The sequence below is a fragment of the Shewanella canadensis genome, from assembly GCF_003966225.1.
GTDB lineage: Bacteria > Pseudomonadota > Gammaproteobacteria > Enterobacterales > Shewanellaceae > Shewanella > Shewanella canadensis.
Genome location: NZ_RXNU01000001.1, coordinates 1 through 461,373 on the forward strand (window position 1 = coordinate 1; position 461,373 = coordinate 461,373).

General features: G+C 45.9%; 397 protein-coding genes, 5 tRNA genes, 1 rRNA gene, 3 pseudogenes and 1 riboswitch. Of the genes and pseudogenes, 263 read left to right on the forward strand and 143 right to left on the reverse strand.

Features of this window, described 5'->3' with window-relative positions:
- Nucleotides 1-186 precede the first annotated feature (186 nt).
- Both rrf and EKG38_RS24835 read left to right on the forward strand, forming a co-directional pair.
- Nucleotides 187-302: ribosomal RNA gene (rrf, locus tag EKG38_RS00010) — 5S ribosomal RNA — on the forward strand.
- A gap of 415 nt (nucleotides 303-717) precedes the next feature.
- Entirely contained in the window at nucleotides 718-888 is a 171-nt protein-coding gene (locus EKG38_RS24835; protein WP_185826737.1) for a hypothetical protein, read from the forward strand.
- A gap of 128 nt (nucleotides 889-1,016) precedes the next feature.
- On the opposite strand, the gene mutT is transcribed toward EKG38_RS24835, so the two are convergent.
- From mutT to nadC, 9 genes are all read right to left on the reverse strand, one after another.
- Nucleotides 1,017-1,406 carry an 8-oxo-dGTP diphosphatase MutT gene (gene mutT / locus EKG38_RS00015; protein WP_126517527.1) on the reverse strand — a complete coding sequence of 130 codons (390 nt, stop codon included), beginning with the start codon at nucleotides 1,404-1,406 and terminating at the stop codon, nucleotides 1,017-1,019.
- Nucleotides 1,407-1,409: 3 nt separating this feature from the next.
- A complete protein-coding gene (gene yacG / locus EKG38_RS00020) occupies nucleotides 1,410-1,622 on the reverse strand; it encodes a DNA gyrase inhibitor YacG (RefSeq protein WP_126517528.1) in 213 nt (70 codons plus the stop codon).
- 77 nt (nucleotides 1,623-1,699) lie between these two features.
- Complete coding sequence (gene zapD / locus EKG38_RS00025; RefSeq protein ID WP_126517529.1) at nucleotides 1,700-2,434, reverse strand: cell division protein ZapD; 735 nt, start codon at nucleotides 2,432-2,434, stop codon at nucleotides 1,700-1,702.
- 8 nt (nucleotides 2,435-2,442) lie between these two features.
- Nucleotides 2,443-3,048 carry a dephospho-CoA kinase gene (gene coaE / locus EKG38_RS00030; protein WP_126517530.1) on the reverse strand — a complete coding sequence of 202 codons (606 nt, stop codon included), beginning with the start codon at nucleotides 3,046-3,048 and terminating at the stop codon, nucleotides 2,443-2,445.
- Between the two features lie 45 nt (nucleotides 3,049-3,093).
- A complete protein-coding gene (locus EKG38_RS00035) occupies nucleotides 3,094-4,005 on the reverse strand; it encodes a prepilin peptidase (protein ID WP_126517531.1) in 912 nt (303 codons plus the stop codon).
- 50 nt (nucleotides 4,006-4,055) lie between these two features.
- Nucleotides 4,056-5,321 (reverse strand): type II secretion system F family protein, encoded by a 1,266-nt coding sequence (locus EKG38_RS00040; RefSeq protein ID WP_126517532.1) that lies wholly within the window; start codon nucleotides 5,319-5,321, stop codon nucleotides 4,056-4,058.
- A gap of 66 nt (nucleotides 5,322-5,387) precedes the next feature.
- Nucleotides 5,388-7,097, reverse strand: coding sequence for a type IV-A pilus assembly ATPase PilB (gene pilB, locus EKG38_RS00045; RefSeq protein WP_126517533.1), 1,710 nt, complete (start codon nucleotides 7,095-7,097; stop codon nucleotides 5,388-5,390).
- Between the two features lie 93 nt (nucleotides 7,098-7,190).
- Entirely contained in the window at nucleotides 7,191-7,628 is a 438-nt protein-coding gene (locus tag EKG38_RS25325) for a pilin (protein WP_221767741.1), read from the reverse strand.
- Between the two features lie 732 nt (nucleotides 7,629-8,360).
- Complete coding sequence (gene nadC / locus EKG38_RS00055) at nucleotides 8,361-9,266, reverse strand: carboxylating nicotinate-nucleotide diphosphorylase (protein ID WP_126517534.1); 906 nt, start codon at nucleotides 9,264-9,266, stop codon at nucleotides 8,361-8,363.
- 324 nt (nucleotides 9,267-9,590) lie between these two features.
- Between nadC and ampD the strand changes: the two genes are divergently transcribed.
- The 9 genes from ampD (at nucleotide 9,591) to EKG38_RS00105 (ending at nucleotide 27,840) form a co-directional block, all read left to right on the forward strand.
- Nucleotides 9,591-10,208, forward strand: coding sequence for a 1,6-anhydro-N-acetylmuramyl-L-alanine amidase AmpD (gene ampD, locus EKG38_RS00060; protein WP_246033039.1), 618 nt, complete (start codon nucleotides 9,591-9,593; stop codon nucleotides 10,206-10,208).
- Nucleotides 10,209-10,346: 138 nt separating this feature from the next.
- Nucleotides 10,347-11,198, forward strand: a complete 852-nt coding sequence (gene ampE, locus EKG38_RS00065) for a beta-lactamase regulator AmpE (RefSeq protein WP_126517535.1) — start codon at nucleotides 10,347-10,349, stop codon at nucleotides 11,196-11,198.
- Between the two features lie 424 nt (nucleotides 11,199-11,622).
- On the forward strand, nucleotides 11,623-12,375 hold the full coding sequence (pdhR, locus tag EKG38_RS00070) for a pyruvate dehydrogenase complex transcriptional repressor PdhR (protein ID WP_126517536.1): 753 nt from the start codon (nucleotides 11,623-11,625) through the stop codon (nucleotides 12,373-12,375).
- Between the two features lie 86 nt (nucleotides 12,376-12,461).
- Complete coding sequence (aceE, locus tag EKG38_RS00075; RefSeq protein ID WP_126517538.1) at nucleotides 12,462-15,128, forward strand: pyruvate dehydrogenase (acetyl-transferring), homodimeric type; 2,667 nt, start codon at nucleotides 12,462-12,464, stop codon at nucleotides 15,126-15,128.
- 12 nt (nucleotides 15,129-15,140) lie between these two features.
- Entirely contained in the window at nucleotides 15,141-16,769 is a 1,629-nt protein-coding gene (gene aceF / locus EKG38_RS00080) for a dihydrolipoyllysine-residue acetyltransferase (protein ID WP_126517540.1), read from the forward strand.
- 154 nt (nucleotides 16,770-16,923) lie between these two features.
- Nucleotides 16,924-18,351, forward strand: coding sequence for a dihydrolipoyl dehydrogenase (lpdA, locus tag EKG38_RS00085; RefSeq protein ID WP_126517543.1), 1,428 nt, complete (start codon nucleotides 16,924-16,926; stop codon nucleotides 18,349-18,351).
- Nucleotides 18,352-18,482: 131 nt separating this feature from the next.
- Entirely contained in the window at nucleotides 18,483-22,940 is a 4,458-nt protein-coding gene (locus EKG38_RS00090) for an EAL domain-containing protein (protein WP_126517545.1), read from the forward strand.
- A 119-nt stretch (nucleotides 22,941-23,059) separates the two neighbouring features.
- Entirely contained in the window at nucleotides 23,060-25,273 is a 2,214-nt protein-coding gene (locus EKG38_RS00095) for a patatin-like phospholipase family protein (RefSeq protein ID WP_126517547.1), read from the forward strand.
- Nucleotides 25,274-25,785: 512 nt separating this feature from the next.
- On the forward strand, nucleotides 25,786-27,840 hold the full coding sequence (locus EKG38_RS00105; protein ID WP_126517548.1) for a M13 family metallopeptidase: 2,055 nt from the start codon (nucleotides 25,786-25,788) through the stop codon (nucleotides 27,838-27,840).
- 169 nt (nucleotides 27,841-28,009) lie between these two features.
- Here EKG38_RS00105 and hxpB read toward each other — a convergent pair whose 3' ends face one another.
- Nucleotides 28,010-28,675 (reverse strand): hexitol phosphatase HxpB, encoded by a 666-nt coding sequence (hxpB, locus tag EKG38_RS00110; RefSeq protein ID WP_126517550.1) that lies wholly within the window; start codon nucleotides 28,673-28,675, stop codon nucleotides 28,010-28,012.
- Nucleotides 28,676-29,090: 415 nt separating this feature from the next.
- On the opposite strand from hxpB, the gene acnB reads away from it, so the two are divergent.
- Nucleotides 29,091-31,688 (forward strand): bifunctional aconitate hydratase 2/2-methylisocitrate dehydratase, encoded by a 2,598-nt coding sequence (gene acnB, locus EKG38_RS00115; RefSeq protein WP_126517552.1) that lies wholly within the window; start codon nucleotides 29,091-29,093, stop codon nucleotides 31,686-31,688.
- A gap of 180 nt (nucleotides 31,689-31,868) precedes the next feature.
- Here the strand turns inward: acnB and EKG38_RS00120 are convergent, their stop codons facing one another.
- Nucleotides 31,869-32,336 carry an Rsd/AlgQ family anti-sigma factor gene (locus tag EKG38_RS00120; RefSeq protein WP_012140789.1) on the reverse strand — a complete coding sequence of 156 codons (468 nt, stop codon included), beginning with the start codon at nucleotides 32,334-32,336 and terminating at the stop codon, nucleotides 31,869-31,871.
- Nucleotides 32,337-32,861: 525 nt separating this feature from the next.
- Between EKG38_RS00120 and hemE the strand changes: the two genes are divergently transcribed.
- Both hemE and EKG38_RS00135 read left to right on the forward strand, forming a co-directional pair.
- A complete protein-coding gene (hemE, locus tag EKG38_RS00130) occupies nucleotides 32,862-33,926 on the forward strand; it encodes a uroporphyrinogen decarboxylase (protein WP_126517554.1) in 1,065 nt (354 codons plus the stop codon).
- Nucleotides 33,927-34,469: 543 nt separating this feature from the next.
- A complete protein-coding gene (locus EKG38_RS00135; RefSeq protein ID WP_126517556.1) occupies nucleotides 34,470-37,082 on the forward strand; it encodes a bifunctional diguanylate cyclase/phosphodiesterase in 2,613 nt (870 codons plus the stop codon).
- Between the two features lie 197 nt (nucleotides 37,083-37,279).
- Here the strand turns inward: EKG38_RS00135 and EKG38_RS00140 are convergent, their stop codons facing one another.
- From EKG38_RS00140 to purH, 3 genes are all read right to left on the reverse strand, one after another.
- The gene (locus EKG38_RS00140; RefSeq protein ID WP_126517558.1) at nucleotides 37,280-40,285 is read right to left on the reverse strand and encodes a hypothetical protein; all 3,006 of its coding nucleotides are present in this window, start codon (nucleotides 40,283-40,285) and stop codon (nucleotides 37,280-37,282) included.
- Nucleotides 40,286-40,590: 305 nt separating this feature from the next.
- Nucleotides 40,591-41,883 carry a phosphoribosylamine--glycine ligase gene (purD, locus tag EKG38_RS00145; protein ID WP_126517560.1) on the reverse strand — a complete coding sequence of 431 codons (1,293 nt, stop codon included), beginning with the start codon at nucleotides 41,881-41,883 and terminating at the stop codon, nucleotides 40,591-40,593.
- 81 nt (nucleotides 41,884-41,964) lie between these two features.
- On the reverse strand, nucleotides 41,965-43,569 hold the full coding sequence (gene purH / locus EKG38_RS00150; protein ID WP_126517562.1) for a bifunctional phosphoribosylaminoimidazolecarboxamide formyltransferase/IMP cyclohydrolase: 1,605 nt from the start codon (nucleotides 43,567-43,569) through the stop codon (nucleotides 41,965-41,967).
- Between the two features lie 404 nt (nucleotides 43,570-43,973).
- On the opposite strand from purH, the gene zntR reads away from it, so the two are divergent.
- From zntR to EKG38_RS00165, 3 genes are all read left to right on the forward strand, one after another.
- Nucleotides 43,974-44,453: a Zn(2+)-responsive transcriptional regulator gene (gene zntR / locus EKG38_RS00155; protein WP_126517564.1), complete on the forward strand. Its 480-nt coding sequence runs from the start codon at nucleotides 43,974-43,976 to the stop codon at nucleotides 44,451-44,453.
- 2 nt (nucleotides 44,454-44,455) lie between these two features.
- Entirely contained in the window at nucleotides 44,456-45,745 is a 1,290-nt protein-coding gene (locus EKG38_RS00160; protein WP_126517565.1) for an SO_0444 family Cu/Zn efflux transporter, read from the forward strand.
- 533 nt (nucleotides 45,746-46,278) lie between these two features.
- Nucleotides 46,279-48,126, forward strand: coding sequence for a multiheme c-type cytochrome (locus tag EKG38_RS00165; protein ID WP_126517567.1), 1,848 nt, complete (start codon nucleotides 46,279-46,281; stop codon nucleotides 48,124-48,126).
- A 344-nt stretch (nucleotides 48,127-48,470) separates the two neighbouring features.
- Here the strand turns inward: EKG38_RS00165 and EKG38_RS00170 are convergent, their stop codons facing one another.
- The 3 genes from EKG38_RS00170 to EKG38_RS00180 all read right to left on the reverse strand — a co-directional run bounded on the left by EKG38_RS00170 (nucleotide 48,471) and on the right by EKG38_RS00180 (nucleotide 51,624).
- Nucleotides 48,471-49,493 (reverse strand): DUF4382 domain-containing protein, encoded by a 1,023-nt coding sequence (locus EKG38_RS00170; RefSeq protein WP_126517569.1) that lies wholly within the window; start codon nucleotides 49,491-49,493, stop codon nucleotides 48,471-48,473.
- Nucleotides 49,494-49,851: 358 nt separating this feature from the next.
- Nucleotides 49,852-50,580, reverse strand: coding sequence for a YebC/PmpR family DNA-binding transcriptional regulator (locus EKG38_RS00175; protein WP_126517571.1), 729 nt, complete (start codon nucleotides 50,578-50,580; stop codon nucleotides 49,852-49,854).
- A 114-nt stretch (nucleotides 50,581-50,694) separates the two neighbouring features.
- The gene (locus EKG38_RS00180) at nucleotides 50,695-51,624 is read right to left on the reverse strand and encodes a LysR family transcriptional regulator (RefSeq protein ID WP_126517573.1); all 930 of its coding nucleotides are present in this window, start codon (nucleotides 51,622-51,624) and stop codon (nucleotides 50,695-50,697) included.
- Between the two features lie 97 nt (nucleotides 51,625-51,721).
- Between EKG38_RS00180 and EKG38_RS00185 the strand changes: the two genes are divergently transcribed.
- The 3 genes from EKG38_RS00185 (at nucleotide 51,722) to EKG38_RS00195 (ending at nucleotide 54,970) form a co-directional block, all read left to right on the forward strand.
- Nucleotides 51,722-52,780: an HlyD family secretion protein gene (locus tag EKG38_RS00185; protein WP_126517575.1), complete on the forward strand. Its 1,059-nt coding sequence runs from the start codon at nucleotides 51,722-51,724 to the stop codon at nucleotides 52,778-52,780.
- Between the two features lie 3 nt (nucleotides 52,781-52,783).
- On the forward strand, nucleotides 52,784-54,376 hold the full coding sequence (locus EKG38_RS00190) for a DHA2 family efflux MFS transporter permease subunit (RefSeq protein ID WP_246033040.1): 1,593 nt from the start codon (nucleotides 52,784-52,786) through the stop codon (nucleotides 54,374-54,376).
- A 126-nt stretch (nucleotides 54,377-54,502) separates the two neighbouring features.
- Nucleotides 54,503-54,970, forward strand: coding sequence for a GNAT family N-acetyltransferase (locus EKG38_RS00195; RefSeq protein WP_126517577.1), 468 nt, complete (start codon nucleotides 54,503-54,505; stop codon nucleotides 54,968-54,970).
- A gap of 85 nt (nucleotides 54,971-55,055) precedes the next feature.
- On the opposite strand, the gene EKG38_RS00200 is transcribed toward EKG38_RS00195, so the two are convergent.
- Nucleotides 55,056-55,301 (reverse strand): hypothetical protein, encoded by a 246-nt coding sequence (locus EKG38_RS00200; RefSeq protein WP_126517579.1) that lies wholly within the window; start codon nucleotides 55,299-55,301, stop codon nucleotides 55,056-55,058.
- Nucleotides 55,302-55,743: 442 nt separating this feature from the next.
- Between EKG38_RS00200 and EKG38_RS00205 the strand changes: the two genes are divergently transcribed.
- The gene (locus EKG38_RS00205) at nucleotides 55,744-56,625 is read left to right on the forward strand and encodes a radical SAM protein (RefSeq protein ID WP_126517581.1); all 882 of its coding nucleotides are present in this window, start codon (nucleotides 55,744-55,746) and stop codon (nucleotides 56,623-56,625) included.
- Between the two features lie 61 nt (nucleotides 56,626-56,686).
- On the opposite strand, the gene EKG38_RS00210 is transcribed toward EKG38_RS00205, so the two are convergent.
- Complete coding sequence (locus tag EKG38_RS00210) at nucleotides 56,687-57,520, reverse strand: mechanosensitive ion channel family protein (protein ID WP_126517583.1); 834 nt, start codon at nucleotides 57,518-57,520, stop codon at nucleotides 56,687-56,689.
- A gap of 233 nt (nucleotides 57,521-57,753) precedes the next feature.
- On the opposite strand from EKG38_RS00210, the gene EKG38_RS00215 reads away from it, so the two are divergent.
- The gene (locus EKG38_RS00215) at nucleotides 57,754-58,218 is read left to right on the forward strand and encodes a hypothetical protein (protein WP_126517585.1); all 465 of its coding nucleotides are present in this window, start codon (nucleotides 57,754-57,756) and stop codon (nucleotides 58,216-58,218) included.
- Between the two features lie 76 nt (nucleotides 58,219-58,294).
- Here the strand turns inward: EKG38_RS00215 and EKG38_RS00220 are convergent, their stop codons facing one another.
- Nucleotides 58,295-58,516: an HP1242/YdcH family protein gene (locus EKG38_RS00220; protein WP_126517587.1), complete on the reverse strand. Its 222-nt coding sequence runs from the start codon at nucleotides 58,514-58,516 to the stop codon at nucleotides 58,295-58,297.
- Nucleotides 58,517-58,925: 409 nt separating this feature from the next.
- On the opposite strand from EKG38_RS00220, the gene udp reads away from it, so the two are divergent.
- Nucleotides 58,926-59,684 (forward strand): uridine phosphorylase, encoded by a 759-nt coding sequence (gene udp, locus EKG38_RS00225; protein WP_126517589.1) that lies wholly within the window; start codon nucleotides 58,926-58,928, stop codon nucleotides 59,682-59,684.
- A 116-nt stretch (nucleotides 59,685-59,800) separates the two neighbouring features.
- Here udp and EKG38_RS00230 read toward each other — a convergent pair whose 3' ends face one another.
- The gene (locus EKG38_RS00230; RefSeq protein WP_126517591.1) at nucleotides 59,801-60,553 is read right to left on the reverse strand and encodes an outer membrane protein OmpK; all 753 of its coding nucleotides are present in this window, start codon (nucleotides 60,551-60,553) and stop codon (nucleotides 59,801-59,803) included.
- A 341-nt stretch (nucleotides 60,554-60,894) separates the two neighbouring features.
- On the opposite strand from EKG38_RS00230, the gene EKG38_RS00235 reads away from it, so the two are divergent.
- From EKG38_RS00235 to EKG38_RS00280, 10 genes and pseudogenes are all read left to right on the forward strand, one after another.
- Complete coding sequence (locus EKG38_RS00235) at nucleotides 60,895-61,350, forward strand: NfeD family protein (RefSeq protein WP_126517593.1); 456 nt, start codon at nucleotides 60,895-60,897, stop codon at nucleotides 61,348-61,350.
- A 151-nt stretch (nucleotides 61,351-61,501) separates the two neighbouring features.
- Nucleotides 61,502-62,464, forward strand: a complete 963-nt coding sequence (locus EKG38_RS00240) for an SPFH domain-containing protein (protein ID WP_126517594.1) — start codon at nucleotides 61,502-61,504, stop codon at nucleotides 62,462-62,464.
- The gene (locus tag EKG38_RS00245) at nucleotides 62,461-63,396 is read left to right on the forward strand and encodes an SPFH domain-containing protein (RefSeq protein ID WP_126517596.1); all 936 of its coding nucleotides are present in this window, start codon (nucleotides 62,461-62,463) and stop codon (nucleotides 63,394-63,396) included. Before EKG38_RS00240 ends, EKG38_RS00245 begins: the two co-directional genes overlap by 4 nt.
- Before the next feature lie 111 nt (nucleotides 63,397-63,507).
- Nucleotides 63,508-63,954 (forward strand): hypothetical protein, encoded by a 447-nt coding sequence (locus EKG38_RS00250; protein ID WP_126517598.1) that lies wholly within the window; start codon nucleotides 63,508-63,510, stop codon nucleotides 63,952-63,954.
- A gap of 177 nt (nucleotides 63,955-64,131) precedes the next feature.
- A complete protein-coding gene (locus EKG38_RS00255; protein ID WP_126517600.1) occupies nucleotides 64,132-64,485 on the forward strand; it encodes a RidA family protein in 354 nt (117 codons plus the stop codon).
- A gap of 295 nt (nucleotides 64,486-64,780) precedes the next feature.
- The gene (gene uvrD / locus EKG38_RS00260) at nucleotides 64,781-66,946 is read left to right on the forward strand and encodes a DNA helicase II (protein ID WP_126517602.1); all 2,166 of its coding nucleotides are present in this window, start codon (nucleotides 64,781-64,783) and stop codon (nucleotides 66,944-66,946) included.
- 83 nt (nucleotides 66,947-67,029) lie between these two features.
- Nucleotides 67,030-67,890: a 4-hydroxybenzoate octaprenyltransferase gene (gene ubiA, locus EKG38_RS00265; protein ID WP_126517603.1), complete on the forward strand. Its 861-nt coding sequence runs from the start codon at nucleotides 67,030-67,032 to the stop codon at nucleotides 67,888-67,890.
- 299 nt (nucleotides 67,891-68,189) lie between these two features.
- On the forward strand, nucleotides 68,190-69,302 hold the full coding sequence (locus EKG38_RS00270) for a hypothetical protein (protein WP_126517605.1): 1,113 nt from the start codon (nucleotides 68,190-68,192) through the stop codon (nucleotides 69,300-69,302).
- A 253-nt stretch (nucleotides 69,303-69,555) separates the two neighbouring features.
- Nucleotides 69,556-69,930: pseudogene (locus EKG38_RS25145) on the forward strand (DUF302 domain-containing protein); the annotation flags it as partial.
- Nucleotides 69,931-70,121: 191 nt separating this feature from the next.
- Nucleotides 70,122-70,415 (forward strand): hypothetical protein, encoded by a 294-nt coding sequence (locus EKG38_RS00280; RefSeq protein WP_185826738.1) that lies wholly within the window; start codon nucleotides 70,122-70,124, stop codon nucleotides 70,413-70,415.
- Here the strand turns inward: EKG38_RS00280 and EKG38_RS00285 are convergent.
- The gene (locus tag EKG38_RS00285; RefSeq protein ID WP_126517609.1) at nucleotides 70,401-70,979 is read right to left on the reverse strand and encodes a nucleoside triphosphate pyrophosphohydrolase family protein; all 579 of its coding nucleotides are present in this window, start codon (nucleotides 70,977-70,979) and stop codon (nucleotides 70,401-70,403) included. The genes EKG38_RS00280 and EKG38_RS00285 overlap by 15 nt on opposite strands.
- A gap of 449 nt (nucleotides 70,980-71,428) precedes the next feature.
- Here EKG38_RS00285 and nhaC point away from each other — a divergent pair, with 449 nt between their 5' ends.
- Nucleotides 71,429-72,946, forward strand: a complete 1,518-nt coding sequence (nhaC, locus tag EKG38_RS00290; protein ID WP_126517611.1) for a Na+/H+ antiporter NhaC — start codon at nucleotides 71,429-71,431, stop codon at nucleotides 72,944-72,946.
- 48 nt (nucleotides 72,947-72,994) lie between these two features.
- Here the strand turns inward: nhaC and EKG38_RS00295 are convergent, their stop codons facing one another.
- Nucleotides 72,995-75,061, reverse strand: coding sequence for a S9 family peptidase (locus EKG38_RS00295; protein ID WP_126517613.1), 2,067 nt, complete (start codon nucleotides 75,059-75,061; stop codon nucleotides 72,995-72,997).
- Between the two features lie 186 nt (nucleotides 75,062-75,247).
- Here EKG38_RS00295 and EKG38_RS00300 point away from each other — a divergent pair, with 186 nt between their 5' ends.
- Nucleotides 75,248-75,763 (forward strand): DUF2975 domain-containing protein, encoded by a 516-nt coding sequence (locus EKG38_RS00300; RefSeq protein ID WP_126517615.1) that lies wholly within the window; start codon nucleotides 75,248-75,250, stop codon nucleotides 75,761-75,763.
- 18 nt (nucleotides 75,764-75,781) lie between these two features.
- Complete coding sequence (locus EKG38_RS00305) at nucleotides 75,782-75,994, forward strand: helix-turn-helix domain-containing protein (protein WP_126517617.1); 213 nt, start codon at nucleotides 75,782-75,784, stop codon at nucleotides 75,992-75,994.
- Nucleotides 75,995-76,131: 137 nt separating this feature from the next.
- Here EKG38_RS00305 and EKG38_RS00310 read toward each other — a convergent pair whose 3' ends face one another.
- From EKG38_RS00310 to EKG38_RS00320, 3 genes are read right to left on the reverse strand one after another with little or no spacing between them, the layout of a single operon-like run.
- Nucleotides 76,132-76,710 (reverse strand): TlpA family protein disulfide reductase, encoded by a 579-nt coding sequence (locus tag EKG38_RS00310; protein ID WP_126517619.1) that lies wholly within the window; start codon nucleotides 76,708-76,710, stop codon nucleotides 76,132-76,134.
- On the reverse strand, nucleotides 76,703-77,131 hold the full coding sequence (locus EKG38_RS00315; RefSeq protein WP_126517621.1) for a cytochrome c-type biogenesis protein: 429 nt from the start codon (nucleotides 77,129-77,131) through the stop codon (nucleotides 76,703-76,705). The genes EKG38_RS00310 and EKG38_RS00315 overlap by 8 nt, the downstream gene beginning before the upstream one ends.
- Entirely contained in the window at nucleotides 77,128-79,098 is a 1,971-nt protein-coding gene (locus EKG38_RS00320) for a heme lyase CcmF/NrfE family subunit (protein WP_126517623.1), read from the reverse strand. The genes EKG38_RS00315 and EKG38_RS00320 overlap by 4 nt, the downstream gene beginning before the upstream one ends.
- A 544-nt stretch (nucleotides 79,099-79,642) precedes the next feature.
- On the opposite strand from EKG38_RS00320, the gene EKG38_RS00325 reads away from it, so the two are divergent.
- From EKG38_RS00325 to EKG38_RS00430, 22 genes are all read left to right on the forward strand, one after another.
- Entirely contained in the window at nucleotides 79,643-81,679 is a 2,037-nt protein-coding gene (locus EKG38_RS00325) for a cytochrome c3 family protein (RefSeq protein ID WP_126518704.1), read from the forward strand.
- A 72-nt stretch (nucleotides 81,680-81,751) separates the two neighbouring features.
- Nucleotides 81,752-82,180, forward strand: coding sequence for a rhodanese-like domain-containing protein (locus tag EKG38_RS00330; RefSeq protein WP_126517625.1), 429 nt, complete (start codon nucleotides 81,752-81,754; stop codon nucleotides 82,178-82,180).
- Between the two features lie 54 nt (nucleotides 82,181-82,234).
- Complete coding sequence (locus EKG38_RS00335; protein WP_126517627.1) at nucleotides 82,235-83,023, forward strand: FKBP-type peptidyl-prolyl cis-trans isomerase; 789 nt, start codon at nucleotides 82,235-82,237, stop codon at nucleotides 83,021-83,023.
- A 33-nt stretch (nucleotides 83,024-83,056) separates the two neighbouring features.
- Nucleotides 83,057-83,764, forward strand: a complete 708-nt coding sequence (locus tag EKG38_RS00340; RefSeq protein WP_126517629.1) for a tetratricopeptide repeat protein — start codon at nucleotides 83,057-83,059, stop codon at nucleotides 83,762-83,764.
- 51 nt (nucleotides 83,765-83,815) lie between these two features.
- Nucleotides 83,816-84,520, forward strand: a complete 705-nt coding sequence (locus EKG38_RS00345) for a 4Fe-4S dicluster domain-containing protein (protein WP_126517631.1) — start codon at nucleotides 83,816-83,818, stop codon at nucleotides 84,518-84,520.
- A 2-nt stretch (nucleotides 84,521-84,522) separates the two neighbouring features.
- Nucleotides 84,523-85,470: an NrfD/PsrC family molybdoenzyme membrane anchor subunit gene (gene nrfD, locus EKG38_RS00350; protein WP_126517633.1), complete on the forward strand. Its 948-nt coding sequence runs from the start codon at nucleotides 84,523-84,525 to the stop codon at nucleotides 85,468-85,470.
- Nucleotides 85,471-85,787: 317 nt separating this feature from the next.
- Complete coding sequence (locus tag EKG38_RS00355) at nucleotides 85,788-86,285, forward strand: nitrous oxide reductase accessory protein NosL (RefSeq protein WP_126517634.1); 498 nt, start codon at nucleotides 85,788-85,790, stop codon at nucleotides 86,283-86,285.
- A 17-nt stretch (nucleotides 86,286-86,302) separates the two neighbouring features.
- Nucleotides 86,303-87,649: a nitrous oxide reductase family maturation protein NosD gene (gene nosD / locus EKG38_RS00360; RefSeq protein WP_246033066.1), complete on the forward strand. Its 1,347-nt coding sequence runs from the start codon at nucleotides 86,303-86,305 to the stop codon at nucleotides 87,647-87,649.
- Nucleotides 87,650-87,657: 8 nt separating this feature from the next.
- Nucleotides 87,658-88,566, forward strand: a complete 909-nt coding sequence (locus EKG38_RS00365) for an ABC transporter ATP-binding protein (protein WP_126517636.1) — start codon at nucleotides 87,658-87,660, stop codon at nucleotides 88,564-88,566.
- 12 nt (nucleotides 88,567-88,578) lie between these two features.
- Nucleotides 88,579-89,418 carry an ABC transporter permease gene (locus tag EKG38_RS00370; protein ID WP_126517638.1) on the forward strand — a complete coding sequence of 280 codons (840 nt, stop codon included), beginning with the start codon at nucleotides 88,579-88,581 and terminating at the stop codon, nucleotides 89,416-89,418.
- Nucleotides 89,419-89,709: 291 nt separating this feature from the next.
- Entirely contained in the window at nucleotides 89,710-90,993 is a 1,284-nt protein-coding gene (locus tag EKG38_RS00375; RefSeq protein WP_126518708.1) for a winged helix-turn-helix domain-containing protein, read from the forward strand.
- Between the two features lie 617 nt (nucleotides 90,994-91,610).
- Nucleotides 91,611-93,641 (forward strand): multiheme c-type cytochrome, encoded by a 2,031-nt coding sequence (locus EKG38_RS00380; RefSeq protein ID WP_126518710.1) that lies wholly within the window; start codon nucleotides 91,611-91,613, stop codon nucleotides 93,639-93,641.
- A 77-nt stretch (nucleotides 93,642-93,718) separates the two neighbouring features.
- Nucleotides 93,719-94,147, forward strand: a complete 429-nt coding sequence (locus tag EKG38_RS00385) for a rhodanese-like domain-containing protein (RefSeq protein ID WP_012140844.1) — start codon at nucleotides 93,719-93,721, stop codon at nucleotides 94,145-94,147.
- Between the two features lie 62 nt (nucleotides 94,148-94,209).
- On the forward strand, nucleotides 94,210-94,995 hold the full coding sequence (locus tag EKG38_RS00390) for an FKBP-type peptidyl-prolyl cis-trans isomerase (protein WP_126517640.1): 786 nt from the start codon (nucleotides 94,210-94,212) through the stop codon (nucleotides 94,993-94,995).
- 60 nt (nucleotides 94,996-95,055) lie between these two features.
- On the forward strand, nucleotides 95,056-95,778 hold the full coding sequence (locus EKG38_RS00395) for a tetratricopeptide repeat protein (RefSeq protein ID WP_126517642.1): 723 nt from the start codon (nucleotides 95,056-95,058) through the stop codon (nucleotides 95,776-95,778).
- Between the two features lie 63 nt (nucleotides 95,779-95,841).
- Entirely contained in the window at nucleotides 95,842-96,552 is a 711-nt protein-coding gene (locus tag EKG38_RS00400; protein ID WP_126517644.1) for a 4Fe-4S dicluster domain-containing protein, read from the forward strand.
- 2 nt (nucleotides 96,553-96,554) lie between these two features.
- Nucleotides 96,555-97,502, forward strand: a complete 948-nt coding sequence (nrfD, locus tag EKG38_RS00405; RefSeq protein WP_126517646.1) for an NrfD/PsrC family molybdoenzyme membrane anchor subunit — start codon at nucleotides 96,555-96,557, stop codon at nucleotides 97,500-97,502.
- A gap of 171 nt (nucleotides 97,503-97,673) precedes the next feature.
- Nucleotides 97,674-98,162: a nitrous oxide reductase accessory protein NosL gene (locus tag EKG38_RS00410; protein ID WP_126517648.1), complete on the forward strand. Its 489-nt coding sequence runs from the start codon at nucleotides 97,674-97,676 to the stop codon at nucleotides 98,160-98,162.
- Between the two features lie 6 nt (nucleotides 98,163-98,168).
- Nucleotides 98,169-99,458, forward strand: a complete 1,290-nt coding sequence (gene nosD / locus EKG38_RS00415) for a nitrous oxide reductase family maturation protein NosD (RefSeq protein WP_126517650.1) — start codon at nucleotides 98,169-98,171, stop codon at nucleotides 99,456-99,458.
- Nucleotides 99,459-99,484: 26 nt separating this feature from the next.
- Nucleotides 99,485-100,393, forward strand: coding sequence for an ABC transporter ATP-binding protein (locus EKG38_RS00420; protein WP_126517652.1), 909 nt, complete (start codon nucleotides 99,485-99,487; stop codon nucleotides 100,391-100,393).
- Nucleotide 100,394: 1 nt separating this feature from the next.
- A complete protein-coding gene (locus EKG38_RS00425) occupies nucleotides 100,395-101,225 on the forward strand; it encodes an ABC transporter permease (RefSeq protein WP_126517654.1) in 831 nt (276 codons plus the stop codon).
- Between the two features lie 279 nt (nucleotides 101,226-101,504).
- Entirely contained in the window at nucleotides 101,505-102,788 is a 1,284-nt protein-coding gene (locus tag EKG38_RS00430; RefSeq protein ID WP_126517656.1) for a winged helix-turn-helix domain-containing protein, read from the forward strand.
- A gap of 166 nt (nucleotides 102,789-102,954) precedes the next feature.
- Here EKG38_RS00430 and fre read toward each other — a convergent pair whose 3' ends face one another.
- Nucleotides 102,955-103,665: an NAD(P)H-flavin reductase gene (gene fre, locus EKG38_RS00435; RefSeq protein ID WP_012140854.1), complete on the reverse strand. Its 711-nt coding sequence runs from the start codon at nucleotides 103,663-103,665 to the stop codon at nucleotides 102,955-102,957.
- A gap of 80 nt (nucleotides 103,666-103,745) precedes the next feature.
- Nucleotides 103,746-105,227 (reverse strand): 4-hydroxy-3-polyprenylbenzoate decarboxylase, encoded by a 1,482-nt coding sequence (gene ubiD, locus EKG38_RS00440; protein ID WP_126517658.1) that lies wholly within the window; start codon nucleotides 105,225-105,227, stop codon nucleotides 103,746-103,748.
- Between the two features lie 203 nt (nucleotides 105,228-105,430).
- On the opposite strand from ubiD, the gene EKG38_RS00445 reads away from it, so the two are divergent.
- Nucleotides 105,431-105,934, forward strand: coding sequence for a hypothetical protein (locus tag EKG38_RS00445; RefSeq protein WP_126517660.1), 504 nt, complete (start codon nucleotides 105,431-105,433; stop codon nucleotides 105,932-105,934).
- 286 nt (nucleotides 105,935-106,220) lie between these two features.
- Nucleotides 106,221-107,201 carry a chemotaxis protein gene (locus EKG38_RS00450; protein ID WP_126517662.1) on the forward strand — a complete coding sequence of 327 codons (981 nt, stop codon included), beginning with the start codon at nucleotides 106,221-106,223 and terminating at the stop codon, nucleotides 107,199-107,201.
- A 40-nt stretch (nucleotides 107,202-107,241) separates the two neighbouring features.
- On the opposite strand, the gene EKG38_RS00455 is transcribed toward EKG38_RS00450, so the two are convergent.
- Nucleotides 107,242-107,772 (reverse strand): GNAT family N-acetyltransferase, encoded by a 531-nt coding sequence (locus EKG38_RS00455; protein WP_126517664.1) that lies wholly within the window; start codon nucleotides 107,770-107,772, stop codon nucleotides 107,242-107,244.
- Nucleotides 107,773-108,063: 291 nt separating this feature from the next.
- On the opposite strand from EKG38_RS00455, the gene EKG38_RS00460 reads away from it, so the two are divergent.
- Nucleotides 108,064-108,288 carry a hypothetical protein gene (locus tag EKG38_RS00460; protein WP_126517666.1) on the forward strand — a complete coding sequence of 75 codons (225 nt, stop codon included), beginning with the start codon at nucleotides 108,064-108,066 and terminating at the stop codon, nucleotides 108,286-108,288.
- Nucleotides 108,289-108,377: 89 nt separating this feature from the next.
- Here the strand turns inward: EKG38_RS00460 and EKG38_RS00465 are convergent, their stop codons facing one another.
- Nucleotides 108,378-108,878, reverse strand: a complete 501-nt coding sequence (locus EKG38_RS00465) for a TlpA family protein disulfide reductase (RefSeq protein ID WP_126517667.1) — start codon at nucleotides 108,876-108,878, stop codon at nucleotides 108,378-108,380.
- A gap of 365 nt (nucleotides 108,879-109,243) precedes the next feature.
- Between EKG38_RS00465 and EKG38_RS00470 the strand changes: the two genes are divergently transcribed.
- From EKG38_RS00470 to EKG38_RS00490, 5 genes are all read left to right on the forward strand, one after another.
- Nucleotides 109,244-110,446, forward strand: coding sequence for an aromatic amino acid transport family protein (locus EKG38_RS00470; RefSeq protein ID WP_126517669.1), 1,203 nt, complete (start codon nucleotides 109,244-109,246; stop codon nucleotides 110,444-110,446).
- Between the two features lie 156 nt (nucleotides 110,447-110,602).
- A tRNA-Ser gene (locus EKG38_RS00475) sits at nucleotides 110,603-110,693 on the forward strand.
- A 1,019-nt stretch (nucleotides 110,694-111,712) separates the two neighbouring features.
- Nucleotides 111,713-112,657, forward strand: coding sequence for a LysR family transcriptional regulator (locus EKG38_RS00480; protein WP_126517671.1), 945 nt, complete (start codon nucleotides 111,713-111,715; stop codon nucleotides 112,655-112,657).
- An 896-nt stretch (nucleotides 112,658-113,553) separates the two neighbouring features.
- A complete protein-coding gene (locus EKG38_RS00485) occupies nucleotides 113,554-114,477 on the forward strand; it encodes a C-GCAxxG-C-C family protein (RefSeq protein WP_126517673.1) in 924 nt (307 codons plus the stop codon).
- Between the two features lie 10 nt (nucleotides 114,478-114,487).
- Nucleotides 114,488-115,033 carry a hypothetical protein gene (locus EKG38_RS00490; RefSeq protein ID WP_126517675.1) on the forward strand — a complete coding sequence of 182 codons (546 nt, stop codon included), beginning with the start codon at nucleotides 114,488-114,490 and terminating at the stop codon, nucleotides 115,031-115,033.
- A 742-nt stretch (nucleotides 115,034-115,775) separates the two neighbouring features.
- On the opposite strand, the gene EKG38_RS00495 is transcribed toward EKG38_RS00490, so the two are convergent.
- From EKG38_RS00495 to EKG38_RS00515, 5 genes are all read right to left on the reverse strand, one after another.
- Nucleotides 115,776-116,066, reverse strand: a complete 291-nt coding sequence (locus tag EKG38_RS00495; protein ID WP_126517677.1) for a cytochrome c3 family protein — start codon at nucleotides 116,064-116,066, stop codon at nucleotides 115,776-115,778.
- Between the two features lie 22 nt (nucleotides 116,067-116,088).
- Entirely contained in the window at nucleotides 116,089-117,030 is a 942-nt protein-coding gene (gene nrfD, locus EKG38_RS00500; protein WP_126517680.1) for a cytochrome c nitrite reductase subunit NrfD, read from the reverse strand.
- Nucleotides 117,027-117,716, reverse strand: a complete 690-nt coding sequence (locus EKG38_RS00505) for a 4Fe-4S dicluster domain-containing protein (protein WP_126517682.1) — start codon at nucleotides 117,714-117,716, stop codon at nucleotides 117,027-117,029. The genes nrfD (EKG38_RS00500) and EKG38_RS00505 overlap by 4 nt, the downstream gene beginning before the upstream one ends.
- Before the next feature lie 12 nt (nucleotides 117,717-117,728).
- Nucleotides 117,729-118,199, reverse strand: coding sequence for a cytochrome c3 family protein (locus EKG38_RS00510; RefSeq protein ID WP_126517684.1), 471 nt, complete (start codon nucleotides 118,197-118,199; stop codon nucleotides 117,729-117,731).
- Between the two features lie 82 nt (nucleotides 118,200-118,281).
- Entirely contained in the window at nucleotides 118,282-118,776 is a 495-nt protein-coding gene (locus EKG38_RS00515) for a DUF2726 domain-containing protein (RefSeq protein WP_126517686.1), read from the reverse strand.
- A gap of 449 nt (nucleotides 118,777-119,225) precedes the next feature.
- On the opposite strand from EKG38_RS00515, the gene EKG38_RS00520 reads away from it, so the two are divergent.
- Nucleotides 119,226-120,224, forward strand: coding sequence for a LysR family transcriptional regulator (locus tag EKG38_RS00520; protein WP_246033042.1), 999 nt, complete (start codon nucleotides 119,226-119,228; stop codon nucleotides 120,222-120,224).
- 164 nt (nucleotides 120,225-120,388) lie between these two features.
- Here EKG38_RS00520 and EKG38_RS00525 read toward each other — a convergent pair whose 3' ends face one another.
- Nucleotides 120,389-120,865, reverse strand: coding sequence for a DUF3859 domain-containing protein (locus EKG38_RS00525; RefSeq protein WP_126517688.1), 477 nt, complete (start codon nucleotides 120,863-120,865; stop codon nucleotides 120,389-120,391).
- 106 nt (nucleotides 120,866-120,971) lie between these two features.
- Here EKG38_RS00525 and EKG38_RS24840 point away from each other — a divergent pair, with 106 nt between their 5' ends.
- Nucleotides 120,972-121,142, forward strand: a complete 171-nt coding sequence (locus tag EKG38_RS24840; RefSeq protein WP_185826739.1) for a hypothetical protein — start codon at nucleotides 120,972-120,974, stop codon at nucleotides 121,140-121,142.
- Between the two features lie 10 nt (nucleotides 121,143-121,152).
- Here EKG38_RS24840 and EKG38_RS00530 read toward each other — a convergent pair whose 3' ends face one another.
- Complete coding sequence (locus EKG38_RS00530; RefSeq protein ID WP_126517690.1) at nucleotides 121,153-122,256, reverse strand: methyl-accepting chemotaxis protein; 1,104 nt, start codon at nucleotides 122,254-122,256, stop codon at nucleotides 121,153-121,155.
- 320 nt (nucleotides 122,257-122,576) lie between these two features.
- On the opposite strand from EKG38_RS00530, the gene EKG38_RS00535 reads away from it, so the two are divergent.
- Nucleotides 122,577-123,512: a carbon-nitrogen hydrolase family protein gene (locus tag EKG38_RS00535; RefSeq protein WP_126517692.1), complete on the forward strand. Its 936-nt coding sequence runs from the start codon at nucleotides 122,577-122,579 to the stop codon at nucleotides 123,510-123,512.
- Between the two features lie 104 nt (nucleotides 123,513-123,616).
- Here EKG38_RS00535 and EKG38_RS00540 read toward each other — a convergent pair whose 3' ends face one another.
- From EKG38_RS00540 to priA, 9 genes are all read right to left on the reverse strand, one after another.
- Nucleotides 123,617-124,420, reverse strand: coding sequence for a response regulator transcription factor (locus EKG38_RS00540; RefSeq protein WP_126517694.1), 804 nt, complete (start codon nucleotides 124,418-124,420; stop codon nucleotides 123,617-123,619).
- Between the two features lie 56 nt (nucleotides 124,421-124,476).
- Nucleotides 124,477-126,333 (reverse strand): cytochrome c3 family protein, encoded by a 1,857-nt coding sequence (locus EKG38_RS00545; RefSeq protein ID WP_185826740.1) that lies wholly within the window; start codon nucleotides 126,331-126,333, stop codon nucleotides 124,477-124,479.
- Nucleotides 126,334-126,732: 399 nt separating this feature from the next.
- Nucleotides 126,733-127,125 (reverse strand): gamma-butyrobetaine hydroxylase family protein, encoded by a 393-nt coding sequence (locus tag EKG38_RS00550; RefSeq protein WP_126517698.1) that lies wholly within the window; start codon nucleotides 127,123-127,125, stop codon nucleotides 126,733-126,735.
- 771 nt (nucleotides 127,126-127,896) lie between these two features.
- Nucleotides 127,897-129,930, reverse strand: coding sequence for a methyl-accepting chemotaxis protein (locus EKG38_RS00555; RefSeq protein WP_126517700.1), 2,034 nt, complete (start codon nucleotides 129,928-129,930; stop codon nucleotides 127,897-127,899).
- Nucleotides 129,931-130,176: 246 nt separating this feature from the next.
- Nucleotides 130,177-131,502: an ATP-dependent protease ATPase subunit HslU gene (gene hslU / locus EKG38_RS00560; RefSeq protein ID WP_126517702.1), complete on the reverse strand. Its 1,326-nt coding sequence runs from the start codon at nucleotides 131,500-131,502 to the stop codon at nucleotides 130,177-130,179.
- 73 nt (nucleotides 131,503-131,575) lie between these two features.
- Nucleotides 131,576-132,100, reverse strand: a complete 525-nt coding sequence (gene hslV, locus EKG38_RS00565; protein ID WP_012140880.1) for an ATP-dependent protease subunit HslV — start codon at nucleotides 132,098-132,100, stop codon at nucleotides 131,576-131,578.
- A gap of 236 nt (nucleotides 132,101-132,336) precedes the next feature.
- On the reverse strand, nucleotides 132,337-132,903 hold the full coding sequence (locus tag EKG38_RS00570) for an SPOR domain-containing protein (protein ID WP_126517704.1): 567 nt from the start codon (nucleotides 132,901-132,903) through the stop codon (nucleotides 132,337-132,339).
- A 104-nt stretch (nucleotides 132,904-133,007) separates the two neighbouring features.
- Nucleotides 133,008-134,753 carry an arginine--tRNA ligase gene (gene argS, locus EKG38_RS00575; protein WP_126517706.1) on the reverse strand — a complete coding sequence of 582 codons (1,746 nt, stop codon included), beginning with the start codon at nucleotides 134,751-134,753 and terminating at the stop codon, nucleotides 133,008-133,010.
- Between the two features lie 167 nt (nucleotides 134,754-134,920).
- Complete coding sequence (gene priA, locus EKG38_RS00580) at nucleotides 134,921-137,116, reverse strand: primosomal protein N' (RefSeq protein WP_126518714.1); 2,196 nt, start codon at nucleotides 137,114-137,116, stop codon at nucleotides 134,921-134,923.
- A gap of 87 nt (nucleotides 137,117-137,203) precedes the next feature.
- Between priA and EKG38_RS00585 the strand changes: the two genes are divergently transcribed.
- The 36 genes from EKG38_RS00585 (at nucleotide 137,204) to EKG38_RS00765 (ending at nucleotide 181,677) form a co-directional block, all read left to right on the forward strand.
- The gene (locus tag EKG38_RS00585; protein ID WP_126517708.1) at nucleotides 137,204-138,004 is read left to right on the forward strand and encodes a LysM peptidoglycan-binding domain-containing protein; all 801 of its coding nucleotides are present in this window, start codon (nucleotides 137,204-137,206) and stop codon (nucleotides 138,002-138,004) included.
- A gap of 221 nt (nucleotides 138,005-138,225) precedes the next feature.
- On the forward strand, nucleotides 138,226-138,438 hold the full coding sequence (gene rpmE / locus EKG38_RS00590; protein ID WP_126517709.1) for a 50S ribosomal protein L31: 213 nt from the start codon (nucleotides 138,226-138,228) through the stop codon (nucleotides 138,436-138,438).
- A gap of 152 nt (nucleotides 138,439-138,590) precedes the next feature.
- Entirely contained in the window at nucleotides 138,591-139,451 is an 861-nt protein-coding gene (locus EKG38_RS00595; RefSeq protein ID WP_126517711.1) for a thermonuclease family protein, read from the forward strand.
- Nucleotides 139,452-139,619: 168 nt separating this feature from the next.
- Nucleotides 139,620-140,867, forward strand: coding sequence for a malic enzyme-like NAD(P)-binding protein (locus EKG38_RS00600; RefSeq protein ID WP_126517713.1), 1,248 nt, complete (start codon nucleotides 139,620-139,622; stop codon nucleotides 140,865-140,867).
- A 568-nt stretch (nucleotides 140,868-141,435) separates the two neighbouring features.
- The gene (gene csrD, locus EKG38_RS00610; RefSeq protein ID WP_126518716.1) at nucleotides 141,436-143,346 is read left to right on the forward strand and encodes an RNase E specificity factor CsrD; all 1,911 of its coding nucleotides are present in this window, start codon (nucleotides 141,436-141,438) and stop codon (nucleotides 143,344-143,346) included.
- Nucleotides 143,347-143,696: 350 nt separating this feature from the next.
- Nucleotides 143,697-144,611, forward strand: coding sequence for an MSHA biogenesis protein MshI (locus EKG38_RS00615; protein ID WP_126517715.1), 915 nt, complete (start codon nucleotides 143,697-143,699; stop codon nucleotides 144,609-144,611).
- The gene (locus EKG38_RS00620) at nucleotides 144,608-145,219 is read left to right on the forward strand and encodes a PilN domain-containing protein (protein ID WP_185826741.1); all 612 of its coding nucleotides are present in this window, start codon (nucleotides 144,608-144,610) and stop codon (nucleotides 145,217-145,219) included. The genes EKG38_RS00615 and EKG38_RS00620 overlap by 4 nt, the downstream gene beginning before the upstream one ends.
- Nucleotides 145,216-145,866, forward strand: a complete 651-nt coding sequence (locus EKG38_RS00625) for a type IV pilus inner membrane component PilO (protein ID WP_126517717.1) — start codon at nucleotides 145,216-145,218, stop codon at nucleotides 145,864-145,866. The genes EKG38_RS00620 and EKG38_RS00625 overlap by 4 nt, the downstream gene beginning before the upstream one ends.
- Nucleotides 145,853-146,209, forward strand: coding sequence for an MSHA biogenesis protein MshK (locus tag EKG38_RS00630; RefSeq protein WP_126517718.1), 357 nt, complete (start codon nucleotides 145,853-145,855; stop codon nucleotides 146,207-146,209). Before EKG38_RS00625 ends, EKG38_RS00630 begins: the two co-directional genes overlap by 14 nt.
- The gene (mshL, locus tag EKG38_RS00635) at nucleotides 146,206-147,915 is read left to right on the forward strand and encodes a pilus (MSHA type) biogenesis protein MshL (protein WP_126517720.1); all 1,710 of its coding nucleotides are present in this window, start codon (nucleotides 146,206-146,208) and stop codon (nucleotides 147,913-147,915) included. Before EKG38_RS00630 ends, mshL begins: the two co-directional genes overlap by 4 nt.
- 3 nt (nucleotides 147,916-147,918) lie before the next feature.
- Nucleotides 147,919-148,827 carry an ExeA family protein gene (locus EKG38_RS00640; RefSeq protein WP_126517722.1) on the forward strand — a complete coding sequence of 303 codons (909 nt, stop codon included), beginning with the start codon at nucleotides 147,919-147,921 and terminating at the stop codon, nucleotides 148,825-148,827.
- Nucleotides 148,824-150,116: a tetratricopeptide repeat protein gene (locus tag EKG38_RS00645; RefSeq protein WP_126517724.1), complete on the forward strand. Its 1,293-nt coding sequence runs from the start codon at nucleotides 148,824-148,826 to the stop codon at nucleotides 150,114-150,116. Before EKG38_RS00640 ends, EKG38_RS00645 begins: the two co-directional genes overlap by 4 nt.
- On the forward strand, nucleotides 150,113-151,867 hold the full coding sequence (locus tag EKG38_RS00650) for a GspE/PulE family protein (RefSeq protein ID WP_126517726.1): 1,755 nt from the start codon (nucleotides 150,113-150,115) through the stop codon (nucleotides 151,865-151,867). Before EKG38_RS00645 ends, EKG38_RS00650 begins: the two co-directional genes overlap by 4 nt.
- Before the next feature lie 90 nt (nucleotides 151,868-151,957).
- A complete protein-coding gene (locus EKG38_RS00655) occupies nucleotides 151,958-153,178 on the forward strand; it encodes a type II secretion system F family protein (protein ID WP_126517728.1) in 1,221 nt (406 codons plus the stop codon).
- 34 nt (nucleotides 153,179-153,212) lie between these two features.
- Complete coding sequence (locus tag EKG38_RS00660) at nucleotides 153,213-153,719, forward strand: hypothetical protein (RefSeq protein WP_126517730.1); 507 nt, start codon at nucleotides 153,213-153,215, stop codon at nucleotides 153,717-153,719.
- Between the two features lie 89 nt (nucleotides 153,720-153,808).
- Nucleotides 153,809-154,423 (forward strand): type IV pilin protein, encoded by a 615-nt coding sequence (locus EKG38_RS00665; RefSeq protein WP_126517732.1) that lies wholly within the window; start codon nucleotides 153,809-153,811, stop codon nucleotides 154,421-154,423.
- Between the two features lie 159 nt (nucleotides 154,424-154,582).
- Nucleotides 154,583-155,101, forward strand: coding sequence for a type II secretion system protein (locus EKG38_RS00670; RefSeq protein WP_126517734.1), 519 nt, complete (start codon nucleotides 154,583-154,585; stop codon nucleotides 155,099-155,101).
- A 12-nt stretch (nucleotides 155,102-155,113) separates the two neighbouring features.
- A complete protein-coding gene (locus EKG38_RS00675; protein WP_126517736.1) occupies nucleotides 155,114-155,641 on the forward strand; it encodes a type II secretion system protein in 528 nt (175 codons plus the stop codon).
- Between the two features lie 197 nt (nucleotides 155,642-155,838).
- Nucleotides 155,839-156,306 (forward strand): pilus assembly FimT family protein, encoded by a 468-nt coding sequence (locus EKG38_RS00680; protein ID WP_126517738.1) that lies wholly within the window; start codon nucleotides 155,839-155,841, stop codon nucleotides 156,304-156,306.
- Nucleotides 156,296-156,895 (forward strand): type IV pilus modification PilV family protein, encoded by a 600-nt coding sequence (locus EKG38_RS00685; RefSeq protein WP_126517740.1) that lies wholly within the window; start codon nucleotides 156,296-156,298, stop codon nucleotides 156,893-156,895. The genes EKG38_RS00680 and EKG38_RS00685 overlap by 11 nt, the downstream gene beginning before the upstream one ends.
- Nucleotides 156,895-157,728, forward strand: coding sequence for a PilW family protein (locus EKG38_RS00690; protein ID WP_126517742.1), 834 nt, complete (start codon nucleotides 156,895-156,897; stop codon nucleotides 157,726-157,728). Before EKG38_RS00685 ends, EKG38_RS00690 begins: the two co-directional genes overlap by 1 nt.
- A complete protein-coding gene (locus tag EKG38_RS00695) occupies nucleotides 157,718-158,233 on the forward strand; it encodes an MSHA biogenesis protein MshP (RefSeq protein ID WP_126517744.1) in 516 nt (171 codons plus the stop codon). Before EKG38_RS00690 ends, EKG38_RS00695 begins: the two co-directional genes overlap by 11 nt.
- Nucleotides 158,226-160,850 carry a DUF8470 domain-containing protein gene (locus tag EKG38_RS00700; protein WP_126517746.1) on the forward strand — a complete coding sequence of 875 codons (2,625 nt, stop codon included), beginning with the start codon at nucleotides 158,226-158,228 and terminating at the stop codon, nucleotides 160,848-160,850. The genes EKG38_RS00695 and EKG38_RS00700 overlap by 8 nt, the downstream gene beginning before the upstream one ends.
- A gap of 582 nt (nucleotides 160,851-161,432) precedes the next feature.
- Nucleotides 161,433-165,299: a DUF6701 domain-containing protein gene (locus EKG38_RS00705; RefSeq protein WP_126517748.1), complete on the forward strand. Its 3,867-nt coding sequence runs from the start codon at nucleotides 161,433-161,435 to the stop codon at nucleotides 165,297-165,299.
- Between the two features lie 240 nt (nucleotides 165,300-165,539).
- Nucleotides 165,540-166,589 (forward strand): rod shape-determining protein, encoded by a 1,050-nt coding sequence (locus EKG38_RS00710; protein ID WP_126506432.1) that lies wholly within the window; start codon nucleotides 165,540-165,542, stop codon nucleotides 166,587-166,589.
- 138 nt (nucleotides 166,590-166,727) lie between these two features.
- Nucleotides 166,728-167,624, forward strand: a complete 897-nt coding sequence (gene mreC, locus EKG38_RS00715; RefSeq protein ID WP_126517750.1) for a rod shape-determining protein MreC — start codon at nucleotides 166,728-166,730, stop codon at nucleotides 167,622-167,624.
- Nucleotides 167,621-168,109: a rod shape-determining protein MreD gene (gene mreD, locus EKG38_RS00720; RefSeq protein WP_126517752.1), complete on the forward strand. Its 489-nt coding sequence runs from the start codon at nucleotides 167,621-167,623 to the stop codon at nucleotides 168,107-168,109. Before mreC ends, mreD begins: the two co-directional genes overlap by 4 nt.
- A 2-nt stretch (nucleotides 168,110-168,111) precedes the next feature.
- A complete protein-coding gene (locus EKG38_RS00725) occupies nucleotides 168,112-168,708 on the forward strand; it encodes a Maf family protein (RefSeq protein WP_126517754.1) in 597 nt (198 codons plus the stop codon).
- A 50-nt stretch (nucleotides 168,709-168,758) separates the two neighbouring features.
- Nucleotides 168,759-170,267 (forward strand): ribonuclease G, encoded by a 1,509-nt coding sequence (gene rng / locus EKG38_RS00730; RefSeq protein ID WP_126517756.1) that lies wholly within the window; start codon nucleotides 168,759-168,761, stop codon nucleotides 170,265-170,267.
- Nucleotides 170,267-174,532, forward strand: a complete 4,266-nt coding sequence (locus EKG38_RS00735; protein WP_126517758.1) for a YhdP family protein — start codon at nucleotides 170,267-170,269, stop codon at nucleotides 174,530-174,532. The genes rng and EKG38_RS00735 overlap by 1 nt, the downstream gene beginning before the upstream one ends.
- Nucleotides 174,456-175,301, forward strand: a complete 846-nt coding sequence (locus EKG38_RS00740) for a carbon-nitrogen hydrolase family protein (RefSeq protein WP_126517760.1) — start codon at nucleotides 174,456-174,458, stop codon at nucleotides 175,299-175,301. Before EKG38_RS00735 ends, EKG38_RS00740 begins: the two co-directional genes overlap by 77 nt.
- A gap of 82 nt (nucleotides 175,302-175,383) precedes the next feature.
- The gene (gene tldD / locus EKG38_RS00745; RefSeq protein WP_126517762.1) at nucleotides 175,384-176,832 is read left to right on the forward strand and encodes a metalloprotease TldD; all 1,449 of its coding nucleotides are present in this window, start codon (nucleotides 175,384-175,386) and stop codon (nucleotides 176,830-176,832) included.
- A 135-nt stretch (nucleotides 176,833-176,967) separates the two neighbouring features.
- Nucleotides 176,968-178,389, forward strand: a complete 1,422-nt coding sequence (locus tag EKG38_RS00750; RefSeq protein WP_126517764.1) for a TolC family protein — start codon at nucleotides 176,968-176,970, stop codon at nucleotides 178,387-178,389.
- The gene (locus tag EKG38_RS00755) at nucleotides 178,379-179,350 is read left to right on the forward strand and encodes an HlyD family secretion protein (protein ID WP_126517766.1); all 972 of its coding nucleotides are present in this window, start codon (nucleotides 178,379-178,381) and stop codon (nucleotides 179,348-179,350) included. Before EKG38_RS00750 ends, EKG38_RS00755 begins: the two co-directional genes overlap by 11 nt.
- Nucleotides 179,351-179,368: 18 nt before the next feature.
- Nucleotides 179,369-180,532 carry an ABC transporter permease gene (locus EKG38_RS00760; protein ID WP_126517768.1) on the forward strand — a complete coding sequence of 388 codons (1,164 nt, stop codon included), beginning with the start codon at nucleotides 179,369-179,371 and terminating at the stop codon, nucleotides 180,530-180,532.
- Nucleotides 180,529-181,677: an ABC transporter permease gene (locus EKG38_RS00765; RefSeq protein ID WP_126517770.1), complete on the forward strand. Its 1,149-nt coding sequence runs from the start codon at nucleotides 180,529-180,531 to the stop codon at nucleotides 181,675-181,677. The genes EKG38_RS00760 and EKG38_RS00765 overlap by 4 nt, the downstream gene beginning before the upstream one ends.
- A gap of 239 nt (nucleotides 181,678-181,916) precedes the next feature.
- Here the strand turns inward: EKG38_RS00765 and EKG38_RS00770 are convergent, their stop codons facing one another.
- Both EKG38_RS00770 and yjgA read right to left on the reverse strand, forming a co-directional pair.
- On the reverse strand, nucleotides 181,917-184,472 hold the full coding sequence (locus EKG38_RS00770) for an Ig-like domain-containing protein (protein WP_126517772.1): 2,556 nt from the start codon (nucleotides 184,470-184,472) through the stop codon (nucleotides 181,917-181,919).
- Nucleotides 184,473-184,553: 81 nt separating this feature from the next.
- A complete protein-coding gene (gene yjgA, locus EKG38_RS00775; RefSeq protein ID WP_126517774.1) occupies nucleotides 184,554-185,093 on the reverse strand; it encodes a ribosome biogenesis factor YjgA in 540 nt (179 codons plus the stop codon).
- 232 nt (nucleotides 185,094-185,325) lie between these two features.
- On the opposite strand from yjgA, the gene pmbA reads away from it, so the two are divergent.
- The 6 genes from pmbA (at nucleotide 185,326) to arsJ (ending at nucleotide 191,420) form a co-directional block, all read left to right on the forward strand.
- The gene (gene pmbA / locus EKG38_RS00780; protein WP_126517776.1) at nucleotides 185,326-186,666 is read left to right on the forward strand and encodes a metalloprotease PmbA; all 1,341 of its coding nucleotides are present in this window, start codon (nucleotides 185,326-185,328) and stop codon (nucleotides 186,664-186,666) included.
- A 154-nt stretch (nucleotides 186,667-186,820) separates the two neighbouring features.
- The gene (locus EKG38_RS00785) at nucleotides 186,821-187,321 is read left to right on the forward strand and encodes a type II secretion system protein (protein WP_126517778.1); all 501 of its coding nucleotides are present in this window, start codon (nucleotides 186,821-186,823) and stop codon (nucleotides 187,319-187,321) included.
- Nucleotides 187,322-187,532: 211 nt separating this feature from the next.
- Entirely contained in the window at nucleotides 187,533-187,877 is a 345-nt protein-coding gene (locus EKG38_RS00790) for a metalloregulator ArsR/SmtB family transcription factor (RefSeq protein WP_126517780.1), read from the forward strand.
- Between the two features lie 103 nt (nucleotides 187,878-187,980).
- Nucleotides 187,981-189,027, forward strand: a complete 1,047-nt coding sequence (gene arsB / locus EKG38_RS00795; RefSeq protein WP_126517782.1) for an ACR3 family arsenite efflux transporter — start codon at nucleotides 187,981-187,983, stop codon at nucleotides 189,025-189,027.
- A gap of 80 nt (nucleotides 189,028-189,107) precedes the next feature.
- The gene (locus tag EKG38_RS00800; protein ID WP_126517784.1) at nucleotides 189,108-190,118 is read left to right on the forward strand and encodes an ArsJ-associated glyceraldehyde-3-phosphate dehydrogenase; all 1,011 of its coding nucleotides are present in this window, start codon (nucleotides 189,108-189,110) and stop codon (nucleotides 190,116-190,118) included.
- Nucleotides 190,119-190,193: 75 nt separating this feature from the next.
- Complete coding sequence (gene arsJ, locus EKG38_RS00805) at nucleotides 190,194-191,420, forward strand: organoarsenical effux MFS transporter ArsJ (RefSeq protein WP_126517786.1); 1,227 nt, start codon at nucleotides 190,194-190,196, stop codon at nucleotides 191,418-191,420.
- A gap of 508 nt (nucleotides 191,421-191,928) precedes the next feature.
- Here the strand turns inward: arsJ and EKG38_RS00810 are convergent.
- Nucleotides 191,929-193,806: a tetratricopeptide repeat-containing diguanylate cyclase gene (locus EKG38_RS00810; protein ID WP_126517788.1), complete on the reverse strand. Its 1,878-nt coding sequence runs from the start codon at nucleotides 193,804-193,806 to the stop codon at nucleotides 191,929-191,931.
- A gap of 708 nt (nucleotides 193,807-194,514) precedes the next feature.
- Between EKG38_RS00810 and EKG38_RS25330 the strand changes: the two genes are divergently transcribed.
- Entirely contained in the window at nucleotides 194,515-194,637 is a 123-nt protein-coding gene (locus tag EKG38_RS25330) for a hypothetical protein (protein ID WP_012140932.1), read from the forward strand.
- 710 nt (nucleotides 194,638-195,347) lie between these two features.
- On the forward strand, nucleotides 195,348-196,727 hold the full coding sequence (locus EKG38_RS00815; protein ID WP_126517789.1) for an alanine/glycine:cation symporter family protein: 1,380 nt from the start codon (nucleotides 195,348-195,350) through the stop codon (nucleotides 196,725-196,727).
- A 70-nt stretch (nucleotides 196,728-196,797) separates the two neighbouring features.
- On the opposite strand, the gene EKG38_RS00820 is transcribed toward EKG38_RS00815, so the two are convergent.
- The 3 genes from EKG38_RS00820 to EKG38_RS00830 are packed head-to-tail and all read right to left on the reverse strand — an operon-like array spanning nucleotide 196,798 to nucleotide 199,845.
- Nucleotides 196,798-197,913 carry an ABC transporter permease gene (locus EKG38_RS00820; protein WP_126517791.1) on the reverse strand — a complete coding sequence of 372 codons (1,116 nt, stop codon included), beginning with the start codon at nucleotides 197,911-197,913 and terminating at the stop codon, nucleotides 196,798-196,800.
- Nucleotide 197,914: 1 nt separating this feature from the next.
- Nucleotides 197,915-198,904 carry an ABC transporter ATP-binding protein gene (locus EKG38_RS00825; RefSeq protein ID WP_126517793.1) on the reverse strand — a complete coding sequence of 330 codons (990 nt, stop codon included), beginning with the start codon at nucleotides 198,902-198,904 and terminating at the stop codon, nucleotides 197,915-197,917.
- On the reverse strand, nucleotides 198,901-199,845 hold the full coding sequence (locus tag EKG38_RS00830; RefSeq protein WP_126517795.1) for an HlyD family secretion protein: 945 nt from the start codon (nucleotides 199,843-199,845) through the stop codon (nucleotides 198,901-198,903). Before EKG38_RS00830 ends, EKG38_RS00825 begins: the two co-directional genes overlap by 4 nt.
- Nucleotides 199,846-200,351: 506 nt before the next feature.
- Here EKG38_RS00830 and EKG38_RS00835 point away from each other — a divergent pair.
- The 5 genes from EKG38_RS00835 (at nucleotide 200,352) to EKG38_RS00855 (ending at nucleotide 205,794) form a co-directional block, all read left to right on the forward strand.
- Nucleotides 200,352-201,260 (forward strand): hypothetical protein, encoded by a 909-nt coding sequence (locus tag EKG38_RS00835; RefSeq protein ID WP_126517797.1) that lies wholly within the window; start codon nucleotides 200,352-200,354, stop codon nucleotides 201,258-201,260.
- 69 nt (nucleotides 201,261-201,329) lie between these two features.
- Entirely contained in the window at nucleotides 201,330-202,508 is a 1,179-nt protein-coding gene (locus EKG38_RS00840) for a DUF5692 family protein (RefSeq protein WP_246033043.1), read from the forward strand.
- A gap of 137 nt (nucleotides 202,509-202,645) precedes the next feature.
- A complete protein-coding gene (locus EKG38_RS00845; protein WP_126517799.1) occupies nucleotides 202,646-203,503 on the forward strand; it encodes a hypothetical protein in 858 nt (285 codons plus the stop codon).
- Between the two features lie 101 nt (nucleotides 203,504-203,604).
- Nucleotides 203,605-204,168 (forward strand): chalcone isomerase family protein, encoded by a 564-nt coding sequence (locus EKG38_RS00850; protein WP_126517801.1) that lies wholly within the window; start codon nucleotides 203,605-203,607, stop codon nucleotides 204,166-204,168.
- Nucleotides 204,169-204,333: 165 nt separating this feature from the next.
- A complete protein-coding gene (locus EKG38_RS00855; RefSeq protein ID WP_126517803.1) occupies nucleotides 204,334-205,794 on the forward strand; it encodes a methyl-accepting chemotaxis protein in 1,461 nt (486 codons plus the stop codon).
- Between the two features lie 156 nt (nucleotides 205,795-205,950).
- Here the strand turns inward: EKG38_RS00855 and EKG38_RS00860 are convergent, their stop codons facing one another.
- The gene (locus EKG38_RS00860; protein WP_126517805.1) at nucleotides 205,951-207,000 is read right to left on the reverse strand and encodes an AraC family transcriptional regulator; all 1,050 of its coding nucleotides are present in this window, start codon (nucleotides 206,998-207,000) and stop codon (nucleotides 205,951-205,953) included.
- A 95-nt stretch (nucleotides 207,001-207,095) separates the two neighbouring features.
- Here EKG38_RS00860 and EKG38_RS00865 point away from each other — a divergent pair, with 95 nt between their 5' ends.
- The 3 genes from EKG38_RS00865 to EKG38_RS00875 are packed head-to-tail and all read left to right on the forward strand — an operon-like array spanning nucleotide 207,096 to nucleotide 211,971.
- Nucleotides 207,096-208,757: an FAD-binding oxidoreductase gene (locus EKG38_RS00865; RefSeq protein WP_185826743.1), complete on the forward strand. Its 1,662-nt coding sequence runs from the start codon at nucleotides 207,096-207,098 to the stop codon at nucleotides 208,755-208,757.
- On the forward strand, nucleotides 208,754-210,409 hold the full coding sequence (locus EKG38_RS00870; protein ID WP_126517809.1) for a glycerol-3-phosphate dehydrogenase/oxidase: 1,656 nt from the start codon (nucleotides 208,754-208,756) through the stop codon (nucleotides 210,407-210,409). The genes EKG38_RS00865 and EKG38_RS00870 overlap by 4 nt, the downstream gene beginning before the upstream one ends.
- A complete protein-coding gene (locus tag EKG38_RS00875) occupies nucleotides 210,406-211,971 on the forward strand; it encodes an FGGY-family carbohydrate kinase (protein WP_126517811.1) in 1,566 nt (521 codons plus the stop codon). The genes EKG38_RS00870 and EKG38_RS00875 overlap by 4 nt, the downstream gene beginning before the upstream one ends.
- Before the next feature lie 509 nt (nucleotides 211,972-212,480).
- On the opposite strand, the gene EKG38_RS24845 is transcribed toward EKG38_RS00875, so the two are convergent.
- From EKG38_RS24845 to EKG38_RS00900, 5 genes are all read right to left on the reverse strand, one after another.
- On the reverse strand, nucleotides 212,481-212,654 hold the full coding sequence (locus EKG38_RS24845) for a hypothetical protein (protein ID WP_185826744.1): 174 nt from the start codon (nucleotides 212,652-212,654) through the stop codon (nucleotides 212,481-212,483).
- Nucleotides 212,655-213,105: 451 nt separating this feature from the next.
- Nucleotides 213,106-213,798: a TorF family putative porin gene (locus EKG38_RS00885; RefSeq protein ID WP_126517815.1), complete on the reverse strand. Its 693-nt coding sequence runs from the start codon at nucleotides 213,796-213,798 to the stop codon at nucleotides 213,106-213,108.
- A 272-nt stretch (nucleotides 213,799-214,070) separates the two neighbouring features.
- A complete protein-coding gene (gene hbs, locus EKG38_RS00890; RefSeq protein ID WP_012140949.1) occupies nucleotides 214,071-214,343 on the reverse strand; it encodes a non-specific DNA-binding protein Hbs in 273 nt (90 codons plus the stop codon).
- Nucleotides 214,344-214,601: 258 nt separating this feature from the next.
- Nucleotides 214,602-215,399, reverse strand: a complete 798-nt coding sequence (locus EKG38_RS00895; RefSeq protein WP_126517817.1) for a response regulator — start codon at nucleotides 215,397-215,399, stop codon at nucleotides 214,602-214,604.
- A 98-nt stretch (nucleotides 215,400-215,497) separates the two neighbouring features.
- Nucleotides 215,498-215,890: a hypothetical protein gene (locus EKG38_RS00900; protein WP_126517819.1), complete on the reverse strand. Its 393-nt coding sequence runs from the start codon at nucleotides 215,888-215,890 to the stop codon at nucleotides 215,498-215,500.
- Nucleotides 215,891-216,004: 114 nt separating this feature from the next.
- On the opposite strand from EKG38_RS00900, the gene EKG38_RS00905 reads away from it, so the two are divergent.
- Nucleotides 216,005-216,514, forward strand: a complete 510-nt coding sequence (locus tag EKG38_RS00905; protein WP_126517821.1) for a DUF4240 domain-containing protein — start codon at nucleotides 216,005-216,007, stop codon at nucleotides 216,512-216,514.
- 79 nt (nucleotides 216,515-216,593) lie between these two features.
- On the opposite strand, the gene EKG38_RS00910 is transcribed toward EKG38_RS00905, so the two are convergent.
- The 3 genes from EKG38_RS00910 to EKG38_RS00920 all read right to left on the reverse strand — a co-directional run bounded on the left by EKG38_RS00910 (nucleotide 216,594) and on the right by EKG38_RS00920 (nucleotide 218,179).
- Nucleotides 216,594-216,905, reverse strand: a complete 312-nt coding sequence (locus tag EKG38_RS00910) for a hypothetical protein (RefSeq protein ID WP_126517823.1) — start codon at nucleotides 216,903-216,905, stop codon at nucleotides 216,594-216,596.
- 510 nt (nucleotides 216,906-217,415) lie between these two features.
- On the reverse strand, nucleotides 217,416-217,697 hold the full coding sequence (locus tag EKG38_RS00915; protein WP_126517825.1) for a hypothetical protein: 282 nt from the start codon (nucleotides 217,695-217,697) through the stop codon (nucleotides 217,416-217,418).
- A gap of 176 nt (nucleotides 217,698-217,873) precedes the next feature.
- Nucleotides 217,874-218,179: a hypothetical protein gene (locus EKG38_RS00920; protein ID WP_126517827.1), complete on the reverse strand. Its 306-nt coding sequence runs from the start codon at nucleotides 218,177-218,179 to the stop codon at nucleotides 217,874-217,876.
- Between the two features lie 399 nt (nucleotides 218,180-218,578).
- Here EKG38_RS00920 and EKG38_RS00925 point away from each other — a divergent pair, with 399 nt between their 5' ends.
- Nucleotides 218,579-219,103 (forward strand): DUF3016 domain-containing protein, encoded by a 525-nt coding sequence (locus tag EKG38_RS00925; protein WP_126517829.1) that lies wholly within the window; start codon nucleotides 218,579-218,581, stop codon nucleotides 219,101-219,103.
- A gap of 190 nt (nucleotides 219,104-219,293) precedes the next feature.
- Here the strand turns inward: EKG38_RS00925 and EKG38_RS00930 are convergent, their stop codons facing one another.
- A complete protein-coding gene (locus tag EKG38_RS00930; RefSeq protein ID WP_126517831.1) occupies nucleotides 219,294-219,605 on the reverse strand; it encodes a prephenate dehydrogenase in 312 nt (103 codons plus the stop codon).
- Nucleotides 219,606-219,660: 55 nt separating this feature from the next.
- Here EKG38_RS00930 and EKG38_RS00935 point away from each other — a divergent pair, with 55 nt between their 5' ends.
- From EKG38_RS00935 to EKG38_RS00950, 4 genes are all read left to right on the forward strand, one after another.
- Entirely contained in the window at nucleotides 219,661-220,542 is an 882-nt protein-coding gene (locus EKG38_RS00935) for a TraB/GumN family protein (protein WP_126517833.1), read from the forward strand.
- A gap of 114 nt (nucleotides 220,543-220,656) precedes the next feature.
- Nucleotides 220,657-221,286, forward strand: a complete 630-nt coding sequence (locus EKG38_RS00940; protein ID WP_126517835.1) for a chemoreceptor glutamine deamidase CheD — start codon at nucleotides 220,657-220,659, stop codon at nucleotides 221,284-221,286.
- Between the two features lie 135 nt (nucleotides 221,287-221,421).
- Nucleotides 221,422-222,255: a MaoC family dehydratase gene (locus tag EKG38_RS00945; RefSeq protein WP_126518721.1), complete on the forward strand. Its 834-nt coding sequence runs from the start codon at nucleotides 221,422-221,424 to the stop codon at nucleotides 222,253-222,255.
- A gap of 281 nt (nucleotides 222,256-222,536) precedes the next feature.
- Nucleotides 222,537-224,249, forward strand: coding sequence for a formate--tetrahydrofolate ligase (locus EKG38_RS00950; RefSeq protein WP_126517837.1), 1,713 nt, complete (start codon nucleotides 222,537-222,539; stop codon nucleotides 224,247-224,249).
- 234 nt (nucleotides 224,250-224,483) lie between these two features.
- Here EKG38_RS00950 and EKG38_RS00955 read toward each other — a convergent pair whose 3' ends face one another.
- Complete coding sequence (locus tag EKG38_RS00955; protein WP_126517839.1) at nucleotides 224,484-226,127, reverse strand: mechanosensitive ion channel family protein; 1,644 nt, start codon at nucleotides 226,125-226,127, stop codon at nucleotides 224,484-224,486.
- Nucleotides 226,128-226,336: 209 nt separating this feature from the next.
- On the opposite strand from EKG38_RS00955, the gene EKG38_RS00960 reads away from it, so the two are divergent.
- Nucleotides 226,337-226,672 (forward strand): hypothetical protein, encoded by a 336-nt coding sequence (locus EKG38_RS00960; RefSeq protein ID WP_126517840.1) that lies wholly within the window; start codon nucleotides 226,337-226,339, stop codon nucleotides 226,670-226,672.
- A 160-nt stretch (nucleotides 226,673-226,832) separates the two neighbouring features.
- Here EKG38_RS00960 and EKG38_RS25335 read toward each other — a convergent pair whose 3' ends face one another.
- Nucleotides 226,833-226,958, reverse strand: a complete 126-nt coding sequence (locus tag EKG38_RS25335; protein ID WP_263053380.1) for a hypothetical protein — start codon at nucleotides 226,956-226,958, stop codon at nucleotides 226,833-226,835.
- Between the two features lie 269 nt (nucleotides 226,959-227,227).
- On the opposite strand from EKG38_RS25335, the gene EKG38_RS25150 reads away from it, so the two are divergent.
- From EKG38_RS25150 to rraB, 6 genes are all read left to right on the forward strand, one after another.
- Nucleotides 227,228-227,515, forward strand: coding sequence for an ABC-type zinc uptake system zinc chaperone (locus EKG38_RS25150; RefSeq protein WP_126517841.1), 288 nt, complete (start codon nucleotides 227,228-227,230; stop codon nucleotides 227,513-227,515).
- A 121-nt stretch (nucleotides 227,516-227,636) separates the two neighbouring features.
- Nucleotides 227,637-228,824, forward strand: coding sequence for a hypothetical protein (locus EKG38_RS00970; protein ID WP_126517842.1), 1,188 nt, complete (start codon nucleotides 227,637-227,639; stop codon nucleotides 228,822-228,824).
- Nucleotides 228,808-229,722: a metal ABC transporter solute-binding protein, Zn/Mn family gene (locus tag EKG38_RS00975; RefSeq protein WP_126517844.1), complete on the forward strand. Its 915-nt coding sequence runs from the start codon at nucleotides 228,808-228,810 to the stop codon at nucleotides 229,720-229,722. The genes EKG38_RS00970 and EKG38_RS00975 overlap by 17 nt, the downstream gene beginning before the upstream one ends.
- Nucleotides 229,723-229,818: 96 nt before the next feature.
- A complete protein-coding gene (locus EKG38_RS00980; RefSeq protein WP_126517846.1) occupies nucleotides 229,819-230,616 on the forward strand; it encodes a metal ABC transporter permease in 798 nt (265 codons plus the stop codon).
- Between the two features lie 223 nt (nucleotides 230,617-230,839).
- Nucleotides 230,840-231,562: a 1-acylglycerol-3-phosphate O-acyltransferase gene (locus EKG38_RS00985; RefSeq protein ID WP_126517848.1), complete on the forward strand. Its 723-nt coding sequence runs from the start codon at nucleotides 230,840-230,842 to the stop codon at nucleotides 231,560-231,562.
- A 95-nt stretch (nucleotides 231,563-231,657) separates the two neighbouring features.
- Nucleotides 231,658-232,086: a ribonuclease E inhibitor RraB gene (gene rraB / locus EKG38_RS00990; RefSeq protein WP_126517850.1), complete on the forward strand. Its 429-nt coding sequence runs from the start codon at nucleotides 231,658-231,660 to the stop codon at nucleotides 232,084-232,086.
- 92 nt (nucleotides 232,087-232,178) lie between these two features.
- Here rraB and EKG38_RS00995 read toward each other — a convergent pair whose 3' ends face one another.
- On the reverse strand, nucleotides 232,179-233,150 hold the full coding sequence (locus tag EKG38_RS00995; RefSeq protein ID WP_126517853.1) for a GGDEF domain-containing protein: 972 nt from the start codon (nucleotides 233,148-233,150) through the stop codon (nucleotides 232,179-232,181).
- A gap of 14 nt (nucleotides 233,151-233,164) precedes the next feature.
- Nucleotides 233,165-234,160, reverse strand: coding sequence for a response regulator (locus EKG38_RS01000; RefSeq protein ID WP_126517855.1), 996 nt, complete (start codon nucleotides 234,158-234,160; stop codon nucleotides 233,165-233,167).
- Between the two features lie 410 nt (nucleotides 234,161-234,570).
- On the opposite strand from EKG38_RS01000, the gene EKG38_RS01005 reads away from it, so the two are divergent.
- Nucleotides 234,571-235,425 (forward strand): crotonase/enoyl-CoA hydratase family protein, encoded by an 855-nt coding sequence (locus EKG38_RS01005; RefSeq protein WP_126517857.1) that lies wholly within the window; start codon nucleotides 234,571-234,573, stop codon nucleotides 235,423-235,425.
- A 149-nt stretch (nucleotides 235,426-235,574) separates the two neighbouring features.
- On the opposite strand, the gene EKG38_RS01010 is transcribed toward EKG38_RS01005, so the two are convergent.
- Nucleotides 235,575-236,456, reverse strand: a complete 882-nt coding sequence (locus EKG38_RS01010; RefSeq protein WP_126517859.1) for a DUF3530 family protein — start codon at nucleotides 236,454-236,456, stop codon at nucleotides 235,575-235,577.
- 123 nt (nucleotides 236,457-236,579) lie between these two features.
- Complete coding sequence (gene rapA, locus EKG38_RS01015; protein WP_126517861.1) at nucleotides 236,580-239,486, reverse strand: RNA polymerase-associated protein RapA; 2,907 nt, start codon at nucleotides 239,484-239,486, stop codon at nucleotides 236,580-236,582.
- Between the two features lie 543 nt (nucleotides 239,487-240,029).
- Here rapA and EKG38_RS01020 point away from each other — a divergent pair.
- From EKG38_RS01020 to EKG38_RS01030, 3 genes are all read left to right on the forward strand, one after another.
- Nucleotides 240,030-241,424 carry a PhoH family protein gene (locus tag EKG38_RS01020; protein ID WP_126517863.1) on the forward strand — a complete coding sequence of 465 codons (1,395 nt, stop codon included), beginning with the start codon at nucleotides 240,030-240,032 and terminating at the stop codon, nucleotides 241,422-241,424.
- A 368-nt stretch (nucleotides 241,425-241,792) separates the two neighbouring features.
- Nucleotides 241,793-245,488 carry a response regulator gene (locus tag EKG38_RS01025; RefSeq protein ID WP_126517865.1) on the forward strand — a complete coding sequence of 1,232 codons (3,696 nt, stop codon included), beginning with the start codon at nucleotides 241,793-241,795 and terminating at the stop codon, nucleotides 245,486-245,488.
- Between the two features lie 256 nt (nucleotides 245,489-245,744).
- On the forward strand, nucleotides 245,745-248,150 hold the full coding sequence (locus tag EKG38_RS01030; protein WP_126517867.1) for a zinc-dependent metalloprotease: 2,406 nt from the start codon (nucleotides 245,745-245,747) through the stop codon (nucleotides 248,148-248,150).
- 700 nt (nucleotides 248,151-248,850) lie between these two features.
- Here EKG38_RS01030 and EKG38_RS01035 read toward each other — a convergent pair.
- Nucleotides 248,851-251,943: an efflux RND transporter permease subunit gene (locus tag EKG38_RS01035; RefSeq protein WP_126517869.1), complete on the reverse strand. Its 3,093-nt coding sequence runs from the start codon at nucleotides 251,941-251,943 to the stop codon at nucleotides 248,851-248,853.
- Nucleotides 251,944-252,277: 334 nt separating this feature from the next.
- On the reverse strand, nucleotides 252,278-253,357 hold the full coding sequence (locus EKG38_RS01045) for an efflux RND transporter periplasmic adaptor subunit (protein ID WP_126517871.1): 1,080 nt from the start codon (nucleotides 253,355-253,357) through the stop codon (nucleotides 252,278-252,280).
- 243 nt (nucleotides 253,358-253,600) lie between these two features.
- On the opposite strand from EKG38_RS01045, the gene EKG38_RS01050 reads away from it, so the two are divergent.
- Nucleotides 253,601-254,548, forward strand: a complete 948-nt coding sequence (locus EKG38_RS01050; RefSeq protein ID WP_126517873.1) for a LysR family transcriptional regulator — start codon at nucleotides 253,601-253,603, stop codon at nucleotides 254,546-254,548.
- Between the two features lie 35 nt (nucleotides 254,549-254,583).
- Here the strand turns inward: EKG38_RS01050 and EKG38_RS01055 are convergent, their stop codons facing one another.
- Nucleotides 254,584-255,129: a helix-turn-helix domain-containing protein gene (locus EKG38_RS01055; protein ID WP_126517875.1), complete on the reverse strand. Its 546-nt coding sequence runs from the start codon at nucleotides 255,127-255,129 to the stop codon at nucleotides 254,584-254,586.
- A gap of 236 nt (nucleotides 255,130-255,365) precedes the next feature.
- Between EKG38_RS01055 and EKG38_RS24850 the strand changes: the two genes are divergently transcribed.
- The 3 genes from EKG38_RS24850 (at nucleotide 255,366) to EKG38_RS01065 (ending at nucleotide 256,984) form a co-directional block, all read left to right on the forward strand.
- Nucleotides 255,366-255,533, forward strand: a complete 168-nt coding sequence (locus EKG38_RS24850) for a hypothetical protein (protein WP_012140982.1) — start codon at nucleotides 255,366-255,368, stop codon at nucleotides 255,531-255,533.
- 502 nt (nucleotides 255,534-256,035) lie between these two features.
- On the forward strand, nucleotides 256,036-256,491 hold the full coding sequence (locus tag EKG38_RS24825) for a hypothetical protein (protein WP_185826745.1): 456 nt from the start codon (nucleotides 256,036-256,038) through the stop codon (nucleotides 256,489-256,491).
- A 202-nt stretch (nucleotides 256,492-256,693) separates the two neighbouring features.
- Nucleotides 256,694-256,984, forward strand: a complete 291-nt coding sequence (locus EKG38_RS01065; RefSeq protein ID WP_185826746.1) for a hypothetical protein — start codon at nucleotides 256,694-256,696, stop codon at nucleotides 256,982-256,984.
- Nucleotides 256,985-257,171: 187 nt separating this feature from the next.
- Here EKG38_RS01065 and EKG38_RS01070 read toward each other — a convergent pair whose 3' ends face one another.
- The 5 genes from EKG38_RS01070 to EKG38_RS01090 form a co-directional block, all read right to left on the reverse strand.
- Nucleotides 257,172-257,528 (reverse strand): hypothetical protein, encoded by a 357-nt coding sequence (locus EKG38_RS01070; protein ID WP_126517877.1) that lies wholly within the window; start codon nucleotides 257,526-257,528, stop codon nucleotides 257,172-257,174.
- A 62-nt stretch (nucleotides 257,529-257,590) separates the two neighbouring features.
- Nucleotides 257,591-258,052: a hypothetical protein gene (locus tag EKG38_RS01075; protein WP_126517879.1), complete on the reverse strand. Its 462-nt coding sequence runs from the start codon at nucleotides 258,050-258,052 to the stop codon at nucleotides 257,591-257,593.
- Between the two features lie 184 nt (nucleotides 258,053-258,236).
- Nucleotides 258,237-258,635, reverse strand: coding sequence for a c-type cytochrome domain-containing protein (locus EKG38_RS01080; protein WP_126517881.1), 399 nt, complete (start codon nucleotides 258,633-258,635; stop codon nucleotides 258,237-258,239).
- Between the two features lie 282 nt (nucleotides 258,636-258,917).
- On the reverse strand, nucleotides 258,918-259,574 hold the full coding sequence (locus EKG38_RS01085; RefSeq protein WP_126517882.1) for a Qnr family pentapeptide repeat protein: 657 nt from the start codon (nucleotides 259,572-259,574) through the stop codon (nucleotides 258,918-258,920).
- 118 nt (nucleotides 259,575-259,692) lie between these two features.
- Nucleotides 259,693-261,048, reverse strand: a complete 1,356-nt coding sequence (locus tag EKG38_RS01090; protein WP_126517884.1) for an MATE family efflux transporter — start codon at nucleotides 261,046-261,048, stop codon at nucleotides 259,693-259,695.
- 231 nt (nucleotides 261,049-261,279) lie between these two features.
- On the opposite strand from EKG38_RS01090, the gene EKG38_RS01095 reads away from it, so the two are divergent.
- The 8 genes from EKG38_RS01095 to EKG38_RS01130 all read left to right on the forward strand — a co-directional run bounded on the left by EKG38_RS01095 (nucleotide 261,280) and on the right by EKG38_RS01130 (nucleotide 268,539).
- Nucleotides 261,280-261,570, forward strand: a complete 291-nt coding sequence (locus tag EKG38_RS01095; RefSeq protein ID WP_012140990.1) for a co-chaperone GroES — start codon at nucleotides 261,280-261,282, stop codon at nucleotides 261,568-261,570.
- A gap of 84 nt (nucleotides 261,571-261,654) precedes the next feature.
- The gene (groL, locus tag EKG38_RS01100; protein WP_126517885.1) at nucleotides 261,655-263,295 is read left to right on the forward strand and encodes a chaperonin GroEL; all 1,641 of its coding nucleotides are present in this window, start codon (nucleotides 261,655-261,657) and stop codon (nucleotides 263,293-263,295) included.
- Between the two features lie 216 nt (nucleotides 263,296-263,511).
- A complete protein-coding gene (locus EKG38_RS01105) occupies nucleotides 263,512-264,714 on the forward strand; it encodes a tyrosine-type recombinase/integrase (RefSeq protein ID WP_126517887.1) in 1,203 nt (400 codons plus the stop codon).
- Between the two features lie 85 nt (nucleotides 264,715-264,799).
- Entirely contained in the window at nucleotides 264,800-265,813 is a 1,014-nt protein-coding gene (locus tag EKG38_RS01110) for a hypothetical protein (RefSeq protein ID WP_126517889.1), read from the forward strand.
- A gap of 223 nt (nucleotides 265,814-266,036) precedes the next feature.
- Nucleotides 266,037-266,237, forward strand: coding sequence for a helix-turn-helix transcriptional regulator (locus EKG38_RS01115; protein ID WP_126517890.1), 201 nt, complete (start codon nucleotides 266,037-266,039; stop codon nucleotides 266,235-266,237).
- Nucleotides 266,230-266,718: a helix-turn-helix domain-containing protein gene (locus tag EKG38_RS01120; RefSeq protein WP_126517892.1), complete on the forward strand. Its 489-nt coding sequence runs from the start codon at nucleotides 266,230-266,232 to the stop codon at nucleotides 266,716-266,718. The genes EKG38_RS01115 and EKG38_RS01120 overlap by 8 nt, the downstream gene beginning before the upstream one ends.
- On the forward strand, nucleotides 266,705-267,823 hold the full coding sequence (locus EKG38_RS01125) for a tyrosine-type recombinase/integrase (protein ID WP_221767742.1): 1,119 nt from the start codon (nucleotides 266,705-266,707) through the stop codon (nucleotides 267,821-267,823). The genes EKG38_RS01120 and EKG38_RS01125 overlap by 14 nt, the downstream gene beginning before the upstream one ends.
- 149 nt (nucleotides 267,824-267,972) lie before the next feature.
- Nucleotides 267,973-268,539 (forward strand): recombinase family protein, encoded by a 567-nt coding sequence (locus EKG38_RS01130; protein ID WP_126517894.1) that lies wholly within the window; start codon nucleotides 267,973-267,975, stop codon nucleotides 268,537-268,539.
- A gap of 1,408 nt (nucleotides 268,540-269,947) precedes the next feature.
- Here the strand turns inward: EKG38_RS01130 and EKG38_RS01135 are convergent.
- Together EKG38_RS01135 and EKG38_RS01140 are read right to left on the reverse strand one after the other, a co-directional pair.
- Nucleotides 269,948-271,660, reverse strand: coding sequence for an ABC transporter substrate binding protein (locus EKG38_RS01135; RefSeq protein WP_185826747.1), 1,713 nt, complete (start codon nucleotides 271,658-271,660; stop codon nucleotides 269,948-269,950).
- 181 nt (nucleotides 271,661-271,841) lie between these two features.
- Nucleotides 271,842-272,711, reverse strand: a pseudogene (locus EKG38_RS01140) (IS5 family transposase).
- A 1,753-nt stretch (nucleotides 272,712-274,464) separates the two neighbouring features.
- Here EKG38_RS01140 and EKG38_RS01145 point away from each other — a divergent pair.
- A complete protein-coding gene (locus tag EKG38_RS01145; protein WP_126517898.1) occupies nucleotides 274,465-275,301 on the forward strand; it encodes a DUF6236 family protein in 837 nt (278 codons plus the stop codon).
- A 175-nt stretch (nucleotides 275,302-275,476) separates the two neighbouring features.
- On the opposite strand, the gene EKG38_RS01150 is transcribed toward EKG38_RS01145, so the two are convergent.
- Both EKG38_RS01150 and EKG38_RS01155 read right to left on the reverse strand, forming a co-directional pair.
- A complete protein-coding gene (locus EKG38_RS01150; protein WP_126517900.1) occupies nucleotides 275,477-276,094 on the reverse strand; it encodes a hypothetical protein in 618 nt (205 codons plus the stop codon).
- A gap of 74 nt (nucleotides 276,095-276,168) precedes the next feature.
- On the reverse strand, nucleotides 276,169-277,164 hold the full coding sequence (locus EKG38_RS01155; RefSeq protein WP_126517902.1) for a nuclease-related domain-containing protein: 996 nt from the start codon (nucleotides 277,162-277,164) through the stop codon (nucleotides 276,169-276,171).
- A gap of 320 nt (nucleotides 277,165-277,484) precedes the next feature.
- Here EKG38_RS01155 and EKG38_RS01160 point away from each other — a divergent pair, with 320 nt between their 5' ends.
- From EKG38_RS01160 to EKG38_RS01170, 3 genes are all read left to right on the forward strand, one after another.
- Nucleotides 277,485-278,663 (forward strand): AAA family ATPase, encoded by a 1,179-nt coding sequence (locus tag EKG38_RS01160; RefSeq protein WP_126517904.1) that lies wholly within the window; start codon nucleotides 277,485-277,487, stop codon nucleotides 278,661-278,663.
- Nucleotides 278,664-279,125: 462 nt separating this feature from the next.
- A complete protein-coding gene (locus EKG38_RS01165; RefSeq protein ID WP_126517906.1) occupies nucleotides 279,126-279,782 on the forward strand; it encodes a Qnr family pentapeptide repeat protein in 657 nt (218 codons plus the stop codon).
- Between the two features lie 312 nt (nucleotides 279,783-280,094).
- Nucleotides 280,095-280,733 (forward strand): hypothetical protein, encoded by a 639-nt coding sequence (locus tag EKG38_RS01170; RefSeq protein ID WP_126517908.1) that lies wholly within the window; start codon nucleotides 280,095-280,097, stop codon nucleotides 280,731-280,733.
- A 55-nt stretch (nucleotides 280,734-280,788) separates the two neighbouring features.
- Here the strand turns inward: EKG38_RS01170 and EKG38_RS01175 are convergent.
- The 7 genes and pseudogenes from EKG38_RS01175 to EKG38_RS01205 all read right to left on the reverse strand — a co-directional run.
- Nucleotides 280,789-280,929 (reverse strand): annotated as a pseudogene (locus EKG38_RS01175) (excalibur calcium-binding domain-containing protein); the annotation flags it as partial.
- Nucleotides 280,930-280,946: 17 nt separating this feature from the next.
- On the reverse strand, nucleotides 280,947-281,336 hold the full coding sequence (locus EKG38_RS01180; protein WP_126517910.1) for a hypothetical protein: 390 nt from the start codon (nucleotides 281,334-281,336) through the stop codon (nucleotides 280,947-280,949).
- A 3-nt stretch (nucleotides 281,337-281,339) separates the two neighbouring features.
- Nucleotides 281,340-282,179 carry an SIR2 family NAD-dependent protein deacylase gene (locus tag EKG38_RS01185; protein ID WP_126517912.1) on the reverse strand — a complete coding sequence of 280 codons (840 nt, stop codon included), beginning with the start codon at nucleotides 282,177-282,179 and terminating at the stop codon, nucleotides 281,340-281,342.
- A gap of 10 nt (nucleotides 282,180-282,189) precedes the next feature.
- Complete coding sequence (locus EKG38_RS01190) at nucleotides 282,190-282,996, reverse strand: protein-ADP-ribose hydrolase (RefSeq protein WP_126517914.1); 807 nt, start codon at nucleotides 282,994-282,996, stop codon at nucleotides 282,190-282,192.
- Between the two features lie 160 nt (nucleotides 282,997-283,156).
- Nucleotides 283,157-283,993, reverse strand: a complete 837-nt coding sequence (locus EKG38_RS01195) for an MBL fold metallo-hydrolase (RefSeq protein WP_126517916.1) — start codon at nucleotides 283,991-283,993, stop codon at nucleotides 283,157-283,159.
- 103 nt (nucleotides 283,994-284,096) lie between these two features.
- Nucleotides 284,097-285,002: an MBL fold metallo-hydrolase gene (locus tag EKG38_RS01200; RefSeq protein ID WP_126517917.1), complete on the reverse strand. Its 906-nt coding sequence runs from the start codon at nucleotides 285,000-285,002 to the stop codon at nucleotides 284,097-284,099.
- A 49-nt stretch (nucleotides 285,003-285,051) separates the two neighbouring features.
- The gene (locus EKG38_RS01205; protein ID WP_126517919.1) at nucleotides 285,052-285,660 is read right to left on the reverse strand and encodes a short chain dehydrogenase; all 609 of its coding nucleotides are present in this window, start codon (nucleotides 285,658-285,660) and stop codon (nucleotides 285,052-285,054) included.
- Between the two features lie 98 nt (nucleotides 285,661-285,758).
- Between EKG38_RS01205 and EKG38_RS01210 the strand changes: the two genes are divergently transcribed.
- Complete coding sequence (locus EKG38_RS01210) at nucleotides 285,759-286,664, forward strand: LysR family transcriptional regulator (RefSeq protein ID WP_126517921.1); 906 nt, start codon at nucleotides 285,759-285,761, stop codon at nucleotides 286,662-286,664.
- 157 nt (nucleotides 286,665-286,821) lie between these two features.
- Complete coding sequence (locus tag EKG38_RS01215) at nucleotides 286,822-287,226, forward strand: hypothetical protein (RefSeq protein ID WP_126517923.1); 405 nt, start codon at nucleotides 286,822-286,824, stop codon at nucleotides 287,224-287,226.
- Between the two features lie 125 nt (nucleotides 287,227-287,351).
- On the opposite strand, the gene EKG38_RS01220 is transcribed toward EKG38_RS01215, so the two are convergent.
- Nucleotides 287,352-289,970, reverse strand: coding sequence for a DUF6242 domain-containing protein (locus EKG38_RS01220; protein ID WP_126517925.1), 2,619 nt, complete (start codon nucleotides 289,968-289,970; stop codon nucleotides 287,352-287,354).
- A 344-nt stretch (nucleotides 289,971-290,314) separates the two neighbouring features.
- Between EKG38_RS01220 and EKG38_RS01225 the strand changes: the two genes are divergently transcribed.
- The 3 genes from EKG38_RS01225 (at nucleotide 290,315) to EKG38_RS01235 (ending at nucleotide 292,906) form a co-directional block, all read left to right on the forward strand.
- The gene (locus tag EKG38_RS01225) at nucleotides 290,315-290,716 is read left to right on the forward strand and encodes a hypothetical protein (RefSeq protein WP_126517927.1); all 402 of its coding nucleotides are present in this window, start codon (nucleotides 290,315-290,317) and stop codon (nucleotides 290,714-290,716) included.
- A 217-nt stretch (nucleotides 290,717-290,933) separates the two neighbouring features.
- A complete protein-coding gene (locus tag EKG38_RS01230) occupies nucleotides 290,934-292,100 on the forward strand; it encodes a BamA/TamA family outer membrane protein (RefSeq protein ID WP_126517929.1) in 1,167 nt (388 codons plus the stop codon).
- Nucleotides 292,101-292,102: 2 nt separating this feature from the next.
- Nucleotides 292,103-292,906: a hypothetical protein gene (locus tag EKG38_RS01235; protein WP_185826748.1), complete on the forward strand. Its 804-nt coding sequence runs from the start codon at nucleotides 292,103-292,105 to the stop codon at nucleotides 292,904-292,906.
- A 159-nt stretch (nucleotides 292,907-293,065) separates the two neighbouring features.
- Here EKG38_RS01235 and EKG38_RS01240 read toward each other — a convergent pair whose 3' ends face one another.
- The 5 genes from EKG38_RS01240 to EKG38_RS01260 all read right to left on the reverse strand — a co-directional run bounded on the left by EKG38_RS01240 (nucleotide 293,066) and on the right by EKG38_RS01260 (nucleotide 298,461).
- Nucleotides 293,066-293,338 (reverse strand): DNA polymerase III subunit epsilon, encoded by a 273-nt coding sequence (locus EKG38_RS01240; RefSeq protein WP_126517931.1) that lies wholly within the window; start codon nucleotides 293,336-293,338, stop codon nucleotides 293,066-293,068.
- Nucleotides 293,339-293,658: 320 nt separating this feature from the next.
- The gene (locus EKG38_RS01245; RefSeq protein ID WP_126517933.1) at nucleotides 293,659-295,662 is read right to left on the reverse strand and encodes an alkyl/aryl-sulfatase; all 2,004 of its coding nucleotides are present in this window, start codon (nucleotides 295,660-295,662) and stop codon (nucleotides 293,659-293,661) included.
- Nucleotides 295,663-295,808: 146 nt separating this feature from the next.
- Entirely contained in the window at nucleotides 295,809-295,970 is a 162-nt protein-coding gene (locus EKG38_RS25425) for an excalibur calcium-binding domain-containing protein (protein ID WP_126517935.1), read from the reverse strand.
- A 16-nt stretch (nucleotides 295,971-295,986) separates the two neighbouring features.
- Complete coding sequence (locus EKG38_RS01255) at nucleotides 295,987-297,615, reverse strand: ATP-binding protein (protein WP_185826749.1); 1,629 nt, start codon at nucleotides 297,613-297,615, stop codon at nucleotides 295,987-295,989.
- Nucleotides 297,616-297,882: 267 nt separating this feature from the next.
- Nucleotides 297,883-298,461, reverse strand: coding sequence for a TetR/AcrR family transcriptional regulator (locus EKG38_RS01260; RefSeq protein ID WP_126517939.1), 579 nt, complete (start codon nucleotides 298,459-298,461; stop codon nucleotides 297,883-297,885).
- Between the two features lie 301 nt (nucleotides 298,462-298,762).
- On the opposite strand from EKG38_RS01260, the gene EKG38_RS01265 reads away from it, so the two are divergent.
- A complete protein-coding gene (locus tag EKG38_RS01265; protein WP_126517941.1) occupies nucleotides 298,763-299,479 on the forward strand; it encodes a DJ-1/PfpI family protein in 717 nt (238 codons plus the stop codon).
- A 129-nt stretch (nucleotides 299,480-299,608) separates the two neighbouring features.
- Here EKG38_RS01265 and EKG38_RS01270 read toward each other — a convergent pair whose 3' ends face one another.
- From EKG38_RS01270 to EKG38_RS01290, 5 genes are all read right to left on the reverse strand, one after another.
- Nucleotides 299,609-300,892 carry a hypothetical protein gene (locus tag EKG38_RS01270; RefSeq protein ID WP_126517942.1) on the reverse strand — a complete coding sequence of 428 codons (1,284 nt, stop codon included), beginning with the start codon at nucleotides 300,890-300,892 and terminating at the stop codon, nucleotides 299,609-299,611.
- 448 nt (nucleotides 300,893-301,340) lie between these two features.
- Nucleotides 301,341-304,502 (reverse strand): HD domain-containing phosphohydrolase, encoded by a 3,162-nt coding sequence (locus tag EKG38_RS01275; protein ID WP_126517944.1) that lies wholly within the window; start codon nucleotides 304,500-304,502, stop codon nucleotides 301,341-301,343.
- A 242-nt stretch (nucleotides 304,503-304,744) separates the two neighbouring features.
- Entirely contained in the window at nucleotides 304,745-305,938 is a 1,194-nt protein-coding gene (locus EKG38_RS01280; protein ID WP_126517946.1) for an NAD/NADP-dependent octopine/nopaline dehydrogenase family protein, read from the reverse strand.
- 414 nt (nucleotides 305,939-306,352) lie between these two features.
- Nucleotides 306,353-307,057: an NAD(P)H-binding protein gene (locus EKG38_RS01285; protein WP_126517948.1), complete on the reverse strand. Its 705-nt coding sequence runs from the start codon at nucleotides 307,055-307,057 to the stop codon at nucleotides 306,353-306,355.
- A 274-nt stretch (nucleotides 307,058-307,331) separates the two neighbouring features.
- Nucleotides 307,332-307,583 carry a DUF2999 family protein gene (locus EKG38_RS01290; RefSeq protein WP_012141021.1) on the reverse strand — a complete coding sequence of 84 codons (252 nt, stop codon included), beginning with the start codon at nucleotides 307,581-307,583 and terminating at the stop codon, nucleotides 307,332-307,334.
- Between the two features lie 84 nt (nucleotides 307,584-307,667).
- Here EKG38_RS01290 and EKG38_RS01295 point away from each other — a divergent pair, with 84 nt between their 5' ends.
- Nucleotides 307,668-308,141 carry a hypothetical protein gene (locus EKG38_RS01295; RefSeq protein ID WP_246033044.1) on the forward strand — a complete coding sequence of 158 codons (474 nt, stop codon included), beginning with the start codon at nucleotides 307,668-307,670 and terminating at the stop codon, nucleotides 308,139-308,141.
- Nucleotides 308,142-308,288: 147 nt separating this feature from the next.
- On the opposite strand, the gene EKG38_RS01300 is transcribed toward EKG38_RS01295, so the two are convergent.
- Together EKG38_RS01300 and EKG38_RS01305 are read right to left on the reverse strand one after the other, a co-directional pair.
- Nucleotides 308,289-308,846 (reverse strand): DUF2799 domain-containing protein, encoded by a 558-nt coding sequence (locus tag EKG38_RS01300; protein ID WP_246033045.1) that lies wholly within the window; start codon nucleotides 308,844-308,846, stop codon nucleotides 308,289-308,291.
- A 311-nt stretch (nucleotides 308,847-309,157) separates the two neighbouring features.
- Nucleotides 309,158-309,340 (reverse strand): hypothetical protein, encoded by a 183-nt coding sequence (locus EKG38_RS01305; RefSeq protein ID WP_126517950.1) that lies wholly within the window; start codon nucleotides 309,338-309,340, stop codon nucleotides 309,158-309,160.
- Between the two features lie 171 nt (nucleotides 309,341-309,511).
- On the opposite strand from EKG38_RS01305, the gene EKG38_RS01310 reads away from it, so the two are divergent.
- Complete coding sequence (locus EKG38_RS01310) at nucleotides 309,512-310,612, forward strand: cysteine synthase A (protein ID WP_126517952.1); 1,101 nt, start codon at nucleotides 309,512-309,514, stop codon at nucleotides 310,610-310,612.
- 36 nt (nucleotides 310,613-310,648) lie between these two features.
- Here the strand turns inward: EKG38_RS01310 and EKG38_RS01315 are convergent, their stop codons facing one another.
- Together EKG38_RS01315 and nhaD are read right to left on the reverse strand one after the other, a co-directional pair.
- Nucleotides 310,649-311,542 carry a LysR family transcriptional regulator gene (locus tag EKG38_RS01315; RefSeq protein WP_126517954.1) on the reverse strand — a complete coding sequence of 298 codons (894 nt, stop codon included), beginning with the start codon at nucleotides 311,540-311,542 and terminating at the stop codon, nucleotides 310,649-310,651.
- A 354-nt stretch (nucleotides 311,543-311,896) separates the two neighbouring features.
- On the reverse strand, nucleotides 311,897-313,375 hold the full coding sequence (gene nhaD / locus EKG38_RS01320; protein ID WP_246033046.1) for a sodium:proton antiporter NhaD: 1,479 nt from the start codon (nucleotides 313,373-313,375) through the stop codon (nucleotides 311,897-311,899).
- 308 nt (nucleotides 313,376-313,683) lie between these two features.
- Between nhaD and EKG38_RS01325 the strand changes: the two genes are divergently transcribed.
- Nucleotides 313,684-314,175, forward strand: a complete 492-nt coding sequence (locus EKG38_RS01325) for a peptidylprolyl isomerase (RefSeq protein WP_126517956.1) — start codon at nucleotides 313,684-313,686, stop codon at nucleotides 314,173-314,175.
- A 114-nt stretch (nucleotides 314,176-314,289) separates the two neighbouring features.
- Here the strand turns inward: EKG38_RS01325 and EKG38_RS01330 are convergent, their stop codons facing one another.
- Together EKG38_RS01330 and EKG38_RS01335 are read right to left on the reverse strand one after the other, a co-directional pair.
- Nucleotides 314,290-315,183 carry a phospholipase A gene (locus tag EKG38_RS01330; RefSeq protein WP_126517959.1) on the reverse strand — a complete coding sequence of 298 codons (894 nt, stop codon included), beginning with the start codon at nucleotides 315,181-315,183 and terminating at the stop codon, nucleotides 314,290-314,292.
- A gap of 297 nt (nucleotides 315,184-315,480) precedes the next feature.
- Nucleotides 315,481-316,380 (reverse strand): DMT family transporter, encoded by a 900-nt coding sequence (locus tag EKG38_RS01335; RefSeq protein ID WP_126517961.1) that lies wholly within the window; start codon nucleotides 316,378-316,380, stop codon nucleotides 315,481-315,483.
- 342 nt (nucleotides 316,381-316,722) lie between these two features.
- On the opposite strand from EKG38_RS01335, the gene EKG38_RS01340 reads away from it, so the two are divergent.
- The 6 genes from EKG38_RS01340 to EKG38_RS01365 all read left to right on the forward strand — a co-directional run bounded on the left by EKG38_RS01340 (nucleotide 316,723) and on the right by EKG38_RS01365 (nucleotide 323,159).
- Complete coding sequence (locus tag EKG38_RS01340) at nucleotides 316,723-317,226, forward strand: MarR family winged helix-turn-helix transcriptional regulator (RefSeq protein WP_246033047.1); 504 nt, start codon at nucleotides 316,723-316,725, stop codon at nucleotides 317,224-317,226.
- Nucleotides 317,227-317,391: 165 nt separating this feature from the next.
- Complete coding sequence (locus EKG38_RS01345; RefSeq protein ID WP_126517963.1) at nucleotides 317,392-317,787, forward strand: response regulator; 396 nt, start codon at nucleotides 317,392-317,394, stop codon at nucleotides 317,785-317,787.
- 158 nt (nucleotides 317,788-317,945) lie between these two features.
- On the forward strand, nucleotides 317,946-319,010 hold the full coding sequence (locus tag EKG38_RS01350) for an FUSC family protein (protein ID WP_126517965.1): 1,065 nt from the start codon (nucleotides 317,946-317,948) through the stop codon (nucleotides 319,008-319,010).
- Nucleotides 319,011-319,267: 257 nt separating this feature from the next.
- Entirely contained in the window at nucleotides 319,268-319,729 is a 462-nt protein-coding gene (locus EKG38_RS01355) for an Hsp20/alpha crystallin family protein (protein WP_126517967.1), read from the forward strand.
- A gap of 752 nt (nucleotides 319,730-320,481) precedes the next feature.
- Nucleotides 320,482-321,693, forward strand: coding sequence for an NnrS family protein (locus EKG38_RS01360; protein WP_126517969.1), 1,212 nt, complete (start codon nucleotides 320,482-320,484; stop codon nucleotides 321,691-321,693).
- A 146-nt stretch (nucleotides 321,694-321,839) separates the two neighbouring features.
- Nucleotides 321,840-323,159: an ammonia-forming cytochrome c nitrite reductase subunit c552 gene (locus EKG38_RS01365; protein WP_246033068.1), complete on the forward strand. Its 1,320-nt coding sequence runs from the start codon at nucleotides 321,840-321,842 to the stop codon at nucleotides 323,157-323,159.
- Between the two features lie 192 nt (nucleotides 323,160-323,351).
- Here the strand turns inward: EKG38_RS01365 and EKG38_RS01370 are convergent, their stop codons facing one another.
- Nucleotides 323,352-324,521 carry an MFS transporter gene (locus EKG38_RS01370; protein ID WP_126517973.1) on the reverse strand — a complete coding sequence of 390 codons (1,170 nt, stop codon included), beginning with the start codon at nucleotides 324,519-324,521 and terminating at the stop codon, nucleotides 323,352-323,354.
- Nucleotides 324,522-325,354: 833 nt separating this feature from the next.
- On the opposite strand from EKG38_RS01370, the gene EKG38_RS01375 reads away from it, so the two are divergent.
- The 6 genes from EKG38_RS01375 to EKG38_RS01400 all read left to right on the forward strand — a co-directional run bounded on the left by EKG38_RS01375 (nucleotide 325,355) and on the right by EKG38_RS01400 (nucleotide 332,085).
- Nucleotides 325,355-326,113: a response regulator transcription factor gene (locus tag EKG38_RS01375; protein ID WP_126517975.1), complete on the forward strand. Its 759-nt coding sequence runs from the start codon at nucleotides 325,355-325,357 to the stop codon at nucleotides 326,111-326,113.
- A gap of 3 nt (nucleotides 326,114-326,116) precedes the next feature.
- Nucleotides 326,117-326,791, forward strand: a complete 675-nt coding sequence (locus EKG38_RS01380) for a response regulator transcription factor (protein WP_126517977.1) — start codon at nucleotides 326,117-326,119, stop codon at nucleotides 326,789-326,791.
- Nucleotides 326,781-327,995, forward strand: coding sequence for a sensor histidine kinase (locus EKG38_RS01385; protein ID WP_126517979.1), 1,215 nt, complete (start codon nucleotides 326,781-326,783; stop codon nucleotides 327,993-327,995). Before EKG38_RS01380 ends, EKG38_RS01385 begins: the two co-directional genes overlap by 11 nt.
- A 474-nt stretch (nucleotides 327,996-328,469) precedes the next feature.
- On the forward strand, nucleotides 328,470-329,216 hold the full coding sequence (locus EKG38_RS01390; protein WP_126517981.1) for an outer membrane protein OmpK: 747 nt from the start codon (nucleotides 328,470-328,472) through the stop codon (nucleotides 329,214-329,216).
- 29 nt (nucleotides 329,217-329,245) lie between these two features.
- Nucleotides 329,246-331,000, forward strand: a complete 1,755-nt coding sequence (locus tag EKG38_RS01395; protein WP_126517982.1) for a flavocytochrome c — start codon at nucleotides 329,246-329,248, stop codon at nucleotides 330,998-331,000.
- A 77-nt stretch (nucleotides 331,001-331,077) separates the two neighbouring features.
- Entirely contained in the window at nucleotides 331,078-332,085 is a 1,008-nt protein-coding gene (locus EKG38_RS01400; protein WP_126517984.1) for an FAD:protein FMN transferase, read from the forward strand.
- Nucleotides 332,086-332,339: 254 nt separating this feature from the next.
- On the opposite strand, the gene EKG38_RS01405 is transcribed toward EKG38_RS01400, so the two are convergent.
- On the reverse strand, nucleotides 332,340-332,603 hold the full coding sequence (locus tag EKG38_RS01405) for a hypothetical protein (protein WP_246033048.1): 264 nt from the start codon (nucleotides 332,601-332,603) through the stop codon (nucleotides 332,340-332,342).
- 609 nt (nucleotides 332,604-333,212) lie between these two features.
- Here EKG38_RS01405 and EKG38_RS01410 point away from each other — a divergent pair.
- The 7 genes from EKG38_RS01410 (at nucleotide 333,213) to EKG38_RS01445 (ending at nucleotide 341,713) form a co-directional block, all read left to right on the forward strand.
- Nucleotides 333,213-334,049, forward strand: coding sequence for a phosphate ABC transporter substrate-binding protein (locus EKG38_RS01410; RefSeq protein WP_126517988.1), 837 nt, complete (start codon nucleotides 333,213-333,215; stop codon nucleotides 334,047-334,049).
- A 46-nt stretch (nucleotides 334,050-334,095) separates the two neighbouring features.
- Nucleotides 334,096-334,974, forward strand: a complete 879-nt coding sequence (locus EKG38_RS01415) for a PstC family ABC transporter permease (RefSeq protein WP_126517990.1) — start codon at nucleotides 334,096-334,098, stop codon at nucleotides 334,972-334,974.
- Nucleotides 334,971-335,867 (forward strand): PstA family ABC transporter permease, encoded by an 897-nt coding sequence (locus EKG38_RS01420; protein ID WP_126517992.1) that lies wholly within the window; start codon nucleotides 334,971-334,973, stop codon nucleotides 335,865-335,867. Before EKG38_RS01415 ends, EKG38_RS01420 begins: the two co-directional genes overlap by 4 nt.
- A complete protein-coding gene (locus EKG38_RS01425; RefSeq protein WP_126517994.1) occupies nucleotides 335,861-336,586 on the forward strand; it encodes a phosphate ABC transporter ATP-binding protein in 726 nt (241 codons plus the stop codon). Before EKG38_RS01420 ends, EKG38_RS01425 begins: the two co-directional genes overlap by 7 nt.
- Before the next feature lie 294 nt (nucleotides 336,587-336,880).
- Nucleotides 336,881-337,909, forward strand: coding sequence for an AraC family transcriptional regulator (locus EKG38_RS01435; protein WP_246033049.1), 1,029 nt, complete (start codon nucleotides 336,881-336,883; stop codon nucleotides 337,907-337,909).
- A 197-nt stretch (nucleotides 337,910-338,106) separates the two neighbouring features.
- Nucleotides 338,107-340,128, forward strand: a complete 2,022-nt coding sequence (locus EKG38_RS01440; RefSeq protein WP_126517998.1) for an alkyl/aryl-sulfatase — start codon at nucleotides 338,107-338,109, stop codon at nucleotides 340,126-340,128.
- Between the two features lie 205 nt (nucleotides 340,129-340,333).
- A complete protein-coding gene (locus EKG38_RS01445) occupies nucleotides 340,334-341,713 on the forward strand; it encodes a class II fumarate hydratase (protein ID WP_221767744.1) in 1,380 nt (459 codons plus the stop codon).
- Nucleotides 341,714-341,849: 136 nt separating this feature from the next.
- On the opposite strand, the gene EKG38_RS01450 is transcribed toward EKG38_RS01445, so the two are convergent.
- Nucleotides 341,850-342,857 carry a class I SAM-dependent rRNA methyltransferase gene (locus EKG38_RS01450; RefSeq protein WP_126518002.1) on the reverse strand — a complete coding sequence of 336 codons (1,008 nt, stop codon included), beginning with the start codon at nucleotides 342,855-342,857 and terminating at the stop codon, nucleotides 341,850-341,852.
- A 182-nt stretch (nucleotides 342,858-343,039) separates the two neighbouring features.
- Between EKG38_RS01450 and EKG38_RS01455 the strand changes: the two genes are divergently transcribed.
- Nucleotides 343,040-343,612: an esterase/lipase family protein gene (locus tag EKG38_RS01455; RefSeq protein ID WP_126518005.1), complete on the forward strand. Its 573-nt coding sequence runs from the start codon at nucleotides 343,040-343,042 to the stop codon at nucleotides 343,610-343,612.
- A 345-nt stretch (nucleotides 343,613-343,957) separates the two neighbouring features.
- On the opposite strand, the gene rarD is transcribed toward EKG38_RS01455, so the two are convergent.
- The gene (gene rarD, locus EKG38_RS01460) at nucleotides 343,958-344,887 is read right to left on the reverse strand and encodes an EamA family transporter RarD (protein WP_126518007.1); all 930 of its coding nucleotides are present in this window, start codon (nucleotides 344,885-344,887) and stop codon (nucleotides 343,958-343,960) included.
- A gap of 355 nt (nucleotides 344,888-345,242) precedes the next feature.
- Here rarD and EKG38_RS01465 point away from each other — a divergent pair, with 355 nt between their 5' ends.
- On the forward strand, nucleotides 345,243-346,784 hold the full coding sequence (locus EKG38_RS01465) for an FG-GAP repeat domain-containing protein (RefSeq protein ID WP_126518009.1): 1,542 nt from the start codon (nucleotides 345,243-345,245) through the stop codon (nucleotides 346,782-346,784).
- A 265-nt stretch (nucleotides 346,785-347,049) separates the two neighbouring features.
- On the forward strand, nucleotides 347,050-348,417 hold the full coding sequence (locus tag EKG38_RS01470) for a hypothetical protein (protein WP_126518011.1): 1,368 nt from the start codon (nucleotides 347,050-347,052) through the stop codon (nucleotides 348,415-348,417).
- A gap of 84 nt (nucleotides 348,418-348,501) precedes the next feature.
- On the opposite strand, the gene EKG38_RS01475 is transcribed toward EKG38_RS01470, so the two are convergent.
- Nucleotides 348,502-349,467 (reverse strand): helix-turn-helix domain-containing protein, encoded by a 966-nt coding sequence (locus EKG38_RS01475; RefSeq protein ID WP_126518013.1) that lies wholly within the window; start codon nucleotides 349,465-349,467, stop codon nucleotides 348,502-348,504.
- Nucleotides 349,468-349,618: 151 nt separating this feature from the next.
- Between EKG38_RS01475 and EKG38_RS01480 the strand changes: the two genes are divergently transcribed.
- Nucleotides 349,619-350,431 carry a YMGG-like glycine zipper-containing protein gene (locus EKG38_RS01480; protein WP_126518016.1) on the forward strand — a complete coding sequence of 271 codons (813 nt, stop codon included), beginning with the start codon at nucleotides 349,619-349,621 and terminating at the stop codon, nucleotides 350,429-350,431.
- 151 nt (nucleotides 350,432-350,582) lie between these two features.
- On the opposite strand, the gene EKG38_RS01485 is transcribed toward EKG38_RS01480, so the two are convergent.
- Nucleotides 350,583-351,812: a sensor histidine kinase gene (locus tag EKG38_RS01485; protein ID WP_246033050.1), complete on the reverse strand. Its 1,230-nt coding sequence runs from the start codon at nucleotides 351,810-351,812 to the stop codon at nucleotides 350,583-350,585.
- Nucleotides 351,813-351,850: 38 nt separating this feature from the next.
- Entirely contained in the window at nucleotides 351,851-352,537 is a 687-nt protein-coding gene (locus EKG38_RS01490) for a response regulator transcription factor (protein WP_012141060.1), read from the reverse strand.
- A 127-nt stretch (nucleotides 352,538-352,664) separates the two neighbouring features.
- Here EKG38_RS01490 and EKG38_RS01495 point away from each other — a divergent pair, with 127 nt between their 5' ends.
- From EKG38_RS01495 to EKG38_RS01515, 5 genes are all read left to right on the forward strand, one after another.
- Entirely contained in the window at nucleotides 352,665-353,696 is a 1,032-nt protein-coding gene (locus EKG38_RS01495) for a glycosyltransferase family 2 protein (RefSeq protein ID WP_126518020.1), read from the forward strand.
- Nucleotides 353,693-355,087 (forward strand): ArnT family glycosyltransferase, encoded by a 1,395-nt coding sequence (locus EKG38_RS01500; RefSeq protein WP_126518022.1) that lies wholly within the window; start codon nucleotides 353,693-353,695, stop codon nucleotides 355,085-355,087. Before EKG38_RS01495 ends, EKG38_RS01500 begins: the two co-directional genes overlap by 4 nt.
- Nucleotides 355,075-355,503, forward strand: coding sequence for a GtrA family protein (locus tag EKG38_RS01505; RefSeq protein ID WP_126518024.1), 429 nt, complete (start codon nucleotides 355,075-355,077; stop codon nucleotides 355,501-355,503). The genes EKG38_RS01500 and EKG38_RS01505 overlap by 13 nt, the downstream gene beginning before the upstream one ends.
- A 153-nt stretch (nucleotides 355,504-355,656) precedes the next feature.
- Nucleotides 355,657-356,337 carry a YiaD family glycine zipper/OmpA-like lipoprotein gene (locus EKG38_RS01510; RefSeq protein ID WP_126518025.1) on the forward strand — a complete coding sequence of 227 codons (681 nt, stop codon included), beginning with the start codon at nucleotides 355,657-355,659 and terminating at the stop codon, nucleotides 356,335-356,337.
- 211 nt (nucleotides 356,338-356,548) lie between these two features.
- Nucleotides 356,549-357,340 (forward strand): molybdate ABC transporter substrate-binding protein, encoded by a 792-nt coding sequence (locus tag EKG38_RS01515; RefSeq protein ID WP_246033051.1) that lies wholly within the window; start codon nucleotides 356,549-356,551, stop codon nucleotides 357,338-357,340.
- 81 nt (nucleotides 357,341-357,421) lie between these two features.
- On the opposite strand, the gene mgtE is transcribed toward EKG38_RS01515, so the two are convergent.
- The 12 genes from mgtE to EKG38_RS01575 all read right to left on the reverse strand — a co-directional run bounded on the left by mgtE (nucleotide 357,422) and on the right by EKG38_RS01575 (nucleotide 366,921).
- Nucleotides 357,422-358,786 (reverse strand): magnesium transporter, encoded by a 1,365-nt coding sequence (mgtE, locus tag EKG38_RS01520; protein ID WP_126518029.1) that lies wholly within the window; start codon nucleotides 358,784-358,786, stop codon nucleotides 357,422-357,424.
- 111 nt (nucleotides 358,787-358,897) lie between these two features.
- Nucleotides 358,898-359,173 carry an HPr family phosphocarrier protein gene (locus EKG38_RS01525; RefSeq protein ID WP_012141070.1) on the reverse strand — a complete coding sequence of 92 codons (276 nt, stop codon included), beginning with the start codon at nucleotides 359,171-359,173 and terminating at the stop codon, nucleotides 358,898-358,900.
- Nucleotides 359,166-360,014 carry an RNase adapter RapZ gene (gene rapZ, locus EKG38_RS01530; RefSeq protein ID WP_126518031.1) on the reverse strand — a complete coding sequence of 283 codons (849 nt, stop codon included), beginning with the start codon at nucleotides 360,012-360,014 and terminating at the stop codon, nucleotides 359,166-359,168. The genes EKG38_RS01525 and rapZ overlap by 8 nt, the downstream gene beginning before the upstream one ends.
- Nucleotides 360,011-360,454, reverse strand: a complete 444-nt coding sequence (gene ptsN, locus EKG38_RS01535) for a PTS IIA-like nitrogen regulatory protein PtsN (RefSeq protein ID WP_012141072.1) — start codon at nucleotides 360,452-360,454, stop codon at nucleotides 360,011-360,013. The genes rapZ and ptsN overlap by 4 nt, the downstream gene beginning before the upstream one ends.
- 2 nt (nucleotides 360,455-360,456) lie before the next feature.
- Complete coding sequence (hpf, locus tag EKG38_RS01540; protein ID WP_012141073.1) at nucleotides 360,457-360,744, reverse strand: ribosome hibernation promoting factor; 288 nt, start codon at nucleotides 360,742-360,744, stop codon at nucleotides 360,457-360,459.
- 66 nt (nucleotides 360,745-360,810) lie between these two features.
- Entirely contained in the window at nucleotides 360,811-362,304 is a 1,494-nt protein-coding gene (locus tag EKG38_RS01545; protein ID WP_126518033.1) for an RNA polymerase factor sigma-54, read from the reverse strand.
- A 139-nt stretch (nucleotides 362,305-362,443) separates the two neighbouring features.
- Nucleotides 362,444-363,175, reverse strand: coding sequence for an LPS export ABC transporter ATP-binding protein (lptB, locus tag EKG38_RS01550; RefSeq protein ID WP_126518035.1), 732 nt, complete (start codon nucleotides 363,173-363,175; stop codon nucleotides 362,444-362,446).
- Nucleotides 363,172-363,765 (reverse strand): lipopolysaccharide transport periplasmic protein LptA, encoded by a 594-nt coding sequence (gene lptA / locus EKG38_RS01555; RefSeq protein ID WP_126518037.1) that lies wholly within the window; start codon nucleotides 363,763-363,765, stop codon nucleotides 363,172-363,174. Before lptA ends, lptB begins: the two co-directional genes overlap by 4 nt.
- Nucleotides 363,752-364,309, reverse strand: a complete 558-nt coding sequence (gene lptC, locus EKG38_RS01560) for an LPS export ABC transporter periplasmic protein LptC (protein WP_126518039.1) — start codon at nucleotides 364,307-364,309, stop codon at nucleotides 363,752-363,754. The genes lptA and lptC overlap by 14 nt, the downstream gene beginning before the upstream one ends.
- On the reverse strand, nucleotides 364,306-364,857 hold the full coding sequence (kdsC, locus tag EKG38_RS01565) for a 3-deoxy-manno-octulosonate-8-phosphatase KdsC (RefSeq protein ID WP_126518041.1): 552 nt from the start codon (nucleotides 364,855-364,857) through the stop codon (nucleotides 364,306-364,308). The genes lptC and kdsC overlap by 4 nt, the downstream gene beginning before the upstream one ends.
- Before the next feature lie 87 nt (nucleotides 364,858-364,944).
- Complete coding sequence (locus tag EKG38_RS01570; protein ID WP_126518043.1) at nucleotides 364,945-365,922, reverse strand: KpsF/GutQ family sugar-phosphate isomerase; 978 nt, start codon at nucleotides 365,920-365,922, stop codon at nucleotides 364,945-364,947.
- 39 nt (nucleotides 365,923-365,961) lie between these two features.
- Nucleotides 365,962-366,921: a calcium/sodium antiporter gene (locus EKG38_RS01575; RefSeq protein WP_126518045.1), complete on the reverse strand. Its 960-nt coding sequence runs from the start codon at nucleotides 366,919-366,921 to the stop codon at nucleotides 365,962-365,964.
- A 265-nt stretch (nucleotides 366,922-367,186) separates the two neighbouring features.
- Between EKG38_RS01575 and EKG38_RS01580 the strand changes: the two genes are divergently transcribed.
- From EKG38_RS01580 to EKG38_RS24855, 11 genes are all read left to right on the forward strand, one after another.
- Nucleotides 367,187-368,002 (forward strand): ATP-binding cassette domain-containing protein, encoded by an 816-nt coding sequence (locus EKG38_RS01580; protein ID WP_439332632.1) that lies wholly within the window; start codon nucleotides 367,187-367,189, stop codon nucleotides 368,000-368,002.
- A 64-nt stretch (nucleotides 368,003-368,066) separates the two neighbouring features.
- Nucleotides 368,067-368,849, forward strand: coding sequence for a lipid asymmetry maintenance ABC transporter permease subunit MlaE (gene mlaE / locus EKG38_RS01585; RefSeq protein ID WP_126518047.1), 783 nt, complete (start codon nucleotides 368,067-368,069; stop codon nucleotides 368,847-368,849).
- 35 nt (nucleotides 368,850-368,884) lie between these two features.
- Complete coding sequence (mlaD, locus tag EKG38_RS01590; protein WP_012141083.1) at nucleotides 368,885-369,355, forward strand: outer membrane lipid asymmetry maintenance protein MlaD; 471 nt, start codon at nucleotides 368,885-368,887, stop codon at nucleotides 369,353-369,355.
- Between the two features lie 3 nt (nucleotides 369,356-369,358).
- Nucleotides 369,359-370,021, forward strand: coding sequence for an MlaC/ttg2D family ABC transporter substrate-binding protein (locus tag EKG38_RS01595; RefSeq protein WP_126518048.1), 663 nt, complete (start codon nucleotides 369,359-369,361; stop codon nucleotides 370,019-370,021).
- The gene (locus EKG38_RS01600; RefSeq protein WP_126518050.1) at nucleotides 370,022-370,324 is read left to right on the forward strand and encodes an STAS domain-containing protein; all 303 of its coding nucleotides are present in this window, start codon (nucleotides 370,022-370,024) and stop codon (nucleotides 370,322-370,324) included.
- Nucleotides 370,325-370,328: 4 nt separating this feature from the next.
- The gene (locus EKG38_RS01605; protein ID WP_126518052.1) at nucleotides 370,329-370,619 is read left to right on the forward strand and encodes a BolA family protein; all 291 of its coding nucleotides are present in this window, start codon (nucleotides 370,329-370,331) and stop codon (nucleotides 370,617-370,619) included.
- Nucleotides 370,620-370,632: 13 nt separating this feature from the next.
- Complete coding sequence (gene murA, locus EKG38_RS01610) at nucleotides 370,633-371,892, forward strand: UDP-N-acetylglucosamine 1-carboxyvinyltransferase (protein WP_126518054.1); 1,260 nt, start codon at nucleotides 370,633-370,635, stop codon at nucleotides 371,890-371,892.
- Nucleotides 371,893-372,041: 149 nt separating this feature from the next.
- Complete coding sequence (locus EKG38_RS01615) at nucleotides 372,042-373,442, forward strand: sensor histidine kinase (protein WP_126518056.1); 1,401 nt, start codon at nucleotides 372,042-372,044, stop codon at nucleotides 373,440-373,442.
- Nucleotides 373,443-373,627: 185 nt separating this feature from the next.
- The gene (locus tag EKG38_RS01620) at nucleotides 373,628-374,260 is read left to right on the forward strand and encodes a response regulator (RefSeq protein WP_126518058.1); all 633 of its coding nucleotides are present in this window, start codon (nucleotides 373,628-373,630) and stop codon (nucleotides 374,258-374,260) included.
- A gap of 195 nt (nucleotides 374,261-374,455) precedes the next feature.
- On the forward strand, nucleotides 374,456-376,147 hold the full coding sequence (locus tag EKG38_RS01625) for an Ig-like domain-containing protein (protein WP_126518060.1): 1,692 nt from the start codon (nucleotides 374,456-374,458) through the stop codon (nucleotides 376,145-376,147).
- A 306-nt stretch (nucleotides 376,148-376,453) separates the two neighbouring features.
- Nucleotides 376,454-376,621, forward strand: a complete 168-nt coding sequence (locus EKG38_RS24855; protein ID WP_185826750.1) for a hypothetical protein — start codon at nucleotides 376,454-376,456, stop codon at nucleotides 376,619-376,621.
- 152 nt (nucleotides 376,622-376,773) lie between these two features.
- On the opposite strand, the gene degS is transcribed toward EKG38_RS24855, so the two are convergent.
- The 3 genes from degS to EKG38_RS01640 form a co-directional block, all read right to left on the reverse strand.
- Complete coding sequence (gene degS / locus EKG38_RS01630) at nucleotides 376,774-377,859, reverse strand: outer membrane-stress sensor serine endopeptidase DegS (RefSeq protein WP_126518062.1); 1,086 nt, start codon at nucleotides 377,857-377,859, stop codon at nucleotides 376,774-376,776.
- A 137-nt stretch (nucleotides 377,860-377,996) separates the two neighbouring features.
- On the reverse strand, nucleotides 377,997-379,349 hold the full coding sequence (gene degQ, locus EKG38_RS01635; protein ID WP_126518064.1) for a Do family serine endopeptidase DegQ: 1,353 nt from the start codon (nucleotides 379,347-379,349) through the stop codon (nucleotides 377,997-377,999).
- 147 nt (nucleotides 379,350-379,496) lie between these two features.
- Nucleotides 379,497-379,871, reverse strand: coding sequence for a ZapG family protein (locus tag EKG38_RS01640; protein WP_126518066.1), 375 nt, complete (start codon nucleotides 379,869-379,871; stop codon nucleotides 379,497-379,499).
- Nucleotides 379,872-380,291: 420 nt separating this feature from the next.
- Between EKG38_RS01640 and zapE the strand changes: the two genes are divergently transcribed.
- The 8 genes from zapE (at nucleotide 380,292) to rlmB (ending at nucleotide 388,618) form a co-directional block, all read left to right on the forward strand.
- Nucleotides 380,292-381,398 (forward strand): cell division protein ZapE, encoded by a 1,107-nt coding sequence (gene zapE / locus EKG38_RS01645; RefSeq protein WP_126518068.1) that lies wholly within the window; start codon nucleotides 380,292-380,294, stop codon nucleotides 381,396-381,398.
- 263 nt (nucleotides 381,399-381,661) lie between these two features.
- Nucleotides 381,662-382,093, forward strand: a complete 432-nt coding sequence (gene rplM, locus EKG38_RS01650) for a 50S ribosomal protein L13 (RefSeq protein WP_012141095.1) — start codon at nucleotides 381,662-381,664, stop codon at nucleotides 382,091-382,093.
- A 14-nt stretch (nucleotides 382,094-382,107) separates the two neighbouring features.
- Nucleotides 382,108-382,500, forward strand: a complete 393-nt coding sequence (gene rpsI, locus EKG38_RS01655) for a 30S ribosomal protein S9 (RefSeq protein ID WP_126518070.1) — start codon at nucleotides 382,108-382,110, stop codon at nucleotides 382,498-382,500.
- Between the two features lie 426 nt (nucleotides 382,501-382,926).
- Complete coding sequence (locus EKG38_RS01660) at nucleotides 382,927-383,115, forward strand: DUF2065 domain-containing protein (protein ID WP_126508167.1); 189 nt, start codon at nucleotides 382,927-382,929, stop codon at nucleotides 383,113-383,115.
- Between the two features lie 66 nt (nucleotides 383,116-383,181).
- Nucleotides 383,182-384,477 carry an adenylosuccinate synthase gene (locus tag EKG38_RS01665; RefSeq protein WP_126518071.1) on the forward strand — a complete coding sequence of 432 codons (1,296 nt, stop codon included), beginning with the start codon at nucleotides 383,182-383,184 and terminating at the stop codon, nucleotides 384,475-384,477.
- Between the two features lie 186 nt (nucleotides 384,478-384,663).
- On the forward strand, nucleotides 384,664-385,323 hold the full coding sequence (locus EKG38_RS01670; protein ID WP_281276934.1) for a tetratricopeptide repeat protein: 660 nt from the start codon (nucleotides 384,664-384,666) through the stop codon (nucleotides 385,321-385,323).
- Nucleotides 385,324-385,375: 52 nt separating this feature from the next.
- The gene (gene rnr, locus EKG38_RS01675) at nucleotides 385,376-387,862 is read left to right on the forward strand and encodes a ribonuclease R (protein WP_126518073.1); all 2,487 of its coding nucleotides are present in this window, start codon (nucleotides 385,376-385,378) and stop codon (nucleotides 387,860-387,862) included.
- 15 nt (nucleotides 387,863-387,877) lie between these two features.
- Complete coding sequence (gene rlmB / locus EKG38_RS01680) at nucleotides 387,878-388,618, forward strand: 23S rRNA (guanosine(2251)-2'-O)-methyltransferase RlmB (RefSeq protein ID WP_126518075.1); 741 nt, start codon at nucleotides 387,878-387,880, stop codon at nucleotides 388,616-388,618.
- Between the two features lie 387 nt (nucleotides 388,619-389,005).
- Here rlmB and EKG38_RS01685 read toward each other — a convergent pair whose 3' ends face one another.
- Together EKG38_RS01685 and EKG38_RS01690 are read right to left on the reverse strand one after the other, a co-directional pair.
- Nucleotides 389,006-389,650: a hypothetical protein gene (locus tag EKG38_RS01685; RefSeq protein ID WP_126518076.1), complete on the reverse strand. Its 645-nt coding sequence runs from the start codon at nucleotides 389,648-389,650 to the stop codon at nucleotides 389,006-389,008.
- 401 nt (nucleotides 389,651-390,051) lie between these two features.
- Nucleotides 390,052-390,801, reverse strand: a complete 750-nt coding sequence (locus tag EKG38_RS01690; protein ID WP_126518078.1) for a DUF481 domain-containing protein — start codon at nucleotides 390,799-390,801, stop codon at nucleotides 390,052-390,054.
- 232 nt (nucleotides 390,802-391,033) lie between these two features.
- Here EKG38_RS01690 and rpsF point away from each other — a divergent pair, with 232 nt between their 5' ends.
- Genes rpsF through rplI form a run of 4 tightly spaced genes read left to right on the forward strand, consistent with a single transcriptional unit; the run spans nucleotide 391,034 to nucleotide 392,489 of the window.
- Nucleotides 391,034-391,456, forward strand: coding sequence for a 30S ribosomal protein S6 (gene rpsF / locus EKG38_RS01695; RefSeq protein ID WP_126518742.1), 423 nt, complete (start codon nucleotides 391,034-391,036; stop codon nucleotides 391,454-391,456).
- A gap of 8 nt (nucleotides 391,457-391,464) precedes the next feature.
- The gene (gene priB / locus EKG38_RS01700; RefSeq protein WP_126518080.1) at nucleotides 391,465-391,770 is read left to right on the forward strand and encodes a primosomal replication protein N; all 306 of its coding nucleotides are present in this window, start codon (nucleotides 391,465-391,467) and stop codon (nucleotides 391,768-391,770) included.
- A gap of 11 nt (nucleotides 391,771-391,781) precedes the next feature.
- On the forward strand, nucleotides 391,782-392,009 hold the full coding sequence (gene rpsR, locus EKG38_RS01705) for a 30S ribosomal protein S18 (RefSeq protein WP_076415822.1): 228 nt from the start codon (nucleotides 391,782-391,784) through the stop codon (nucleotides 392,007-392,009).
- A 27-nt stretch (nucleotides 392,010-392,036) separates the two neighbouring features.
- Nucleotides 392,037-392,489 carry a 50S ribosomal protein L9 gene (gene rplI / locus EKG38_RS01710; protein WP_126518082.1) on the forward strand — a complete coding sequence of 151 codons (453 nt, stop codon included), beginning with the start codon at nucleotides 392,037-392,039 and terminating at the stop codon, nucleotides 392,487-392,489.
- A 224-nt stretch (nucleotides 392,490-392,713) separates the two neighbouring features.
- Here the strand turns inward: rplI and EKG38_RS01715 are convergent, their stop codons facing one another.
- Both EKG38_RS01715 and EKG38_RS01720 read right to left on the reverse strand, forming a co-directional pair.
- Complete coding sequence (locus tag EKG38_RS01715) at nucleotides 392,714-392,911, reverse strand: hypothetical protein (protein ID WP_126518084.1); 198 nt, start codon at nucleotides 392,909-392,911, stop codon at nucleotides 392,714-392,716.
- Nucleotides 392,912-392,970: 59 nt separating this feature from the next.
- A complete protein-coding gene (locus EKG38_RS01720; protein WP_126518087.1) occupies nucleotides 392,971-395,193 on the reverse strand; it encodes a S46 family peptidase in 2,223 nt (740 codons plus the stop codon).
- 108 nt (nucleotides 395,194-395,301) lie between these two features.
- Between EKG38_RS01720 and dnaB the strand changes: the two genes are divergently transcribed.
- The 3 genes from dnaB (at nucleotide 395,302) to EKG38_RS01735 (ending at nucleotide 399,418) form a co-directional block, all read left to right on the forward strand.
- Nucleotides 395,302-396,708 carry a replicative DNA helicase gene (gene dnaB, locus EKG38_RS01725; protein WP_012141109.1) on the forward strand — a complete coding sequence of 469 codons (1,407 nt, stop codon included), beginning with the start codon at nucleotides 395,302-395,304 and terminating at the stop codon, nucleotides 396,706-396,708.
- A gap of 204 nt (nucleotides 396,709-396,912) precedes the next feature.
- On the forward strand, nucleotides 396,913-397,989 hold the full coding sequence (gene alr / locus EKG38_RS01730; protein ID WP_126518089.1) for an alanine racemase: 1,077 nt from the start codon (nucleotides 396,913-396,915) through the stop codon (nucleotides 397,987-397,989).
- 85 nt (nucleotides 397,990-398,074) lie between these two features.
- Nucleotides 398,075-399,418 (forward strand): BamA/TamA family outer membrane protein, encoded by a 1,344-nt coding sequence (locus EKG38_RS01735; RefSeq protein WP_126518091.1) that lies wholly within the window; start codon nucleotides 398,075-398,077, stop codon nucleotides 399,416-399,418.
- A 103-nt stretch (nucleotides 399,419-399,521) separates the two neighbouring features.
- Here the strand turns inward: EKG38_RS01735 and EKG38_RS01740 are convergent, their stop codons facing one another.
- The gene (locus EKG38_RS01740) at nucleotides 399,522-399,986 is read right to left on the reverse strand and encodes a chemotaxis protein CheX (protein ID WP_126504662.1); all 465 of its coding nucleotides are present in this window, start codon (nucleotides 399,984-399,986) and stop codon (nucleotides 399,522-399,524) included.
- Between the two features lie 514 nt (nucleotides 399,987-400,500).
- On the opposite strand from EKG38_RS01740, the gene dusA reads away from it, so the two are divergent.
- The 4 genes from dusA to EKG38_RS01760 all read left to right on the forward strand — a co-directional run bounded on the left by dusA (nucleotide 400,501) and on the right by EKG38_RS01760 (nucleotide 402,807).
- The gene (gene dusA, locus EKG38_RS01745; protein WP_126518093.1) at nucleotides 400,501-401,484 is read left to right on the forward strand and encodes a tRNA dihydrouridine(20/20a) synthase DusA; all 984 of its coding nucleotides are present in this window, start codon (nucleotides 400,501-400,503) and stop codon (nucleotides 401,482-401,484) included.
- 283 nt (nucleotides 401,485-401,767) lie between these two features.
- Nucleotides 401,768-402,064, forward strand: a complete 297-nt coding sequence (locus EKG38_RS01750) for a hypothetical protein (protein WP_126518095.1) — start codon at nucleotides 401,768-401,770, stop codon at nucleotides 402,062-402,064.
- A gap of 150 nt (nucleotides 402,065-402,214) precedes the next feature.
- Nucleotides 402,215-402,433 carry a PspC domain-containing protein gene (locus tag EKG38_RS01755; protein WP_246033052.1) on the forward strand — a complete coding sequence of 73 codons (219 nt, stop codon included), beginning with the start codon at nucleotides 402,215-402,217 and terminating at the stop codon, nucleotides 402,431-402,433.
- Nucleotides 402,434-402,453: 20 nt separating this feature from the next.
- Nucleotides 402,454-402,807: a hypothetical protein gene (locus EKG38_RS01760; RefSeq protein WP_126518097.1), complete on the forward strand. Its 354-nt coding sequence runs from the start codon at nucleotides 402,454-402,456 to the stop codon at nucleotides 402,805-402,807.
- Nucleotides 402,808-402,872: 65 nt separating this feature from the next.
- Here EKG38_RS01760 and EKG38_RS01765 read toward each other — a convergent pair whose 3' ends face one another.
- Entirely contained in the window at nucleotides 402,873-403,613 is a 741-nt protein-coding gene (locus EKG38_RS01765) for an enoyl-CoA hydratase-related protein (RefSeq protein WP_126518099.1), read from the reverse strand.
- Nucleotides 403,614-403,645: 32 nt separating this feature from the next.
- On the opposite strand from EKG38_RS01765, the gene EKG38_RS01770 reads away from it, so the two are divergent.
- The 3 genes from EKG38_RS01770 to EKG38_RS01780 are packed head-to-tail and all read left to right on the forward strand — an operon-like array spanning nucleotide 403,646 to nucleotide 405,904.
- Nucleotides 403,646-404,122, forward strand: coding sequence for a copper chaperone PCu(A)C (locus tag EKG38_RS01770; protein WP_126518101.1), 477 nt, complete (start codon nucleotides 403,646-403,648; stop codon nucleotides 404,120-404,122).
- Between the two features lie 38 nt (nucleotides 404,123-404,160).
- A complete protein-coding gene (locus EKG38_RS01775; protein WP_126518103.1) occupies nucleotides 404,161-405,132 on the forward strand; it encodes a DUF2333 family protein in 972 nt (323 codons plus the stop codon).
- A 7-nt stretch (nucleotides 405,133-405,139) separates the two neighbouring features.
- The gene (locus EKG38_RS01780; RefSeq protein ID WP_012141120.1) at nucleotides 405,140-405,904 is read left to right on the forward strand and encodes a TIGR04219 family outer membrane beta-barrel protein; all 765 of its coding nucleotides are present in this window, start codon (nucleotides 405,140-405,142) and stop codon (nucleotides 405,902-405,904) included.
- A gap of 133 nt (nucleotides 405,905-406,037) precedes the next feature.
- Here the strand turns inward: EKG38_RS01780 and tolC are convergent, their stop codons facing one another.
- Nucleotides 406,038-407,363, reverse strand: a complete 1,326-nt coding sequence (gene tolC, locus EKG38_RS01785) for an outer membrane channel protein TolC (protein WP_126518105.1) — start codon at nucleotides 407,361-407,363, stop codon at nucleotides 406,038-406,040.
- A gap of 315 nt (nucleotides 407,364-407,678) precedes the next feature.
- On the opposite strand from tolC, the gene nudF reads away from it, so the two are divergent.
- From nudF to parC, 7 genes are all read left to right on the forward strand, one after another.
- Nucleotides 407,679-408,287, forward strand: a complete 609-nt coding sequence (nudF, locus tag EKG38_RS01790; RefSeq protein ID WP_126518107.1) for an ADP-ribose diphosphatase — start codon at nucleotides 407,679-407,681, stop codon at nucleotides 408,285-408,287.
- Nucleotides 408,288-408,358: 71 nt separating this feature from the next.
- Nucleotides 408,359-408,814: a DUF1249 domain-containing protein gene (locus tag EKG38_RS01795; RefSeq protein ID WP_126518109.1), complete on the forward strand. Its 456-nt coding sequence runs from the start codon at nucleotides 408,359-408,361 to the stop codon at nucleotides 408,812-408,814.
- Between the two features lie 9 nt (nucleotides 408,815-408,823).
- A complete protein-coding gene (gene cpdA, locus EKG38_RS01800) occupies nucleotides 408,824-409,663 on the forward strand; it encodes a 3',5'-cyclic-AMP phosphodiesterase (protein WP_126518111.1) in 840 nt (279 codons plus the stop codon).
- A 231-nt stretch (nucleotides 409,664-409,894) separates the two neighbouring features.
- Entirely contained in the window at nucleotides 409,895-410,473 is a 579-nt protein-coding gene (locus tag EKG38_RS01805; RefSeq protein ID WP_126518114.1) for a YqiA/YcfP family alpha/beta fold hydrolase, read from the forward strand.
- A gap of 48 nt (nucleotides 410,474-410,521) precedes the next feature.
- Nucleotides 410,522-412,408, forward strand: coding sequence for a DNA topoisomerase IV subunit B (gene parE / locus EKG38_RS01810; RefSeq protein WP_126518116.1), 1,887 nt, complete (start codon nucleotides 410,522-410,524; stop codon nucleotides 412,406-412,408).
- Nucleotides 412,409-412,435: 27 nt separating this feature from the next.
- A complete protein-coding gene (locus tag EKG38_RS01815) occupies nucleotides 412,436-413,608 on the forward strand; it encodes a PQQ-dependent sugar dehydrogenase (protein ID WP_439332634.1) in 1,173 nt (390 codons plus the stop codon).
- Nucleotides 413,605-415,878 carry a DNA topoisomerase IV subunit A gene (parC, locus tag EKG38_RS01820; RefSeq protein ID WP_126518120.1) on the forward strand — a complete coding sequence of 758 codons (2,274 nt, stop codon included), beginning with the start codon at nucleotides 413,605-413,607 and terminating at the stop codon, nucleotides 415,876-415,878. The genes EKG38_RS01815 and parC overlap by 4 nt, the downstream gene beginning before the upstream one ends.
- Nucleotides 415,879-415,981: 103 nt before the next feature.
- On the opposite strand, the gene EKG38_RS01825 is transcribed toward parC, so the two are convergent.
- Nucleotides 415,982-416,173: a bacterioferritin-associated ferredoxin gene (locus EKG38_RS01825; RefSeq protein WP_126518122.1), complete on the reverse strand. Its 192-nt coding sequence runs from the start codon at nucleotides 416,171-416,173 to the stop codon at nucleotides 415,982-415,984.
- 286 nt (nucleotides 416,174-416,459) lie between these two features.
- Nucleotides 416,460-417,386 carry a D-2-hydroxyacid dehydrogenase gene (locus EKG38_RS01830; RefSeq protein WP_126518124.1) on the reverse strand — a complete coding sequence of 309 codons (927 nt, stop codon included), beginning with the start codon at nucleotides 417,384-417,386 and terminating at the stop codon, nucleotides 416,460-416,462.
- 46 nt (nucleotides 417,387-417,432) lie between these two features.
- Here EKG38_RS01830 and EKG38_RS01835 point away from each other — a divergent pair, with 46 nt between their 5' ends.
- Nucleotides 417,433-417,765 (forward strand): DUF3392 domain-containing protein, encoded by a 333-nt coding sequence (locus EKG38_RS01835; protein ID WP_185826751.1) that lies wholly within the window; start codon nucleotides 417,433-417,435, stop codon nucleotides 417,763-417,765.
- 159 nt (nucleotides 417,766-417,924) lie between these two features.
- Here EKG38_RS01835 and EKG38_RS01840 read toward each other — a convergent pair whose 3' ends face one another.
- The 5 genes from EKG38_RS01840 to rsgA form a co-directional block, all read right to left on the reverse strand.
- Entirely contained in the window at nucleotides 417,925-418,620 is a 696-nt protein-coding gene (locus EKG38_RS01840; RefSeq protein WP_126518127.1) for a glycerophosphodiester phosphodiesterase, read from the reverse strand.
- Nucleotides 418,620-421,820 (reverse strand): mechanosensitive ion channel domain-containing protein, encoded by a 3,201-nt coding sequence (locus EKG38_RS01845; RefSeq protein WP_126518129.1) that lies wholly within the window; start codon nucleotides 421,818-421,820, stop codon nucleotides 418,620-418,622. Before EKG38_RS01845 ends, EKG38_RS01840 begins: the two co-directional genes overlap by 1 nt.
- 162 nt (nucleotides 421,821-421,982) lie before the next feature.
- Complete coding sequence (locus EKG38_RS01850) at nucleotides 421,983-422,867, reverse strand: DMT family transporter (protein WP_126518131.1); 885 nt, start codon at nucleotides 422,865-422,867, stop codon at nucleotides 421,983-421,985.
- A complete protein-coding gene (gene asd / locus EKG38_RS01855; protein ID WP_126518133.1) occupies nucleotides 422,867-423,730 on the reverse strand; it encodes an archaetidylserine decarboxylase in 864 nt (287 codons plus the stop codon). The genes EKG38_RS01850 and asd overlap by 1 nt, the downstream gene beginning before the upstream one ends.
- A 34-nt stretch (nucleotides 423,731-423,764) precedes the next feature.
- Entirely contained in the window at nucleotides 423,765-424,823 is a 1,059-nt protein-coding gene (gene rsgA, locus EKG38_RS01860; RefSeq protein ID WP_126518135.1) for a small ribosomal subunit biogenesis GTPase RsgA, read from the reverse strand.
- Nucleotides 424,824-424,935: 112 nt separating this feature from the next.
- Between rsgA and orn the strand changes: the two genes are divergently transcribed.
- The 6 genes from orn (at nucleotide 424,936) to EKG38_RS01890 (ending at nucleotide 427,680) form a co-directional block, all read left to right on the forward strand.
- Complete coding sequence (gene orn, locus EKG38_RS01865) at nucleotides 424,936-425,481, forward strand: oligoribonuclease (RefSeq protein ID WP_126518137.1); 546 nt, start codon at nucleotides 424,936-424,938, stop codon at nucleotides 425,479-425,481.
- Nucleotides 425,482-425,676: 195 nt separating this feature from the next.
- A tRNA-Gly gene (locus EKG38_RS01870) sits at nucleotides 425,677-425,752 on the forward strand.
- 45 nt (nucleotides 425,753-425,797) lie between these two features.
- A tRNA-Gly gene (locus EKG38_RS01875) sits at nucleotides 425,798-425,873 on the forward strand.
- Between the two features lie 174 nt (nucleotides 425,874-426,047).
- Nucleotides 426,048-426,123: transfer RNA gene (locus tag EKG38_RS01880), tRNA-Gly, on the forward strand.
- A gap of 137 nt (nucleotides 426,124-426,260) precedes the next feature.
- Nucleotides 426,261-426,336: transfer RNA gene (locus EKG38_RS01885), tRNA-Gly, on the forward strand.
- Nucleotides 426,337-427,224: 888 nt separating this feature from the next.
- Nucleotides 427,225-427,680, forward strand: a complete 456-nt coding sequence (locus tag EKG38_RS01890; protein ID WP_126518139.1) for a hypothetical protein — start codon at nucleotides 427,225-427,227, stop codon at nucleotides 427,678-427,680.
- Nucleotides 427,681-427,840: 160 nt separating this feature from the next.
- Here EKG38_RS01890 and EKG38_RS24860 read toward each other — a convergent pair whose 3' ends face one another.
- Nucleotides 427,841-428,014 carry a hypothetical protein gene (locus tag EKG38_RS24860; RefSeq protein WP_185826752.1) on the reverse strand — a complete coding sequence of 58 codons (174 nt, stop codon included), beginning with the start codon at nucleotides 428,012-428,014 and terminating at the stop codon, nucleotides 427,841-427,843.
- 167 nt (nucleotides 428,015-428,181) lie between these two features.
- On the opposite strand from EKG38_RS24860, the gene EKG38_RS01895 reads away from it, so the two are divergent.
- From EKG38_RS01895 to EKG38_RS01995, 21 genes are all read left to right on the forward strand, one after another.
- Nucleotides 428,182-429,660: an NAD(P)H-hydrate dehydratase gene (locus EKG38_RS01895; protein WP_126518746.1), complete on the forward strand. Its 1,479-nt coding sequence runs from the start codon at nucleotides 428,182-428,184 to the stop codon at nucleotides 429,658-429,660.
- A gap of 133 nt (nucleotides 429,661-429,793) precedes the next feature.
- Nucleotides 429,794-430,252 carry a tRNA (adenosine(37)-N6)-threonylcarbamoyltransferase complex ATPase subunit type 1 TsaE gene (gene tsaE, locus EKG38_RS01900; RefSeq protein WP_126518141.1) on the forward strand — a complete coding sequence of 153 codons (459 nt, stop codon included), beginning with the start codon at nucleotides 429,794-429,796 and terminating at the stop codon, nucleotides 430,250-430,252.
- Between the two features lie 2 nt (nucleotides 430,253-430,254).
- The gene (locus EKG38_RS01905) at nucleotides 430,255-431,577 is read left to right on the forward strand and encodes an N-acetylmuramoyl-L-alanine amidase (RefSeq protein WP_126518143.1); all 1,323 of its coding nucleotides are present in this window, start codon (nucleotides 430,255-430,257) and stop codon (nucleotides 431,575-431,577) included.
- Between the two features lie 52 nt (nucleotides 431,578-431,629).
- The gene (gene mutL, locus EKG38_RS01910) at nucleotides 431,630-433,495 is read left to right on the forward strand and encodes a DNA mismatch repair endonuclease MutL (RefSeq protein WP_126518145.1); all 1,866 of its coding nucleotides are present in this window, start codon (nucleotides 431,630-431,632) and stop codon (nucleotides 433,493-433,495) included.
- A 7-nt stretch (nucleotides 433,496-433,502) separates the two neighbouring features.
- Nucleotides 433,503-434,414 (forward strand): tRNA (adenosine(37)-N6)-dimethylallyltransferase MiaA, encoded by a 912-nt coding sequence (miaA, locus tag EKG38_RS01915; RefSeq protein WP_185826765.1) that lies wholly within the window; start codon nucleotides 433,503-433,505, stop codon nucleotides 434,412-434,414.
- Nucleotides 434,415-434,507: 93 nt separating this feature from the next.
- Nucleotides 434,508-434,789: an RNA chaperone Hfq gene (gene hfq / locus EKG38_RS01920; protein ID WP_126518149.1), complete on the forward strand. Its 282-nt coding sequence runs from the start codon at nucleotides 434,508-434,510 to the stop codon at nucleotides 434,787-434,789.
- Between the two features lie 19 nt (nucleotides 434,790-434,808).
- Complete coding sequence (gene hflX / locus EKG38_RS01925; RefSeq protein ID WP_126518151.1) at nucleotides 434,809-436,107, forward strand: ribosome rescue GTPase HflX; 1,299 nt, start codon at nucleotides 434,809-434,811, stop codon at nucleotides 436,105-436,107.
- Nucleotides 436,108-436,151: 44 nt separating this feature from the next.
- Nucleotides 436,152-437,297 carry an FtsH protease activity modulator HflK gene (gene hflK, locus EKG38_RS01930; protein WP_126518153.1) on the forward strand — a complete coding sequence of 382 codons (1,146 nt, stop codon included), beginning with the start codon at nucleotides 436,152-436,154 and terminating at the stop codon, nucleotides 437,295-437,297.
- Between the two features lie 2 nt (nucleotides 437,298-437,299).
- Nucleotides 437,300-438,178, forward strand: a complete 879-nt coding sequence (gene hflC, locus EKG38_RS01935) for a protease modulator HflC (RefSeq protein ID WP_126518155.1) — start codon at nucleotides 437,300-437,302, stop codon at nucleotides 438,176-438,178.
- Nucleotides 438,179-438,505: 327 nt separating this feature from the next.
- The gene (petA, locus tag EKG38_RS01940) at nucleotides 438,506-439,096 is read left to right on the forward strand and encodes a ubiquinol-cytochrome c reductase iron-sulfur subunit (protein ID WP_012141148.1); all 591 of its coding nucleotides are present in this window, start codon (nucleotides 438,506-438,508) and stop codon (nucleotides 439,094-439,096) included.
- Entirely contained in the window at nucleotides 439,096-440,310 is a 1,215-nt protein-coding gene (locus EKG38_RS01945; RefSeq protein WP_126518157.1) for a cytochrome b, read from the forward strand. Before petA ends, EKG38_RS01945 begins: the two co-directional genes overlap by 1 nt.
- On the forward strand, nucleotides 440,310-441,035 hold the full coding sequence (locus EKG38_RS01950; RefSeq protein WP_126518159.1) for a cytochrome c1: 726 nt from the start codon (nucleotides 440,310-440,312) through the stop codon (nucleotides 441,033-441,035). The genes EKG38_RS01945 and EKG38_RS01950 overlap by 1 nt, the downstream gene beginning before the upstream one ends.
- Before the next feature lie 107 nt (nucleotides 441,036-441,142).
- Complete coding sequence (gene sspA, locus EKG38_RS01955) at nucleotides 441,143-441,772, forward strand: stringent starvation protein SspA (protein ID WP_012141151.1); 630 nt, start codon at nucleotides 441,143-441,145, stop codon at nucleotides 441,770-441,772.
- Nucleotides 441,772-442,227 (forward strand): ClpXP protease specificity-enhancing factor, encoded by a 456-nt coding sequence (locus EKG38_RS01960; RefSeq protein WP_126518162.1) that lies wholly within the window; start codon nucleotides 441,772-441,774, stop codon nucleotides 442,225-442,227. Before sspA ends, EKG38_RS01960 begins: the two co-directional genes overlap by 1 nt.
- A gap of 186 nt (nucleotides 442,228-442,413) precedes the next feature.
- Nucleotides 442,414-443,022, forward strand: a complete 609-nt coding sequence (locus EKG38_RS01965; RefSeq protein WP_126518164.1) for an anthranilate synthase component II — start codon at nucleotides 442,414-442,416, stop codon at nucleotides 443,020-443,022.
- A gap of 217 nt (nucleotides 443,023-443,239) precedes the next feature.
- Complete coding sequence (locus EKG38_RS01970) at nucleotides 443,240-445,723, forward strand: S9 family peptidase (protein WP_126518166.1); 2,484 nt, start codon at nucleotides 443,240-443,242, stop codon at nucleotides 445,721-445,723.
- 224 nt (nucleotides 445,724-445,947) lie between these two features.
- On the forward strand, nucleotides 445,948-447,090 hold the full coding sequence (locus EKG38_RS01975; RefSeq protein ID WP_126518747.1) for an HDOD domain-containing protein: 1,143 nt from the start codon (nucleotides 445,948-445,950) through the stop codon (nucleotides 447,088-447,090).
- A 663-nt stretch (nucleotides 447,091-447,753) separates the two neighbouring features.
- Complete coding sequence (locus EKG38_RS01980; RefSeq protein WP_126518167.1) at nucleotides 447,754-448,971, forward strand: aspartate aminotransferase family protein; 1,218 nt, start codon at nucleotides 447,754-447,756, stop codon at nucleotides 448,969-448,971.
- 135 nt (nucleotides 448,972-449,106) lie between these two features.
- Nucleotides 449,107-450,126 carry an arginine N-succinyltransferase gene (gene astA, locus EKG38_RS01985; RefSeq protein WP_126518168.1) on the forward strand — a complete coding sequence of 340 codons (1,020 nt, stop codon included), beginning with the start codon at nucleotides 449,107-449,109 and terminating at the stop codon, nucleotides 450,124-450,126.
- 8 nt (nucleotides 450,127-450,134) lie between these two features.
- Nucleotides 450,135-451,595, forward strand: coding sequence for a succinylglutamate-semialdehyde dehydrogenase (gene astD, locus EKG38_RS01990; protein WP_126518170.1), 1,461 nt, complete (start codon nucleotides 450,135-450,137; stop codon nucleotides 451,593-451,595).
- A gap of 225 nt (nucleotides 451,596-451,820) precedes the next feature.
- Complete coding sequence (locus EKG38_RS01995) at nucleotides 451,821-452,618, forward strand: DUF1338 domain-containing protein (RefSeq protein ID WP_126518172.1); 798 nt, start codon at nucleotides 451,821-451,823, stop codon at nucleotides 452,616-452,618.
- A gap of 89 nt (nucleotides 452,619-452,707) precedes the next feature.
- Here the strand turns inward: EKG38_RS01995 and EKG38_RS02000 are convergent, their stop codons facing one another.
- Nucleotides 452,708-453,697 (reverse strand): class 1 fructose-bisphosphatase, encoded by a 990-nt coding sequence (locus EKG38_RS02000; RefSeq protein WP_012141160.1) that lies wholly within the window; start codon nucleotides 453,695-453,697, stop codon nucleotides 452,708-452,710.
- 257 nt (nucleotides 453,698-453,954) lie between these two features.
- Here EKG38_RS02000 and EKG38_RS02005 point away from each other — a divergent pair, with 257 nt between their 5' ends.
- Nucleotides 453,955-456,252, forward strand: a complete 2,298-nt coding sequence (locus EKG38_RS02005; protein WP_126518174.1) for a S9 family peptidase — start codon at nucleotides 453,955-453,957, stop codon at nucleotides 456,250-456,252.
- Between the two features lie 337 nt (nucleotides 456,253-456,589).
- Here EKG38_RS02005 and arcA read toward each other — a convergent pair whose 3' ends face one another.
- Entirely contained in the window at nucleotides 456,590-457,309 is a 720-nt protein-coding gene (gene arcA, locus EKG38_RS02010; RefSeq protein WP_012141162.1) for a two-component system response regulator ArcA, read from the reverse strand.
- A gap of 578 nt (nucleotides 457,310-457,887) precedes the next feature.
- Here arcA and EKG38_RS02015 point away from each other — a divergent pair.
- From EKG38_RS02015 to EKG38_RS02025, 3 genes are all read left to right on the forward strand, one after another.
- Nucleotides 457,888-458,325 (forward strand): DUF3293 domain-containing protein, encoded by a 438-nt coding sequence (locus EKG38_RS02015; protein ID WP_126518176.1) that lies wholly within the window; start codon nucleotides 457,888-457,890, stop codon nucleotides 458,323-458,325.
- 164 nt (nucleotides 458,326-458,489) lie between these two features.
- A riboswitch (Lysine riboswitch) is annotated at nucleotides 458,490-458,665 on the forward strand.
- Nucleotides 458,666-458,799: 134 nt separating this feature from the next.
- On the forward strand, nucleotides 458,800-460,152 hold the full coding sequence (gene lysC, locus EKG38_RS02020) for a lysine-sensitive aspartokinase 3 (protein ID WP_126518178.1): 1,353 nt from the start codon (nucleotides 458,800-458,802) through the stop codon (nucleotides 460,150-460,152).
- A 103-nt stretch (nucleotides 460,153-460,255) separates the two neighbouring features.
- Complete coding sequence (locus EKG38_RS02025; protein WP_126518180.1) at nucleotides 460,256-461,362, forward strand: succinylglutamate desuccinylase/aspartoacylase family protein; 1,107 nt, start codon at nucleotides 460,256-460,258, stop codon at nucleotides 461,360-461,362.
- The last annotated feature ends 11 nt before the right edge of the window (nucleotides 461,363-461,373 follow it).

Here is a 461,373-nt window from a genome sequence, read left to right on the forward strand (position 1 = left end):
CGTTGATAGGCAGGGTGTGTAAGCGTTGTGAGGCGTTGAGCTAACCTGTACTAATGACTCGTGAGGCTTAACCATACAACCCAGATGGGTTTTGCAGATGGTTTTGCTTAACTGAAAGAATACGAAGTACTTGATTTTAGTGTGACTCAATATTTATTTTAAGCTTTCTAAGTTTTACCAAATTAGTCTGGAAACCATAGCATTGTGGCCCCACCTGATCCCATCTCGAACTCAGAAGTGAAACGCAATCGCGCCGATGGTAGTGTGGGGTCTCCCCATGTGAGAGTAGGTCATTTCCAGGCGCCTAATAACGATAAAGCCCGTTGCTAACGCAACGGGCTTTTTTCGTTTTTAGTCTGGACTCTTTGCTACAAGAAGTGACCACTCGAACATGGGGGAATAGATAGCGCATGCGAAGCATGCATCTTATCCATGTGATAGGCAGTAAATAGCTCCTCGGCTCTAGCATCCTGCTTCACCCTACCTCCTATATCCATATAGTCGTGCATTTACTGCATTCCCTACATCCATGTAGGTCATAGGGTGAGGAGTCTGTGCTCATCAAGCAACGCTTGATGCAGGCTCTGAACGCGGAGGATTTATTCGAAGCTGACCATGACAGGTGCATTTTGCCCTTATTTACAAACCCGCTTATGCATTTCCATGTCTCTATGGAGCAGATGCCAAGAAGGGCTATGAAGGTCACAGGGGAAGCCCTTGTTTTTGTATGAGGTAAACGTGGAGAGACTCCCCGTTGTTGAGCGCATCTGGCAGCTACAATTGCTGCCAACGGCATTATGGTTACCCCATCGCAACATTGTGGTTGTCATTCGTTCCTGTAGTGAAGATGTTTTGAGTATTTTATCTCGATTTGATCCAAAGAGTTAAGTCATGCTCTGGAACGCCTTTCTTGAGGATGATTTGGGTTTTACTGAGCTAGAGCATCTTTAGATAACTGATATTAGGCAGGAGTGAGAAAGAGCCTAAGTCATTTTGGAATTAGGCTCTGAAGTGACTTAAAGAGACTGTAGTTTGTCGATTATTGGAGTGTTAGCTTCAGGGAAATCATACTCTCTTAGCTTATCTACATTTGCCCATAACACCTGCTGTCCTTCCAGCCCTTCAGCAAGACCTGAAAAGCCATTTACCGTATGGATGTCTAAGAATACTTCTTTGTCAGGATAGTCATGTGAGATCGTCATTAAGGGGCTTGTAGCAATGACGATTAGGTTTACCTCTTCTCTAAGCTCTCTGATCAATGCTTGTGAGCTAGTCTCACCGCTTTCAACCTTGCCTCCAGGAAACTCCCACTTGCCACCTTGGTGTAAGTGAGACGGTCGTTTGGCTAATAATACTTGATTTTGATTGTTAAGGACTACGCCTACGGCGACATGTATCCGCTTCATTGATTATTGATCCTTAAAGAAGTCAGCTTCATCGTAGCCTAAGCCATCTAGAGTTTCAGGATCAAATTCGGACTTAACTGGAATTGCATGCTTCTCTGAGGCCCAATCACCCAAGTCTATAAGTTTGCATCTATCGCTACAGAAAGGCTTAAATTTAGACTCGCTGTTCCATATGACATCTTTTTGGCAGGTTGGACATTTTACACTTGTTGTCATGTTTAGTTCTCTTGAACCGGTGGTGACTTGTTAGGAACAGATCACCTTATAGAGTAGATATGACAATAATACTGATTTTAAGAACAGGTGGCTAATTTGAATTCTATGTTTCTATCAGAATGTTTCTGTTGGTCAAATTGTACAAAATGGATGGCGTAACGATTCTTATGGCCACTGATTGTTGGATAGCACCCTTGCTGAGAGTCTAGTTTTACTCGGATTAATGATAAGGCTTGATTGCTGTTTCCTTGAAAAAAACCAGCTGTGGCTACAGCATCGCTATATTCAGTGGTTTGTCTGGTTAGGTCCAGCAGTAACTTAATGGGGACGAGCAAGGCGGTAAAATGATCAATCCACTCTGAGTATTCATGCTGGCGAATGTCCCATGGTTTTGCAAGCCAGTAGTGGAGTTGAGGAAGGTCAAAGTTACAGCAAGCGCCCGGCATATTAAATCTTTGTCGTAATGCAGCAAGAAAGCGATTGAGTTTAAGCTGGCTTCCCGGCCTCTCACAAACACTTAGGGCTTCTCTTGCATCCGAAAGTTTGGACAAGTAAATACTAACTTGCCTGGTGTCAATATGAGGTAGGTTTTGCCAGTTAGAGAGTTGAAGGATCTGTTTATCAATATCTTTTAATACTTCGCCACGATAATCACAGCGTTCGGTTAATTCGCACAGAGAAAAAAGTGGATAGAAACATCTATGCTGATGATCATGAGCTAAATTTGTTTGTAGTTGCTGTTCTAGATATTCTAGTCGCAAATAGCTTCTTGTTTTTTCATTTAAAGGCTGTTCATAAATTAGTTCAGTCATGGCGTTTTTTAAGTATTATTGGCTAATTTCAAATAATTATTATGTAGTGTAATTACCTTCCCTTTTAGTGCCGATATCTTTCCATGATTGTCTATGACATCATCAGCCTTTGATAGTCTTTCGGCTCTGGGAGCCTGACTATCTATTATGTTTTTAATTTGTTCTGAAGAAACAGAATCTCTATCAATTGTTCTATCCAATTGTTGTTCAGGTGAAATATCAACCAAAAGAGATAAGTTTACTAACCTATCTAAACCATTCTCAAATAGCAAGGGAGCAACCAAAATAGCGTAGGGTGAAGTGGTGGATTCAAGACATTTTAGGATCTTACTCCTGATCATGGGGTGCATCAGATCGTTCAGCCATTGCCGTTCATCGGGCTGACTAAAAATGAGCTCTCTGAGTTTGGCCCTATTTAGGCTTTTATCCTTGTTTAGTATAGTGTTCCCAAAGTGAGCACTAATCTCATTTAGCCCTTTGGAGCCAACCTCTACCACTTCCCTTGCAATAATATCTGCATCGACAAGTTCAATTCCTAACTCGGCGAACAGATTGGCAACGGTTGTCTTCCCGCTCCCAATACCGCCCGTCAGGCCAACTATAAACTTTGACATTAATCTGTTCCTACTTACCGTTTATCTATCAGAGTCTGTTTTTCGTTACAGTGTAGAAAGGTACCAGTTTGTAATATCGGCGCCCCAGATCATTGCGATCCAACCTGCTGCCGCTATATATGGGCCGAAAGGAATTGGGTTAGTTTGATTTATCTTCTTAGTGACTATTAAGCCTATTCCTACTATTGCGCCAACCAGCGATGATAGTAAAATAATGAGTGGTAACATTTGCCAACCAAACCAGGCTCCCAAAACAGCCAATAGCTTAAAGTCTCCGTAGCCCATGCCTTCCTTACCCGTTAAAAGCTTAAATGCCCAGAAGACGCTCCAGAGGCTTAAATAGCCCGCCGCGGCACCTATCATTGCATCGGTTGGTGACGTAAAGGTACTATTCAGATTTATCAGTAAACCAAGCCAGATTAGAGGCAGGGTGAGTTGATCTGGCAGTAACATTTCGTCCAGATCAATACCTGTTAAGGCTATTAAAACAAATGTTAGTACCGTCGCAAAAATAAACTCCCAGCCAGGACCAAAATGATAGGCAAGCAACGCAACCGCTAGCCCGGTGAGGAGCTCAATAATTGGATATCTGGGCGAAATACTGGTACCGCACGCCGCACATTTTCCCTTTAGCATCAGCCAACCGATAATCGGTAGGTTGTGCCATGGTTTGATGTTCGTCTTACACTTAGGGCACGCAGATCCTGGAACGACTAAATTGTATTTCTCGGGGTAGTCATCGATTGGGTTGTTGAGTTGAACCGAGATGGGTGCTATCAGCTTTTCGTGGTATTCGTTTAGATACTGATTACACTCTTGCTGCCATTCACGCTTTAGCATGACGGGAAAGCGGTGTATAACCACATTAAGAAAGCTACCAATAACAGCCGCAAAAATGAAACTGATGATACTGAAGAGCCAAAGGTTCTGGCTCAATATTGAGATAAATTCTGACATTAATATTTATTCTTTTAATGCTAAATGGTTATTTGGGTTGATTTAATGAGCTAGCCTACCACGTTACCCATTTCGAAAATAGGCAGGTACATACCAACAATCAGGCCGCCAACGACTGTTCCTATTACTACCATCATTACAGGTTCAATCAGGCTGGAAAGGCCATCGACGGCGTCATCTACCTGCATCTCATAGATGTTAGCGACTTTATTGAGCATCTCATCGAGTCCGCCAGACTCTTCACCGATCATTACCATCTGAATTAGCATATCCGGGAAAAGCCCCGTTGTACGCATGGCCACATTCATCTGCATTCCTGCCATCACTTCTTGGCGAACTTTTAGTAAAGCATTGCGGTATACATAATTCCCGGAGGCGCCCGCAGAGGATTCTAAGCCATCGATAAGCGGGACACCTGCTGCGAAAGTGGTTGAGAGCGTTCTAGCAAATCGAGCCATAGCGCCTTTATGGAGTATATCGCCAATTGCGGGGATTTTAAGTACTAATTCATCGACCCTGTTCCTAAAGCTCTGCGAGTGTAAATGAGCGCGTTTGAAGCTGAATATTGCAATGATAATCGCTATGACAAAAATATACCAAGAGGATTGTAACCAGCGAGAAATATTTACAATCATCTGCGTAAAGGCCGGCAACTCTGCGCCAAAGCCTTGAAAGATACTTTCAAACTGAGGAACAACAAAAAGTAAAAGTAATGCGGTGACCGCTATCGCAACTACTACAACTGCAGCGGGGTAAAACATGGCTTTCTTGATTTTTGACTTTAACGCCTCGGCTTTCTCTCGGTAGGTTGCAACGCGATCAAATACGGCATCGAGTGAACCTGAGTGTTCACCCGCTGCAACCAAGTCTACATAAAGATCATCGAAATATTGTCTGTGGGGACGAAGTGAGTCGGAAAGGGGGATACCTGATTGGACATCCCCTACGATCGTCGCCAGCAACTCTCGCATTTTAGGCTTTTCATGGCCGCGCCCCAGCAATTCTAGCGTTGATACAATCGGAACGCCCGCAGAGAGCATGGTAGCAACCTGCCTGGTCATCATGGCAATGTCCATGGCTGTAATTTTTTTATCGCTTTTAAAGAGTGGCTTAGCTTTTTTGCGTACAACTTTAGGCTTAACGCCTTGTTTTTTTAGCTGACTCTTTATCTCTAATGCAGAGGTTCCTCTCAGCTCTCCAGAAGTCTTGTTACCGGTGCGGTTAGTTCCCTTCCATTCGAAGGTGAAGACCTTAGGCTGGGCTTTAGCTTTCTTTTTCTTTGATTTCTGTGCTTTATCTGCTGTCGCCGTTGCCATAACTTGTCTTCCTTCGATTTATTTCTATTGCACTAACGAAAAAAATTTAATTGATTTCAAGGTACATTAAAAACTGGTTACACGATTTATCTCTGCAATGCTGGTAACACCTTTAATGACCTTTAATAATCCAGACCCTCTTAGGTCACGCATACCTTGTTCTTTAGCTTGAGTGGCTATTTGCAGGGAGTTGCCTCCCTCCATAATAGTACGAGCTATCTCATCTGACATTCTCATCACTTCATAGATACCCACACGGCCTTTGTAGCCACCGGAGCAGAGATCGCAACCAGTAGGTTTATAGACTGTGATGCCGGCTTCGATGTCAGTCGGATTAAATCCCAGCTTTTCCAATTCGTGTTTGGGCACCTCTTCAGGTTGTTTACACTCGGGACATAAACGACGAGCCAGACGTTGGGCGATAATCAGGTTGACTGAGCTGGCGATATTGTACCCGGGCACGCCCATATTAATGAGACGAGTGAGAGTTTCTGCGGCCGAATTAGTATGCAGCGTCGAGAGTACCAAGTGACCCGTTTGTGCCGCTTTAATGGCTATCTCGGCCGTCTCCAAGTCTCGGATCTCACCCACCATGACAACATCGGGATCTTGACGAAGGAACGAGCGTAGGGCCGATGCGAAGGTGAGGCCGGCTTTTAGATTGATATGTACCTGGTTAACCCCTTCTAAGTTTATCTCTACCGGATCCTCTGCCGTTGAGATATTACGCTCTTCTGTGTTGAGGATGTTGAGGCCTGTATAGAGGGATACGGTCTTACCCGAACCTGTGGGGCCAGTCACTAAGATCATACCTTGAGGCTTTGCCAGCATCTCCTCGTAAAGCTCGCGCTGGTCGTCTTCGTAACCCAGCTTCTCGATACCCAACTGAGCCGAAGAGGAGTCCAAGATACGCATCACGATCTTCTCCCCCCAGATAGTCGGCAGGGTGCTGACACGAAAATCGATAGATTTGGTGCGTGATAGCTTCATCTTGATGCGGCCATCTTGTGGGACTCGGCGTTCTGCGATATCGAGCTTGGACATGACCTTGAGACGAGCCGAAATGCGGTTGGAGAGGTTTACCGGAGGCTCAGAGACTTCGTGTAATATACCGTCTATGCGAAAGCGTATTCGGTAACGTTTCTCGTAGGGTTCAAAGTGGAGGTCCGAGGCGCCTTTTCGTATTGCATCGGTCAAAATTTTATTGATGTAGATGACAATTGGGGCGTCATCGGAGCTGTCACCACTCTGATCTTCATCGCGTTTGCTGGTATCTTCGATCTCGATGCCAGCTAAAGAGTCTTCATCCATATCACCAATGTCGAGGGCTGAGATGTCCTCTTCGAGTACCTTCTCCATTGCTTTAGCTAATTTGTCATCTTCAACCAGGATCGCCTCGGCGTGGAGACCTGCGCTAAATTGAAAATCCTCTAATGCGGCAATATTGGTGGGATCTGAGGTACCGATATAGAGACGGTTACCGCGTTTAAACAACGGCAGGCACTTATGCTTCTCAATGAGCTTTTTATTGAGGAAGTTTTCCGGGATGCTGGCAACATCAAACTCATCGAGATCCAGTAGCGGGGTACCGTACTCTTCATAACAGAGTTCTGCAATCTCTCTGGCCGATATCATCTGTTCACTAACTATGGTGGATACGAGGGATTGTTTCGATTGGCGAGATTTTGTTATAGCAGATGCTATCAGCTCTTCGGTGAGCAATTTTTTGCGAATAAATAGAGTTGAAAGTCCTAAATGTAGTCCGGTTGTTGGCATAATTTGAAAGCCATTATTATGGATTTATAAAATTTAGATAGCCAAGATATTAGTCTTGGCTATCTATTAAAGATTTGCTTATGAGATTAGCTACTAACCTCCAGCCGCCGCTCCAACAGTACAGTTTTTTATTGCTACAGCTTTGTCACCAGTAAGAACACATGTCCATCCCAAATCGCCATTAGCTAAAGCCGCACCAGTTAAGGTTGCTGTTATGCCACTTACTGTTGTTTCAATTTCGCCGTCTGCTGAACAATATGCAATAGCATCTAAAGCAGGATTATTACCTGCAACCGCAGCAACGGCTCCACAATCAAGTGTATTGTATACTGAATAGCGTTCGCCTATCTTAATTTTTGAACCACTCATTGATGCTACAGCATTGGTTGCATTAGCTTTTGCAACATAATCCTGATACGCAGGTAGTGCAATTGCGGCGAGAATACCGATGATTGCAACAACGATCATCAATTCAATAAGGGTGAAACCCTTAGCGTTTTTCATACTCTTGTTCAAGTTAAGACCTTTCATTTTCAATCTCCAAGTGGCACCGCTTACTTTAGTTTAGTCTATGTTACTTAGCCGTGTTGCTCCTGCGCTAGCTAATCTGTCCTTAAATAAATCTTGTTACTAAGTATCTTCGTTACACTCTAGTTATGGCAACGAAGAAGGGGTAACTAAATTTGTAATCAAAGCTAATCTAAAGTCTGCTTGTTTTTGCCAATATGCTAAGTGTTAAAAGTTTGTTGTGCTATCCAATGTCGTTTCGGCAAACCGCACCTTGTGATCTCCTCCTAACTCAACTAAAGCGCCCTTAGCGACTCACGATTCAAGATTCGCTTTTGCTAAAAATCTACTAGCTTCGAAAGGTTGAGCGTCTACCTAATGGTGAGGTTGACCGAAATGGCCATCTCGCCTATGTCCAAAGTTAGTACAAAGTTAATGAAAATGGAACAACGAATTACAACAAAGTACTAATTTGACGATGAATTCGTCTAATGAATGTTGTTTTATGTTAAAAAGTTCTAACATTTTTTTGGCTGTGTATCGAAAACTGACACTTTGGTTGGGTGTGTCAATTTTTGGGCGTTTCAGAATCGAAAACCCTGTATGTTTTATCGGCGACAGTTTTTTGTTTGGTACGAATGTTGTGCAGCGGTTTTTTGAAGAGGTGTAGTGTGAAACATCAGTGTGATTTGGGTTAGGCGTTTCGCACTACTTGCGCTACGAAACACCATATACTCATTATTTGTTACTCATCTGTTAACTGTTTTTTAGTCGAAGTGAGAGGTCGAGTGCTCTAAGATGCTTGGTCAAGGCTCCGACGGAGATGTAATCGACACCTGTTCTAGCGTAGTTTGCAATGGTCTCCAGAGTGACATCTCCAGACACTTCCAGCTTAGTTTTATTTACCGTTTTATCCGCATTTAATTGAGCAAAAAACTGATTATTCAGCTCGACAGCTTCCAGCATCATAGTGACATCGAAGTTATCTAACATGACGATGTCAGATCTGGCTTCCAGTGCTTGTTGAAGCTCTTGAATGCTCTCAACTTCAACTTCTACCGGTTTATCGGGATGAAGGGCTCTGGCTGCAGAGATGGCTTTTGAAATATTGCCACAGGCCATGATGTGGTTTTCTTTGATGAGAAAAGCGTCAAACAGGCCTATACGATGATTCTTACCGCCTCCGCACGTGACGGCATATTTTTGAGCGGTGCGAAGTCCCGGAATGGTTTTGCGTGTATCGAGCAGTTTAGTGTGAGTGCCGGCAATTTTATCTATGTAATGCTTAGTGTGCGTCGCAACGCCAGAAAGCGTTTGGATGAAGTTCATCGCAGTACGCTCGCCTGTAAGTATGGCTCTGGCTGGTCCTGCGAGTTCACACAATAATTGATTCGGTACAAGGAGGTCGCCATCGTCAACATGCCAGTGCAGTGCCACTTCTCCTCCCAGTTGATTGAATACCTGCTCTGCCCAGGCTTTACCGCAAAATACGCCCTCTTCGCGGGTAATTAATGTCGCCTGAGCGTATCTGTCGGCCGGTATCAGTTGGGCTGTGATGTCTGAGTTGGCCTTATCTCGTCCTGAGACAGCCACATTATCTTGATAACCTAAGTCTTCTTCGAGTGCGGTTTTGACTGATAACCGAATGTCATTTTCCAACATACTTGGTGTCCTTAATCGACGATAACTGATGAACAGATGTTGTTAAGTATAAGTTTAGCTGTTTGATATATTTATAATAACAAATTTGTTTTCCAAAGTAGAGAATAAGGAAAGTTGAAATCTCCGGCTTGCAGAGCTAGCTCCCTGAGTGATATGGCGTTCACTTCGCGACCTCTTCAAGTTATTTTTCTGGCTTGGTTCACTTGCTCAGTTTGTTCGGTGAACCTTTGAATGACTAAATCAGCCGCTTCTCAGCTGTATAGCTTACTGATAGAGTGTATATATTGTTGTAAACATCCCATTAAGAGCTGAGATCTCATTGTTATGCCTTCACACATAAAAGCGTCTCCCCCGGTAACAGCGCAAGAGCGTTATCCAACGGAGAATGATAATTGTCTGGAAAAGCGCTGTGCCAATGGATGGGTAAGTGATGCCAGGCGATGTGAGTCCCCACATTTTAACGCCCGTCCGTTGAATGAGGTTAGTATGTTGGTTATCCATAACATTAGTCTCCCCGCGGGCTGTTTCGGAAAATCTTATATAGACCAATTATTTAATGGTTGCCTGGATGTCAGTGCTGACCCCAGTTTTATCGACCTTAAGGGGCTTGAAGTGTCGGCTCACTTTCTGATCCGACGAGATGGCGAGTTAGTACAATATGTGTCATGTGATGAACGTGCCTGGCATGCCGGGGTTTCCAGCTATGGAACTCGGGAAGGGTGTAATGATTTTGCAATTGGCATTGAACTCGAGGGTACCGATACCCTGGCTTATACCGAGCAGCAGTATCTGGAGTTGAAAACGCTAACCCTTGCCTTGTTCGACGCATACCCTATGCTGAATACTGATAGAGTCGTTGGTCATTGTGATATTGCGCCAGGCCGTAAAACAGATCCCGGTGAAAGCTTTGATTGGCAAAGATTTAAAAAAGATTTAAGTTAAACTGTTGAACATAAAAGATTAGATGTTGGCAAAGGGATAGTGGTTAAACAGCGCTTGGTATATAGTCAAACATTGGCGAACTTATGAGCGTCGAGCCGGACCTTATCGCTAGGCCCATTTTTGAAAAGGATACTCTGTATGGCATTATTTTCTTTATTAGTGGCGATTATTGTCGAGCGATTGAAGCTTTTGCCGAAAAGCTGGCAGCTCGAGTCGTTCTTAAGCGTTTATTCTAATAGTCTCTTTGGTGAGAAGCAGCTTAATTCTGAAGTGATGATGGCATTGGCTCTGATGTTACCCGCAGTCGCCGTTCAAGTGACTACGTGGGCGATTGCTGGCCTATTTTGGGGGGTGATAAGTCTATTGCTTTGGGTCGCAGTCTCCATACTATGTTTCAGTCATCTAAAGCAGAGGCAGACGTTTAAACGCTATATGCAAGCCGCCTGCCGGGGAGACTCGCAAGCTTGTTATCACTTTGCCGAAGAGCTGGATTGCAACAGGTCAATTGAAGCCGTTTCCGAAGGCGACCTAGGCGCTAAGGTAGGACAAAGTGTCGCTTGGTTAAATTACCGTTTCTATGGTGCTGTCGCCCTTTATCTCATCTTTTTCGGACCCGCTGGAGCCGTATTTTATTGTACCGTTCGATATTTTTCCGACGAAAATCAGCAACATTCTCACGAGCAACCTCTGGTTGGGCAGGTGCTCACATTATTGGACTGGCTTCCTAGCCGAGTGTTTGCGTTTGGATATGTGCTTAGTGGTCAGTTTTCCCAGGCCTTTGCCAGCTGGAGAGAGTTTGGTTTTAGCTTGAAATACAGTGCCAGAGAGATTGTGACTCAAGTCGCCCTGGCTGCTGAGCCCAGCCCCGAACCCTCTGCTAAGCCTATTTGTGTTCAGGCCACATTAGCGCTGCTACAATTGAGCAAGCGTAATTTTATTCTTCTTCTTACCAGTTTATCATTATTGACAATATTTGGAGTCGTGGCTTAAAGCGCTTACAACTTAAAAAGTTGGAGCTTTTATTTGAGTTAAACAGGCTATTCCATCGAATCTATTGGTTACTATGAATTATGGGGGCTTACTTTTATCTGGCAAAAGTACTTTGGTATAAGTACTTCGGGTGGCAACGGTTTGCTGATGAGTTTAACTTCTAGGTAAGATTATTAATAAATATTTTGCATCATGCTCCTCACTAAGAGGAGAGCTCTCTGTTGTTGAGGCCCGTTCTTAAGCATATGAAAGTTGTAGTTCAGTGACGATGGTCGGACCCCTTCGACTGGTTTTTGCGCTATGCTCACAGTTCGCGAGCATATATGATGTACGTCACAAGCTGGACATTCAAAATGTGATTTGATAAAGTGCGCTCAGTCGACTAAATTGGTAAGACCAATTTACAATAGGAGCTGAGGGCCATATGGCTTATAGCAAAATAAACCAGCCAAAAATTTCTGACGTCATCATGGGACAGTTGGAACAGATGATCTTGGAAGGAAGTCTCCAGCCAGGTCAGAAACTACCTCCTGAACGCGAACTTGCACTGCAGTTCGAAGTTTCCCGTCCCTCATTGCGAGAAGCCATTCAAAAGCTTGAAGCTAAAGGTCTACTCTTGCGCCGTCAGGGTGGTGGCACCTATGTCAAAGAACAGCTTTGGCAGAGCTTAGCCGATCCTATCGTCGAGCTGATGCATAGCGACTCTGAGAGTCAGTATGATCTGCTTGAGTTTCGTCATGCTACTGAAGGCATGATGGCATATTTTGCGGCGCTACGTGGTACCGACGCCGATATGCAGAATATCAAGCGTACGATTATGGAAGTCGATGCAGCATCTGACATTGAGCTACAAGCGGAAGCGATTGTAAGATTCTACCGTGCGGTCGCGGAAGCCTCTCATAACGTAGCTATGTTACACCTTGTCTTAAGTTTAGCCCCTGTGCTGCATAAAAACGTGGCACAGAACCTGGAGCTTCTGAATCGAAGAGAGGAAGCCTCTAAAATGGCAAACGATCATAGGCTTGCTCTGCTTGCCGCCATCGTTCGTCGTGATCCCGAAGCAGCAAGAGAAGCCTCTAATGAACACTTAAGTTACATTGAGGAAGTTATGCTGTCTGTAAGGGAAGAAGATAGCCGGTTGCAGCGTAGCCTGCGCCGTTTAAAAAGCGGTGTGTAAAGCCTAGGGCTTCACACCAGAAAATATTCTGGAAATGACAATTTTCATGATGACTATTATTACTACGTATGGGGAAGGACTGCGAAATGTCTGAACATATGCTACAAGACTTAGATCCATTAGAGACCCAAGAGTGGGTTGATTCTCTGCAGGCTGTACTTGAACAAGAGGGTCCTGAACGCGCACATTACCTTTTGGAAAAGTTAATCGACAATGCACGTCGTAATGGTACACATCTGCCTTATAAAGCGACTACGGCTTACCTCAATACTATCCCGGCGGGGCAAGAGCCTCATATGCCAGGCAACCAGGAGATGGAGCGTCGAATTCGCGCCATCGTTCGTTGGAATGCCTTAGCTATGGTACTTCGTGGTTCTAAGAAAGATCTTGAACTAGGTGGCCATATCTCTAGTTTCGCGTCCAGCGCCACGATATATGATGTCTGCTTTAACCACTTCTTCCGCGGTCCAAATGAAAAAGATGGCGGCGATCTGGTTTACTTCCAAGGCCATATTGCTCCTGGGATCTACTCACGTTCTTTCCTTGAAGGTCGCTTGACTGAAGATCAGATGAATAGCTTCCGTCAAGAAGTCGATGGTAAAGGTCTTCCTTCATACCCACACCCTAAGTTAATGCCTGACTACTGGCAGTTCCCTACGGTATCTATGGGTCTTGGTCCTATCCAGGCAATCTATCAGGCGCGTTTCCTTAAGTATCTTACCGATCGTGGTCTTAAAGATTGTTCAGATCAAACGGTTTACTGTTTCCTCGGTGATGGTGAGTGTGATGAGCCTGAAACATTAGGTGCTATCGGTCTTGCGGCACGTGAAGAGCTAGATAATTTATGCTTTATCGTTAACTGTAATCTACAGCGTCTTGACGGTCCTGTACGTGGTAATGGCAAAATCATTCAAGAGCTTGAAGGCGAATTCCGTGGCGCAGGCTGGGAAGCGGTTAAAGTGATTTGGGGGCGTTACTGGGATCCATTATTGGCTCGTGATACCAGTGGTAAGTTACTGCAGTTGATGGAAGAGACGGTTGATGGTGAATATCAGAACTGTAAGGCCAAAGGCGGCGCATATACTCGTGAGCACTTCTTCGGTAAATACCCAGAAACTGCTGAGATGGTTGCTAACATGTCAGACGATGACATCTGGCGCCTGAACCGTGGTGGTCACGATCCTGTTAAGATTTTTGCTGCGCTTCAGCATGCTAAAGACACTAAAGGTCGTCCAACGGTTATTCTTGCTAAAACCGTAAAAGGTTACGGTATGGGTGACGCGGGTGAAGGTAAAAACATCGCTCACAACGTTAAGAAGATGGGTGTTGAATCACTTAAGTACTTCCGCGATCGTTTCAATATCCCGATCTCAGATGATCAGTTAGAAGATATTCCTTTCTACCATCCCGGTGCTGACTCGGAAGAGGTTAAATACCTCAAGGCGCGTCGTGCTGAATTACATGGTGCGATGCCTGCACGTCGTGAGAAGTTCTCTGAAGATCTTGAAGTACCATCATTAAAGATTTTCGATTCGGTACTGAAAGGCTCAAACGGCCGTGAGATCTCAAGCACAATGGCGTTCGTGCGTATTTTGACTGCACTGCTAAAAGACAAGAAAATTGGTAAGCAAATTGTGCCGATTATTCCTGACGAAGCCCGTACCTTTGGTATGGAAGGCCTATTCCGCCAAGTGGGTATTTACGCTCACGAAGGGCAAAAGTATGTCCCACAAGATTCAGATCAAGTGGCTTACTACCGCGAAGACAAGAGCGGTCAAGTATTGCAGGAAGGCATTAACGAGCTAGGTGCAATGTCATCTTGGGTCGCAGCGGCAACCAGTTACTCTGTTAACGATACGCCAATGATCCCGTTCTATATCTACTATTCAATGTTTGGTTTCCAACGTATCGGCGACATGGCTTGGGCTGCAGGTGATATGCGTGCGCGTGGCTTCATGGTCGGTGGCACATCGGGTCGTACAACCTTGAATGGTGAAGGTCTACAGCATCAGGATGGTCACAGTCATGTATTGGCTAATACTATTCCAAGCTGTGTCTCTTATGATCCGACTTACGGTTATGAGATCGCAGTAGTTGTTCAGGATGGTATTCGTCGCATGTATGGTGAGCAGCAAGAAGATATCTTCTACTACTTAACCACTATGAACGAAAACTACGAGCAGCCAGCTATGCCAGAGGGTGCCGAAGAGGGTATCGTCAAAGGTATCTATAAGCTGGAGACCGTTGAAGGTTCGGGTAAAGGTAGAGTTCAGTTAATGGGTTGTGGCACCATTCTTGAGCAAGTGCGTAAAGCGGCTCAGGCTTTGGCTAAAGACTTCGGTATCTCTGCAGATGTATTCAGTGTGACCAGTTTCAACGAGCTAACTCGTGATGGTCAGGCTGCAGAGCGTTATAACATGTTACATCCAACGGAAACGCCACAAGAGGCTTACATCAGTCAAGTCATCTCCAGTGAGTCTCCTGCCATCGTCGCTACCGATTATATGAAGATATACGGCGAGCAACTTCGTGCGTACATACCTACAGACTATAAAGTGTTAGGTACCGATGGTTTCGGTCGTAGCGATAGCCGTGAAAACTTACGTCACCACTTTGAGGTTGATGCGAAATTTATCGTGATTGCATCACTTAAGTCACTTGTTGACCGTAATGAACTGCCTGTTGATGTGCTAACAAAAGCCATTAGCGAGTACGGTATCGATGTTGACAAGATCAACCCACAGTACGCGTAAGAGGGAAGTAAAATGTCTGAATTAAAAGAAGTTTTAGTCCCCGATATCGGTGGTGATGAAGTTCAGGTAATTGAGATCTGTGTTGCAGTTGGCGATCAACTTGCAGCCGAAGAGTCAATTATTACCGTAGAAAGTGACAAGGCGACCATGGACATTCCAGCGCCTTTCGCTGGCACGTTAACCGAGCTTAACATAGCCGTCGGTGACACCGTCTCTGAAGGTACCTTGATTGCTATGATGTCAGCACAAGGTGCAAACACTGAAGTTGCAGAACCAACAGCTGCTCCGGAGCCGACTCCGGTTGCGACTGCAGCACCTGTTGAAGCAGCTCCAGTTCCGACTTCTACGGCTACACAAGTTATTGAAGTCAAGGTGCCCGATATTGGTGATGCGGCCGATGTCGAAATCATCGAAGTGCTGGTGGCCGTGGGTGACAGCATAGATGTCGATACCGGGTTGATTACGCTGGAAACCGATAAAGCCACCATGGAGGTGCCTGCACCTTCTGCCGGTGTGGTGAAAGAGTTGAAAGTTACCGTAGGTGATAAAGTTTCTGAAGGTTCGCTTGTGCTTATGTTGGAAATTGGTGCTTTAGCACAAGCACCAACAGCGGCCCCAGTTGTAGCTCCAGTTGTAGCTCAACCAGCTCAGGCCGCGGCAAGCAAGCCTCCGGTTCCGCATCATCCAAGTGCAGGCAGTAAGCCTAGCACTGGAGCGGTACACGCTTCACCAGCCGTTCGTCGTCTGGCTCGTGAGTTCGGCGCAGATATGACCTTAGTTAAAGGTACGGGCCGCAAAGGTCGTATCCTTAAGGAAGACGTTCAAGCCTTCATTAAGTATGAGCTTAGCCGTCCTAAGGCATCTGCAGCGACAGCCGTTGCTGGTGGTGCGGGTGGACTCAATGTGATTGCTGCACCTAAAGTCGATTTTGCTAAGTTTGGTGAAATCGAGGAGGTGCCACTAACTCGTATTCAGAAGATCTCTGGTCCGAACCTGCATCGTAACTGGGTCACCATTCCGCATGTGACGCAATTCGATGAAGCCGATATCACCGAGATGGAAGCATTCCGTAAGCAGCAAAATGAACTTGCAGCTAAGCGTAAGACAGGTATTAAGATCACACCGCTTGTCTTTATGATGAAAGCCGTTGCCAAGACTCTACAGGCTTTCCCTGTGTTTAACGCCAGCCTAAGTGCCGATGGTGAGTCTTTAATTAAGAAGAAGTATTACCATATTGGTGTTGCGGTTGATACGCCAAACGGTCTAGTGGTTCCGGTTGTTCGTGATGTTGATAAGAAAGGTATTCACGAACTGACTCAAGAGTTGACTGAGATCTCGATTAAAGCACGTGATGGTAAGCTTAAGTCTGCAGATATGCAGGGCAGTTGTTTCACTATCTCGAGTCTGGGTGGTATCGGTGGTACGGCATTTACGCCTATCGTCAATTACCCGGATGTGGCTATTTTAGGTGTATCTAAGTCAGAGATTAAACCAAAGTGGAATGGTAAAGATTTTGAGCCTAAGCTAATGTTGCCGCTATCTCTCTCTTATGATCACAGGGTGATCGACGGGGCGATGGCAGCGCGCTTTAGCGTGACACTGTCAAGTATGCTGTCCGACATACGGACGCTTATTTTGTAATGATGAAGGCTACTCATGTTGAGTAGCCTTTTGTTTATTGCAATTGAGGGTTAAAATGCGGCCACCTTACAGAATAAAAATTCGATAGCTGGCGTCATTTACCGTGAAGCGACACACTCGCCAACGGAATGAAATAAAAAGAATAGAGGAAAACATGAGTAACGAAATCAAAACTCAGGTATTGGTAGTAGGCGCAGGTCCTGCAGGTTATTCAGCGGCATTTCGTGCGGCTGATTTAGGTCTGGAAGTCATCATCGTTGAGCGTTTCAACACGCTTGGTGGTGTATGTTTGAATGTAGGCTGTATCCCATCAAAAGCGCTGCTTCACGTATCTAAAGTGATCGAAGAGGCGAAAGCGGTTGCGAGCCACGGTGTTGTTTTTGGTGAGCCGCAAATTGATCTTGATAAGCTTCGTAGCTTTAAAGAAACGGTGATTAGTCAGCTAACCACAGGTTTGGGCGGAATGTCCAAGATGCGTAAGGTTGATGTTGTTAATGGTTTTGGTAAGTTTACCAGCCCTAATACCATTGAAGTTGCGGGTGAAGATGGCGTTAAAGTTATTCGCTTCGAACAAGCAATTATTGCCGCGGGTTCACGTCCTATTCAATTGCCATTTATCCCACATGAAGACCCACGTATCTGGGATTCGACCGATGCGCTAGAGCTTAAAGAAGTACCTGGAAAGCTACTTGTTATGGGTGGCGGTATTATCGGCCTAGAGATGGGGACTGTATACTCGTCACTGGGTAGTGAGATTGACGTGGTTGAGATGTTTGACCAGGTCATTCCTGCCGCTGATAAAGATATCGTTCGTGTTTACACTAAGAAGATTAAGAAGAAATTTAATCTTATCCTACAGACTAAAGTTACCGCCGTTGAAGCTAAAGAAGATGGTATCTATGTGTCTATGGAAGGTAAGAAAGCGCCTGCGGAACCTGTGCGTTACGATGCCGTGCTTGTGGCAATTGGCCGTACGCCAAATGGCAAGCTGATTGATGCAGAAAAAGCGGGCGTTAATATCGATGAGCGTGGTTTCATCAATGTCGATAAGCAGATGCGCACTAACGTGCCAAACATCTATGCAATCGGCGATATCGTCGGTCAGCCAATGCTTGCACACAAAGGTGTACATGAAGGCCACGTTGCAGCAGAAGTTATCTCTGGTCTTAAGCATTTCTTCGATCCTAAGGTTATCCCATCAATTGCCTACACCGACCCTGAAGTCGCGTGGGTAGGTTTAACGGAGAAAGAAGCGAAAGAGCAAGGCGTTGCTTATGAAACGGCGACTTTCCCATGGGCCGCAAGTGGGCGTGCTATCGCATCAGACTGTAGCGATGGTATGACTAAGCTTATCTTCGATAAAGAGACACACCGTGTGATCGGTGGTGCTATCGTAGGCGTTAATGGTGGCGAGCTATTGGGTGAAATCGGTCTTGCAATCGAGATGGGTTGTGATGCTGAGGACTTAGCGTTGACTATTCACGCTCACCCAACCCTGCATGAATCAGTAGGTTTGGCCGCTGAAATCTATGAAGGTTCTATAACTGATTTGCCGAATCCAAAAGCAAAAAAGAAAAAGTAACCCTTCACTAAAGTTATAAAGCGCTCTTTTAGAGCGCTTTTTTTTTATTGCGTTACAAATATGTAAATAAGCAGGTGAATTAGGCTCGATGAACTGCTACATTCGAAGTAAGCCTATGAGATGTTTATTGAATGCAAATCGCTTACGTAAAAAAATTACTTTTTCCATTGTTATTGCTGCTTACTTGCCAGGCCCCTGCCATGGCAGGCGATTTAGTGTCTCGTGTTTTTAATGAGCGAGAAGGCCTGACCAACTCCCAGATTAATGACATCAGCTTCGATGAATATGGCTTCGTGTGGTTGGCCACCGATGAAGGTCTTTATAGATTAAGTAATTCAAAAGTCAGACGAATCGACAAGGTCGAATTCGACCTGCGCCTCTCCGATGAATATATCAATATTGTTGAACCCCTGAGCCAAAAACACCTGCTTGTCAGCAACTATTCTGATAACTATCTCTATGACATCTTAGCCAATCGGTTTATCAAATTCGGAAGTGATGAGCTTTTTCCCGATTTTAAGGGAGAAAGCATCATCGCTCAGGTTAAGCGAGCCGATGGGAGCTTCATTTTTCTCACCAGAGAGGGGGAGTTACTTAAATTCTCTTATCAGCAATCTTCGTTAGAAAGAATCATCTTCTTACCTAACAATGCCGATGTTCTCTGGCATAACCTTGTTTCGCTCGACGATGGTCGCATCATGGTTGGTACCGAATATGAGCTGCAACTACGAGACAGCAAAGGACGACGGATAGCGGTTTTACCTTGGGAAGAGAAAGATGGCTTAATGAAGTGGCTGTTTAAAGATTCTAAGGGAAGAGTTTGGTTAAGCTCGACTAATGGAGTCTATCGGGTCGATGTTGATAATTTGCAGATCAATCGGGTTAAAGAGCTCCCCTATTACACGACCAAAATTGCTGAGGATAATCATGGTGATCTTTGGATTTCCAGCCATATAGGGTTAATCAAGTGGCGCCCCGGCTCTACAGAACATAAGCTCTTTCAAAAGCAATTGAAAGAGAGCGCAGACATCGATTATATCAATGATATCGCCATTGATAGTACGGGCATTATATGGGTCGGGGGCTCGGGAGATGGCCTGGCCGTACTTGCCGATGATCCTGATTTTCTTATCGATAAGTTCACTATGTCTGAGCCCTATACTATCAGCAATGAGATGATATGGGCCATATTTGCGGAAGATGAGAATATTTGGCTTGGCACCGATAATGGTCTTATCGTTATCGACAAAAACACAAAGCAATCTAAGACGTTAGTTCCTGATGGCATCGAGTTAAACGATAGTATCTATAAGATTGACGTCTTGGGCCAGAACCATCTGTTACTTTCCACGACCAATGGTCTGTTTGTCGTAGACAAGCGTAATTTTACTGCACAACGTTTTGCCCAATGGACTCAGGGAGAGTATTCCTTAGAGCACAAAGTGGTATATACAAGCTATAACGATCCCTCGATAGAGGGACGTTGGTGGTTTCTTACCATGACCGGCCTGTATTTTTGGGAACCGGGTATGCTTAACCCTCAAGAGATGCCAATAGCCGGAGCCGATACGAAGGCCGCTAAACGAGATCTGCGGGCGCTATTTCGTGACGAGTCTGGTCGATTATGGATTGGTGGCGGTGGCTTCTTTGGTTTTCTCGATAGTGAGGGACTGTTTCATTCACGAATAGATATTTTTAGTGACGAAGATACCGATATCGAAGTTAACTATATTAAGCAGGTTGAGTCGGGGGTGTTTTGGCTGGGCACTTCACCCAGTGGTCTGTTCGAATATATTCCAGCATCGGGACGAGTTAAAGCATTAGATAAAGAGTGGTTGATAGATTGTTCCTCTGTCTTTTTTATTCATCAAACTGATGAGCACCGCGTTATTGGTTGTCCTTATTCGATAATCCGACAGGAGATCGAGAGTGAAAATATCCTTGTTATCGACGAAGACGACGGACTTATTGGTGACGAGTTGAACGACGGGGCCTATTTTTATGATCCCGGTTATGGACTCTACCTGGGTACACCCGACGGGGCTATGGCAGTGAATATCGATGACTTGAGCAATCGTATTCAAAGGGACAAGGTTTTTCTGGAAGCCGTTTCGGTATTTTATGACGATGACACTCAAATCGATCTTATTCCACAGGTGGACAAGGTGATTTTACCTGGTGCGAGAATGATTAGCTTCCAGGTCACTAGCCTGGATTATCTCGATGATACGCCCATGACGTTGCAATATAGGTTGCGCCGTAAGGGGGACCGCAGCGAGAGTCACTATCTATTGTTGGAAGGGCAGTCTCAACTTAATATCACCGGTTTATCATCCGGGAAATATCACTTGGATATTTTAAGTCAAGAGAATGGCATCTGGTCAAAGGTACCCCACACCTTTGAATTTAGGGTTAAACAGTTCTGGTGGCAGACTCAATGGTTCAAAGGCCTGATACTATTCACCGTTCTCTGTATTGGCATAGGAGTGATAGTTTACCGTCAGCGGCAGGTGAAAGCCTTTAAGCTTGTTAACAGTGCCTTGGTTGAAAGTGAGGACCGACTACGCCAATCACTCAAGGGAAGCGATTCCGAGCTTTGGGAGTGGCGACACGACACACAGATGTTTAGTCTGGAGAATCGAGGGGCGAAACGGAAAGAAGATCGAAAAAATAAGCTACTAACGCTGAATGACTTTCCGGTTCATCGTGATGAAAAAGATAAGGTGCTGGCTTCATGGAATAATATGATCGAGGGTTATAGCGATCGATTCGACGTCGAATATCGCTACCGTCGAGAAGATAAGACCTGGGGATGGACTAGGGTAAGAGGCAGGCCGGTAGAGTTGGATCCCGTTTCGGGAAAAATCTTACGCGTAGCGGGGATATATGCAGACATCACGGCTCAACGTCAACTCGAAGACGATGTTAAATTGTTAGCCCAAGCGTTCGGTAACACCTCTGAAGGTGTGTTGATTTTGGATGCCAGCGAGCGGATAAAGGTCTCCAATAAGGCGGCTCAGACCATCATAGGTTCAGATGCGAGAGTGTTGACTCATAAGTATTTCTCCGATCTTATGGTGGCTAAAGAGGGGCGTTCAGATGAAATTGCACATCTTCTGGATCAAGGCGTGTCATGGACGGGAGAGCGTGAGTTTGTATGTGCAAACGGTAGTAGCTGTCCGGTATGGCTTAATGTATCGACTATGCTCGGTGGTAAGGGGGATATCACCCATTATGTCGCAGTATTCTCCGATATCACAGAACGAAAGCGTACAGAAGCGGACCTGCGTCGCCTGGCTAATTATGATGTACTAACGGGACTCCCCAATCGCTCTCTATTTTCTACCCGTTTAGCTCAATCAATTCATCGTGCCGAACATAGCGGTGAAAAGTTGGCCCTGATCTTCCTCGATCTGGATCGGTTTAAGCATGTTAATGACTCATACGGCCATAGTATGGGAGATGCACTGCTGGTTGAAGCCGCAAGTAGGCTGCTATCGTGTATCTCAGAGGAGCACACCTTATGCCGCTTTGGTGGTGATGAATTTGTGCTTCTAATCAGAGACGCCGACAATATTGATAAGATAAATCATGTTTGCACCGAGTTACTGGTACAAATAGAGGCTCCATTTGAGCTATTCGGCCGAGAATTTTTTATCTCGACGAGTATTGGTGTCAGTTTATGGCCCGATGATACGAGGCAACCTGAGGTCTTAATTAAAAATGCCGATCAGGCTATGTATCATGCGAAGGAGGAGGGTAGAGGGAATTTCCAATATTTCTCTTCGGAGCGTAATGCAGAAGCCTTATACCACCTTCGCCTAGAGGGGGAGCTGCGCAAAGCGATTGAACGCGATGAATTTGAGCTTCATTATCAACCTCAGGTCGATATCCTCAGGGGGGATAAATTAATTGGTATGGAGGCTCTGCTGCGCTGGAGACATCATAAAGATGGGTTAGTTCGGACGGATGTCTTTATTAAGGTGGCCGAGTCATGTGGATTAATTATAGATATCGATCGCTGGGTGCTACGTCAGGCTTGTGTTCAGGGGGCGCTCTGGGCCAACTCGTACAATGAAAAGTTTAAGTTATCGGTTAATATCTCTGCCGTTCATTTTCGTCAGCCCGATTTTATCGATGGCGTAAGGTCTATTCTGGAAGAGACCAAGATCCCCCCATCGGCATTGGGTTTTGAGATCACCGAGGGTGTCTTGATGAAAGAGCTACATATTGCAAAAGATCATCTGAGAGATCTAAGAGAGCTTGGAATTGATGTGGCTATTGATGACTTTGGTACCGGTTACTCATCGCTTGCTTACCTGCGTCACTTCGATGTCGATACATTAAAGATCGATCGCTCTTTCCTCATCGATATCGCGACCAATGAGACCGATCAGGCCATCGCGAGTAGTATCATTGAGCTGGCCAGAAACTTAAAATTGAATGTGGTGGCCGAAGGTGTGGAAACCAAAGAGCAGCTCGAACAAGTATTTAGCAGGGGTTGTTATGTTATTCAAGGTTATTACTTCTCTAAACCGTTAACGGTAAGCGATATGGAGTCCTATATGGGGCTACAAAAAACGGAGTGACATCATATTCGCTATTTAACACCACTCATTAGTTCTCTGTTTGTGTTTTAACTATGTTACGTTTTTTTTGTTAGAATATGCCCGCCTTGTATCAATTAATAATTAAGAACCAATATCCTATGATACGTAATCTAATATTTTTGCTGGTGGTCAGCTTTATCACTACTCCCGTCATGGCCGAAGCCAGACCAAAGATAGGTTTGGTGCTCAGTGGTGGTGGGGCGAAGGGGGCGGCTCATATTGGTGTATTGAAGGTGCTTGAGGAGAATAAAATTCCTGTCGACTATATCGCAGGAACCAGCATAGGCGCTTACGTCGCTGGCATGTATGCCCTTGGATACAGTGCCACTGAGATTGAAAAGATCATGATGACCGAGTCATGGTCAGAGGGATACTCAGATACGATTCCAAGAGAATCATTGAGCTATCGAAATAAGCAGCAGAGAGACAGATTTAATATTCCGGTGAATATGGGATATAGCGACGATGAAATGAAAATGCCTAACGGTCTCTTGCGTGGGCAAACCATGTCTAAACTTCTCCAGCGATCCACGGGCTTAGTCCATCAATTTGGTCATTTCAATGAGTTAGCTATTCCTTACCGCGCCGTGGCAACGGATCTTGTAACCAGTAAGGCCGTTATTATCAATAATGGCAGTGTCGTCAAGGCCATGCAGGCTTCGGCTACGGTGCCCGGCGCGCTCCAGCCGGTTGAATATGAAGGTAAGCTTCTCGTCGATGGCGGCATCGCCAATAATATGCCTATCGATGTGGTTATGGGGATGGGGGCCGACATCATTATTGCCGTCGATATCGGCTCATCTCTGGTGAAGAAAGAGGAGTTGAATAGTACTGTTGCGGTACTGAACCAGCTATCGACGATGTTGACGAATGCCAGCTCTGAGAGACAGAAATTGCTTCTTGGTAAAGGTGACATTCTCATTCGTCCAAAAGTCGGTGGTATGAGTACGACAGATTTTTCAATCATGCCTCAGGCCTACGCCTTGGGTGAATCGGCTGCGCTTGAGCATATTGATTTACTTAAACAGTTGAGTGTCACTGAAGCTCAATACGCCAGCTATCAGCAAGGTAAAAAGCTGAAAAGTAAAACCTGGATCAATGAAGTTGACCACCCCTTAATCGATATTGTGTTTAACAATGAATCAAAAGTGAGTGAATCTCTGTTAAGAGAGGCCTTCGGGATCAGTCCCGGTGAGGTCGTCACCACAGAGCGGCTCGAGCAAGGCATCGCTAATGTATATGCCCTGGACAAGTTTGAACTTGTCGATGCAGAGTTTGCCGATACAGAACAGGGACGTGTGCTGACCTTAAATACTAAGGCTAAGTCATGGGGCCCCAACTATTTTCAACTGGGTTTCAGCTGGGAAGATGATTTCTCTCTGGATTCTGTCGTGTCCTTGGATCTGGCCTATACACTCACCGATATCACTGATACTGGTGGTGAGTGGCGCAATGAATTAAGACTGGGTTTTGAGAAGTTGATCTCCACCGAGTTTTATCAGCCTCTGGATTATGACCAAGGCTTTTTTAGTCGAGCCAAATTAGCTTATGAGTCAAAAGATTGGGATTTTTACGAGCAAAACGCTAAAGCATTACAGTTATCTCAGACTCAATATCGGGCGGATATTGGTATTGGGTATAACTATGTTAAAGAGGGCATGCTTGAGTTCGGTATTACCGGAGAAAAAGGGTGGTTAGAAAACAAGGCTTTCTTTGAAGAACTCAAATATGAAACCTATGGCGCTTACTTCAAGTTTGGTTTCGATGATCTCAACAGTATTAATTTCCCGACTTCCGGTAATCGATTTACGTTAAATCTCTATTACAGAAACGAGTCGGCGCCCAATCTGTTAGGTCTGGACAATAATGAGAACTCTTTCCAGATAGAAGCGGATTGGCGCGGGGCATTAAGTTTTGGTAATCATGCGGTTGTTGGAATAGCTTCATTGGCTACCGTCGATAAAGATGACAGCTTCAGCGTGCATGTGTCAGAGCTTGGTGGCTTCCTGAATCTATCGGGTTATCACAAAAATGCGCTCGTTGGTGCTCATAAAGTGTTTGGCGCCTTCGTCTATCAGTACGATCTGGGACGAGATGTGTTAGGTATGACAGATTATCCCCTCTACCTGGGTACGAGTATCGAGGCGGGTAACGTTTGGGAGTACAGAGATGGGGTGGATCTCGATGATCTTATCTATTCCGGCAGTTTATATTTCGGGACCGATACTTCTATGGGCCCCGCCGCATTAGGTTTTGGCTGGGCTGATGACGGTGAGAAGACAATATTTATATTTATAGGAAAGAACTGGTAAGCCTGAAGGTTGGCTTATACCAATCGGTATAAGAAAGTGGTCAACTCCGAGTTATTTTTGGGTGCATAATTCAAGGCGAAAGAGTGAGGGAATGGTCGTCCCTTTTGATCTCATTCAACACAGAAGTAGGCAGCCAAAAACACTCCTGAAAGGCGAGTTTTAGCACTTGTGATACGGCGTTAACGAGCTTAAACGTAGAGTAACTATGCTCCTCACTCGTTGCGAACAACATGGTCTTGTATGTTCCTGACATACTTAAGACATTTCCTCCATCCATGGAGGTCAGATGTCGTGAATGCCCTTTATGCAGGAGCAATAAAGGGCCTTGCCCCACAAGTGCTAAACTCTCGCTGAGTGACCACACCTTTATACCGATTGGTATTAATTCATACAAAGTTACAAAAACTTACTGTAGGCATAAATGGCTCAGTGGTAGTGTGTCATCGGATAATTTTATAGAAAGCTCCATCATAGGAGACTCTATACATCAAAAGGACAGAACGGGGATGAAAATGAAAAGAGTAAGTAAACTGGCCGTTGGTATTGCACTTAGCTTAGGTCTTGCTGCCTGTAGCAGTAACGAGCCAACAGTAATAATCGTTCAGGAAGTGGCTAAGGTGTCGGGAGTCGAACAAGAGAACTTCGATAATGCGGTTCGCCATCAAGATGATTTTTACTACAGCGTAAATGGCCATTGGCTTGCTAATACTCCAATTCCTGCGGATAAGTCTAACTATGGCGCATTTTCAGTGCTTTATGAGCAGAGCCAAAACGCACTGAAAAAGATTATCGATGAAGCAGCGGCTAAGCAAGATAAAGTTGAGGGCTCCAGTGAGCAAAAAGTGGGTGATTTCTATGCCAGCTATATGAATACTGATGTCATCGAGAAGCTAGGCATCAGCCCGTTAAGCGATCAGCTTTCCGATATCTCTTCGGCAAAGACTCACAAAGATATCGCCGGCTTGATGGGGAGTCTGCTAAATAGTGGTGTACAGATGCCATTTGGCTTCTACGTTAACAACGACGCTAAAAACTCAAGCCAATATGCGGTCTACCTATATCAGTCTGGTTTAACCCTACCCGATCGTGATTATTACCTGAAAGATGACGAAAAGTTTGTCGCTAACAGAGCCGCACTGAATGCCTATGTTGCGGATATTATGGCGCAAGCCGGCAGTCAAGATGCTGAGCGAGTGGCAGCCAGCGTAGCTAAGATTGAGCACTTTATCGCACAGAGCCAGTGGAGCCGTGTCGAGTCGCGTGACGCGAATAAGAGCTACAACATGATGGACAGCGCCGAGCTACAGGCTACAGTGAGTGATTTTGACTTTGCTCAATTTGCCGCTAATGCCAATATGAGTTCGGTAAAAGAAGCCGTTGTGCGTCAACCTTCCTATTTTGAAAAATTGGGTGCTCAGTTCAATGAGTTTACTGTGAGCGAGTGGCAGGATTACCTATCTTTCCATCTTGTTGATAGTTACGGGGAATTGTTGAGCAAGAACTTTGTCGATCTTCATTTTGCTTTCCATAGCAAAACCTTGATGGGAATTGAAGCGCAGAAGCCACGCTGGAAGAAGGCTGTCGATGCCGCGGATCAGGTCATTGGTGAGCTTGTGGGTAAGGAGTATGTGAAACAACACTTCAAGCCAGAGGCAAAAGAGAAGATGGAAGAGCTCATTCAAAATCTGATTAAAGGATTTGAGGTGAGTATCAATGAACTCGAATGGATGACGCCCGAAACTAAGATTGCGGCTCAAGAAAAGTTGTCTAAGTTTACCTATAAGATTGGTTATCCTGATAAGTGGAAGGATTACACCGACCTAAGTATTAAAGCAGATCAGCTTGTGGGGAATATTCAGCGCTATTCTAAATTCGAATATAAAACCATGCTGAATAAACTAGGTAAGCCTATCGATCGCACTGAGTGGCATATGACGCCACAAACAGTAAATGCTTACTACAGCCCTGTGATGAACGAGATCGTATTCCCCGCTGCAATTCTTCAGCCTCCCTTCTTTAATATGGATGCCGATGATGCGATAAACTACGGTGGTATTGGTGCCGTTATCGGTCATGAGATTAGTCATGGCTTCGATGATCAAGGGGCTAAGTATGACGGCGATGGTAACCTGCGCGATTGGTGGACGGATAAAGACCGTGAGGAATTCCAGAAGCGCGGGGCTCAACTGTCTGCACAGTACTCATCTTATGAAGCACTACCTGGCAAACACGTCAATGGCGATCTGACCCTCGGTGAGAATATCGGTGACCTAGGTGGTCTGACTGTTGCGGCTCGTTCATATCATTTGAGCCTGAACGGTAAAGAATCACCTGTAATTGAAGGTTTAACCGGTGAACAGCGTCTGTTTATTGGTTGGTCGCAAGTATGGCGTCGTAATTATCGTGATGAAGAGCTGGGCCGTCGTCTGATGACCGACTCTCATTCACCGAGTCACTTCCGCGCCATGGGCACGCCTAGAAACATCCCTGCCTTCTATCAAGCATTCGACTTGAAAGAGGGTGATAAGATGTTCCTGAGCCCTGAAGATCGCGTTAAGATCTGGTAATAGATCTGCTGCGCATCTCTATTGATACCACTTCGTGACGTTATCTCGATAGAGATCATTAAAGTAAGCCCATCTCTTGAGATGGGCTTTTTATTTCAAACAGACAGAGCTTAGGACAAAAGTCGCGTCCTTTCTCCTGCGCTTTGATCTAGGGCCTAAAACCTAAAACCTATATCTTCCCATCTAAATACTCAGGAAGCTTGGTGAGATCGGTTAGCTGCTGATGAGCAATAATCCACTTAGATTCGAGTTGTTGCTCTGGTGCGGGGATAGCTAAAGTCTGCATGTTTGCCGCTCGGGCGGCGACGAGTCCGTTGAATGAATCTTCGACAGCGATACATTTCGTAGGGGATATGCCCAACTCCAGTGCACAGTTTAGGTACACTTCCGGGTGTGGTTTTCCATAGGCTAAGTGCTCGGCCGATTGAGTCGAGTTAAAGTAATGGTTGATATCTAGCTTGTTTAAAACAGCATCGACGATAGCGTGTGATGAAGAGGTGGCTAAACCGATTTTAAGATTTTTTTCCCGACAGTAATCTAATGCAGAGATCACTCCCGCCATGGCAATACCGTCTTTGTGAATATAGCTAACAACCTGATCGACGATCTTCTTGGCCACTTCCCTATTGTCATAATTATCCCAGGGGAAACGTTGATACCAATAACTCACAACTTGATCGATTCTCAGACCTGTCGTTTGAAGGGTATCGTCAAAACTTATCTCTAATCCCAGCTCTTTCATGGTCTGAAATTCAGCTTTCTGCCAGGTCGGCTCTGAGTCGATAAGTATGCCATCCATATCGAAAATGATGGCCGATAGTCGTGAAGAGGTCATAGGGCTCCGGTATGTTCAATATAACTACGGTGAATAGTACTATCAATTATCATCATTTTCGCATGATATTGGGAGTATTTCTGCTAATAAATTTTATTTTTCACTGCCTTTTTTACCGATTTTGTTGGTTGAAGGTCTGTTATTAACTATTTGCTTTTAATCGGTTTAATTGTTTTTTAAAACTATTGTCTAATTACATTTTTCATGAGTAACGATTAAATTACAGTTCCCCCCAAGCAAGCTGGCGGGTTTATCACCTGTTTATGACCCATAAGAGTGTGATCTGATTCAAACTTTTGTAAACCTGTTGTATAATACCGAGCAGAAATAAGGGTCGAGCCTGCAGGACTGTGAGCTTCATTTATGAAGACGTGCAGTTTCGTTGTTAGAACGCCAAACAAAGAGGAATGTTGCCGTGCTAGAAGCATATCGTAAACACGTCGAAGAGCGTGCTTCAGAGGGCGTAGTCCCTAAGCCACTAGATGCCCACCAAGTCGCCGAACTCGTTGAGCTGGTTAAGAGCCCACCTGCAGGAGAAGAGGAGTTTATCCTGGACCTGCTGGAAAATAGAATTCCACCAGGTGTCGATGAAGCCGCTTATGTTAAAGCTGGTTTCCTGGATGCTGTCGCCAAAGGCGAAGCCAAGTCATCTATTCTGTCATCGGCTCGCGCCGTTGAACTGCTTGGCACCATGCTGGGCGGTTATAATATTCAACCGCTCATCGCTCAGCTAGATGTTGCAGAGCAGGCGCCTTTGGCCGTAGCTGCCCTATCTAAAACTCTGTTGATGTTTGATGCTTTCCACGATGTAGCAGAGAAGATGGAAGCCGGTAATGAGTTTGCTAAGCAGGTTGTTCATTCCTGGGCTGAGGCGCAGTGGTTTCTTAACCGCCCTAAGCTTGAAGAGAAGGTCTCTCTGACGGTATTTAAAGTATCAGGTGAGACAAACACAGATGACTTGTCTCCTGCTCCCGATGCATGGTCACGCCCGGATATCCCATTGCACGCTTTAGCTATGCTAAAAAATGCCCGTGAAGGTATTGTACCCGATGAGGCCGGTGTGATCGGTCCAATTAAAGAAATTGATCAGCTTAAGACTAAGGGTTTCCCATTAGTTTATGTTGGTGATGTTGTCGGTACCGGTTCTTCACGTAAATCTGCGACTAACTCGGTGCTTTGGTTCATGGGTGATGATATCCCTAATGTACCAAACAAGCGCGCTGGCGGTTTCTGTCTGGGCGGTAAGATCGCACCAATCTTCTTCAATACGATGGAAGATGCAGGTGCACTGCCTATCGAACTCGACGTTAGCAAGATGAATATGGGCGATGTTATCGATATCTACCCGTATCAGGGCGTCGTTAAGCGTCATGACTGCGATGAAGTTATCTCTGAGTTCTCACTTAAAACTGCCGTGTTAATGGATGAAGTTCGCGCTGGTGGCCGTATTCCATTGATCATCGGTCGTGGCCTGACTGCTCGTGCCCGTGAAGTGCTAAAGCTTGAAGCATCAACCGTTTTCGTATTACCACAAGATGTAGCCGATACCGGCAAAGGTTATACCCTTGCTCAGAAGATGGTTGGTAAGGCCTGTGGCGTTACCGGTATCCGTCCTGGTCAATACTGTGAGCCTAAGATGACCTCGGTTGGTTCGCAAGATACTACCGGTCCTATGACCCGTGATGAGCTTAAAGATCTTGCATGTCTTGGCTTCAGTGCCGACTTGACTATGCAGTCTTTCTGTCACACAGCGGCTTATCCTAAGCCTGTTGATGTGAATACGCACCACACTCTACCTGATTTCATCATGAATCGTGGTGGTGTCTCTTTGCGTCCTGGTGATGGTGTTATCCACTCTTGGTTAAACCGTATGCTACTGCCTGATACCGTAGGTACCGGTGGTGATTCACATACTCGTTTCCCGTTAGGTATTTCGTTCCCGGCAGGTTCGGGCCTCGTGGCCTTCGCCGCTGCGACTGGCGTAATGCCGCTCGATATGCCTGAATCAGTCTTGGTTCGTTTTAAAGGTGAAATGCAGCCAGGTATCACGTTACGTGATCTTGTCCATTCGATTCCGCATAAAGCGATCGAGCTGGGTCTACTTACCGTTGAAAAACAGGGTAAAGTAAACTTCTTCTCTGGTCGTGTACTTGAGATCGAAGGCTTGGAAAGCTTGAAAGTTGAGCAGGCATTTGAGTTATCTGATGCATCGGCCGAGCGTAGTGCTGCAGGCTGTAGTATCAAGCTGGATAAAGAGCCTGTTATCGAATATCTGAACTCTAACATTGTGATGTTGAAGTGGATGATAGCCGAAGGTTATGGCGATCGTCGTACTATCGAGCGTCGTATTATCGCGATGCAAGAGTGGTTAGAAAACCCAGAGTTGATGGAAGCCGACAGTGATGCAGAGTATGCCGCGGTTATCGAAATTGACTTGAATGACATTAAAGAGCCAATCCTTTGTGCACCTAATGATCCTGATGATGCGGTACTGCTATCAGACGTTAAAGATACTAAGATCGACGAAGTTTTCGTGGGTTCTTGTATGACTAATATCGGTCATTTCCGTGCTACGGGTAAGATGCTGGATAAGTTTGCTACGACGCTACCGACGCGTCTATGGATCACGCCTCCAACTAAGATGGATCGTGATCAGCTCACTGAAGAGGGTTATTACGCTATCTTCGGTCGCGTTGGTGCACGTGTTGAGATCCCCGGATGTTCGCTTTGTATGGGTAACCAGGCTCGTGTTGCCGATGGTGCGACAGTAGTTTCGACTTCGACTCGTAACTTCCCTAACCGCTTGGGTACAGGTGCTAATGTTTATTTGGCATCGGCTGAATTGGCCGCGGTTGCAGCACTCCTCGGTCGTCTGCCAAGTTCTGATGAGTATCAGGAGTATGCTAAGCAGTTAGATGCAACAGCTGCCGATACATACCGTTATCTAAGCTTCGATAAGATGAGTTCTTATACTGAAAAAGCGGGCGAAGTTATCTTCCAGTCTGCGGTATAAAATCAGGACGGGTCGGGGTCCACTTAAAGCATTAGCTTAGAAGGTGGACTTTGTCCCTTTGGGCGTTGTATTGATAGTTATACCGATTGGTATTTCAGTGCAGCAAACCAACAAAAAAGGCTAGATTCATATCGATGAATCTAGCCTTTTTTATTAAACTTTTTAGAACCTAGAACCGCATTATGAGTGCTTTGTGTGCAGCACTTCCAGCAATTGATCTTCTAATTCGAATCGTGTTTCCATCGCATGTCCTAAAGATGATAGATCTTTATCTAGCTGGAATAACACTTTATCATCTACGAACTCGGTATATTTATCATTGAAATCTAAGGCTGAGTCTGTAGTTTCACTGATGCGGGGAACCAGATTCTGGGCAAGGGTTTGACTCGAAATCCCATGTTTTTCACAGGCGGTTACGACACGATCATAAACCTCGAAGTGCCCTTCAGAAACATAATCCATTAAGAGATCACAAAACTCTTTGATTGCGGTAATTGCTGGCAGTGATTTTTCGGTTGGTTCATAGGGAGGAATGCCTGCGATCTGGCAATAATTCACGAGTAGTTTGCGACGGTTATTGAGCCAATGATCGATAAGTGTGTTAGAACCACCCCATTTTTGTTCGGCTTTCTCTAGTTGTCTTAGCATGATAGTTCCCGTTAAAGAGTTCTTCCCTGACTCCTAATGTAGGTGACAACTAGGGTAATGATCAACCATTATTCGCTTATTTAGGCAGATATTATTAATTCGAAGATATGATTATTTTGTATACCGAAAAATGTGGGAATCGGAGAATTAAACAGCCAAAAATAAAATGCCCAGCGATAGAATGCTATCGCTGGGCGAGTAAAGGTTTTGCTGGCTCGATGCGACGAGCTTCTTGATTGTTCTTGCTAGCGCAGACTTTTTATACCAAAGGCTGAAGACGTGTGCAACTTTTTTCTGTCATATTGAGAACATTAACGCCTATTTTTGGCCAAGGTATTTACATCCCGATGCTTCTCACTCTAAGTACGGCGGGGAATACAGAGATGGGTCAGTGGGTAGCAGATTAATCTGCCTTGAGTATGAAGAGGTTAATGTCACATAAATGAGCTGATAGAGGTTACTTTATTCGCGTAAATGCTAAACTACTGACCCAGCGGAAATCAATAAATCTAGGAATAGAGCCAAATGGCAGAATTAAAAAATGATCGTTATTTACGCGCCTTACTAAAACAGCCTGTCGACAGAACACCTGTCTGGATGATGCGTCAAGCTGGCCGTTACCTTCCAGAATATAAAGCCACACGTGCAGAAGCCGGTGACTTTATGTCTTTGTGTAAGAATCAGGATTTGGCTTGTGAAGTGACACTTCAGCCACTTCGACGTTATGATCTCGATGCAGCAATCCTATTCTCGGATATTTTGACCATACCAGATGCTATGGGCTTAGGTCTGTACTTCGAAACGGGTGAAGGCCCACGTTTCCAGCGTCCGACCGATACGATCGATGCGATCAAGAAGCTATCAATCCCGGATCCTGAAGATGAGCTCGGTTACGTCATGCGTGCCGTTAGCACTATTCGTCGTGAGCTAAAAGGCGAAGTGCCGTTAATTGGATTTTCAGGTTCTCCATGGACACTGGCGACTTATATGGTTGAAGGTGGTTCAAGCAAGACATTCGAGAAGATCAAGAAGATGGCCTACGAAGAGCCAAAGACATTGCACCTGCTACTCGATAAACTTGCTGACTCAGTGATTTTGTACCTAAACGCTCAAGTGGCTAACGGTGCTCAATCATTAATGATTTTCGATTCATGGGGTGGTGCACTTTCACATCACGCTTACCGTGAGTTCTCATTACGTTATATGCAAAAAATTGTCGATGGTTTGACTCGTCACGCCGATGGCCGCCAGGTTCCGGTTACCTTGTTCACTAAAGGTGGCGGTTTATGGTTAGAATCAATGGCTGAAACAGGCTGTGATGCACTGGGTCTGGATTGGACTGTTGATATCGGTGATGCACGTCGTCGTGTTGGTCATAAAGTGGCCCTTCAGGGTAACATGGACCCATCGGTACTCTATGCTTCTCCTGAGCGCATCCATCAAGAGGTGGATCAGATCCTATCAAGCTACGGCGAAGGTACAGGTCACGTGTTCAACTTGGGCCATGGTATTCACCAGCATGTCGATCCGGAGCACGCAGGTTCTTTCATTAAGTCTGTGCACGAGTTATCGGCTCAATACCACAAGTAATCTATAACCTTTAGTACTCTTGTTGTGTTAATAAGGCTCGCATATTGCGGGCCTTTTTATTGATTGTGGCTAAGAGGGGGTCACCTGAGTATCGCGAAATTATCACAAAAGTGTCCACATCGAACTTCTGGATGTGATTTTCATCTGTTTTTCATCCGATATATGTGGATTACAGATCTTTTAATGCGCTATATCAAGGCTTACAAAATCAGATAAATGCAGGCTATTGACTACTTTAGCAACGAGTAAAGCAAAACGGGTTTTATCCTGTCTGTAAATGCGCTATTTTGCATGCCGAAGTTATGATGACTCTCTTTAGTTATTTTTTTATGCAGTTGTCAGGGCTTTAGTTGTGAGTTTTTTGGTCGTTGTTATTAGGTAGCAAGTTTTCAATGTAAGTCTGAGTTTTTTGCACCGGGAGTGTGCAAGGTAACAGCATAATCGATTAGGGCGCTCAAGGATTAGATGACACCCATCAAACCCCTTAAAATTGAAATGCCATATCGGCTCTGAGTGAAAAATGTTCATTGAAATTGGTATAAGATGCGTATAGGCAAAAAGTTAATCGTCTTTATTGTAGGTTTCTGCCTGCCCGCGGTGATTTCTGTCTCTTATTGTTTAAGCATGTGGTTCGATCACAGGGTAGAGACATTTAAACAAAGTGCGGTCAATATTGAGCTAAGCACGATTCAATCCCAGATAGAAAAAGATATAAAGCAGCTCGAATTATTAGCAAAAGTCTACGCTTTACCCCTTTCAAAACTTGCCATCAAAGAGAGAGTTTCATTAGATGAAGCCTGGCGTGATAGTCTGCTTGCCGATCATCTGAGTTTGTTTTATCTGAATAATGGTGAACTGCAGCCATTTTCCCCCATATATGATGACGTCACGTCATTTGGATTCGACTCTATTCCTGCCCTACTACAAGATACGACTCAAGCCCTGTCAGGTATTTATATGCTGCAGGATAAGAGCTTTATCGTCAGCTTAGTGCCTATTTCACAGAGCAGGTCGGTCGTATTAGCCAGAAGGCTTACACCCGCTTATCTCTCTACCTATGGCCTTAAAGGTTTAGTCTCAAACATCGATATGGTACAGGGGGAGGCAATTGAGACTCTTGATGCCTATAGTGATAATCCTATATTCAGTTTGAAAGTGCCAAGCCTGATTTCTGAAAGACCAGCATATCTGGAAGTTCAGTTTTCAGAAGCTGCGTTTAACCAGGTAAAATTGAAATATGATCTGGTGACCTTCTCTATCGTTGGCGTCGGGTTATTGATACTCATCATCGGCTATATCTGGCTAAAAATGGGGCTTATTCGCCCCTTCCGTCGACTGATGACTCAAGTTGCAGATATCGATCCCATCGCCAAAACCTACACTCCGCTTGTCGGTAGTGGTTGCTCTGAACTTGTCATCATGGCTGATAGGGTTAACACCTTGCTGGCTAGAATTTTTCAACAAAAAGAACGATTTAAGACGACGCTGGAGTCAATTGCCGAGGCGGTTATTCTAACCGACATAGAGGCTAAGGTCGTTTACCTAAACCCTCAGGCCGAGCAATTATTAGGAGTGAAAAGTAATAATGCCATCGGTGTGACCGTGGACTCATTGCTTTCAACTGACAAAAGTATCAAAGATGAGCTGCGTGAGTTTATGCGTAGTCAGGCTCAAGCGCCCATATTGAGTAAATTAAAACTGAAAACTGACAAGACTCGAATCCTGGAGCGCAGTATCAGTAATTTGCTTAATCATCAGCGGGTAGTGATAGGTACTGTGATTGTGCTTCGTGATGTTACCCAGGAAGAGTTACTTAAAATGCAGCTCAGACAAAAGGCTAATATCGACTCCATCACTTCACTGCTGAATCGTCGCGCCTTCGAAGAGAGGTTGGAAAAATTTAGCCATGATGCTCAATCTATCGCGATCTGCTATTTCGACCTTGAGCAGTTTAAGTTAATCAATGACTCCTGCGGGCACAGCGCCGGAGATACCATGTTGGCAATGGTGGCCAAAGCGATGCAATCTTGTTTGAGCAAGGATGAGATGCTAGCCAGGCTTGGGGGAGACGAGTTTGGATTAGCGATTAGGGATCATAACGCGTTAGAGGTGGCTCAACTTGTAAAAAGAGTCACTGCGAGTGTTTCAATGCAGGTACTGCGCGATAATGGGTGCCACTATAAGGTCGGAATTAGTGCCGGTGTGGCTATTGCTCGGGCACCCTACATCAGTCCGAAAGAGATGCTTAAGGATGCCGATGTGGCGTGTATTGCCGCTAAGCGAAAAGGCTGCAATCAAGTTCACTTTTACGATGATAACGATAAAGAATCCATCTATCAGCGCAACGCGCCTATGTGGGCGGTGAGAATTGGTCAGGCGATAGAGCATAATGAACTACTGCTCTATTACCAGCCAATCAAAGGCATGGGTCCGGGCGAGCATCGTCAGCGTATGGAGATCTTACTTCGCATTCAGGAGCCTTGTGGGCGTATCTTATCCCCAGCCCAGTTTATCGAAGCAGCAGAGCGTTTTAAGCTAATGAATGATGTCGATAAAGAGGTCATTCGAAAGGCATTCCTGTGGCTGTCTCTCCATGAGGAGATTTGGGATGATCACTGCATCTCGATTAACCTTTCCGGCAATAGCTTAGGTGCCGAAGGCATGGTGGAGTACATTGCCGAACAGTTCAAGCGCTTCGAGATCCCGAGCAAATGTATCTGTTTTGAGATCACTGAAACCAGTGCAATTCAAAATAGAAATCGAGCCATGGATATGCTCAATTACCTGCGCAAACTGGGCTTTTCATTTGCCTTAGATGATTTCGGAACAGGCTTCGCCTCATATGGCTACTTGAAAGAGCTTCCTGTTGATTACGTCAAAATTGATGGTTGCTTTGTAAAAAGTTTAGCGACTAATGCAAAAGACTTTGCCATCGTTAAGTCCATTCATGATGTCTGTGGTGTGATGGGGATAGAGACGGTTGCGGAGTTTGTTGAGAATCAGGATATTATCGACAGACTTGAAGATATCGGCATTAACTATGCTCAGGGCTATGCTATAGGTCGTCCTAAACCTTTAGACACTTATATGGAACTTTGGCGGTCAAGAGGGCAGCAGTTGCAAGCTAAGCCTACCCTTGAGCTTGTCAGTGCCTGAAGCTTGAAGCTAAGAGTCTGGCTTAGTCTTGCTAATGATTGTACAACCAATGAACTTGTTGATGCTACTACCATATTTCAGTCGATGACAATTCACTAGATAGTCATTCAGTAGATAAGAATAAGGCCTGATACTCAAGAATATCAGGCCTTAAAAGTCTATGTTGCAGTGGAATGTTTCACAGCGCCATAACAGCTTTAGTTTACTGTCAGATTCACCTTAATCAGCCACCATGCTCTGGCTTGAATATCACCCATCTCGATGACTCCGCCCGCGCGGTAGGGCTTAGCAAAGTGCACCAAGGTGATTGGCTCTATAGCCTGATAGGTACCGGCAGAGAGTGATGCATTGAAGGCATCTTTTTTATCGAAGCTCACTGTTACTTCAGAGTTTGTGGGTTGTCTGAGACCCGGGCACTCATATCGGATTTTCGCACCTACGGGATACGCAATTTTACTGCCATCGGGACAATGGCTGGTATTTTGCAACCTGACTGTCATTAGGGCACAACCAACTAAACTTGCCGGCTCCTGACAAACTGAAACCGTCTTAGTGGTATAACCGCCAGATTTCTGAAGGTTATCACCCATAGTCTCGGCTTCAGAGCGGGTATCGAAGGCTGAAAAGTATGTCATGTCTCCGGCTGCCACATCGATAAGAGAGATTATCGAAAGCTCGGTGCCGTCGAATGTGAGTACAGATTGCTCACCGCTTCTCTCTTCGATGGGAGATACTTGAGTAAAGTAGTCTATTGAATCAGGCAGGTAATTATCTCCTCCATCATCGGTGACGGTTATATAGACGTAGTTATTACCACGGGAGCCAGGATACTGTAGGATTCTTAGCGTACCATTCTGGCTTAAATCATAAACCTCTGGTTTTTCTGTGTGTTTGAATTTGTAGCTAAGAGTACCGAATTGATTGCCAAGCTCTGCAGGCGCCATCTCCAATCCGGGGTAATAACTCGCGCCGGGTACCTGTTTGGCGATGGTCAACCCAGGATGCCTGGCCTTACCGACGTTAACGGTGAAGCTGCGGATTGTGTCCTCAAAGTTGCGGCTCACCTCAGTTACTTGTACCTCAGCCGAACCAGCACCCTGAATCGTCAGTGCGCCGCTACTTGAGTCTGCAGTCACTACTTGTCGGTCGCTATAATCGACAAAGTACTTGATTGAACTCTCAGTAGCCGTTCCCGATACAGCAGGTGAAGTAAGCTGCTTATCCTCTTCATATATCGTATCGACAAGCGTCGAATTTAGGCCCAAGTTCACATTCGTTGCGGCTTTTTCTACCGTTATTGGTAGATAAATTTTGCGGGAGGCGATTGCTCCATTACCTGAATCTGTGATGATGTAATTGGTATGGCCTGCATTTTTAATGGTAACAGTGCGATCAACAAGATTTATATCGACAACATCACCAGGCTGGCCGTTGTCCAGAGTATAACTGAGCTGTCCGACGACACCTGAAATTGGGAGGCTGACTACCTTATCGGCGACAAAATTGGTTCTGATTGGGTCTGCTAGCAATGTTCCAGCAGCATAGTTTACATCTATGTAGAAGTCCGTTGTCTGGCTAAGGTAGTAATCGTTACCATGATCGGTTGCGGTTATCCAGCCTCGACCGGCACCGGTTAAGGTGATGACCTTAGTTGTCGGGTCTTGGGTTAACACATTGGCCTTCGATTGGGCTGAAATCATGTAGGTGACTGGCCCCTGATTATTTCTAGGGTTTGGAGTAAACACTGTGTTATTAGCGACATTGTTAACACGACTATCATCGACACTGAATTGATCGTTAGTGAGTTTGTTGATAGTCACAAAGAAACTGGTGGTTTGCGGTATGTAGAACGGGTCGCCATCATCGGTGACACTTATTTCAGCCTTACCGGGTTTCAGTACCGTCATATCCCCCGATTGTGCATCTATGCTCACCACATCCGTTGCGCTGCCAGTTGCAAGAGAGAAGCTTAGCTTGCCTTGTCTGCTTGCAACTTGTGCCGATATCATCTTGTTCTCTTGATAAGAGCTCTCAAGATCTACCGAAGATAACGATGCCGATTGAACACGTTCTACTTTTACTGTAGTAACGATTGTCTTACTCAGATAGTTTCTGTTACCCGCATCAGTGATCTTTACTTTAGTCTCACCGATACCGCTGAAACTGTATTGTCCGGTTTCACTGTTGATAAAGTTGATCACATCGGTCGACTCGCCATCGACAATTTCGAAAGTGAGTGTTCCCTGAGCGCCGGTTGCTTGCAGTCTTGGTTCATCATCGAATCCATATGGGATCGTCAGAGCGCTGGTTTTCAAACCTGTGTTATCGGCTTTGTTAATGCTGACTTTAAAGGTTTGCTTGGCGATATCTTGATGATTATCTTCAGCTGTCTGGCTGACGACAATTTCTGTCTCACCGGCTCCCCTGATGTTCATCACACCCGTTATCGGATGGATCTGCACAACATCCTGATTGGCATTCTCTGCGATAGCGAAGCTTATCTCACTACTCGGTGAGCCTGAATAAATCGGAAGCAGGGTGCCACCAAAAACCAGTGGTTTATTGGTTATGTCTCGGTAGGATGCAAACTGAGAGTCAGCAGCTTCAACGGTAATGGAAAACTGACTCTCGCTGCTTTGGTAGTTACGACCCCCGTCATCTTTGACGGTAACTTGAGTCAGCCCCTCACCCCAAACAATTAGCGAACCAGTGATGTCTATTTTGACAACATCGTCAGGATAATCAGCGCTGAGCTCGTAGAGCAATTGACCTTTTGCACCACTAACGCTGACCTGGTGAATCGCTCCGGCAGTATAAGAGTAAGAGTAGTTATTAGTCAGCAGAGGATCACGACTGGCCTTATCGACAGTAACATTTAGCGATCTGCTTGTGGCTTTATACTGGCTGTTACCACTATCGGTAACGATTAATTTGGTTTGACCGACATTTAATAGGGTTAGGCTATTTTGATTTACCCGCACAACGTCATTAGCTGCGCCGTCGGCTAAGGTAAAACTGATACTACCCAGAGAACCATTGACTACAGGTGTCAGGCTGCCAGAGGGTGAATAGTCAGCCCTGATATCTGGAGCAATGAGCCCTGGGTGAGTTAATTTCTCTTGTGTCGGTGTCGCGGTGTCGTCACCATCACTTCCACCGCACGCGGTGATCAGAAAGGTGATCATTAATAACAGGTATCTCATCGGGCCCCCAGCCAGCTTTAAAGGCGTTGGAGTATACGCAGATGAAAAGTCTGTAACAATGGTGCTTTATAGTGTTTTGATGATGTTGCTTTGGTTTGTATTTGGTTATTGTAATGGTTATGCAACTTTAAGAGGTATTTTTATTACTGCTTTGCTCTAGCCCTTAAAAAATAAAGCACCTAATAACAGCAAGGTTATTAGGTGCTTTTTTATGCAGTAAGAGTGCATGCTATGATTAGCGTGATCTCTGCCTCGTTTTAAGTCAATTACCTCTTAATAGGTATTACCCCTCCCGTGGGTAGGTATTAACTCTCCCGTGAGATAGCGCGGTAGGCTATATCGGTACGGAAGTAGACATCATCCCAGTGGATCTTATCGACGAGTCCATATGCGGCTTGTTGTGCCTCAGTGACGTTGTTACCCAGAGCGGTGGCACACAGTACGCGACCACCATTGGTTACTACGCGAGCCTCTTTCATGCAGGTACCGGCATGGAAGACCTTAGCGTCATTGTTACCGAGATCTAAGCCATCGATAACATCGTGCTTTCGGTATGCTTCAGGGTATCCACCGGCAGCGAGTACAACACCTACGGCCGCGCGCTTATCGAATTCGGCAGTGACCTTATCTAACTCGCCACGGGTGGCAGCCAGGCAAAGCTCAACTAAGTCAGATTTCAGGCGCATCATGATCGGTTGAGTCTCAGGGTCGCCGAAACGGCAGTTGTACTCTAATACCTTAGCACTGCCATCGGGTGAGATCATCAAGCCCGCATAAAGGAAGCCGGTATAGACATTACCTTCTGCTGCCATGCCATCGACTGTTGGGCGGATAACGTTATTAATAGTCCAGTCATGTACGGCTTGTGTAACTACCGGAGCGGGTGAATAGGCACCCATGCCGCCGGTGTTTGGGCCATGATCGCCATTATCACGGGCTTTATGATCTTGGCTGGTGGCCATAGCGAGAATATGTTTACCATCGACCATGACAATAAAGCTGGCTTCTTCACCCTTAAGAAACTCTTCGATAACGACGCGAGAACCGGCTTCGCCAAATTTATTGCCAGCCAACATATCTTCGATAGCCGCGTCTGCTGCTGCCTGATCTTCGGCAATGATCACCCCTTTACCTGCGGCAAGGCCATCGGCCTTAATTACGATAGGGAAACCTGTCATGGCTGTCACTTCTGTCACGTAGGCTTTAGCTGGCGCGATTTCGGTGAAATTAGAATAGGCTGCAGTTGGAATGTTATGACGGGCTAAGAAATCTTTTGTGAAGGCTTTAGAAGATTCCAGCTGTGCCGCACCTTGGGTTGGGCCAAAAATAGGCAAATCCGCTTCATTGAAAGCATCGACAACGCCTAGTGCCAACGGGACTTCAGGGCCGACAATGGTGATCTCAATGGCTTTCTCTTGCGCAAAGGCGACTAACGCTGAGATCTCTTCTACATTAATGGCCACATTTTCTAATTTTGGCTCCAGAGATGTGCCAGCATTACCCGGGGCTACAAAGACTTTTTCGACCTGTGCAGACTGCGCCGCTTTCCATGCCAATGCATGTTCACGACCGCCGCCACCTATGACTAATACATTCATTTTTTTATCCTTAAAGAAGTTCTTAGGATCGAGGAGCTAGGAACTAGGAACTAAACCCTAGAACCTAGTTCCTTCTTATCATTAATGACGGAAGTGACGCATTCCGGTGAATACCATCGCCATGCCGTGCTCATCTGCAGCGGCAATGATCTCTTCATCACGAATCGAACCGCCAGGCTGGATGATACAGCTGATACCCGCAGCAGCCGCTGCATCGATACCATCACGGAATGGGAAGAAGGCATCGGACGCCATGACTGAATCCTGAACTTCCAGCCCTTCATCGGCAGCCTTAATGCCAGCCACCTTAGCGCTGTATACGCGACTCATCTGGCCTGCACCCACCCCGATAGTCATGCTGTTTTTAGCGTAAACGATGGCGTTTGATTTAACGAACTTAGCCACTTTCCAGCAGAACATCAGATCTTTCATCTCGGCTGCGGTGGGTTGACGCTTTGAAACCACTTTCACGTCATCCATGCTGACCATACCTTGGTCTCTGTCTTGCAGCAGCAGTCCACCGTTGACGCGCTTATAATCTAAGCTAGTGGTCTTAGTGTTCCACTCGCCACACTCGAGAAGACGAAGGTTGGCTTTTGCAGCCACGATATCGCGAGCGGCTTGGCTCACTTTCGGTGCGATGATGACCTCGACAAATTGGCGTTCAACGATTGCGCTGGCTGTCGCCGCATCTAATTCACCATTGAAAGCGATGATGCCACCGAAGGCCGAGGTCGGATCGGTTTTAAAAGCACGGTTATAGGCATCGAGAAGATCACTGCCTATAGCCACGCCACATGGGTTAGCATGCTTAACGATGACACAAGCGGGTTCGCTGAACTCTTTCACGCACTCTAGTGCGGAATCGGTATCGGCGATGTTGTTGTAAGACAATGCCTTACCCTGTAGCTGAATGGCGCTAGCGACAGAAGCTTCATCGCCCTGGCCGTTAAGAGAGGGGGAGTCGACATAGAAAGCCGCTGTCTGGTGGCTGTTTTCGCCGTAACGCAGATCTTGTTTCTTCACCAGCTGAGTATTGTAGGTGCGAGGGAACTTAGAGTCGGCATGGCACTCATCTTTACTGTGTGCCGGTACCTGAGTGCCGAAGTAATTCGCAATCATGCCGTCATAAGCTGCGGTGTGCTCGAACGCGGCGATAGCTAAATCGAAGCGAGTCTCCAGCGTCGTGCTGCCTTCATTAGCATTCATCTCAGCAATAACGCGGTCGTAATCACTCGCGTTAACTATGATGGTGGTGTCTTTATGGTTTTTCGCCGTAGAGCGAACCATAGTTGGACCGCCGATATCGATATTTTCGACTGCATCGGCCAAAGTACAACCCTCTTTCGCCACAGTCTCTGCGAATGGATACAGGTTGACGGCAACCAGGTCGATAGGCTTGATGTTGTTTTGTTCCATGACGAGTTCGTCGATACCGCGGCGCGCTAAGATACCGCCATGCACTTTAGGGTGCAGGGTCTTAACACGACCATCCATAATTTCAGGATGTCCGGTATGATCCGATACTTCAATGACAGGCACACCGTTATCAGCCAAAAGGCGGGCGGTGCCACCAGTAGATAGCAGTTCTACGCCTTGAGCGTGTAGAGATTTTGCAAACTCAAGGATTCCGGTTTTATCTGAAACGCTTAACAGCGCGCGACGAATGGGTCTGGCATTATTCATTTTGGGTACAGGGTCCAGTAGTTATTTTTAAGGATCTTTCGGAAAACAGAACAGCATAATAAATTGTAATGCTTAACCGTTTTCCAAAAGTCCCTCAACTCTAGCTTCTTTAGTCGCTCCCGTTTCGTAGCGCGCGTATTTTAACGTAAAAAGTATCCCTAGGCTTTTTTTTTCTGCACGATTTCACAATACGCTTTTGCGAACAACGCCCTCAGATAACGGAAGCGTTTCGAAGTTGTGTTGTTTATGAAAGTGGCTAATTTGTGCTGCGCTTCACACTCTGTTTATTAAAAAGGGTTATTGAGTCTTTTTTATCGCACCATAACCCTTGACCTTGGATTTAACTCCAAGGTTTATACTCTGTAATATTCAAGGCTCATAGTGGTCATAGATAAGGGCGATATATGTATCGAATTGGCGAGCTGGCTAAGCTATGTGAAGTGAAGGCCGACACATTACGATTTTATGAAAAACATGGCTTGTTGGCACCTTCCTCACGCAGTGACTCGGGTTACCGTTTATACAGTGAGAGTGATGCGGAGCGATTGCGTTTTATATTAAGAGCCAAGGCGGTCGGCTTTACCTTAGCCGAGATCACCGAACTTCTTTCTATAGAGTTAGACAAATCCAACTGGGCATGCGCCGATGTTAAAGGCTTGGTGGATAGCAAGTTGGCTCAAGTGAATGAAAAAATTTCCGAGCTAAACCACTTTCAAGTGTCACTACAGCGTCTGTCGGATGCCTGTTGTGGAGGGCCTGAGAGTGCCGAGCATTGCTCTATCTTAGAAGCGTTAGAGTCAAATACCGATAACATTAAGTGTGAAAATCACGCTCATCATCATGATAAATCACAGTATACAAAAAATTGTCAGAATAAGGGTTAGGTATGTTGTTAGCGAATTTTATGGACCTGTTTTTAGATTCAGCCCCCTGGTTATTGCTGGGTCTCGTATTAGCAGGCATGCTGAAAATGTTTGTGCCAATGGCATGGATGCAAAAACAGCTCGGCGGCCATGGGTTTAAAGCTACGGTAAAAGCTGCGGTACTGGGTGCACCTCTGCCTTTATGCTCCTGCGGAGTTATTCCGGCTGCGGTTGGCTTGAGACGATCCGGTGCTTCTAAAGCCGCGACAACCTCATTCTTAGTCTCCACTCCCGAGACCGGTGTCGATTCGGTGACCGTATCTTATGTATTGCTTGGCCCTTTCATGGCAATAGCCAGGCCTATTGCGGCTGTCATCAGCGCGATAGTGGCAGGCCTGCTGGTTGGGCGAGATGATGATACTCCTGCGGAAATTCAACCAAAAGTAAAAGAAAGCGGTGAGGGGAGTGAATCTTGCTGTGGCAGCAAGACAAAAGCTAAGGAGCCTGAAGTTTCATCTTGCTGTAGCAGTAAGTCAAAAGTTGAGGAGCCTGAAGTTTCATCTTGTTGTAGCAGTAAGGTAAAAGCTGAGGAGCCTGAACTTTCAACTTGTTGTAGCAGTAAGACAAAAGCTGAGGAGCCCAAAGCTTCATGCTGTAGTTCACAAAAGAGTGAAGCTAGTGGTGAAAGTGAAAGCTGCTGTGAATCGACCAAAGATGTTGCTACTGAGCTAAAAGGAACCTCTGTTATCAGTCGTATCGGTAAGGGGTTACACTTTGCTGCAACGGATCTGGTACGTGATATCACGGTATGGTTATTAATCGGGTTATTTTTTGCCGCGTTAGTACAGACCTATGTGCCGGGTGATTTTATGGTTAAGTGGGGGGATGGTATCTTAGCTATGTTGGTGATGGTACTTATCTCTATTCCTATGTATATCTGCGCCACGGCTTCGACGCCTATTGCTGCAGGCTTACTGTTGGCGGGCGTATCCCCCGGTGCTGTATTGGTGTTTATGCTCGCGGGCCCGGCTACCAATATCGCCACCTTAGGCGTCGTGACTAAAGAGCTTGGGAAACGAGCGCTATTTGGTTATCTCGGTGGGGTATTGGGTGTCGCACTTGTCTCTGGTATTTTGGTGAATTATCTAGTCGATACCTTTGGCTTTGAAGTTATGCCGCAAATTGGTGAGCAACATAATCTCTTGCCATCTGTCGTGGTTTACACCTCTGGTGTCGTGCTGGCGATATTGATGTTGAAAGTACTGCTTGAGAAGCTTCCTAAGAACTGGTGGCGCAGAGATTGCTGTTCTTAGGTTTAAAGTAAAATGTTTTAAAAGAGAGGGCCTTTGATAGGCCCTTTTTTATTGGTTGCTGGCCTGTCAAAGTTTTTAAAATATGTCCGATGCTTGTGAAAAGTCTGATAGCCGAACTGTCAGATCTCGTTAACTTCAACTTATCGAATTTGATTCTTGCAATTTACCATTGTGAACCGCAAATACTTAAATCATGAGGTGCTAATGCTGTTTGGTCGTTAAAGTTTTGTAATTCAGCTGGTTAAACAATCTTCTTGAGCTGGATTAAGCTTGTTTTCAGTGTACGTTAATTGAAACAAGTGTGTTGAATGTTACCCAAGCTTCTCCTCGTTGTTTGGTGGTTTTGTATACACTGTTTATCTTCATGGGTTAGCTCTTTAGTGTTTAGTTATCACTCTGATTTTTCGGCTCTACTCCTTTGACTCGGCTCAAATTTTCGGCCAGTTTTCAATAAATAAATCCCTACAAACGTTAATGTAATTATAGATGGCGACCCGATCGCAATGATAAAAAAAGTAAAATGGGGAGTGGCAATGAAAGTGTTTAATAAGCGTTACCTGGCTTTGGTAGTAGCTGGAACCATAGGTCTAAGTGCCTGTGGCAGTGATGGTGAAGATGGCGAAGACGGAACCACACCGCCACCTCCAACGGTGGAGAGTTCACAAGTCACTAATGTTGACGTGATCTCTTACGCCCTTGAAGAGGGGCTGGTTCGATTCGAGTTTGAGATCACCAATGAGGAAGGCGTGTTGATCACGGGTCTTGGGGAAGCCAGCGCAGAAGTGGCGGCGTTAACCGAGAAAGGGATCCAACGTAGCCGTGACGGCTCAGTGGGTGGCAGTGCCAATACCTCTACAGAAGGTGCTAGCCTGACTATGACCGATAATGGACGTTACGAATTTATCGCGCCTATGGCGGCGGTAAATGCGGGCACCGAAGGACTTATTCGTTTAGCGGTTGGTGGTGGCGATAATATTGCCAAGTCCCGTTACATGGTTGTCGATAAAACTGAAAATATTCATACGACATCGACGGCAACTTGCCAGAGCTGTCACGTGGACTTCTTAGCCTCCTCAATTAAACATTCGAGCTATACGGCAATAAATCCTGATGGCGAAACAGACTTGGTTGCCGGCTGTATGGCATGTCATAACCATGTCGCTCGCGATGTGGATGATAGCGGTAGCTCATTGAATACCGGCGGCTATGCGAAGAACACCCTGCAAAAGATTGGTCATATTAATCATCAGCAGTTTGAAACCGGGTTTGCTCCCTCTAATTGTTATACTTGTCATGCAGAGCCCATTACACAAGTATATACAACAGATACTTGCTTAGATTGTCATATCGAAGCTGGTGTTACTGCACCTGTAAACTTGAACGCTTTTGCCGCCGATCAGGACTTCCGATCTTTGCATACAAAAATGCCACAGCAGCAAACTATCGATGAGGTTCACTATACTGTCACCAGCACACCTGAGCTGAAGGGGGAGTTAAGTTGTACGACACTATCGCTTCTCAATACTGCTGGTGAAGAGGAGGTTGCACTTAATATTGGTGAGATGGTCGACGCCGGTGAGATAGCGATTAGCATGAGCTTTATGAAGTTCCATGGCAACATAACAGATTCCGCGTCAGGAACTACAAGTTCGACTGACAATGAAGATGGCAGTCGTGAGTATTGTACGACTTATGTGGCTCCTGATGGAGATGATACAGGTCTGATGGCCCTATCTCGTGTGACTTTTTCACCAAATGAAGGTGATCAAGTGATCATTAGCAGCAAATCTGCAGCACTATTTGCCGATGGCAGTGAAGAGGCGCGTCGCTTCAATGTGACAGCTGAGAGTTGTACCACTTGCCATAATTCTCATGGTGAGTTTCATAAATCCGGCGGGTTTGCAGATGGCGGGATGAGCTGTTTGTCGTGCCACTATACGGGTAAAGACAGAAGAGCTGGTTATTCAGGGCCCGGCTTTGGTCCTATGATCCACGGTAAGCACTGGGGTGAGGGCAGTTACAAAATTGTTGATGGTGAAAAAGAATATAACTCAGCCGCGGCGCTAGATGCCGTTAATTGTGTGGCCTGTCACGATAGTGTGGTAGATCTTTACGAAATGCCAAATCAATATATGCCCTCTAAATCATTTAATGGTGGATCAGATGGTGTGGTGACGAGTCAAATTACTGCAAACTGCTTTGCGTGCCATAACGATGAGCAGGCAAAGAATCATATGATGAGTAACGGTGGTGAGATTAACACACTAACAACAGATCTAGGTGATGAGTGGTATCTGACCCCGACTAATGAATCTTGTGCAACTTGTCATGCCGAGGGTAAGTCTTACGGTATCGAGAAGTTCCACCAGTTTGAACGTTAGACACAATGGATGTTCATTTGGGTCAGCCCTTCGTCAGATATTGAATTGATACACGGTTACCCTGCAGGCCGCCGTTTTAAGACACTAGATATCGATGTGACAGACCAGATGAATGTTCGGTTAGCCAAGGGCCCTTAGGGGCCCTTTTTGTTGCCTGCAGTTTACATATCTGGCTGGACAGGACTTGATACTACCAACTTTTTAGATACCCATCTGAAAAATCCGGGAGAGCGGGTGGCGACCAGATAGGTAGTGATGATGGCCACTCAAAACTAATGCTCTCAAAAATAGGGCACTCATTCGAGTGCCCTATTTGTTCCTCTAAACTTGAGCCCTAGTTAGTATTAGATCACTGGCGGTGTAAAATCATAGATTGACGTTGCACCTAAGATAACGACGACATTTTCAGATGTGGCTTGATGAATGAAAAATACCGGATCTGTGCTGGCACCTTGCTCAGTTTCCGGATCATCATTATCGGCGACACAGGTAAAGCCTAATTGATAACTATCAGCTGCGATAAAGCCAAACTCATAGTTGTAACCTGTGATTGTGACTCCATCTTCTTCAAACTCCGGCTTAGCTCTTGCTGCAGCCAGTGGCGCAGTTAGAGTGGCTTCGGGTCTGAAGTCTTCCATCGCACCGATTAAGGTATCTTGAGGGTAGAGATAGACAGCCAAGCCAAGATCGCTATAACCGGGAGAGGTACTTTCACAAGCTGTCAGAACATCGTTATGAACGCTACCTGAAATAGCGCTGACCTCAGTAATATTAACGAGTTGTACTGAAGTGGGTTTAAGCGTCCAGTAAGCTTTATTACCATGGGGGGCCTGCAGACCTTTGGCGAGATTGAATTCGGCAACGTACCTGTTACTATCTGCGGTAATTGTGACGGCCTTATTTAAGAATAGCCGGCCCGTGTTGGGTTCATCCGCACCCACACCACCACAGGAACCGTTACTGTTAGTGACTAATCCCTCAATAGCATCGCCAACCTTTACATAGGAGCTAGTCTCGTCGGCGACTTCTCTATTTTCCATGTAGATACACATCTGGTACTCACCTAGAGGGACGCTTTCATCAGTCACCAAGTTGGCCACACTTTGGCCTTGGAATTCGAGTAAATCTACTTGGTTGGCGTTTCCTTCGCTGTCAGAAACATCGAATGATATTGAGCCATCTGCGCCCTTTAAGACGACTTGTTTAAAGGCTATATTGACCTTGTCGGCTAGGGCTGGATTATCCGATACACCTAGGCTAAATACTCCTGATTCGGGGAGAGGTGGAGTCGAGTTATCATCGCTACCGCCACATGCTGCAAGCAAACTCGTCAGGGTGATAGCGAGTATTGTCTTAGTGTGTTTCATAAGTTACCTTCGATTATGTAAACGGCAGCGGCCAGATTTTTATGGTTTCATATCTGACATTGATTATCTCCACTGCCTGAGAGATAGTATCTATTGCTATTAATCATAGGACTAATTGAAATATTGTCTACCTTGAAGCCATGATTTTTACTGGGTTTGAGTAAGTTTTTTAGTTTTTTTATGCAGATGAATTTGCTCATTGCTTTTTAGTAGAGAAAGTGACAATTTGTTGGCTGGTGTCAATAAATTCAGCCCAATTTTGAGTGGGATTTAGTGGGGATAAATGACTGTGCCAGCAGCCGGGTAGGTGATGACACAGGTTCATTTCTAGGTGCTCTTGCCGAGCTATAGATGAGGCTTAGTTTTCCGGAAGCTCCGCATTGTGATAGACGTTCTGTACGTCATCACAATCTTCGAGGGCTGCCAGGAACTTCTCTAACTGCTCGACCACTTCAGGATCGGTAATGTCTGTCATGGTTTGCGGGATGAAGGTGATCTCTTCAACCACGAATTCGACTTCAGGCATCGCTTCGTTCAATGCGGTCTTAGTCTTGTAAAACTCGGTATTCGGTGCATAGACACTGATCATGCCATCTTCGACTTCAACATCTGTGACGTCGACATCGGCCATCATCAACATCTCTAAAATCTCTTCTTCATCTTCACCGGGGAAAACAAAAATGGCTTGGTGTTCGAACATGTGACCGACGGTACCCGGGCCACCCAGTTTGGCGTCATTTTTAACGAATGCCTGACGCACTTCGGTGAAGGTGCGCTTGCCGTTGTCGGTTAAGCAATCGACGATGACCATGCAGCCACCGGGACCAAAGCCTTCGTAACGTGCAGTTTCATAATCTTCACCGCCGCCACCCTTGGCCTTTTCGATCGCACGTTCGATAACATGAGCCGGTACCTGATCTTTCTTGGCCTTGGCGATCAACTGGCGTAGTGGAAGGTTACCATCAGGATCGAAACCACCATTTTTTGCGCAAACGTAGAGCTCTTTACCATAGCGAGAATATATTCTGGTTTTCTGCCCAGCCGTTTTTGCCATGGATTCTTTCTTGTTTTGGTATGCTCTTCCCATCTTGCTCTATCTCACTAAGCTTAAAAAATTGCCTGCAATGTTAGCAGCTTTATCATTCTTTTTGCAGAGATGAGCTTTTTAATTTAAGAATCTTTGATTTTAAGCCCGAAAAACTCACTTTAACGAGACGAAGTCTGGAATATCCAGCAGGTGATTATCGGGGTTTTCGCTCATAGCTCGGTAGATAAACTCGATAAAGACGCGGTACTTCCTGGGTAGATATGCACGCTGTGGTATGCTCATGGTGATCTTTGTCTGTGCCATGGGGAAATCTTCCAGAAGCGGAATTAGCAGATGCTTATCTATGGCTTGCTGGGCTATCAAGGTTGGTACCGAGGTGATCCCCAACCCCTCTATGGCTGCCTCTCTGGCAAGGGTAACATTATTCACGGTGAGCTGAGCTTCGGGCTCTACGGTGATCCACTCTTTCCCGTCGAAGAGAGTCCAACTGCCGTCAATATGTGCCGACTCTAACTTGACCGCCTTATGATTATTGAGGTCTTGTGGGGTTTGTGGTGTGCCGTATTGTGCCAGATACTCAGGGCTCGCCATTAAGGTCTTACTTGTATTGAGTAGGGAGTAGGTCTGCAGGCGGGTGTCGGAGCTGCTGGTGATTTGAAACAGGACATCTACGCCCTCTTCAATGACATCTACCTTTCGGTTACTCAGCTCGGCTTCGATGGAGATATCCGGGTATTTTTTTAAAAATCGAGCAAAGATCCTGCCAAAAAAAAGCTGGCCCATCTCGATAGGGCAGACAATTTTCAGTTTCCCCTTGATCAGCTGTTGACTGGCACTGAGTTGATCCTCGGCATTTTTCAGATCGATCAGAATATGATGAACCCGATTGTAATAGGCTGAGCCTGCTTCGGTGAGTTTTAGCGATCGGGTGGTACGAAACAGGAGTTGAACACCGGCATCGGCCTCTAACTCGGCAATTTTTCGGCTAACCGTAGCCTTAGTTAACCCTAAAGCTTTTGCTGCCCCGGTAAAACTGCCTTGTTCGACGACCTGAGCAAACATCTGTACGCGATTAAGATCCATGATTGTTACACCTGTGAAACAGTAGGTTGATTTTTAACTATCTAATAAACTAAAGGAGACAGTAGTAGACTATAGGGCTCTAATCAAGGAGTCATGTATGTCCAAGAGTAAATTATTCATTGCGGTGCCACTGATATTTGCAGCCTTAGCTGGTGGTGCTTATTACTGGTGGACGCAAGTTCGTTTCTTCGAGTCGACCGATAATGCCTATGTTGAAGCGGATATCTCTCATATCAGCGTCAAGGTTCCCGGCTACGTGGTGATGACAGACATCACCGATAACCAGCATGTCAAAGCAGGCCAGTTGCTGGCACAGTTAGAAGATAATCAGTATGAAGCTAAGTTAGCCCAGAGTCAGGCCGAGCTCGATAGCTCACAAGCAGAGTTGCAAACCCTTTCCGCTAAAGTAGAGCTGCAACACGCACTGATCGCTCAGGCTCAGGCGGGAGTCGCAGCAGCAGGTTCGGATCGGTTGCGATCGGAGCAACAGTTGCGCCGATCTAAGAAGCTAAAAGAGAAGAATTACAGCTCTCAGGATGACGTGGATCAGATGCAAGCGAGTTTCGGGTCTTCTGTCGCCCATCTTGATGAAGCTAATGCGGCCTTGGTTGCAAAGCAACGAGAGCTTGCAGTATTTAATGCGCAACTGTTACAGGCCGATGCGAATGTCGTGAAGGCTAAGGCGGGTTTAGAGCTTGCCAAAATCCAGTTAGCAGATACACAGGTCAGGGCGCCATTTTCTGGCGTGATAGGTAAGCGTGGGGCCCTGAAGGGGCAATACGTTCAGCCAGGACAGGCGCTCTACAGTTTGGTACCGGACGGGGCTGTTTGGATCACGGCCAACTTCAAAGAGACTCAGATCCAACATATGCAGCCCGGCCAGTCGGTTCAGGTCAATCTCGATGCGTTTCCCGACAAAACCTTTGCAGGTGTTATCGATAGCCTTTCGCCGGCTTCCGGTGCCAAATTTAGTCTGTTACCCGCGGAAAATGCGACGGGGAATTTTACCAAGATTGTTCAGCGTATTCCGGTGAGGATCCGCCTGGAACTCGGTGAGGAACGGGAGAGACTCGTTCCAGGCTTGAGTGCGATCGTTAAGGTCGATACCACAACATTGTCATTAGATAGCGCACTTGCTGCTAACATCGGTCATTAAGAGATGAGTGCTATCGTCAATGGGGAAGTGAATGGCGCTGTTAGTCTCTCTATTGAGACAAAGCCACAGGGTTATGAGCGTGGTAGTCGCCGAGCATGGATCGCAGTATTTGGCGGGCTGATTGGTGCATTTATGGCGATTCTGGATATTCAGATCACCAATGCTTCGATGAAAGAGATCCAGGGGAGTCTGGGCGCTACCCTCGAGGAGGGGTCATGGATAGCGACGGCTTATCTGGTCGCAGAGATGATAGCAATTCCTCTGTCCGGTTGGCTGAGTCAGGGCTTGTCGGTGAGACGCTATCTGTTATGGACGACTTCGGCCTTTATCTTTGCTTCCTTATTATGTTCAATCTCGTGGAATTTAGAGTCGATGATCGCGTTTCGCGCGATGCAGGGCTTCTTCGGTGGCGCGCTTATTCCCTTGGCATTTCGTTTAATACTCGAATTTCTTCCCGATGAAAAACGCGCTGTGGGGATGGCCCTGTTTGGGATCACAGCCACTTTTGCTCCATCGATCGGGCCCACGTTAGGAGGTTGGTTAACCGAGCAGTTTAGTTGGCATTACCTGTTTTACATCAATGTTCCACCTGGGCTTATCGTTATGGCGATGCTGGCCTATGGCTTAGAGAAAAAGCCCGTTATTTGGGAAAAATTAAGGAATGTGGACCTGTCAGGTATCATCACCATGGCCATAGGAATGGGCTGCTTAGAGGTGGTGCTTGAGGAGGGCAACCGTAAAGATTGGTTTGGATCTGATCTCATTCAATATCTGTCGATTATTGCGGTGATAAACATAGGTTTGTTTATCTATATTCAGCTCAAGAAGAGTGAGCCTCTGGTCAATCTAAGGTTGCTGGGGCAGAGGGATTTTGCTCTCTCTACAATGGCCTATTTTTTATTGGGGATGGCTCTGTTTGGTGCTATCTATATGATCCCTCTCTACCTGTCACAGATCCATGATTATAGCCCTCTCGAAATTGGTGAGGTGATTATGTGGATGGGGTTCCCACAGCTACTGGTTCTGCCGTTTGTGCCTAAATTGATGGAACGTTTCGATGGCCGTTATCTGGCGGCGTTTGGTTTCTTGATGTTTTCGCTAAGTTATTACATGAATAGTCATATGACCGCCGATTATGCCGGCGATCAGATGATTTCATCACAAATCGTGCGTGCACTGGGGCAGCCCTTTATTCTGGTACCTATCGGCATCATCGCGACTATGCATATTAAGCCCCATGAGAATGCATCGGCATCGACGGTGCTCAATGTGATGCGTAATTTAGGTGGTGCATGTGGTATCGCCTTAGTGTCCACCCTGACCGATAACCTCTCCAGGGAGCATCTGGCTCATATTAAAGAGACCCTGCCGGCCGTGAGCCCGATAGCTAATGATTATCTGATGCAGACGGCGAATGTTTTCATTCAGGCGGGGTCTGACCCTGTTACCGCTGCGGCGCAAGCCAATGCACTCTTGGGACAGACTATGACGCAGCAGGCCTATATCAGTGCCTATAACGATGTCTTTTTTATTATCTCATGCTTATTGCTCATCGCCGTTGCCGCAGTGCTCTCGATAAGGAAACGCAGCGATTAATAGCCGGGTCATTTAAGTCTATATCGCCAGTTATCTGACGAACTCCGGCGTTCTGAATCCCCCTTTTGGTATGGCGGTGTTACACTGATTTTTTATACTGTTTAATAGACTAATCGGGGAGATGGTATGCAGTGGAGCGTTCTGACATTTAATGAGCTTTCGGTAGATGAGTTGTATGAGTCATTAAAGCTTAGGGTCGATATTTTTGTGGTTGAGCAAAACTGCCCCTATCCGGAATTAGATGAAAAAGACCGCCATAGTGAAACTCGTCACCTGCTTGGGCGAAATGAAGCGGGAGAGATTGTGGCTTATGCTCGATTACTCGCACCCGGAGTCAGCTATGCCGATGCCAGTATCGGACGTGTTGTGGTAGCCGAGCAGGCCAGAGGCGGCGGAGTCGCCCATTCATTGATGACAGAGGCTATCAGGCTGACAAAGAGATATTGGCCCGATCAAAATATTCAATTAGGCGGACAGGAATACCTCAAGGCATTCTATCAAAAGCTGGGCTTTGAACCTGTTTCTGAAGTTTATCTGGAAGATGGGATCCCGCATCTGGATATGTTATACCAATCTGGTGAAGCTGATATTTAATATACGTTTTCGAGAGAGCAGAATAAATAAAAGGAGCACTTTTCAGCGCTCCTCTCTGAGTAATAATCTAACAACTTCGTTGAGATTAATCCCTTAGTTGGATATCTGTCTTGTAATCCACTTCACCATGAGAACTGATCGTTGCCAGATGATTTTGTTGAGAGATCACAGCCAAAGGTCCAGAATGCATATGGCGAACAAACAACAGCCGATAGCCAAATCGGTGCAGGTTATAGAGAGCAATTTTTTGCTCTGCAGTCATAGAGTCCCAATGAAGGTCATGATGCAGATCAGTCTCTCTTCTGTCTTTCAGTTGTTGTGCTATTTGCATAATTATTATCTTTACGTATGCAGGCCGATGCGCCTGTTTTCTTCACTGCCCAGATGGGGAATGTGAGTTTGCCAAATTTGTACAAACTCAGAATGGATGCACTTTAGCAAAAAATACTGAATAAAAATTGAACTAGATCAAATTCTACTCATTTGTGAGTAGTAGATGTGAAAACATGAGAACTTGTTCACAATTCATCGTTTTTTTCTTTATTAGTGAGTGTTAACCTTTGAATCAGGTTGAAACTTATCTGTTTATGGCTGTGGATATTGCGTGTTCTTTTTTAGGGAGTGTTAGCCTTTGAACCAGGTTGAAACTTATCTGTTTATGGCTGTGGATATAGCGTGTTCTTTTTTAGGGAGTGTTAGCCTTTGAACCAGGTTGAAACTTATCTGTTTATGTCTGTGGATATTGCGTGTTCTTTTTTAGGGAGTGTTAGCCTTTGAACTATATTGAGCCTCTGTTTCGTCCCCCATCGGAATGGAAGTCACTTATTCTGCAGGTGACTAACGGTTGTAGCTGGAATCGTTGCACCTTTTGTGACATGTATACCGCGCCGCAGAAACGCTTTAGGGCGCAGAAGCTGGATAAGATTGCTGCGGATATTATTGCGGTTGCAGAAACTGGTCGCTCGGTTCATCGGGTGTTTCTCGCCGATGGCGATGCGATGATCCTGCCCTTCGACAGACTAGAGGCCATCTGTTTGTTGATCCGTGAGCACCTGCCCGACGTCACCCGGATCAGTAGTTACTGCCTGCCAAGAAATCTTAAGAATAAGACCACTGAAGAGTTGTCCCGGTTGAAGGCGCTGGGTTTATCCTTGCTCTATATCGGTTGCGAGAGTGGTGATGATGAGGTGCTGCGCCGTATTGAAAAAGGTGAAAGTTTTGACTCGTCACTCGCGGCACTGAAAAAGATAAAAGCGGCAGGGATTAAATCTTCGGTGATGATTTTAAATGGACTCGGCGGCACCGAATTATCAACGCAACATGCCATCAACTCGGCTAAGTTAATGAATGCGGCTCAGCCAGAGTACCTCTCAACCTTGGTGGTCACACTGCCTCTGGGGACAGAGCGTATGGATGCGAGCTACGATGGGCATTTTCAGCTGCCGGATCAACATGGTTTATTCGTCGAGATGCTCACCCTGTTGAGGCACCTTGAGCTGGATAAAACGATTTTTCGCTCGGACCACGCTTCAAATTACCTCGTGTTGAAAGGGACCTTAGGTAAAGACAAGGACAGATTGGTTGCAGAAGTGGAGCAGGCCATGACTAAGCCGCAGCTGAGCGGCTTAAGGCAGGAGTGGCAGCGGGGGCTTTAGTCCTCACTGTAAATCTTGCCCTGAACTCTTAGGGCAAGATCCAGCGAAAAAACAGAATTAGTTATCTCTCTATATGAACTTCTCTTACCGGGCATGGGATCTCGATTCCGGCCGCGTGAAGCGCCTTATATATGGCTAAGTTAGTTTGGTATTTATTTTGGTAATAGCGTTCGGTGGGGACCCAATACCGAATACCGATTTCAATGCCGATGCTGTTAAAACCGTTAATACCTATATGAGCAGGCTTGTCTTGATTAACTTGAGGGCTATCAGCCAGTATTTTTCTGGCGAGTTCGATAACGGCTTCGGGCTCTGATTGATAGTTAATGTTGAATTTGGTCTCTACCAGCTTATTTGCAAAGGAGTTATGCAGTATCTCTCCGACAATATGTTTATTGGGAATACTGATCTGCTCTCCCTCCTCGTTAGTCAGCACCGTCAAACCCAGGTGGATATCTTGTACTACACCGGTGACCTCTTTAACTGTGATGGTATTACCGATAATAAAGGGACGGGTCACTATGATGGTAATGCCGGCGGCATAGTTAGAGAGCATCCCTTGAATAGCGAGCCCGGCACCCAATGAGGCCGCACCAATGGCTGCAATCATAGGGGTGACGCTTATCCCCAGTTTTCCCAGTGCAATGATGGCGACCATGACAACGATAATAATGCGTACTAAGTTGCTGACAAAATTGCTTAGGGTTATGTCGATATTGTGTTTTTCGAACTGTCTTGTGACTAGTTTAGCGACCTTGGAGGCGAGCCATAGGCCGATAATAAAAATCAGTAGTGCACCCACAAGGCGAAAACTGTATTGAACCAAAAACTCAGTGATCAGCGTATAGACGTTTTGCAGTTGCTCAAGCTCTTGCGCTAATTGATCTTCCTTCATGGTATTGACCTTTAAATAACATCACTTTAATAGTGAACAACCTGAAATTAGGTTAAATAGATTACTGAATTTTAGATACATTATGTAGTCATTTTGATGCTGCTTTCTCGTGTTCATTGGTTAGCCTTGATACTGGGTGAAGTGGATCATGAATTACCCATAATTTTAATGTGGTTTTAAGCAGACTAAGTTACTGTTTAGAATGAACTCAAGACCTAGCTAGGAATAAAAGCATGCGAACCCTGTTATTCGTTATCTGTACTCTGTTGACCAGCTTTGCTCAGGCATCATCTTACGCTGAAGGCGATCTGGTTTCTCAGATACAACTTCAGGACCAGTTTGAAAATGAGATTAGTGTTTCTGAAGACACCCGGACCTTGCTTTTTAGTCGTAACATGAAAGGCGGAGATATCATCAAAGAGGCACTTGAGGTGCTGACGGCAGAGCAAAAACAAGCATCAGATAAGCTGGTTTATGTCGCTGACGTAAGTGGCATGCCTTCCTTGATTGCTAAATTTGTCGCTATTCCTCAAATGAAAGATCTCACCTTTTCCATCGCATTGGACAGAGAGGGAGAAACGACGCGTTTGTTGCCTTCAGAAAAAGATCAGGCAACCTTAATCAAGTTAGAACGCTTAAAAGTGATGAGTGTAAGTACCTTCGATTCCAGTGCTGAACTCATTAAGGCATTGAGATAGAGAGCGCTCTATCCCGTTAAACAGATATAAAAAATGGGCTTAATTGCCCATTTTTTTATAACTCAAACCGTGTGTGCTAAATAAGTTGTGGTGTATTCTTTAAAATTGTATGTATCTCTTCCTTAAGATGAAGCTTCTTTCTCTTGAGATCATGAACCTCATTGGTAAAGCTACTGGAACTATGTTGCTCTAACTCCTTAATTTCATCATCCAACGCATTATGCTTGTTAAACTTCTTTAGGAAGTGTGTGTCTTCGGACTTTAGTTTAGTGATGAGCTCTCTGTATTCTGGAAACATAGTGGTGATCTCCTCCCTGTTTTTTATCTTGTTTATATCTAAATTAGCGCGATTTGTGACCGCCAAATGTGATAGCGGTCAACAATTGATAACTCGTCATAAATATCTGCTTGATGGGAAGAGGCCTGAAGTGCGAGCTCTGGCTATCCGATGATGGTAAAGATAATGGCAGGTATAACTCCTTATTTTTTAAAGCCACCTATACTGGTACTGAACCAATATATCTCGATCTGTGTCTGTGAGTGACGCAGTTTGTTAATGCAGATGAATCGTTTTAGTAACTGCATTACATCAAAATATTTACTTGCCACCCAATAAAGTGTGATCGAGCTTGCCTTTTTGGCTTCGATACTAGGTTAAAGTCGCAAACAGAAGAATTTTTTTATCAAAATTGAAAGGGGTTTTCATAATGTCAGATGTATTTCACTTGGGATTGACCAAAAAAATGTTGGATGGGGCGAACTTGGCGATTGTGCCTGGTGATCCTGAGCGTGTTAAGAAAATTGCCGAGTTGATGGAAGGCGCTACGTTCCTGGCCAGCCATCGTGAATATACAAGCTACCTTGCCTATATCGACGGCAAAGCTGTAGTTGTATGTTCTACCGGTATTGGTGGACCATCGACCTCTATCGCAGTTGAAGAGTTAGCTCAGCTAGGTGTTACCACCTTCCTGCGTGTCGGTACGACCGGCGCTATCCAGCCTCAAGTGAATGTTGGTGATGTTATCGTAACTCAAGCTTCGGTTCGTCTCGATGGCGCAAGTCTGCACTTTGCTCCTATGGAGTATCCAGCCGTTGCTAACTTCGAATGTACTACAGCTATGGTAGAAGCAACTCGTGATGCAGGCCTGGAGCCACACATTGGTATTACAGCCTCTTCTGATACCTTCTATCCTGGTCAAGATCGTTACGATACTGTCTCTGGTCGAGTAACGCGTCAGTACAGAGGAATGATGCAAGAGTGGCAAGACCTTGGCGTGCTTAACTATGAGATGGAATCTTCGACGCTATTTACCATGTGTGCTTCGCAAGGTTGGCGTGCGGCATGTGTTGCGGGTGTGATTGTAAACCGTACACAGCAAGAGATCCCTGATGAAGCTACGATGAAGAAAACTGAAGTGAGTGCAGTTTCTATCGTCGTTGCAGCAGCGAAGAAATTACTGGCTTAAATCCTTTAAGTTGAGCTTCCCTGCAGTTAGCTCATTGATGGTTTAAGTTAATAAAAAGGCGCCTCAGGCGCCTTTTTTGATCTTGTGCTTAATCATCACAGTCATTTCACCAAAGATTAGAAATGATATTTAGCGATGACCGAATAGGTGTTCTGGTCGACACCTTTCACCCCGTACTTGTTCTTCCAGTAATCATACTCGACACCGACAAGGAATTTGTTTTTCTTGTGGCTACCGAAGATGACCGCGCCCAGATCATATTTCAGCTGAGGGTTGAAGTGAAAGTTCTCTTCATAGCCTTGGTTATCGGCAGAGAATACCCAGTCAAAGAAACCATCGAATACTATGTTCGAATTGCCAACGGGAAAGTCCATTCTAAAGGCGGGAGTTATCTGCCAACCGTCACTGATATTGCCGCTGCTGATGGCTTCACGTCGATAAGTATTGAGCTGAAAGTAGCTAAAGTAAGGGATAGCTATATCCATGCCCAGACCGTACAGGAAGCTCTTAACCGGCCCTTCACCCTCTTCGAAGGTCATGGCCAGAGACAGGTCGGTTACAGGGCCAAAGCCAATCTCTTTCCCGGAAATTTTACCGGCACTGAGTCGAGTCGAAATTTCACCGTAGGTCGTGCTGTCACTACTGACGTTCGAACCGTTGAAATAGATCAGATCCTGAAACGCAAACCAGTCACCATATTGCCATGCACCGGCAGTTTCGAAGGTGAAAGTGGTTTGCTTATCGGAAGGAGCAAGATCGTAGTTGTCACCGTATAACGCGGTCACGCTGGCATCCCACCAGTGGATTAGATCATCGGCCATCGCCTGTGGTGTGGCGAGAAGCGCGAGTAAAAGCCATTTTTTGTTCATCTCATTACCTTTTTATTATTAATGCGGCCATTTGGCCGCTATCTATAACAATCTCTGCACTCTGAGTTGCATTTATTGATTGTTGAAAAACATCGATCGCCAAGGGTACGGCGAAGCTAAATTGAGAGGAGATGCTGAGCATCCACCTCTTAGGGCGGAGAATATATTCATAAAGGCACTATTGTTCAAAGGGTTTGTTACTGTTTTGGGATAAATTGGCATAAATATCCGCTAAATTTGGGGTTATAATCATAATGAAATTATTTGTGACATATTATGTCGCGAAGGGCATAAACAACTGATATAGTGTTTTGACGGATACTCACATTTCAGGGGGAAATATGGAGCTATCAAATCCCATCATTATCTGGGGCTGTATCGGACTGGCATTGATGCTGGCGGAGATCATTATTCCCGGGGGAATCGTCATCTTGCTCGGTGGCGCCTGTCTGGTTGTCGCATCGGCACTGGCTATCGGGTTAGTCGAAGGAATAGTGCAAAGCCTCACACTCTGGTTTATCGTTTCTATTGTTTTGTTGTTAGGTTTCAGGCAGCTTACCCAAAAACTGGTTGGCGGAGATTCTCACGTTGATAATACCGATGAGGAACTCGATATCTATAATCAGACTGCCGTCGTTAAAGAGACTATCGGTCCGGCGCAACATCAGGGGCGTATCGAATTTCAGGGTATCGAATGGTCGGCACTTGGCGATGGTAGTGAAATCGCTGCAGGGACTCGCGTCAGGATCATCTGCCGGGATAATATCGCCTTGGTTGTTGAACCCTGCCATGAGTAACTAAACAATAAGCAATTCAGCATGAGTAATTAAGTATGACTCAACAAGTTTAATGATGAGCCCAGCTTTTTGGGCTCAGAGTTTTAGTGCAGCGTTAGTTAATAAGTGCACTTAGTTTAAGTACAGTTAGTTTAAGTTAAGGAAGGAATCTATGTTTGTATTTACAATTTTTGTCCTGTTTGTCTTTTTTATTCTCTATAAGCTGTTGTTAATTGTCCCTATGCGTGAGGTCAATGTGATCGAACGTCTGGGTAAATTTCGGGCCGTGCTTAAACCCGGTTTTCATTTTCTTATTCCCTTCTTCGACCGCGTGGCCTATAAGCATGAGATCCGTGAGCAGGTGCTGGATGTGCCGCCACAGAGTTGTATCTCGAAAGATAACACTCAGCTTGAGGTCGATGGTTTAGTCTATCTCAAGGTGATGGATGGCAAACTGGCTAGCTATGGTATCGAAAATTATCGTCTCGCGGCGGTGAACCTGGCTCAAACAACCATGCGTTCAGAAATAGGTAAACTGTCCTTAAGTCAGACCTTCTCTGAGAGAGACAGTCTCAATGAGTCGATCGTACGTGAGATCGATAAAGCCTCAGACCCATGGGGAATTAAAGTGCTTCGCTATGAGATAAAGAACATTACTCCGTCTCGTAAGGTGATACACACACTCGAAAAACAGATGGAAGCCGAGCGGAGTAAGCGCGCGGAGATCACCTTAGCGAATGCAGAGAAAGCTGCGATGATTAACCTCTCAGTGGGCGAGCGACAAGAGGCGATCAATGTCTCCGAGGGCCAGAAGCAAAAACGCATCAACGAGGCTAAAGGTACGGCGCAAGAGATCAGTATTATTGCCAAGGCAAAGGCTGAGGGGATGGAGCTTGTCTCAACCGCGCTGGCGTTAGATGGCGGACACGAAGCGATGAACATGCAGCTTAAAGAGCAGTTTATCGGTCAGGTAGGCAAAATACTCAACGAGGCCGAAATTTCCGTTGTTCCGGCCGAGATGGCAAAGTTGGAAGGCTTCTTCGAAGGTATGGAGCAGGTGACTCATGCTGTGAGTTCTGGCTCTGCAGCTTCAAGCCCAGTCAGTAAAAATTCAGTGAAAGGAGGTCGCTCATGATTGCAGGAATAAATACAGATCTAATCGTATTGGGCATTTGGGGGCTTATCTTTGCCGTCTTTATTATTAAGCTGTTTCAATCGATTCGTTTAGTGCCGACTAAATCGGCTTATATCGTAGAGCGTCTTGGTAAATATCATTCGACTCTGGATGCAGGTTTTCATGCCCTGGTCCCTTTTGTAGACAAGGTATCCTACATTCACGATCTTAAAGAGGAGACTATCGATGTTCCTCCCCAGGAGTGTTTCTCCAGCGATGAAGTGAATGTTGAAGTCGATGGCGTGATCTATATCTCGGTGGTGGATCCGGTTAAGGCCAGCTATGGTGTGACAGATTACCGCTATGCCGCGATACAGCTGGCTCAGACCACCACTCGTTCAGTGATAGGCACCTTAGATCTCGACCGCACCTTCGAAGAACGTGACGTGATCAGCGCCAAAGTGGTTGAAGTACTCGATCAGGCTGGCGCCATGTGGGGCATCCGTGTACATCGCTACGAGATAAAGAATATTACTCCGCCGGAAACGGTGAAAAATGCCATGGAGATGCAGGTGAATGCAGAACGTGAGCGCCGTGCACTGCTGGCGAAGAGTGAGGGTGATAAGCAGAGTAAGATCAACCGCTCCGAAGGTATCAAAGCCGAGATGATTAACCTCTCGGAAGGTGAGATGCAAAAACGTATCAACGAAGCGGAAGGTAAAGGTGAGGAGATCTTAACGATTGCCAAGGCAACCGCCGAGTCTATCGAACTAATGGCTACCGTTATTGCCGCCCCCGGTGGTATGAATGTGGTTCGGATGCAGCTTGGTGCTCAATACCTTAAGCAGTTCGACGGTCTGAGCAGTGGGGCCAGCAGGGTTGTGCTTCCAGGGAATATGATGGACTTCGATCACTGGATGAACAGTATAGGTCTGGAAGAGAGTAAGTCCTGATTAGGGAGATAGGTTGAGACCAGGCCAATCTATTTAAGGATAGTATTTAAGGCTAGTATTTATGAATAGTATTTAAGGATAGCTAGTCTGGTGTCGAAATGGAGTTCTTTGATGAAAATAAGCCAAACACCTTTTCAGTATGGGTGGTACTGGATAAGCCAGAACCTTTATATGGCATTGTGTGCAATATTAGGAGGCTGGCTTGCCAGCGGTAAAGCAACACCTGTTTATGTAACAAGAGTCGCTGTAGGTAGCTTTATTGGGATTTTGTGTGCAGAGTTCATCTCATTGGTTTATCTGAATTTGCGGCATCGCCCTTGGCGAAACGAACTTGAGGTAGATCATCTTGGCGTGAAGTTCCAGAGCTGGGGAAAGCAACGAGAACTGAGCTGGCAGCAAATTACCAAAGTTAAAATGCCCAAGTCTATTCGTTTTCCTATGAGTGATTTACGCTTTTATTGTGGCGAAAACAACAAAACATCATGTAATTTGAGGTATTTTTCACCGGACGATCGAGAAAGAATTGTCGATAGGATTAAGCTCTATCAACCTCATTGAATATACCCACTAACGCATAGCATTTGCAGAGCAACATCTTTATTCGAAGGCCTTTCTTCACAGGCCTTGTTTAAATCGCTTCGACCCTACATCGAAGTCACTCGCTTAAAACTTGTTTGGACGTTAATATTCCTCCCCATTGAACTTCCCCCCCAAAAAAAATAATTTGAGATAAGTATGACTATTGAAAGATTAGAAACCGGCGCGCGTATGAGCCGTATCGTTAAGCATAACGGCACCATCTATTTGTGTGGTCAGGTCTGTAAAGATGCCGAGCAAGGTATCACCGAGCAGACTCAAACTATGCTGGATAAAGTGGACGCCCTACTGGAGCAAGCCGGTAGCGACAGAGAGCACATATTGTCGGCGACCATCTATGTCAAAGATATGTCTTACTTTGCCGAGATGAACGCGGTATGGGATGCCTGGGTACCCGAAGGCCATGCGCCTGCGCGTGCCTGCGTTGCGGCAAAGATGGCAAGAGAAGCCTTGCTGGTTGAGATCTCTGTGGTGGCGGCCGAGAAGGTTTAAAAAAAGTTCCTGAGTGTTAGGCTTGAGGAGCTAGGAAGGAAAGCTAAGTCCTATCGCTTCGCGGATGACCCCGACTGTTCGGCGGGTTATATTCGTCGGAAGAGTAAAAGCTTGTTTTATCTGGCATCGTGCCAAATATCCAGCTCGTAGGCATCCCTATAGTGAGCCTACGAGCGCTAATAGCGTAGCGCCCCTCTTTGCTACAACTGCCTAGAATCTAAATCCTAAGGCCTCGTTTCTAGGATCTCATCCCTCGCACCTGTTATACTGCCTCCTCGATTTTTTGGAGGCAAGAATGGACGTATCTTCTTTACTAGACGGCCTGAATGACGAGCAGCGTGAAGCTGTAGGGGCACCACAATCCAGCATGTTGGTATTGGCGGGCGCCGGCAGTGGCAAGACTCGGGTGCTAACCCACAGAATTGCCTGGCTTATGCAGGTTGAACAGCAGAGTCCATATTCTATTTTAGCGGTGACTTTTACCAATAAAGCGGCCGCCGAAATGCGTGAACGTGTGGAAAAAGTCAGCGGCAGCAACATGGGGCGCATGTGGATCGGTACCTTCCACGGCTTGGCTCATCGCCTGCTACGTACCCACTATAAAGATGCTAACTTGCCTCAAACCTTTCAGATCATCGACTCTGATGATCAGCTAAGGTTAATCAAACGCATCCTTAAAAGCCTGCACTTAGACGAGAAGCAGTATCCGCCTCGTCAAGCTCAGGGCTATATCAATGGTAAGAAAGATCAAGGGTTACGTCCTAAGCATATTGATGCAGGCGGTTTTCCTATCGAGCAAAATTTGCTGCAGATCTATCAGGTCTATCAAGAGTCGTGTGACCGAGCCGGTTTAGTCGATTTTGCCGAGATCTTACTGCGTGCCCATGAGCTCTGGCTCAATAAGCCCCATGTGTTACAGCACTATCAAGACAGATTTAAGAACATTCTCGTCGACGAGTTCCAGGATACCAACGCCATTCAGTATGCCTGGATCCGTGTGCTTGCGGGTGATAGTGCCAATGTGATGATCGTCGGTGATGACGATCAGTCCATCTATGGCTGGCGTGGGGCTCAGGTTGAGAACTTGCATAAGTTCCTCGTAGACTTCCCTAAGGCTGAGACAATACGTCTGGAGCAAAACTATCGCTCTACTGGCCATATTCTCAAGGCCTCGAATGCACTGATTGAAAATAACCCTGAACGACTGGGTAAGAAGCTCTGGACCGAAGATAAAGATGGTGAGCAGATCTCTCTGTATTGTGCATTCAATGAGATGGATGAGGCGCGCTTTATTGTTGGCAGAATTAACGATTGGCATGATATGGGAGGCGATCTCAGTAGTTGTGCGATCCTCTATCGCTCCAACGCTCAGTCTCGTGTGCTCGAGGAGGCCCTGCTTCATAAAGGCTTAGCGTATCGCATCTATGGTGGTCTGCGTTTCTTCGAGCGTCAGGAGATTAAGGATGCGATGAGCTATCTGAGGCTTATCAATAACAAAGATGATGATGCCGCCTTCGAGCGTGTGGTCAATACTCCGGCACGCGGCATAGGTGGCAGGACGCTCGACATCCTGCGCTCAACGGCGCGTCAGCAGGAGTTAACCCTGTGGCAGACCTGTTTGCGTGCACTCGAAGAGAAGCTATTGAGTGGCCGCGCTGCCAACGCGGTACGTGGCTTTATGGATCTCATCGTTGAGATGCAGCAAGACACAGATGAGATGACACTGCACCGCACCACAGATCATGTGATCAGTGGGTCGGGCCTCAAGGCGATGTATGAAGCGGAGAAGGGTGAGAAGGCGCGCTCGCGTGTCGAAAACCTGGACGAACTAGTGACCGCCGCCCGTACCTTTATCATGCCAGAAGACAGTGAAGATATGGGCGAGCTCAATGCCTTCCTGTCCCATGCTGCGCTTGAGGCGGGCGAAGGGCAGGCCGATGCCTTTACCGATGCGGTTCAGCTGATGACACTGCATTCGGCCAAAGGGCTGGAGTTCCCCGTAGTATTTATGTCCGGGGTCGAGGAGGGATTATTCCCGAGTCAGATGGCGATGGATGAAGGCGACAGACTCGATGAAGAACGACGCCTGTGCTACGTGGGTATGACCCGTGCGATGGAGAAACTCTACATCACCTACGCCGAAACTCGCCGCATTTACGGCCGAGAAAACTTTGCCAGACCCTCACGTTTTATTAATGAGATCCCAACCGAGCATGTTGAGGAGATCCGTCTAAAGACGCAAGTGAAGGCACCACAGAGGGCAAAACCCTCTCCCACTCGAAGTATAGTCGTTAATGATACCGGCTTTAAGGTAGGCCAAGCTGTGATGCACCATAAGTTTGGTGAAGGCAAGGTTACCGGTACCGAAGGCAGTGGCGCCCAGGCACGGGTACAAGTTAACTTTTTCGATGTTGGCAGCAAATGGCTTGTTGTCGCCTATGCGCGGCTCGAGAGTTGTTAGAAACCATTTGAATGCTGGCGCGCGTCAGTCATAATTGCGTGATAATTGACTAAAGGCCAAAGTGGTATTAGGAGAGCCTCGAAATGAGTTTAAGGGATAAATTAGACGTTTACTTGCGTTTGGCCCGAATGGATCGCCCCATCGGCACCTTATTGCTGCTATGGCCGTGTCTGATGGCTTTGCTGCTCGCCGCTGGTGGCATGCCCGATCTGAAAGTGCTGACGATCTTTATTTTCGGTGTCGTAGTGATGCGGGCATGTGGCTGTATAATTAATGATTATGCCGACCGCGATCTCGACGCTCATGTCGATCGTACTAAGTTCAGGCCGCTTGCCAGTGGCGAGGTGACGGGAAGAGAGGCGCTTATTCTCTTCGCTGTGATGGGGCTATTTGCCTTCGGACTGGTCTTGATGCTCAACCCGCTGGTGGTCAAGCTCTCCGTCGTTGGCATCATTTTGACCATTATCTACCCCTTCACCAAACGCTTTACCAATATGCCGCAGATGTTTCTCGGTGTGGTATGGAGCTGGTCTATTCCTATGGCCTATGCCGCACAAACCGGTGAGGTTCCTGCCGAGGCCTGGTGGTTGTTTGCTGCGAACTGGTGTTGGACGGTGGCCTACGACACCATGTATGCCATGGTCGACAGAGAGGACGACCTTAAGGTGGGGATTAAGTCGACGGCTATCTTGTTTGGCAAATATGACAGGCAGATCATCGGCTTATTTCAACTGGCGGCGCTGGCTTGTTTTATCACTGCTGGCTGGGCGGCGGATCGCGGCTTAGTCTATGGACTCGGTATCATCACCTTCGTCGGATTTAGCATGTACCAACAAAAGCTTATTCATGAACGTGAACGCGCCCCATGCTTTAAAGCTTTCCTTAATAATAACTGGGCCGGCTTAACCCTGTTTATCGCCCTCGGCGTCGATTACCTGATTTGATTATCAATGACGTATCAGGAGTAACAGGGCTGGCTTATCGCTGTTTATTCCTGTCTATTGTCTCAGGCGTCGATTACCTTATCTGATTTGTGATTTATCTAACTTGAGAGAGGCCTGATAGACTGGCCTCTCTTTTTCGTCGCTCGCTCACCTCTCCCGCAATACTTTTAGCTGAAGCTACAGCTTTCAATAAGTTAGTCTTATTTTTGTTCGGCTTTTAATCGAAATATACTTGGGTAAACCGAAGAAATCGGATATTGTATTGCAACATAAATACAACATTTCACAGGGAGCCTTTTATGAGGCAGGTCGTGAAGTTCAGATTGATATTCTTGAGTGTGGCTATTCTTTGCTACGCTTTAGGTTTTCAATTTTTACCCGAGACTCTTGAGGTCTCTAATGGAAAACTGCTAACCACTACGTTTGCACTCCTCTATTTTGTTTGTCTTCCTCTGCTCTACTGGTTATGCATCATTAAATTGGGTAAGCAGAAGTTGTGGAAATTACTGCTGATCTTCAGTCTTAGCTGCTTGATGGCAAGACTGAGCTTTCCGGTTGAAATCGCCAGCCATTTCGAATTTATCACCTGGTTAAGGGTCCCGATTATCGCCGTTTTGTTAGGAGTAGAGCTTTTCTTGATGGTGAGTATCATCAAAGCCCTGTGGCATGCGCGTAGCCTGTCGGGTGATCCGAGAATCAATATTCTAAAGCAATTCGGAGAAGAGGATGAGCGTAAGCGCTCACTGGCTTTAGCCTTAGCCATGGAGCCTGCGAGTTGGTTCTATGCCATTCCCAGATTCTCGCGCAACCATCTCCCCTCAACTGCACATATCAACTTGTTATCCGCCTCCCGCTGGCATTGGCTATTGCTCGCTTGCGCAACAGTGCTGCTGGCCGGCGCGAGTTATGTTGTTATTCAACCCTGGAGTGAGATAACGGCGATTATAGTCGCGAGCTTTGTCATGTATGGGTTAGTACTCATTACCGCAAATTATAGAGTTTCAAGACACTTTTCAGTTTATCGATATAACGACCAGCTGATAATCAACAATGGTGTGTGGGGATTTAGTGTCGTTAAATTCGATCAAATCAAAAGGGTTATGGTGAGTCCGCCGCCATGCGAAAATCGCACCGGCGTCATTAATTTTGGACAGGGGGAGAGCAGTAATATCATACTCAAGTTCAAGCATTCTCAGACCTACTTTGGTGGTTTAGGCTGGTTGCCCGAAGAGGTGAAAGCCATTGCCATGGTCGTCGATAAGCCCGAAGCGTTAGCGGATCTTATTTTTGATATCTCCGATGAGAGGGAGCTTGAAGTTCGCAGGGCAGAGTTAACCCCATCGAGGAAAGAGAGCATTTTGCAGGAGGTACTCGAGGGAGATACTGATATGGCGGCAGAGTTAACCTCTTAGTCAAAGGCTGAAGCATAGTTTCTTACTAGGTGTCTCGGCTGCCTCAAATATCTCAAATTCGTGATTAACTTGTGAATTCGCGCCGTGTGCATCGAGTGTCATATTAACAAGCCAAGGAGTGATGATGAAACGCAATTTATTAGGTCTGGCATTATTGATATTTTCAGTCGGTACGGCGGCAAATGATCTGAGTACAACATCGGTTGAAGACAGTCAATCGGTGTTGGGGATGCTATAAGTCGAGAGTTCTTACACTGTCAGTGAAACCGCCGAACGTTTCGAGGCGCTGATCACCAGTGATGCAGCGAAATCCAAAGGAATGATGTTTATCGCGAGAATAAATCACACTGAAAATGCAGCCAATGCGAGCCTATCGCTACGCGATACCGAGATCATCATGTTCGGTAACCCCAAAATAGGTACCCCTCTGATGCAATGCAGTCAGTCGATAGCCATCGACCTGCCGCAAAAAGTTCTCTTCTGGCAAGATGAAACCGGTAAGGTCTGGCTCTCTTATAATTCACCGCAATACCTCAAACAACGCCACAAGGTGACGGGATGTGATGGAGTATTTGACAAGATAAGCAAGGTGTTAGCCAACTTATCGACCCAAGCGACCATGCCTTAGATATGTGAAGTCCCTTTCAATTAAGTTAGTCCACGGTTGATGGGTGCCGGCTTTGGGATGGCTACAAAAAACTCATTGAGTTATCAGGTCACATCGAGTGAATAAATACGAATAAACTACGGGGATTCTAGAATTCCTACTGATTAGATAATCCACGTTGGAAGTTGTCGAGGAGCGGAGATTAAAATTTCGTGGATTCATCATGGATGATGAATCAGGCTCGGGGCCACATGAATGTGGCATCTGAGTCGTTAGATTATTTTGATTGGAGCCTGAGACACGTACTCAATGCATGTAACTTCGCCGGGGCGTCATGGTACTTTGGTTTACAGAGAGTCAAGGAGGATGAGGACGAGCAGTCCTCCTTGCCCTGGTGTGGAATGGAATTCCACGACCTTCTCGGCCGTAAGGCCGCAAAGAATCAGCAAATGAAATTTGATTTACTAAATACTAATCCTAAATTGAACAACCTAAGCTTTCACTAGCTTTGCCAGATCTGCCGGTCGGTAGTAAACCGATTTCAATACCTTACCCTGGCGAACGACTTTACCTGCCATGTCGACATCTTTGGCGCACTTGGCGATGATGAAGTCACCTTTCTGGCTGCCGACGATCTCGACGCCTTGCTTGGCGTAAAACTCGATGGTTTCTGTTAATTCCTGCTCGTTGCGGCACACCTTACTCATGTTGCTCGAGTGAACTTCATCCCAGCAGGTCACGAAATCAATTTCGCGGTTCTTGGCGACATGTAACAGCAGGTCGATGACGTAGCTGATCTCGATGCGATCGTTTACCCCAGTAGCACCAAGATGAACCAGGCGGCCCATAAGGACATAAACAGAGTCGACGATGGCGTCGGCTTGTTCCATGCGGCTATCGGCTTCGGCAAGTTCGGTTAGCTCTTCGATAGCCAATGAAGTGTGCAGGGTGTCAGCCTTGTCATCCAATGTGGTTTCATCTTCGCTTGGCAGGTCGAAGGTTGAACGGAACTGGAGGATATCACGGTAGAGGTGATCGTAAAGTGGCTGAGAGAGTGCAGTGAGTTTCATTGAATATGCCTTGAAGCCTGAGCTTTCGATATCAGTTAATTTGAGTGGCGCAATTTTAATTTACTCGACGGATAAAGGAAAGGGGGGAATTGAATGACAAGCTTTGTTGCCATAGCCATCTCTTATGCTGGTTATTTTCAGTAAGTGAGACTCTATTAATGAGTTGCTCGGCAAAATACTAAACTCTTTTTTTCTACTCTATTCGGTTGTCTTACCCTGATTATCTGCATAACTAACCACTATTTTCTTGTTTGGGTGAATTTTTAGTCTTCTTAGGCATTGCTATGGGGTTGCGCGGCCGACGCGTCGATGTAACGAATATGGACGTGAATGTTAACTTTGTGTAAATATGGCTGGCCCTCGTGGGAGATAAACCACCGGAAGAGTGGGTCTTACGGCAAGACAATTACGCTCCAAAGCGAGATAAAAACAATAATAAGGAAAACGTGATGCCCTCAAAGAATGAGCCTCAGCAATCGCCTTCTGATGAATCGGCTGAATCATCTCAACATAAGCCCGCGAGTCTGCTCGATGCGTTAACTCCCATTATCGCTTTGGTTGCCATGCTAACGACGGCCGTGTATCTGTTTTCATCGGATAGCTCATCGGGGGCTAACCAGATAGCTCTTATCATGGCGGCCTGTATCGCCTTGGTGGTTGGCGCTAAAAATGGCTATAGCTGGAAGGAGATGGAGGCGGGAATAGTACACAGCGTCTCTATGGCGACGGGCGCATTACTGATTTTATTCTCGGTGGGCTCCTTAATCGGTACCTGGATCTTAGCCGGTACGGTACCGACGATGATCTTCTATGGTATGAAGGTGCTTAATCCCGAATACTTTTATGCCGCATCTTGCTTATTGTGCGCCGTGGTGGCGCTCAGTATCGGTAGTTCATGGACCGTGGCGGGCACCTTAGGTATCGCCTTGATAGGCATTGCCGGAGCCATGGGGCTGAGTGTCGAAATTACCGCCGGAGCCATCATCAGTGGCGCCTATTTTGGCGATAAGATGTCGCCCATGTCAGACACCACTAACCTGGCTCCAGCCGTGGTGGGCACGGATCTCTTCAGCCATATCAGGCATATGGTGTGGACGACGACGCCGAGTATTATTATCGCCTTGATAGGCTTCGTTATCTTAGGCTTTAGCACACAGAGCGCTGGAGGCAGTAGCGATCTTGAATCCACCCTGAATATCTTACAATCACAATATCAGCCCGGCGTGCATCTGCTCTTGCCTCTGCTGGTGGTATTAGTGCTGGCCTATAAGAAGGTGCCCGCATTTCCCACGGTGATTTTAGGAACCTTTGCCGGTGCTATCTGTGCAGCCCTTTTCCAGTTTGACAATATTATTGAATTTGTCGGCGATGACAATTTACTGCCTGCAGTTGCGTTAGTGAAGGGGATCTGGATTGCCATGTTCGACGGTTATACGGCGAATACCGGTGATACCGTGCTCGATAGTCTGCTTAGCCGTGGTGGCATGAGCAGCATGGTTAATACCGTGTGGTTAATCCTCTGTGCCATGGCCTTTGGCGGAGTCATGGAGCGCACCGGACTGCTGAAGCGCATTTTACAGAGCATTTTGGGGGTGGTGACATCGAGCAGTAGCTTAATTATCACGACTCTGGCCAGCTGTATCGGGGCCAACTTGATCACCGGTGATCAGTTTATCGCCATCTTACTGCCGGGTCGCATGCTCAAGGTGGAGTATACCAAGCGAGGTTTAGCGCCTGTTAACTTGAGTCGTGCCTTAGAAGACTCGGCGACGATCACCAGTCCTCTGGTTCCCTGGAATACCTGTGGCGCCTATATGGCCAGTACCTTAGGGGTCGCGACGATTGCCTACCTGCCTTACGCCTTCTTTAACCTTGTCTGCCCGTTGATCAGTGCAAGTTATGCTTACTTCAACTTTAAGATAGAGAAGCTTGAAGATGTGTCCGAGGCGGAAGAGGTGATTGCGTAAGAGAAGGTGCCTAGAACCTAGGGATCTAGGTTCTAGGAACTTGTTAAATTATAACCGGCTCACATCAACCTTTAGCGTATCGAGGTGGGCGGTGAGAGCGGGGGTTACGGCTTTATCCACTCGTCCACCTAAGTGCTCACCGAAGAACTGCTCCATGGCAACAATGTAAGCCAATTTATTATCCCGCTTACGGAAGCCATGGCCTTCATCTTTTGCCAGAATGTATTCAACCGGTAGTTTGCGGTTATACATCACCCGCGCGATATTATCCGATTCAATTTGAGTCACTCTGGGATCATTCGCCCCTTGGACTAACATCAGCGGCGCCTTAATGTTATCGACGAAATTAATGGGAGAGCGAGCCTTCATATCTACTCTGTCTGTATCGATCTCAGGATCGCCTACCGCACTGTAAAATTGACCCAGGTAAGGACGGAAGTGAGGAGGGAATGATTCCAGTAGTGTTATAAGACTCGATGGGCCGACATAGGAGATCACCGCCTGATACAGATCGGGGGTGAAGGTCGCGCCGGCAAGGGCTGCATAGCCACCATAAGATGCGCCCATGATCCCTAAACGCTGTTTATCGGCGATACCCTCGTTGATGAGGTAATGCGCTCCATCAGTCAGATCGTCCTGCATGCTGCCAGTGCCCCAGTTTTTGTTGCCTGAATTGAGAAAGCGTTTACCAAAGCCTGTCGAAGCACGAAAGTTGGGTTGCAATACCGCATAGCCGCGGTTTGCCAGTAGCTGAGCAATCGGGTTGAAATAGCCGGTACTTAAGGTCCAGTAGTCTCGAGACCAGGGGCCACCATGGGGCAGTATGATAGTGGGTAAATTTTTGCTCTGACCCTTAGGTAGAGTCAGGTAGGCTTGTATATTCACACCATCGCGAGCCTGGTAGGTGATGGATTGACGTTTTGATAGCAGCTCAGGGCTAATCGATGCTTCTTGCTCAAGCAAAAGGCTCACGAGTCCAGTATTGGCATCAAAGCGATAGTCGCTTCCCATATCGACATCACTGGCGATATGTAGCTGCCACAGACCGGTTTTCTCGTTTCTATCTGTGATGGTTATCTCCACATCTTGAGTGAAGTGGTCGTTAATTTTTTGCCAGTTGCCAGCAAAGGTATCATCCAGCGGGTAAGTGCGTAAACGACCGCCATAATAGGAGACGGCAAGTGGTGCGCCTTCATCGTTAAAGAGCACATCATAAACATCAGATTCATCCTGCGGATCTTGATGTAGAGTGACGATTTTACCTGTGGTCATATTGAGGCGTAACAGTTGTAGCTTGTCTCGTCCTTGGATGTTGGCACGAAGATAGGCCAAGTTGTTATCTTGATCGAAGCTAAGAATATCTATGTCTTCACCAAATTGGGTCTTGATCAGACTCGTCCATTTCCCAGCAATTTTGGCGTAGAGATCGGAAGTATTGTCGGGGTTACTGCTGGTGCCGAGTACCGGAACGCCTAGTGGGTTTGTCTCTATGGAAGAGAAGCCGTAGGTGTTAGAAAAAATATTGGTTATTTTTGCGGAATCGATATTCAGACGAAAGAGATCCATCTGCTGAGGATTATCTTGATTCGACATGACAACCAAAGTGTTGGGCTTATCTTTTGGCTGTTTGAGCAGGTCATATCTGATGTCTGTATTACTGGTGAGCGCAGTGATGTTCGGGACTGGTTTAATCTGGCTCGTATCCAGAGAGAGTTTATAGATCTGGGTATTTTCATTACCACCGGTATCTTTAAGGAAGAAGATCTCATTGTCTTGGTGTGACCAACGGAAGCTGTTAATCGGATCCTTTGAAGTAGTAATAGGCAAAGCTTCATCGAGATCAGTACCAGTGGCCATCAGATAGATGTTTTTCGCGCCTTGATACTCTTTGAAAAACGCTAACCATTTTCCGTCACTGGAGCTCTTGAGTCCGCTGATCCCTTGCTCGTTGAAAAAGGCTTCAACAGGTAGCAGTTGAACTTGCTGACTTTGATCTTGGATAGTGGCTCGATCTGACAAGTTTGTTGGTGAAGGGGTCTGCGAGCAGCCTGTTATAAATAAGCTAGCGGCGAGCGCTGTCGAGAGTACGCTAGGTAAAATCTTATGTGTCTTCATCGTTCATTCCTTTAAATAACAGCTCAGATGCCTATTTGTCTTATCAACAAATTAGTTATCCATGAATTGCTAATTAAACTAATACATAAAATAATTATTGTAAAACGATAATTAAATATTAATTTACAACCAAATGTTTCTGTCTGGTATAATCGGTGCAATTCACGGGTGAGGAAAACAGAAACAATGAATGCCAATATGCAGAAGCTGATGAAGATCAGTGGTTTTTTTAGATTAGTGGTCTTGATTGCGACAGCAATCATGATGCTTTATCTGGGATACAGTTTCTTCGTTAATGGCGATATCCGCTTTGGGGCCAGTCACCTGTTTCATGAACTCTGGCAGGATGAGCGTGCGAGTAGAGGTATACTCTTAGGCCTCCAGTCACCCCTGTTTATCATACTATTGGTTGGGGTTTATTGGTTACAGAAGCTGCTTAGCCATTATCAACAGGGGCAATTTTTCGGCCATGAGGCGATGCGCTGTTATCTGTGGTTGGTATGGTTAAAGGTATTCGACTTCGGAACAGATATCATCCAGCATCTGGGGACGGGCTACTACCATAAACAATTCTTTGAACACACCAGCATACAATTGACAATAGATTTTGGTGATATTACCACAATTTTATTAATGCTTTTAATTGTTTACTTGCTAAAAGCGGCGAGAGAGCTCGAAGCCGAAAACAGAGAGTTTATCTAGGTCGTGGAAATTTAAATCATGGAAATTATCGTAAATTTAGATGTCATGATGGCGGTTCGTAAGGTCAGTTCGAAAGAGTTGGCCAAGGCGATAGGGATCACAGAGGCTAATCTGTCCTTGCTTAAACGCGGCAAGGTAAAAGGGGTGCGCTTCGAAACCTTAGCGAGTATCTGCGACTATTTAGCGTGTCAGCCCGGAGATATTCTGGAGTATCGAAAAGCCGAAGAGTGAACTGTAGATTCAGGAGCTATATCTGTAAAAAAATCCGTCCGGTAAAAAATAGGGGAAACAAGCCGGACGGAAGCAATGAAAACCTTGTAAGACGTTTTATATTAGTTAGTTATCTCTATCTCGACATCTCTCTTGAGTTAGCGCTTGGCGTATTTGGCGATCAGTTTTTCCAGGTAGGGTTGCACCTCTTCATCCCCCCAATCTAAATATCCCCGCAGAAAACCGATAAGATTCCCTGAACCATCGAACACATAGGTCGCGGGGACAACATCTGCCGGCATGACCTGATCGATATCCTTATTGGGATCTAACCAGGTCTTATAGTGGGCCAGTCCATGACGGGCCAGGAAAGGTTTAACTTTTTCACTCTCTTCATCGATGGAGATCGGCAGTACGACCAGATCTTTGTCGATATTGGTCTGACGAATATTTTCCATCTGCGGGATCTCTTTGATGCAGGGGGCGCACCAGGTTGCCCACAGGTTAACCATGACCAGCTTGCCTTTATATTGTTTGAGGTTTATCTCACCACCTTCGGTATCGGTAAAGGTGACATCGGGTACCTCTCTGGCCGATTGCATCTCAATAAAACGAGACATGATCATCGGCTTATTGATGGCCTCTCCTGTGTTGTAGACTTTATTGGACTTAGCATCAGCAGGGATGAATACAGAGGAGAAGGCCAATAGGCAGGTTAATATAAGTGTCTTATTCATAGGAGTTACCATTAGTTCTTTGATGTTTATGTTGCTCACGGATAAGCATCGCGGCGACGGCGATAATTATCAGCAACAGAAAGAGTGGACCAAACCAGAGCATGGCGGTTGCCGCAGAAAAACTGGGTTGATACTTAATCTTCTCGCCATAGCGTTGAACCAGGAATTCGATAATGGCCTCTTTAGACTCGCCTTGCTCTAACATAAGGAAAATTTGAGCCTTCAATTCATTCGCTATGGGGGCTTGTGAATCAAACAGATTTTGATTTATCGACATGGGGCAGCGCAGCTCATAGGAAATTTCAAAGCCGATATCCCGGATCTGATCTTGGCTATAGGTGATTCCACCCGTCATAGGGTTCGCGGCCATAGCGCTCGGGTTTAGGCTTAGTAAGATCATTAAAATGAGAGTGCGCATCATGCTAGCCCCTCTATTCTTGTGGCAATGGGATTGCTGTTCGAAGCGGCCGCTTTTTGTACCCGCAGGCGATATAAGCCGGTAAGTGCCGCTATGGTTCCTCCCAGCATCATCAAGAGTCCGCCTAACCAGATCCAGCAGGCAAGCGGCTTGTAGCTAATGCGGATGAGATATTCAGTATCACTGAGCTGTAGACCACTGGAAACATAAAGATCCCTGAAGATATTACGCATAATGCCAGCCTTGGAGACCTCCATGGCATTGGTCTTGAAAGTTTGGCGTTGAGGGGTGATGTAGCCGATAAAATTGTCATTAGTATCGGTCACGCGAATATTTGCCTGAATAGCGGTATAGCTCTTCTCATCCACGTTGACCGTATCTTCATACACGAAGGTATAGCCGGCAACGACCTTACCTTGCGCCGGTCCCATTCTCAGCAACTCCTGCTGTTCGAAATTTGAAACCGATGTTGCGCCTATTATGCTAATGGCAACCCCAAGGTGAGCGATGATCATCGCAGATTTTCTAGCTAAGCCTTCTATCCCCTGGTGACGTAAACGAAACAGTAGATAGGCTAAGCACAGGAGCAACCATGTGGCCGATGTTGCACCAAGAAAGAGCCAGACATTAAAACCTGAGCCTGTCAGCATACTCAGGGTTTCGGCGATGGCGAGGGCAATGATGAAGAGTACGATCAAGGGTCTCAGCGCCGAGAACTTCTCTCTTTTCCATGAGATTAAAGGTGCGGCTCCCATCAATAACACTGCCATGAAAGTGAGGGGGATGAAGATGCTGTTAAAGTAGGGCGCTCCAACGGACAGAGTGCCAATATCGAGCAGTTCAAACAGCAGTGGATAGAAGGTGCCCAATAACACGGATATAGCCGCGACCACTAAGACAATATTACCCAGTAATATCACGCTATCTCTCGATACCAGTGTGAAATTCAGCTCAGATTTAATCTGATTAGCCTTTAGGGCGAAGAGGGTTAAGGCGCCACAGACAAATACGCCGAGCAGGAACAGAATCGACATCCCTCTGGTGGGATCGGATGCGAAGGCGTGCACCGACTGCACGATACCCGAACGGACGAGGAAAGTGCCTAACAGGCTTAACGAGAAGGCCAACAGACACAAGAGTAGGGTGGTCACCTTAAAGCTGTCACGCCTGTGACTCAAAACCACCGAGTGTAGTAACGCGGTTGCGACCAGCCATGGAATGAAAGAGGCATTTTCAACCGGATCCCAAAACCACCATCCTCCCCACCCCAGCTCGTTATACGCCCACCATGAACCGAAGGCATTGCCGCCCGTCAGAAATACCCATGCCAGCAGTACCCAGGGGCGCAGATAACTTGCGTGAGTCCGGGTCAGCTTACCGCCGAGCAGAGCCGCAATTGCGGCGGCAAAGGTAACCGTGAGGCCGACATAGCCAAGAAACAGTAGCGGTGGATGAAAGATTAACCCTATGTCTTGCAGTATGGGGTTAAGGTCTCGTCCCTCTATGGGGAAATTTGGCAGTAACCTGGCAAAGGGGTTCGAAGTAAACAGCATAAACAGGTTAAAGCCGGCTATCACCGAGGCTAATATTGCGATCAACCTACCTATAAATAAGCGGTCTCGATATTTGGATGAGAAGACGATGATGCAACCCCAAATGGCAATGGCGACAACCCAAAACAGCATAGAGCCTTCGTGGCTGCCCCAGACCGCAGCGACCTTATAGAGTAGGGCCAGTTGTGTGCTGGAATGGTTGGCGACATAGGCAACGGAGAAGTCATCGGTAATAAATGAGATAAGCAGGCAGAGAATAGAAGCCGTAATGGTAAGTGTCATTAATCCGGTTAATGTTTTTACATAGCTAAAAAGGTAATGGTTTTTAGTGTATAGGGCAACGAGTGGAATAATGGCAAGTAACAGAGATGATACTGTGCTGATAATTAGAAGTATAAGTCCGAGTTCTGGGATCATCTTAATTAACTCTCTATTCCCGATAGACTTTGTGTATAGAATCTATCCTGTTGGTCAAATGTTGGATATTTATTTTCTGAAGTTACGTTTTCTTTTAATTAATCTTGATTCTAAATGCTATCAGTTAATATACAGCTGAACCATTAAAGGCCAACTTAGATATAAAACTATCAAGTTAAATCTGCGGTAAGGGTAGGTGATATTAGTCATAGATTTTGTGACCCCGTTAGCCTTTATTGAACTCAATAGCGAGTCTCATATGTTTTCACATGTCAGTGGGCTTTTTTTAGATCCTTTTAGATCTAAATGCTAGTCGTGATAGCTGAAAAACAGCACTGCGACTAGTGCTTAACTTATTGTATTTAGTTGCTTTTCACGAATTTTTTACTGTCTGTGTTTTGCCGTGTCTCATTTCTTGCTGTCACTCGTATTTTTTGTCAAACAAATATGGAAAATAGCCTCAACTCAATTGTTTTAGTTGTTCGGCTAAACAAGTGAGCTGCTTAGTTGAATGATTATAAAACGATGATAACTAGGAGAGATGATGAAAAACTGGAAACTAAAAACAGCCGCGGGTTTGCTGTTTTGTTTCACCGCAGTAGCGAATGTAAATGCTGCTGGCGGTAAATATAATAGCGTTCCTGAAATGGGCGAGTCAGCAAAGGCTGCAATTGCTAATTATCAAGGGACAGAAGAAACTAAAGGTGTTAAATCACTTCACGATTATGTTGTTCAAGAAAGTGAGTTATTTGATTTCTTATTCCAAAATCACCCGATGTTTAAATATCACGAAGAGGGTAACCTCATCGGTGAATATCACATTAGTGATCGTGGTGAAGAATATTTTGATACAGGTAACTCACCTAAATATAGTGAGCGAGTAGGGCGTCCAAGTGCGGTTCAGTATCGATTAGGTGCGAAATCGACACTCGATTTTCCAAACAATTTCGTTGGTCCTGAGAAGTGTGGTGAGTGTCATGCGGTTCAGTTCGAGAAGTGGAAACGCTCTCGCCACGCTAACGTGGTTCGTTTCCCAAGTGAAATTACCGACAAAGAAGTACCAAATGGTGATCTAACTGCTCGTCTTTACGGTAGTGAAGCGGCAATGCTACCTGATGGCATCCAGCCTGATGATGTCTATGCAATCATCGGTACTCCACGTACTAAGTACGGTCTACTCGATAGCTATCTTGTTCGTGGTACTTACCATATCCGTGACGGTCTGCTTTCTGAAGGTACAGGAAAGATGGTTGCCGGTGCTAACCAGTTCTCTCGTGGTTGGGCCGAGTGGTTAACTCCTGAGATGGCAAAGAAGATCAACAAGGTTATCCCTGAGTTTCCAACAACGATTGAAGGTTTTGGTGCTTCTGGTTCTCACCAGTGGGGCATGAGCTCTTATGGTGCTAAGTACGAAAAAGAGATGCTATTTCAGCCTGCGAGTTCGTACTGTGAAATGTGTCATACCTTCAAGTTTGACTTCCAAAACAAGGAGGAGTACTTCGCTGCCCTTGGTGATAGCAAGAAGTTACAAGAGCATACGATCTCTAAAGGTATCGCTTGTGAAGAGTGCCATGGCGCAGGTGGTCACCTGGACGGTGGTACTGGCGGTATGCAGTCTAACTGTGAGCGTTGTCACCAGCGTTTCAACTTTGTTGATGAGTTAGCTGACACAGAGAAAGGCCAAGAGAAGATGGAATACGCCTTTGGCGTGAAGATGAAGTCTGCTTGTCCATCTTGTGGTACTGAAGGTTCACAGATGTTTGCTTCTGCTCATTATGAGAAAGGCATGCGTTGTACGACTTGTCACGATCCACATGAAGTCACTGATGGTGATTTCCTATCAGGTTTCACTAAGCCTAAGCTGAAGAAAGATTGTGTTGATTGTCACGAAGCGCAAGCGACCATTGCAGACAACACAGATACTCATAGCAACCAAACTTGTCAGAGCTGTCACATGCCTGCCATGGGTAGCTGTGAAAACTTCACTGCGGTTCAGTTCCCGGATATGGCTGGTTTCGACGCTGTTCGTAAATCGCATATGTGGAAAATCGATATTCATCCGGAGCGCAAGACACTAAATCCACCAGAAGGTAAGCCACGAGATTCAGCTGTTAAAGGTTGGACTGTAGCTAAGAACGAAGAAGATCGTAACTACCTGGATCTTATGTGGTCATGTGCTCGTACCTCTGTATCTGATCATGACAACGTTGAGAACAAGGGTTGTCACAGCCCATTCCAGTCAGAGCTGGAAACCGGCATGCACTACAACGATCAGATGGAGATCTACGGTGAAGTGATGAAGTGGCAGACACCAGTTAAAGAGGTGTATGCACAGGTTGAACAGGCACTCGTTCGTATCGACCAGCTTCTTGAGGTGACTAAGTTACCAACTGAAGAGAAGACTCAGGTTCTGATGTTAGCTGAGAAGGCACAAGAGGCAGTAGATCTAATTAAGAAAGATGGTTCTTGGGGAGTACACGGTTTCCGTTACAGCCAGAAGCGTCTTGATGCTGCACTTACCTATGTTACACAGGCTCAGAAGATATTAGATGGCAATGGCTATTCAGCTAAAGCTAACTAATAACTGAGTTGTTACCTAGCTTCGACCATTGTAACCAGCAAGTCGATGGTCGAAGCAAATAAGAGAATCATTATGAATAAAGTACTTGGAATAATTATTTTAACTTTCTTTTTAGCTGCACTATCTCCAAATAGTTTTGCAGGGGGAGGTTCTGATATGGCTCCGGCTAAATATCATGAATTTCAACTTAACCATATCACCATGGTGGAAGCAGAAACGTTAGTAGGAAAGGAAGGTGTTTACTTTTTTGATGTCAATACATTGGAACTGTGGGCAGAGGGATATATTCCAGGTGCTATCTACTTCAATGTTAGAGATTGGAAAAAGCTATTACCAAAAAATAAAGATGCTGTGATGGTTTTTTATTGTGCGAATCGTCTCTGTAATGCAAGTGAAATAGCGGCAAGAGCAGTCATGAAACTTGGCTATACCGGTGTGAGACAGATGCCAGATGGTATTTACGGGTGGAGGTTGTCAAATCGACAAACAGAAAGGCCATAAAGTAAATGTTATTTCATCAAGCCAGATTAGACCTTAATTATCAAAGAGGAAATTATGAAAACGTTTAAGAAAAGTATCATTGCAATATCTTGTTTACCACTATTTTTATCTGTGCAGTGCATGGCCGAGCCGGAGTTGTTAGCCGATAGCAATAAAGAGTCATATAGCATTGGAGCATCTTTTGGTAACTATATTTCCAGCCAGTTATATAGCCAGTCGCAATTGGGAGCCGAGGTCGATGTTGATATCGTCGTTGAGGGGCTTCTCGATGCATTGAAAGGTCAGTCAAAACTATCTAATGAAGACATTGTCTCCTACCTCAATATCCGAGCTGAGCAGTTAAATACGGCTAAGGAAGAGAAGGATAAAGATCTTGCACTTAAAAACTTAGTTGCAGGTGAGAAATTTTTGGCCAAAAACAAAAAAAGTGCCGATGTTAGAACGACCGAGTCGGGCCTGCAGTATGAAGTCATAAGTCAGGGCAGTGGTGCAATACCACAAGCGAATGATGTCGTGACAGTTCATTACAAAGGCTACCTTATTGATGGCACTGAGTTCGACAACTCATACACACGTGATGAAGCGAACCGGTTTTCACTGGTAACTGTGATTGAAGGTTGGCAAGAGGGGCTACAGCTGATGAAGGAGGGGGCTAAGTATAAGTTCAACATCCCTTCCGAGCTTGCCTATGGGGAGCGCCAGGTTGGCATGATATCTCCTAACTCAGCGTTAGTTTTTGAAGTCGAGCTCGTCAAGGTTGAAGCGCCTGGTGAAAACGCTCATGGCATGGGCCTCAGCGGTATGGGGATGGGTGGCATGATGGGTGCTAATCCACATAAATAAGCACGACTATCGCAGTGAAAGAGAATAGCCATTATGAATATATTACTAATTAGTATTGTTGCTCTTTGTGTATTGTTGCTAATGACTTTTTTTGGTCATCATACTTTATATAGAATTAAACATACGTCATTTTTTAGTGATTGTAATGAGTTTGACTCAAATCGTACTAAATATAGTCGTTCAAGCTTTTCATTTGTACTGTTATTAAACGTAACCGTTATTACCAGTGTTGTTACTGTCTACTCATATTTAGGCCGTTACAATGAAATTGATTTAGCAAGAGCAGATGTAAATGTCGATTATTTACTCGCTGCGGAAATAAACAGAGCAAGAAAACAGGCCAATGAGCAGCCGAACGATAAATCTGTGCTCATGGGCTTGGCCAGGGTATCAATGGATGGAGGATTATATCTCGAAGCTATTGAGGCTTTAGATGAACTGTTGATCTATATGGGTGATGATGCCGAAATTATCGGTTTAAAAGCGACAGCACTATATTATAAGAACCATCGTTCTATGACTAGTGAAGTTAAGTTGCTGACTCAAAGTGCGCTAGCTTTATATCCGCATGACTTCAACACTAGAGTGTTGTTAGCTAATGACGCCTATATCAATCACGAATATCAAGTAGCCATAAGCCACTGGCAAGTATTATTAAAGAATACTAAGCAGCCATTTAACCGCAATGCAATTGAGTTTGCGATTAATAATGCGCAGAAAAATCTAATGGTTAGAAAATAATTCAAAATATTAAAAATTGAGTTCGCCTGATGGCGAATATCGGAGGATGCTGTGAGTGAAAATTTAGAGAGACGGAGGTTCCTTAAGTGTTTAGGGGCTAGCTCTTTGATTATTGCACCACTAGGGTGTAGCTCTGTCAAAGAGGAGGGGGAGAGTAATCAGCCCCACTACACTATGGTGTTCGACCAAAATAAGTGTACTGGATGCGGTGAGTGTAAGCTTGCCTGTACCACTGCAAATAATCTACCCGAAGGTAAGTCACGACTCCTGCTTGAGCAGCAGTCCGGTGGTGTTGTGGGCGAGAAGTGCCCTCATTGCGGAAAACTTGAATGTGATTGTGAACGTAAATACGTTCGAGTTTCTTGTCAGCAGTGTAAAAACGCACCTTGTGTCACTGTATGTCCAACAGGTGCTGCGCATCGTGACGAGAAAACAGGCATCGTCACTATGGATGCCAGTAAGTGTGCAGGTTGTAAATACTGTATCGGTGCTTGTCCATACGATGCTCGTTTTATCAATAAAGAGACAGATGTTGCTGATAACTGCGATTTTTGTTTGAACTCAAAACTGTCTAAAGGTGAACTTCCTGCATGTGTTCAAGCTTGTCGGTACGATGCATTAATTTTTGGTGATCTCAATGATCCAAACTCCTATGTAAGTAAGTTGCTCAGAGTGAAAGATGCAGTTCGAATGAAGCCGGGCTTCGGAACTGAACCTAGTTTGCGCTACATACCCATAGTTAAGTTAGGAGTGTAATAATGGACGGTAGTATTGAATTTACCATGGGGCTATCTCAAGGGATCGCCTGGCCTTGGCCGATTGCTGTTTACCTGTTTTTTGCCGGGATCTCTGGTGGTGCACTCTCTGTTGCACTATTTATCCGATTCTATAAGCAGCAAACTGAGAATACAGCATTTCTAAAAGCGGCATCCTTAATGTCGCTGGTAACGATATCACTCGGGATGTTATGTCTGGTATTGGATTTGACTAACCCGCTGTTTTTCTGGCGAATACTTGTCTTCTATAACCTAAACTCTGTCATGTCTATTGGTGTGATTGCGTTATCGGCTTATATACCCTTAGTTGCCCTGGTGACGCTGTTTGCACTCGAAGATGAGATCAGGAAGTTTCCAGCGTTGTGCTTCCTGTTGCCTGTCATCGCTAAGTTGCGTGGAATACGTGCCCCGTCAGAGAAAGTGGTACTGCTGCTAGCCTTGTCAGTGTGTGCCTATACCGGCTTCTTGATCTCGGCTCTGATCCGCTTCCCGATTATCAACACCTCGGTATTGCCGGCACTGTTCGTTGCATCGGGACTATCTGCCGGTGCTGCGGCGGCAAAAATGTTGGCTGTTGGCCTGTTTAAAGAGGATCTACACAGCAGTGATATGAAGGTTTTACATGGTATTGAGTGGCCAATTATGGCAGCCGAAATCCTATTTATCTTTATGCTTGCTATGTCTCTGTTTACAGGTAATGCCGGTATGCAGAGTGCCTTTACGGCTTTCCATAGTGGTACTTGGGCGAGTGTCTTCTGGATTGGCATTGTCGGAATCGGCTTTGTCGGCCCACTGCTCTTGAACTTTGCTACAAGTAAAGCATTTAGCCATTCGGCTAAGGCACTTTATATGTCTGGTATGTGTGCAGTTGTCGGCATGATGTGTCTGCGTCTGTTTATCATTTACGCCGGTCAAAACCATGGCATCTAGTTTGTTAAGGGTTTGAGCCAAGTGCGTAGCCATTTTTAGTGAGTAGTCCTTTTCCTCTATGTGTGTCTTCTGCATAGTCATATAGGGAATAGGGCGAAAGCAAAGCTATGGTGTTTTGCTGGTCAATTTTAATTGGAAATAATAGTGAATTTGTCATCGGTGTGCATCCCCCTAAGCGTATGCATCGATGTGGTTAACTCTGTTTGCATTAGCCATTATTGATTGAATTAAACTAGCTGTGAGTAAGCCGGCTCCTGTTGAATCGCCCCTGCAAGGTTACAACTGGAGCTTGGCCTGAAAGCATCATTGGAGAAAATATGAAAAAGATGATCTGTTTATTATTCCTGCTTCCTCTGCTTCCTCTGCTTCAGGCTTGTACTCAAGGCGCTACGGATGTACCACAAGCTAAAGCTGAGGCAATTGAAAAGCATGAACGATGTCACCTGTGCGGGATGATGATCACTAAATATCCGGGCCCAAAGGGGCAGGTTCATCTGAAAGGACAATCGGTTGTGCCTAAGTTCTGCTCTACCCGAGATATGTTTAATTTCTCACTGCAGGCCGAAAACAAACGCCAAATTTCTGCGCTATTTGTCCATGATATGGGGGCGACGGATTGGGAGCTGCCTGGTGATGATGCCTTTATCGATGCCAAAACGGCCTGGTATGTATACGGTACCAGTAAAAAAGCGGTCATGGGACCTGCCGTCGCCAGCTTTAAGCGTCAGTCTCAGGCGGTGAAATTTGCCCGGGAGTTTGGCGGTGCCGTTCTGCCGTTCGAGCAGGTCGATCTTGCCCTGCTATCCGGCGAATAACAGTTAATAATTCGATGATGACTTTTGTGAAAAACGCCCTCCTTCGTCAAATGCTCAGACATAGGTGTCACTGTCACGGCTTCAAACTCATGTTTGCGCTTGTGACTTTATGCCTGTTTATGCTGTCAGCTCTCCTCTTCTCTTCGGTGAGCTTCGCGGCGACCTATAGCGTTAGCGACTCTGAGGGGCTTAAGGCACAGCTGGCTCAGTCCCGCCTGGGAGACTCAATTTTACTGCGTGCCGGAATATATTCCGGGCAGTTTGAGATCCACCATGGGATCACATTAACGGGCGAGAAGGGTGCTGTCATCGATGCTCAGGGCCTGGGCAGCGCCATTACCATATTTGTTTCCGATGTGACGATTTCTAATCTTGAGATCCAGAACTGGGGTGGGGATCTTTACGAACGAAACTCCGGTATCTTGATTCAGGATCTCGTTCATCGAACCAAGATTGAATCGAATCGCTTAACTGGTCGCGGTTTCGGTGTTTGTGCCGAAAATTCGGCGAATATTACGGTCTCTGACAATATTATTTCCGGCGACCCCGAGCGTCATAAACTAGACAGAGGCGATGGTATCTATCTAAAGAGGGTTGAGTCGCCGGTGATAGAAGGCAATAAAATCTTCCATGTCAGAGATGGGGTTTATATCGAGGCTGGCAAACATAGCCTGATATTTGATAATCAATTTTCCGAGCAGCAATACGGTATTCATTATATGTATTCCAAGCGTGATGAGGCCTATGGCAATGAGGCGGTAGATGTCGATGGCGGCTACGCCCTGATGAGTTCGGAAGAGATCAATCTATATCACAATCGTGTCAGCCGGGCTAAAGAGTTCGGGGTGCTACTCAACATGACTCACAACTCGGTAGTTTCCTCAAATCGGGTATCGGATGCACATAACCCTCAAGGAAAAGTAGAGCTTGGCAATGAAGGTAAAGGGATCTTTGTTTATGGTGCCTTAGATAATGAAATCAAGAATAACCTCTTTGCGACCAGTGATATAGGTATCTATATGGCAATGGGAGGTGAGGGCAATCTCGTCTATGGCAATCAATTTGTGAATAACAGAACCCAAGTTAAATATGTGGGTGAGCAACTATTGGAGTGGAGCCGTGACAGCAGAGGTAACTACTGGAGTGGTTATATGGGCTGGGACAGTAACAGGGATGGCATAGCCGATAACCCCTATCGACCCAATGATGGCTTAGATAAACTTTTTTGGCTCTATCCTGAGGCTCGTTTCTTAATGAATAGCCCAGTGGTGGCTCTGCTTCGATGGGTGCAGAGCCAATTTGAATTCGGTGAACCTAATGGCATTGTAGATAGCTTTCCTCTGATCTCTGCCGATATGGAGTAATGTGTTTTATGTTGAGTGAAGTTCCGATAAAACTGACCGATATTGTCCTCAAATATGATGATTTCACAGCTCTGGACGGTGTCAGTTTTGAGGTGGAAGCAGGGCAGACTATGGCCCTGCTTGGTCATAATGGTGCAGGGAAATCCAGTATAATCAAAGTTATACTCGGGTTAATCGCTCCCAGTTCAGGTTCTGTAAAAATTATGGGAAAGAGCGCCCAATCATCCCATCTCCAGCATAAAGTCAATCTTGGCTATCTGCCGGAAGATGTGAGTTTTTACAATAAGCTAACCGGTAGGGAGGTGCTGAATTACTTTGCAGCCCTTAAGCGGGTTCGTCCAACGCGTGTCGCCGATCTTATCGATGAGTTTGGGCTTGGTTATGCTCAGGACAGACAGCTTAAGACCTACTCGAAAGGGATGAAGCAGCGCTTAGGTGTGGCACAGGCCATATTATCAGAGCCTGGAATTCTACTGCTCGATGAGCCCACTGTCGGGCTCGATCCTCAAGCTTCTCAATTTCTCTATGGAAAGATTAATCAGTTGAAAAACAAAGGGTGCGCTGTGGTAGTGAGTACTCACGAATTGTCCCTTGTCGAGTCTCATATGGATAGCGCCTTGATAATGTCGAAGGGGAGACGACTCGCACAGGGAACGAGTGCTGAGTTGAGTGCCGAAAGTTCGTTAAAGGCCAAGATCGATTTTGGCGAACTGGCTTCATGGGTGGAGCGTGACCACTACTTGAGGCGGTTTTTTATCGACGGCCGATTACAGGTCGAATCGGATCAAAAGCAACACATGATTAAGTACTTAGTATCACAATGTCAGATCTTCGACTTCACCATAGATGAACCAAAGCTGGAAGATATTTACCATGACTTGATGGTGCATCCCCTTTTGGGCCTGCCTGCGCAGTAATAAAGAGTGTATATGAACAGAATTACATCCCCTGTATTGATTATCGCCAGTAAAGAGATCTGTGATAGTTCCCGAAATCGTTGGTTAGGTTTCATGGGTAGCATCTTCCTGCTGCTCTCTTTGAGTGTGACCTTTGCCGGCAGTGCCGTTACCGGAAGCCTCTACCTTCCTGAGCTTGCCAGCTTGATGAGTAGCCTGTCGACCATATCGGTATTTATCATCCCGTTAGCGGCGATCTTACTCAGTTATGATAGTTTTGTCGGTGAAGATGAGTCTGGTACCTTGCTCCTGCTGCTCTCCTATCCTCTGACCCGATTACAGATCCTCTGTGGGAAATTGCTCGGACATATGACTGTCATGCTATTGGCAACCAGTTTTGCGTTTGGGCTTACTGCAATATTGCTTCTGTTAATTGGCGAGCAATATCAAGTTGCCGAATTAATAGGTGCATTTGCTCAGTTCCTGCTAAGTAGCAACTTATTGGCCTTGACCTTTATTTTATTCAGCTACATCGTTAGCCTGAAAAGCACAGAGAAGGCCAAGGCGGTGGGTTGTCTGCTTTTGGTGTGGTTTCTGTTTGTACTTATCTATGACCTGTTATTACTGACTATTTTAGTGTCAGATCTCTCCTTTGTTAATCAATATGTCGTGAATATCTTAATTGCATTGAGTCCGACGGATCTCTATCGGGCCATTAACCTGATGGCTATCGAGGGGAGCGATGCGAGGGGGAGTCTTGCAATGATCTCTCAGACCGACTGGGGACTGTCGGGAATGTATGCCCTGATGTTGTTATGGGTAGTGCTGTTAAGTTGGATCTCCCATGGTATTTTTAAGCGTAAACGCCTCTGATTTTTCTTGGGAGATGACAGAGGGGAATCTATGGGATGACTGCAATTACCTATTAAAAATATGAATTTAACTGGGGGAATTATCGATTCGAGTTTTGAGTATATTCACCTGCTCTTAACCTCGAATATCATTAAATCCTAAATATGTGAACATCACCTTAAAATACGGACGAAAGCACTACAAATTTTGAGCGAATTATCACATTCTCCCCTACTGCTTACTTGTAAAATTTACACTGTTGGTAAAGTGGTAAATAAATCAATAAGCATAGAAAATTAGTAGGGGTTAATGGTGTTAAAAATCACTCCTTATCTGGAGTTAGATACAGAAGCCAATCATTTAGTTGATCATGTAAATGGGAAGAATATCAGCCTGACTTTCTCTGAGTCTGCGGTGCTGAATTGTCTGCTGCTCTCTTCCAACTCTGTCTGTTCTAAAGATGAGCTGCTCGGTGCTGGTTGGCCCGATCGTGTCGTTGCTACAACATCGTTAACTCAGTGTATCAGTACGCTGCGTAAGAAACTCGATCCCTATAGAGAGGTGCAACTAAAAACGGTTGCGCGTCGTGGTTATCAGCTGCATATAGCGACACAATCCCATGTAAAAATGTTGGCCGTGAATGATGCCGAGTCTATGCGAGCTGCTATTGTCGATGTCTCACTGGTGGTAAAAGTTTCGGGCATCCTGCTTGCGTTATTTTTGGTGCTACTTGTCTGGTATTTTAGTGATTATCACAAGGTAAGTCAGAACTTGTCTCTTTGGAGCGCCGATAAGCGGGTTGAGCTCAAAATTGGTGGGATCACCGGAGATGCGCAACTGCTTTATAAAGATGGCGCTCCCCACCTACATCCATCCATGTGGGAAAAGCATCTCGATTCTGATGGTGATTACCTCGCCTCCTACCCGGGCTTCAATGCGTTTGTGGCGACCGATGGTACAAATTACTCAATGGCCATCTGTCCGGGCAGTGATAAAGAGCAGTGCTCCGGAAATGGATTGATCAATATCACCTCCGTCGACTCTGAGCCAGCCGGTTTAAATATGAAAGATTTTGCAGAGTTGTCGAAAAAGATGGAGCAGAGGATACGCTATAACCGTATCATGCTGCCTGAGAGTGAAGAGGGCGTCGGAGCCCTGATCGAGCACCACTATCATGCCGATGTCTATTTTCCTGTAAAAGGGGAGCTGCTGATCAGGTCTGATATCAGCATGTCTCTCATCTATGATTCGGACACTACGGGTGAGTTTCACTCCTCGACCTGTATTACCGACGAAGATTGTCTGACCACGCCGATAAAGTACAAGATTAGGGGCAAGTTTAAGCAATACAGTGAGACAATCGATAATCTGAAAATTGATGCTTTTCAGGTGAGCGTACAGCAGAAAGATTTGATTAAACCCGAGCGACTCAATGCTTCGGCGGTCCCCTTTTATCGTGATCTGAGAAAGCGTGATATTAAGGACGAAGAACTCTACTTCTTCCGCATATATCAGGATGATAAGACCGCGGTATGGATAACGCCCCTCTTTGGTCAGGTTACGGCCTGGTACAAATATGACCAGGTAGATATCTGATATCTATTGGATGGTTCCCATTAGGCCAGCTGAAGCCCGTATCAATTACGGGCTTTTTTGTATATGGTCGTTTCGTTTTTACAGCCCGACATACCTTCCGTATGACGGTTATGTCCGCCATCTCAGCCTCTTCACAAGCCACTGAGGCTGATTACATACCAAAGCAGGGCTAGCTTTAAACTCCTTCCTCAGCTAGCGTACTCGTCCCATGACAGGTTATACCGATTGGTATTATTCACCACCCAGTTTTACTCCTTCTCAAATACTCTGCCGGCTCTCTCACTTCAATACCTTATTGTGACCCACTCAAGATTTTGCTCGCTTCTTCATCAACTTTTGACCCTAAACAGAACTAAAAGAACGATTTTTATTTCTAAAATGATATTTTTTGAAATGTTTAAGCTACTGAATTCAATTGTAAATATTGGTTTTATATCTGATTGAATCTGATGTTTTTTTAAGTGTGCTTTGAAGCAAATTTTTACTGTTTTTTATATGGAAAATAGATGTTGCTCAGTTGTTTAGGTCAATCGGTGAACGGTTAGATTCAAAAAAGCATGTTTATAAAGGCATGCCAAAAACATGAAAAATAAAACAATGATAAGTAGGAGTGAATGATGAGACGATGGAAACACAAGGTAGCATTAAGTGTGCTGTTTTGTTTTGGTGCCATTGCCAATGCGAACGCTGCCGGAAAGTATGACAGCATACCTCAAATGGGAAAAACGGCTAAAGAGTCGATTGCTAATTACCAGGGAACAGAGAGGATCAATGGCGTAAAAACGCTGCAAGATTATATTGTCCAAGAGGAGGAGTTGTTCGACTTCCTTTTCGAAAATCACCCGATGTTCAAATACCAGGAGTCAGGAAATCTAGTCGGTGATTACCACATCAGTGATCGTGGTGAAGAGTATCTCGATACAGGACACAGCCCTTCATACAGTAAAGGTGTAGGTAAGCCTCGCGCGGTTCAGTATCGCTTAGGTGCCAAGTCTATCTTAGATTATCCAAACAACTTCGTTGGTCCTGAAAAGTGCGCCGAATGTCATGCGACTCAATATGAGAAGTGGCAACGTTCGCGTCATGCAAAAACAATTCGTTTCCCAGGTGAGCACCCTGAGGTCGACAACGACCTAGAGCAAACCATGTATGGCACTAAAGATACCTCTATCTTGCCAGACGGTGTTACACCGGATGCTATCTATGCAACCGTTGGTACGCCACGTACCAAGTATGGTTTTATCGATGCGTGGCTGGTACGTGGTACCTATCATATCGAAGGCGGTCTACTTAAAGATGGCACAGGTAAGATGGTTGCAGGTGCTAACCAGTTCTCTCGTGGTTGGGCTGAGTGGCTAACACCTGAGGTGGCTAAGAAGATTAACGATGTAATCCCAGCCTTCCCAACAACGTTAGAAGCCTTCGGCGCTTCAGGTTCACACCAGAAAGGGATGAGCTCATACGGTGCAAAATACCGTGAAGCTATGCTTTTCCAACCTGCCAGTTCTTATTGCGAAATTTGTCATACCTTTAAGTTTGATTTCCAAAGCAAGCAAGAGTACTTCGATGCCCTAGGCGACCCGAAGAAGTTGCAAGAGCATACCATCAGTAAGGGTATTGCTTGTGAGGAGTGTCATGGCGCAGGTGGTCACTTAGATGGTGGTACTGGCGGCATGCAATCTAACTGTGAACGTTGTCACCAGCGCTTCCAGTACGATCCTACTCTTCAGGATACACCAGAAGCTCAAGAGAAAGGTGAGTATGCATTTGGTGTGAAGATGAAGTCACTATGTCCATCTTGTGGTACCGAAGGTTCTCAGATGTATAACTCTGAGCACTATGAGAAGGGCATGCGTTGTACTACCTGTCACGATCCGCACGAAGTGACTGACGGTACTTGGATGTCTGGCATCACTAAGCCAAAGCTTAAGAAAGACTGTCAAGACTGTCATGAAGCTCAAACGCTGATTGCCAGCAACACAGACACTCACAGCGAACAGACGTGTCAAAGCTGTCACATGCCAAACATGGGTAGCTGCGAAAACTTCAAGGCGATGCAGTTCCCTGATCAAGCTGGTTTCGATGCAGTGCGTAAGTCACACATGTGGAAGATTGACGTAGATCCGGTGCGTAAGACAATTAACCCACCTGAAGGTGAGCCTCGTACACAGGGCCCTGATGGCGGTAAAGGTTGGACCGTTGCTAAGAACGAAGAGGGTCGTAGCTACCTGGATCTAATGTGGTCTTGTGCACGTACCGCTATCTCTGACCACGATGTGGTTGAGAACAAAGGTTGTCACAGCCAGTTCCAGTCTGAACTTGAAGTAGGCCTACATTACGAAGACCAGAAAGAGATTTATGGTGAAGTAATGAAGATGCAAACACCTGTTAAAGAGGTTTATGCCAAGGTTGAGCAAGCGCTTGAGCGTATCGACCAGCTACTCGAAGTCACTAAGCTGTCTGTTGAAGACAAGACTCAGGTTCTAATGCTTGCAGAAAAAGCAGAAGAGACTGTCAATCTGGTTAAGAAAGATGGCTCTTGGGGTGTTCACGGGTTCCGTTATACCCAGAAGCGTCTCGATGCTGCACTTACTTATGTAACACAAGCGCAAAACATCTTAGACGGCACGGGTTACGCGGCTAAATAAGGCTTGCTGACTCATTAGCAAAACCTATCCCGGTATCTCAGAGGGTTGAGGTATCGGGGTAAACAAGAGAATTAATTATGAAGAAAGCACTGGGTCAAATAGTTGTTTCACTCACTTTACTGTTAAGCGCTGCAACTTGTTTTGCCGGAGGCGGTTCGGATATGGCACCGGCTCCCCACCAAGACGTTCAGTTAAACCCGATCTCAATGACAGAGGCCGAAACATTGGTGGGTAAAGAGGGTGTCTACTTTTTTGATGTTAATACGCTTGAGCTTTGGGCTGAAGGGTATATTCCAGGTGCTATCTATTTCAACGTTAAAGATTGGAAAAAACTACTTCCAGAGAATAAAGATACCGTGATGGTTTTTTACTGCGCCAATCGTCTGTGTAACGCCAGTGAAATCGCGGCAAGAGCCGTGATGAAGCTAGGGTATACCGGAGTACGACACATGTATGACGGAATATATGGGTGGCGTTTAGCAAACCGAGTGACGGAAAAACCATAACAGATAGATGTGCAGTAAAGCTCAGTATTAAAGATGTTTGACTAAATTAAGAGAAAATTGATATGAAAAAATTTACTAAAAGTTCACTCGCTGTGATCACTGGTCTCTCTCTGTTTGTATCTGGTTACAGCATCGCTGATGACGACACCTCCTCAGATGTGCAACAACAGTCTTATAGCATAGGCGCTTCGCTGGGTAAGTATGTTTCCAGCCAGATATATAGCCAAACGCAGTTAGGTGCCGAGGTCGATGTCGACTTAGTGGTAAAAGGCGTGATCGATGCGCTCAAAGGGGAGCAGAAATATTCGGATGAAGAGATATTAACCTTTCTCAATCAGCGTGCCGAGCAGCTAAATGCAGCCCGTGAGGCCGAAGATGCGCGCATCGCCCTTAAAAACATGACTGAGGGTAGCGCATACCTTGCCAGTAACAAGAAGAGTGACAAGGTTACGGTCACCGAATCTGGCCTGCAATACGAAGTCATCACTATGGGAGAGGGGCGTAAGGCGAACCCTGAAGATGTGGTAACGGTTCACTATAAGGGGCTGTTAATCGACGGTACCGAATTTGATAACTCCTATGAACGCGATGAGCCAAACCGCTTTGCGTTAATGAGTGTGATCGAAGGCTGGCAAGAGGGAATCACTCTGATGCCAGAAGGGTCAACATTTAAGTTCACCATCCCGTCTGAGCTTGCCTATGGCAAGAAACAAGTGGGCATTATCCCACCTAGCTCCATCTTAGTTTTTGAGGTTGAGCTAGTCAAAGTCGAAGAGCCTGGTGAGAACTCTCACGGTATGGGCTTAAGCGGAATGGGTATGGGAGGCATGATGGGCAAAGCCCACTAACAATAACAGGATTTCAAAGACAGAAATTCGACACGTTTAATTCGTTTTTAGAGAGTCACTATGAATAGTCTTGCTATCGGTATTGGGGTAACACTTTGTGCTTTTATAGCGCTGATTTGGCGACATCATCTCCGGTGTCTCAATCAAGGGGTCATTCATATTGCAAAGCAGTCAAATGCATGTGATAGCGAAGTGATAACACCATCTTTAGATATAAAGATACCTGTGCTGCTATCCATAGTGCTCCTTTTTTCGAGCGTATCGCTTTACTCGCAACTGGGTCACTTCAGTGACTGGGATAAAGGGAACGTAGATGAACATATTGATTACCTGATCACCGCAGATATCAATAAAAATGCAAAAACAGTTAATGAGCAACCAAACAATGAAATTGCATTATTAAATTTGGCTCAATCTTATGCCGATGGTGGGCTTTATTCAGATTCAGTGAAAACCTTCGATGAATTACTTCAGTTAACGGGTGATGATGCCGGTATTTTGGGCATGAAAGCCAATGCCATGTACTACCGTGATAACCGGGCGATGAGTCTCGATATCGATCTCGTTATCGCCAGAGCACTCGCCATCGATGAATATGAATTTCAGTCCAGATTACTGCTAGCGACTCACGGATACCTTAATGGAAATGATGAAGAAGCCATTAAGCAGTGGGAGTTGTTACTCAAGAGTGATAGCCAAAGTTTTAATAGAGACTCAATTAATAATGCAATTTTACGAGCCGAGCAAAAAATAGCTAATCGTTCAGTGACTGCATCTGAGTAGAGTCACATTAAACCAAATAAATATAAAACAGATCAGCAGAATAGCTGATAGATGGAGGATGCTGTGAGTGAAAACATAGAGAGACGGAGGTTCCTTAAGTGCTTAGGAGCCAGCTCTTTGATAATAGCGCCCTTAGGGTGCACTTCGGTCAAAGAGAAGGAGTCAGATGCAAACAAGCCCCATTATGCGATGGTGTTTGATCAAAATAAGTGTACTGGCTGTGGTGAGTGTAAAGAGGCCTGTAATTTAGCGAACAACTTACCGGTCGGTAAGTCCAGATTGTTGTTGGAGCAGCATTCTGGTGGGCTGGAGGGGCAGCCTTGTCCACACTGTGGTAAGACAACTGAATGTGGTTGTGAACGTAAGTTCGTTCGTGTTTCCTGTCAGCAGTGTCAAAACGCCCCCTGTGTTACCGTATGCCCAACTGGTGCGGCCCACAGAGATGATAAAACCGGCATTGTGACTATGGATGCGAGCAAATGTGCAGGTTGTAAATACTGTATCGGTGCTTGTCCCTATGATGCGCGCTTTATCAACAAAGAGACCGATGTTGCCGATAATTGTGATTTTTGTCTACACAGCAAACTGGCGATTGGCGAGCTTCCGGCCTGCGTTCAAAAGTGCCGTTATGATGCATTGATCTTTGGTGATATCAAGGATCCGACATCCTATGTCAGTAAGTTGCTAAGAGTAAAAGACTCTGTGCGCATGAAGCCTGGATTTGGTACTGAGCCAAGTCTTAGATACATACCTATTGTTAAGCTGGGGGTATAGATATGGACGGTTCAATGGAATTCACTATGGGGCTGTCCGATGGTATCGCCTGGCCCTGGCCCATCGCGGTTTACCTGTTTTTTGCAGGGATATCGGGTGGTGCGATAGCGACAGCGATATTTATTCGTTTCTATAAAGGCCAGACGGAAAATACACCTTTTTATAAGGCGGCTGCACTGATCTCGTTTGTGACCATCAGCTTAGGTATGTTGTGCCTGGTTTTAGATCTGACCAATCCACTGTTCTTCTGGCGGATACTGGTTTACTACAATCTTAACTCAGTGATGTCGATAGGTGTTATTGCACTGACAGCGTATATTCCGCTGGTGGCCTTAATCACCCTGTTCGCTTTCGAAGATGAGATCCGTAAGATCCCTGCATTGGGCATGTTACTGCCAGTGATTGAGAAGCTAAAAGGAGTGCGTCGCCCATGTGAGGTTGCAGTACTGATTCTGGCTATGGCGGTGTGTGCGTATACCGGCTTCTTGATCTCTGCTTTGATTCGCTTCCCTATCATTAACACCTCTGTACTGCCGGCGCTATTTATTGCGTCTGGTATTTCAGCCGGTGCAGCAAGTGCGAAAATGCTGGCTGTTTCAATGTTTAAGGAAGAGATGCACAGCCAGGATATGAAGCTTCTACACGGGGCCGAATGGCCAATCATGGCAGCCGAGATCCTATTTATCTTTATGATAGCTATGTCTCTGTTTACCGGTAATGCTGGCATGCAAAGCGCGTTCTCTGCTTTCCATATAGGTGACTGGGCCGGCGTATTTTGGCTTGGGGTTGTAGGGGTAGGATTTTGTGGCCCACTACTACTTAACTTTGCAACGAGTAAGCGTGTTAGCCACTCAGCGCAAGCCTTCTATGCATCAGGTGTCTGTGCTGTCACAGGTATGATGTGCCTGCGACTATTCATCATCTATGCGGGTCAGAACTTTGCGATTTAATGTGCAACTGTAATTGAACCTCACTCCTGATACGCCCCTCTGCAAGGGTTGTATTAGGAGCCTGGTCAACAATTACTGCTATACCGACTCACGCCTTATCGTTTTTTCCCTGCAAGGTATCGATAAGGCGTTGAGTGCTATTCCATCACCTCTTATCGAATTGGAAAATGTATGAAAAAGCTGATTCTCATCTTGTTGGTTATCCCATCTTTATTTGCATGTAGTCGAGGTGATGCCGTTATTGAGCCTATACAGGCGGAAGCTATTCATGAGCATGAGCGCTGTCACCTGTGTGGCATGATGATAAAGAAATACCCTGGTCCTAAGGGGCAGTTACACCTTAAAGGTGAAGAGATAGTACCTAAGTTTTGTTCGACCAGAGATATGTTCAATTTCTCTCTTCAGGCGGAGAATCAACGTCAGATCACCCACCTTATGGTCCATGATATGTCGGCAACCGACTGGGCGCATCCGGATGATAAGCACTTTATCGATGCGACTCAGGCCTGGTATGTATATGGGACCAGCAGAAAAGCAGTGATGGGGCCTGCTGTCGCCTCGTTCGCCACCGAAGAGGGGGCCGTTCAATTTGCTAAAGAGTTTGGGGGAGCTGTTTTAGGCTATGAGCTGATCACCCTCGAGCTACTTCTCGGCGAGTAACCGCCTATGTTTCGCATCAGTCTTTTGGCTGTTATTTTTGGCTTCTCCGCTCTCTCCCAAGCCGGAAGTACCACAGTATTCGATACCGAAAGCCTTAGGTTAGAGTTAGAGCATGCCAATCCGGGCGATCACATCATACTCAACCCTGGTCTATATGAAGGCCGGTTCAACATAGAAAAGCCTCTCTCCCTTTCAAGCCGCGGTGGTAGCACTATTGATGCACTGGGAGAGGGAAGTGCTATCACCATCCATTCATCCGGTGTAGAGATCTCGGGGCTCACCATAGAGCACTGGGGAAACGATCACTACGAGCGAGACTCGGGGATCTTGGTGGAAGAGGGCAGCGATGATGTCAGTATCAATAATAACCGGTTATCCGGCGATGGCTTCGGCATCAGAGCCGATGAGCTAAATCGAATCAAGATCAATGACAATGTCATCACCGGCAACGCTTCGCTATTTAAGCTAGATCGAGGCGATGGCATCCATCTTGACCATGTCGTCGGGGCAGAAGTGTGGGGCAATGTCATCTCTCACGTCAGAGACGGTGTCTATATAGAGTCTGGAAGTCACAGCAAGGTAGCCGGTAATCGATTTTTTGATCAACAGTATGGCATTCACTATATGTACTCCAGTATGGATGAAGCCTTCAACAATCAAAGTTATCGTGTCGATGGTGGGTATGCTCTGATGAGTTCAAAGCAGATCCATCTACACAGCAATCAGGTTTGGGATGCCGTCGATTTTGGTATCTTGCTTAATATGAGCCAAGATTCGGTCATTGAGGGCAATCGAGTCGAGAAGATCCTTAATCCTGCCGAGAATCCCATTCAGGGTAAAGAGGGAAAGGGGATCTTCATCTATGGCGCCAGAGATAATCGGGTCGTCGGAAATCGTTTTGCTCATTGCGATATCGGTTTCTATATGGCCATGGGCGGTGAAGGAAATCTTGTCTATGAAAATCAGTTTGTCGATAACTTCAGTCAGGTTAAATATGTAGGCGATAAGCTACTTGAGTGGAGTAAAGATGGACGTGGAAACCACTGGAGTGGATATCTGGGATGGGATCACAGTTCTGATGGTATTGGCAATAGTTCGTATCGCCCAAATGATAATATCGATAGGCTATTCTGGCTCTACCCGGAAGCGAATTTCTTGATGGGAAGTCCGATAGTGATGGTGCTTAGATGGGTGCAGAGACAGTTTGAAATTGGTGAGCCCAGCGGCATTATCGATAGCTACCCTCTTCTTAATTTTACTCCCCCATTCGATTTCGAGTTTGGCGTTTCTCATTGAAAGTTGAAGGTTACTCAGGAGGTAAGATGAATACTGCCGTTGCTGTTTCTGCCAGAAATATCAGCCACAACTTTGGAACTGGTGTCGTGCTCGATGATGTGAGTTTCGAGATGAACCAAGGGCAAACGATGGCGTTACTCGGTCATAACGGTGCTGGTAAGTCTACCCTGATAAAGATCTTGCTCGGTTTGATCACCCCTACCGAAGGCGAAATCAATATTTTAGGGCGAAATATCAGAAAAAACACCAATCGCTCGACTATTAAGTTGGGGTACCTTCCTGAAAATGTGAGCTTCTATGATAAGTTGACCGGCCAGGAAATTTTAACTTATTTCGCCGAGCTCAAGGGGGTAGGAAAAAACAGAGTCTGTGAATTAATAGAGGAGTTTGGTTTAGGTTATGCCAAAGACAGGGCATTAAAAACATACTCTAAAGGGATGAAGCAAAGGTTAGGCTTTGCCCAGGCGATTCTCTGTGAGCCTGAGTTATTGCTGCTCGATGAGCCTACCGTCGGATTAGATCCCGTCGCCTCTCAATTTATCTATGGAAAAATTGATGAGCTCAAGCGGCTTGGCTGTGCTGTTATTGTCTGTACCCATGAATTATCACTCATTGAAAACAATATCGACACCGCCCTTATCTTAGGTAAGGGTCGGTGTCTGGCATCCGGGAACCTCGGCGAACTCAGATATGAGAGCCGGTTAAAAACAAGATTAACCTCTCCCTCATTAGCTGCGTTGGTGAATGACAGCGAGCGATTAGCCTCACTTTATACCGATAATGCTTTATTGCTGGATAGCGAGAGCAAGCAAGATGTCGTTCAATATTTAACTGCCGAGTGTGGTCTGTTCGATTTTGCTCTGAAAGAGCCGGGCTTAGCCGAGATCTATCATTTTCATATGCAGAAGTATTCTCAGCTTGGAGTCGTTAGTTAATATGTTATTTCACTCACCAGTATTGGTCATCGCTAAAAAAGAGATCCGGGATAGCCTGAGAAATCGATGGGTAACCTTTATCTCGCTTATTTTTTTGCTGCTCTCTCTTAGTGTTACGTTTGCAGGTAGTGCCGTTGTTGGTCAATTGGCGTTGCCGGAATTGGATGCCCTGATATCGAGTCTATCTACAATTTCTGTATTTATTATTCCTTTAGCGGCAATGTTAGTCAGTTACGATGCCTTCATTGGGGAGGATGAGTCCGGGACTCTACTGTTATTACTCTCCTATCCACTGTCCAGGTTTCAAATTTTATCGGGTAAGCTTATCGGGCACAGTGTGATTATGAGCTTTACTATCAGTTTCGCTTTTGGACTGACAGCTGTGCTCTTGCTTATATTCGGTGAAAACTATGAAGTTGCCGCCACAATAGGTCAGTTTAGTCAGTTTATTTTGACCAGCATATTACTCGCTATCACTTTTATTTTATTGGGCTATATTGTCAGCTTAAAAGCGACAGAAAAAGCTAAGGCGGTTGCGACGGTTCTGTTTGTTTGGTTTCTGTTCGTCCTCATCTATGACCTCTTGCTGTTGACGCTGTTAGTCGCCGATATTTCATTCTTTAATCAGTATATTATTAATATCTTAATTGCACTAAATCCTACGGATCTGTATCGCGCAATTAATCTTATCGGTACCGATGCGAACAAGGGGAGCCTTGCTATATTATCTGCATCGGATTGGGGAAAAATTGCGCTTTATCTTGTAATGGGTTTGTGGGTCGTAAGTTTGATGTTTGTTGCCAATTTCGTGTTTAAACGTAGGCGGCTATAGTGATTCACTTCGTTCGATTAACAGATGTAAAATGGCTTGAAACGCTTTATAACCGAGCTTTACTAAAGGTTATGTTTCCTTGAGTGAAATGAGTTCCAGGCTTGGCTTGTTGTCTTTATGTAAACGATTAAATGCTATATATGTGAGCGTAGGCGTCCTGATATTTTATATCTGATTCGATTTTGGAGTACAATCACATTTTTCCATTATTTTATTAAGTAAACTATCAGTAAGTTCATTGCTAACTCATTGATGTTAATTGATTCATAGAGGTTCAAGGTGCTAAAAATTACTCCTTATTTGGAGTTAGATGAAGAAGCTAAGCAATTAGTTGATCATGCTAATAATATGACCGTTACATTGACAGTATCAGAGTCTGCTGTCTTACATCTGCTATTACTCTCTTCTAGCTCCGTCTGTACCAAAGAAGATCTTCTCGCCGCAGGCTGGCCCGATCGCGTGGTTGCAGCAACATCTTTAACTCAGTGCGTCAGCACCCTAAGAAAGAAGCTTGAACCCTATCCTGAAGTGATGTTGAGAACGATTGCCGGACGTGGTTATCAGTTGAATGTGTCCACTCGTTCTCATATTAAGATGCTTGCGGTTAACGATGCTGAGTCTGTACGTGCTGCTATCGTAGATGTATCGCTGCTGGTTAAGTTCAGTGGCATAGTCATAGCGTTAATGATTGGTTTGTCTGTTTGGTATTTCAGTGATTACCATGGGGTCGTACAAGACACGGCTAGCTGGAATTCGGATAAGTCTATCGAACTGAATATCGGAGGCGTTAAGCAAGATGTTCAGTTGTTGTATAAAGATAATGTCGCACATCTGCACCCCTCTATGTGGCAGAAGCATTTAGCACCGGAAGTGAATCATTTAACTCATTTGAACAAGTTTAATGGTTTCGCGCTTACCGATGGTAATTACTACTCTATGGCCGTTTGCCCGGATGCCGATGACAAGAGTTGTTCCGGTAAGGGGTTGATCAACATTACAGCGATCGACCCGACTCCCGCCGGGTTAAATATGAAAAACTTTGCGGCATTAACCAAAAAGATGGAACAAAGGATCCGCTATAACAGGGTCATCATTCCTCATAATGAGCCGGGAACCAGCGGTTTTGTTGAACATCATTATCACGCCGATGTTTACTATCCGGTTCAGGGAAATATGTTGGTTAGATCCGATATCAGCCTGTCGCTCATCTATGAGGGAGAAGACTCTGGTAAGTTCTATTCCGCTGCTTGTATCACAGATGAAGAGTGTGCAACTACGCCGATTAAATACAAGATAAAAGGTAAGTTTAAGCAGTATGCAGAGAAGATTAACGGCCTGGATGTTGATGTTTTTCATGTCAAGGTAGGTCAGAAAGAGCTGATCAAACCTGATAAGGTGAGCTCATCTGCGATGCATTTTTATCGCGAAATAAGAAAGCATGAAATAGTTGAAGAAGACCTCTATTTCTATCGGGTCTATAAGGATACTGATACAGCAGTGTGGATTGTGCCTATTCTGGGCAATCTGGTTGCCTGGTATGAGTATGATAAAGTGAAGCTGTAAAGAAGGTCCTAGGAAAATCTAAGAAAGACACCAGATTTTAGGTTCGAGAGCGGCTGAAAAGAGCCTGCGAGTTTGGGCTATGCACTACGAGAAAAAAGCAGCTGCTCTTTTCTCGTAGCGAAGCGTTCTCGTAACTCGTAGTGAGCTAGCGAACGCTCTCGTAACTTTACTTTATAAACGCGAAGGCATCGCCGTAGAGGTGATCTTCTTCCAGTCCCATGGTGCGGAACAGTTCCCGCGCCGTTCCCACCATATCGAAACGACCCGCGATATAGATGTCATAGCCATTGAGGCTGACAAAGTCAGTCCTTATCTGATCCAGAAGGTTAGCTTGTTTTCCCTTCCAATCATCATTGGCCTGCTCGAGTACAGGTACAAAATGCATCCATGGATGAGCATCATGCCATTCCCGTGCGATGGTCTCGTAATACATGGCATCCTGAGTTCGACAGCCCCAGTAGAATGTAGTTTCCACTTGCAGGTCTAATGCTATCTGATGCTCAACGATACTCTTGATATAGGAGAAGCCGGTACCGCCTGCAATCATGAGGCGCGGGCGTTGACTTTCATGACGCAGATGAGCATCACCGCCAGGTACTTCAACTTCAATAGTGGCGTTGTTTTGTAAGCACTCTTGCATACGATCTACGACCTGCATCGGGTAGCTTTCACTCACAGCAGCTCCGATATGCAGCTCAATATGTTCGGCATCGGGTGCCGAAGCGATCGAGAATGGACGTTTGTCTTTTTCATCCATAACGACGCAAAGATACTGGCCAGCCTTAAAGTCAAAAGCTGTTTCAGGCTTCAGAATGATCTGATAAACCGCCTCATTAAATGGGGTGACTTGTTCTATCTTACAGCGAATCGTTTTCATCTAACGTCCTTTTAATGCCCCTCTGTGGAGGCTTGTAATAATCGTTTTGGCTAATCTTGTTTAAGATCGCAGACTATAAATTATAGGGTAGGGGCATCGTCTATGCCCAAGTCGTCCCAGATAGTATCAATTCTTTGTTTTACGGCCTCATCCATCACGATTGGAGTTCCCCATTCACGATCGGTTTCGCCTTCCCACTTGTTGGTGGCATCCATCCCCATCTTTGAGCCCAGACCCGCAACAGGCGAAGCAAAGTCGAGATAATCGATAGGAGTGTTTTCTATCATGACGGTATCGCGTTTGGGATCCATACGTGTGGTAATGGCCCAGATAACATCGTTCCAGTCACGGCAGTTAACGTCTTCATCGACCACCACAATAAACTTGGTATACATAAACTGACGCAAGAAAGACCAGGCGCCCATCATCACCCGCTTAGCGTGCCCAGGGTACTCTTTACGTATCGAGATCACCGCCATACGGTAAGAGCAGCCCTCTGGTGGCAGATAGAAATCGATAATTTCAGGGTACTGCTTGCGCAAAATAGGCACGAAGATTTCATTCAATGCCACGCCCAACATAGCTGGCTCATCAGGTGGACGGCCGGTGTAGGTACTATGGTAGATAGCGTCTTTTCTGTGGGTTATATGGGTCACGGTGAAGACAGGAAATTTATCTGTCTCGTTGTAATAACCGGTATGATCGCCATAGGGACCCTCTTCGGCCATCTCCTCGGGATCGATATAACCCTCTAGGATGATCTCGCTGGTGGCGGGAACCTCCAGATCACAGCTCACGGCCTTGCATACATCGGTGCGCTCGCCCCTCAGTAGTCCGGCAAAGGCATACTCGCTCATCGAGTCGGGTACCGGAGTCACGGCCCCCAAGATCGTCACGGGATCTGCGCCGAGTGCGACTACGACCGGGTAACGTTCGCCGGGGAATTTTTCTTTAAAATCTTTAAAATCGAGCGCGCCGCCACGGTGGTCAAGCCAACGCATGATCAGTTTATCTTTACCGAGCAGTTGCTGACGGTAGATCCCCAAATTTTGTCGTTTCTGACGTGGACCTTTAGTGATTGTCAGCCCCCAAGTCACAAGGGGAGCGACATCGCCCGGCCAGCAGTGTTGGATGGGGAGCTTAGTGAGATCGACATCGGTGCCGGTTTTTATTACTTGCTGACAGGGGGGATTACGCACCGTTTTCGGCGGCATATTCAAGGCTTGCTTGAACATAGGTATCTTAGATATAGCGTCTTTAAAGCCGCGTGGAGGCTCTGGTTCCTTCAGGAATGCCAGTAGCTCGCCGACTTCTCGCAGTGCGAGAGGATCTTCTTTTCCCAGTGCCATGGCGACGCGCTTCGGCGTACCAAACAAGTTTGCCAATACTGGCATCTCGTTGCCAACCGGGTTTTCAAACAGCAGAGCCGGGCCCTTGGTGCGCAGCACACGATCGGCGATCTCCGTCATCTCAAGGTGGGGATCGACCGGATGGCTGATACGTTTAAGTTCACCATTCGCTTCCAGGTGGCTTATAAAACTGCGTAAATCCTTAAAACTCATGTGGAATTACTCGCTGCTATTAAAATGTGACATGGCGCGCACTATACCATTTTTAGTACGCATGTTTAACTGCTTAGGTTGATTTATGAGGAGACAATAAATAGATAAGATAGAGGTAAATTACTTCTTGCTGTAAAGAGGAGTAATATAGGATTACTGTTAAGTTTGGCCCTGATGAAAAAGTGAAGCTGGAGGGAGGCAAGATGAGTCAATTATCTCGTGTTAGACGGGCTGTTATCTTATGTGGTTTGTTGTCTCTTTCTAGTTTGGGTGCACAAGCCTCAGATCGCTTCAATTGGAGCAGCAATGTGTGGGTTCAACCTACATGGAGCAGTAGCTGGGGACATAATTATTCAAACTACAACAGTGGTTGGCGTTGGGGTGTTGGAGTAAGCACTGGATCACCTTACTGGAATAACCACGGCTACTACTGGAACAGACCCTATTGGAACAACCGCTATCGTCCCTATTGGCGTAACAATTGGGGCTATCCCTATCGCTACGATCGTCGAGAGTATAAGCGCCCCGAGCCTAAGGTCATAGCACCACCACAGAGAGTGACCACCAGTGTGCAATATGCCTCAGGTCTGAAGAGTCTGCCCGCAAATGCCCGGGTCATTCAAAGAGATGGCCGAACGGTTTATGAGTGGCAAGGGATCGAATATGTGTTTGATTGGAGCACGGAGACCTATCGAGAATTGAAATAGATCGCCCTGACAAGGTTTATCCTTCTTACTTAAAAGCAGCGTAGTCGGTTCCCGGACATCGACTATGCTGTCACTATCGAAAGCCGAATACTGGTTTTGGTCGTTTCCTTCTCACCTTCACTCCTCATTCCTCACCTCGAGAGCTATTTTCGTTCGCACTTACCGGCTACAACTCTTACTGAGAGCGGAGCCAGGAACATCGAGAACAGATAAAGCGTCATTTCTTTCCTATACTCATAATTGTCCCTCCCTATTTTCATTGTTTGTGTTTGCCTGAGTGCCGTTTATGAATGACTTGAAAAAATCTGAGATCCTTACCGAGAGTGGTACCAACGAGCTCGAAATTATCGAGTTTCATCTGCATAAATTACTCCCCGATGGCGGTTTTAAAGTATGTCATTACGGGATTAATGTGGCTAAGGTGCGTGAGGTTATTCTGGTGCCAAGCACATCTGATTATCCAAATGCTCAGCCGCATATGGTGGGGGTATTCTCGTTAAGAGATATTTTGATCCCTTTGGTGGATCTGGCCGGGTGGCTTGGGATCCCGACGAAAGATGACTTGACTCATAAGGTTGTTATTGTCACCGACTTTAACAAGATGATTAATGGTTTTTTAATCGATAGTGTTCGCAGTATTCACCGGGTGTCATGGGAGCAGGTTGAATCCCCCAGTCAGTTTTTAGAGGCTGGCGAACAGGATTGTGTCGTCGCCGTTGTCAGGCGGGAGGGACATCTGATCATGGTGTTGGATTTTGAGAAAATCATCGCAGATATCAATCCGGAATTGAGCATGGATAAATATGATGTACTGCAGGATAAGAGTGTCATTATCGACGATACCATGCTGGCTAAGCGTGAAGCTAAGACCATACTGGTTGTCGATGATTCCGCGTTTATCCGTAAGATGATTGAAAATACATTGAGATCGGCCGGGTACAACATTATTACAGCGAAAGATGGCGGTGATGCCCTCGAGATGTTACTTGAATATGAGCGTTTAGCCGTCGATGAGGGAGCTTCGGTTGATGATTTCGTCAGTGCCATCATTACCGATGTGGAGATGCCCCGTATGGATGGTATGCACTTACTGAAGCGCCTGCGTGATACGAGTGCCTATGGTGAGATGCCTATTGTGATGTTCTCGTCACTGATGAGTGAAGATAACCGCAGTAAGGCGTTGCAACTCGGCGCGAACGACACCATAACTAAACCTGAGATCGGTCGCATGGTCGGCATGATGGATGGCTACGTATTAGCTGAATAAACTGTAATTTTGTGAGTGCTCAATGTAGGAAAACCGGTCATCAGGTGCTACGTCCACTCTTGAGGAACATCTGATAACTATTGACGGTAAATTGATCTTCTTGGTACTGCTTATCAAAGCTCATTCCCAACTTGAGTAGTACATTGATCGATGCTTGATTTTCGGCTACGGCGTCACCGACGACCCGATCTAACTTCATCTCTTTCCTGGCATAGTCGACACATGCCATATTCGATTCCGTCGCGTAGCCCTTGCCCCAATGCTTTGGGTGAAAGCGGTAACCGATATCGACTGCCCCGATACGAGTTTCGTTCTTGAATCCACAAAACCCGATCACCTTGCCGGTTTCTTTCAGTACCACCGCCCAGCGGCCATAGCCAAACTTGTCATACTCGACTAACCAGATATCGCGGATGATCGCTTCTGCATCCTGCAGGCTTTCGCACATGCCGGCATCTCCCGTGTAACGGTTTACCTCCTCCGGGGCATTGAAATGAAGTACGGCTGCGGCATCATTAAGATTAAACTCTCTGATAATGAGGCGGTCGGTCTCGGTAATTATTCGGCTCATGTCACTCCTACCTTTTTTGTTCGGTTAGCTTTTGTATTGGCTTTTTTATTCACTCTTGTATTAGTTTTTACTTTATTTTGGTGGCATTCGTCCAGTCACGATTGCCTGTCAGGTTAACGAGGCGTGCTCCGCCTTGCAGAAATCATTCGGGATTTCATTCGGGATTTCATTGGGGACTTTATTTCGAAGGTAATAACCTAAGTGGTTGTTAAGTAGAGGTTCAGCTCGTGATGATAGAGTGAGTGATATGAAGAGTATTACTGTAAAACTCTGATCTTTAGGAAAGAGTGAATGATAAAAAAATTGATGAACAGATCTATTATTTTAGCCAGTAGCCTTATTTTTTCGGCAAGCTCAGCTCTTGCATCCCCTCAAACAGCCGTTACCGCACAACTGATAAAATCAGAAACCGAAGGTTCAATGCTTATCTGTGAATATAGAACCATGAAGCAAGTTCATTTTAAAGTCCTCTTTGCCAATCAGAGCTGTCCACTGGCGATACAGGTTGAGCATTAGTCCTATTGGATTCATCTGATTGTTTGGCTGCCCAAGACAGCCAAGATTATTCTCTAACTCGCTTAGCACTCGATATGGTCAACAGCGACCTACCACCGGACCTCGGCTAAGGGGTTATCGCCCTCGGCTATAATAGCTTTGACTATGTGATTCTCGCCATCGAGCAAGATGAGTCGTGGGACCCCGGCGTTGGCAAACTTGGCGTAGATACTGCGGTCACTATCGGCGACTAAGGGGAAGTTTATCTGATATTCATTGGCAAACTTATCCAGTGCCTCTTTGTTCTCTTCGCGACCAATACCTATGATATCCAGGTTGGGATCTAAAATAAGATCCGATGCCTGCAATGCTTTCATTGCCCGTTGAGAGTCGGGGCACCAGGTCGCAAACAGGACCAACAACTTGGCATTGTGTGATTCGGTGAGATCTATGTGATTACCTTGAGAATCGGTGAAATTCTTGACCGGAACGGGTTGGCCGGCGCTGACATAGGTCAGGTATTCAACTTTAGCCGTTTCAGAAACGGAGCTTGCACAACCTGAAATTGTGAGGGCCATAGTAACCATAAGTATTGCAGCTAGCTGTTTCATCGGATCTCCATTCATTTGACTGCGAATAATATCAATCGGTATAAGCTAGCAAAATTCCACTTTCATGTATAAACAATTGTTCACTGTTGACAGATGTATGAGGAAAAACTAAGGTAGAGTCTCCACACTCCATTCCTGCTTGTTAAGTTGTTGATTAACAGTGGTTATCAAGGATAATAACGTGTTGTTAACACTCGCTAATACTTATTACTATCTATAGCCACAATGGCGTAGATAGAGGTTATTTTTAGTCCCCCCCCTCATTTTTAGATCACACCATTGTGGCAATTCCATCTATTGTTCGGAAATTGGCCATGATACAGGGCTTGTTCCGGCTACATTCTCTCTGTTTTGGAATACCATAAATGAATAAAAGTAAAATCTTCGGCAGCATGCTCATTATTGCCGGCACGACCATAGGTGCGGGTATGTTAGCCCTGCCTCTTGCCTCCTCGGGTCTGGGCTTCGGTGTCGCGAGTATTATTATGCTGCTCATCTGGTCGCTTATGACCTATACCGCCTTGCTGATGATCGAAGTGCACCAATTTGCCCCCGCCGATGCGACCCTACACACCTTGGCGTATAAACTGCTGGGCCGCAAAGGGCAGCTCATTGCCAGTTTCTCAATGATGTTTCTGTTTTATGCGTTATGTGCGGCCTATATCGCCGGTGGCGGTGAGCAGATCCATAGTAAGCTCACAAGCTGGTTTGAGCTGGATATCCCTATGCAGTTGGGGGCGATACTCTTCACCGTGTTAATTGGTACCGTAGTGGCGATTGGTACTCGCTCTGTCGATATGATTAACCGCAGCTTATTTTCCTTGAAGTTAATTGCCTTAGTCTTGATGTTGTTCCTGCTTTTGCCTCACGTGTCTGTCGATAACTTAGTGGCGCTGCCTGTGCATCAAGGGCTCGTATTAGCCTCATTGCCTGTGATTTTTACCTCGTTTGGTTTTCATGGTTCTATTCCATCTATTGTGCGTTACTTAGGGAAGGATACTAAGGCATTGAGGTGGATCATTGTGGTGGGCTCGGCACTGCCACTGGCGGTTTATCTGTTATGGATGCTGGCCAGCCAGGGGGTTCTGACACAAGGTGATTTAATGGGGAGTCAAAGCCTCAATGGGTTCATCGGCTCTCTGAGCCGATTACTGCATGACCCTATGATAGCGAACACGGTATCGATATTTGCCGATCTCGCTCTGGCTACCTCATTTCTTGGTGTCAGTTTAGGCTTATATGACTTTATTGCAGACCTGTTGAAGCGCAGCACGAAGCCGAGCCATAGAGTTCAGGTCGCCCTGGTGACATTTATGCCGCCATTGGGATTTGCGATGTTTTACCCTCAAGGATTTATCGCAGCTTTAGGCTACGCGGCATTTGCGTTAGTGGTACTGGCGATCTTCCTTCCGGTGGCTATGGTATCGACCCAGCGCAGACAAGTCGGGCTGGGGGGCTATCGGGTTAAAGGCGGATCATTGGGACTCGCATTAGTGACCTTAGCCGGTATTTTAATCATGACAGTGCAACTGTTGCAGATGTTTGATGCTTTGCCTGCGGTGGCTTAGTTGATTGCCAGATGAAGATATTGCGCTGGTTTGGGTAGTTATTGGCTGAAAAATGGCTGATTAAGCATTTATTTGCTTTAACGGATTGTTTTTTAGTCATTTGGTTCATATGGGGCTTTACATTGAACTCAAGTATCCCTATTATCAGCGGCGTTCGGAGGGATGGCAGAGTGGTCGAATGCACCGGTCTTGAAAACCGGCACGGGTTTATAGCCCGTCTAGGGTTCAAATCCCTATCCCTCCGCCACATTTAGATTAAGGGCTACTCGAAAGAGTAGCCCTTTTTCGTATACTCAATTTGGAACCCTAGGGTTCCAATTGTTTGAAGTCAGCTATCCCGGTGCCACATTCAAGACGAAAGGCTACTCGAAAGAGTAGCCTTTTTTCGTATGCACGAAGTTAAAAATGGGATTTGTAGCCCATTCAGGTGAAGCCCCAAGCACTTCTTATAACAAAGAGTGCTTGGGGCTTTTTCGTATATTCAATTTAGAACCCTAGGGTTCCTATTGTTTGAATCAGCTATCCCGGTGCCACATTCAAGACGAAAGGCTACTCGAAAGAGTAGCCTTTTTTCGTATGCACGAAGTTAAAAATGGGATTTGTAGCCCATTCAGGTGAAGCCACAAGCACTTCTTATAACAAAGAGTGCTTGGGGCTTTTTCGTATATTCAATTTAGAACCCTAGGGTTCCTATTGTTTGAATCAGCTATCCCGGTGCCACATTCAAGACGAAAGGCTACTCGAAAGAGTAGCCTTTTTTCGTATGCACGAAGTTAAAAATGGGATTTGTAGCCCATTCAGGTGAAGCCCCAAGCACTTCTTATAACAAAGAGTGCTTGGGGCTTTTTCGTATATTCAATTTAGAACCATAGGGTTCCTATTGTTTGAAGTCATCTATCCCAGCGCCCCGATCTTTCATCGAGAGTCAGATGAAGCCCCAAGCGCTTCTTATAAAAAAGAATGCTATCCCTTCGCCATCTATTTCAGTGCAAAGTAGATATCGGTGACACGTTCACTCGGGGGAAGTGCCTGCCGATAAGGTTTACGTTTTAAGTGCATTAATAATCAAAGAGACGGTATGAGTACGATTAGGGATAAAAGTCTTTTTGATTGTGTTATGCATGAATTGCAAATGATTCTTCTAATTTGTGGGTAAAAGAAAGTCGATTACTATATTTGCAAAGTGTGATTTGAAACGATGGCACCATACTTTAACTGCAGTTAAAGTATGGCGCATGCAGCAAAAAATATTTCCGGAATACACTCATGAAAAAAATTGATCACCTTGATTCCTTTACATTATCCGTATTTGTAGAGCTTTATGAACAAAAGAGTGGAACCGCTGCAGCCTCAAAGTTAGCGATAACCCAGTCAAAAGTAAGCCGAACATTGACGTCCCTTCGTCATATTTTTGAAAATGAACTTTTTATTAGACAGCAGCATGGCATGAAACCAAATCATCTGGCTGACAGACTCTACCCCCTAGCCAAAACGTTAGTCGCGAACTATCGCTCACTGGCTCACACCATGGAGATCACTGTAGCAGAAAATAAGGCGGTTAATGTTGCTGCTCAGGGGAATTTTCATAACATAATTTTTGACTGCTTGAATCAAATTACTAACGGTGAAGGGGCTCAGTTTTCTTTCGAACTACACACAATTGCATCAGACTTTCAGAAAAAATTGGTTAACGGCGTCTTTGATTATTGTATAGCTGTCAACCCAGCCCAAGCGGACGGCATCACCCAGTATGAAATAGGAGAAATAGGCCGCTATTTCTTGGTAGCAAAGAAAGGGCACCCTGTCTTCAATTCTAAAATCACACTAGAGAGCATTCTCAAATATAAAGTAGCCATATCAAATTATGCTTTAGACGAGCAGAAAATGCCCCGTATCGATAAGATTGCCTACCAGAAAAAAATCCCAATCACCGTTGCACTAAAAATTTCTGACATGAGACTACTTCTTGATTATCTCGAGCTTGGTGACAGTGTAGGATTGGTGGCAGGATCTGTTTTTCTTCATACTCTGCAAGAAAGATCGGATCTTGAGTTCCTCGACATTACTGAATTATCAACTAACTTGTTTAGTGAGACATCCACCTACAAAGAACTTAAATACTATTTACTGGCAAATGACTCTAGCGATGATATTTTAGCATTGAAGTTGACTGAGAAGTTGCGGGAGCATTTTTATAATGATAACCAGTGATATTCGTCTTTGTTGATCAAATTACCATCCAGGCCGCTCTGTCCCATAGGCTTTCCAAGCTTAGAGGTCACTCCCTATTTGCAATGCCTGAATGTCTGTTAAAGCCATATCGTTGCCTTCCGTGTACCAAAACACCTGAAAATTGAGTTTTCTCCCTGTTTCTTGCTCGCCAAATCTTGCCAAGGAGTTCAATTTTCAAGTGAATCATGTGGCCGCACTGTAAATTGTTACACATGAAGTTCATCGACTGACATGGATTCACCGCCTCAGATATCACTAACGGTAAAGAGGGTGATTAGACTGATGCTTCTTGCCTTTACGCCGCAAGTTCAATTTAAGCTAGCAATACACGTTTATGGTTGTATAACTTTTCCGAGCTTATACGGATTTGAAAGAGCTTGCTCCCCCTCCGTATGCCGGATATTTTCCTACGTGCTCCTGAAGCGAAGCTGTAACGGAGTCATCCAGACAATGACCAGACAGATAACGCAAGACAGATGGGCAGATGCCAACGATTTGCTTATGAGATATTTTTTAACGAGATCTTTGGGGATCTTATGTTTCAAACAGATGTCTGCAAACATCTCCTTAAAATTTTCAGGTCGCATAAGTACTTAATATTTATCTCTTCCATACCACCGAACCTACCCTTCCAGTTGTAATAGGCTACCTCTTAAATACCATAATCTCGGCAGACCTCCTTGATAATTTAGTTATCAGAATTGTTGAAATTTTGTTTGTAAACGTTTTGTCGGTCACAATTTGTTTTCTGCTTTAGGGCTATCATCTTTTTCGCAGGGAATGGCTAAGCTGTTGTTTTTTAAGATATTTATAATTGGGAAATGCAATTCATCACTATGTTGAAATGCAGATTTTCAATAACTGGAGAGATGATTATGAATTTAGATAGACGTCAGGCGATGGGAAAGATTGTTGGTTTTGCCGGTGCCGCCGCTGTGTCACCCGCCGTGTTCGCCGCTGATACATGTCCGGTCGATGGTGCTATCGGTTTGGGTAGTAACGGTAAAGATTTAGCAGATAACTTACTGGGATATATTGAGCTGGATCCTTTTGCAGTCGCCAAACGTGCCTATGAAGGCTATTTTCGTGGTGGTTGTATGTATGGTGTATTCAATGCCGTAGTTAAGGAACTTGCCGCTCAAGGGCATGAGGATGCCTGTAATTTTGCCGCCATCCCAACCAATATCACTGTCTATGGTGGCTCCGGCGTTAAGGGGTGGGGTTCTATCTGTGGCTGCGTCAATGCCGCGGCTATGATTATTAACATTCTAGGCGGTGTCGATCAGTTCCAGGTTATCAGTGCTGTCAACCGTTACTATGAAAAGACTCCTATGCCTCGTGGCGATGATAAGTTTCTGAATTATATCGGTGCGCCGATTATGCACAATGATGCTGGTGAGTTGTTATCAGCTGATATGATTGGCCAGTCGGTCGCCGGCTCCATCTTGTGTCACACCTCGGTCTCACACTGGTCTGCCACGAGTAAGCTTGGTGGGAAGCATAAAGCCAAGTATGAGCGTTGTGCTCAGGTAACGGCAGAAATAGCATTCAAGACGGTCGAATTTTTAAACCTTGCGCTCAAAGGCGAGCTAGCAACCGATCCTGAGTTTGAGATACATGCTCAAGGCAATGATGACTGTTCCGGTTGCCATACTGGCACCAAGCGTGAGCCTGATACCTACATTGGTTCGGATGTGAATTCCTATATGGAATGTCAGACCTGTCACGCACCACATGATGTTACGTCCGGTCTGACTGGCATGCACGCGGATGCGACTTGTAGCACTTGCCACAACTAAGGGAGTTCTTATGCGTAAATTACTTATAACCGCTTCCCTGGCACTGCTGTTGTCTGCCTGTGGTTCCGATGATGATGTGAGCGTTGAGCCAATTGATCCGGTTGATCCAGTTGTTCCGGTAGAGCCGACTGATCCTATATCTGCGAGTGTCACCATAGATCAGGCTAACGAGATTAGAGTCTTCATCGGGTCGGTTGATCCTCAAAGCTTCGCCATCGCCTTTACCTTGACTGATGCAGATAGTCAGGTGGTTACTGATGCCGGTAGCGATTTCGAGGTGATGTACCTGAGTATGCCTGCCGAGATAACTTCGGCGTTTAGCATGCCCTGGCATAATGCATCTAAATATGGCTGCGATGCAGAAGAGTCTGATTGTATCGATACACTGGTTGAAGTAAGTCCTGGCTCTTATACCTTCACTCCTGCCAGTCAACCTGTCTTCAATATGGAGACTCAAACCTTAAGGCTATCTGTTATGGTTGCTGGCGCGTTAGCGCAAAGCAAACCAGAAATAGTAAAACCCATAGGTAAACATTTTTGGTTACCGGCGAGTTAGCGCAAAGCAAACCAGAAATAACAAAACCTTCAATGAGTTAAAGCAACTGAAACCACCGTTCCTAGAAGCGGTGGTTTTTTGTGTTTTGGTGATTGTATTTATTGTGTAATGAGTGGTTTTCTTTTTAATTTTAGTTGCTTAGGATGTATCGTTAGACTCGATGATTTCGATTGCCAGATACCTTCGCCAGTGGACATTTGGTTTGACTGGTTAGTTTATCGAAGTACTCCCGGATCCTGATGATAAGTGTGATGGCTGTTCGTGCAGCCTATCCATCAGTTAGAAGCGTATTTACCTAAGAAGAAAGTGGTTGGCGACCTTGATAAGCCTGCGCGATACCCAAAGTTGGAAATCTAAGGGAGTTACACATTGCAAATTCTAGGCTTCATTAGATTGGCAGATTAATGAGACTAAGCTTAATTTTGAGACATAAAGCAATTTCATTCTAGGGATTGTTAAGTCATTGATTTTGAAGATTGCTGACAGACCATCAGTGGGTAGCCTTAGTCCTTATGCTAAAAATAAAAATGTCACTCTACAGAATAGAGTGACGAACCCATTTGGAGGTTGGGTACAAAAATTAATAACGGCTATTAATCCTGTAAATTTAATGTGGCTACCTGCCCAATAACTTCCCTGTGAACTCGCTGAAATGAAGGGATTAACACTTCAACGAAATCAATTAGCCATGATGAGGTATGGCTAATTAATTCATTCATTGCACGTTAATTAATCACCATTATTAGTGACAATTAACGCAAGAATCGCTAAGTTTTACTTCATCGTGAGCAAGGTGACAATTACTGCATTCTAAAACATCATGGTGTCGTTGATGCGTTTCGTCAGCAAAGTCACTCAAGGGGCCATGACACTCAACACATGAACTATTTTCATGAACCATGTCATCAGATGGTTCACCGTTAATATGACAAGATTCGCAACCACTCATTTCAGCATGGGTATCTGCTATAGGTTCTGCAACTACGTAACCTGATAATATTAATAGAAATGTTAATCCTAAAATTCTAAGCATGTAATAAACTCCTGGTATTGGTTTATGCGACAGTCATTTGACCAGTGTAAAGAATGAAGTTACGCAGCAGTAAAACGCCCAATAAACTGCAACTAGCTGTAATGGCAACATAAGATAGTTTTCGTTTAGAGGAGGCTGTCATAAATAAATTGAAGGCGAGCGGTAGTGTTAAGCCTATTACAATGATCCCAGCCCAGAATATCCATCCCCAGAAACCTTCCCCGAGCGCCGTAAGTGCCGCTGCTTGGCTCTGTCCGCCAGATATAATCAACCCAATGAAGAAGGTGAAAAGCAGAACCAGTTCGAATAAAATGATCGGTATTTCAATATGATGAATAAAATGAACTTCTTTACTATCAGGGTTTCCCTTGAGGAGTAATCCACCTAACAAGGTTCCCGCAGCCCCTGAAGAAATACCAGAAACAAGAAATAACATAGGTAGTACAGGATTGTTGAGCATAGGAAAAGTGGTCAATGCAGAAAGTAAAAAGCCAGTATAAGCACCTAAAGACAAAGCTAGCATCACTAACAACCCTGTGATGGTAGGCTCATGCTTATCTAATAAACTTAATATCCTATCAATCAATGGCCAGCGATGGTCACACCAATTGGAGATAGGCTCTTTAAATAAGCAAGCTAACCATGAAAATAAGGCTACCTGATAAATCATTAGCACTGCAACTCCAACAGACATAATCGAAGTCGGATTGTAAAATACTAAGATTTTCCAGAAATCAAATGGCTTAGTTAAATCGAGAACGAGTATGCCAAGACCAGAAAATACGGCTAGTGGTGCAAGTAGGCAAGCTGCTTGAACAAAACTCGATTTGTAAGCATTCTGACCTAATTTAAAGTGCTTTAGTAATACGGCGAAACAAATAGCTCCGGCCGATATACCTGCTAAAAAAAGGTAGATTGCGATAGGCCAATGCCAAACAAGGCTATCAAAGTGAAATGGATTCATAGCTTTATCTCCCCACTTTTTGTTGCAATACGGAATAGTTTTGGACGAGTTCCCAGCTCTGTTTTTCTGCGATAATTTGGTGTCGTTTTTAGAACCTTAACAATTTCAGAATCAGGATCTTTTAGGTTACCAAAGACAAGTGCTTTTGTTGGGCAAGCAGCGACACAAGCTGGTGACTTTCCTTCTTTAAGACGAGTTTCTTTACAGAAATCACATTTATCAGCGGCTTTGGTAACAGGGTTGATAAATCGGACCTGATATGGACATGCGGCAATGCAGTACATACACCCAACACATTTCCAACTGTCTACTGAGACAATGCCTGTTTTAGGATCTTTGTACGCAGCCCCTGTTGGGCAGACATTGACACAGGGAGTTCCATCACATTGCTGGCATGATTTGCGAGAGAAACTAAAGTACTGATCAGGATACTCACCAAATGGGCCAGTTTTAACAATCTCTAATCTGCTTACACCTTCGGGGACATTGTTCGTTTCACGACAGGCATCAACACACACTTCGCAACCAATACACTTAGTTTCATCATGAATAAGTGCGTAATTGACCTCGGCTTCTGTAGTATCTGTTTTAGTATCTGATTGGGCTGCTATAAGCTTTGTTGATCCAACCGCGCCGACCGCTGTAGCACAAGCACATTTTAAAAAGAGTCTTCTTTTATTTTCCATATATCCCCCTGGTTATCGGCTTTCATGGCAGTTAACGCATAGCTGACGGCGCTCACCTGTTGAAATTGCAATAACTGGATCTGTTTCGGTGTGTAATTGATGGCACTTAGCACAATTAACTTTGTTTGAGTGAACTGCATGAGTCCAATCAACTTCGATTAAATCATCGGAGTTATGACATGTAGTGCAAACTGCGGTTTGCTCTTCAGCGGTGTTGAGTGAATCGTCACTAAATTTGATTAGGCTTGATTTTTTCCTTGGGTGACCTTCTTTTTCTCTGTGGCAGTTTTGGCAACGTAACTCTAATGAGTTGCTAGAATGAATGCCGAACATTTTTCCATTTTTCTTATGACACATGATACATTGCTTGTTGATGTTTATTGTTAACTCAAGCGTATTAGCATAAGAAATAGAAAATGGTGTTGAAATAAATGTAGTCAAAGTCAGTATAGAGAGGGTGAAAATTTTTTTAAAACTAGACATAATAAGATCTCATTGCATGAGTTGGCTATTTAAAAACATTAAATAACAGTACTAAATCAATGGTGTTTAGTACTGCTTAATATCAGGCAACCAACAACTCTCTTACTAATAAGTCATCACATTGCTTGTTATCCGATATGTGGATAACATTCACACCAACTTTAGCTAGAGATGAATCTATAAAGTCACTATTTTCCGGTGTGTTATGTTCAGGATTTGTAATGACCAGTTTTACTGATGATTGTTCGTCAAGTATTACATAATCCAACTGACAATTTTTAATGTTTTCATAAGTATGATGATTGTTGTCACTTTTTACATCGAGAATGCTACCCAAAGATGCCCCGTATAACACATTGTACTTACCTCTTGCTATTTCATTTAGCCTTGCTGTAAGTCCTGAAAACTTCGCTTTTGTTTTCTCCGGAGTTAATTCAATGATTACCCCTTCAGTTTGTATTTTTTCAGATTTGAAAAATTTAATGCATGTCATTGCAAATACAATGGTGACAGATGGGACAACTAGAAATAGTACAAAGTACATGAAAGCATAGTTAAGTATTACTGTTGCGTTCATAATGTAAACCTCCAAATTAAAGTGTGGTTGCTTGTTTAGCGAGTGGATTATTCACTTCGTTTCAATTGTTCACATTGATTTAGATCAATGTTGCCATTTTGAAGAAGGGTGGAGACTGTTATCTGTAGTGCCTGACATATTTGTAAAATACGTATTTTACAAATGCACGGCCTGCAAATACTTAATGTAAATATTGAATTACTGTTGTTTCAAGGAGTGGAAATCTTAAGGTTACATTAAGTGATATGATGGTGAATTGATTCCAATATATTGCGACTTTATATCTATCTGTATGTTTTGTCAGTATTAATTGCGTTTGAAGATCAGTGTTGATAACAGGTTAATGCTATATGTAAATAAATGCTATGCATATTTCGAGAATCTTGTTGATGTGATTGGATCGTTGTTTTGTTATATTTTTTAAGAAAGTAATTTTAAATAGATGTAATATGGAATTGTTATTTTCTATTGCTGGGCACCTTATGAATAGTATTTCCTTTAGCAACCTGGATTTGTTAAGTATAAACATTCTTGTCAATCTTTATGAAAAGAAGTCTGTTACAAAGGTTTCTATCAAACTAAATATTTCGGCTCCTAAGGTAAGTAGATGTCTTAAACATACTCGAGAGGTGTTAGGTAATGAGCTTTTTATTAGGAAAAAGCACGGGTTAATCCCCAATGAATTTGCTGATAAGGTTTACCCGGTAGCAAAGAAAATTTTAGTATGCTGCTCAGAACTGCAAAAGATTAACTGCGGAGTAACAAATGATGATCTTTATCACTTTGAGATTTCCGCTCCTGACATTATCTCATTTCCCTTCCCAAAGTTGCTCTTGTCTATGATTCATAGTGAAAAGGAAAATATAAGCTTCAATATCTCTCAATGGGGACGTTCTTCTATAGATGACGTGATATCCGGAAAAACAGATTTTGGAATATGCAGTAGTGATAGTGATGATGTGGTTGGTTCTTTTGATAAAAATTTGATATCGATTCCACTTGCTAAGCTTGAATCTCTATACTTGATTTGTGATCATAATCATCCATTGTTAAAGAAAAATATCAATCTTAATTCAATTGCAAACTACCCATACGTTGAGTGTAATATTGGCTCTCTAGTTCAGAGTCGGAGCAAATTTCAGGAATACTGTATACAAAATGCTATGGAATTAGATGTAGAGGTTGAAGTGTGTGGGGCATATAGTTTATTTGATTGCCTGCGTGAAAGAAATGCCGTAACACTACTACCGTTTAGTTCTATTTATAATGTAATTAATAGTATGCCAGATTTTCATGCTTGCAGACTATCGAAAGTAGAGGTAGAGCATTTTTATACTAACTTAAGCATTCCAACACTTTACCTCGTGTATAATAGAAATAATCAAAAGCCAAATCTGCCATGGTTAGTCGATGCCATTAAATCTTTAGTTAATTCCACTTTGAATTAACGGTAGAAATGGTTTCTGTTTACTAAGATTAAGTCTCTAGTGTGTTAATCACTATGCTCAATGAAAACGGGAGCCCGGTCGTCGGGCATATAGATGTCAATATTAGATTTTATATTCACCAGCTGATATGTGAAAATGAGCTGACAGGTGAAACGCCTCAGTGGCTAACAGCCTCTTCTTTTCCAGAATGATGCAATCTTCTCTGCGTCATCATCCATTTGAATACTCTTATTTGTTTGCCGTGGAAGCTCATCGTTCAGATGTACTCTGAAGGTCTTCTCGGCAATGACTTTCCCTTTCAGTTCTAGCGTCATGCGCCACTTGCCGACCTTGTTGTGCTCCGGTGCCCAAATGGTATCGCCTAGGTAGAATTTCCAGTCATTCTCTTTGACGTAAACCTCACCGTCGAATGGTGGCCTGGTATTACCGTTTTCATCGGGGATATCTGGATGGTAGATGCAATATCTGAGTTTCTGATTTTTGGCTTTTTTGATCTGCGCGATAAAACCAAACTCAATGTCTATCTCGGCGGGAACATGAACCGTAGCTTTTGTTAATCTTGGCAGATTGTCACTTTGCTCGTTCCACTTGGTGAAAATCCCGCTATGGATAATGTTAACGTCAGGTTTGAGTTTGGACATAGTAAGCAGCTTTTGAATTGATAGCATGCTAGTTTAGCAAAATGACTGGAAAAGTACTTGAGCTAATATCAATTGGCATGAGTAGATAAAAGTAATCGAGAGAATAATGACTAAGAAAACCGTAAAGTTTGAGTATGAAAAAGAGACCAAGAATAGTGTGCGATATCAAGAGGTCCCAGAATCCGGCCAGGCGCCCATAATGGGCACCATTTACGTACAAAAGTGGTTTGCCGGTGATACCAAGCGGTTTGAGATAACCATTGAAAAGCAAGATTAATCGCTTACCTTTAGCGAGTCCTGCGCTGTGCATTGGTTACTTCGCTGAGTAGGCGGTCTATAGAGTGAACGACGCCCTCACTGGCATCCTCCATAGCTTCAACGTGTTTAATCAATGCATGTTGATCACCATCCATACCCGCTTTAATCGCATTACGCCCGGAGTCATGAACCAGCTGATGAGGCGGATTTAAGCCATTAAAGCTTGCCAGATGGCTGTACTGCTCGGCTCCGGCGCCTTCGAAGTACCACTGACCTAAACGGCATTCGGTATGCTTATTCACTTGGGCTTGATAGTCCCGCTCTTGCAGATGGCTATAGACGTTATTTTTCCATACCGCATGGTCTAGTTTGACGGTATCGAGGAACGAGCGCGCAGTCGCTAAGTGGATAACTTTTTGCATATGTTGAGATTTGGAGAGTACTTCATTGACGACGACGCCTATCTGTTCAGACGATGCCGATATATCAGCCGCATACAATTGGTTTTCACTAATTGATGTTTTTATCTCATGGGTTTGGTTTAAGACTCGATTGACTAAACTCTCTATCTTGTCACTGGCCTCGTGGGCTTTCCCTGCTAGGGTGCGAACCTCATCGGCAACCACGGCAAAGCCTCGCCCGGCTTCGCCGGCACGTGCAGCCTCAATGGCCGCATTAAGTGCAAGTAGGTTAGTCTGTGATGAAATTTCCTGAATCGAGACGATAAGCTGGCCTATCGATTTAGCAGTCTCATCTAAGGCAGACGCTGAGTTCATCGTGTTATTGGTTTGTTCACTGATTTTTTGAGCGCGGGTTTCAAGCTGGCCGAGTGCAGTATGAGTCTGTGAGAACATCTCATCGAGTTGCTTGAGCTCTTCATTTTCATGGATCAGCTCTTCCGCACTATTGGCGAGTCCTGTGCGAATGGTTTCCAACATTCTTCCGCCCCTAAGGTTGCTCGTTATCAGGGTGGCATCGAGTTGTTGCTCTTGCTGTATGTTATTCTGCTCAAGATCCTTTCTTTTTAACTCTTCAACAAGCTCCTTAATTTCCGTTTCATGCCGCTCCTTTAATTCTTGAAGTTGCTGTTTTAGAATTGCATTTTCTTTTTTTAGTCCGTTATTGAATAGCATCCTTAACCCCACTAATAGATAGCTGCTGACAGTATGACACATGGTGGATTTTTTACTTAACCGCTAACAGGCCATTAACATAATGTGGATCAATCATTTCTGGATTAACCATTCCTGAATGAGTCACGGATTTAAACTTGGGATAAAAAACTGGGCCTATATCTGACCGGGAGCGTTATCAGTACTCGCTAAATTCTGGCTTTCTATTACAGTTCAACTAGCTTTAAGAGAGGTTGTATTTTCTAAGCTTTGAGACTACTCGAACATGGGATAAAAGCACGCAGAGTAGTGAAATCATCTGAATGAAGAAGGTTGTGACTATGTCTAAGATCGCCATAGTTCAAGAGTCTCCGATATTGCTGGACCGTGATGCCACCATCGAAAAAGCGGTGACATTGATTGAAGATGCTGCATCAGCGGGCGCCGAGTTAGTGGTATTTTCCGAGGCGTTTATCGCCGGATATCCTGCTTGGATCTGGCGCCTACGCCCCGGTGGAGATTGGGGGACCAGTGAAGCCCTGCATGCTAGATTACTCGACAGTGCCGTCGATATCGAGGCCGGTGGGCTCGAACCGCTTTGTTGTGCCGCACGGGCTAATCAGGTCACGGTTATTTGCGGCATGAACGAACGTGATGGACTACAGAGTCGGGCGACCTTATATAATACCGTGGTGATTATTGGCAGTGGTGGCCAGATACTCAATCGCCATCGAAAGCTGATGCCTACTAATCCTGAACGTATGGTATGGGGATTTGGAGATGGTTCCAGCCTGAAAGTAGTCGACTCTCCCGTTGGCAGGATTTCGACTCTGCTATGCTGGGAAAACTACATGCCTCTGGCTAGGTATACTCTCTATTCCCAGGGAGTTGAAATCTATGTCGCGCCCACTTATGACAGCGGTGACGGCTGGATAGGCACGATGCAGCATATTGCGAGAGAGGGACGTTGCTGGGTTATATGCAGTGGGGTCGTCCTTGAGCATAGCGATCTACCCGATGACTTTCCCGATAAAGACAAACTCTACCCGGATAGTGATGAATGGATTAACCCGGGTGACTCAGTCGTGGTCGCTCCGGGTGGAGAGATAGTTGCGGGGCCTATGAGAAAAGAGAAGGGCATACTGTACGCCGAAGTCGACTCCAAGGCGGTCGCCATATCCAAGAGGGCTTTGGATGTGGCGGGGCATTATTCCAGACCCGATATATTTACACTCGAGGTGAATACTCAGATTCAGAACTCAATTAAGTTTAAATAGTTTATCCAGAAAACTCCCGAGTGAGCGCGTCAGATGCGAGAGAGCAGAGTCGTTACCTCGGGTTCTATCTCATGGCTATCGGCTTAGCGCTGCAAAACAGGTAACTACAATAATCCACTCTGATAAGCCTTACTGACCAAGTTTGTCCGGTTCTTGGCCGTTAGAATTAATCTTGCTCTATCGAGGTGATAGTTGACACCACGTTCGCTCATATAGAGTTGTTTACCTACCTCTTCACTGGAACATCCCTGAGCGACTAATGAGAGTATCTCTACGCAGGTAGGGGATAATACTCTGAAGTTCGAGATGGGGTTAATGGTCTTAAATGCTAAGGTATTAAATGTTTCGGCAAATTCCCTGAGAAGCGTCTCCAATTCATCTGGTGTCGATGAGATGTTATCGATAACTTCTTCCCGGTCATTACATGAAAAGAGGTTACAGATCCCTATCCAGCCTTTTTTATCTTTTACCGGGTGATAAAAGCTAATTCTGGTCCGTATTTGGTATAGGTTTAGTAGCTGCTCGAAGCTCCGTTTTCGTCGCACCGGCATGGTGTTTTCCGGCCATATATAGGGGTTATGCTTTTTCCGGATTGAGGGGCCTGAGAGTTGGTAGCCCTCATCATTTCTGGCAAAACGATGTAGAAACTCCTCGCGGAACTTTAAGATTTCCGGATCTGAGGCGACGGCAAAGCGCATCTTCTTCAGATCGATCATTTTAGCTATGTGAAGTTCTTCGTTACCGTCGCTGTTTAGAATATTGGCTTGCTCATCCGGAACAATACAAACATTGGATAGTTCATCCGGAATAATGCAATAGTAAAACCGTTTAATACCGAAGGGTGCCAGTTTTTCGAGAAAGCTCTCGATGATCCTGTTACAGACCATTCCACTCTGTTGCGCAGACATAATGACTCCCCGACTATCTAGAGGAAGGGGTTACCTTCCTCTGATTTATAAATGAATTACTGAGTGCCTTCCTGTTTTTCTACATGACAAGTCAAGCAGCTTTCAGGCTCTTTAAAGTTGGTTTGCTCACTGTAGTAATCATCTTTGGTTGAGTAAGCATCGCCGTGTTTGGCTAATGTCTTGGCATGACAGAAACCACAGGTCAGTAACTCACCATGACTATCCGGCGCGCCATTATTTCCATGACACTCTGCGCATTCCCACGGCGCCATTTCTTGAGTCACATGGCTGTTGGCGGCATTGTGACAAGTCGTACAGTCTGGTATTTTCCAGCCAAAGTGAGACGATGTTAATGGGGCTCTGGCCTGGCTGATATCTTTGATCCGAGTCGGATCGATCTCAGGAGCTTCTGCATCACAACCAGAAGTTGATTCTTGGTTACCGTAACCATTCCCGAAGGCGGCACCAATATAGTTAATGTATTCTGGCCCATAGATGATCATGGCATCACCGGTCAGGTGTGGATCGTTACCACCGAAAGGCAAACCAAACTTCATATAACCACGCCCCTTAGGGTTATGGTTCTCAAATTGCTCGCCTTCACCATAGTTGCGGGCACGATAGCCAAGGATCCCGGGGATCTGGCCATAACAGGCTTTACGATATTCATCGCCGCCCATGTCGGTTCTTGCTGAGCACATGACCCATTGATAGAGACCATTTTGGGCGCCTGAGTCCATATAGTTTTCCCACTCACCAGTGTGGTGAACGAATCCGCAAGAGCCGTTGTTAGTATATCGTTCGTTAACAATATTGCCCACATCATCGCGGCCGTTAAAGCTGATCGCCGTCGCAACATAGCCCTGAACATTTGAATTGGTACTCAAACGTGGCCAGTAGGACCAATCGATCTTCAGATCGGGGCGCTGTTCGACCAGAGATAGCCAGGCATCAAGCTCGGTTATGGTTCCCTCTTTATAGATGTCGGATCTGAGGTTATGGGGAGTGACCTCGATATCTTTAAATACCGCACGTTGATTCGGGATAAGGATCTCGCCTGTTGCCGTGGTCTTAGCTGGTTTAAAGTCGATGACGATTTCCGGGATGATCACCTTGCCACCATTCTCGGCTAAACGGTCCATCTCTTTCTGGTATTTCTTCTTACGAATATCCATCTCACCAGGCTGTGCGGCAACCAGAACGATACTCATCTCGTTCTTAAGTGGGTGGTGATCCATACGGAAATAGATCTCCTCCTCCTTGTAATAGTAACTTTCAGTCTCGTAGCTGCCCTCTTTCTTATGTTCCCATATGCTAGGACCTACCAGGTATTTCCAGCCTTGCCCCTCAGTTTTCCCAAGATTCTCTGGATCTACCACTTCCGGCAGGCCGGTGATGCCTTCGATCGAGGTGATAAAGTGAGTCTTGAGGTTTTCATCTTTTTCATATTCGATGTCGAGGTTATATTTCTTGGCTGCCCATAGCAGTAGATCCATCACAGAACCACGGCCATCCTGAAAGATATCCGGGCGGATAGAGTCGATCTTTACACCTGACATGTTGATGGCCGTGGGTGGCAGCAGGTAATCAACCTTGAGTCCCAATTTTGCCGCATCTGCAACCATTTTAGACTCGAGCACGCCTTCTATCTCATGACCACTCGAGTAACTCTTTGCCTTGCTCTTGTTGGCTGTAGTCCCCTCATCTAGGGGGCTGAATCCTTTTACAATAGCAAACTGAATCACCTTGTTTAGCTTTTGCTCATCTTCAGTAGGGCCACCAAAAACATAATCTGGCTTTACAATCGGTGGCTCGGGTGGGATCGGAGGTGTTGGGGTGGAGGAGTCGTCGCTGCCACAACCACCAAGGGCAAAACTGAGGGCTAACACCGCTATAATGGAATTGCGTTTCATCATCTATTCCTTGTTGTTCTAATAAGTTTGATAAGAATAGGAGGTGTATCTGGTCGCCATCACTAGTAGAAATGACAGTGTCGAAACTCGCTGTGATTGAGATCCCTCTAGAAGCGCTTTTTCATGTTATTTTTGCCATATGGGTAGGGTGATTTACATCTCTGAACTACTTTTGGAGGCTAAGGGAGAGTCCAGTGAATGAGATAAACCGGAGGAATGGCGAGTTTGAGCCGGTAGAGGTCAATGAAACGTTTTGAACGGGTGGGGATGTGGCTGTAGGTGAATCAAACTATGAGAAAGAAAAGAGGCTGGCAAGGGCTTGGCTAAAACTGGCTATAGGGCTCTGTATACTTTTAATATCAGAGCCTTATTGGTATTTTTGAGGGCTGGCACCCTTTACTACTTATGGTATTTAACTGCCATATCGATCAAGGGTTCACGGCTGGCTTTAGCTGCGCGTAGTCTGGCGAGGTAATTTTCCCATAGTTCGACTTGGTTAGTCGCGAGACCGTGTAAAATCTGCCATGAGAACAGACCCGTATCATGACCATCGTCGAAGGTGATTTTCACTGCATAGTTGCCAACAGGAGTTAGCTCCTTAATGTTGACGTTTTTCTTGTGGGTGACTAATACCGGGTTGCCATGTCCATGCACTTCGGCCGAAGGGGAGTAGACTCGCAGCATCTCACAGCTAAGCTGAAACGTTTCACCCGTATCGAAGGTGATCTCGAGCTGGCGTGATTTACGTTTAAGCTTAAGGGCGGTAACCATAGGTGATTCAGGATTCGTCATAGTTGCTGTTGTCGTCGTGGCTTCAAATTAAACGTGCTGACAGGGTAGCGCTTTCAAGGTAAAAAGTCCTGAATTTTGATTAATATACCCAAGCCACTTCAAAATGCTCGTTTCAGAGCTCTCGTAGGATAGCTGAACAAGGCAGTGATTGAAGAGAATGGTTAGTCCCTTTTCAATATCACTAACGCAGTGCATATATTCTACGGGAACTCCCGAAGGGCAAGGCGAGAAGCAACATGTTTCTGCATTCTTTATTTATAAGAATAAATATTGAATTACGACTGCATGGATGCAGAAGGTAGGGTGAAGCAGGATGCCAGAGCCGAGAATAACTAGTCCAGCTATTCATGAAGACCACCACGGATGGTGGGAATGTCGTTAATGCAGGAGCAATTAACGACCTTGAACTCTGTCACTTCTCGACATGCTGAATCCTGCATTTCGAGGTCGTTTGGGTATTGACTAATCAGTCATGGGGTCAGGTTTGTGTGACCCCATGGGGTATTATACCAATCTCACTAAATAGGTGAGCAGTTCAGAGCCACTCAGGCGTTTCAATTCAAGACGCATTGATGAAGAAATGGTTACCCCCTTTTAAGTCAATGCAACGCTGAAGTGGAATGCCTGAGAGGCTCACATAGTGCGGGTTTCAAAGCCCTTTATGCTGCGTTAGATGCTTTCGATATAGAATAACTATTCGCTTCAAACATCCGCCTTGCCTACAGTGCTTTGAACTCCCGCTGAAAGATCACATATTTAGTAGGATTGGTATTAATAACGAAATGAGGCGACCATAGATTTTAAGCTGTTAGCTTGGGTCGACAGCTGTTCACTGGTCTTAACCATCTCGGATGCACCAATCGATGTCTGCTCTGCTCCGCTTCTTATCATCTGTACGTTTTGACTGATATCCAAGGTCACGCTTGCCTGCTCCTCTGACGCTACGGATATTTGACTCGCCATATCGACAATCTTCCGGCTCGACTCGGCTATTTTTGAGAGTGACTCACCGGAACTCCTCGCTTCAGAGATCGTACTTTCAGCACTGCTTTGACTTGACTGCATCGCCGTAGCGGCTTCATCAGCACTTTGCTGGAGCGACAGAATAACGGAGTTAATACTCGAGATGGACTCCTGAGTCTTGGAGGCGAGTGCCCTGACCTCATCTGCGACCACGGCAAATCCGCGTCCCTGCTCTCCAGCCCTTGCGGCTTCGATGGCGGCATTCAGGGCCAGCAGGTTAGTCTGCTCGGCTATGCTGCCTATCACCTCGGAGACCGAGTTTATTTCGGCGCTCTTCTCTTGCAGAGAGAGTATTACCCCTGTGGCGTCGTTGATATCGCTTGCAAGCTTTTCAACATTACCGACCGTTTGCAGGACATTTTCCTGCCCCTCTTTAATGGTTGTTTCAGATTCCTGTATCACGCTGAGGCAGTTAGAGGCGTTGAGGCTAACTTCGTTGACTGTGACAGTCATCTCCTCAACGGCGGTGGCGACCAACTCTGTCTGCTGGAACTGTTCCTGAACATTGTTATTGGTCTGCTCTGACATCCCCGAAGTTTGAACGGCTGTATCGGTTAACTGTTCGGCAGCTCCGGCTATGTTGCTGACCAACTCTTTTAGCTTGGCGTGCATCTTATACATAGATAGATACAAACCTTTCGCATTGGCGGCATGGGTAAAGCTTAAGGTCAGATCTCCTTCGGCTATGCTGTTGGCAATGTTGACCATTTCAGCCGGTTCACCACCCAGTGGCCGGGTTACAGATTGACTGATAGCAACTGCGATAACGGCACCGAATATGATCGTCAGCACGCCGGACAGGAGTAAGACAAAGTTCAATGTGTCACTCGCTTCGGTTAGGCTTTGCTGATCGGCTTTAAACAGGTTTGCCTGGGAGATTCGCATCTCTTCCAGGATACTCTTTATCTTACGGGCTCTAGGTGCCGCTAAGGTGCCAAGCCAATGGTTGGCCTGGTTCCATTCGGCGCTGGAGCGAGAACCAAACATCTGGATGACATAAGGGGTAAACTCGCTTCTGGCCTGCTTAAAACTATCCCAATGCTCTCTTTGTTCGACCGACATCAAGTCAGTTGAACTTTCGAGATCCAGCATTAAGCTATCGCTTCTGCCCTTTAGTTCTAAGTATTTGTTTTTGAAGACAAGGTCGCCGGAAAGTAAGTAGGCCCGAATATTTGCTAAACCCATGGCAAATGCGGCTCGGCTATCGGCTAAGGTTTTGAGGAATACCTTGTGTTCGATATCACTCGGATTTGCCATTTCACCCTCTATGATAGCGGTTAGCGCGGTCAGGGTTCTGGCCGCCGCAGGTGCCGCTTTAGTGAGGAGAATATCGAAAGAGGGGATGTTTTTATCTGTATGAGCGATATCCTCAATCTGCTGCTGTGCTTGCTTAAACTGGCGGATAATCGTTTTCATCTCATTGAGCCGCTCTATGTTCCTGGCCACGGTCCAATTCTTTGCGAAACGCTCCAGGCTCATGAGGGATTGCTCTAACTTATCCCAGCCCTGAGCCCGTTCATCCATAAATAGTTTAGCCCTGCTTGGATCGCCACCAAGTATAAGGTAGCCCCTCAGGCCTGATAAAGTTTGAGTGATAGCGGCCTCAAGGTTCATTCCGGCCTGTACTGTGGGCGTCCTGAGTTCTAACAGGCGACTTTGTGTGGTGTTGATGTTTTGCAGCTGCATATACACTATGCTCGAGCTTATGATGAAAATTGCGATAACCAAGCCAAAGCCCAGTAGTAATTTGAGCCTCACGGTCAAATTCAAGATGGTATTCATACATAGCCCCTAATCCGTCAGACGCACCGATACATTCTCACTGAGCTTAAATTATAGTTGAGCCAATAGAGTTCACTTACATTTTGCAGGGTTAAAATTGATCTGGAATAAATTTTAGCTACTTGAAATGATGTAGGGAAGGCATATGGTTAGGAGGGAAGTAGTGAGGTGGAGATAATAAGTCACGAACAAAGCGTTTGTGCTTTGGCTCGTGACTCTTTTAGCTTATAGCGAGTAATCGCTGTCTTATAGAATAAAGCGGCTTAGATCTTCGTCTTGCACTAAATCATCTAAGTGGCTGCTGACATATTCAGCATCGATAACGAAGGTGTTACCGGATTTGTCAGATGCGTCATAGGATAGATCTTCCATCAGACGCTCCATCACTGTGTGCAGACGACGGGCACCGATATTTTCGGTACGCTCGTTTACCTGCCATGCAGCTTGAGCGATGCTCTCGATGCCATCTTCGGTGAACTCAATTTTAACATCTTCGGTGCCCATCATAGCAACGTGTTGCTCTGTGAGTGAGGCATGAGGCTCGGTTAAGATGCGTTTGAAGTCATCGGCAGTCAAAGCGCTAAGCTCGACACGAATAGGCAGACGACCCTGTAGCTCTGGGATCAAGTCTGACGGCTTAGACATCTGGAATGCACCTGAGGCGATAAACAGGATATGGTCGGTTTTAACCATGCCGTGTTTGGTGTTGACCGTACAACCTTCAACTAAAGGTAGCAGGTCACGCTGTACACCTTCACGTGATACATCCGGGCCCGAAGACTCACCACGCTTACAGATCTTATCGATCTCATCTAAGAAGACGATACCGTTTTGCTCAACCAGTTCGATAGCCTGCTCTTTCATGTCATCTTGATTGACGAGTTTAGCGGCTTCCTCTTCAATCATAAGCTTGTAAGCTTCTTTGATTGGCATCTTACGACGCTTGCTGTCACCGGGTCCCATATTTTGGAACATGCTTTGTAGCTGGTTCGTCATCTCTTCCATGCCCGGAGGAGACATGATTTCGATGCCGACCTGAGGTGCTGCAACGTCAATTTCGATCTCTTTGTCGTCAAGTTGACCTTCACGAAGCTTCTTACGGAAGATCTGGCGAGTCGCTGAATCATCGGGCTTCTCGTTGTCCCAATCCTCTTTAGGTTTAGGTAGAAGTGCATCGAGAATGCGTTCTTCAGCGGCCTCTTCGGCTCTGAATTTACACTTCTTCATCTGATCTTCACGGGTCATCTTAATCGCAGAATCGGTAAGATCGCGAATGATCTGTTCCACTTCTTTGCCGACATAGCCCACTTCGGTGAACTTTGTGGCTTCGACCTTGATAAACGGCGCCTTTGCCAGTTTAGCCAAGCGGCGGGCGATCTCTGTTTTACCGACGCCGGTAGGACCTATCATTAAGATATTCTTTGGGGTCACTTCCTGACGGAAATCGACATCGAGTTGCATACGACGCCAGCGGTTACGCAGGGCGATAGCCACCGAACGTTTTGCATTATGTTGGCCAATAATGTGAGTGTCTAACTCATGGACTATCTCACGTGGGGTCATTTCAGACATATTCTTTCCTCATGCATTAGCATCAGTGTTGAGCGTGCGCCGCTGCTTGTGGTTCAAGTTAAGCGGCACTCGATCAGTAATTTAATTCTTCGATTGTTTTGAACTGGTTGGTGAACACACAGATATCACCGGCAATGGTTAGCGATTTTTCAGCAATCTCTAACGCGCTAAGTTCAGTATTTTCGAGTAGTGCCGTTGCGGCCGATTGGGCAAAGTTGCCTCCGGAGCCGATAGAGATAAGATCGTTTTCCGGTTGGACGACATCTCCGTTACCGGTAATGATTAAGGAGCATGTGTCATCGGCAACCGCAAGCAAGGCTTCAAGCTTGCGCAACATCTTATCGCTACGCCAGTCTTTTGCCATCTCAACGGCGGCTTTCATCAGATGTCCCTGATGCATCTCTAATTTTGCTTCGAAACGTTCGAATAGGGTAAAAGCATCGGCGGTGCCGCCAGCAAAACCAGCCAGAACCTTATTGTGATAAAGGCGGCGAACTTTTCTGGCGTTACCTTTCATCACTGTATTACCAAGTGATACTTGGCCATCTCCAGCGATAACGACCTGGTTATTACGGCGAACTGATACGATTGTGGTCACGATGTTTCCTCTTCTCAAACTGCCGAGTCGATGCTCGTCAGTGGGTGATAGAAGATATATGGGGGAGCGTTAGTTAAATATCAAGGAAGAAGGGTGTAAAAGAGGAAAACATCGCTGGTTTTTTGGGGGAGAGCTTACCTGTTGGCCGGCAGGGCATCGTCTTTGCCTGAAAGCGTAGCGTCGATCAGCTACGCAATAGTGTCATCAGAGCCTAATCCATGTAAATCAGGTTGAGTTCAGCCTTCCCAGTACAAAATAATACAGCCGTTGATGCCGGCGCCCTGCAAGATATGGCGGTGCTTTTCCGCCAGTCGCTTACGATCGTACGGGCCTAAGCTGACTTTATACCAATCGCCTGTTGTGCCTTTAACTTTACGCACATTGGCTGATAAGCCTTGAAAGGCAATAACGGCTTTCATCTGTTCAGCCTGAGACTGAGTTCTGAATGAACCACACTGCATCTGATAAGGTCGAGTCGGTGCCGTTTTCTCCGGTATATCGACTTCTACTTGCTTATTTTCCAGCTCTCGCTGATAGGTCCACTCCTCTTTTGGCTTAGGAGGAAGTGCGTTGGGATCCTTCTTTACGACGCTCTTCTTGGGCTGTTCTACTACGGCAGGACTCGTTGTTTCTGCGCTGTCGTTGATGCTCCATAGGAAGTATCCAAATCCACCGAGCAGGCTGACGGTAATAAGCAATAAAAGAACAGGAAAGCGTCTGGGTGCGGGCGCTTGCTTGCCTCTTCGTGCTGTTTTGCCTTTTCCTTTGGCCGGCTTTCTATTGGCGTAGTCGTGATTTCTCATTAAATTGTAATACCGTTATTTCTGTTCTGTATTTAGCTTCAATGCCAGGGGGCTATCTTAATTTAAGATCGCACTCCGGCATTGTTTAGGTTACAAAAGTTAGATTACATGCGCTCCAGCGTTTCGATACCAAGCAGATCTAAGCCCTGCTTGAGTGTCTTCGCCGTGAGTTGAGACAGGAGTAAACGGCTCTTCTTCTGCTCTTCTGATTCTGCCGCAAGTACCGGGCAAGCCTCGTAGAAACTAGAGAAAGCACCCGCCAATTCGAACAGGTAACCACATAACGCGTGGGGCTGACCTTTGGTGACCATGCGAGACAGCACTTCACCGAACTGAGCTAACTTGTTGCCCAGAGCCTTCTCTTTATCATGATCCAGCTTCATTCTCGCATCGCTAAGGTCGATATCTGCGGCACGTTTAAAGATGCCCACGACTCGCGTGTAAGCGTACAAGAGGTAAGGTGCTGTATTGCCTTCGAAGCTGAGCATCTGCTCGAAGCTGAAGATGTAATCGCTGGCGCGGTTCTTGGAAAGATCGGCATATTTTACCGAGCTGATACCCACCACTTTGGCAATTTTTTCCAGTTCGGCCTGATCCATATCCGGGTTCTTGCTACGAACCAGCTCGAGTGCTCGAGTGTCGGCTTCTGTTAGCAGGTCAACCAGCTTTACAACACCACCCGAACGGGTTTTAAACGGACGGCCATCATCGCCATTCATGGTGCCGAAGCCCATGTGCTCCAGACTCATATCAGGGTTAATAAACTCTGCAGTTCGGGCGAGTTTAAATACCTGCTGAAAATGTAGCCCCTGACGAAGATCGACAAAATAGAGTGCGCGGTCGGCTTTTAACACATTTGAGCGGTAACGCATCGCTGCCAAATCACTGGTGGCGTACAGGTAGCCGCCGTCTGCTTTTTGGATGATGACAGGTAGAGGGTCACCGTCTTTGGTTTTGAACTCATCCTGAAACACGACTTTAGCGCCATTACTCTCAGATAACAGGCCTTTAGCATCGAGATCTTTAACCACCTGTTCCAGATCGTCATTATAGGTACTTTCACCACGGACATCTTTGCGTGTCAGGCTAACCCCTAGGCGCTCATAGACGTCATGACAATGGCTGAGTGAAATGTCGTTGAACTCACGCCAAAGTTTATTGCAATACTCATCGCCAGATTGCAGTGAAACCACAAGTTTACGAGCACGGTTAGCAAAGTCTTCTGATTCGTCGAAACGTACTTTCGCTGCGCGGTAGAAGGTTTCCAGATCAGAGAGTTCCATCTGTGCCTGCTCACCCTTTTCGGCACGTAACTCTTCCATGTAAGCCAGTAGCATACCAAATTGAGTACCCCAATCGCCTACGTGATTTTGACGAATGACATTGTGTCCCTGGAATTCGAGTGCCCGCACCACACTGTCACCAATAATCGTTGAACGCAGGTGACCTACATGCATCTCTTTGGCTAAGTTTGGTGAAGAGTAATCGACAACCACGGTTTGTGGCTCTGGCAATTGAACGCCTAAGTGGTCATCGTTTAATGCGGTCATTAGCTGAGTCGCAAGGGCATTCTCATCGATGAAAAAGTTAATAAACCCGGGTCCGGCAATATCAACTTTTGCGACCTGGCTATCTTCCGGCAGGCTATCGATGATCAGCTGTGCGATATCTCTTGGGTTCTTACGAGCCACTTTAGTGAGCATCATCGCCAGATTGGTCGCGAAATCACCATGAGTTTTATCTTTAGTTCGGTCCACCTGAATGCGAGCTTCAAAATCAGTTGGGATAACACCCTGTTGTTTAAGGGCGTCTAGGGCTTGGATGAGTAAAGATTGAATATGTGATTTCATTGGCGGTAATTGGCACTTACTAATGATAAAAAGATTTAGGGATAACCGCACATTTTAGCCGTTAGTGATGGTCAATTGCTATCTTCGAAATCACTTTTATGCTTTTTTTTACTTAAAAGTTGCCGATTACTCATTATCGCTTAAACAAAAAGCCGATGTAGGGCTGGTTAGAGCAGATCTTGTGGGTCTCTATCTAAGCTCCATCGACAGCGTTTCGCCAAAGGCAGAGACTCTATCTGTGGCAAGGCATGTTCGAATGCATGCTGTAATTGATTGCGCGACTTGGTCTGAAAAATAAGATGTCGGCGGTATTTACCCGCTTTTTTATCCATAGGAGCCGGCATAGGTCCTATGACCTCGCTCTCCTCATTCTGCGGTAAGAGTTCGGCAACTTGGGATAAAAAGTTATCGGCATCTACGGCCTGATGTGCCTCGGCGCGGATAAGCAGCATATGCCAGGCTGGTGGCAGCAAGGCTTGCTTACGTTCATTGAGTTGACCACGGGCAAATTCGCCATAGCCTTTATGCATTAATTCCCGTAATACAGGATTATCGGCTTGATGAGTTTGCATCAGCACGGTACCCGGTTTTCTGGCTCTTCCCGCCCGGCCCGATACCTGGGTATAAAGTTGGCCGAATCGTTCGGGTGCCCTGAAGTCGGCACTGAACAAGGCGCCATCGACATCTAGTAAGCCGACCAGAGTCACATCGGGGAAGTGATGCCCTTTTGCCAGCATTTGCGTGCCGACGAGGATCTTATACTCGCCTTTATGGATAGCGTTGAGGTGTGCTTCGAGGGCGCCCTTTCTGCTTGTGGTATCGCGGTCGATTCGAACCACAGGATATTTCGGGAACTCTTTCTCCAGAACATTAGCCAGTTGCTCAGTGCCAACGCCTTGTCCCATCAACATGGTACTGCCACAGCTATGGCACTGTTTTGGAATGGCGTAATGATTACCGCAGTGATGGCACCGGATCTCGCCCAGTGACTGATGTACAGTGAAAAAAGCATCACATCGGTCACACTCATGGAGATGACCACACTCGTGACAGAGTAGTGCCGGAGCGAAGCCTCTTCGGTTCAGAAACAGGAGTACCTGGTTACCCGCGTCGAGATGAATACGCATCTCGTTTAGCAGCGCATGGGAAAGTCCGGTATTCAGGGGTTGATTGCTGATATCTATGATGCCTTGGCGCACTTTCTCTGCATTACCCGCTCTTTGCCCCAGCTCTAGGTGCTTGTAACGGCCACTGAGTGCATTTTGCAGGCTTTCCAGGGAGGGAGTCGCAGTACCGAGTAGCACCGGGATTTTTTCTAAATGACCCCGCATCACCGCGAGATCCCGGGCATGGTAACCGACACCCTCCTGTTGCTTGAAGCTGGAATCGTGTTCTTCATCCAGGATTATCACTCCCGGAAAAGCCATAGGCGTAAACAGGGCCGATCGCGTGCCGATAATGATCGCCGCCTCGCCGGATTTTGCCTGTTGCCATGCCGCTAATCTTTGATTATCGGTTAGCCCGGAATGAATAACGGCGACCTGCACCTTGAATCGGCTCTTGAAACGGCTGATCGTTTGTGGTGTTAAGCCTATCTCAGGAACTAAGATCAGTGCCTGTTTCCCCTTGCTAAGAATTGACTCCAGCAGGGCCAGGTAGACCTCTGTCTTACCCGAACCCGTAATACCTTCGAGTAAAGTGCAGTGATAACCGGTTTGTTGGTTGAGCATGGCCACTGCAATGGCTTGTTCCGGATTGAGCGTTAAGGGGTCTTCATCGAGCTCGAGTTTATCTCGCCAGGAGAGATCGATAGAGTTGACCCGTTCATCCTGGGTTATCCACGCTCTCTCGTGAAGGGCTTTTAACGCAGACTTACTCAGGGCTAAGCTGGTTATTTCATCTTGAGTCAACTCCCCCTTAAGCAGGTGCTCCATCACTTTTTTCTGTGCGGGAGCGCGCTTCAGGGTATCGAGCGATGCCGATCTGCCGGCCCCGGTCAGGTGCCAGAAAGTGGTGGTGTTTGATGAGACCTCAGCTCCCTTACGCAATGCAACCGGAATGGCTTGCGAGAGCATTTGACCTAAGCTACAAAAGTAATACCTTGCAGCCCAAACGGTTAGTTTATAAAGTGAATCAGGTAGTAGCGGTTCATCATCTAACAGTTCAATGATAGATTTTATCTGCTGAGGTGCTAAATTACAGGTATCAGAAATGCCCGTGACCAAACCGATTAATTGCTGACGACCAAAGGGTACTTTAACTCTCATCCCTTTTTTAGGAAGGGTTGAAATGGAATCAGGTACTTTATAACTGAAGGCTTGCCGCATAGGCACGGGCAAGGCAACCTCGACAAACAAGGGCATAGGGTGACAAGATTGATCAATGGATACCAGCAAGTGTACCCAGCCTGCCGGTCAAGGGCTACTCTTATCTATAGACGGAGAGATCCAATGACAAGAATAATCAAAATCGCACTGTTTTCATTTTTATTGATAAGCGTCCAGTTGCTTGGCGCTAGCCATGCTCATGCTCAAATTACCCATGTGAGTATTAACCAACAACTGTTCGGTTTAGGTGACTACCCTAAGTTAAGGGTAAACATTGTCTCAGGGCATGAAAATCTCGATAAGATGCAGTTTATTGTTCGCCAAACCAGCGGCGATGAGCGTTTAATGGTTAAACCCATCAATAACTTTATGTTGCTCCTGACGGGAGTCGACGATGTGGTCGATCCTTCAGCGCAGTTAATCGTCAAGGAGTATAGGGTGAATCAGTGGCAGCTGGTTAAAACCTTTCCCCTGTTCAGTGATGAGCAAATTGCAAAAGGATTTAGTGCTAAAACTCAACCTAAGCCTAAGGCAAAGCAGAAGCAGGTTAAGCAAAAAACTGAAATTAAATCAGATGTTGCTGCTAGTACTAATAGTACTCAAAATGCAAAACCAGCCTCGGCCGCCTTGCTCGCAGCACAGACAAGTAACAGCTCTACTGTCGTGGATTTAACGCAAGCTAATTGCGTGCTCGATTACGATGGCAATCAGACTCTGTGGCGAATAGGCACTCAATATAGCCAAGAGTGGGAGATGGGTACTTATGGTGCCATGCTTGCTATCTTCGAGGCCAATCCTAGGGCCTTCAATAAGGGCGAAATTAGTGGTCTGAGAGCCGATGTTACCTTGCTCTGTCCATCTGTGCCGCTCAAAGAAAAGTACAGTGATAATCAGACGGCAAAAAGAATCTACGAAAAGTTATAAGTCTCATCTCGAGGGAGGAGAGGAGCTCTCTGGAGGCGCAAGAGATTATTACAACGGTGATCTATTCGGTGCCTCCTTTTTGTTGAATCTTTGCCCTGTTTTTATCTTGTATCTCTTTTCCATATCCTGTAGTATCTCGCGCCTAATATTTTATTAACTTCATGTGGTGTCCGACTTCGGGTTGGGAGAGCGACATGGCCTTCAACTTAGAGGTAATCCCAATGAAAGCAGATATCCATCCAGCATATGCAGAAATCACTGCAACTTGTACTTGTGGTAACGTAATTAAAGTAAATTCAACTGCAGGTAAGTCACTGCACTTGGACGTATGTGGTGCATGTCACCCATTCTACACTGGTACACAGAAAATTGTGGACACTGGTGGACGTATCGACAAGTTCAACAAGCGCTTCGGTGCTCTTGGTAAGAAGTAACTTTTACTTTAAAAGTATTTCTACAATGAATTTTGAAAAGGCGCCTTTATGGCGCCTTTTTTGTTATTCTCATTTTAAGGTTAAATTATTATCCAAAGTAGATGTTTAAAAGCAATTTCACTGAATATCTAACCTAGCCACAAGGAGGACACATGAATACATTTCAATTGCCGTCTTCCCCGAAGTTACTGACTAATCTGTTTTTTCTGACCCTTGCCCTAACTATTCCACCGACGACTCAAGCTGCGCAGGCAAAGATAACTCACCAAGAGGGCCAAGTGCTAAATGACGGGGTGACGTCCGCATTATGTGCTCCCACGCATTATGATGAGCAGGTTGAGCTTAAATACGTTAATGATGGCGATACCATCACCCTGAAAGATGGGCGTCTGGTACGGCTGATTGGCGTCGATTCGCCGGAGATCGATTTTAAATCGCCTGGACAGTCAGAAGCATACGCAAATGAAGCGCGACACTTTTTGCAGAAATACCTCAAATCTGGTCAGATATTAAACTTGTCCTTCGATCAAAAGAGGCTTGATCCCTATGGCCGCACTTTGGCCTATGTTTATACTGAAAATGGCGAGCATCTTCAGGAGCTTCTATTAAGCCAAGGTTTCGCTAAGACTCGGGTTTATCAGAATGATTATTTTTGGAAGTGTTTAAACCAGGTCGAGTTAACTGCCAGAGATAAGAAGCTGGGGTTATGGTCACATCCTGACTATCGCGCCAAAACGGTTGACGAGTTAGGCAGGAGCGATCGTAATCGATGGGGTGAGGTCAAAGGGGTCGTTACCGGATATGAAAGAAAAGGCCAATATTTGTGGCTCATTTTAGATGAAAAGTTCTATGTTGGTATACCTAGAGCTAAATCTGGTAAATTTAGCAACATTTTGAACCTTAACCTGCTTGAAAGCCCAGTAATTGTCCGTGGTTCGTTGTATTATTCCTACAAAAAATGGCAGTTGATCAGCAGTCATCCTTCGCAGATAAGTTTACAAAACAGACCTTAGAGTGATGTTTACTAACTTCTGCTGAATTTTCCTAATCTTATGTTTAAAAAGTGTCTCATTTCGAGTATCTTAGCCCAATCAGTCCCCTTCATCTTTTAATGCCTAAAGAGTCGGGAGATTGCAGACCTCTATGAAAAGTTAACTCGTCGCATTTTCAGGATTATAAAAATGTCAGATCTTCGTCAACAAGCCCTCGATTATCATGAATTCCCAGTACCAGGTAAAACCGCTGTTTGCCTGACTAAACCAGCAGAAACCAGTATGGATCTCGCGCTTGCGTACAGCCCGGGTGTTGCAGAGCCTGTACGTGAAATCGCTGCTAATCCTGATGATGCTTATCGTTATACGGCGAAGGGCAATACGGTAGCGGTTATCTCAAATGGTACCGCCATTTTGGGGTTGGGCAATTTGGGGCCATTAGCTTCTAAGCCGGTTATGGAAGGCAAGGCATTGCTATTTAAGCATTTTGCTAATATTGATGCGACTGACATCGAAGTTAAACATCGTACAGCCGAAGAGTTTATCAATACCGTTGAAGCTATTGCCGATACATTTGGTGGTATTAACCTTGAAGATATCAAGGCCCCTGAGTGTTTCGAAATTGAGAAGGCTTTGATTGAGCGTTGCAATGTACCTGTGTTCCACGATGATCAACACGGTACGGCCATCGTTACCGCGGCGGGTATGATCAACGCGCTTGAGATCCAGGGGAAAGAGATAGATAAGGCGATCTTTGTCTGTATGGGCGCCGGGGCTGCGGCTATCGCGTGTATGACAATGCTGGTTAAGTGTGGCGTGCAGCGTGAAAATGTCTATATGCTTGATAGGAAAGGGGTTATTCACACTCGTCGTGAAGATATCAATGAGTATAAGGCGTTGTTTGCCAACAATACTGATAAGCGTACCCTGCAAGAAGTCATTAAAGGCGCCGATGCGTTCTTAGGCCTGTCGGGCCCGGATGTGCTTGCTGCCGAAGATGTTGCTTTAATGGCGGACAAACCGGTTATCTTTGCTTGTTCAAATCCTGATCCTGAGATTAGACCCGAGATCGCACATGATGTGCGTAAAGACTTGATCATGGGCACAGGTCGTAGCGATTACCCTAACCAAGTCAACAATGTGCTCTGTTTCCCATTCATTTTCCGTGGCGCTTTAGATGTTAGAGCTTCGACAATTAACGATGAGATGAAGATTGCAGCGGTCAATGCCATTGCGGCACTTGCCAGAGAAGAAGTTCCGGCTTCGGTCTTGGCGGCTTATCCGGATGTCAGTGAATTAAGCTTTGGTCCCGACTATGTGATTCCTAAACCAATGGATCCACGTTTGCTGTCTAATGTGGCCAAAGCTGTGGCCCAGGCTGCTATCGATTCGGGTGTCGCTGCCATCGAAACTTTGCCGGATAATTACATGCTTTAATTTTTCCGATTGAGATTGAAAGGGGCCTTTATGGCCCCTTTTTGTTTTTGTATTGAGTGGTAATTCCAACCGGTATAACTAACGGAGAATACAGCCGATTTTAGTTTCTTGGTGGCAATATCCCTTAAAGCCATCCAGAGGTGAAATATGCTTGATACATAATTATCGTTGTGAAGAGTGAGATTTGTTTGTATTGTGGGATTTTAGGCGTTAACTAAAAGTTAACACTTGCTTAGGTCTTATACCAATCAGTATAAAGGTGTGGTCACTCAGCGAGAATTTAGCGCTTGTGAGGCAAGGCAACGAGTGAGGAACATAGTTATTCTACGTTTAAGCTCGTTAACGCCGTATCGCAAGTGCTAAAACTCGCCTTTCAGGAGTGTTTTTGGCTGCCTACTTCTGTGTTGAATGAGTTCAAAAGGGATCACCATTCCCTCACTCTTTCGCCTTGAATTATGTAGCCAAAAATAACTCTGAGTTGGCCACTTTCTTATACCGATTGGTATTATGGCCACCTGAATCCAGATTTCTGACATTAATAATAATAAATTCTGCGGGAAAGCGGATAATGAAATTAACACAAATTTTAACCAGAAAACTCACGGGGTTTTGGCTACTGTCTCTTGCCGCAGTGGCTTTTATATTCCTGCTTACCGCCTTGGTCAGTTTTGCACAGCTGACCTATAAGTTTCAGCAACAGAAAGTGTCTGAGCTTGAGTCTATGCTTGTGCACCATTACGAGCACGACAGTAACAGAGCTCTATCCTCTTGGCTTCCTTCTATTTTGACTGCCTATAAGGCATCAAAATTCCAACTGCTGGAAAATGGTCAACCTATCTATGAGTATCAAACTGATGATGCTGGTAAAGGCCATGTTACCTACGAGAGCGTGCTGCTCAAAGAGCGGCATCTTAAACTCTCCATGACTCTTCCACAGCCGTTTCAAATGTATGATTTGAGTTGGTATGAACTCCTTATCCTGTCTGGCGGCATCATATCAGTGGCGTTTTTTGTTCGATTTGGACATCAATGGTTGTCAGTTCAGCTTGTGGGGATCGAAGATCTGGCGGCTCGAAGTAAGCTTATTTTAAACAATGAATATGAGCAGGCGCTCGCCGAGAAAGGGCATGGTAAGCCCAGGATGATTAACCGAGCCTTGACTCATATGCTGCTCGAACTCGATGATGCCCAAAAGCAGCGGGCGAGGTTCGATCAATTTATTCGTTCAAATACGTTTCTCGATCCTGAAACCGGAATTGGTAACCGATTGTTCTTGAAGAATCGCTTAGACGCATTAAGTAATGATCGTGGAATGATGGCTCCCGGAGTGATGTTTCTGCTTGAGATGGAAGATCTCGATCTCTTGCAGCAAGAGTTAGCCGACGAATCGATAGAGGCTCTGCTGCTACAGACCATCAATGATATTAATCAGATATTAGATACTCAGGCTAACAGTATATTTGCCCGACGTTCATATAATCAGTTCGCCATCGTTGTGCCACAGATCTCCTTGAAAGACACTGAGAAATTAGCGGTTAAACTGCTTAAGGTGTGTTTGAATCAGGCGCTACCGGCAACACGAAATAGTGATGATTTCTACCATATCGGTGTCGCTTATTTTAAGGTCGGTGAGAGTAAAGAGCAGTTGCTGGATGAGTCTGAACGGGCACTGAGAGCGGCTCAGTTTCAAGGAACCAGCGGTTGGTTTATGTATGATAAAGGCGCCGTAGACGAAGAGTTTGCTAAGGGGTCTGTTCGTTGGCGAAGCTTCCTCGAATATGCCCTGGTTAATCGGCGGCTGGTCGTTTTTTCTCAGCCTGTGGTTGATAGTGATATGGAGACGCATCATCTCGAAATTTCGAGTCGTATCCGTGATAATCAAGACAACCTAATCAGGGCGACCCTCTATATTCCTATGGCGATTAAGTGTGGTCTAACGCCTCAGTTTGAGAGGCAAGTTATTGAGACTGTGCTGTTTGATCTGCTCAGTGACCGCAGCGATACCACCACAAGATACAGTGTGAATTTGAGTCTGGATACCTTGTTAAGCCGCGCCTTTATCCGCTGGCTTAAAACCACCTTGCTGGAATATCGTCACCTTACCTCCAGACTGATATTCGAGGTCAATGAAGATATCGTCGTTCATCATAGAGAGCAGCTAAAAGATCGTCTGGATATGATCAGAAAGATGGGGGCAAGCCTCTGTGTTGACAGGGTAGGGCAAGAGGTGGTGAGCACTCAATATATCAAAGAGTGTCATTTTGATCTGATTAAACTTCATCGTTCAATCGTTCGACAGATTCATTTAAGGCAGGAAAATCAATTATTCGTCCGTAGTTTGATCGGAGGGTTATACCGCACCGATGTTCAGGTTTTTGCCGATGGCATCGAATCATTTGAGGAGTGGCAAACCTTGAAGATTTTGGGGGTAAGCGCGGGGCAAGGGAGTATCTTCAGCGACCCTATTGAAGAGGTCTAGTTTGATTCCAAATCTGACGACTGTGCCCATAAAGCTGCATTAAATTAGCGTAAATCGGACTGTTATTTTGGTTCTATTTACGTTGCTATCAGGTTTGCTGCATGTGCATGGCTTGTGATCTCCCAATAACAAGCCTACCTTAAACCTATACAGCAGTTAATCTGTCTGTGTTTTATCTATAAAATTATAAGATTAGTCGCTACAATGAGCGTAATAAAATTGACGCTCGCCGTGTATGTTTAATACAAGGGGAGCTACTTGTGTAGGCAATCAGTTGCAATTGTTTCCGGACTCTATCAACTTAAGATACACATCAGGTAAGTGAGTAAAGGGATTATAGGCATTCTTTAATGGGAAAGAGTCTTTTTAGCCGATTGGCTTTCTGGCAGAAATCTAATTCAAAAATCAAAATAGGCATCTATGTCTGTCCTGATAAGCTTGTTGTTTATCGAGCCGTTGATGACTCCGAAAATACGGATGAGCATAAAGACACCTATGAATTTGCATTCGATGGCAACGATTGGTCAGGGACCTTTGCACTGATAGCAAAGCAATTTTCGCCTGCCCAGATTCAGATAACCTTGTGCTCCTCTTTTTATCAGCTTCTATTAGTTGATAAGCCCAATGTCGAATCTGAAGAGATGACCCAGGCCTTGCTCTGGTCTGTTAAAGATATGGTGAGCCAGCCTGTCACCGATATTCATCTGGATTACTTCGAGCCTCCATTACCGGGTCATGCCAAATTAAATGTTGTTGTTGTCGAAAAGGCGGGTTTGAGCGCCTTAGTGTTAGCGGCAAAAGATCACGATATGGAAGTCGTGGGAATTAATATTGAAGAGATGGCTGTGACCAACCTATTCACCGAAGAGGCTCAGGCGAGACTGGTATTGAGTCATACTTCCGGTCAGGAGTTGCTGCTGACTGTGGTAAAGCAGGGTGAGTTATTTATGCAGCGTCGAGTGAGGGGGTTTAATCAGCTCGACAGTGTGAGTGCCGAGGACCTTGCATTTGGCCTGGCCGATAACCTAAGCCTGGAGCTACAGCGATCCATGGATTATTTTGAGAGCCAATTGCGTCAGGCTCCCGTGGCATCGATCGAGTTATTGATCAATGGCCATGTCGGAAAGCTTGCCGAGTTGGTTAGCGCTAACTTTAACCAAAAGGTTAATACGATTGAAGTCGACTCTGTTGAGGCGAAGATGGCGGCCTTGGCCCTGGATGAGTTTACGCGAGATGAGTCGGCAGAAAGAGGGATTAATTCATGACGATGAAGACCAGAGTTAACCTCTTTTCTGCGTCACTTTTCCCACCTGAACTGAGGTTATCATTCAATCATCTTACTCTGGTATTGTTGGTGTTGGTTGGCCTGTTCACCATCGCCTGTGGGGGAAGTTATGCGTTAGTTTCGGCTCTGGAAACCGACAAAGCTGAGCTGAGCATGCAAAAACGTAATCTGGACAGTCAGAAGCAAAATCTTGAGACCGCGTTGGCTAATCGAGCACCGGATTCAGCACTTGTCGATGAAGTGGATCTCCTGTCTCAACAGGTGGAGCTCAAACGTATGCTGCTCGGAGAGTTGAGCCAAAGAGAAGCATTGACCAGTCATGGCTATTCGCTTCTGATGAAAGATCTCGCTCGAGTTGCCAATAGCAATATTTGGCTCAGTAGAATTAAGGTCGATAATAATAGCTTTATTTTCGAAGGTTTTAGCTCTGCGCCTCACAGCGTACCACTTTGGGTCGAACGCCTTAAATTAACCGACACGCTCAAGGGGCACGCATTTGCTTCGATGACGATGAGCCGTGGAGAAGGCAAGCCATTAGCATTTACCTTGACCAGTAAAGCGGGCGATAGTGTGGAGAGTAATCAATGAAGCAGAGATGGCAAGCCTTAGGTGAGCGCTTCGATCTGTTGAGTCAACGTGAAAGGGTGATGGTGGCAACGGCTGCTGTCGTTGTAATAGGTATGCTTTGCTACCTGCCGCTCGAGTCTCTCTTACTGAAATATAACGCCCTGTCTAAACAGATAACGGCGATCACTGCCGAAAATAAAATATCGCTGCAACAGATCGAGTTATATGAGCAACGCTTAGCTCAAGATCCCAATGATGAGTACAATAACCGCCTTCAGGTTCTCAAGCAGCAAAGTGCAGATCTCGACGATCAGCTGTCATTTCAGATGGTCGATATGATCCCTGCGGATCATATGCCTACCCTGTTGAGTCAGTTATTAGGCAAGGTGACAGGTATAAAATTGCAGGAGTTTACGTCTATTGCACCGACTCCGCTCCTGGCTCTCGATGATGAGAAGAAAACGAATCTATATAGCCATGGTATCCGTCTCACATTAGAGGGAGATTATTTCTCATTGCTAAAGTTTATAGAGGCCGTTGAAAGTATGCCGAATAAGCTTTACTGGAAACAGATGGATTACAAGGTTGAAGAGTATCCCGGCGCCAATGTCGTTTTGGAACTTTACACCATAAGCGTCAATAAGGACTTCATCAGTGTTGCAAATTAAGGCGAGCTCACTCTTTTCAGTATTAGTGTCACTGTCACTGCTGGTGCTACTGAGTAGCACCATCCATGCTGAAACATTACGTGACCCGACACGGCCGGGCAGAGGCGCAGTCATCACAGACGCCAGAGTGTCTGGCCATGCCAGCGCTTTGGTACTCAATAGCGTATTGAAGGGGGAAACCTCATCTCATGCTGTGATCAACAATAAGATCTTTGTCTTAGGTGATAGGGTGCAGGGTGTGAAAATAGTTAGAATAGACACAAGTTCGGTGTCTTTGGCCGATGGACGTAAATTGAAAATGTACCAAGCAATAACAGAGACAAAGGGAAATAAATTCAAATGAGAGCGATTAACATTATTACGCCTCTGATAGCGCTTTTGTTGGCAGCCTGCCAAACAACAGACAGGCCACAGCCGGTAGAATCGAAGCAAGTTTTGTCTGATTCGGTACAAGCTGAGCAGAACAAAACCACGACACCACCTCCTGCTGTCATGCCCCATGCCATTCAAAAAGAGTTGGCATCGAAATCGCTACTCAGTGGTTTGTCTCCGGTGGTGAGAGCGGAACGTCGTTTCGATGTATCGGCTAATGATGTCGATGCAAAGGTCTTTTTCCCAAGTTTGGTGCAAGGAACTCCCTTGAGTGTTGCCGTTCACCCAGGCGTGTCCGGGACAATTTCACTCTCGTTGAAGGGGGTCACGCTCAGTGAGGCGCTTCAGGTAGTGGAAGATATCTATGGCTATGAAGTCAGCCGTGAAGGCAGGATCTTACGCATTTTCCCATCGGGCATGCGCACCGAAACATTTCCGCTAAACTACCTGTATATGGAACGCCAGGGACTGTCGTTGACCTCGGTTAACTCGGGTCGTATATCCGATAGTAACGACTCCAATTCGAGTGGCAGCAACAATAGCAATAACAATAACAGCAACAGCAACAGCAACAGTAACTCCTCGAATAATAACTCCGACTCGAACGGCAGCAATAGTAGTAATGATACGACCAACGGCACATTCATTCGCTCTACGACAAAGACTGATTTTTGGGGAGAGTTAGAGAAGACTCTGGTCTCTATTGTGGGCAGCACTGGCGGCGGACGTCAGGTGGTGGTAACGCCGCAAGCTGGTTTAGTGACGGTTCGTGGGTATCCTAACGAATTAAGGCAAGTTCGTACTTTTTTACAAACGGCTGAAACTCATCTTCAGCGTCAGGTCATCCTGGAAGCGAAGATTTTAGAGGTGACGCTTTCCGATGGTTATCAGCAGGGGATCCAATGGGATAACGTTCTCGGTCATGTGGGCAATACCGATATCACCTTCGGCACCAGTAAGAACAGCGAAGGGATGGGTGACTTAATTACCAATGCCATCGGCGGTGTGACCTCGTTAAACATCAAGGGTTCAAACTTCAATACCATGATCAGCCTGCTCGATACTCAGGGTGATGTCGATGTGCTTTCGAGTCCCAGGGTAACGGCTTCCAATAACCAAAAAGCGGTGATTAAAGTCGGTACAGATGAGTATTTCGTGACTGATGTGTCATCGACAACCGTTGCCGGTACCACCCCGGTGACGACACCTGAGGTTGAATTAACGCCATTTTTCTCGGGGATTGCACTCGATGTGACCCCACAAATTGATGGCGAAGGTAATATTTTATTGCATATCCACCCTTCGGTTATCGATATCAAAGAGCAGACTAAGGTGATTAAAATATCGGGCAGCTCTCTTGAGCTACCTTTGGCTCAGAGTGATATTCGAGAATCTGACACTGTGATTAAAGCCAAAACCGGTGATGTGGTAGTTATCGGCGGTCTGATGAAGAGTGAGAACATAGAGGTTGTATCTAAGGTACCGCTACTTGGTGATATTCCACTTCTCGGCGAACTGTTCACCAACAAGTCCAAGTCACTTAAGAAGACGGAACTTGTTATCTTACTTAAGCCAACCGTTGTCGGTGCCGATACCTGGAAAAAAGAGTTACAAAAATCCAAGGCACTATTGGATCGCTGGTATCCGGAAGAAGATGAAAACGGACAAGGGCAGTAAGTTTTGTATCTGCAACACTTCGGGCTGGCGGAAACCCCGTTTTCGCTGACGCCCAATACCGAATTTTTCTTCGGATTAGCGCCTCATGTTGAGGCGTTACAGGTTCTTCAGACTGCACTGCAAACCGGTGAAGGCTTCATTAAAGTTACCGGTGAGGTGGGGACGGGTAAAACCCTCATCTGTCGAAAGTTAATCAATGACCTTCCCAAACGATTTCATTGTGCCTATCTGCCCAACCCCTATCTTTCTCCTGCCGAACTTAGGTGGGCTGTGGCCCTCGAATTGGGGCTTAAATATTCTGCCGATATCGACCAGATGCAACTTACCGGGCTGATACAACAACAGTTACTGGCTCTGTGTGCCCATGGTCACTCTATCGTATTAGTACTCGATGAGGCGCAAGCCCTGCCCGATGAGAGCCTCGAGGCACTGCGTCTATTTACCAATTTGGAAACTGAGAGCCGCAAGCTATTGCAGGTAGTGCTGTTTGCGCAGCCTGAGTTAGATCAGAGGCTGAGCTTGCACAATTTTCGACAACTAAGACAAAGAATTACCTTTAGTTACTGTCTGAGGGCCTTGACCTTAGATGAAGCCGAAGCCTATGTGCATCACCGCTTGAAAGTTGCCGGAAGGGTGGGTAAGCCCTTGTTTACCCATAGGGACACACGCCTGCTGGCCAAGGCATCTAAAGGGATCCCCAGATTGATTAATATTTTGGCTCATAAGGCACTGCTGCTCAGCTTCGGAGAAGGGTCACACCAGGTTGAATATCGACACGTGAAGGCTGCAATTATAGATACAGAGGATACGAAACTGGGTTTTCAAACTAACTGGTTATGGTTTATGGGATTTGGCATGATGTCAATGTTAGCGGGTGCTGGCCTTCACCTGTTTTATGGAGGCGTATCATGAGCGTGATCAATACCATGCTTAAAGATTTAGATAAGCGCCAACAGTCTCACGAACTTGAGAATTTACATGTGGCGCCGGTGCAATATCAAAGTGTCACGCCTTCAAAGCTTCCATGGATATTATTGGGCCTCGTCACCTTGGTCTTAGTGTCAGGTATCGTTTTTAGTTGGGATCGATTAACCGCTAAGGTGTCTGACGATACCGAGATACTCTCAGTCGATAAGCAGGCTGCTGCTACTCCTGTTACTGATAACACGCTTGTTGATAACAAGGTTGCTGAAAACACGGCAACTGAAAATAAGCCCGGCACTATAGATGAGCCTAGGCTTACGCCAATGGCTGCACCTTCTATTAGTGCTGAAAACCGGGCGTCATCTGAGGATAAGCTGGATTCAATTGAGCCCGATATTGACGCTGGTGTTACTGTCAACAGTGAGCAACCACTGACAAAAGAGACCTCCACTTCCGAACAAGCGTCTCGGCCTGAGGCTGAGAGTGGCTCGAAAGCAGAATTTGTAGCCAGACCGATCACCAAAGAACAACAAGCGGCAGTCGTTAAAGAAGCGCTTACAGTCATAGTCAGTAAAAAGCAAAGCGAGACTGCGGCGCCTTTATCTCAAGCAGTTAAAGTCGAAGCACCAGTGGCTCGAACAAGCAATAATGGTTCAATGGCCGTGACTGAGGTGAAGCTGTCAGATGAACAGTTAGCGCAGAAGAGGCTCACGTTGGCGACCGAGGCGGAGCAACTGGGAGAGCAAAATGATGCCATTGTTTATTATATCGAAGCTCTCACACTCAACCCCAAACTACATCAGGCAAGAAAGCAGCTTGCCGCGCTATATTATGGTAAAGCTAGGCTAGATCTTGCCACCGATCTCTTAAGGCAAGGGAGCAGCCAGTTTCCTTTAGAGTTTGATTATCTCTTGTTACTCGCACGCGTTCAGCAGGCATCGGGTAATCAGGCACAAGCCTTATCTATCCTTAGTCAGATACCCGATACTAGCTTGTTGGCAAGGCAGAAGTGGGTCGAGCAGAGTAGTCTGGCGCAAGAGGTCAGTAATTTTGTATTAGCCGAACAGGGTTATCGAAACTTGCTCGGTGTGGAGGCCAATCAGGCCAGATGGTGGATGGGATTAGCCTACTCACTGGATGCACAGGCAAAGTATAGCGCCGCTAAGGATGCCTACAAACAGGCTGTCTTATACAAATCGGTGCCTCGAAAGGGCTTGTCGGTTCAGGCATTGGAATATATTGAAAACAGATTGGCGCAGTTAGGAGAGATTGAGTGAAACCAAAGTTAAAGATGCGTCTGGGTGATCTCCTCGTTCAGGAGCAGATCATCAGCGAGCCTCAGTTAATGGAGGCTCTGAGTGAGCAGCGGAGCACCGGCAAGAAGCTGGGACGTACCCTGATCGATCTCAACAGTATCTCCGAAGAGCAGCTACTCAGGTTTCTGTCTCAACAGCTGCACATCCCTTTTATCGATATCAGTAAGAGACCTATTCCTCCGGAGGTTGTCAACCTGTTACCCGAGGTTCAGGCGCGTCGTTTCCGTGCGCTCGTCGTAGAAGATAATGGCGATAGCGTCTTGGTGGTCATGAGCGATCCAGCCGATCTTCAGGCGATGGATAATCTTGAAGTACTGCTCACACCTAAAAGGTTAGAGATCGCGGTCGTGACCGAGAGTCAGTTGCTCGATGCCTTCGATAATATCTATCGCAGAACCGATGAAATTGCTCAAATTGCCGGAAAGCTCGAAGAGGAATATGCCGCCGATGATCAATTCGATCTCGCGAGCTTAACTGACAGCGACAGCGATAACGAGACCACCGTTGTTAGATTGCTACAGTCGATATTCGAAGATGCGGTGCAGATGCGTGCATCGGACATTCATATCGAACCCGGTGACAAGGTGTTGCGCATCAGACAGCGTATCGATGGTCAGCTGCACGAAAATATTCTGCCAGAGGCGAGTATCGCCGCGGCCTTAGTGTTAAGGCTAAAATTGATGGCTGGTCTGGATATCTCTGAGAAGCGTTTGCCGCAGGATGGCCGGTTCCATATGGAGATTAAAGGCCATCAGATAGATGTACGTATGTCGACTATGCCTATCTACCATGGTGAGTCGGTGGTGATGCGTCTGCTGGATCAATCCGCAGGCTTGTTGACCTTGAACGAAACCGGTATGCCACCCGAGATCCTGGAAAGGGTGCGCAAGCAGATTAAACGTCCCCATGGCATGTTACTGGTAACCGGACCAACGGGTAGCGGTAAAACTACCACCTTGTATGGTGTGTTGAGTGAGCTCAACACCGCAGATCGTAAAATTATCACGGTCGAAGATCCGGTGGAATATCAACTCCCCAGAATTAACCAGGTACAAGTTAACCATAAGATTGGCCTAGACTTCTCTAATGTACTAAGAACGACCTTGCGCCAGGATCCGGATATTATCATGGTCGGTGAGATGCGTGACCAAGAGACCGTAGAGATCGGACTGCGAGGCGCCTTGACGGGTCACTTCGTACTGTCGACCCTGCACACCAACGATGCGGTGACCAGTGCACTGCGTTTGCTGGATATGGGGGCGGCGAGTTATCTGGTTGCCAGTGCATTGAGGGTGATTATTGCCCAGCGTTTGGTGAGGCGAGTATGCCAAAACTGCGCCAGAGAGTATGAACTGACGGCTCAGGACAGGGCGTGGCTCAATAGCACCAGCCAGCAAGATTTTTCTCAGGCTAAATTCAGAATTGGATCGGGCTGTCAAAGTTGTAACGGCAGTGGTTACCGGGGACGAATTGGTATATTTGAGATCCTCGAGCTCGATGAGGCGATGATCGATGCCATGCGTACGGGCAATCCGCAGGATTTTGCTCGCGCCGCATACTTAAGCCCTAACTTTACTCCGTTGGCCGTGTCAGCCTTTAAGTATTTAGCCGAAGGTATGACTACCATAGAAGAGGTGGCCAAACTGGTAGAGGATGTCAATGAAACCGAGTCTCCTCTGTCTATAAGGCAGCAGCAAGGCACTGAGCTTTAATGGATGAACCCCGTTAGAGGCACAACGGATTTATGATTATAGAACCAGTGACTGTGAGTAACAGAGAGTAATTGAACATGGTAAAAGCTAATGGCTACCTATAAATATCGTGGTCGGGATGCACAGGGACAGCAGGTGACCGGAATGGTCGATGCCGCCTCAGAAAGTGCGGCTGCCGATCAGTTGATGTCTCGCGCAGTGATCCCATTAGAGCTCAATGAGGCTAAAGAGAAGCGAGAGTTTTCTCTGGCTTCACTGTTCAAAGGCAAAGTGTCACTCGATGAGCTGCAGATCTTCTCCAGACAGATGTATTCCCTGACCCGATCGGGGATCCCGATCCTCAGAGCGATTGCAGGCCTTTCAGAAACGACACATTCACAACGAATGCGGGATGCTTTGAATGATATCTCAGAGCAGCTCACCTCGGGACGTCCATTGTCATCGGCGATGAATCATCACCCCGATGTATTCGATGCGCTTTTTGTCTCTATGGTCCATGTCGGTGAGAATACAGGTAAACTGGAAGATGCCTTTATTCAACTGTCGGGTTATATCGAGCGTGAGCAGGAGACGCGCCGACGAATCAAGGCGGCGATGCGTTATCCCATCTTCGTACTCATTGCCATCGCTCTGGCCATGGTGATCCTCAATATTATGGTGATCCCCAAATTTGCCGAGATGTTTTCCCGCTTCGGCGCCGATCTTCCCTGGGCGACCAAGGTGCTTATCGGCACATCCAACCTGTTTGTTAACTATTGGCCCGCCATGCTCGTGGGTCTCATCGGTACCTTTATCGGTATTCGTTACTGGCACAGCACTGAGAAAGGGGAGAAACAGTGGGACAAATGGAAGCTGCATATTCCGGCTGTGGGTAGCATTATCGAGCGTTCGACCCTGTCACGCTATTGCCGAAGCTTCTCCATGATGCTGAGCGCCGGCGTGCCCATGACTCAGGCACTCAGCTTGGTCGCAGATGCAGTCGATAATGCCTATATGCATGACCGAATCGTGGGTATGCGCCGTGGTATCGAGTCGGGTGATTCGATGCTCAGAGTCTCTAATCAGAGCAAATTGTTCACCCCCTTGGTATTGCAGATGGTTGCCGTGGGTGAAGAGACTGGACAGATAGATCAGTTGCTCAACGATGCTGCCGATTTCTATGAAGGGGAGGTCGATTACGATCTGAAAAACCTCACCGCCAAGCTGGAACCTATCTTGATCGGATTTGTGGCAGGGATCGTGCTTATATTAGCATTGGGTATCTATTTACCTATGTGGGATATGCTCAACGTTGTCAAAGGCGGCAGCTAGTTATGCTATACCTAGATAAGGGAGGCTGCTAGCCATGCAGAGCCAACAGCAAGCCGACGGTGAGTTGCTGCAGATGTTTGGCAAGGTGATTGCTATCGTTTTGCTTCTCACATTGCTTAGTATATTAGGGTTTCGCTATTTTGCCTCTGTAGACAAAATAAGTGCCCAGGGGCTGCGAGTCGATCACACCAAGATGCTTAACGTGCTTGCCATGGTTAAGGCCCAGTGGCTGGCCAAGGGCCGGCCATCTGAGATGAGATTGGAGTGGGATACTTCAGGTTTTCAAGAGCGAGAACCGTTCGAAGCAGCAGGGCAAAATCTTGTGAAAATGAGCCATGGTGGCTGGCCTCTGCCCGATGTAGCCGATTCTGTGGGCTGTAAGCAGCTTTGGCGTCAATTGTTAGGGCGTGGGCCTGTTGAGCAACAGGTTGTAACACAACTCAACTCTGAGGGAGATGTTTGTAGTTACATTGCTAATAATTCAGAACGATTAAGTTATCAGCTAACAACCGGGCGCGTTATTTTTTTGACGGAAGAGTAAATATAGCAAATTCATGGGTTTCTAAAATTTGGTGAACTGATAGAATTGTAAAATTAGACATGGGGTGATATATGCGGGTAAAAGATCGAATGCAGAGTAGAACAAATCTGAAACAGCAAGGTTTCTCGTTAATTGAACTTGTGATTGTGATTGTTATTTTAGGCTTATTAGCTGCCACCGCAATTCCACGCTTTCTCAATGTTACCGATGATGCCGAAAATGCAAGCATTGAAGGTGTTACTGGTGGCCTGGCCACGGCTGTTGGTTTCGTTCGTGCCCAGTGGGAAGTTGATGGTCGAAATAACAATACAGTTATTTTAGATGGTACTAGTGTCTCTCTAGATACACGTTTTGGTTTCCCAACCGGAACCGGCGCAAATGGCACCGATGTCACCGCGATGAATGACAATCGTTGTCAGCAAGTATTTAATTCTGTATTGCAGAGTGCTCCACGAAATGTTCAATTTACTGATGATGCCCGTAACCAACGTTACACTGTGAGAATGCTTGCAGGTGTAGGTGGAACGGCAACAGATTTAAATGGCCAGACAGTGACTGGCATCGATCTCTGTGTATACCATCAGGTAGCTTCATTAGTATTAGACTCTGATACAGGTGTTCCAACACCGACTCCAGATCTAAATGTGGGTAAGGGAATCACTTACAACCCTGGCACAGGTACAGTCGTTAGTTTTACCAACTAAATGATTTCATGCTGCATAGCAGTCTGAAATAGTTTTTGAATTAAGCTAGCTATTTGAAGTAGACAGTTATTTGAAGTAGATAGTCACTGAAGTTAAACGCTATTAAAGTAAATAGTAATAGAAATTATTACTGAACTTGTAAACAGAAAGGTCAAGACTGTGAAAAAACAAAATGGTTTTACACTAATCGAATTAGTGGTCGTTATCATCATATTAGGTATCTTAGCCGTCACGGCAGCACCTAAGTTTATCAACCTGCAGAGCGATGCACGTGAGTCGACATTAGAAGGGTTGAAGGCTTCTCTACAGGGGGCAAACACTCTGGTTTACTCGAAGGCGGCAATCCAAGGGCTTGAGTCTAAAGAGACTGGCATTGTTATTCTTGATAAGAAAGGTGACACTGATCCATCTAACGATGTGAAAGTTAACTCTGTATACGGATACTTAAAGAATGCCAGCGCAGATTTAGTGTTTGCATTGGATATTGATACTACATCGACAAAGCCTGAGTGGACTATTGTTGATGCACCTAAGGTTAAAACAACGATAAAGGATGCGATTATTATTCATCCTGGTGATAAAACACCCTCTGATACTGCAAAGTGTTGGGTTGAATACAAGAACCCTGCAGCACAAGGTGCCGCGCCTCAATACAAAGTAGAAGCATCTGGTTGCTAATAGGAAGTTAAAATGAAAAAGCAAAATGGTTTTACCCTGATCGAGTTAGTGGTCGTTATCATCATATTGGGTATCCTGGCCGTAACTGCCGCACCTAAGTTTATCAACCTTCAGTCAGATGCAAGAGCATCTACTGTTTCAGGATTGGAAGCGGCGATAAAAGGAGCGGACAGTTTAGTTCACTCAAAGTCTTTGATTGCTGGTAATGAAACTACAGCAGCTAAAGAAACTGATGGGCCTACCGTTAAAGTTGGTTCGGGTGCTACGACGGCCTTAAATACAGTGGCCTTAAATTATGGTCATGCTACGGCAGTATGGACAGGTAGCTTGGCAAATATGTTAGATATCAATGCCGCAGCATCAGGCACTACAGCTGAGTGGTTATACGTGGAAGATGGCGATACTAAGAGCATCTATTTTTACCCTCAAGGCCAAATTAGTCCTAAAGCTGATACTGCTGGCACATGTTATGTGCAGTATGTTAATGCATTGGCTGCCTATGGCCCAATAACAGTCAATAAAGTAGTGACTGGCTGTTAGAGATTATAATAGTAATAAAAGGCCTGCCTAGCAGGCCTTTTTTGTATCTAAACATCTAAATCTTTTATTTATTTGCCATACTTATTAAGTTGTTGGACACTAGAGCTAGGAGCTAGGAGCTAGGAGCTAGGAGCTAGGAGCTAAGAACTTACAGCTTAAAACTTAAACCTTAAAACTTAGAGTTTCCCGGATACTGAATGCGAACAGCGTTGCCACAAAGCGGCTTTACCTTGGTAGAGCTGGTTACCACCATCATCTTGATTGCCATTCTCTCTGTGGTGGTATTGCCGCGCCTGATGACCAGCTCCAGCTACAGTGCATTCACCCTGCGTGATGAGTTTGTCAGTGAGCTTCGCAAGGCGCAGTTACTGGCGATGAATAATAGAGATAGCTGCTACCGTATCGTAGTAGACACTACGGGCTATCAATTGCAGGGATTCATTAACAAAACTTGCACAGGTACACCAACGTTGAGTGAGACCAGGCAGATATTTGAGGGACGCTCCAGCCTGGAATTGGATAGTGACAACTCAAAAAGCTTTATGGTTAATTTCGACAGACAGGGGATCGCCAGCTTAGGCTGCAGCGGAAATTGCATCAATGTGATCGCCGATGAGACCTTAACCATCAGTATCGAGAGTCAGGGGTATATTCATGGCCGTTAACTCACTCTCGATAACAAAGCGAGCGGGAGCTCTTGTGAAAACAAAGGGTTTTACCTTAGTCGAGCTTGTGGTTGGAATGGTGGTGCTGAGTATCGCTCTGGTCATGTTGACCAGTATGCTATTCCCTCAGGCCGATCGCGCCGCAGAGACCCTGCATAGGGTGCGCTCTGCCGAGCTGGCCCACTCGGTAATGAATGAGATCTGGGGTAAACGCTACGATCAAAACACTAACCCCAATGGCGGTATTCCCGCTTGTGGTGCATCTCCAAGATCCGATCTGGGTCTACCAAAGGGGGATGATTGTACCACCCCGGGAAATCTTGGCCCGGATACCGGAGAGAACCGTAACAGCTATAATGATGTCGATGATTATCATGGACTCAATCAGAACAGCTTGATGTTGAATGCCGCTACGAGTACTGATACCTACGCCAGTCGCTACCCGAATTACCTGCTTGCGGTTGCCGTGACCTACTCTAATACTTTAGATCTGAACGGTAAGCTGATAAAGGCTAAGTTGATAACGGTCACCGTGACGACCCCAAGCGGCGAGAAGATTGTCTATAATGCGGTCAGGAGTAACTACTGATGTCGGCGTTAAAGCAGCTACGAAAGAGCGCTGGTTTTACTCTGGTTGAGATGGTGATGGTGATCATTATCTTAGGCATCTTGGTGCTGGGGGTCAGTAGCTTTGTGATCTTAGGAACCCGCATCTTCGTCGAGTCAACTTCGGTGGATCAGGTGCTCAGCCAGAGCCGCTTCGCCATCGAGCGTATGACCCGCGAGATCAGAAACGCCGTGCCAAACAGTTTGAGGGTGACACAGAATCCGGTTACATTTCAGTGCATCGAGTTCGTGCCAATTCAGAGTAGTGCCTCCTACATCACACTGCCTATCGCCCCCGAGGTGGCCAGCAAGACCGGAATTATAAATACGCCATCATTGGGTATAAACACTGCTCATCGAATGTTGGTCTACCCTCTGACACCGACTCATATTTATTCGGCGTCAGATGAGGCGATCGAAGGTCGGCTGTTGAGAGTCAAAGAGTATAATGGGGCAACAAATACAGTGACTTTCGGTTCGGCGACAGAGGAGCTGGCAATGCGCTTCAGCGAGGCCTCTCCGAGAAATCGTTTCTTTATGATAAACAATGCCGTGAGTTACTGCTTCTTTACCAATGGAGATGTCAGGCGCTATGAAGGCTATAGCATGTTTAATACGGCGCAACCCGCTCCTGCGGATATGGGAGATGGGGTATTGATGGCCGAGGATGTCGTTATTGGCACAGGCGGATGGCCAGTCAGCTATACCCCGGGCAGCTTAACTAATAATGCGGTGGTACAGTTAACACCGAAATTTGCGGTCAATGGTCAGGAGTTTCAATATCAGCACCAGGTGCAGGTGGTCAATGTCCCCTAGTTACTATAGACAGAATCTCAGAGCTAATAGACTGAATCAAAGAGCTAACAGACCATTTCCAGGGTTTTCACACCGTCAGGCAAAGCAGCAGGGCAGTGCCCTGGTGATAGGTATCTTCGTTATCACCGTGATGTTCCTGATGTCGGCCGCGCTTATCAATGTGCTCGAAGATGCCGATGAGCAGGTTAGTCTCGAGGTGTGGGGCACCCGCGCCCTCTTCGCCGCCAACTCCGGCGCCGATAGAGCGCTGGCTCAGCTGTTTCCGTTAACGGCGACCGATTCGAGCGCAGCATCTTGTACCAATGTGAAAGAGTGGAAGAACCTACCGAGCGTGCCGGGCTTTCATGGCTGCAGCGTCGTCTTGGCCTGTGTGACGAATACCGTTAGTAGCGTAAAGAGTTACCGGATAACCAGTACGGCGACCTGCAAGACGGGAAACTGTAGTGGTAATGACAGCAGTTGCCTGCGAGTCAATCGCCAGGTGGAGGTAGAAGCCCGTGACTAAGAATTTGAAATTCAGTTTACTTCTTATGATTTTCATTACTCTGAGTGCAAATGGGGCTTCATCATGTGTTGATATTTTTACCGACCCGCCAACCGGAAACCATGACCCATATGGGTTAACCCCTCCCGATGATATTGGCCCTGACTTGGGGAGTTTGACCTGTAGCAAACATGGACAAAGCACTTCATGTTCACCTGATGATACTTTCGCCTCTGGAGATTATAATTTTAGTGCGGGTAGCTTCCATCAAGGAAGTTATATAGATACTGATGGAACGACGACTCGCCTCTACTTTGATAACTTATCAATGACTAAGGCTTATATAAATTGGGGAGGAGATACGGAAGACCTGATTATATATGTTAGGGGAGATTTAACAGTCGCCGGTCAGAACTACATTAATGGCATTGTTTACGTTGCAGGTAAGGTGGAGTTAACGGGTAATGCCAGTATTGATGGAGCCTTAGCTTCTGGGGGGGGGCTGACTATTGAGGGAAATGGCGATGTTGATTTCGATGAAGAGGCGGTTAAAAATGCTGATTTTGGTGGCATGACCTGCGAGACTCCCGAACCTGCAACCAATCACTATCGTATCGAGTTTTCATCAGATGCCCTCAGCTGTACGGCAAAAAACATTACAATTAAATCCTGTGCTAACAGTGATTGCAGCGCATTAACTTCAGTTGATTCATCCGTAGATTTAATTAAAGGTGATGCGACGTATAGCACTCTTACCTTTCAAGGCAGTACTAAGGTTGATCTATGGCATGGGGAAGGCGGGCCAACGACTATTAGTCTGGGGGCTATGTCACCGGCTGGCTCCTATCGCTGTTATGTAGATAACCACCTGGGTGATGAGAATATCGCTTGTCCGTTGTACTTTGCTAAGGCGGGCTTTATCGTCAAGATCGATAATTACCTTTCTAACAAGCCTCAGGAGAAGATAGAGATCTCCGCAGTTAAAAAAAGTGATACCAGTACTCAATGTGTCCCCGCATTTGGCACCACCTCCACCACTAGAGATGTTAACTTCTGGAGTGAATATATAAGTCCCACTCCCGCTGCGATCGTCACAGGAAGCTCAGCGTCAGTTGATGGGGACAATATCGGCACAAGCTCCTTAAACCCCACTCTAATCTCGTTAACTTTCAACAGTGAAGGTAAAGCTGAGTTTTATTTGAACTACCCCGATGCCGGTAAGATTGCCATTCATACCAAATACATAGCTCCTGCCGGTGAAGACGACGAAGGGCTGGTTATGGAGGGCTCAGATAATACGGTGCGTTACCCCGTCGGGCTATGCATTAAGCCGGAAACGGTATGCACAGCAGGTGATGATACCTGTCCCAAGTTTAAAATAGCCGGTGAGACCTTCAACACCTCAATACAGGCCATGGCGTGGGATGAGGATAGTGATAAGGATATTTGTGAACACTCGACGACGCCAAACTATGTTCAGACCGATATCGCCCTTGGACACACACTGAAGCAACCTGTGGACGGCGCCTTGGGCGAATTAGGGTTAAGTGAATATGAGCATAAGGCTAAGGCAGATAGCCTGAATGAGTTTGCACAGTCGATCGGTGAGGTGGGCGTATTTAGTTTAACGGCAACGCCGCCGAATGGTTATCTGGGGGAGAATATCAATATTCCCTCGGCGGAAAGCCAACCAGTAGGTCGCTTCTATCCTCAAGATTTTGAGCTTTATGAAGAGAGCATGATCGCGGCATGTGGCACCGGAGTTACCGCATTTACCTACATGGACGAACCCACTTCGCTAATGATGAAAATCAGGGCGAGGAACCTCAGTGGCGTCACAACACGAAACTATTTTAAAGATGAGACCGTGGACTTCGCATCCGGCTCTGCACTGTTAGTCGCTGAAAATGGTAATGCCGGTGTCGATTTTCAAGTCAGGCTTACCGGGTTAACGGACTTGAAATGGGAAAAAGATGACCAAGGTGTGCAGGCGGTAGAGAGTGATATTCAATTCACTCGTTTGCTTGATGGCAATCTGGATGGTCCCTACGCCTCTATGGCCATAGGTGTACAGATGAGTGATAAAGATGGTGTCTTGATAGACTCATCCGATATGAATGCGAAGACAAGTGATGACTGCGCTATCTCAGACAGCTGTAACGCGAAGCTGATATCTACCCAACATTATCGACACGGCCGTATGGTGTTGGAGAACGCCTATGGTCCCGAAACCGATACCATAAGAATGCCGGTGACGGCTCAGTATTGGGATGGCGCTCAGTGGGTGGTCAATACCTTAGACAACTGTACCGATATCGCCTCGGCGGGGCTTCCTGTTACAGATGTAGTTTATAATCCGGCACTTGTATCTCCTCAATCGGTGACTCGAGTGGCAGGGACAAACACTGTGCCGGACAGCGACTTTTCGGTGGGAAGGTTTGAGCTGCTGTGGCAATCTTTAGTCGCAACGCCCAATCGGTACCGCGGCCAGGTCACCGCGCCACTAGTCGTACCGGCTTGGTTACAATGGTATTGGAACTGGAATAGTGATGGGGCCTTGTCCGATCCACGAGCCAGCGCCTTCTTCGGGACTTATAGAGGCCATGACCGCGTCATTCAGTGGCGAGAGGTGAATTAGTTCCTCTATCTCTATGAGTTAATTAATATTAACAGTCCCAACTCCATCACAACTGCGAGAATAATCATGGGAAAAGCTACTCGTTTAATTTGTTAAGCCACACTTTTGTGATCCAGCTAGCAAATTGAGTTGATACTCGTACATTAGGCTTACTTTTGTGAACCTTACGTAACACTAAGTGATAATATTTCGCCGAAATTTCATTACCTCGGGGTTATCACTGGTGTCCAGCTATCTGTCAGCAATTTATTCTGATTGCTTCTCACTATTTAGTCTTAGCTTTTGTATAGAAATTCGAAGTCACCTTCAGTTCCCGTCGCCATGAGGCTCTCTGTTTCTAAGCTCTCTGTTTCCAGGTTCATTTTTACTGTGAGCTTATAACCTTTTCACCTCTTGTATCTAAGTCTGTTATGCCTAACTTTCAGTTTAAAGAATCGAGTTTCATCTATCGTACTTTTCTTACCTATCTTAGTGATCTAGCAGATCTGACCTGGGGTATTACAACATCTTGCATCGGGGCTGAACACATTTGCGACAAAGAGGACAAGCGGTTAGTTTGTTGCCAGGTGGAGGTAGAAGTTCGTGGTTAAGTTAATTCTATTTTTTATTCTATTTTCTTTCACCGCTCTTGCACCTCTTAATGCTTTTGCGCAGGGGGTGATAGATCCCGCCATCTATTTTCCTGCGGTGGTTCAAGGTCACCATAAAGATGATGCCAGAGATTGTCATGGGATCGGTGATAAGCAGATTGAACAGAAAGAGGATGCGAAAATAAATGGTACTAATGGTGAAGAGTTAGCTTTTTGTAGTGTTAATGATGACATTCCCAAAAAGGGCTGTGACAACGGGAGTGGGGGTTACCATAGGTGTAAGAGCACAGGTAGTGATATTAGAGGGATTGCATTAGAAAAATTCCCTAAGAATAAGAGTAAGAAAAAGATTGAAAATTGTGATAATAAACCCGATTCAGAGAAGTACGAAAAATTAGTAATTAAAGACTGTGATCTGACCCTGCCAGACATTGGTGGGGATTACCTGATAAAAGAGGTCATACTGGAAGATGAAGCTACTTTGACTTTACCTGCTGGGGATTACTGGTTCGAAAAACTCGAAGTCAAAGAGGATAGTGAAATTATTCCTGTCGGAGATGTTCGTATTTTTGTAAAGCATGATATGAAGATAGAAGACGGTGAGGTTAAGAAAAATAGCATGGGACAAACCATGCTAATAGGGCATCAAAAAATTGAGATAACCAAAGAGTCTGAAGTATATGCCCTTATCTATAGCGACAAAGAGGTCATCTTAAAAGAGGAGGCTGTAGTCTTTGGTCGAGTTACAACTAAAAAACTTAAGATGGAGAATGAGTCCAAGATAAGTAAATTAGACTTAGATCCTCCTCAACCCCCATTTGCTCTTCAATTTGGTAAGGCCAGATCGGGTTCTGTCATATTCGATACTCCATTTGAACCTGGTGTTACACCACTTATCTTCGTCATGCCGACTATTACCGATGATGATCCGGAAGATAATGATGGACCTGCCTCTGTTTTTCTTACCGATGTATCTAATACCGGATTTAGTTGGTGGCAGGTTGAGCCTGAAATTCCTTTGCGGAGATGGGATTTAGATTCCAGACCAATGAACGAGGTTCATTGGATCGCTATAACGTCAGGCCAACACGAACTATCTGATGGTACTTATCTCGAAGCCGGTACAGTGGATGTTAATGAACCGTTCTATAAAAACAAAGGTACGTATAAACAAATCACCATGAGTCGAAATTACGATGTGGTATTGAATCAGATTCAATCATCTAAGAATAGTTGTTGGCTGACCAGTACAGCCAAATGGCATAGCAATAGCTTATCGGTTGGCATTGATGTTTCAGAGGTAGTGGATGCTGGCCCTGGTAATGGATATGGCAATAAGTATTGCTTACCGGATTATGTCAAACTCAATAAATTGAAAACTGAACGAGTCGCATATTTAGCGCTGAAAAGTGGTGCGGGAAAAATCACTATCGATGGAAAAGATATCCAGTACCAGTTTGGATCCGATTTTTGGACTTCAAATTCATGGGACAGAGTGGATGCTAATCAACAATGTAGTACTTTACGTCCATTAGTCGGTTTTTCGAAAGCCCCTGTTTTTGTAGCGGGTAAACATTCTAGATTGGATAATAACGGCGGCTGGTTACGGCGATGTCAGCTGACTAAAAACAGTGTCAGTATGGTCACAGATGAAGATAGATATCAAAACTCTGAAAGAGATCATGAAGCAGAGAAATATGGATTTGTGGCGTTAGAGGTTATTGAAGATATTCAAGAGCTAGTTCATCATTTTGAATTTGACTATTCCAGCAGTCCTCTGACCTGCAATGCAGAGGCGATGACGATTCGTGCTTGCCGTAATGCAAATTGTGATCTGTTTACCGACCCGGTGACTGCAACTTTGTTAGCGGAGACGAAGGCTAGTGGCGGTTGGGTTGGTGGAAATGACGTTAAGCTTGTCAATGGAAGTGCGAAAGTGAGTCTACGCTCTAATACCACTGAGCCGATCACCATTGGTGTCATCAGCTCTTTTCCATCAACGGTTGCTGGCAGTGATACTTTATGTAAAAAAGGAAGTGGGCTGCTCAACACGGCAAGTTGTACCATTGAATTTGCCAAAAGCGGCTTTATCTTAGATATTCCGGATGAGTTTTCAAATAAGCCATCGAAAAATATTCTGGTGAAAGCCGTAAAGGATGGAGGTGGTCAGCAGTGTATTCCCGCATTTAAAAATGAGCGTAAATCACTCGCTTTCTGGAGTGATTATATAGCGCCATCAACTGGTACCAAAAATATTTCTGTTAAATCCGGATCGGCTGAAGAAGAGATTGGAGACTCTGATATTAATCCTAAAACTTTCTTGCTAGATTTTGATAAAGATGGTGAAGCTAAAATAGATGTGAATTATGCCGATGCGGGCAAGGTGCAACTCAATGCCAGATACACAGGTTCAGGTGATGAATCGGGTCTGATTATGGGTGGTAGCGATTTGTTTGTTCGCCGTCCTGTAGGCATATGTGTTGAGTCTGAAGCTTGTGATAATTGTAGTGTCACTGGTAATAAATATAAAAGAGCTGGCGAAGAGTTTGATATTACCGTGAAGGCCATGGCGTGGCAGTCGGATAGTGATGGTGATATCTGCAACGAAAATATGATTACGCCCAACTTTACCCATAAGAATGTGGACTTCACACATGAGCTGATACGCCCCTCAGTTGATGATGGAGGCGTAAAAGGTTCGCTGGGGCTAAGTGAGTATGAGCAAACATCCGGTGAACAGACAATCAAGCAGTCTGTCTCTGAGGTCGGTATATTTACTTTCTCTGTGACACCTAAAGCAGGCGGGTATTTCGGTTATGATATCCCGGGGGCTACAACAGCAAGTATGGGGAGGTTCACGCCCTATTACTTGACTACAACGCCAACCATTCCCAAGTTACATCCAGGTTGTGTAGACTTTACCTATATAGACGAGCCCTTTGTTTTTAAAACGGGGCTTGAACCTAGGTTACTTATTGTTGGTAAAGATAAAGCCGGTAATGAGACTAAAAATTATCAGATTAAGACGGAAGATGAGAATTGGTGGAAATACAATAACCAATGGGACGAGCGTAAGTTCAGTAACTTAGCTGGTTCACCATTACCGACATTAGAAGATGTGAGCCCGGATTCCAGCTCTGTAGCCTTTCTCGATGGCGTGAGTGGTGGCTCAAGATCGGCTTATTTGCAGAATGGAACGCTTAGATACAAGCGAACTTCAACTCCTTTGGCTCCCTTTAACGCATTATTTGAGTTTAAGTTATCAGCTGGTGATCTGAAGGACAGTGACGGCATCTGTTATCAAAAAAGTGCAACGTCTTCGTGTGCTGGGGTAACTTTTGAAGAGATAGCTAAAGGCGATAATTTTGTGTTGAGATATGGCCGTCTGTTATTAGACAACGGTTATAGCCCCCAGTCGGAAAGCCTGCGTCTGCCATTGCGAACTGAGTATGTCAGCGCAGTGGCTGAGACCACAAATATCCCGACCTGGGTCACCAACGGTGATGATAGATGCTCTGTGTATAACACGCTAACCTCAACGGATACCACAGAGGCAGTGGCGACAGGTATGAATATGACCTCGCCAGCAGGTTTCCCGGCGATAACGGCTCACAGTGATTCTAAATTCCTCTTGCAAAGCGGGACCGTTGCCGAAGGTGTTGATCAGATCTATTTCACCGTTCCAAATACGTCCGGAGAAGTTCGGCTCAAGCAACATGTCGAGCCTTGGCTTAAGTGGTACTGGAACTTTGATGGCGACAAGGCTAAGGCTAACGATCTTTATGATCCAAGAGCCAGCGCCTTCTTCGGCACCTATCGCGGTCACGATAAGGTGATCTACTGGCATGAAGTCAATTAGTTCCTAGTTCCTAGGACTTAGGTTCTAGGACCTATGGGTAAACGACAACTCATGGGTCCACATTTGCTTTTGGGCTGTATTTCATGAAACTTCGTGATTAAATCTCTCCTTTGGCATGATAATTAAAAAAAAAACGCTTCATTAGCAAATGTTAACCTCATCGCCCTTGTGTCATCAGGGTGTCGTTGATAGAGTTACCTGATTTTTCTTTTTCCGACTCCACAGATACAGGCTGGATACATGTTCAAGAAGCTGCGTGGCATTTTTTCTAACGATCTTTCGATCGATTTGGGTACGGCTAACACCTTAATTTACGTTCGCGAAGAGGGAATCGTACTTAACGAACCTTCTGTTGTCGCAATTCGTGGCGAACGGGGTAGTGGCGGACAGAAGTCCGTGGCGGCTGTAGGTACAGAAGCTAAGCAGATGCTGGGTCGTACTCCGGGCAATATCCAGGCTATCCGTCCGATGAAAGACGGTGTTATCGCCGACTTCTACGTGACAGAGAAGATGCTGCAGCACTTTATTAAGCAAGTGCACAACAACAGCGTGTTCCGTCCAAGCCCCAGAGTACTGGTTTGTGTGCCTGTAGGTGCAACTCAGGTCGAGCGTCGTGCAATTCGTGAATCTGCAATGGGCGCAGGCGCTCGTGAGGTTTACCTGATTGAAGAGCCAATGGCGGCTGCGATCGGTGCGGGTCTGCCTGTATCGGAAGCGACGGGTTCTATGGTTGTGGATATCGGTGGTGGTACTACCGAAGTGGCAATTATCTCACTCAACGGTGTAGTGTATTCATCTTCTGTTCGTATCGGTGGTGATAAGTTCGATGATGCGATCATCAACTATGTCCGTCGTAACTACGGCAGCCTGATCGGTGAAGCGACTGCCGAGCGTATCAAGCACACTATTGGTACCGCTTATCCGGGTGACGAAGTACTCGAAATTGAAGTGCGCGGCCGTAACTTAGCCGAAGGTGTCCCTCGTAGCTTTACACTCAACAGCAACGAGATCCTCGAAGCGCTGCAAGAGCCGTTATCGGGTATCGTCAGTGCCGTTATGGTTGCACTCGAGCAATCTCCACCGGAGCTGGCGTCAGATATCTCTGAGCGCGGTATGGTATTAACCGGTGGTGGCGCATTAATTCGCGATCTGGATCGTCTGTTGATGCAAGAGACAGGCATTCCTGTGATGGTTGCCGATGACCCATTAACCTGTGTTGCTCGTGGCGGCGGTAAGGCGCTGGAGATGATCGACATGCATGGTGGTGACCTCTTCTCTGAAGAAAACTAATTTGGTATGAATAAGGCGGTGCTTAACCGCCTTGTTTTTTTCTATTCCTCATTATCGTTGCAGGTTATGAATACCTGATATTGTTTTATCACCCCTTTAAATGCTGATTAGCATTACGAAACCATTTTATAGTTTTTTATGAAGCCCATTTTTGCACGTGGTATTTCAAACCAATTCAGGCTGACACTGGCAATTATTTTGTCGGTGATCCTCATCGTGGCTAACAACCGACTCGACCCCGTTCGTAAATCTGTCTCATCTGTTCTAAGTCCTCTTCAATACGTTGCGAATGTTCCGGGTGCACTCTTAGACTGGTCGGCCGAGAGTCTCGCGACTCGAAGTATGCTGACAAAGCAGAACAAGGAGCTATTGAGGCAGCAACTTATGATGAGTGAGCGATTGCAGCGCTTCGAGCACCTCAGACAGGAAAATGACCGATTACGCGCACTGCTGGGCTCTCCCGTGCATATGGACTCGAAGAAGGTCGTCGCCGAGGTGATGGAAGTTGCCAGCGATCCCTATCATCAGTATGTGGTACTTAATCATGGTGCCATGAGCGGCGTGTTTGTCGGTCAGCCAGTAGTGGATGCACAAGGCGTAGTAGGGCAGGTGGTGCAGGTCAATGAGCTAACCAGCAGGGTGCTTCTTATCTCCGATGCAACCCATGGTATCCCGGTAAGAGTCACGCGTAACGACGTACGTCTGGTCGTGAAAGGCACGGGAGTACTCGATGAACTTGAGCTCAGCTATGTGTCTAAGAGTACAGATATCAGGGTCGGTGATCTCTTGGTCTCTTCGGGTCTGGGTAACCGTTTTCCCGAAGGTTACCCCGTTGCCCGTGTGATGAGCGTGGTCAAAGATGACGGACAAAGCTATGCCAATGTGATCGCTCAGCCGTTAGCCGCGCTCGATAGAATTCGTTACCTTTTGTTGATTTGGCCCGATGAGCAGGAACAGAGTTTGAAAACAGATGAGCTCTCGAGCACAGAAACACCCTTAGAATCTCAGAAGCAAAACTCTGAGGTGAGCCAATGAGTATGCATATTGCTAATGGACGCTGGGTGGTATGGTTGAGTTTTCTGGTCGCCATGTTATTTCAGATCATGCCACTGCCTGATCTTGTCGAGCCGTGGCGCCCGGACTGGTTATTGCTGGTTATCATCTATTGGGCTATGGCATTGCCCCACCGATATAATATTTTATCGGCCTGGCTCTTAGGCGTGCTGCTCGACATCATGTTGGGGGCGCATCTGGGTATTCGAGCATTATCGATCTCCTTAGTTGTCTATGTGGTGGTGTTACATTTTCAGCGGTTACGTAATTTCCCCATGTGGCAGCAGGCATTGATGATCTCCAGTTTGATCTGTTTATATCACCTGGTCATCTTCTGGGTTCAATTTGTAGTTGATACGGCCACATTTGATGTGCGCCTATTTTTACCCGCCATCTCCTGTCTCATTATCTGGCCTTGGGTATTTTGGATCTTACGTCGTGTCAGGCGTTTATATAAGGTGAGATAAGAATGAATGGTTCAGCTCGATTAGTATTGGCGTCAGCCTCTCCGCGCCGCAAAGAGTTGCTGACGCAGCTTGGTTTTTCAAAGGCCGGATTTAGCTTCGATACCCTGTCTGCAGATATCGATGAAACTCATCAGACGGGTGAATCGCCACAAGTGTTTGTTTCTCGCCTTGCGGTAGAGAAAGCCGAGGCTGGATTAGCCCTGTGTGATAACCTGACAACTCCCGTGGTATTAGGTTCTGATACTATAGTTGTATTAGGTGAGCAGATACTGGGTAAGCCGGTCGATGAAGCCCATGCGCTGAAGATGTTAACCGATCTGTCGGGACATATTCACAGCGTGATGACGGCAGTGGCTCTGATCGATGGCAAGAGGACACTGACGCGTCTGGTTGAGACCAAAGTACAGTTTTGTGATCTCAATGAGCAAGATATCCTAGCCTATATTGCCACCGGTGAGCCTATGGATAAGGCGGGAGCCTATGGGATCCAGGCATTAGGCGGAAGTTTTGTTGAGCGTATTGAAGGCAGTTATTCGGCCGTAGTGGGCTTGCCTCTGGTAGAGACCCGTGAACTGCTCAAAGAGATGAAAATTTTATAAAGTTATCCAGGCCCCAGAACCTGGAAACTAGAAATCTACTAAAAGTGAGTATGAATATGAGTCGCGTCGTCAGAAACAGAGTACAGAAAAAGATTGGTTCTGAACTATTGATCAATGTGACGCCGACTGAAGCTCGTGTCGCTTTGGTTGAGCATGGCGTTCTGCAGGAAATCCACATCGAAAGGCGGATGAAACGTGGCTTAGTCGGCAATATCTATAAGGGAAAGGTCAGCCGGGTATTACCGGGTATGCAGGCAGCGTTTGTCGATATTGGCCTGGATAAGGCTGCATTTTTGCATGCCTCAGATATCGTTCCCCATACAGAATGTGTTGCCGATGTAGAAAAAGGTAACTTTATCGTTCGTGATATCAATGAGTTAGTCCGTCAAGGACAGGATATCATGGTTCAGGTGGTGAAAGACCCCCTGGGAACCAAAGGCGCCAGACTGACAACCGATATAACGCTTCCCTCTCGCTACCTGGTCTTTATGCCTGGCTCAAGCCATGTTGGTGTGTCTCAGAGAATCGAATCTGAAGAGGTGCGCTCTCGTCTCAAGGGCTTGACTGAACCCTTTGTCGATGAAGATGGTGGATTTATTATTCGTACTGCCGCGGAAAGTGCCGGCGAGCAGGAGTTGGTTCAGGATGCCGCTTTTTTACGTCGAGTTTGGGGAAGGGTGAGTGAGCGTCGTAAACTCAAAGGTGTGTCGCTGCTCTATCAAGATCTGGCACTGCCAGTCCGTATCGTGCGTGATTTTGTCGGTACTGAATTAGATCAGATCCAAGTAGATTCGAGTCAGACATTCGAAGAGTTACAGGCATTTTCTGAAGAATTTATGCCTGAGATTGCCGAGAAGATAGAACATTACAACGGCCCGGTTCCCATCTTTGACCTGTATGATGTTGAAAATGAAGTCCAGCGCGCCCTTGGCAGAAAAGTCGAGTTGAAATCCGGTGGTTATTTGATTATCGATCAAACCGAAGCCATGACCACTGTAGACATCAATACCGGGGCTTTCGTTGGCCACAGAAATCTCGAAGAGACCATCTTCAATACCAACCTCGAAGCGACACAGGCTATCGCGCGTCAACTCAGATTGCGTAATCTGGGCGGCATCATCATTATCGACTTCATCGATATGTTGAGATCTGAGCACCAGAAGCGTGTCCTTGCCAGTTTGGAACTTGCCTTGTCCGCCGATAGGGTTAAGACCAATATTAGTGGTTTCTCTGGCCTTGGCTTAGTGGAGATGACGCGTAAACGAACTCGAGAGAGTATAGAGCACGTGCTATGTGGAGAGTGCCCTGCCTGTTATGGCACCGGCAGTTTGAAAACCGTTGAAACGGTCTCTTATGAAATATTCAGAGAGATCATTCGATTAGATCGTAGCTACGATGCCGACGAATTCTTAGTCTATTGTGCTCCCGGCGTCTTTAACAGCCTGACGGGGGAAGAGGGACATTTGGTTGCCGAGTTGGGTGTGTATATAGGAAAACGTGTTCGTTTTCAAAATGAACCTATGTATGCGCAAAACAAATTTGATGTGGTAATAATGTAGTGCCTCGTCAATTCTGTCCCTTTAAGTTTAGCCGTTTCTGCTGGCAAATATTAGCGATTATATTGGTGCTGTTTGCCTTGGCTGTGAGTCTCTTTCGGGGGCTCTTGCCCCAGCTTGCAGAGGTAAGGCTAGAGCTGGTCAAATATATCGAAGATCAGTATCAGGTTCAGGTTAACGTAGGAGAGCTCAACGCCGAGTGGCAGGCCTTTGGCCCCGCCTTAACGGTAAAAAACTTAGTACTCCCCCCTCAGGAAAGCTTGCCTTTTACCCTGATAATTCGTGATGTCCATGTCAAGCTCGACTTCTGGGAGAGCTTGATGACGACCAGCCCCCAGATTGAAAATGTTATTTTCGAAGGGGTCCAGGTTGGGCTCGATATCGATAAACTCAATCAGGCTGGCCCCTCAACAGCATCTGCAGAAACCGATACCGATTGGCTATATCGTCTCCTGCTGGAGCAGTTAGAACACTTCTCGATAACGGAGGCCAGCTTACAGTTACTCAGCAAGAGCCATGATTTCAGGCCCATCTATGTCAAAGACTTGAGATGGCAAAACAGGAACAACAAGCATCAGGGTCAGGGAAAACTCTACCTCGATGAAGAAGCCTCTGAGGTCGAGCAGCTCTCTCTATCGCTGGAGATAGATGGCAATGGTTTCAAGCCTGATAGCCTTAAAGGCCAAGTTTATCTCGCGGCCAGCTCTTTGGATCTGGGCGAATGGGCCTCCAGACAGAAGAACCCATATGATGAGAAGAGTAAATTGGCGCTGGAAGGCGTAGTGAATCTGCAGGCCTGGTTGAGCCTGGGGAATCGATCGATCGAATCCGGACTCGTCCAGTTTGAGCCTAGCTGGCTCGAGTGGCAGTTAAATGAAGAAGTGCAACATTTTGAAATCAAAGGTGGACAGTTCGAGTGGCTACCGACTGATAAAGGTTGGCAACTAAGTAGCAGATCGCTTGAATTTGAAACCAATGATCGACCATGGTCTGAGCTCAACTTTGTTGCTGAACAACGAGGCGAGCAGCTATCAGCCTATCTGAATCGATTAGACACCAGTACCCTGTTACCCCTTCTACCCTTAGCGCCAAAGGTCGACCTGCTTGCTCTGAAAACCTGGCAGTCGATAAACCCCCAAGGCTATCTGGATAATATTAAATTCTCTCTGGATGGCGATCTGGGCCCACAAGTTTCGCTGGATGTTAATCAGTTGCAATGGCGAAATTTTGAGAGTATTCCGGGCAGTAAACCATTAGATCTGCAAGTTGCCTGGTATGATGATTCACTCTATTTCAACGCCCCGGAGCAAGCCTACACCTTAGATTTTGGTACGGCTTTCAAGGCACCTATCGTGTTAAATGGTGCCGCTTTCGATGCCCGGTTTAATACCCAATATAGTGAGTTAACGCTTCCTCACCTTCAATTTAGCAATAAAGATATCAGCCTAGATGCTTCCATGAAAATGGGGGTTGCGGGTGACACTCATCTTGCACTTCTTGCGGATGTGAAGATCAATGATGTCGTTGATGTGGGCAATTATTTTCCGCTACATGGTATGGATGCCGGGTTAGTCGACTACCTTGAGGCCGGGCTCGTTGCGGGTAATACCCAAGATGCCAGAGTGATATGGCATGGTCCATTGAATCAATATCCATACAAAGATCATTCCGGGATCTTTCTGGCGGCTTTCACCCTGAAAGAAGCTGAATTTGAGTTTCAGCCCGATTGGCCGGCGGTAACCTCGCTGGAGCTATCCGCGCTGTTTGAGAATGCCCGCATGGATCTCACTATCGATAAAGGCGATCTCTTAGATGTCGTCGTCGACGGGGCCAGTATCAGTATTCCTGAATTGGGGGCGCGCTCCCTACTGGAGATTGATGCCGAGCTGGCAACCCAAGGTGTTGCAGCGACAGAGGTGATTCAAGCCTCACCTCTGGCTGAGTCTGTCGGTTCTACGTTGGAGGTGGTTCAGGTGCAGGGTGATGTTACCGCGACTCTGGATCTTTCAATTCCTCTCTATGATGGTGAAGAGGAGCAGATCCGTGGCTTAGTGCACTTCGACAACACGCCTGTATATATTACAGAACCTGGAATACAGCTCGATGGCGTGACAGGCCAGGTGAGCTTCGTTAACGAGGTGGTGAAGGGCAACGATATCTCCGCTCAGTTATATCAACAACCGATCTCTCTGAGCTTCGACACCGAGAAGGTGCGTGATAATTATGGCTTGAACCTGGATCTGAAGGGCGTTTGGCAGCTCGCCGATCTCCCGCCCGAGCTCGATAATCCCTTGATGGACTTCTATTCCGGTGAGGTGAACTGGGATGGGGCCATGACGCTTATTTTTGATCAGACGGGCTATCGCATTCAGGCACAGGTCAGTAGCGATCTGCTTGGCACCGAGCTAACCCTTCCTCCACCATTTTCTAAAACCGCAGATCAGAAGCGAAGCTTGTCTGCCGAGCTTATCGGTGACAATAAACAGTCCTCCCTGGGGATCAAGCTGGGCAAGCAGATGGAGTTCTGGGGGGGATTCGATCTCGAGTCGGGTGAACAGTTGGATCACTTCGATCTTCTGTTGGGGCGCCTGTTTAAACCCGGTGACCAACTAAAGAGAGACCAGGGGCATTTGCAGTTAGATATTGCTCAAACGGAGTTTTCCCCCTGGTTACCCGTTATCACCCGTTTCATCTCCTCTTCAACTTCTGAGGCTAGTGCAGCACCGATTGTGCCTGAGTCTGAGACGGAGTTAACGCCTGAGATTAAGACTGGTATCGATCCGAAGGCATCGATACCGGAAGAGCAAGCCCGGGGATTCTTTCCTCCGCTGATCAGCATCGATGCTCAGATTGACGATCTGAATTTAATGGGACAAACGCTCTCTGAATTGACCATGACAGCGGCGCCTTTCGAGGAGTTATGGCGCTTCGAGGCCATGTCGAACGAGTTTGATGGCAGGATAGATTTTTATCCGGACTGGTCGACTCAGGGCCTGAAGATGGTCGCCAAAAAGTTTCATATTGCGCCTGAGGTGAAAGAGGAAGCAAAGGCTGACTTTAAGTCCGATACTGTGTTGAATAATCTGCCGCCACTGGCATTAGATGTCGATGATTTTCGTCTATATGGAAAGCCTTTGGGCCACCTGGTATTACAGGGGACGCCCAAAGAGGGGCACTATCAGATACAAACTCTCTCTCTGACTACGCCCGAGGTGAAGCTGAGCGGCAAGGGGGCATGGAAGAACAGCGAGGGCGAAAATGTCACCGAGTTCGATGTGAAGTTAGACGCGACAAAATTTGATGCACTATCAGCCATCCTCGATATGGATCCCGGCTTAAAAGATGCGCCGGTTGAAATCGATGCCAATATCTCCTGGCAGGGAGCCCCCTATGCGTTCTCTCTCGAGTCGCTCAATGGCAAGATAAACTTCGAGCTGGGGAAAGGGCACCTGTCTGAAGTCAGTGATAAAGGCGCCAGAATTTTCTCGCTGTTCAGCTTAGATTCCCTGCTAAGAAAATTATCTCTCGATTTCTCCGATGTATTTGGCAAAGGCCTCTACTTTAATTCGTTTAACGGTACCCTGGAGATCGATAACGGTGTCATTAAAACCCGTGATACCGAGATGGATGCCGTTGCGGGAAATATGAAGGTCAGAGGTTACACAGACTTAGTTACCGAAAGCCTGAATTACGATATTCGTTTCGTACCTCAACTCGCCTCCAGTGTTCCTACGGTTGTATTGCTCACCACCGGTGGTTGGACGCTGGGGCTCGGTGCTTTTGCCCTGACGAAAGTGCTCGAACCTGTTATCGAGGTGATCACCGAGCTAAGGTTCAGACTGACGGGAACCATGTCTGAGCCTAAACTCGAAGAGTTAGAGCGCAAGAGTAAAGAGATTGAGATCCCCGAGTCTGCACTGCCTCGCGCTAAAGAGGGTCAGCCTGATAATAAACAGCCTGCTAAAAACCCGCCGGAAAAAAAACAGGGGGCAGAGACTCAAGGGGTTGAGAAGCAAGGACAGCAGATCCAAGGAGCCGATTCTCGAGAATCCTCCGCTCCTGCAACAATTAACGAATCCGGAGTCGAAATTCTTGCACCAAAAGTGATTGAGATGCCAGACTTTAGGGAGACAAACTCTTATCCCCCAGCCAGCAATGAAGATAAGATCAGCCCACCGAAGGAAGCCATAGATGCAGATCAGCCTGTTACAGTGCCAAAGCAGTCGAGACATAGCCCAAAACCTGCAGTTTATCGAGTCGCAGCTTAGTCTTTTGCCCAGAGTGTCGGGTGAGGAGCAACTGGTCGTGCTACCCGAGTGCTGCTTACTGTTTGGTGGTCATGAGAGTCAGCAAGGAGAGTATGCACTTAGTTCTTGCTCAGAAGAGAACCCGCTAAAAACTGCGATGTCAGATCTGGCCAGTAAATTTGGTGTCTACCTTGTCGCCGGTACCATCCCTGTGCTTGCAGACGATAAGCGGGTTTATAGCCGTACTTATCTGTTCGACTGTGCGGGTAAAGTCTTGGGTGAATACGATAAGATCCATCTGTTCGATGTCGATGTTGCTGACGGCACCAAGGAGTATCGTGAGAGTGATACTTTCTGTCCCGGTGAGAAAATTAGTGTAATCGATACTCCCTTTGGTAAGTTAGGGTTAGCAATATGTTACGATCTGCGCTTTCCGGATCTGTTTAGGGCGATGAGACTGGCCGGAGCCGAGATAATCGCCCTTCCAGCCGCCTTTACCAAGGTGACGGGCGCCGCACATTGGCAGCCCTTGATTCAGGCCAGAGCGATAGAGACACAATGCTATATTTTAGCCGCCGCGCAATGGGGGCAGCATAATGAGGGCAGCCGGGAAACCTGGGGGCAGAGTATGATTGTCGATCCCTGGGGACGGATTAAGGCGGAAAAAAAGACAGGTTGTGGCTGGGTTCAAGCGTCACTGGATAAAAGTGAACTTGCACAAATCAGACAACAGATGCCGATAGAGCAGCATAACCGGTTTTCACCGCCACAATTACAACAAATTAAATAAGATCTTAGGGCCTGTTTCCTGAGAGATTTTTATAAAGATTAAGCGTGATTAAGCTCAAATGAGCAAGAAGAGAGAACTATTAATGCCATTTTTAACTCAAGTAGAAGCAAGCTTACTGCAAGATGGACAGTCACTGAATGATCTACAGGGCTACCTTAATTCCATTCATCAGCACAATGTCGATTTTTCCGATCTCTATTTTCAGGGAAGCCGCCATGAATCTTGGGTATTAGAAGATGGCATAGTAAAAGATGGTAGTTTCCACATCGAACGTGGCGTCGGCGTGCGTGCCATTACCGGTGAAAAAACCGGGTTTGCCTATGCCGATGAGATAACCCCTGCGGCGCTCAAAGCCTCTGCCGAAGCGGCGCGTAGTATTGCCGTTGCAGGCAAGAGCGAAACGGTACAAGCCTGGAAACAACAAGAGGTGAAAGCGCTCTATCAGAGTGCAGATCCGATTGCGGCGATGGAAGAGGTGAAAAAGATAGCGCTGCTGAAAGAGGCGGATGCTTATATACGTAGCCTCGATAGCCGTATCATTCAAGTGGTTATCAGCCTCTCAGGTGTCCATGAAGAGATATTGATTGCGGCGAGTGATGGCACGCTTGCCGCCGATATTCGTCCTCTTGTGCGATTCAACTGTAGCGTGATCTTAGAGGAAAATGATAAGCGTGAGCGTGGCGCCAGTGGCGGTGGTGGACGCCATGGTTATGAGGTCTTGATGGATAACGATGATACCGGCTTGCCTGCTTGCTTCTCTTTTGCCCGTGAAGCGGTCCGTCAGGCATCGGTAAATCTACATGCAATCGATGCCCCTGCCGGACAGATGCCGGTTGTACTCGGTGCCGGATGGCCCGGAGTCTTGCTTCATGAGGCCGTGGGTCACGGACTGGAGGCTGACTTTAACCGTAAAGGGAGCAGTGCATTCAGTGGACTCGTCGGTCAGCAGGTTGCCTCTAAATTAGTTACCGTCGTCGATGATGGCTCTATACCAAACCGTCGCGGCTCTCTGAGCATCGATGACGAAGGCGTTGCAACCCAAAAGACGGTCTTGATTGAAGATGGGATCTTAAAGGGCTATATGCAAGATAAGCTCAATGCACGTTTAATGGGTGAATTGCCCACAGGTAACGGCCGCCGTGAGTCCTATGCGCACCTGCCTATGCCAAGAATGACCAACACCTATATGGAAGCGGGAGAGAGTGATCCTCAAGACATTATTAAGTCGGTAAAGAAGGGGATCTATGCGCCTAACTTCGGTGGAGGGCAGGTGGATATTACCTCGGGCAAGTTTGTCTTCTCAGCTTCTGAAGCTTACCTGATTGAAAATGGTGAAGTGACCCAGGCGATTAAGGGAGCAACCCTGATAGGAAATGGACCAGAGGCCATGGGACAGATATCTATGGTGGGTAACGATCTGGCCTTAGATCAAGGTGTCGGCGTCTGTGGTAAAGATGGCCAGAGTGTTCCGGTCGGTGTGGGTCAGCCCTCATTGAAGATCGATAGCCTGACGGTGGGCGGAACCGCTTAATCTTAACCATGATCTGAAAGTTGGTGTCAGGTTGTAGCTTTTAGGATCTGGCTCCTACTCTTACTGTGCAAAAAATGTTAACATTTGCCAAGGAATTTAGAGTAAACACTCTAGGTCGAGTGTAGAGGAAAGGGGATGAAGTTTTCACATATAGCCTTATTGTCGTTAGCGGCACTAGGGCCTTTCACGGTTGGAGCGAAAGAGATGGGATTCTCTCAAGCTTGGCAACAGCTGTTGACGGTAAGCGACAAGTTGCAAGCCGGTGCTCAGGAAGTTAACCGCGCCGAGGCCGAGCATGAAGCCGGAAAAGATCTTTATCTTCCCTCAATTAGTCTCAACGGAAGTTATACCCGACTCGAAAAACCGATCGAGTTAGATCTTAACGATCTTAACCCTCTCGCCTCAATGGATCCCAGCACACTCCCGCCGTCTATCGGTGGTGCCCTTGCCGGTATCCCAAGCTCTATGTTTGTCACCCAGTTTACCGAACAAGATATCTTCCGTTCCAGTCTCCAGGCCATGTGGCCTATCTATACGGGAGGCAAGATCTCCGCGGCTCAGGGAATACATGCCGCACATGTGGTAGAAAAAGAGCAGCAGTTAAAGCTCTCTACCCGTGATCTCTTTATTCAACTGGTGGATCGCTACTATGGCGTAGCGGTGACACAGTCATTAGTGCAGACCCGTGGTGAATTAGTTTCCTCCCTCGAAGAGCATGCCAGCCATGCACAGAAACTCGAAGAGCAGGGACAGATAGCGAAAGTCGAACGACTCAATGCGCAAGTTGCGCTGGTGAATGCCAAGGTGAACTTTGCCAGTGCCGTGCGTCAAGCGGAAATGGCGACTATCGCCCTATCCCGTATGCTCCATGAACATGAAGTGGATACCACATCCGCACTGTTTATGCTTGCCGACGCCCCCTCTCTGCCGCACCTGAGTCAACTGACCATGGTTCAGCATCCTGCGCTGAAACTACTCGAGGCGAAGGAGGAACAGGCCAACGGCTTGATCGACCTTGAAAAAGGTAAGTATCACCCTACGGTATTTCTCTATGGTAACTACACCCTGTATGAAGACGATAGCCTGTTTTCTAAGATGGAGCCTGACTGGATGCTCGGTGTCGGAGTTAAGGTACCGCTACTGAGTCGAGACGGACGCAGTGGCAAGGTGCAGGCGGCTAAGAGTGCATTGCTTCAGGCAAGATATACCAAGGCACAGACCCGGCAAGATCTCAGCCTGCTATTGGATCAAAGTTACCGTCAGCTGTTACAAGCTCAGGAGGAGGTTTTATCGCTGGAGACCTCTCTTAGTTTGGCACAAGAGAATAAGCGCCTGAGAGACCTGGCTTTTCGTCAGGGATTATCCACATCGATCGAAAAGGTCGATGCAGAATTAAAGCTTACTGGGGTAGAAACTCAGCAGCTGGGTGCTAAATATCGTTATATTCAGGCGTATGCCAGACTCATGGCCATCAGTGGTCAATTGGAAGAATTTTTAGGTCGTAGCGTTAGTAAGCATACTAATGTCGCGATGCAGGAGAGTAACAATGCAGGCTAATCGTATTATTGGGGTTGTGGCAATTATTGGCCTGGTTGGAGCGTTGGGGTACGGTTTAAAACTGGCCTATACACCTCAGGATGAACGCATACAGGGTCAGGTTGAGGCGAGAGAATACAATATCTCCTCAAAGGTACCGGGCAGGGTCGAGCAGGTGTTAGTACGCCGTGGGGATAAAGTTGAGGCGGGCGATCTGTTATTTGCCATCGACAGCCCTGAGTTGAGTGCAAAATTGATGCAGGCCGAAGGTGGCAGAGATGCGGCCCAGGCGATGCAGCTAGAAGCCGACACCGGTGCCAGAAAGCAGCAGGTGATGGCGTCGAAAGAGCAGTGGTTAAAGGCGAAAGCGGCAGCCACACTGGCCAAGACGACTTACGATCGCGTAGAAGTCCTGTTTGTCGAAGGTGTGCTGGCAAGACAGAAACGCGATGAGGCGTTCACTCAATGGCAAGCCGCCAAGTATACGGAACAAGCCGCCCTGGCCATGTATGAGATGGCAAATGAAGGCGCGCGTGAAGAGACCAAGGCAGCCGCTGCCGGTAATGCCCGAATGGCGGAAGGTGCGGTAAATGAGGTTAGCGCAATATTGGCCGATAGCCAGATGCGTGCCCCTAAGTCTGGTGAGATAAGCGAAGTACTGCTACAACCTGGCGAACTCGCGCCAAGTGGGTTCCCTGTGGTGAGTATCATCGATATGGATGATGCCTGGGCCGTATTTCAGGTGCGTGAAGATCAGCTAAAAGACTTTAAGATGGGTCAAATGCACCTCATCTTTATCCCTGCTCTCGGAGGAGAGTATGAATTCTCGGTCACTCATATCAGTGTGATGGGAGAGTTCGCCACCTGGCGTGCCACCGAGAGCGGCCATGATTTCGATATGCGTACCTTCGAGATGGAGCTTCGTCCCGTGAAGAAGATTCCCGATCTCAGAGTCGGCATGACTACCTTGATGGCGCAATAACCCAAAGTGTTAGTGTCAATGACTAGCCTGATACGGCGTGAACTGAAGGCTTTGTGGAACGATCCCTGGCAATTCGCACTCGTCACCTATATTCCCATCTTGGGGATTATTTCGCTATGGTGGCTGTTTAGTGCGGGTATGCCCAGACAGTTGCCTGTGGCGATTGTCGATCACGATCAAAGCCAGCTCAGCCGGATGCTGGCAAGGCGAATTCAGGCGAGTCCAGCGGCTAAGCCAATCGGTTATCAGGATATTGCCAGCGCAAAACGGGCGATGACCCAAGGCGAAGTTTATGCGCTGGTGGTGCTTCCATACCGTTTAAAGCGGGATCTGCTTACGGGTCATAGTCCGACGATCGAGATACGTTATAACAGCCAATTCCTCTTGGTGGGAAAGCTACTCTCGAGTCAGATCCAGCTCAGCCTGGCCGATGGCCTGCTGCACGTGGCGAGTAAGAAGCAGTTAGCGCTTGGCGTACCTAAGGCTCAGGCCGAGATTAACCTTCGCCCGGTGACCAGCCAGACGACCGCATTGTATAACTCCAATAGCAACTATATTGGCTTTCTGGTGCCGCCGGTCCTGCTTGCGCTGGGGCAGCTGCTCGCCATGTTGGTGTTTGCCAATAGCCTCAATCGTGAGTTACGACTCAATACCATGAGCGAATGGTTTAGTCTGGGAACGAGGCGTGTGCTGTTTGCGAAGATGCTGGTCTATACCCCGTTAATTGTACTGCAGGGGCGCTTCATCCTCGCCGTCTTGTACCAGTTCCTTAATCTTCCTCTGGCGGGGGGCTTCGGGCTATTGTTGGTTGCTCAGGTCGCCATGTTGCTTGCCGTCTGGTTGATAGTCTTAGTGATCTTCTTCCTGCTGCAGGATTGTGCCAGGGTGATCAGCTTCTGCACCGCACTCTTTGCACCGGCTTTCCCCTTTATGGGGATCACTTTTCCCACCCTGGATATGCCCATGCTGGCTCAGCTGTGGCGAAAGCTGATGCCATCGAGCCACTATATCGACACCCATGTCGGCGTGGTCAGTTATGGACAGGGTTGGGATACGCTTGCCGATCAATTGATTAATTATTGGGGATTCCTGTTTCTGGTCCCCGTGATTGTCTTCCTAGCTAAGCGAGTCAAGCGTGCACATCTTGCGGAACAATCTCACTCCCCGGAGGGCGCTAAATGACTTTTTGGCAATTTTTATTGGCAGACTTGCGCGCGATTGTCACGGATAAGGCGATCGCCATTACCCTGTTTGGCGGTGTGCTGTTTTACTCTGTGCTCTATCCTTTGCCCTATCTGAATCAGGTTCCGACCGAGCAGATGTTGGTGGTTATCGACCATGATGGTTCGTCTTTGAGCCGACGCTTGATCAGACACGCCGATGCCAGCCCAAAAATTACCGTGACTGGCCGGGTCAGCACTATAGAAACGGCCCAAAGCTGGATAGAGTCCGGCAGGGCCAATGGTTTACTGGTGATCCCCCATGGTTTCAGGAAAGATCTGATGCTGGGGCGAGGCTCAACCTTAAGCTATGGCGGCGATGCCAACTACTTTCTTATCTACTCCGCCGTGGTAGAAGGCCTGGTTTCTGTGGGACTGGATGCGGGCAAGTATGTGCAGCTCGTGGGTCTGCTGGCCCATGGCGAGAACGCTAAGGCCGCAGAGCGGAGCCTGAATGCGGTGAAGCTCAATAGTGTGCCCGCCTTCAACCCGAGTCTGGGATACACTCCCTACGTGGTCCCCGGAGTACTGCTCTTGGTGCTACATCAAACCCTCTTGATAGGCACCGGCATCTTGGGCGCCGGACAGTGGCAAAACCAGGGCTACTGGCGTAGGGTTTCCCCCCTGATGCTGATTAGCGGACGTATCTGTGTCTTCTTCCTTATCTACACCCTGTTTACCAGTCTGTATGTGGGACACTGTTATTATTGGTACGGGGTGAGTGTACAGGCAACGCTGTGGCAGGTGGCGCTATTCCTGCTGCCATTTTTGCTATCGACAGCCGTTACCGGTATAGCGTTTAGCTGCCTGTTCACCAGACGGGATCTGCCGACTCAGGTACTGCTGTTGATCTCTATGCCGATCCTCTTCGTTTCCGGATTTGTGTGGCCGCTGGAGTTGATCCCCGATCCTCTGATCTGGATCTCCACCATCATCCCGGCTGTACCGGCGATTATCGGTATGCTACAGCTCAACCAGATGGGCGCTTCATGGGCCAGCATCATGCCTCTATGGCTGCATCTGTGGGGCCTATTTGCACTCTTCTTCATGCTGGCGCTCTATGGGGTCAACAAGCGGTTGAAGAGAGAGCCGAACAGCGAGTTGTAAGTTTTAAGTTGTAAGCTGCGAGCTACGAGTTGTAAGTCGGGAGTAAGAGTCACTGAATCATGGTGACTTAATGATTGCTCCAGGCATAAAAAAAGCTCCAGGCATAAAAAAGCCCACTCAGATTAATCATCTGAGTGGGCTTTTTATTGGAGCTGAATCCCGGATATCTCGTTGCTCGATTCCGGGATGAATACTCGCCTAAAGCTGGTGATCGCTTATCACCAGCTTACTGTCATACCTTAAGTACCCGAGAGGGTGATGCTTAAGCCTGCACCCGATTTAATGTTCTTAGGTGTTGTCAGGTTAATGCTTACGCTGCTTAGTTTTGCGGGCTCACCTGTACTGGCTGGGTCGATATCGTTAGTGATGATGAAGCCTGTTCTGGTGCCGCCGCGACGCGTCGTGTTAGCAACTTCAAATGCATCGAAGATAAGCTCTCCTGCTGAGGCTTCGACTGCCACCTGAGTGCTGGCTGGCATGATCTGGTAAGCACTGTCATAGAACTGCACCGTAAAGCTCGAAGATTGCCCGGCTGCAATCGCCGTTAATGGCACAATCGGAGCTGTTTCAAGGCCGAAGTCATCGCGGATCAAGTTACTGCCCTGCCAGATGCTGAAGCCAGCGCTCGAGCCGGACATGGTCATAACCAACGCCTTGCGGATATAGGTATTAGCTTCGCAGCCTACGAGTGTGGCCTGGCATTGAGGGCCGTTGAACTTCCCATCCGGGCTCTGGTATTCGTCGCTGCTTTGGGTGTTAAAGTACTTTTCACCTGGCGTATAAGAGAAGCTTTCGTCATCATCCCGGAAAGCATCGCCTAAGTCGCTAAAGCCTTTCGGTAGGTAGGCCTCGATATCCATACCATTGCCGGAGCAGAGAACGGCTTCTCCGTCACGATTTAAACAAGCCTTGTCCACAATAGGTTTGCCATCGGCATCGAGACTGACATCTTTATCATCGAAGATATTGTTACCGTTAGTATCGAAGAAGGTCTCATGTCCAAGGGCATAGGCCAGCACTGTGATGCGATGATCCGGCACTCTGGGGTTCGCCGATGTCCACTCGACGCTACATCTGCCACTGAAGGTCAAGCAGCTGGGAGCTATCTGGCCGCCCTCGCTGGTAAAGTTGATGGTGGTGTCATCGGGCGCCGGGTTACCGAAGCTGTCTGAGGCATAAGCGGTTAGGGTCACTTTTTCACCGTTAAAATCGCCCGCTTCCGGGTTAAACATGGTGGTCGATATACTGAAGCCGAGTTGTTGAGGCAGACCTGTATTGACCGTGAGCTGCTCAGACTGGCTGGTGATAGTCTCATTGGTGTCGGCATCGGTGGCCGAGGCGACCACACGTACCGGAGTAGGCATAGTGCCAGCCAGAACGCGAACGATGGCAATACCCTGTGAGTTGGTCAGGCTCTCGGCGCTAGCCAGGCCATTTGAGAAGCTTAATCCACCGACGACGGTGTCGAGCGTAAACTTAACCGTCTGCTGTGCTGCCGGCTGACCGTTGGAGCTGGTGACTTTAAAGGTCACCAAAGATGATTCGGTGCTGCCTGTACCGCCAGCACCCTTGATACGGATATTTTTAGGTTCGGCCGAGACGAAGCTCAGACTGGCCAGAGTTTGACGTTCCAAGGTGAAGGATAGGTTTGCCGTTAGGGTCTGGTTGCCGGCCTGAGTGGTAGCGACTATCTGATCGTCACGTTCGCTGTTACCGCTACAGCTGGTATCCTGGAAGGTCGAGCTGGCACTGCCCGAGAGGGTGGTGACCGGGGTGTCTAAGCTGGCGTTATTGCCGGTAACACAATCGGAGCTAAAGCTTATCGATGAGGGCGTCTGTATCCGGGTCAAAGTGCCATCGTCGGCCTCACTGACTAAGGTTGCCGTGATGCCGAAGCTTCCACCTGCACTGATCCGATATTTACCATCGACGGGGCTAAGTGTGGTGGCTAGTTCATCTTCAATAAACTGATTGCTGGCATCAAAATGTCCAAGTTTAAGGACGCCATCATCACCAATCGCATTAGCCGGTAGCACCTCATACAGGCTGCTTATCTGGTAGTTTTGATCTTTATAGGTCAAAGAGGCATTCAGGCTGGCTGCCCCCAGTTCATTCTCTGACGGGGTGTAGCTGACTTGTGCAATACCCTGCTCGTTGGTGAGCGCCGTATTCGGATTCAGGGTCGCGCTTCCCGCGCTAAAGGTGACAATTTGCTGAGCAATACCTTGGCTCGAGCTGTCTAAAAACTGCGCCTGAAGTTGAACCGTCTCATCGACTTTAAACTGAGTGACCGTTGCCGCACCGTTAATGATGCTGGCGCTGATCTTAGGCGTATCTTCATCCGGAATGCCACTGTCGACAAACTCATAGTTACGATTGACCGTAAGAATATTATTCTCTGCTGCTTTCGTATCAAATTGCGCGGTCAGCGTTCCGGCGCCCAGCGAGGCTTGAGCATTACCCAGTATGACTTCGGCAATACCCTGAGTATTTGTCAGTTTAGTCGCTGGATTTAACTCGCCTAGCGTTGCACTGAAACTGATTAAACCACCGTTACTGTTACTTCCTCCCTGAGTTAATTTAGCCACGGCACAGATACTGGCGTTATTGGCAAAACTCAAGTCGTTGGTTGGTTCGGCGCATTTACCGTCGACAACCGTTTTAAAACTTAGAGAAAGGGCATACTCTCCCGTATTCTCCCCATCGCTACCATCGGAAGAGCCATTACAGCCTCCCAGAGAAGATAGAACCAACAGGGATAAAGGGATAGCAAAAGCAGTTTTTATCAGTCGCATAAGCAACATCCTTGTACACAAAAAGGAATAACGAAATACAGTTAGAATTGATAATATTGATTAACTTTACTGAGTAAAAAGTTATTCAGATATCCCATTTCGTAGGTATTTAACCAATTCGATTGAAGATTTTGAAGCCTCGTCGGGTTTCTTAGCCAGCTCTTTTATTGACTGACGGATAAGTTGACGTAACTTCTGTCTTTCTAATTGAGGGTGCTTCTCGAGCAGGTCTTGAACGGCAGTATCGCCTTCACTGAGCAACTGATCTTTCAGTTTCTCGGCAACATTCTGCTTCGCGCTTTCGTTACTGTTCTGATTCAGCACATTCTTAATATCGAGTTGTAATGCTTCAATATCGACATTACGCATGATCTTGCCAATAAACTGTAACTGACGACGATAGGCTTCGGTATTGATTTTAATCGTCTTTGTTTTCATTACATTATCAAATAAAAGTTCATCCAAATCTAACTTCTTAATTTGGCTTTTACTTAATGCAACTAGCTTGATACCAAGCTCTTGGTAAACCGCTATTTCACGTTTTGCTTCAGCTCTGCTGACATATTCTTCATCATGGTCAAAGGGCTGTTTGAAGTGTTCTGAATCACCGACTATTTTCATTTAAAAAAATCTCTTACATAAACTGAGTTAATAATAACATTTCAGGAGAAAATCGCCTATCTCTTCCTCTCTGTAGTTGAAGGGAGGGAGTCGTTGTCGATTCAAGTTGGCGATACATCCGCTTTACTTATCCGGAACACTGAACACCATGCGGGCTTAGGCAGTTATTTAATGTGATTGGGAATTGGGTTTGTTATGCTTAAGGTATTCCAGATAACAAAAGAGCAGATTTGTGACTACACCTAGCACTGACATTGAATTAAATTCATTAAAAGACGCCGTATCTATGGCCCTTGAGTATGCAAAAAAACTGGGGACAACGGCTGCTGAAGTTGCCATCAGTAAACAACAAGGCTTGTCGGTTTCTACCCGACTGAAGGAAGTCGAAACGGTTGAGTTTAATAAAGATGGTGCGCTAGGTATCACCCTGTTCCGTGATGGCTGTAAGGGAAGTTCATCAACTTCCGATCTGAGCCCGGATGCCATTAAACAAGCGGTGAAAGCCGCCAACGATATTGCCAAATTTACCTCATCGGATCCCTATAACGGTTTAGCCGATGCCGAGCTAATGGCGACCGAGTTTCCGGATCTGGATCTATTCCATCCTCAGGATATCTCTGCCGATGAGTTGACCGATTTAGCGGTTCGCTCTGAAGAGGCGGCCTTGAATGTCGATAGCCGGATCACTAATTCAGACGGTGCCAGTGCCAATGCACATACCGGCCTGAAAGTTTATGGTAATAGTCATGGTTTCCTTCATGGTTACTCAAGCTCCCGCTACAGCTTAAGCTGTGTGGTTATCGGTGAAACCGATGGCAACATGCAACGTGATTATGACTACACGATCTCGAGAAAGTTTGGGGATCTGTTATCGCCTGAAGAGGTAGGAAGAAAAGCCTCTGAGAAGACCTTAAGCCGTTTAGGCAGCAGAAAAATTGCCACGACTGAGTTGCCGGTATTGTTGTCACCGGAAATTGCGACAGGCTTAATCAGTCATCTGGTTGGTGCGATTAGTGGTAGCAGCTTATACAGAAAGTCGAGTTTCCTACTCGACTCTATCGATACTAAGTTGTTCCCTGACTGGTTCAGTATCGAAGAGCAACCTCATCTGAAAGGGGCATTAGCGAGCGCCAATTACGACAGCGAAGGTGTTGCGACTCAAGACAGACATATTATCGAGAGCGGTATTTTATCTACCTACCTGTTAACCAGTTACTCGGCCCGAAAGTTGGGGCTTAAGAATACCGGTCACGCTGGCGGCATCTACAACTGGACGCTGTCTCATACGGGCCAGACTTTCGATGAGCTGGTCAAAGAGATGGGCACCGGTCTGATTGTGACTGAGGTGATGGGCCAAGGCGTTAATGCGGTCACGGGCGATTATTCTCGCGGTGCAGCAGGTTTCTACGTTGAAAACGGTGTGATTCTCTATCCTGTTGAGGAGATAACCATAGCGGGCAATCTGAAAGATATGTACCAAAATATTGTTGCGGTGAGTAAAGATCGCGATCTGCGCTCATCGATACGTACCGGCGGTATCTTACTCAGCGATATGAAGATCGCGGGTAATTAACTGCAGTATTTCGGCTGCTAGTTTGGCTTGAACTCTACTTTTAGCTCTTAGATGAGCTCTTGTTTGAGCTCTTGTTTTAGCTAATAGCCGAGCCATCACTGTCGTTAGTTTATACTCGGCGCGGCGCTCTTTCGAGTATCGGTAAGGAGTTCATATGAACAGGCATTCGGGTTTTACACTCATAGAGCTTGTGGTGGTTATTATCATCCTGGGCATACTGGCTGTGACTGCGGCGCCTAAGTTCATTAACTTACAAAATGATGCGCGTATCTCGACTGTGCAGGGGATGAAAGCCGCCGTGGCCTCTGAAGTGCTGCTGACTCATTCCAAGGCATTGATACAGGGATTAGAGCAAGACAGTGAAGTCGATGTCGATCTGGGCAATGAGACGGTAAAAAGCGTGTATGGTTACCCTAAGGCCGAATTTAGTTCGACCTGGTCAAAACTGCTCGGTGGCGAGTTTGGCGAGGCTGGCTTAGATGATCCCGCCGAACATGACTGGATCTGGCGCAATCGCACCGGCGGTAGCAACATAGGTCTCTACTTTATGCCAAGAGGCTACTCCGACGACAATCAGAATTGTTGGGTAAGGTATCAACAGGCAACAGCTGTCGGTGGCGATTACCAGTTAACCATAGAGACTGACGGCTGTTAGTTTTCTTTTTGATTTATCGGACCAGTCGATCGTTCCTAACCATACCTTACTCTTTTTTTGAGTAAGTATCGGTAATAACAGCCTTTTTTAAAATTCTCGTCAGAAAGCCAAAATCCAAACTTGAATATATGGATAAACGTATATATGCTTATCCATATGTTGTTGTCTTTTTTTCTGAGAATCACTTCTCAGAATAGTTTTGAGATTTGTTATGACCGCATTAGATCTATTTAAAGCCCTGAGTGATGAAACCCGTTTGCGCAGCCTGCTCCTGATTCAGGCTGAGGAGGAACTCTGCGTCTGTGAGTTAATGCAGGCTCTGGAGGAGAGCCAGCCAAAAGTGTCCAGGCACTTGGCTCAATTAAGAAAGTTTGGCCTGCTTACCGACAGGCGTCAGGGACAATGGGTCTTCTATCGATTGAATCCTGCGTTACCCAAGTGGGCGAATGCCGTGATAGACGAAACCTGCTCGGCCAATCGTGCCTTGATAGAGGAAGAGCTGACCCGCTTGAACAAGATGGGTGACAGACCCGATCGTGTTAAGAGTTGCTGCTAGAGTCACGAGGTGTAGGAGCGGCTTTAGCCGCGAAGCTTCAAGAAGCAAGCTGACAATAGTGTCGCGAGATTGAGATACATAGATTAAGAGATAGAGAAAGAATATGGGACTGTTTGAGCGTTATCTGAGTGTTTGGGTTGGACTGGCGATTGTCCTTGGGGTGATTTTTGGCAACCTGATGCCGAATATTTTTGCCCTGGTTGCCGCGGTTGAATACGCACATGTGAACTTAGTCATAGCCGTACTTATCTGGGTGATGATCTACCCTATGATGGTGCAGATAGACTTTGCGGCCGTAAAGGATGTGCGAAAAAGCCCTAAAGGCTTGGTACTGACTCTGGTGATTAACTGGTTAATTAAACCCTTTACCATGGCACTGCTGGGTTGGCTGTTCTTCAAGGTGTTATTTGTCGAGTGGGTCGACCCACAAACGGCGACCGAATATATCGCGGGTATGATCTTGCTTGGAGTCGCCCCCTGTACCGCCATGGTGTTTGTCTGGAGCCAGCTCACTAAGGGTGACCCTAATTACACCTTGGTTCAGGTATCCGTTAATGACCTTATCATGGTGGTTGCCTTCGCCCCTATCTGTGCCTTCCTGCTTGGTGTCAGCGATATACAAGTGCCCTGGGAAACCCTGCTCTCGTCGGTATTTCTCTATGTGGTTCTGCCGTTAGTCGCCGGCGTATTGACTCGCAGAAAGCTGGAGTCCGATGGTGACCCTGCGTCCCTTGCCCGGTTTGTGGGTAACCTGAAGCCCTGGTCGATTGTCGGTCTGCTGGCAACGGTCGTCTTACTGTTTGGTTTTCAGGCCGAGACCATTCTAAATGAGCCGCAAAATATCCTGCTTATCGCCATCCCTCTGCTGATCCAGACCTATGGTATATTCTTTATCGCCTACTACGCGGCCAAGAAATTAAAGCTGTCCCATGGGGTAGCCGCACCGGCTTGTATGATTGCGACCTCTAACTTTTTCGAGCTTGCGGTGGCGGTCGCCATCTCATTGTTCGGGCTACACTCAGGTGCGGCATTGGCAACCGTTGTCGGGGTATTGGTGGAGGTGCCGGTGATGCTGACACTGGTGGCATTTGTAAATCGAAACAGAAAGCAGTTTGAAGATGACATCGCCGAACATCCAGCGATCTCATAGGTCGGCTCGCTAGGCTGAGAAGAGTCTGACTTAGAAGAGCAACATTCTCTGGTTATGACGAGAAAATTAAAGGATTTATTATGAGCATCAAGATAGGTATCAATGGCTTTGGCCGTATGGGACGCTTAGCGCTTCGCGCCGCCTGGGATTGGGATGATGTTGAGTTTGTGCAGATCAACGACCCCGCTGGTGATGCGGCAACACTGGCGCACCTGCTGACATTCGATTCGATCCACGGTCGCTGGCACCATGAGGCTACCGGTGAGGGGAGCGATATCCTAATCGGTGATAAGCGCATCGCTACGACTCAAAACTCACATATTGGCGACACCGACTGGTCGGGCTGTGATCTGGTTATCGAAGCATCTGGTGTGATGAAAACCAAGGCACTGCTTCAAGCTTATATCGATCAAGGGGTGAAGCGTGTGGTCGTAACGGCTCCGGTCAAGGAGGAGGGGGTGCTGAACGTGGTGATGGGCGTCAACCATCATCTCTATGACAAGGCGCTTCACCCTATAGTGACTGCCGCGTCGTGCACCACGAACTGTCTGGCACCGGTCGTAAAAGTCATACATGAAACGATCGGTATCAAGCATGGTTCGATGACCACCATCCATGACATCACCAATACCCAGACGATTCTCGACGCCCCCCATAAAGATCTGCGCCGCGCACGGGCATGTGGGTTGAGCCTTATCCCAACCACCACAGGTTCGGCTACTGCCATTACCCATATCTTCCCCGAACTTAAGGGTAAGCTTAATGGCCACGCGGTCCGCGTGCCACTGGCTAACGCCTCGATTACCGATTGTGTCTTCGAGCTGGAACATGCCACGACAGAAGAGGAGATAAACGCACTGCTTAAGAAGGCCGCCGAGGGGGAGTTGAAAGATATTATGGGTTATGAGGAGCGTCCACTGGTCTCGGTGGATTATAAGACCGATCCCAGATCCTGCATTATCGATGCGCCATCGACCATGGTAGTTAACGGCACTCAGGTGAAGCTCTATGTCTGGTATGACAACGAGTGGGGATACGCTAACCGCACCGCGGAACTCGCACGTATGGTCGGGCTTTCAGATAAAGGTTGAATGAGTTCCTAGGCACTAGAACCTAGGATCTCTAACCTTTAGCCTCGAAACTAAGAACTCGAACCCAGGAGAGATATGTTAGCCAGTATTAAGGCATTGCCGGAGCAGGTCAGACAATACCTTATCGTGACCGGTAACTATTGGGTGTTTACCCTCACCGATGGTGCGCTGCGAATGCTGGTGGTGTTGCACTTTCATCAGCTCGGTTACTCGCCGCTTGCGATTGCCATGCTGTTTCTCTTTTACGAAATCTTCGGCGTGGTCACCAACTTAGTCGGTGGCTATCTGGGAGCGAGGCTCGGGCTGAATCGCACCATGAACTTAGGGCTTGGCTTACAAGTGCTCGCCCTTGGTATGCTCCTGTTGCCCACCTCTATGCTGACCATAGCTTGGGTCATGGCCGCGCAAGGGCTTTCAGGCATAGCGAAAGATCTCAATAAGATGAGCGCCAAGAGTTCCATTAAGTTGCTGGTCACTTCTGGTCAATACGGAAGTGGAGAACAGGAGACACTCTATAAATGGGTGGCAGGCCTCACTGGCTCTAAGAATGCCCTCAAAGGTGCGGGATTCTTCTTAGGTGGCGCCCTCCTGTCTCTATTCGGTTTCACCGCAGCCATTGGGATCTTGGCCGGCATGTTGGTGCTGATCTGGCTCTTTAGCATGGTGAAACTTAAGAAAGATCTGGGGAAAGCCAAGCGCAAGCCCAAGTTCAATGAGATCTTCTCCAAGAGTCGCAGCATCAATATCTTATCTGCCGCAAGACTGTTTCTGTTTGCGGCCAGAGACGTCTGGTTTGTGGTGGCCCTGCCAGTATATCTGGCGAGTAAATTTGGCTGGGATCACTATTACGTGGGTGGCTTCCTGGCACTTTGGGTGATTGGCTATGGCTGTGTGCAGAGCATTGCCCCGAGTCTGACCGGTAAGCGACAGGGAAAGACCCCGGATGGTCGCTCGGCGCTTCTCTGGGTCATATTGCTTACCTTTATTCCTGGGTTAATCGCCCTGGCATTAAGTTATGACATCGCGCCTCAGATTAGCTTGCTGCTAGGTTTGATCCTATTCGGCTGTGTGTTTGCTATTAACTCTTCCTTACACAGTTATCTTATCGTCAGTTATGCCAGTGACGATGGTGTATCCCTCGATGTGGGTTTCTACTATATGGCCAATGCCATGGGACGTTTGCTGGGTACCATACTTTCCGGCTGGGTCTATCAAGTCGCAGGGCTCGAGGCCTGCCTGTGGATCTCATCGGCATTCTTAGCCATGACTGTGACGATTAGTATCTATTTACCAAAGAGGTAGCGGCCTTGGAATGAAGGCCGATGGCATTTTTTCTATGTTGGGTGTTGGTATTGGGAAGTGTGTTTGAAACTTGTATCTTCATAGTTATCTATCGCCTCCCCGGTGGGTGCCGTGCATGGATGCTCAAATGTCGTGAAGGCAGGATGCCTAAGAACGACCTTATGTGCAGATATTTCTGCGAAACGCCGGCTCTTGATTTCAAAAGAGTCCTTCCATGTGGGCTCTACCAAAACATTCTTGTTTTGGAAGCTCAAAGCTGCATCTACACTTGTAGATTTTAAAGAAGGTTATCTCTTCGATTGTTTAAGCTCTCGCTTTTTCCAGGTTATGCCAGATGTCGCACTCAAAAGAATCGTATGTGCAACTTTCACTGCATAAGTCACAACCATGAGTTAAACAGCCAAATGCAAAATATGATCTAGCTAATAGCCTTAATGCACACGCTCTTGATCCAGTAAGTACAGCCTTACTGAACCAAGACATCTCAACTTGGCTTAATTCGAATGCATTAAGCACATTCAGCCGCTAAATAAACCTTATTCTTACCTGAGAATTTAGCTCGATACAACGCATCATCCGCTTGTTTCATCAGCCCTAATAAGGTTGTTGTATGTTCATTTAGTGTTGCAACACCTAAACTAATCGTAAACTCAACAGTCACATCATCAAATTGAAAAAATTGTTCCTCGATGTTGTGTCGAAGTCGGTCTGCAATATTATAAGCCTCTGTTTGTGATGTGTTTTCAAGCACTATTAAAAACTCTTTACCGCCGATCCTGCCTACTAAATCATGCTTCTTAAGCCATCTTCTGGTTCGTTTTGAGGCGGCTTTTATCGCTAAATCACCGATATGGTGCCCATAACGATCATTAATCGATTTAAAGTTATCAATATCAAACATAATCACTGACGCTGGTTGTTGCTTTTTAATTGTTTTCCCAATGATTTTTTGGCCTTTTTTGAAGGTATGTCCCCTATTAGCAAGCCCAGTTAAAAAGTCAGTTTGCGCACGCACTTTAAGCGTTCTACGTGAGATTAATAAAAATAAAACAATGCAAAATAGCACGGTGACGACAACAAAAAACAAACTCAACTTAAGCTCATTAATCCGCTCTTTATCTTTGACTGAAGCTAAACTCAACTCATTAATAGCTAAACGATTACCCAGCAGTTCATTTTCAAACTCAGCCAGTGCAGAGTTATGATCGAGCGATGACCTGATCACCTCATTATCAATCACACTTTGGTTAATCTCTCTTTCTATATCTATCACTTGAAATAGCTTATTCAGAGCACTAACAGGGTCATGAACATCAAGTGCAATGATGGCATCAGCTTGGAGCAACATCGCTTTTTGGTTTGCAGCAAAGCTCTTATCTTGTTTAAAGATTCGCGCCATATCAGCGGCTTTTTCAGCCTCACCACTTCGCATATAAGCTAGGCCTAAATAGAGGTAGTTACTGCTAATAAAATATTTTTCTTGAGTTGTATGATTAAGTGAAACAGCCTTTTCTAAATGAAAAACAGCCTTATCATAATCATACGTTCGCAATGCTACACGACCAGCATTTAAGTGCGAAAAAAACAACATATCATTATCGCCTGTAGAGATGCCTGCCAAAGAAAATTGTGCTTTAACACTTTGATTTGCCTTATCCCAATGCCCTAGACTAATCGCCTCACTCAACATGTTGTATTGCATATTAAACATGTCTTCAATGTCATTAATGCTTTGCCATGTTTGATAAGCTTTTTCAAAACTGTCATAACCACGTCGATGTAGTCCAGCTTTGCGATATAAGCTGCCTGTTGCGTTATAAATCAGCGCTTTACGGTTTGCATTAAGGTTGTTTTTATCGACAATGGCCATCGCTTCATCGAGCAAGGCAATCCCTTTATGTATCGAAGTGGGTTCGATAAAGCAAAAAGCATTTTGAGTTAAAGTCTTAGCAAGTAATTCGGAATTGTGGTGTTGGCGAGCATAAATAAGGGCTTTTTTTCTATCGATGCAATATGCCGCTGGGTCGTTGGATTGTAAATATATCGCAAATGAACGTTCTAAATGACTATCGATAAGCACATCAGTAATCGGCAGGTATCTAACTAATTCAATGCCTTTGTCATAACTGTCGATTGATTGCTCGAGTTGACGGGTTTTCTCATAAAGCTGGCCATAGAGAAAGTGCACTTTCGCTTGTTGCTCAGCTTCAAGTTTGCTGTTTTTTAGATCAAATTTATTCAATAACTCGATACCGTCAGCCGGGCTAACCGCTTTGGCTGCACGTTCTAATTCAGTTAACGTATCACTAGCAAATCCATTTGTACTAAAAACGAAAAGTACGCAGCTCAACCAAGTCAGCCACTTTTTCATCAGTAAAAAAAACATGTTTAGCCTCCAGCTAATACTCCTTTGGGAGTATATCGATTCTAGATCGGCATGGTAATTATTTAAAGCTAAAATGTTGATTTAAAGTTATATTAATTAGAGGTGGTCACAAAGATTGTTTATTGTTAGTTAGTAATACATTAGCCCGCTTTTATTTTGCAATTAGTGTATATTACAGTATAAAAAACCATAGTTTCTGGGGTCAGAGTAAACTTTAGTGTTAACCGTTCGGTTTTGGATGCGGTCTCTAAATCGGAACTTATGAAGTAGTCAGTCACTTAACTAACCCGTTTTTGGGTTATCCCCCTGAAAGGCCAAGTCGTCTTAATCATCATGCTAAATCGAAGAGATAACTATCTCTACACCATTGTGGATGTAAAGGCGGCTACCTGAATTCGAGGGAGGGCATGGAGCCACTGCTTAATCGGCTATAGATTATCCAAGTCTAGAGCTAGTCTTGTTTAGTTATATCTAGTCTATTGGCTTCGTGGGGCGGGGAGTCGAATGGTGTTAAAATTATACTGCTGTAAATTATTAGTGTTTTAAAATAATACTGTTGTAGGAAGATCGAGGAGGTATCAGGTTTCATACCTAATTGATCTGTAACCTGTAAACTCGCTTAATCCGGACATCAATGTGCTTGTTCAAGATGACTAAGCTCACGTGATTGGCCCAGCTAAGGCGTCCACATATTCACAGGAGCAAGATATGAGTAAAGGTAAAAGTATTCGTAAAGAAGGCAAGAAACAGCCACAGAAAACGGCCAAAGAAAAACGTATGGCAAAACATGCGAAAAAAGAATCCAGAGGCCTGTTGGATAACGTAAAGTAATCCTCTTTTCTGCGTCTCTCTATTCGCGAAGCTCATAGTGAAGAGTTAGTTAAGAGCTAGCGAAGATATTCTGTTGCTGTCAGCCAACACCAGCCATGGCAAACATGGTTAAGATTGAAAGTCGAGTCGGGCTAACTTCAGGTTAGCCCTTCCGTAAAACTGCTGATTCAAACTATCTATCACTCCACTAAGCGCCTCCCGATTCGAAAAATCCACGTTGGAAGTTGGCTGTCACTTCCTAATTCACTCTTGTCCAATCCCAAGTTGCTTTACTCATGCTCCTAAGTCGAAGAGACAACTGTCTAGAAATCATAATCAGTGTAGATGCGGCTGTGAGCTTCCAAAACATGGATGTTTTGGCAGAGCCCACAGGGATTGTGCTCGCGGCGACTCACAGAAGTCTCTGCACTTTCAGGTCTTTCTTTCACATCCATGTGATCATGACATTCATATTTCCTATACATCACAGCCGCAGGCTATAAGTTGCGATGAAGATACGACCTTCAAGTTGTGTACAAACGTCTATGACGCTACGTCCCCGCAAAACTTTGTCAATCAGCCACAACCATTTACTACAAAAAGTGGCTGAACAATACTCCTGCTTTCATTTTATACACTTTTCGTTGTACTCTGAGATGCAATCAACAAATTCCGGGCATTAGATCACGGAATGAATATAACAATAATGATAAAGCGTCGACGAGGTTTGAATGGAAGGAATTACTGAATTTGTAAGTATGGTCAATGGCTTCGTCTGGGGTACCCCCATGCTGGTCATGATCTTGGGTGTGGGTCTGTTCCTCTCGGTTGGCTTGAAGTTAATGCCGATCCTGAAGTTGGGAACCGGCTTTAAATTGCTTTGGTCGGGTAGGATCCCCGATAAAGATAAGACCATGGAGGGGGAGATTAGCCCCTTTAACGCCCTGATGACCTCGCTCTCGGCCACTATCGGTACGGGTAATATCGCAGGTGTGGCGACCGCCATCTTTATCGGTGGGCCCGGTGCGCTATTTTGGATGTGGTGTACGGCGCTGGTCGGCATGGCAACCAAGTTTGCCGAGGCGGTATTGGCGGTGAAATACCGTGAAGTCGATGATAATGGTAACCACATAGGTGGTCCCATGTATTACATCAAAAACGGACTGGGAAGTAAGTGGGCTTGGCTGGGTACCGCTTTCGCGCTATTTGGCTCATTTGCCGGCTTTGGTATCGGTAATACGGTGCAGTCGAACTCGGTTGCCGATGCGCTGAGCAGTAACTTCGGGGTACCGACTTGGGTGACGGGTGTCGTTCTTATGGTGCTGGTAGGCGCCGTATTGATGGGCGGTATCAAGCGTATCGCCGATGTGGCCGGTAAGCTGGTTCCCCTGATGACACTGTTTTATATCGCTGCCGGTCTGGCTGTGTTAGCTGTTAATGCCGCTGCGATTCCAGATGCGATTGTTATGATTGTTCATAGTGCATTTAACCCGGTTGCCGCGCAGGGTGGTTTTGCCGGTGCAGCGGTTTGGGCGGCGATCCGCTTCGGTGTGGCGCGCGGTGTGTTTTCAAATGAAGCTGGTTTAGGTAGTGCGCCGATTGCTCACGCCTCGGCGCAGACCAATAATCCTGTGGCTCAAGGATTAGTCGCCATGTTGGGCACCTTCATTGATACCCTGATTGTCTGTAGTATTACCGGTCTGGCGATTATCGTATCGGGAGCCTGGACATCCGGTGAGAACGGCGCGGCATTGACTTCGCTGGCTTTCTCGACGGCGATACCGATGGGGAATTACATCGTTGCCATAGCGCTGTCTGTCTTTGCTTTCACCACTATCTTAGGTTGGAGTGTTTACAGCGAGAGGTGTGTGCAGTATTTGTTCGGTGTTAAAGCCGTTAAGCCTTTCAGAGTACTTTGGATATTGGTGGTGCCGCTGGGCGCCGTGAGTTCGCTGGATTTTATCTGGTTACTGGCCGATACCCTGAACGCTATGATGGCCATTCCTAACCTGATTGCCTTGGCACTACTAAGCCCTGTGGTATTTAGTCTGACCCGCGAATATTTTATCAAGAAGCGTGAAGATGAAGCCAAGGCTAATGCCGAGGTCTAAAAGTTAATCGTTTTAATAATAAAAAGCGCCGGGAGGCGCTTTTTTATTGTCTGAATATCGGACCAGCCGATTAATCGAGGCGTTTATTGAACCTCAGCGAAGCGATGATGATACCTATAACCGTGAAACCGACAAGCCAGAGCGCATCGAAGCGCATATCACTTATCTCGCCTCCTCGAAGCACGACGGCGCGGATGATCCGCATAAAGTGGGTGGCGGGCAGTATTTCGGCGATCCATTGAGCAGGCTTGGGCATGGCCTCGAAGGGGAACATAAAGCCCGACAGGAGTATAGTTGGCAGTATGATAAAGATGGTCATCTGCATCGCCTGAAGTTGAGACTTGGCTATGGTCGAGATGATAAGGCCTAAGGTGAGGCTGGCGGCGATAAACAGCAGGGTACCCATAAGCAGTTGAGCGATATCACCATTGATGGGGACATCGAAGATGATATTGCCCAGTCCCAGAATGATAGTCATCTGAATAAGGCCGACAATGATATAGGGAAATATCTTGCCCAGCATCAGCTCTATTGGCTTGATAGGGGTAGTGATCAATAGCTCCAAATTGCCTCTCTCCCGCTCTCTGACGATGGCCGCCGAGGTGAACAGGATCATGGTCATGGTCAAGATCACCGCGATCAATCCCGGCACAATATTGACGGCAGAGCGCTGCTCTGGATTGTAGAAGAGGGCGACCTCGAAGGTCGGCGGAGCCTCTGTTTTCATGCCCGTTATCTGATCCAGTGGCATATGTCGCAGTTGCTTGATCGCACCGGCGATCATGGTATCTGAGCCATCGACCAGCCATTGGCCTAAGGTTTCCTTATTGGCTAACTTCTCGGTCAGGTTTGGTGGAAGAATGAGGGCGGCACGTATCTCTCCGCGGGTAATGGCGGCTTCCGCTTCGCTGGCCGTTGTGTAATGGCTCTCTATGGAGACAACCTGTGTGACCTTAATGGCCTCGACTATCCAACGTCCGAGCGCAGAGTTACTCTGATCTACAATTGCGACAGGCACATTTCTGACATCTGTGTTGATCGCATAGCCAAACAGAAGCAGTTGAATAAGAGGGATCATCACCACCATACCGAAGGTGATCCTGTCTCTCATCAGTTGTCTAATTTCTTTGGTGGTAATCGCCTTTATTCTTCGCAAGCTGTTAAGCAGTCTATTAGTTAAAGACATATCAATTGGCCTCCGATGTTTGAGGCTTCCTGGGACTATTTCTATCACTGTCTCTGTCCTGGCCTGTGACGGTGACAAATACATCTTCCAGATTTGGTGGAACCTGTCTTAACTCACTTTCGACCAGTTCGGGCCGGATCTGTCTGAGCCAGCCCATAGGATCTGAGATCTTATTGTCTACCAAGACCCTTAAGCGCGATCCAAGTTGGGCCGCCGATTTGATCTCTGCGTTGAGTATCAGCTCCGACTTGAGCTGTCTCAGGTTAGGGTGTGAGACTTCGATAACATGGGCGCCCATCTGTCGCATTAGCTCGTTGGGGCTGCCATCTGCGCGAATATACCCCTGCTCCATGATGGCGAGACCATGGCATCGCTCCGCTTCATCCATGTAGTGGGTGGTGACCAGGATGCTGGTGCCACTCTCAGATAGGTCGAACAGCTGCTCCCAAAAGTCTCGTCTGTTTTGAGGGTCCACTGCCGATGTGGGCTCATCGAGAAAGAGGAGTTCTGGATCGTTCAGGCATGAACAGGCGAGGGAGAGTCGCTGTTTCTGACCGCCGCTAAGGGTTCCGGCATACTGTTTCGCCTGCTTTATCAGTTTATAGGTGCTGAGTAGCTCGCTAATTTTTCGTTTACTCTCATTGGGGGTTAAACAATAGATTTGAGCGATAAATTCCAGATTCTCTTTGACGGTCAGATCGTCATAGAGAGAAAATTTTTGTGTCATATAGCCGATACGCAGCCTCAGGGCTTCGGCCTGTTTGGGGATAGACATCCCCAGCACCTCGATACTCCCCGCCGTGGGAGTGAGTAGTCCGGTCAGCATGCGGATACTGGTGGATTTTCCACAGCCGTTTGGCCCCAGAAATCCATAGATATGGCCCTTCTCGACGCTAAGGTTCATGTTTGATACTGCCGCTAACGAGCCGAAATGTTTAGTGAGTCCCCTGGCGTCGATCGCTAATTCACTCGAGGAGCCTTTGTTGCTCATAATGGCAGGTCCACTTGGGAGGGGATCCCCGTGGGCAGTCTGTCCGCGTCGCTGCCTAGATCTATCTCGGCCAGAAAGACCAGTCGGGCTCTGTCCTCTTGGTTTAGCGCATAGTAAGGGGTAAAGGCGGGCTGGGTACTCAGCCAGCGCAGCTTACCTTGAAATACCTGATCGACGCCATCGACATGTACGGTAAGTTCCTGACCTATGGTCAGTTTGGCAACATGAGTCTCAGGAATATAGACCCGGGCATAGGGGGCATTATCGGCCTGGATCGCCACAATAACGGCATTGGGTGGGACGCGCTCTCCGAGATTGAAAGGCAGACTATCGAGCTTTCCATCTCTGGTGGCGATCACGCTGAGATCGTCTAAGATCTTCTTTTCCAGCGACAGGTAGGCCTTTGCCGCATCGAGCGCCGCCTTAGCCTGGTTGATATCTTCCTCTCTGACTCCCGCGATCAACTTACTTAGGTTTTCATTAGCGGCATTAAATTCGGCCTGGCTTTGATCCCGATTCGCTCTCGCCCTGTCTTGTGCCGCCTGGCTGGCAAGATTTTGCTTTAATAAGCTGGACGTTCTTTTAAAGGATTGTTTTGCCTCTATCAGGGCGGCTTGGGTTCGGGCTACATTTGCCTGAGCGCTGGCAATATCTTCGGGTCGTTCGCCATTGGTCAACCTTAACAGGTAGGCTTGTGCTTTTTGGACTTCAGCCTTGGCCATTGCTACAGTCGCTAACTGTTTTTTGTTATCGAATTGTAATAATAAGTCTCCTTTTTTTACCATGCTCCCTTCAGTTATAGGTAATGCGGTGATGATCTCACTCGCCGTCGCCCTAAGTAATACCCGGTCACGTTCTAAGGTGCCCAGAGCTTGGTTTGTAACATCTCCCTGGCAGGCGCCCAGGCTGAAGAGAAAGATTATCGATAGAAAAGGCCTCATCTCTAAATGTCCTTGATGTTTTATCCCTATAGATCTATTTATGACAGGTAAGGTTAGCTATATCAAGTGTTTAGCTTGCTGTTTGGTTACTTTTATCATCTATCGAGATTGTCTAATTCAGTGATATTAAAAGTAACCCACCGCAAACTTTAATAACCATCCAGCTTATAACTGCAACAGTCGTACCACTTAACTGTCTTTTTTATCGCCAGAATACGATTTACTGAATCTTGATATCTTCATCACATATATGTCCGAAATAACACCAGTGAATAACTGAAACGCAACATTTAAATGATCTAGATCAAAACAATCCGGCACTTTCGGATTTAGAGTAAACACTCTAATTTAGAGTAAACACTCTAATTTAGAGTGAATGCTCTAAGTTAGAGTTTTAACTCTAATGTGATTTAAGAGCTTGTGTAGATAAACCTAATAATTTGAATGTTTGCTCTGCTGAAGGGTAAACGATCTGAACCGATGGATAACTCGTACCTGGAGGCGTTATGGACATTCCCGTCTGGCAATATGTCGTTTCGATGACTGGATATATTGTGTTTTTGCTCGTTTTGGTGGAAGGCATGCGCCGTGCACCAAGAATGACAGCCGCATTTTGGCTGCTGTCCCTTTTAACTGCGCCTTTATGGGCAGACAACCTGGATGGTTGGTTCCGCTGGGTTAAGACCGTCAGCGTTCTTATCCCAACAGCAATTGTTGTAGGTGGTGCCAGAATTGCCTGGCTGTACCATGATAACCCAAATAAATTCCTCGCGTTTTTCCGCGGCGACTGGGTGTTGAAAGTGCTCTACATGGTACTTTTCCTCAATATTGCTGAAGCGACGGCTAAAGATTTCGCTACCGCCAACTACTTCAACGCTATCTGTGGTGTCATCTTATGTATCACTATTCCGTTCCCACGTTATAAGAACGGTAAGCGTCTGTACTGGGTGATAGGCCGTGATAAGCCTAATGACCTGTTGTTCTTCTCTACTGCGGCATGGAACTTCCTCTACACCACCTGGAACCTGGCATTCGTATTCGGTGAGAACCCAGGCTTCTTCGCCAGCTCATTCTGTATCTTGATGGCTGCCGAGCTTTACCCAATCATCAAGGGGCGCCCTGAGCTTTATATCATCGCTCGAGTCTACACCCTGGCATTCCACATTCTGGTTCGTGCAAATGGCGACATCTTCACTCCGATTATGGACTCGTCGAGTTGGGCCAGCGACAGCGTGGTCTACTACTGGGGTGCGATTAACCTGGCTATGCATATTCCATTCGTTATCTGGTACTTCAAGACTAAGAATAAGAGTGAAACCAACGAACCTCCATTTGGAGAGAAGTCTCCACCACCGCTCATCTCAGATTATTCAGACACCACGTTGAATGACGAGAAAAAGCTAACTACAGCCTGATCGAAAGGTCACATCGGATACCTAATGGGTAGGTATCCGATACCAAATTCATAGAAGAGAGTAGTTGATATGAAACTCAGGGCGAGAAGTATCTATACCGCGATGTTGGCGCTATTGATGATGTGTTGGGGGTCAGTTGCAATGGCCGAGACCACACAGAACCAAGATGCCGGCGTCGATAAGCTTCAAGGCGAGGTATGGCAAGGTACCCGTGATGGTAAACCCGGTGAAGGTAGCCTGTTTTATCGATTGGAGTTTAACGCAGATAATAATGTTGAAGTCACCAAGCAATCGGGTGGTTTTAACAAGACAGAGACTCAGAAGTGGCGCCTCAATGGTGACTCGGTATTAATTGAGAGTCTCACCGGTGATGAAATCAACGACTTCGATGGTGCGACCTTAGCATTTGTCGATAGCGAGCAGATCCGTTTCTCCCTCGACGGTGATGGCTTCAATATTCACAAATGGTACAAGTACCGTGCATTTGCCCATGTCCTGTTTGTACTTATCGGTTTGATGGCACTGAACGAGCTTTGTCGCCGCCTCAAGTGGAGTAACTATGTCTTATGGTTCGCTCTGCCGATTGTATTGATTCCACTGTGGTCAAGCTATGAGATCACTTACTGGTTCAAATGGGTCAAACTCTACTCGGTTGTCGGCGCGGCGGCACTGTTTACGCTGATCCGTTTTACCAAGGTTGGAGATATGAAGTGGGCCAAGTTTGGCGCCGGAGCCTTCCTTGCAATCAACATCTCAGAAGCGGTAATGCAAGACTTTAGCATGGGCAACCTGGCTAACGTTCTTAACGCTATCGGTGGTGTGCTCTCAATTATCACTCTGGCAGGCTGGGCAATGATCCATGCCGATAAGAGTAAGCAGCAAGATATGATCTGGCCTGCGATGACGACCTTCTGGATTATCGCCTATGACGTCTGGAACATCGTATTTGTCTACCTGAACTTCCCGGGCTCAGCTACCGCTCAGATGATGGTATTGATCGCGGCGACCCTACCTTCACTCTTTATTAAGAAAGGAACTTGGCTACAGGCGCGTGCCTTCACCTTAGCGGGTTCATTCATGTACTACTTCAGCTGTCCGTTTATGTACGAGAGCAACGTAGTGCCTATGCCACGTAACGATGAGCTGATGTTGGCGGCCGGTGCTGCCAGTTTCATCATCAACGGCATCTATGCCTACGTCTTCTTCAGTAAGAAATTCAGACAGCGTCAGGTGGTAGCCAGCGCATAAAGATTAACCATAGCCAGTGCTGTCGGTAGACCAACCGATGGCGCTGAGAGGGGCAACCCTCAGAGTAAACCCGTTTGGACGATACACAGTTTTTTAAAATAATTTATTAAAAATATTATAAATATGATGGAGTTACTATGAAAAAGCGTATTCTTAGCATTGCTATTCTTGCTTCAATGACATCAGGTTTAACCTATGCGGCCGATGACGCCGATATCGATATGTCGAACCCAACCGACGTATACACCTCTATCGGTGCTTCATACGGTAGTGAAGGTGCCAACCTCAAGGGACAGTTGATGTTGTCTGAAAAGACAGGAGATACAGGTCAGAAGACAGGCATCATTTTCGAAGCCAAAAACATCCTAAACGAAGGGGATAAGACTCCACAGTTTACCGGCATGGTGCAGCATCCTGATTACGGCATGGTGCCAACCTTTAACGATGAAACCAGCAAGCGTTCATACCGTCTTCGTTACGGCACCATCAATACTACTAATGGTACTGGCTGGTCTATCGACGCGATTCTGGCTGACCATCCTTTCTACGGCAGCATGGCCGTCGTTCAAGCCGGTCCGGTAATGACGATTCCTGTAACCGATAACTTCTATATCTGGCCTATCTTGTATGCAGGTGGCGTTGTTATTGAAGATAATATGTCACAAATTCTTCCACCTGACATGGCGGGAAGTACTGCAGTATCGAGTAGTGGCATCGACGTTCCATCATTGATTCTGACCGGTATGGTCTACGCGCGTTATGCCTTCAACGATCACTTTTGGGCACTGCTAAGCACTTCATATACAGAGGAGATACAAGGTAAATCCTGGAGTGATGACATCATGGATGGCGGACTACAGATGGCGAGCTTCTCCGGTGAGATCTCGGTGGCCTACCAGATGAACAAGCGTCAAAACGTACGTGTTAACTATAAGACTGATAACAGCGATAGCACCGATGATAGCTACTGGATTGAGTATAACCACGCGTTCTAATTACTCATCAATCAGTTTTGATACTGCCGATGCATTGCCTGCATCCATGTATTGGCAGTTTTATCTATTGTTAATTATTAATACTTTATCAGGAGTCTTACATGATTAAACGTGCACTCGTACTCGGTACTATGCTCTTTGCCTGTGGCAACGCGGTGGCAGGCAGCGAGATCTCCGGCGTAAACCTTCCCGACAGCATCACCTTGCAAGATAAGGTGCTTAGCTTTAACGGCGCAGGCGTTCGCAGTAAGTTTTTTATCGACCTCTATGTGGGATCTTTGTTCACCGTAGGTCAGGTCGATCAGGCCTCGAAGGTTATCGATAGCGATCAGCCAGCGGCAATTCGTCTGAATATCACCTCGGGTATGATCACATCGGAGAAGATGACCGACGCCATGAATGAAGGCTTCGATCGTGCGACCGATGGCGATTCCGCTTCGATCCAGGAGAGTATCACTGAGTTTATCGCGACCTTTGCTGAGCCTATTCAGGAGGGAGATCAATTTACCCTGCTGAGTGTTCCCGGTGAAGGGGTCATCAGCTATAAAAATGGCAAGCAGTTGTCTGTAACTCGTGGTGAAACCTTCCGTAAGGCCGTGATGGCCATCTGGTTAGGTAAGAACCCGACAGATAAAGGCTTGAAAGAGGATATGCTGGAAGGTTAAGTTTTTTGAGAGACCACCTTATTCAAGGTTGAAAAGGTGTTTCATGGCGATGGGGAGTCTCTGTGTCCCCACCTGCCCATGGCCATGAAAGTCTCTTAAGAGCCTCACTTTTTTTAGTGATTTGTTTGTGCTCCTTACGGGGCAAAACCTGGAGGAGATGGTGATATGACGCCACTGGCAATTTGGCGGGCGATGTTTATGCCCCAATCTCATCAATGGCGACCGGAGCAGTTACGCTTCGTCGATACCTTGATGTTCTTTACCCTGCTCTCACTTTTTACCGGCCTCTATAGCCTTTTCAAATGGCTGCAACACGATCACACTCTCCTTATCTATACCTCATTTCTTCTTATCGGCGCCGAGCTGTTAGCCGGGGCGATAGTGCGCTTTGCCCGTATGCCTGTGTTGGCACTCAACGTCGGTTTTTTTGGCATGGTGATACATGCGCTGAATATGATCTATCAAGGGGGAGGGGTATTGAGTTCGACTCAAACCCTGTGGATCCCGGTATTGATCATCTCCTTCTTCCTGACTGCAAACCTATTGATGGCAACGCTCTGGAGCCTTGGTGTTATTCTTTTCTCATCCTGGATGGTGGCGAATGCACTCAGTGGCATCGCTATGCCTCAGATGGAGCTTTCATCCTCGGCGCTGGCAACCGAAACCTGGTCGGGATTGCTAATGCCGCTGATTGTGATTGTGGTAGCGCAAGGCTTTACCGCTAAGCAGCGCAACAAGGCGATGAACGCCGCAGAAAAGGCGCAATTTGACACCTTAGCCACGGCTGAAAAGGCGCAGCAGGGAGAGCTGCAGCTATCTGAGGTGTTAGACAAGGCGGGTGATAACGCGGGTCAACTCTCTTTGGTGGCCAACGAGCTTGAGAGCCAGTCTTTAGATCTGCATCAACAGGTCAATAACCTCAATCAAAACTGTGAATCCCAGGCGAGTGCGGCGGAACAGATGAGCCAGCAACTTCTGAGGATGACATCGGACATGGAGCAATCTGAGCGCTTCGTGACTGAGATGAGAGCGCGCAGCGAGGTGATTAACCGCCAGGCTCAGAGCAGTGCCGAATCTCTGGAGGCATCAACTAATGCGATCGATAAGATCTTAATCAGTAATGAGAAGATCATGTCGGTAGCGGGTTTGATCACTTCGGTAGCAGATCAGACCAACCTGCTGGCCCTGAATGCGGCGATCGAAGCTGCCAGAGCCGGGGACCACGGGCGAGGTTTTGCGGTCGTCGCCGAACAGGTGCGTGAACTGTCGGCAAAGAGTAATGCATCGGCTGTGGAAATTCGGGCCCTGCTGGATCTCAGTAAACAGGAGGTCAACCAGGGTCAGGTGGTGATACAAGCGACGGCAACCGAGCTGTCCGGCATCATAGAGCAGGTCAGTGAGACAGTTACGGATGTCAATCAGTTGGCCGACACCATGGTGCATCAGGTTCAGGCGGTGCAGGAGTTGAATTCGGCCAGCGCCGAGGTGGCAAACAGTGTGGTGCAGACCAATCAGGTATCTGAGTCGGTAGCGACTCAGGGCAAACAGCTGACGCAACAGGTCGATACTCTAAAGGCCCTTGCCGAGGATCTAAGGCTCGCCATGTTATCAAAGAATGCGGCATAGACGATGCTTAATCAGTAAAATATCAATTCATTAGGAGAGAGGACGAATTTATACGGAATCTAAGGTTTGCTAGTGGCTAAGGATCCCGAATAATTCGTTCCTCTATTCCTCTATTCCTCTATTCCTCTATTCCTCTATTCCTCTATTCCTCGTTCCTCAACTTCTCGCTCCGTCCGATGCCTTTGTTCTCGTTAGCCCAGGCGTGTGCCCGGTCCAGGTTTTGTAGGCCCGAAAGAAGACTCTGGCATCACTGAAGCCCAATTGCAGTGCTATCTCATCCATAGAGAGCTCACTGCAGGTGAGCCAGTAATCAGCCATCTCATGGCGGATCTGATCCAATAACGCCTGATAACTGCTCCCCTGTTTAATTAAGTGTCTTTGCAGACTTCGACCGGCCATATGCAGATGGCCGCTAACTTGTTCCCGCTGAATTTTCCCCTGGGGCAGGAGTTGGCGGATCACTCTGGCGGTTTTTAACTCGAGATCGTCGGCATCACCAATATTATTCAATCTTAAGTTGGCGCTGATGGTTAATTGACTCAGTCGCTTCAGATTTCCACCGGGAAGTCGACGCCCCAGTAGTGACTTGTCTATGACTATAGCGTTATCACTCTGAGCGAAGTGCACCGGGCAGCCGAAAAGCTGTTCATATTGTTGTACTTCGGCTGGGGAGGGCTTATCTCTTTGAAGTTGGATCGCTCTTGGCGCTGCCTGATTATCTTCAAGCAGAAATCGGGCGAAGTTGACCCAGGAGGCGAGCACATTATCGATAAGGTGTGAGATCACAAGGGGGTGGCTATACTGGCAGTGCCAGACCATTTTGATACCGTCGCTATGCTCCCTTATTTCGGTGACCCCCATGTCTCCGACCAACTTCTCTAATGGCATGGCTTCCTTCAGAGCCTGAGACAGATCCGTCGAGTTAAGACCTATCTGGCCTAAGATATAGAAGCGATCAGGCTGAATAAATCGGGCGCTATAGAGACCAAACAGAGGATGTTTGGACTGGTCAATAAGATAGTGGAGCAGACGCTGGAACTGCTCTCCACTGAGCCTGCCATCGATCTTATAGAGTTCAGACAGTGCAATGCCGGCGTGCTCTAATGCGGAAGAAACGTCAATCTTACAGTGTCTGCCCGCCTGCAAAAATTGCTGCACCGGCGGAATTGAAGTCGACCCCAGCGAGCGGCTTGCTTGTCTCTTCATTATACAACCCATTCACATTTGTCCATATTTGTCACTGACAAACCCTGGTGACATTGTAGGATAAACTAATGTAGATGCAACCGGAACGGCGAAATATGAACAGATCACAGGAAGATAATCGAAACTGGAATGGTTGGGGCGCCAGAGAGAAACGGATGGAGCTTTCACAAGATGGTGCAGCTTTCATCTGTGAAAAACTGGGCCAGGCTAAGCCTCTGGGAGTATCGACACTGGCGCGGGTGATTGCCAAGGTTCCCGATTCCAGACTCAATGACAGCGAGCTATATTCGACCGACGCAGAGACCAGGTTACGCCATGCCCGAGGGCAGAGCCTCCCCGATTGGCTGGCCATGAAGAGTGGCGAGTTTGGCGTCTTTCCCGATGCCGTCGCGTTTCCTGTATCCGGTGAAGATATTCGCATCTTGATGGCAGAGGCTAAAGCGAATGGCTGGCAGCTTATTCCCTATGGCGGTGGCACATCGGTCGTGGGCCACATCACGCCATGCCCGTCAGATAAACCCGTTATTACCGTCTCTCTGACTAAGATGAATCGGCTCCTCGAGCTGGACAGAGTCGATCAGATTGCCACCTTCGGCGCCGGGGTCAAGGGGCCTTTCCTTGAGGCTCAACTGCAGGCACATGGCTATACGCTGGGTCATTTTCCACAATCGTTCGAGCTTTCTACATTGGGCGGCTGGGTGGTAACCCGCTCCAGTGGGCAGCAATCTTTGGGTTATGGTCGTATCGAAAATCTATTTGCGGGTGGAGAGATAGAAACCTTCAATGGCACGGTGGATATTCCCACGCTGCCGGCATCATCGGCAGGGCCGGACTGGCGTCAATTGGTACTGGGATCGGAAGGACATCTGGGGATCCTGACCGAAGCTAAGGTGAGAGTCACTCGCGTCGCCGAAGAGGAATTTTTTGGTGTCGCTTTCATGCCAGATTGGCAGAGTGGAATCGACTGTGCCCGGGAGATCATTCAACAGAAGTTGCCCCTGTCTATGTTAAGAGTGAGCAATAGTGAAGAGACTCATACTCAGCTGTTTCTCTCTGCGACTCAGACCCAGCGAAGCTGGTTGAATCGTCTGCTCTCACTTAAGGGGGTCGGAGAAGGAAAATGTATGCTGGTCTACGGCGTCACGGGAGACAGAGAGGCCAACAGGCAAAGCTATAAGCGACTCAAGCAGGTTTTACGTCGCTTCAGAGGCGTTAATACCGGGCAACGCCTGGGCAAGAAGTGGGCTCATAAGCGATTTACCTTCCCTTATCTGAGGGAGACCTTGTGGCAGATGGGTTATGCCATCGATACGTTGGAGACTGCAACGAACTGGTCGAATATCGAATCAATGACGCAAAAGATAGAGCATAGTCTGCGAGATGGGTTAGCGGAGTTTGGCTCTAAGGTACATGTGTTCTCACATCTGTCTCACCTCTATGGCGATGGTGCCAGTATCTATACAACTTACCTCTTTCCCGTCGCGGATAGTTATGATGAAACCTATCGTCGCTGGCAAAAACTCAAGACAACGACATCGACCTTGATCGTGGAAAATAATGGCACCATTAGTCATCAACATGGTGTCGGCAGCGATCATGCGCCCTATCTAGCCAGGGAAAAAGGCAAGCATGTGATGGCGTCCTTGGAGACCTGTTTTGACTACTTTGATCCGGATAAACAATTGAATCCTGGTAAGTTATTTAAGGCGGAGCAGACCGATCGTGTAGAGACTGTTCACACAGAGAAAGAGCAATGAATACCCTGACTCAGGCGTCGACTCGCGCCCGTGAGGCGATCGCCGGTGCAAAAACTGGTGAGCTAGCCTGTGAATACGATCTTGTCGTGATCGGTGGCGGGATCACTGGGGCGGGGATATTTCATCTGGCTGCGAGCCAAGGGCTAAAGGTGCTGCTGGTCGAACAGCAGGATTTTGCATGGGGCACATCGAGTCGTTCATCTAAGATGGTTCATGGTGGGTTACGTTATCTGGCTGCTGGCCAATGGCGAATGACGCGGGATACGGCCAGACAGAGGGAGGCGCTGCTTGCCGAACTGCCCGGATTGGTCGAATTGATGCCCTATATGATGCTGCACCGACAGGGGGACTTCCCCTCGGCGGCGCTGTTTAAGCGGGTACTGTCAATCTACGATAAACTCGCGGGATGTGATTACCATAAGCCCCTCACGCTCGAGAAGGCCCAAGCCTGGCTGACTGAACTCTCGTTTGATGGGGTAACCGGAGTGAGTCTGTTTGCCGATGGGGTCACCGATGATGCCCGCTTAGTGCTGCGTCTACTTCAGGATGGGGTTCTCGCCGGGGGCCAGGCGCTTAATTACGCTAAAGTGACCGGACTTATCGAGTCAGAAAACGGTATCTCGGGGATCGAACTGGAATTGGATGAGGGAAAGCATAAGATAGGCGCCAAGTGCGTCATCAATGCGACCGGCAGCTGGGCATCACAGCTTCATCCACTCGAGAAGGGGCTGCTCAGGCCCTTGAGAGGCAGTCATCTGGTACTGCCTTTCGAGCTACTCCCTGTGTCTGCATGCATTACCTTCTTTCATCCCATCGATAAGCGTCCCGTCTATATCTATCCATGGCAGGGCTGTACCGTGATCGGCACAACCGATCTGGATCATGATCAAGGGATCGAAAATGAACCGGGAATAACCCGAACCGAAGTGGACTATCTGCTGCAGCTGACCCGGAGCTATTTCCCTGATAAAGAGATTGGCGAGTCAGATGTGATCAGTTGCTGGAGTGGCATCAGGCCTATATTGAGTTCATCTACCGATACCGCCCCCTCCAAGGAATCCCGTGAACATGTTATCTGGTCGAAACCCGGCCTTATCTCGGTCACCGGAGGCAAGCTAACCGGGTTTCACCTGATGGCTGAAGAGGTACTTGAGAGTATCAAGACTCAATTTCCCGCTATGATGAAGGGTATAAAACAGGCTAAGTTTAGTCAGCCTGCTACGGGTTATGCCGATAAGCGAATCATCGGCTACTTTGGCCATTTTGCGACAAGCATTTCTGAGATGAAAAACAAGCAGCAGATTGGTATAAGCCGCTGCCAGTGGCGGGAGTTGGAGTGGTCTCTGACTCATGAGAGTGTTGTACATCTCGACGACCTCTTGCTTCGACGTACACGTTTGGGGTTATTGTTAGGAGGTGGCATCATCAAGTATCGCGAGCAAATTCTCGCTCTGTGTTGCCAGTCACTACACTGGTCTGAGTCGATGGCTGAGCGGGAGTGGCTCAGGTTTGAGCAGATTTTCTCGAAATACTATTCTCTGCCAAACAAAGATAAGTCGGCAAGTGCCGACAGCCAGTTAAGAGCCGACAGCCAGTCAAATGCCGACAGCCAATTAAGAGCAGATAACTTACTAAGTACAGACAGTCTATGATGAATGAAAAAGATAACGGCTACCTACTGGCAATCGATAATGGCACTCAGAGTGTCCGGGCGCTGATCTTCGATCTACAGGGACAATTGGTCGCCAAATCTCAAGTGAAGCTCATTCCCTATGTGTCACCTCAGTCCGGTTGGTGTGAGCAAAGTGGCGAATATTACTGGGATAAATTATGTCAGGCTTGCCAATCACTCTGGGCTCAAGGGATCGATAAGACAAGAATCAAAGGCATGTCTGTAACCACACAGCGTGGCACCATGCTGCCACTGGACAGCGAAGGCAACCCATTGCATGACGCCATACTATGGCTCGATCAGCGTAAAGCCGAACCCGAGAAAAACCTGGGAGGGATCTGGGATCCTCTGTTTAAAGTGATGGGACTTAGTGAAACCATCAACACCTTCCGCAGCCGGGCACAGCCTAATTGGCTCTACCAGGCCAGGCGAGATCTATGGGAGAAGGCCTATAAATTTACCTTCCTGTCGGGCTTTTTTCACCACAGATTGACCGGCGAGTGGGTCGACTCATCGGGCTCGCAAGTGGGTTACCTTCCATTTGACTACAAGAAGCACAGGTGGGCAAAGAAGTGGGATTGGAAGTGGCGAGCGCTTAATGTGAGAGAGGATCAGCTGCTGCCGCTGGTCGATCCCGGCGATCGGATCGGTGAGATCACGGCCCAGGCGAGTGCATTGACCGGGATCCCCGAAGGCTTGCCGGTGATCGCCGCCGCAGCAGACAAGGCATGTGAGGTCTTAGGCTCGGGCGGTCAACACTCAGATGTGGGTTGTCTGAGTTTTGGTACTACCGCGACCATCAATGTCACCATGAAGCGTTATGTTGAGGCGGTGCGCTTTCTTCCTCCCTATCCGTCGGCCATTGCCGGTTCCTACTGTAGTGAGGTGATGTTATATCGGGGGTTCTGGATGGTGAGCTGGTTTAAGGAGCAGTTTGCGCATATAGAGAAGGCAAAAGCGGATGAGGCGGGAATAGAGGCGGAAGCGCTGTTCGATGAGTTGGTCAATACCGTACCTCCCGGCTCCATGGGCTTGATGCTTCAACCCTATTGGGGCCCCGGTGTAAAGCAACCTGGTCCCGAAGCTAAGGGCGCGGTGATAGGCTTTGGTGATATTCATACCCGCGCTCACCTGTATCGGGCGATATTGGAGGGGCTGGCGTTCGGTCTTAAAGAGGGGCTGGAAGCCATCGAAAAGCGCAGTGGCTGCAAGATAAAAGAGCTTAGGGTATCCGGTGGTGGGGCGCAGAGTGATGCGGCCATGCAGATCGCCGCCGATGTATTCGGATTAACCACGGTCAGGGCTCACACGGTAGAGACTTCGGGACTGGGCGCCGCCATCGATGCCGCGGTAGGACTTGGCTTGCATCCTGATTTCGACAGTGCAATTAAGGCCATGGTGCATCAGGGAAAACGCTTCGAGCCCGACGATGAGCATTATAAGATGTATCAGCGACTCTATGGTGAGGTCTATCTCAATATCTATAAGAAGCTGCAACCGCTATATTCTAAGATCAGGGATATCACGGGTTACCCGGAGTAGTCGCGGTTGAATTTTCGCATTGCATTCCCCTTTTAAAATGGAGCTGTTCAATTGAAGCTATCTGATATGAAATATAACTTTTGTTCGTTGGGCTTATTGATAGGGGGTATTGTCTCCGTTTTGGTGACGATGATTATTCTTGTATGGGAATGGGTCGAAAATCCGGGGGGAGTTTTTCACGATCAAAATGGTACCAATTGGAATTTTGTTTTTGACACCGCTTCGAGCTGGTTTGTTCCGACATTCCTCTATGCAGCGCTCATTGTCACAGTACTCTATTTGCTGCTCTATGCCATACAATGGATTAAGCAAGTTAGACAGAAATAGTAAGATTAATCATCTGTTAATCAAGAATAATTGTGTTAATCAACTGCTCTGGTTAGAAATGTGTTTCAGCTTGAAACGGGAGGGGGAGTTTACTTCGCTACGATGTAACGTTTGATTGGCTGTGAATATAGATAAGCTTGAATCCAGGGGGAGAAACCTGGACTCAAGTCGTTGCCAGGAGATTAGTAAAAGTCTCTGCCTATTGCTCGCTGAAGTGCAGCTGCTGCCAGTCGCTCTTCCAAGCGTTTTTTTACTTCACGTCTGTGTTGTAGATCATCGGCGGCCTGTTGATTTTTTGGGGCCGTCATCGCTTCTATCTCTGCATCGTTGGGCACAAGGTCAATAATCTGAGCCATAACCAACTCCTCTCTTGTGAAATATTGATGGCATTTTAATAGTTGCCATCGATTAAGAAATGACACCGATATGGGTGTCGGAAAGTTACTGTAAAGAACATAAAAAAGCGCTATAGCTTAAGACGTTAACTCGGGTGAGTCGGAAACATTAGTAAGCGCTGATGAGAAAGATATCAGGCTATTGTGAGGAAAAGTGAGATCGATTTAACATTATCTGTAGAAGAGTAAAAAAATGATTTTTTGACTTTTTTATAACCGACGCAAATAAATTATTAGGTAATATCAGCTTGTTACAGTTGATTTGTAGATGCGCGATCGCTATTTTAGTGATTGCGCATCCAGCTTGAGATCACAAATTGAAATTCTGGCATTCCCTTAAGATGTTTTTCAAATAACCGCAAAACGCTATGCCAAATGCTTGTGGTAACTCATTTAAAGTTATAGATCCAAGCTATAGATCGAAACTATAGCTGTATCCCAAAATCACTTTCGGATCGTCTTGCTCCAGATCGGTATCACTCACCATAAAGGAGACGGTTCCAATATCGGTCTCTTTATTGAGCGACAGTGAATAATCGGCGTAGTTGTCGACATCAAACCAGGCTGTAGTGACATCACCGGATGAGTATCCGTAATGCAGATCTAAGCTTAATGTGTCCGAGAAAGGGAATGAAAAACCAGCCTGGATATAGGAGAGGTCTTTTTCATCCAGCGGGTCTGAAGCCACATCACTGTCGGCATTGACTATCTGGGAGTAACTTACCGAGAACCACTTCCAACTTAATGCCGCAGTGATCTCTCCGAAGTCTACACTAGCGCCGCTGTCGGGGTAGGCATAATAGAGATAACTGACATCGTAGCCAAAGTCTTCACCTATAGAACCTGCATAACCCCCATAAAAATCAATTTCATAGCTTGTATCATCACCAAAATCCACATTCGAAGCCCATGTGCCCAGATAGACTCCGCTATCATGTTCGTAATCGATACCCCCTTGAACGGCGACAGCGTCTTGAGTCTGAGTGACTCCTCGCCAGAGGTAGTTAGAGCTGGCACCAATATTTGCAGTGACACTTGCATTAGCGCAAAAGGTCATTAATAGGCCTGAGGCCAGTATAGAGGTTGTTCTGAGTGCTTGTTTCATATTCATTCCCTTTCATTGATGAGCCAGTTCATTTTTGTTATTACTGACTGAGAAAGGATTGCTAATCTTGTGCCATAGTTTATTGCAGGCAATATCAAATGCTTACGTTTTTGAATCCTGAAGTTACATGGCTAGTGGTTATTATTGGAGCAGGAGATGCACTCGAGTAGTGCAAAATATAACAATAGCGGCGGGAGCTTGTTGTTTCGAAAAACGGATACAAAAAAACCTCCTATTGGAGGTTTTTATTCATAAACAATGAAAAAGCGTGATTAGTTAACGCTATCTTTCAGAGTCTTACCGGCTTTAAATTTTGGAACGGTTGCTGCTGGAATTTGGATCTCTTTACCCGTTTGTGGGTTACGACCAGTGCGTGCAGCGCGATTAGAAGTTTCAAAAGAACCAAAACCAACGATAGAGATCTTATCACCATTTTTCATCGCTTCGGTAACAGTCTCTTCAAAAGATTTTAGTGCGCGTGCAGCTTCTGCTTTAGTCAGTTCCGCATTCTCAGCTATTTTTGCAACAAGTTCTGTCTTATTCATTTGAATAGTCTCTTCTTTCCGTAGATTTAATTATACCAATCACATTAAATACTTAGCAATTGCTGCACCTAACATGCCATAAGCTATGCCATATTAAAAGAGCTTTAGCGCTCAGAATTGCCCTTTGAGGTCAATATTTGTCTAAAAATAGATCAAATTACATCTGTTGGCCTAATGAACCAGCATTCTGGCTAGAGGTTCAATAGGCTTTCCCTGAAATTATGGGGAGATGACTGACTTTAAATCACGATTGTAAGCTTACTCATCCAGCAGTTGATAGAGGATCTGCTTAACGATTTGAGGTTCAAATGGTTTATCGCAAAGGGCATTGACGCCTGCCTGAGAAACATTGCTGAGATGGGCGTCATTGGCCTCAGACGACACCATAAGGATGGGGATATGAGATTGCTGACTATGGTTACGAATAAATTGGGTCAAGGCTAAGCCATCGACACTGGGCATATTGTAATCTGTGATCACTAAGTCAAACATATTCAATTTCATTATTTCGATGGCTTCAGCCCCATCTACTGCTTCGGTGATCAACTGAAGGCCTAAATTTGAAATTGTTCGTCTGATGATCTTTCGAGCCATCTTACTGTCATCGACAACCAGGACTCTAAGGCTATGTACATCGAAGTGACTGAGATCTAGCTCATCCTGGCTTAAGAGATCGATGGTGGCATTGAGGGCTTTGCCTAAGTGTTCGGATGAGAATGGCTTAGGAAGAATGGATACCACGCCAGACTGTCTATAAACCTCTAGCTGTTCACGGCGACATTCACTGGAGACCAACATAAATTGAATCTCTCTGTATTCATCGGTCTCTTTTAATTGTTTAAGCAGATCTAATGCTGTGCCATCTTCGAAATGCATGGCACTGGCAACCAGATCCGGATGATGGCGACTAATGATGGTTTGGGCTTCAGTCAGACTCGTTGCAGTTTGAATATTGCAGATGCCTTCATGGGTTAGCCTGCTACAGATAATTTTTCTCTGAGTATCGGAAGGCTCGACAAGAAGTATTGAAAGTTCACTAGGCAATAATGCGCTCATAGTCTCGATTCTTATTATTAGTATGTGGCGGCTAAACTAACCTAAAGACAACATCTTAGCAATAAGTCTCCAACCGTTCTCATCGGCTCTGCCCGTCTTTATTCTGCAGCGTCACGGACCAGATATGCTTTTGTCGTATTAGAAAAGGCGACCCAAAACTGAAAGGCCAAAAGGAGCAGGCCTGAGACTGCGATCAATGGTACCGGGATCTCTTGGTTATTGAGTACAACTTTCACTTCATCAGGTGTTATCTGATAAGCGATGATGGCGGTTCCGGCAAGCGCGGCCAAGCCTAATGTCTGAATGAAAAGATAGACTTTAAATGCGATGCCAGCCCAACTTGTTCTCATTGCTAAGCCAAGGAGCACGGGGATGACGCCTAATGAAAACAGATCTATGGCTTGAATGCTCACCGCTCGCCACAGTGCGACAATAGCAAGTAGGGCGTACAGCAACATTATGATGGAGAGTGCAGGAGTTGGTTTTTTCATTGAGCGTCTCTTTAGTAGAGTTAATGACCGGCGAGTGTAAAAAAATCAGACTTAAGAGTCAAAATCAAACTGATATAGATTAGAATAGCGGGAGGAAAACAAAGTGAGAGTTTTATGACCGAAACAGAATTTTGGCAACTAGTTACGAGAATGACACCGGATCAAGACCAGATCAGCTTGGCCGAGAATTTAAAGGGGAAACTTGAGCTGCTTAATGATGAGCAGCTTGTTGAGTTTGATAAATTCTTTGGACAACAGATGCGTCGGTCATACTCCTGGTCGGTATGGGGGGCTGCCTATATCATTACCGGGTGTGACTCTGAGTATGCCTTTGCAGAGTTCCGCTGTTTCCTTATCTCATTAGGTAAAGACTGGTATGACAAAGTCGTTGTTAATCCGGATGACCTTGGCCAGCTTATGCAATGGCCGGAAAAGGATGGTTATGCCTATCCATTTTTAGATGAGTACGACTTAATCGCCGGACAGATATTTGAAGATAGGACGGATGGGGAATTGCCTTTCGTACCTTCGGGAATGGCCACTCCCCAGGGGAAGAAGTTCTCGACCAAGAAGAAACAACTCAAAGCGACTTATCCTCAATTGAGTGGGGCATTTCCGTTTTAGAGTCTAATGTTGATTGGTATTAGATAGACAAAAAGCGAGGACCGCCTCGCTTTTTGTTCGATTCGATTTTAACTGAATGTTATTCGTAACAGACCTCAGCATCACTATCATATTGCAGACCATTATCATCACAGGTTTTATCCATAAACTGCTCCTCAGCCGTCGACAATTCGACATCAAATTCATGCTGCTGACTCTCGATTAAAGAGTTTTCAGATTCATGTTGTTGTGTGGCCAGAATTTCAAAGTGTTGGGTCACTGCTGCCTGCTCTGTGGGCGTCAACTCATCTGCCGTCGCTTGTCCGGCAAATGCGGTTGCGATTAAAACAGCAGCCAATAATGCTACCTTGCCTGAGAACATGACCTTGGTTCGAGTGATTGAGTGGCTCATAAATTTTCTCCAAATGTGAAGTTGTGACCATAAAGGAACCGTTTGCTCTCTGTCCGGTACTTTCAATAAAGAGGAGTAAGAGGTGTCATCCTAAGGGAGTTAGTCTGTATTAATTAATGCGTATATTACCCGGTAAAAGATGTACCAGAGCTGAATGAAAAGTGAGCAGTTTGAACTCGGAATACTTGGGGTTTGAAGTTCTAATTGTTGCTGGAGTTAGATATGAACCAGTGTAGGAGCGGCTTTAGCCGCGAATGGTTCTTTGCGAGCAGTTTTGAACGCTTGAGTCTTAGTCGTCATTCTGAACTTATTTCAGAATCCATGGGATTATTATATTCGATGATTCATGAGCTTGAGTCTTAGCCGTCTTTCTGAACTTGTTTCAGAATCCATAGCTTTATGATGCTTGAGGATAGGGGGTAAGAGGGTGTTCTAGGATAATGGCAGACTTCACTTACCATAAGTAAAAAACAGAGGCCAGATTGCCTCTGTCTGTTTAAGCGTTATCGATTATTGCTCTACACAGACTTCGTCACCCGTATTCAGGTCGACTCTGTATTCTCTGCAGATAGGCTGTAACAGGTCGAGCTCTTCATCTTTGAGTTGATTCTCAATAGCCTCTAACTGCCTGTCTGCGCTCATATCTTCTGCGAGAGATTCATATTGCTCCAGTATTTCATCGGCAGATGTTGCGCTCTCGTCGATACTTATAAGTTCGCTTGCATTCACACCCATCACAAACGGAAAGGTAAAGAGGCTGATAAGTAAGGTGTTTTTTATGCTAAATGTCATAGTGTTATTCCTATACACATAATGAGGGATACCCTCCGAAATATGGAAGCGGAATATTAACATTGGAAACTTGAACATTTGCTGAATTGATAGTGGGACAGCGGTTATTACTCGTCATTAAAATAGCTGTAGACTACACGCTTAGCTATTCTGAACTTAAGCTTACCACTTCTTATCTACTCATTTTCCATCGTCTCGCATTGGTATCCTTGGCGGCTCGAGTCAAAACGACATCTTAATCCGCATTCCCATGGGGCTTGATTATTCTCCACAGATCTCTCCAGTGAATAGGCTCTACATGAGGGGTAATCTTCGAAGTCATCGACCTTTTTATATCGACCCGAGTTATAGCCATGGGTATAGATAAAAGAGGACCAGGTTTCCGGTTCATCAGAGGCTTCGGATTGGTTAATTAGATAGAGCGTGGCTCCGAGGGTCATGAAAAGGGTAATAACAAAGATAATGGGTAGAGTGTTTTTCATGTATGAAACGGCCCTGTATAGAAAGAGTCGATATTCTATACCTAAGTGATACCAATCGGTATAAGAAAGTGATCGACTCCGAGCCGTTGAAGTATGAGTGAGCAAGGCTGTGATTGAGGAGATGCTGACTTCCTTGTTGATATCTTATTATCTGGCCTTGATAAGTATTGATACAGTTTTCTCCATCTATAATGAGAACAAATCACGAGTGTTACGGTCTATTTTTAATAGTGCAGTTATACAGATGCAAAGACATTAATGTCTTTGCATTAAGCCCATATTCAGGATAAGTTTTGTATGTTAAATCAGCACCTGTGCAAATGTCTTGTTAATACCGGTATTGGTGGCAGTTGCAAAGATTTGGCTATAAACATCCGAGTTCAGCCTTAGGAGGCTCACATGAAGTTAACCTATATATTATTTGCGGGAGTATTAACTTCCACTGCAGTGATTGCAGCAGATGAAACTGTTGAAAATCCAGTGACCGAGCACGGGGTGGTAAAAATTGAGTGGCAAGATCCCAAGAGCTTTCGTGATGTGAAGGCGGTCGGTGACATTCAATCCCGCTATGAAAAAAGATCGTTCGAGACCCTGACTAAGAACTTGAATAAAGAGGCGAGTAAAACATTAAAGAGTGAGCAAAAGCTTGAGATGCTGGTGACAGATCTCGATCTTGCCGGTGATGTCAGGCCTACTTTTGGCGCCACGATGAATGATATTCGCTTAGTTGAAGAGCTCTATCCTCCACGTATCACTTTCAGCTATAAAATTCTCGAGGGAGACAAGGTCATTATGGCTGGTGATGAGAAGTTGACCGATATGGGATTTATGCAAAGGGTTGGGCGCGCGAGTGATAAGCCGATGAGATACGAGTCAAAAATGCTTACTGACTGGCTGAAAAAGACGGTCGAACCTAAATTGTAATGAGCAGTTAAGCGACTCTGTAATGTATAAAAAGGCTAAATGAGCTAGAGCACCGATCGGTGCTCTAGCTCATTTAGCCTTTTTTCTGTCGATGACCTGATGTTATCTTTATCATCATAACCAAAACTGCAAGAACACTCTGGTGCTAAAATGATGGCCAGATGACAGAATCAGCCGTGGAGCTTACTGTTTACTTTGATTGCTCTTTAAAGGCTTGCAGGGTTTGCAGCAATACTCCAAGTTTACGGACAAATTTTTCTAAGGCCGCGGGGAGCTTTTCTGCATCGGTCGGCATCTTGTCCAGTTCATCGGCCAGCTCTTGAACATAAGGGCAGAAGCGGTTGCTGCTTGTGCTGAAGCCCTCTTCTTGAGTGAAGATGGTATTAAATTTTACGTGGCCGGCTTTTTTTAATTCATCCAACTTACCATCGGCATCGATCGATTTACGATAGGCTGTTTGTAAGTTGTCTTTCAGTTGTTCGATAACACGCGTGTGTGGCATAACAGCCTCTCATTTACATAAATTTTAATTGTCGGGATTATAAGGGGCGAAGCAGATGGCAACAAGTCAACTGAAGCGATTAGTTGCATTGGTATGTATGTTTGTGGCGATGGGGATTGCTTGTGCCCAAGCGGCGCCACTGGATACGCCACCATTTTATAAAATTGAATATAAGGGGAAGGTCTCCTATCTGCTGGGTTCGATTCATGTGGGCAAGGCAAACTTTTATCCCATGCCTGAGCAAATAGAATCTCTGTTCGATTCGGCTGAGTCCTTGGTGGTTGAAGCGGATGCTGCCAGCGCGGATATTGCCACACTGATCAGAAAGTACGGAGTAGGTCAGGTCCCTATCGATATTGAGACTCAGGCTGTACTCGATAGTTATTGCCAAAGAAGGACGAGAGAGTGCGCCGCGTTAAGTGGTTATGCCCCCTGGTTGCAGTCGATGCAACTGGGAATGGCCCGATTTGAAGAGCTGGGTTACAGCGCTATATATGGAGTCGAACAGGTATTGATCTCAAAGAACAGGGGCAGACCTGTTTTGGAGTTGGAAAGTACCGAGTTTCAGTTTCAACTTATGGCTTCATTCGATGATAAGACCCAATGGAGCATGGTTAAAGAGGCCATAGAAGGACCCGATGAAGATATGCATGGCCTGATTAGCTCATGGCGCACAGGAGATGAACTTCATCTTGCCGAGTTGATGGAGGGGCAGATGTCCGATGGAGACGATAAACAGTTGCTCGAGAAAATTTTATGGCAAAGAAATATCGACATGGCAGCAAGAATAAGAGAGCTAATGCTCGACCCTAACACTCCACAACCTATGTTCATTGCTGTTGGCGCCGGGCATGTTGTCGGCGACCGAAGTATGGTGCTTGAGATGCAAAAACATGGCGCTGAGACGACAAATTGTTGGAAGCAAAAGTGCAAATGATAGTGCTTCAGTAAATAACAGGGCAAGTTAATGGCCGCCTGTCTATACTCTGGAAACGAGCCGACTCCATAAGGGCAGGGCTCAATTCTATTTGATTCACAGCAGGGAGGCTGAATGCAAGCTGTCGCGATACCTCCGCCACGAACTGGCTTTGAGGGGATCCCCAGAAATTGGGACAACAAGCATAGTAAAGTGATCGCCAGAGTCGATCCCGGCGCCTTTTATATCACTTCACACGATGAATATATATTTACCCGGCTCGGTTCCTGTGTGGCGGCTTGTATCTGGGATCCACTCTTAGGTATTGGCGGTTTAAACCACTTCCTTCTCCCGGAAAGAGAGCTCCATGAAGATTGGCACCAATTAACCAGTTACTCCTGTCGTTATGGGAATTTAGCGATGGAGCAGCTAATTAATGGCATTTTAACCTCGGGTGGTCAACGTCATCGGTTAAAGGCTAAAATTTTCGGCGGCGCCCAGATGACAAAAACTTCGGTGCTTAATGTCGGTCAATCAAATATTGAGTTTGTAAAAAATTACCTGGCACTGGAAGATATCCCGATAGAAACTGAGGACTTAGGCGGCCCCTGGCCGAGAAAAGTGCTTTTTCACCCCAACAGCGGCAAAGTGTTACTGAAACGAATGTCTCCGGATCGAATCACTCAGATGATGAAGGAAGAGAAGGTCTATCTCAAAGGTATTGTCACGAAGCAGGAAGATAATCAGGTTGAGTTATTTGATTAGGTTCAGCCAGATGTCGGAACTAAGGACAAACTCACTCAGTTTGGGTATAATCCCCCGCTTGATATCGGTTTGGTGATTTGAAATTTGAAAGGTTCGGTAAGCGTGGAAAAAGATTATTCGATTGAATTAAAGGCGATGCCTTCGCTGTTCTCCTTGTATCGCAAGATCTTCTTTGGTCGTAAGCCGGGTTGGAATGAGCAAGCATTACCGAAAATCCAAGTCAGTAGTTCAGGCGTATGTCTGTCTCGGGAAAAAGTTGAGGAGTATGCCTCAGTATGTGGTTTTGACTTCGATGGTAAAACATTACCTCTGACCTATCTCTATGTGATGGCATTTCGTCTGCATGCGGTAATTTTTACCCATCAGGCTATCACTTTCCCGTTACTCGGCATGATACACCTGAGAAATAGCATCACCTTGCACAGAGCCGTCAGTGTCGATGAAAAATTCAATTTAGAGTGCGAATTAACTGATAGTCAAGTGACTGATTCCGGTCTTGAATTTGATTTGGTTTCTCGGGCTTTTGTCGATGGCGAGTTGGTGTGGGAGTCGTTATCGACTTACCTGTATCGTATCGAAGGTGCCAAGCGTCGTGTTCGCCCGCCTAAGGGTAATGGCATGGCGTGGGAAACACCCCAAGCTTGGTCCTTGTCTGATGACCTCGGACGCCGTTATGCTAAGGCTTCCGGTGATTACAACCTGATTCATCTGCACCCACTGCTCTCTAAACGGTTTGGCTTCGATCGAGTACTGGCGCATGGAATGTGGTCTAAAGCTCGCTGTATTGCTCAGATGATGCCTCAGATTGGCGATCGCCCCTGTACTGTGGATGTGGCTTTTAAGCTACCAGTTTTCATGCCTTCCGATGTGAGTTTTGCAGCCGAAATTAACGAAGACAATTTAACATTTGAATTGAGAGATGCCCGCGGGCGCCGTCCACACCTCTCCGGAGAACTTAAGTTTCTTTAGCCTTTAGTTTTTATCAGATAGTACTTAACAGATAATTCTTAACAGATTGAATGATGAAAGGCGCGAACGCGCCTTTCACTCTTTACATTTTTGCTACATGCCAATTACTGCTCACTAACGAGTGGAGGCACATTTCTTGATTTAGATTCATAAAAGCTTAAATAAGTACGGCATTTCAAAGTCAGCTATTTAGCTCACGTCGTAGATCCCCTATATTCGGGGCGCATATTTTATTCTACCTAAAACTATCCTACATATTATTAAAAAAGGGGAACATTAGAATGCTGACCGATATCGAGATTTCACGTCAAACCAAGCATCGACCCATTACCCAAATCGCAGAACAATTCGGCATAACCTCATCTGAACTTGTCCCCTTCGGAGACGCTAAAGCTAAAATAAAGTTATCGATTCTTAAGCGCGTCGATGACAATTTAGAAGGGAAGTTAGTGATCGTCACGGCCGTGACACCCACGCCATTCGGTGAAGGAAAAACAGTCACCAGCATAGGCTTAACTCAGGGGCTAAATGCCCTGGGTAAGAGAGCCTGTGCCTGTATTCGCCAGCCCAGTATGGGACCTGTTTTCGGCATTAAAGGGGGGGCTGCTGGTGGCGGTTACTCTCAGGTGGTTCCGATGGAGGAGCTGAATCTGCATCTGACCGGTGATATTCACGCCGTGAGTAGTGCCCATAACTTAGCCGCAGCGGCTATCGATGCCAGATTATTTCATGAGTCCAGAATGGCGGCCGATGAGTACCGTGAGCTGTCGGGACAAACGCCCCTTAATATCGATCCAGAGAAGATCTTGTGGCGCCGGGTGGTCGACCATAATGAGCGCAGTTTAAGAAACATTACCGTGGGGTTTGGTGATAATAACGGCCCCATACATGACTCAGGGTTTGATATCACCGCCGCTTCAGAGCTGATGGCAATATTGGCTTTGAGCCTGGACTTAAAAGATATGCGCAGGCGTATCGGACAACTCGTGCTGGCCCTGGATACTCAGGGGCAACCGATAACCGCTGAAACCTTAGGTGTTGCCGGCGCGATGACTGTGATCATGAAGGATGCGATAGAGCCTACGCTTATGCAGACATTAACGGGCGATCCTTGCCTTATCCATGCCGGCCCCTTTGCCAATATCGCTCACGGTAACTCATCGATTATCGCCGACAGAATAGCCTTAAAGCTTGCCGACATCGTGGTGACTGAAGGTGGCTTTGGCTCAGACATGGGATTCGAGAAGTTCTGCAATATAAAGACGCGAGTATCGGGTAAGACGCCCGATGCAGCCGTTGTCGTGGTGACCTTAAAAGCCCTGAAAGCCAATTCGGGAATCGAGTCACAAAACGATATAAACCAGCCAGATATGGCGCGTCTACAAGCTGGATTTGCTAACCTGAAATGGCATATCGATAATGTGAGTCAATATGGTGCTCCCGTCGTTGTGGCGATTAACCGTTTTCCAACCGATACCGATGAGGAACTGGAGTGGCTTAAAGCCAGGGTGCTAAAAACCTCTGCTTTTGGCTGTGAGGTCTGTGACGGTTTCAGTCAGGGAGCAAAAGGCGCCGAGGCCCTGGCCGGGGTCGTTGTCAGCGCAACAGAGCAGGAGTCTGATTTTAAATTCCTATATCAGCTCGATGAGAATATAGAGTCAAAGCTGCTCACTATCGCAGAGGCGGGGTATGGCGCGAAAGGGATATCCTTGTCGCAAGACGCCAAGCGCCAACTGCGAGAGATCAAATCCATGGGGCTGGATAATCTGGCGGTGTGTGTGGCCAAGACTCCGTTATCGATAAGCCACGAACCTAAGGTTAAAGGGGTCCCAACTGATTTTGAACTGCCCATCATTCAGCTAAAAATCAATGCCGGAGCCGGTTTTATCACAGCCTTGGTCGGTAAGGTGATGACAATGCCCGGGTTGGGTATCAAGCCAGGGTATCTGAATGTGGATATTAATGAAGACGATGAAATAGTCGGATTGGCGTAACTGAAATCTGGAAAGGGCTAAGACGACGGCCTGCGGCCTATCGCTTCGCAGACGGTGAAACCTATACGACGAGCTACGCTCTATAAGGGAAAACAAGGCGACAAATCATTGAAGCCATGTTTTCCTACTCGTCAGCTCACGCAGTGAGCATCGTCTTAGCTTGTACAGCCAGCTTTGCTGGCGCCGATTAGGGCGTGCCCGTCAATTAGCTCACTTGGTGAGCGTCTTGCCGTTTCACTCTGATTGATAAATATGAACATCGCGCTGCGGAAATGGAATGCTGATGTTCTCGGCATCGAAACGCATCTTCACGGTGCGGGTTACATCCCAATAAACTTCCCAATAATCTTCCGGCTTAGCCCAAGGGCGTACAACGAAATCTACCGAAGACTCACCTAATGTATGTAATTTAACGATAGGTTCAGGGGTTTTTAGCACTTTAGGGTGTTCGAGCAAGATGGCATTCATTACCCGCTCAGCTTTTTCTATATCATCGCCGTAACCTATACCAAAGGTCATATCAACACGTCTTTGATGCTCAACCGTGATGTTGTTGATGGTGTCGCCCCAGATCTTATTATTCGGAATAATTAATCTCTGGTTATCTAATGTCTTAATTGTGGTCGATACTAAGCTCATATGGCTGACCTTCCCCGTTACGCCTGCAGCATTGATCAGATCGCCGACATCATAGGGGCGATAGATCAGAATCATCATCCCCGAGGCAAAGTTTGATAGCGTGTCCTGAAGCGCAAAACCGATAATCACACCGGCAACACCGAAACCAGCCAGCAGAGGGCCGAGCTCTATCCCCAACTGAGAAAGGGCAATAAGTACACCTAAAGTGAATACGGCCTTACCCGATAAAGAGATAAAGAACTCCTGCAGCAGAAGACTGAATTGCAGCTTGGAGTTACTCACTGTTTTCTTAACAATTTTCTGAGCAAGCTTACCCGCCAGATTGGCGATAAAGAGGATTAAGACGAAGATAAAGAGTTTGAAGATGACCCCGGGTCCATTGTCTATGGCTTGGGTCTTAGCCGTGGTAAACCATTGTTCAATCAGACTCGATGCGACATCAATATTTAACACATCTTGAGTGATGTCGCCGGAAGTACTGAACAGGGTCTGTTTTAATTCGGCTGTATCCAGGCCTACTGCGTCGAGCAGACCGATGGCGACGGCTAAACTGGAGCTGCTTTGAGCCAGCCTCTCATTGAGCTGAGTGACTGACTGAGTCTGTTCCGAGGTGACATCACTACCGGCAAGGCTTGCTTCACTCACTGCGGCTTGTAGTTTCTCTTGTGTGTATTGAACCAGACTATTGAGCTTATCGGCACGCTTAACTAATGTCCGAGTGAGTAGAGCCGTCTGCTTGCCAATATCAATTTCTAACTGTTTAGCCCATTCAAGGGTATCGAGTTTTGCTTCCAATTGCTGATCGCGCTCTCTCTCTCTGAGCGATAGCTGCATCATGATTTTGGCGTCATTATTCTTACCAAGCTCACTCTTCAGCTGTTTTATGTTGTTTGTATAGTAGCTATCTACCCGATTGATGAAATCCAGATGCTCCTGGACCAAGGGACGTAGCAGCTCTATGTTCAATGGTGTCTCATCCATCAACTCTTGGATCTTGAGGTGTAGCAGCTGCGCATTTTTTTTGATTCTGTATTCGGTGAAGCTGGTTAACTCCCCTTTAGTCTGTTTAAGACGGTTGACGTCTTGGGTGATCGACTCTTGCAGTGAAGACAGTTCACTGATTTCTGTGGTGTCCTCAATTGAGAGTTCGGTTGGAGACTGTGTTGGAGTTTGCGCTTGTGAGGGCATGCCGCTGAGTCCAATTATTGCGAGCATCACCAGAGAGAGTATGCGATACATAGGTAAGTTCCTGTTACTTTTGTAGGGGCTTATGATATTACGTTGATAGCGTTGCTGTAAATTGAGATCAACAAAATTAGCACTATTCGATATCCAAATGAATGGTCATCTGAGATGCAAAGTGGGAAGGGGAGCTGGAAACCGTATTTTTGACGCAGATTCTGTTAAACTCACGCATCGATTTTTTGTAAGAAGTAGAGGCTCAACAAGTGTTGTGTACCCACTGTAGTCAGTGTTTTGGTGTGAATGAGGTTCAGAATCAACGGGGTAAAGGCTTAAATTCACAGATCCAGTGTCCACGCTGTGAGGCCTGGTTAGGTAAGAGTCCAACCCTATCGCGTTTGAAAATTTTGGGTTTTTATACTGGCCTCGCTGCCTTAATTTTTGGGTATTTCACACCGGAGTTTCGCAATGCTACCACCGCGGTCGCGATTTTTTCGGCCATGATTTTACTGGTCAGCCATATGATGGATCATCTGAAGGTCACCGAGGCTCCCGAGAAGCCCTTTGTCGATGATAGTGAACATAGACGCAAGTATCGTTAGCTGGCAGTTAGATTAATGGCTTTTAAAGCCAGTAATCGTAAGGGGCGTGGAAGGGCTGCTTGATAAGATTATTCAGGTCGTTGTCGATATCAATATCGCCAATATTCGAACAACCACCTGAACATTCGTGCTATTCAAAGCTGATTAGCAGAGTGCTAGATTAATCGATAACCTGAACTTGTGCTTCTAAGGCTGCTTCGACGTAATAGATCCCACCGCCAACGGCAATGAAGAAAATTGAGGTCCAAAGGATCATTTTAAAGTTTTCGCGAAAGAATTCTAACATGGTCGTTAACTCCCCTGATGGGTATAATTTCGAACAATAAGTCATTAATGTATCTGATGCTATATTAGTCTGTACAGCTTAAGTCAGTATTAATTGTTTGCCGAAAACAATCGATCCGGATCACCTTCTCCTGAAAGAGCAACTTACCTTTTCTTACATTTATCTGTCATTGTTATTAAACGGTAACTTGACTTAACCTTCCGTTTGCATAAACATGACCGCGATTTGTTGGTATTAAATTTTCAGAACATTATCTATGGTGCCTTTTTATGGTGAGAAGTAGCGTAAGACGAGGAGTTGCAATTTGGCTATCTGCCATATTGATCTGCCTGTCGTTTGCCGCTTCAGCCCATAGCGTTCATCATATTGATGATGGCGCAAAGGGTCACTGTACACTCTGTTTCCATCAGCATCAGTTAAATAAGATACTACCAACTAGTCTATTCAATTTTCCTACTTCAGTTCCAACTTTTGAAGTCGTTAGCTATCCAGCCCGCAAGCACCGCGCGAGGCACGTTAACGTTTTTCGAAGCCGGGCTCCTCCGATTCAGCGCTAAATCAAATTCACACCATAGAAGTTTAACGTCTTTAATAATCAGTTTTGATTATTAAGCGTATTTGATTTTGTTCACCTTCCCTAAAAAAGGGTGGGGGATTTGCTGTATTTTGGAGAAATAAATGACTGTTTTAAATAATCGCATCTCTTGCGTGGCCGCCGCGTGCGCCCTGTTTTCGACTTCAGCTTTTGCACAGGACCCATCGTTAACCAACCCTGCTATCAGTGCCGTGCTCGATGGCTACTATCAAAACACCGAACGTCCTATGGCAGAGCGTGTTGAAGGGTTTGGCTTAGGACATACCGAGCTGGCGATGAGCGCCAATATCGATGATATGTTTTATGGCAAATTGACCGCCGTGGTTGAGATGCATGAAGGGGAAACGGAACTGGGTCTGGAGGAGGCTTTTATTCAGACACTTGGCATGCCTGCCGGCTTCTCTGTACGAGCGGGTCGATTCCTGTCCGATGTGGGGTACCTGAATAACCAACATGTGCATACCGATGCCTTTTCCGATCGCCCGGCAGCCTACCGCGCGTTTCTGGGCAGTCACTATTTTGATGACGGTGTTCGTCTCAATTACGTTGCGCCGACGGATATCTATTGGGCCATGGGCATCGAAGCCTTCAAGGGTGACAACATGCGAGCCGTCGATGAACACGGCGAGCGTGAATTCAAGGATTTGGGCATCTATACTGCTTATACCAAGTTAGGTGGTGATATCGGTGCTAACGGTTCCTGGCAGGCTGGCCTGAGCTATATGCGAAACGAGAATGGGCGCATGACTGCAGATGAACATGAGGATCACGCCGAGCTTGAGGATGATGATCATGGTCATGACCATAGTCACAGTGCCAGCTATACGGGTGAAAATACCTATATTGCCGATTTCGTCTATAAATGGGCGCCGAATGGCAACTATAAATATCAGCACCTTACTGTCAGCGGTGAATACTTTAAGGTGACGGATTTTACTCCGCTAGCCCTGGAGGATGAGCATCTGAGTGAGCAAAGTGTCGATGATCAGCAGGGTTGGTATCTTAGCGGTGTTTACCAGTTTTCTCCTAACTGGTCAGCGGGTGTACGTTACGGTGAAGTCGATACTCAGGAGATGCATGGCGACCACTTCCATGGTCAGAAACTGAAAGAGAGTGAGGTCAGCCTAGCCTGGCATCACAGCCACTTCTCTACCGTGCGTCTGCAGTACACTAACCAGAAAGGCACTAATTTCGACGGTATCGAAGATGATAACGTCATTACTCTTCAATATGTTATGACTCTGGGGGCTCACGGTGCGCATCAATTCTAATCTGACTAAAATAGCTGCGCTTGCCTTGATGGCTAGCTACTCCTGTGTCGCAAATGCCGGGCTGAATATTTTTGCCTGTGAGCCTGAATATGGGGCGCTCGCGAAAGAGTTAGCGCCGGAGGCTAAGATCTATTCGGCGACGACGGCGATGCAAGACCCACATCAGGTGCAAGCGAGGCCAAGCCTTATTGCCAAGATGCGCCAAGCGGATCTTGCGGTTTGTGCCGGCGCCGAGCTCGAGGTGGGTTGGTTGCCTATGTTGCAGATGAAATCTTCCAATTCTAAGGTTCGCTCGACCGATCTGGGACTCTTCTTTGCCGCGGATCAAGTGGCGACGTTAGATAAGCTCGAGTCTGTCGATCGTAGCATGGGAGATGTACACGCCCAGGGGAATCCGCATCTGCACTTCTCTCCAGAGCGTGTATTAAAGGTTGCACAGGCATTAACGGACAAGCTGATACAGCTGGATCCGGGCTCGAAAGCCGAATATCAAGAGTCGCTGACCGACTTCAGTAAGCGATGGAGTGAGGCTATCCCTGTATGGGAAGCGAAGGCTGCTTCCCTGCGAGGCAAGAAAGTGATCGCTTACCACTCAAGCTTTCGCTATCTGTTCAGCTGGGTTGGGATAGAGCAGGTCGCCGATCTGGAGCCTAAACCTGGTCTGCCGCCTAGCAGCAGTCATCTGGCAAGCCTGCTTAAGCGCACCGAAGCCGGAGATATTATGGCAATTATCGTGGCATCTTATCAGGATGAGCGCGGTGCCAACTGGTTAGGTGAGAGAGCTAGTTTACCCGTGCAGGTCTTACCTATGTCGGTGGGGGGGAATGAGCAGAGCCAAGATCTGTTTAGCCTCTATGACAGTGTGTTAGACCTCTTGTTGGGCGTTAAGAGCAAATAAACAGTCTTTTAAGTTCATGTTATCGACGCCTCTTTAAACATAGAGACGTCGGTATTTCTCTCTTGTACGAGTTATTTCAATTAAAGAGAATCGTTTATGTTAGATCTCGATCTGCTCTCGATTTTATTACCGGCCTTTGCTGCCGGAGTATTGGTGCTATCTACCCATGTTGTCCTTGGGCGGCAGGTATTAAAACGTGGCATCATATTCATCGATCTGGCGATTGCTCAAGTGGCGGCTCTAGGGGCGATTGTCGCTCACCTGAACCATGATATTGAGCATCTCCCCTTTTCAAATATCTGGATGCCGGCGTTGTTTGCTTTGGCAGGAGCGGCTTTTATCGCCTGGCTATCTAAACGAATGGCCGATGAATTAGAAGCGATAATCGGCTGTTTTTATGTACTCGCTGCCGTGGCTGCGATGCTGATGTTGTCTAATGATCCCCATGGTGCAGAGATGCTGAAACAGCTGATGTCTGGCCAGATCCTCTGGGTTAACTGGTCTCAACTGATATTACCTGCCTGTGTATCGACAGCGGTATTGGCAGTAATATTTCTGCGACCTGGGCTTCTCGATGGCAGTGGTTTCTATATCATGTTTGCTCTTGTCATCACCCTGTCTGTCGAACTGGTCGGAGTTTACTTAGTTTTCAGTACCCTTATATTACCCGCACTGGCGGTTAATAAGTTTGGCCATAAATACCGTTTAGTGGCGGCTTATCTGGTGGGGCTAACCGGGTATATCTTTGGTTTAGTGCTATCGGCGAGCTTCGATCTGCCAAGCGGGGCGGCGATAGTCGCAACTCTCGCCGTCAGTGCCATATTGTTCAGGCTGGTATTGGGGCTATTAAAGCAGAAACAGAGCGATGGTTCGGATGAGGTTCAAACCGAATGAAATGTGCGCTGTTAAATCAGGATTAAGCTTGAACTTATATACTCTCTGTGTGCGGCTAATCTGAATTAACATTTAATCTTGTTCCGTGTGATAGGTTTACAGATCAAACCTTGGTTCCGATTAGGCGTATCTTAATCCGTCTCAGTCTACATATGTAAACTATATATTGAGTCGCACCACCTTGCTGGCTATACTGTCACCACTGATATCAAGGGAGTTAGTTGTGCTTTTAATCCTCAGATCGTTGATTTTAGCAGTCATGTTACTGCTGTCATTTGTTATTGTTGGCCTTTTCTGTGTCATCAGACCGCGTCATCGTGACAATGTACACATGTTCGCTAAAATATTTTCCTTCGCTGCACCGATATTAGGTATCAAGGTGATAGTTCGTAAACCTGCAGCGAAAACAGATGAACCTTGTGTCTTTCTTGCTAATCATCAAAATAATTTTGATATGTTCACCCATACTGCGGCGGTGCCGAAAGGTACGGTGAGCTTAGGTAAAAAAAGCTTAGCTTGGGTGCCATTTTTTGGTCAGATCTACTGGTTGTCCGGTAATATCTTGATCGACAGAAAAAATCGTAGCAGAGCCTTCGACACCATGGCTCAAACGGCGAAAAAGATAAAAGAGAAGTGTCTCTCTATCTGGATCTTCCCAGAAGGGACGCGCTCCCGAGGCAAAGGCTTGTTACCATTTAAGTCTGGCGCTTTCCACACAGCGATAGAAGCCGGGGTTTCTATGGTGCCTGTGCTCGCTTCTAGTCAAGGCCATATAAAACTTAACCGCTGGAATAATGGTGTTGTGATCGTAGAGATGATGGAGCCTATCGAAACGAAAGGGTTGGTAAAATCTCAAGTTAAAGAGCTTTCATCCAGAATTCATTCGATGATGTCGGCCAGACTGACGCAACTCAACATGGAAGCTTCGGCCTTAATGGCTAAGTAGTTGTGGCACCAAATAGTCGCGTTATAGGCAAGTGTACCTCGCATTTTAAATTGTGTTGCGTATAATCACACCGGAATTTTTATTGGGAGTTATCCATGTCAGTTGATCGTTTACTTAAGGCTCAGAAGCAGGAAAATCTGGAGATCGTTACGGCAATCTTAGATGATGGCTCTAAGCCTGATGCTGAGTACACAATCGAGCACCATTTTTCATCTTCTAACTTTGATCGCCTGGAAAAAGCGGCGGTTGATGCTTTTAAAGCGGGTTTTGAGGTTAATGATGCCGAAGAGATGGAGCTTGAAGATGGTTCTGTTATCTTCTGTTTCGATGCTATCGCTCATCATAAGCTTGAAGTGGAAATGTTAGATAAAGCCTGTGAGTCCCTACTCGTATTAGCTGCTAAGCAGAAAGTTGATTATGATGGTTGGGGAACCTTCTTCATCGATGAAGATGGTAACGAATACATTGACGACGATGAATACGTTGACGATGATGAAGAGTTCGAAGAAAAACCACTTCATTGATTTAATATAAAAATGCCCATCTTAGATGGGCATTTTTATTGGGCAGTGTTCTATTATCAGGGTTCTATTTTTATCGTTCAATTTCGGCGAGGTTATTCGGCAGAATCCTGATCGTAAATAACGCAATTATTTCGGCCCGACTCTTTGGCTTGGTACAATGCCCGATCGGCGTAGGCTAACCATTGGCCGCTGTTTTCAAGTTGATCATTAATATCGCTGATCCCCATACTCACCGTGACTTTTATCGACTCTTCTTCGAAAACAAGCTCTGATTGTTCAATCTTTTTCCTCAATCTATTCGCGAAGTTAAGTGCATCTTTGGCACACGTATGAGCAAGTACCACAGAGAACTCCTCTCCTCCGTATCGCCCTGCACAGTCGGTTTCACGTAAAGATTGTTTTAGCAGATGGGATATATGTTGGATGACCTTATCACCGGCTAAATGGCCATAGTTGTCGTTGATCTTCTTAAAGTGGTCGATATCAAACATGACCAGACTGGTTTTATCGCCGTAACGACTATGTCGGTCAAACTCTTTTTGCATACACATCTGCCAATGACGACGGTTATGCAGTTGAGTTAAGCCGTCGGTCTGACTCAAGTGCTCTAAACGTTCATTGGCTGCTTTTAGCTGTAGTTTATTGATGGCTACATCGGTCACATCATAAACGATCATGCTGATATGGGTGATCTGTCCGGTTAACGATGACAGCGGTAATAGAGTGACATTCTGGTACATAAAATCTGCTCTACCTGTGATAGGGCGGTAGTTTTTAAACTTAAATACATAGGGGCGCTGCTCCCAGCTGATAAAGGCTCGATTCTTAAGCAGGAAAACCGATTCCATCTTCTGTTTTAACCAAGAAGCCGGTAGATAATCAAATTGCTCGAATAGATTAGAGCCCTTGATGGAGTTAGGAGAGACGCCGCTGTGGTTCTCCATAAAGCCATTCCAAAGCTGGATATCAAAATTTCTATCTAATACCACTAAGCCAACTTCAATGGTTTGAACCATATCTATCAACCAGTGGAGTTCGTTCATTGCGCTTTGGTCATATGACATATGATTGGTCCAACTTATTCAAACAGGTAACCGAGCTTAAAATTAAGCGTCGGTAATGAGTCTTCAGTAAACAACAACAGGAGATCGCATTGGATATCATGATCTTCGATGCGGTAATTGATCTCCATTGCCAGAGTTCGGGACCATTTTTCTGAATTATCATGGATCAGGTCATTGACCGTGCAGTGACGTCCAAGTACGACAGGGTGACTCTGGCTGAACTTCATATGAAGCTGTTCAGATATACCGTTTAAGAAGGCCCCGATAAGGACGTTACCCGTATCAATCATCACCTCGATTTCGGTATTTCTATCTTCGGGATTTTCCAGCCCCATCAACTTTGCCATGTCTTTAAACGAAGAGTCATGAAACAATAGCAGGGCTTCACCCGCCACCCCTGCACCGATAAAGCCCTGACATAGAGCCGAAACGGTGCTGCGCTCTTCGGTGGCCTTGAGCGTCATGGTTAGCTCACTGACTTCGAGCACGTTTACGTTGGGAATGGGCAAGAGTACAAATACATCGAGCAGTTTAGCCAGAAGATCCGCCGCGCGTCCCATAGCGACATTGGCGACCTCTTGACAGGCATCTCTGAGATCGACCTCTATCATCGGACTTTCGTTCGCCTCTTCACCCAGAGCGATAGTCAGAATGCCGTACTCTTGCAGAATATTACTGATGGCATCGGCGCTAACCGGCTTTTGAATAAAATCCAGAGCACCTAAGGCCTTAACGCGTTCATGGGCTTTGATTTGAATATCGCCGGAAACGACAATCACCAGGGCTGGAAGATCATCTTGCTGGATGGTTTTCAGCACCTCATAGCCATCCATTACCGGCATATTAAGGTCGAGAAATACAACTTCGCCTTTACCGGCACGAATAGCCTCGATGCCTTCGGCACCATTGTTGGCAAAGGTGATTTCGACATCCCACTCTTTGGGAAGGGTTCGGGCCATCTGCTTTCTGGCCAGTGCAGAGTCATCGCATATGAGTACTGGGATCGGCATTATTCTTTTAACATCCTAATTTGCTCATATATTCAAGATAACACTTATTATTGAACTCGGTTGTTCAAATGATGAATTATGGGGCAGTAATTATTTTTATTTTATGGGGTTCAACTCTTTTCGAACGATTTTAATGTCTGAGTTCGGTGAGGTTATGGCTATATTTTATACTTCAGGCCTGCGAAACACCTCTATATCATCCCTGAAGCCTTGAATAGTTTTCGGGCTCTATCAACTCATGGGTAAACCTAGCTTCCCATTGTCTATCACTCTGTGTGTAAATAGTAAATCAGAGTGCCATTTTTTTGACTCAAGTCAAATTTTCTCTGTATGTTATCGCTATTAGTTAAATATTCCAAATATGTTAACCTGAAAGCCTGGACTGACCAGTTTGAGCTAGAGAGGGTGAGATGGCAAGGAAGTATATTAAGTTACAAGTAGTTAATGGAGTGGCGCAAGTCGTTATAGATCGACCAGATAAATATAACGCGCTTAATTTCGCTATGTTTAAGGAGCTGGACGATGTTATCTCTGAGTTGAGAAAAGATCTGGCGGTTAGAGTCGTAATTTTATCGGGGGCTGGCGGAAACTTCAGTTCCGGTCTCGATGTGAAAAGTGTCATTCAATCGCCCATTCAGCCGCTCAAATTACTGTTTAAGTGGCTACCCGGCAATGCCAATTTAGCTCAAAGAGTCTCCTTTGGCTGGCGAAATTTACCCATTCCTGTCATCGCTGTGTTAGAGGGATGCTGTTTTGGTGGCGGAATGCAGATCGCGCTCGGCGCCGATATTCGTATCGCCGCAGAAGATGCCAAGTTATCGATCATGGAGGCTAAGTGGGGCTTGGTACCCGATATGGCAGGCTTAGTTTCACTGAGAGAGTTGGTCGGTAAAGATCAGGCTCTGCTCTTAACTATGACCGCTAAAATCATGTCGGCCCGGGAGTCCCTCGATAAGGGGCTGATCACACAAGTAGATAGCGAGCCTATGCAAAGAGCCTTGGCACTCGCCAGCGAGATAGCCAGCACATCACCGGATGCGAATGCCGCGATCAAGATGAGCATTAATCGCAGCTGGGGCGCGAGTGTCCGAAGTCTACTGTCCCGTGAATCTATCAGTCAGATCAGACTACTTTTAGGCGGTAACCGGATCATTGCGGCAAAGAGACAATCCCATAAAGCCAAGTCTGACAGTAAACCAGAGCCAAACAGTAAACCAGAATCAGGCACTAAACCAGAATACAAACAACGGCAGGCATGGTGGTAAGCTCAGTGGGACGGCATAACTTTCTTTAAGGGTATACCTTGTTAATTCGTTGGGCAAAGCCCTCGATTAACTCCAGGCAGGTTTGCCAGGCCGTCTCCTGAGTTAAGAGTGAATGACATCAGTTGTAGGCTAATTTCTGTTATATGACTCTAAGGGTATGCCTTGTTAATTCGTTGAGCAAAGCCCTCAATTAACTCCAGGCAGGTTTTCCAGGCGGTCTCCTGAGTCAGATTGAGTGACATCAGTTGCTGGCTATAGCGGTATGGTGAGTTATGGGGGGAAAGCTCACGCCTTATCTTTACCGTGTCCAGAGAGGCTCTATGCCCATCTCTCGATTGAATATCGAGTACAGGGATCTCTAACTCTGCCAACAATTTAGGTAGGGCCTGGTTCTCACCGATTTGACGCATAAATGGATTGATAACGACTAAGATATCTGGCTTTGGCAGTTGATTCTTACTGAGCAGTGAAATAGTCAGCCCGGCGCCCTGAGCCGTCGTGATGAGCATACGTTTTCCCGGATAGGGTTTACCCAAAGCATCGAGCTGGTTCATGGAATTAACGACAAATAGTTCCTGTTTTTCCCTTATGTTCTGCCAGTTTTCATCGGTGAACTGCTGAGTGGGCTCATTGCTCTTTTGGATATTTTTCCCTTCCCCGGCCTTAGCAACTTCCTCGGGGCTGGTTGCGAAATTGGGCGTCATCACGCTGTTGGGCGGTGTTATCGAGATTGTAGCCCATCCCGTATGGGTCAATTCTCGTCGTAAAAACGCCTGTAGGCCAGCCGAGTCGGCATCCATACCTGTACTGGCAAACATGATAGCCGCTCCCAGCTTTTTCTTACCAATCCAGGAGCGAATAAGCACTTCAGATTTTTGCTCACCGACATCGATTGAGATCACTTCGTCACTGGGAAGATAGTCATATAGCGACACTTTTTCGGCGGTTTCTGCCCATGCTGTAGAAGATACAGTGGAAATAACTAAAGAGATAAGCATAAAGCGAAAGGAAAACAGGCGGATAAGACTCATAGAGACCGAACTGAATGTTAATCTGGGATAGAGCAAGTATAACAGGTTGGAAAAGAAGGTCCTAGATTTCAGGAAACGGAAAGCAGGTCCTAGGTTCTAGAACCTAGGACCTAGGACCTGAGATTACGCGTGGCTTACCAGTACTAAGCGAATTGCATCGAGCTGTAGCAGACAGCCATCGAGGTATCCGTTGAGTTCATTCATCTGCTCACGGATGTGCTCAAGCTCCTCATCACGGATGTTTGGGTTCACCACTTTAAGGGCTTCGAGACGCTCTAGCTCCAGCGTGAGCTGAGAGGTCATCTTGGCTCTGGCACTATCGGCTAAGAGCTTTAGTTCAACTTCGGCAAACTCTTCGCCCTTGGCAAACAACGGATGTAAAATCGTCTGCGACGCATTCACTAACTTGCTGGCGATATGACGATTAACGGCACTGAGCTGCTTGTTAAAGCTCTCATAGGTCACATTGTCAGACAGGTTATTACCATTCTTATCCAGTAAGATACGTACCGGCGTTGGCGGCAGGTAACGGTATAACTGGCTGGACTTAGGCGCCGAAGCATCGGCCATGTAGATCAGCTCAAGGAAGATGGTTCCGGCCGGTAATGCCTTGTTCTTTAACACGGCAACACTGGTGGTACCCGTCTCAGATGAGGTGATCAGATCCAGTCCTGTCTGTACTATCGGGTGCTCCTGAGTGATAAGCGCAATATCGTCTCGCGACAATGCCATCTCTCTGTCGAAGGTGACTGTAATGCCATCTTCCGGCAGTCCCGGATAGGTTGGGAACATCATGTGTTCACTCGGGTTCAAGACGATAGCGTTTTCACCACAGTCCTCCTGCTCGACACCGATAACATCCCACAAGCGTATGACTGAGCCGATAAGCTGAGTATCTTCATCACGAGCGGCCAAGCTTTGCACTAACTTTTTAGCTCGTTCGCCACCATGCGAGTTAATCTCAAGTAGCTTGTCCCGACCTTGCTCCATCACAGTTTTCAACTCTTTGTATCGAGTCTGGGTATGGTTAAGCAGCTCGGTCAGCGAGTCATCACTTTGATTAATCAGCACATCTAACAAGGGCTCTGCAAACTCACTGAAGAGAATATGTCCACTCGGGCAAGTCTGCTCAAACGCGTTGAGTCCTTTGTGGTACCACTGCATCAAGCACTCTTGAGCCGTTTTTTCGAGGTAAGGTACGTGGATCTCGACATCGTTGTTCTGACCGATACGGTCCAGACGGCCGATACGTTGCTCGAGCAGATCCGGGTTAAGTGGCAGATCGAACAGGATAAGCTGGCTGGCGAACTGGAAGTTACGACCTTCCGAACCAATTTCGCTACAGATAAGCGCCTGAGCACCACCCGTTTCCTGGGCAAAGTAGGCTCCCGCTTTATCGCGTTCAATGATAGACATGCCTTCATGGAATACGGTCGCCTGAATACCTTCACGGGTACGCAATGCCTCTTCGAGGCTGAGCGCTGTTTCTGCCTGACTGGCAATGATCAGTACTTTCTTTCTGCGATTTTCTTTTAAGAAATCGATGAGCCAGTCGACTCTGGGGTCGAACTTCCACCAACTGGCGCTGTTGCTGTCAAAATCTTGATAGATTTTTTCGGGACTCAGTGCTTGTTTGACTTTACCTTGAGTATCGAGATGACCATTCATCATGGCACCGACGCGCGAGGCTGTGACATATTGAGATGGCATCGCCTGAGGATACGCATTGAAGATACGGGTCGGGAACCCTTTTACCGACGCCCGACTGTTACGGTACAGGACGCGGCCCGTACCATGTCTGTCCAGTAGTTCCTGCAATAGTTCATCGCGGGCGTCCTGCTGTTGATCGGGATCGATATCTGTCGCCTGAATCACATTAATGCTAGGTGTGATATCTTTTTCAGACAGTAACTCTGTAAGGCTATTGATAGCATCGTCGGGCAGCTTATTTCCGCTGGCAAGGGCGTCGGCAGCACTGGCAACATCTTTATAGCTGCTCTCCTCTTTAAGGAACGCCTCATAGTCGTAGAAACGATCCGGATCCAGCAGACGTAAACGGGCAAAGTGACTCTGATGGCCCAATTGATCCGGGGTCGCTGTCAACAAGAGAACGCCGGGGACGACTTCACTGAGCGCTTCTACGACACGATATGCACGGCTAGGCGCATCTTCGGTCCACTCCAGGTGATGAGCTTCATCGACGACCATTAGATCCCAGTCGGCATCTAAGGCTTGCTCTAAACGTTTCTTTTTACGCAGAAGTTCGAGTGAACAGATAACCAGTTGTTCGGTATAGAAAGGGTTATCATTATCGGCATAGGCTTCGATGCATCTGTCTTCATCGAAGACTGAGAATTTGAGGTTAAACCGACGCAGCATTTCGACCAGCCATTGATGGCGTAGTGTATCGGGTACGATAACTAAAATGCGTTCGGCGCGACCGGTGAGAAGTTGCTGATGAATAATCAGACCCGCTTCAATCGTCTTACCCAGTCCCACTTCATCGGCCAGCAGTACTCGGGGGGCAAAACGGCGTCCGACTTCATGAGCAATCCACTGCTGATGAGGGATCAGACCGACTCTTGGGCCCTGTAAGCCAAGAAGATCAGAGGTTGCTAATTTGTGTCTTAATAACTGGCATTGATAGCGGACGCCGAAACGTTCGAGACGATCAATTTGTCCGGCAAAGAGTCTATCTTGTGGTTTATTGAAACGGATATTGTGGTTAAGCAAGGTCTCTCTCAGACTGGCCTGCTCACCGGTTTCACTATGAATACCATGATAGATGATGAGGTTATCTTTCTCCTCGACTTCACTAACGGTCAGGCTCCAGCCTTCGTGGCTTTCGGCTTTATCGCCCGGATTAAAAATAACCCGAGTTAAGGGAGCATCGGCGCGTGAGAACAATCTATTCTCATCCGTTGCCGGAAACATCAGGGTGACCATACGGCCTTCCAGTGCGACTACTGTACCTAAACCAAGTTCAGATTCGGTATCACTTATCCAGCGTTGACCTAAGGAAAAGGGCATTACTTATTTCTCATCTACAGGGTGAATCTCGAGGGGCGCGTATTTTTACCCAAACTCCCTCAAAGTGCAAGGCTCACGGCTCAGTCGCTTGAACAAAATCGGGTACCATTTCGGGCTAATGCTCCTCTTATCGGAATAAGTCCTTTTCAGTCGTGCTAACGCAGTCATTGCGAGCGGACCAACTCCCGCAAGGCGAGGGGCATCTGGCATTAAGTGTAGCAAGTTTTTTGTACTTATTGTTCAATTAAAAACGAGTTAAAGGTGCGAAATTATTGAATCTAAATTTGAGCATGAGTTGGGCAGCTTGGCAGTTATACTGTGAAAATTAGCCTATGGCTTGGGTATAACCAAGGTGCTCTCAATTATAGAAAGTTCTAAGTAAGTGATTGATGCGTTACTGTATTGGTGTCAGTATGGATTTAGGTGATAGCTTTTTATTGTTTAATTCACCGACAGTTTATTCACACTTGTTATTTATACCCGCCCACACAGGAGTAGTTGCAAAGATCTCAACATCAGACCGATAGAAATTATGGAGGCGCCATGGAACAAGACGACAGAAAGTTGTTTGTACTGGATACCAATGTATTACTACATGAACCCTTAGCTATCTATTCATTTAAAGAGCATGATGTAGTGGTCCCGATGACAGTTCTGGAAGAACTGGATCAGATTAAAGATAGAAAACGCGATGTAAGTAGAGATGCCCGGGTGGCGATCAGAGCACTCGAAGATATTCTAGGTGGTAAAACGACCCCCGAGGAGATAGTCCAAGGCGTTAAACTTCCCCGGCGAGAAGATCATGGTGATGCCTGCGGCACACTTGCTATCTTCCCCGATCATCAACTCGAACAGACCGAATCATCACTTCCCTTAAACAATAACGACAACCGTATTATCAACACGGCGTTACACCTGCAAAAACTCCATCATCCTCGTACAGTCGTTCTGGTGACGAAAGATATCAATATGCGCCTCAAAGCCAAGGGGGCCGGGATCATATTGGTTGAAGATTATCGTACCGACCAGTTGATCGATGATATTCGTTTCTTAACCAAGGGCTTTCACCAGTTTAGTGGCGATTTTTGGGAGAGAAAGGAGCACGTCTCTACTGAAACTCATGGCCGGCACACCTATCATACTGTTCCGGTTGTCGAAGTGGGTGATGAAAACTTCTATAGCAATCAATATCTTTTTGATGAGGATTCGAACTTTTGTGGTCGAGTCGTTGAGCGTGGCAACACAGATCTGAAATTACTGGATCTTGGCAAAGATAGACTCCTTAATCTCGATGCATGGGGAATAAGGCCCAAGAATATCTATCAGGGCATGGCCCTGCAGGCGCTGCTCGATCCCGATATCGATCTGGTCATTCTGACCGGGCCGGCGGGCTGTGGTAAGACGCTATTGGCTATGGCCGCAGCGCTGGAGTTGGTCGTAGAGCGGGGCATGTATGAAAAGGTCATCGTCACCCGTAATACACCGGAAATCGCCGAGTCCATAGGTTTCTTGCCGGGAACCGAGGAGGAGAAGATGGCCCCCTGGCTCGCGGCCATTACCGATACTCTGGAGGTGCTACATAAGAATGATGTTAACCCTAGCGGTAGTATGAATTACATCATGGATAAGGCTAACATTCAGTTTAAGTCCATCAACTTTATGAGAGGACGCTCTATTCAGAACTCGGTCGTGCTGCTGGATGAGTGTCAAAACCTGACAGCGTCTCAGATCAAAACCATGATCACCCGAATGGGAGAGGGAACTAAGCTCATCTGTAGTGGTAACCTGTCTCAGATTGATACTAACTATCTAACTGCAGTTACATCGGGATTAACCTATATTGTCGAGCGGTTTAAAGACTTCGAGGGCAGTGCCAATATCTACCTCAATGGTGTTGTTCGCTCACGTTTGGCCGAGTTTGCCGAGGAGAATCTGTAGCGGTTTATACTCGAATATGATGTTGAAGTTTTCTGCTTGTCGTAAAACCAATGAGGCCTAGGTTAAACCTGGGCCTAATCTTTATGAAACAATTTGAATTTTAGATTTAGCCAGTTTAAGGCAAACCTTGTAACAAATGTGACTTAAGCCGATGCACACTCTTATTGCATGCCATTAAAACTCTAATCACCTCTGTATCAAACTGTAAGGCTTTAGTTTGCGAAAAGTCGTTTATCAGACCTTAGTTAACTTTTTATACTAATATAGTGTATTCCAACCCGCTATCTTCCTGATACTATATCGTTAATGAATTCATATGGCCCTGGCGGGATGTGCCGGGGAGATATCGCTTTATTCAAGGGTCATGAATGAAACCGACTGAGCAGGATCTTCAACTGAAGTCGCCGATACAGAAAAACTACAACCGTGCTGTTTTTTATACCTATATTGGTGTCATCATCATGGCGTTGGTCACGGCATGGTTTTTCTTCGAGCGAGAAAAAACGCACCTGATGGAGATGAGAGAGGAGCAAGTTGAACGTCATGTACGTCAAATTGATCTGCTACTCGAGTCCAGTATCCGCGCGGTGAAGAGTCTCAGGAATGTGGCGGTCGATCATTTGCGACTAGGCGAGCTCGTTCGTACCGACAGGCTGCCTCAGTATGAAAAGTTCAATGAAAGTGGACAGTTCTTCACCTTAGAACCCAGTTATGCCAAAACCGGTGAGCCTTTTACCAACATGGGACGGATCACAGGCACAGGTTCGCTCAATGGTCGCAGTGACAAGTTTTATCAAGAGCTGGAGATGCTATTCGAGTTGTCACTCTCCTTTCCGGTTGCCAAAGAAGCGGCCCCCAAAGCCTCCTCGATCTATTACATCTCTAAGCGCCGCATCATGTCCTATTTCCCCTGGCCATCGGATGAGCAGAGGTTCAGGGAGGAGCTACTTAATAAGAACCAGTTTCAGTTAGCTACGCCGGCCATGAACCCACAGCGAAGTGTGTTTTGGAGTCCGGCTTATGTCGATCCTACCGATAAGGGGTTGTTGACGACAATAGGTGTGCCCATCTACCTTCAGGATGAGTTTATCGGCTCTATTAACCTGGATATGACTCTGGCGTCATTGTCCAAACAGATCAGGCTCTACTTTAAGATGCCGGGTACGGTTATCTTGCTGGATCAGAATAATAATATTCTCTCCCATAACGGTAATGATGCGACCAATATCAGCCGGGTGTTTCATATCAGTCAGAAGATCCCGTCCGAACTGCACTCTGTACCGGAATCTGAACTGTTCGATGCCCATGAAGGGATCATCCGCAATGGTTACTATATCCATTCGGTGGCCCTGCAAAATACTCCCTGGCGATTGCTCTACCTGCAAGATGAAGATGAACTCTTCATGGACTCCTGGGAAAAATTGGAGCTGACCTTTATCTTGGTGGTACTCGCGCTGTCAATTTTGGTCACCATAGTTCACTGGCAAACGCGGCGCTCTTTCGTGAACCCCGCTTCCCGCTTGCTGACTCACCTCGAAGGTTGCTCCCAAGAGCCGAGAAAACCACCGGAGACTATCACTTTGGGCTGGGAGCCCTGGTTCCAGCTGGTGAGTCGCATTTTCGAAGAGAATCAACAGTACACAAGACACCTGGCGGAGCAGAATCGACGCCTGGATAAGTTGGTGGCACGTCGTACGGAGAGGCTAAAAGAGACCACCGAGCGTCGTGAACGGGAATACGCACTACTACGTTCACTGCTCGACTCTATTCCTGAAGCGATTGTATTTAAGGATAAAGAGGGCAAGTACTTAGGCTGCAATAAGTCTGCCGAACGTATGCTGGGTTACACCGAGAGTGAGATGATAGGGCTGGAGAGCATTAGGCTGACTACCGATGAGCAATCGGTGCGGATTAAGGCTGAAGATGAGCGAGTGCTGTCTGAACGGACGCCGCTACGTTATCAGGAGAAAGTCGAGCTTGCGGGCAAGCCGGTACTGCTCGATACATTGAAATTACCTTTCTATAATCGCCGCGGCGAATTGTTGGGCTTGATTGCCGTATGGCGTGATGTGACCCGAGAATATGAGTCGGCCGAACAGCTCAGACTGTCAGAAGAGCGTTATCATCTGGCCATGGATGCGGTAGAAGATGGTTTATGGGACTGGTATTTAGACTCCGAACAGATTATCTGTAATCCGGCCTATTACTCTATGCTGGGCTACAAGAGTAATGAGTTTCCCGCGCTGGTTTCAACCTTAGATGACTTGATTCATCCAGATGACCGTATCCGTGTCCAGGAGTATCGCGACCAGTACCTGGCGGATCCAATCGGTGCCTACGATATCGAGTTCAGAATGCGTGGTAAGAGTGGTAAATACCACTGGGTGCTCTCCCGAGGTCGAGTGGTCGAGTTTACTATCGATAACCAACCTAAACGTATGGTGGGAACCCATAAAGACATTACTCGCCATAAGAGTAACGAAGTGGCTATGCTGGAAGCCAAGCAAGATGCCGAATCCGCTAACCTCTATAAGAGTGAATTCCTGGCTAATATGAGCCATGAAATACGTACACCGATGAACGCTATCATAGGTATGTTGCAGCTCGCTCAGCGCACCTCTTTGACGCCTCAACAGGAAGATTATCTGGATAAAGCCGGATTTTCGGCTCAGTCACTGCTGCGAATTATCAATGATATTCTCGATTTCTCAAAAATTGAAGCGGGTAAGTTAGAGTTGGAAAGGGTGGGGTTCCCGCTGGACAAGGTACTGGATCACGCGCTCGACCTCAATGCCTTAAAAGCACAGCAAAAAGGCGTTGAACTGCTGCTCTATGCTCCAGTGACGGCAGGACTGATCCTGGAAGGCGATCCCTTGCGTCTCGGACAGGTCTTGATCAACATGCTCTCTAACGCGGTTAAGTTTACCCAGAGTGGTGAGATTGAACTTGGCTGCGAAGATGTGGGCGAACGCGACCATAGAATCACCCTGAAGTTTTGGGTACGCGATACCGGTATCGGTATCAGCAAGGAGCAGCAAGCCAGCCTGTTTGATGCCTTCGCTCAGGCCGATGGTTCAACCACCAGAAAGTATGGCGGTACGGGTCTGGGTCTCTCTATCAGTAAGCATCTGGTGTCTATGATGGGCGGCACGATGCAGGTTCAGAGTGAGATGGGAGTTGGAAGTACCTTCAGCTTTACCATTAGCTTCGAGATAGCCGAAGAAGCTGAAATTAAGCCTATGATCGTACCTGAAAAATTAGGCAATCTTAAGACCTTAGTGGTGGATGATAATCCGACGGCACTGCAAATTTACTCTTCGGTCATGCAAGATTTCCACTTCGAGGTGGATACGGCGGCGAGTGGCTCAGAGGCTATCTACAAGCTAGGCAAATCTTCGGTGGATCTGTTACTGCTCGACTGGATGATGCCGGAGATGGACGGTATCGCCGTGATAGATGAGCTGGATCGTATGGTTGCCGATGGTCGATTAGATAAGCGTCCCATCATCATCATGATGACGGCGTACGCGGCCGAGCCACTGCAAAAAGATGTCGAGAAATCGAATATCTTCGCCATGTTGCAAAAGCCATTCAAAGCATCTGCACTATTCGATGAGATTATCTCGGCCTTTGCCGATGAACCTAAACTCAACCCGGTCGTTGAGTTGCCGGTAGAGACGGTGGATGAAGATGCCGGCAGGGTCTTGTTAGTCGAAGATAACTTTATTAACCAGCAGGTGGCCACAGAGCTACTCAAGAGTGCGGGTTATGAGGTGGATGTGGCCGAAAATGGTCAAATAGCTATCGATATGATCGAAGAGAAAGAGTTCGATGCTGTGCTTATGGATATTCAGATGCCGGTGATGGACGGATTGACGGCAACGAAAGAGCTGCGTAAGCGCTATAGTTCGACAGAACTGCCTATTATCGCCATGACGGCACATGCCATGTCAGGCGATAGGGAGAAGAGTCTGTCGGCCGGAATGAATGCGCACATTACTAAACCGATAGTGCTTAATGAACTCTTCGATACATTAAGCCATTGGATTAATCATAAAGAGTAATCTCTCAAAGAGAGAACCTGAAGGAAGTGTTGGCCTGAATCGAGTGGATAACTCCCGCTTATAGCAATCGAAGGATTGAAATAAGCGGGAGGTGTTGAATTAATTGCACTTGAGACTGACGTGCTAGCAGTTTAAGCTCATTGAGATCATAAAAAGCCGAGCATAAGAAACTGGTCATAAGAAATAGATCATTAAGTACAGCTAATAACAAAAAATAAAAAAGTGATGAAGCTGTAGCCCCATTCAAGGAGATCAAATGAAGCCCTATAACATCGCATTGGCGATTGCACTGATATCTATCCCAGCCGCCAACGTGTTTGCCGCGCCGACAAATACCGCCACCATCATAAAAAAGAGTCAGTCAGCCAAAGGTTTTATCAATCTTTTTTACTCTAAAGTTGATGGTGAGTTATACCTCGAAGCTAACAAGCTTAATCACCCTTTTCTATTGCTGACCAGCTTACCCCAGGGGGTCGGTTCTAACGACATCGGACTCGATCGTGGCCAGCTAGGCTATACACGTATGGTGCAGTTCGAGCGCCATGGGCCTTACCTGCTCCTTAAGCAACTCAATACTCAATATCGCGCGAGTACAGATAACAGCGCCGAGAAAAGAGCCGTAAAAGAGGCGTTCGCCGAGTCGGTTCTGTGGCGTGGAAAGGTGATTGACGGTAAGAGAGATCTGGTATCGATCAATGAATTGGTAGTGAGCGATCTTCACGGAATAGCCTCGACTCTGGAGCAGACAAAGCAGGGGAGTTACCAACTCGACAAGGCGCGATCGGTTATTTTACCCGAAGGGGTCAAGTCCTTCGAGCGTAACAGCGACGTCGATGTGCTTCTATCATTTAACAGCAAAAAAGCCGGAGAGTATGTCGCTCAGGTCACCCCCGATGGTAAACATCTGTCGGTGCGCCTGCGCTACTCATTTATCGCGTTGCCTGAAGAGGGATATACCGCCAGAGATTACCATCCAATGAGTGGTTACCTCTCGGATGAATACTTAGATTATGGCTCCGAGGTTGATGAGGATATTCGTCAGCGTCATCTCTTACGTCATCGATTACAGAAGGTGACACCGGGTGAGACGCCCAGCGAAGTGGTTAAAGCTATCACTTACTACCTCGATCCCGGCGTGCCCGAGCCTATTCGTAGCGCCCTGTTAGAGGGGGCTAGCTGGTGGGAGGATGCGTTTACTCAGGCAGGCTTTATTGGCGGCTTTAAAGTTGAGCTTCTCCCCGAGGATGCCGATCCTCAGGATATCCGTTACAACGTTATCCAGTGGGTACATAGGGCAACCCGTGGCTGGTCTTATGGCTCGGCGGTGGCAGACCCCAGAACCGGTGAGATCATCAAGGGGCATGTCACACTCGGCAGTCAACGTGTACGTCAGGATCACCTTATCGCCCGCGGCCTAACGGCGGGCTGGGAAGACAGAGCGGCGGCCGATGAAGCGGCTATGTCACTCTCTCTCGCCCGAATTCGTCAGCTTGCGGCCCACGAGGTCGGTCATACTCTTGGGTTCGATCATAACTTTGCGGCTTCGAGTAATGACAATGCGTCGGTGATGGATTACCCCCATCCACAGGTGACGTTACAGGGAGATAAAATCGACATTTCGGCTCCCTATGGCGTAGGACTCGGCGGCTGGGATAGGTTTATTGTCGAGTACGGCTACGGTGAATATGGCGATGAAGCCCAGGAATCGACTCAGCTTTCGGCACTAATGAAAAAGATGCAAATGGACGGCCTGCGTTTTATTGGCGAAGCCGATTCCCGCGCTAAAGGTGCCAGTAATGCCTATGCGAGTCTGTGGGATAACGGCAGCGATCCCGTTGCAGAGTTGATTCGACTCAGTAAGGTGCGGGCACAGGCTATTAAGGATTTCTCAAATCTGGCTCTGTTAGCTAAGCAGCCGATGGGTGAGCTCAGTGACACCTTTGTACCGGTCTATCTGCTGACCCGTTATCAGATCACTGCTGCGGCTAAGTTTATAGGCGGTACCGATTACAGTTATTACGATGGTATCGATGGCGAATCTTGGCATTACCTTGCTCCACAACTGCAGAAAAGTGCCTTAGATGCGTTGGTGCAAACCCTGAAGCCATCGGCTTTGACTATCTCACAACCCTTGCAGGAAGCCTTAGTGCCTAAATCGGGCAACTATAATCGCAGTCGGGAAAGTTTCGATTCAAGCCTGGGAGTGATTAGTGACCCACTGGGGATGGCCGAAGTATTGAGCCGCCACACCGTCGAACAACTCTTTGTGCCAGAGCGGATAAATCGGGTGAATCAGGCTTATCTGAACGATAAAGAGCAGCTCTCGGTTCCCGCTATCGTGGACAAACTGCTAGGCAACACGCTCTATGCCGATATTCCCACCGGGCCAGAGTTGGGCGTCTGGATGCGCGTTAATAGTGTCATCATCGATGAGCTGTTATCTGCCTATCATGACGAACGGACTCGCCCGGAAGTGAAGGCACAACTTGCAGATAGATTGCGTTATACCCTTAAGCAACTCAAACGCAAAGTTAAACGTGCGAGTGCCTACGAGGCTGCCCACTTTGCCTGGTTAGCCGATGGAGTCGAGAGAGGACTTAAAGACGCTAAGGTGAAGCTGTTCGCTAAGCCACTTAAGATGCCACCGGGATCGCCGATCTAGTCACTTATCTACGGACCTATTGTAGATCTGCTTGGTTAGCCTATAGGGTTTGGGGGTCGAGAGAGGACTGAAAGTCGCAAAGGTGAAGCTGATAACTATGCCAGATAAGGCCACTTAAGATGCCACCGGGATCGCCGATCTAGTCACTTATCTACGGACCTATTGTAGATCTGCTTGGTTAGCCTATAGGGTTTGGGGGTCGAGAGAGGACTGAAAGTCGCAAAGGTGAAGCTGATAACTATGCCAGATAAGGCCACTTAAGATGCCACCGGGATCGCCGATCTAATCGCTATTCTACCGGACTGTTATTGATCTGCAAGGTTAGCCGGTGAAATGAAAAATCCCGACCCACATCAGTGGGCCGGGAGCGCCGGGAAGCAATTTTTATCAATTCATTAAGCTATCAATTCATCAAGCTTTCTTCTCAATTAATCAGGCCTCATTAACCTCCTTTATACAAATTGCATCAAGTACCTGACCATTCAGCGAGAATTCAAAGCTCTGTAGGCAAGTAGGATGATTGAAGCTAATAGTTATTCTATATCGAAAGCATACTGTGCAGCATAAAGGGCTTTGAAGCTCGCACTACGTGAGCCCCTCAGGCTCCCCACTTCTGCTTTGCATTGACTTAAAAGGGAATAACCATTTCCTCATCAATGCGCCTTGAATTGAAAAGCCTGAGGGGCTCTGAATTGGTTAATTATTTAATGCAATTGGTATTACCCTCGCGTGGATAGGGAATTCTAAATGCCAGGGTGTAGGTCACGGGCAGTACGATCAGTGTCAATACCGAGGCAAAGCCTAAACCGAAGATGATGGTGATCGCCATCGAGCCGAAGAAGGCATCATTCAATAGCGGCAACATACCTAACATGGTGGTGATGGCTGCCATCAGCACGGGGCGTACGCGGCTGACCGATGAGTCGATGACCGCAAGGTAAGGCTCCTTGCCCTGACTCAGCTCAAGGTTAATCTGATCGACCAGTACGATACCGTTCTTGATAATCATACCCGTCAGACTCAACAGGCCGAGCAACGCCATAAAGCTAAACGGGGCATCGAATAGCAGCAAGCCTGAGACCACGCCGATCAAGGATAGTGGCACGGTAAACCAGATAACCAATGGCTGTCGCACCGAGTTAAACAGCAATACCGTGATAAGAAACATCGCCAGGTAACCCATCGGAATTGAGCTGAATACTGAGACCTGAGCCTCTCCGGCGGTTTCGAACTCGCCGCCCCATTCGAGCTCATAGCCACTTGGAAGCTCGATGGATTCAATATCGGCTCTGATTTTTCGAAATACCGAGTCGGCTGTCTCATCAGTGCCATTGATCGGGTCGGCATACACGGCCAGCATACGTTTCCTGTCGCGACGCATGATGAGCGGGTTTTCCCATTCGGTGCTGAACTCGGAAACCACTTGAGTTGCCGGTACGAACAGATTGTTTTCTGAGCTCCAGACCTGCAGCTTCCACAGGCTGTCCGCATCTAAACGCTCTTCGGCTGGTGCTCTGGCGATGATAGGCAACAGATGGCTGTTTTCACGATAGACACCAACCTGCTTACCACTGAAGTTAACCAGTAGAGAGTTATCGAGATCTTGCTTGCTGATCCCGGTCTCACGCGCCTGAGCCAGCGCAAGTTGCGGGCGGATCAGAGTCACCTGATTACGCCAGCTATGTCTCACGCCTACGGCTGTCGGTTCAGCCTCTAAGATCGCTTCGGCTTGAGTCGCCAGCTGGCGCAGTACTTTTGGATCTTCACCAAAGAAGCGCGCCTCTATCTTAGCCGCCGGGCTTGGGCCATTTTCCATATATTTAAAGCGATATTCCGCTTCCGGATACTTGAGACTGAGCTCCTTCTCCAGTGTTCGCATATATTGGTTGAGTGTTGTGAGATCTGTCATCTCGATCAATAGCTGACCGTAGGCGTTATAGCCCTTCTCCGGTGCGTATGAGAGTACAAATCTCTGCGCCCCTTGACCTGTCACGCTGGTGAGATTAACTAAGCCGATATCATGGACCTCTTGCTGCTGCATCAAGTCTTGTTCGATACGCCCGAGTAGGTGCTCTGTTGCCTTGATATCAGTGCCCTCAGGCATCCATACATCGACAAAGAACATTGGCGTATTCGAGGCCGGGAAGAAGACGTTTTTTACATGTCCAAAGCCCATTACCGAGGAAACCAGAGCGGCAATAACGATAAGTATGGTGATGGCGCGAAAACGCATCGCCAAGTTTAAGCTGCTTCGATAGAGCTGAAATACCCAGCCCTTATAAGGGTCATCATTTTCTTCATCGCTGACTTCGCCATCTTTGAACATCAGGTGACAGAAAAACGGGGTCAAGGTCATGGCGGTGATCCAGCTGATAAACAGAGAGATCAGCAGCACCTGGAACAGAGATACACAGAACTCCCCCGTAGCCGTGTCGGACAGGCCGATCGGTGCAAAGGCAAGGATGGCGATGACAGTGGCGCCCAGTAGTGGCCATTGAGTCTGTGACACCACCTCCTTGGCAGTTTCCAGCCGGGACTGACCGCGTTTGATGCCGATAAGGATCCCTTCGGTAACCACGATAGCGTTATCCACCAACATACCCAGGGCTATAATCAGCGCCCCAAGCGAGATGATCTGTAGCTCGATATTGAGCACATTCATCATGATAAAGGTGCCTAATATGGTCAGTAGCAGTACCAGTCCCATCAGCAGGCCCGCCCGTACTCCCATAAATATCAGGAGCACGCCGATCACTATGGCAATAGATTCTGCCAGATTGACTAAGAAGCCTGAGACGGTTTGATCAACCATCTTGCTCTGGTCATAGACTTTGATAAGCTCCAGCCCGATGGGACGCTGATTATCAAGCTCGACAAGCCTTTGGTTGATGGCTGTACCTACATCGACCACGTTTACGCCGCTTGAAAATGCAATACCAACCGATAGTGCGGACTCGCCATTGCCGTGATAGATTTCGGAAGGCGTTTCATCGCTGTCTTTATAGATCTTAGCGATATCGCCAAGGTAGATAAGCTTAGTGCTGCCTGGTGCGCTGATTAGCAAACGCTCCATCTGCTGAACCCGATTAAACTCGCCGGTAGGATGTATACGGATACGGTTATCGCCGACCCGGATACTGCCTGCATTAGACACGACGTTTTGGCTGTTGATCAGGTTATAGATATAGTCCTGATCCAGACCTAAGGCGTTGAGCTTCTGCTGTGAAATTTCAACGACAACTTGCTCGGTAATTTTACCGGCAATATTGACCTTTTTTACCCCATCGACCAGTACCAGTTCACGTCTGAGGAAGTCGGCATAATTTTGCAGTTCACGGCTCGTGTAGCCATCGCCAGTGATGTTGAGCAAGATGCCATAGACGTCACCGAAATCGTCGATAACAGTCGGTGTCATCGCGCCGGGGGGGAGCTCGCCCAGTTTGTCGTTGACCTTACGGCGAAGCTCATCCCATACCTGCGGTAACTCTGTCGCATCGTAATGGTCCTCTACCTCAACCTCTATCTGAGACAGGCCGGCACTGTTCACCGAGGTGATATGTTTAACGGCATCGAGCTGTTGAATGGCATCTTCCAGAGCAAGGGTGACCTCCTCCTCTACCTGTTCGGGTGAGGCTCCGGGGTAGGCGGTGACCACAAGCGCCTGCTTGAGGGTGAACTCAGGGAATTCGAGCTGACCTAGCCCAAAAAATGAGAAACTGCCCCCCACGAGCAGCAGTAGGGCAAACATCCAGCTAACAACTTTATGTTCGATTGAGTATTGAGCGAAATTCACAGGTTAAATCCTTGCAGGCGAAAGCGGTTTATTTAATTAATACCAATCGGTATAAGAAAGTGGTCAACTCAGAGTTATTTTTGGCTGCATAATTCAAGGCGAAAGAGTGAGGGAATGGTGATCCCTTTTGAACTCATTCAACACAGAAGTAGGCTGCCAAAAACACTCCTGAAAGGCGAGTTTTAGCACTTGTGATACGGCGTTAACGAGCTTAAACGTAGAATAACTATGTTCCTCACTCGTTGCCTTGCTTCACAAGCGCTAAACTCTCGCTGAGTGACCACCCCTTTATACCGATTGGTATAAGAGCAGATGGAGGCAATACCGATAGGCATTACACCCCGCGTTGCCAGCGAAGTGGTTTAACGTTTTGTTCAGCCGAGAGGTATTGCACACCAGCGACAACGAATTGATCGCCTAAGGTTAAGCCTTGTAGAATCTCGATGCCATCTGTTGTGACGCGGCCTAAGGTGACGATTTGAGGCATCACCTTGCCGGTATCGGCATGATAGAGCCAGACGATATTCTTACCATCGAGATCACGCTTCATTACGGCACTTGCTGGAACAACGGTTTTGCGAAGTTCATTATCTGATGAGAGGTCTAACGTCAGCTCCGCGCTCATACCCGGAAGTACGTTAATTTGTGTAGGTCTCGGCAGTGTATACACCACTTCATAGCTCTGGGTGCCAGGGGTCACTTGGGTGGCGTGCTCTTTCAGGCTGACCTTGTAGCTTTGATCTGGCTGAGTACTGAAACGAACCTGAGGCTGAAATTTAGCATTCGGGTTAAATGTGATGGCTCGGCTCGCCATAGACTCAGGTACCTGAATGACCACATCGATATCATTATCTTTCTGTAAGACCAGAACAGACTGATTTGCCTGAACCATCTGGAAATTATCCATAGATATTTTAGCGATTGTGCCATCATAGGGGGCGATTAAGCGGGTGTAGCTTAATTGGTCTCGGGCATTGGCAAGGGCCGCGGTGGCAGACTTTAGCTGAGCCTTAGCAAGATCGTGTTCTGCTGGAGAGATCAACTGACGGCGCAGTAATTCACCCTTACGCTTATAATCGGCGGTGGCAAGCTCATGATCGGCTTCGCGATTAAGCAAGGTGTTGCGGGCATCTCTGTCATCTAAGCGGGCTAAACTTGTCCCTTTTTTGACTTGCTGACCTTCGACCAGGGAAAAGTCAATGAGCTGGCCAGATACTCTAAAGCTCAAGTCAGCCTGCTTTGTGGCGGCTACTTTTGCCGGGAAGTCACGGATAGAAGCGGCATTAACATCTGTAACTTCCAACAGCTTCACCGGTCTTATCGGTTGCGGGGCAACTTCAGTAGACTCTACGCTGCAGCCAGCAAGTATTGCTGTGGTCATTAGAGTGATGAGTGTTTTTTGTAGATGCTTCATAGAGCGAGTTCCATATTTGCGACTAGAGTGTATCAATTACGGCTAAGATAGCAGTATCTAATATTGAATAAAATGGGAATGTATGGAATCATCAGTTCCATAAAGTGAAACTAACTATTCTTGATTGTAAAAGCTAACCATGTGCATGATCGTTCCGGGTTATCAATTTGGACCATCTGTTTGGGATAGTTGGTATAGTCTGAAGTCATAGAGTGACAGATAGTGCCACAGTGAGAGTGAGTTATGAAAACTGAAGATATTTCCCTGTTTCATCGTATCGTAGAAACAGGCAGCCTGGTGGAAGCTGCAGATCTGCTGAATCTACCTAAATCGACTGTGAGTCGTCGTCTGCAGACTTTAGAAGACGATCTGAAGGTGAAATTATTCCATCGTCAGAGCCGCTCCATGACATTAACGGCTTCGGGGAGTCACTTCTACGATAAGACCCTGTCTATTCTCGGTGATCTTGAACAGACCATGGTGGAGCTCACCGATACCGAAGCCGAGATTGGTGGTCACTTGCGTATCCTGATTTTCCCGGTGCCTCAGCTACAGGATATCGTTACTGGTATCTTCGAGTTTATGGACCACAACCCCGATCTCACCGTCGAACTGATTGTCAGTACCGAACCTCAGGACATGATCCGTAATAAGATCGATCTGGCCTTTATGGTTGAGGACGCATTTAACGAAAATGAGATGGTGGCAAGGGAGATGCTTAGCGAAGTGCTGCATTTTGTCGCCAGCCCTGAGTATCTGGCTAAGGAAGGTACGCCAGTGCTTCCTGAGGAGCTCGACAAACATAATTCAATCCTGTTTCGCTACCCTAATGGTCGGATCTTTAATGAAGTCCCGTTCGGTAACGACAGGACCATCGCGGTGAAGGGGAACTTGTGCCTCAATAGTATTGAACTCTGTTTGCAAGCGACGTTAACCGGAAGAGGAATCGCCTTCCTGCCCATAGAGCTGACTCATGAGTATGTTGAGCGGGGTGAGCTGACCATGTTGTTTGAAGATGTAGAGCCCTATATCGGCAAGTGCTATCTGGTCTATCCCTCGAGGCGCTTTATCAGCTTAGCGAGCCAGCGGTTTATCGATCATATGATGGCAGCCCTCGAGCGTTGCAATTCCGGCAGAGGCTGCGGCAGAGAAGAGAGGCTGCGGGGGGCAATCAAGTCGTGGCATGGATAAATTTATTTATGGCGGCTTACCTTCACTCCGAATAGTTATTTTTGCATAAAAACGACGACTACGGCATGAACAGGCTTTAAGCTGGGGTTGCCGTATCTGTGGGGTAGGTGCCCCTTAAAGTAGGTGAGATTTCCCGCCTCTATCTCAAACATCTCTCCCTGAACCTCTAAGGTTGCCGTCCCCTCCAGACAGAGAAAGAGCTCATGGCTGCCTTCGGGGTGGGGCACCCCTTTGGTGTTGCAGCCGGGCATCATGATCACATCATTAATCTGCAGGTTTTGGGTGCTGATGGGACTGGTGCGGGTACTGATAAACTTGCCATCGTGTTGATGGGATACCGGCATATCCTTTCTTTCGACCTTAGTAACATGCACAGACTGTCTGCGGGTAATGAGATCGTCAACTGTGACTCCCAGTGCCTGAGCGACCTTCATCACGACGCTGATGCTGGGGTTACTATTCGCCCCCTCCATATTGGCAAGCGTCGCTCGGGGGATCCCGGCCATCTCGGCCAGCTCAATCTGAGTCAGCTTATGCTGGGCGCGCAGGCGCTTGATACCTTCGTTGATGGGATTGGCCATCTTGTTTCCTTATGTTCTATGTTCGAGATCCGAGGCTCTAGGTTTTAGGTGCTAGGCTCGCAACTCGCTGCTTATGACTCATAGCCAAGATATCAACATCATCTCAAGCGGAATTCTAATATTAAAACATATTTCTGATAATTTAGCATTTTAACCCTTGGAAGGCTTGTATACATCCATATGACGATGATATTTTAGCGCCACTTCTATATATCATCATTTTTCGGAGTTATACCATGAACGTAGATCAGCATTTGAAAGTAGCACAATGGCACATCGAACAGGCTCGTCTTCACGCAACAAGTGAGCACGCTTGTGGCTGTCCAGCTAACGATCACGATCAAAAAGCGATCGATGCCGTTGAAGCTAACCTAATTCTTGAAGAGAAGACTTGCTCTCTGTAAGTTGATTCTCTCTGTCGAAGTCTATTCGGCAAGTTGAAATTTAAAAACGCCTGACTCTATGAGTCAGGCGTTTTTTTATGCGTATAAGATTAAGTTAGTGAGCTAATGTGCACTTGACTGTTGAATTCGGGAGATAAAAACCGTCGAGGCTGCAACTAATACCACTTCTACGGGTCTAGAGTTATACCGATTGGTATAATACCAATCGGTATAAAGGTGTGGTCACTCAGCGAGAGTTTAGCGCTTGTGAGACAAGACAACGAGTGAGGAACATAGTTATTCTACGTTTAAGCTCGTTAACGCCGTATCGGAAGTGCAAAAACTCGCCTTTCAGGAGTGTTTTTGGCAGCATATTGCTGTGTTGAATGAGTTCAAAAGGGATCACCATTCCCTCACTCGTTCGCCTTGAATTATGCAGCCAAAAATAACTCTGAGTTGACCACTTTCTTATACCGATTGGTATCATGTCGCTAAATTTAATTGTAAGGTCTGAGTGTCAGTTGTGATTCAACGTATCGTACAAATACTTCTATTGATAACCTTAGTTGGGCAGAACTTTCTCTCTCCGGCCTTGGCGACGCATGACCTGTTACATACAATTAACACTACCGGAGAGGAAGTGCGACTTAGCCCTTCAGCTATCTCTTCAGTGAGTTCGTTCGACAGTTCAACGGCTTTAGCTCCAAGCTCTCTCGATCCAAACTCAACTTATTCAAAACCAGTTAATCCAAGCGCTTTAAGTCAAATCTTGGCAGATTTCAGCGCCTTTAAGTGCGCAGAAGCGTGCACCATGTTGGCCAGCGGTCACTGTGTTAGCCACTGTGTGTCTTTGACCGGTATATTTATCGAGCCTTCGTTAACAAAATATCGTCCCGGCAGGAGTCCACAAAATCATGTGACGCTCTGGTCTGCTCAAACCACAGATTCCTTATCTATTAATCGTCCTCCAATCGTTTAACTTCAATCTACATTCAGAGTTAGCTACTGTTTTTATAGAAAAAAGTAATAAGTCCAACTCTGAGTTTTAACCTGATTTTCTACCCGATTACTAAATAAGTATGTATCAATTTGCATAAAATTTGATTCATTTGTTCACTGATGATGTAAATTACCTTAAGCTGTATGTTAATCATTTGTGGTCAAAAAGATTGGAGTTCTATATGAAGATGTTAACCAGCGTGACCTTATCTGCCCTACTCGTATTTGCTGCAGCGCCTGTTTTTGCCGAGAAGCCCGATTTCTCAAAGACGAATGCGGCCAAGGCAAGTTATGATTTTTCTCAAAATAAACCTGCGACAGGCAATCAATTGCAACGAGCGTCTAGCCAACACGACTTTTCCAAAACTCTGGCTGCGACAAGCCAATATGATTTTTCAAAAAATCAGCCAGCTATACATAGCGAGCCTCAACCATCTACACAGCACGACTTCTCTAAAACTGCAGCATTCTGAAAAGAAAGCCAATCGCTTAGTTTTTATGTAAACAGAGAGCGATAATCCTGCAAGAGATGAAGCAGTCAAGAATCATGAATTCTTGACTGCTTTTTTGTGTCGGGAACACTTATGCCTGTTACCCATGGATGGGTAGGAACAGGCGTTGTGTCTGGACATCTTGTAATAGAGAGTTATGTCTGTCTGTTTAACTTGATAGCTCGGCTTTATCCATCCCGTGACCCAATCGATAGGAGTCTATTACTCCCACAAACCAGGCTATGATAAATACCATGGTGGCGATGTTAATCATACTTGCTTGAGAAGGAGGGGGGGCTTGCGTGATCAATGGGTAGATGACGCTGAGGTCCAGCGGTAGTTCACCGCTTAATATTCTATCGGATATCTGATGGGCCCTTTCGACAGCCTGATTGAGCAGGTATAACAACCCACTTAGCATGGCGACGGAGATAAGTGTCCCAGTGGTGTATTGCTTCAGGTAAAAGTGGCCGCCGCCGGGGCAGACAAAGGCCGAGATGAGGGCGGCCTTAATTGCTTTGTTCATGTTTATGCTCTTAGTTTTAGACGTAAAAATTTTATCTATTGAGATGACTTCCTAAAAGCGGATCACTCTAGATCGATGCGGCGGATAGCTTGGGTTAAAAAGTCTACTCTTTCGATAAGTATTTCTTGGGCATTATCGTTTCGGTTGGCGTCGAGCTGACTCTGCACCCCCGATAATACTTGAACTAACCAGCCTCGAATCATCACATAATAACGCGAATCGGTGCCATATTGGGTAATGATTTGAAGTGAGTCCGGCTCATCGGGTGAGGCAATAGCCCGAGACAGCGCCTTAATCATCACACCTATCTTATATTCTTCGGTCCCACTCTCTTTAACTACAGACGCTTCAATCAAAGAGTGATTATTTTCAAAAGCCGCTGTTGATGCCGGAGTTGTTGTGAAGACAGGTTCTTGTGCCGACAGATAGGAGGTGATTGAGATGCCCGCAAAGGCCTGTGGTGGGAGCAGACAAGTGAGCGACAGGGTCAACACGGCTGCTGTTTTGGCTGAGGATCTCATCATTAGTCAGGTTCTCTTAATAGGGAAGAATTACTATTCAACACAGAGATAATGTAACTCAGTATCTGAGCAACTGACAAGTTCCACAAGATGAGGTTAGTGGCCACTAACATAACAATAGCATGGCCACTAAAAGATGAATGGTGTAAAAGGCCGATCAACACTTAATCGATGAGCATTTAGACGACTAGTTGTTTTTCGCGCCTTCATCGATCCACTGTTTAATGGTGGTTATCTGATCGCTGCTCAATGGCTTACCCTCTCCTTGAGGATATTTATCATCATGGTGCGGCGGCATCTGAATTTTAGTATCCACCTTATGATCGATCACCAGATAAAGCGTACTGGATGCGGCGCTTCCAGGTACGACGACGGCACCGAGCCTTGTTCCCAGCATGAGCTGAGCATAATTCGTGAGCTTCAATTCGGTTTGCTGTGTCCCCTCCCCGGAAGCTGAGTGGCAGCTAACACATGAGGCCTGCAATATCGGCATTACCTGACTCTCAAAGCTGATGGCGCGTTCGCAACCCGTTAACAGCACCGGCAGGATAAGTGCGGATACGATTCCGCATTTCTTAATTAACATTTTCGCCTCCTGTACTCATACCCATTCCGTTAACATCACTACAGCATTGTGATGTTCTATATCTATTCAGTATAGTTGGCGATATCTGTATTATCTTTCCGGTTTAACAATTGTCCCTAATATACCGATGGAATGAGAAATTGAGTGGCAAGAGAAGGTTACATACCCGTTGGGAGATCCGAGGGGCTAGGGGGGAAGGAGCGAGCTGTTTACCGCTTATCGCTTAAAACTCAAAACTTACATTTTACCGCTCAGGGCTGCTTATTAACAAACTGCTCAAGGCTATTCCGGCGTGACGATAATCCCTAATGGGCTAAGCAGTTGTTCCTGCTGCCATTGGTTTATCATGACTCCCTCGAGTTTAACGTTGCGGGGATCCAGCCCCTCCAGTTCAACCCGACATAGATTACAGCCCTCGAGCGCGAAGGTGCCCCATTGGGATGCTGAAAATTCGCCGCCACTGAGATCTGACCCTTTCATCGATGCACCGATAAGCGTGGCGCCATGCCAGCGGTTGTCCATCAACTCACACTTTTCCAGCAAGGCGCTCTCGAGGTTGGCATAGGCCAGATTACAGGCGGTGATATAGGCGGAGCAGAAGAAGGTCTTGTGAGTGATATGATTGGCAAAGCAGGCTCTACCGAAGTCGGCGCCTTGCAGGTTGCACTCTCTCAACTCGATGCCGAAGCATTTGGCGCCGGTGAAAATCGCCATGCTCAGGTTGCAGTGTTTGAAGCTGGCATTGGTTAAGGTGGCGTAGTTGAACCGACAAGCATGGGTTTCACCCTGCTCGATAAACTTACAGTTGATGAAGCTGGCATCACTGAGATCGGCGCGGCTAAAGTCACAGCGGTAAAACTCGCAGCGTTCGAATATGGCATCCTGCAGCTCGTCTTCACTGAAATTGCTGTCGATGAAAGTTTGGTTTGTAGCCTGCATGGTGTTCCTATCCAGTTAGAAGCCGCTGAAGGCGACTCTTTATTTTATAAGACGCTGAGGGCTCTTCTTTGCATGAACCGCTGAGGGCTCTTTATTTCACAAGCCGCTGAGGGCTCTTCTAATCAGAGTGCTGAGGATTCTTTTCGGGTTCAGAGACCTTAGTTGCCAGAATATAGCAGGCGATCCCCATGATGGTGTTCGTGATCGGCAGTGCCAATAGCAAGCCTTTCACTCCACCTAAATAGGAACCCAATGCGGCTAACGGCAGCATGATCAAAAACAGTCGACACACATTGAGTACAAGCGAACACATGGGTCTGTGATAGGCGTTGAGTGAGGTTGCCATCAGAATAACAATACCGAGCGGACCATAGGCGGCCGGTAGCATTAAGATGTAAAAGGTTAACCACTCTATGACTTGTGGGTCACTACTGAAAATATGCGCGATGGGCTCGGCAAAAAACCATAACGGCAGGTACAGCAAGGTTTGAAATACCAGCACAAACTTTAGCGATAACAGCAGCGCCTGGCGTGCGCGCTCGGTCTGACCGGCTCCCAGGTTTTGTGCAATAAAGGGCACCAGGCTAGAAGAGAGCGCCATCACGACGATCAAGAGTACCGACTCCAGCCTTGTACCGGCACCGAAGGCGGCAACCGCACCATGATCGATACGTGCCAGCATGGCCATGATCATGGCATTAGCCAGTGGGTTTAGCAGATTCATCAAGGTCGCAGGCTGAGCGATATGAGCTAACTGCTTCCAGTTACACCTTAGCCTGCTCAGGTTAAGTGCCGCAAACTCCACCAGGTGGCGCTTGAATATCAAGAGGTAACTCGACAGCGACAGGGCAACGATCCAGGAGATCACGCTGGCAATCGCCGCGCCTTGGATCTCTAAGCGTGGGAAGGGCCCGATCCCGAAGATCAGTAAGGGATCTAAAATCAGGTTTATCAGTGCTGCCAGCATCATGATCTGCGCCGGAGAGTGGGTATCGCCGGTGGCGCGTAGTCCCTGATTCCCTACCATGAGTAGCACCAAGATTGGGGCGCCCAGATACCAGATAAACATGTAATCGTAGATCAAAGGCAAGCTGGCTTCATTGGCACCGAGCAGAGTGAACAAAGGGCCGATACACAGGCTGCCAAGCAGGGAGATAAATGCAGTTAAAAAGAAGGTCAGCAGGAGTGAGTCATGCAAAAACACCTTGGCTTTCGGTGCTTGTCCGCTGCCGATAAGCCGGCCTAAATTAGTCGATACCCCTGCACCTATGCCAATGGCTATGCTTGATATAACTAAGGTTACCGGGAAAGTAAAACTGATCGCAGCCAGTGATTCTGTACCTAATTGGCTGATAAAAAAGGTGTCGACGAGGCTGAACCCCAGAACGGTTAAGATACCAATCAGGTTTGGGAGGCTCATATTTAGCAGTACACGACCAATTGGCTGTGTAAGCAGCCCGTGTCTGTCTTTCATGGGGAAGTCTTGCCTAGTCTACAGAAGGAGGGCAATTCTATCAGGATTGAGTCTGCTTTTATAAACCGGAGTTAAAAAAAATGACATTTTTTTTGTAAAGGCCTTGGAACTGGGCCCTATGACCCCCATATATCGAACATCAAGCGATAATAATTTCAGTGTAAATTGTTGTCGAACTTAATAAAAATGCCAACCTTTGTTGAGCTAAAAAATCATTAGGAGCATCCATAGATGAATATTCGTCCATTACATGACCGTGTCATAGTTAAACGTTCTGAAGTTGAATCAAAGTCAGCTGGTGGCATCGTACTTACAGGTAGTGCAGCCGAGCAGTCATCACGCGGTGAAGTTCTTGCAGTAGGCAATGGCCGAATTCTTGAAAATGGTTCTGTACAGCCACTAGACGTTAAAGTGGGTGACATCGTTATCTTCAACGAAGGTTACGGCGTGAAGAAAGAAAAAATTGATGGTGAAGAAGTTCTGATCCTTTCAGAATCTGATCTAATGGCTGTAGTGAGCTAAATCACTTCGTTTAGACATTTTTCCAATACCTATGGTTTCGATAAGTCATAGGTAATTTAAAAAGAATTTAAAGGACAATAAAAGATGGCAGCTAAAGAAGTATTATTTGGTAACGACGCACGCGTAAAAATGCTTGCGGGCGTTAACGTACTGGCAAACGCAGTTAGAGTGACACTGGGCCCTAAGGGTCGTAACGTAGTACTGGACAAGAGCTTCGGTGCTCCACTTATCACTAAAGATGGTGTTACCGTGGCCAAAGAGATCGAACTTGAAGACAAGTTCGAAAACATGGGCGCGCAGATGGTTAAAGAAGTTGCTTCTAAAGCCAACGATGCTGCCGGTGACGGTACGACTACCGCTACCGTTCTTGCTCAGTCTATTGTTACCGAAGGCCTTAAAGCCGTTGCCGCTGGCATGAACCCAATGGATCTTAAGCGCGGTATCGACAAGGCAGTTATTGCTGCTGTTGCCGAGCTAAAGGCACTTTCTCAAGAGTGTAGCGATACTAACGCTATCGCTCAGGTTGGTACTATCTCGGCTAACTCTGATGAAACTATCGGTGACATCATCGCAACAGCGATGGAAAAAGTCGGTAAAGAGGGCGTGATCACAGTAGAAGAAGGTCAGGCGCTTGAGAATGAACTCGATGTGGTTGAAGGTATGCAGTTCGACCGCGGTTACCTGTCTCCATACTTCATCAACAAGCCAGAGACTGGCAGTGTTGAGCTGGAAAGTCCATTTATCCTGCTTGTTGATAAGAAAATCTCTAACATCCGTGAACTACTACCTATCCTTGAAGGTCTGGCTAAAACAGGTAAGCCACTGCTTATCGTTGCCGAAGACGTTGAAGGTGAAGCACTAGCGACACTGGTTGTGAACAACATGCGCGGTATCGTTAAAGTGGCCGCCGTTAAGGCACCTGGTTTCGGTGATCGTCGTAAGGCTATGCTACAAGATATCGCTATCTTGACAGGCGGTACTGTTATCGCCGAAGAGATTGGCCTTGAGCTTGAGAAAGCCACCCTGGAAGATCTGGGTACGGCTAAGCGCGTCATCATCACTAAAGATGACACCACTATCATCGACGGTACTGGTGAGCAAGATCAGATCAAAGCACGTGTTGCACAGATCAAGATCCAAGCTGAAGAATCAACGTCAGATTATGACAAAGAGAAGCTTCAAGAGCGTATGGCTAAACTTGCTGGCGGCGTAGCTGTTATCAAGGTTGGCGCAGCGACAGAAGTTGAAATGAAAGAGAAGAAAGCTCGCGTAGAAGATGCACTACACGCGACTCGCGCCGCTGTTGAAGAGGGTGTGGTTGCCGGTGGTGGTGTTGCTCTGGTACGTGTTGCCAGCAAAATCGCTGACGTTGAAGTGATCAACGAAGACCAGAAGCACGGTGTGGTTATCGCACTTCGCGCTATGGAAGCACCACTTCGTCAAATCGCGACTAACGCCGGTGAAGAGGGTTCAGTTGTTGCTAACAACGTGAAGAACGGCACTGGTAACTACGGTTACAACGCGGGTAACGACACTTACGGCGACATGCTTGAGATGGGTATCCTTGACCCAACTAAAGTAACCCGTAGCGCGCTACAGTTCGCAGCGTCTATTGCAGGTCTTATGATCACTACCGAAGCAATGATTGGCGAAGTCGCCGTCGATGCTCCAGCGGGTGATATGGGCGGTATGGGCGGTATGGGTGGTATGGGCGGTATGATGTAAACGTATTGCCCAAATACTAGCACTTCCTAAGAAAGCCCGTAAGCTCATAGTTTACGGGCTTTTTTGTTGACTTAACTTCCTATAAGTCTCCATAATATTCCACTGGTTCTTAGATTTATTAGGTGATAATGAGGGGTATCATGATTTTTTTAATCCCATTAGTCGGGGGTTAAAGCCCTGTACCCTTCATTTTGTACCCCTCCTCAGGAGTTGTTGATGCCCTTAACAGCACAAGAAGTCAAAAATATATCCTGCCCTGACGGTCAATCTCAGGTTAAGAAGTCTGATGGCAATAACTTGTTTTTATTGATTAAAAATAATGGATCAAAGCTCTGGCGGCTTAGGTTTAGGCATGCTGGTAAGTACCAAGAGATGGCTTTAGGGAAATACCCCTCTATATCCCTAGCTGAAGCTCGAAGGTTGGCAGAAGAAGCAAGAGCTTCCTTAATTCATGGTATTAACCCCATGGACGAGCGCAGAGAAAGAAAGCGCGCCAAAACAACCTCCAAAGATAAGCTGTTTTCAACTATTGCTATGAAGTGGTGGGAGCAGCAAAGAGATTCTTGGTCTGAAGATCATGCATCTAGAATTAAGCGTTGGCTGCTGGTGGACTCTGAATCTATCAGTGGGCTTCATATTGAAGAGATAGATGCAGGCCATATCACCGAATTAATGCTTGCTATCGAAGCCGCAGGAACATCTAAGAAAGCCCCTAACATTTTGGCAGTCATAAACCGAGTATTTGGCTATGCACTGGCACATCGGCTCACACGGAATAACCCTGCTCAAGGCTTGCCTCTGAGAGATATATTAAAGCCTTTACCGCCTGTTAAGCATAGAGCAGCAATTGTTAAGCCTAACGAGCTTGCCGAATTGATGAAAGATATTGATACAAATCAATCTGGCAACTACTGCGTTATTGAAGCCTTAAAGTTGATCCCAAGGATTTTTTTAAGACCAACTGAAATCAGACACCTTAAATGGGAATACATCGATTTTGATGATTGTTTGATTAGGATCCCCGCCGCAGAGATGAAGCGAAGCCGAGAACATTTAGTCCCGATGTCTAAGCAAGTGGTTAGTCATTTGAAAGAGATTAAGGCTGTAACTGGTTACTCAAAACTGGTATTTCCAAATCAACGGGATAGCAGTAAACCTATGAGTAAAAATATCTTAACTAATCGTCTTCGTGAGCTGGGCTACCCAGCAGATGTTATGTCGGCTCATGGGTTTAGAAGCACAGCATCAACAATTTTGCATGAAAAAGGTTGGAACCATGAAGTGATTGAAGTGCAGCTTGCTCATTTGACAGGAACCGCTACATCAAGAGCTTATAACCGTTCTATTTATCTGGCAGAAAGAACAAAATTAATGCAGGAATGGGCGAACTATCTGGATGAATTGTCAGGTATAGACTAACAAGGGGCATCATAGTGATCGCTTTGGAAAATTAAAGTTAACGCTATACGCGGAGTACCGTTGATGAAAGTTGGGAATATTTGTAATGAAGAAGTTGTTTAAATTAAAGGAGTACTTAACTATTGAAGAAGCTGCTGAGTATTTATCAAGCTCTATAGAAGAGCCAGTGTCGCAAGCAGATCTTTACTGGTTGGTGCAAGAGAAGCAATTAACAATGTCAGTCAAGCTTAGCACCCAAGCATATGTTAAAGGAGGGCAGTACATCACCCCTCAAGACAATGATTCAGATACTTATCAAGTTGATTATAACCTTGCCACTAACGAAGCCCTAGATGAACAATATCAAATCAACTTAGATGATGAGCTTCAGGTAGGTGAAAATCGGTGGCTGGCTTTCGATAAAAAGGTTCATGTCATTGATGGAGTCTGGGATCTTCCCATGATAGGGCTAGAGTCTTATGAAATTGACAAGCTTTATCAAAAAGAGGTAGGTGGGACAGAGCCGACTCTTGATGCAATTAATGATTTTTTCTTGAAGCGAGATGATTTTGTTTTCAGGATTCAAACAAGCCTGCAGCTTGAGGGGAACCAATACAACCTCACAGCTTTAGAAACTAAGCGAGAACAATTTCTCAGAGAAAATGGCTTGAGTATCCAGGATCTGAAACACAGTAATAACAGCTTAGCTTTAGGCTGTTTAAGTGCTGATGTACTTGATGAGTTAATGACGTTGAATGAGTCGCTGATTCCATATGAAAATGGCGAGTATCCCGAAAGTGACAGCTACTTTGAATTAGAGAAACCAAGCTACCAATTTGTCATAAAAACTCAAGAGATTAATCAGTTTACTCAATCACTTGAAGGTAAGCCTCGGGAGATTAAACCGCTAGCACAAAAGGCCAATACGAAAAATAATTATAAACAAGAATATAATAAAGCCCAAACCCAAATCAAATATAAAAACTGGGAAAGGGAAGCTAAAAAAATAAAAAAGAAGCACCCTAATAAACCAAAAACGTGGATAGCAGCACAAATAGCTAAATTACCAATCGCTGAAGGTAAAAGCGCAGATACAATTAGAAAAAACATCAAAATTTAGCATAAAGTTGGGCGAGAATTTTTTCGCCCAAAATACCCCTTTAATTGTCTGTTTTTAAAAGAGTAATTTTATTGGCTGTTTTTTTATAACGCCCAAACTTTTTAAATTTTTCAATATTATCAAAGTACTAGTTGGTTGGTTTCTTCATTCATAGGGCTTTAAACGCCCATATCGCCTACTTAATCTCTAATACGAATTAATTAACGTTTAGAGGTTCTTATACATGACTAACAAAATCATCCGCTTGCCTGAAGTTAAAGCCAAAACAGGTTGGTCCACCAGCACCATTTATCTACATATGTCTAAAGGTATTTTCCCCAAGGCGATTTCTTTAGGTGAGCGTGCTGTTGGTTGGCTTGAGGCTGACATCGATCAGTGGCTTGATGAGCGCATTGCAGCATCTAAGGCGGCTAACCATGAGTAGCCGTAATAATCCTAATCGTATCAAAATCCATCGCAGTTATACCGTTATTGAAGTTAGCGAAACTTTGGGTGTTCACCCGAAAACTGTACGGAATTGGATTCGTGCTGGCTTGCCAGTTATTGATGAAACCCGCCCTTTACTAATTCAAGGTGCTGACCTGAAGCTGTATTTAAAACAGAAGCGCAAAACCTACCTGCATCGATGTGAGCTTAATGAGATGTACTGTTGCAAATGCAAGGACCCTAAAGTGCCAAGCATCAATTCAGTCGAATTCATAGCAAAGCCAGCAGGCATGGCGCATATGACAGGCCGTTGTAATGAGTGTGGTTGTCGGTCAAATAAGTATGTTTCTTGGCGTGATGTTAATCAAATTTGGACGGCGCTAGGGGGGAAATTACCGATAGCTGAAAAGCACTTAATTCTGAGAGGGCTAAAGCCCTTAAATTATCCTTTAAGCAAGGTATTTAATGATGAAAAATAATAGTACGAAAAACACCCGAATTCTGTACGAGTACGTAAAGTATTTGAAGGAAGCAAAACAGCTGGATGACTCAACGATTGACGGTGTAATGAAATCAATTAATCGGTTTGAAGAGGCGACAAATTACCTCGACTTTAAGAAGTTTAGAGCTAAGCATGCAATCGCTTTTAAGAAGATTCTTCTTTCTAGAAAATCATTGGTGACAGGTGATAAATTGAGCAAGGCAACGGTGCTGACTACCATTCGACATTTGAAAGGCTTTTTCCAATTTCTAGTAACGCAAAAAGGCTATCGAGCAAAAATTAACTATAGCGACATTGAATATTTTAATTTGTCTGAAAAAGACACTCGCATTGCCAATGCTAAGCGTAAAAAAACTGTCGCAACGATTGAGCAGTTAATGGAAACCTTAAAAACTATGCCTGGATCAACAGCGATTGAAATGCGTGATAGAGCTGTATTTGCTTTTGTTATTCTAACTGGCGCAAGAGACGGTGCAGTTGCTTCTGCCAAGATTAAGCATATTGATATTGCCGAGCAAAGCTTTTACCAGGATGCAAGAGAGGTAAAAACAAAGTTTAGTAAAACCTTTACTACTTACTTTTTGCCTGTGGGTGAGTTGCCATCAAAGATTCTGACGGAATGGATTGAGTATTTGATTAGGGAGCATGGGTATAAGCAAAATGATCCTTTGTTTCCAAAAACTAAGTTGGCACACAACAAAAATCAGCAATTTGAAGCTGTAGGCTTACTTAAAGAACATTGGAGTAATGCAAATCCAATTCGCAAGATTTTTAAACAAGCTTTTGAAGCTGCTGGTTTGCCTTATTATAAGCCTCACAGCTTCCGTGATACTTTGACAAGGCTAGGTGAGAACCTTTGTCGGACGCCTGAAGAGTTTAAAGCATGGAGCCAAAACTTTGGGCATGAAAGCATACTGACTACCTTTTATAGTTATGGTGATGTACCAGATTACAAACAAGCCCAGTTATTGCGTAAATTAGCAGAACCAGCAAAAAGTACCTCTTCAGATGTGGAAGAGGAATTTAAGCAATTCCAACAATTTCAAACAATGATGGCGAAAACTAAAAGTCTAGCCAACTAACCTAATTAGCTGGTATCAAAAAACAGTCGTATATTGATACCAGCTTCCCTTACCCAATATCGGTATCATAAAGTTAGGGTCTACCATTTTTGATACTTTAACTATATGATACCCTAATACTTGATACCTTCTAAAAAAGTGAATAGCCCATGCGTATCTTTTCCTATTGTCGTGTTTCTACGACAGAGCAAACCACAGAGAATCAAATTATTGCTATCAGGCAAAAAGGTTATGAGGTGAATCATGCTCGCACTATCAGTGAAACAATCTCTGGTTCTGTTGAAGCGATGAAGCGTGAGAAGTTTAAGATGCTTATCAATCACCAGATGGAACGTGGTGATATGCTGGTGGTCCTAAAGCTAGACCGCTTAGGCCGAGATAACATAGACGTACAAAACACCATCAACCTACTTACAGATAAAGGCATCAAGGTTGTTTGTCTTGATCTACCCGTAGCCGACCTATCAAGTGCTGAAGGCAAATTGATGCTACAGATGTTTTCAGCCTTTGCAGAGTTCGAACGAAACCGTATTCGAGAGCGAACAAAAGAAGGACTTGAGAGGGCTAAGGCTGAAGGAAAAAAGTTAGGTAGACCAGCAGCTCATAACACCACCGCCTCAGTACAAGCTAAAAAAGCGGAAGGCTTATCGCAGTCTAAAGTAGCAGAAGCGTTAGGTGTGGGAATAGCGACGGTAAAAAGGCATTGGAATAAGTAAGCTTCCAGTACCTACATCATCTCCCCGCAGTCCTAGCTATTGAGGCTGTGCGAGAGCTAAATTGTCTATGCCCCAAAATAAGTTTGAGCCTTTAATTTTACATTTTCTCTGTCGTCCGTTTCCCCCTACTTTTTGTCATCGCAGTTCTAGACATCTCTCTTGAATTCCGCGTTTTAAACAGTGTTATTTCTTCAGGAAATCAGCACGCTTTGCGAGCGCCAACATTGGATAAGTTCATATAAAACAGTCTGCTAACATTTCTTCTGGGTTAGATGGCATGCGGGGAAGCATGATAACACGCATGTCTTGTTATGAATTATTTTGATCGTGTAACTATGTAGAGCTCTCTTAGTCTATATTCGCCGCCAGTCCGCAGCACCTCACGAACGACAGGAACCTCACCTATAGGTAGGCCTCTGATAATCATGCTGAATAACGCTTGAGAGATGTGGCATGTTTCAGACTCGAAGGTTTTTTGGTTATATATCTCTACTTGCATAACTTCCATGTGTTAATTGAGTAATTGTTCGGTCTTACATTAACATCGACTTAAACTTGATGGTAACGACAATTATCATAAATTTTATTTACTGGAGCAGTTTTGGCAAATTACCTCATGCCAATTTGAGGCTCTGGATTAGCATATCTGAGTATCTCGCATTATTGTTCAAACTTCATGATACTCTTTAATAATATGGTATTAGAAATGCCTACACCCTAGGTTGGAGCTTAATGAGCAATTCAGGCACGCCTTTAGAAAGCCATCAGAAGAAGATGCCAGTTAGGTGTGTTTGGGTCGCGTTAGTTTAGTCAGGGTGGGAAGAAGTCGCTAACTCAACAACCACAGTTGAAGCTCAATTACCTGATAATAAGTAATAGATAACCGAACATGCGATACATAATAATCCGATAATTGCCAAAATTAGGCCGAGATCTATGTGTTCCATGCTGTCCCTTAACAATCCTTGTTAATGATGCTGAAAGTATAGCAACGGTAGCAAGTTAATGGTAACCACCATTATCACTTTTTTATTTGCTGGAACAGTTTTGGTCATTACCACATGGCCAAATTGAGACTTTGGATTTTAGCTTCGCTCAACTTATTTTTGCCCCATTGTGAGTTTCGATTATTTTCTACTAGCTTTTCCACTCCCAAAGTTGACTTACTTTTCCTTATGCAACAATGTGTATTTTCAGTTGACGGGTCATCAACTTTAATCTGACTGAACTATGGGAGCACTGATGGACATAGAGCAGATTGCAAAGGAGCTAGAACGGTTATCAAATGCCGTTGGTAGTGGTTTGTTTGATGAAGCTAGAGAAGGAACTGAGAACCTACATGAGCGAATAATTGACGGAAGAGGTAAACAACCTAACTTCTGCTGTTGGGCGTAAAAACAATCATTATCTAGCCAATTTCCAACTTATCTCGACCACTGTTTTTAGCTCGATAAAGTGCATCATCGGCTCTTTTTACGATGGAATCAAAGTCATCATTCTTAACAAATTCTGATACCCCTATACTTACAGTAATCACACCAACGTTATGTACCCTAACCTTTCTAATATTAGCAGCTAGTCGATTCAAAATGTTTGTTGCATCGCTGATTGGCGTTTCAGACAACTCAACTAAAAACTCCTCCCCTCCCCAACGATACACTCGATCACTTGGTCTAATGCTGATTGTAAGAGTTTCGGCAATTGCTTCTAATACTTTGTCACCAATCTGATGACCAAAGTTATCATTAACCATTTTAAAGTGGTCAATATCTAATATGGCTAATGAAAAATGTTTAAAAGTTATGTTATAGCGCTTGAGATAAGCAGAAATGTTTTTTTCTGCGGCCCTGCGGTTATTCAATCCAGTTAAACTATCAGTATGAGCTAGTTGATTCATAGATTTTGAAATTATTCGCAATTCATCATTACGCTGTTCAAGCTCAAAGGTGCGCTTCTTTACGGTGGCGTCAAGCTTTTGATTATATTTATAAAGCTCTTTTTGGGCGTTCACCCTTTGACTAATATTTTTTACCAGAAATGTAATCAACAAAACTAAAATGATAAATACCAGAGCAACCGTATTAATTAATTGTTTATTTTTTTGGTAAACAGAAAAAGGCTGGTTATATATTACGCTGTTTTTAGGAAGTAAACTTTTTTCAAGACCAAATCGTTGTAATTGGGCATAATCAAATCGTGGTTTATATACCGCAGAAGTTTTAATTTGTAGTTGAGTAATAGGAGTACCAGACAAAATTTCCAATGCCATTTTCCCCGTATTAAAACCATGTTCATAAGGGTCATTCATCATCCCCCCAACAACACCCCGACCAATCATTAATGCGCCCCACATGCCATAAATTGGTACCTTACTTTTTGCAGAAAGCACTGGTAAATGTTCTTCAAAAGAGAAATACTTTCCTAGTCGATCTTTATGAACCGCTAACATCAAAATTGCAGTATCTGTTGGTAATTCATTAACTTTCTGAAATAACTCTTCCAGTGAAAAACTATCCCAAATATCTAATGCAACATCTGGATTTTTCGATTTATTTTGCCAGTCTTGTTTAATTAATTTGGCACTATTAACCATACGCAAACCAAGCCCTGTAGTATCACCAATCATAATAATTTTTCTAAGCTTTGGATGTAGACTCGTTATCAGCTCAAGATTACCTAGGATGTCCATCCCTTCAGCAATGCCCGTAATATTATTGCGATTGGAAATTGATTGAGGATCAAAAACATTCACTCCACAAAAAACAATTGGAACGCCGGGAAATAATTGTTCACCGAACTCCAATATAAAATAATACGCCGCATCATCGCTCGTAATAACTATGTCAGGTTTATTGTGTTTATATTTGTACTGAAGTAAATCAATCAACTTTTGAGAATATATAGGATCATCGATAAAGCGTCTCTTATCCATATATTCAACATGAAGACTTTCTGGTTTTATGTCTAAGGCAAGCGAAACTTGTACTCCACGAGTTATCTCGTCTGTCCATCGATATTGGGGGTGATATGAATTTAATAATAGTACATTATCAGAGGCATATGCCAGACCATGACACAACCAATACATAAAGATAAAAATAACAAAAAATTGATTTTGCATTACCATATATTACCTTCGTGTTGATCATATCTATGAGGGGCAAGATACGCATTAACTTACACATTTCAAATTTATTATAGTATAAAAACTGGTTTTCGATTTTAGCTGAGCATAACCGCTACCACTGGCCTTGTTGATCAAATCATCCCTCAGCCAGCCTTCTCCCCCTCATTTTTCGGTGCTAATTGACTGTCTGTCGAATAGGCATACCTAGTCCTAGTCCTATGACTTTGTTTATGACTTTTACACCAGCCAATGCTTCGCCGACCTGCCCGTTGTAATCTCTTAAGCTTAACTTGGGACTGATGAGTTGTTTATAGCGGTACATGGCAGTTTCTGACAACTAACGCTGATGATAGTCATTGTCTTGCTTCCATTCCTTTAACTCACCTCGCTTCAGTGCATCTACAGACTCATTTCTAGGGTGACCATCGTGCATTTTTTCGTAGAGGAATCGTCGGTTTACAGCCCTTACGATTTAACAGTTTATGGCAGTCTTTGGCATCGTAAGCACCATCCGCAGAGACTTGATCTATCTTGCGCCGCAGTGAGTTTAATAGCGTTGGCAGCACTTGTTATCTGCCACACTGACCAGGCTAACTTCGGCAGCTATCACTTCGTGAGTCGCGGCATCTACCGCCAAATGCAGCTTTCGTCAGGTTCGACGTTTTTCCTTGCCATGCTTGCACATCTTCCACTCACCTTCACCTTATACCTTGAGGCATGTGGCATCGACCACTAAGTGAGCTATGGGTCCACTACTGGGATTTCGATATTTTATTTCCACCGTTTTAGCTCGCTTGCTAATGCTGCTATAGCCTGGAGAGGTTATGGGCACGCTCATCAAACTGAATACCGAATTGATAAATCCTTCCAAAGCTCTCAATGGCAAATTGAACAAACCTTTGAGCATCAATGCCGTTTCGATAGCGGTATCGCTGTACTGAAAACCTCGACCACGGCCGCCGTGATGCTCTGTACAACACCAATGACTCATTGCCTGCTCATCTATCCAAAACGTCAGTTTTCTCTCCGAAATAATTCTAAACAAGAATGGGTTTAGTGACTAAAATTTAGTTGGTTTTGTGTCGTGAACGGACATTGGCAGTGTGTTCAAGTGTACAAAAGCGCAGTATCAGTGGCGCTCGCTTCTTCCCGATTGCGAGCGTAGCGGAATGCTTAACGTGGGTTGGTAGAGTGTGGTTTGAGATACCAGACATTATCCGAAGCAACAAGATTAGAGCAGAAGGTCTAACAAGGTTGTGTCCACAAGTGAGTTATGGGGCGTCGCTTTGATTTTACTGATGCCCAACATCCATAGCAGGTAGTCAATGTTTACAATTTCAGATTAAGGCTTGCTGTCATTATAATGCTTTGTTAATTAGATGCTTATCCTCGGCTAAGAATTAAGGGTATAAAGAAGGGTATTTTAAGCTGAATCGAATTTAAACCCTTTAGTATCAATTGGTTAAATTATGTGTGCAGGATGATGTAATCTGCTTCGCCGCAAATTAATCAAGGCGGTTTAGGTCGCCTTGGTTGACTCCCAAATGCTAGGAAGCCCCGACATTGGTGACAGTGTCGGGGCTTTTTGTATCTGGGGGATCAGATATCCTCATATCGTCATCCCGGCGAAGGCCGGGAACCAGCTTTTATCTTTGCTTTAAGCTAATCAAGCTGCGCTTGATAAACGTCGTGGAATTCCATTCCACACCTGGGCAAGGAGGACTGCTCGTCCTTATCCTCCTTGCATCCACCTATGACGCCCCGGCGAAGTTACATGCATTGAGTCCGGGCCTCATACTCCGATAAAAATGGCCTAACGACTCAGATGGGACATCCATGTCCCCCCGAGCCTGAACCATCATCCATGATGGTTCTACGGCATTTTCACCTGCGTATTTCGGCAACTTCCAACGGGGAGTAGTTGTAACCTGCGGCGGTGTTTGGAGTAGCTAAATTTTACTCTGCCCCCACATATTCACAGCCTTATTGTAGGAGCGGCTTTAGCCGCGAAGCCCTTCGACAAATTCCAACGAGAGGATTTGAATCTGGAGGATTGCTTGGATATGTGTGGTTTGTTGATATCTACGTGAGATTAGTATGCATCTAATTGTTTTTGTAATTAAATTGATGTCTGACGATTAGTTTAAACTGTGAGGTTGATTGAGTTTTGCACAAACGAAATACCATACGATTAAAGCTCTACTCCAACTGGGAATCATAAGATGAAAGCGTTAAATGTATGTTTATTAGTTCTAATATCATTATTTTCCACGATGACATTTAGCTCTACAGCAGAGGAGCAGACTAGCAATCAAATCCTAATAGTAGAATCTGACGGAAATGATTTTTTTGCTGATAAAACATACGTAGAAAGTAGTTTCATTAATGAGTTGATAGCAAAGAGTTCAGATGTCTCATTCGCCAAATATTGCTGCAAAACTTGTAGGAAAGGCAAAGCATGTGGTGACTCGTGCATAAGCAAAACTAAAGCATGCTATAAAGCAGAAGGTTGTGCCTGTAATGGCTAGTTGAAAATATTGGGATGGATAGGTCATCCAAAGCTTTCGTCATTCCCTGTAAGCCAAAGTACCAATGATGTAGGAGCTGCTTTAGCCGCGAAGCCCTTATTCCAACGGGGGCAGGCCGTAACCTGCGGCGGAATTTGGAGTCGCTAAAGTTTACTCAAGCCCACATATTCATGCACATACTAATTAACAGCACCCTTTGTCTTGATATTAGTTGAACCGATATTATTAAACGGATAGTCTAATAACCACCTGAAATTAAGGAGTATTGTTATGAAGCGTGGGTTGATGATTACTCAGGATATTATTGCTAGAGGCGGAAGCTTTGACCTCAATGGTGGTGTTGACCAACAAGCATTAAGGCAATACTTACTATTTTGGGACCGTTTATCCTGCCCGCAAAGTAATATAATTTTCGCAGGCCTAGGTCCTGACTTTGATTTTTTGATAAATGCAGGAATTGCTGATTATAAAACAGTTACTTTTTCTGGTTCAATAAGCCTTAACAATGATTTTTTTAGAGAGCTAGAGACACGTGCATTAAAGGGGCTGTCTAAAGATAAAGATACAAACTGGTGTTTGGCTTCAAGTATTAAATTGTTGGGGTTGCAGCCAGTACAATCTAAAAAAGAAGAAGCTATATCGGTTCATTTGTTAGATGCCATGAAAATCTTTACACCTGAAGTACCTCTTTCGGAAGTTTTGGAGTTTAAGGAAAAGAGGTCAGAAGAGTTACTTGAATTTAGAGATAGTATGGACGATTTGAAGAGTGCGATACTTTTGTCTGCAGATTCTGATGAGGTGTTAAGAAGGAAAATTAGAAAGATAGAAAGAGACATCGGTGATGTGAACCGCCTAATTGAAGAATCGCGCCAGCCATCCATTAAGCGATGTGCTACTGAGGTACTAACATTTACAGGAGGTGTTGAATGGATATCATCAAGCCTAATTTCTATGGGGTTATTAGAAGGCTTTGAAATGCTTTCGAAAGGGGTTGGTTTGGCAGGTGGCATTTATTTGAGCCTTAATAAACTAAATTCTCCAGTTAAGCTGCCTAGCCATCTTAAACAATATGCTTATATTGCTCATTCGCAAGCTGAAATCATATAGGTAGCAAATTTTGATAAGAATAAGTGAGTGGGAGGATTACAAGGCCACTAATCGTTAATGAATGGTGTGAATCGAGAGGGGAGGTCAGTTAGTTGGGGGTGTTGTTTTATAGGGCATGGAGGTCAGAGTAATATTATATTCTGACCCAATTTATTATTAGTCGATGCTTATGTATTTAGATGAGCGAGATTTCGAATATATTGACTGATAAGCCTTTGTCATCAGAGTATCCATAAACCCCTTTCTCGAGAGTATGATATAAACCTGTAACAGAAAAGTGATTACCAATCTGATTTCGGATGCATGTCAGTCTCTCGTCTAGTCGATCCTGATGTCTAGCTGATCTTGAACAGTAACTAACCCTGTTTATGAAAACAATGAAACCTGTTGAAAGCCGCTTACTTCCATGCTTTTCTTGTGCAAGGGCCGATATTCTACGAGCATCTTTCATCAAAGACTCTAACTTTATGCCTCGCTTTACTTCAATAACATGACGAGGTGTTTTAGTTTTTTTAGATAAAAGAGTAATATCAAAATTTCCGGTATCTCTTAAATCGTCAGGATTATCAGAACTATTTACCCCAAAATGCTCCAAAAGTTCCTTTACTTGCATTTCTAATTTATATCCAAGAGTTGGGATTTTAGATGTAATGAAATCGACAATCTTTACATTTAAATAGTACTCAGGGGCTTTTCCAAGCCTTTCTCCTGACATTTCATAATATTCAGTTGCTGCAGATTCAATCGCATCGATAATAATGTTTTTTATGTTTCCCTTTGTTGCCCTTTTCATAATCCCACCACCTAGTTAGCTAATTAGTATCATTACTTAATATTTCTTAAATTTTCCTAGTTGTAGCTGTATGGCTAAATCAGCAGGGTTCCACTGCTACAATCTTGGCAGTTCAATGTGTAAGTCTCTTTTCGCTTCTGTACTTTGGTGTTTTTGCTTTGGCACTGGGGACAGGCTTGTTTCATGGGTGTGTTCTTAGTGCATTGATTGCATTTAATGTAGTACCCGAACTTGCCATACATTGGGGCGTAGTTTGTTGATTCTCCACAATGTTTGCAGCATAAGTAACTCTGAGTCGTTGATGTTTTTTTTGCTTCTGTCTGATACACGGCAGTGGGTACCTGTATCTGTTGTGGGTCGCTTGGCGCTGGCGTGGTTGTATAGGTTGTACTGTTGGCAGCTGTAGGTTCTATCTGTTGGCTTTCTATGTTCTGTTTAAGCAGGAATGAGCCTATAGAATCTAACTCTTCTTCAGAGAAAAATGGACGGGTGTCGCTAAAGTTGACGACTCTCATGAACCTGTTTTTGATGTTCATGACTTTATTGAGTTTATCGACCAGAAACTCCGACTTTACGAGCTTGTCTGAGATTGCTGCGGGGATGGTTTTTCTGTCGATAACTGCATCGCTGGATATGGCGCAGAGATGATCCCAGCAGCGCATGTTGAAGCCTTGCTGCTTTACCCCCAGTAACTTACCTAACATCTCGCTTTTATGTTCTTTTAATAGCTCTCTTAATAAAGCTTGCTGCAGTTCTACCTGCTTGATGGGAGATGCCATACCTTGCCACTTATTGTTATGGCTGCGGGTCCACTCTTCTTGCTTGTTAACCTTTACATGACCCTTGATGCTTTTAGATTCAATTAATACAAAGCCGTAGGGATAGATAATCAGGTGATCGATCTGCGCCGTTTCGTCATTAAAGGTAAACTTGAAGTCGTTGATGACCAGTACTTGCTTATGAGTTTTGAATGCCCGGCGCAGAAAGAAGGCAACACTTTGCTCTTGCTTTTGACCTGCAATAGATTGAGGTGTTTTACTGCTTTGAAGTGACTTAGTTTTGAGAATCATTTATCAATCGCATCCATTCAAACTTGATAATAATCAGTGCCATAATAACTGCTTTGGGGGGGAAGATATACCCTTACTTTTACTGTGAGTTAATGGGGCTGAGGGTCAGACTCTGCCCCCACTTTTAGCCGCGAAGCCTCTTCCAGCGGGAACTAGATGTGATCTGAAGCGGTGTTTGGAGTGATTACTATGACCCCTTTATCAAGTAGCTTTAACCACGTGCTATAGCGCACATACTGAGGGTACCTTGGTAGTATCCTCGACTCTGTTGGTAGTATTCTCGGCGATGTCCATCAGGCATTTATAGTAGAGGTAAGTAAGTGAACGAGTTATTACTACAAATAAAGGCACTCACCAATGGTGATCCTTTGTTGACGGCTGTAATTGTTGGAGTATTGACATTAACGTTAAGTGGACTCGTGGGCTACATGCTAAAAGATATCCCTGCGAAGATGTTAAGCTGGGTCAGTAGCCTGCTGTTTATGCGGCTGACTATAGACGATAGCCATCAGGCGCGCACAGAGGTATTCAATAAACTGTCATTTCTGATAAGTAATACTACAATTCCGCTATTTTCTCGCTCTATCTCTGAGGCTGTTTACTATGACTATCGTGCGAGTTACGACGGTCGTATAAGTGTTAAGTCTATCGGTTACGGTATGCACGTGTTTAAATACGATGGTTGCTTCATGTTGGCTACTCGATCCAAGGTCGATAGCACTATGCCGTACGACACTATTACTATAAGTGCACCATGGTGGGCAAAAGATAAACTACATAGTTTTTTAGAAGACACTCGTGGAGACATATCTACTGATCCAAGAGTTAATATTTTCGAGGAAACAGAATGGTGTCGCTATGGCACATTGAAGTCATCAGGTTTTAGTGAATTAGTGCTAGATGAAGGGTTTAAGCAGGAGTTCCTTCGTGAAGTCGATAACTTCGCAAGTAGAGGGAAATCGGTTGTAAGTAAGCTAACCCTACTGTTACATGGACGAACGGGTACCGGTAAGACTGGTATAGCTAGAGCCTTAGCTGTTGAGTATTGTCGCGATCTATACATACTGAATCTTTCTACTGTAAATGATGCCACCGTTCATAAGGCTATTAGAAAGGTACCGCCTGGAGCTATGTTGTTAATAGAGGACTGTGACTGTGTAAAAGCTACGGTATCACGTGCTGCTGAAAGTAATGCAGATAATCCACCGCTAACCTTAGGTGGCGTTCTAAACGCGCTAGACGGAGTCATTCCTCTTGATGACTGCCTTGTCATAATGACCACAAACCATCTTGAGAGTCTTGACCCTGCGTTGGTACGTAAAGGTCGTGTAGATGTCAGTATTGAAGTACCGCTTATAAGTGCAAAACAAATCAATAAAGACTACCTGGACCGTTTTGGCGCAGTTATCAATAGAACTGAACCTATGTTAGGTTGTGAAGTATATGAACTCCATCGTAGAGCCAGCTTAAGATATAGTGTGTGTTGTAAGCCTCTGTAACCCCCCCCCCCTGAAATAGGCTCATGTAGTGGTCAACTAATTTTGGCCACGGCTTTTACAGGTCAAATAGGGTAAAACATGCCGCGTACATAAATGGATAAAGGGATCAGAGGTTATCAAGCGTGCTATTAATTTGTAGGGCTCCCTCAGGCTCAGCCCTACTTTTCTTTCTCATTTTTTCCTTTTCTATTTTGTTCTTTTCCTCGAGTGGCATTACCTCCTCTATTCAAATCTATCTGTCCGACTTCCTGTAAGCCCCTGGGTTGAGTGAAAGTTTTTTCTTGGTCTCCGCATCTTAATATCAAATTTTACTAAGGTCTAAGAGCTATTTTGACGCCTTAAAAACGCTTATGGTGTTGCGCGTAAGCTATTGTTTTTTAGGGGTTTGTTTTTATTGGTTTCTATGGTTGAGAATGTTAGCCTCCGGTTTTCAGACCTAATGTTATTTAGTCAGAGGCGTTAATGAATAGAAAAAATGAGGTATTCGATGGGGTTGATTTTAGCCATCAGGATTTGAGTGATTCACATTTTGAGCTGTGCAAATTTTATAACTGTAATTTTTATCACACTGATCTCAGCGACAGCCGCTTTATCAACTGCTCATTTATAGAGCAAGGTTCAGTGAGTGGTTGTGACTTTGAATATGCTAACTTGCAAGATTCGAGCTTCAAAGGTTGTCAGTTATCTATGGTTAATTTTAAGGGAGCTAATTGCTTTGGTGCCGAGTTTAGAAACTGTGACTTGAAAGGTGTTAACTTTCTTAAGGCCCGCTTTGCCAATCAGATCAGTAATCAAGTGTATTTCTGTTCCGTGTATATAACGGGGTGCAATTTGTCTTACGCTAATCTTGAGCGTCAATGCATTGAGAAATGCGATCTATTTGAAAATAAATGGACTGGTGCAAATTTATTTAGGGCTTCGCTTAAGGGTTCTGATTTGAGTCGAGGAGACTTTTCCAGTGATGCTTGGGGCCAGTTTGATGTGCGAGAGTGTGATCTTTCTCATGCTGAACTTTCTGGGCTGGATCCAAGAAAGGTAGATCTTAGCAATGTTAAAATATGCATGTGGCAGCAGGAGCAGCTACTTGAGCCGCTAGGGGTGATTGTTGGACCTGACTGATTAGGGAGATTTGGGCCATAGTAAAATTTTACCCTGACCCTTTTTTGTCGTTATCACCCTGATGAGCTTATGACGCTGAGACTATAATTGACTTAGTGGTTTGGCTTGCACAAATGCGTTTATTTGAACAAGTTTATCCGGCATAGACTTGTCATGAGTAAATAAATGCAATAAGATTGCGCGCAATTGAATTGCTTAAAATTTAAATTTGATATGACAACAGTATAAGGCAGCAGGCAGCTCAGTGGATGCCTGTAGCAAAACAGATGTTAAATCAGGTTTATTCAATCATCTTTAGTAATAAGGAATACCATGAAAGCAGCATTAATGATTGGCCAAGGTGCGATGATTTTGTTCATTACGCTGATTAGCAGTGCAGCGAGTTATGCCGCTGCAACACCTGAATCTGAGCCCGCCGTTGTAAATATCGATGAAGCGAGTTTTAGCTGTATACGCGACATGACGCCAGTGCGCCACTTTTATGTAGATAATCTGGTAGGAGACCTTGAAGGGACTCTGGCCGCCGCTAACTCGCCTGAGGGAGCGATTTATCCGACTGGTTCTGTGGTGCAACTGGTACCAACCGAAGTTATGGTCAAGCGCGAGCCTGGCACTTTTCCGGCAACCAGTGACTGGGAGTTTTTTGAGCTAGAAGTTGATGAAAGGGGTTCTAAAATTGAGAAACGTGGTTTCGTTGATGTAGTGAATCGTTTCGATGGCAACTGCTTCGCTTGTCATGTGCCCGCTAAAGAGAAGTGGGACTTTATTTGTGAGTCGGGACACGGCTGTGAACCGATCCCAATCGACCATAAAATGACTGGCGCATTGCAGCGCTCAGATCCACGTTGCGGCGAAGCGGAGCTGGAGTCCGGTGATACCATGGCACTTATCAAGCTTAAGCTGATGGTCAGCATTGGCCTGACCAAGAAGTGGCTGGAAGATCTGTTTTAAGCTAATCAAGCAATAAGTCGGTCAGAGTAAACTTTTCCCCTGACCCTTTTTGTCGTTAATACCCACAGTGTTGCCTTTCGCAGGGGATGCCGTCGCCATCGCCGTGCATTTTGGTGCAGGGGCAGTTTCTTTGGTAGTACTTGGCTTCGGCGCATGAACGCATCTGGCTACAGTGTTGTTTTCCTGCTTCACAGCGGTGATCCCATTTTTTCATTATGAAAATGGATTATCAGCTTCCATGGTTCGTATTTGCATGTGCTTTTCACTTTGAACTAGTTGAATAGTGTGTAGCGGGCGATATAGCTTGATACCAATTGTTATATCCTTAAATTGAATGTAAGTAACAGTCCAATCATATAAGTCATAATTCATATCAATCATTTTGCCGTAACGATAAATCTCATCAATGGTTTTCTCGTATACACTAAAGGCCTCTCTGTAGCTTTTTAACTGAACTTCTTCCATATAATAGTTGTGTTGATTAATGACAAAATTGGACCGTCGAGAAAACTTACCGTACTTTAACCATTTCATACTTGTTTGATTAAACAACCAAAACAAGCTAGTGATAATAATAATGCCAATTAAAAGTAACATAGACAAAAGTTAGATCTCGGCCAGTTTATTTAGCCACTGACAAATATCATCTTCCACTAACAAATTGTGCGCTTTGAGTTTATCTTGTGACCTAGCATCATCTTTATTTAACCTAATTAAATGAGTGTGAGGAAATTGGCGGCTAAATTGTTCAAATGGAAAGCGAATAATTGTTGGCGTGTTAAAACCCACGCCAAGCTCCAACAGGAGTAATTTTTGGTTATGAAACTGACCCAAAAATTCGCTGTATCCTTGTTTGGCAGCATGCCAGTTTGAATTTTCCACAAAGGTATTATCAATTCGAACATGCAGCATCATTGGTTCGCCGCAATTTGGGCAATACGGCACCAATTCGCTGGGTATTTGACAATCAGCTTGTTGAGCAGCCATTGCAGAAATCTGAGATTCATTATCATACAGCTTGTTGTGACACGGCACTGTACATTGAAATTTACCGTAATCTCCCTGCACCGCAAAAATATTTCTCTTATCAAAACCTGCGCGTTCAAATTGAGCATCGACATTGGTCGTAATAATAAAGTATGGCTTGTGACGAACCAAATCGAGTAGTTTCAAATAAACATCACCCACTTTAGCATCGTAACGATTAAGTTTGACTTGTCTTGACCTGAATCCCCATTTGTCTTGCAAAGAAGCAAACGGGTAAAAACCAGCCGAGTACATATCAGTCATACCATATTTAGCAATATAGTCGGGGAAATGCCGCTGAAATCGTTCTCCGCCATACTCAAGACCAGCCGCAGTCGACAGGCCGGAGCCAGCACCTATTAAAACAGCGTCACACTCTTGTAATAACGCTCGGCTATGGGAAATGATTTTATCGTCCATTGGTATTCTCTTATTGTAAAAGCTGCTGATACAAACGAGTATCTTCGGGCATAAAAGTATTAAAAATGACGGTATCAATGTTGGAGTTTGGATTGTTTAGCAGCCACTGCTGAACTGCTCTAACAGCAGCCTGAGCTGCAGACTCCTGTGGATAACCAAAAACCCCCGTAGAAATACAACAAAATGCAATGCTTTTAATACCTGAAGTTTGACTGGCTAATGCTAAACAATTTTCATAACATAACTGCAGTAACTTTTGATGTTGATCAGTTACACTCCCCTGCACTATAGGACCAACTGTATGAAGTACATATTGGCAAGGTAAATTGTACCCGCTAGTTATTTTAGCTTTACCGGTTTCTTCGAATTGTCGTTGAGCTTTGATAATTGTGGCGCAATCATCTCGCAGTCTGACACCTGAAGCAGAGTGGATGGCGTTATCAATACACCTGTGAAGCGGTTGAAAACATCCTTGCAGCTCTTTATTCGCTGCGTTAACAATCGCATCAGCCGCAAGTAGTGTTATGTCACCCTGCCAAAGTTTTACGTTAGCTTTCCCAAAGCGTACTAGGGTAGGCAGCGTATCAGTAGTGGTCACAGATTTTACTGCTAGCTCTTGCTGCAATAAGTCATCTAGCAGCGCAGTTTCTTGCTCACTCAAGGTAAAAGGAGGAAGGGTATTTAAAGCCGCTCTTAATAGCTGCCTTCTTTGAAGTTCACCTTGTGGGGGATTACTCATTAGCTTCTGTGCATAGGGCTGCAACGCTGTTAGTAATTGCTCAGTAATGTCTTGAGCTGTATGTTGATGTTGCGACATAGATATACCTTTAAGCATTTTTATTTGTTAACTAAGCGCCTTATAGGAAACATTGCAACGTTCTGGGGAGATAGAGCTTCTATTCCCCATTGGCACTGCGAAAACTACAACAATGTGATTAATCGTTGCTGCCTATAAACCCAATTTAGGCGAATTGTTATTAAGCGCTTTCCTTTACGTGGTAATTAACACTGTGCACAAGCAAGAAATCATCTTGAGCAAAACCAGGAAAAGCGGCTGTTAATCTATCCATCGCACCTTGCTGAGTTTTTTCAGATTCAGTTATCTTAAGGAACTGCTGCAGGTAGCCTTTCATATTTGTTACCAAAGTTTGGTCTCCGCTCTGACCGTGTCCAGCATAAAAGGTCCACTTATCAACATCTTTCATTGTTAATATTTCGTTTAAAATCTCAATCCACTGAGCTATTTCCTGCCTGTCAGTACCTGGTCCGCACCAGGCGTGCACCTTGTCGTATAATAAATCGGAAGCAAGAAATGCTTTTTGCTCAGGTATTGTCAATGTTGTCATATGCCCACATTCATTCCCAGGGTAGTCGGCATGAACATGAATGCGGTTAGCCTCTAAAGGAAGTTTTAAAAATGGCTCATCAATAACACTCACTAAATTGGCGTAGTCAAATCCCGCAGGGTTTTCGGTTGTTTTCACTTTCATCTGCGGCTCATCTTCCAGCCAGCCGACAGATTCCATCCACTGTGAAAATCCAATAAGGTCATCTTTAATAGCTGACGTTGCGACCTTAACTGGTACATTAGGAAAACGGCGATGTAAAACCCCCAGGCCCATATAGTGATCAGCATGTCCATGTGTAATAAAAATGCAGTTTAGCTTTTTACCTTTTTTCTCAATATGATCAGCAAGACTTTCAGCTTCTGCACTGTTTCGAAGCGCATCAACAACAATAGCATTTTCATCATCGGACAGAATATAACTGTTTACATTGGCTTCGGTGCCTTCATAACGTTCAATATTAATCATTCGAATTACCCTTATATTGGTTGTAGATTTTATTGAATAACTACTTGGCTCTAGCTCAAGAGCTCAAGGTCCAAGTAGTATTCAAAGACTATTTTGTTGGTAATTACTTCATATGATTATCAACACTATATTTCAGTAAGAAGCCGGCTTCTTTATACTCTGGGTATAACGCTTCCATTTTCTTCATGGCTTGTTCTTTAGACTTAGCCGTTGATGTAATGTGGTTAAAGTCATCAATATACTCTACCAAGGTGTCAAACAAGGTGATATCAGCAGGCTTACCATGTCCAGGGTATACTCTTGGGTTGCGCTTGCTATATTCAGACTTAGATTCCTTCAACTGCGCTCTCCAATTAGCCACGTGCTGTTTGGTTACGCCTTGGCCCATCCATAAATGTACCTTGTTATAAGTTAGATCAGATGAAAAAAGTCCATTTAAATCATCAACAAAAACTGTTGTTAAATGCTCAGATTCTGCTGGAGAATAGTGAGTATTAAGCTTTAGCTCACCGCCGCCATTCATCGTTAGCTTATTTGTAGGAAGAACATGGATATTTTTCAGGTAATCGAAACCATCAGGGTTTTTTTCAGACTTTGGTTTTAGTAAGGGTTCGGCATCTAACCAACCGACACTTTCCATCCAAGTAGAAAAGCCAAGAATATCTTTTTTAATCTCTTCATTTGCAACCACTATTGTTGCTTTTGGAAACGCTTTTGACAGCCAGCTCATGCCTGTATAGTGATCTGGGTGCCCATGAGAGATTAGGATGTGGCTTAAAGGAAGCCCTTTATCCTTAATCGCCTTGGCAAGCTTTTTCGCTTCGGCTGTCGAGCGCTGAACATCCATAACAACTAACGATTTACCGTTTGAAAAGATATATGAATTTACTGTTGCTGTTTCACCTTCAAAAATATCGACAGTAACTGCACTGGATGCATGAGATATCAAAGGGGTACCTAACAATAAAAGCATGGTTGCAAATATAATTGGTGTAATAATTTTATTCATCGTAATGTCCTTACAATTTAGATGTTTATGTCTAATTAACCTGTTTGAATTAGTTACCTGCAAACGCCTTAAATGTTTGCCCTGTTTCGACTCCTAATACTGAGCGAACATAATATTTCGCTAAGTCTTCGGCATTAATTGAATTGAATCCTGGAAAGTAATCGCCATAGGTGTCTAATGATTCAGTAACGACTGTAGGACTAACAACATTGATACGTATGTTGTTAGGCAGCTCTACCGAAACGGCTTTGGCAAAATGCTCTATTGCACCATTTAATGTGGCTGCACTAGCACCATATGCAATCGGATAGTCAGCGATAATGCCACTTGTTAATGTTATGCTTCCGCCATCATGTAGATACTTGCTGCCAATTTGCGTTAAGTTAACTTGTCCCATCAAACGACTATTAATACCAAGGTCCCACTCTTCACGAGATAGTTCAGAAAATGCATTAAACGCGATATTGCCCGCAGCACATACAATGGCATCGACCTTACCAATAGATTCAAATACTGAATGAATTGATGCTGTATTGGTGATATCAATTTGCACGTCACCACTGCTGTGGTTTGCTTTAATTACCTCATGCGCAGTTGCTAATGCTTTTACAATTTGACTTCCGATGGTGCCTGATGCACCTATGATTAAAATTTTCATTTTTGTTCCTGTTGTTTTAATATTTGAATTATATGCCGTTATTTTTTTGTTAAAAACCGCATAAAATAAACGCATTGTTTACATATTGGAGTCAATAAATGAACCTTAGCTATTTACAGACTTTTCTAGCCGTCGCAGAAGAAGGTAGTTTCACAAAGGCGGCGGACGTACTTGATGTATCCAAAGGGTTAGTTTCTCGTCATGTATGTAATCTTGAAAAAGCGTTAAATTCCAAATTGTTTCATCGAACTACTCGGCGTATAGCGCTAACAGAAGTTGGAGAAGAATTATTTACCAAAGCCAAACAGATCCAACTTTTAGCTTCTGAAGCGGAAATACGGGTAAAGGATATTACTCAAGAGTTCTCTGGAGATTTAAAAGTCAGTGCCCCGTTTGAGTTTGGGCGAGCACTTTGCCGTCATGTTATTCCATCATTTCTGCGCCAACACCCGCAAATAAACCTTATTCTTGATTTTGGCCCTATCAAAAGAGAAATAGCATCTGGTGACTGCGATGTCGCTTTTCGGGCATATGAAGAGTTACCGAATGATGTGGTTGGTAGAGAGTTAGGCTTTATTAGAAATGTACTGGTTTGCAGCAAAGACTTTGCCCAGCATAATGAGATTAAATCAATTAAAGATCTGCATCATTGTGCTTTTATCTTAAATGGACAGAACGAACGCTGGAATCAACTTGAGCTGGTAAATGGTGATAAAAAATATCAAATTGAAGTAGGTGGAAATCTACGTTCAAATACATATAGTTCTATCTTTTCGCTGGCTGAGCAAGGCTTAGGGATCGCCAGTCTACCTTACTATCAAGTAGAGGAATCGCTAAAAAGTGGGGAACTCATTCACCTTCTTCCTAGTTGGGCAGTAAAAACACATAAGCTAAGTTTACTATATGCCCAAAGACGAATAACGCCGAGAAAGCTGGTAATGTTTAATTTGGCGGTAAAAGAATGGTTGGGATCTAGTCAGTTATATTTGATAAATCAATCATAGACCCCATAGTTAATGGCACATTCTCAGACCTTATTTTTCTAACTAATGGGGTCTCAGGTATTTTTTTCAGATATTTTAAGCTAGGCCTCAGGTATGTTGATTAAAATCGATGGCTTGGCTATCTATTTCTTCAACAGTAAAAGAGGGATCTATCATCATGGGTAAACATAATTCAAACACTGCTCGCCGAATGCCTTGGGTGGCTATCGGTGTCATTACATCCATAGTGATACTACTTGGGCTGTTGTTAATGGTGATGCCCAAAGGTTTTAAGACGACTCACGAAGAAATCGGTACTGGTAAGCCTGCGGTGGTGTTTGTCTATGATCCCAACCTTACACTGAGTAACAGCCAGACAGAGCAGATGAATGAAGCTCGTACGCATCTTGGCGATCAAGTGTTCTTTCTCCTTGCCAGAGTGGGTACGCCTGAGGGAGATCACCTGATCGCTAAACACCGCGCTGGCTCAGCTGAACTCTTACTGTTTGATCCTGCTGGCAGCCTGACTAAAAGGCAGTTTGCTGTGAAAGGTGCTAACGAGCTAATTCAGTGGCTGCAGTAGAGCAGTAGCGGCTGGCATAATCTATATAAATGGGGTAAGAGTAAACTTTTTCCTATCTCGGCTTTTTGATTTAAAAAGCTAGCGCTTCACGTATTAGCGCTAGCTTTATTTGCGAGGCTAGCTGTTTAGAAGCTTAATTCGTGGCGTAGCGCTCTGCGCCAATCGATTCCGTTACTCGAAATCCAGACTTCGTTGGAGTTAAAGTAATACTTATTGTCAACGGGATCTTTGCTGTAGCCACCCATGATGACAAGCTTGTTGTCGTGCACTAATGCCTTGTATCTACTGCTAGCAAAGAAAGGCAGCTCATCGACCGCTTTGGTCCAGCTGACGCCATCTGTTGAGTGCCATAGGTCGTTAAATTGCTGTTCTGAACCTTCACCACCAAATGCCCACAGTTTGCCGTTAAACAGGACCACTTGCTCTATACCTCTTGCTCCCAAGCTTGTATTATTGGCCTCTAGACTCCAGGTTACCCCGTCGCTCGATGACCAGATATCACTGAGTTTAGTCATATGTTGGCGACCGGCCAAGACCCACATCTTTCCCTGAAAGCTGATGATTTTTGTATCATCTCGCTTAGGAAAGTTGTTCGAATTATTTACTTCTTTCCAGGTTTTGCCGTCAGTCGAGTTGTGGATAAACCCTCTATCAATATCGATTGACCATAACTTACCGTCGAACAGAAACACATTTGGGCTTGAGTACTCATTCCAGCTGTAAGGTACTGTTGTGGTCTCGAGTGTCCAACTATTTCCATCAATTGAGGAGTGGCCCCCGGATGCAGCGAAGGACCAGAGTTTATTGTTAAATGAGAAAAACTTGCTGCTAGCCGCCAAAGGAAGGCTAGCCTTAGAGGCTCTTTGCCAGTGATAACCGCTAAATGAGCGCCACAATGCATGGGTAATTGTTCGATCCTCATTTTCACCGGATAACAGCATTATCTGCTGATTATGGCTAAATGCTTGAATTTTTGCCATGGCGGGCAGTTGAGCGTTGAGGGGTTGCCAATCTTTGCCGTCAGTTGTCTGCCAGTTTTCACTAAGTAGAATATTGTTCTCTTTGCTTCTGCCATTCAGGACGAGTAGTTTGTCGTTATGGACTGCGGTAGCAAAAGATTTCCTTTGGCCGTAACCGGTGATATCTGGCGTAATATCCCAGTGTATACCATCGGTCGATACCCAAGTGTCACTGAGAAAGTAACTACCATTGGGATCCATAGTCGGAGTGAATCCACCCGTGAGAATAAGCGTATTATTGACTGTATTGACTTGGTGGCGGTTTCTGCCCATGAAGCCTGCATCCGCAGACTCCCGTATCCACTCAATGCCATCGGCAGAGCTCCAGACATCGCTTAGATGAGCGTAGTTGCTATCGCGACCACCTATTTGCCAGAGTTTGTCATTAAACTCAGCGAAAGCCGCCTTCGTGCGTTGGGTTGGTGTTGATGTTGTTGCTTCCTGAGTCCAGGTCAAACCATCTTCAGAAGACCAGATCTCATCAACAAACTCGTCGGCGGTAAAGTCATACCCGCCATAAATCCACATCTTGTCATTAAAGCTGGTGATTACATAGCCGTTTCTGTCGGCATAGCCTAAATCTGCGTTGATGAGTGTCCAATTAACACCATCAGAGGAGCGCCAAACATCATTGATTTGACGGTCAGCTACTGAACCAATTAACCAGAGCTGATTATTAAGTTCAAATACAGCGAGTGGTGTTCTTGCAGAAAAACCAGCATTTTCAGTAACCAGTTCCCATATATTGCCATCGAGCGAACGCCATATATTGTTGGTAAGTTCTTTATTGTTATAACCACCAAAAAGCCACAGATAACCCTGGAATGAGATAGCTTTAGGTGACAATAGATGAGGTGGTTGATCTGTCGAGACAAATGAGGATTTACCTGATTTCTCACCATGCTGTAAAGCAAAATACCCGTCAGTTGAAGTGGTCAGTATTGTGTCTAATAGTGGCTCTGTAGTCAGTTCATCGACTAGGCCATTATCGCAATGAGATATATCTGCAAAATCACAATCCGCTTGCGAGGTTCGCGCAAGTTGTAGGGGAGTATCAACCTCGGTTGATACCAGCGTATCATCACTGCCGATTAGTAGGTTTAAGGCTATAGACTGTGGCGCTACCGATACAATAAAACTACTCGTTGCTTCAAGATAATTGTCAGATTCCGGCAGCGTGGCTGTGAGCAGTGTTTGTCCTGCAGTTTTTGCTGTTACGACTCCGGCGCTGTCAATAGAGGCAATATCTGAATCATTACTACTAAAGTTAACGTTACCTGACTCAGGAGTTATAGGGTTGGTGTACGTTTGTTCGATAAGTAACGCGACCGTTCCGGTGTTATCGAAGCTAAGGCTTGTTGGCGCCTTATTGACGATAAGTTCGTATGAAGCGGAAGCGGCTTTATATTTAGCATCTTCGGTAATGTGAGCGGAAATAATGCTCGAACCTGCATTGAGTACCGTAATTAAACCTATGTCAGATACTGTTGCAATAGCGGGATTTGAGCTTGTGTGGCTGAGGATTCCTGAGCCGCTGAGACTATCAATGGTATTAGTAAAAGACGAATCACCATGGACTGTAGTCACACTGTTAGGCTGGCTAAATGTGATGGTTCGGCTTAGTTTCACAGTGGGGGCAGGTTCGTCCTCTCCTCCGCCTCCACAAGCAGTAAGTTGTATTGCTACAAGTAGTAGAATACTGAATCGTATTAGTCCTTTAAACATCTCTAACATCCCTATTGGTATTATTTAGTGTCCGAAGAGGTGAACTCCCGGATGTTCTTACTAGAGCTAACTTTCATATGTAAGTAACTAATTTAGCTTTACGGTATTTAAGTGGTTGTCTATCAAGAATATAATGTTACCGGCATGCTATTTCTATGTTTGATTTATGTCAAGGTGAATGTGGTGCTCATTTCTATGAAAGGGGTCAAATAAGGCGGGTCTGAGCAAACCTGATTCTATGGCTTTCCTTTACTCAGGTAGCTTTGTATTTACTAATACTGAGTTAGTGTTATCTTGTATGGGCTCGGCTTGAAGCAAGAACTTACATTGGACGTAGGAATGTCATGACTAAAAAATGGATTTTATCTTTATTACTGCCAACTATTGGGGCTATCGGACTTTTTATTCATCCAGCCATCGCTGCTGAGGCAATAATGGAATACTGTGACAATTGTTCGGTGCAGCAAATGGAGAGTATTGTAAGGGCGAAGTTTAAATATAACCGCAGTTGCCCCTATGCCGAAAAAGAGCTTTGCCGTGAGGAGGGGTATAAGGAGCATCATTTGTTTATCTCCAATTCATCACATACTGAAGTGATGAAGTATCAGATTAAACATGGTAAGTATTTTCTTTACTATCAAAAAGTAGAGTTAACAGCCGATGAGTCTGAGTATTTTTCTGCGTTAGTTGAGTTGCGACAAGATCTGCTCGATTATTCGAACTCGGGGGAAAGTCTTTTTAAATAGACTTTGCTTTATCGCTATGACTACAGGCAGTTTGAATCATTTCTTAGTTAGTCACTAAGCTATCAATACTTGATTAATCCTTAGACAAAAAAGTCATTGTTGAATACTGTTGTAGTGGTAGAATGCCCGCTCGGCGAGTTCTATGGCTTTGTTTAATCCTTATTAAATAAAATATCGCCTCTTAATCCCCATTATCTTCGTTCTGATTCGAGTATTTATGAAACGGTTTTTATTGTTAACCCTGTGCGCTTTTTCTAATCTGGCTGTCGCTGTTGAACCTCTGATTGAAACCCCTGAGAACATGGAACCGACATTTGTCGATGATATCTTGTCAGTGTTTGGTGCCGATGGTGAGTTTGACCAAAGCAAAGCCATCGATATGAGTTACCTGCCAACGGCGTATTACACGCCAGAGAAGAAGTTTGGTGTCGGTCTGTTGATGGTGGGTTTATATAAAACCGATGGTGCATCGAGTGAAGAGCAGCCGTCGTCGTTAGTGTTGAATTCGTTTGTATCGATGAACAACTCCTATGGTGTCGAAGTTGAAAATATGACTTTTTTCAACGGTGGCAAGCAGCGATTATTACTGGGGTTAGAGTTACACAATGAAGCTGCGGTTTACTATGGCCAAGGTATCGAGCAAGGTGATCAAGACATTAATCACCATGAGTTTGAAGAGCAGTTATACCGTTTCAAGCCTCGCTGGATGACTGAAGTTGCCGATAATTATTTTCTAGGCGTCGGTGCCGATTTTACTTACGCCAGTGCAGAAAAGTTAGAGTTGGTGGAAACGGGCGTACCTGTGGATTCAGGTGATATTTTGCCAAACAACTTCAGCTCGGGTGTGGTGGTTACCAGTGTCTATGATTCGCGAGATTATCGATTAAATGCCACTAAGGGTTGGTTATTTCAAATTGATGCCGGCCTGTATCAAAACAGCGAGTACTCCAGCTTTTCGACTTATGATATTGAGCTAGCCAACTATATTGACTTGAGCTCAACATCAGCTCTGAGTTCTGCGCCGGGAGTCATCGCATGGCAACTGCAGGGACATTTTACCGATGGTGATGTGCCGTGGAACTTACTACCCGATCTTGGTGGTTCTAGTGCGATGCGCGGATATATTAAAGGGCGCTATCGTGATGAGCAGATGATGATGGGACAAGTTGAATATCGCTTACCCATATTCCAACGCTATGGCATGGTCTTTTGGGGCGCGGTAGGAAGCGTAGCACCCAAAGTGAGTGATCTTAGCGAGGAGCTATTAACCTCTTATGGCACTGGCTTCCGTTTTAAATTAAAAGACAATATCAATCTGCGTCTCGATGTGGGCGTGGGTGAAAACGAAACCAACTTCTACCTTAATGTGAATGAAGTATTCTGATCATGACTCGTTTATTTTCCTATCGGCCTAATGTGTTAGGGCTAGCGTTAACGCTAACCCTAACGAATATGGCATTTGCCAGCGAGTCAAAGTCGCAGCAAGATGCGCCTTCTCAAGAGCAAGAACTATCTCAAGCACAAGACACCTCTGAATCTATAGAGAAGTGTAGCCGCAGTTCAAATTACGATATTTACCTCAGTGGTATTCATACCGGAACAATGAGCAGGACGGAGGCTTGGCTTGGGGAAGCGGCGGTGGTTACCTCAAAAAGTGAAGCCAGTATTTTAGGTATCGGTACTCAATATAATCAGAGGGCTGAGCTATCCTGGTCGAACACAACGAATGAATGGGTAACTGATAAATTTCATCAAAAAGTGACCGGATTTCGCGCCAGAGACATGCAGGCGACCTTTAGCAATAACGGTCGTGAGTCCCGGGTTGATCTTGATGGTGACATAGAAAGCTATGCCTCAGCCGATATACCTCTGCGGGATGTGGACACCCTGGCCATTCAAATGCGTCAGTACCTGCTCCAAGGCCGCAAACAATTTGCCCTGATCAGACAGGCTTCAGATGCTATGGAGCGTTATCAATTCTATGTTCAAGATAAGTTGACAACAAACGTAGAACCTTGGGGGGAGTTAACCTTGATTCCTGTTGAGCAAACTGGTGCTGAAGAGGTGACATACTATTTTGCGCCCTCTATGGATTATCAATTAATTAAAGCCCGTTATCACGGCATCATACTTCAAGGACTTATCGAACTTAATCATTACAGTTCGTCTTGCGGAGAGAACGTGGGGTAAGTGGGGGGCAGAGTAAACTTTTCCAGATATTACGGCATCCCAGCTTCTCGCTCATAAGCTCAATCACCATAGGTGATTGAGCTTTGCAGTGGGGGTTAGTTGTAACCTGCGGCAGTATTTGGAGTCGCTAAAGTTTACTCTGACCCCAGATATCAGATATTACTGTTCAGTAAACTCCGCTTGAACCTTTTCTAATTCTTGCTCATCTTTAAGCTTAAGCTGTTCTTTCGCTTTAAGGTTCGCCTCTTCGAGAAGCGCTGCTTGTCTTTCTTTAAGGCTGTGTTTCTCTGATTTAGTCAGAAACTTAAAGGCTTTCTTATTGGCAAGTGCGTACGCAACGACATCTTCGCCCTTTACCCTGCGCTCATCCACTCGCTGTGAAAAACGTTCGTTATCTCGGGCTTTACGCTCTTCGGCATTTAACTTGCTCATATCTTGTATCCTCATTAGTTGGGTTTCACTACGCTCAGTCAAACAAATGAGATCTGTTGCACATTCATAAAGCTGATAGGGCAATTTTAACATAATATGCGTTGCGAGCCCCACGGTATCTAGCTTTAGTCAGGTTTTAAGCCGTTAGGAGTTAGGAGTTAGATCAATAATTAGGGGCTGAGAAAATTTTCACCTGATCTTTTTGGTTGTTAATATTCGAATAGATGGGGGGGATAACCACACTGTAGAAAACCAAGCTCAATGTGATGTGGAAGCTGGAGGTTAGATACCTCCAGCTACCCGATTAGCTGTAGATTTACTTATGGAGTTACGATATTGAACCAAAATTCAAAATCATCCAGCATACCTTGAAGCTCTTTAAATTTACCTTTGGTGCCTTCAACTTTTATTGCACCGCTCTTCACGCCTTCGGCAACAGTCAACTTACCCAGCATAATATTATCGAGTGTTACACGGGTAGTCATAATCGTAGTGTCAGCGTCATCATCAAGACCAATACGGTTATTAAGTGTAGAGTTCTGTAATATCAAAGTATAAAGCTCGTTGGTATCAGTGAAGTTAAATCCAATTTTCATCTTTTTACCTACGGCCTTCTCCGGATTCAGGCGTACCGCCATGTAATCGAGCAACATGGTTGCAGACATGTTCTGAACAATATCCGGGCTTGCGGTATTTGGCGTTGGCATCGCTTTGACCCCTGTACGCAATTCGCGCGCACCTGATAGATAAAAGTTGCGCCATGGACCGGATTCAGCAACATATCCTAACTGTTCTAAAGTATCAGCCAGGAGAACTTTTGCTTGCTGGTTGTCTGGATCGGCAAAGACTACATGGCTTAACACCTCAGCAGTCCAACGATATTCGCCCTTAGCATAAGTATTTTGGGCCTGTTTAATAACGTTATCAGCGCCTCCCATAAACTCGACATATTTTTTAGCCGCAGGCTCTGGTGGAAGCTTATGGAGATGAGCTGGATTTCCGTCAAAATAGCCCAGATAGAAGTTGTAGATCGCACGTGCATTGTGGCTGATGCTACCGTAGTAGCCATGGCTTGCCCAGTTATTATCAAGCTCGGCAGGCAGTTTTACCATATCGCCAATTTCATCCATGGTATAGCCGTGATTTGCTAAACGGAGTACCTGATCGTGGAGGAATTTGTAAGTATCACGTTGTTGAGCAACATGCTTTTTAATATCTTGAGTGCCCCAGCTAGGCCAGTGGTGTGGTGCAAAAAGTACGTCAGATTTATCCCCCCATTTCAACAGCATATTATCAATATGTTTAGCCCAAACTTTTGAGTCTCGTACTTTTGCCCCGCGCAGGGTGTAGAGGTTATGCATGGTGTGGTTGACGTTTTCAGCAGGGCATAATGCACGATACTCTTTGATGTAGTAATGCATTTCAGATGGCGCTTCCGTATTCAGTGTCAACTGAAATTCAAAATGGAGTCCGTCTATAACATGATCTTCCCAATCTTCTTTGATGATATTTGTCGGCGCAATCAGTGTGACTGTTCCTGCAGAGGTTGTGGTACCCAGGCCAGCTCCGATATTACCTTTAACATCTTTTGGAAGTACGTTGCCATACATGTAAGAGGCCCGGCGACTCATAGCATTACCCGCCATAACGTTCTCAGCAATGGCATTTTCCATAAAATCGTAAGGTGCAAAAATTTTAACCTTTCCAGCTTTTAGATCGTCGTCATTCACAATCCCGCGTACCCCACCGAAATGATCAACATGGGAATGTGAATAGATCACGGCTTTGACTGGTTTTTTCGGACGGTGTTCAAAGTAGAGATCAAGCGCTGCTTTGGCCGCTTCTGCCGAAACAAGCGGATCCATAATGATCAGGCCACTTTTCCCTTCGATGATAGTCAGGTTTGCAAGGTCATAATTCCTAACTTGATAGATGTGGTCGTGAACTTTGAAAAGCCCTGCAATATTCACCAGAAGCATCTGACGCCATAGGCTTGGGTTGACTGTAGCAGGAGCTTTCTTTTTCAAGTTCTGCATAAAGTCAAACTCCTTGGTGCTGAATATGATGTTTCCGTCTTTATCCTTGATGACCTCCTCTCCACGAGCGATAAACCCCTTTTGTGCGTTTTTAAAATCGCGAGAGTCTTTGAACGGTAGTACTTTGAGCAGATCTGTGTTGATCTTCTGAGTAAAGCTTGTCGCATCTTTCTCAACACCTAAAGGTTTGGCAGCTATAACTGATCCACCGCCACTGGCAAATGCCAGTGAACCGAACAAAGAAAGACTTAACAAGATTGTGACGGCCATATTCAATTCACGTTTCATTTCAGTTTATCCCTATTCTGTTTATCCCTATTCGGTACCTGTTTTGGTGCGAAGCCATTTGTGAGACATTAAGTGTCAGTGATGATGAGTTTGTGCCAACCGCATTAATACTGATGAAAGTATAGAACGCATCAACAACAAGTCTATTATTTGCGATTTATACTCAATAAGTGGCAATGAATGGGGTCAATAAGTGGAGGAATAGTAAACGTTTTACCTGACCTTTTTGCTCGCGAATAGCCGCAATGTTGTCTTTCGCAGGGGATGCCGTCGCCATCACCGTCCATTTTGGGAATCAACGGTGCCATGCACAATATTATGGTATCAATTAGCTGCTTGTAAAACGGGAAAAGAAATATCCACTGTTAGTCCTTTACCGAGCCCACTGGTGAGCTTGATATGACCATTGAGTTTTTGAGTGACGATATTGTGAATAATACTTAATCCTAGCCCGCTGCCTCCTTCATCTCTCTTTGTGGTGAAAAAGGGCTCCATCACCTTTGGCAGAATATCATCGGCAATACCAATACCATTATCACTATAGTGTATGCCAACTTCATTCTCCTGTGCTGATACAACAAGCGTAATCGAGCCACCATTTTGTTCTGCAAAGCCGTGGATAATGGAGTTGTTTATCAAGTTAGTTATCACTTGAGATAATAACCCCGGGAAAATAAAGCAAGCGCGATCCTCAACACAGTCTAAATCAACCGTCACTTGTGCTCTTTTGGTTTTAGGCAACATGCTGTGAATGACCTCTTTGAAGTATTCGGATATCAATACTTCTCGCGCTTGTTCACTCATCTGATCAACCGATACTTGTTTAAAGCTGCGAATGAGATCTGCCGCTGAAGATAAATTTCGAGTTAAAATTGTCATTGAACTTTGACTCGATGCTAAAAAGCTCTCAAAGTCCTCTTCATTTAACTCCCCAGAGGCAAACTTCTTGGCTAATAGTTCAATTTCATCTTGCAAAAAGCCCGTTGCGGTAACGCTAATACCTATGGGGGTATTCACATCATGAGCAATGCTGGCTACCATTCTACCCAATGAATTGACTTTTTCTGTTTCAAATACTTGTTGCTGATTTTCAAGAGCTTGACGTTCTAATAGCGCAGTTTTGAACAGTTTAAATGCCGTGTACATTTGATGGATTTCTAAGGTGGTAGAGTCTTGGGGGATCTCTATTTCATAATTGCCTTTACCAAGAGAAATCATGCCTTGGGAGATATTACTCACTTGTTCAGTTATTTTTCCCGTTAAAAAATAAAAGAGTATGATCAGTAATATACATGCAATGAGCATGCATGAAATTATCCATAAACTTAATGTATTTGCTAAGGCAAGCTGTGATGAAATATCTATACTCATCTCTAATACGCCACGCACATCACCTATCTGCCAGTCAGCTTTAGGCGTTAGTGGATGGTTATTATGACAATCAACACAAGCTTGAACTTGCATTTGATCAGAAATCGCGATTCTTAATATCGTATGACTATTTATATTATTTACGGCACTAATTATTTGGCTCGGATTATCATTAAGTTCTAACCAAGCTTTTTGTTGAAAAGGGTCAAGTGTAATATGTTGACGGTTAGGAAATGGGTAAGCACTGTATAAACTCAATTTACTCCCATTTTCATCAAACAATTGGCTCAAATCGTGAATCATTGTTGCTGGCAGAGGAATTTTATCAGGCTCGCCTAAGTGTTTAATTGCCGGTGTTAATACACCAATATCTTGCACTTTCTTAACTATGTTCTTGGTGTAATAAGCACGTAATACTTTCAGTTGTTTTAAGGAGTTCAGCGCTGTATGTATCGCATGTTGCTTTGCATTTCTTTCAACCAGTATTGGAATAGAAAAGCTAAGCACAGCTAACATAACTGCCATAATAAGTGAAAGTGGGAATATTATCTGAAACCGTAAATTATTCTGGAAGAATGACATAGCTATCCATGTTTTTCTGAGCTTGACCATTGCCCATTGTTGAGCTTGAACAGTACTTAGTACGTCAATGAAATATAGTCATAGTTTACTTAGAAAGAAAACAAACATGGCCAACCACTGCTAATGGTATACCTATCTTCCTCCAACTAATCTTTGATTATTAGTAGAAGTCGGAGGTCGTTATGCCCCGTCCCCACAGCACCAAAATTAGTATCGAAGACAGACCCTATAATTAATCTGTATTGGCTTGCTGCGTTAATGGTTTCTTTAATCTTCGATAGCCGCTCTTAGATTGGCTTGAGTTAAACGCTGTAAAGAGGTGGCTTTTTCCTCTACTGAAGAGGTTAAAGAATCATTAAAGAGCTGGGTGATGAAATCCAGGTATATGGCAGCCATAGTGCTGGCCAAACTGGGTAGCGGTATGATGAAATCATCAGTATCAAATGCCGAGGTAAGTCGTTGTTCGATGAGTGCTGTTAGGTTGCACTTCAATTGACGATGCGCCTGCGGCGCATCATTGCCCAGCTTATAAGCGACAGAACGACGGAAGCTACTCTGCGCGCTAATTCTGCTCAGCATGGCGATAACTGAGGGGCGAGGGGTCAAGCTAAGCCAATCCTCTCGAACGGTTAAATCCTGTAAAAGCGTGTCGAAGAGTGTATCGTGCATTGCCAGAAAAACATCCAGCTTACGCTCATAGTGGCGGTAAAAGGTGGTTTTCCCCACATCAGCTTTTTCAATCAACTCCGCCACTGTTATATCGCAATAGTCTTTATCTTTTAGCAGCCCAGCCAAGGCCTGCTGTATGCGGCTGCGACTGCGGTTGATTTTGGCGGGCTCAGACATAGGTAGGCTCAGATATCGATGAAATTATAATAGTATCAGGAAGTCTTCAGTATAGGGGGTCATACTGCTTAGGCAACCTATAGGGGGAGTCAAACTGACCAAACGGAACCTTTAGGGTAAATCGTTCCATCTGGCACTTATCTGTAATTTTGTTCCTGTCTAACCATAACGCGAGCCACCAATATAGGGTCATCAACACTCAGTATTGGAATATTCCATGAACTCATCAATGAATCGTCGTAGTTTTGTTAAAACCAGCTTGATAGCGGCTTCCTGCACCAGCCTTTTAGGATCAAGTGCAATGGCACAATCAAAAGAGCAAACCTCTCCTAGCGTCGCTAGTTTAGATCCTGAAAAGCTGAATATCGGTATTTTTCTTTTCCCCGGTATGACCATGTTAGATGCATACGGGCCATTGCAGGTGTTGGCCGTTAGCCGGTTGTTTAACACTTTCACCTTTGCCAAATCCGCAGACCCATTACCCTGTGATGCCAATGTAGCGCTGTTGCCAAACTATGGCTTTGCGGATTGTCCACAACTCGATGTGCTAATCGTTCCCGGTGGTGCTAATCCGATTGAGCAGATACAAGATGAGCAAGTCATTAGTTTTCTGCGCAGTGCAGGAGAGCAGGCTAAGTACGTGACATCTGTTTGTACCGGAGCCCTTATCCTGGCTGAAACTGGCTTGTTAGATGGCTACCAATCTACAGTGCACTGGGCTTATGCTGAGCCGCTCAAGCGTTATAAGAGTGTCAGTTACGTCAATCAACGTATCGTTAAAGATCGTAATCGGATCAGTGGTGGAGGGATCACAGCAGGTTTGGATTTTGCTTTGACTTTGATAGCTGAAATCGCGGGAGAGCAGCACGCCAAGACCATGGAGTTGCTGCTGGAATATGATCCTCAGCCCCCCTTTCATACAGGTAATCACAATTTAGTCGGGGAGAAATTGAAGCAACAGGTTCAAGGGATGGTTCATCATATTGCGAAAGAGCTGTTCTTACCCTTACCTGAGTAGATAAACAACTAATGAATGAGTGGGTCAGAGTTCTTTTTACCTGACCCTTTTTGGTCGTTAATATCCGTAATGTTGTCTTTCGCAGGCGTCTTTAATCGGTTTGATTATTGTTACTCCCGGGCGGCCATTTTATTTGCGCCACACTTCTTGCAAGATCCCTTGGGTAAAATGATATTCAAGGGTTTTACCCTCGGCAATATCACACTGGATAGTGCCGAAGTCAGATCCTCTGCGGTCAAAACCCGTGCCGTCACAAAGATTGCCCATTAACACCCGTACGCCACAAGCCGTCATGCCTCTAGACGACTTTCCTTCTAAGATAGCGTCTGCATCTATGCTGTTCCACAATTTCTGACTCAGCATAAACTGCGAAGCTTGCTTAAACTCGGTTTCGCCCATGGAAAAGCGAGCTCCCTTGGGATAGAAGTTCAAACTGTGAAAATGATTGCGATGGGCGCTCATGCAATTGACATTATATTCACTGACACTAACATCGCCGAATTTCTGTTGTCGTTGTTGCTCACGCCTGAGTTTATCCTTATCCATTATGGTGGTCAGATAAGCATTCAACGTGGCCTTTTCTTCGGCCGACATAGGCTCGTTATCACTGCCTAGAATATCGTCAAATTCGGCTAACCAGTTTTCATCGTCATCTGGCGGAGTCTCAGGGGAGACAGTATTCTGGCCCGCAATAACCGGCTCCTGAACTGTCGGAGCCTCCTGTTGGCTGGAAGAACGTGACTCAGGCTTTGTCGCTTGTTGCTGTTTGTCAAAATCAGCCTTATCGACAACTCTGCCATCCTTGTCGATATACCAGTCTTTAATATCAAAACTGCTGAGTATACGGTCGGTAAAATAGAATGCTATTTGGGTGCCATTGGTTTGGTACTCGGCCCATGAGCCCATGGTGCCGTCTTCATTTTCGCTGGCGTAGCCGTCGCTGGCATCCGTCCCCATTAAAGATTGCACCCCGCACATGCTCATGCCGACAAGGGGCTCACCGCGGCGTACCGCCTGAATATCTGTTTCATTCCATAACTTGCGCTCTGTCATGATACTGGCGTAGCGGTCGAAGTCGGCTAGGCTCAAGGTCTGGCGGAAATCATTCTCAAAGAAAACCTCACACACATATCCATCATTGATAACTAGCAAGTCAATGTCACCGAAGGTGCTTTCCTTGGGGTCCCTGGCAGCTTCGACGCTGTGACAGCTGCCGTCGTCACTGTACTTGGCGCACTGCCAGTAACTGTCTTGCCAGATCACAACTTTTGGATTCCACGCTCGGTTTTTGTTAAACACCAGCGGCGTCGGCCCCGTCGCTTCTCCCTCGGTCTTAGCCTGCGAATCCGCAACATACAGGGAGGCTGACAGACTGCAAGTCATGGCGAGGACCCAAAGGCTAGCTTTGTTCATTTTGACACTCCAAATTTGTAAAAAGTCAGCCTATTTGACCTGATGTGACTTACTTCGACTTAGTGTTGACGAAATTAATCTTCTGGCGATACACTCGCGCCTTGATGGGCATATCATAGCCAGGAACTTGCCGCCGGATATTGATCCCACCCAGATTAACAGAAATTTCACCCGTGTATTTGGACCAAAAAATGCCTTGGCATCAACCGCCATCAGGCTCCTTAAGCGGCTACATCTGTCTCAGATATTCCATTTATTTAGCCTCACAAAAAAATCGAGGACATTTACTTCATATCCCTACGGGTTAGATGCATGAGAACGACCATGTGGGGTCTACGCGACTATGGTTTAATAAAGGGCCGCGAAGCCCTTCTATGACCCACCTATTCCAATTGCAAAGTACACTCAATGAATCTGGAAGTTAGCGAGCTAACTTCCAGATTGGTGATTAAAGGTACTTAGATACATCGACTGCATCGATCTGTTTGGGATCGAGGAATTTGTGGGCATACTCAAGGTAGATGCCACTGGACAAGAACAGCTTAAATATCTCGATATCTAAGTGTTGGTCTAATGCCATCTTGTGCAATATATCCACCGCTACGCTGACTGGCTTCGCCTTCTTGTAGGGCCTGTCTGCCGCTGTTAACGCCTCAAAGATATCCGCAACCACTAAGATGCGTTCAGGAATAGAGAGGTCTTCAGCCGATAACTTACGTGGATAACCGCTACCTTTTAAGGTTTCATGGTGGGTAGAAGCATAACGGGGAACCTTTGCTAACTCTGGCGGGAATGGCAAGTTCTCCAGCATCTTGATGGTACTGGTGATGTGCTCATTAATCTTAAATCTATCCTCAGTCGTCAAGGTTCCACGAGATATCGCCAAGTTATGTAACTCGCCCTGGTTGTATCTATGCTCAGGAATATCCATCTTGATGCCGAACTTCTCATCAAACTGCACCGGAAAATCTCGTTTGATTATATGATGTGGTTTATTGCTCAACAGCGGCTCAGCTACCGGCAGTTGGGCTGCCTCTTCAGGTTGGTTAAGTTCCTCAACTGGCGACAAGCCGAGTCGATCATCGAAGTAACGTAACCACGTCTTTTCTGCCAACTGATGTAAGCGGTCGACATGTTCTTGGCTCATGAACTCACCGCCTACGTTGGCATTGGCGATAAATGCGAAGTCTTCGGTTAGCTGTTGCTGTTTCTTCTCTGACTCGGCTTTAAGCTGCTCTGCATTTTCAGGGGCTTGCGCCGATTGCTTTAGCTGTTCAATTTCCGCGTCTCGCCATAACACCTCAAAGCGCATTCGGACCTCATGAATGCGGTTATAGATAGCTTCTAATTTACTACCTTTATCAACAATATGCTCTGGCGTGGTGATCTTGCCGCAATCGTGTAACCAAGCGGCTATTCTGAACTCGCGCTGCTCATCTTCCGTTTTTAACGCAAAATCTTTAAATGGCGGCAGATCAGATTTGGATGCGGCTTCGACCAGCATAAGGCCTAGTTCGGGGACTCGATTACAATGCCCTGCGGTATAGGGAGATTTATCATCGATCGCTTGTGCTATCAGGCGAATAAACGCCTCCATTAACTGCTTCTGCTCCTCCTCATACTGCTCAATAGCGGAGGACATCTCAACCATAGAGCTAGCTAAATCATCAATCTCCTCAATGTAGGTGTCAACCTTTACCACCTCTTTATAACGGCGATTTTTGATTTTTTCATTCTCGATTCCCAGTGCCTTAATAGGACGAATAATCGGTGAGGCAAACACCCAGGATACCGGCAAAATCAGTAGTAGACAGCCAATAGTTATCAGTATCGACTTCTGTACTTTACTGTTGCTCGATGCCAATAACACTTCTGCAGGAACGATTATCGCAAACTTATCTTGCATCAATTCATTTTTGCTATCTCCAAACGAGGTGACATAGATAAACTGATCAAACCCGTTTAGTTCGGTTCGAATTAGCTGGTTCTGAAGCTTGGGATCGGCGGCCATATCCACCAGAAGCTCATAAGGTACCGTCCCTTGAGTGGTCAAGCTTTGTAGCTCCCCTCTCGCAAACCATTTTTTCTCAAGAGCAGCTCTTTGCTCTGGAGTGATATTTGCCAGTGCTTGGTTAATGATGCTGGCTAATGGCTTATTTTTCCCCTGCATCACCATATGTAATCCAGTGGGTACCTCGACGCCAAGCCCGACCGGCTCATGGTACTTCAGCTCATCAATAAAATAGCTTTGCGCGGTATAGTGCAAGATGATGCTATTATCTAATGCCCCATATACATCACCATTTTCAACGGCCTGCAGGATTGCCTGAGTCGACGCCAACTCGACTACCTCTATATCGGGAAACTCTTGCTTAACAACCGAGATGACCGACCAGCCTGTGGGGATAGCTAACCGCTTACCTTTTAACTGCGCTAAGTCAGTTATCGTTTCCACATCAGGACGTGTGACTACAGCATAACTCAGGTCAAGAAAGGGATCGGTGAAGGTTCCTAATGCTTCATTGCTATCGGTTCGTATGATCGACTGCAGTATGTCGATATCTTCTCTTTGATACCTGTCGACCAGTTCATTCCAGGTAAAACCATTCACAAAGTTAAACTCTAACCCTGTCATCTTGGCCACGATATTAATCACGTCGATGCTGTAACCCTGAGGTAGTCCGGAGATAGCAAAATCGATGGGGGCCCAATCTGTCTCATTAGATATGATGAGTTCAGGGGTATTATCGACTAATTTACGCTGAGTAGGTGTTAATGGCAGTGGGAGTCCGTTAGGGAGCATAACCTGTGGTTGCGTCTGACTATTAGAGGCAATTAACTCGCCACTGGCCTTGTAGAGGTAGATCTCGCCGAGAGACTGGCCAGCGCCTTGAGTAATCAAATGTTCATTTAATGTCGACAGTGCGATATCAACGGCCAAAACTGCGCCGGTTTCGGGTAACTTTAGCGAATAGGTTTGCCCCGGAGCCTGTAGATGCTGAAATAGATAGGGTTCAGTTTTACTTACCGTTTGTTCGGTCGCATCGATGAACCAGGGCCTCTGGCTTGCGTCATACTCACTTGGCTGCGATCTAGCTGTCCTAACGTTAAAATCTTTATTTAAGTATTGATATAACTGTTTTCTTTGCTCGCCTTCTCCACTAATAGTGATGGAAACCCAACGGTCTTGATGTGAGGCCTGAAGTTGTGTGCGAATAATAGGATGGGCGTCGAGATTAATAAGCTCATAGAAATCCCCATTCTCAAGACCAACATAGATGGCATAAAACAGCGGGGTTGAGCGCATAACTTCTGCGAAGGTCTGTATAGAGTCGTTATTAAAGTTTTCCTCGACAACCAAGTTATCGAAACTTGCTAATAGCTTAGTGACATTCTTGGCTTGGGTATCAATCTGAGTAAGGTAGCTGCTGGTGTTGTCTGCCGCTTGATCGTAGTATTGAAGCGTAGATTCGGTGGTAAGGCTCTTACTAAAATAGAACTGCAAACCAATAGCGATGGCCGCAGTTAAAAAGGTGGCTAAAATGAAGATGCCTACAACCGTGAACCTAATCGTAAATCGCTTCCGTTCACCGAGTAATCCACTTACCATAATACTTCCTATATACAATAAAACTCCATGAGACTTAGTGTATATAGCTAAGCCTTTAAGTCAACCAACCTCAATAGTAATCGCCTGTATATTCCCTACTTTTCATATGGATAAGAACATTTGGTGGTGTGTAGTAGAATTTTTAAATGGGGTGATTAGCGGGGGCAGAGTAAACTTTATTCCTCCTTCCTGCCCCTCACATTTTAAGCCTAAAATTTAATGCTCTGCACTAATAATCAGAGCTAGTGCTCAGTGCTAACACTGGAACGGTTAAAGTGGTCGTTCCCGACTTTCTTTATCTCTACAAAGTGCAATAACTCCTCCCTCGTTAGTTCATCTAACCCTAACGAAGCTAACGTTCTGCCCTCTTCATAAAAATCTCTTTCTAAAATACCGCCACACATCTCGATTAAACGATTACATTCAGGCATGTTAATACCTAACTTTTCACCTAATGATGATAATAAAACCAGCCCCATAGGAACATCTTCAGTTACGTATCTATTATCGAAACTATAAGGGCCCGGAGGTGATGAGATTTTATAGCTTTCAAAAACTTCTCTGGGATCTTGGTTAAGATCTTCTTCATTTCTAAATAAACATGCTTCCAGATAAGGAATGGGCTCACATCCCAGAGCATTTAACACCGCCATTTTTTCAGCGTCTAATTTATCTATCATTAGCCATGCCATGTCAGTTGAAAGAGCATCTCTGTACATATATGGCACTTCATCAGGGTGATGCTTTGCACAATACTCAAGCATCGGATACATAACATACTGCCCGATTGTGTGAACAATAATATTTGGATTGTGTAGTGCCGATTCGAATATATTTTTCCGAACTTTGCTCTTTTCAATGTTGTAGGCAGGGAACAAGCGGGATGCAACGGCCATTCCTTCTGCCGTTCTTGTGGCGGGGAAAAATGACAGTGAATTTCTGGCATTTTTAAACAGGACTTTTACCGTGCCAGGTTCAACGACTCTTGCGTCATTAGGGGTTGATTCCCCTTCTGCAAATATTGGATTATTATCGCAACATTTATTATAGAAGATACTGCCTGCATACCCGGGAACTAAGATAACTAATTGATCATCTGTGAAGTATTTCGCGATTCTTTCCGCTAAAGCCGGATGGTATGTGGTTTGAATAAAAATCATGATTACATCGGTCCCCTCAATCGCTTCTTTAGGGTCTCGTGTAATTAATTCTAATGGTTGAAAGGTTTTTTCGGCATCATCAGCACTATCTGTAAAATGCCCTTTTTTCGTATTATCGATACAATATATTCCCCTGTTTTTTACCATCGCTTCAAAATGGTCATCATGAGTAATACGGTTCGAAGTCTTCAATAGTCTTACTTTATGTCCTGCCTCAGCAGCCATAAACGCACAAGCAGAACCAGCATTACCAGCTCCAATTATGGTGATTTTCATTTTTTCTCCCTTTAAATATTTTGGTTCTTATTCAAAACGTCATGAAAAACAATCCTTTGAAAATATGAAAATGTGGAAACTGTAGAGATGTGGAAACTGTAGAAATGTGGAAACTGTAGAGATGTGGAAACTGTAGAGATGTGGAAACTGTAGAGATGTGGAAACTGTAGAGATGTGGAAACTGTAGAGATGTGGAAGCTGTAGAGATGTCCTTAGGGCAATTCCCTAAAGCGCTAATTAAAGCTGGATATGCTCTCAATCACCCTAGCCAACAATCAAGCTATCAAGCAAAAGAACTAAAGTCGTCAGCGTGAATTTTTCGAACACATTATAACCTATACCGACGCTGCCGTCATAAATTATTAATAAAATGTTAACGGGTTGTGGAGGGTTTAACTTTTAAACTTTTTATTATTAATCAAATAGTTCATTGAGTCGGTAATATTGGACCTTGCTGTTTACTGGGCTGATATCTCTTGGACTGCTATCTACAGCGGGACTCGCCTCTTGAATCGCGATTTGGCACATCTTGGTGGCGACTTGCTTGCCTGTGATGGGGCGATATTTTGTGAGCCCCGGGAGCTTGCACAGGAATGGGAGTAGGGTGCTTGCGAGTTTTTCGCCGAATCGAAAGTCTTGTCGCTCGCCTAATAACAGTGAGGGTTGAATGATGCTGGTTTGGGGGAAGTTGAGGGCGGTGATCTTTGCTTCCAGCTCACCTTTCATCTTCAGGTAGGCGCTATTGCTGTCAGGGTTGGCAGCGCTGGATGAGACCAGCAAGTAGTGGCTTACGCCATTGTTTAAGGCAAGTTTTGCGGCCCGGTATTGATAGTCTAGATCGACAAGACGTTGCCGTTCGATGGAGCCGGCGAGTTTCAATGTGGTGCCTAAGCAGGAGAAAAGCATATCAGCCTTAAAGGCATCGGCATATTCTTCTAATCGCTCGAAGTTAACCACATGATTCGTGATCTTATCAGAAGCGCTATTATTTCTATCGAGCGTAATCGGCCTGCGGGTGATGGCGATAACCTCATCTATCTGAGGTACCAGACTTAGCTGCTCGACCAGTTCACGGCCTACTACGCCGGTTGCGCCCAGTACTATTGCTGTTTGTCCCATAGTCAGTTCCATCGCTGCTTTCAGTTTTTAGTCATTTTTATCATACGCCTTTATCACCAGAGTGTTTACCCTCTTATTACCCAGGCCGGTTGTGTTGTGAACCTGTGTAAACGCGGCAGTGACCTTTGACGGCATAAAGAGGTTTTATATGATGAGACTTCTCGAGCAAGAGATTGAGTGACTAGAGGATGTTAGGATAGGTTAACTCGAATTTGGGGCAGACTTTGCCCCAAATTCAGCTGATTTATATCAGCTTATTTATACAATAAGGGGCTTATTGTTGTAGCTGAGCCTTGGCGGCTTCAACTTTAGAAAAATCTAAGCCCAGTTCTTCTACGGCTTCCTTTATCAGGGCTGGGTTTTGCATGACCAGCGCCATTAGCTGTTGAAGCTTTTCCGGAGGAATGCCTAACTGGCCGATTGTGCCCATCGCCATCAAAGGGTTTTCGGTCAAAGTCTGAAACAGCTCATTAATTTGTGTGTCACTGACATTGTGTTCTTTTAAGATCGCAAGAATTGGATTCACTGCACTACCTTGTATGATTTTGAAGTTAAACAGGCGGTGATTCTATCACACATACAAAATAGAGGTCGGATAGGGGAGTGCGGAGTGCCTAAGAATAAAGAGTCGATTTTATGGGGGGATATCGGCTATGATTTTTGGGTCTGCTACTCTCAACAGGTGATAAGAATGAGTGATCAATTCATATGCTGGCATTGCGGTAAGGTGCTGGAGGAGATAATTTTGCCTATGTCCCGGCGCGAGGAGTGTGAGGCTTGTGGGGCAGATCAACACGTGTGCAAGATGTGTGTCTTCTTCAACGACTCAGGCAGAGGCGACTGCAAGGAGGAGCGGGCCGAGTGGATATCGGACCGTGAACGGGCTAATTTTTGTGATTACTTTAAACCTTCCGCTAAGGGGGCTGCTTCTGACGTTCCTGATGCCAACGAGCAGGCTCTGGCCGAGTTTGCAGAACTGTTTGGCGACACTTCCTCGACCGGAGCAGAAGATAAAGACAAAGATAGAGAGAAGACTCCTGCCGAAATAGCCGAGCAGCAGCTACGGGATCTGCTGGGCGAGTGACATACAACAAAGGATTAGGTTGTATTTTTTATTGCGAAAGGTGAGAGGGAAAGGTGAAAAACGGGGCTGAGCAGATGGTTAATCTCTTCACAATATTTGACCCCGTTACTCCTGGTTTTATCTCTGGTTTAGTTCGATAGCATGAGCCTAAAACAGGAGCTGGATGGGGAGGATATCGGCGGCGCCGATGCGTAACAGCATCAACTCTTTTTCCAGATCATGCCTTTCGTTCTTAAGGCTTTTTTTATCTTCTTTATTGCTCGCCACATCTTGCTTGGCATTGATCTTCTTGTTGACCTCTGTAAGTTCGCGCTCGATATCTTTGAGCCGGGATTGAATTTTAGATATTTTATTTTTGATCTCAAACTGACGATGGCCTTCGTTGTAGCGTTTGATGAACTTGTTATTTGAACAGACCCCGTTGTAGTAAGAGCCCTGTAAGCCGAGTTTGTAACCATTTTCTGGTTGACAGTAGTTCTCAAGTCCCGCCCGGTAACCGGCAGTCCACTGCTCGGTATTCACGCCCAGACCAAATTCGCGACAATCCTCTATGTATCCATTTAGAGTTGAAGATGCCGATCCGCTGTTTCCGTCGGTCATGCCTAAGGAGTACCAGTCGGAATGTTTACATTGTTCCAGGTTTAAACTTGTACATTGAGTCAGACTCAAGGCCGCTATCGCAGCAAATATTTTAAATTTCATCATATCTCCCCTTAGAGTTGAAGGCGAGCAATCTATCAAAGATAGAAAGCTTAAGTCTGATGTTTCTTAAAGTATTTACACTTGCATCCATTCGCAGTGTCAATTGGGGTAAACCCTTTAATAAGTATGGTGTTATGTTTGGATTTTGTGTGGCAGCGGTTTGTTTTTTGCTTTGCTATGGTGTCATTTTTGTGGCGTATGGTAAGGGGCTTTTGTGGGGGGCTTGCTTGCATTTCGTGTTAGTTTTAGTGCTGCTTTTTAGCGTTGCATCTAGTATTGGCTTTTACGGACCTGAGGTGCTGTTTCCCCTCTCGCTACGTTTCCTTAGCTTGGTGAGATCTATATTTGAAATAGTAGATATCACCGATGGCGATGCTTAACGCCACCCATAGAAAACTGTCGATAGATTGAGAGGTAAAGGCGATGAATATGATCATCATGGGCAGGTTGGCCAGTAAACCATGTTTATCAGTGCCACATGGTGCTAATCCCGCCAAAGTTCACTTTATGGGGATAACGATTACAAGACTGTGAAGACTGTGGGGGGACGAAATAGATTGCTCTATTTTTTGGGAGAGAAGAACAATTTGCTCATAGGTGATACAACTTGCTTTAACGGCATCTCTGCCTAGTATTTAAGTTATTGTAGGCAAAGGATTCATCAGGTTATGAAATCTTCTCCACATTCACAAGAGCGTTCACCCGGGCTTTCCCCCGCACTTTCACCTGTTTTGAGAAATGTCACCCAGCTTATCGGAAACACGGATCTGCTGCGTATCAACAGCATTTCAGATCTGACTGGCTGTGAAATATTATTAAAGTGCGAGCAGCAGAACCCCGGCGGTTCGATTAAAGATCGCGCGGCACTGCAGATGGTTCAGGACGCGATTTTCAGCGGGAAGCTTAAACCGGGTATGACCATAGTCGAGGGGACGGCGGGGAATACCGGTATCGGGCTGGCGTTGGTGGCTAAGGCGCTCAGGTTTAAGATGCTGGTGGTCATGCCTAGGGGCCAGGCCCCCGAAAAAGAGCAGATGATTAACCTGTATGGTGCAGAGCTGTTGCTGGTTGACGCCTGTCCCTTCGCAAACCCCAATCACTTTTATCACACAGCGAAACGCATTGCCGAGGGAAACGATAACTACTGGTGGGCCGATCAGTTTGAAAATACCAGTAACAGTAAGGCGCATTATGAGCACACCGGACCGGAGATCTGGCAGCAGACTCAGGGAGAAATAGATGCATTAGTCTCAGTGGCCGGGACCGGAGGTACCATTGCCGGAAACTCATGTTATCTGTCCCAAATGTATCATGGATTGAAAACCTGGCTGGTGGACCCCGACGGCTCGGGGATCTACGCCTACCTTAAAACCGGCAAGTACGTGTCCAGCGGCAACTCCTTTACTGAAGGGATAGGTATCATGCGCAGCGTCGAAAATTTCCGCCAGGCTAAGGTGGATAAGGCTATTACCCTGCCAGACAGGGACCTTATCGCCATTGCACGCCACGTTAGGGAGCTCGATGGTATTGCTTTGGGCAGTAGCTCGGCGCTGAATGTAGCTGGAGCGCTTTACGCCGCGGCAAAAATGGGCGCGGGCAAGACTATTGTGACGTTTTGCTGCGATCTTGCCGAACGTTCCTCCTCTAAACTCTACAATGAAGAGTTTCTGGTTGATAAAGGGTTTTCAGCTCCCAGTGAGTCACTTGAGGAGATGTTTGAGCGTTATCAAAATGAACCTGCAGAAGCGGTGGTCGATGTTCATCGTTAATAACTCGAAGAGACGGCACCTCGGGGGAGGCATACCCTAATGGGGCAAGATCGTGTCGTGCAGCAGTTGGCTCACCGTTTGGTAGCGACTGGGTAAATTTCGGTTACGTTTCTGCACCAGATAAAGGGTCTCTTTCACCTGCTTGGCCGCGTAAGCAATATAGAGCTTGTCTCTGAGAGGGAAGTTTTTTACCGCACTTTCGGGCAGCACGGTAAAGCCGAGTCCTTTCGCAACGGGAAGTAGTATCTGGTTGACCTGATTGATATAGCCGGACTTAGGTAGCTTATCTGAGCTGAGTTCGGCTAACGCTTTATCTCCGCCGAGTTCGAAATAAAGTGACAGGTAATGTTTCGCATCCGGATGGTCGATTAATCCACACTCGATGAGTAATTCAGGGGTGATTTTTTTATCTGCATACTGCTTAGGTAACACCAAACATAGGGTCTCCTCACCTATGTGGCTGCTTTGATAGAGGCTGCTCGCAGGGATGTGGGTCACTATGCCTAAGTCGATCTCTCCGGATTGTAGATCATGCAAAATGTTCTGATTAGGTGCGGCTTCCAGCTGAATGCTCAATTCGGGGTGTTGCTGCTGCAGTGAAAGAAGTGCCGGATACAGCTGCAAAGCCAGAGAGCCCGAACAAGAGATCTTACATTGTCCCGAGTAGGGGTTATCGAAGCCGAGCGTCTCTATCAGGTTAGCTTCACCTTCGGCGAGCTTCAGCGCATATTCATACACTAACCTTCCCTGCTCGGTGAGCTCAAAACTCTTCTTCTCTCGCTTGATCAGGCCGTGGCCACAGGCGTTTTCCAACTTTTGTATCTGTTGGCTGACACCGGGCTGTGTCATGTGAAGTTTCTCTGCCGTTTGGGTGAAATGGCCAACCTCTATTAAGGTTTTGAAGGTATTGAGCCAGAGTGGGTTTAGCATAAAGGGTTAGCTTATTATGATTATTTAAAGTTATCATAATAATGGAAAGTGATAATTTCAAGTGTGTGCTTTCGGAGCGTATTCTTAGCTTATCGAAAGGAGTTGCCTTTCCAGCCACAAAGAATCGAGGTATCTATGTCAATGTTAACGCCTGCGCAAGCGTCACAATCATCAGCCTATCCAAGACTATAGCCACAGCTATGAGCAACATTACGCGAGTGGCGCGTATAAGGGGTAAATTCAGCTAATGATGTCAGAGCCTGACGATCTAGGGAGTCCCGCAACCGGTGAGGCTTGTGGGATCTCGAGAGCTTTAATTCGAACTATTCTGAATTGGTCGGTACTAAAGCCCCATTAAAACAGGGATGCATTGAGCCAGAGGTGCACCAGAATACTGGCCGCGTAACCCAGTGCGATAACCGGAGTCCATTTAAGATGCGCCGCGAAGGTGTAGACGCCGTGAGCTTGCCCCATCAGGGCCACACCGGCCGCGCTGCCAATCGAGAGCAGGCTGCCTCCAACGCCGGCGGTTAAAGTGACCAGCAGCCACTGGCCTAACCCCATATCTGGATTCATGGTCAGCACGGCAAACATCACCGGTATGTTATCTACTATGGCCGACAGGACGCCGATGGCGATGTTAGCGTAGGTGACATCCCAATGGGTATACATGGCCTCGGACACTAGGCTCAGGTAGCCCATAAAGCCTAGCCCTCCGACGCACAATACCACGCCGTAGAAGAATAGCAGGGTGTCCCATTCGGCTCTGGCGATGCGGGTGAACACATCGAAAGGCACCACATGTCCCAGATAGGTAAGACGTTTCTCATCCTGAGCTCTCTCGGCTAGTTTTCGTTTTTTTGCCACCGATTTATCGAAGGTCATACGCAGGAAGAAACCGAAAAACTGCAGGAAACCGAGTCCCGTCATCATGCCCAGCACCGGAGGCAGCCCCAGGAAGGTATGGGTGCACACTGCGGTTGCTATGGTGAGTAAAAACAGGCCTACGATCCGTTTAGCCCCGCGTTTCATGATTACCTTTTCCTCTTGCACCTTTTGGGTGCGATTAACAACGAACAGGCTCATTATGGTCGCAGGAACAATGTAGTTCACCAGTGATGGGATAAACAGGTCTATAAACTGTGAAAATTGAACGACCCCTTTTTGCCACACCATCAAGGTTGTGATATCACCGAAGGGGCTAAACGCGCCTCCGGCGTTGGCGGCGATGACAATATTGATGCAGGCTAAGGAGATAAACTTGTGGTTGATACCGCCGACCTTCATGACAACGGCGCACATAAGCAGGGCCGTGGTCAGGTTATCGGCGATGGGGGAGATAAAAAACGACATAAATCCGGTTAACCAAAATACCGTTCTCAGGCTAAAGCCGCGCCCGATCATCCAGGCTCTCAGAGCATCAAACAGTTGGCGCTCCTCCATGGCATTGATGTAGGTCATGGCAACCAACAGGAAGAGAAACAGCTCTGCATAGTCCAGCAGGTTATGTTTAAAGGCGGCCTCTGATAGCTCTGACATGCCATTTTGTACATAGATAAATCCGATAATGCCCCAGATAAGCCCGGCAGCGACCAGCACCGGCTTAGACTTACGCAGATGGATAACTTCCTCTCCCATCACCAACAGATAAGAGAAGACAAAAATAAACAGCGCGAGATAACCCGCTGTTGTGGCAGTTAAGTCTAATAACTGCCCTGAACTTCCCGATGTGCTGGCAAATACCGATGGGGAAAACAGGACTGCTAGAAAAAGGAGGAACTTAGTTAACAGTGAGGCTGCTACACTGCCTCTGAAAGGCCGGATTGATTTCATTAACTCTTCTCTATGCCAGATAAGAGACCAAAATTACCACATCGGCCCCCTATAAAATGTTGATGGTCCTCAAGGTTTACCGTATTAACGTTACCTTAATCACGAACCGGTATCAATTTGTCGTATTTTGAGTTTCAGAGCGCTTACATCCCAGTAACGCTTCAGGGGGAATGTTAGTTGCGCATAAATAAAGAGTTTATCATTCTGGTGGTGATACAGGCTTAAAGCCGCTACAGTTTGGCCTCAGCTACTGCATCTCAAGTGAGTTAACTCCTTGAGTTCAACGATCAACGAAAACGGCAACGAATATGATTATTTTTACAACTAACCTTGGCGATATCACTATAGAGCTCGATGTCGACAACGCCCCTGTCAGTGCGAAAAACTTCCTGAGATACTGTCAGGATGGATTCTATGAAGGTACGATATTTCATCGCGTGATCAAAGGCTTTATGGTACAAGGCGGCGGTCTGACGGCCGATATGGATGAGAAGCCGACTCGTGCCGGTATCGTCAACGAAGCCAACAAAGGCTTGAAGAATGTCGTGGGTTCCATCGCCATGGCGCGCACCGATGCACCACACTCCGCCACCGGGCAGTTTTTTATTAACTTAGCCAACAACAGTTTTCTGGATCATACCGCGACCACCAATGTCGGTTGGGGTTATGCCGTGTTTGGTAAGGTCACCGCCGGTATGGATGTCATCAAGAAGATAGAGAAGGTCAAGACCACCAGTGTCGCGGGTCACGACGATGTGCCAAGAGAGTCGATCGTTATTGAGAAGGTCACTGTGATTTAGCGGGCTTGATGGCTAAAGGTATGTAAGTCGGTTTGTTGGTTGTATTTAATGAGCTGAATAACCGGGACATCATGCAAACCATGATGTCCCGGTTCTAGTTTCTAAGGCAGTGTTCTAGAGGATATCGTTAATCGAGACACCGATGCCGATGCGTTGGGTGTGGGCGTTGTAATCGATAAGGCTCTCACCATAACCATTGAAGTATTGGGTATAGAGTCTCAAGTTCCCGATTATCGGATAGCTCCAGGTGAGCTCTACCGCCCCGTAGTTAGGTGATGACAGGTTATTGCGCAGCATCATGGTAAACCTGTGCTCGTCCAGACCATAGACGCCTGAGAGTTCGAAGTTACCCATGTAGTCTTCGATATCGGGATTATCGTCACCACGGGGATCGTTAGCCGACTCCTTCTCATCTTCCGGGATACGCCACCAGACTTTGCCTGCGAGAGCGAAGGGGCCGCCGTCGAATATCATGGTGCCATAGATGCGGTTCCAACTGCGGGAGCGGCCTTGAGGTTGACCATTAGATTGATGTACGGCACCGACGCCCCAGAATGAGTTGGTCATGCCGGCGATCTCCCAATCGTTATTGAACAGCATGAAGATCTCGGGTTCATGGTTAGTTTCACGAAAGGGTGAGGAGATGTCTTTGTTATAGACCTGCCAGTAAGATTGGTTAGTGTAGGCTACAAACAGGTGTCCGTTGTCACCGAAGACGTTGTACATCAAGGGAAACTTAAAGCTTATCTGAAACTTGGCCTCGACGTTATCGATTACAGGGTCAAAGCCTTGCTGCTCAGCTTCCGGGAGAAAGGGCTCGATATTCGGATTATCGTTATAGGTGGCAAACAGAATATAGTTTACCTTATGGGGCGTGAGAACGAAGGGAAGTTCCGACGTTAAAAGTTCATCTTTCAACCTGCTTTCTACCAGAGAGTCCTCTGCGTTCACCGTTAGGCTGGTGACGGCCAAGATAACTAACATGATGCAGCTGCGGTATATCGTCATTTTTGTATCCAACATCTGAGTAACTGTGCGTATGTTCTGTGTTTATTTGTCACAGGTCCGCTTCATTTTTTATAAAAAACAAAGCTTATTTTTCAACTTTTTAAAAACAAAGGCGGATTATACCGTATTTAACTAATGTTGACAGTTAGTAAGATTGGAACTCAGGGTTTCAGGAATTTGAACATTTAGGAGTTTGAACATTTGAGGGCGGAGTAATGTGGTGAAGCTTGGGAGGCGGAGCTTAAATTTGCCAGCCCTCCATAGATATGGGGGCTGGAGAGTCATCCCGTTTTTACCTCAGGAGCTCTTAACTGCGACGGAGTGAGGCTTTCTATTTCTGATTAGTTGAATGATCTGTGGCAATAGTGAGGTCAATATCATGCCAGCCATAAGCAGATACTGATGGGGGCTGAAGGACTCATTGAGTAACACCATGCCTGAGACTATGCCTGCGATCGGGTTGGCGATGCCACCGAAGGTAAAGTCGACAACCGTCATTCTCTGCAGTAGCCAAACATACATGATGTAACCCAATACCGTATTGAGAAGGGTTATCCACAACAGGCCTGCGCCATTGGCCGAACTAAAGCCTTGTACAGCCTCCAGATATGTACCGGGTGAGAAGAGGGCATGAACCGCGGCCGCAATGGCCAGCAGGGTCCCCCCTATGATCAGTTGCCAGGTCAAAATACTCCACCAGTGGATGCGATCGGCCAGAGACTTGGTAATAGAGCTGCCGATGACAATACATAGAATGGCGGCGAGTAAAGCCATTAATCCAACTGGGCTTAAACTGATAGAGCCCGGGTCGAATAGCAGCCAGGCCAGTACAATTAATACTAAGCCGAAGAAAGCTTGTATCGCATTAGGGCGGCGCTTATTGACGGCCCAGTTATAGAGCATGGCGAAGACGGGCACTGAGATCATACCTACACCGGAGATGGCGGATGGCAGAGTTAACGCCATCACAAAGATTAAGCTGAAAAACGCTGCGATATTGATTAGTCCGAGCCGGAAGAGTACTCCCCATTCTGATCGCTTGGGCATGCTTGGCTTGATGGCCAGAAGCAGTAGCCCTGCGGGCAAGGCTCTTAACGCACCGAGCAGCAGTGGCGGCCATTCGGGGAGGGTATATTGAGTCACCGCATAGGTGGTTCCCCAGAAAAATGCGGGGATCATGGCCAGTAGTATATTCATGCTCTGAGTCTCAATAGCGGGGCTGAAAATAAGTATCTTTACGTTAAGATATTTAATTAGTGTGCGCTCATGCTTTGATTTTGTAAAGTATCTTTACGTCAAGATTCTTTGTGTTAAGTTATATTTGTGATTGAGAGAGTATTCGAACAAAGAGATGACTGGGTAGTTGAAGGTATGAGCAAAGAGGCGGGGGAGATGGCATAGATAGAGCCGTCGCTCAGTCCGTATAGAGAGTAAGGAGTTGAGAGTTGGAAGCAAGGGAGAGCTTGAATAGGTTACTCTGCCGATGACGATTGTCACGGGGAGTGCTTATTACTTTAAACCTCGTGGTTGAGTGAGTATATGAACAAAGAGATAGATGGAATAGATAGAGTGGTCGCTCAGTGGGGCAAGGAGAAACCTGAGCTGGATACTCTGCCGATGGAGTTGATAGGCAGACTGATGCGTATAGGTAAGCACCTTGAAACGCAAATTGCGGCGTTCCATAAGCGTTACGGTCTGACACTGGGTGAGTTCGATGTGTTAGCGACGCTCAGACGTGCGGGTGGAGATCACTGCTTAACTCCATCTGAGTTAATTGCCACCATGATGCTGACGTCCGGTGCCATGACAAACCGTCTGGATCGCCTCGAAAGTAAGGGGCAGATTGTCAGAGTGCATAGTCAGCAGGATAGGCGTAGCGTGTCGGTGGCTTTAACCGGGCAAGGGCTGGCGCTTATCGATGAGCTGATAGTAGAGCATGTGAACATTCAGCAAGGGTTGATGCTATCGCTTAGTGATGCCGAGAAACCTCTGCTCAACGGACTGCTTAAAACCTGGCTCGCTGAGTTCGAGTCACAGGGGTAAAGCGACAAGCTATCATTAAGACGACTAGTGTTGTCTGGTGAAAATGAATCGTAAACAATGAGCGCTATAAAGAATCATTATTGAGAGCAATAAGTAACCATGCTTCTTTCTGGAGTAGGTTGATTGATTCGATGACCATTTTTTACGATTATTTTGAGGTAGCAAGTGCGAATACTCATAGCCGATGACGATAAGGTATCGAGAAATATAAACAGAGACATTTTATCTCTGTCGGGTAGTGTCGATGCCGTTGTGAATGGTGCCGAAGCGGTACAGATATTCAAAACTGCACTGCACGAAAACGATCCCTATGAGCTGATCTGTCTGGATATATCCATGCCTTTCTTTGATGGCATGTACGCACTCGAGGAGATCAGAAGTCTGGAAAGAGCCAAGATGATCTCGCCCGAGAAATCGGTAAAAATCGTTATGGTGACATCAAGCAGTGATCGACGCGATATTCTCAATGCCAGAGGCAAGTGTAATGGCTACCTGCTAAAACCCTTATCCACAGGGTCGATGGACAAATTGCTAAGTCGCTTTAAAGAGTCGCAGCACTAGCTGAATTGCAGTTGATTATGTGACATCAACACAAGTCTGTGCTGATTATTAAGAGAGAAGCTCTCAGTTTTATACTATTTCATAGTCTGGTCCCCACGCTGATTTAAATATCTGCAATAATTACATATAGAAGTCAGTTTGTTCTCGGTTACCTCATCATGTCAGTTTTTTCTCCTGCTACACCCTTTGCCAATTATATCTACCGTCATTTTCGGGCCATTCATGCCTTGAAATTGGGGTTAGCCCTACTTATTGCCGTCATTATCAATGCTTTCTGGGCTCAGCCTCACTTCGTTTGGAGCATGGTGACCATAGTGATCATTATGATGAGTTTGCCTCAGGTGGGTGGCGCGATCGAAAAATCGATGCAAAGGGCGGTGGGGACATGTATTGGCTCTGCTTATGGTGTCATGCTGGTGGTCAGTTTTCAGCATTACTGGTTACTGATGGGCTTGTTGATCCTTGGGGTCAGCTTGACCTGTTTTATCTCTGCCGGGCGATACAGCTATGCCTATCTGGTCGCGGGATTTACCATGATTATCGTGATCGGCGATGCACATCACGATACCTCTGAGGCGCTCTGGCGCACGGCCAATATTCTGCTGGGCTGTTTTATTGCCGTGTTTGTTTCCCTGTTTGTGTTTCCGATAAAGGCTAAACAGGATTGGCGCAGCCAGTTAGCTCATTCGACAAACATATTAGCGGTCATATTGGATAAGCACTTTACCGCCTCAATGAAGGAGCCTTTCGATGCCAGGCCCGAGCTAGAGTCTGCAATGAAGGCGGTATTGACCCAGAAGAAGCTCTTCTTCTCTCTGGAGTGGGAGAGTAAGACACTTAAACAATATAAGTCAGTATTAACTCACCTGGTGAATAAGCAGATCCGGGTGATCACCCTGTTGGAGTTGCTGCTTCAGACTCGTTGGACCGATGAAGATAGTGCCTCCTATGCAAAGGTTAACCAAATCGCATTGATACTTCAGAGCAGCCTGTTGGAGCTCTCTGAGTTTCTCATTGGCCGACGTGATACGCTACCTGAGTTACCCCAGCAGATGGCTCTCAACCTTCATCAGCAGCTATTGGCATCGCTGGACAGGGATGAACAACAGGAGTTTGCGCTGACGGGATACAGCTGGCTTATCTATCAGCTAGCTAAAACCATCGAGTCTATCTATGCAGAGGTTGACGTTATCAGTCAGGCCTATCAAAGAAAGGGACGATAATTTTTCTGAAATTGAGAGTTTCTCCTGTCTTCAGATGAGTTGGCTTAATTCATACTATATATTGACTAATAAACACTCTTTTTTTGCTGGTTTTATTTGCATCATTAAGCCTAACAATTCTATCTGCTTTCCTCATGTGAACTAAACTCTAGTAGAGGGATCCGAAAGCGTAAGCGATCGGATTCTTGTGGTGAGTTTAAATTGTTTAACTCAGGACGATGTTGAACTCATAGTTTAACTAACAGAAGGAGATTGTTATGAAATCATTTTTCCCATCTATTTTTCACCGAGACGATCCCAGATCGGCTATGGATAATATCTTCAATGATTTTTCCAGGGAGTGGTTATCGAGCTGGCCTAATTCGAGGCTGGACAAACACCATGTTATTCCTGCCATCGACGTGAAGGAGTACGGCGAATACTTTGAGATTAAGGCTGAGCTGCCTGATATGAATGAGAAAGATATTGATGTCGATATCCAGGGCACCTATCTGAGTATCCGTGGCGAGAAAAAATATGAGCAGGAGAGCGATGAGAAAGGCTATCACTTGAGAGAGCGCTCATTTGGCACATTTCACCGACAGATCCCGCTCGGTTTCAATGTGGATGTCGAGCTGGTCACTGCTAAATACGCAAAAGGTGTGTTATCCATCCATGTGCCTAAGCCAGTTGAGATGCAGCATGATGTGAAAAAGATAAAAGTGAATTTTGAAGAGTAGAGCTCGTTATTCACCTGTGGGTCAGGCCATATCAGAGATTAATGATGTAAAAGCCCGGCTCGATGAAAGGTTGTGACATTATGAGCCAATATGGCGCCAGAGTGGCGCCTTTTTTGTATATGGCCGAAAAATGTTCCATACATTTTAGGCATTCTCTCCATCCGTGGAGGTCAGATGTACTTATCTCTGATTGCAGGGTGCCAGATGTTCCCGACATCTGGCACATTTCCACCTTCCATGGCGGTCAGAGCGATGGAAGGGAGTTTTTCCCATCAAAGTGTACATGGCCGAAAAGTGTTCCTTACACTTTCGCCATTCTCTCCATCTGCGCCATAGGGCTGTGATATTCCTGATATCACTCAGGCATTTCCCACGTCCATGTGGGCCAGACGGGAAATGTCTTTGAAGTGTAGGGAGCGCTCAACCCATGGGGGAGCAGTATAAGAGACTCATATCGAGCCAGCCACACAAATCGTGTGACTATTTTAAACTCTGATATCAATTCTGGTTTAAGCTTTGGTTTTAATTCGGGTTTCAAGACATAACTGTCAATAAAGAGGTATTTAAAATCAGCCAGATAGGCTATTTTTAATATGAAGATCACAGAAATAAGATTCCCGGAGCTTATCAATTGTTATGGGGGTTGTGTACCGATAAACTAAGGCAAAATTATAAAGTGACATTTAAGATGCTTGTTTTGTCCTTTGTTTTGCCCCTTTTTTGCACACGATTGAGAGCAGGAGCCTGCCAGCATGTTAAATATTGATGATCCCGCCGAGACCGAGAAGACGCCTGCAATATGGCGATTGGGTTTTCGTCCCTTCTTTCTCGGTGGTGCCTCCATTGCGATGCTCTATATTCCCTTATGGCTGGTGACCTGGTTCCTGCCGCAATATAGCCTGTTTCAGAGTGAGTTTTGGGTGAAGGTCGTGCCATTATGGTGGCATCCCCACGAGATGCTGTTCGGCTTCGCATTAGCTATCGTGTGTGGCTTCCTGCTGACCTCGGTACAGACCTGGACCAATCAACCCGGCATGAAGGGCTGGCCGCTGGCCGTCACCTTCGGTTGCTGGTTGTCTGCCCGCCTGTTACTGCTCGCCCCCTTCGAGATCCCCTTGTGGCTGCCGGCGTTGTTTGATTCTCTGTTCCTCGGATTCACCGCTATTAAGCTGTGGCGCTGCATCTATAAAGTTAAGCAGTGGCACAATATCGGCTTTCCTATCATGCTGGCGGTTGCGTTAGGGATTAACCTTCTCAGCTATTACGCACTCAGCGAGCGTAATTTCACCTTAAGTAATCATATCTGGCAGGCCATGCTATGGTGGTTAGGCCTGCTAATTACCATAGTCGGCGGACGTGTGATCCCCTTCTTTACTGCGATTAAGATTAAACAGACTAAGCCAACGCCAATAGCTGTCATTGAACGTTCTCTTATTGCTTTGATGGCGCTGTTGGTGGTGCAGGCGATTACTAAGATGATGCCTTCGGCGCTTGAGCAGGTATTATTAATTGCCGCTGGAGCACTTCACCTGGCTCGTTGGTTACGCTGGTTTCCCCATAAGACCCTGAAAGAGCCCATGTTGTGGTCTCTGCACTCGGCCTATATATTCTTGCCGATAACTCTGTTTGCGCTGGCCTGGAACGTAAACGACCTCAATGCCTATCGTCACCTGTTGCATCTGTTTGCCATAGGCACGCTTGCCGGGATCTGCCTCTCTATGATCTCCCGCGTGTCGTTGGGGCATACCAGCCGTAATATCTATGAGGGACCTAAGATGGCAATAGCCTTTATCTGTCTGCCAATTGCGGCAATATTCAGGGCTGTGATACCGCTGTTTTTGCCTGAGCAGTCTCAGCTGTGGTTATGGTTGGCAGGGTCTTTCTGGTCGGTGGCTTTCGGAATGTTCGTCTGGAATTATGCGGCAATTCTATGTAGTCCCAGAGCCGATGGACGCCCGGGCTGATGCTCATTAACGGGCTTTTTTTCAGTTGATACTGGCTGACAATTTATCTGTTTTACAACGTTGGATTTTAAATGATCTCTATACAAAAAAATAAAACTAAGGCGCTATCGGTTCTGAGTCTGTGCTTCTCTGTCTTTGCTGTTAGCATGCCTGCATCCGCAGGAGCTGTTGATGCTAAGCTCGATAATGCCATGCAAGAGAAGTTTCCTAATCAGTATAAGAGTTGGCTGGCCACATCGGAGCAGACGGAGCGACAAGATATGTTGGCGAGTTATCCCGCTGCCGTTATTCTGTGGGCGGGTTCCTCTTTTGCTAAAGAGTATCATAGCCCTCGAGGCCATCACTTTGCCGTCGCAGATGTTACTCATACCCTGCGTACCGGAGTGGCGGTGGCAGAAGGGAAGAAAGGCCTGTCAGCCAGCTGCTGGACCTGTAAATCACCGGATGTTCCCCGCTTAATCGGTGAGCTTGGTGTCGAAGGCTTTTCGGCGAATAATTTTACCGATTTAGGTACCGAAATTCAAAGTGTGGTTTACTGCACCGATTGTCATGTTAAAGGCTCTGCCAAGCTGGCATTGCCGCGACCACATGCGCAAGACGCCATGACTAAGGCTCATATACCGTTCGATAAGCAGGATATCAACATGCAGGGGGCACAGGTCTGTGGTCAATGTCATGTGAGCTACTATTTTCAGCCCGAACGCAGTAACAAGGTCAATATTCCCTGGATCTTTGGCAACAATGCCGATGACATCGAGAAGTATTACGATACCAGACGTTTCTATGAGTGGATCCACCCTATCTCTAAGACGCCTATCCTCAAGGCGCGTCACCCTGAGTTTGAACATTGGAGTCGAAGTGAGCATGCCAAGCAGGGCGTAACTTGCATTACCTGTCATATGCCCGCTACCAGCGATGATAAGGGGAATCAATTTACCAGCCATAAAGTCAGTAAGGCGTTAGATCATTACCCTCAAGCTTGTCAGGGGTGCCACGGGGATAAGGCGGCATTAATGCAGACGCTGGAAACGGGTAAACATGAGATAGAAGCTAAGGCCAGAGAGGTAGAAGGATTATTGGTTAAGGCTCATTATGAGGCGCAGGCGGCCTGGGATGCCGGTGCTACCTGGCCTATCATCAATGATGCCCTGATGGCTATCCGTCATTCACAATGGCGTTGGGATTTTGCCATGGCATCCCATGGATTATATGCCCATAACCCAAGTGAGGGGCGTGAGCTGTTGGACACCGCAATAGAGCAAGCCAAATATGCGCGCACGGCGCTGGCGGAGATCTTAAAGATGCTTGAGGTGAAAGAGGTTAATTATCCCGATATCAGCACCAAGGAGAGTGCCCAGAAGGCGGTTGGGATATCGCTCGATACCTTAACTGAACAGAAGAAAGCGTTTCTCAAGGAGGAGGTGGATAAGCACTGGTCTGAAGTGAGCCGTCACGGTTATGAGTAACATTTAACCTATAGTTCTTAGTAAGAACCTATATGGCCGAAGCGGTATTTCGCTTCGGCCAAGTATTTAAGAGTCGTTATCCGCAAACATATTAAATGACACAAACAGCTTCCCGGGGGACTCAGGGAAATGCTTGTGAATCAATAGCACTCTCCTTTATCTGATCACTGCCTATCTCTGATTGATGCCCCATCACTGGGACAGTGGCCACTGCTCGCCGTGTGCCTTCTGCATGCTTTTTATCAACATGTAGATGCAGGTTGTGATGAGACAAGCTCCCAGATAGAAGATGATGCCATCGGGAGAATCAGACAGATTTGCCGCGAACAATGGCCCCACTACCGAACCCACACTATAGCTGAGCAACATTATCTCTGTTGCAGATACAATCTTCTCCACCGGGAGTGCATCACAGGCCAATGTGATTGCTATCGGATATAAAGCAAAACTACAGGCGCCCAGAACAAGATAGCTGGTAGCAATAATCACAAAACTCTGCGCTTCCAGCACGCCAATTATACCTAATGTACCGAATAAGCAGAACTGTGCCATCAACAGGCTCTTGCTGATCCGGCTAGACAGATGGCTGACTAAAGGCTGAACCAGCATTCCGCCTAATATGATGACCGCCATCAGCATACCTGTCTGATCTGTGCTCTGAACCTGGTTGTTGATATACACAGGCATCAGGCCATATATCGGGCCAAGCAGTAATCCTGAAACTAAGCAGCCCAGAATAGCGGGGCGACTGATGCCTTTCAGTTCACTGAGCTTCATCTTCTGGTGCTGCTCGCAGCTCGGCTGACCACGCTTTATCAACAGCGGCGGCAAGATCGCCAGCATCAACAGGCAGATAACAGCGAGATATGGCGCGATACCACTGATACCAACAGGAGCGATAGCCAGCTGCCCTAAGGCGCTGCCACCGTAGAGTGATGTCATATATAAGCCCAAACGCTTAGCTCTCTGCTTGCTGCTATCGGCCATCAGTAACCAGGATTCGATCACCACGAATATTCCGGCAACGGCAAATCCTGCAACGAACCTTGCAATTAACCACACCACCGCATCAGGCATGAGCAGCATGGCGATAATCGTCAGGATCAGTGCGCTAAGAAAGAGGATCAGCGCGATTCTGTGCCCGGTTCTCGAAACCAGATTCTGGATGCTGGTCGCACCTATCAGTATGCCCAGATAGAAAATACTGGCCAGCCAGGGCACCAGAGACTCACTGAGCCCGAATGATGGTAATGATAGTGGGATCAGACTCATTAAAAAACCAGAGGCAACAGCAAAAAATGACAGTCCTGATACCGGAACTAATGTGCTACTTTTTGACTGTTCAACGTTTGTAAAATCCACTTTTAACTCCTTAATGTTTGTCTTTTTAAGTGTTTGGCTTGTATTTGTGTTCGAGCTTGGTTATATCGGTAGTAATTAAATTTTGCGCGAATTTTATTCTGTTTTGTTAAGAAGTAAAGAGGTATTGATAACTGGCAGGTTAATTATTGTTTAACCTTGTCTTTGTTTTATTTATTGCGTTGTTTTTCATTGCTTTACTTTGTTCGGTTTACTTCTTGTTTTAGCTTTTATGTTTTTAAATGTCTCAATTTTAACGTGAAGGATTCGAGTCTTTCTATTTTTTGCTTGAGTCAGTCTTACATTTTAACTTGAATGTTTTTGGTTTTTTGCTCATGTTTGATTGATAAAATAGTGGTTTGAACCTGTCATTTTGTTCTGAGCGGCAAAACTTGATTTGTTGATGAGCGTCTCGACACGGTTTGGCGCAGCCGAATAGGAGCTAATTAGCCGAGGGGCTCATCGCTGGGGGAGGTGTTGGTTATCTCTGGGGTGTTTTTACTTTCAAATAATGATTCGGCAAATGAATGGACCTAATCTTGCCCTGTTTGCAGTCATAACATCGGGTGTTTAAGGCAATGGAGAGATGAGTATAAAGTAAGGCATGTCAAAATTGCGTCAAAATAGGAGGGGATAAATTTAAATTTTGTTTTTCTGTTGTGTAGTTAGAAGATCCTCGTTAAGAGCGTTTATCGGTTGAAGCTATTTGAGTAAGGTTATGGTTACGAGTTTAACAATTTGTAACTCTGATTTTAATTCTGGCTTGTAGCTCAGGTTTGTAATTGGGTTTGAAAGTGACCACAGAAAGTGATGATTGGGTGCGAGATGGTGGGGAAATGGAAAAATTAACACGCTTGTCGGGGCTTGAGACTGGCGAAAGCAGGCCACTGGCTGAAAGCATCCTCAATAGCATAAAGCTTCCTATCGCCGAGCATGGCTTCGGTGGGTTCTGGTTTCAGGGAGTTGCTAATAGCGCCTATCAAGACTATATGCAGAACAGCCGAAAGAGTCTGCTGACACGAAGAGTACTTCGAAGTCGTGGTGGCGTACTTGCTTCATCACCAACAGTTCAGCTGCTACACGAACAATACGTGACACGCGTCGCGCCTACAGATATTAACTTTGCCGAAGCCTTGCGGCTCGAGTCCCCCTATTGCTATGTTCTGTGCGAAAATGGTCTGCCGAATAAAGCTAAAAAACTCTTTAATCGTCATGGGGTGAATACCGTCCTGAGTTGGCCATTGAAACACTTTGCATCGGACGCCTGGAGTGGGCGATTTACCCTGCTATCTAAGCATCCACAGGGTGAATTAAATTTGACCGGTTTAGAGGCCACACTTAAACAAGCTCAGATGAGTCTGTTTGAGCATTTTCATGATGAGATAAACCCCTATCGGCAAAATAACCTATTTAACCAAACGGCAATCAAGGCACTGAGAATGGCGGCAACCGGGCTCCACAACCATGAGATCTCACAGGAGCTTCATATTACTGTTCGCGGTGTGGAATACCATCTCGAGTCCATGAGAAATAAGTTGTCGGCCACTAACAGGGCTAATTTGGTTCATATTGCACATCAACTGGAAATTATATAACGCATGTTAGTTCTCCTTGTCGAAGATAATCGCCTGTTGGCCAAGAATATTATTCATTATCTGGATCTAAACGAGATCGAGTGTGATTATGCTGAGACACTCGCTCAGGCCGAGCAGGCCATATTCGGCCGTACCTTCGATGCGATAATACTCGATCTGAACTTGCCCGATGGCGACGGAATTACCGCATGTAAAAAGTGGAAAGAGCAACGCATTATTTCACCTATCATCATGCTGACGGCGCGGAGCACCCTGCAGGACAGACTGTCGGGGTTTGAGGTTGGTGCCGATGACTATCTGGTTAAGCCTTTTGCCATGGCTGAGTTAGTTGCACGTCTCAGAGTAGTCTCTCAGCGGCGTCCGTCCCCCAAGTTACTCTCAATCGGGGAGCTTGAATTAGATTTTGCCGGGCATCATGCTCACAGGCAGGGACAGTTATTGACATTATCTCGCACGGGATGGCAGATCCTTACTCTATTGGCCCGCAGGAGCCCTGAAATAGTTGAGCGGGAAGAGATTGAGCGATTGCTATGGCCCGATAGTTTGCCCGATAGCGATAGCCTGCGTAGCCACATTCATCTGCTGCGCAAAATTGTCGATAAGCCATTCGAGCAGAAGCTTATCCACACAATTCGAGGGGTAGGCTTATGTTTAAAGGCAGATACAGATGAAGCCTAAGCTCAGTTTAAAGCGTGTCTATCAGGTCTATGGTTTATGTTTTTTGGCAATAACCTTGATCATCAATAGTTTCATCCCACTCTGCATGATGTGTACCGGCATGTTCAGCATGCATGACATTACTATGAGCAATGCGGCCCAAGCGGCAGCGCTCTATACCAGCCCGAGAAATAATACATTTCAAACAGACAATATCACGGTATTTTCCAGTTGGGAGTCGGTGCCGGATCGGGTGAGGGCGATCAACGGAGGCGTTGCTCCCGATAAACCACAAAATGTTAAACACCTGCATACCGACGGCCAGTTTATCGATGCCCTGATGTTGCATCAGGGGCAAGATGGTCAAGAGAGCTATGTGTGGCTGCATTACAACGCGACTCACGATCTCGAATTTGCGCCGAAAAACATGGCAGCCATCTTACTCTTAGTCATCATGACATTTACTGTGAACGCCATTCTGGCTTGGTATCTACAGAGCCGGGTGATTTCGCCGGTGCATGAGATCAGCCGTGCGATAAAGCAACACGACTGGCAGAAGATGCAACAGCTTCGTTTCCCTAAACAGTGCTATGCAGAGCTTCAGTCGATCGTCGATGCCCTGGATAGCTCGATTAAACAGCTCAAGGAGGCCCAGCAGCGTGAACTCTCTTTCCTGCGGTTCGCCAGCCATGAGCTCAGAACACCTATCGCCATATGTCAGTCCTCATTCGATATTCTGACCCTGCAGCAGGGAAAGCTGACGGGACCAACCCTACATGCCAGTCAGGCAACGACTCAGATGAAATCGATCACCGAGACACTGCTTTGGCTGATGAGCTCAGATTGCAGCCCTATGAATTGCAGTATTGTGAAACTGGAATCTCTACTTGAAAGCATCATCTATGATCAGAAGCACGCTCAGGGGAGTGACGTACCGGTCGAACTCAAGTGTGATGAAACCGAGCTGTTTGTGCTCAAGGAGCCGCTGACTATCGTGTTGAACAACTTAGTGCGTAACAGCTTAGAGCATGGCGCTAAAGGTATCTCCATTGAGCAGGCAGGTAATCGAATCGATATCGTCAACCCGCTGTCCCAGCATAACTCCAGCGGTTTTGGTCTGGGCTTGATGTTAGTCGAAAGGTTGGCAAAACAGCTTAATTGGCACTATTCAACAAGTAACGACCATAACTCCTTCAGGGCTACGCTCATCATACGGCCCTCTTAACCCCCTATAAAATACGAAAGAGCAGCCCTGGTTACGACAAATCGTTCGTCGCCAGGGGGTATTGAATGTAGGCGGGAGGCTTAACACATTCCACTGTTTAACTATTACCTGTAATCACTCTATCTAGCCCTCTGTAAAGTAACCTTGTTTAGTGCTGTTAATAATTTTTATAACTTATTAAGGAAGTGGTTATTAATTGGTTTAGATCTGTTTGATTGTGTTTTTATATTATCTTGTTCTGCTCTTGATTATTTTGACATGATTTTCACAAAGCTAGATTAGTGCATTTTTATTTTGACGTAATTTTCACATTAATAATTAGGGAGGGCTCTTTGTTATTTTTGTTTTATATCTGTTTTACTTCTCTAATCCACACACTTTATATGAACTGGAATTATTACAGGAGCTGGCTCACAAAGAATATTTAATATTTCACTATCCTATCTGGGAATCTTGAAATTAAGGAATAATTTAATGAAAAAGCAACTTGTCACAGCATTGGCCGCCTTAGTGATGGCGCCTGCAATGTCTGCAACCTCGGTCGACTTAGGATATAAGGCATACACCTCGGATACTAAGTCTGATAACGGCGGGGCATATGACCAACCTTTTGTTAAATTGACACATTTCAATAAAGCCGACTGGGGCACACTACTGGCTTATGTGAAGCTTGAAAATCCGGGGGAGGTGAAAGATGCTCAACACGGTAAAGATGGCAAGCTGACCGTTAAGTCACTGCTTATCGTCGATAAGCAGATTGCAGATACAAGTTACAACTTTTGGGGGCAGAACTTCCTGGTCTCTAACCGTACAGTAATGGAAGACAACCTATATCTGGGTGTGACCACCAACCGTAAGTATGGCGCTCTCTTTATCAATGCCGGTGTTGGCTTGAACTACTCTGCAGCCCATTTCGATCCAACCGGCGCTAGCTTCGACGGCATCAGTGGTTATGCCGCGGTGATCAACGCCCGTTATCCCTTCTCGGCAATGGGGCTTAAGCACTCCCTGTCTGTCAACTATGAGGGGCAGATAGATCGTGATGAAGACCATATGAATACCTTAGGTTATGACAGTTACGGCCACCAGATCATCACCACCCTAAAGACAAGCATGACCGATTCCTTCTACACCAAGTTGCATCTGACTCACTTCGACAGCTGGGGCTCTGCACCTAATGATGGTATCGAATATGGCGTAGCAGTTGGTTTTACCTTCTAGTACCTGATTGACCTAATAGGAATAACAAAGTGATTAAAAAAACAATTATCGCCAGTGCAATTGTAGCGCTGGTCATGGGCTGCTCAGTTAAAGAGAGCGACCAGTTAACCAAGAGTGAAGGTTCCGCATTCGGTAAGCATGGAGAAATTCAGGTTCAGACCGAAACTAAAAATGGCCAGTTGGTCGATATCAGTATCCTGAAACAGAATGAAAATAAGGTATTGGCGGCGTCGGTATTTACCGAGATGAAAGATGAGATGATTGCCAATAACAGTACCGAGGTCGACGGTATCAGTGGCGCGACGATCACCAGTGGTGCATTTAAGGAGGCGGTCGAGAGCTCTCTTGCCGCAGCGGGCGTTACCTTAGTGGCAGGTTTGGCTAAGAGCAATGATAACTCGAAAGAGCTGCTTGCCAGTGAACAGAACTTCGACGTGGTTATTATAGGTTCAGGCGGTGCAGGTTTCAGCGCCGCTATCACGGCTAAAAATGCCGGTGCTAACGTAGTGATCATCGAGAAGATGCCGACAGTCGGTGGTAACAGCTTGATCACCGGTGGCCAGATGAACGTGCCGGGTAACTGGGTTCAGAAGAAGGTGGGCATCGAAGATAGCATCGATCTGTTTGTTAAAGATACCCTTAAGGGCGGCGACTATCTGGGCGATCCTGAGATGGTGCAGATCCTGGCCGAACAAGCATTGCCAGCCGCAGAGTGGCTAAGGGATTATATCAAGGTCGATTTTTACAACGATCAGCTATTCCAATTTGGTGGCCACAGCGTTAAGCGTGCCCTGATCCCACGTAACCATACCGGCGCCGAGTGGATCAGTAAGTTTATGGCAAAAACTGATGAGCTGCAGATCCCTATTCATACCCGCACGACTGCAACGGCGCTGATTAAAGATCAGAGTGGACGCGTGATCGGTGTTGAAGCCGAGAAGAATGGACAGAAGATCACCTATAACGCCAAGCGTGGTGTGATCATGGCAACTGGCGGTTTCGGTGCTAACGTGGCGATGCGAACTAAGTATGCCCCTGAGCTGGATAATCGTTATGGTACCACTAATGCGCGTGGGATCATGGGCGACGGTATCGTGATGGCCGAGAAGCTTAATGCTAAAACTCATAACATGAAGTCTATTCAGACTTACCCTATCTGTCATATCGATACTGGCGTTATCTCTTTGATCGCCGATTCTCGCTTCTTCGGGGCGATCGTTGTCAACAAGGAAGGCCATCGTTTCGTTGAAGAGCTGGAACGTCGTGATGTGATTAGCCGTGCAATTCTGGCTCAAACCGATCAGCAGGCTTATGTGCTGTGGGGTGGCGAGATTGAAGATATTGCCGGTGTCGTCGGTGTTCATAAAGATGAGTTCGGTGAGCTTAACCGTAAAGGCATGATGTTTAAGGCTGACTCAATCGAAGAGCTGGCTCATAAGTTCGGTGTTGATGAAAAAGCGCTGATGGCACAGGTTGGACGTGTCAATAAGTTCGCTAAAGCGGGTGATGATAAAGAGTTTAATCATCGTGGCGGACTGAAGACTATTATGAAGCCTCCTTTCTATATGCTGGTAGCTAAGCCATCTGTCCATCACACTATGGGTGGCTTGATGACAGATACCCATACCCGTGTATTAGATACCCAAGGTAAGGTGATTGCCGGTCTGTTTGCGGCCGGTGAAGTTACCGGTATGACTCATGGTTCAAACCGCCTGGGTGGTAATGCGATTACAGATATTACCGTGTTTGGCCGTATCGCTGGTAAAGAAGCCGCCGCACAATAATCGGTAGCATCAGCTTAAAGAGAATATGCCGTTCACTTCAGTGAACGGCATTTTTTTCATCAATGATGAGGTTTAGCATGAAACTCCTGACGATGATCTGGTTCTTGTCTCTTTTGCTTATGTCTCAGGCATCGGCGCATATCAATATCGAGCAGATAACCGGTAATACGATGGGGACCACCTACACGGTACAGTTGCGCCTGCAGGATAATCCTGCGACGAAACAGGAGATAAAAGCGTTAGTCGAGCAGGAGTTGGAGAGGGTAAACAGCACGCTGTCGGTTTACCGTGAGGACTCCGAAATATCCGAATTTAACTTAAATGATGCACGAAACCCTATTCCGGTGTCTGAACGCCTTTGGGATGTACTGCAGATATCGAAGAGCGTATCGGCGCAAACCGATGGCGCGCTCGATGTGACCTTAGGGCCCGTGATCGAGTTCTGGGGTTTTGGTGCTAAGCCAAGAGATCTGCAACATAAAGACCGTGGTCAGTTGGAGTTGGCTCGCTCTAAAACTGGCATGGATGGATTTACTCTGGATTCGGGAACCGTGACCAAAGTGATTCGAGGGCTGGAGATCAACCCTTCGGCGGTGGCGAAGGGTTATGGGGTGGATCGCGTCGCCAAGGTGCTCGATGGCGCGGGTGTGAATAATTATCTGGTTGAGGTCGGGGGAGAGGTGCGGACGCGCGGAGTCGGTGTCAGGGGAAGATACTGGAAAGTTGCCGTGACCAGGCCGCAGAAGTTCAGCTTGAAGATACAGCAACTTATCACTCTTAAAGATATGTCGATGGCGACTTCTGGTAGCTATGTGAATTATATCCAGAGCGGTGACAGGCAGTTGAGTCACATCATCGACCCGACAACCGGGATACCGACCGAAAACAGCCTGGTATCGGCGACCGTGCTTCACCGTCAATGCGCCGTAGCCGATGGGTTCGCGACTGCCATGATGATCTTGAATGTGGAACAGTCTATACAGATTGCCAATGAACTCGGATTGGCGGTGATGTTAATTGAACAGACCGACATGGGACTGAAGACCCACTTCAGTGACGCCATATATCCTTTTCTGGTTAAGTGAGACTAGCTAGATCAAAGTACTTGATGCTCAATTTCAGTCTCTTAATCAACATGTTATTTTGGGTGTGGGAGGTTCAATGGAGTTCGATAAAACATTGCGCAGGATTGTCGCCCTAAGTGCTCTTGTGTTGCTGGTATGCAGTCTGAGTTTGGCTGTGCTTGCGATATAAGTGATTAAAAAAGGGGGGATGATTAAGCGTGCAGAGCCTTAGTGATAAGGCTCTTACTCTGGGGAGGCTGACTATACTCTCTCGTCTACCTCTTGCGCCAATGGCGAAGTTTAGACATCTTTGTGCGCAGCTCTCTGTCGGTGATATTCTCTAATTCATCCCACCCACGTCTGGCGATCGCTTCAAGTTGTAACTTGGCGCCTAAGTGGATATCACTTATTCCAACTTGGATCTCTGTCTGGCTGGTGGAGAAGTGGTTGCTTGCCCCTGAGGATATTTGATAAACATCTTTCGCCTCTTTACCTTTTACTTCCAGATTCCTGATGATTTTATCTTCACCTTGCGGCATGAACATCGACTCCATTGATGAAAAATTATATTTACTTAACTCTTTGTTGAAGCAAAGCATCTAGCTTGAGAGAAAGTGTTGAGACACTTTATTTAATATTTTAAATATTAAGGCTTAATATATCGGGTATTTTATCTTCAAAGTGAAGGCCACAATGTGATTGGTTCGATAATTATAATTAAGCCTGTCTGTAGCGTTAATTATATAGCAGGAAAGTGTAATTAGGTATTTTTTGACGGTTAGTATTTCTAATAAGGTTATTAAGGTAAGCTTATAAGTCGGTATTAATTGACCTATTCAGATATTAAAATTTTTGGGCGTTATTTTTGAACCTACGCATTGAAGATAGGTCTTGAAGGTAAGTCTTGAAGAGAAGAGTACTCTGTCATCGATGTCGACGACCCAGCCTGACATCCTATTATCAATTTGTTGCTAATTTAGTGGTCAATTTGTCCTGATAGCCGATTTCCCCTGAAAAGTTGCCGACACAGGTGGCAAAAAACAGATAAACCCCTTGCTCCTAAGGCGTTAATAGCAATAATTGCCCTCCTTACCGAATGATCTTCTGTCACTGCTAATTCAGCATCCATTTAACTGCTTGGAATTATTATGATGTTTAAAACCTGCTCTGTTCGCTTAATGGCGATTTTTACCTTGCTCATATCGAGTCCACTTATTGCCGATGAGCTTTCTGCTTTCGATAAGATGAGTGGTCAGTTAAACATCGCCGGTGGCACCGCGCACATTCCAGTGATGAAGAGGGCGGCAAGACAGATTATGGGGCATAACCCCGATATTCGTATCACCATCGCTGGTGGCGGTTCTGGCGTCGGTGTTCAGCAGGTGGCCAAAGGGCTGGTGAATATCGGCAATACCGGCCGTGCCTTAAAGAATAAAGAGATGAACTTAGGACTGAATTCATTCGCCTTCGCTATCGATGGTGTCGCCGTTATCATTCATCCACAGAACCCGGTCGATGATCTAAGCCAGCAGCAAATTATCGATATTTATCAGGGAAAAATTACTAACTGGCGCGAGCTAGGTGGTCAAGACAGACTGATACACCTCTTTAGTCGCGATGAAGCGAGTGGTACCCGTTCTGTGTTCACTAAGAAACTGCTAAAAGGCGCACAACTCGCTGCAAACGCTAATATAGTGCCATCAAATGGCGCGATGAAAACCGCAGTGTCACAAGATATGGGCGCTATCGGTTACTCTAGCGTGGGTTACATCGATAACATGGTAAAAGCGCCAACTTATAACCATATTATGCCCACTCAAGAGGCTTGTGCTTCAGAAGAATATCCTGTGGTGCGCCGTTTATATATGAATACGAAGGGGCTACCTGATGGTCTGACTCAGGCCTTCATCGATTACATCTATAGTAAGCAAGGTGCGAAGCACGTCCAGGCATCGGGTTATATTGCAATCGACGCAAAGCCATAACCACACTCTCTGGAATTAATCTGAGGCCTGTTGACTGAAGCACTCGATGCAAAGCCATAAGCTTACGCTTAAGCAAAACAGTTGGATGCAAGCCTTGCTGATGACCTTAGTAGTCAGCAGCGGCTTGCTGCTGTTTGCTGTATTCTGTTTCTTGATTTGGTTTTCTCTACCGGTTTTTTTTACTGAAACAACTTCTGTTTTCAGCCTGAAATGGCAGCCGGAGCAGGGGCATTTTGGCATCTTGGCCATGGTCTTCGGCACCCTGTCACTGGCTTTTCTCTCTACATCGGTCGCCTTTGTTATCGCCATGGGGCTCAATAGCTTCTGCCTGTTATCGCGCCGGCGTTGGCTGGTTACTCTGTTGCGATCTTTGCTTAGATTTATGGCCGCGATACCGACCGTAGTTTATGGTCTGGCGGCTCTTTTTCTACTCCTACCGCTTCTGCGTAACGGCTTGCAACTAGGTTCAGGTTACAGTCTGTTTGCCGCTGTCTGCATGTTGATATTGCTCATTTTGCCTGTTATCTGTGTCATGCTGGATAACATTACTACGCCGTTATGGCAGCAATATGCGCTGGGTGCCCAGGCGTTGGGGTTTAGCCCCGAGCAAACCTATATGCACGTTATTTTGCCCCATTGCAGGGTCAATATCTGTGGCGCTGCGTTACTCGGATTTAACCGGGCAATAGGGGATACCATGCTCCCTTTGATGTTAGCGGGAAATGCGACGCAACTGCCTTCTGGAGTCTTCGATGCCATTCGTAGCCTGACAGCACATATCGCCTTAGTGATCGCGACCGATCAAGGCAGTGAAGCCTATAACTCCTTGTTTGTGGCTGGAATGCTGCTGTTAATCTGTAGTGCATGCATCTGTCTGCTATCGCGTTATCTGGTGGGACGAAATCGCCTGGTGCAGCCAGAATGAGTCGCTTGATAGGCTATTGGGGCAGGCTCTGTGCACTTTTTATTATTAGTATTATGCTGATGTTAATTGGTTTCATCTTGCTGAAAGGAGCCCCGACATTAAGTCTGCAACTCTTCTTCGGTGATACGGCGCCACTGGCCGCCATGATGGGGCAACAGCCTGTATGGGAGGGCATATGGCCTGCCTGTGTAGGCACTCTCACTGTTGTCTTATGTGCGGTTTCTTTGGCTTCGGTGCCGGGAATTGCAAGTGGTATTTGGCTTGCGAGTGCGCCAGACAAGCCCGCTCAGAAAGTGTTTGGTTTGGCGGTCGATATTCTGGCTGGGATCCCGTCTATTCTTATGGGGTTATTTGGTTTTAGCCTGATTTTACTTCTGCGGGGGAGTTTCTTTCCTCAGGCTAATGCAAGCCTCCTGCTTGCGTCGTTCTGTTTAGCCCTGCTTATTCTTCCCTATATTGCCTGTGCGACGCTAAATGCCCTGAGCAGCTTGCCAAAACAGTTGTCGGTGACGGGGGCCGCCTTAGGTATGACCCAATGGCAAGTCACGTATCGTTTGCTACTGCCGCAAGCCAGCTCAGGAATAATGAGTGGACTCATGCTGGCGATAGGCAGGGCGGCTGAAGATACTGCCGTGATCATGTTAACGGGCGCCGTTGCAAATGCAGGCTTACCCGGTGGATTACTGCAGCGATTCGAAGCGCTACCATTCACGATTTTTTATTACAGTGCCCAGTACCAATCACAACAAGAGTTGAATATGGCTTTCGGCGCGGCGTTAGTCCTGCTTACCTTGACCAGTATTATCTTTACCCTGCTTGCTGCTATCGTCAGACGTCGCAACTGCAATATATTTGGATCTGCAAAGAGCCTTAAAAAGGAGTCTATATGTTAGATATTGCCGGAGATCCCCGAGATGATATCGTCGGTCACCTTGAGAACGTCAGTATTCAATTTGCCGATACAAAGATCCTCTGTGATGTGAACTTACAGTTACTCAAGGGCCAGTTGCACATGCTGACCGGCCCATCGGGTTGTGGAAAAACAACCCTGTTGCGGGCATTAAACCGACTCAACGATTGCTTCGATAAGCATGAGATGAGCGGCAGTATTTGTTTGAAATTGTCCGAAGGTGAGGTCGATGTCCATCTGCTTGCCCATAAGCATCTGCCTCTGCTGCGCCGAAAAGTTGGCATGGTATTTCAAATTCCCAATCTCTTACCCGGTAGCATTATTGATAACCTGCTATTGCCACTTAAGGTTGTCGCTGGGTTAGATTCGACCCGAGCCATGGCACGCTGTGAGAAAGTGCTGGTACAGGTGAAGTTATGGGATGAGGTTAAGGATAGGCTTAATAATGATGCCTCCTCACTGTCCGGTGGTCAGCAGCAACGACTATGTCTGGCAAGAACCTTAGCGCTTAAACCTGAGATACTACTGTTAGACGAACCTACGGCTTCCCTCGATCCAGAAAATACAGAGGTGATAGAGCAGTTATTGGAGTCATTGAAACAGCAATATACCATGGTGATGGTGTCACATTGCCCCGCCCAGACTGAGCGGTTGGCGGATAAGATATTCAGGTTGGATGGACAGCAGGTTATCAGTGGTTAGTTTCATCACCGGAACAATGATACCGATTGGTATTAACCATCAGTGAACGTGTATCACTGATGGTTTTTTATTATCTTAAATATATGATTATCGTCTGATCAAATAACGCAGCATGACCCCTTGCTGGCTAATATCTAATACTTCATAGCCATGATTTTTCGCATCCGCTGGGATGTTGTTTATCGACTGCGAGCAATTGCAGGCCTGTTTTGACTTTTCTGGGGCTATAGCTGATCGCTCTTGTATTAATTGCTAACATTAATAGCTATGGATCTTAATCGGCGGATGAATCTTATGCAGGTAACAGCCAAATACACGACTATCGCAGCTTGGGCATCAGCGGTTGCCAGAGCGTTGAGAGCGTCGGGTGTCGATCCGGGAAGTGTGTTTGAAGATGCTGGCTTATCATTAACTGAGATCGAAAGAGCGCCGGACTCTCGTATCCCTATAGAAAAAATGACCCTATTTTGGGAAGCGGTTGAAAGTGCGACTCAATCGCCAGCATTCGGCCTTGCTGTGGGCCGCTATGCATACCCTATGCACTTCAGATCTTTGGGGTTGTTGATGATGACCTCTGAAACGCTGGCGCGCGCATTCGAACGTCTTCCCGATTACTATGCCCTGGTGAGCAACTCTGCAAGTATAAAGCTGCAAAGAACACCGCAGCTGATAGGATTTACCATCACACCACTTAATGGGGTCGAGATCAGTGAGATGGCGATAGATGCATTTTTTGCTACCTTGATGCACCACGGAGACTTGATGATTGGGCACTCGAATTTCATTAAAACCGTGGAGCTTATCCGGGAGTCCCCGAAAGATGAAAGCCCCTGGCAAACTTGTTTCAACTGCCCGGTCTCATTCGAACAGCAAGTGAACTGTCTGTGGATGGACAGGAGCATGCTTGAGAAGGCGACGACGATGGCAGATCCTAAGTTGGCCATGAAGAACGAGCATGCGGTCCGCCAATATCTGGAAAAGATGCAGGCTTTAAGCTGGCACGAGAAAACCAGCCAGGCGGTACATGCCATGCTGGTTGACGGTGAACCTTGTCTGGTTAAGGCGGCGCAGATCTACAATTTGAGTGAACGAACCCTGAGTCGTTATCTCAAGTGTGAGGGCACAAATTTTAGGACAATATTGCAGGAGAAGCGTAAGGAGTTAGCGCATTATTATTTGGTTAATAGTGAATTGTCGATAACTCACATTGCAGATAAGTTGGGCTATACCAGCTTGAGTAATTTCACCCGCGTATTTCACCTCTGGTATGGGCTAAGCCCGAGTCTGTATCGTCTGCAGACCCATTCACCTGCAAACTTATAGACAGTGAAGTTAATGGAGTTGCTTAAACGCTTTGATACCTCTCTAATCACCAATGATTCCCTCTCTGTCAGCATTTACAAGGTGCCATGTATGAGCCTTCAAGCGATGGTGGAGATTAGATTGGCGTAAAATGATAACCCTGCTGTTATGGATATGTAATAGCTTGTGGTTAATTGTTATCTCCAGAGCAGAGTCATATGTATCATTTTCTTCGTTTAGCGCCTGTTAGTCCTCATATCCTTATTATGGTTTTATTGCTCACGGGCTGCCAGCCAGACCCCGCAGGTACAGATATTGAAGACAGGCCTGGGCTCGATGTTGTCGATGAAGATGGTTTTACACCAGCAACGGCCTATACACGCAGTGCTAATGCGGCGTTATTAGGTGAGCTCCCTTTCGATAATAAACAGGACTTTGTCGATGCGAACCGTGGTTTTATCGCTAAGCTCCCGGCCTTGAGAGTCGAGAATGGCGAGGGGGATACCATCTGGGACATGCCCGCCTATGACTTCATCGATGGCGGGGCACCTGTGAGTGTCAATCCAAGTTTGTGGCGACAAGCCAAGCTCAATAATATTCACGGATTATTCGAGGTGACCAAGGGGGTCTATCAGATCCGTGGTTTCGACCTGGCTAATATGACTATCATCGAAGGTAAGAGTGGTTGGATAGTGGTCGACCCGCTGACGACGGCCGAAACGGCGAGCGTTGCCCTCGATTTTGTGAATAAACAACTGGGTAACAGGCCCATCTCAGCCATCTTATTTACCCACAGCCATATGGATCATTTTGGCGGTGCTTTAGGTCTGTTGGGAGAGCCTGATAAGGCTGAAACGGGCAACATAGATATCCTGGCACCGGCGGGATTTATGCATGAGGCAACCAGTGAAAACGTGATGGCGGGAACGGCTATGAGTCGCCGTGCCATGTACATGTATGGTAAAAGCCTTCCGAGGGGGGCTCGTGGACATATAGATTCGGGCCTTGGTAAGGAACCCGCATTTGGCACTTTCGGTATTTTGGCGCCGACAATCACGATAGAAAAGGATGAGTCGAGAGTGATCGATGGCATTAACTTTGAGTTTCAGATTGTCTCCGGTTCGGAGGCGCCGGCCGAGTTTACCTTCTCTCTGCCTGAGCTCAATGCCTATTGTGGTGCCGAGCTGGTATCTAAGACGATGCATAACCTCTATACGCTCAGAGGGGCCAAGGTCCGGGATGCGCTGCAGTGGAGCGATGCTATCGATGAGGCACTAACAAACCAGAGAGGAGCCGAGGTCTATTTTGGTAGCCATCATTGGCCCATCTGGGGACAAGAGGCTATCGCCGACTTTTTAGAGAAGCAGCGTGATACCTATAAATATATTCATGACCAATCGGTTCGTATGCTCAATAAGGGGTTAACCCCGTCTGAGATAGCAGAGCAGATCCAGATGCCGCCATCACTGTCGACCACATTTGCCAGTCGCGGCTATTATGGCAGTGCCAGGCATAATGCCAAAGCCGTCTATCAGGCCTATTTAGGTTGGTATGACGCCAACCCGGTGAACCTCAATCCACTGCCCGATGAGCAATCTTCCGGTAAATATATCGCGTTGATGGGAGGCAGCGATGCCGTGCTAAAACATGCCGGTTCCGCCTTCGATAAGGGAGAATATCGCTGGACGGCAGAACTGCTTAACCATCTGGTGTTTAGTGATATCGATAATCGCTCGGCGAAAGCCTTGTTAGCGAAAACCTATGATCAGCTGGGCTACCAATCGGAATCGGCCCCCTGGCGTGACGTTTATCTGTCTGCGGCCTATGAGCTGCGCCATGGAAGTCCCGAAAAAGGGATCGATCTGGCTTCGATGAAACAGATCTTGCTGCGATCGCCGGTGGAAAATTTTTTACAATCGATGGCATCAAGAATCATAGGACCCGAAGCCTTTGGTGAGCGATTTACGCTCAATATCAATTTTACCGATCTGGGCGAGAACTATCTGCTTGAGCTTAAAAATTCGGTGCTGCACCACAGGAAGGCACCAAAGAACCTGAGTGCCGATGCGACGCTCAATATCAGTCACGAACTCTTTGTCGAACTTATCATAGGCAGTGCGGGAGTATCGGACCTGTTGTTTTCCGATGAGTTGGATATTGAGGGAAGTGAGTTAGATCTGGTGAGTTTTCTCACCTTACTGGATAAGCCTAAAGGTGTGTTCAATATCGTCACACCTTAGCGATAATAAGATCATACAGCTCCTGGATTCAACCTGGAGCCGTATGCTAACTACATTTCCTACTCTCCACCTTTCGACGGAATAAGACTCGATTGGAGCTTGTAAAGAGTCTGCCTGGCCTCTTCATGTGGCAGAGTTGCGATTACTGCCCGATACTTTATCTGATGACATGACTGACAGAATGTCATAAATAATGGGTAGGAAGATCATGAACACACGTATTGAAAGAGACAGTATGGGAGAGCTTCAGGTGCCGACTTCGGCACTATATGGAGCCCAAACACAGCGAGCGGTAAATAACTTTCCCATCAGTGGCAAGACTATGCCTGAGGCATTTATACGTGCCTTACTCATGGCTAAGTCGGCCGCGGCTCAGGCTAATGCAAAATTAGCACTGTTACCGCAAGATATGGCCGACGGTATCTCAGACGCGGCGAATCGACTGCTTAACGATCAGAATATGATGCAGCATTTCCCCGTGGATGTGTTTCAAACCGGTTCGGGTACCAGCTCGAACATGAATGCTAACGAAGTATTGGCTACTCTGGCGTCTAAAATTGCTAACCAAACAGTAGGTGCCAACGACCATGTAAATTATGGACAGAGCAGCAACGATATCATTCCATCCTGTATTCATATCAGTGCCGCCATCGAGCTTGAAAACCGTCTATTACCTGCACTGGAACATCTGCTGAAAGTGATCAAACAAAAAGCCGGCGAAGTCGATCATCATATCAAGACCGGCCGTACCCATCTGATGGATGCCATGCCTGTGCGGATGAGCCAGAGCCTGCTGAGTTGGGCGAGCCAGATAGAGCAGGATATCGATCTGATAGACGGGGTTAAGCCTAGATTACGGAGCCTGGCCCAAGGAGGGACGGCTGTGGGCACAGGGATAAATGCCCATGAGGATTTCGCTGTCGAATTTAATCACCAGCTTAGTCAGGCTACGGGCCTTGCATTCACGCCCGCCAGCAATTTTTTCAGTCATATCGGCACCCAAGATATTGCCGTTTCATTATCAGGACAGCTGAAAACTACTGCCGTATCTATGATGAAGATAGCTAACGATCTACGTTGGATGAACTCAGGGCCCCTGGCCGGATTGGGCGAGATCGAGCTGCAAGCCCTACAACCTGGTTCATCGATCATGCCGGGTAAGGTTAATCCTGTGATCCCGGAAGCCGTCACTATGGTTGCCGCGCAAGTCATAGGCAACGATAGCGCCATTACAGTGGGTGGTCAGGCGGGAAATTTTGAACTGAATGTCATGCTGCCCATGATCGCCGACAACCTGCTCTCAAGCATCAATTTGTTGGCCAATGTCAGTTATCTACTGGCGGATAAGGCCATAGCGACCTTTACAGTCAATGAGCTGCAGCTGAAGAAGGCCTTGGCGCGAAATCCGATTTTAGTGACCGCCTTGAACCCTATCATTGGATACGCAAAGGCCGCTGAAATCGCCAAGAAAGCCTATAAAGAAGGCCGAGCCGTATTAGATGTCGCCGAGGAAGAGACTGACATCTCTCGTGAGGAGCTTGAGAGGTTATTAGATCCAGCCAAACTAACTATGGGCGGCATGTAAAACTGCGAGCCTAGGTTGCTAAAGCCTAGGCTTAGTTTCACCGAGTTTAATCAATGGTTAAAGCGACCATTTTCAGTGGGTGATTACCGTCGCATCGGAGAGGGAAAGTCATTTCCCTCTTCGGTCTTTACTCTTATTATTCGATCTCAAGAGCAACCATTTTTAGTGGATGGTTGCCGTCAAACGATGGGAAATCTTCATGGCAGTTGAGCCAGGTGTGGCTGGTGACGGTGCGGCCCTGTTTCTCGACGCAGCGGACCAATGCATTAAACCAGGTATCACGTTCGACCTTAGCCACATTGTTACAACAGACTATGGTGCCACCCTTCTTAGTGGTTAAAAGTGCAGGTTTGAACAGGCTTTGGTAATCGTTGATCAGATCCACTGTGCCGAACGGGCTCTTGGCAAAACGAGGCGGGTCGAGAAAGACCAGATCGAATTGAGTGGCCGATAGCTTAGGGTAAGCGGGCAACTTCTGATTACGTCGTCCCCCGACCTTGAGTCCGGCAAGTTGGCGCAGCGCCGGGAATGCATCGCTCTGGATAAATTCACACACTTGGGCGACATTATTGAGCTCGGCATTTTTCTTGCCGGCAGCCAGTGCAAATGAGGAGAAGTCTATGTTGACGACGCGTTTTGCGCCGCCGACTGCGGCGGCAGTACCGATACCGCAGGTATATGAGAATAGGTTGAGTACCGTTTTGTTCTGACTGTTGGCCTTAACAAATTCCCGGCCGACACGCATATCCAGAAACAGCAGAGGATCTTGTCCCTCGTGACGGAGTTTAGTGGTGAACTTGATGCCGTTTTCCTGCATCACTTGATCCGATTGAGCAAAGGCCTCTGTTTCAGCGTCCAGATTATTGAGCACTCGTGAGTTTTTATTCGAGCGGTCGTTATAGACGATCGGCAGATCGGCTAATTGCACAAGGGAGGCCTGGATCTGTTCGAGTTCATCCTCATTAAGTGTCTGATGAAAAGTTTGGATCAGCCATGCATCGCCATATCTGTCTATGTTTAAGCCATTGATGCCCTCGACTGTGCCATGAAATACCCGAAAACAATCGGTATTGTCTGCCTTAACTTGGGCTAAGAGGTCTTGACGCTTTTCTAAAGCGCTGGCGAGTAGAGATGGAATCGACATGGTTAGTATGCTCGTATTAAGTGCCGGGGATAGCAGGCATGTAGTGTATATATGGTATATATGCGCGCATGATACCAAACATTAGCCGATAAATAACCTAGACTGGTTTTAGCTGGAGGGTTAATCCTCAACAAGTGGCGAAATCAGGCTTTGTATGGTGAAAAACCTAAAGAGTAGGGACTATGAAAATAGTATTGGTACATGGGATCTTTAATACGGGCCGTGTGCTTCGCTGGATGAAACGTCAGTTCGAGGCCCGGGGCTATGAGTGTTTCACGCCGACACTTGCCCCGCTGGATGGTCGTCACGGCATCGAGTACGCCAGTGCGAGTCTGAAGCAGCAGATAGAGGAGCGTTTCGGAGATAAGGAGCCGATTACTCTGGTTGGTTTTAGTATGGGGGGAATCGTCGCCCGCCACTATCTGCAGATGTTGGGTGGGGCTTGTCGAACGGTAAACTTTTTTACCCTATCGACGCCTCATCGGGGCAGCTACTGGGCTTATCTTCCCTACCCATCGAAAGGGATGAAACAGCTTAGGCCTAACAGCGCATTGCTGCGATCTCTCGATGCCGATGAAGTCAGCTTGCAGGGGGTCAATGTCTTCTCATATTGGACCCCGATAGATTTCACCATAGTGCCGAGTTCAAGTTCTTATTGGCCGGTTGCTGAAAACAAAAAGTTCTTTATCGTGCTACACCTGTCGGTCATCTTCAGTCGCAGGATTGTCACTGAGATCTTATACCAACTGCATTAAATATGTAGTCAATTCAGAGCCCCTCAGATTTTTCAATTTAAGGCGCATTGATGAAGAAATGGCTGCTCCCTTTTAAGGCAATGCAAAGCAGAAGTGGAAATCCTGAGGAGCTCACGTAGTGCGACTGATGTTTAAAGCAAAGGGCAAAGCACTTTATGCTGCGTTGAATGCTTTCGATATAGAATAACTATTAGCTTCAAACATCCAACTTGCCTACAGAGCTTTGAGCTCCCGCTGAATGGTCAGATATTTAGTGCTATTGGTATTTAATCTCAGTTCAGATAAAGTAACTCTTGCTACCAAATAGCAAAGGGAAAGACCGAAAGGTACTGATACCGATAGCTATTAATTATGCCGCCTATGGGTAAATATTCGCTGCTTCAAGGCGGGTAAAGCCTCCAGAGAGCAGAGAAGTAATCCCGTCCAGATTAATGCAAAACTCACTACTTTTACCTGATCGAAGTGTTCATTAAACAGGAGTACGGCTAATAGAAAGTGCATGCTGGGTTCGATATATTGCATCAGGCCTATCATAGACAGGCTGGTACGGCTGATGGCTAAGGCGAAGAAGATAAGCGGTAACAGGGTGACCGGCGCCGTACCCATATAGAGCAGCAACTGAGATAGCTCTCCGCCGAGTGCCACGCTCTGATCTGATACCCATAACCAAATAATGTAGAGTGCTGCAAATGGCATTAAAAGCATGGCTTCTACAGTCACCGATGTCAGTGAGTCGAAACGTATAAACTTTTTACATAGCCCATAGAGGGCGAAAAATCCCCCCATGCTAAGTGCCAACCAAGGCAGCTCTCCATAGCTATATACCATGTAGCCGATACCGGCAGTTCCGAGCATGACGGCGGCTTTTTGTGCCGAAGTGAGCTTATCTTTGAGAAAAATAACGCCTAAGCCTATGGCAAAGAGGGGATTGATAAAGAAGCCTAAACTCGCCGCTAATACCTGACCATGGGTGATGGCCCAAGTGAAACTATACCAAGAGACGCACATGATAAGCGTAGCTAATCCACACAGGGCGAGGGAGCGCTTATCAGACATCACAAGCTTTATCGAAGGCATTTTTCGGCGCAAGAGTAGGAAGACCAATGCCATAAAGGGCACGGAAAACAAGATTCGAAATGCCAACATCTCATTGATATCTGCACCGGGTAGGTATTGATAATAAAGCGGCATTAATCCCCATAAAAGAAAGGAGAAAGCCGCAAGGGAGTTACCCTGAATGGATGAACGTACCTTACTGGTGTCAGTGGAGTGCATATAAAATTAGTCTGAGATGATTTAGGGTAGAAAAAGGCGGCAATTCTCTCATTGAAATGGCTGGGGGTATGTGACCCAGATCACTTCGCATATCAATCTTTCTAGAACTTAATTCGCTTATTAATAGGCTGATAAATATAATTTTTTGTAACAAAAAGGTTATAGTTTTTTTGTTCTTTGATTGAGTAATGGAGTGGCGATAGTGATGACGCTGTTTACCGCCTCTTACTCTCTATCCCATCGAGTTAGTTTGTAACAGTCCGTTAACCGAGCTTCCTTTTTTCTTCAAAGTCGATAGATTAGTCATGGAGATGAAATTGATTCGTATCCAACATTAGTGGGGAGTGTGTGGTTAATGGGAAGTGAGAAAAAAGGATTTACATACTTGGCTCTGGCAGGCTTAACGGCTCTGTTGGCCTCATCGGGCGCTATCGCTGCCGATAGAGATAAACCTGTTAGTATAGAAGAGCACACCATTCAGGCGCCGTTCAATCTTACTCACCCAGTGCTGCCCGTCGATCTCTTGCCCTCTCCCGGGAAAGAGCTGGTTACCTTCGGCGTGGATGACAACCTGCAAAAGTGGTTAGGTATTTACACATTAAATACCGACAATCAACGTTATAGCCTATATCAAAAACTGCTACTGCCACCTTCGTTCTACTCTTTCGATATCAGCGATGAGAGTGATAACGGCCAGACAAAACAGGGACTCTATTTTTTGTCCAGTGAGCATATTGTTCAGTATGTGCCCGAGAATAGTTTAGCCCCTTTCGATGTGATTACAGAGATTAACTCTATTACGCTAAAGAAACGTCCGGATTTCATCCGTCGAGGCGAGTTCGTGCGGGATCTTAACGGCGATAAGCTTGCCGATATTCTGGTTAGCGATTTTTCACAGGTCAGGCTTCTGATAGCGAAGGCTGAGGGAGGGTTTGAAGAGCAGACCTTGCCGATAACTCCACAGGTTAAAGTGAACAAGCATGGCGCCGAGTATATCGAGTCTAAGCTCTATATCAGCGATGCCAATCTTGATGGTCGCAAAGATATCATTAAGATTGCCGAAGGTGAGTTGGAGGTGTACCCGCAAAATGAAACCGGCATGTTTAACACCTTGGCTAGCTATATCCCCGTCAGACAAGCGATCAGTGGTGTCGATTGGTGGAATAAGCGTGATGCTTTTGGTGAGTCGTTAGATCAAAGCTCCTTGATATACAGGAAGGTGGAGGAGGTCAGAGACATCAATAATGATGGCATTACCGATCTTGTACTTAGATACACTAAGAGTTCTGGTGTACTGGATAGAGTCAATGATTATGAAGTCTTTCTCGGTGAAAAGCTCAAGGGCAAGCTGGTTTTTCCGGCCAAGGCGAACAGTGTTGTGCGCGCGGAGGGGACATTAACGGGTTTGGAGTTTATCGATATCGATAATGATGACAAGCTTGAGGTGATGGTGGCCGGATTCGATATTGGTTTGACACAGATCATCGGTGCGCTGGTATCGGGTAGTATCGATCAGGATGTGTATCTGCTTAAGATGGGCAAGGACAGTCTTTTCCCGGCTATGCCCAATGTATCCAAAGAGGTTGAGCTAAGTTTTAGTCTCACATCGGGTCAAAGTGGTAGCCCCGTGGTTAAGCTTGCCGATATTAACGGGGATAAATTACAGGACCTCCTACTTTCGGATGGTCAGGATAGATTAAAAGTTTACTTGGGTGATACTGGCGGGAAGCTATTTAAGCGTCGCAGTGAGGAATTTAATACCCTGTTGCCACAAGAGGGAAATATGTTGTCCAGTGACGACCTTAATGGCGATGGCAAAGATGACATCTTAATTAAGTACGGGCGTCAGGATGACAAGAAGTTGTTAAGCCAATTTAAGGTACTTATTTCAGGTTAGGGGCATCCTTGGTTATAGAGCCTTTCTATAATTAACTTTTTATAAGTAACCACCTTTACGAAACAAACATACCTCTAGAGATAACATAGAGCAGCGCCGGGAGGCGCTGTTTATGCTTCTGTTTACCTTTCCATTCCCTTAATCACAAACCTATAAATTTAATTACCTTCTATTACTCAAGCTTACAGTTCTTGACGCCTATTTTTTGTCATAAGTAGCAACCATGTAAATGGTTATAACAATTGGTAATCAAAGGGAGTTTATTTTGAAAAAATCTTTTTTATGGCAGGCGCTCATTCTATCCGGTGCATTGTTGGGGATGACGGCGTGTAGCAGTGATGATGAGGATAGCTCCTCCGACATGAGTTACATTCAATTTTACAATGCTTCATCTAACAGTACCTCGGCGCGACTATCGATGGATGAGTATGAATATACCGAGGTGGACTTTGCCGATTCTATGGCCAGATACTCATATTCGACAGGTAGCGTCGAGTTGGCCATTGTTGGTAATGATGAGTTAGGTGACGATCAGACCGTTTATGAGCAGAGCCTGAACCTGGGGAATGATGAGGAGCATCTGTTTATGTTGGTGGGTGATTACCACTCACCCGAATTTATCGATATTAACTATCAAAGAGAGGAGATGGATGAGTTAAACAGCGATGAAGATGAAGACTATAGCAAGATGCAGCTTTTGGTGGCCCATACCGCGATGAATAGTGCCGGGTTTGATGTGTATATTGGTCTCTATGGTCGTGAATTTATTGATGCGACGCTAATTGGGGAGGTGAATTACAGGGAGCATTCAGATGCGGTGATATTTGATACGGGCGATTATATCCTTTATCTGACTGAGCCGGACTCTATGGAGCCGATATACACAACAGCAAGCATGTCGTTATCGACTAACACCGTCTATAAGTTGATTATCCGGGAAAGTTTCGGCCCCGGCACGCCAAACATCACCATAGATAGTGTCGACTCGACGTCATCTCCTGTGACCTATGCCAATGTTGATGCACACGCCGAGTTTAGGCTGTTTAACGGGTTGAGTGAGCAAGGTAGCATCGATGCCGAGATGACTAACCATCTAGGTGCCATCCAGGTGAATGGTATTGGAGTGGGGAAGGTCTCTGTGTTTAAAGAGATAGATTTTGATGATTACGCCGTGCAAATTCAGCAAAGTGACTCAGGCGAGATATTGGCTAACAACCTATTGGTGACCTTTAATCAGGACGAAAGCAGAACAATTTTTGTCTATCAGGATGAGGCCGGGGGGGTGAGAGGCATGACCTTAACCCATGATCTCAGACCGAGGGCATTTGAGTATCAAATGCATTTTGCTAATCTGGTGCATGAGTTCGAGGATCTCACCGTTTATTTTGTTCGTTCCAGTGAAACCATTGAATCGGCAGAATATAAGATAGATGATGCTGACTTTGCCGAATTGAATTCGCTGACCATACCGTCCGGAGAGTATGAGATAAGCGTCGTGCAGCAAGACGACAATGATGATTTGACCTTGCTTTATCAATCTGAGCTACTGAGCTTAGAGGGGGGAGGAAACTACTCGATGGCGCTGATTAAAGATACCTCTATGCCTTTAGGCTATCAGTTGTCACTCTTTTAATAGGGATCAAAAGCAATAGGGATTAAAGCAGTCGGTGCTAAAGCAGAGTACCTACTCTGCTTTTTATTTGCCTTACCGTTACTCTTACACTTTTTCCGCTTCATTGGAGTTACGCATCAGGTTGAGCATCAAGGGGCTTGAGAGTAGGTCCTCTCTTTGTATGGAAAAAGAGACATAAGTATATCGTTTGCCATTGTATCTGGCGCCATCGAGTCTATCGGTGAGGGGGTCCCCGGTGGCAACCCGTATACCTGTGAGAAAATCCATTAACTTGATCCCTATGTCAGATCTTGCCCGGTAACCTAATGCCTGGGTTAACGGGTTTTCGATAAGGCTCAATAACAGGTGAGTGAGGTAGTCCTCGGCGATATGCCGTCCGCCAAGATAAGCGCTGAGTATGTAAGTCGAGGCCGCCTGATCGCTATCGAGCAAATGTTCCGGTGTGAGTTCGCAGTCACCTAACTGACCCGTCAGCAGCAAGTTTAAGGTGTGAGGGCTGATCCTTAACAGAATGATATGACCTATAAGCACTCCGTCGACCTGATAGAAGGTCACCTCGGTAGAGGCGTGATTCACTAGTGGAGTGATAAAATCGGGGTTCCAATTTTCACGCTGACGGGTGAGGTTACTATGGTAGTGGCATATCCAGCGTATCATCTGGTCGGCATTGTCTGCGTGCTTATTTATCTTGTCGAAATTGATGTTGTCGCACGGAATATAGGGGTGGGCTCCCATCACATGGTTGTAGCTGGTCTGTTGATCTAACATCTTTTGAAAAGCAGACATCGTAGGTAGCTGCTTTAATTCAAATTCAGGGTTAGATAACAGCAGGTGCGCTTCATCTGCAAAGAATTCCATCAAGGCAATCTGACGTCGAATGTTGGGACTGACCTTACCTCGCTCCCAACGACTGATGGCGAGAGAGTCAATATCCGCAAACAGTTCACTGTAAGATTGCAACTCGAGTGCCAGCCCCTCTTGGGATAACCCCCTCTGAGATCGCCTTTTTAAGAGGTACTCGTCTATTCCTGAAAATTGCTCTCTGGTCATATCACCCTCTTTCGTTCCACATCAGCGCATTCGCCCTAGGCATGAGGTTATTTTTTTTTCGGAGCCATGCCCTGATGTAAATTTAATCAATCTGATTAAATAGCCTTACTGACTGACCTGTAATGTAACGCTTTTTACTGAGGAACACACTATGACAAACATGAGAAAAACCTTACTTGCTGCATTGTGCGTTTCACTCCTCAGTGGCTGTGCGAGTACCTCCGATGGCGAAAATACAGAGCAAGACCGCAATCGTGGATTGAGAACCGGCGCCGCTGGTGGCGCAATCTTAGGTTTAGCCTTAGGTGCCGCCACCGGTGATGCGAGTCTGGCTGCTAAAGGCGCTATGGTGGGAGCCGCTGCTGGTGGCGCTGCAGGTGCCGCGGCAGATTATCAAAATGATCGGGAAGATCACCGTAATGAAAATGGTAACAAGAACATTAACATCAATGGCTTGGGTAATATGTCTGACCCATCGGCACAAGCGACAAACGTGCCGCAAAATTGGGATAAGTTAGATGACTTTACCGGTGATTGGCAGATTAATATCTGGGCATTGACCGAGGACGGAAAGCGTATCGAGGCCACCGGTGTTGCCAAAGGGAGCCTGGCTAAAACAACAACGGCTCAGTTGAATTTTGAGAAGCTCAGTGTCGATGGTATCTCCCATGAGTTAACCGGCCAGATCCAACTGGGCTTTACCCCCGCAGCCGGTTATAGCTTAGAGACGGATTTCAGTAATAATGACAAGATGCGCTTCTCTGGCGAATATCAGGCTAACAATCAAAGATATAGTTATTATCCTGTCGGTGTAAAAGGGCAGACCCTATCGGGTGATGAACGTCATAACATGCGGGTCGAACTGCGCTTTGCCGGAAAAGATGTGTTTCTTGTCGACACCTTTACTCAGGTCAAAGGGGAAGATGTGCAGATACAATCCTATCGCTTCACCCGTCAGGGTTAGAGCCGGAAAGTACCCACTTTACTCCTGTACTCAAGTTTAAGGCGAAGAGGTGCAGATACAATTTTGTCGATTCAGCCGTCAAGGATAAACCCGGAGCTGTCAGCTTAATACCGAATAGAAACGAGCCAGATGGCTCGTTTTTCATTTGAATCTATTGGGCAAACCTGAGCGTTGCGATACAACCCGTTTCCGGAGCCGGGCTCAAGTTAAACTCCCAATCGTATCGTTGACATAGTGCATCGACAATCAATAACCCCAAACCGTGCCCCTCCGAGGATAGCTCGGACTCATTGAGTCCGGTGCCATGGTCGGTGATTCGAATACAATCTTGATCAACCTCTATGGCTATAACACCTGCATCGCTGGCATTGATGGCGTTGTTGAGTAAATTTGTCAGTAACATTCGTAGCACTGACTCACTTGGCAGGATCTTAGGTTCGCACTGCATCTGCAGCGTAATGCTCAGGCCTTTACTCTCTGCCAGAGGTTGTACGTACTCTATGATGTGCTCGAGCTCCCTGCGGTTAATGGTTCTGAGTGTGACGTTCTCTTTCGCTTGTTCCTGTTTTACCAGACTCAATAAAGCCTCAATGGTATGCTGCATATCCGTCGCAGCTTTAGCTATTCTATCTCTCTGCCTTGTCTGATATTCGGGTTCAGATTTTTGCTTAAGTAACCAGGTCGCCCCCTGAATGACGGTGAGAGGGGTTCTTAATTCATGGCTGGCATATCTGGCGAAGGCCTGTTCCTGTCGAATTAACTTCTCATTTTGTTGGCGGTAACGGTTAAGGCTATCCGCTAATTCATTAAACTCGGTGGCCGAGTCGCTTGGCACTGAGAAGTGGCTATTGGGATCGGTGGATTTTAGTTGTTGACTCAGCTGGGTTATGGGCGTTATCAATCTGCGGGTGAGCTTGATGATAGCGTAGCCAAACAGCAAAAAAAGCACCAACATGACGATGATGGATATCAGGTTAATGCTGCGCCATTCGGTTGGAGATAATTCGACATGTTCGGCATTCATGACTATCAGTAAGGGAAAGCGTTCACCATCTTGAATGTACTCACTGCGGTAAAGAAAAAGATCATTGAAATCGCTGTTCTGGATCTCATCGAGAAAACCGATAGGGTACTGAGCTAAGGCTCGGTATTTTTCCGGTAGATCCTGAACGCGATTATAGGCCCGGATACTGGTTGTGATAATTAACGGGGATTTAGCCTCATGCTTGAATTGAACGATTGCCGTACCGGCACTTTGCTGTAATGTTCTGCGGTTTAACTCATCCTCCAACCAATACAGCATTGATTGACTGAGCACAAAGAGGGTAGCCCCTACGACTATGGCAATGAAGGCAAAATAGAGGCTAAGTTTGCTTGTCATTGTATTAGCTGGACTTCTTTTCGTGAGGGAGTTCAACATCAGTTGCTCGTTAGCTCAAGTTTAAAACCTATCTTAGGTACGGTGATCAGTATGGGGGTTTCGAAAGGTTTATCGAGCTGATTTCGCAGCTGATACATATGGCTGCGTAAAATATCATTACTCGGCGGAGTGTCGCCCCACAGCTCATCGATAAGCTCTTCTCGTTTTACGATATTGGGTGCTTTATGCATAAGATAATGCAAAATTTGATAACAGGCTGGTGTGAGCGCGAGCTTTTTACCACCGCGATAGACTTGATGCTTTGCGGTATCGAGTTCAAGAGAGCCATATTTAAGTACACCTCGGGCGACTTTCCCCTGATGCCGGTTAATTAAGGCCGTTACTCTGGCGTTGAGCACATCTAAGTCGAAGGGTTTTGCCAGGTAGTCATCGGCGCCTGAGGCAAAACCATTTAAAAGATCTTGCTTATCATCCAGAGCCGTTAACATGAGGATAGGTGTGGTGCAGCCCATTTGTCGTAACTTTTTGGCTACGGTTAAACCATCCATCTTGGGCAGCATAAGATCTAAGATTATTAGATCGAAACATCCATCGAGTGCGAGCTTATAGCCTAGCTCACCATTAGCCGCAAAATCGACCTCTGTTCCCTGGGATTCAAAAAAGTCGGCAAGTATACCTGCCACATCCGGGTTGTCTTCGACAATGAGTAGTTGTGTTAAAGCCATCTGTTCCTCTGATTAACGATAGAAGCTAATTATTACACGATTTTGTAGAAGAAATGTCGATGATAATAAATTCACATAGTTAGCTGTATGTTTGCCTCAGTTTTCTGTTTATTGAAGGTTTCTTAGTATGGCACAGCCAACGTCAACAAATCGCGGTGATGGTCAGATTTGTCTCTCTATTCTTATTCCTATGTACAACGAGGCTGAAATGCTTCAGCCACTCTTTTCCCGTTTAAGCCAAGTGTTATCGAGTATCCCCGAGTCCTCTGAGATCGTATTTATAGATGATGGGAGTAGCGATAAGACCTGGGATCTACTGCAGCAGTTACCCGTCTCATCAAGTGAACATCAGTGCATTCGTCTGAGTCGAAATTTTGGTAAAGAGGCGGCTATGACCGCAGGATTAGAGCAGGCAAGGGGGTTGGCGGTTATCCTGCTCGATGCCGACCTTCAGGACCCTCCGGAGTTGATCCCTCAGATGTTGCAGGCTTGGAGGGAGGGCTTCGATGTTGTCAATATGAAGCGCAGGAAACGCTTGGGGGAATCCTGGTTTAAGCGTCTGTCTGCTGCCGCCTTTTATAGGGTGATCAATAGTATGGCTGAGTCGCCCGTTCCGGAGAATGTCGGAGATTTTAGGCTGATAAGCCGTCAGGTAGTAGACAGTATCAACGAATTACCCGAAAGAAATCGATTCATGAAAGGGATCCTGAGCTGGCCGGGGTTCTCTCAGACCGAGATACTGTTCGATCGTGATCCCCGCCATCTCGGAGAGACTAAATGGAATTACAGCAAGCTTATCGGTTTAGCGATGGATGGCATCACCTCATTTAGTATCAAGCCATTGAGGTTGGCGACTTGGGCCGGTCTACTCACCGCCTTCTCAGCATTTACCTACGGTGGTTGGGTATTTTTGAAGACGGTATTATGGGGCGGTGAGGTGGCTGGTTATCCATCATTGATGATAGTGCAGGTGGCTCTGGCCGGGGTTCAGCTATTGGCTCTGGGTTTGATTGGTGAGTATTTAGGTCGAGTATTTATGGAAGTAAAACAGCGGCCAATATACCTTATTCGCGAGGTCGAGCAGCAGCAAAGCACACGTACCAGTGTGAGTCATGCTGAGGTGGGTGAGAATGTTCGCTACCTGGAGTCGACGCGATGATCAATAGATTAAAATCCCTATCTCTGGGGCAATATTCTCTGGGCGTTTTGGTTACTGTTTTGTGTGTGCGTCTGGTGTCTCTCGCTTTTTATCCTCTGATGGATACCACCGAGGCGAGGTACGGTGAGATGGCCAGGTTAATGGTGGAGACAGGTAACTGGCTTACACCGCTATTCGATTACGGTGTCCCCTTTTGGGGGAAGCCGCCGTTGCATACCTGGATGAGTGCACTGGGTATCGAGCTATTTGGTATATCGGAGTTTGCGGTACGCTTTCCCCATTGGCTGGCTGCCGTCGCGGTATTAACTTTGACTGGCTATTTTGCGAAACAGATAAAGGTTTCGGCTGTGCAAGTCGCCATCTTGCTTGCTACGACTGTTGTTTTTTATGTCAGTGCCGGCGCGGTCATGACCGATATGGTGCTGACGTTAGGCATGACTCTGGCTATGGTCGGCTTCTATCTATGCTGGCAGGGCCGGTCCGTTTGGGGCTATGTGGGCTTTGTTGGTTTAAGTATTGGCCTGTTGGCAAAGGGGCCGGTTGTTCTGGTCTTGATGGGGCTGGCCGTGGGGCCGTGGTTAATATGGCAATACGGTCCGGTTAAACCATGGAAACTACTTTATCAGAGAGTGCCGCTCCTTGGTGGCTGTGCCCTAATGTTACTCCTTAGCCTACCCTGGTACTTGATGGCAGAGCATGCGACCCCGGGCTTCTTGCAGTATTTTATTGTCGGAGAGCATTGGCTGAGGTTTGTCGATAGCGGCTGGCAGGGAGATCTGTATGGTTCGGCTCATGACGAAATCCGGGGCACTATCTGGTTATTCTTTGTCGTATCGGCCTTGCCCTGGTCTCTGTTTATTCCAAGGGCGTTATGGCGCCTGTGGCAAGCAGGATGCGGCTTCGATAAGACAACTAAGTTCTTAATCTGCTGGATGTTATCGCCACTTATCTTATTCACGTTCGCCGGAAATATCCTACCCGCCTACGTATTGCCCGGGATCCCCGGTATGGGGTTGCTCTTAGCTTACGCATGGCGTGGTGAGAAAATCCCTAAGCTCGAGCCCATTGCGCTCGGAGTCAGCGGGTTAATACTGGCGGCTGTTATTGTACTCAATCTGGGCCCGGCAAAGGAGAAGAGTGATAAGTGGTTGCTCGCTCAAAGAGCGCCGGCTATTGCGACCTATTATTGGAAAAACAATCGCTTTTCATCAAAATTCTACAGTCAGGGCAAAGCTAAACTGTTGAGCAGTGAGGCTGAATTACGCCAAGTGGCAGGTGTCCCTTTCTATTTGGTTGTCGGTAATGAAAACCGTGAAGAGTTAGTGGCACTTTCTCAATGTATCGATACCGCGAATACGCCAGAAAAGAGCTTGTTCCTATGTGGTACATAGTGCTCGATTACGTAAAACGCTGGTCGGGCTTGACTCTGGTTCAGCTGAAGTTTTTATTGGTGGGCGGAGTCAGCTTTCTTATCGACTTGTCGCTGTTTCTCTACCTGTCTCAGCAACTCCTATGGCCTCTTTTAACTGCAAGACTGGCCGCTTTTAGTGTGGCGTTGACGTTAACCTGGCTGGGTAATCGATTATTTACGTTCAGTCATCGAAAGAAGGTACATAAAGGTCAACAGTTTGCGATGGCCGTTATACTCGCTTGCAGTGCCGCGTCAGTGAATCTCACTGTTTTTTATCTGCTGAGTGAGCTGCTCACGCCCACTGGGGTTACCGCCACTATTTATCTGGCGTTAGGAGTGCTATCGGGCTTGATCGTAAATTGGCTAGGCTCCAACTATCTTGTATTTCGTCATTAATATCTCGAATGGTATGGCTGGCAATAGCCTGTCGATATGAGACAATGGTGATCTGGATTTTAGTCATAAACCGGATGCGGCGAGTGTCTGGTTTATGACTATTATTGCTTTTTAATAATTAAATATAATTTGCTGGGCAGGCTTGGAGTAAACATGCTTATTTCTAAAAATTCTTTTGTTGTGAAGGCTGTTTTGGGGTGTTCATTAATGGTTTTAGCCGGTTGTCAAACGACTAACCCTTATAGCAACGAGAGTCAAAATGCCAAGGCGACCAATGGTGCGCTGATCGGTGCCATTGCCGGTGCAGCCATCGGCGTTGCTTCATCGAGCCGTAGCGATCGTGGTAAGGGCGCGTTAATTGGCGCCGCATCGGGTGCTGCACTGGGTGGTGGTATCGGTTACTACATGGATACTCAGGAGGCTGAATTAAGAAAACAGCTTCAATCGACCGGTGTGAGTGTGACTCGCAGTGGCGATAATATTGTATTGAATATGCCAAATGAAGTGACGTTTGGTGTGGATCAGACCGATCTGAGTTCAGGCGCGAAAAGAGTACTTAACAGTGTCGCTTTGGTGGCTAAAGAGTACGATCAAACTCAGTTGAACGTGCTTGGTTATACCGACAGTTCAGGGGCCGAGTCATACAACTTAAGGCTATCGAAAATTCGTGCTATCGAAGTTGGGAACTACTTAGTCGCTCAGAAGATCGAATATGGCAGAGTGAAATCAGAAGGTCTCGGTGAATCAAGACCCATTGCGACTAATGCAACGGCTGAAGGCCGAGCGCAAAACCGCAGAGTTGAAATCGTGCTAAGTCCATTACCACAAGGCTAGTATTTAGCTGAAATGATCTGGCTGCTAATTGGCAGCCTTTTTTTTGCTTCCGGATTCCTCTGAAATTGGACATTTTGTCGTTGACCGTCGAGAGAGCGGAGAGGTAATTCTCAGTTCGAAGAAGTTAACTCAACCGACTGTTGTGACAGGTTGGCCCTTATGGCTTGATAGTATTTTGGGTTTTAAGCGAATAGTGACGATGAAAATTAAAATGAATAAGTGGATAGCGACCACACTGCTATTGACACCTTTGGTGGTTAACAGTGCTCCGTTAGAGTTCAGGGCAGCGGGAAGTTTAAAGTCTGCGATGACTGAGCTGATTGGCGAATATCAGAAAATGGCTCCTATTGAAGTCGAGGCTCAGTTTGCGCCATCGGGCTTATTAAGAAAACGTATCGAACAGGGTGAGCATGTCGATCTGTATGCTTCGGCAAACATGAAGCATCCCTTAGCCTTGAGAGAGGCGGGAAAAGGTGCCCCAGTGGTTATGTTCGCCCGCAATAAACTCTGCGCTATCGCGCAGCCTGAAGTTGCTGTCGATAGCGCAACACTGTTAGGTAAATTGCTCGACCCGAAAGTCAGAGTGGGTACCTCTACCCCTAAAGCCGATCCAGCAGGTGATTATGCCTGGAAGTTGTTCGCTAAGGCTGACAAAATCTCATCTGGTGCGACATCGCTTCTGCAAGATAAAGCGCTGCAGCTAACGGGCGGCCCCGATAGTGCTAAAGCCCCCGAAGGGAAAAACCCTTATGGCTGGGTGATGGCAAATAAGCGTGCGGATATCTTTCTGACTTACTGCACCAATGCAGTATTGGCACAAAAAGAGGTGCCTGCTCTACAGATTATCTCGGTTCCCAAGGCCCTCTCGGTTGGTGCTAACTATGGCCTTATGGTGCTGAATGGGGATAAGAGCGAAGCTTCTGATTTGGCGATGTATATACTTTCTGAAGAGGGGCAGAAGATCCTGGCTGGTTACGGATTCGATGTGCCGTTATTGCCATAGTTTAATAGGTTATTGTTGTTCCAACAGAGTTGAGCCCTTAAGTTTATCGCTTAGGGCTCATCTCGGCAAAGCAAGTGTCGGTTAATTCAGTAAGAAGAATGTAGCTAAGCCTAAGAAGGCAAACAGGCCGATAACGTCGGTAACGGTGGTGAGCACCATTCCTCCGGCGAGAGCGGGATCGATATTCATTTTTTTAAGAAGTAACGGGATACTTGCTCCGGCAAAACCTGCCACAGTCATGTTAATAAGCATCGCGCCACCAATGAGTCCACCAAGTGCGATATCATCTTTCCAGAACCATATCGCCAGAAAGACTAATACGGACCAAAGAACTCCATTGAGGAAGCCGATGGCGAGCTCTTTACCTATCAACCAGCGAGAGTTACTTTGGCCAATCTGTCCCAGTGCGATACCACGAATAACCAGCGCTAATGTCTGATTACCGGCAACGCCTCCCATGCTTGGAACTATGGTCATCAAGATGGCAATGGTAGCGAACTGTTCTAATGTGCCTTCGAACATATTGCTTACTGAGGCCGCCAACAGCGCGGCGAAAAGGTTGATGGTTAACCATAGCGAGCGCTGTAAGGTACTTTTTATGACAGGGCCGAAGGTGTCGGCATCATCATCCATACCCGCCATCCCCATCATGGAATGCTCTGCATCTTCTCTGATGACGTCGACGACATCATCGATGGTGATACGGCCAAGCAAGCGGTTATCGTCTCCGATAACCGGCGCAGAGAGCCAGTCATGTCGTTCAAACAGCTGTGCTACTTCACTGTCTGACATGCCTACCGGAATGCCTTCAAGCTTTGATGCCATGATATCCCGAATAGAGGCGTTGGGATCGCAGGTGAGAAGATCTGAGATCCGTACACCACCGAGAAAACTGTCTTGTTTGTCGACGACATAGAGAGTATCAGTCGCCTCGGGCAGTTCACCTCTGATCCTGAGATATCGTAAAATCACATCAATATTGACATCGGGGCGCAGTGTGACCGTATCGGTATTCATGAGGCTGCCTGCGGTATCATCAGGATAAGAGAGAGCCTGTTCTACCCGGGTTCTATCCTGGCTGGTCATCGACTGTAGTACTTGATTAAATACGCTGTCAGGCAGACTTCGCAGGATATAGGCGAGGTCATCGGTATCCATGCGTGCGGCGGCTTTTGCGACTCTCTCAGGACTCATCTGCTTGATAAGGTTGTCTTTGAGTTCCTCACCCAGTTCATCGAGGATCTCACCGGTATGATCTTGATCTATCAGTTGCCACAATACTTGACGGGTTCTCGGAGGAGATGACTCGAGGATAAAAGCGACATCTGAAGCGGCCATATCATGAAGCATGCTTCTCACATGAACGAACATGCCACTGCCAAGGGCTTGTGTTAGCTGATTTAAACGCTGATCTGTGAGTTCGTTGTCGAGTACTTCAACCGGCATAGCTTCCCTCCCTTAGAGTGTGTATTTGTGTTGCGTGTAATGTGTGAAAAGAGGTAAAAATGACGCTTAGAGTGTTAGTTTTCTGTTGTCTAGAAAATGAGATTCAGACGATTAACTCGCCTCATCAAATTTTGCATCTACAAGGGCACAGATGGCATCAAGTGCGGCGTTAGCATCTTTACCTTCCCCTAGCAGCGTGATAGTTTTTCCCATCCCGGTTTCCAGCATGAGTAATCCTAGCACACTGGCTGCGGAAGCCTTTTTATCCCCTTGTACTATCGTGACCTGAGCATCGAACTCAGATGCCAATATGGCGAGTTTAGTGGCTGCGCGAGCATGTAAACCTAGCTTGTTACAGATGGTGACCCGACGTTCCAATTTAGGCATTGCTTAGTTCACGATGGCGGGCTTTAACCATATGTTTGCTATTGCTAAATAGTTTCGCTAATTGGTCGGTGACATAGACAGATCTATGTTGTCCGCCGGTACAGCCTATGGCGATAGTCAGATAGCTACGATTATTTCTTTCAAGGTGCGGCAGCCATGTTTCTAACAGGTTTTCAATTTGCCAGATGAATTTATTAACCATAGGCTGCTGGCTGAGAAACAGCTGTACCGGTTCATCGAGGCCTGTCATGGGTCTTAGCTCCGGCTCCCAATGAGGGTTGGGGAGAAAACGAACATCGAACATAAAGTCGGCTTCGGAAGGCATGCCGTATTTGAAGCCGAAAGATTCAAAATTAATGACGAGTTCTTTATCTACAGTTCCCAATAAGATCTCTCGTACCTGATTACTCAGGTCGTAGATATTGAGGTTTGAAGTATCTATGTAGTGATCGACCAGCTTAGAAACCGGCTCGAGCAGTAACCTTTCATGCTCAATCGCCTCTTTCAAAGACGTTTTACTTCTCGATAGTGGATGGAGTCGGCGGGTTTCGCTGTATCGTTTCAGCAGAACTTCATCTGAAGAGTCGAGAAAGAAACTGAGTAACTCAGTTTCTGCAGGCAGGTTGGAAAGTTGTTTTTCCAGCTCTTTTTCCTGCTCAGGCATGTTACGAACGTCGACACTGATGGCGACAAGTTCGGTACTACCTTTAAGTTGATCGAGTAGTGAGTCCATGAGCGGTAGAGGCAAGTTATCGACACAATAGTATCCAAGGTCCTCTAAAACCCTGAGGGCGACAGATTTTCCCGATCCGGACCGACCGGATACCATAACCAGTTTCATTGAGTAATTACCTGATAGAGTTCTGATTCATCTTGTGTTTTACGTAACTGCTTCAATATCAGTTTATCATTGAGTTTCTCTGCCATAGTCGACAGGGTACTCAAATGCTGCTCACATTGATCTGCAGGCACTAATAGCGCAAATAGTATATCTACCGGCTGTTTATCAATCGAGTCGAAAGCGATTGGCTCTTCACACTTGATTAGAACTGCAACTGGTTGACTTATATTGGTTAATCTCCCGTGAGGAATTGCAATACCGTTACCTATCCCCGTGCTGCCCATCTTCTCTCTAGCCAATAGGCTTTCAAATATCTCTTGAGAGGTAAGGGTCGGGTACTGGACAGCCGCAAGATCGCTGATAAGTTCCAGTACCTTTTTCTTACTGCCCGGAGTGGCGCAGGTTGTGCACTCCGGCTGCAGGATCTTACTAAGTTCCATTATTAATGTTTTGTTAGCTTCTCTTTGTGTTTAATAACCTGACGGTCTAGCTTATCAATCAGGGAGTCAATGGCGGCATACATGTCCGCATTTTCAGACGTAGCAAAAACCTCACCACCGGAAAGATGGAGTTTTGCTTCCGCTTTTTGCTGCATTTTCTGAACATTTAAAATAACGTGCACATTATTGATCTGATCGAAATGTCGTTCAAGTTTAGTAAACTTTTCTTCAACGTATTGACGTAGTGATGTTGTAATTTCAATGTGGTGCCCTGTTAGGTTTATTTGCATAGAATTACTCCTCCGTTTCCGATTGTGTTATGTAAACTAACTCTTGCTTATGATCTCAATAACGCTTTATAAACTCTTACGCTGATTCGATGGGGGGATGAGCAGAGCTTCACGATATTTGGCAATCGTTCGCCTCGCCACTTTTATCCCTTGTTCCCCCAGTAGCGTCGCCATTTTACTGTCGCTCAGGGGCTTCTTCTGGTTTTCGGCTGCGATCAACTTCTTAATGAAAGCGCGTATCGCAGTCGATGAACATTCTCCACCATCATCCGTACCGACATGACTGGAGAAGAAGTACTTTAATTCAAATATCCCTCTGGGGGTATGCATATACTTCTGTGTCGTGACACGTGAAATGGTTGATTCATGCATTTCAACCGCTTCGGCGATGTCGTTCAGCACCATAGGCTTCATCGCTTCTTCACCGAACTCGAAGAAACCTTGTTGAAATTTCACTATGCAGTTAGAGACTTTCAGCAGGGTCTCATTACGACTCTCCAGGCTCTTAATAAACCACTTAGCCTCTTGCAGATGACCTCGAATATATTGCCCATCGGCTTGATTCTTAGTACTTTTGGCCATAGAGGCATAGTGCTGATTGACATTGATTTTAGGCATGTAATCCGGGTTTAACTCCACGACCCAGCGACCTTTCTTTTTGGTCACTGTGACGTCAGGAATCACATACTCATCTCGCCCAGGGGTAATAGCCAGCCCGGGTCTGGGATTAAGTGTCTGGATCAGTGCAATAGCTTCTCTGAGATCATCTTCTTTCAATTTAGTCTTGCGCATTAGCAGGCGGAAATCACGTCCGGCGATGAGATCTAAATGTTCTTTGATCAAGAGTCTGGCGTTGTCGATATGAGGCGTCGTGTCGGCATATTGGGCGAGCTGAATCGAGAGACATTCACTGAGATCTCGTGCCGCAATACCGATAGGATCGAAGTGCTGAACACGCTTGAGTACGGCTTCAACTTCATCCTGTTCAATTTCAGGATCGCCCATTGCCTCGAGGATATCGTCGACACTTTGAGTTAGGTAACCGCGTTCGTCGATGGCGTCGATAATGGCGGTGGCGATGGCCAGATCATTATCGGAGAAAGGGGTGAGGTTTTTTTGCCATTCAAGGTGTTCATATAAGCCTTCGCTGGTTTCACCTTGAAAGGGCATATCGTCATCGCGCATTGCCCCGGAACTGGAATTTGGGGTCGCAGTATAGACCTCGTCCCACGTGGTATCCATGGGAAGATCTTCTGGCATGGAATCTTGGGTCAGTGCATCCGATGTCTCGACGGCTGAGCTATCTTGCGGGCCTTCGTTATCTGCATCACCCTCTGCTGAAGCGCTGTATTCGGGCTCATCACTGGCTTTACTATCACTATTGACGGGCTCTGCATCGACTTGCTCTTCATCCAACTCAAGTAGTGGGTTGGAGTCTAATGCTTGTTGGATCTCTTGTTGCAGTTCCAGCGACGAAAGCTGCAAAAGGCGTATTGCCTGTTGCAGCTGTGGTGTCATGGTTAACTGCTGACCCATTTTGAGCTGGAGTGACGCTTTCATTTACCGCTATTCCCTTATTTGTAATTATAAAATGAGAAAGCCTGCTAAATAATTTTTGGGGTTTCTCTGCCCCCTTGACTCGCTATCTGTTTGCGAGTCTTAACGAATCTGTTACTTGAAAATCGACGCTATAGATTAACTATAGCTTGAATTGTTCACCTAAGTACACAGCCCGTACCTGCTGATTGTCCAAGATTTCGGCAGGGGTGCCTTCTGCTATTAAGTTTCCGTGACTCACGATGTAGGCGTGCTCACAAACGTCCAGTGTTTCACGAACGTTATGGTCTGTGATTAGCACGCCAAGCCCTCGACTCTTGAGCTGTAAGATGATTTTCTTTATGTCGATAACGGAAATTGGATCGACGCCGGCAAAGGGTTCATCGAGTAAGATAAATTTAGGGTTTGCCGCCAATGCTCGTGCAATTTCGACTCGTCGACGTTCACCACCAGACAAGGCCATACCGAGGCTGTCTCTGATATGAGTAATATGGAACTCTTCTAACAGGTGTTCAAGCTGCTCTTCACGTGCATTGTTACTCATCTCTGAGCGGGTCTGTAATACCGCCATGATGTTATCTCTGACCGAGAGTTTACGAAAAATACTGGCTTCTTGAGGCAGATAACCTATCCCTTTTCTGGCGCGTAGATGCATTGGGTCTAAGGTCAGGTCATCATCGTCGATAAAGATGCGTCCCTTATCACTCTGCACTAAGCCGACCACCATATAAAAAGTGGTGGTTTTTCCTGCACCATTTGGGCCTAACAGGCCGACAATTTGCCCCGTTTTGACTGTGAGACTCACATCTTGTACAACGGCACGACTCTTATAGCTCTTGGCAAGGTTAACGGCCTTTAGCGTCATCTCGCTCATTTGGGCTCCTGTTTTATAGTCGCTTGCTCCGGCTGAGTCTCTTTCTTCGTCTCAGGTTCATCTGATGGTGTTGGTATTTGCTGTTCAGGCTTTGTCTCTTCCTGATAGTTTTCAGGTTGAATGATAGTGATCACTCTGTCATTACCGGTACTCTCTGCAATGAGCTGTTGCTTAGCGATGTTGTAACGGATCTGGTGGCCCGTTACCTGGCTGCCAGCCTGTTCCAGAGTGGCATTTCCGATAAGGGTTAAGGTTCGACTGGAGAGTTCGTAGCGTATCTCTTTGGCACTCGCTGATGCCGGGCGACCATCTTCCATTATCTGTGAATAGGTGGCAGGGCTTCCCGTTGCAACCAGTATCTTTCCGCCGTCTTTCTCTTTAGAAAATGCCCTGAGCTCATCGGCCAGGATCTTTACTGAACCCTGCGTGACTTCGACGGGTCCGTGGAAGATGATCTGGTTATTTTTAATATCAGCTTCCTGACTGGCGGCAGAGATCTTAACTTCTTGTTTCAGATCGTCCAGTTTAGCCATACCACTAAAACTAACTAAAGATAGTAAGGCGATGATAAGTAATTTATTTTGCTTCATATATTCCTTCAACCTGACTGGTTAATTGCACACTCTGAGCATTAAGGTCTGCGTAGAGTCCAACCCCTTTAATCTTAAAATCGCTACCTGTGATATAGATATCGCGATCCGATGTCATCACCATAGTATTTAGATCTAATTCAAGGTAAGTCGTTTTAATTGTCTGAACAGGCTCTTCTGGGCTAATAGCATCAATAATAACATCCTTCTCCAGAATCACTTTACCCGATTTCTTGTTCAGTGTTCCCTTCGATGATCGAAGGCGCCATTGAGCTTGTCCCTTATCGGGGTAAACCAGATAGATGGGCTGTGTGAAGTAGGTCATGTTGGCCTCTTCAAAGTGCTCCATATGCGTCGCTGTAACCCGGCTATTAACCAGGCCTAACTCGTTATACTCTACGCTTCGCAGGTTATCGGCAACATAGTCCGGTCGAAGGCTGGCATCTATTGCCACCTCCTCTTCGCCTCTTTTCGATTGCACCTGCCAATAAAGTATTAAGGCCATACCAAAGAAAGCGATAATGGCCAGAGTCACTCTGTTCATATACTCATTCCATGAGCGGTATCGAACTTATCCTGGCTGAGTAACAAAAGATCCGTCAATTCACGCAATGCACCGTGGCCACCACGAATATGCGTGGTGAAGTCGACATGTTGCTTAACATAAGGGTGACCGTCGGCGACGCACACAGATAACCCCACCTGCCTCATCACCGGAAGATCGACCATGTCATCACCAATATAGGCGACCTGTTCAGGGCTGACATTATAGAGAGCGAGCAGGTCCTGATATGGCACCATCTTGTCGTCTACACCTTGGTAGATATGGGTGATCCCAAGCGCTGTCATACGGTCTTCGACGATCTGAGATTTACGCCCTGTGATGATAGCGACGGGAATATCACTGGTCAGCAGAGACCTGACTCCGTAGCCGTCTCTGGTATGAAAGGTTTTCAGCTCTTCACCGCTGTTACTCATATAAACCAGGCCATCGGAGAAGACACCATCAACATCACAGATGAGTAACTTGATATTTTTTGCTTTTTGCCAAACATCTTCACTTATCGGACCGTAAAAACCTTGATGTGACATGTTAAGCGCCTCCCGCTTTGATTGTGCGTAAATGGTTCAATGTACTGTAACACCTTGTCTGGCCGGCTAAATCGGGCTCTGACATGATTAGATAACCCCAGCCTTTACCATATCCAGCATGTTTAATGCGCCAATTGGCTGTTCTAGCTCATCGATGACAATCAGGCCGTTAATGTCTTTCTCTTCCATCACTTTCAATGCTTCGGCTGCCAAAATATCTTCGGAAACGGTTACGCAACCTCTGCTCATGACATCACTTATCGAGGTCTTTCTCAGGTTGACGTCGGCGTCGATCACTCTGCGCAGATCACCATCGGTAAAGATACCGACGAGTTTATTATCATCATCGACGACGGCCGTCATTCCCAGCCCTTTCTTTGAGATCTCATATAGCGCATCTGTGATACAGATATTATGGCTGACCAGAGGGAGCTCGGAAGCTTTATGCATAACATCGCTAACTTTAAGCAGTAATTTTCGGCCTAAGCTACCGCCTGGGTGTGATAGGGCAAAATCATCCTTGGTAAACCCTCTGGCCTGTAGCAGTGCGACGGACAGAGCATCTCCCATGACTAAGGTGGCTGTCGTGCTGGAGGTCGGTGCAAGCCCCAGAGGACAAGCCTCTTCCGGTACTTCGATACACAGATGTACGATAGACAGCTTTGCCATATTTGATTCGGGCTTACCCGTTACGGCAATGATTGGCAGTCCCATTCGTTTGATCACCGGCATCAAGGTGAGAATTTCACTGGCTTCACCTGAGTTGGAGATAGCTAAGATGATATCATTTTCACTTAGAACGCCAAGATCGCCGTGGCTGGCTTCACCTGGATGAACGAAGAATGCGGGGGTGCCGGTACTGGCTAAGGTTGCCGAAATCTTATTACCGATATGTCCGGATTTGCCCATCCCCATCACGATGACCTTACCGGTACATTCGAGGATCAGCCGACACGCCGTGGCAAACTCTGCAGAATCTACATATTGGTATAGATTATCGAGAGCATTTCGTTCGATATCGATAACATTTCTGCCCCATTGGCGTAATTGAGTTTCATCTACCATTTTGATCTCTCTGTTGATTCGGCTTTATCACTCTCGGGATTAAGCGAGAAAAAGGACTGCTTGGTACGCAACAAAAGTACAAAGTAACACAACACCATGCCAAGGCTTTAATTGGCGAACGCGTCCACTAAGTAATATGAGAACAGCGAGAGCGCTGCTGGTTGCGAGTACCATATAAAAATCTCGCGTGCTGGCCGCGGCATCAACCTCTCCGGGAGCGATAATGCCAGGCAATGCCAGTACTGCGAGGATATTGAATAAGTTTGAGCCGACTATGTTACCTATGGCCAGATCGTCTTCTTTCTTGAGCACACCGGCTACACAGGCTGCAAGTTCGGGCAAGCTGGTACCGATAGCTATAATCGTCAGGCCTATCACGAGGTCAGACAGGTGATAGGCTTTGGCAATGCCTACGGCTCCCTGTACCATCCAGTCCGCCGAAAGGGGTAATAATATGATGCCGACGACCAACCAGAGCACAGCTTTATGTGTTGGGACTCCTTTAGGGATCTCGTCATCGGCTTCAACTTCTAGCGGATCATGATTCTTATTGGTTAATCCATGCCAGATAAGATAACCCATGAGGATAAAAAACAGCCCCATCAGCATGAATCCTTCTATGCGGGTGAGAAAACCATCATGAAGGAAGTAGCCGGCAATCATCGTTGCACCGAGCATCAACGGGATTTCACGCAGTAAGGTCTGAGAGCTGACTGAGATAGCGCCTAATAATGCAGTTATCCCTAAGATAAGAGTGATGTTGGCAACGTTTGATCCCAGTACATTACCGATGGCGGTATCTGTCATGCCTTCCATTGAAGCGGTTGCGGCAACGAACATCTCTGGGGCGGAGCTTCCCATCGCGACAATGGTCAGTCCTATCAACATTGGAGGAAGTCCGAGGTTTCTTGCAAAGGCTGCAGCGCCATAAACAAATTTGTCAGCACTCCAAACCAGGGCGCCCAATCCAGCGATAAGCATGAAAATATTAAATAACATCAAATTACATTCTGAAGATAGTCTGACGCGCATTTTCGCTGGAAATGAGCAAAATTGAAAGTATTGAGGCAAGATAGTGTCGATTCAGTTGTACCGAATAGGGCAATTACGTACAATTTGCCTCTTTTCTTTCGTCAGACTTCCCAATTATTGTGGAATGTGCGCGATATGAGATCATAAAGATGAGACAACAAAAAGCATTGAGTGTTTCTTTGTCTTTCGTCTGACGAGTCGTCTTCTCACCCTTTGCATAAATGGAAGTGAAATGAATCACCAGGTGTCAATCGAGCCGAAACCATTGGTTGAAATTCAGAATTTGAATTTCAGCAGGGGTGAGCATGTCATTTTTGATGATATCAGCCTGTCTATCCCCAAGGGGAAGGTTACCGCCATCATGGGGCCCAGTGGGATTGGTAAAACGACCCTGTTGAAATTAATGGGTGGTCAGCTGAACCCTGATTCTGGGCGTGTGTTATTTGATGGGCAAGATGTACATAGGTGCAACCGGGAAGAGTTGTTCAATATGCGTAAACGAATGAGCATGTTGTTTCAAAGTGGTGCACTTTTTACCGATATGAATGTGTTCGACAATGTCGCGTTTGCATTAAGGGAGCACTCAGGTTTATCTGAGGAGATCATTAAGCGAATTGTACTGATGAAACTTGAAGCCGTCGGACTGCGAGGCACGGCATCTATGATGCCCAGTGAGCTTTCCGGAGGAATGCAACGCAGAGCAGCCCTTGCCAGAGCGATAGCGCTCGAGCCTGAGATGGTGATGTACGATGAACCTTTTGCCGGTCAAGATCCTGTCTCTATGGGGGTCCTGGTTAAATTGATCAGTGAGCTGTCTGATGCGCTTCAATTAACGTCGGTGGTTATCTCTCATGATGTACAAGAGGTACTGAGTATTGCCGATTATGTTTATGTGATGGCCGATAAGCGAATCATAGCTCACGGGACTCCACTTGAGTTAAAAAATGCTGACAATCCTCAATTGAAACAGTTTATTGGCGGAGAACCTGATGGTCCGGTCCCGTTCCATTTTCCTGCTGAAGATTACCAAAAGGAGTTAGTAGGCTAGCGATGATGGAGATAAATCACATTTTCTATTATAAGTGTCATTGCATCATTCATAGGAGTGGTCAATGAATATGACTAATCAACTGGCGAGTCTTGGTCGACTGACCATAGATTTTGTTGTCGGACTCGGGCGTGCAGGTTTAATGCTGTGGGGAGCGATAGCACGTAAACCCAGGATTAAAGGCTTCCCATTATTTGTTAAGCAGTTATACGTTGTCGGTGTGCAATCGATGGTGTTGATTTTTGTTTCGGGACTTTTCATTGGCATGGTGTTAGCCCTTCAGGGCTATAACATCTTAGTCGGTTTTGGTACCGAAGAGAGCCTGGGTCCGATGGTGGCCTTGAGTCTCCTGCGAGAGTTAGGTCCCGTGGTGACAGCGTTGTTATTTGCGGGCCGCGCCGGATCGGCACTCACTGCAGAAATTGGTTTGATGAAGAGTACCGAACAGCTGTCGAGTCTGGAGATGATGGCTATCGATCCTCTGAGACAGATTATTGCACCCAGATTTTGGGCCGGAGTGGTGAGTCTGCCTCTGTTAGCCCTAATATTTACCGCCGTGGGGATCTATGGCGGACATGTGGTGGGAGTCGAATGGAAAGGGATAGATAGCGGAAGTTTCTGGTCGATTCTTCAGGCGTCTGTCGAGTGGCGAGAAGACATAGTTAATTGCATAATTAAGAGTCTGGTATTTGCTGTGGTTGTGACTTGGATAGCTCTGTATCGAGGCTATCGGGTTATTCCTAACCCCGAAGGGATCAGCAAGGCAACAACGCAAACAGTGGTTCAGTCTAGCTTGGCCGTATTGGCGTTGGACTTCTTGCTTACCGCAGTGATGTTTGGTCGTTAATGGATGATATTCAAACCTAGAGTGGAAATGAGAGAATGTTAACTCGAAAAATTGAAGTTTTAGTGGGGCTATTTCTATTGTCAGGATTTGCCGCATTTTTAGTCTTAGTCTTTAATGTGGCTAATATTGAAGTAAAGACGGGAGATAGTAGCTATACCCTCTATGCTAAGTTCAGTAACATTGGCGGCTTGAAAGTTCGTTCGCCGGTTAAAGTCGGCGGTGTGGTTGTGGGCCGAGTGAGTGCGATTAAACTGGATTCGTCTGAATTAGTGCCCATTGTCGAGCTGTCGATGGATAAAGAGTTTAATCAGTTTCCTGAGACGAGTAGTTTATCTATTTTGACCTCTGGATTACTCGGTGAACAGTTTTTAGGCCTGACTCCAGGGTTTGAGGATGAGGATATTGCCATGTTAGTCGATGGCGATCGTATTGATGATACTCATTCCGCACTCGTGCTGGAAGATCTGATAGGTCAGTTCCTGTATAGCACCTCTTCAAAGGATTAAGAGATGAGAATATATAATCACATAAATAAGTTAGCGGCTTTACTTCTACTGATGGTTTTCAGTGCTTCAGCTCATTATGAAGACTCGGAAGTGAACACCATGGATCCCTATGATATGGTGGAAGCGGTTGCAAATAGGACTTTTGACAGATTTTATCATGATATTGACATAATTAAGACCAATCCTGACCACCTTAAGGTGATAGTCTCGGATGAGTTGATGCCTTATATTGATTATAAGTATGCTTCCTACAAGGTTATGGGGACTTACTTAAAGAAGACAACCAAAGAGCAGAGGGAACGCTTCGTTACCGCGTTTCAGGGGTATTTGATCTCAACCTATGCTCAAGCGTTTACCGAATACACTGATCAGAAAATTAAATTTGCCCCGCCGGCAGATTTTACCCATGAAAAGATGGTGAATGTGAATGTACTGCTAGTCGATGCGGGTCGTCCTCCAATTAAACTGCAGTTCAGAGTTCGCCGTTTGAAAGATGATAGCTGGAAGGCGTTCGACCTTGTGGCTGAAGGGGTGAGTCTACTTGCATCGAAAAGCTCTGAAATATCGAACCTCATCCGTCAAAAGGGCATCGATACTGTGATCCTTGATCTGGAGCAACGTAATCAAGGACATATTATTCGAGATCCCAAAGGGAAAAAGGTTTAAGTGGCAGAATTTATTGAAGATGGTGTGGTGTGTCGAGTAAGCGGCCGCTTATCTCAAGTTGAAGTTGTGAGACTTTGGCGTGAGAGAGACACCTTAATGAGTAAAAATATTCAAGTTATCGATTTGTCAGCATTGTCCTACAGTGATAGTGCCGGGGTTGCTTTTCTATTAGAGCTGCTAAGCTTGGCTAAGGCTGAAAACAGAAAACTTGTGCTGACCTCGCCATCGACTCAATTATTAAAATTAATCGGTTTATATGATTTAGAACTCTTCTTCAGCGAAGAAGCATTACAAGGTAAATAGAACCATGGATTCCAACGAAACAGAACAAGTTAACGAAGAAACAGCCAAACTGAAAGAGCTGGAACAGCTGCTATTGGATGCACTTTCATTAGATGAAGTTCATGTGACCCAAGCTGGTACTCACTATAAAATCGTTGCCGTAGGCGAGTGTTTCGATGGAATGGGACGAGTGAAGCAGCAGCAAACAATTTATGGACCGTTAATGGAACGTATCACCAGTGGTGAACTACATGCGCTAACGATCAATGCTTTCACGCCGACACAATGGAAGCGTGAAAAAGTATTTAACATGTAAGCTGAGAGCGAAAGTGGATAAATTAAAAATTGAGGCGAGCGAAGCGCTTGCCGGTAATGTTGTTATATCGGGTGCAAAGAATGCTGCATTGCCTATCTTGATGGCAGGTGTCTTAGCTGAAACCGATTTTGTTGTTACTAATGTACCCGATCTACGAGATGTAAATACCAGTTGTGAACTTCTTCGTTGCCTTGGCGCCGAAGTCAGTCGCAGTGATAACAGTGAAGTGCGTATCTCTACGACCTCGCTGGATCATTTTTGTGCGCCTTATGATCTGGTTAAAACGATGCGAGCGTCAATCCTTATTCTAGGTCCCCTGTTGGCTCGCTTTGGCACTGCCGACGTGTCATTGCCTGGCGGTTGTGCCATCGGTGCACGCCCGGTCAACCTGCATCTACATGGTCTAGAGCAGATGGGTGCTAAAATCGAAGTCGAAGAGGGTTATATTAAGGCTCGTGTCGATGGCCGATTAAAAGGTGCGCATATCTTTATGGATATGATCAGTGTCGGCGCAACCGAAAACTTATTGATGGCCGCCACACTTGCCGATGGTGAGACCATCATCGAGAACGCAGCCCGTGAGCCTGAAGTTATCGACTTAGCGAACTGTTTGATCGCCATGGGTGCCAAAATTGAAGGTGCCGGCACTGACTCGATTCGTATTCAAGGTGTTGAATCTCTGAAGGGTTGTCATTACCGTGTTATGCCAGACAGAATCGAGACGGGTAGCTTCTTAATCGCTGCTGCGGTAACTCGTGGCAAGATACGTTGTGTTGATGCCGACCCCTCTACTCTTGAAGCCGTATTGGCTAAGCTTGAAGATGCGGGAGCGAGCATTACAACCGGCAGTGATTGGATCGAGCTGGATATGCAAGGTAAGCGTCCAAAGGCTGTGAATATCAAAACGGTTCCCTATCCCGGTTTCCCGACGGATATGCAGGCACAGTTCTGCCTGTTAAACGTATTAGCCGAAGGGACGTCGACGATTACCGAAACAATTTTCGAAAATCGCTTTATGCACGTTCCTGAGTTGATCCGTATGGGCGCTAACATGGAACTAGAGGGCAATACCTGCATCATCCAGGGAATTGAAAGACTCAATGGAGCACAGGTGATGGCGACCGATTTGAGGGCATCCGCCAGCTTAGTTATCGCCGGACTCGTGGCCGATGGTACGACGATCGTGGATAGAATCTATCATCTGGACCGCGGTTATGAGCATATAGAAAACAAGTTTAAAGGATTAGGCGGGCACGTAGAGCGCACTAAATAACCTGATTTTTTTGCTGTTTAATCTAAAGCCATTGATGATCTCATCGATGGCTTTTTTATTGCCGCTGAATTCTCGCTGAGCGATCACATCTTTATATCGATTAGTATTAGATCACTATGATTTTAAGCTTTTTGTGGTAAGTTCAGACTATGCCGACATTTATCACCTTTAATATTTATCTCTTCTATGGCCTGGTCTTTTTTTCTATAGGCTGTGTGGTTGTGTTTCGAAATTTTAAATATAGCCAACTTAAAATTGCGCCAATCCTCTGGGCCCTGGCACTGTTTGGCTTCTCCCATGCTTTTCACGAATGGTCAGAGCTATACCTTCTGGAATTTAGCGGGGATATTCCCGGTAAGTATCACATGATGGCCGAGTGGCTCAGGCTCTTAAAGCTGTTTCTATCCTATGCATCTTTGATGGTGTTTGCCTGGTTATTGTTTGGTATCGGCTCCAAGTGGGTCGCTAAGGTTGGACAGAGTGTGGTCATCGTGATGTGTTTAGCGTACTTAGTGACGGTTGTTTACTACTCGCACGCTATCTATCTCGCCGATAACACTTTTTTGGAAGCAACATTTTACACCCGACTATTTCTGGGTTTCGGCAGTGCTTTGTTAGCCGCAATCGGGATTGCATTATATGGCTATAACCTGATGAAGGAGCAGCATGAATATGGCAGTTACTTTATCGCTACGGGCGTTGGTCTGCTTTGCTATGGGGTGCTGTCGGGATTAGTCCCAACTGATCTACACCATAGTGTTCCCGTATTTAGAACCTTGGCTGGTGCATTGATTCTTATCACCCTGTTTAAGGCATTGAAGGTTTTCGATATTGAGAAGGAGCTGGCAACCGAAGCAAAGCTTAAACGTGCTATCGAAGCCGATAAATATAAGGCGATAGGTCATTTGGCCATGGGGATGGCTCATGAGATCAATAACCCCTTAGCTTCATCGACGTTAGCGCTGGATATTCTGCAGCGAAAATCACCCGAGTTTGATGAACAGCAACTCAAGTATATCGAGCGTATCAGTTTAGGCATCGAGCGCGCCTCAGAGATCAGTAAAGAGTTACTCGCCTACGCACGCCCTGCAACAGGGAATGCCTCTATCGTCTCTTTGCCCGAAGTCATTAAGGCCTCCATCCATCTCTTGTCACATAAGCATCATGGACACAGGATCAATATTGATTGTGATGAAGGGATCACCATGATGGGGCAGAAGGTTAAATTGGAGGAGTTGCTGATTAACCTACTCACCAACGCCATAGATGCAACGCAGTCCGGTAGTGACATCTCCATCGTGGCTAGTGAGTCGGAGAAACATGTCATGTTATCTGTTGAGGATTGGGGGACTGGGATGGACAGTGAAAGTCAGTCCAGAGCAACTGAGCTCTTCTATTCAACCAAGCCAATAGGTCAGGGGACAGGGCTTGGTTTGGCGATCTGTGAGCAGATTGTCACACTACATCAGGGCGAGATGACCATTAAAAGTGAGCTTGGGCGTGGAACTAGAATCGAAATGCGTTTCTTGAGATCTGAATGTGTTTCTTGATAGCAGGTAGTTAAGTATTCAATTAACTGTTTTACAAGCTGTTTGTTGTTTTTATGCGTAGATATTGAACGTATGAGTCAAACATCAGAGTCTTCTCAATAACTTGAGGTCGGACAGGACGTTATCTTTGAAATTTGATATGGTTTTGCATCTGAAATAAGTGTCCGTTTTTTAAGGGGTGGTGGATGACGCGAGTGTTAATTGCAGAGGATGATGAGGATCTTCGCACAAATATGGTCGATATTCTCGAGCTTGAAGGTTTCGATGTGATCGCCGTTCCCAGCGCCGAGGATGCCATCTTTGCCTGTCAAAGCCACTCTTTTGATATCGCATTAATGGATCTGGTGATGTCCGGAATGACGGGTGTTGAGGCCATTTCGAATCTGAGACAGGAAAATCCTTTTATGGCTGTGGTGATTGTCACGGCCTACGCCACCGTCGACACTGCGGTGGATGCGATGAAGAAAGGGGCCGACAGTGTGCTGACTAAGCCGTTTAAGAGTGTCGATCTCGTTATGACCATACGGCGTAGTATCGCCGAAAAGCAGCTACTGAAATCGAGTTCTGATATCGACTCCGATAGCGTCTACGCCGCATTAGCTAACCCGCTGCGACGTGAAACGTTAAAATCACTGGGTTGCCATAAAGAATTGAAATTTATGGATCTGTGTCGTTTGGTTGGAGTGGAAGATCATACAAAGTTTAATTTTCATCTGCGTCAGCTCAAGAAAGCCGGGCTCGTTATGCAAAACGAGAGGAAGATCTACATTTTGACAAATACAGGTCAATTTGTTTTACAACACCATAACTTGTCCTAACTTCTAAATTCTCATTAAAACAACTGGTTAATAAACTCCTGATAACTATAGTTCACAACTTTTATCTGGTTGTGAATTCCCCTTATCTATCCCTTTCGGGGTATCTCCTCAATACTGGATACATGTCCAAAGAGACATATTAATCGCCCTCCCTGCAATGTTGGCGATACCAAAAAGCCAAGTGAGGATGAACTTATGAACGTACAAATTCCCTATAAAAAACTAGCACTTGCCAGCATGATAACCATGTTGGTTGCTTGTGGTAGTGATAATGATAATGATGACATCACGCTACCTGTGAATAACGCCCCCGTTGTCGTTGCTGATGCCGCTACGGTAACAGTATCAGAAGTGGTGACCATTGATGTATTAGCCAACGATACCGATGCAGATGGTGATACCTTATCAATCGTATCCGTCGACTCTGATAGCGCAGTGATTAACGCTGGGAAAATTGACTTCACAGCAGGTGCAACCGCCGGCGAAGTGAAGTTTAACTATACCATTACAGATGGCACCGATGAGGCGACGGGTGAAGTGACTGTGACCGTTGAAGCTGCGGTCATTCCTGAGCCAGAAGTACTTGCGTATGTGGGTTCTGCGGCTTGTGCAGGCTGTCATGGTGACAATCACGCATCCTTTGCTAAGACAGGTCACAACTTCAAGATTATGAAAAACCCAGGGAATGATGCTCCAGTATTCCCGTACACCCCAGCAGCAACCATCACTGGTGCTATCGACTTGTTAGTTGATGCAACTGAAAATAATACTTTGGGTGCGCCAACGAGTTACGATGAGGTCTCTTATACTGTTGGTGGTTACGGTTGGAAAATGCGTTGGTTAGACAAAGATGGCTACATCGTCACCGGTCAAAATGTTCAATATAACATTCGTAATGCCGAAGGTGAGTTGAATATTCCTGATAATCACCCAACAGATCCCGATGTTATGGGCGATTACAAGACTACCGAGTTCGATTACAAATATAGCTGTGGTAACTGTCATACAACTGGCTGGAAGCGCACTACAGATGTAGCTGGTGGCGATACCCGTAACCCAGACCGTCAAGATGACCTTCCTGGCATGAATGGTACCTTCGCAGAGCAAGGTGTTCAGTGTGAATCTTGCCATGGCGCGGGTAGTTTCCATGTTAAGTCTCCTTCAAAAGACAATATCACTAAGCTTGCGGTTGCACGTACTACCGATGATTTCTTAGCCGATGATATGGGCTACGGTAAAGCTGTAACGTGCGCCGAGTGTCATACTCGTGATGGTGAGAAAGATTACCCATCATTTGTTAGCCATTATAACGACGCGTTCCCTAACGGCAGTAAAGTGGGTGGACGAATCATCTCTAAAGGCGGCTTATCAAAGCATCACCAAACTGGCGATGAAATGTTAGGTGTTGTTCCGGAAGACCATGGTACTTATAAAGCGGGTGATGAAATTGGTCCTAAGAGCTCTATGGCGTGTTCCTCTTGTCATGATTCTCATAAGTCTACCTTGAATGCTGATAGTGCTGATGGCCTGCACACTGGAGCGGTTAAAGCGTGTACAGATTGTCACAATGCCAGTGGCCTTGGTGAGAAAGAGTTTGCTCAGAATACATGGGCAGCAGCTAGTCACAAGGCAGCAGAATGTACTGACTGTCATATGCCTAAGCTCGCTAAGAGTGCGGTTAAGACAGCGCCAAGACAAGGTGAATCAGGTGTGGTATTTGGTGATGTGAAGTCTCACTTGTTCACTATCGACCTAGACCCGGCAGCGAAGCAGTTCACTGAAGATGGTAAGTTCCAAATGCCTTGGGCAACCGCTGAGTTCACCTGTGGTAATTGTCACACTGACTATAATGAGAGAGCTGTAGCACTACCTAAGATTCATCTGTAAGTCACTATAATTATAAGAGTCTGTTAATTTAGTCCCTTGCCCATCAAGCCACTCCAATTAATAATCGGAGTGGCTTTTTTTATTGTTTACCTTCTCCCACCCACTGCTTGATAGACTAATGTTCGCTACGAGCTACGACATTCCCCATGTAGGAGCGGCTTTAGCCGCGAATGTTAAAGGGCTTCGAGCTACGAGCCACTAACTTGCCCCCTGATATGAACATGCATAATGAAACATTATTAATTATTTATCTGTCCCGACTCGGTTAATCTATAGGAACATACAAGTGTTTAGAGGGATTTATCTATGAATATATGGCTAAGGATTGTTGTATTAGTTGTGCTGCTTGGCGGTGCGCTGGCTTGTTATGCAGCAAGCTTCTCAAGTGGGGCAATAACTTTCATGCTGTTAGGAGTACTGTTTGAATTAGCGTTTTGGGTTGGACTGTTAAAAACGACTGAGCACAAATCTTAGCTTTAAAAGATGTTACCCTCTTGCCAGAAAAGGATAGTTTTAGGGTGGCTTGAGTATCTGAACTAAGGAGGGTTCTAAGGGGAATTTTGAAGGTTAACGCTGCCACTCAAGTGACGAATGGCAGCCAATATGATTAACTATTACCGCTCTTCTTACTGCTCATCCGCGGAGAGGTTCTCACCGATAGTGACAGGGACTTCGTAGTATTTACCTTTACGGATGATAGTCATCGTTATCTGCTTGCCGGGTGTTGTTTCGGCAATTCTATCCATTAGCATTTCGACTCCCGGTACGACTTCACCTTCATACTTGGTGATAACATCTCTTGGAGCGAGTTGTGCTTGCGCCGCTGGCCCCTGAGGGTCTACGCCGGTGATCATCACTCCGGTTAGATCCGGAAGGTTTAATATCTGAGCCATCACAGAGCTGATGGGTTCACCTGTAATACCTAAGGCTCCACGTATGACGCGACCATCTTTGATCAGTTTACCCATAATGCTGTGAGCAAGCTTAATCGGGATTGCGAAATTGATGCCATGTCCTCCACCTTCTTCGCCAACCTGAAATGCCGCTGTATTGATGCCAATAAGCTGACCACTGGTATCGATCAGTGCACCACCGGAATTCCCCGCATTAATTGCGGCATCGGTTTGTAGGAAATCAAGATAGCCGGAACTCAAACCATTGCGTCCGGTCGCACTGATAATACCCTGTGTGATGGTTTGGCCAAGGTTATAAGGGTTGCCGATGGCCAGAACGACATCACCAACTAAGGCCGGTACATCCAGGTTTATAGGGACGATAGGCAGGTTGCCCCCCTCAATTTTAAGTACGGCAAGGTCGGTTATCGAATCTGAGCCTACGACTTCTGAGGTGAATTTTCGACCATCTTGCAATGCGACGACGATTTCATCGGCATTTTTTATTACATGATAGTTAGTGAGAATGTAGCCTTCATTGCTCATGATCACGCCAGAGCCCAAGCCTTGAAGTGAACCTGTGTTAAGCGGCTGGTTACGGTTGACACTTAAGCTATATATGTTGACAACAGCAGGAGCTGCCCGGCGCACAGCCTTAGAAAATGAAAGCTCGAAGCCATTATCACCACGCTTCTGGATAAAAAGGTTCGATGCGTCCTTGTTAGTCAACAGTGGAGTCACAAACAGAAAGACTGCAGCCATTATCAGGCCAAAAATAACTGCCTTGCCGACATATAATAGTGTGTCTTTGAGAGCCATATTAGGAGGATGTAGATAAAATTTGAGCTAGATTAACATGATTAGCCACAATTAGCATGAAGGGACTGCTCCCTTCATGTTATCTCGACTAAGACGATAGCAGGGGAGCTGGCGTGCTCCCCCTGAGTTAACATGGATTACCTTAATACAAGGTATAGGTTGCTTTTCTCACGTTTAATTTTAAGTGCAACGGTGCCTTGCTGATCTTTAAGTGTTGCCTTAAGTGATTTCAGATCGTCAATTGAAGAGCGGTTAACTCCGACAATGACGTCTCCTTTTTGTAATCCGCTGGCAGCGGCTGGAGAGTTTTGAGCGATATCAGTGATCTCAACACCATCATCGCTGTTTCCCAGTGTCGCCCCGGCAAGCATTGGGTGAACGGCACCAGCCGCAGCTTCTGTCGTCTTGCTCGCTTCACCTAAGATCGCGGTAACGTTCTTTTCATCTCCGTCTCGAATTAAGCCAAATTCTACTTCTGCACCAGCCCCCATAGTGGCGACTTTAGCCCTCAATTCCTGGAAGCTCTTAATCTTACGACCATTGACACTGGTGATGATATCACCGGCCTTGATGCCAGCCTTATCGGCGGCACTATCTGTCATAACCTGATCGACAAAGCCGCCATGTTGGGTATCCAGACCAAAGCCTTGAGCGAGTTCACTGGTCAGGTCTCTTCCGGAAACGCCGAGTACACCCCGACGGACTTCGCCGTGTTCAATAATTTGATCGACTAAGTTGTTGACCATATTGGCAGGTATAGCAAACCCAATTCCAACATTGCCGCCTCCGGGAGCCACGATAGCGGTATTGATCCCGATCAGATCCCCATTGAGATTAACCAGTGCACCACCCGAGTTACCGCTGTTGATTGCGGCATCGGTTTGAATGAAGTTTTCAAGCATCTCGATACCCAGTCCCGAGCGGCCCATTGCACTCACTATGCCTGATGTGACTGTCTGTCCCAGACCAAATGGGTTACCGATAGCGACTGCAAAATCACCGACTCTAAGTTCATCTGAGTCAGCGCGTTTTACTGCAACCAGGTTTTTAGCTTTTATCTGTAGTAAAGCAATATCTGACTCAGAATCTGTGCCGATAAGTTTTGCCTCGACTTCACGTCCGTCATGAAGTCCGATAAGGATCTCATCGGCACCGTCGATCACATGATTGTTGGTGACGATATACCCTTTTTTAGCATCAATAATGACGCCCGAACCCAATCCACGGAAAGGCCGCTCTTGAACTTGTTCTTGAGGCGCATTAGGACCAAAGAAGTAGCGGAAGGCGTCGGGGATTTTTTTCTTAGAAACATGAGTTCCCGATACCGCAACGGCGACAACGGCAGGTGTTGTGCGCTCTAACATAGGGGCAAGGCTAGGGACACTCTGTCCACCGACGGCCATCGGAATCGCAGCTTGGGATATCGCTGGCATCATAGTAAGCGAGGCAGTCAGGATAGCTGCAGAAAGTAAGCTTAATTTTGTTTTCATCTATTCATGGCTCCAATATCGGAAATGGATTTATGATCTCTTGAAGATGTATTACTCGTTCATTGTCATTTCAAGAGATATTAAAGATCAATTGTTACTGATTCCGACCCTAAGCATAGGATGAAAGTTCATGATTATTAACAAAGGTTAATTATTTTGGTTTACGATGATGACGTCGTCGGTATCGAGTTGCTCATCAGTCTGACTAGATAGCGTATCCACGGTCTCCTTTGCACTAAAGGTTGGCAGTGCCTTAGTCTTGCTTTTGGGAGCTAAGGTGTTAGCCGCTTCATTCCATTGTCTGTTGACCCTGTTTAATTGCTCGGTTAGTTCGGCCAGTTGCTTATAGTGCCCCTCGAAATGATCGGTGACCTCTTGTTTATGTTGACCTAACTCTAAACGAGTCTGCTCCAATACCTTATCTTTACTGCTTGACTCATTATTGCGCGCGACGATAGTCCTGCCTACGTAGCCTAAGACGATGCCTAATACAAAAGTTGCAATGACTAATGGCCATTCCATATAACACTCCTCGCTGTTCGAAAATCGAACATGACTAATAAAACATGACTAATAAAACTTAGTACATTGGTGATTATCGGCATGATACCATATATACCCAAACAACCTCGAAATGCAGGATTCGGCATGTCGAGAAGTGACTTGGGTATATAGCTATAGCCTATTCGTAGCGTGAGCTTTTGTCTCTTAAGCGCTTGGAAGGGGCTGGAATTTGTAGGTGAATACCTCCTGTGAAGAGTTCTTATTAAGGGGTCTTGTTAAGAGTTCTTGAGGGTCACTTTCTTATACCAACTGGGTACTAGATAAACAGGCCCTAATAACAATAACTACCTTGGAGTCTGTTATTTCTGACCAGCCGAATTCTGCAGAGCAGCGGTGTCGAGATAGTGGTTCATTTGAGGATAAAAGAGAATATTTCACGTGTCTGATCTAACTCCATGGCAACATTACCAGCAAGATTTAAGCCGAGCCGACTTCTCTCATGATACTGCGCAGGAACAAGCCGTAAAAAGCTTGCAACGAGTATATGATGAATTGCAGCTGGTGAATTCGAAGCCTGGTGTATTCGGTAAGCTCTCCTCTCTGCTGGGTACCAAACCTCAACTGGTTCAGGGGCTCTATCTATGGGGAGGCGTCGGGCGCGGTAAGACATACCTGATGGACACCTTCTTTGATTCTTTGCCAGGTGATAAAAAATTACGGGCCCACTTTCACCGTTTCATGCATCAAATCCATATCGATCTCGACGGTTTGAAAGGGCAGAGGGATCCCTTATTGATTATTGCTAAGCAGATGTCTGAGCAATATCAAGTGATCTGTTTCGATGAGTTCTTTGTCTCCGATATTACCGATGCAATGTTACTCGGCACTCTCTTTCAGGCTCTCTTCAAAGAGGGCGTCGCTTTGGTCGCTACATCAAATATCATTCCCGACGAGCTATACAGGAATGGTTTACAGAGAGCGCGATTCCTGCCTGCTATTGCATTAATCAATAAGCATTGCCAGATCCTCAATGTAGACTCGGGAATCGATTATCGTCTACGAACACTCGAGCAGGCGGAGATCTATCATTTTCCACTCGATGCTGAGGCCGATGAGAATCTACTCTCCTATTTCGATAAGCTGGCTCCGGAGTCTGAGGTGTCTACTACTGATATCGAAGTGGACGGGAGAAATATTGCTATCAGGAAGCAAGCTCAGGGAGTATTGCTTGCTAATTTTAGGGAGCTCTGTGATGGCCCCAGAAGTCAAAGAGATTATATGGAGATCGCCTGCCTTTATCACACTGTGCTGCTCAGTGGCGTTGAACTGATGGGTGACAAGCAAACGGGTGATGATATTGCCCGTCGATTTTTAGCCATGGTAGATGAGTTTTATGAGCGCAATGTAAAGCTGATCATATCGGCCGAAGTGTCGTTAGAGGCCATTTATAGTAAGGGCCTGCTGGATTTCGAGTTTAGGCGGTGCCGATCCAGACTGACTGAAATGCAATCTCATGATTATCTGGCCTTAGAACATCTGCCATAATCAGACTCTTTTCCTCTGTTTTTAGCCGATTTAGCGCTTATTGGGTGGATACACTGAGAAAGCTGATAAATTTAATAAAAATTAGGTGATTTTTAGCTCAGCTTTGACTATAATCCGCCACCTGCCCTCGTTACTCCATCGATATGATGGATGTTGTAAAGCCTAATTCTTTGCTCGAAGGGGCGGGGAATGGCACTATTTGTGTTATTTACCAATAATGGTAATAACATGTGAGACAGAATTTAACATTGGGTTTTTGTAAAATGAAGACTACTTTTACTGCTACACCAGAGACAGTCACTCGCGAGTGGTTTGTTGTTGACGCCGAAGGTAAAACTTTAGGTCGTATCGCTACTGAAATTGCATCACGTCTACGTGGTAAGCATAAGCCAGAGTATACGCCTCATGTCGATACCGGCGACTACATCATCGTTATCAACGCTGAGAAAGTTACTGTTACTGGTAATAAAGCAAAAGGCAAAGTGTACTACTCGCATTCGGGTTTCATCGGTGGTATTAAGCAAATCACTTTTGAAAAGCTGCAAGACCATAAGCCTGAAATGATTATCGAGAAAGCAGTTAAGGGTATGTTACCTAAAGGTCCTTTAGGACGTGCCATGTTCCGTAAACTTAAAGTTTACGCTGGTACAGAACATAACCACGCTGCACAACAACCTCAAGTTCTTGATATCTAAACGGGATTAAGCTAATGGCTGCAACTCAGTACTACGGCACAGGCCGTCGCAAAACATCTACAGCTCGCGTATTCGCGAAAGTGGGAACTGGTAACATCGTTGTTAACAAACTTCCTCTAGATCAATATTTTGGTCGTGAAACTTCTCGTATGGTTGTTCGTCAGCCACTTGAGCTAGTTGAAATGACTGACAAGTTAGACATCTTTGTAACTGTTAAGGGTGGTGGTAACACTGGCCAAGCAGGTGCTATTCGTCACGGTATTACCCGTGCATTGATGGAACTTGATGAGTCACTACGTCCATCTCTACGTGCTGCTGGTTTTGTTACCCGTGATGCTCGTAAAGTTGAGCGTAAGAAAGTTGGTCTACGTAAAGCACGTCGTAAGCCACAGTTCTCAAAGCGTTAATATTTCGCTTTCAGAATACAAAAAACCCAGCTTTTGCTGGGTTTTTTATTGCCTGAAATTTAAAACTTTTATTACTCCTCTGTTTTTTTCATATCTTTTGTTAAGCTAATACCAATTGCATTAAGTACCTGACCATTCAGCGAGAATTCAAAGCTCTGTAGGCAAGTAGGATGATTGAAGCTAATAGTTATTCTATATCGAAAGCATCCAGTGCAGCATAAAGGGCTTTGAAACTCGCACTACGTGAGTCCCTCAGACTTCCCACTTCTGCTTTGCATTGACTTAAAAGGGAATAACCACTTCCTCATCAATGCGCCTTGAATTGAAAATCCTGAGGGGCTCTGAATTGGTTAATTATTTAATGCAATTGGTATAATACCAATCGGTATAACTTAATCGATCGTTCTGGAATGGAAACACATAATTATGTCATTGCAGTTAATCATGATAGCGCTGGGAATCGTGCTTATTATTGAAGGAATTGGGCCACTTTTATTTCCTAATCGTTGGAGGGCATACTTGAAAGAAATTTCAAATCAAAATCAGCAACTTCTACAGCGTTTGGGTGGTGGATTAGTAACCGCTGGTATCGTTTTGTTGATTATTTTTTCATAAAATACTTGCCTACCGCCCCTATAGATCTGCTAAAATCCCGTTTTAACCACTACCGTGCAGCAAATAATGGGCAAAAACGTCGTAGTTCTCGGCACCCAATGGGGTGACGAAGGAAAGGGTAAGATAGTCGATCTACTTACCGAACAGGCAAAATATGTCGTTCGATATCAAGGTGGCCACAATGCGGGTCATACTCTGGTTATCGATGGCGACAAAACCGTTCTTCATCTTATTCCATCAGGGATCTTACGTGATAATGTAAAATGCATTATCGGTAATGGCGTGGTGCTGGCACCTGACGCTCTGATGACTGAGATTAACATGCTTAAAGGGCGTGGAGTTCCTGTTGAGGAGCGTCTACTTATCTCTGAAGCGTGTCCACTCATCCTTCCATTCCATTGTGCTCTAGATGTTGCCCGTGAGAAAGCGCGCGGTAATAATGCTATTGGTACAACCGGACGTGGTATCGGTCCTGCTTATGAAGACAAGGTTTCACGCCGTGGTCTTCGTGTTGGCGATCTGTTTGATGCAGAGCTATTCGCAGAGAAGCTGAAAGAAGTGATGTCTTATCACAACTTCATGCTAACTGAGTACTACAAGTGCGAAGAAGTGTCTTATGAAAAGACATTGAAAGATGCGCTTGCAATCGCCGATTACCTGAAGAGCATGTGCACCGACGTCACTGAGCTGCTTGATACCGCTCGTAAAGCGGGTGAGCCTATTTTGTTTGAAGGTGCACAGGGTACATTGCTTGATATCGACCATGGTACTTATCCTTTTGTAACCTCATCAAACACTACTGCCGGTGGCGTTGCGACAGGTTCAGGATTTGGCCCACGTCACCTGGACTACGTCTTAGGTATCATGAAGGCTTACACCACTCGTGTTGGTGCAGGTCCTTTCCCAACAGAGTTGGAAGACGAAATTGGTGACTACTTAGGTACTAAGGGTCATGAGTTCGGTGCGACTACGGGTCGTAAGCGTCGTCCAGGTTGGTTAGATGCAGTTGCGATGAAACGTGCTGTACAGATCAACAGCGTAAGCGGTTTCTGCCTGACTAAGCTAGATGTACTGGATGGTCTGAAAGAAGTTAAGATCTGTGTTGGTTACCAGTATCCAGATGGTAGCATTGCTACAGTGACGCCGCTTGCAGCCGAAGGCTATGAGCAGGTAACACCGGTATTGGAAACTATGCCTGGTTGGAGCGAAACTACTTTTGGTGCGACTTCGGTAGAGCAACTGCCTCAAGCGGCATTGAACTACATTAAGCGCCTCGAAGAGCTGTTAGAAACGCCAATCGATATTATCTCTACGGGTCCCGATAGAAACGAGACCATGATTCTGGTGAATCCGTTTAGTTAATAATAGGGGCCGCGTTAAGCGGCCTTTTTATTGGGTACCTTTTACTGACTCAAATTCAGTAGTTCTCAAGAAATGCGTTATACTGCCGATGAGATCAAGTATTAATGAGACAGAATGTTTAATTTAAACTATGAGTATCCTGTCTGATCACTACTTATGTTTATGAATTTGTCGTTGAGAGAATCCATGTTGCGAGAAGTGCTAAAAGGTTCAATAAGAACCGTACTAAGATATCTATTGGTTGCAATGTTTTCGCTATCACCCATGCTGAGCTGGGCTGAAACGAAGGCGTTAGATATCTATAGTCAGGAGCAGCTCATTGAGCTTATTCGAACTAAGCAGTATCTCACCCGAGTGACGGGTGATGATTGTCAGCTGGTTCAGGATATTGAAGCCAGAGCAGAAGTACTGAAATTGCCTCTCTATCAGTACTTATGGGCCGAGATGCTCAATTATGGAATTTGTGTGAAAGCCAATCCTCCCAGAGGCATCTCTCTGCTAAGAAATTCTGCAGAGCAGGGTAGCGCCGAGGCGATGGTGAGAATTGCCGAGTATTACCATAACGGCCAATTTGTGATCCAGGATAAAGAGCGTGCGATTCATTATGTATTGCCCGCAGCAGCCAATGGCGACCTGCCGGCACGATTGATGTTAGTCAGGTTGTTTGGTGAAGGCTATGGTAGTCCAAGAGACTATGAAATGGCATATCACTGGCTGTATAACGATGTATTTAGTGATGAGGCTACCAAGAAAAAAGCCTTAGAATTATTGAAGGTGCTTGAGCAAAAAATGCCGCCCAGCGCGATAGCTAGGGCAAAACAGGAGCACCTGAGATCCCGTAAATGATACCAGTTGGTATGACCCGGATAATTTCCGGGTAAAAAATTTGAGATATTGAATGATCAAAGATCCGCATTTGAAGCGTGAACAAGAAAATTATGAAAACCCCATTCCTAGCCGCGAGTTTATTTTAGAGTACTTGCGATCTGAAACATCACCTCTGAACCGTGAACGTATAGCCGCAGCTCTGAAGATCGAAGGAGAAGAGCAGCTTGAAGCACTCAGGCGTCGCCTGCGCGCTATGGAGCGTGATGGTCAGTTAGTCTTTACCCGCGGGCAAGCCTATGGCTTACCAGAGAGAATGGACCTGTTAACCGGGACTATTATTGGGCATAAAGATGGTTTTGGCTTCCTGAAGCTTGAAGAGGGCGGAGACGACCTCTTTATTAATAACCGTGACATGCAGATGTATTTCCACGGCGATAAGGTACTGGCACAAAAAGCGGGTGTCGATCGCAAAGGCCGCCGTGAAGCCAGACTCGTTCGTTTAGTCGAGCAGAGAACGGCCGCTCTCGTCGGACGTTTCCATTTAGATTCAGGCATGGCTTTTGTTATCGCCGATGACAGAAGAATTACCCAAGAGATCCTCATTCCTGACGAAGACCGCAATGCGGCCCGTCAAGGCGATATTGTGGTGTTAGAGCTCACTCGTCGACCTGGCCGCTATGTTAAAGCGGCAGGTAAAGTGACCGAGGTGCTAGGTCAGCAAATGGCCCCCGGGATGGAGATCGAAATTGCCCTACGCAACTACGATCTACCCCATACCTGGTCGGGATTGATTGAGAAGAAGTTGCGTGCTATTCCCGATGAAGTGACTGAAGCGGACAAAGAGGGCCGTGTCGATCTCAGAGGCATGCCTCTGGTTACTATCGATGGCGAAGATGCCCGTGATTTCGATGATGCGGTTTATGCAGAAAAGAAGAAGAGCGGTGGCTGGCGTTTATGGGTAGCGATTGCCGATGTGAGCCATTATGTGCGCACAGAATCTGCATTAGATAAGGAAGCACGTAGCCGAGGAAACTCGGTGTACTTCCCATCGCAAGTGATCCCTATGTTGCCAGAGAAGATCTCGAATGGATTATGTTCTTTGATGCCAGAGGTCGATCGTCTGTGTATGGTCGCCGAGATGACAATCTCTGCTGCCGGCAAATTATCTGGATACAAGTTCTATCCAGGCGTGATGCACTCCCATGCGCGTCTGACTTATACCCAAGTGGCGGATATGCTCGAAGGTGGAGAGGTGAGTGATAAGCTCAAACCTATTTTCCCACATCTTCAGACACTGCAGTCTTTGTACCTGACTTTAGATGAGACTCGCGCCGAACGTGGTGCTATCGCATTTGAGACCACTGAGACTCAGTTTGTTTTCAATGCCGATAGAAAGATTGACAGCATAGTGCCCCGTAATCGCAATCAAGCGCATAAGATCATCGAAGAGTGTATGATTTTAGCCAACGTAGCTTCGGCTAAGTTTGTGAAAAAACACAAAGGTGAAGTGCTTTACCGTGTGCATGAGTCGCCATCTGAGCAGAAGTTAACGAACTTCAAAGATTTCTTGAAAGAGCGTGGCTTAAGCATGGAAGGCGGACTAGAGCCTACGCCTAAAGATTATCAGGCTATCATGGAAAAGATTGCCGATAGACCCGATGCCGAGCTTATTCAGATCATGTTGTTGCGCTCTATGCGCCAAGCAACCTACACGCCGGATAATGAAGGCCACTTTGGTTTAGCCCTGGAAGCTTACTCTCATTTCACATCACCTATTCGTCGCTACCCGGATCTGATCTTGCATCGCGTCATTCGTTACCTGTTAGCGAAGGAGAAAGGTGAGGCACAAGAGAAGTGGACGCCGGGTGGTGGCTACAACTACCAGATTGAAGAGTTGGACCTGTTAGGCGTCGAGTGTTCGACTACAGAGCGCCGCGCCGATGAAGCGACGCGTGACGTGAGTGACTGGCTCAAGTGCGAATTTATGCAAGACCATGTTGGTGACACGTTCGAGGCGGTTATCGCATCGGTGACACATTTTGGTATGTTTGTTCGTTTAGATAAGCTGTTTATCGATGGCTTGGTTCATATCTCGAGCCTGGGTAGCGATTACTATCAATATGATAATATGCGCCAGCGTCTGGTCGGTGAAGCCTCGGGTCAAGTTTATCAACTTGGTGATGCGGTAACGGTTAAGGTGGCTGGTGTTAATCTTGATGATCGTCAGATCGATCTGATGATGGCGGGTGAGGAAGGCAAGTCTAAACGTCCAAGCCGTGGCAAGAAGCCGATGACAGCCCGTGAGCGAGTGAATGCCGAAGGCGCCAAATTGGCCAAGGGTGATAAGAGCGACAAGCCTAAACGACGAGGTTCTCGCTCAAAAGCCGGGAAGGGTAAAGCCTCTGGTGAAAAGAGAGTAGATTCTGGTAAAACGAGTACAAGTGGTGGAGCTAAGAAGTCCGGCGCTAAAACAGCAACGGCAGCTAAGAAGCCGAAGGCAAAAAAGTCTTCAGCAAAAAAGAGCTCGGCCAAGCGTAAAGTCAAAGCAAGCAAGTAATAGAGACAGTAATAGATGAAAAAACAAGATTTCACCTTCGGAATTCACGCCGTAGAAGCGGTACTTAAGCACAGTCCGGAACGAGTGATCGAAATGTGGGTGCAGGCTGGCCGCGATGATCAAAGATTAGCTACGCTACTTCAGATGGCTGCTGAATATGGTGTTTCGGTGCAAACATCAGCGCGAAAAGTTCTTGATGAAAAGTCTGATAATGGACAACACCAAGGTGTGCTAGCCCGCGTTAAAGCCGTTAAGCAGCTCAATGATAATGATCTATTGGCACTGGTAGAGAAGACTGAAACCCCTTTCTTCCTAATCTTAGACGGTGTTACCGATCCCCATAACCTGGGTGCCTGTCTGCGTAATGCCGATGCGGCCGGGGTACACGGCGTTATCGTTCCTCGTGATAACTCTGTAGGTTTAACGCCAACAGTGAGCAAAGTGGCATGTGGCGCGGCAGAAGTTGTGCCTCTGTTTCAGGTGACCAATCTAGCGCGCACTATGAAGAGCCTGCAAGATAAAGGGATCTGGATTATTGGCGCAGCGGGTGAAGCCGATAGCGACCTATACAAGACAGATCTTAAAGGTCCCCTTGCTATCGCCATGGGCGCCGAAGATAAAGGCCTACGTCGTCTGACCCGTGAGGGTTGCGATTCGATTGCATCGATTCCTATGTCAGGGTCTGTTTCAAGCCTGAACGTCTCGGTTGCCAGCGGGATCTGCCTGTTTGAGGCTGTACGACAAAGATTAGGTTAATCGCGAATTCGATTAGGATAATTTTCTTTGGCTGGCCCGTTAGGTGTTAGTCAGAGTTATTGAATGCCGATAGGGTTTAAATCCTGTCGGCATTTTTGTTTTTGGCCTCATGGCCAGCGATTGCTTTGATGCTTGGTGTTTTTTAACGTTAACCTTTTTGGTTATTAATAACCTGCGGTTCGCTTATGTGTAAGTAATCTCTCGGGACGCTGTAGACCCATCCCTGGGCGCTCTGCGATTTCATCCCTGAAATCGAAGCCCTCTATCTCACTTACACCTGTTCATCAATCTCTTCGATTTACCTTTGTTCATTCAGCATGACTAACAATAAAGTATCTCAATCTGCGATAGAACGAAATTACTCGTATTGCGATTATAAACAATGACTTAAAAGCGGTATCGATAACCAAGTTGATAACCCATTTCGCCGAGCTGTTGCCAGTCTCGATAAGATATATTGAGTTCAATAGCTGAATGTGCGCCAAGTAAAAATTGATTCTTCAAATTGAACTGGTGTTGTCCGCCATGCTCGAAATTGGCAAATCGGTAACTGGGCTGAGTTTGAAACCAAGGGGCTAGTTGCAATGTCAGTCCTGTTTCAGCTGATATCCCATGACCGTCATTTTTTCTATGCTCACCTTTCGATGTTCTTCTGTCAGCTTTATAACTGGCATAGCCAAGTGAACTGAACCACTGAGTGTCTTTTGTTAAAGAGACAGAGGTACCTAGATTGAAATAGCTTTGGGTTAAATCTGTTGAAGAACGAGTGGTGTCGTCATGATTAACCTGTACAAAAAAGTGCTGATGAAAGTGCCATTTCGCGTCAATGTAATAACCGAGTAAATCCTTTTGAACATCATTATTATATAGATCGCCAAAGTAGCTTCTCATACCGTCGGCTGATACTTCAGTGAACTGAGCACCAATAGCAATATAGGACTGTGGCGCCGTTGCTGGTTCGCTGGCTAATGTGTCCATTGAGGTGAAGAGCAGCAATAAACAGCAGGGTATTGTTATAATTGTCTTGTTCATTTTGAATAATTCTTCCTGAATTCATCATAGTATGGGAGCTGATGTGACTAGAATGTTGAGACCTGAGCCTACAAGGGCTCAATATTCTTATAGGACACTAGCGACTGAATATATCTATCAGATAGTTGATTTTTTTCAATATTAATCTGTTTAATCTTTGATCTGTGTAGCTAAGTATTTCTTACTATGGGAACAAGGATAAAAGGATCTGTAATAAAATTTACTGTGATCCCTGCTATTTTCGTAGAACAGCACATATTTATACTGATAGGTATTAGATAGGGCTAGGTACTGATACAAGTTCTGCATGACGGCTTTTATAGAGCCTAGAACTTAGCAGTAGCTTGCTGCGCTCTAGTAGTGAGCTTGTGAGCGTCCTAGCACCTAATAACTAGACCCTTTTACTGAAACGTGTAGAGTAAGTTGAACGTGGTTATGGTGTCTGTCTGCTTGGTGCCTTCGGGGACGACATCTGTGTATTTGATGTTGACGCCTATCTTGAAGGCCCAGTCTTGAAACAGTGTGTTCTTGTAGTTCATATCCAGTGTGAGGGTGCTGTTGTCTTCACCGGCTTCGGCGGTCAGATCGGCATTCAAGCTGGTGTATTCCTGTAGCTTCTGCTCGAACTTTACCGCCGTACGCAGGATCACGTCTCTATTCGGTTCCGGATCGGGTTCGGCTTCGGTCTCTATCGGCATGTTATATCGATAACCTGGACCGACTTCCAGACTGAGTTTAGTGCTGTGATCTGAAATAACATCGAAACCATAACCGGTAGATACGGTCGATATTTGGGTGTAACTACCATAGCGATCTAAGGTGAAGTCGCCGCGACCGAAGACATAACCATCGAAACCGCCACTAAGTTTATAGCTCGACTGAAGCTGAATATCGTATTTCTCTGAGGTGGTTTTCTCATCATCGGTGGCAAAGTAAGCCTTTACTGTGCCCTCTTGCTTCGTTTTTTCCGTATCGTAAACTAGTTTAGTCCGGCCGTTAAAGCTGCTCGACTCTGTATTACCCGTATTGAGTTGAAAACCGGCTTCAATCTCGGCGGTAAAGTCGCTCGGGGGCTCTTGATAATCCGGTGGGACTAAAGCCAAGGCTGACAAGGGGAAAGTTAAAAATAGGACTGCTATGGCTCTAAACATTTTTTTATTCTTATGACTATTATTTTTATGCGGTGAGGCTCTATTTTGTCGAGCCAATATCATACCTATAATGCCAAGCATCGGTAAAGTGAATATTGTCAGAAAATGGTTGAATTTATCCTTTGCTTTGTGTAATATTCCGCGTCCTAAATCAGTCACTTTAATTAGTTCCTTGCCTCTATTTGGTTTGACTGAGCCAACAACGAGGCTAGATAACCGTAAGGAGCAAAAAATGCGTCATTATGAAATCGTATTTTTGGTTCACCCTGATCAGAGTGAACAAGTACCTGGTATGATTGAGCGTTACACGGGTATTCTTACCCAAGCTGGCGGTCAAGTACATCGTTTAGAAGATTGGGGCCGTCGTCAACTGGCTTACCCAATTATCGAACTGCACAAAGCTCACTATGTTCTTATGAACGTAGAAGCATCTGCAGAGTCGGTTGAAGAACTTGAAACAGCTTTCCGTTTCAACGACGCTGTTCTGCGTAGCATGGTTATGCGTACTAAAGCAGCCATCACTGAAGCATCTCCAATGGCTAAGCTAAAAGACGAGCGTGATTCACGTCGTTCTAGCGAAGGCGAGCGTCGTAGTGCGCCTGCTGAAAAAGCTACTGAAGAAGTTAAAGAAACCGCTGAAAAAGCAGCTGAGTAAGTTTTTCTGTGGCCACAAACCATTTGCTGTTATCGGGAACGATTACTCGTTCCAGAAGCTTTAAAAGCCCGGCAGGAATTGCACATAGTGTAATTATGTTGGAACACAGGTCTCAGTGTTACGAAGCCGAAATGCTTAGAAACGTATACTGTCAGATGCAAGTGATATTTAGTGGCGAACGCTTTCAAAGCGTTACAGAACAACTGAAATCCGGTGTGGATATCGAGGTTCAGGGATTTATTGCTCTTCAACAGAGCAGAAATGGTCAGAATCGTTTGGTATTACACGCTGAAAATGTCGAATTGAAAACTTAGGAGACTGTCACATGGCACGTTATTTCCGTCGTCGCAAGTTCTGCCGTTTCACTGCAGAAGGTGTTACAGAGATCGATTACAAAGATATCGTAACTTTGAAAAATTATGTCACTGAAAGTGGTAAAATTGTTCCTAGTCGTATCACTGGTACAAATGCTAAATATCAACGTCAACTAGCTCGCGCTATCAAGCGTGCTCGTTATCTTTCTCTACTGCCGTACACTGATCTTCATCAGTAATACTGCATAATTTTAGAGGAATTAATAATGAACGTTATTTTACTTGATAAAATTGCTAACCTAGGAAATCTAGGTGACCAAGTTGCAGTTAAAGCTGGTTACGCACGTAACTTCCTTCTGCCACAAGGTAAAGCTGTTGTTGCTAACACTGCTAACACTGAAGTCTTTGAAGCACGTCGTGCTGAATTAGAAGCTAAGTTAGTTGCTGATCTAGCTGCTGCTAACGAGCGCGCTGAGAAAATCAACGCACTTGAATCTATCGTTATCGCTTCTAAAGCTGGTGACGAAGGTAAGCTGTTCGGTTCAATTGGTAACCGTGACATCGCTGATGCAGTTACAGCTGCTGGTGTTGAACTTGCTAAGAGCGAAGTTCGTCTTCCACTAGGTGCTTTACGTACTACTGGTGAATTCGAAGTTGAAGTTCAGGTTCACACTGAAGTTAAAGCTATTGTTAAGCTTTCTGTTGTTGCAGAAGATTAATATTTTGCTTTAAGCAAAAGCTTTAAAAGAAAACACCGCACTAATTTAATTAGGCGGTGTTTTTTTATGCCTGTAGGAAAGTGACTAGGGCAGAGAAGACGCTGCGCTGGTAGGGGGTGAGAAGACGCTTCGCTGGTAGGGTCGAGATGACGCTACGCTGGTGGGCAGAGATGACGCTACGCTGGTGGGCAGAGATGACGCTACGCTGGTGGGCAGAGATGACGCTACGCTGGTAGGGCTGAGATGACGCTGCGCTGGTAGGGCTGAGATGACGCTACGCTGGTAGGGCTGAGATGACGCTGCGCTGGTAGGGCTGAGATGACGCTACGCAGGTAGATCTGAGATGACTTATCTTGTCCAACAGAGCGAAGCTCGTCGAATAGGCGAAGCCGTCCGCGAAGCGATAGGCCGAAGGCCGTCATCTCAGCTTTTATATCTATTCCTGATAAATTCTGGGCCTGGGATCCAGACCCTTTCAAGCTTAGTTGCGGACTAATTCCAACTCTGCTATCAAATTGTCTGCATGGTCAACTTCATCCATCATCCATAGGATGTAGCGGAAATCGACATGCACGGCTCGAGTAATGGTTGGGTTAAAGAACCAATCTTTGGTGATAGCTTCATACGTTGAGTCGAAGTTCAGCCCCACCAATTCTCCTTTGCCGTTAAATACCGGCGATCCCGAGTTACCACCTGTGGTATCTACACTGGAGAGGAAGTTAACCGGGACTGAGTTAAATGCTTCAGGCTTATCTAAGCAAGAGAATAGTCTGCATATCCAAGAGCTTGGGTCTTTAATCACAGAGTCCACCTTATGAGTACCATAACGCTGCTGTGCAATCGCATCGAGCACTTTCTTCGGCGCGTTAAAAGGTTCGACACCTGTGTGTTTAGCGGCGATCCCTTCAAGGCGTGTGAAAGGCTGTTTGTACAGTGCATCTCGTGACTGATAACCATCTACCATGCCATAGGTGATACGCAGGGTACCGTTTGCATCCGGGTACACAGGCCAGCCATTGGCCTTGTTGTAGGCGATAATCGCTTTCATATAACCGGGTCTGGCTTGAGAAAGCTCACCAAGAAGCGTCTTCTTCTCTTTCTCTTGTGCCATGTTGCTATCATAAAGCGCTACGGCCAGACGAATAAATGGATCGGCACTGGTTTCAAATGTCTCAGCATCCGCTTGCATCCAGGCAAGACGTTTGTCTTGATCCGTCAGGGAGGTAAGGGAGTAGAGCCCATCGAGTTTATCCGATAAGGTTACCGTTTTGTCATCGTCATTGAGCATGATATCGAAAGCGTTAACACGGTTGCCTTGCCCCATATAGGCGTTTAAGTCTTGTAGCCATAGGGTCTTGTCAACCGAGATATCGAAGCTGGAATCGATACGTTTAAGACGCGCCTTAAACATCTTCATGTCTCGCTCCTGATAACCCTCTTCACGTGCGCTATCTGGCTTAGCTTTCTCTTTCGACAGACGGTAGAGCTTATTTGCTGCGGCTAGCAGGGTACTGGACTGCGCATTTTCGAAGTAATGACGCGTCTGCATGCCTGTACGTTTTTTGTCTAACAAGGATTCAAGCTGGTCGAACTGGGCTTGATATGACTGGTAGGTCTTATCGGCCGCAAGCCACTTGAGGAAGTCATCTTCGCGGCTCTGTTTAATACCGGTGATATCGGTGGCTCTGAACCCATCGAGTAGTCCGTTGTACTTCTTCATACGGTTAGCCATAGAAGCTAGTGTACCCGCATATTTGATTGCAACCTCACCGTCGGTATTGCCCATGGCCTTGATGGTATCGATACGAAGCTGATAGCGTGAGGCGAGGGTTGGATATAGCCAGTCACTTGCAAATTGCAGTTCACTGGTTAAACGGTAACGGCTGGTTGAGCCCGGGTAGCCGGCAACAAAGACACCATCACCGGCATTTATACCATCGGCGTTAATTTTAAGGTAGCTTTTAGGTGTGAATGGAATATTATCTTCAGCGAAAGCGGCTGGCTGTCCATCTTTGCCCACATAGGCTCGCAGGAAGGTAAAGTCACCAGAATGACGAGGGTACTCATAGTTATCTACATCGCCGCCAAATGAGCCGACACTCTTAGGTGGCGCATAGACTAAACGAACATCACGGATAATCAGCTGCTTAATGAGATAGTATTCGAGTCCATTATGAAAGCTGCGCACCGAACAGCGGTAGTTTTTATCGCTTTCACACGCTTTGATAAGAGACTTTCTATTAGATTGGATCTCTTCATAGCGCACCAAAGGGTCTTGGCTTAAGTTGTCTGTTACCGCTTTAGATACATCGGTAACCGCTTCGGTAATATAGAGTCGCTCGTTAGGACCCGCCGATGGTTCTGCATCTTTAGATTTTGCCAGGAAGCCCTCGGCAATATAATTGTGCTCTTTTTTACTATTATATTGAATAGCACGGTAAGCGCAGTGATGGTTTGTGACAACTAAGCCTTGGGGTGACACGAAACTGGCGGTACAATACCCCAGCCCTACAACCGCATTCATTGGATACTGCGTGAGATCGGCAAGTTGTTTTGCTGGTATCTCAATGCCTATCTCGCTAAGTTTTTCTGCGATAGAGGGCATTTGATAAGGTTGCCACTGCCCCTCATCTGCATGTGCGTCGATTGATGCCAATACGACACCAGATGACAGCACGAGTGCCGAGATCAATGCATTGCGCATGTTCGTTCCTTGTTTTTTTGTTATATGGGTAGGAACTCATGGGTTCCGTTTTTGTTTGAGCACGTTTTATACCATATTTTGCTTAACTGTTGGGAGTTTGGAGATTTAATGTCACAACAAGGTGCCTTCAAGGCCAAAAAGAAGCCGAGAGATATCCAGATGGATGCACTCAAGCTACCACCGCATTCTTTAGAAGCGGAGCAGTCAGTACTGGGCGGCTTGATGTTGGATTCAGATGCATGGGATAGAGTGGCTGAAGCGGTTGTGGCTGAAGACTTCTACTCTCGATCTCATCGTATGATATTTCAAGCGATGGGGAGTTTAACCAGCGCCGGTCATCCGATCGATCTGATCACGGTTTCCGAGCAGTTAGAGGTCGAAGACCAACTGGAGGAAGCCGGAGGGTTTGCCTACTTAGGCGAGATAGCGAAGAATACGCCTAGCGCGGGTAATATTTTATCCTATGCTGAAATTGTTCGTGAACGTGCCGTCGTGCGTGAAATGATCAAGGTGGCCAATGAGATTGCCGATGCCGGTTTTAATCCTGAAGGCCGCAACTCCGGTGACCTGTTAGACTTAGCTGAAACCAAAGTCTTTAAGATTGCCGAGTCGCGTGCTAACGCCAACGAAGGTCCCGAAGGGATCAAGGCTATTCTTGAAAAGACAGTCGATAAGATTGAAGATCTTTATAACAACCCAACCGGTGGTGTAACCGGGGTATCGAGTGGATTTGGCGATCTGGATAAGATGACGGCGGGCTTCCAGTCCGGTGATTTGATCATCGTTGCGGCGCGTCCGTCTATGGGGAAAACGACTTTTGCGATGAACTTGTGTGAACAAGCGGCGCTGAATGAAGATAAACCTGTACTCATTTTTAGTCTCGAGATGCCTTCAGAACAGATCATGATGCGTATGCTGGCATCCTTGGGGCGGGTCGATCAAACCAAAATTCGTACAGGTCAACTCGATGATGACGATTGGGCACGGGTTTCATCGACCATGGGGATCATGCTCGAGCAAGGTAAGATGTATATCGATGATGGCTCTGGTTTAACGCCGACCGATGTTCGAAGCCGAGCGCGCCGTATTGCACGTGAATATGGGGGCTTGTCGATGATCATGATCGATTACCTTCAGTTGATGCAGGTTCCGGCGCTCAAAGATAACCGTACTTTGGAGATCTCAGAGATCTCCCGCTCTCTCAAAGCCTTGGCAAAAGAGCTTGAGATACCGGTTGTTGCACTTTCACAGCTTAACCGTTCATTGGAGCAACGTGCCGATAAACGCCCGGTAAACTCAGATCTTCGTGAATCGGGAGCGATTGAGCAAGATGCGGATCTCATCATGTTTATTTACCGTGATGAGGTGTATAACGATGACTCAGAAAATAAGGGTACGGCCGAAATCATCATTGGTAAGCAACGTAACGGTCCTATCGGACGGGTACGTTTAACCTTCCAGGGGCAGTTCTCTCGTTTTGATAACTACGCCGGCCCACAGTTCGAAGAGGACTAATCTCGTCTATTGTGTCGTCTATCGATAATGGTGTTGTTCATCGATAACGATACAGACGGGTTGCTTCGTCTAAGATTAAACTTGATTCACTTAGTTAGCTCTTCATTGATAACTAAGTGAACTCATTATAGATTTGACACTCATATTAGTATTATCACTTTAGTGCAGTATCGAGTCTTGTTACTAACAGATTAAGGTTATCGTTTGAAACCCTTTCCCCGTGCAGAGATCAGTAGTAAAGCACTGCAGAATAACTTAGCTCGTCTCCGTGAAATCGCTCCCGGGAGCAAAGTCATGGCGGTTGTAAAAGCCAATGGCTATGGACACGGCTTACTTAATGTTGCCCATTGTCTGGATAGCGCCGATGGTTTCGGGCTCGCGCGTCCGGAGGAGGCATTAGCATTAAGGGAAGGGGGGGTTAAGTCAAAATTGATTTTGCTCGAAGGCTTCTTCAGCCAAATCGACCTAACCACTCTGATCGAACATGATATCGATACCGTTGTTCATAATGAAGTGCAGCTGGAATTGCTGGAAAGCTCGATACTGGCAAAACCTGCAACCGTATGGTTGAAAATTGACTCGGGTATGCATAGATTAGGTTTCACTCCTGAGCTGTTTGATGCTGTTTATGCACGGTTAGAGGCCTGCCCTCAAGTCGCTAAACCTATCAACCTGATGTCACATTTTGCTTGTGCCGATGAACCCGATAACCCATCGACAAAAATTCAGATTAATCTCTTTAACGATCTTATAAAAGACTTGCCCGGTCAACGTAGTTTGGCAAACTCAGCCGGTACCCTGTATTGGCCTGAGAGTCAGGCAGATTGGATACGTCCCGGCATCGCGCTATACGGTGTCTCACCTGTGATTGGGGATCTGGGGGCTAACCATGGTTTGATGCCTGCAATGGAATTAGTGTCGCAGCTTATTGCCGTACGTGATCATAAAGCCGGTGAGCCTGTGGGTTACGGCAGTTCCTGGTATGCAAAAGAAGACACTAAGCTAGGCGTCGTGGCTATTGGTTACGGTGATGGATACCCGCGTAATGCACCCGAAGGGACCCCTGTATGGGTTAACGGGCGACGGGTTCCTATCGTTGGTCGTGTCTCTATGGATATGCTGACCGTCGATTTAGGCATAAACGCAACAGACCTGATTGGCGATAATGCGGTTTTATGGGGAAAAGCATTACCCGTTGAAGAGGTGGCTGAGCATATAGGCACAATTGCTTATGAGTTAGTGACTAAGTTAACCCCTAGAGTTGCCGTGTGCCTGGACTAAGCACATAGATTTAATTCCTTTGTTGTATCGATTCATGGGCGGGATGTCTTGAGTCGATAGCCTGCTGTATCAGGAAGAGTTTTCGTTGAAAATTAAAGTTTTATGTATACATGCACTGTTATTCTGCAATGCACTCTGTTTGCCCTATGCCTTGGCCGATGAGGCTCAGGCCAGTCAAGTCAATCAAGCTAATAGCGTCAATGCTAATGGTACGCCACAAGCGCCTCTGATAGGAATGGACAGGAGTAAAGATTTCTCCCCCGAGTTTGTCGCCGTGCCATTTGTCTTCTCCACTGAAACCTTGAGTACAACAGTGGGAGGGGCTGGAGTTATTAAGCATGCCGGTCAGCCACAGGCCTCTGCGTTCGGTATTGGTCTCTACAGTAGTAATGAAAGTTGGATAACCTATTTAGGGCTCAATAACTATCAACTACCCAAGCTGGATCAATGGCTGTTGTCTGGCGAGTTTAGTCGAGCCAGTTATAAAGAGGGGATCTACTTTGTCCCTGAAGATGCGAATAGATCGAGCAAAGGTGTTAACAGCTCAGATGCGATGGCAACCGATAGGATTATAACGGTTGGAGACGAGTTTTACGCCAAGCTACACATTAAATATGTACTGCCCTGGGGTAAGGGAGCGAAAGGCGCCGCGAGAAGCTTAATGCCCTCGCTAATAACGGATCCCCTGAGCTGGGACCCCAGAGAGTCAGGGGTTACCAGCTTGCAGATCACCCCCTTCATTCATACTCAGGAACTGCTGGGTTATGAAGAGCTGCCGACTAAAACTCAGGGGTTAAAATTTAAGTTTGACTGGGACAATCGGGATAATGGAAAAAATAGTACCCGAGGGGGCCGGTCAAGTCTGACACTCAGCCGTGACTTTGGCGCGAGAGACGGTGGAGCCGATGATAGAGAAAGTTGGACTATGTGGGAGTTCGAACAGAGTGCCTTCCTATCTATGGGGGAGAGTGACTGGTTCGGTCAGCAAATATTAGCCTTTAATTTTTATCTCGCCGATACACCGACCTGGAACGATTACGATTCAAGCTCGCAAGCGTATCAGCGACCGCCATCTTTTGCCGGCGTTGCATTGGGCGGCTTCGATCATCTGAGAGGCTACTCTAGCAAACAATTTTATGGTCGTAGTGCACTGCTTTACTCTGCGGAGTACCGAGTTCAACCCAGGTGGCAGCCTTTGCAAAGTTTACCCGTATTTAATCTCTACGATATTCCCTGGTGGCAATGGGTCGTTTTTGCTGAAGCCGGTCAGGTTGCCGATGATTTCAGTGCCAGTGAGCTACATGAAGATATGAAATGGACGTTAGGTGTTGGTGCAAGGTTCGAAGTTGAAAACGTTATCGTAAGAACCGAGTTTGCTTATGCGGAAGACTCGAAGCAATTTTGGATAATGGTTAATCAACCGTTTTAATAACGATTAACGGTTTAATAAAGACTGACTGTCGAGAGTCATTGGGGGTATTTGTCTCCCGAATGACTCGAATATCAACGACTGCAATGGAGCCTTTCTGCTCTTAAGTTTCGAAGCAAATTTCAATATAGGCTGTTCCATGGGGGCTGGCGAAGGGCATGATAATTTTTTTTCCGTTGGCTTTATGAGAGATTCGATGTCCTAAACCTGAAACGACTACCGGCGTCGCCATTTCAAACTCATAGCCTTTATCGCCGAGGATATTTTTTGCACCACCTGTGACCATGTTGGTGATTTCACCGACAAGATCGGTGATCTCATCGTTGATCTCTCCCGGATTTTCTCCCAGCATATTTTGCATTATTTCGAGGATGAGTCCCTGTTCGAAAGTGATGGAGAGTGAGCCCTTCGTTTGCGGACCGACCATGCCTATCAGGCCTGATACATCGCCTTTAGCCAGGTTGTCAGTTTTTATTCTTGGCTTTCCCGGAGTGAGTTGCATATTTGCCATCGTCGAGATGACATTGAGCAACGACTCAAGAAAAGGGTTAATGAAATTTACATTCATATTTGATTATCCATAGTCTGAAACTTGTATCTCGATAATGAGTTTTATGTCATCCATTACCAAGTAACTCGAAAGCGTGAATGTCAGAATTCTATATGGGGTACTTAATTGGTCATCGATATCGATCATAGTGTCACACTTCTATGCTTGGTGACTTTACTCGTCTGCCTACTGTTCCCTTGGGCATACCTATCTATAAAGCTTAGGCTATTTTTGTATCGGCTTCAGCATTTATCTATATACAGGGCAGCTGAGGCCGTCCCTAATCATGCCTTTCATATATAACTATTCATTATTCCATGGTATCAGGAATCAGTTCTGTGACTTTACTCCTAAAAGTTTTGTTAAAATTGAGCAACACTTGCATTATTTGATCAAACCTAACCAATCGGCAGAGTGAATCGGCGGTGCATTTCACCTGCACTCAGTGTAAAATGCGCGACCACGCTCGGTTATACACTGAGCCTTATTGGTTTAACGACAAATGTCATCGCAAAGCAGGCCAACAAAAACTATGTCATCTACTCTGACCTCAACGATTAACCGTACCTTCTCTATCGCTCCTATGCTGGATTGGACCGATCGCCATTATCGTTATATGGCGCGTCTTATGTCAGCCGAGCTATTGCTGTATACGGAGATGGTCACGACGGGGGCGATTATCCATGGTAAAGGCGATTACCTTGCTTACAATAGCGAGGAGCACCCATTGGCGCTTCAGCTTGGTGGCTCCAATGCCCATGACTTGGCGATTTGCGCTAAACTCGCGGCAGATAGAGGCTATGATGAGATAAACCTGAATGTAGGTTGTCCGTCCGACAGGGTTCAGAGTGGTCGTTTCGGGGCCTGTCTTATGGCCGAGCCTAAACTTGTTGCCGAGTGCGTAACGGCGATGCGAGAGGTCGTGGATATTCCTGTGACGGTAAAGACACGTATCGGGATCGATGAGCAGGACAGTTACCCATTTCTTACTGAGTTTGTAGAGACTGTTCGCGACGCGGGTTGCGACACGTTTATCGTGCATGCCAGAAAGGCGTGGTTGCAGGGGTTAAGCCCAAAAGAGAACAGGGAGATCCCTCCATTAGATTACGATCGCGTCTACCAACTTAAACAAGATTATCCGGAGTTGAGCATCTCAATCAATGGTGGTGTTAAGTCCCTCGATGAGTGCCGTACTCATTTAGCTAAGCTCGATGGTGTGATGGTGGGGCGTGAAGCCTATCAAAACCCTTATATGTTAGCCGAAGTGGATCAGCAACTCTGCGGTAGTGACAGACCCGTTTTGAGTAGAGATGCTGTTTTAGAGAAATTTATTCCTTATATAGAGAAACACCTCCAATTGGGTGGTCGTTTGAACCATATCAGTCGTCATATGACTGGTTTGTTTCAGGGAGAGCCGGGTTCTCGTGTCTGGAGACGATATATTAGTGAAAATGCGCATAAACCTGGCGCTGGAATCGAAGTCATTGAACAAGCAAGAAAAAACATGAGTATTTAGTTTTCCTTTTGCCTTAATTCACCGCCTTTATGGCGGTTTTTTTGTTTTTCAGCCTTAAGTTAATCCTGCTCTTATTCCTCTTAGTAATTTTAACCAGCCCATGGTGAAATTTACTAAAAGACTATCAATATATTCAGGTTATTTGTTTTTAAAATGTTGCCTGGAGTTATTAAATCCTTATTTATCAGTGTCTTTTTATGTTTCTAAAAAGTTGGCACGCTACTCGCAGTACCTTCTATGTAAAGAGACTAGGTCATAAGACATCACTGAAAAGGAAAGCATCATGTTTAATTCAACTTTAAGTCAAATCGCAAAAGTATCATTAGCCGCTGCAGTACTAATGGGAGCAAGTGTAAGTGCCCATGCTGATACGCTTATTCCCACCGATCTTACCAGCAACATAGAGCAAAATATCTCTGCACAGATGCAAGATATGATGCAGCTAGCTCAAAGAGAGTTGAGCATGTCACTGCAGGCACAGTTATCAGAAGCCATGTTTGAAGTAGATGCAGAAGATGAAACCCAGCTAGCTAATGAGAAGAATGAGCAGGCGATCACCAGTGCGATGGTAAAGGAGTAATTATGTGGCTCACTTCAGAAATCGCGGCTCTGTTATTGACCCCTGTATTTGGTTTTACTCTTTGTGCCGTACTGATCTGCACATTCAGGTGGGATAGGGTTAATGATTGATTGTCGCTTAGCCGTAATACTTATTTAACCGGGAGGAAGCATGAGTAGCATTAGTTCAATGGATAAGTTGATATCACGTTTGAAGCAGCCAAAAAGTTTGATATGTGGCGTGGCAGCCATGATGGCGGATAAGTTTAATTGGTCATGTTTATGGACGCGAGTGGTCTGGGCTGCACTGGTATTGATGAACCCGGCTATGGGCTTGCTTATCTATTTTGTTCTCGCATTGGTTTTACCTAAGTGGGAAAGAAATTTTTGAAAGCTCAGAGAAGATTAAAAATGAAAAAAATTTTGGATCTCTTCATTGGGATCGGTATCGCCATTTTGGCAACAACGCTTTTAATTGCGGCGGTACAAACCTGGGGAACGACTCAATTCCTGACCGGAACCTTGTTGAGCGTTGAACCACTGTTTTGGATGGATATGAGTGTATGGGCAGTGGTCCTTACCTTGGGAATCGTTTTACTTCTTATACTCTGGTTAACGATAGCATTTAGTTTTCTGGCGTTGGTTTCCGGGTTGTGCATTACCTGTGCCTTAATTATGATATTTGCCGGATTCTCTCTTTTTTGGCCTGTATTACTGCTTATTCTTGCAGGATGGGGCGTCGGTCAAGCTAGCCAAGCTGACTAGCTACCACTCGCTTCAAACTATAGAACCCTTAGCGTTAGAAGACTTAGTTAACCTAACTCACACGTTTACGCTTTATTAAGAAAAGCCTTAAAGCGGTTTTTAGCCTCATCACTTTTCAACCTGACTGCAAACTGCTCCAGTTCCCGCTCCATCTGTTTTCGTACAAGATCTTTATTGGGACGCAAAAGTTCACGGGTAGCCTGTAGAGCTTGAGGTGGTTGATTGGCAAGTTTGACAGCCTTAGCTAGTGCATAGTCGAATATCTCGCCTTCTGAAACAACTTCATTGACTATGTTAAGAACATTGGCGGTATTGGCATCGAAACATTCACCCAGTAACAATAGCTCTGCGGCTTTCTGTGGCCCAACGAGTTGTGGCAGTAATAAGCTTGCACCCGCTTCAGGAACCAAGGCGAGGTTAACAAAGGGTAGCTGAAACTTTGCACTTGGGTCTGCATAGACAAGATCACAATGTAGCAGCACAGTGGTTCCAATACCTACTGCAGGGCCCGTCACTGCGGCAACTAATGGCTTCTTGAGATCCAATAGGCTGAACAGGAAACGAAATGCGGGATGTTTTGCGTCTAAGTTACTATTTTTTAAAAAGTCTGCTACATCGTTACCAGAGGTAAAACAGTCTTGCTGTCCTTTGATTAAAAAGGCGTGAATAGCGTTGTCTGACTCACCTTGGATAAGGTATTCTGTGAGACTAGTATACATATCGAGGCTGAGCGCATTGCGCTTATCTGGTCTATTGATAGTAATGATTCTGACGCCTTGCTCATCCTGAACCTGAATTGTACTCATTACGTTATTTCCTCTTAGACGAATGGGGTTAAATGGAGTTTAATACATTGAAACGAATATTCAAACAAGCGTTTAATTTTCTGGTGTTGTCCTGTGCATCGTTTGCGAGTTTCGCCAATGTGGCATTGGTTGAGGGGCACGTGAGGGCTATGCCTGCCAGTGTGCCCAATACGGCGGCTTATTTTACTCTTGAAAACCATGGTCCGCAGCGTCAACTCGTGGCTGTAAAAGCCGATTTTGTAAAAGAGGCACAGCTTCACACCATTATTGAAGAAGATGGCATGGTCAAAATGCGCCAGGTCGAAAGTTTTAATATTCCGCAGCACGGCACACTGACTCTAATGGAGTCGGGAAATCATGTGATGTTGCTGGGATTGAAACAACCATTAGTCTCGGGGGCATCGGTTGACTTAACTCTTAAGTTTGATGATGGCAGTGAACTACCGATTAGCCTAATGGTGAGCAAGCAGGATATGGCAAAAATGAAAGGCCATGCACACCACCATTGATAAGTAGTGTAAGTATTGGTCATACAGGAGTGTAACAGATGCAAATGACATGGAAAAAAGGCGCCTTGATAGCGGCCTTGATAATTTTTATGGGTTATATCGTCAGCGTTTGGTGGAGTGTTGCACCAGAGGTATTAAGTCACCAGGAGTTAAAGTCTGAAACTGGCAATGAGGTCGTGGGATACTCGACAACCACCTCATTGATACTCACTATGGAGAAGCTACTCGATAAGAGTGGTGGTTGGTTATCCAATGATGTCATGCCTCCATCTGTATTTATGGACAATATGCCGGCATTTGAATTTGGTGCACTCGAACAAGCCAGAGACTTGGCGTTGATTATGAGAAAAGAGTTTAGCCGCTCTCAATCTCAATCCGCTGCCGATAAAGATCTGTTAGCCGCGCACTCTAAGCTTAATATTGAACACACCAGCTGGCTGGTTCCGAGTGCCGAAGGTGAATACAGAGATGCGATTAAAGGATTAAAAGTTTATCGGGCTAAAATATCTGATCCAACCAATCAGGACGCCCAGTTTTATGCTCGCGCCGATAACCTTAATGAATGGTTGAAAGAGGTTCAAAAGCGCCTCGGCAGCATGTCGCAACGCCTGTCTGCAAGTGTGGGACAGGAACGATTGAATACTGATCTTGCCGGTGATAGCGAAGCAAGCCAATCGACGCCTAACAATGCGAGTAATCAGATTAAGACGAGTTGGTGGAAAATTGACGATGTATTTTATGAAACACGTGGCGCGACATGGGCACTACTGAATTTTATGAAGGCGATTGAAGTCGATTTTGCCGATGTTTTGAAAAAGAAGAATGCTGAAGTCAGTTTGCAACAAATTATTCGTGAACTGGAAGAGACACAACAATCTGTCTGGAGCCCCATGATCTTAAATGGTTCGGGCTTCGGCGTTGTCGCTAATCACTCTTTGGTGATGGCGAACTATATTTCCCGCGCTAATGCGGCTGTTATCGATCTAACTAACTTATTGACTAAAGGTTAATTACATAATGAAAAAAACATTACTTGCATGTGCCCTGCTTGGTTCACTGGCTGCTACCTCTGTTCAGGCTGCTTCACTGGTAGGATTTAAAGTCGGTGGTGATTACTGGAAGGCGGATACAAGTGGAACTTTTGCTGAAAATGGTCAACCGCAGCAAGACTTTAACTATAGTTCTGATTCTCAGGGCAGTGTTTGGGTGGCCGTCGAGCACGGGATCCCACTCATTCCTAACTTCAAGATCCGTGAAAACAGTTTGGATTCGGGTGGTAATGCAAGTCTTGCAACGGGGACTACGATGAACTTCGGCGGTAAAGAGTTTACCGGTGATATCTCATCGAATACCGATCTCAGTAATACTGATTTCGTCCTCTATTATGAGCTGTTAGATAACGATATGGTGGCATTAGATTTAGGTGCCGCATATAAGAAGATGCATGGTTCGTTCCGTGTGAATCAATTAGATACTAATGGTGTGTCTCGTCAAAACTCAGAGAAAGAGCTCGATAGCGGTATTGTGATGGCCTATGCCGATGCACAGGTTGGCGTTCCGGGTCTGGGTCTTTACGGTTTTGCCGAAGTGATGGTCGGTATCGATGAGTCCAGCGTCTATGATTACTCTGTAGGTTTAGGGTGGCAGTTTGATGGTACCGCGTTAGATACTAAGGTGCGCGTGGGTTACCGTGACTTTAGCTTCGATGTAAATGACTTCGATGGTGTGAGTACAAACTCACAGTTTAAGGGTTACTTCGCTGGTGTCGAACTGGTGTTCTAATTCTTATACCGTTTGGTATTAAATATTTGCCAAATGTTTGAGTAATAAAAACCGCCACTAACTGAGTTAGTGGCGGTTTTTTTATATTTATATCCAAACCGAGACCAGGCTTTAGCCTGGTCTAATCATCGATTTATGGAGTTACAGCTTGTGCTGTCAGGCCGTTGTTGATCGCGATGACGTCATCTTCATTCAAGGTTCCGGCGGCTTGCTTAAGTGCCAGAATCGAGTTGATATAACCGTAACGCGCATCAGATAACTGACGCTTAGAATCATAGAGATCACGCGTTCGGTTCAGTACATCAACAATAGTACGGGTACCGACCTCGAAACCTGCTTGAGTCGCCTTCAAGGCGCTCTCTGAAGAGAGTACCGACTGCTCGTAAGCTTTAATCGAGCTGATTGAAGCGCCTACGTTGTTAAAGTTGTTGCGGACATCTTTAACGACCTTACGGTAGGTCTGTTCAAGCTTTTCACTTGCATCAACAAACTGATACTGAGCTTGATTGACTTTTGATGTGACTTTAAAGCCTTCGAAAATAGGGATGCTTAGTGTCAGACCGACATTGGCATTATCAAAATCGCTTTTATCTTTAAGCTCGTCTTTCTGCTCAAGGTTAGTCGTATAGCCCGCATTTAAACTTAGCGAAGGCATGTGACCCGCTTTATAGAGGCTGATGGTCTCTTGAGCGATATCTTTACCGATGCGCCTGGTCATCAGGTCGACACTGTTCGTCTCAGCCATTTTCAACCAGTCATTAGGTTGTGCAGGCGCTGGGGTGACCGCGGTGAAACGAGTGGTATCTAAGATATTGATAGACTTATGATCGATACCTGTAATTTCACGCAATGCTTCGTAGCTGTTGATCAACTGGTTTTCTGATAAAATTTCAGAGGCGCGAGCCAAGTCAAACTGAGCCTGAGCTTCGTGTACATCGGTAATGGCAGTCAGACCTACGGCAAATCTTTGCTTCGTCTGCTCTAGCTGACGTTCGATAGCACGTTTCTCAGAACCCTTAAATTCGAAGTTATCTTTAGCCGATAAGACGTCGAAATAGGCACCGGATACTCGGATGATTAGCTTTTGCAGTTCCGAGGCATAAGCGGCATCGGCCTGAGAAGCCGCAAGCTCGGCTAAGCTTAGTCCTACCCATGCGCTGTGGTCGTAAATCACCTGATTCAGGGTGACACCGGCATTCAGACCGCTGTTATATTCGCTTTCTGAAACATTAGTCCAACTTTTACCATAACCTACGCTTGCGCTGATGGTCGGAAGTAACGGCGCACGGTTTTCTTCAATCTGTTCGTACAGGGCATCTCGCTGAGCCTTTGCCTGTAAGGCTATAGGATCACTTGTTAGCGCTTGTTCGTAAATCTGCAATAAATCATCGGCCTGTACGGCTGACGTTGTGGCTGCAAGCGTTAAAGCTGCACATATCGTTCGGATCTTGAATTTCATTAGTTGTCCTTTTTAGACAAAATCCTCCACTGGAGGAGCCATTTAACTTTTTATAGAGCTAAGTGATGCCTCACAAAACAACTGTAAGGCGGTTTGCGCTTCCCGACGCTTCCCGATACATCTAAACTTAATGACTATTTCAATTAAGAGATAGATATTAAGAAATTACCTGTTTTTAAGTCAACTAAGAATTGTAACAGTTTTTGATTTTAATTATGCTTTTTCTGCCGACTTTATCTTCACCATTTGTTTAGCGCTGTTTTTGGCTGCACATAATGGTTGATTACTGCAAAAACGATCCAATATGGAGTTCAGATGAAACAAAAATATAGCCGTCAGGATGTCGAATTGTTAGAGAAAAAGACCATTTTTAAAGGTTTTTTTACCTTGGATGAATATCGGTTCAAGCATAGATTATTCGATGGTGGTTGGAGCGGTGAGATTGTCCGGGAAGTGTTTGAGAGGGGAGACGCTGTTATTGTGCTGCCCTATGATCCCATCACAGATCAGGTCATTTTAATCGAACAGATAAGGATCCCTGTATTGCGTTCGACCAAGACCCCCTGGTTGCTCGAATTGGTTGCAGGCATGATTGAGCCCGGGGAGTCCTCCTTAGATGTCGCGTCCAGAGAGCTTATGGAGGAAGCCGGGATAAAAGCAAAGAGGATTGAGGAGATCGCGACGTATTTCTCCAGTCCGGGTGGCTCCAGTGAGAAATTGGATTTTTTCTGGGCTGAAGTTGATGCAAGCCTGGCGGAGGGAGTGCACGGAGTTTGCGATGAACATGAGGACATACTCGTTCATGTCATGGGGCGCGAGGAGGCTTTTGCTTTAGTGAAAGATGGTATAATCAATAATGCGTCTACAGTTATTGGACTGCAGTGGCTTGAGCTGAACTATAAAACTCTAAGTATCAAGCTTTAAGTAGTAAGTTTTAGGTGGTCAGTATTAAAGGCTAATGCCTTGAGCGTAAATCAAACATTATTGAAAGAGAAATGCCAGTGAGTAAGACAGCATGTAGCTTAAATCCTAAGAGGTATCGGCCTGATGTAAACAGGTTCTTATCTCTTTGCGGCCGAAATTATTTCTACATTTTGCGTTGGCTACCCTCTGAAGCGAGGCAAGGTGATGTCTGGCAAGTTGAGGGGGAGTTTGGTTGCCTCGTTGTGCGCTTACTCGAAAATACCAAGTATACCCAACTGATCGAGATCTCAAGAGAGCTGAGTCAATCTGATTACGTCCACTCTCCACAGGTCTGTGTAAGAGTTTATCATGATGCTAAATTAGCAGAAGTGTTAACTAGTCGACAGATTTATCAATTGCGTCCGGTATATGATTATCAAAATGTATGTATGCACCATCGTGATGAAAAGTATCAGGTCAATGCTTTTCTGGAAGAGTTATTAAAGATCGATAGCCACATGAGTGCGATTTGTTTGTCAGAATCTTAGGGTTTAATTGTGTTAAAAGAGGCTATCTCTTATTCAATCGATGATAATGCGAGTGTGCGAGTCGTACAGATTACCGACCCACACCTGTTTGCCGATCCTGATGCTCAGCTGCTAGGAGTCAATACGGCTCAAAGTCTAGATGCGGTACTTAATACGATTAATGCCGTGCATTATCCTGCCGATTTTATGTTGGCTACCGGGGATATCAGTCAAGACTATTCCGGCGAATCCTATCATAACTTTGTACGAGCCATTGCCCCCCTCGAGTTACCTTGTCATTATCTCCCGGGCAATCATGATGATCCTCGTATCATGCGTCTTAATATGCAGGGACCGAAGATTTTTGGTCAAAGAAGAATCTTAGCCGGAAATTGGCAGATCTTAATGTTAGATTCTACGGTTCGGGGAAAGCCCGGTGGACACATGTCCGATAGTGAGATTGACATTATCAAGAGCGCCATCGCCGACCAACCCGATCGCTATACCTTGCTTGTAATGCATCATAATCCGATATTAGTTAATTGCGCTTGGCTGGATCAGCACTGTATGGATAACGGTAGCGATTTCATTGAGCAAGTGGCTGAACTACCACAGGTAAAAGGATTGCTGTGGGGGCATGTACACCAAAAGTTGGACCAGAAACACCCTGGAAAGCATGGCATTATGCATTTGATGGCGACACCATCAACCTGTATTCAATTCAAGCCGAAATCTTCCTATTTCGCATTGGATGCCCTTCAACCCGGTTACCGATTGCTTGAACTAAAAGCGGACGGCACTATTTTAACTAATATTTACAGGGTGCCTGGTGACAACTTCTCACCAGATAGAGATGCGAGTGGTTATTAGGCTGCTCGCAGAACAGGAGTAAAACATCAGGGAGGCGCCATTCCAGTCATCAAGGTTTCATATATGTTATCAATTTAGCGCCTTGAGCCGAGTTATTAGCCGCTAATACTTGGTAGAAACCTCAGCAAGTGTTAGCATTCTATCGGTTGTTTACTGTATTTTTTTCGATGACTCCCACTGGTTGATCCATTGTGGTTATTCATAACGTGAATAACCGAAGAATGAGGAAATATGCTGCTCTATATTCACGGGTTTAATAGTTCCCCATTATCAGAAAAAGGAATTGTTACTGCACAGTTCATTGCTGAGCATTACCCGGATCTTATTTTTTTGCAGCCTCAGTTACCTTCCTGCCCTAAAGAAGCGATGACCTTGTTGTGTGGCCAGGTTGAGTCAGCACTCGATGCTGGTGAAGCATTGACCTTTATCGGTTCCTCTCTTGGTGGGTATTTTGCGAGTTATTTAGCTGAAAAATATGGTGGTCGGGCAGTACTGATAAACCCTGCTGTGACACCATTTGATCTTTTCGATGAGTTTATCGGCCCTCAGCATAACCCTTATACCGATGAGCATTATCAGATTAGTCCTGAACATAAATATGACGTCGCCGAGTTTAATACCGAAGTCATCTTTAACCCGGATCGTTTCTTTTTGTTATTGCAATCGGGTGATGAAGTTCTAGATTATCGACAAGCCGTTCAGAAATACCACTGTTGCCAACTTCTGGTTGAAGCCGGTGGTGATCATAGTTTTATAGGCTATGAAAAGCAGTTGCATTCCATCTGCCAGTTTCTGTTTCTTGACAAATAGCCATGTAGGGCCTCAACATGGCCTGAATAACAATATATTGTGTGTGCCATGACAAACCAATACACCTCAGATGCCATCGAAGTCTTAAATGGGCTCGATCCAGTTAAACGCCGCCCTGGTATGTATACCGATACCACGCGTCCTAACCACTTGGGACAAGAGGTTATCGACAACAGTGTCGATGAAGCGTTAGCAGGACACGCGACTAAGATCGATGTCATCCTGCATAAAGATAACTCTCTCGAGGTTATCGATGATGGCCGTGGGATGCCCGTAGATATTCACCCTGAAGAGGGTATCCCAGGCGTCGAATTGATCTTAACTAAACTGCACGCCGGCGGTAAGTTCTCGAATGATAACTATCAATTTTCGGGTGGCCTGCATGGCGTCGGGATCTCAGTGGTTAATGCGTTATCGAGCCGTGTAGAAATTACGGTTAGACGTAATGGAATTGTTTATGACATGGCTTTCGAGCACGGTCACAAGGTTGAAGACCTTGTTGAAACCGGAACTTGTGGCCGTAGAAATTCAGGAACTCGAGTTCACTTTTGGCCGACTCCCAGCTACTTCGATTTTGAAAATTTCTCTGTTTCCAAGCTTGTATACCTGTTAAAAGCCAAAGCGGTTTTATGTCCCGGACTTAAGATCAAGTTTGTGAACAAGCAAACTGATGAGGTATTAGAGTGGTTCTATGAAAGCGGATTAACGGATTATCTCATCTCGTCTATTAAAGATGCTCTCATGTTGCCTGAAGAGCCATTTGTAGGTAGCTTGAAGGGGAATTTTGAGGCGGTAGATTGGGCGATAACCTGGTTGCCTGAAGGAGGTGATTACCTCAATGAAAGCTATGTTAACCTCATTCCTACCCCATTAGGTGGTACTCATGTTAATGGTTTCAGACAGGGCTTGCTCGACTCCATGCGCGAGTTCTGCGAGTTTCGTAACCTGATCCCAAGAGGGATAAAACTGACTCCCGAAGATATTTGGGATCGCAGTAGCTTTATTTTATCGGTCAAGATGCAAGACCCTCAATTTTCCGGACAGACGAAAGAGAAGTTGTCGAGTCGCCAAAGTGCAGCGTTTGTTTCGGGTATTGTCAGAGATGCGTTTAGTCTCTGGCTTAATACCCATACCGAACAGGCCGAAGCACTCGCCGAAATGTGCATCAACAATGCACAGAAACGATTGAAATCTGCGAAGAAAGTGGCACGTAAGAAGGTAACCTCGGGTCCTGCCCTGCCAGGTAAATTGACCGACTGTAGTGGCCAAGACCCAATGCGAGGAGAGTTATTCCTGGTGGAGGGTGACTCTGCGGGAGGAAGTGCTAAGCAGGCTCGAGACCGTGAGTTTCAGGCGATAATGCCACTGAGAGGTAAAATCCTAAATACCTGGGAGGTCGATGCAAGTCAGGTACTGGCATCCCAAGAGGTACATGATATCTCAGTTGCCATAGGCTGTGATCCGGATTGTGATAATATTTCAGAGCTAAGGTATGGCAAGATATGCATATTAGCCGATGCGGACTCTGATGGTTTACATATTGCGACCCTGCTTTGTGCCCTGTTTATGAAGCACTATAAAGTGTTGGTTGAGCATGGACATATCTATGTCGCCATGCCGCCTCTGTTCCGTGTCGATGTGGGTAAAGAAGTTTTCTATGCCCTGGATGAGGCGGAAAAAGAGGGCATACTGGATCGAATTGCAGCTGAGAAGAAGAAAGGTAAAGTTCAGGTTACCCGATTTAAAGGTTTGGGTGAGATGAATCCGCTGCAGTTGAGGGAAACGACGATGGATCCCAATACTCGGCGGTTGGTTCAGCTTACGATCGATGATGCCGAAGCGACAATTGCGCTGATGGATATGTTACTTGCCAAGAAACGCTCGGGTGATCGAAAGACTTGGTTAGAGACTAAAGGTGACTTGGCTGATTTTTAGTGCCAGTAATTAGATAATTAGGCTTAAATAATAATAATGTTGTTGAATCATACAAAAAAGCATAAAGGGATTTGGTTGTTTTGGTTTTTTGCCGCCGCGCTATCTAGTCTGGCGGGGCAAGCCGTTTCTCAACCTATGATGATCACGGTAACTAAAGGATTTGGTTTAACCCTGTATGCTTCCGATTTGGGAGATGCCAAACAGTTAGCGTTGGGAGATAAAGGGACATTATTCGTTGGTTCACATAAGAAGGGCACAATACAGGCTTTGGTTGATAGTAATGCCGACGGCAGAGTCGATAAGCGTTATGTCATTGCAAAAGGTTTGGAAGCGCCTGAGGCTATCGCATTTTATAAGGGCGATCTTTATGCCGCGGTCGATGAGAGAATTATTCGTTTTGTCGATATTGAGAACCGTTTAAGGCGTCCCGGTCGTGGTAAAGAAGTTTACGACCGTTTACCGGGCAAAACCAATAAGAGTCGAAGAGCATTACATTTTGGGCTCGATGGCCGATTGTATGTATCGATTGGTGCTCCCTGTAATGTCTGTGAGGCAGAAGCACCTTTTGGTAGCATTATCGCCATAGATGTAGAGACCGGAAGCAGTGAACAGGTCGCGACTGGTATCCGTAATGTTACTGGTTTTGATTGGTCGCCAATCGATAACGATCTTTGGTTTGCCGATTTAGGACGGGACTGGATGGGCGATAGATTACCGCCTGATGAGATCAATCGTGTTGAGCACAGCGGCGCACATTATGGTTTCCCCTATATTCATGCTAAGTCTGTGATAGAACCGGCGTACGACAAGCCTAAAAATCTCAAGATCACGCTGCCGACCTATGAGCTTCCTGCACACGTAGCCCCTATGGGGCTTCACTTTTACCGTGGCCAACAATTCCCGGCTAAATACCATAATCAGATGTTTGTCGCCGAAAATGGGTCTTGGAACCGATCCAGCAAAATTGGCTATCAGGTCGTGATGTTGGAGATCGAAAATCAACAAGTGATGAAGCGCAGTACTGTGGTCAGCTTTTTAGACGGGGAATTTCCCGTAGCCAGACCCTACGCTTTATTAACGGCACCCGACGGTGCTATGTATATCTCAGATGATCTTAAAGGCAATATCTATCGTTTGTTTTATAAAGATATTATTAAAGAAGAGATTGAACCTGCTCAAAAATTGGATACTGAACAATGAGTGATGCGATAGATTTAAGTCTTGATGGCGTAGAACAGATGCCTCTTCGGCGCTTCACGGAAGCCGCCTATCTGAACTATTCCATGTACGTCATTATGGACCGTGCTTTGCCTCACATCGGTGATGGGTTGAAGCCTGTACAACGTCGTATTATTTACGCGATGAGCGAGCTTGGTTTATCGGCTCAATCTAAGCATAAGAAGTCGGCACGTACGGTCGGTGATGTATTAGGTAAATACCATCCACATGGTGATAGCGCTTGTTATGAGGCTATGGTATTGATGGCCCAGCCATTTTCTTACAGGTATCCTTTGGTTGATGGTCAAGGAAACTGGGGAGCCCCGGATGACCCTAAATCTTTTGCCGCTATGCGTTACACCGAAGCTCGTTTGTCTAAATTCTCCGAGGTTCTTTTAAGTGAGCTGGGGCAGGGGACGGTCGATTGGGGCGTGAATTTTGATGGAACGATGAAGGAGCCATTGGTTCTGCCATCTCGTTTACCGCATATTCTACTCAATGGTATTACCGGTATTGCCGTGGGGATGGCGACGGATGTCCCCCCCCATAATACACGTGAGTTAGTTGCCGCCTGTATTGAACTGCTCGATAATCCGAAAGCGGATTTAGCCAAAATAATGGAGTTCGTTCCTGGGCCAGATTATCCCACTGAAGCCGAGATTATTACTCCCAGCAGTGATATCAGTAAAATTTATACTACGGGTCGAGGTTCGATTAAAGCGCGAGCCGTCTATAAGGTTGAAAATGGCGAAGTGGTCATAACGGCGCTTCCTCATCAGGCCAGTGGTGGTAAGATTCTGGAGCAGGTAGCGGCTCAAATGCAGGCTAAAAAATTGCCTATGGTTGCCGATCTCAGAGATGAATCCGATCATGAGAATCCTGTTCGAATCGTAGTGGTTCCCCGATCTAATCGAGTCGATTGCGACCAGCTAATGGCTCACCTGTTTGCAACTACAGATTTAGAAAAATCTTTCCGTGTAAACCTGAATATTTTAGGTCTGAACGGGCGTCCACAGGTGAAGGGCTTAAAGCAGATCCTGACCGAGTGGTTGGAATATCGTTTCCTGACGGTGACCCGTCGCGTTCAACATAGACTCGACAAAATATTATCGAGATTGCATATCCTTGAGGCCTTGATGGCGGCCTTCCTGAATATCGATGAGGTGATTGAGATTATTCGTTATGAGGATAATCCGAAAGCCGAATTGATATCGCGGTTTAATCTTACGGATATTCAGGCCGATGCCATTCTCGACCTGAAGTTACGACATCTGGCTAAACTCGAAGAGTTTAAGATCAAGGGTGAGCAGAGTGAACTTGAATCCGAGCGCGACAAGCTGCAACTGCTGTTGAGCTCAGACAGACGAATGAAGACGCTGATTAAGAAAGAGTTGATTAAAGACGGCGAAACTTATGGCGATGACAGACGTTCACCACTGGTTGAACGTGGAGAGTCTAAGGCATTAACAGAGCAGGAATTAGCGCCTGTTGAAGCCGTGACGGTCGTATTGTCAGAGAAAGGTTGGGTTCGCTGCGCTAAAGGCCATGATATCGATGCGAAGGCATTATCTTATAAGTCCGGAGATGGTTTCCTCTGCTCGGCTGCGGGGCGCAGTAACCAACCTAGTGTGTTTATTGGTTCAACGGGGCGTGCTTTTGCGACCGAGACTCACACCCTACCCTCGGCAAGGAGTCAGGGCGAGCCGATAACGACCCGCTTTAATCTGTCACCGGGTGAGGTGATGGAACATGTATTGTTAGGCGATGAAGATAAGTTCTACCTACTCGCTTCAGATGCTGGCTATGGCTTTATTGGTTCCTATAAGGATATGATATCACGTAATAAAGCGGGTAAAGCCCTGTTGAGTCTGCCAGCCAATGCTAAGGTCATCGTACCTCAGATAGTCGATAAGTCGAAGGCGGAATCGATACTGGCGATCACCAATGAAGGTCGCATGTTGTTATTCTCTCTTGAAGCCTTACCTCAGCTTTCAAAAGGTAAGGGTAATAAGATCATCGGTATTCCTAGCGAAAGATCGAAGAGCCGGGAAGAGGTGTTATCGCACTTGCATGTGGTTCCTGAAGATACAGCGGTAACACTCTGGGCTGGTAAGCGTAAATTAACGCTAAAACCAAGCGATCTGGAACATTATCGAGGAGAGCGTGGTCGCCGTGGGGCTAAGTTACCTCGGGGCTTACAACGTGTCGATAGTGTTGAGATAGGTGATGGCACTCAAGCCATAGAAGAGTAGTTGAGTCACCCGTAATAAATAAAAAAGCTGCCAATGGCAGCTTTTTTATTGGGAGTACTTAGCGACTTACTTAGTGGCTTATAGCCTAGGGCGGCTTAGGAATTTAGGCGACTTCGTAATAGTTAGGCTCTATGTCCAACTGCCTCTGAATGATCTGGCTTGCCATTCTGGTACATTTTCCACATTGACTGCCTACACCTAAGCGCCTTTTAACATCAGCAAGAGAGATATCTCCCTGGCTAACGGCTTCTTTGATCTGTGTATCAGTTACTGCGTGACAAAGACAAACGTACATTAATAAGCCTCCCAAATTCGATGATAAGAGTATAAATGAAAATGATTCTCAATGCTAATAGCTGGTAGTTATAGTTTACTGCTAAAAAACTTGGTGTGTGTTATTAAAAAATGTGACAGAGGTTCATTTTTAGTCGAAAACTGGAAATAGGCAGCTAACCTCAAAGCATTTAGTTGAGTGCATGAATGTCAGTTTGCGGGGGAGGGCCATTGGGTTTCACTGAGGTAAAGGCACAGAGTTACAGCCGCAAGAGTCGTCCCATGAGCTGTAACTTCTGAACGAGAGTTCAATAACCACGTTGAAAATTGACCTCATGTGATAGCTGCTCCCCTTTTAGTAACTTATGGTAGTTTTCAGCAAATATCTCAACGACCTGTTCGGGAAAGCTGGGGGCTGCAATATGGGGAGTGATGATGACATTTGGTAATGACCAGATAGGATGCTCCCGGGGCAGCGGCTCTTGATTAAACACGTCTAAAACTGCATTTTGCTGACAATTTGTAGTTAACTGCAGATAAAGCGCATCCAGATCCAGAACATCCCCACGCCCCAGATTAAATAAAATGGATTCAGGCTTCATCAGAGAAAGGATTTCGCGATTTAATGCGCCTCTGGTGTCTGGAGTGCTGGGTAAGATACTGGCGATAATATCGGCCTGGGCAATGTACTTGGGCAAGTGCGCTAAGGTATTGACTTTATCGAAGCCCTTAGTCGGTTTAGCGCCACGGTTGATGCCGGTGACCTGCATACCAAAATGCTTGGCGGTCTGCGCAAGGTGCTTAGCAATATTACCTGTGCCGAGTAGGAGCAGGTGCTGGCCCTGAAGTGTCTTAAAGCTGCCTGGAAGCCAGATTTTTTCAACCTGCTGTGATTTATATTTCTGATGCTCTCGTTGGTGAGCCAGCAAGTAGCCAAAAAGGTACTCACTCATCAATGGGCCAAAGATGCCCCTCACATTTGTGAGTCGATAGTCCTTCCTCTGGCGCGGCTTAACTAATGCGTCGACTCCGGCCATTGTTGATTGCATCCAGGTAAGCTTTCTACCATGGGGCAGAATAGGGGCGGCAAGCGTTGGCTCGGCAAGCCAGATATCGGCTTCAACTATGTTTTGTGGATCATCATCCAGTAAGATGAGTTCAGGAAGACGACATGAGGTAAGCAGGTCTCGATAGCGATCATTTTCGTGGGTCAGTAATAGTAACTTGTGTCTCATACACTCTCCCTTTATTCTAAAGTCGACTATTTTTATGGATCGTACAATGGAACAAATTATTTCAATACTTCATCAGGTTGGAACCTGGCTCTATCCTTGGCTTAATGAAATCGCTACCGCTATCGTTGCCTGTACTCTTGTTGTGTTTGGGGCCGATATCAATCGCTTCTTAAGGCGAAAGCTGGCCTCTCGTTCCTTTGTGCTTAGAACGTTAGCTTTTGTGTTGGTCAATGCATTTGGCTATGGCTTACTGATTATTTCTGTTAGTCCGATTCTTGCCCGAAACATGGCCAGCTTGCCTGCTCACTGGTTACTGTTTGTGGTTATCTTTATCTTTTTTATTATTGGTGCCTGGGCGCAAGGTAATCGCCAAGTTTAGTGAGACTCAATGAAATTGTTATAACACTAGTTTAGGTTGGAATGTGCTGATTGTGTGAACATTTTCGTTAAAAGGCATCGATATCAGCGATAGACTCAGATGCGCACGTTAGTATGAAGTACCGAGCTTTTTCATACTCGGCTGAGAAAATATTGTTATCTAAGCCTGTGCCAGTGTTTGTGTCGCCTTATCCGGATAATTGGTAAATATTCCATCTACCCCCATTTTATTTAGCTGATGAATATCTTCGGGATGATCGACGGTATACACGAACACCTTTAATCCTTTCGAATGGGCATCATCGACTAACTCGGAGGTAATAAAGCTCAGGCTTAAATGGATCGAATAGGCATCGAGCTGTGTTGCTATATCGGTAGTATTGAGGAGGACCCCCTCTAACAGTGGGGCGATGAACGCCAGTGGATACGAACGGCGAAACTCCTGTAGAAATCCATGGTGAAAGGACGAGATCAGTAGTTGGTCGGCCCGGAATCCCAGCTCTTTAATCAGTTTGGGGTACAGGGCAATAAAGGGCGCAAGACATGTCATCCCCTTTAATTCGATATTGACGAGACAGTTTTGCTTACTCAGGTAGGCCATCACCTCCCAAAGCGTCGGGATGGGTTCACCGTCAACAGAGAGTGTTTTCAGATACTCTCGGCTAACGTCACTGATGATCCCCGTTCCACTACTTTTATGATCGAGTCTTCTATCGTGATAGACATAGAGTTCCCCCTCGACGCTATGAATATCAATCTCTATCGCCCTGCCCCCAAGCTCGATAGCTTTTTTCATTGCAGCGAGCGTATTTTCCGGGGCGTAACCACTTGCTCCTCGGTGTGCAAAAATAATCATTAGGTTCTGATAAGTCCTTGAGCGTCTTTGTTCTGGCTATTGTTTATATGTATCTCTAATTGCGGGTAAGCCAGTTCCAGGTTGTTTTCATTTAACTTTTTACTTATCCGTTTATGTAACTTATGACGTAACGGCCAGCGTGAGTTCATATCTTTTGCGTATGCTCTGACTTCGAAGTCTTGAGTGTGTTTGCCAAAACCGGCAAACCAGACCTCAGGTTCGGGTGTATCCAAGGCATCATCACACTCCTTTACCGCTTGATATAATGCGGCTTCGACGCGGGCCGGATCTGAGTCTCTTGCAACAGAAACGTACACAATGACACGGGTGATCGGATCCGATAGCGACCAGTTGATTAGCTGCTCGGTAATGAATGCCTTGTTGGGAACGATAATCTCTTTTCTGTCCCAGTCAATAATGGTCGTGGCTCGAATTTGAATTTTACTCACAGTGCCGGTGAGATCTCTGATGGTGACGGTATCGCCGATACGTACCGGTTTTTCAAAAAGAATGATCAAGCCTGAAATAAAGTTAGCGAAGATCTCCTGAAGGCCGAAACCTAAACCTACCGATAATGCTGCGACCAGCCATTGTAGTTTAGACCACTCCATTCCGAGAGTTGAGAAACTACTGAGAAGGCCGAAGAAAACCACCAGATAGCGGCTGACAGTGGTTATCGCAAAACCTGTGCCTTGAGTCAGATCGAGCCGTTGCAATATTACAAGTTCGAGCAGACCTGGTAAGTTGGTGGCGATCATCAGTGAGAAGCCGACAATGATAAGCCCTAACAGTAACGACTTTAACGTGATGGGCAGCTGCTGCTCGATGCCATTTATCACTGAATTACTGGTCCAGAGAGTTATCCCGTCAAGCAGAGAGAACAGAGCCGTATGAGTCTGGGTCCATAGGCCGATTAAACTGACGAGAAAGGCCAACAAGAGCAATGAACGCACTAATCCCAGTGACTGGCTTGAGATGGTCTCTAAGTCGACCACTGGCTCTTCATAAGTATCGAGAGAGTCATTTGTATTCTGGGGGTCTTCACCTCGTTCACGTTGCGAGAGGATCTCGGCTCGTCGGGCTTTTGCCCGATCGAAGGCAATTCTACGTCGCTCAATCAACATCCAGCGCTTTATCAACTGGTAGAGCAGCATAAACCCTAATGAGAGTAACAGGGATAACTGCAACTGTAACAGCATCTGAAAGGCGGTGTAGTAGTAACCTCTGAATGCAAGCACCGCACAAACGGGGGGGACGAGTAAAAGAATGGTCCATAAAATACGTTGAATAAGCTTCTTATTCTTACCATCCTGATGGTAATGATGCTCTTTCTTAGACAGTGCCAGAATATCTTTATAGAACCAAAACAACATGATGCAGAAGATAATGAATGCGCCTCTTCCTATGCTGTTGCGTAGCACCGAGTTATCGATAAACTCAGTAAACCCCATGATGCCGAAGAAAGGTATGGCCATCAGTGTGAATGTTTTGAACCTGATCTGGCCCTCGCGAATGATCGCTTTTTCACCTTTGAAGTGGCTGATCAGCAGGCCGCGATCGAGTGCCAGTAGGTAAGTAAAACGATAGAGTAGGTAGACTAGCCCAATGGCGAATACTCCCATACCTATAGCTGAAACCATATTTTTGCTGGAGTAGTACATGATTAAACCTGCGGTGATGACGGGCAGTGGCTTAATGATGCTGTAGGCCAGCGAATTGATAAGGGCTCTGTAGGTATAAATAAATTTATCTTGGGTTACATTCCCCACGAACGTCTCATCTTGGGCCATGGTGGCTTTAAACTTAGGTGTCAGTATATCTTGGGCCACGAGACAGAGTACTAAGAGTATAATCCACCAAGACCAGAAACCACTTCGCTCTGTGAAGGAGTTTGATAGATCGATGGAGGAAGTCTGGTGAACCAGCCATTGTGTGCTCTGGTAGAATTCAGTGAACCATAATTGTCCGATAGAGTTTGCATTTGGGACCCAGAAGAGGTGTTCGTTCAGGGTATTTTTTAAGGTTAAATGCTGTTGGCTCAACTGCTCGTAAATAACCCTTAAATCGCCCAGTTCGCTCAAGTAAAGATCATAGCTCTGTAAAAGCTGAGTGATTAATGCATGCTGAGAATCGAGTAATTTATTCTGTATGCTGGTGAATGAATCTTGAGCGAGTAGCTGCTGCCCGTTAAGGGTTTGATCTTGTTCGAGTTGGTATCTCGCCATTCTTGCATTGGCAATTTTATTTTGTAGTTTTTCTTGGTTTGGCGGGTTAGGTAATGTTTGCAGCATCTGCAGAAAGCGTTCGCCAAAAGCCGAGTTGAGTTTGATCCACCCTATCTGTTGTTGAATATTTGCCAACTGCTTTGCTTGCTGTTGATATCGGTTTTCAGATTCCTCTTGCAGCTTTACCGCCAAATTGGTTTCGTTTGTCAGGCTTTTTAGGTCAGAGGCATAGTTTTGATTTATTGAGCTTAGCTCTTGGGTGAGAGGATCGTTGTCCGTCGAGGTTTCAATAAGACTTTTAGCAATTGTAGCATCTGTTCTCTTTTGGCGTTGCAGGGCCACAGCGCTGTTGAGTGCTTCAATCAGGTTTTCTTGTTGGGATAGCTGTTTTCTAACCAGCAACACCTGTTTCTGATTGAGGTCTATGCGTTTTTGACTGCTGGCAAGTCCAGCTTCAAGTGTTCCTAAGGTTTGAACATAGAGCTGACGCTGTGCCTGAAGGACAAGCTCTTCTCCGCTAGGTGGCTGACTAAGTTTATGTTTCTTACTTTGGGAGAGTGTTTGTCTGGCCGAACTTATCTTGCTCGGCAGCTGGTTATGCTGCTTAATTAAGTCCGTTATTTTCCCATTGAGATTGGCTTCAGTCTCCTTTAATTCCGATAGCCTTAAATAAGCGAGAGAGGCTTGTTGAGTTAACCCCTGATTTTGAGACAAAGAGAGAGGGGGTTGAGCTTGAACGAGTTGATGTTCAATACTTAGCTTATGAGTCTGATAGTTATCGATCGTTTCTTGATAGCTCTGTGCAAGTAACTTCTGCTCTTCGGTCGCACGTGTTAAATGTGCAAGTTTTTCTTCAACCGAAAGATTTTGAACTGTGGTTTGATTTATTCCAAGATGTTTATTAAGCCCAAGAGGGGAGTTGGCATCGGCAAAGGGAATGAAGGTGAATGCTAAGAGCAGTAAAATTAGTCGCATAGTTTGATGCTGGCTGAGAGAAGAAACAGAGGTATATTACCAAGTTATTAAGATAATAGTATCGCAGTACAAGTTCTTTTTTATCATTTTGAACTCAGTGGTATTTCAGAATCGACTCTGTTTAAATCATTAGCCAATAGAAGTTAATGAAAAAGGTCTTAGCTAGTTTGATTTTCTATATGAACGGCGACTCCGTCGGGTCTCAAAAATTGCGGTAGCGACGACAAGTAACCCTCCTAGAACGGTTTTAACTTCCAGGTTTTCACCAAGAAACAACAGGGCCAGTACGGCGCCATAGAATGGCTGGAGGCAAGACACTAAACTGACGGTTTTCGCACTTAACTGTCTTAATGCCGATGTAAATAGCGCATGGGGAGCGGCGGTAAAAACAATGCCTAACAGCAGTATTAACCCCCAAACATTTTGTTCTATAGTGTTGATCTCAACGGTATGCCAGGGAGCCAGGAAAACAGTGGCGACTGCAGTTTGGTAAAACATCGCCTGGGGACCGGAGTAAGCAGAGAAATATTGCTTATGGAGTAAGTTGCGCGCAGTAAAAAAAGCGGCAGATAAAACGCCCACTGCGATGCCTAAAGTCACATCATTACCCAGGTTCGCTTCGGGTATGAGTAAAATCACACCTATGAGTACCGTGAAACCGCTGACAACATCGATTCTTTGAATTTTGTTACCGGTAATTATCGGCTCGATTAAAACGGTCATCACCGGGTAGGTAAAGAAAGCTATCATGCCGATGGCGATGGATGAGAGCTGCATGGAGGCAAAATAGGTAACCCAATGCAGGCTAACCACTATGCCTAAGCCCAAGGCAATCAGATAGTCTCGACCAGAATTTAATAACAGCCGGTGTTTACTTGCCTTAACAATGAGTGCGAGTACCAAGGCTGCTATAAAACACCTTAAAAGGGTGATATCTAATGCACTCAGGGGGATGAGTTTAGAGAAGAGGGCTGTGCCGCCGAATAGCAGCACAGCAAGGTGTAGTTCCAGTAAACCAGATTGTTTTAGTTGTGAAGTCTGGTTCATTAGTCCTCTATTTTTGCAAATGGCTGCCCCATTCGAGTGACAGCTTTAGGCACGACATCCTCGGCGAATTCATCCAGTGCATCTTTGGCAAATAGCATCACTACTGTGCTTCCAAGCTTGAAGCGTCCCACCTCATCACCTTTATCGAGAGTCAGCGCGTCGGGTCCTTCTGTTGGATAATCCCAGGTAAAGACCTTTTTGCCTGTCGGTGGTGTAACGGTACCTGCCCATACGGTTTCAATACTTGCCACAATGGTTGCGCCGACAAGTACCATGGCCATAGGGCCTATTTCTGTTTCGAACAGCGCGACGACTCGCTCATTTCTGGCAAATAAACCGGGGACATTTTCAGCCGTTAGTGGATTGACTGAAAACAACTCTCCAGGTACATAAGTCATTTTTGACAAGGTACCCTTAATCGGCATATGAATTCGGTGGTAATCTTTTGGCGCCAGATAAATAGTTGCAAAATCACCATCTTCGAAGCGCTTCGCATCATCCGCTTGATTACCTAACAGTGCAAGTGATGAATATTCATGTCCTTTCGCTTGAAAAATTTGACCACCTTTGATTGGACCACACTGACTTATTGCACCGTCCACCGGATGGACAATGTAGTCTTTGTCATCAAATAGGGGGCGTATACCTGGTTTAAGGGCGCGAGTGAAAAAATTATTAAAAGTCGTATAAGCCTCCGGCTCACTCTGTGCCGCTTCGCTCATGTCGATTTTATACTGCTTAATAAACCACTTAATTGCAGCAGTGGTGATGCTACCAAGTTCTGCAGCCGCCAATTTACCTACTAGGCGAGATATTAAGTGTTTTGGCATCATGTATTGCAGTGCAATTTTAATTTTATCCACGTTTACTTCCCTTAAATATTAATGAGCTGCACTCTTAATCGTCAGAACTGGCTCTGAAATGTCGAGCATGACGCTGTTCATCTAAGCTAGCGATGATTTTGTGATAGTTGTTGTATCTGTCTTCTGCAATCTTACCATCATTAAATGCTGCTGTTATTGCACATCCGGGATCGTTCTTGTGCTTACAGTCTCTGAATTTACAGGTTCCAAGGTAGTCCCTAAATTCAATGAAGCACCATCCTACCCGCTCTGCGGGAAGGTGCCATAAAGCAAATTCGCGAACACCCGGAGAGTCAACAAGATCACCACCGCTGGCAAAATGAAGTAACTTTGCCGTAGTCGTTGTATGTTGGCCTAAACCTGAGTTTTCAGATACATCACCAATTTGTAACTCCGCATCCGGCATCATGGCGTTGATCAATGAAGACTTGCCAACACCGGACTGGCCAACAAAAACGCTGACTTTCTCATTTAGCAGCTCTTTTATCCCATCCACGCCGAGTCCAGACTTACTGCTGACCTGATAGACGGGGTAGCCAATATTTTTATAACGCTCGAGAGCCGCCTCAACCTCAGGTCGTTCCTCATCAGTAAGGAGATCGATCTTATTGAGGATGATAATGGGGGAAATGCCGGTGTCTTCAGCTGCAACAAGGTAACGATCGATAATCTGAGTCGTGAAGCTTGGTACAACGGAAGATACTATCAATATTTGATCGATATTTGCTGCAATGATTTTAATGCCATCATACATATCGGGACGAGAAAGAGAGGAGTGGCGTGGGTGAACGGCTTCTACGACACCCGCTATCCCCGTTTCTGTATCTTGGGATAGTCTTACAACAACTTTGTCGCCAGTCACTAAACTTTGAATGTTTCGACGCATATTACAACGTACAACTTGACCGGATTCTGTTTCTATATCGGCATGTTGACCAAAACGAGATATGACAGTTCCGAGCTGTTCTGGCCCAAGTGAACTATCCTGTAATTCAGAGGCATTAGAGCCCGAATCTTTCCGTTGTAGTCTTTTCTCTTGATTGGCCCGCATACGGCGGCGTTGGCCTTGACTTAGGGGTTTTTTTTTACTCACAGATTAGCCATCTTAAATAAGGTGATTTAGTGTTGCTTAAAAAAGCAGTATGATACACGGTCTTAAACAAAAAAGCCTGAATTTAGGCAAACCGGAACAATAAGGCAGATCTATGGCTGCAGATGCAAACAATCTCATATGGGTAGATTTAGAGATGACTGGGCTAGATCCTAGCGTCGATAGAGTCATTGAGATTGCAACAATAGTGACAGATAAAGAGTTAAACATTCTCGCAGAGGGGCCTGTCATCGCCATTCACCAATCTGAAGAGCAGCTTGCCAAAATGGATGACTGGAATCAGAAACACCATGGTGAGTCAGGTTTAGTTGGTAGGGTTCGCGCAAGTAAATATAGTGAAGAGCAAGCGGTCGCAATGACGATAGCGTTTCTTTCTCAGCATGCCACCAAAGGCGACTCACCTATGTGCGGGAATAGCATAGGCCAGGATAGACGCTTTATGAATAGATATATGCCGGAGTTGGAAGACTACTTTCACTACCGAAATATCGATGTGAGTTCAATAAAAGAGCTCGTTCGTCGCTGGAAGCCAGAATTAATGAATGGTTTTACTAAGCAGGGAACTCATCAAGCATTGGTCGATATTCAGGAGTCTATAGCAGAACTGCAGTATTATCGGGCAAAAGTATTTAAAATTTGACCAATCAGTCAGTTTATTTTCAAGAAGGGGTTGCAGAGAGATGAAATTCTCATATAATGCGGCCTCAACTTTACGGCTTCCCAGTTTACTGGAGTTCTACAGAAGTAAAGTTTTGCGACATTAGCTCAGTTGCTAAAGGTGAAGAACGATACCTTTATGTGACGATTACAGTGAGAGTCGTACGAAAGAAAATTTGCGACATTAGCTCAGTTGGTAGAGCGATACCTTGCCAAGGTATAGGTCATCGGTTCGAACCCGATATGTCGCTCCAAATTACAACTTAATGGTTTACCAAAGCCTTTAAGAAAAGTTTTATGCGACATTAGCTCAGTTGGTAGAGCGATACCTTGCCAAGGTATAGGTCATCGGTTCGAACCCGATATGTCGCTCCAAATTTAGAAAATTGAAAGCGACATTCGCTCAGTTGATTTACTCGAAAGAGTTGATACCTTCTTTTTGCCAAGGTATAGGTCATCGGTTCGAACCCACTCTTTATGAAAAGAATGGTCGCTCCAAATTTAAAAACGTTTTGAATACGCCAAATATTCGAGACTAAAAAGTTTAAAGCGACATTAGCTCAGTTGGTAGAGCGATACCTTGCCAAGGTATAGGTCATCGGTTCGAACCCGATATGTCGCTCCAATTTACAAGATTGAAAGCGAGCTTCGCTCAGTTGATTTACTCGAAAGAGTTGATACCTTCTTTTTTGCCAAGGTATAGGTCATCGGTTCGAACCCACTCTTTATAAAAAGAATGGTCGCTCCAATTTAAAAGATTACGCGACATTAGCTCAGTTGGTAGAGCGATACCTTGCCAAGGTATAGGTCATCGGTTCGAACCCGATATGTCGCTCCAATCTCTTTCCTGATTCAAATTCTCCTAATTTCAAAAGATTATACGACATTAGCTCAGCTGTGTTCGTAGAAAGAGTTGATACCATTTTTTTGCCAAGGTATAGCTTCTCGTTTAAACCAAGTGCCGGTTCGAACCCACTCTTGTTAAAATCGAAGGCTCGCTCCAATCTCTTTCCTGATTTAAATCCTCGTAGCTTTAAAAGATTATGAGAAATTAGCTCAGTTGTGCTCGTAGAAAGAGTCGATACCTTCTTTTTGCCAAAGTATAGCTTCTCGTTTAAACCAAGTGCCGGTTCGAACCCCTTTTGTTTAAATCAAGAGCTCGCTCCAATCTTCCTCTTGATTTAATCCTCGTAGCTTTAAAAGATTATGCGACATTAGCTCAGTTGCGCTCCTTGCTTGCTAAAGAGAAAGAGTCGATACCTTCTTTTTGCCAAGGTATAGCTTCTCGTTCAAACCAAGGCCGGTTCGAACTCCTTTGGTTTAAATCAATAGCTCGCTCCAGTCTCCTCTCGATTTAAACTTCTTAATAACCATGCTTTTTGCAAAGCGACATTAGCTCAGTTGTGCTCCTCGTCTACTAGGTAACTATTTGCTGATTGTTGCCAGCCCTATAAGAATCAATAGCTTGCTCAAACAATGCTGGATTATTAAGCTAACCACTCAATTGTAGCTTTAACCTCTCAATTTTCAGCTTTTTCATGCTTGAGTCGCACGGAGTGTGTAAGCGTGATCTGACGCTGATTTCTTTTAACAATATCTAATGTAGTGGTCCCGGAAGTATCAAACTTTGAACTTGTTCAAGTATTCCTTCGTGGTTTGTTTGCATAATGCTTACATAGATGATTAATTGAGCCGATTTTTGGCAAGTATTCTTTGGGAGCGATTCATGCGATTTCAACAACTCAGCGAACTATTAGGTTATGTTGCTACTTGCCGTATAGAGATGGCACAACTGTATAGCAGATTACAAACAGAGGCTGATTCAACGAGAGTTAAGATGATGCTTGAATATTTTCAACAACATCAAAAGGGTGTGGCTGAAAAGTTAGAAAACTATATTGATGAAGCGCCAAAGCGGGTGTTAGATACCTGGTATAAAGACATCACGTTTGAGGACTTTATTAAACGTTGTCAGGAGACGGTGCTCACTGCAAATATGTCTGAGGAAGATGTGTTAGAGCTTCATTTAGATCTTGATAATCGCTTGATTGAACTGTTGAATAAGACAGCCGAAAACTCTTCATCGAGTGAAATCACCGGAGCCTTGAATGACTTGGTTCGTGTAGAGAAAATTCAGCAGCAGCGCTTGGTTCACAGCAGTATCCGTATGGATGATATGTAAAATTTAGATTATAGCAATCGCAGGTCTTAATCTAGTTGGTTCGACTCGATTCAACTAAAATCAGATGCTGTGACTAACTAAAGGTACCTTAGGGTGCCTTTTTTAATGGTTTTAATCTAATACCAATCGGTATAATTCAGCTAGAAATAAGGTAGAACTGTTAATTTCCATCATCATCTTTATCACTGCATGGCTGAATAATTGCCTTATACAGACCGATGCCTACCAGTAGCAGGCATAGAAGTAAAAGTGCTTGAATCAAGATTTTTGATTGTATCGGTAAACTCAATAACAGCATGCACAGCGCTAATACGAGTAATGTAAAGAGCTTCATCCCTTTGCTCCTAAACTGATTTCTTGTGCGAGATCAACTTTCTCTTACATAAGTGTAGTGACAAGTGAATCTATTTACGAATCTAAGCTCAAATTCTATTAATCTTATTATTCCAGGTATTCAGAATGCCAGTCTCTGCGCTACGCAACCTCAATGGAGAAATAATCATGTTGCCAAACGGACCGACTCTTCCTTGTGAAATGTTCTTAAGCTCGCAAGTACGAACCGCTGAACAAAAGTTTGTCGATAGTGGAAACACAGATTTTTATCGGCTTGTTGAATCTGCGGGTGAAGCTGCATTTGAGCAGATTGATATGGCACAGGACAGATCGCGTTCCATTTTGGTTATTGTCGGTTACGGTAACAATGGTGCCGATGGTTATGTGTGTGCTAGGAGGTTGTTAGAGTCGGGCTATAGTGTTGCGTTAATGGCATTTACCCGAGAGAAAATGGGTGACGAGGTACTTAAAGCACAACGACTCTTCATCGAGAGTGGTGGAGAGGTGGAGCGTTTTTTTCCGGAAAAAGTACTTTCGGCAGATGTGATCATCGATGGCTTACTCGGTATCGGTTTTAGTGGCGAGATAAAAGGCGACTTTAAACTTGCTATCGATAGTATCAACAGTAGTGATGCATGGGTGTTTAGTTTAGACATTCCCTCAGGTATCAATGCAGATACAGGAACCGGACTGAATGCCGTAGAGGCCGATGTGACACTCACTTTTGGTGCGGTTAAACAAGGGTTAATGACGGGGCGTGCAAGGCACTGTGTTGGGCAGTTGCAGTTTGCGGCTCTGGGGTTAACCGAATATCTACCGCAGGCTAACTCAATAAATGTCTCTATTGATTATGTTAATCAGCATATTAAACCTAGAGATAGAGACTCACATAAAGGGTTATCTGGAAAAGTGTCAGTAATTGGTGGCGATGCCGGGATGGCTGGTGCTGTTAGGTTAGCCGGAGAGGCCTGCCTTAGGGCGGGAGCAGGTTTAGTTACGGTAATATCCAGGCCTGAGCATCAAATTGTCGTGAATTCGAACCGCCCCGAGTTGATGTTTTGGGGATGTGAGTTAGTCGATATGGAGGTTTACCTTCGTCTCGGATGGGCCAATATTTTGGTGATAGGTCCGGGTCTTGGTAAGCAAGACTGGGGGTACAATTTACTCAAGGCTGTAGGCTTGAGTGATAAACCTTGCGTGATGGATGCAGACGCCCTGAATCTACTCAGCGCCGAACATGGCAGGCAGGATCATTGGGTTTTGACTCCTCATTCCGGTGAAGCTGCAAGGTTATTGGGAATTTCTACACAAGAAGTTGAAAATGACAGGTTTGCGGCCGTTAAAGCCATACAGCAGAAATACGGTGGTGTGGTGGTACTAAAGGGGCCGGGTACGTTAATTTATGATGGCTCACTATGCTATGTCGCCCCGGTTGGTAATCCCGGGCTTGCCAGTGGTGGTTGTGGCGATGTGTTATCAGGAATTATTGCTGCACTGATGGCGCAGGGGTTCGATAAACTCTCTTCGGCAATAATGGGAGTGGTGGTGCATGGTGAAGCCGCCGATCGCGCCGCAATAGATGGAGAAAGGGGGATGCTTGCCAGCGACTTGATGCCCCATATCAGGCAACTGGTCAATAAAATATGATGACTGTCATCGCTTAAGATTTAATGGGTAGCTGAGGTGATTTAGTGCAATTGTATGAAAGCTGTTTAGCTGGTTAGTTATTTGGTATAAAGTAACAGGTTCGGAACAACTTTAGGTTAGTAAGCTCAATACAATGACATCAGTAAAAGTCTATCTCGATAATGAACAAGATACGGTAGATCTTGGTAAGCGACTAGCGGCAATTGTTTCTCCACCTCTGTTGCTGAACTTGTCTGGCGAATTGGGTGCGGGTAAGACAACCTTGAGCCGTGGTCTCATTCAAGGCTTAGGGCACAAAGGAGCCGTGAAGAGCCCAACTTATGCATTAGTCGAACCTTATGAGTTTGATAATATCGATCTCTATCATTTTGACCTTTATCGATTAAGCGATCCTGAAGAGCTTGAATTCATGGGGATCAGAGATTATTTTACTGAAAAAAGTATCTGTATTGTCGAATGGCCCGACCGAGGTCATGGTCTATTACCCGAGGCCGATATTAGCCTGCAAATTAATTATGTCGGTGATCGTAGAGAAGTTGAAATTTCATCTGGATCAGATAAGGGTCAGCAACTATTGAGTAAACTCAAATAACAATGATAAGAACTGATTTTATTTTAAAGTTGCTATTGGTTACATTTTCTCTTTGTGTCTCTTTTTTTGCCCAAAGTGCAACTAAGCTAGATGGCGTGAGGATATGGGCCGCTCCGGAATCGACTCGGGTTGTTTTTGATTTGAGTAAGGCGCCTAGTTTTACCCATTTCACGCTAACCGATCCCTATCGTTTGGTCGTCGACCTTAAGGGGACATCGACTTCCCTGAACCTCAAGAAGCTGGCAAACAATAGTAAAATTGTAAAAAGAGTTCGTATTAGCAAGCCCCCTTCGAAGGGAACGCTCAGGCTGGTTATTGATTTGACTAAGCCAGTTAAAGCGAGTCTGTTTGCGCTGCCACCCACGGCGCCTTATGGTAATCGATTAGTCGTCGACCTTGACGATAGCCGTTCAGTATCGACAGCTAAAAAAACGAGCCAACCTAAACAAAGACTGCGTGATGTCATCGTGGCAATCGATGCCGGCCATGGCGGGGATGATCCCGGTTCCATAGGTCCGACGGGGATATACGAGAAAAAAGTTGTTTTAGAAATTGCGAAAAAAGTCCAAGCAAAGATAAATGCAACACCAGGCATGAAAGCTGTAATGACTCGCACAGGGGATTATTTTGTTAATCTTAATAAGCGATCTGAAATCGCACGAAACAGTAAAGCCGATCTCTTAGTTTCTATTCACGCGGATGCATTCACCTCCTCTCAACCCAGAGGCGCTTCAGTTTGGGTGCTATCTATGCGTCGCGCGAATAGTGAAATCGGTCGATGGCTCGAGCAAAAAGAGAAGCATTCTGAGCTATTAGGCGGAGCGGGTGAGATAATTCAAAGTACTGACAATGAACAATATCTGGCTATGACTTTATTAGATATGTCTATGGATAGATCTATGGCGATTAGTCATAACATTGCCGACGATGTCCTTTCCAATTTAGGCAAGGTGACTAAACTGCATAAGCATAAACCTGAGTCCGCTAGTTTTGCAGTACTCAAATCACCCGATATTCCTTCGATTTTGGTTGAAACCGGCTTTATATCCAATCATAAAGAGGAGCGACTCTTGTCACAAAGGGAGCATCAAAACAATATTGCCAAGGCGGTACAGAAAGGCGTATTGCGCTATTTTGAATCGAACCCCCCGGTAAATTCCTTGATGGCAAGTAAAGGTTCGTTTAAGCATAATGTCCGTAAAGGTGAATCATTGTCAGTCATAGCGCACAAGTATCAAGTTTCAATAACCAGTATTAAGAACGCCAACGGGTTAAAATCAAATACGTTGCGTATTGGTCAAAAGTTGGTTATACCAAGGGCTTAAGCCCATCCGTTGCAAGGACGTTTATAGCCTTAGCTTCAAGAGTCAAAATATTATGACAATACAGATATTACCGCCGCAATTGGCAAACCAAATAGCGGCGGGGGAAGTTGTCGAAAGACCCGCCTCTGTGATTAAAGAGCTGGTTGAAAATAGTCTGGATGCCGGTGCCACTCGCGTCGATATAGAGATCGAGAAAGGCGGCAGTAAGCTGATTAAAATTCACGACAATGGCTCTGGGATCTCAAAAGAAGAGCTAGGCCTTGCCCTGTCGAGACACGCCACCTCAAAACTCAGCTCTCTCGATGATCTTGACGCTATCCTCAGCTTCGGGTTTCGTGGTGAGGCGTTAGCGAGTATCAGCTCCGTTTCCCGGTTAACCTTAACTTCCCGAACAGCCAACCAAGTTGAAGCCTGGCAAGCCTATGCTGAAGGCTCTGATATGGCGGTGAAAGTGATACCTGCCGCTCATCCGGTGGGCTCGACCGTTGAAGCTGTCGATCTGTTTTTCAATACGCCTGCGAGAAGACGATTTCTTAAGAGTGATAAAACAGAATTCACCCATATCGATGAGTGGCTTAAACGTATTGCCTTGGTGCGCAGCGATATTCACTTCACCCTCAAGCACAACGGCAAGGTGGTGCGAAACTATCGAGCTACCGACACTCAAGAGCAATATCTGCAGCGTTTAGCTCAGATCAGTGGCAAAAAGTTTGCTGAGCAAGCGATAGAGATTAACTGTCAGCACGATGATCTTAAGTTAACAGGCTATATTCAATCTCCTTTTTTTGAAACGCCGGCGAGTGATACTCAATATTTTTATGTTAATGGCAGGTTGGTACGTGACAGGCTGGTTAATCACGCCGTCAGACAAGCATTTGCCGAGCATGTGACCGGGGAGCAAGCAAGCTATGTATTGATGCTTGAGCTAGACCCACATCAGGTGGATGTTAATGTTCACCCGGCAAAACATGAAGTTAGGTTTCATCAGAGTCGTTACGTGCATGACTATATTTTTCAAGCCCTACAATCGGCTCTTCATCAAGTCGGTAGGTTAGCTATCGATTCAACGAATAAGCGCGATACAGATTCTCGTCCACAGACTAATGAGACAGGAAATAGCGGCTATGGCGTTGCTGAGTCCGGTCATTCACGACATGATTATTCACATCAGACTTCACCAGGCACGGAAGCAAGCCGTGAGCGCTTTTCTTCACCTATTTCGGCTATGCCTTCTTATGCTTCCAAGGCGCAGGGCTCGGGGGGAGGTGCGCCTTCATCTTATCGCCCACAAGCTGAATTGCCCAGTGCCGAGGCGATAGCATCCTATGGAGAGCTATTAAAGACACCGAATGTGGTTCAAGAGAATAGAGGGAACAAGGAGCTTCAAGCAAATGCAGCAATGCCGCCAATCTTGGCGGGTAAGTATTGGGTCCTGACTCAGGAAGAGTTGCTGTTATTACTGCCCATTAAAATTGTATCGACCTGGCTTTTGCAACACGAAATTTCAAATAAACTCGATAGTGGTCTGGTTAGCCAACCATTATTGATGCCGGTTTCTATCGCTATGGACGAGATTTGGAGTGATACACTGGCCGAAAGAGAATTAATGCTCAGAAAAATAGGAATTGAAGTAACAATTCGTCTCGGGCAGTTGATTATAAAGAAAGTGCCCCCATATTTAAGACAGAGCCAATTAGTAACAGTGATACCAGATTTACTACAGTGGCTCAGGTTCGAAGAACCGAATAATGAAGCATTGGCTTCCTGGCTTGCAAAACATGACGATAAGCGATTTGAGTCTGCACCGGATACCTGGTTAGCGTTTAGTCAGTTAGATGACAATGACCGGGATGAATTAATTAAGAAGGCTAAGGTTTTACCTTGGCAATCATGGCTGGAAGAGCACCCGAGTGACTGAACAGAATATGCCAAAAATCTTGACGTTAATGGGGCCTACCGCCTCAGGCAAAACGGCATTAGCGATTGACTTGGTTCAAAAGCACAACTGTGAAATTATTTCAGTTGATTCTGCACTTATCTACCGCTCAATGGATATCGGTACTGCGAAACCCAGTGCCGATGAACTTGCCGCTGCGCCGCATAGATTGATAGATATACGGGATCCGGCAGAAAGTTATTCGGCAGCCGATTTCAGAAACGATGCGCTGCGTGAAATAGAACTGATACTAAAGGCTGGGAAAACACCACTGTTAGTTGGTGGAACCATGATGTATTTTAAGGCTTTATTGGAAGGGCTTTCACCACTTCCTGGTGCCGATGAAGCTGTCCGTGCACAAATTGCCACAGAGGCAGAGCAGCGTGGGTGGCTAGATATGCATGATGAACTTAAACGGCTTGATCCTGTCTCAGCTGAACGTATTCATCCCAACGACCCTCAAAGGTTAATCAGGGCGCTGGAAGTATGCAGGATCAGTGGAAAGTCACTAACCGAATTGAGTCAAATTAAGTCAGAGCCTCTGCCTTATGATGTCGTTCAATTTGCGATATCACCAAAAGATCGAAAAGTGTTACATTTTTCTATAGAAGAAAGATTCAAATTGATGTTAAATCAAGGTTTCGTAGATGAAGTTCGCGCCCTGAAAGAACGAGGTGACCTGAATCTGACGCTTCCTTCGATGAGGTGTGTAGGTTATAGACAGTGCTGGCAATATCTGGATGGTGAATACGACTATGATACGATGGTCGAAAAAGCCATTGTTGCTACTAGGCAATTAGCCAAGCGTCAATTAACATGGTTGAGAGGCTGGCCTGAGTTAAATTGGCTGGAAAGTGGTGTAGATTCTAATCTAAATACCGTATTGCGACATTGTCGCTAGCTAATTAGGCTTCACTATATAATACTAAAACCAAACAAAAAGTTAGGTTGTATTAGTTTTACTACTTATTTTAAATAAAAAGGAAATTATAAAATGGCAAAGGGGCAATCTTTACAAGACCCGTTTTTGAACGCACTGCGCCGTGAGCGCGTTCCTGTTTCAATTTATCTTGTTAATGGCATTAAGTTACAAGGACAAGTTGAGTCATTTGACCAATTTGTTATTTTGTTGAAAAACACGGTAAGCCAAATGGTTTACAAGCACGCTATCTCTACAGTTGTGCCTGCTCGCCCATTTAACGTTAACAGTCATACTGCGGCACCTAGCCCAGCTGGCGGTTTTAATGGTCAGCAAGAAGATAACAACGACCAATAATTGATAAGGAGTTTGCTTTTTGTTTGAGCGTTATGAGGCGGGAGAGAATGCGGTTCTTGTCCATATCGACTTTCCCGATGAGGATAGTAGGGAGGATCTAGTCGAACTCCAATTATTGGTAGAGTCGGCAGGAGCCCAGTCAATCGGGGTGATAACAGGAAGTCGCCGATCACCGGACCGAAAATTCTTCGTAGGTTCGGGAAAGGCCGAAGAGTTAGCTGCATTGGTTGCAGCGACAGAAGCAAATGTGGTGATTTTTAATCATGCACTGAGTCCCGCTCAGGAGCGAAATCTTGAGCAGTTATGCCAATGTCGTGTGCTGGACCGCACTACTCTCATTTTAGATATTTTTGCCCAGAGGGCACGCACGTACGAAGGTAAGTTGCAGGTGGAGCTAGCGCAGTTACGCCATATGTCGACACGCCTGATACGCGGCTGGACCCATCTTGAGAGGCAAAAAGGCGGAATCGGTCTTCGGGGACCTGGGGAAACTCAGCTCGAAACTGATAGACGTTTGTTACGTGGACGGATCAGAACGATTAACCGTCGTTTGGATAAAGTAGATAAGCAGCGAGAGCAGAGCCGACGCGCGAGACGCCGTAGTGATTTAGCTACTGTATCTTTGGTCGGATATACCAATGCCGGCAAATCTACACTGTTTAATTCGCTAACGGCATCAGATGTATATGCCGCCGATCAGCTTTTTGCCACACTTGATCCTACCTTGAGAAAGTTAGAGTTAAGAGATGGTGGGATTATTTTAGCTGATACCGTTGGTTTTATTCGCCACCTACCCCATGATTTAGTGGCAGCATTTAAGGCAACATTACAAGAGACACGAGAAGCGGATCTTTTACTTCATATTGTTGATTGTGCCGATGAGGATATGGGAGATAACTTTGAGCAAGTTCAAAAAGTGCTCAAAGAGATAGGTGCCGAAGAGATTCCGCAATTGGTCGTTTGTAATAAGATTGACCTGTTAGAGGATGTAAGCCCGAAGATCGATTATGACTCCGAAGGCATACCGACACGAGTCTGGGTATCTGCCCAGCAGCAAAAAGGTTTGGAACAACTAAAGGAAGCTATCAACGATCTTGTTGGTAAGACGAATTTAGAATTAACCTTGCAAATTCCAGCAACAGCTGGACATTATCTTGGTCAGTTTTACAGACTTGATGTGATACAGCAGAAAGAGTACGACGATCTGGGGAACTGTATCTTATCTGTTCGTTTGTTGGAGGCCGATTGGCGACGACTGATGAAACAGAGCCAAGGGGAGTTAGAGACCTTTGTTGTCGAGAATACGGCAGTTGAGTAGGTTTTTAGTAATCTCATTTATTTCACGTACCTATGGAGTGCTAAATGGCTTGGAACGAGCCCGGTAACAAGGGAAAAGACCCTTGGGGGAATAAAAACGGTAACGATAAGGGACCACCAGATCTCGATGAAGTTTTTCGTAATATCTCGAAACGCTTTGGTGGTAGAAAAGGCAGTGGGTCAGGACCTGGAGTCAGCTCATTTGGTCTTGTCATTGTCTTGGGCATCGCACTTGTAGTATGGGGACTTTCGGGTTTCTATACCGTCAAGGAAGCTGAGAGAGGTGTTGCCTTGAGGTTCGGTGAGTACATTGGTGAAGTCGATCCTGGCTTACAATGGAAAGCGACCTTCATCGATGACGTTTATCCGGTGAATGTGAGTACTGTTCGCTCAATTCCTGCTTCAGGAAGCATGCTGACGGCTGATGAGAATGTGGTTTTAGTTGAACTCGATGTTCAGTATCGAGTTGTCGATGCATACCGCTTCCTGTTCAGTGCTGTTGATGCTAATGCAAGCTTGCGTGAAGCAACAGACAGTGCGTTGCGTTACGTTGTCGGCCATAACAAAATGGATGACATCTTAACGACGGGGCGTGATCAGATCCGCCGTGATACCTGGGAGGAGGTCGAGCGTATTATCGAGCCTTATAAGCTAGGTATTAACATTGTTGACGTTAACTTCTTGCCTGCACGTCCACCTGAAGAGGTGAAGGATGCATTCGATGATGCTATCTCTGCACAGGAAGATGAGCAGCGCTTTATTCGTGAAGCCGAGGCTTATGCCCGCGCTATCGAACCTAAGGCTCGTGGTCAGGTTCAGCGCATGGAGCAGCAGGCTAACGCTTATAAACAGCGTGAAGTCTTAGAATCCAAAGGTAAAGTTGCTAAATTCAACTTGTTGTTACCTGAGTATAAGGCTGCGCCGGGAGTGACGCGTGAGCGTTTGTACTTAGACGCTATGCAGGAAGTATTAAGTGGCACGAGCAAGGTGTTAGTGGATGCTAAGAGTAGTGGCAACATGATGTATCTGCCTTTAGATAAGCTGATGCAGAAGAGTCAGTCGAATACTAAGCCTCGTACAATGAGTTCTAATTCATCGATGAGCTCATCAAATGAGATTGTTGGTCAGAACAGTTTGCCGCTCGATTCTCGTCCGTCTCGCAGCGATAGAACTCGCCAAGGGAGGAATTAAGAATGGGTAGATTAACTGCGATTATTGCAGCGGTACTTGTGGCAGTGTTCTTGTCCTCTATTTTGATTGTTAACGAAGGCGAGAGAGCGATCGTTTCTCGATTCGGTAAGATCTTAAAAGATGATGGCGTGACTCGCATCTATGAACCTGGTTTGCATATTAAGTTGCCTATGATCGATAAGATTAAGTTTCTTGATTCGCGTATCCAGACGATGGATGGTGCTGCTGATAGATTCGTGACATCAGAGAAGAAAGACCTTATGGTCGATTCTTATGTGAAGTGGCGAATTCTTGATCACGAAAAGTATTATCTGTCGACTAATGGCGGTATTAAAGCCAATGCCGAGTCTCTACTTCAGCGTAAGATCAATAACGACCTTCGTACCGAGTTTGGTCGCCGCACGATCAAAGAGATCGTTTCCGGTAGCCGTGACGAGCTACAGCAAGATGCATTGAAGAACGCATCTGAAAGTGCTGCGGATCTGGGTATTGAAGTCGTCGATGTGCGAGTGAAGCAGATTAACCTACCGGCAAACGTGAGTTCGAGTATCTATCAACGTATGCGTGCAGAGCGTACTGCGGTAGCGAAAGAGCACAGAGCGCAAGGTATGGAGCAGGCTGAGATCATTCGTGCTAAGACTGATGCTTCGGTCACCATCATGTTAGCTGAGGCTCAACGTAAAGCGCTTGAAGTTCGAGGCGAAGGTGATGCAACAGCCGCTAAAATTTATGCCGATGCTTTCTCTCAAGATCCTGAGTTTTATAGTTTCGTGCGTAGTCTTGAAGCTTATAAGTCAAGCTTCGAGAGTGACTCTAACGTGATGGTACTAGAGCCAGATAGCGAGTTCTTCAAGTATATGAAGAGCTCTCAAGGTAAATAATACCATTTGAATTAAAAGCCCGACTCTGGTCGGGCTTTTTTTTGCTTACTCACCCTAACTCACTAATTTAGTGATAAATGTTATTCTTGTTTTCCCCTTCATTCTGATACATTTTCAGCAAAATTACCTCTAAATTCAGATGATTTATGAGCCGAACTCGGTATTTTCCTACCTTAGTTAACTTTGTTTATAGTTTTACTATGATCCAGCTCAAATTTTTGGGTATAATGAGCCCCGCTTCAAATTAGAATTTTGAGCTTTGGGGTGTAACCCGATTTTCAAAAAATATTTAAAATAAAAATTCCAACACTCTCTGGAGATAAGTGGATGAGCAATGCGCCAGTCGATACCGGACGTCGCAGATTTCTGACTGCAGCCACTGCCGTAGTAGGTGGTGTAGGTGCCGTCGCTGTAGCGGTTCCTTTTATAAAGTCATGGAATCCGAGTGCCAAAGCGAAAGCTGCAGGTGCGCCGGTTGAAGTAAATATTAGTAAAGTAGAGCCGGGTCAGCTGATCCGTGTAGAATGGCGTGGAAAGCCTGTATGGGTTGTACGTCGTACTGAAGAGATCTTGAAAAACCTCGCCACTCTTGATGACCAATTACGCGATCCAGCATCAGCAGAAGAGCAACAGCCTGCTTATGCTCAAAACGCCGTTCGCTCTATCAATCCTGAGTACTTTATTGCCGTAGGTTTATGTACTCACTTAGGTTGTTCTCCTACCTATCTGCCTGACACCTTTGGTGAGCAGGTTGAGGGTGTACCTTCCGGTTTCTTCTGCCCATGTCATGGTTCCAAGTTTGATATGGCCGGTCGAGTATTCCAGGGGGTTCCGGCTCCATTGAACCTGGTCGTTCCACCTCACCAGTATATCGACGATGGTAATGTCATCATCGGTGTTGATCAGGGAGCAGTCTAATGGTTAAGAATATTGTTGATTGGATCGATGCTCGCATCCCTATGACGGCCACCTATAACCGTCATATTGGTCACTATGCGACGCCGACTAACTTTAACTTTTGGTATTTCTTTGGTTCATTAGCTATGTTGGTACTGGTTAACCAGTTACTAACGGGTATCTGGCTGACAATGAACTATGTGCCAACGGCCGAAGGTGCGTTTGCATCGATCGAATATATTATGCGTGATGTTGAGTACGGTTGGTTGTTGCGTTATATGCACTCTACCGGTGCCTCGGCATTTTTTGTCGTTATCTATCTGCACATGTTCCGTGGCTTAATCTACGGCTCTTACCAGAAGCCCAGAGAACTACTCTGGCTCTTCGGTATGCTTATCTTCCTCGTGTTGATGGCGGAAGCCTTTATGGGTTACTTGCTACCTTGGGGACAGATGTCTTACTGGGGCGCACAGGTCATTATCTCATTGTTTGGCGCTATCCCGGTTATCGGTGATGACTTAACACTGTGGATCCGAGGTGACTTCGTCGTCTCCGGAGCGACATTGAACCGCTTCTTTGCCTTGCATGTCATCGCACTGCCGCTGGTTTTGGTTGTATTGGTTTTCCTACACTTGATTGCCTTGCACGAAGTGGGTTCAAATAACCCCGATGGTATCGAGATTAAGAAGAACAAAGACGAGAATGGCTGGCCTAAAGATGGTATCCCATTCCACCCTTACTACACAGTTAAAGATATTTTAGGAACCGCTGGCTTCTTAATCGTCTTCTGTTATGTACTCTTCTTCATGCCTGAAGGCGGCGGTTACTTCCTCGAAGGGCCAAACTTCGAAGCGGCTAACCCGATGAAGACGCCTGAGCATATTGCACCAGTCTGGTACTTCACTCCTTTCTACGCCATCTTACGTGCGATTCCTGATAAGTTATTAGGTGTCGTCGGCATGGGGCTTGCGATTGCAGTTCTGTTTGTACTGCCTTGGTTAGATCGTTGTAAAGTTAAGTCCGTTCGTTACCGTAGCTTGATCCATAAGTTGAATATTGGCCAGTTTGCCGTGTCATTTGTTGTCTTGGGTTATTTAGGTGCAGTCCCTGCGACGCCTGAACTGACAATTGCTGCGCGTATCTTTACTCTGACTTACTTCGGTTTCTTCCTACTGCTTTGGATTTACAGTAAGAATGAGAAGACTAAGCCTGTTCCTGAGAGGTTGACTCACTAATGAAAAAATTACTTATTGCATTAGTTACCTTAGTTCCATCTCTAGCGTTTGCTGCTGGCGGATCACACGTACACTTAGAGAGTGCTAATATTGATCTAAATGACAAAGAGTCTTTGCAGCGCGGTGTTGGTCTGTTTCAACACAACTGCTCTGGCTGTCACAGCACTCAGTATCAACGTTATAGCCGTGTTGCCGAAGATTTAGACATTTCTATCGATGATATGCGAAGCAAGTATATGTTCGATGAGAATGCTAAGCCTGGCGATCTGATGCAGAATGCGATACCGGAAGTCGATGCGGCTAGATGGTTTGGTGCTACGCCACCGGATCTGACTTTAGTTGCACGAGTTCGTGGTGAAGATTGGGTTTACACTTACTTGAAGGGCTTTTATAAAGATGAGAACCGTCCTTTTGGTGTCAACAATACAGTCTTTCCCGCAGTAGGTATGCCTCATGTTCTCGAATATCTGCAAGGACTTCCTGTAAAGCAAGTTGTTAAGCAGGAAGACGGGACTGAAGTGACTACTTTGGTTGCCACTGGCGGTAAGCTATCGGCTGAAGAGTATGACCAAGTGGTACGCGACATCACTGGATTCCTGGTTTACTCAGGGGACCCTGTAAAACTTGAGCGTGAAAGCTTAGGTTGGTGGGTGATGGGCTTCCTGTTTATCTTTTTCGTCATCGCTTATCTGTTGAAGAAAGAGTACTGGAAAGATGTACACTAACCCCTTTAAAGGTTAGAATGTATTATCCGCATATTGTAAACGGGGGGCTTTGCCCCTCGTTTGCTTTTTGTTTTTTTGCTTTTACTTCTTAGTCCCGGAGGGTATCAATGGCTGTTGCTGCCAATAAACGCTCAATCATGACCCTGTATTCAGGTGCAGATGATCTCTATAGTCACCAAGTTCGTATCGTCTTGGCTGAAAAGGGGGTAACTGTTGATGTGCTACAGGTTGATCCAAGTGAGATGCCTGAAGATTTAATCGAACTAAACCCTTATAACACAGTGCCTACACTAGTTGACCGCGAGTTAGTGCTTTATAACTCTCGTATCATCATGGAGTACTTGGACGAGCGTTTCCCGCATCCGCCTCTTATGCCCGTTTATCCGGTATCTCGTGGTCGTACACGTTTAATGATGAACCGTATCGAAACTGATTGGTACTCATTAGTCGATCGTATCAGAAGTGGTGATCGTGCCGATGAAGCCCGCAAAGAGCTTAAAGAGAGCCTAACCGCTATCGCTCCGGTATTCTCTGAGATGCCATACTTTATGGCCGAAGAGTTTGGATTGGCCGATTGCTATCTTGGTCCACTGCTATGGCGTTTACCTGTACTCGGTATCGAGCTAGATATGCGTACAGCTAAAGAAGTTAAGGCCTACATGACACGCTTGTTCGATCGTGAGTCATTTAAAGCATCTTTAACTGAGACCGAGCGCGAAATGCGCATGGGTATCTAATGAAACCTATGACCCCGAACCGTCCATACTTGCTGCAAGCATATTATGACTGGTTGATGGATAATGAGTTAACGCCACATGTTGTCGTCGACGCCTATGTGCCGGGTACTCAGGTTCCACAACAGTATGTGAAAGATGGTCAAATTGTACTTAATATTACCGCTTCAGCTGTAGGCAACCTACAGATTGGACATGATTTTATTGAGTTCAGTGCTCGTTTTGGTGGTGTTCCTCAGCAAGTTGTTTTGCCAATGGCTGCAATTGTTGCTATCTATGCCAGAGAAAATGGTGCAGGTACGGTTTTTGATATGGAAGAAGCATATCAACTTGAAGATGAGTCTGTTGAAGCAGGATTAACCGTTGTTGAAGAAGCAACTGATGATCCTGTGCTGACAGAAGAAGCTCCTCAAGCACCAGAACCTAAGCGTCGAGGTCACCTCACATTGGTTAAGTAGTTTCTTACCCTCCCGAAAAAGCCAGTCAATGACTGGCTTTTTTTATGCTTGCAGTATCTCATCTTTAAGATTATTGGCTTAAGATCACTCAAGGTTTATCGAGTGAGGTGATCAAGGCTTCGCACTGTGGTAGCATCTGCGGCCAATTATAATGACATATTTCATCTATAGGATATCGGAACCTCTATGCTCTTGATGATCGATAATTACGACTCGTTTACCTTCAATCTAGTGCAGTATTTTCAGCAACTAGGTCAAGAGGTCGTTGTTAAGCGTAATGATGAGATCACTATTGAACAGATTGCATCGTTGAAACCGACTCACTTAGTGATCTCTCCGGGTCCCTGTACCCCCAACGAAGCGGGGGTTTCACTGTCAGCGATAGAATATTTTGCCGGCAAATTACCGGTATTGGGTGTCTGCTTGGGTCATCAAGCTATCGCACAAGTATTTGGTGCGAATGTGATTCGAGCGAAGCGGGTCATGCATGGTAAAACGAGTGTCATAGAACATCTGGGTGAAGGACTATTTTCTAAGCTTAATAACCCACTGACAGTGACGCGTTATCACTCCCTGCTGGTAGACTCAGTGCCCGAGCAGTTTAAGTTGGATGCCTGGTATGACGATCCGGTTCACGGCATGGAGATCATGGCCATGAGACATAAGACCTTGCCTATCTATGGGGTTCAGTTTCACCCCGAGTCTGTGCTTACCGAGCAAGGCCATGAGCTTTTGCATAACTTTTTAGAGCTTGAGGCTCAGGTTATTGCAGCGGTTGATATTTCTCATGTATGAGCGGCTTTAGCCGCGACTGTTTCAGTGCTGAAAGGTTTGAATGTTTTAAGCAATAGTCGTCATCCCTATCCTGGTTTAAATCTCTGTTACAAGTTTTATAAATATTCCTCATTCAACGCCATTCCATTTGTGATATAAATATCCGCAAAATAATACCAACGAGCCTTGCCTTTGTATGAGGTATTGATGTTCGTTGAAAAACAATAAAGGAAGGGAAATGACAGGACTGATGCGTAACTCTGGTCTTAGCTTAATTGCGATAGCAATATTAGGTGGCTGTGCGAGCAGTGAAAATCATTCTACGGCACAGAAGCAAGCAAGCCATACCAATATTCAAGTCCAACTCGCTACACCTCCTAAGGTCGGAGCAAATCTGACCTTGAATCAGATCATGGCTAATCCCGACTGGATGGGAATAATGGCTAAGGGCGCGTACTGGGGAGATGACAGCCAGAGTATCTTCTTTACGAGGCAAGCGCATGGTGCACCAATAAAAGATTATTATCGCCAGAATGTGACTGCCGCTGAGGCGACCCTGCTGAATTTGGACCAATTGCATCATGCCGATCAAGAGTCCGGAGTCTTTGATAAGAACAGAAGCCGAAAAGCCTACATATATCAGGGTAACCTCTTCGTAAAGGAGTTAGCTACGGGGCAGATTATTCAGCTTACGAGGCAAAATGACAATGTAGATGGGGTACGATTTTTAACTAATGGTGATATTGGCTTCTGGCAGGGAGACACCGTTTTTCGTATTCATCAAGACTCGGGTATGTTTGAGCAACTGGCAAGCATCAAGATGGCAGTTAAGCCTAAAGGCGTTGAGGCTCCGACGAGCTATATTGCCAAACAGCAACATAGATTGATCCAGTATATTGCTATGCAGCAAGATAATGCGAAGAAAACTGAAGAGTATCAGAACGAACTTAGCAAGTTAGATCCCACGCTTGCCGCAAAAGCCTGGTACTTGGGGGATAAAGAGACGGTGTCAGACTTAAGCCTCTCTCCCGACGGTCGTTACCTGCTCTTGTCATTAATTGATAAAGATTACAGTTGGCGTAGTGAACATGACATCATGCCTAATTATCTGGGGAAAGATGGCTATGTTGATGCCGTTCCTGCAAGGGCTCGTGTTGCCGAAGATAACCCACCCGGGGAGCGTTTAGTATTACTCGACCTTCAAACTCATAGTTTAAAGGAAATCACTATCGAAGGTCTTGAAGGTTTCGACGAAGATGTCCTGGCTGGGGTTAAGTCTGAAAATGCCAAGTTAGCGGGCGACACTTATAAGAGTGAAAAGTCACCTCGTAAGATCCAACTTATGCAGGATTGGGGCTGGTCTCAAAGTGCCGTTCAATGGCAAGAGTCTGCCAATCGGGTCGCCATCATGCTCGAAGCTGTCGATAATAAAGATCGCTGGATAGCGACACTGGATCTAGAGAAGGGATCCATGAAGACCCAACACAGACTGCATGATGAAGCTTGGGTTAACTATAACTTCAATCAGTTTGGCTGGTTGCCTGAAACTAATAACCTCTATTATCTCTCCGAGGAAACCGGCTATTCACATATCTATGTTAAGCAAGCGGGTAAACAAGCCGAGCCTCTCACACAGGGTAAGTTTGTCGTAAGTGACATCACCTTAGGTCCTAAGGCTCAATTTATCTACTACAAGGCTAATAAGCAGCATCCTGGCATAGATAACGTGTATCGGGTCTCTATTAAGACGGGGAAAGATGAGCAATTAACCCAGTGGGATGGACAACTCGATTATACTTTGAGCCCTGATGGAAACAGTCTGCTACTCAACGCGTCTCGTCGAACTGAGCCTGGAGAGTTATTTATTCAGACTATCGGTGGTGATATTCAGCAACTGACTTCATACACCAGTGACGCCTTCAAGAAGTATCAGTGGCAAGCCCCCAAAGTGGTTGCTGTACCTTCAACTCATGGCGCCGAAGATATCTATGCGCGAGTCTACCTTCCGCAAGGGTATGACAAGAGTCGAAGTGAGAAGTATCCTGCGGTGATCTTCAATCATGGCGCAGGCTACCTTCAAAATGCTCATTACGGCTTCTCTGGTTATTTCAGAGAGTTTATGTTCCATAACCTGTTAACTCAGCAAGGTTATGTGGTTCTGGACATGGATTATCGCGGTTCTAAAGGCTATGGACGTGACTGGCGTACAGCAGTGTATCGCAACATGGGACACCCTGAAGTTGAGGATTTGAAAGATGGTGTGAGCTGGATGGCCGCCCAAACTAATGTTGATGCAAGTAAAGTCGGCACCTATGGCGGCTCCTATGGGGGCTTCCTGACCTTCATGGCACTGTTTACAGAGCCTGAGCTTTTCCAGGCCGGTGCCGCACTGCGTCCAGTGACGGATTGGGCACACTACAATGCACCATATACCTCAAATATACTTAACACCCCTGATGTAGACCCTATTGCCTTTGAACGAAGCTCACCCATAGAGCATGCTCAGGGGCTGCAAAAACCACTACTCATCATGAGTGGCGTATTAGATGACAACGTCTTCTTCCAGGATAGTGTTCGCCTGGTACAGCGCTTAATTGAGTTAGAGAAGCCGATGTTCGAGACAGCAATTTACCCGGTAGAGCCTCACGGGTTTAAGCAACCTTCGAGTTGGCTGGATGAATACCGTCGTATCTATAAACTATTTGAGCAGGAGCTGAAATAAGTTACGGTTAGAATAATAAAAGGTCTCTATTTAGAGACCTTTTTTATGGGACTCCTGAACATTTTTGGTCGATTCAAAAGCCCTGCTGCTAAATTTGGATATTTAAACGAGTGATAAATCAACATTTGAGATATTCGTTTAGTTGAAACTCCATCATAATCAGTGGATTCAGGATAAATTATGCTAAATTATAGTGATAGATAACGATTGGAGAGATGCAGACAGTGGCGATATCGGTAGCGGGGGGGGTTAGACCCGGGAAAGTCATAGAGATTGAGCATAGGCTATACCAGCAACTCATTGTTGGTAAGCAAAAGTCTGGATCTATGTATGATGAGCTCGATGCCGAACTTGAGGCCGACGCGAGTAAGCTTGCTATCGAACGGGAAGCTATTCTGGAAAGGTTGGCGAAGCAGATCCAGGCTAAACAGGTATTTGAAGAGGTTTCCACTCAACTGATAAACACGGTTAATAATGCGATAGGACATCAGTTAGTATCGCCCGATTCGATACTCACCTACTCGGGAATTAACGAAAATCAACTGCTTATTTTAGAGCTTTTGCAGCGTAAAAATCTGGATCTTAATCGTCTTAGCCCACTTATAAGCGAACAGGCTTGGCTTGCAAGAGATCTGCTTAATATCGTCAACAGCCCCTCTTTCAGACACCGTAGGCCACAACGCTCCGATGTTAAAGTTACCGATATTAAGCTGGTGCTTAACTTCATTGGTGTCGAAAACCTTAAATTACTGATCCCCTATTTCTGTCTTCGAAATTGGTTACCCTCAGGCCATGCTAATCTGTTGTGGACCACCAGAAAATTATGGCGTTATTCTGTTGTTAGTGCGATTGCAGCCCAAGCATTAGCTAAGCTGCATGATGTTGATGGTTCATTTGTTTATACCTGTACGTTACTTAGTCAGATGGGCGCTTCCGTCGTACTAAAAAACAGCGCTAAGTTGTTCGAGGAGATCTGGGGGGAATGGCTTCGTGAAGCCAGTGACAGTCGAGATAAAGAACTATATGACGCTGTTATAGCAACCGAATTTCCAGCCGAAAAAGTATATCAATTAGTACTGCAGCATGGGAGTTCGCTCAATTGGCAACTGCTCTATCAATTGAATTTTGAAGATAGTGCTATGGCCAAAGTGTTAGCCGAACTTGATAATAATCTGAGCTATAAAGAGCTTTCTGAAGGGGCGGCTATGGTGGCCCGAGCGAACTGTTTTGCCAAAATAGTCTTGCTGGAGGAGATGCGACAAATTACCCCCCAAGAGAAACGGATAATGTTCGATTATTATGAGCTTTCTGAGCAAGAGATTATTCGTTTAAAAGGCCAAAATTACCGTAAGTTAGATATCATTTAAGGTATATACCCAAACTACCTGAAAATGCTCGTTTCAGAGGCTTTTCGCGAGTTCAATTCTAGACGCATTGGTGTAGGAATGGTGATCCCTTTTAAGCTAATGCAACAACGAAGTGGGCTTGCGCAAAGCCTTCTACGATGGGTTTTAATGTGCTTTATTCTGCGTTATTGATTTTGCCAAGGGAACAACCATTACCTACAATCAATGTCTTGCCTAAAGCGCATTAAATTCCCACTGAATCCTGCATTTCCAAGTGGCTTGGGTATATCACACTCCCCAACTTTGTTTTTCCTTCGTCTTGATTTCTTAATTTACTCCTTAAAAAAGAAGTTAATCTCATCTTCGTCTGGTGTTTTGTTCGGTTATTTATGCAGGCAGCCTGCATACTTAGCCTAATTCGTCTCAAATAACTTTTTTTATGACTAATTATGCTTAAAACCCCCGCCATAAGCGCTTGTATAATTCTTAAACTCAACTCTTTATGCATTAAATGTGCACTGATGTTCGTACTTGAGTGTAAGAAACTGGTATTTTGATCACATTTTCGTTATTAATGTCACTTAAGCAATCTAAATAATCACCGCCATCAAGACTTTTGATAATGATAAAAGGCGGGAAGTAGTGGCTTTCAGAGCCATTAACAATAATAAAGGATGAGAAGGTATGAGCGTAAACAACACCCTGACAAGAGCCCAATTTGATGAAGTGATGGTGCCTAACTATGCGCCTTCGGCAGTAATTCCTGTTCGTGGAGAAGGTAGCCGAGTTTGGGATCAAGAGGGTAATGAGTTTATCGATTTTGCCGGCGGCATCGCAGTGAACTGTTTAGGGCACTGTCACCCGGCACTGGTTGGTGCATTGAAAGAACAAGGTGAGAAACTATGGCACCTTTCGAATGTGATGACTAATGAACCCGCTCTCGAACTTGCAACAAAGCTGGTTAACGCTACGTTTGCCGATCGTGTGTACTTTGCTAACTCAGGTGCAGAAGCTAACGAAGCGGCACTTAAACTGGTTCGTCGTTATGCTATGGATAAGTTTGGCGTTGAGAAAGATCAAATCATCGCTTTCGATAAGGCGTTCCATGGTCGTACTTTCTTCACCGTTAGTGTTGGTGGCCAAGCGGCATACTCTGATGGCTTCGGTCCTAAGCCACAGGGCATTACGCACGTACCATTCAATGATATTGCCGCTCTCGAAGCCGTGATCTCAGATAAGACTTGCGCCATTATGATGGAGCCGCTTCAAGGTGAAGGCGGGATCATCGATGCAGACCCTGAATTCCTCAAAGCTGTTCGTTCTTTGTGTGATAAGCACAATGCCCTACTTGTATTCGATGAAGTTCAAACCGGTGTTGGCCGTTTGGGTGAGTTATATGCCTACATGCGCTCAGATGTTATCCCTGACGTACTGACTACGGCGAAGGCACTTGGCGGCGGATTCCCGATTGCGGCTATGTTAACCACTAAAGATATTGCCGAACATCTTAAGATTGGTACTCATGGTTCGACCTATGGTGGTAATCCATTGGCGTGCGCCATAGCTAATGCCGTACTCGATGTGGTTAATACTCCAGAGGTATTGCAAGGCGTAAAAGTACGTGAGCAGTTACTGCGTGATGGTCTAAATAAGATAAACGAAAAGTATGATGTTTTCACTGAAGTGCGTGGTCAGGGACTATTACTAGGTGCTGTGCTCAATGATAAATACCTGGGCCGTGCTAAAGAGTTCTTGGTCGCTGCTACTGCCGAAGGCCTAATGAGCCTAATCGCAGGGGCAAACGTTGTTCGTTTCACTCCTTCTCTGGTTATTCCTGAAGCCGACATCGCCGAAGGTTTAGCACGCTTTGAACGTGCAGTTGCTAAAGTCGTTGCGGCCTAAATGACATGAAGAGTGCTGATTAATATCACGCACTCTTTTTTTGTCATTGGGAGTACTTGAACCTTAACTGTGATCTACTTGTCTTATATTGGATAGGGATCGTTAAGCGACAAGTGAAAGTGAGGAGATCCTGAGATGTTAATTATACGTCCTATCCGATCTAGCGACTTTGAAGCGCTTTATCAAATAGCTGAAGAATCCGGGCACGGATTTACTTCATTGCCGGTCAATGAAGAACTATTAAGAAAGAAAATTGCCCGTGTAGAAGCTTCATTTCTAAAACAGGTCGATAAGCCATTCGATGAAGGCTACCTGATGGTGCTCGAAGATACAGATACCGGTGAAGTCGTTGGTACTTGTGGTCTGGAGGCGGCCGTTGGAATGGAAGATGCTTTCTATCACTATCGATTGGGAACTGAAGTTTATTATTCAGAACAGATCGATGTGAGAAATGAAGTCGAAACATTAACCCTGTGCCACGATTACACGGGAGCGGCTGAGCTCTGTACGCTTTTCTTGCGTAGCTCATATCGAAAGAACAATAACGGCAGAATGTTATCACGAAGCCGTTTTCTGTTTTTAGCCCAACATGCACAGCGATTCGGTGAAACTGTAATTGCAGAAATGCGTGGTGAGAGCGATGAAAATGGTAATTCGCCATTTTATGATTGGTTACAGAAGCATTTCTTAGGTATCGATTTTGTCGAGGCCGATTATCTTTCCGGACTTGGACAGAAAGCATTTATGGCTGAGATGATGCCTAAAAATGCTGTGTATGTCTGTTTATTACCGGAAGACGCTCAGAAAGTCATCGGTGAAGTACACGCCAATACCCGACCCGCACTGAACTTGCTGCAAGCCGAAGGGTTCAGGTGTCGTGGATATGTAGATATTTTCGATGGTGGACCGACGGTTGAGTGTAATCTCAGTGATATTCGTTCCGTCAAAGAGAGCCGGTTATTGACCGTGAATATCGGCGATGCTCCTGAATCTGATACCAACTTTATTATCTCAAATACTCAATTAGCTAATTACCGTGCCACCTCTGGGAAACTTTTGCTGACCGAAGGTAGTAACGAAGTGACAATCTCTCCTGAACTCGCAGCTGGCTTATTGCTCGAGCAAGGTGACGAGATCCGCATTTTGGCTTTGTAGGAAGAAATATGACTCAATTTATTAAAGGCCAGTGGGTTGCCGGCCTAGGTCACGAAGTGACTTCAAAGAACCCAGCAAATAATGACGTTATCTGGAACAGCCAAACTGCGACGCCAGAGCAGGTTAATACTGCTGTCGAAGCTGCACGTGAAGCGCAGTTTGACTGGTTCATGCTGGGTTTTGAGGGTCGCCTTGCGATTGTTGAAGCTTACCGTGCCCAGCTGGAAGAAAATAAAGCTGAGATAGCCGAAGTGATCGCTCAAGAGACCGGAAAGCCACAATGGGAAACGGCGACTGAAGCCGGTGCCATGATTGGCAAGATTGGTTTATCGGTAGCCGCTTACAATAAGCGCACCGGAACAACAGAAAATGACACGCCTGCAGGACGTGCGGTTCTTCGTCACAAGCCCCATGGTGTCGTTGCCGTATTTGGCCCATATAATTTCCCAGGCCATCTGCCTAACGGACATATTGTGCCTGCACTGTTAGCGGGTAACACAGTGGTCTTCAAGCCTTCGGAGTTAACGCCTAAAGTCGCCGAGTTGATGTTGAAGCTTTGGGAGAAGGCGGGATTGCCTGCCGGTGTTATCAACTTAGTTCAAGGTGAAGTTGAAACCGGAAAAGCGCTGGCATCTCACCCCCAGATTGATGGTCTGTTCTTTACCGGAAGTTCTCGCACCGGGCATATCTTGCATCAACAGTATGCCGGCGAACCCGGAAAAATTCTGGCATTAGAGATGGGAGGAAATAACCCTCTTATCATCAAAGGCGTTAAAGACAGGAAGGCTGCAGTACACGACATTATTCAGTCGGCATATATCTCATCAGGCCAACGCTGTACCTGCGCGCGTCGCTTGTATGTTGAGAAAGGTGCTGAGGGCGATGCTCTGCTGGCTCAACTTACCGACGCCGTTAAGCGTATTGTGGTTGGCGCCTGGAATGCCCAGCCACAGCCGTTTATGGGATCGATGATCTCAGAAACTGCCGCTAAAGGTATGGTAGAGGCTCAACGTAACCTGGCGAACTTAGGTGGGACTTCATTAGTCGAGCTGACTCATATTGAAGCGGGAACGGGCCTTGTATCTCCAGGGTTAATCGATGTGACTCAGGTTATCGAACTGCCTGATGAGGAGTACTTCGGTCCTCTGCTGCAAGTCGTGCGTTATACTGATTTCGATGAGGCGATCAAGTTAGCGAACAATACCCGTTACGGACTCTCTGCCGGGATCCTTGCCGATAGTCGTGACGACTATGAGTATTTCCTTGCCCGTATTCGTGCCGGTATTGTTAACTGGAACAAGCAGATCACAGGCGCATCAGGTGCGGCACCCTTCGGTGGCGTAGGCGCGTCGGGTAACCATAGAGCGAGCGCGTTTTATGCTGCCGACTACTGTGCTTACCCGGTTGCATCTGTCGAAGCCGATGAAGTTAGCCTTCCCGCTAATTTGAGTCCTGGTTTGAGCCTTTAGGTAATAGGGCTCTGAGCTATAAAAAATAAGGTGGGAAATATCGTTATGGTATTTCCCGCTTTTTTAAGAGACACAGGAAAGAGCACCTCTACTCTGGTTCGATCATCTAGTTAAAATAATAAAACGCTTCTCGTGAAAATAATAAAAGACCTCTCGCGAAGAGAATAAAAGATTTTGCCCACGCAGTTTGCGATTGGCGACACGATGCCCTCAAGGAAAAAATTGATGCACACAGATATTAACAAGCTTTTTGGATCCCTTTGGAATGATTATGTTGAAATGACGCCTTCGGCGGCTAAGGTTCATCAACTCTTGTCCAAGGGCGACACCATTATTAACGACCATATTGCCCTGCGGACGTTTAATATTGAGAAGGTTAATTTGGCGGTATTGTCCGCTCACTTCGAAGCCTTAGGTTATGTGGATTGCGGCGATTATAATTTTGAAGCTAAGAAGCTTAAAGCCAAACATTTTGAGCACCCGGATGCGACTCAACCAAAAGTGTTTATCTCTGAGCTGCTTGTTGAAGAGTTTAGTGGTGAGCTGCAGACAATAATCAAAGGGTTAGTCGCTCAAATTGAGGAATCAGCCACAACTGCGGACAATTTCCTCTATTCTGGCCGCCACTGGGAGTTGGATTATCCTACTTATGAAGCCTTGCTTGCAGAGAGTGAATATGCAGCTTGGGTAGCCGCATTCGGCTACCGTGCAAATCATTTTACGGTATCAATTAATCACCTGCCCGGATACACCAGCATTTTAGATGTCAATGAAACGCTTAAGAGGGGAGGCTTTGCTCTTAACTCTGCCGGTGGTGAGGTCAAAGGCTCGGCAGAAGTTTTGCTTGAACAGTCTTCGACTATGGCAGATAAGATAGAAGTAAGCTTTAAAGGCTCTCAGAAAGAGATCCCAAGCTGTTTCTATGAGTTTGCCTTGCGCTACCCTAAGTCTGACGGAAAGCTTTACACAGGCTTTGTGGCAGCCTCAGCGGATAAAATTTTTGAGAGCACTAATGCAAGTTAATGCAAGTTAATGTTTGTCTTTAATTCGCCATAAAAAAGGAGCCTAACAGGGCTCCTTTTTACCTTTACTTACAACTTATAGCTTACAACCTACAGTTGTGGCTCTTCGCTGTAATCTAAACCATGATAGTTCAGGCAGGCATCGACTTCGTTCGCCGAACCTAAGATGACAGCCACACGCTGGTGGATCTCACTCGGTTGGATATCCATTATGGTTTCATAGCCTGTAGATGCCTTACCGCCAGCTTGTTCGACCAAGAATGACATAGGATTCGCTTCATACATCAATCTTAGTTTGTATGGCTTCTGCGGATTTTTGTTGTCTGTCGGGTAAGTGAAGATACCGCCACGAGAAAGGACGCGGTGAACATCGCCAACCATAGCCGCTATCCAGCGCATGTTGAAGGCTTTTTCTCTCGGACCGATAGTGCCAAGCAGCAGATCGCTGATGTAAGTCTGCATCGGTGCTTCCCAGAAACGCTGATTAGACATATTGATGGCAAACTCACCCGTGTCTTTACTGATGCTCATCGCTTCAGTTGTTAGCAGGTATTCATTGGTTTCAGGGTTTAAGGTGAACAGTTGTACCCCCTGACCCGTTGTTAACGCTAACATGGTCGAAGGGCCATAAAGCACATAACCCGCAGCGACTTGCTGACGACCCGCTTGTAGGAAGCTGGATTCGGATAGCTCACCTGTTGGGGCTGGAAGTACGGAAAAAATAGTGCCCACTAACGAGTTAATATCTATGTTCGATGAGCCGTCGAGCGGGTCGAAACAGACCAGATATTCGCCCTTGTCACCGACTTCGACAATATAATCTTCCTCTTCCGATGCCAGACCGCGAACTGTGTCATCGCCCTTTAACGCATCTTTGAGCATGTCGTTGGTGATAACGTCGAGTTTTTTCTGTGTCTCACCTTGAACATTTTCTTGCTCAGTCGCACCGAGTACACCGGCAAGCGCGCCGTGGCGTACGGCATGACTGATCTCTTTGGAGGTGTTAGCTAAGGTATGAATAAGCTGAGTCAGAGAGGCATTTACCCCTTGTGACGTCAGGTTTTGGGCCAAGGTCTGCATGTTATTTCCTATGACAATTTCGAGTTTGGGTTCGAGTTGAGGTCGGTAAACTTTTATTTGAGCGGATCATACCTGAGATCGAACCTTTTTTCAGCGTAGGTTAGGCTCAAATATATAGCAAATAACGACGCTTGTTGTTTTATCGGACTTTAGTGCACAATGACGGGCGATATTTTTGTTCAATCATCACAAAATCCAGCGTGTGGTTGTGATGGTTGGCTGTATTACTAAGATAGATTTAAGTCCAGGAAATAATAATGACAAAAAAATGGATAACTTCAGCTCTTATGGCGGTGCCTATGCTTCTTTCCACGCAAATTAATGCAAGCCAGAATCAGCTATCTCAAACCGAAGTCAATCAAGGAATCGTTACTGGTGAGATGCTGAAAACTCTCTCAAAAGCGGGTAAGTCTCCCCTGTCAATCGAGCGTATGTATGCTTCGCCGGCGCTAGCGGGGACGAGTCCCCGAGGACTGAAATTATCTCCCGATGGCAAAAGGGTGACCTATTTAGCCGGACGTAAGGATAATCAGCATTTTTATGATTTATGGCAGATGGATGTCGAGTCTGGCAAGCAATCTATCTTGCTCGATGCCGATAAGTTAACCATAGGTGAGCTCTCCGATGAGGAGAAGGCGAGGCGTGAACGGCAACGAATTTATGGCCAGGGGATCATGGAGTATTTTTGGTCTGATGATAGTCAGGCAATATTAATTCCTGCATCCGGTGTGCTTTACTATTACTCGTTAAGCGATAACAAGGTGACGTTACTGCCGACTGGTGAGGGCTTTGCTACCGATGCTCGCCTTTCACCCAAAGGGAAGTATGTCTCATTTGTGCGGGACCAAAACCTATTTGTTTTAACGTTGAAAGATATGTCGCTGTTGGAGATGACAACGGATGGTGGCGGCGCGATAAAAAATGCGATGGCCGAGTTCGTGGCTCAGGAAGAGATGGACCGCATGACGGGTTACTGGTGGTCGCCGGATGAGAGCGCCATAGCCTATACCCGAATCGACGAGTCTGATGTTGAGCTGGTTACCCGCAATGAGATCTATGCCGATGGTATCAAGCTGACCGAGCAACGTTATCCTTATGCCGGTAAGAACAACGTTAAAATCTCATTAGGTATCGTAAAACTTGCCAGCAAAAAAGTCAGTTGGGTAGAGCTGGGAAAAGAGCAAGATATCTACCTGCCCAGAGTGAAATGGTTACCCGATAGTAAACGCCTCTCATATCAGTGGCAGAGTCGTAACCAGCAGGTACTCGATCTGCGAGTGGTTGATATCGAACGAACCGACAAGCCTAAAAATTTAGTTGAAGAGCGGAGTGATGCCTGGGTAAATCTCAACAATGATCTGTACTTCCTGAAGCTGCAGGAGAGCTTTATCTGGGCCTCAGAGCGTGATGGTTTTAATCACCTTTACCTTATAAGTTTAGATGGCGAAGTGAAGAAACAGCTGACATCGGGCGACTGGGTTGTCGACGCCGTTGAGTTTGTCGACGAGAAGGGGGGTTGGATCTATTTCACTGGCCGTAAAGATACTGCCGTTGAACAACACATTTATCGTGTAGCCCTAACCGGTGGTGAAATTGAAGGTGTGAGTCAACGTCGGGGAATGCACTCACCTGTGTTTGCCGAGAATGAGGCTGTATATCTGGATTATTTCAGCTCTCTGGTGCAGCCACCTCAAGTCAGTTTACATGGCGATAAGGGTCAGCATCTTGCTTGGGTTGAGCAGAATAAGCTGGATTCGACTCACCCACTCAATGAGTACCTGGGATTATGGCAGGTGCCTGAATTCGGGCAGGTTAAGGCCGAAGATGGTCAATCACTTCAGTATCGTCTGTTTAAACCCATAAACTTCGACAAAGATAAGCAGTATCCTGTGGTCGTGCGCGTCTATGGAGGCCCACATGCGCAGCTGGTCGTGAACAGTTGGAGTGAACATGATTACTTTACTCAGTACCTGCTTCAACAAGGATTTATGGTATTCCAGCTCGATAATCGTGGCTCTGCTCATCGTGGAACCCGATTTGAACATGTTATCTATAAACATCTAGGTGAGGCGGAAGTTAACGATCAAAAAGCCGGTGTGGACTACTTAAGAACGCTGCCCTATGTGGAGGGTGATAATATCGCGCTTTATGGGCATAGCTACGGTGGTTACATGGCCCTGATGGGGTTATTTAAGGCCCCGGATTACTTTAAGGCGGCAATCTCCGGTGCGCCGGTGACCGACTGGGCGCTGTATGACACCCATTATACCGAGCGCTACCTTGGCCATCCTGAAAAGAATGCTAAGGGCTATGAAGCCAGTAGTGTGCTTCCCTATGTGGAAAACTATCAATCGGGTCTGTTGATGTACCACGGTATGGCCGATGATAACGTGCTTTTTGAGAACAGCACTAAGGTATACAAGGCGCTGCAGGATGAAGGTAAGTTATTCCAGATGATCGATTATCCAGGCTCTAAGCACTCGATGCGCGGCGAAAAAGTAAGAACACATCTGTATCGATCTCTGGCAAATTTTCTGGAAAGAGAATTGAAGTAGGGGGAGTCATAAGAGTCTAGGTTCTAGGCGCTAGGACCCAGGACGCTCACTACGTGAGCTAAACGACGCCAGCGTTGCTGGCTGTAGAAGCTAAGATGACACTCACTGCGTGAGTTAATCGATGCCAACGTTGTTGGCTGTAGGAAAGGGATTATGTCGAATGCTTGTAGCTTTGTCTTTTCCGATTAGAGCCTAGCTCGTCCAATAGGCGCAAGCCGTCCGCGAAACGATAGGCCGAAGGCTGACATCTTTGTTTTTTTCGAGCCTCGAAATCTTATGTAAAAAAAGCCAGTCGTTAGACTGGCTTTTTTATTGAATAGCAAGATAAGCGCTAGCTTTATGCTTCTTCTAAGTTACCGCAGAAACGATAACCTTCACCGTGGATCGTTGCGATGATTTCTGGCGTATCAGGTAAGCTTTCGAAGTGCTTACGGATACGACGAATAGTTACATCGACAGTACGGTCATGTGGCTTAAGCTCGCGACCCGTCATCTTCATCAGAAGGTCGGCACGGCTTAGGATCTTGCCTGGGTTCTCAACGAAGTGCAGCATAGCGCGGAATTCGCTACGTGGCAGCTTGTAAGACTCACCTTGTGGGCTAACCAAAGAACGGCTGTTAATTTCAAGGCTCCAACCATTGAAGCGATAGTACTCAACGGCACTCTTCTCTTCTGATTCGGCGCCAGTGCTGTTAACGCGAGTCAACAGGTTACGAGCACGGATAGTCAGCTCACGTGGGTTGAATGGCTTAGTGATGTAATCATCAGCACCAATTTCCAGACCCAAAATCTTATCAACTTCATTGTCACGACCCGTTAGGAAGATCAGACCAATGTTGTTAATTTCACGAAGTTCACGTGCTAACAAAAGACCGTTTTTACCAGGAAGGTTGATATCCATAACAACCAAATTGATTTTGTTTTCCTGCATGGCTTTATGCATTTCTGCGCCATCATTGGCTTCAGTTACCACATATCCTTCGGCCTCGAAAATACTTCTTAGCGTGTTCCGGGTAACGGCTTCATCTTCAACGATCAGAATGTGCGGGTTTTGCATATTAATTTACCTAATTTGTTCAAATCTGTTCTAACCATGAGCGCGTAATATCTTAGCGATAGTAACGCTCGAACTTGTCCTGTTGACTATTTACTGCTCTAGTAGGTGCTTTCAAAACTGGCCTGAAACAGCAACACGCTTCCATGATTAGTAAAGTATGCGTATCTCAATAAATGTAACGCGAGCTGTATCCACTTCGATTAACAATAGCGGAGATTAGTTCCCCTAGAATTAAATTTTTTTGAAGTAAAGATGTGAAACTCTATTCAGTTCACATTTTATACAGGAATCTGGCTAACTCTTTGTTCACTGTCAGATCTATTTGTAACAAAAAGCTTCTTACCTTTTAGTGATGGTAAGCGAATCAACAGAGACTATTGTACTCGTTTTAGGCATTTGTTAACAAATGAAATGTTAACAAATTTACTTGTGGATATGATCTAAGTCACGCCAACCACTATAAGTATTTGATTTTGTTGGGTGCAGTAAAATATTATGGTGTGACCTGTGTCACGCCACTTGGAAGATATATTGGATTTGCTATAATATTTTGAATTAAATTGGGGAATATGGTCCAGATGAGTGAGTTAAACAGCCAGTGGCAATGCTATCAAGAGGCGGAGTTTCTTTTTACACAAGCATTATCCTCTGAACTTTCATTTGCAATAATTACCGCACATAACCCAAAAGGGCAGATTCTCTCAGCCAGTCAAAACCGTCTTCTCGACAGGCGGCTTCAATTCGAAATTCAACAATTACATAGACCCTATCGCGCCATGATTGGTGCCTCAGCCGATCGCTGTCACATGGAGAAGAGTTGGGCCGTTTCGATAGATAAGGCATCTGCAATACGACTCGGTTGTCAATTTAATCAAAATGCGATCTATTTTGTCGAGCATGATAAATTACAGCTGATCCCTTGCCTTTTATCAAAAACTAAACAGCAAGAAGAGGTGGTGATCGGTCCTTTTTCCCCCCGGGTACGTTTAGTTAACGAGCTTCCTGATTTTGATTAAAGGTTAAGCGCCCCTCTTTTGAGTCGAATACTGACAATTTCACAAAGTTAAAGCAGGTTTTCCAATTCATTGGCACTTTGCCATTTTTATTCATTGACTTAATTGGTCAAAATTTGATAATTTTTATATTCCTTCTTCTGGCATTTATTTAAGTGCTCGGGATTAGGTACAGAAGAGGAGCGTTAACTAGGTAGTAAGTTTGAAGAGGCCAAACTCTGATGATGACTTATGAGGGAGATTAGCGCCGAGATATTGATGTATTTTGACGTATACAATATCGGTCATTTGGGCTGAATCCCATCGATTGTCACCTGTTTATTGGTGGAGAGCTTCTGGTGATGATCGTCATTTCCCTTCTTGGGGTGCGTAATCTTTGCACCAGGCTCTTCGAACGAATTATGTTCGGAGCGTAATAATGATAGTTTTATATCCCTGTTTTTCTGGCCTGTGTCTACTTTATGTGGAGGCCGAATCATGTCCCTGATTGTTGCTAAGTTTGGTGGCACCTCTGTAGCAGATTATGCTGCGATGAGTCGCTGTGCCGATATTATTCTTGCTAACCCCGATACTCGAGTTGTTGTCGTCAGCGCGTCCAGTGGCGTCACTAACCTTCTTGTTGAGTTGACCCAAGAGCAAACCTGCGATGAGCGTAGGATGCAGCTCATTAAGAAAATTGCTCATATTCAATATCAAATACTCGATGCTTTGGGCAGCCCACAAGAGGTTGCCGCAAGATTAGATACTGTGCTCAGTCGTATCTCATCGCTTAGCGAAGAGCTCAGTCGTAATAGAAACAAAGCGACAATGGATGAGCTACTCGCCCAAGGTGAGCAGTGTTCATCGGCTCTATTTGCTGCGGTACTCAGAGAGAAAGGGGAGGCGGCCAGTGCGTTCGATATTCGTCAGGTGATGCGAACAGATAGTCACTTCGGCCGGGCAGAACCTCAAATTGAGCAAGTTGCCCTGCTCGCCGATGAGTATTTAGCACCACTATTAAGCTCACAGCGAATCGTGACGCAAGGTTTTATCGGTGCCGATGAAAATGGGTGTACGACAACATTGGGCCGTGGTGGCAGCGATTACTCGGCGGCGTTATTGGCTGAGGCCTTGAAAGCGACGGCTGTCGAAATTTGGACCGATGTGGCGGGGATCTATACGACCGATCCTCGCTTGGCGCCTAAAGCCAGGCCCATTGCTGAGATAAGCTTTAATGAGGCTGCTGAGATGGCAACCTTCGGTGCTAAAGTATTGCACCCAGCGACAATTTTACCGGCAGTAAGGCAAAAAATTCAGGTGTTTGTCGGTTCCAGCCGTGAACCTGAAAGAGGCGGGACCTGGATCCGTCATCAAGTTGAAGATGAGCCGGTTTACAGGGCCGTAGCGGTTCGTCGTGATCAAACATTGCTTAATCTCCATAGCCTGCAGATGCTTCATGCTCAAGGCTTCCTGGCTGAAACATTTGCCACTCTTGCAAGACACAAGATCAGTGTCGATCTGATCACGACCTCCGAAGTGAATGTCTCATTGACGTTAGATAAGACGGGTTCAGACTCTGCGGGAAATGGCCTACTGAGCGAAGCGCTACTGCAAGAGTTGTCACAACACTGCCGCGTTCGAGTCGAAGATGATTTGGCATTAGTGGCCATAGTGGGTAATAAGATCGCTTCTACCCCGGGTGTGTGTCGCCGGGTATTTGAAGTGCTAGAGCCTCATAATGTGAGAATGATCTGTCAGGGGGCCAGCCCGCATAACCTCTGCGTGTTAGTGTCTGAATCTGAAGCGGCTCAAGTTGTGAGTGCACTTCATAAGAACCTGTTCGAGCAATAGTTTTAGGACGATTGTTTTGAGCATTAGTTTCGAGCATTAGTTTAGTTTCTAGCATTAGTTTTGAGCCATTGTTTCGAAACTACTAGTTGGTAAAGGATAAATAATGAGCGTTACCCAATCGTCGCTTAAGATAGGTGAATTGGCCACGGGTCCAGATCTTACTGTCCCGATATTCAGCTTAAAGGCTGAAAAAGCAACGGCGCCGAGTGTCTATATTCAAGCCAATGTTCATGGCGCCGAGGTGCAGGGTAATGCCGTCATTTATCAGCTTATGCAGCTGTTAGAAGGGTATACCTTATGTGGTGATATCACGCTTGTCCCTTTGGCTAACCCTTTGGGGATCAATCAAAAGAGCGGCGAGTTTACCTTAGGCCGTTTCGATCCCATCACCGGCGTGAATTGGAATAGGGAGTATTTAGATCATAAGGTCAATGTCACTCAATGGTATGAAGCGCATCAAGAACTGAGCAACACAGAGATCTTTATTCATTTTAGAGAGATGCTGGTGGAAGGTTGTCATCAGCGCCTGTCCGATGAGTGGGGAGTAACCTCAGGACACAGGCAGGCGGTTAGCCTACAGTCGATGGCACATCAGGCTGATATCGTCTTAGACCTGCATACAGGTCCAAAATCCTGTAAACACCTCTATTGCCCCGAATATGAAGCCGATGCCGCGTCACTCTTCTCTATTCCCTATACCTTACTTATTCCCAATGAGTTTGGTGGTGCAATGGATGAGTCTGTTTTTTGTCCATGGTGGCAGCTAAGTGACTATATGAACGCTATTGGGCGTGAATGTAAGGTGCCAGTTTCAGCCTTTACTCTGGAGTTGGGGCCTCAGGAGTACATTCACTTGGAAGATGCACTCATTGATGCTAAAGGGATTTTAGCTTACCTGAGTTTCCGTGGCGTTATCGCTCAAGAAGTTGAGCCTGCAAAGATGTCACGTTATGCCTGCTATCTTAAAGATTATAAAAAGTATCATGCGCCTATGGGAGGCATGGTGGAATACCTGGCAAGGCTAGGCGAACCCCTTGAGGCTGGAAGCCCGCTGGCAAATATTCTTCGACTCGACCTTTATGGTAGTGAACGTGTGCTTACGCCACTGAGTCTGAGCCAGGACTGTGTGCCTATTTTACATTTTGCCTCGGCATCGGTTTATCAAGGAACTGAGATGTATAAGGTGATGACGCAGGTGTTTGAGATTTAGTTGAAACTTGA

Coding starts and splice junctions, on each gene's coding strand:
- mutT (WP_126517527.1), bottom strand. CDS start 1,406: ATGAAGCGGATACATGTCGCCGTAGGCGTAGTCCTTAACAATCAAAAT.
- yacG (WP_126517528.1), bottom strand. CDS start 1,622: ATGACAACAAGTGTAAAATGTCCAACCTGCCAAAAAGATGTCATATGG.
- zapD (WP_126517529.1), bottom strand. CDS start 2,434: ATGACTGAACTAATTTATGAACAGCCTTTAAATGAAAAAACAAGAAGC.
- coaE (WP_126517530.1), bottom strand. CDS start 3,048: ATGTCAAAGTTTATAGTTGGCCTGACGGGCGGTATTGGGAGCGGGAAG.
- EKG38_RS00035 (WP_126517531.1), bottom strand. CDS start 4,005: ATGTCAGAATTTATCTCAATATTGAGCCAGAACCTTTGGCTCTTCAGT.
- EKG38_RS00040 (WP_126517532.1), bottom strand. CDS start 5,321: ATGGCAACGGCGACAGCAGATAAAGCACAGAAATCAAAGAAAAAGAAA.
- pilB (WP_126517533.1), bottom strand. CDS start 7,097: ATGCCAACAACCGGACTACATTTAGGACTTTCAACTCTATTTATTCGC.
- EKG38_RS25325 (WP_221767741.1), bottom strand. CDS start 7,628: ATGAAAGGTCTTAACTTGAACAAGAGTATGAAAAACGCTAAGGGTTTC.
- nadC (WP_126517534.1), bottom strand. CDS start 9,266: ATGTTGGAAAATGACATTCGGTTATCAGTCAAAACCGCACTCGAAGAA.
- ampD (WP_246033039.1), top strand. CDS start 9,591: ATGCCTTCACACATAAAAGCGTCTCCCCCGGTAACAGCGCAAGAGCGT.
- ampE (WP_126517535.1), top strand. CDS start 10,347: ATGGCATTATTTTCTTTATTAGTGGCGATTATTGTCGAGCGATTGAAG.
- pdhR (WP_126517536.1), top strand. CDS start 11,623: ATGGCTTATAGCAAAATAAACCAGCCAAAAATTTCTGACGTCATCATG.
- aceE (WP_126517538.1), top strand. CDS start 12,462: ATGTCTGAACATATGCTACAAGACTTAGATCCATTAGAGACCCAAGAG.
- aceF (WP_126517540.1), top strand. CDS start 15,141: ATGTCTGAATTAAAAGAAGTTTTAGTCCCCGATATCGGTGGTGATGAA.
- lpdA (WP_126517543.1), top strand. CDS start 16,924: ATGAGTAACGAAATCAAAACTCAGGTATTGGTAGTAGGCGCAGGTCCT.
- EKG38_RS00090 (WP_126517545.1), top strand. CDS start 18,483: ATGCAAATCGCTTACGTAAAAAAATTACTTTTTCCATTGTTATTGCTG.
- EKG38_RS00095 (WP_126517547.1), top strand. CDS start 23,060: ATGATACGTAATCTAATATTTTTGCTGGTGGTCAGCTTTATCACTACT.
- EKG38_RS00105 (WP_126517548.1), top strand. CDS start 25,786: ATGAAAAGAGTAAGTAAACTGGCCGTTGGTATTGCACTTAGCTTAGGT.
- hxpB (WP_126517550.1), bottom strand. CDS start 28,675: ATGACCTCTTCACGACTATCGGCCATCATTTTCGATATGGATGGCATA.
- EKG38_RS00120 (WP_012140789.1), bottom strand. CDS start 32,336: ATGCTAAGACAACTAGAGAAAGCCGAACAAAAATGGGGTGGTTCTAAC.
- hemE (WP_126517554.1), top strand. CDS start 32,862: ATGGCAGAATTAAAAAATGATCGTTATTTACGCGCCTTACTAAAACAG.
- EKG38_RS00135 (WP_126517556.1), top strand. CDS start 34,470: ATGCGTATAGGCAAAAAGTTAATCGTCTTTATTGTAGGTTTCTGCCTG.
- EKG38_RS00140 (WP_126517558.1), bottom strand. CDS start 40,285: ATGAGATACCTGTTATTAATGATCACCTTTCTGATCACCGCGTGCGGT.
- purD (WP_126517560.1), bottom strand. CDS start 41,883: ATGAATGTATTAGTCATAGGTGGCGGCGGTCGTGAACATGCATTGGCA.
- purH (WP_126517562.1), bottom strand. CDS start 43,569: ATGAATAATGCCAGACCCATTCGTCGCGCGCTGTTAAGCGTTTCAGAT.
- zntR (WP_126517564.1), top strand. CDS start 43,974: ATGTATCGAATTGGCGAGCTGGCTAAGCTATGTGAAGTGAAGGCCGAC.
- EKG38_RS00160 (WP_126517565.1), top strand. CDS start 44,456: ATGTTGTTAGCGAATTTTATGGACCTGTTTTTAGATTCAGCCCCCTGG.
- EKG38_RS00165 (WP_126517567.1), top strand. CDS start 46,279: ATGAAAGTGTTTAATAAGCGTTACCTGGCTTTGGTAGTAGCTGGAACC.
- EKG38_RS00170 (WP_126517569.1), bottom strand. CDS start 49,493: ATGAAACACACTAAGACAATACTCGCTATCACCCTGACGAGTTTGCTT.
- EKG38_RS00175 (WP_126517571.1), bottom strand. CDS start 50,580: ATGGGAAGAGCATACCAAAACAAGAAAGAATCCATGGCAAAAACGGCT.
- EKG38_RS00180 (WP_126517573.1), bottom strand. CDS start 51,624: ATGGATCTTAATCGCGTACAGATGTTTGCTCAGGTCGTCGAACAAGGC.
- EKG38_RS00185 (WP_126517575.1), top strand. CDS start 51,722: ATGTCCAAGAGTAAATTATTCATTGCGGTGCCACTGATATTTGCAGCC.
- EKG38_RS00190 (WP_246033040.1), top strand. CDS start 52,784: ATGAGTGCTATCGTCAATGGGGAAGTGAATGGCGCTGTTAGTCTCTCT.
- EKG38_RS00195 (WP_126517577.1), top strand. CDS start 54,503: ATGCAGTGGAGCGTTCTGACATTTAATGAGCTTTCGGTAGATGAGTTG.
- EKG38_RS00200 (WP_126517579.1), bottom strand. CDS start 55,301: ATGCAAATAGCACAACAACTGAAAGACAGAAGAGAGACTGATCTGCAT.
- EKG38_RS00210 (WP_126517583.1), bottom strand. CDS start 57,520: ATGAAGGAAGATCAATTAGCGCAAGAGCTTGAGCAACTGCAAAACGTC.
- EKG38_RS00215 (WP_126517585.1), top strand. CDS start 57,754: ATGCGAACCCTGTTATTCGTTATCTGTACTCTGTTGACCAGCTTTGCT.
- EKG38_RS00220 (WP_126517587.1), bottom strand. CDS start 58,516: ATGTTTCCAGAATACAGAGAGCTCATCACTAAACTAAAGTCCGAAGAC.
- udp (WP_126517589.1), top strand. CDS start 58,926: ATGTCAGATGTATTTCACTTGGGATTGACCAAAAAAATGTTGGATGGG.
- EKG38_RS00230 (WP_126517591.1), bottom strand. CDS start 60,553: ATGAACAAAAAATGGCTTTTACTCGCGCTTCTCGCCACACCACAGGCG.
- EKG38_RS00235 (WP_126517593.1), top strand. CDS start 60,895: ATGGAGCTATCAAATCCCATCATTATCTGGGGCTGTATCGGACTGGCA.
- EKG38_RS00240 (WP_126517594.1), top strand. CDS start 61,502: ATGTTTGTATTTACAATTTTTGTCCTGTTTGTCTTTTTTATTCTCTAT.
- EKG38_RS00245 (WP_126517596.1), top strand. CDS start 62,461: ATGATTGCAGGAATAAATACAGATCTAATCGTATTGGGCATTTGGGGG.
- EKG38_RS00250 (WP_126517598.1), top strand. CDS start 63,508: ATGAAAATAAGCCAAACACCTTTTCAGTATGGGTGGTACTGGATAAGC.
- EKG38_RS00255 (WP_126517600.1), top strand. CDS start 64,132: ATGACTATTGAAAGATTAGAAACCGGCGCGCGTATGAGCCGTATCGTT.
- uvrD (WP_126517602.1), top strand. CDS start 64,781: ATGGACGTATCTTCTTTACTAGACGGCCTGAATGACGAGCAGCGTGAA.
- ubiA (WP_126517603.1), top strand. CDS start 67,030: ATGAGTTTAAGGGATAAATTAGACGTTTACTTGCGTTTGGCCCGAATG.
- EKG38_RS00270 (WP_126517605.1), top strand. CDS start 68,190: ATGAGGCAGGTCGTGAAGTTCAGATTGATATTCTTGAGTGTGGCTATT.
- EKG38_RS00285 (WP_126517609.1), bottom strand. CDS start 70,979: ATGAAACTCACTGCACTCTCTCAGCCACTTTACGATCACCTCTACCGT.
- nhaC (WP_126517611.1), top strand. CDS start 71,429: ATGCCCTCAAAGAATGAGCCTCAGCAATCGCCTTCTGATGAATCGGCT.
- EKG38_RS00295 (WP_126517613.1), bottom strand. CDS start 75,061: ATGAAGACACATAAGATTTTACCTAGCGTACTCTCGACAGCGCTCGCC.
- EKG38_RS00300 (WP_126517615.1), top strand. CDS start 75,248: ATGAATGCCAATATGCAGAAGCTGATGAAGATCAGTGGTTTTTTTAGA.
- EKG38_RS00305 (WP_126517617.1), top strand. CDS start 75,782: ATGGAAATTATCGTAAATTTAGATGTCATGATGGCGGTTCGTAAGGTC.
- EKG38_RS00310 (WP_126517619.1), bottom strand. CDS start 76,710: ATGAATAAGACACTTATATTAACCTGCCTATTGGCCTTCTCCTCTGTA.
- EKG38_RS00315 (WP_126517621.1), bottom strand. CDS start 77,131: ATGATGCGCACTCTCATTTTAATGATCTTACTAAGCCTAAACCCGAGC.
- EKG38_RS00320 (WP_126517623.1), bottom strand. CDS start 79,098: ATGATCCCAGAACTCGGACTTATACTTCTAATTATCAGCACAGTATCA.
- EKG38_RS00325 (WP_126518704.1), top strand. CDS start 79,643: ATGAAAAACTGGAAACTAAAAACAGCCGCGGGTTTGCTGTTTTGTTTC.
- EKG38_RS00330 (WP_126517625.1), top strand. CDS start 81,752: ATGAATAAAGTACTTGGAATAATTATTTTAACTTTCTTTTTAGCTGCA.
- EKG38_RS00335 (WP_126517627.1), top strand. CDS start 82,235: ATGAAAACGTTTAAGAAAAGTATCATTGCAATATCTTGTTTACCACTA.
- EKG38_RS00340 (WP_126517629.1), top strand. CDS start 83,057: ATGAATATATTACTAATTAGTATTGTTGCTCTTTGTGTATTGTTGCTA.
- nrfD (WP_126517633.1), top strand. CDS start 84,523: ATGGACGGTAGTATTGAATTTACCATGGGGCTATCTCAAGGGATCGCC.
- EKG38_RS00355 (WP_126517634.1), top strand. CDS start 85,788: ATGAAAAAGATGATCTGTTTATTATTCCTGCTTCCTCTGCTTCCTCTG.
- nosD (WP_246033066.1), top strand. CDS start 86,303: ATGACTTTTGTGAAAAACGCCCTCCTTCGTCAAATGCTCAGACATAGG.
- EKG38_RS00365 (WP_126517636.1), top strand. CDS start 87,658: ATGTTGAGTGAAGTTCCGATAAAACTGACCGATATTGTCCTCAAATAT.
- EKG38_RS00370 (WP_126517638.1), top strand. CDS start 88,579: ATGAACAGAATTACATCCCCTGTATTGATTATCGCCAGTAAAGAGATC.
- EKG38_RS00380 (WP_126518710.1), top strand. CDS start 91,611: ATGAGACGATGGAAACACAAGGTAGCATTAAGTGTGCTGTTTTGTTTT.
- EKG38_RS00385 (WP_012140844.1), top strand. CDS start 93,719: ATGAAGAAAGCACTGGGTCAAATAGTTGTTTCACTCACTTTACTGTTA.
- EKG38_RS00390 (WP_126517640.1), top strand. CDS start 94,210: ATGAAAAAATTTACTAAAAGTTCACTCGCTGTGATCACTGGTCTCTCT.
- EKG38_RS00395 (WP_126517642.1), top strand. CDS start 95,056: ATGAATAGTCTTGCTATCGGTATTGGGGTAACACTTTGTGCTTTTATA.
- nrfD (WP_126517646.1), top strand. CDS start 96,555: ATGGACGGTTCAATGGAATTCACTATGGGGCTGTCCGATGGTATCGCC.
- EKG38_RS00410 (WP_126517648.1), top strand. CDS start 97,674: ATGAAAAAGCTGATTCTCATCTTGTTGGTTATCCCATCTTTATTTGCA.
- nosD (WP_126517650.1), top strand. CDS start 98,169: ATGTTTCGCATCAGTCTTTTGGCTGTTATTTTTGGCTTCTCCGCTCTC.
- EKG38_RS00420 (WP_126517652.1), top strand. CDS start 99,485: ATGAATACTGCCGTTGCTGTTTCTGCCAGAAATATCAGCCACAACTTT.
- EKG38_RS00425 (WP_126517654.1), top strand. CDS start 100,395: ATGTTATTTCACTCACCAGTATTGGTCATCGCTAAAAAAGAGATCCGG.
- fre (WP_012140854.1), bottom strand. CDS start 103,665: ATGAAAACGATTCGCTGTAAGATAGAACAAGTCACCCCATTTAATGAG.
- ubiD (WP_126517658.1), bottom strand. CDS start 105,227: ATGAGTTTTAAGGATTTACGCAGTTTTATAAGCCACCTGGAAGCGAAT.
- EKG38_RS00445 (WP_126517660.1), top strand. CDS start 105,431: ATGAGTCAATTATCTCGTGTTAGACGGGCTGTTATCTTATGTGGTTTG.
- EKG38_RS00450 (WP_126517662.1), top strand. CDS start 106,221: ATGAATGACTTGAAAAAATCTGAGATCCTTACCGAGAGTGGTACCAAC.
- EKG38_RS00455 (WP_126517664.1), bottom strand. CDS start 107,772: ATGAGCCGAATAATTACCGAGACCGACCGCCTCATTATCAGAGAGTTT.
- EKG38_RS00460 (WP_126517666.1), top strand. CDS start 108,064: ATGATAAAAAAATTGATGAACAGATCTATTATTTTAGCCAGTAGCCTT.
- EKG38_RS00465 (WP_126517667.1), bottom strand. CDS start 108,878: ATGAAACAGCTAGCTGCAATACTTATGGTTACTATGGCCCTCACAATT.
- EKG38_RS00470 (WP_126517669.1), top strand. CDS start 109,244: ATGAATAAAAGTAAAATCTTCGGCAGCATGCTCATTATTGCCGGCACG.
- EKG38_RS00480 (WP_126517671.1), top strand. CDS start 111,713: ATGAAAAAAATTGATCACCTTGATTCCTTTACATTATCCGTATTTGTA.
- EKG38_RS00485 (WP_126517673.1), top strand. CDS start 113,554: ATGAATTTAGATAGACGTCAGGCGATGGGAAAGATTGTTGGTTTTGCC.
- EKG38_RS00490 (WP_126517675.1), top strand. CDS start 114,488: ATGCGTAAATTACTTATAACCGCTTCCCTGGCACTGCTGTTGTCTGCC.
- EKG38_RS00495 (WP_126517677.1), bottom strand. CDS start 116,066: ATGCTTAGAATTTTAGGATTAACATTTCTATTAATATTATCAGGTTAC.
- nrfD (WP_126517680.1), bottom strand. CDS start 117,030: ATGAATCCATTTCACTTTGATAGCCTTGTTTGGCATTGGCCTATCGCA.
- EKG38_RS00505 (WP_126517682.1), bottom strand. CDS start 117,716: ATGGAAAATAAAAGAAGACTCTTTTTAAAATGTGCTTGTGCTACAGCG.
- EKG38_RS00510 (WP_126517684.1), bottom strand. CDS start 118,199: ATGTCTAGTTTTAAAAAAATTTTCACCCTCTCTATACTGACTTTGACT.
- EKG38_RS00515 (WP_126517686.1), bottom strand. CDS start 118,776: ATGAACGCAACAGTAATACTTAACTATGCTTTCATGTACTTTGTACTA.
- EKG38_RS00520 (WP_246033042.1), top strand. CDS start 119,226: ATGGAATTGTTATTTTCTATTGCTGGGCACCTTATGAATAGTATTTCC.
- EKG38_RS00525 (WP_126517688.1), bottom strand. CDS start 120,865: ATGTCCAAACTCAAACCTGACGTTAACATTATCCATAGCGGGATTTTC.
- EKG38_RS24840 (WP_185826739.1), top strand. CDS start 120,972: ATGACTAAGAAAACCGTAAAGTTTGAGTATGAAAAAGAGACCAAGAAT.
- EKG38_RS00530 (WP_126517690.1), bottom strand. CDS start 122,256: ATGCTATTCAATAACGGACTAAAAAAAGAAAATGCAATTCTAAAACAG.
- EKG38_RS00535 (WP_126517692.1), top strand. CDS start 122,577: ATGTCTAAGATCGCCATAGTTCAAGAGTCTCCGATATTGCTGGACCGT.
- EKG38_RS00540 (WP_126517694.1), bottom strand. CDS start 124,420: ATGTCTGCGCAACAGAGTGGAATGGTCTGTAACAGGATCATCGAGAGC.
- EKG38_RS00545 (WP_185826740.1), bottom strand. CDS start 126,333: ATGAAACGCAATTCCATTATAGCGGTGTTAGCCCTCAGTTTTGCCCTT.
- EKG38_RS00550 (WP_126517698.1), bottom strand. CDS start 127,125: ATGACGAATCCTGAATCACCTATGGTTACCGCCCTTAAGCTTAAACGT.
- EKG38_RS00555 (WP_126517700.1), bottom strand. CDS start 129,930: ATGAATACCATCTTGAATTTGACCGTGAGGCTCAAATTACTACTGGGC.
- hslU (WP_126517702.1), bottom strand. CDS start 131,502: ATGTCTGAAATGACCCCACGTGAGATAGTCCATGAGTTAGACACTCAC.
- EKG38_RS00570 (WP_126517704.1), bottom strand. CDS start 132,903: ATGAGAAATCACGACTACGCCAATAGAAAGCCGGCCAAAGGAAAAGGC.
- argS (WP_126517706.1), bottom strand. CDS start 134,753: ATGAAATCACATATTCAATCTTTACTCATCCAAGCCCTAGACGCCCTT.
- priA (WP_126518714.1), bottom strand. CDS start 137,116: ATGCCCTTGTTTGTCGAGGTTGCCTTGCCCGTGCCTATGCGGCAAGCC.
- EKG38_RS00585 (WP_126517708.1), top strand. CDS start 137,204: ATGACAAGAATAATCAAAATCGCACTGTTTTCATTTTTATTGATAAGC.
- rpmE (WP_126517709.1), top strand. CDS start 138,226: ATGAAAGCAGATATCCATCCAGCATATGCAGAAATCACTGCAACTTGT.
- EKG38_RS00595 (WP_126517711.1), top strand. CDS start 138,591: ATGAATACATTTCAATTGCCGTCTTCCCCGAAGTTACTGACTAATCTG.
- EKG38_RS00600 (WP_126517713.1), top strand. CDS start 139,620: ATGTCAGATCTTCGTCAACAAGCCCTCGATTATCATGAATTCCCAGTA.
- csrD (WP_126518716.1), top strand. CDS start 141,436: ATGAAATTAACACAAATTTTAACCAGAAAACTCACGGGGTTTTGGCTA.
- EKG38_RS00615 (WP_126517715.1), top strand. CDS start 143,697: ATGGGAAAGAGTCTTTTTAGCCGATTGGCTTTCTGGCAGAAATCTAAT.
- EKG38_RS00620 (WP_185826741.1), top strand. CDS start 144,608: ATGACGATGAAGACCAGAGTTAACCTCTTTTCTGCGTCACTTTTCCCA.
- EKG38_RS00625 (WP_126517717.1), top strand. CDS start 145,216: ATGAAGCAGAGATGGCAAGCCTTAGGTGAGCGCTTCGATCTGTTGAGT.
- mshL (WP_126517720.1), top strand. CDS start 146,206: ATGAGAGCGATTAACATTATTACGCCTCTGATAGCGCTTTTGTTGGCA.
- EKG38_RS00645 (WP_126517724.1), top strand. CDS start 148,824: ATGAGCGTGATCAATACCATGCTTAAAGATTTAGATAAGCGCCAACAG.
- EKG38_RS00655 (WP_126517728.1), top strand. CDS start 151,958: ATGGCTACCTATAAATATCGTGGTCGGGATGCACAGGGACAGCAGGTG.
- EKG38_RS00660 (WP_126517730.1), top strand. CDS start 153,213: ATGCAGAGCCAACAGCAAGCCGACGGTGAGTTGCTGCAGATGTTTGGC.
- EKG38_RS00665 (WP_126517732.1), top strand. CDS start 153,809: ATGCAGAGTAGAACAAATCTGAAACAGCAAGGTTTCTCGTTAATTGAA.
- EKG38_RS00675 (WP_126517736.1), top strand. CDS start 155,114: ATGAAAAAGCAAAATGGTTTTACCCTGATCGAGTTAGTGGTCGTTATC.
- EKG38_RS00680 (WP_126517738.1), top strand. CDS start 155,839: ATGCGAACAGCGTTGCCACAAAGCGGCTTTACCTTGGTAGAGCTGGTT.
- EKG38_RS00685 (WP_126517740.1), top strand. CDS start 156,296: ATGGCCGTTAACTCACTCTCGATAACAAAGCGAGCGGGAGCTCTTGTG.
- EKG38_RS00690 (WP_126517742.1), top strand. CDS start 156,895: ATGTCGGCGTTAAAGCAGCTACGAAAGAGCGCTGGTTTTACTCTGGTT.
- EKG38_RS00695 (WP_126517744.1), top strand. CDS start 157,718: ATGTCCCCTAGTTACTATAGACAGAATCTCAGAGCTAATAGACTGAAT.
- EKG38_RS00710 (WP_126506432.1), top strand. CDS start 165,540: ATGTTCAAGAAGCTGCGTGGCATTTTTTCTAACGATCTTTCGATCGAT.
- mreC (WP_126517750.1), top strand. CDS start 166,728: ATGAAGCCCATTTTTGCACGTGGTATTTCAAACCAATTCAGGCTGACA.
- mreD (WP_126517752.1), top strand. CDS start 167,621: ATGAGTATGCATATTGCTAATGGACGCTGGGTGGTATGGTTGAGTTTT.
- EKG38_RS00725 (WP_126517754.1), top strand. CDS start 168,112: ATGAATGGTTCAGCTCGATTAGTATTGGCGTCAGCCTCTCCGCGCCGC.
- rng (WP_126517756.1), top strand. CDS start 168,759: ATGAATATGAGTCGCGTCGTCAGAAACAGAGTACAGAAAAAGATTGGT.
- EKG38_RS00740 (WP_126517760.1), top strand. CDS start 174,456: ATGCAGATCAGCCTGTTACAGTGCCAAAGCAGTCGAGACATAGCCCAA.
- tldD (WP_126517762.1), top strand. CDS start 175,384: ATGCCATTTTTAACTCAAGTAGAAGCAAGCTTACTGCAAGATGGACAG.
- EKG38_RS00750 (WP_126517764.1), top strand. CDS start 176,968: ATGAAGTTTTCACATATAGCCTTATTGTCGTTAGCGGCACTAGGGCCT.
- EKG38_RS00755 (WP_126517766.1), top strand. CDS start 178,379: ATGCAGGCTAATCGTATTATTGGGGTTGTGGCAATTATTGGCCTGGTT.
- EKG38_RS00760 (WP_126517768.1), top strand. CDS start 179,369: ATGACTAGCCTGATACGGCGTGAACTGAAGGCTTTGTGGAACGATCCC.
- EKG38_RS00765 (WP_126517770.1), top strand. CDS start 180,529: ATGACTTTTTGGCAATTTTTATTGGCAGACTTGCGCGCGATTGTCACG.
- EKG38_RS00770 (WP_126517772.1), bottom strand. CDS start 184,472: ATGCGACTGATAAAAACTGCTTTTGCTATCCCTTTATCCCTGTTGGTT.
- yjgA (WP_126517774.1), bottom strand. CDS start 185,093: ATGAAAATAGTCGGTGATTCAGAACACTTCAAACAGCCCTTTGACCAT.
- EKG38_RS00785 (WP_126517778.1), top strand. CDS start 186,821: ATGAACAGGCATTCGGGTTTTACACTCATAGAGCTTGTGGTGGTTATT.
- EKG38_RS00790 (WP_126517780.1), top strand. CDS start 187,533: ATGACCGCATTAGATCTATTTAAAGCCCTGAGTGATGAAACCCGTTTG.
- arsB (WP_126517782.1), top strand. CDS start 187,981: ATGGGACTGTTTGAGCGTTATCTGAGTGTTTGGGTTGGACTGGCGATT.
- EKG38_RS00800 (WP_126517784.1), top strand. CDS start 189,108: ATGAGCATCAAGATAGGTATCAATGGCTTTGGCCGTATGGGACGCTTA.
- arsJ (WP_126517786.1), top strand. CDS start 190,194: ATGTTAGCCAGTATTAAGGCATTGCCGGAGCAGGTCAGACAATACCTT.
- EKG38_RS00810 (WP_126517788.1), bottom strand. CDS start 193,806: ATGTTTTTTTTACTGATGAAAAAGTGGCTGACTTGGTTGAGCTGCGTA.
- EKG38_RS25330 (WP_012140932.1), top strand. CDS start 194,515: ATGAGTAAAGGTAAAAGTATTCGTAAAGAAGGCAAGAAACAGCCACAG.
- EKG38_RS00815 (WP_126517789.1), top strand. CDS start 195,348: ATGGAAGGAATTACTGAATTTGTAAGTATGGTCAATGGCTTCGTCTGG.
- EKG38_RS00820 (WP_126517791.1), bottom strand. CDS start 197,913: ATGTCTTTAACTAATAGACTGCTTAACAGCTTGCGAAGAATAAAGGCG.
- EKG38_RS00825 (WP_126517793.1), bottom strand. CDS start 198,904: ATGAGCAACAAAGGCTCCTCGAGTGAATTAGCGATCGACGCCAGGGGA.
- EKG38_RS00830 (WP_126517795.1), bottom strand. CDS start 199,845: ATGAGGCCTTTTCTATCGATAATCTTTCTCTTCAGCCTGGGCGCCTGC.
- EKG38_RS00835 (WP_126517797.1), top strand. CDS start 200,352: ATGGACATTCCCGTCTGGCAATATGTCGTTTCGATGACTGGATATATT.
- EKG38_RS00840 (WP_246033043.1), top strand. CDS start 201,330: ATGAAACTCAGGGCGAGAAGTATCTATACCGCGATGTTGGCGCTATTG.
- EKG38_RS00845 (WP_126517799.1), top strand. CDS start 202,646: ATGAAAAAGCGTATTCTTAGCATTGCTATTCTTGCTTCAATGACATCA.
- EKG38_RS00850 (WP_126517801.1), top strand. CDS start 203,605: ATGATTAAACGTGCACTCGTACTCGGTACTATGCTCTTTGCCTGTGGC.
- EKG38_RS00855 (WP_126517803.1), top strand. CDS start 204,334: ATGACGCCACTGGCAATTTGGCGGGCGATGTTTATGCCCCAATCTCAT.
- EKG38_RS00860 (WP_126517805.1), bottom strand. CDS start 207,000: ATGAAGAGACAAGCAAGCCGCTCGCTGGGGTCGACTTCAATTCCGCCG.
- EKG38_RS00865 (WP_185826743.1), top strand. CDS start 207,096: ATGAACAGATCACAGGAAGATAATCGAAACTGGAATGGTTGGGGCGCC.
- EKG38_RS00870 (WP_126517809.1), top strand. CDS start 208,754: ATGAATACCCTGACTCAGGCGTCGACTCGCGCCCGTGAGGCGATCGCC.
- EKG38_RS00875 (WP_126517811.1), top strand. CDS start 210,406: ATGATGAATGAAAAAGATAACGGCTACCTACTGGCAATCGATAATGGC.
- EKG38_RS24845 (WP_185826744.1), bottom strand. CDS start 212,654: ATGGCTCAGATTATTGACCTTGTGCCCAACGATGCAGAGATAGAAGCG.
- EKG38_RS00885 (WP_126517815.1), bottom strand. CDS start 213,798: ATGAAACAAGCACTCAGAACAACCTCTATACTGGCCTCAGGCCTATTA.
- hbs (WP_012140949.1), bottom strand. CDS start 214,343: ATGAATAAGACAGAACTTGTTGCAAAAATAGCTGAGAATGCGGAACTG.
- EKG38_RS00895 (WP_126517817.1), bottom strand. CDS start 215,399: ATGAGCGCATTATTGCCTAGTGAACTTTCAATACTTCTTGTCGAGCCT.
- EKG38_RS00900 (WP_126517819.1), bottom strand. CDS start 215,890: ATGAAAAAACCAACTCCTGCACTCTCCATCATAATGTTGCTGTACGCC.
- EKG38_RS00905 (WP_126517821.1), top strand. CDS start 216,005: ATGACCGAAACAGAATTTTGGCAACTAGTTACGAGAATGACACCGGAT.
- EKG38_RS00910 (WP_126517823.1), bottom strand. CDS start 216,905: ATGAGCCACTCAATCACTCGAACCAAGGTCATGTTCTCAGGCAAGGTA.
- EKG38_RS00915 (WP_126517825.1), bottom strand. CDS start 217,697: ATGACATTTAGCATAAAAAACACCTTACTTATCAGCCTCTTTACCTTT.
- EKG38_RS00920 (WP_126517827.1), bottom strand. CDS start 218,179: ATGAAAAACACTCTACCCATTATCTTTGTTATTACCCTTTTCATGACC.
- EKG38_RS00925 (WP_126517829.1), top strand. CDS start 218,579: ATGAAGTTAACCTATATATTATTTGCGGGAGTATTAACTTCCACTGCA.
- EKG38_RS00930 (WP_126517831.1), bottom strand. CDS start 219,605: ATGCCACACACGCGTGTTATCGAACAACTGAAAGACAACTTACAAACA.
- EKG38_RS00935 (WP_126517833.1), top strand. CDS start 219,661: ATGGCAACAAGTCAACTGAAGCGATTAGTTGCATTGGTATGTATGTTT.
- EKG38_RS00940 (WP_126517835.1), top strand. CDS start 220,657: ATGCAAGCTGTCGCGATACCTCCGCCACGAACTGGCTTTGAGGGGATC.
- EKG38_RS00945 (WP_126518721.1), top strand. CDS start 221,422: ATGCCTTCGCTGTTCTCCTTGTATCGCAAGATCTTCTTTGGTCGTAAG.
- EKG38_RS00950 (WP_126517837.1), top strand. CDS start 222,537: ATGCTGACCGATATCGAGATTTCACGTCAAACCAAGCATCGACCCATT.
- EKG38_RS00955 (WP_126517839.1), bottom strand. CDS start 226,127: ATGTATCGCATACTCTCTCTGGTGATGCTCGCAATAATTGGACTCAGC.
- EKG38_RS25335 (WP_263053380.1), bottom strand. CDS start 226,958: ATGTTAGAATTCTTTCGCGAAAACTTTAAAATGATCCTTTGGACCTCA.
- EKG38_RS25150 (WP_126517841.1), top strand. CDS start 227,228: ATGGTGAGAAGTAGCGTAAGACGAGGAGTTGCAATTTGGCTATCTGCC.
- EKG38_RS00970 (WP_126517842.1), top strand. CDS start 227,637: ATGACTGTTTTAAATAATCGCATCTCTTGCGTGGCCGCCGCGTGCGCC.
- EKG38_RS00980 (WP_126517846.1), top strand. CDS start 229,819: ATGTTAGATCTCGATCTGCTCTCGATTTTATTACCGGCCTTTGCTGCC.
- rraB (WP_126517850.1), top strand. CDS start 231,658: ATGTCAGTTGATCGTTTACTTAAGGCTCAGAAGCAGGAAAATCTGGAG.
- EKG38_RS00995 (WP_126517853.1), bottom strand. CDS start 233,150: ATGTCATATGACCAAAGCGCAATGAACGAACTCCACTGGTTGATAGAT.
- EKG38_RS01000 (WP_126517855.1), bottom strand. CDS start 234,160: ATGCCGATCCCAGTACTCATATGCGATGACTCTGCACTGGCCAGAAAG.
- EKG38_RS01005 (WP_126517857.1), top strand. CDS start 234,571: ATGGCAAGGAAGTATATTAAGTTACAAGTAGTTAATGGAGTGGCGCAA.
- EKG38_RS01010 (WP_126517859.1), bottom strand. CDS start 236,456: ATGAGTCTTATCCGCCTGTTTTCCTTTCGCTTTATGCTTATCTCTTTA.
- rapA (WP_126517861.1), bottom strand. CDS start 239,486: ATGCCCTTTTCCTTAGGTCAACGCTGGATAAGTGATACCGAATCTGAA.
- EKG38_RS01020 (WP_126517863.1), top strand. CDS start 240,030: ATGGAACAAGACGACAGAAAGTTGTTTGTACTGGATACCAATGTATTA.
- EKG38_RS01025 (WP_126517865.1), top strand. CDS start 241,793: ATGAAACCGACTGAGCAGGATCTTCAACTGAAGTCGCCGATACAGAAA.
- EKG38_RS01030 (WP_126517867.1), top strand. CDS start 245,745: ATGAAGCCCTATAACATCGCATTGGCGATTGCACTGATATCTATCCCA.
- EKG38_RS01045 (WP_126517871.1), bottom strand. CDS start 253,357: ATGAAGCATCTACAAAAAACACTCATCACTCTAATGACCACAGCAATA.
- EKG38_RS01050 (WP_126517873.1), top strand. CDS start 253,601: ATGAAAACTGAAGATATTTCCCTGTTTCATCGTATCGTAGAAACAGGC.
- EKG38_RS01055 (WP_126517875.1), bottom strand. CDS start 255,129: ATGGCCAATCCCATCAACGAAGGTATCAAGCGCCTGCGCGCCCAGCAT.
- EKG38_RS24850 (WP_012140982.1), top strand. CDS start 255,366: ATGAACGTAGATCAGCATTTGAAAGTAGCACAATGGCACATCGAACAG.
- EKG38_RS01065 (WP_185826746.1), top strand. CDS start 256,694: ATGAAGATGTTAACCAGCGTGACCTTATCTGCCCTACTCGTATTTGCT.
- EKG38_RS01070 (WP_126517877.1), bottom strand. CDS start 257,528: ATGAACAAAGCAATTAAGGCCGCCCTCATCTCGGCCTTTGTCTGCCCC.
- EKG38_RS01075 (WP_126517879.1), bottom strand. CDS start 258,052: ATGATGAGATCCTCAGCCAAAACAGCAGCCGTGTTGACCCTGTCGCTC.
- EKG38_RS01080 (WP_126517881.1), bottom strand. CDS start 258,635: ATGTTAATTAAGAAATGCGGAATCGTATCCGCACTTATCCTGCCGGTG.
- EKG38_RS01085 (WP_126517882.1), bottom strand. CDS start 259,574: ATGCAGGCTACAAACCAAACTTTCATCGACAGCAATTTCAGTGAAGAC.
- EKG38_RS01090 (WP_126517884.1), bottom strand. CDS start 261,048: ATGAAAGACAGACACGGGCTGCTTACACAGCCAATTGGTCGTGTACTG.
- EKG38_RS01095 (WP_012140990.1), top strand. CDS start 261,280: ATGAATATTCGTCCATTACATGACCGTGTCATAGTTAAACGTTCTGAA.
- groL (WP_126517885.1), top strand. CDS start 261,655: ATGGCAGCTAAAGAAGTATTATTTGGTAACGACGCACGCGTAAAAATG.
- EKG38_RS01105 (WP_126517887.1), top strand. CDS start 263,512: ATGCCCTTAACAGCACAAGAAGTCAAAAATATATCCTGCCCTGACGGT.
- EKG38_RS01110 (WP_126517889.1), top strand. CDS start 264,800: ATGAAGAAGTTGTTTAAATTAAAGGAGTACTTAACTATTGAAGAAGCT.
- EKG38_RS01115 (WP_126517890.1), top strand. CDS start 266,037: ATGACTAACAAAATCATCCGCTTGCCTGAAGTTAAAGCCAAAACAGGT.
- EKG38_RS01120 (WP_126517892.1), top strand. CDS start 266,230: ATGAGTAGCCGTAATAATCCTAATCGTATCAAAATCCATCGCAGTTAT.
- EKG38_RS01125 (WP_221767742.1), top strand. CDS start 266,705: ATGATGAAAAATAATAGTACGAAAAACACCCGAATTCTGTACGAGTAC.
- EKG38_RS01130 (WP_126517894.1), top strand. CDS start 267,973: ATGCGTATCTTTTCCTATTGTCGTGTTTCTACGACAGAGCAAACCACA.
- EKG38_RS01135 (WP_185826747.1), bottom strand. CDS start 271,660: ATGCAAAATCAATTTTTTGTTATTTTTATCTTTATGTATTGGTTGTGT.
- EKG38_RS01145 (WP_126517898.1), top strand. CDS start 274,465: ATGAAGCGTGGGTTGATGATTACTCAGGATATTATTGCTAGAGGCGGA.
- EKG38_RS01150 (WP_126517900.1), bottom strand. CDS start 276,094: ATGAAAAGGGCAACAAAGGGAAACATAAAAAACATTATTATCGATGCG.
- EKG38_RS01155 (WP_126517902.1), bottom strand. CDS start 277,164: ATGATTCTCAAAACTAAGTCACTTCAAAGCAGTAAAACACCTCAATCT.
- EKG38_RS01165 (WP_126517906.1), top strand. CDS start 279,126: ATGAATAGAAAAAATGAGGTATTCGATGGGGTTGATTTTAGCCATCAG.
- EKG38_RS01170 (WP_126517908.1), top strand. CDS start 280,095: ATGAAAGCAGCATTAATGATTGGCCAAGGTGCGATGATTTTGTTCATT.
- EKG38_RS01185 (WP_126517912.1), bottom strand. CDS start 282,179: ATGGACGATAAAATCATTTCCCATAGCCGAGCGTTATTACAAGAGTGT.
- EKG38_RS01190 (WP_126517914.1), bottom strand. CDS start 282,996: ATGTCGCAACATCAACATACAGCTCAAGACATTACTGAGCAATTACTA.
- EKG38_RS01195 (WP_126517916.1), bottom strand. CDS start 283,993: ATGATTAATATTGAACGTTATGAAGGCACCGAAGCCAATGTAAACAGT.
- EKG38_RS01200 (WP_126517917.1), bottom strand. CDS start 285,002: ATGAATAAAATTATTACACCAATTATATTTGCAACCATGCTTTTATTG.
- EKG38_RS01205 (WP_126517919.1), bottom strand. CDS start 285,660: ATGAAAATTTTAATCATAGGTGCATCAGGCACCATCGGAAGTCAAATT.
- EKG38_RS01210 (WP_126517921.1), top strand. CDS start 285,759: ATGAACCTTAGCTATTTACAGACTTTTCTAGCCGTCGCAGAAGAAGGT.
- EKG38_RS01215 (WP_126517923.1), top strand. CDS start 286,822: ATGGGTAAACATAATTCAAACACTGCTCGCCGAATGCCTTGGGTGGCT.
- EKG38_RS01220 (WP_126517925.1), bottom strand. CDS start 289,970: ATGTTTAAAGGACTAATACGATTCAGTATTCTACTACTTGTAGCAATA.
- EKG38_RS01225 (WP_126517927.1), top strand. CDS start 290,315: ATGACTAAAAAATGGATTTTATCTTTATTACTGCCAACTATTGGGGCT.
- EKG38_RS01230 (WP_126517929.1), top strand. CDS start 290,934: ATGAAACGGTTTTTATTGTTAACCCTGTGCGCTTTTTCTAATCTGGCT.
- EKG38_RS01235 (WP_185826748.1), top strand. CDS start 292,103: ATGACTCGTTTATTTTCCTATCGGCCTAATGTGTTAGGGCTAGCGTTA.
- EKG38_RS01240 (WP_126517931.1), bottom strand. CDS start 293,338: ATGAGCAAGTTAAATGCCGAAGAGCGTAAAGCCCGAGATAACGAACGT.
- EKG38_RS01245 (WP_126517933.1), bottom strand. CDS start 295,662: ATGAAACGTGAATTGAATATGGCCGTCACAATCTTGTTAAGTCTTTCT.
- EKG38_RS25425 (WP_126517935.1), bottom strand. CDS start 295,970: ATGGCACCGTTGATTCCCAAAATGGACGGTGATGGCGACGGCATCCCC.
- EKG38_RS01255 (WP_185826749.1), bottom strand. CDS start 297,615: ATGTCATTCTTCCAGAATAATTTACGGTTTCAGATAATATTCCCACTT.
- EKG38_RS01260 (WP_126517939.1), bottom strand. CDS start 298,461: ATGTCTGAGCCCGCCAAAATCAACCGCAGTCGCAGCCGCATACAGCAG.
- EKG38_RS01265 (WP_126517941.1), top strand. CDS start 298,763: ATGGCACAATCAAAAGAGCAAACCTCTCCTAGCGTCGCTAGTTTAGAT.
- EKG38_RS01270 (WP_126517942.1), bottom strand. CDS start 300,892: ATGAACAAAGCTAGCCTTTGGGTCCTCGCCATGACTTGCAGTCTGTCA.
- EKG38_RS01275 (WP_126517944.1), bottom strand. CDS start 304,502: ATGGTAAGTGGATTACTCGGTGAACGGAAGCGATTTACGATTAGGTTC.
- EKG38_RS01280 (WP_126517946.1), bottom strand. CDS start 305,938: ATGAAAATCACCATAATTGGAGCTGGTAATGCTGGTTCTGCTTGTGCG.
- EKG38_RS01285 (WP_126517948.1), bottom strand. CDS start 307,057: ATGGGACAAACAGCAATAGTACTGGGCGCAACCGGCGTAGTAGGCCGT.
- EKG38_RS01300 (WP_246033045.1), bottom strand. CDS start 308,846: ATGATGAAATTTAAAATATTTGCTGCGATAGCGGCCTTGAGTCTGACT.
- EKG38_RS01310 (WP_126517952.1), top strand. CDS start 309,512: ATGAAATCTTCTCCACATTCACAAGAGCGTTCACCCGGGCTTTCCCCC.
- EKG38_RS01315 (WP_126517954.1), bottom strand. CDS start 311,542: ATGCTAAACCCACTCTGGCTCAATACCTTCAAAACCTTAATAGAGGTT.
- nhaD (WP_246033046.1), bottom strand. CDS start 313,375: ATGAAATCAATCCGGCCTTTCAGAGGCAGTGTAGCAGCCTCACTGTTA.
- EKG38_RS01325 (WP_126517956.1), top strand. CDS start 313,684: ATGATTATTTTTACAACTAACCTTGGCGATATCACTATAGAGCTCGAT.
- EKG38_RS01330 (WP_126517959.1), bottom strand. CDS start 315,183: ATGACGATATACCGCAGCTGCATCATGTTAGTTATCTTGGCCGTCACC.
- EKG38_RS01335 (WP_126517961.1), bottom strand. CDS start 316,380: ATGAATATACTACTGGCCATGATCCCCGCATTTTTCTGGGGAACCACC.
- EKG38_RS01340 (WP_246033047.1), top strand. CDS start 316,723: ATGAACAAAGAGATAGATGGAATAGATAGAGTGGTCGCTCAGTGGGGC.
- EKG38_RS01350 (WP_126517965.1), top strand. CDS start 317,946: ATGTCAGTTTTTTCTCCTGCTACACCCTTTGCCAATTATATCTACCGT.
- EKG38_RS01355 (WP_126517967.1), top strand. CDS start 319,268: ATGAAATCATTTTTCCCATCTATTTTTCACCGAGACGATCCCAGATCG.
- EKG38_RS01360 (WP_126517969.1), top strand. CDS start 320,482: ATGTTAAATATTGATGATCCCGCCGAGACCGAGAAGACGCCTGCAATA.
- EKG38_RS01365 (WP_246033068.1), top strand. CDS start 321,840: ATGCCTGCATCCGCAGGAGCTGTTGATGCTAAGCTCGATAATGCCATG.
- EKG38_RS01375 (WP_126517975.1), top strand. CDS start 325,355: ATGGAAAAATTAACACGCTTGTCGGGGCTTGAGACTGGCGAAAGCAGG.
- EKG38_RS01380 (WP_126517977.1), top strand. CDS start 326,117: ATGTTAGTTCTCCTTGTCGAAGATAATCGCCTGTTGGCCAAGAATATT.
- EKG38_RS01385 (WP_126517979.1), top strand. CDS start 326,781: ATGAAGCCTAAGCTCAGTTTAAAGCGTGTCTATCAGGTCTATGGTTTA.
- EKG38_RS01390 (WP_126517981.1), top strand. CDS start 328,470: ATGAAAAAGCAACTTGTCACAGCATTGGCCGCCTTAGTGATGGCGCCT.
- EKG38_RS01400 (WP_126517984.1), top strand. CDS start 331,078: ATGAAACTCCTGACGATGATCTGGTTCTTGTCTCTTTTGCTTATGTCT.
- EKG38_RS01405 (WP_246033048.1), bottom strand. CDS start 332,603: ATGCCGCAAGGTGAAGATAAAATCATCAGGAATCTGGAAGTAAAAGGT.
- EKG38_RS01410 (WP_126517988.1), top strand. CDS start 333,213: ATGATGTTTAAAACCTGCTCTGTTCGCTTAATGGCGATTTTTACCTTG.
- EKG38_RS01415 (WP_126517990.1), top strand. CDS start 334,096: ATGCAAAGCCATAAGCTTACGCTTAAGCAAAACAGTTGGATGCAAGCC.
- EKG38_RS01420 (WP_126517992.1), top strand. CDS start 334,971: ATGAGTCGCTTGATAGGCTATTGGGGCAGGCTCTGTGCACTTTTTATT.
- EKG38_RS01425 (WP_126517994.1), top strand. CDS start 335,861: ATGTTAGATATTGCCGGAGATCCCCGAGATGATATCGTCGGTCACCTT.
- EKG38_RS01435 (WP_246033049.1), top strand. CDS start 336,881: ATGCAGGTAACAGCCAAATACACGACTATCGCAGCTTGGGCATCAGCG.
- EKG38_RS01440 (WP_126517998.1), top strand. CDS start 338,107: ATGTATCATTTTCTTCGTTTAGCGCCTGTTAGTCCTCATATCCTTATT.
- EKG38_RS01450 (WP_126518002.1), bottom strand. CDS start 342,857: ATGTCGATTCCATCTCTACTCGCCAGCGCTTTAGAAAAGCGTCAAGAC.
- EKG38_RS01455 (WP_126518005.1), top strand. CDS start 343,040: ATGAAAATAGTATTGGTACATGGGATCTTTAATACGGGCCGTGTGCTT.
- rarD (WP_126518007.1), bottom strand. CDS start 344,887: ATGCACTCCACTGACACCAGTAAGGTACGTTCATCCATTCAGGGTAAC.
- EKG38_RS01465 (WP_126518009.1), top strand. CDS start 345,243: ATGGGAAGTGAGAAAAAAGGATTTACATACTTGGCTCTGGCAGGCTTA.
- EKG38_RS01475 (WP_126518013.1), bottom strand. CDS start 349,467: ATGACCAGAGAGCAATTTTCAGGAATAGACGAGTACCTCTTAAAAAGG.
- EKG38_RS01480 (WP_126518016.1), top strand. CDS start 349,619: ATGACAAACATGAGAAAAACCTTACTTGCTGCATTGTGCGTTTCACTC.
- EKG38_RS01485 (WP_246033050.1), bottom strand. CDS start 351,812: ATGACAAGCAAACTTAGCCTCTATTTTGCCTTCATTGCCATAGTCGTA.
- EKG38_RS01490 (WP_012141060.1), bottom strand. CDS start 352,537: ATGGCTTTAACACAACTACTCATTGTCGAAGACAACCCGGATGTGGCA.
- EKG38_RS01495 (WP_126518020.1), top strand. CDS start 352,665: ATGGCACAGCCAACGTCAACAAATCGCGGTGATGGTCAGATTTGTCTC.
- EKG38_RS01500 (WP_126518022.1), top strand. CDS start 353,693: ATGATCAATAGATTAAAATCCCTATCTCTGGGGCAATATTCTCTGGGC.
- EKG38_RS01505 (WP_126518024.1), top strand. CDS start 355,075: ATGTGGTACATAGTGCTCGATTACGTAAAACGCTGGTCGGGCTTGACT.
- EKG38_RS01510 (WP_126518025.1), top strand. CDS start 355,657: ATGCTTATTTCTAAAAATTCTTTTGTTGTGAAGGCTGTTTTGGGGTGT.
- EKG38_RS01515 (WP_246033051.1), top strand. CDS start 356,549: ATGAATAAGTGGATAGCGACCACACTGCTATTGACACCTTTGGTGGTT.
- mgtE (WP_126518029.1), bottom strand. CDS start 358,786: ATGCCGGTTGAAGTACTCGACAACGAACTCACAGATCAGCGTTTAAAT.
- EKG38_RS01525 (WP_012141070.1), bottom strand. CDS start 359,173: ATGCCTAAATTGGAACGTCGGGTCACCATCTGTAACAAGCTAGGTTTA.
- rapZ (WP_126518031.1), bottom strand. CDS start 360,014: ATGAAACTGGTTATGGTATCCGGTCGGTCCGGATCGGGAAAATCTGTC.
- ptsN (WP_012141072.1), bottom strand. CDS start 360,454: ATGGAACTTAGTAAGATCCTGCAGCCGGAGTGCACAACCTGCGCCACT.
- hpf (WP_012141073.1), bottom strand. CDS start 360,744: ATGCAAATAAACCTAACAGGGCACCACATTGAAATTACAACATCACTA.
- EKG38_RS01545 (WP_126518033.1), bottom strand. CDS start 362,304: ATGAAAGCGTCACTCCAGCTCAAAATGGGTCAGCAGTTAACCATGACA.
- lptB (WP_126518035.1), bottom strand. CDS start 363,175: ATGAGCGAGATGACGCTAAAGGCCGTTAACCTTGCCAAGAGCTATAAG.
- lptA (WP_126518037.1), bottom strand. CDS start 363,765: ATGAAGCAAAATAAATTACTTATCATCGCCTTACTATCTTTAGTTAGT.
- lptC (WP_126518039.1), bottom strand. CDS start 364,309: ATGAACAGAGTGACTCTGGCCATTATCGCTTTCTTTGGTATGGCCTTA.
- kdsC (WP_126518041.1), bottom strand. CDS start 364,857: ATGTCACATCAAGGTTTTTACGGTCCGATAAGTGAAGATGTTTGGCAA.
- EKG38_RS01570 (WP_126518043.1), bottom strand. CDS start 365,922: ATGGTAGATGAAACTCAATTACGCCAATGGGGCAGAAATGTTATCGAT.
- EKG38_RS01575 (WP_126518045.1), bottom strand. CDS start 366,921: ATGTTATTTAATATTTTCATGCTTATCGCTGGATTGGGCGCCCTGGTT.
- EKG38_RS01580 (WP_439332632.1), top strand. CDS start 367,187: ATGAATCACCAGGTGTCAATCGAGCCGAAACCATTGGTTGAAATTCAG.
- mlaE (WP_126518047.1), top strand. CDS start 368,067: ATGAATATGACTAATCAACTGGCGAGTCTTGGTCGACTGACCATAGAT.
- mlaD (WP_012141083.1), top strand. CDS start 368,885: ATGTTAACTCGAAAAATTGAAGTTTTAGTGGGGCTATTTCTATTGTCA.
- EKG38_RS01595 (WP_126518048.1), top strand. CDS start 369,359: ATGAGAATATATAATCACATAAATAAGTTAGCGGCTTTACTTCTACTG.
- EKG38_RS01605 (WP_126518052.1), top strand. CDS start 370,329: ATGGATTCCAACGAAACAGAACAAGTTAACGAAGAAACAGCCAAACTG.
- EKG38_RS01615 (WP_126518056.1), top strand. CDS start 372,042: ATGCCGACATTTATCACCTTTAATATTTATCTCTTCTATGGCCTGGTC.
- EKG38_RS01620 (WP_126518058.1), top strand. CDS start 373,628: ATGACGCGAGTGTTAATTGCAGAGGATGATGAGGATCTTCGCACAAAT.
- EKG38_RS01625 (WP_126518060.1), top strand. CDS start 374,456: ATGAACGTACAAATTCCCTATAAAAAACTAGCACTTGCCAGCATGATA.
- EKG38_RS24855 (WP_185826750.1), top strand. CDS start 376,454: ATGAATATATGGCTAAGGATTGTTGTATTAGTTGTGCTGCTTGGCGGT.
- degS (WP_126518062.1), bottom strand. CDS start 377,859: ATGGCTCTCAAAGACACACTATTATATGTCGGCAAGGCAGTTATTTTT.
- degQ (WP_126518064.1), bottom strand. CDS start 379,349: ATGAAAACAAAATTAAGCTTACTTTCTGCAGCTATCCTGACTGCCTCG.
- EKG38_RS01640 (WP_126518066.1), bottom strand. CDS start 379,871: ATGGAATGGCCATTAGTCATTGCAACTTTTGTATTAGGCATCGTCTTA.
- rplM (WP_012141095.1), top strand. CDS start 381,662: ATGAAGACTACTTTTACTGCTACACCAGAGACAGTCACTCGCGAGTGG.
- rpsI (WP_126518070.1), top strand. CDS start 382,108: ATGGCTGCAACTCAGTACTACGGCACAGGCCGTCGCAAAACATCTACA.
- EKG38_RS01660 (WP_126508167.1), top strand. CDS start 382,927: ATGTCATTGCAGTTAATCATGATAGCGCTGGGAATCGTGCTTATTATT.
- EKG38_RS01665 (WP_126518071.1), top strand. CDS start 383,182: ATGGGCAAAAACGTCGTAGTTCTCGGCACCCAATGGGGTGACGAAGGA.
- EKG38_RS01670 (WP_281276934.1), top strand. CDS start 384,664: ATGTTGCGAGAAGTGCTAAAAGGTTCAATAAGAACCGTACTAAGATAT.
- rnr (WP_126518073.1), top strand. CDS start 385,376: ATGATCAAAGATCCGCATTTGAAGCGTGAACAAGAAAATTATGAAAAC.
- rlmB (WP_126518075.1), top strand. CDS start 387,878: ATGAAAAAACAAGATTTCACCTTCGGAATTCACGCCGTAGAAGCGGTA.
- EKG38_RS01685 (WP_126518076.1), bottom strand. CDS start 389,650: ATGAACAAGACAATTATAACAATACCCTGCTGTTTATTGCTGCTCTTC.
- EKG38_RS01690 (WP_126518078.1), bottom strand. CDS start 390,801: ATGTTTAGAGCCATAGCAGTCCTATTTTTAACTTTCCCCTTGTCAGCC.
- rpsF (WP_126518742.1), top strand. CDS start 391,034: ATGCGTCATTATGAAATCGTATTTTTGGTTCACCCTGATCAGAGTGAA.
- rpsR (WP_076415822.1), top strand. CDS start 391,782: ATGGCACGTTATTTCCGTCGTCGCAAGTTCTGCCGTTTCACTGCAGAA.
- rplI (WP_126518082.1), top strand. CDS start 392,037: ATGAACGTTATTTTACTTGATAAAATTGCTAACCTAGGAAATCTAGGT.
- EKG38_RS01715 (WP_126518084.1), bottom strand. CDS start 392,911: ATGACGGCCTTCGGCCTATCGCTTCGCGGACGGCTTCGCCTATTCGAC.
- EKG38_RS01720 (WP_126518087.1), bottom strand. CDS start 395,193: ATGCGCAATGCATTGATCTCGGCACTCGTGCTGTCATCTGGTGTCGTA.
- dnaB (WP_012141109.1), top strand. CDS start 395,302: ATGTCACAACAAGGTGCCTTCAAGGCCAAAAAGAAGCCGAGAGATATC.
- EKG38_RS01740 (WP_126504662.1), bottom strand. CDS start 399,986: ATGAATGTAAATTTCATTAACCCTTTTCTTGAGTCGTTGCTCAATGTC.
- dusA (WP_126518093.1), top strand. CDS start 400,501: ATGTCATCTACTCTGACCTCAACGATTAACCGTACCTTCTCTATCGCT.
- EKG38_RS01750 (WP_126518095.1), top strand. CDS start 401,768: ATGTTTAATTCAACTTTAAGTCAAATCGCAAAAGTATCATTAGCCGCT.
- EKG38_RS01755 (WP_246033052.1), top strand. CDS start 402,215: ATGAGTAGCATTAGTTCAATGGATAAGTTGATATCACGTTTGAAGCAG.
- EKG38_RS01760 (WP_126518097.1), top strand. CDS start 402,454: ATGAAAAAAATTTTGGATCTCTTCATTGGGATCGGTATCGCCATTTTG.
- EKG38_RS01765 (WP_126518099.1), bottom strand. CDS start 403,613: ATGAGTACAATTCAGGTTCAGGATGAGCAAGGCGTCAGAATCATTACT.
- EKG38_RS01770 (WP_126518101.1), top strand. CDS start 403,646: ATGGAGTTTAATACATTGAAACGAATATTCAAACAAGCGTTTAATTTT.
- EKG38_RS01775 (WP_126518103.1), top strand. CDS start 404,161: ATGCAAATGACATGGAAAAAAGGCGCCTTGATAGCGGCCTTGATAATT.
- EKG38_RS01780 (WP_012141120.1), top strand. CDS start 405,140: ATGAAAAAAACATTACTTGCATGTGCCCTGCTTGGTTCACTGGCTGCT.
- tolC (WP_126518105.1), bottom strand. CDS start 407,363: ATGAAATTCAAGATCCGAACGATATGTGCAGCTTTAACGCTTGCAGCC.
- nudF (WP_126518107.1), top strand. CDS start 407,679: ATGAAACAAAAATATAGCCGTCAGGATGTCGAATTGTTAGAGAAAAAG.
- EKG38_RS01795 (WP_126518109.1), top strand. CDS start 408,359: ATGCCAGTGAGTAAGACAGCATGTAGCTTAAATCCTAAGAGGTATCGG.
- EKG38_RS01805 (WP_126518114.1), top strand. CDS start 409,895: ATGCTGCTCTATATTCACGGGTTTAATAGTTCCCCATTATCAGAAAAA.
- parE (WP_126518116.1), top strand. CDS start 410,522: ATGACAAACCAATACACCTCAGATGCCATCGAAGTCTTAAATGGGCTC.
- parC (WP_126518120.1), top strand. CDS start 413,605: ATGAGTGATGCGATAGATTTAAGTCTTGATGGCGTAGAACAGATGCCT.
- EKG38_RS01825 (WP_126518122.1), bottom strand. CDS start 416,173: ATGTACGTTTGTCTTTGTCACGCAGTAACTGATACACAGATCAAAGAA.
- EKG38_RS01830 (WP_126518124.1), bottom strand. CDS start 417,386: ATGAGACACAAGTTACTATTACTGACCCACGAAAATGATCGCTATCGA.
- EKG38_RS01835 (WP_185826751.1), top strand. CDS start 417,433: ATGGAACAAATTATTTCAATACTTCATCAGGTTGGAACCTGGCTCTAT.
- EKG38_RS01840 (WP_126518127.1), bottom strand. CDS start 418,620: ATGATTATTTTTGCACACCGAGGAGCAAGTGGTTACGCCCCGGAAAAT.
- EKG38_RS01845 (WP_126518129.1), bottom strand. CDS start 421,820: ATGCGACTAATTTTACTGCTCTTAGCATTCACCTTCATTCCCTTTGCC.
- EKG38_RS01850 (WP_126518131.1), bottom strand. CDS start 422,867: ATGAACCAGACTTCACAACTAAAACAATCTGGTTTACTGGAACTACAC.
- orn (WP_126518137.1), top strand. CDS start 424,936: ATGGCTGCAGATGCAAACAATCTCATATGGGTAGATTTAGAGATGACT.
- EKG38_RS01890 (WP_126518139.1), top strand. CDS start 427,225: ATGCGATTTCAACAACTCAGCGAACTATTAGGTTATGTTGCTACTTGC.
- EKG38_RS24860 (WP_185826752.1), bottom strand. CDS start 428,014: ATGAAGCTCTTTACATTACTCGTATTAGCGCTGTGCATGCTGTTATTG.
- EKG38_RS01895 (WP_126518746.1), top strand. CDS start 428,182: ATGTTGCCAAACGGACCGACTCTTCCTTGTGAAATGTTCTTAAGCTCG.
- tsaE (WP_126518141.1), top strand. CDS start 429,794: ATGACATCAGTAAAAGTCTATCTCGATAATGAACAAGATACGGTAGAT.
- EKG38_RS01905 (WP_126518143.1), top strand. CDS start 430,255: ATGATAAGAACTGATTTTATTTTAAAGTTGCTATTGGTTACATTTTCT.
- mutL (WP_126518145.1), top strand. CDS start 431,630: ATGACAATACAGATATTACCGCCGCAATTGGCAAACCAAATAGCGGCG.
- miaA (WP_185826765.1), top strand. CDS start 433,503: ATGCCAAAAATCTTGACGTTAATGGGGCCTACCGCCTCAGGCAAAACG.
- hfq (WP_126518149.1), top strand. CDS start 434,508: ATGGCAAAGGGGCAATCTTTACAAGACCCGTTTTTGAACGCACTGCGC.
- hflK (WP_126518153.1), top strand. CDS start 436,152: ATGGCTTGGAACGAGCCCGGTAACAAGGGAAAAGACCCTTGGGGGAAT.
- hflC (WP_126518155.1), top strand. CDS start 437,300: ATGGGTAGATTAACTGCGATTATTGCAGCGGTACTTGTGGCAGTGTTC.
- petA (WP_012141148.1), top strand. CDS start 438,506: ATGAGCAATGCGCCAGTCGATACCGGACGTCGCAGATTTCTGACTGCA.
- EKG38_RS01945 (WP_126518157.1), top strand. CDS start 439,096: ATGGTTAAGAATATTGTTGATTGGATCGATGCTCGCATCCCTATGACG.
- EKG38_RS01950 (WP_126518159.1), top strand. CDS start 440,310: ATGAAAAAATTACTTATTGCATTAGTTACCTTAGTTCCATCTCTAGCG.
- sspA (WP_012141151.1), top strand. CDS start 441,143: ATGGCTGTTGCTGCCAATAAACGCTCAATCATGACCCTGTATTCAGGT.
- EKG38_RS01960 (WP_126518162.1), top strand. CDS start 441,772: ATGAAACCTATGACCCCGAACCGTCCATACTTGCTGCAAGCATATTAT.
- EKG38_RS01965 (WP_126518164.1), top strand. CDS start 442,414: ATGCTCTTGATGATCGATAATTACGACTCGTTTACCTTCAATCTAGTG.
- EKG38_RS01970 (WP_126518166.1), top strand. CDS start 443,240: ATGACAGGACTGATGCGTAACTCTGGTCTTAGCTTAATTGCGATAGCA.
- EKG38_RS01980 (WP_126518167.1), top strand. CDS start 447,754: ATGAGCGTAAACAACACCCTGACAAGAGCCCAATTTGATGAAGTGATG.
- astA (WP_126518168.1), top strand. CDS start 449,107: ATGTTAATTATACGTCCTATCCGATCTAGCGACTTTGAAGCGCTTTAT.
- astD (WP_126518170.1), top strand. CDS start 450,135: ATGACTCAATTTATTAAAGGCCAGTGGGTTGCCGGCCTAGGTCACGAA.
- EKG38_RS01995 (WP_126518172.1), top strand. CDS start 451,821: ATGCACACAGATATTAACAAGCTTTTTGGATCCCTTTGGAATGATTAT.
- EKG38_RS02000 (WP_012141160.1), bottom strand. CDS start 453,697: ATGCAGACCTTGGCCCAAAACCTGACGTCACAAGGGGTAAATGCCTCT.
- EKG38_RS02005 (WP_126518174.1), top strand. CDS start 453,955: ATGACAAAAAAATGGATAACTTCAGCTCTTATGGCGGTGCCTATGCTT.
- arcA (WP_012141162.1), bottom strand. CDS start 457,309: ATGCAAAACCCGCACATTCTGATCGTTGAAGATGAAGCCGTTACCCGG.
- EKG38_RS02015 (WP_126518176.1), top strand. CDS start 457,888: ATGAGTGAGTTAAACAGCCAGTGGCAATGCTATCAAGAGGCGGAGTTT.
- lysC (WP_126518178.1), top strand. CDS start 458,800: ATGTCCCTGATTGTTGCTAAGTTTGGTGGCACCTCTGTAGCAGATTAT.
- EKG38_RS02025 (WP_126518180.1), top strand. CDS start 460,256: ATGAGCGTTACCCAATCGTCGCTTAAGATAGGTGAATTGGCCACGGGT.